Genomic DNA, 461373 nt, shown 5'->3' on the forward strand with positions numbered 1-461373 from the left:
CGCCGATGGCCGGGTGGTGGCCGGGCTGGTGGTGCCGGAAGAAGAGCGGCATCTGGTGGGCGCAGCGCTGGACGAGATTGGCTATCCGTATTGGGACGAGAGCCAGAATCCGGCGTACAAGCTGTTTATGGGGTAAAACGATCTTTACCTATTGTGGGAGCGAATTTATTCGCGAAACCTTTCGCGAATGAATTCGCTTCTACGGGGTTACTGATCTTCAGCGCTAAAGGTCGCTGGCTCCGCAGGTGCAGCAACAGGTTCGCTGCTGACAGGCGTAGCAGGAGACTCTGGCGGAACAGTTTCGGCTTTGGGCTCAGCCTCGACCGGCTGAGGCGCTAAGGGAGCCGGTGCCGGAACAGGCGTTGGAGCGGCGTCAGGCACACCCAAATCAGTCTTGGGCTTCTCGACGATATGCGCAGCCTGCTTCACTTCCGGAGGCAGGAAATTTTCCACCAGCGCGAAGAAGCGCTCATAGAACTTGGCCGAAGCAACAGTTTCGCTGGCAACCTTGACCATGGAATCGTCGGTCGAGCCGATCGGCATCGATACCGAACCCAGCACGCCAACCCCCAGACTGGCCGAGTTATTGGTCTTCTTCAGCGCGTAACGGTCCTGCAGGGCGTTGGCGAACATGGTCGAACCACCGCCTCCCACATCGGCTGCGCAAACCAGGTTGAAGCTGATCTCGATATGCGTCTCGCCCGTCTGCTGGAAGCTCTTGCGCCCGCTGATCATTTTCGGATCGTTGCTGGTGATGATGTAGCCCTGGCTCAGCAACGCACGCCGCCCCGCTTCACAGGACGAATCATCGCTGGCCGGATAGCTTCTGGAGAAAGTCCCTGCATCATCGAAATGCTCGTGATCGTAAACAGCCTGCTTGGGCGATGAACAGCCAGCCATGACCAGCAGGACGGACGTCCAGCATGCAGTACGAAGGTTCAGTAACTTAAACATCGAGGATCCTGGGGAAGATAGCTGTCAGCAGGGCTGTAGCGGGAAAACGTCGGTAAGTCTGCAACAAGGCCAGCACAGGATCAACGCAGACAGTGAAAAGATGCTGATACAAATGACAAAATTTTCGTGTCGAGGCTTTGCGAGGCTCCTCAACCCCGATCCCATACCGGTTCAGGCGCAAAGCGTTCGGCCAGGAAGTCCAGCAGCGCCCGCAAGGCCGATGACATGTGTTTGCGTGAGGTGTAGACCGCATGAATGCTAAGTTCCATGGGCTGGTAACGGATCAGCAGCGGCACCAGGCGCCCGCTCTTGATGAGCGGCGCAGCCAGGTAGGTGGGCAGCAGTGCAATGCCCGCCCCGCAAAGGGCCGCCTGCAGAGTGGTGATGGAGTCATTGGTGCTGAGATTGCCCTTCACTGCCACGCTATGGGGCACGCCCTTGCGGGTGAAATGCCAGAGGCTGCTGCTGTGATAGGTATGGGTCAGGCAGTTGTGCAAGGCCAGGTCTTCAAGGCTGTCAGGGATCGAATGCTCTTCCAGATAGGCAGGCGAAGTACAGACCACCGACCGGCAGGTCGTCAGGCGGCGGGCAATCAGGTTGGGGTCCAGGTCGTTGGTGATGCGAATCGCCAGATCCAGACCTTCGTCCACCAGATTCACCGTGCGATCGAGCAACACCATGTCGATACGCACCTGGGAGTAGCGCCCCACAAATTCGGTGACGACCTGGGTGAGCTGGGACTGGCCAAACGAGGTGCTGGAGGTAATGCGCAGCAAGCCTTTGGGCTCACTCTCGGGCGCAGCAACGACAGCGCGCATGTCGTCTGCCAGGTCGAGCATGCGCCGACACAGCGGCAGAACCTCGGCACCCGCCGCGGTCAGATTCAGTCGTCTGGTCGTACGGTGCATCAACCGCGCACCGGTCCACTCTTCAAGCTCGGCGAGCAATCTGGAGATAACCGGCCGTGAAAGACCGAGCTTGTCCGCTGCCGTAGTCTGACTGCCGCAGTCGACGACTGTGACGAAAGCCTGCATGGCCTGTAATTTGTCCATTATTCGACCGGTTTACGCAACAAACATGGACCTAATCTAGCGTTTTTCAGGTTATAAATCTCAACTAATCTGGGCTTCTTTCAATACAGCCCGGATGGAGATTTTCATGCTACCGCTATTTGCACGACGCTTTGTTGCCAGCATCGCCCTGCTCGGCTTCGCCGGCACCAGCCTGGCGGCCCAGCCGTTGAAGCTGGATGTCTACAACCCGGGAGCCGAGGCCATCTTCCCGGTGTCATCGGTACTGGTCACTGCCGAGAAAGATGCAATCCTGGTGGACGCACAGTTTGGCAAGCCTCAGGCCGAACAGGTCGTGGAGAAGATCCGCAAGAGCGGCAAGAACCTCACCACCATCTACATCAGCCATGGCGATCCGGATTATTACTTCGGCCTGCAAACCATTACCGAGGCCTACCCAAAAGCCAAGGTCGTTGCCAGCGCCGAAACCGTCGCTCACATCAAGGAAACCATGGAGGGCAAGCTGGCCTACTGGGGACCCAAGCTGGGCGATGGCGCACCGAGCAAGATCATCGTTCCCGAAGTCATTCAGGGCAACAATCTGAAGCTTGAAGGCCAGGAACTGCAGATCGTCGGCCTAGACGGTCCTCAGCCTGACCGGACTTTCGTGTGGGTGCCATCCATCAAGGCAGTGATCGGCGGCGTGGTTCTGGCCAACAATATCCATGTGTGGATGGCCGACACCCAGAGCACAAAATCTCATCAGGACTGGCTGGCAACTCTGGCCACCATCGAGAAGCTCAAGCCTGTGACCATCGTTCCCGGTCATTTCCTGAGTGGCGAACTGAAATCGGAACAGGCGCCCGCCTTTACCGCGAACTACATCAAGACCTTCGATGCAGAAACCGCCAAGGCCAAGGATTCCGCAGCACTGATCAAGGCCATGAAAGCTCATTACCCGAAACTGGGTGAAGAATCTTCACTGGAGTTGAGTGCCAAAGTAGCCAAGGGCGAAATGAAGTGGTGAACAAGGGTTGAATGACAAAGCTGCGCTTGTAATGAGCGCAGCTTTTTTTACATAAATCGCAGGCAAAAAAAAGCGACCGGTTAAGGTCGCTTTTTCTTTTGCTTCAAGGAGTTCAAGGCCTTGAAGCTTTGTATGGCGCAGCGGACGGGACTCGAACCCGCGACCCCCGGCGTGACAGGCCGGTATTCTAACCGACTGAACTACCGCTGCGTATCGCTTTTGAAACTCTTTTAATCGACCTGAAACAAACTTTCGGTAGTTTGAATCACTGCCTGATTGAACAACCATCTGGTTCTTCAATCCCGGACCCGGAAAACCGGATCTGGATAATATGGCGCAGCGGACGGGACTCGAACCCGCGACCCCCGGCGTGACAGGCCGGTATTCTAACCGACTGAACTACCGCTGCGCATGTGTTGCTTCAATCCTGAAAGCCCTCGTGAAACAGCTTCCAGACTCAACGATGGTGGGTGATGACGGGATCGAACCGCCGACCCTCTGCTTGTAAGGCAGATGCTCTCCCGGCTGAGCTAATCACCCTTTGCTTCGCTGAGGCCGCGAAATTTACGCACCTACCGAACCTAAGTCAATACCCCCATTGAATTTTTTCCAAAAAACTTAAAATCGGGATTTAGTATCCGAGGTTGGGCCGGGGCATGAGAGAGCCTGCTCCTGTCTGATTTGTGAAGAACCTTTCGCGAATCCATTGAGGCGGTCAGTCGCTCAATGGATAAACCCTGACATAGTCGACGTCGAAATCGGTCTGGGCGCTGTACTGGTCACCAAACCCCTCGGGAGGGAACTGCCTGGGTACTTCGGAACTCAGGATGACTAATTCGTCACCCAGTGAAATCGGCGCGACCGAAGGTGGCACCGTTTTCGTCATGACCCCATCCACATAGAATTCATATCGGTCCCTGGCCCACAACACGCCAAACCTGTGAAACTGCCCGTCGTCCAGACTATCCAGTAACCCGGCCCAGGCCCAATACTTGTGATGCTCCCCGTAGAGATCCCAGTGAATGGCATGGTTATAGTTTTTACTTTCTGCACCAGACCCATGTTCAAAGACGTCAATCTCAACGCCCAGCTCCGGCTTGCCCACTTCCATGGCCGGGGCTTGAACCCAGAAAGCAACCTGTACACCGAAAGCCCGTTTGAACCGGACCGAGGCTTCCCAGTAACCCTGGCTTGCAAGGAAAGTGTCAGCCGTGGAAATCATGCCGCAGTAATTCTGAAGTTTCCCGTTGCTCAGCCCACTGTAGGTTTTGATGGTGAGATACCCTGACCTGACGCTGACCGTTTCCGGAACATTCTTGCAGTTGTTGCGAATGCCCGGTAACCGATGACTCCATTTGGCGTCATCCAGTTGATCGCCTATGAACTCGTCAGCGAAGATCGGCGTTGAAGCGACACCATCAGGCAACGGACTATTGAGTTGCCAAACCCACGTTCCCGATGCTGCGTCCGGGTCTGTAACGGTCAAACTGTTGTCGGCGCGCAGGGCCAGCTCGCCAGGCCGGCCATAGTCGTTCTGCACTTTACTGACCAATGAATACATCCCGGAGGGCCTTAGTATCCGGGTCCAGTAGACGTTCGAGGTGTAGTTCTCGCTGTTACAGGCAGTCATGTTGACGACACTGGCATCGGTCGAGCTGAACAGACACAGGTTATCGCCGGCGCCTACGTTCTTGATCGTGCTGAGCTCACCCACTTGTTTTTCGATGATCCATGCCTGCCTGACTGATTGATCGCAGGGATTGAAAATCACGACCTGGTTATTGGCGGACAGGTCCATGCACAACCTGGACCCAGCCCGTTCGTTGACGAGCCCGGTCCTGACACGATCCGGAAACTCGATCTGCGCGGGTGCAGGTGCATCACCGGCATCCTGCTCCTGTAATGCCTGGACAGCTGGAGATACTGCGAAGCCAAGGCTGATCATTGCACTCAGTACCGCTACGGATAGCGCCCTGAGGCTTGCCATGATTGACATTTCCATTGTTATTCACCGTACGTGAGTCCATTCAACTGTTCGTCGTTCACCGTTCAAACGGCGTATCGACTACCGGTAAATCGACAACTCCGGGGAATGCCATTCATCGCAGTACAGCAAGCGCGTCTTCGCCCCTGCACCGATGCTGCTCCGAACAACAACGGTCTTCAACGCAGTCAGGACAAACGGCGACCCTGAGCGCCGCTTGGGACGATCAGTGATCCTCGTCGCCTGGCAGCACCATGACCTCGGCAAGCAAAGCGAATAGCCATCCGCTCGCTCCTGCCGTACCGGGCAAGGCCAGCATGCCGCAAATGGGCATGCGGCAAATGGGATAGGGGCGATCCTAGTCGCGAACCGCAGTGACCGGGACTCAGTCGGCGTAAATCATCTTCTTGCTCATACCACCGTCCACCACGAACTCCTGCCCGGTAACGAAACCGGCATGACGAGACAGCAGCCAGCCAACCATCGCCGCGACATCCTCCACGCTGCCTACACGCCCCGCCGGGTGCTGGGCATGGTCGACATCGGTCAACGGCTCGGCACGACGCAGGGAAGGATCCCGCGCATCGATCCAGCCAGGACTCACAGCGTTGACGCGAATCTCCGGACCGAGACTGATGGCCAGCGCATGAGTCAGGGCCAGCAGGCCGCCCTTGCTCGCCGCGTAGGCCTCGGTATCGGGTTCGGACTGCCTGGCACGGGTCGAGCTCAGATTGACGATGCTGCCGCAATGAGCGCGCAGATACGGCGCACAATGCTTGGCCAGCAGCATCGGACCGCTGAGGTTCACACCCAGCACTCGATTCCAGTGAGCCAGATCGAGGCTTTCGAGAGTGGTGTTATGGGGGTCGGCAACGGCCGCATTGCACACCAGCGCATCGAGGCGACCAAAGCGCCTGAGCACTTCGGCCACACCCGCGGCTACCTGATCCTCGCTGGCAACGTCCATGGCAATGAACAGGGCATTGTCACCCAGCACACCGGCCACTTTCGCACCACGGGCACGATCAAGGTCGGCCAGCACCACCTGCCAGCCCTCGGTGATCAGCCAGGCAGCGATGCCCAGGCCGATCCCGCGTGCCGCTCCGGTCACCAGAGCCACACGGCCGTTGTTGGTGCTGGCGAATTTCATCGCCCAATCGCTCACAACGCCGCCAGACCGCGTGCCAGGTCAGCCTGAAGGTCTGCAACGTCTTCCAGGCCGACCGCAACCCGGATCAGGCTGTCACGAATGCCTGCCGACTCACGCTCTTGAGGCGTCAAACGACCGTGGGACGTGGTAGCCGGATGAGTGATTGTGGTCTTGCTGTCACCCAGGTTGGCAGTGATGGAAATCAGGCGAGTGGCATCGATGAAACGCCATGCGCCTTCCTTGCCACCCTTGACCTCGAAACTCACCACCGCTCCGAAACCCTTTTGCTGACGCTGGGCCAACTCATGTTGCGGATGGCTCTTGAGCCCGGCGTAGTGAACCCTCTCGATGCCATCCTGCTGCTCAAGCCACTCGGCAACGGCCTGGGCATTGTCGCAATGAGCGCGCATGCGCAGGCTCAGGGTTTCGAGACCCTTGAGAAAAATCCAGGCGTTGAACGGGCTCAGCGTCGGCCCTGCAGTCCGCAGGAAGCCGACCACTTCCTTCATCTGGTCACTGCGTCCGGCAACCACACCGCCCATGCAACGGCCCTGGCCGTCGATGAACTTGGTGGCCGAGTGCACAACGATATCCGCACCCAGGCGCAACGGCTGTTGCAGTGCCGGCGTGCAGAAACAGTTATCCACCACCAGATGCGCACCCTTGGCGTGGGCGACTTCTGCCAGTGCGGCGATGTCTACCAGTTCGGCCAGCGGGTTGGACGGTGACTCGACGAACAGCATCTTGGTATTGCTCTTGATTGCCGCATCCCAGCCGGACAGGTCCGCCAGAGGTACGTAATCGACTTCAATGCCAAAACGCTTGAAGTACTTCTCGAACAGGCTGATGGTCGAACCGAACACGCTGCGCGACACCAGCACATGGTCGCCCGCGCTGCACAGGCTCATGACCACCGAAAGAATCGCGGCCATGCCGGTTGCCGTGGCAACGGCCTGCTCTGCGCCTTCCAGAGCGGCGATGCGCTCCTCGAAAGAGCGCACTGTCGGGTTGGTGTAACGCGAATAGACGTTACCCGGCACCTCGCCCGCAAAACGCGCGGCTGCATCGGCAGCCGTGCGGAATACGTAGCTGGAGGTAAAGAACATCGGATCGCCATGCTCGCTTTCGGGCGTGCGATGTTGCCCGGCACGTACGGCGAGGGTATCGAAACCCACGCCTTCAAGGTCGCTGTCCAGCCGACCGGCATCCCATTCCTGAGTCATGCCGTCACTCCTTGCTCGATTAGTTGTTGTACAGATCGATAATAGCGCTCACTGCCTGGCTTTTTACCTTGGAAGCGTCGTTGCGCGCATGCTCGATCCTGTTCAGATAATGCTCGTCGATGTCGCCGGTAACGTATTTGCCATCGAACACCGAGCAGTCGAAGTTATCGATCTTGATCTTTTTGCTGCCGCTGACCGCTTCGATCAGGTCGGTGAGATCCTGATAGACCAGCCAGTCGGCACCGATGAGGTCGGCAACGTCCTGGGTGGAGCGGTTGTGGGCGATCAGTTCATGAGCACTCGGCATGTCGATGCCGTAGACGTTGGGGTAACGCACTGCCGGCGCAGCCGAACAGAAGTAGACATTCTTGGCACCCGCTTCGCGAGCCATCTGGATGATCTGCTTGCAGGTGGTGCCGCGCACGATGGAGTCGTCCACCAGCATCACGTTCTTGCCGCGGAATTCCAGCTCGATGGCGTTGAGCTTCTGGCGCACGGACTTCTTGCGTGCAGCCTGACCGGGCATGATGAAGGTACGACCGATGTAGCGGTTCTTGACGAAGCCTTCGCGGAACTTGACGCCCAGGTGGTTGGCCAGTTCCAGCGCAGCGGTGCGGCTGGTGTCCGGAATCGGAATGACCACGTCGATATCGTGATCCGGACGCTCGCGCAGGATCTTGTCCGCCAGTTTCTCGCCCATGCGCAGACGCGCCTTGTAGACAGAGATACCGTCGATGATCGAATCCGGGCGCGCCAGATAGACGTGCTCGAAGATGCACGGGGCATATTTCGGGTTGGCCGCACACTGACGGGTGAACAGCTTGCCGTCTTCAGTGATGTAGACCGCTTCGCCCGGCGCTAGGTCGCGAATCAGGGTAAAGCCCAGCACGTCCAGGGAAACGCTTTCGGAGGCGATCATGTACTCGACGCCTTCGTCGGTATGACGCTGGCCGAACACGATAGGACGAATGGCGTCAGGGTCGCGGAAACCGACAATACCGTAACCGGTGATCATCGCCACCACGGCATAGCCGCCACGGCAACGGTTGTGCACGTCGGTCACGGCCGCGAAGATATCCTCTTCGGTAGGCTGCAACTTGCCACGCACGGCCAGTTCATGGGCGAAGACGTTGAGCAGCACTTCCGAGTCGGAGCTGGTGTTGACGTGGCGCAGGTCGGATTCGTAAATCTCCTTTGCCAGTTGCTCGACGTTGGTCAGGTTGCCGTTGTGCGCCAGCGTGATGCCGTAAGGCGAGTTGACGTAGAACGGCTGAGCTTCGGCCGAAGTCGAGCTGCCCGCTGTCGGGTAACGCACATGACCAATGCCCATGTGCCCGACCAGACGCTGCATATGGCGCTGATGGAACACATCACGCACCAGACCATTGTCCTTGCGCAGGAATAACCGGCCTTCATGACTGGTCACGATACCGGCAGCGTCCTGGCCGCGGTGCTGGAGGACGGTAAGCGCGTCATACAGCGCCTGATTGACGTTCGACTTACCGACGATACCGACGATGCCACACATGCGACACAACCCCTACTTAGTGGAACTTGATTTACCAAGCACTTCCTGCGGCATGGTAGCCGGCAGGATCTGCTCCTTGAACGGCAGCTCAGCAGGAATGCTGATGCCGCTGGCGAGCCACTGACTGGACATCCCGAGAATCAGGTTTTTCGACCAGTCAGCAACCATGAGAAATTGCGGCAGCAGCCTTGATTCCTGCCACCATTGATCCTGTTGTACAGGGCCGAGGCTCAGCAGCCCGACCGCTACCACGACAAGCAGCCCTCCGCGCGCAGCGCCGAAGACCATACCCAGAAAACGATCGGTCCCGGAAAGCCCGGTGACGCGAATCAGTTCGCCGATAAGAAAGTTGACCATGGCGCCGACCAGCAATGTGGCGACGAACAGAATGATGCAGCTCGCGATCACGCGGGCTGAAGGTGTATCGATGTAATTGACCAGATAGAGAGACAGCCCCGCACCGAACATCCAGGCCACGACGCCCGCGATGATCCAGGTCAGCAGAGACAGGGCTTCCTTGACGAAGCCGCGCTTGATGCTGATCAGAGCGGAAATGGCGACAATTCCGATAATCGCCCAGTCAACCGGAGTAAATGGCACGGTGCAGCCTACAGACTGATGAGGCGGCGCATTTTAGCAGAGCGCCCGCCTGCCGGTAAGCTGCGATTCGCGATGCGTTGCGACTTTTAGCCACGCTCTGGCTGAAAGCGCACCACAATACCCTTGAGTTTCTGCTGTTTGTCCAGCTGATCGCGCAGACGATCGGCCTCGGCACGCTCGATCAACGGTCCGACAAACACCCGGTTCACACCATCGGCGGTACGAATATAGGCGTTGTAGCCCTGGGCACGCAGAGTCTTTTGCAGGTTATCGGCGTTGGCGCGATTGGACATGCTGGCCAGTTGAACAGACCAGCTCACCGAAAGCCCGTTGGCATCGACACCGCTCGGCGCCGCCTTGGCAGTCGTTGCTGGAGCAGGAGCCGCAGGCGCTGTGGCCGGAGCCGGTTTGGCAGGCTTGGGTGCTGGCGCAGGCGCTGTTGCCTGCGCCGGTGCTTGCGCCGGGGCAGAAGCGACAGGCGGAGCAGGCGCGATCGGCATCGAAGGCGGCAACTGGCTGGCAGTGCTCATATCCTCTTCACCGGGTACCGGCTCCTGAGGCAGGATCTGCGGCTCGGGAACCGGCACCGGATCCACCTTGACCTGCGGGGCAACCGGAGCCTGTGGCGCAGCAGGTGCTTCAACCTGCACCTGACGCACTTCATCCTGACGGGTAAACAGCATCGGCAGGAAGATGACCGCCACCGCAATCAGAACCAGGGCGCCAACCATTCGCTGCTTGAATACTTTATCCAGCAAAGCCATTTGCAGCTTCCTCATCGGTGTACCGGGCCAACCACTCCAGAGCCTCGGCCACACAGTAAAAAGATCCGAACAGCAAAATCTCGTCATCGGCCGTCGCACGTGCGCATTGCGCTTCAAGCGCCAGCGCAACACTGTCGTAAGACGCTACTTCAGCGCCAAGGTTCTGCAAGGCCGACTGCAATTGTGCGACAGGCCGGGTACGAGGTGTCGGCAAAGGTGCCACGGCCCAGTCCTGGACACTGGAAACCAGCTCACTCACCACCCCGTCAAGATCCTTGTCCGACAGCAGGCCAAACACCGCAAGGCGCTTGCCGACCACTGGCCGCTGAGCCATGCGCTGCGCCAGAAACTGCGCAGCATGGGGGTTGTGGCCAACATCGAGCAACAGATTGAGGGTCTTGCCCTGCCACTGAAATACACGCCGATCCAGACGACCGGTAATGCGCGCACCTGCCAGTGCAGAGTGGATAACCTCGGCCTGCCATGGCATATCCAGTAACAGATAAGCCTGAAGCGCCAGCGCGGCATTCTCCATGGGCAAATCCAGCAGAGGCAGACCGGAAAGCTCGACCATCTGCCCTGCCTTGTCACGACCACGCCAGTTCCACGCCTCACGGGTCACGGTCAGATCGAAATCGCGACCACGCAATGACAAGGGACAGCCTAGCTTATCCGCCTGCTCCAGCAATGGCGCAGGAGGATCAAGATCACCGCAAAGTGCCGGACGGCCCTCACGGAAGATACCGGCCTTCTCGAAAGCGACCGACTCACGGCTATCGCCCAGCCAGTCGGCATGATCGATACCGATGCTGGTCACCAGCGAAAGATCGGCATCCACCAGATTCACCGCATCCAGACGTCCGCCCAGGCCGACTTCCAACACGACGGCATCCAGGCGCGCCTGCTCGAACAGCCAGAAAGCCGCCAGCGTGCCCATCTCGAAATAAGTCAGGGTGATATCGCCACGCGCCGCTTCGACAGCGGCAAAGGCCTTGCACAACTCGGCATCGGACGCTTCGACGCCCTGCACCTGCACGCGCTCGTTATAGCGCAGCAGATGCGGAGAACTGTAGACACCCACCTTCAGACCCTGGGCCTGAAGCAAGGCTGCGACGAATGCGCATGTCGAGCCTTTGCCGTTGGTGCCGGTTACCGTGATTACCCGGGGCGCAGGACGGGTAAGCCCCAACTGCTGCGCCACCTGTCGCGAACGATCCAGCCCCATGTCGATGGCAGAAGGATGCAGTTGCTCCAGATAGGCGAGCCAGTCGCCCAGGGTTGCAGGGATCATACAGTGGCCGGTGCCGGTGGAACGACGACTGGCTCGATAACTGGCGCGACGAACTTGGGAGTCGGCAGGTTCATCATCTGAGCCAGCAGGTTACCCAGGCGCGGACGCAGCTCGCTGCGCGCGATGATCATGTCGATGGCGCCATGGTTCAGCAGGAACTCGCTGCGCTGGAAGCCTTCAGGCAGTTTTTCGCGAACGGTCTGCTCGATGACGCGGGGACCTGCAAAACCGATCAGAGCTTTCGGCTCGGCAACGATGACATCACCCAGCATTGCCAGACTGGCAGATACACCACCGTAGACCGGGTCGGTCAGTACGGAAATGAACGGCAGGCCTTCTTCACGCAGACGCGCCAGAACAGCCGAAGTCTTGGCCATCTGCATCAGGGAAATCAGGGCTTCCTGCATCCGGGCACCGCCGGAAGCAGCGAAACAGATCATCGGGCAGCGGTTTTCCAGCGCATAGTTGGCAGCACGCACGAAACGCTCGCCCACGATGGCGCCCATCGAACCACCCATGAAGGAAAACTCGAACGCGGAAACCACGACCGGCATGCCCAGCAGGGTGCCGCTCATGGAAATCAGGGCGTCTTTTTCGCCAGTCTGCTTCTGGGCACCGACCAGACGATCCTTGTACTTCTTGCTGTCGCGGAATTTCAGGCGATCCACAGGCTCCAGATCGGCACCCAGCTCGGCACGGCCTTCGACATCCAGGAAGATGTTCAGGCGGGCACGGGCGTCAATACGCATGTGGTGGTTGCACTTGGGGCAGACGTCCAGGGTCTTTTCCAGCTCAGGGCGATAAAGCACCGCTTCGCAGGAAGGACATTTGTGCCAAAGCCCCTCGGGAACCGAGCTTTTCTTGACCTCGGAACGCATGATCGAAGGGATCAGTTTGTCTACCAACCAGTTGCTCATGCTTTATTTCTCCAGTACCGGTTTGGCTCCCGCACCTGGCGATCAACACCAGGCGCACGCCCTTGACTTAAATTCGTATAGGTGGCGGTGATTGACGGGTAGCGGTCAGCCTGACCTGCATTACCCTCGACCCCGCTGTTAATCGGCGACGCACGCAGGTGCAATCGCTTGTTCAATCCGACCCGCATACTTATGGCGGGGACAGGCTTATGGACGGCGGCAAATCGACAACCGTCACATCAGGCGCCGTGGACCGCACTCATGAAGGCAAGAATCTTGTCGCGATCCTTGATGCCCTTGCTCTTTTCGACCCCGCCACTGACATCGACGGCATACGGCCGGACCTGGGCAATGGCTTGTGCCACGTTAGCCGAAGTCAGCCCGCCTGCCAGAATAACCGGCTTGTCCAGGTTGTCGGGGATCAACGCCCAGTCGAAGGTTTCACCCGTACCACCAGGCACACCCGCCACATAGGTATCGAGCAGGATTCCGCTGGCCTTGCCATAGGCACGACAGGCCGCTGCGATATCGTCACCCGCCTTGACCCTGAGCGCCTTGATATACGGACGATGATAGCCATCGCACTCTTCAGGCGTTTCATCGCCGTGAAACTGCAGAAGGTCCAGGGGTACGGCATCCAGGGTTTCGTTGAGTTCGCAACGACTGGCGTTGACGAACAGGCCGACAGTTGTGATGAAGGGCGGCAAGGAGGCAATGATAGCCCGCGCCTGCTGCACGTTCACAGCCCGCGGACTTTTGGAGTAGAACACCAGCCCGATGGCATCGGCACCCGCCTCGACGGCGGCCAATGCATCCTCTATGCGGGTAATCCCGCAGATCTTGCTGCGAACGGCTGACATGTGGTGAAAACCTCAGACCTTTCGGAAAGCCCCGGATGTTAGCAAATGCTGTTCCGGACGTCAGCCGCCAAGTTCGCTGAAGCCTGTAAGAAAGTGCGGCCCGATATAACGCTCCGGCAACGGAAACTCGTCCCGGTACTCCACTTGCACCAGATACAGCCCGTAAGGATGCGCCGTGACACCACCGGTACGACGGACCCGGCTTTCGAGCACATCACGCGCCCACTCCACCGGCCGCTCCCCTGCACCGATGGTCATCAACACGCCCGCGATATTGCGCACCATATGGTGCAGGAAGGCATTGGCCCGCACATCGATGACGATCATCTTGCCATGCCGGGTGACGCGCAAATGATGCAACTGCTTGACCGGCGACTTGGCCTGGCATTGCCCGGCACGAAAGGCGCTGAAGTCATGGGTGCCGACCAGATACGCGGCAGCCTCGGCCATCCGCTCGACATCCAGCGGCCTGTGATTCCAGGTGATTTCCTGGCCAAGGTGCGCCGGGCGAATCTGATCGTTGTAGATCACGTAACGATAGCGGCGGGCAATGGCCTTGAAGCGCGCATGGAAATGGGACGGCATGACCTTGGCCCAGGTGACGCTGATATCGTGGGGCAGATTGATATTAGCCCCCATGACCCAGGCCTTCATGGTGCGCTCAGCCCTGGTATCGAAATGCACAACCTGACCGCAGGCATGCACACCGGCATCGGTACGCCCGGCGCACATCAGTGAAACAGGTGAGGCTGCGACTTTGGACAAGGCATCCTCAAGGGTTTCCTGCACCGTCAGAACGCCAGACGCCTGACGCTGCCAGCCGCAATAGCGCGAGCCCTTGTATTCGACGCCCAGCGCAATTCGGGAAAAGCCCTCGGCAGCCATCTCGGCGGCCGGGTTATCTATGTTCGCCAAGGTGCTACAGCCTGTGAGTTCGCGAAAAGGCGGCCATTATACGGGCGCCGAAAAAAGACGCCAGTAAAGCAAACGGCCGCAAAAGCGGCCGTTGCTGTACTAGCAGGCTGAATCAGGCCAGTCGCGACAACATCTCGCGTGCTTCACTCTTCTGACCGTCATCCCCTTCGCTGACCACTTCGTCGAGAATATCCCGAGCCCCGTCGGCATCACCCATGTCGATATAGGCACGCGCCAGATCCAGCTTGGTCGCCGCCTCATCGGTACCCGACAGGAAGTCGAACTCAGGTTCGTCTTCCAGTGCCGCATCTTCAGCCGTGAAGCGAGGCTCATCGAGCGGTGGATGCTCCAGATTCTGGGAAAGACGATCCAGCTCGGCGTTGACGTCTTCGATCTCGGAAGCGAACGCCTGGGTCGCCTGATCGGTTTCAATCTCATCAGCCAGCGACAGATCGAAATCTTCAGGCAGCTCCAGATCTTCCTCGACTGAAGGTACGGGCTCACCCAGATCGAGAGGATCGTCACCCAGGCTCAACAACTGATCATCCTCGGCCTTGAGCGCTGGCTCTTCCGACGAAAGATCCAGATCGAAATCGGCCAGATCATCGACACCGGCCGCCGCCTGAGCATCTTTCTGCTGCTGCATGATCGACTCGAAGCTCAATTCTTCGTCGTCACTTGCAGCCGAAATACCCGGTTCGTCCAGCAACAGGTCGTCCAGATCGTTGATCGTGGAAACCTCGGCCACAGGCGTTTCGTCGAACTCGTCCAGGCTCAGATCGAAATCGTGATCGAACGGATTGTCTTCTTCGACAACAGGTTCAGCCACCACAGGTGCAGGCTGCCCGGCAACAGGCTCGGGTTCCAGCTCAAGCTCTGGCTCTGGTTCAGGAGCAAGCACAGGCGTTGGATCTTCGGGATCCTCGGCCAGAAGCTCTTCGACATACTTGGCATCCAGCTCCGCCGCCACGGCAGCCGCCGTGACCGCCGCCGCAGCGGCTGCAACGGCAACCTGCGGAGCAACGGCAGGCGCTGGCTCTGGTGCTGGAGCAGGCTGCGGCGCAGCAGGTGCCTGAACAGGTTCAGCAGCCACCGGTGCCGTTACAGGTTCCGGGGCCTTCTCGGTCGAGTATCGATCCTTTAGCTGCTCGACCTCAGCATTACGCTTTCCCGCAGCCACCAGCTTCCGTTCGTGGGCCGCATAGGCCTTGTTGTTACCCTGCTCGGCGTAGATTTCCATCAGCTTGCGGCGAATGTCGTCACGCGAAGGATCTTCCTTGACGGACTCTTCGAGCAGCTCGATCGCCTGATTCATGCGCCCGTAAGCAATATGGATTTCGGCCTGAACCAGCGGATCGGCCGGACGCTCACGGGAGGCAGCAGCGGCGGCGGCCGGAGCTGCGCCCATCTTGACGTTAGGCGGCGGCACATCAAGCCCGTCGAAGCTGGCCTGAGGCACGTCCATGTCCATATCGGAAACGAAGTCGGACTCTTCTGCCAGGGCACGCGCCATGCGCTTGTGCTTTTCAGCCTCGGCCTTGGCATTGCGACGACGAGCCAGGAACAGCAGCAACAGCGCCAGGATCAGAAGAACCCCACCACCGATCAGGCCCAGCATGACCGGATTGTTGAGGATGGCGTTGAGTGGATCTTCTTCCTGGGCTGCGACAGGTTCAACGGCCAGAGGCTGATCGGCAGCCGGTGTCGCCACCTGAGCAGCCAATGCATCCTCGGGAGCCACTTCGCCCGCAGGCTTGAGCGGCGCACCATTGGCGTCGACCAGTGCAGCCGGCACTGCCGGATTGACGGGCGCGGCAGGCGCTGCTGCCCCGGCTTGCACCTTGGCCAGTTGATCGTTCTTGAGTTCGATGAGGCGTTGCAGTTTATCGAGCTGGCTTTGCAGATCGTTCATGCGGCTTTTCAGCTCGGCATTGTCACGACGCGAGGTATCAAGCGCTTCCTGGGCCACGGCCAGCTTGTTGCTCAGATCGGCGTCACCTGACGCACCTTTGGCAGCAGGTTTGCCACTGGCAGAAACCAGGCTGAGGTTGTCACGGGTTTCAACCTGCGACGGAGCCTCACCGGCTCGCGTACGCCGGGTAGCATCCACCTGACGGGTACCCGCTGGCAGACGACGCCCTTCGCGCCAGGCGCGATATTGCTGGGAAACTTCCGCCAGAGCCTGAGGCTGAGGCAGCGCGGTGGTTTGCTGAGGCGTCGGCAGACGCAACACCTGGCCCTTTTTCAGGCGGTTGATGTTGCCGCCGATGAACGCATCGGGGTTCAACGCCTGGATTGCCAGCATGGTCTGTTGAACCGTGCCCGCCGTACGAACCTTGGCGGCGATTTCCCACAAGGTATCGTTATTGGTGGTGACGTATTGCGCAGGCTTGTCCGCAGCAGGAGGCGGCAAGGCGGCCTCAGGTGTCTGGGCTGGAGCAGGCGGCGCAGCAGGTGCAGGTGCGGCGGCTGGCGGCGCAACCGCTGGCAATTGCGCAGGCGCTGCTGCCGGGGCGGAAGGAACTGCGGCAGCGGCACCCGCCGCGGCGGCCTCTGGCGAGAACTTCGGCGGATCCAGCAACAGGCTGTATTCACGCAGCAACCGGCCATTAGGCCAGAGCACCTGAACCAGGAACTTCACATAGGGATCGCGCACCGGCTTGCTGGAAGTAATGCGCAACACGCTTTTACCACTGGCATTGATGACCGGGGTAAAAGTCAGGTCATTGAGAAATGCCTGTCGCGTGACACCCGCCTGAGCGAAATCTGCAGTAGTTGCCAGACTCGGGACAACTTGTGCAGCATCGAGGCCCTGCGCCTGAGTCAATTCAATCTCGGCTACCAGAGGCTGGTTCAGGGTCGACTTTACCGACAATTCCCCGAGCCCCAACGCCTGCGCCATACCTGATGACAGCGCCGAAGCCGCAGCAATTGCTAATACCAGTTTACGAACCTGAACCATAGCCCATCCCTTGTTTAAAGATCCCCCGGTATCCGGGGAGGTAGTCCTGCATTGGGTGTAAGGCATAGCGCCGCTAGAAATATTCTTCAAATTGTTGCCAAGTATCTTTTACACATAGCCTTTTATCAACAATTCGCCAACCTGCACAGCATTCAAAGCGGCTCCTTTTCGAACATTATCGGAAGTAACCCACAAATTAAGTTGCTCTGGATCGTCTATTCCGCCACGGACACGGCCTATATAAACAACGTCCTGGCCTACGGCATCACCCACCGGCGTCGGGTAATCACCCGCGTCGACCAGTTCGATACCTGGCGCGCAATCGAGCAATTCATTGACCGCCGCGATATCCACCGGGCCTGCGGCCTGCACCGAAACACTGAAGCTGTCACCAAAGAAAACCGGCACCTGGATGCAACTGGCAGACACCTTGAGTTCAGGCAGCGCCAGCAATTCGCGCACTTCCTCCACCAGCCGCTTCTCAAGCGAGACATGGCCCGACTCATCTGGCGCGCCGACTTGCGCCAACAGATTGAAAGCCATCTGCCGATCAAAGAAGCGTGTTTCCAGCGGGCGAACGTTCAACAGCTCGGTGGTCTGGCGTGCCAGCTCGGCAACGCCTTCGCGCCCCAGCGTAGAAACAGCCAGACAGGCTGTGACGTTGATTCGCACGATATCCAGGACACTGCGCAAAGGCGCGAGTGCCAACGCCAGCGCCGTGGCCGACGCACTCGGGCTGCTCACCAGATGCGGTCCGGCATTCTCGACAAGCAGGTCACCATTGACCTCGGGAACCAGACGCGGCGCCTGACTGGCAGGCAGCGCACCGGAAAGATCCACGACCGAACAACCGGCGGCAATGGCGCGGGAAGCGAAACTCAGGCTGACGGCTGGACCGGCGGCGAAAAATGCCAGGCGAACCTGGCTGAAATCGAACGCATCGACTTCGCGCACACGAACGTTCTTGCCCCTGAACGGCACGGAATGGCCGGCAGATTCGATGCTGGCCAGCAGGTGCAGATTGCCGACCGGGAAATCGCGTTCTTCCAGAATCTGGACGATGGTTTCGCCGACAGTACCGGTGGCACCGATCACGGCGATATCAAAGGACTGACTCATGCAAAAACCTCAGGCAAAACAGGGAGCGGCACTTTAACTGTCGCGATGCCAGCAGGCAATCAAGCCTGCAGAGGCAAACAGTCTCAGGGTTCCAGGCCAATCGGGAAGAATGAGCCATGGCTCCATACACCCAGCCAGGTCTGGCCGTTCAACTGACGCGAAACCGCCAGCTCGACCAGCTCATAAAACACATTGCGATGAATCAGGGCTTCAAGATTGCTGCGCACATGAACGTACGGCGAAGGCTCCTGAGTGACAGGATCGATCAGGACGCGGATCGGATGCTCGGGCCCGGCCTCGACTTCATCCTCCACATGGGTGACAAAACGCAGGACCTGCGCCTCACCCTCGCCACTCACTTGCACAGCGATCGCTACGAAAGGAGCGTCATCGACCTTGATTCCCACCTTCTCCACAGGAGTGACGAGAAAATAGTCGTCGCCATCGCGACGCAGGATGGTGGAAAACAGGCGAACCATGGGTTTGCGGCCAATCGGCGTGCCCAGGTAGTACCAGGTGCCGTCCCGGGCGATACGCATGTCGATATCGCCACAGAAATCCGGATTCCACAAATGAACAGGCGGCAGCCCTTTGCTTGCAGGAATCTGCGAAAGCAGATCGGTGGCCTTGCCTGAATCACTCATGTCCTGCCCCTAGTTTTCCACACCCAACAGTTTACGAGCGTAGTCCCGAAGGGGCGGACCAAGCAAATCCTGAGGCCGGGTATCGTAAAGTGTCAGCAATCCGCCACGGCTGCGAATACGAGCGCTGTCGATGAGATAGCGGGTGCTGGTTTCGATGAGCATCAACTGAATGACGCCGCTGTCTATGCCCAGACGATCCAGCGCTTCCTGATCGGACCATTCATCGGTAGTGCCGATACGGTCATCGGCCTTGGCAAAGCGCGTGTAGAGCAAGTAATGCGCGCCGGCGCTACGGGCTTCGATCATGGCGTCGTCCAGGCCTACTGGCGCAGCAGCACGGCGGACCATGGGGAAGTATTCGACAAACCCCTTGAACGCCTCTTCGGCGACCACATTGGGACGCGGATAAGCACGGCCTGGCGGCACGAATGGGCCCTGGGCGATATAGATGAAGGAGTCCGGCTGAACGCGCCAGTTGCCCAGGCGACGGGTTTCGCTGTGATCGAGCAGGCCAGCATCACTGAATTGCTCACGAACGCCCTCCCCCATATCACTGACTTTCATGCAACCACTCAACGCCAACAGCGTCAGCAATAAGACCAGGCTACGCATCATATCCTCCCAGATGCCGGTGACGGAAAACCGGCGAATGGTCGTCGGATGCAGCTTCCGCGCCAAACAAGCCCCTACAGGGTCAATGCGGGAGCCAATTCATTCGCAAGAGGCCGGCATATCCCACAGTCCGGGAGACGTCTTCGCGAATGAATTCGCTCCTACGAGCCCGGTTTTACATCCGGCAAGGGATCGCTGTCGCGCTTGCGCTTGTTGCCCATGCGCACGCCGATATCCATCAGGAAGTGGAAAAAACCTTCCTGATCTTCCAGCACGTTGCTCCAGAAAGGCGAGTGATACAGCGCAACTGCGCCATGTACCAACGCCCAGGCCGCGCAATAGTGATAATAGGGAGGCACGTCTTCCAGCTTGCCTTCGGTGATCCGCCCCTTGATCAGCAGGGTCAGGTGCTCGAAGTTGGAAGCCCGGATCTTGTGCAGTTCTTCGACCAGCTCGGGAACCTGATTGCCCTTGACGACTTTCTCTTCCAGGCGATCAAAGAGTCGATAGCGCTGAGGATCGCGCATACGGAATTCAAAGTAGGCACGCGACAGCGCCTCCTTGTCCTTGTCGACATCGGCCGAGTGCAGCAACTCGTTCAGGTCGCGCTCGTAGTCGAGCATCAGGCGCAGGTAGATCTCGGCCTTGGACTTGAAGTGCTTGTAGATCGTGCCTTTGCCTATGCCCACGGCATCCGCGATCATCTCGACGGTGACACTGTCTTCACCCTGTTCGAGGAACAGCTTTAGCGCGGTGTCGAGAATTTCCTGCTCACGGCGGCGAAATTCACGGATCTTACGAGGTTCTTTCTGCATAAGGAGATCTGTAGGGATCAAAATCGAAGCCGCGTATTATGCCCAAATGGCGCCAGATTGCACGGATCATCCGACCATCTCAACGCATATGGAGCAATTCATACCGAAATGGCCGTTCTGGTTACGCAAGCGCAGGCTGCCCCACGAACTCCATGTAGCCGGTAATCACGACATACAGGGTGAAATAGGCAAAGATCAACGCCGAGGCGATATAGGACCACTTCAGCATCTTCTCGCCCATGATCCGTCCGCCCTGATGGGCCAGCGCACACAGGGTAATCGACCAGACCACACCTGCCGCGAGAAACCCCGCCAGGAAGGAGGAGGCGCTCGACATGTCCGAGCCCTGCCGGGCAATCAACGCCCCGCCAACCGCCGCGAACCACAGGATAGCGCTGGGCGATGACATGGCCAGGAAGATACCGCGAAAGAACAGCGAGGGCGCCGTCCTGCCCCATTGCCCGCCCTGGCTTTCGATACCGGCACTGACGCCCACTGCACTTCTCATCATCTTGAAGCACAGGTAAGCCAGAACCGCCGAACCTCCCAGCCAGAGCACATAGCGCACCATTTCATATTGCAGAAGGACGGCCATGCCCAGCATTGCCAGGACCGCGTACACCAGATCGCCGATGCAAGTCCCCAGGCCGAGCCACAAGCCCCGGGAAAAACCCTGCTGCATGGCAAGCGTGATCATCGCGATATTGGCCAGTCCGATATCAAGGCACAGCGAAAGACTCAGCAGGAAACCGTTGGAAAATTCCATTTAAACCCTCGAAAACCCAACCGCTCTTGCCGTGCAATACAGGCAATCAGGACAGGAAAAGATCAATTTCATTCAAATCAGGGACTTTCAGCGAAGAGATAAAATCTCCCTGAACAGCGCCGCTCATTGAGCAATCAATAACCGGTTTAGTATTCCAAAACTGTTTAAAAAACGAACAACCTGTACTGGACGCGCCACCATCCTGATCGATACTTAAAGCGCTGGCATGTCATACATCCCCCAAGTGACCTGCCGGTAGAGGCGCCAAAGGACCGTGTGCCTTTGTTTTACTCCTAATGGTCTTAACCCGGCTTCACCCCCCAGAATCCGGGTTTTTTTTGCCTGCGATTCAAGGGTGTGTCACGGCTTCGATACGTGGGCCATAGGAAACAGCCGGGCAAAGTTTTCTGTGGTCTGCTCGGCAAAACGCTCATAAGGCTCGCCGCGCAACATCGCCAGGAACTCGGCCACTTCACGCACGTATTGCGGCAGGTTTGGCTTGCCGCGATAAGGAATCGGCGCCAGATAAGGGGAATCGGTCTCGACCAGCAAGCGATCGGCAGGTACCTGACGCGCCACATCACGCAGCGCATCGGCATTGCGGAAGGTCACGATGCCCGACAGGGAGATATAGAAACCCAGGTCCAGCGCTGCCTTTGCCATTTCCCAGTCTTCGGTGAAGCAATGCAGCACACCTGCCTGCGGCAGTGCAGCTTCACGCAACAGATTCAGGGTATCGGCACGCGCCCCGCGCGTATGCACGATGACTGGCTTGCCGGTGACGCTGGCCGCCTGCAGGTGCAGACGAAAGGATGCCTGCTGAAGCTCGGCAGCCTCGGGCTCATAGTGATAATCCAGGCCGGTTTCACCGATGGCCACTACCCGTGGGTGATTCAGCTCGGACAGCAGCCAGTCCAGAGCAGGCGCTTCGCCGGGCTTGAGATCCAGCGGGTGAATACCCACCGAGCAGTCCACGTCGTCATAACGCTCGGCCAGGGCTTTTACAGCGCCGGCATTATCGGCGCTGACGCCGATACACAGAAAATGCCCGACACCTCTGCCACGCGCCGCGTCAAGGGCAGCGTCCAGAGAGCCATCGTGCTGGGTGAGGTCAAGGCGGTCGAGGTGGCAATGCGAATCTACAAGCATGGGTAAAAGGCAACTACATCGTATGAGTGGGACGGTCGGACTTAAGGGCTCCAACCAGATAGGTTTCGATCAGGTTACGAGCGGTATTGTCACCGTCGTTGAATTGCACGCCGACACCGGCGGCCCGGTTGCCTTGTGCGCCCTTGGGAGTGATCCAGGTCACCCTGCCGGTCACCGGAACTTTCTCCGGTTCATCCATCAGATTGAGCAGCATGAACACTTCATCACCCAGCTTGTAGCTTTTGCTGGTAGGAATGAACAGGCCGCCATTCTTGATAAAAGGCATGTAAGCCGCATACAGCACGGATTTGTCCTTGATGGTCAGGGACAGAATGCCGTTCCGCGGACCTGTACTAGGTGGCAAGCTCATTGCTACTCCTCATAGGTTCCCAAGTCTGCGAGTCTACGCCTGTCCGGGCAGACCTGCCCACTGCACCAGCAAGGCTTCGAGCAGCAGCACGCGATTGAGGTTGGCCTTGGACAAGACTTTCTGTCGCTGCGCCAGCACCCAGTCCTGAATCTCCAGCACTTTGGTGCGGGGCGTTTTTTGCGCCAGATACTGCACGACCTTGCGCATATCGCTCAAGCCAAGGCCTTCTTCATCCTCAGTCAACTGGTAACGCAGGATCAGGTGCGACCAGTCGCAGAACCAGTCGAACAGCAGCAACAGCGGGATATCCTTCCAGCCTTCCGCAAGCTGGGTCGGCGATTGCTGCTGCTTGAGCAGCTTTTTCACGCCCTCCACCACCTGGACACGCTGTTCGCGAATACCCTGGGCCTGAAGCGAAACCGCCGCCAGAGGCGAACCGGCCGCAAGGGTCAGCAACTCCACCCGCTCTTCTTCGGAGCTGTCCGGCAAGGCCGTTGCCAGCCATTCCAGGCTGGCTTGCCCACTCGGCAGCGGGCAGGCCTGCTGCACACAGCGGCTCTTGATGGTCGGCAGCAACCGGCTCGGCTGATGACTGACCAGCAGCAGGACCGTATTGCCCGAAGGCTCTTCAAGACTTTTCAACAGCGCGTTGGCCGCGTTGATGTTCATCGCCTCGACCGGCTCGACCAGCACCACCTTGCGCCCGCCCATTTGTGCGGTCTGCACGACGAAACTCACCAGATCGCGAACCTGATCGACCTTGATGGGCTTGTCTGCCTCTTCCGGTTCCAGCACGTAATTATCAGGATGGCTGCCAGCCGCCAGCAGCAGACAGGACTTGCACTGCCCGCAGGCATCAAGCCCTTCGGGCCGCTGGCACAGCAAGGTGTGCATCAGACGCTCGGCCAGCGCACGCTTGCCGATCCCCACAGGACCATGCAACAGATAGGCATGAGCATGCTGGGAACGACCGGCCATCTGTTGCCACAGAGACGTCTGCCACGGATAGGCTTCAGCCACGGTGCCGCTCCAGCAACTCGGGCAGCAACGCATCCAGGGACGACTGGACCTGAGCCAGTGTCTGAGACGCATCCACCAACCGGTAACGCGCAGGCTCGGCGTGTGCCCGCGCCAGGTAAGTACTACGCACGGCGTCAAAGAACGCACGGCCTTCCTGCTCGAAACGATCCAGTCGGCCTCGTGCAGCGGCACGCGCCAGACCCACTTCGACCGGCAGGTCGAACACCAGCGTCAGGTCAGGCCGCAAGGTGCCCTGGACAAAGCTTTCCAGTGTGGCAATACGCTCATGGGACAAGCCGCGCCCGCCGCCCTGATAGGCATAGGTCGCATCCGTGAAACGATCACACAAGACCACTTCACCACGGGCCAGGGCAGGACGAATGACTTCGGCCAGATGCTGGGCACGTGCGGCAAAGACCAGCAGCAGTTCGGTATCGGCAGACATGGCTTCGTCGCTGGGCGCCAGCAGCAATTCGCGAATACGTTCGGCCAATGGCGTACCACCGGGCTCACGGGTCAACAGCACCTCGATGCCCTGGGCACGCAACTGAGCCGCCAGGTAATCGCGGTTGGTGCTTTTGCCAGCACCTTCCGGGCCTTCAAGGGTGATGAACAAGCCAGTCACAGGCAATCCTTAGTTGTTTTCATTGCGAGGCTGAATCGCCGGGCGGCGCATCGGGCGCAGCCGCGGGTTCGGACTCTGTGGGAGTCGAGCCGGACCCGGCAGGCGCTACCGGAGTCGGTGCCGGGCTGGATCGGTAATCTGCACGGCGTTTGAGCTGATATTCGCGTACCGCTGCGTTATGGGCATCCAGATCGTCGGAAAACACATGGCTGCCATCCCCTTTCGCCACGAAGTACAGGCTGGTGCCCGATACGGGGTTGAGGGCCGCATTGATGGCTTCGCGTCCAGCCAGAGCAATCGGTGTCGGCGGCAGGCCGGCAATGACGTAAGTGTTGTAAGGCGTCGCCTCTTTAAGATTGGCGCGGGTCAGCTTGCCGTTGTAGCGCTCGCCCATACCATAGATCACCGTCGGATCGGTCTGCAGCATCATTCCCAACCCCAGACGACGGACAAACACACCGGCAATTTCACCACGCTCGCGAGGCACGCCGGTTTCCTTTTCCACCAGCGAAGCCATGATCAAGGCCTCGTAAGGATCCTTGTAAGGCAAATCCGCAGCACGCTTGCTCCACTCCTCCTCTAGCACGTCTTGCAGACGGTTGTAGGCCTGCTTGAGCAGATCGGCATCGCTCATGCCGCGCACATAGCGGTAGGTATCGGGAAAGAAGCGGCCTTCAGGGAAGACATCGGGATGCCCGAGCCTGACCATCAAATCCTTGTCGCTCAACCCGGCCAGGGTCTGTTCGAGCTTGGGCTGCCTGGCCAGTGCGGCGCGAACCTGACGGAAGTTCCAGCCCTCCACCAGCGTCAGGCTGTACTGCACGACTTCCTTGCGCTTCCAGACGCCAAACAGGGCTTGCACGTCCATGCCCGGCGTCATGCGGTATTCGCCACTGTGCAGCGGCTGTTCGGCCAGATTGAAACGCCAGTAAACACGCAACCAGAAGGCGTCCTTGATCACGCCGTCATTCTCAAGGCGATTGAGCACCAGGGAAGGCGACGATCCGGCAGGTACGTCCAGCAGTTGTTCCTGAGTGACATTCAGAGGCTGGTTCAACGCTTCCCGCTGCTTCCACCAGGCAAAGCCCAGCGTCAGACCTGCCAGGACTGCAGCGATTTCCAGCAACACCAGTATTTTTCGGATCACGAATCAGTTATCCAGAAGTGCTCGAGCAATATCTTGCAGTTTACGGGTGAGCGGACCAACCGGCCAGTTCAGCCTTGAAAAGCCACGCACCGGCCACACGCCATAAACGCTATTGCACAGAAACAGCTCATCCGCCTGTTCAAGGTCGGACAAGTGCAGGTCACGGATATCGACAGCAATACCCTGATTTCGTGCCTGATCCAGCAACTCGGCACGCATCACGCCCGCTACACCGCAACGACTCAGGTCAGCCGTCAGCAGGACACCATCGCGAACCAGAAACAGATTGCTGTAGACGCCTTCGATCACGCGGCCGGAGGTATCGCACATCAGACCTTCGGCATATTCGCTGTCCTGCCACTCGGAGCGGGCCAGCACTTGCTCCAGGCGGTTCAGATGCTTGAGGCCGGCCAGCAACGGCTGCTCAGCCAGACGGGTCTTGCACGGAAAAAGACGTACGCCCTGCCCGGCATGGGCCGATGGGTACGCGGGAGCCGCAGAGCCCTGCAGAATGCGTCGCGACTGGGTATCGGGGGCTGGCGCGTAACCGCGCTGGCTGTCGCCGCGGGTCAGGATCAGTTTCATGACGCCGTCGCCCAGTTGCGCAGCGAAGCGGGTCATTTCAGTACGAAGCAGCACCTGATCGACAGGGATGGCCAAACGGTCACAGGATGTTTCAAGGCGCTGCAGATGCCGCTCGAACAGCAACGGCTGGCCCTTGCTGACGGCGATGGTTTCAAACACTCCATCGCCATAAGCCAGACCTCTGTCCCTGAGGGACAGAGAATCTTCGGGGCAACCGTCAACCCAGGCGAGCATCACTCGCTGAACCGACGGAACACCAGCGAGCCATTGGTACCGCCAAACCCGAAGGAGTTGGAGACGGCAACATCGATCGGCATGCGACGCGCCTCATGAGGCACGAAGTCCAGATCACAGCCTTCGTCCGGCTCATCCAGGTTGATGGTCGGTGGCGCAACCTGATCGGCAATCGCCAGGACACTGAAAATCGCCTCGACCGCACCAGCGGCACCCAGCAGGTGACCGGTCATGGACTTGGTGGAGCTGACTGCCAGCTTGTAGGCGTGATCGCCGAATACCGACTTGACCGCCGACGCTTCAGCCAGGTCGCCCGCTGGCGTCGAAGTGCCGTGAGCATTGATGTACTGGACCTGCTCGACATTGAGCTTCGCATCGCGCAGCGCATTGGCGATGCAACGGGCCGCACCGGCACCGTCCTCGGGTGGCGAAGTCATGTGATAGGCATCACCGCTCATGCCAAAGCCAACCAGCTCGGCATAGATGGTCGCACCACGCGCCTTCGCGTGTTCGAGCTCTTCGAGTACCAGAGCACCTGCGCCATCGGAGAGCACGAAACCGTCGCGCCCCTTGTCCCACGGACGACTGGCACGTGCCGGGTCATCGTTGCGGGTAGACAACGCACGCGCCGCACCGAAGCCGCCCATGCCCAGACCACAGGCTGCCATTTCGGCGCCACCGGCGATCATGACGTCAGCTTCGCCATAGGCGATATTGCGCGCAGCCATGCCAATGCAGTGAGTACCGGTGGTACACGCCGTGGCGATGGAGTAGTTAGGACCCTGTGCCCCCAAATGGATGGACAGGAACCCGGAAATCATATTGATGATCGAGCCCGGCACAAAAAACGGAGAAATCCGCCCAGGCCCCTGCTCGTGCAGCAGACGACTGCTGTTTTCGATGTTGGTCAGACCACCGATACCCGACCCCATGGCAACGCCAATACGCTCGCGGTTGGCATCAGTGACCTCAAGACCTGCATTGCGCACAGCCTGAAAGCTGGCTGCCAGGCCGTATTGAATAAAGAGATCGAGCCGACGCGCTTCCTTCGGCGCCAGGTATTCTTCGACATTGAAGCCTTTGACCGAACCACCGAAGCGGGTGGTGAAGGCCGAAAGGTCAGTGTGCTCGATAAGGCCGATGCCACTACGGCCCGCCAGAATCCCTTGCCAACTGCTGGGCACATCATTGCCCAATGGCGAAAGCATGCCCATCCCGGTGACCACGACGCGTCTACGCGACACAGGACTCTCCTTCTCTATTGTTGACAAAACATCGCTTTTTCAAAGAAAAAACCGCACGCCGGTAAGAGCAGTGCGGTTTTCACATCACAGCAACAACGATTACAAAGTCTTAAGCCTGGTGGCTGTTGACGTAATCGATAGCAGCTTGAACGGTGGTGATCTTTTCCGCTTCTTCGTCAGGGATTTCGGTCTCGAATTCCTCTTCCAGAGCCATTACCAGCTCAACGGTGTCCAGGGAGTCAGCACCCAGGTCTTCAACAAAGGAAGCGGTGTTAACGACTTCTTCTTCCTTGACGCCAAGTTGCTCGGCAACGATTTTCTTGACGCGCTCTTCGATGGTGCTCATACCTAGTTTTAACTCCTAGTGAAAATATTCAGGCATCTGGCCAGAGGGTAAGTGTATAGAAGAGGTTTTGATGATTTCAAGCTTCACGCTCCTCCACCGAACCTCACCCGCCAATTGCCTATTTGTAGATTGCAGTTTTACAACGGATTTTAGACAGCTCGCATGACACTTTTTGAAACGAACATCCACTCTTAGCTCATGTACATCCCGCCGTTGACCGGGATTGTAGCCCCGGTAACGTAGCCTGCGCCTTCCGACGCAAGAAAAGCGACAACATGTGCAATCTCTTCAGCCTGACCCAGACGCCCCAGAGGGATCTGAGTGATCAGGGATTGACGCTGAGCTTCAGGCAGCTCGCGCGTCATGTCCGTATCGATGAAGCCTGGTGCCACCGAGTTAACGGTCACGGCACGGGAACCGACTTCACGAGCCAGTGCACGGCTGAAACCTTCCAGACCGGCCTTGGCAGATGCGTAGTTTACTTGACCTGCGTTGCCCATGGCACCGACAACCGAACCAATGCTGATGATACGACCCCAACGAGCCTTGGTCATGCCACGCAATACGCCCTTGGACAGGCGGAACAGACTGTTCAGGTTGGTGTTTACTACATCATGCCATTCGTCATCTTTCATGCGCATCATCAGGTTGTCCCGGGTAATACCGGCATTGTTCACCAGAATCAGCGGCGCACCGACACGCTCCTGAATGGTGGACAGCACCGAATCCACGGACTCGGCATTGCACACATCCAGCGCCAGGCCGAAGCCTTCGATGCCGTTTTCCTTGAATGTAGCAGAGATGCGCTCGGCACCGGACTCAGAGGTCGCGGTACCCACAACGACTGCACCATTGCGGCCCAATTCCAGGGCAATGGCTTGACCAATTCCACGACTGGCACCAGTCACCAGTGCAACTTTACCTTGCAGGCTCATGCAAGCTTCTCCTAATCAGGCCAGTGCCGCACGAGCGGCGGCAAAGGCGTCCGGGGTATCCAGGTTGTAGGTAATCACGCCTTCGGCGCAACGCTTGTTCAGACCAGCCAACACCTTGCCCGGCCCACATTCCACCAACTGGGTCGCACCATGGTTCGCCAGGCTCTGGATGGATTCCACCCAGCGTACCGGCTTGTACAACTGCTCCAGCAGATCACGCTTGAGCGTAGCCAGATCGTTCACGGCAGCGGCGCTGACATTCTGCACCAGAGAGATGACAGGCGCTTGCCACTCGATAGCCTCGATGGACTCGGCAAAGCGCTCGGCCGCCGGACGCATCAGCTCACAGTGGGAAGGAACGCTGACCGGCAAAGGCAATGCACGTTTTGCGCCACGGGCCTTGCACAGCTCCATTGCGCGCTTCACCGCCTCGGCGGCACCGGCAATGACGACCTGGCCCGGCGAGTTGAAATTCACGGCGCTGACCACTTCGCCCTGCGCAGCTTCGGCGCAAGCCGCGATAACATCGGCATCGTCCAGCCCCAGGATGGCAGCCATGCCGCCCTGACCGGCCGGAACCGCTTCCTGCATCAGTTGACCGCGACGCTCCACCAGCTTGACCGCATCGGCAAGACTGAGGCTCTGGGCAGCAACCAGTGCACTGTATTCGCCCAGGCTGTGACCGGCCACGAACGCCGGAACCGCACCACCTTCGGCCAGCCACACATGCCACAGGGCAATGGACGCCGTCAGGATGGCAGGCTGGGTCTTGTCGGTCTGGTTAAGCGACTCGACCGGACCTTGCTGGGTCAGCGCCCAGAGGTCATAGCCCAGGGCATCGGATGCCTGTTCAAAAGTGTCGAGGATCAACGGATGCTGTGCGCCCTGCTCGGCGAGCATGCCGAGCGATTGCGATCCTTGACCCGGAAAGACGAATGCGAGGGATGCAGACATGTAACAGGCCCCTGAATTGTTGTCGCCGAAAAATAGGCGTCCGGGCATGCCGAACGCAGGAATTCAAATTTGCATGACTGCACGTTTGGATGACTGGCCAGTCAATTGCGTCACATTTTCAGGAATCACTACTTTGCAGTAACACTTCAAGCCGCCCGCGCAGGCGTTGCGGCAGGTTTTCCCGAACCTCGATCAGCGCCCGCTGGATCGCACTCTCGAACCCCTGGGCGCTCGCCGAACCATGACTCTTGACCACAATGCCCTGCAAACCCAGCAGGCTTGCGCCGTTGTGCCTTGCAGGCGCAAGCTCGGCCTGCAGACGCTTCAATAAAGGCATCGCCAGAACCCCGACCGCCTTGGCCATCAGGCTGCGCCTGAACAGCTCATCCATTCGCGCCACAATCATGGTCGCCAGCCCTTCGCTGGACTTGAGCAGCACATTGCCGACAAAGCCGTCACAGACCACCACATCCGCCTCGCCGCGATACAGGCCATCGCCCTCGACGAAACCGATGTAGTTGATCCCTCTGGCTGCCTGCAACAAGACGGCAGCCTGCTTCACCTGCTGATTGCCCTTGATGTCCTCGGTGCCGACATTGAGCAAGGCAACCCTGGGGCTTGCAACCCCGAGCGCCTCCGCCGTGACTGCCCCCATGACTGCGAACTGATAAAGAGCCTCAGCCGAACAATCGACGTTGGCCCCAAGGTCCAGTAACTGACAATAGCCGCTGCGCGTGGGAATGGCGGCGACCATTGCCGGCCTGTCGATACCCGGCAAGGTCTTGAGCACAAGACGCGACAGCGCCATCAATGCACCGGTATTGCCCGCACTGACACAGGCCTGAGCCTGACCGTCAGCCACAAGCCCGAGCGCCACGCGCATCGAGGAATCAGGCTTGCCACGCAATGCCTGGGACGGACGCTCATCCATGGTGACCACTTCACTTGCATGAACAATATGCAGGCGCGAGCGATCCACACCGGAATGGCGGGCGATCAGTTCTTCAATCAAGGGAGCTTGGCCGACAAGGGCCAGATGAAGCGAGGGCGTAGCAGTCAGACACGCGAGGCTTGCCTGAACAATGTTGCGGGGACCGAAGTCCCCGCCCATTGCGTCGATCGCAATGATCGGAGCGGACAAGAAATTACTCGTCAGCGCCCTTGTCGATCACTTTACGGCCACGGTATACGCCTTCTGGCGATACGTGGTGACGCAGGTGAACTTCACCAGTGGTCTTTTCTACGGACAGAGTGCTTGCCTCAAGAGCGTCGTGCGAACGACGCATGTCACGGGCAGAGCGGGATTTTTTGTTCTGCTGAACAGCCATAATGATTAACTCCTAAACGTTTGGGTCACGCTTTAACTGCGCCAATACACTGAACGGGTTGGACCGCGTTACCTCGTCCACGCTCGGTTCGGGCTCATCGAGACCCGCCGGTTGCTGGCATTCTTCCGGATGATGAGCAGGCACAATCGGCAAGGCGAGCAAAAGCTCCTCCTCGATCAATGCCAGCAGATCCAATGGATCTTCGCCCAGTTCCAGCACGTCATAACCTTTCGGTAACGACTGGGTATTCGCACCCTCCTTCACCACAGCGTAACTGCACTCGCTGTGGATCGGCAGGGTGACCAGCTCAAGACAACGCTGGCAAACCATCTTGACCGAGACGTCGATGGAACTGTGGATAACCACAGACCGGCGCTCGTCACGCTCAAAAACGAATTTAGCCTGCACCGTACCGACATTGTCGGAAAGCGGGTCGCAGAGTCTCTCCAAATCGGCCAGAAGCACTTCACCTTGAAGGGTAGTGCCACGATCAGCCAATTTGCGCGGGTCAACGTGAGGTGGAATCGGGTCATTCAACATAGGCGCAGCATTCTAGGGATGCCCCCTTGGCATGTCAAAGGAAATTCAGGCCTGTTCGCAACTCAGGCCTCTCATTAGAATTGGCACTCAGCCCAAGGAGAACCGTATGCCATCCCTGCTTCTCGCCTCCAGCTCCCCTTATCGTCGCGAACTGCTGGGTCGCCTGCGCCTGCCATTCGCCTGCAAATCACCGGATATCGACGAAAGCCGTCATCCCGAAGAGAGCGCAATCGACCTTGTACAGCGTCTCGCCCGGAAAAAGGCACAGGCACTGGCCAGCGAATATCAGGACCACCTGATCATCGGCTCCGACCAGGTTGCCGTACTCGGCGACCAGATTCTGGGCAAGCCTCACACCTTCGAGCGCGCCCTGGAACAACTGTCAGCCGCCAGCGGCACCACCGTCACCTTTCTCACAGGCCTGGCCCTGCTCAATAGCAGAACCGGCCACTGCCAGATCGACTACGTGCCATTCAGCGTCCACATGCGCAACCTGGACCAGACCAGCATCGAGCGCTATCTGCACGCCGAACAACCTTTCGACTGCGCAGGCAGCTTCAAGGCCGAAGGGCTTGGGGTGAGCCTGTTTCGCAGCACCGAAGGCAGCGACGCCACCAGCCTGATCGGCCTGCCACTGATTCGTCTGGTGGACATGCTTATAAATGAAGGCGTGAGCATTCCCTGATACCAGAAACAGACAACCCGACCATTGGTCGGGCTGTCTGGCACATCAGGGATCAGCGCAACGTCGGCCCGTTGAAACCGGCCCACATTGCAATCCGCTCCGCGATACTGGCGCCCAGCTTCTTGGAGAACCGGTCAAAAGGCGACCCCTGAATGGTGTAGTCGACGATCTCTTTCTCACCAATCACTTCACGCGCCACATAGCTCGAACTGCCCAGGCCGTCGATCAGACCCAGCGCCAGAGCCTGCTCGCCAGTCCAGACCAGCCCCGAGAACAACTCGGGATGCTCCTTGTCCTTCAGGCGATCACCACGCCCCTGCTTGACGCTGGCGATGAACTGACGATGCGTCGTATCCAGCACGCTCTGCCAGAACTGCGTTTCGTCAGCCTTCTGCGGCTGGAACGGGTCAAGAAATGCCTTGTGCTCGCCCGAGGTATAGGTCCGACGATCCACACCCAGCTTTTCCATGATCCCGACAAAACCGAAACCGGCTGCCGTCACACCAATGGAGCCCACCAGACTGGCCTTGTCGGCGTAAATCTGGTCAGCGGCACTGGCAATGTAATAGGCACCCGAAGCGCCCAGATCGGTAATGACCGCATACACCTTGATATTCGGCTTCTCGGCACGCAGGCGACGGATTTCATCGTAGACATAGCCCGACTGAACAGGGCTGCCGCCAGGGCTATTGATACGCAGGATCACGCCCTTGGTCTTCGCATCCTCGAAAGCGGTGCGCAGACTGCCGACAATATTGTCGGCACTGGCCGATTCCTTGTCCGCAATCATGCCCTGCACTTCGATCAACGCGGTGTGACTTGCCCCACGCGAAGCGCTCTTTTCCATATCCATGAGCGGCGTGAACAGCAGCAACATGGTGAACAGATAGGCAAAGGTCAGAAACTTGAAGAAGATGCCCCAGCGGCGCGCTCGACGCTGCTCCTGAACACCCGCCAGCAGCGTCTTTTCCAGCAGCTTCCAGCTTTTTGCATCTTCCTTGCCAGCGGCGTCATCCGCTTTTTGCGAGGCAGGCGCTTTCCATTCGTCAGACATATCTCACTCACTCCAACCGCAAAGACTAAACGCCACGCCCACTCAACCAGGTGCGCAACTCAGGAAAACTCTCAATGGACAGACGCGGCTGAAATTCGCGCAGCGAAGCCATGGACTGAGCGCCATAACCGACTGCCACCGAATCCATGCCAGCGTTGCGCGCCATCAGCAGATCGAAGGACGAATCACCCACCATCAGCGAACGTTCCGGCCCCACGCCACAATGAGCCATGATCTCATGCAACATCAACGGGTCCGGCTTGCTGGCGGTTTCATCGGCAGCCCGGGTGATATCGAAGTAATCCAGCCAGTCGTTGGACTTCAGGACCCGATCAAGACCGCGACGCGCCTTGCCCGTGGCAACGGCAATCCGATAGCCCTCCTCGCGAAAGACCTCGATGGACTCGCGCACGCCCTCAAACAGAGGCGACGGCACCCTGTCCATTTCCATGTAGCTGTCGGCATAGCGCTGGCGAAACTCGAGCAGATCGCTCGGCGTGATATGCGGGTACAGCGTGCGAATCGCTTCCGGCAAGCCAAGGCCGATAATGCCCTTGATCGCCGGATCGTCACGGACCTCCATCCCACCCTGCTCTGCCGCTGTACGCATGGCCTGGACGATACGACCGACCGAATCGGCCAACGTACCGTCCCAATCGAAAATCAGCAGATCATAATCACGACGCACTCAAACGCTCCACGGTCTTGGCCCACATCTCATCGACCGGGGCTTGCAACTTCAGTTCGCCACCATCGGGCAATGGCACGGTCAGCATATAGGCATGCAGGAACAGGCGCTTGCCGCCCAGGTCGCGAATCTCGCGACTGAAATCTTCATCGCCATACTTGGTATCGCCGGCAATCGAATGCCCGGCATGCAATGTGTGAACACGAATCTGGTGGGTACGCCCCGTGACAGGCTTGGCCTCGACCATGGTTGCAAAGTCACCGAAACGGCGCAGGACCTTGAAAATCGTCAGGGCCTCCTTGCCTTCGTCATTGACCTCGACCATGCGCTCACCGGAACGCAGGTTGCTTTTGAGCAGTGGCGCATTGACCTGCTTCTGGGCGGTCGCCCAGTGCCCACGAACCAGCGCCATGTAGCGTTTGTCGACACCGTCGCCGCGCAGGGCGGCATGCAGGTGGCGCAACATGCTGCGCTTCTTGGCGATCATCAGCAGACCGGAAGTGTCGCGGTCCAGCCTGTGCACAAGCTCCAGCTCCTTGGCATCGGGTCGCAACTGGCGAAAGGCTTCGATGACACCGAAACTCAGGCCGCTGCCGCCATGCACGGCAATGCCGGCCGGCTTGTTGAGCACGATCAGGGCCTTGTCTTCGTAGACAATGGCTGCCTCGAGGCGCTGCAAAAGACCTTGTGCAACCGGTACCGGCTCATCACGCTCAGGCACACGCACAGGCGGAACGCGCACGATGTCGCCCGCCTGCAACTTGTACTCGGGCTTGATCCGCCCCTTGTTCACACGCACTTCGCCTTTGCGCAAAATGCGGTAAATCAAGGTCTTGGGCACACCCTTGAGATAAGTGATCAGAAAGTTATCGATGCGTTGACCGGCAAGTTCCGGGGCAACCTCTACCAGCTGAACGCCGGGGGTTGGGGGGGCAATATTCGTCATGCGGCAAATCATAACAATTTTTTATGGATTTGAAGCACTTAATGATTGCTGCTATAGTCGCGAACGCCGCCAAAAGCGGCCGGACAGCGGACAAACGGTTGACAACCGGCCCTGACCAACGCAATTCACGAGGACGGGAGGCCGTCCTACGAGGCGTTCGGTGACAACGGAGCACGCTGGAAACGTAACGAGCGCAGGTGACATGAGGCCTGAAACACGCCAGATCGCAGAGCAACCACTCGCCTTCCGCGCGCACAATTCACGGCCAGTTCACAAAGTGCAGTCGCTTCCAGACGCTACGAGCGAATGTTTCGGGAACAACGCCTCAAGCAATGATGCGCGAACTTCCCATAGAAGCTCGCGGTAAATGCCAACCCGCTGCGGATTCTGCGCACGGCAGCACCCGAATTATCAGGGATACGTGTAGGGTGGAGATGCACAACCATCGGACTGTGTAGCACAAGGCTTGTTCTAGACGCTTCATCTCGTCCGCTACCGATGGTCGATTCCTCCTCCTGACAAAGTTTTTGCTGTAAAGGGTGCCTTTTGTCACCCCAGCAAACAGGAAACGTCGTCGCGACTCTTCGATTCCTTATCGAGAACATCGCTAGACAATGGAGTGTCCACACACTCTTGACGCGCCCTGACACCGACCGTGAGAAGTCGTGTGTGCCGAACGCCGTTTCCGGCAGCCCGGAAACCGACGGTACTACATGAAAAGAATGCTGATTAACGCAACTCAACCCGAAGAGTTGCGTGTTGCTCTGGTAGACGGCCAGCGCCTCTACGACCTGGACATCGAGTCCGGTGCACGCGAGCAGAAAAAGGCCAATATCTATAAAGGCCGGATCACCCGCATCGAGCCAAGCCTGGAGGCTGCCTTTGTCGATTTCGGCTCTGAGCGCCACGGCTTCCTGCCCCTCAAGGAAATCTCCCGCGAATACTTCAAGAAGTCTCCTGAAGGCCGAGTGAACATCAAGGACGTCCTGAGCGAAGGCCAGGAAGTCATCGTCCAGGTCGAAAAGGAAGAGCGTGGCAACAAGGGCGCCGCCCTGACCACCTTCATCAGCCTGGCTGGCCGTTATCTGGTCCTGATGCCCAACAACCCGCGTGCCGGTGGCATTTCGCGCCGCATCGAAGGCGAAGAGCGCAACGAACTGCGTGAAGCCCTCAATGGTTTGATCGCACCGGCCGACATGGGCCTGATCGTTCGCACTGCCGGCCTCGGCCGCAGCAGCGAAGAAATGCAGTGGGACCTCGACTACCTGCTGCAACTCTGGACCGCCATCAAGGAAGCGTCCCTGGATCGTGCCGCGCCATTCCTGATCTACCAGGAAAGCAACGTCATCATCCGCGCCATCCGCGACTACCTGCGCCAGGACATCGGTGAAGTCCTGATCGACAGCATCGAAGCCCAGGAAGAAGCCCTGACCTTCATCCGCCAGGTGATGCCGCAGTACGCCAGCAAGATCAAGCTGTATGAAGACAGCGTTCCGCTGTTCAACCGCTTCCAGATCGAAAGCCAGATCGAAACTGCCTTCCAGCGCGTTGTCGAACTGCCTTCCGGCGGCTCCATCGTCATCGACCCGACCGAAGCCCTGGTGTCCATCGACATCAACTCGGCGCGCGCCACCAAAGGCAGCGACATCGAAGAAACCGCCCTGCAGACCAACCTCGAAGCAGCCGAAGAAATCGCCCGTCAGTTGCGCCTGCGCGACATCGGCGGCCTGATCGTCATCGACTTCATCGACATGACCCCTGCCAAGAACCAGCGCGCCGTGGAAGAGAAAGTCCGCGAAAGCCTGGAAGCCGACCGCGCCCGCGTTCAGGTCGGTCGCATCTCGCGCTTCGGTCTGCTGGAAATGTCCCGTCAGCGCCTGCGCCCTTCCCTGGGTGAAAGCAGCGGCATCGTCTGCCCGCGTTGCAACGGTACCGGCATCATCCGTGACGTCGAGTCCCTGTCGCTGGCTATCCTGCGCCTGATCGAAGAAGAAGCCCTGAAAGACCGTACTGCCGAAGTACGCGCCCAGGTGCCGATCCCGGTCGCCGCATTCCTGCTCAACGAAAAACGCAACTCGATCACCAAGATCGAGCTGCGCACTCGCGCCCGCATCATCATCCTGCCGAACGATCATCTGGAAACGCCGCACTTCGAAGTCCAGCGTTTGCGCGATGACAGCCCGGAAGCCCACAACAACCAGACCAGCTACGAAATCGCCGCTGCCGCTGCCGAAGTGGAAGATGTTGCACCACAAGCTGCTGCCACCCGCACCCTGGTTCGCCAGGAAGCGGCGGTCAAGACTGCACCAGCCCGCGCCAACGCACCGGTTCCAGCCCAGGCTGCCGCTCCGGTTGCAACACCTGTCGCTCACGAGCCAAGCCTGTTCAAGGGCCTGGTGAAATCCCTGGTGAGCCTGTTCGCGACCAAGGAAGAGCCTGCTGCACCGGTTGTCGTGGAAAAACCGGCCGCCGAGCGCCCTGCCCGCAACGAAGAGCGTCGCAACGGTCGTCAACAGAGCCGTGGCCGCAGCAACCGTCGTGACGAAGAGCGCAAGCCGCGTGAAGAACGTGCGCCACGTGAAGAGCGTGCCGAGCGCGCCCCACGCGAAGAGCGTGCCCCTCGTGAAGAACGCGCTCCACGCGAACCTCGTGAAGTCCGTGACGATTCGGCTCCACGCGAAGAGCGTCCGGCTCGCGCACCACGCGAAGAACGCGCACCTCGCGAGCGCAAGCCACGCGAAGCACGTGAAGACCGCCCTGTACGCGAACTGCGTGAACCTCTGGATGCAGCGCCAGCAGCCGCCCGTGAAGAACGCCCTGAGCGCGCTCCACGTGAAGAACGCCAGCCACGTCAGCCTCGTGAAGAGCGTCAGCCACGCGAAGAGCAGGCCGCAACAGCGGTCAGCGAAGAAGAGTTGCTGAACAACGAAGAACTGGCCAGCGAAGACAACCAGGAAGGCAGCGAAGGCGAACGCCCTCGTCGTCGCTCCCGCGGTCAGCGCCGTCGCAGCAACCGTCGTGAGCGTCAGCGTGACGCAAACGGCAATGTGATCGAAGGCTCCGAAGAAAACGAAGGCAATGACGATGCTGATCAGGTCGTGACTGCTGCGGTCGCTGCTGGCGTAATCAGTGCTCCGGCCGAGGCGCAAGCCAACCGCCAGGCAGAAATTGCCAACGCAGCAACTGAAACACCTGCTGAGACAACTGCCGAAGAAACACCGGCGCCTGTTGTCGAAGCACCTGCTGCAGAAGCCCAGCCAGTCGAAGCTCAGGTGGTAGAGGCCCCGGCCGTTGAAGCACCTGTTGCCGAAACTGCTGTAAAAGCCGAAGCCGCGCCAGAAGTCGAAGTGCAACCAGCAGCAGTCGAAGCCCCGGTACGTGCGGCCCAGGCTGAACTGTTTGAAGCGCCAAAGGCTGAAAATGTCGTGCCGTTCACGCCGACACCAGAGCCGACCCCGGAAGTTGCGGTAGAAGCGCCTGCTCCGGCAGAAGTACCCGCGACCGAATCCGCCGAGCTGCCAGTGCCTGCACCAGCCGCCGAGCCTGTGCTTGTTCAGGAGGAGCCCGCTCCTTATGCAGCACCACAGGCCGTGGAGCCAGAACCGGCACAGCAAGCAGAGCCTGCTCCTGCCGTAGTCGCTGAAACTCCAGCCCTGCCGGTCAGCAGCAATGGTCGCGCACCGAACGATCCACGCGAAGTTCGTCGCCGCAAGCGCGAGGAAGAAGAGCGTCGTCGCCAGGAAGCCGAACAGGCTGCTGCACCTGCCCAGGCGGCAACCGAAGAAAAGGCTGAAGAAGCCGTTGCTGCACAGCAACAGCCTCAAGCCGAGGAAAAGACCGAGCCTAAACCGCTCGTCTGATCCTCTCCCATGAAAAAGCCCTACCTGTGTGAGCAGGTAGGGCTTTTTTGTATCTGCCGCTTCAGCGCAGCACGCTCTTGCGGAAGCACAGCCTCAATACAGATTGGGCTCCATCTCCAGCTCCACGCCAAAACGCTCGACAATGTCCGCCTGAATGCGACGGGCAAGGCTCAGCAATTGCAGCCCTGTGGCCTGTCCATGATTGACCAGCACCAGCGACTGAAGCGCATGCACGCCAGCATCACCTTCACGAAACCCCTTCCAGCCAGCCTGCTCGATCAACCAGCCAGCCGCCAGTTTCACGCGACCATCGGCCTGGGGATAACCCACCACGCCCGGATAGTTGCGCTTGATGGCTTCGCTCTGCCCGGCCGTCACGAGCGGGTTCTTGAAGAAACTACCGGCATTACCCAGCACCGCAGGATCAGGCAGTTTTTCACTGCGGATCTCACAGATGGCACGACTGACATCAAAAGGAGTCGGCTCCTTGATCCCCATATCGTCCAGGCGCTGGCGAACCGGCCCGTACTCCAGATGCAGGGAAGGCGCACGCTGCAAGGTAAAGCGCACCCGCAGAATCAGCCAGCGATCAGGCTGTTGCTTGAATACGCTGTCGCGGTAACCGAACCGGCAGTCTTCCAGGGAAAACTCGCACAACTCGCCGCTCTGGCGATCCAGCGCCGTCAGGCTATGGAAAACATCCTTGATCTCGACGCCATAGGCACCGATGTTCTGCATCGGGGCAGCACCCACCGTACCGGGAATCAGGCTCAGGTTTTCCAGGCCAGAAAAACCCAGTTGCAGGCATGACTGCACGAATGGATGCCAGGGCTCGCCCGCCTCCGCTTCGATAATGCCCTGAGCGCAATCTTCCTTGATGACGCGAATCCCGCGACTGGCCATACGCAGCACCAGCGCCCGGACGTCGTCGGTCAGCAACAGGTTGCTGCCACCGCCAATCACCAGCAGAGGCACATCATGCCCGGCGCTGTAGGCCAGGGCCTGACGTACTTCCTGATCGTCACGGGCCTCGGCGAAGAGTTGCGCCTGTACATCAACGCCAAAGGTATTGAAGGGTTTGAGGGAAACCCCGGACTGCACCTGCAAGGTCATGGGGTTACCTTCGATTGAACAAGACAGACTGACATCAAATCTCCAGCAAGCGCCTTACACGCTCCAGGTCTTCTGGCGTATCGACACCGGCAGGCGGCGTTTCCACGGCATCGGCCACATGAATGCGCACGCCATTCCAGAGCGCTCGCAACTGCTCCAGGCTTTCGGTGTTTTCCAGCCAGCACGGCCCCCAACTGACGAAGTCATGCAGGAAACCGGCACGGTAGGCATAGATGCCGATATGTCGGCGATAAGGCACACCTTCAGGCAATACCTCCCGGCTGCTGGCCAGAGCATCACGCGCCCAGGGCAATGGCGCCCTGCTGAACGTCAGGGCCAGGCCGTTTACATCTGCGACCACCTTGACCACATTCGGATTGAACAGTGCAGCGACATCGTCCACGGGCTCGGCCAGGGTCGAAATCCCCGCTTCAGGGTGCGCCGCAAGATTGGCCGCTACCTGATCGATGACCGCAGGCGGGATCATCGGCTCGTCACCCTGGACATTGACCACAATGGCATCAGCCGCCAGCCCCAACTGCTCGGCCACTTCGGCCAGACGGTCGGTACCGGAGTTGTGATCGTCACGTGTCATCAGGACTTGAGCACCGAATGCCTGACAGGCTTCAAAAATACGTCCGTCATCGGTGGCCACCACGACACGTTCAGCACTGCTTTTGCAGGCCTGTTCCCAGACATGCTGGATCATCGGCTTGCCCGCAATGGTTTTCAGGGGTTTGCCGGGAAAGCGGCTGGAGCCGAAACGTGCCGGGATGACCACCGTGAAAGCCGTTGTCATTTATCCAGGCGCTCTTCGGCCGTCAGGGTGCGCGCTTCGGTTTCCAGCATCACCGGGATGCCATCACGAATCGGGTAGGCAAGGCCTGCGCCTTTGCTGATCAGTTCGGTCTTGTCGGCGCTGAGCTTCAGCGGTCCCTTGCTGATCGGGCAAGCGAGGATATCGAGCAGTTTGGTGTCCATGGAGACTCCTGAAGCAATTAGGGAAAAAGACGTGTCAGTTGCTCATCGAACCAGTTGACGAAAGCAGCGCCCGGCACCGCATCCACTGCCAGATACCACCAGTCATCGGCGGCGAAGGCCCGGCATTTCACGGCATCCTTCTCGGTCATGACCACGGGCAGCGATGGCGTGAAAGTGAGCGTCTGAGCGCTGTAAACCGCATGGTCGGCAAAAGCGTGGGGTACGGGCCGCCAGTGTAATCCTTCGAGGGTATTGAAGAAACGTTGCGGGTTACCGATACCGGCCACGGCATGCAATGCCTGACCGGGCGGAAAATAATCCACTGGCTGACGCTCGCCGCTGCGCAGGTTGATCAGGGCCGAAGGCTTGAGCACAAAGCCATAACCATCGTCGCGATCTTCAAGAGCACCGTTGTAGAGCAAGGCATCGATACTGTTGAGTCGTTCAACCGGCTCGCGCAAGGGCCCAGCGGGCAGGCAGCGACGGTTGCCCAGCCCACGCGCTGCATCGATCAGCACCAGCTCAAGATCACGGGCCAGACGATAGTGCTGCAAACCGTCATCGCTGAGGATCAGATCCAGCGGTTCGGCAGCCAGCAAGGCGCGCACGGCACGGCTGCGATCAGGGTCGATCATCAGCGGCACGCCGCAACGCTGCACGATCAACAGCGGTTCGTCGCCCGCCTCGTCGGCGCTCTGCTCTGGCAAGACCCGCCAAGGCAGACTCGGCGGCTTGGCACCGTAGCCACGGCTGACCACACCAACCCGCAGCCCGCGACTGCGGCAGTGTTCGATCATCCACAGGATCAGCGGCGTCTTGCCAGTGCCGCCCACGGTAATGTTGCCCACTACCACGACCGGCACCAGTGCCCGGTAGATCTCGCCCTCACCGGCCAGGAAACGCTCACGCTTGCCGTTCACGACACGCCGGTAAAGACTTTCAAGGGGACGCAACAGCGCAAGCGCCGGATGGCCTTTGTACCAGGCGTCAAGCAAACGATCGGTAAGTGCCATCAGTTAGCCTGGTTGGCCTCGACCGTGGTCATGCGCAGATGGCTGAAACCCAGCTTGCCCGCGGCGTCCATGGCCGTAATGACCGATTGGTGGGGAGTCTTGCCATCGGCACTGATCGACAGCGGCAGGCTGGTGTCGCCTGCCGACTCGCGTTGCAGTGCTTCGATCAGGGTCGCCAGATCGTTTTTCGGCAGCAACTGGTTGTTCAGGGAAAACAGACCGTCGGCATTGATGGCGATGTCCAGATGCTTGAGGTTGGCCTCGGTATCCGGAGTGCCGGTCACCGCCTGTGGCAGATCCACGCGCAGCTGGGTTTCACGGGTGAATGTCGTGGTGACAATGAAAAACAGCAGCAGGATAAACACCACGTCGATCAACGACACGAGGTTGATGTCGATGGTCTCCCGTGGCTTGCGACGGCGAAATTTCACTTCTTCTTGCCCCCGGTGCGGGCCAGGGATTTCAGATCGACCGGCGCATCCACCAGATCGACATCACGATCGCCCTGCACCACTTCCACCAGACGAATGGCCTGTTGCTCCATACCGACCACCAGCTCATCGACACGGCTTTGCAGGAAGCGATGGAAGAAAATCGCCGGAATCGCGACGATCAGGCCAGATGCCGTACAGATCAGCGCCTTGGAAATACCGCCCGCCAGCGCACCGGCATTGGCCGTGGCACCCGAGCTGTTGAACGAACCAAAGATATCGATCATGCCCAGCACCGTACCCAGCAGACCCAACAGGGGAGCCATGGCGGCGATGGAACCCAGGGCGCTGAGGTAGCGCTCCAGATCATGGATGACCCGTGCGGCGGCTTCTTCGATGCACTCTTTCATGATCTCGCGACCATGCTTGGAGTTGGCCAGCCCCGCCGCAAGTATTTCACCCAGTGGCGAGTCGGTGCGCAGCAGCTTGAGCTTTTCGCTGTCGAGTTTCTTTTCCTGAATCCATTGCCAGACCTGCCCCAGCAGGTGCGGCGGCGTTATGCGGCTGGCACGCAAGGTCCATAGACGCTCAATGATGATGCCGGCAGCGGCGATGGAACTCAAAATGATCGGCAACATCATCCAGCCGCCAGATTTGACCAGTTCCCACACAATGACCACTCCCTGAAAAATTGGCGCCACTCTAACATAGGCTCGGCGGCTGTCCGAAGCCCGAGATGAACATCCGCACATTCAGTCACGCCAGAAGCGCTGCTCGCCCCGCTCTGCCCGGGGTTGGCCGAAAGTCCCCAGTTGCAGCCCGACAGCACCCAGTTCGGCGCTGTCGTAGCTCTTGATCCCGTGCCACCGATAACGTGCCATCACCAGTGGATGAGGATGGCCGAAGGCATTGTTGCGTCCACGGGAAATCAGCACGCCCACCGGCGCCACGGCGCGCAGGAACAGCTTGGAGGAAGAGGTCCGGCTGCCATGATGGGGCGCCTGCAACCAGTGGGCGCGCAGATCGAAATCACTGTTCAGCGCAGCCTGCTCGGCCTGCACATCGATATCCCCGGTCAGCAGCAGTCGCTCATCATTGGCCTCGACACTCAACATGCAGGACGACTGATTGCCCTCCTCGGCCTGCGCCCAACGCCAGGTCGCAAAACGCACACCATCCCACTCCCAGGTTTCATCGTTGCGACACAGTTGGGCATCGAGTCGAGGATCGAGCCTTGCCAGCTCACCGCCCAGGACCCGCAGAACCGGCATCGCCCGATGGACCGCAAGCGCGCCGCCCGCATGATCGGAATCGGCATGGCTGAGCACCATCAGGTCCAGCGTGCGCACGCCAGCCTTGCGAATGGCAGGCAGTACCACCCGCTGGCCGATATCGAACTCCCCGAAACGCGGCCCGGCGTCATACAGCAGCGTGTGATGACGGGTGCGCAAGAGAATCGCCAACCCTTGCCCGACATCCAGTTGCAGCACGTCGACCTGCCCATGAGGCACCGGTTTGAGCGGCGGGAAAACGCACAGCAATAACAGCGGCCAACCCAGCAGACGCATGGGCATGCCATGGGGCATCAATAGAAGCAGAGCGCCCAGCAGGCTCATGGCCCAGGCCCAGACTGGCACTGTGCTTGGCAGCCAGGCAGGCCGGATATCGGCAATCCAGCCCAGAACAACGAACAAGCCTTCCAGCCCAGCACCGGCCAGCCAGAGCAGACCTTCGCCAATCACGGGGATGGGCAACAGGAGCGTTCCGAGCAATGCAGGAGGCAATACGATCAGGCTGACCCAGGGCACCGCCAGCAGATTGGCCAGCGGACCACTGATGCTGACCGGCAGGTTCAAGGCCAGCAGCATCGGCAGAAGACCAATGGCGATCAACCATTGAGCCCGCGTCCAGCTCTGCCACCAGCCCCAGGCCCCGAGACGCCCACCAAAGATCAGGATCAGAATCGCCACCGCCGAAAACGACAGCCAGAAGCCCGGTTGCAAACTCACCAGAGGCTCGAAGATCAGGACCAGATTGAGCGACATCAGCAGTGGCAACAGCAGCCCGAGATGCCGAAAGCGCAAACGCCAGAGCAGCACCATTGCAACCATCACACAGGCCCGACGTACAGGCACATCGAACCCGGCCAGCAGGCCATATCCCAGCGCAGCCCCGAATGCCAGACCGCAGGCCCACGGCAGCCAGGGCAGAAAGCGCGGCCATAATCCCCGGCGAGCCAGCCCCGCGACCAGCAAATAGACCACACCGGCCAACAGACCGATGTGCTGGCCGGATATCACCAGCAAGTGCACGGTGCCGGTGTCCTGCAACACTTGCCAGTCGGAAGTCGAGAGGCCCGAGCCATCGCCCAGCACCAGTGCCGCCAGCCCGCCTTCACGGCCATGGGCCTCGACCGCCAGCAAGCGTTGTCGAATCCCGTCACGCCATGCAGCACGAGCGGGCGTCAGCAACTGCCCGTCCACCACCGTGCCGGTAGCGCCAATGCGTTGGGCCAACAACCAGGCCTGGTAATCGAACGCATCGGGATTGACCAGCCCGGCCGGCCGCTTGAGCTTGACGGCCAGTTTCCAGTGCTCGCCGCTTCGCACTTCGGGGCCGCCATACCAGGCCACACGAATCAGTTGCGGCAACCTGGCCCGCCGTGATGTTGCATCCTCCAGCTCGAAACGCACCACGCCTTCGGCAGCACTTGGCAAACCGACCACCTTGCCTTGCAGCCACAAGGTCTGCCCGTCGAGGCGCGGCAACAGACGATCGTCCAGCGCCGACTGCGCCGACACGCAGGCCCAGGTGAGTCCAAACAGAAAAAGTGCCAGTGGATAAGTGCGAAACGGCAACAGCATCAACGCGACAACCGGCATCAGCAGCAATAGCCATAGCGGAGGCAACGTGGGCAAAAAACGCAGGGCCAACAGACCCAGAGCAAGCGCGATCATCCCTGTGCGCATGAACATCCCTCAAAGCGGTAAGGCCTCAAGGATGAGCGCAACAGACAAAAATGGGCGGGATGGAGTGTTACCGGTTTTGTTCTTTAGCGGCACCCAATGTGCATAGGAGCGGATTTGTTCGCGAATGAATCCGCTCCCACAGAGAAAATACACATGTGAAAAAAGGTTACTGCCGCATCCCGCGCCCGCTCACCAGCAAGCGTACGCAGCCGATATACAGCACAAAGGTCGCCACGATCATAAAGGCCAGGGCAATGCTGATCCGGATATCGGAAACCCCCAGGATCCCGTAGCGGAAGGCATTGACCATATGCAGGACCGGGTTGGCCAGCGAGACGGTCTGCCAGAACGGCGGCAGCAGGCTGATGGAGTAGAACACGCCGCCCAGGTAGGTCAAAGGCGTCAGCACGAATGTCGGGATAATCGAGATATCGTCGAAGTTACGTGCAAAGACTGCGTTGATGAAGCCCAGCAGCGAGAAAATGGTCGCCGTCAGTACCACCACGATAACCGTCACGCCCAGGTGATGCACCTGCAGGTCGGTGAAGAACATCGACAGCAATGTCACGATCAGGCCGACCATCAGGCCGCGCAATACGCCACCCAGGGTGTAACCCACCAGAATGGTATGCGGGGAAACCGGCGAAACCATCAGTTCTTCGATGGAGTGCTGGAACTTGGCACCAAAGAAGCTCGATACCACGTTGCCATAGGAGTTGGTGATCACCGACATCATGATCAGGCCGGGCACGATGTACTGCATGTACGTGAAGCCGCCCATATCGCCGATCTGCCGGCCGATCAGGTTACCAAAGATCACGAAGTACAAAACCATGGTGATCGCTGGCGGCAGCAAGGTCTGTGGCCAGATCCGCATGAAGCGTCGGACTTCGCGATAGACGATGGTGTTCAGGGCAACCATGTTGGGACGGAATTCACCGTTCTGGCCGGTCATAGAGCCACCTTCGCCAGATTTTTTTCCACCAGAGACACAAACAGTTCCTCGAGACGGTTGGATTTGTTACGCAGGCTCAGCACTTCAATATTCTGCAGGGCCAGTTGGCTGAACAAGGCAGTGATACCAACGCTCTTGTCCACCTGAACTTCCAGAGTGTGGCTGTCCAGCAGCTTGCAGGGATAACCGATCAGTTGCGGCGCAGTCTGGTAGGCATTCTTCAGGTCCAGCACAAAAGTCTCGACAGTCAACGTGTTGAGCAACTGCTTCATACCCATGTTCTGCACGATCACACCATGGTCGATGATGCCGATGTTGCGGCACAGCTGTTCAGCCTCTTCCAGGTAGTGAGTGGTGAGGATGATGGTGATGCCTTTCTGGTTCAGCTCGGTGAGAAAGGTCCACATCGAACGACGCAGTTCGATATCCACACCCGCCGTCGGCTCATCGAGGATCAACAGGCGCGGCTCGTGGATCAGCGCACGGGCAATCATCAGGCGACGTTTCATGCCACCGGACAACGAACGCGAAGGCACGTCACGCTTGTCCCACAGCCCCAACTGAGTCAGGTACTGCTCGGCACGCTCCTTGGCAACTTTCATCGGGATGCCGTAATAACCGGCCTGGGTCACGACGATATCGAAGGTCTTTTCAAACTGGTTGAAGTTGAATTCCTGAGGCACCACGCCGATGGAACGCTTGAGTGCGGCAGGCTCGCGATCCAGGTCATGACCGAAGATATTCACGGTGCCACTGGTCTTGTTGACCAGGGTCGAGATAATCCCGATGGTTGTGGATTTGCCGGCACCGTTGGGGCCGAGCAAGGCGAAGAAATCACCTTCGGCGACGTCCAGATCAATACCACTCAGGGCCTGGAAACCGTTGCCGTAGGTTTTGGTTAGCTGCCGGATGGACAGAGCAGAACTCATATCGAAAAACACACCAATCAGGGGAAAAGAAAAAGATTGTCGCTTGAAATAGCTGCTTACAAGTTAGCGCAGCCCGGCCATGTTGCTTGGCTGCGTCGCACAAGTACAGATACATCCATTGATAGTCACTATTAACAGTGGGGCAATACTCTGCCCTGCACTTACGTCAACGGTGTCATGACCGCCTTTTGATAAGCCGGTCGCGTCTTCAGGCGCTCATACCAGGCTTTGAGGTGAGGCAACTCGGGACGTTCAATCGGCATTTCAAACCAGCCGTAGGCAAAACAGCCCAAGGGGATATCGCCCATGCCGAACACGTCGCCAGACAGGTAAGGCTGTCGGGACAGCGCGTCGTCAGCGACTTTCAACAGGCTGTGCAGGGTCTGGATACCTTCCTTGATCTTGTCCCAGTCCTGTTTTTCGGCGGGTGTGCGAACCACACCCCAGAACACCGGGCTGAAAGGAGCAGCAATGGTCGACGTGGTCCAGTCCATCCATTTATCGGCCTGGGCACGGGCCTTGAGGTCGTCTGGATACAAAGGCGTGCCGCACGCATGCAGAGCGGCCAGATAACGCACGATGGCATTGGACTCCCAGAGCACGAAATCGCCGTCTTCGATCATGGGAATACGGCCATTGGGATTCCTGGCTCGGTACTCAGCCCCGTCCACCAACCCGAATGCACCACCGGCATCCTGGGTTTCATAGGGCACACCCACTTCTTCGGCAATCCACAGTGCCTTGCGCACGTTGCTGGAATTCTTGCGTCCCCAGATCTTGAGCATTGCATTCCCTCGGCAATTGTTCTGAAAAATGTTCGCACGCCAGTCTAACCTGAGAACACCGCAACTTCCTTGACCATGAAAGGTCACTAACGATGTCGGCGCAGATCGGCCAGGCGAACAGCCTTTGCCAGAAGCCAATGTCATCACGGGGGAATACTTATGCTGTTGCTGTGGATTGTTGTTCTGGTGGTCGGCATTGCCTGGCTGGCCCATCGACGTACCGACCCGCTGCCTGCATTGGGCATCGTTGCGGTCTACCTGCTGGCGATGGGTATTTTCAGCCATGCACCGGGCTGGTTGCTGACCGTTTTCTGGATACTCTGGCTGGCAGTTCTGCTGCCACTGGCATTGCCGGATCTGCGCCGCAGGTTCTTTACGGCTCCTATGTTCGCCTGGTTCCAGAAAGTGTTGCCGCCCATGTCCGAAACCGAGCGCGATGCCATCGACGCCGGGACCGTCTGGTGGGACGGCGAACTGTTCAGTGGCCGTCCGGACTGGGACAAATTGCTGGCCTATCCCAAGGCCCGCCTGACCGAAGAAGAACAGGCCTTTATCGATGGCCCGACCGAAGAACTCTGCGCCATGGTCAGCGACTGGGAAATCGGCCAGGCCATGGACCTGCCACCTGAAGCCTGGGCGCATATCAAGGAACATGGCTTCTTTGCGCTGATTATCCCCAAGGAATACGGCGGCAAGGGCTTCTCGGCCTACGCCCACTCCCAGGTCGCCATGAAACTGGCCACCCGCAGCGGCGACCTGGCGTCCACGGTCATGGTCCCCAACTCCCTGGGCCCGGCTGAACTGCTGCTGCATTACGGCACCGACGAACAACGCAATTATTACCTCCCGCGTCTGGCCCGTGGCGAGGATATCCCCTGCTTCGCCCTGACCGGCCCGCTGGCCGGCTCCGATGCTGGCGCGATGCCCGACACCGGCATCATCTGCAAAGGCCAGTGGCAAGGTGAGGAAGTGATAGGCCTGCGACTGAATTGGGAAAAACGCTACATCACCCTTGGCCCGGTAGCGACGTTGCTGGGTCTGGCTTTCAAGGCCCATGACCCGGAACATCTGTTGGGCGACGAAGAAGACCTGGGCATCAGCCTGGCCCTGATCCCCACCGACACACCGGGCGTGGAAATCGGCCGCCGCCACCTGCCGTTGGGCGCGGCCTTCATGAACGGCCCCAACTCCGGCAAGGATGTGTTCATCCCCCTGAGCTACCTGATCGGTGGTCAGGAAATGCTTGGCAAAGGCTGGATGATGCTGATGAACTGCCTTTCGGTGGGCCGTTCGATCTCGCTGCCGGCCGTGGGCACCGGTGCCGCCAAATACACCAGTCTGGTGACCGGCCAGTACGCGCAGGTGCGAGAGCAGTTCAATGTTCCGCTGTCGGCCTTCGAGGGTATTCAGGAAGCACTGGCACGTATCGGCGGCAATGCCTGGCTGATGGACAGCGCCCGGATCCTGACCGCCAATGCGGTGGACCTGGGAGAAAAACCCTCGGTCCTGTCAGCGATCCTCAAATATCACCTGACCGAACGCGGCCGCGAATGCATCAGCCACTCCATGGACGTCCATGGCGGCAAGGGCATTATCATGGGGCCGAACAACTACCTGGGCCGCAACTGGCAAGGTGCGCCGATCTTCATCACCGTGGAAGGCGCCAACATCCTTTCCCGTAACCTGATGATCTTCGGTCAGGGCGCGATTCGCTGCCATCCGTTCGTCCTCAAGGAAATGGCCCTGGCTGGTCGCGAAGACAAGGATAACGCCCTGGCCGAGTTCGACACCCTGCTGCTCAAGCACATCGGCTTTGCGGTGAGCAACGCGGCCAGCACCCTGGTGCTCAATCTGGGCCTCGGCCATTTCGAGCGGGCACCGGGCGACAGCCTGAGCCAGGGTTATTTCCGCGCACTCAACCGTCAGGCCGCTGCCTTCGCCCTGCTGGCGGACTTGAGCATGATGCTGCTGGGCGGCGAGCTGAAACGTCGTGAACGCCTGTCGGCCCGATTGGGTGATGTGCTGAGCCATCTGTACCTGGGTTCGGCCGCACTCAAGCGCTATTACGACCAGCATTCGCCAGAGCATCTGCGTCCCCTGCTGCGCTGGGCCATGGAAGAAAGTCTGGGGCAATCCGAGCGGGCACTGGACGAGTTGCTGAGCAACTTCCCCAACCGTCTGCTGGGCGGCCTGCTGCGAGTGGTGATCTTCCCGTTCGGCCGTCGTCACAAAGGTCCGTCGGACAAACTGGGTGCCGAAGTCGCGCAAGTGCTGGGCCGCGCCAAGGGTGACGCTACGCTGGAAGAGCTTCTGGCCGGTTGCTATCGCCCACAGGCGGAAGGTGATCCGGTCGCAGCACTGCAACAGGCCTGCGACTTGCTGAGCGAAGCCCAACCGCTGCACAAAAAGCTGCAAAAGGCGGTCAAGAGTGGACAGGTCAAGCCTGAGCCGGGCGAAAACATCATCGATGCCGCCCTGCGCCTTGGCGTCCTGATGCCCAGCGAAGCACAAAGCCTGAAGACTGCAGAGGCCGCACGCCGCAAGGTGATCGACGTGGATGATTTCGACAAGGAGCAATTGACGCTGGCACCGGGCAAGACTCGATAAGCATCAGTGCATTAGCACAGCGAGCGCGCAGAGCCTTATACTCTCGCGCTCGTTTTTGTCTTTGAGGATCACATCATGGCCGACGCCACTCTCGACCACCATCTCAGCCTGCTGACGCACCTGCGCAGTATTCTGGTCGCGCTGGGCGAGGCCGACCAGGTTCCCGAGGAAAGCCATGCGCTGTTCCTGGAACGCTTCGACGAGTTGATCACGCTTCTGCCCCAAGACCCTATCGAAAGTCAGTATCTGGGTCAGGACATCATCTGCCAGGTGATCCAGCGCTACCCGCAGATTGCCCATCTGGTGCCCCGCGACCTGCTCTGGTTCTTCGCGGGTGATTGCCTGCATTTCATGCCGGACGACGAAATCGACATGTATCAGGCACTCGAAGAGCGCCGTTACGAAGCCGAACAGAATGACGAGCCTTTTGACTGGAACCAGGAAAAACAACTGCTGGCGATGTCGGAGCAAAGCAGCAAGCATTGAGTAATGCTTTTCGCGAATAAATTCGCTTACGGTATAGGAGCGAATTCATTCGCGAATAACGATCAGCTGATCCCCGCCAACAACTCCCGCGCCATCTGTTTGTGCTGCTCGTCGGACTCTTCAATGACCTGCAGCAATATTTCCCGCGCTGCTTCCATATCGCCCTCATCGATCAGCACCTGAGCCTCGTTGATGCGAGTCAAGGGGGCTTCGTCCAGATCCAGCAGGTCGAATTCCGAATCGTCGTCCATGAAGCTATCGAGAAACTCGTCGCTCAGGGCGTCGCTATCGGCCGGTTCGATGACTTCAATCGGCTCGATGACTTCAGGCTCAGCGTAATCACTGAGGAACTGATCTTCAGGCAGCTCGAACACTTCAGGTAACTGGGTGAGGTTCGAGGCGAAGGCCGGATCAACTTCCGGGGCGGCAGGTTCTGCCGGCGCGGCCGCTTTGCTACGGGTCGGTGGAGCATCGAAAGGATCGACCAGATCCCAGTTGGCATCCATCGACAGGTCATCCAGGTTCAACTGGAACTCGTCGATCTGCTCAGGGTTGAGCGCAGCGGCTGCTGTTTCGTCGAGCTGGGCCGCTGGCGCTTCGGGCTGTGACGATTTTTCAAGAATCAGCGGCGCAGAGACGGCGGCTATGACCGCTGCCGTAACAGCAGGTGGCTCGCTGACTTTCATTTGCGGATAACGCGCATGAATTTCCTGGATTTTCTCGGCATCGACACCATGTCGCAGAGCTGCCTCTTCTTCCCTGGCGAAGCCGGCAACATCGCCCTGCTCGGCCAGCAGCTCAAGCATTCTGATGCGGATATCTTCACGCTCCGGCTGTTTGACCAGAGCATCACGCAGGATGCCCAATGCCTCGCTGAACCGTCCATAGGCGATATAGATGCTGACGCCATCCAGCGCATCCGGGGCGGCGCCCGCAAGACGTGGCGCAACAGGTGCCTTGATCGCCGGCGCAGGAGCAGCAACCGGTTGCGGCTCGGCAATGGTCGGCACCTCGAAGACCGGGAGGATGGTCGACTGGGCGGGTTTGATCAGCGGCTCTTCCGGTGCCACGATGGGCTCCAGGTCTTTCCTGGCCTGATGACGGCGTTTTGAATAGGCAAATGCCAGCAGGAGCAGGACGATAACGACCGCCCCCAGCAACAGAGGCCAACTGATGAAGGAATCGCTCTGCACGGGTTGCGCTGCCACAGGTACGGGCGCAGCCGGAGCAACAGCCGGATTGGCCGCTGGTCTGGTCTGGACCTGTGCCAGTTCAGTGCGCAGGGCCGTGATCTGTTTGTCCTTGCCTGCCAACTGTGCTTGCAGTTCCTGGGTCGTGACCTTGAGGTCTTCCACGGCCCTGTTCAACTGCTGACTCTCAATGGCTGCCGCGGCCAGTTGATCGGCAGTCCGCTGGGCCTCGACAGCCTGGGCGTCGGTCGGTGCGGTCTTTGCCACCGGGGCGGCTGCGGCGCCAGTCGGCACTGCCGCAGCATCCGGCAGCAGCAACACCTGACCGACCTTCAAGGCAGCGTTCGCGCCACTGGCAAAGGTCTGCGGATTGAGTGCGCGGATCCCCTCGGCCAACTGGCTTGCAGACACCTTGCCCTGAGGCTCTTGAACCTGCCGGGCGATGCCATTGAGCGTATCGCCTTCGGCCACGGTGTAACGTTTGCCTTCCCGGGCAGCAGGTGGCGCAACCGGCATGCGCGTCTCGGGCGCTGGCTGGGCGGCGCGTTCCTGTTTCCGGCTGCGGATCGCGGCCTGCCCTTCAGGCGTAGTAGCCGGGTCGAGCAGCAAGGTATAAGTGCGCAACTGATCGCCGTTGGGTCTGGCCAGTTGCACCATGAAGTTCAGGTAGGGTTCGGTGACAGGCTTGCTCGATACCACGCGAATCACGCCGCGATTACCACGAATGACCGGGGTAAAGCGCAGGTCATTGAGGAAGAACGAGCGTTCGACATCGGCCTTGGCGAAGGCTTCGGCCGAGGCCAGCTTGGCAACGACATCTTCAGGTCCCAGGCCGCCGGTTTCCAGCAGCGCGATCTCGGCATCGAGTGGCTGGTTCAAGGCCGAATGCAGAGTGATATCGCCCAGCCCCAGAGCCGAAGCGAGTGTCGAATAACACAGCGACGACACGACCAGAGAGGCAGCCAGCAGGCTCTTGTGAACACTGGTTGCAACCTTGCGCTGCGTGCCACCGGCACTCTCGAAAACAGCCTGAGAACTCTTCAGCATGCGAACCCTTATGGAAAGCTTGGCGTAATCGGTAATGGACTTCACTGTCCGTCAGCAGTATGAGCGAGAACCCGTGGCCTCGCCTCAGGATCTTTCCAGATTGGCCAGAATCCGTGCGTGCACGCTCATGCACACTCGCAGCTCTTCTTCGCTCACCCCTTCGAACAGCTCGATACGCAACGCATTGGCGATGGTTTCGATCTTCTCGATCAGGGGACGTGCCGCATCACTGAGGACGATTTTCTTGGCGCGGCGGTCTTCGAGAACAGCCTGACGCTGCACCAGTTGCTGAGCTTCAAGGCTGTCGAGCAGACGCGCCAGGGTCGGGCCTTCGACGCCGATGCTCTGGGCCAGTTCGCGCTGGGTCGGCGGCTCTTCATGACGCGCCAGATGCAGCAGGACCAGCCAGCGCGCCTGGGACAGCCCCAGGTCGGCGAGGCGGCGGTCCAGTTCGGCGCGCCAGCCTCGGGTGAGATGCGCCAGTTGCATCCCGAAACGATGTTCATCAGTCAGCGGCATAAAAAACTCATATCTAAAACTAATTATTAGCGAGCTAATCATGCTCCAGATATTCAGGCAAGCATGACACTGTGATGTTTCATCGTGAGCGTTACATCTCGAATTCGGACTGCAAGGCTGCCCTTACGCAATACAGGACACCTTCGGGGACTCGTCCGGTGAACATCCCGGCGATTTCCGCAACGGCAGGCAGTTCGCCTTCGCCATCGAGGAAGGCATCCTGAACTTCGCCCAGCAGGTCTTCGGGCAGGTCCAGAGCCTGTTCCAGTGACAACTGCTGCTTGCCGATGGCTTCGGCGAGCATGGTGTAGACGTTCTTTTCCGAGCACTGCAATTGCCCGGCGATCTGCGCGGGAGTCATGCCGGCGCGAGCCAGGCTGATCAGTTCGTGACGCACATCAGCCACCACGCGAGGCGCTTCTGCCGCCCCGCCCAGCACTTCAAGAAACGCTTCGCCATAACGCTCCAGCTTGCGGGCACCAACGCCGCTGACCCGGGCCATCTGGGACATGGTTTCAGGCTTGCTGCGCAGCATTTCCAGCAGGGTCGAATCGGGGAAGATGACATAAGGCGGCACGCCATGCTCTTCGGCCAGCTTGCGACGCAAGGCACGCAGGGCTTCCCACTGTTCGCGCTCTTCGCCACGCACCAGTTGACTGGCCGGGCTGCCGGAGCTGCCTTTGGAAGTGGTCTGGGGTTTCAGGTCGCGACGCAGTTCCAGCGTGACCTCGCCTCGCAACAGCGGGCGGCACGTGTCGCTCAGGCGCAGGCCGCCGTAGCCTTCCAGATCGATATCCGCCAGCCCGCGTGCCACCAGTTGCCGGAACAGGGAACGCCATTCGCCTTCGGAACGCGCCTTGCCGACGCCAAATACCGAAAGGTGCTGATGACCGAAACTCTCCACTTTGTCGTTGGACTTGCCCAGCAGAACGTCCACCAGATGGCCCACACCGTAACGCTGGCCGGTGCGGTAGATCGCCGACAGGGCCTGACGTGCAGGCTCGGTGGCATCCCAGGTCTGCACGCCGTCGACACAGTTGTCGCAATGGCCGCACGGGTTGGGCATGTCTTCATCGAAATAGGCCAGCAGCGTCTGGCGGCGGCAGCGGGTTTCTTCGCACAGCGCCAGCATGGCATCGAGCTTGTGCTGCTCCAGACGCTTGTGGCGCTCGTCGCCTTCGGAGTTCTGCAACATCTGCTTGAGCATCAGCACGTCTTGCAGCCCGTAGGCCATCCAGGCATCGGCGGGCAGGCCGTCACGGCCGGCGCGACCGGTTTCCTGGTAATACGCCTCAAGGGACTTGGGCAAATCCATGTGGGCGACAAAACGCACGTTGGGTTTGTCGATCCCCATGCCGAAGGCAATGGTGGCAACCATGATCAGGCCTTCCTCATTAAGGAAGCGTTTCTGGTTATGGGCACGAGTCTCGGCGGGCAGACCGGCATGGTAAGGCAGCGCCGGGTAGCCGTTATCACTGAGAAACACCGCCACTTCGTCGACTTTCTTGCGCGACAGACAGTAGACGATCCCGGCATCGCTGCGCCGCTCGGACAGAAACGCCAGCAACTGTTTGCGTGGCTGCTCCTTGGGCACGATGCGGTAGAAAATGTTGGGCCGGTCGAAGCTGGACAGGAAACGCTCGGCGTTCTGCAGGTGCAGGCGCGTAACGATTTCTTCACGGGTCCGCTTGTCGGCGGTTGCCGTCAGGGCGATGCGCGGCACATTCGGAAACAGCTCGGCCAGTTGCCCCAGTTGCAGGTATTCAGGCCGGAAGTCATGACCCCATTGAGAAACGCAGTGCGCCTCGTCGATGGCGAACAGGGCAATCTGCAGATTCTGCAGAAACGCCAGCATGCGCGGCTGAACCAGACGCTCAGGCGCGAGATAGAGCATCTTGACCTCGCCTAGGCGGATCCGGTTGGCCAGATCGCGCTGCTGTTCGGGGCTCAGGGTCGAGTTCAGCGAAGCAGCCGAAACCCCCAGCTCATCAAGGGTCGAGACCTGATCTTCCATCAGGGCAATCAGTGGTGAAACCACCACGCACAAACCATCACGCAACAGGCCCGGAACCTGAAAACACAAGGACTTGCCACCACCGGTCGGCATCAGAACCAATGCATCGCCACCGCTGGCCACGCGCTCAATAATGGCACCCTGACGGCCACGAAAACTGTCGTAGCCGAAGATGTCTTTAAGTACGCGTTGTGCCTGTTCGAGCATAAAAACCCCAGATTGTCCTGCTGCACTGCAAAGCCCGGCAGTATACCCGAGCGATCAACGGCAAAGGATGACCGGGACATGAGTGGTCAAAATTAACTGTGATCGACCTCTACGCTGGCGCCCCGGACGCGCAGGGCCTAGAATTCAGCATTGTTTTCTTTCCAAGGTAGTCCGTCCATGTCCTTCGCTGAGCAACTCACCCGCCTGCAAGTCTTCCTCGATGCAGATGAACTGCATGAAGAAGCACTGGACTACGTGGCCGCTCATGGCTATCTGACCGCCATTTCCATCTGTTCCGAGCAGGTTCCGGAGCGCGAGTGGATCGATGCGCTGTTCTCAGAACCGCCGCATTACGCCAGCGAAGCCCAGCGCGTCGAAATCGAAACCACCCTGAGCCTGCTGCACGCGCATATCGCCCGCCAACTGGCTTCCGACGAAGAATTTGAACTGCCATGCGACCTGGATCTGGGCGACGAGCCGGACGATTCCGATCTGCGCGGCTGGTGCATCGGCTTCATGGAAGGTGTGTTCCTGCGTGAAAACGCCTGGTTCGAGAGCGCCGAAGAAGAAGTCAGCGAAATGCTGTTGCCGATCATGGTCGGTTCGGGCCTGTTCGACGAACAACCGGAGTTTTCCGACATCGCCTCGGACGCCAACCTGATGGACGACATGATCGTTCAGATCCCCGAAGCCCTAACCGCGCTGTACCTGCTGTGCCAGGCTCCGGACGAAAAACCGGCGATCCTCAAGCCTCGTCACCACTGAGTCGGCGCCTATGGCGCACGACCTGCCGCGCACCAGCCGCCACCGGTTAGTGCGCTATCTGTTAGTAGCTGTCGGCTGGACAAGCGTAGGCCTGGGTGTCATCGGGATTTTCCTGCCGGTGCTGCCCACCACGCCTTTCCTGCTGCTGGCTGCTGCCTGTTTCGCCCGCAGCTCACCCCGCTTCTACAACTGGCTGGTCAATCACAAACGGCTCGGCCCGTGGATTCGTGATTATCTGGCGGGCAACGGCATTCCCCTCAAGGGCAAGGTCTACGCCATCGGCCTGATGTGGGCCAGCATCAGCCTGTCCTGCTATCTGGTGCCCCTGCCCTGGGCTCGCGGCTTCATGCTGGCCTGCGCAGTGCTGGTGACGATCTATATCCTTCGCCAGAAAACCCTGCACAAACCTTGAGCCTCAGACCGTATCGACCTTGAGGGAATGATCCCCCAGCATGCCGTTGATGATCGAAGCCGTGTCCGCGCCACTGGCAACCCAGCCGCCGGTTCCAGTGGTCACCCCGTAATGCCCTGCCAGGTCGATACCCGCCAGGTCGATGGTCTGGCTTGATGCACCGCCGCTGGCACCCACCTCGATGCTCGACACCAGGTTTACCCCGCTGCCCGACACCTTGAAGTGCAGGTAGTCATCCAGCGAATCGCCCACGCCCTGCAATAGCTGCGACAGATCGAGCTTGTCGGCACCAAAGGTGAAATCGACAACCCGATCATGCCCGGTATCTCCCGCCAGCCACATGAAGGTGTCCTGACCTGCGCCACCGGTCAGCGTGTCGTTTCCAGCACCGCCAATCAGCAGATCGTTGCCATCGCCGCCGTACAAGCAGTCATTTGCGCCGCCTGCCAGCAACACATCATCGCCATCAGTACCGACCAGAGAATGCCCTTGCTGATAACGGATGCTGACCGGCGCGACATCACTGCCGCCATGGGCATCGCTGGCGGTGTAAGTGCCGTGATAAGTGGGCGTGGTATCGACGGCGCTGTAGTCGATGGTCAGGCCAATCTGATAGGTCAGCCCTTTGTTGACCACGCCTGGATCAGGCTGATGAATCAGGATCAGGCGATAGACATTGTCCTCTGTGGCAGTGATGGTGCCGCTCGCGTCCAGAGGTTGAAACTCGCCGTTATCCATTTTCCAGGCCAGCCCGATCTGATCGGACAGATAGCGGGTATCGACGGTCAGGGTTTCACCGGCCTTGAGTTCGATATTGAGGATGTCCTGGTGGTTATAGGTATCGATCTGCCAGGCCCCCAGATAACCATTGAGCAGCACGGTCGCGGTCACGGCGCTATTGACGTAAAAGTCGCTGCGGTTCAGGTCCCGAACCTGATTCTCGACCTTGTCCCGAATCCCCTTGAACTCGATGGTGCCGGGCATACAGGCCGTGAAATCCGTTCCGGGCGCACGCCAGCCGGTATGGAAAACCGTCGGCGTTGCGCTCAGCGAGTCACCCTGGGGCGAGCGATCATTGACCAGCAACACTGCACCGGGCACCTCGATACAGGGTGCCAGGATATTGGTGATGATGTGGTCGGCCACCGCTTGCGGTCCCTGCCACGCCGGAACATGGATCGACAGATCAGCGCCGGACAGATCACCGTCATTGTCGCTGAGCACAAAACCGATCTGCTCGGTCATGGGGCTATCCACAGCACCCGGCGTGTAACTGAAAGCGCCGCTGTCCATGTTCACCAGCAACGTCCCGCCCGTGCTGCTGAGCAGGGTGAGTTCGTGGGTGACCGGATCGAAACCAACCAGCCTTGAGCCGCCACAACCTGTTTCGTCCACAACCCGAATGCCGCTTTGATCATGGAGGTAAGTCACGCCTTCCAGCGTGATGGATTTGACGAACCCGCCATCAGCGCCAAACGTCCCGCCAGTCAGCAGGCTGCCACTGACCACCCGACTCGGCGCGACCTCGCAGCCAGGCGGCGGGCACGGCACCGACAGTTCGATATCGGCAGCCATCGGCACATCGTCGATGATGGAAATATCCAGATGGGCCGAACCTGAATCACCGTCCCGGTCCATGGCGATCACCTCGATCTGCTCACCGATACTATTGGCCCCCTCGCCTTCAGGGTGTTCCAGCGAGTCGAGCAAGGTGTAGCTATAACTGACCACCCCGCTCTGCGGATCGTAACCCGTAATACTGAGGCTGTTGCCCAGAGCGGTAAGGGCAGACAGGGGAAAACCCATCACGACACCGGCAACCACCACCTCGATACCACCGACCGTCAGGGATTGCAGCCCGTCCGGCGCACTGACCGTGAACGTACCCTGCTGAGTCAGCTTTCCGGCATCGGGCTGCGAACCGCCACACAGGTTGGCTTCATTGAATGTGAGCGCGCTGCACGACACCTTGACGCAATGATCCACGGGGGGCTCAACGGGCGGATCAATGGGCGGTTCGACAGGTGGCTCCACGACCGGCGGCTCGGTGATGGGCGGTTCCACAATCGGCGGTATCACCACCGCGCCGGGCGGATCGCTTGCCACGCCACGCAAGAATTCGGCCTGCCCCTCGGGAAACAGCGGGACCATGATCAGCCCCTCAGTCGCAAAGCCTGTGACAGGCGTCACTTCTGCGCCCGTTTCACTGAGGATCACGGCGCTGTGCCCGCCGCCCTCTGCGCTAACCACTTCATCGCCGCTCTGCACAGGCTCTGCCTCCAGCCCTGTGGCCTGCTCGACAGCCGCCAGCAGCCCGAGGGTCGGGGTCAGCGGGTCGAGGGTTTCCACATGGGCGGGCTGGCCGTCGAGCAGCGATGGCTCAAGCGAAAGACGGCTTTCGCGCCCCAGCGTCAGCTCACCGCCGCCCTCAAGCTGCACGACAATCGCGCCTGTTGTACCGGTCTGTAGTTGCTCACCTGCAAACACTCGATCGCCTTCACTCAACACCCGCTGAGTACCACTGCTCGACACTGCTACAACATCGCCCACCGCTTGTCGTACCGTACCGATCAACCTGGCCATATTCCCTCCCTTTTTCGTAACGATCGAGCCCGAGAACCCTCGGATCTGCTCTTGAATTGGCTCGCCCCTGCAACAGATAAAACCCCGACAACCTTTTCGCGACAAAAAATCGTCACCTGATCAATCTGTTGTTTTCACATGCAATTTCATGCGCTTCACATGCCGACATAATTCCGTCGAAAGCCAAAAAATCTAAAAAATCGCATTTAAGTGGCTGAATAAAAGGGCCTGACAAAAACAACCATCGTCGCAATTCGGAAAACTGCATAAGTTTTTTTCGGCATAAGGCATATGAAATAAACGTCTGAGCTTTCTCAAAAGTTGTTCTTAGCTGTGTTGTTACAAGCCTGACACGGCTGACTGCACGAAAAAGTCATTTTATTGACCCGCAGAACACTTTTACGAAGGGAGACGTATTCATGCGCGATTTGACCCCGCTTTACAGCGCCGTCGTGCTTGCGGTGGCCTGTGCGCAAGCGCAAGCCATTACATTGACCGAAGCGATCCAGAACACCCTGGACCATCACCCGGAAATCCAGGCCAGCAAGAACGAAAGACTGTCTGCCGGTGAAGAGTTGAACGTCGCCAAAGGCGGCTACCTGCCCACCGTGGATGTGGTGGCCACCTATGGTCGGCAGAAGACCGACAGCCCCAGCACCCGCGCCCTTTACGGCCATGACTCGCAGATCCTCAATTACACCCAGTCCGAACTGCGCCTGCGCCAGTTGCTGTTCGACGGCTTCAATACCCCCAACGAAGTGGGCCGCACCCAGGCGGTGGTCAACTCCCGTGCCTATTACGTGCAAGGCACTTCCCAGAGCCTGGCCCTGCGCGCCATCGAGGTTTATCTCGACGTGCTCAAGTGCCGTGAATTGCTGACCCTGGCCCGCAACAACCTGCAGGCACACTTGCGCATCAATGACCAGATCACCCTGCGCAGCGAACGTGGCGTGGGCAGCGCAGCGGATCGCGACCAGTCCCTGGCTCGCCGGGCGCTGGCGCAGAACAACTTCCATACCGCTCAGGTGGAACTGGCGGATGCCGAAGCCAGCTTTGCCAGTGCCGTGGGCCGCCTGCCGGACGAACTGGAAACCCCGCCGTCCATCAAGGGCGAGGTCCCGCTGAGCCTGTCCGATGCCCAGCAGAGCATGCTGCTCAACAACCCCTATCTGAAATCGGCCCAGGCCGATGTGCAGGCCGCCGAGAAACAGTATGAAAGCTCGAAGGCGCCCTTCTACCCGCGCTTCGATGCGGAACTGGCCGTGGGCGCCAATGACAACCTGCAAGGCGAGGAAGGCCACGACAAGGAATGGCGGGCCGCCGTGGTGATGAATTACAACCTGTTCAACGGCAACCGGGACAAGTCGCGCCTGCGCTCCAACGCCTACAAGACCGGCCAGGCCCTGGACATCCGCAACAACGCCTTGCGCATGCTCAACGAAAACATGTCGCTGGCCTGGAACGCCATGGACAACGCCCGCCTGCAAACCCCGATTGCCCGAGACTACGTGACCTCCACCACCCGCGTGCGCGCCGCGTACCAGGACCAGTTCGGCCTGGGCCAACGCACCCTGCTCGACCTGCTGGACAGCGAAAACGAACTCTACAACGCCAGCCGCCGCTACACCGAAGTGCGCTACACCGAAGAACTGGCCATGTACCGCGTCCTGGCCAGTGAAGGAGAACTGCTGCGCAAACAGCGTGTGGTGCTGCCAGCCGAAGCGGTGGCGCTGAACGAAGTGGAAAACCAGGCGCGTTTGCCGTCGCTGAAATAAATAAAACAGCCTTGATTAAAACCGATCCGTTTTGTGGGAGACAGCTTGCTGGCGACGCCAGATGTGCAGGCGCTACATATGTACCGGCTTTACTGGCCCTTTCGCCAGCAAGCTGCCTCCCACCCGTTGAATCATCTGTTCTATGGGAGTCCACCTGTGAATCGTATGGAACTGTCCGCCGCCCTCGATCCTCTGCCGAACGACGACGATCCCTTGCTCGATGGCCTGCTGATCCTCTGCAACCTGCATGGCTGCAACACCAGTCGTGCCAGCCTGAGTGCCGGACTGCCGCTGGCCAAGCAGCGTTTGAGCAGCGCGCAACTGCCTCGGGCCGCCGCCAATGCCGGATTGCAGGCTCGCTGGCTGCGACGTGAACTGAACGCCATCGACAGCCTGAACCTGCCAGTCCTGCTGTTGCTCGACCATCAGCGCTGCGCCGTCCTGAGCCGCTGGGGCGATGACGGGCAAGCGCTGATCCTGCCCAGCGAAAACGAAGGCGGCGAGCAGTGGATCAGCCGGGAAGAACTGGCCCGTCACTACACCGGCCAAGCCCTGTTTGCACGCCCGCTGCATGAACTGGAGCAACTGCGCGCCCCGCTGCTGCCGAGGGTCAAGACCTGGTTTCGCGACACCCTCAAACTGTCTCGCGGGCTCTACAGCGATGCCATGCTTGCCAGCCTGTTGATCAACCTGCTGGGCCTGATGGTGCCTCTGTTCGTCATGCAGACCTACGACCGCGTCGTGCCCAATCAGGCCACCGCGACCTTGTGGGTACTGGCAATCGGGCTGCTGGTCGGCACCCTGTTCGAACTGGGATTGCGCCTGATCCGCGCGCGCCTGCTGGATCGGGCCGGCAGCAAGACCGACCTGATTCTGTCCGCGACCCTGTTTGAACGCATCATCGGCATGCACCTGAAAAACCGCCCGGCCACAGTGGGCGGCTTTGCCCAGAGCATTCATGACTTTCAGGGGCTTCGGGAGTTTCTGACCGCCGTCACCCTCACCAGCCTGATCGACCTGCCCTTCGCGCTGCTGATGCTCGGTGTCATCGGCCTGCTGGGCGGCTGGCTGGTGCTGATCCCGATTATCGCCTTCCCGCTGACCGTGGCACTGGCCTGGACCATCCAGGTGCTGCTGCGCGACACCGTACAAAAAAGCCTGAGCCTGGGCGCAGCGCGGCAGGCCTTGTTGGTGGAAACCCTCGGCGGCCTGGAAACCCTCAAGGCCTGCAATGCAGAAGGTGAACGCCAGCATCAATGGGAAAGCACCCACGGCGCCCTCACCCGCCTGGACAACCACGCCCGGCATCTGGCCGCACTGGCCAGCAACAGCACCCTGTTCATCCAGCAGTTCTGCGGCATGGCGACCATCGTCGCCGGGGTCTACAGCATCATCGCCGGCAACCTGAGCGTCGGCGCGCTGGTGGCCACCTACATGCTGGGCAGCCGTGTGCTGGCACCGCTGGGCCAGATCGCCGGGCTGATCACCCGCTATCAACAAGCGCAACTGACCCTCAAAAGCACCGACACCCTGATGGCCTTGCCCCAGGAGCGAGACACCCAGCAGCGACCGCTGCAATGTCCGCCCCTCAAGGGTGCGGTGACTGCCAGCAACGTCAGCTTCGCCTATGGCCAGCAAGGCGCAGCGGCACTGCACGGCATCAGCTTCAGTGTCGAACCGGGCGAGCGGATCGGCATCATCGGTCGCAGCGGCTCGGGCAAAAGCACCTTGGCGCGGCTGCTGATGGGCTTCTATACCCCCGACGAAGGCCAGTTGCTGCTGGACAGCCTCGACCTGCGGCAACTGGAAATCACCGCCCTGCGCCAACAGATCGGCTACGTCGCCCATGATATGCCGCTGCTGGCCGGCAGCCTGCGCGACAACCTGACCCTGGGCGCCCGCCACACCAGCGAGGCCCGCATGCTGGAAGTCGCACGCCTTACCGGTGTCGATGAACTGGCCCTCAAACATCCACAAGGCTTCGACCGCCCCGTGGGAGAGCGTGGCCAGTTGCTGTCCGGTGGTCAGCGTCAGGCCGTGTTGCTGGCCCGGGCGCTGTTGCGTGACCCGCCGATCATGTTGCTGGACGAACCCACCAGCCACATGGACAACGCCAGCGAAGACATCCTGCGCCAACACCTGCATCAACTGATGCCCGGCAAAACCCTGCTGCTGGTCACCCACCGCATGTCGATGCTGAGCCTGGTGGACCGTCTGCTGGTTCTGGACAACGGCAAGCTGGTGGCCGACGGCCCCAAGGCGGCCGTGATCGAAGCGCTGCGCAAGGGCCAGGTCGGCCCTGCCCCTGTTTGAGGAGCACCATCATGTCAGTCACCTACGGATTGCGCCGCCGCTTCAGGCCCGAACTCGCGTTCATGAACGAACGTAACAGCGCCCTGCAGCAAGACTCATCAGACGCCCAACGCCTCACGGTCTGGGTCGCTACGGCGCTGATCCTGAGCGCGCTGATCTGGGCACACTATGCCGTGCTGCAGGAAGTCACCACCGGCGAAGGCAAAGCCATTCCATCCAGCAAGGTCCAGGTGATCCAGAACCTGGAAGGCGGCATCGTCACCGAAATATTCGTGCGCGAAGGTCAGGTAGTGAACAAGGGCGACACCCTGCTGCGCCTGGACGACACCCGCTTTCTGTCCAACCGGGGCGAAAGCGAAGTCGACCGCCTGACCCTCACCGCCCAGGTCGAACGCCTGGCCGCCGAAGCCGAAGGACGGCCCTTGCTCCTGCCCCAGGAACTGCTCGACAAAGCCCCGCAAGTCGCCGCCGATGAGCGTGCGCTCTATGAGTCCCGCCAACGACGTCTGGACGGAGAACAACGCACCCTCAACGAACAACTCCGGCAAAAGACCCAGGAACTGGCCGAGTTTCGCTCCCGCCAGGAACAGTTCCGCAACAGCCTTGCACTGGTGCAGCAGGAACTGGACATGTCGATACCGCTGGTGGGCTCAGGTGCCGTCTCGCCCGTGGAAATCCTGCGCCTCAAACGCAACGCCGTGGAAATGCGCGGCTCGATGAACGCCAACACCCTGGCCATCCCCCGCGCCGAAGCCGCCATCAACGAAACAAGAAGCAGAATCCAGGAATCGGAACTGACCTTCCGCAGCGAAGCCTCCCGCGAACTCAACGAAAAACGCGCCGACCTCGCCAAAATCAGCGCCAACCGCATCGCCATCGACGACCGCATGACCCGCACCACCGTCACCTCCCCGGTACGCGGCATCGTCAAGACCCTCAAGATCAACACCATCGGCGGCGTCGTCCAACCCGGCAGCGACCTGCTTGAAATCGTCCCCCTGGAAGACAACCTGCTCATCGAAGCCCGAGTGCGTCCACAAGACGTCGCCTTCCTCCATCCGGGGCAGAAAGCGATGGTCAAATTCAGCGCCTATGACTACACGATTTACGGCGGGCTGCCTGCCAGACTGGAGATGATCGGGGCGGATACGGTTACGGACGACAAGGGGAATAGTTTTTATCTGATACAGGTACGGACGGATAGAAATCATCTGGGTGGAGAGGATCGGCCACTGCTGATTATTCCGGGGATGGTGGCGACGGTGGATATTATTACCGGGGAGAAGAGCGTGATGGATTATTTGTTGAAGCCGGTGCTTAAGGGGGGGAGTGAGGCGTTGAGGGAGAGGTAGGGGCTAATGTTTACTGCGGCTGCGATCTATATCTCTATATCATGCATCAGTATTCATTTTTATGCATGGAGTACACATGAGACTGCACCAAAGCACAATGCTGAGTATGGCCCGAAAACGCCAGCTTTCCCACCCAACATCCGAAACTGGTTTTGATATAAAACAGTGGCAGAATGTCTTTGAAGGCCTGACGGACAACAACCCAATTGATCGTTCAACAATAGAAGCCGCTAGCTGGTTGGGATTTCATTTCAAGCGGATATCCTTAACTCGTGAACATCATAAGCTGAGGGAGCATGAAAGCCTAATTTTGAAGGATATTCTTCAAGCTCATCTTGCAGCCGCAAACTTTGGATTTGCAAAAGTTTCAGCGCAACAAATGAGCGAATTCAACCCAGAAGAATTACTATCCATTGAAAAAATGATTAGCTACAAATCGAATCTAACTCAAGATGGTGCAAAAGTAAACGTCAACCAACTTGTAATGATGAGACTAGACAGCACTTGCCCGGCAATCTTTTATGCTTTAAAAAACAAAGAAAACTTAACGAAGGCGTACAAAACCTCTAAAGAAACGCCGCCAGGCGTTGACAAGCTCAATTTTATACTGAACGAACTTAACTGCTCTCAACTGTATCATAACGGCTCAGTTATCTGGCAGGAAATACTCTTTGGCGACGCATACTTCAAACTTATCCCTAATAAAAAATTAATTTTAGTCTCCAAACTAAACGACCTAGGAAAATTAAAGGCCATTTGCGACTATCGCCGAGATCATCAAAATGGCACCAAATCAATTCAATCTAACAACTTAGTTCATAACCCAAACTTCTCGTTAGGCACTGCTGCACCGAAGAAATTCATAAAACTTAGCAGCCATAAAAAACTAAGCACTCATAGAGCTGACCACTTCAATGAAATTTTCAACCACTACATAAACAGTAGATGGGTTGAACAATTTCTAGGAATTGAGGAACACCTATTCAGTATCATGAAAGTAAAGTGCCCAGAAAATAAACACGGGCAAAGCTACTCAGTGCGAAATATCTTACTTGTATGGTTTCACCTAACATTAATTGCCCATCAAATGATTGATCAAAAGGGAGATCCCTCTGCCACTGACTTAATAGAGCTCTTGGAATACTGCGTTTGGCTCAAACACGCAGAGTTGGTTAGGGCATTGGCTGAAGTCACGTCATTCGATGAGTCTTTGATCAACTCAATACTAAGTTTCCTAACTTACGAAGCCGCAAGTCTTCAAGATGATCTTTGGCTGAAGCCCCTGCTCGCCATTGAAGGAGAGGTAGCATTATCTCTCAGTGCACTACTCTCCGCGAACCTCCGCAGGAATGTGGATATGTGGCTCCCTCTGGTAGACCCTAAGTCGAATCTCCGTGGTCGCCATTTTGAGAAATACATGGTCAAGGTGATGGAGGAGTGTAAAGCTGGAAGCGGTCCTATATGTAAGCATTTAAAGTGGACCGGCTCGATCGATCTAAAGTATGGTGATAAAGGAGAAGAAGTTGATCTTACATTCAGCTTCGGTAAAATCATAGTTGTGGTAGAGCTACGTAGCCGAAGAATCCCGATTACTCCACTGGACTATCACAATGCTTTGCATGAAAAGGAGGGTGGCATATACAAAAAAGCAGATCAAGCCAAAAGAAAGACGCAGTACATTAAGAATTACTTGCCAAGCTTTTGCAAAGAGCACTACCCTCATTTAAATGACTGTTTAGACGATGTGACAGTGCTCCCACTTGTAATCATCAACGACCAGTTTCATGCAGGATTCCCCTGTGATAATATTCCAGTGCTAGACGAACATTTACTAAAACATTTCCTCCAAGATGGTAGAGTAAAATTTCTTGCCACGACCCCTTCTGATTACCGATACGCAGTTGTTTTATACGAAACGCTAGAAGAAGCAGAGAAAGCGTTCATAGGCTATGCAATGCTTCCTACAATTATTGAGGTTCACTCCGCATCGCTGAAAGAAATCCAGACTGTTCACCACATTGCAGAAGGCGAGATCCCAATGCAGTGGTATACATACGATGTTATTGAACCCGAAAGTGAAGAACAGACGCGTGCAATCCTGAACCATCTCAGTGTCGGAAAGTTAATTGAGGTAAAAAAATCAACCTTCTGACAACCACACTTTAGCAGATCGACTCGAAATAAAATTACAAGAGCGAAACTGGTTGATGGCTGGGTCTTTGATGTGAGTCATATCAAAGACCCAGCGTCAACTCTAAAGTACCAACCCATTCATCATCTGCGGAATACTTTGCATAGTAATCTCCCCTTTCTGCTGCGCTCAGGGCTGAAAAGAACGGAAAGAAATAATTATCGTTATAAAAGCCTTGAGCACCCTGCATATCACCGCCCCACCAAGACGCCTCATAATCTTCAAAGGCAATCCACGGCGGAGGAACAGCAAATTTCTTTTCCTTTATCAATCGCAATAACTCGACACTGTTCGTAGCGAGCCGAATCGTTGCCACATTTAACTCTTTGTAAGAAACAGAAAAGATGAGTTCATCTTTCGAGATCTGATGCTGATAGCGCGTTACAATCAGCTCATTGAAGACTCTTTCATCAACCTTTAAAAAACGCTCATCAATGAGTTCTTGCAGTTCTCCAACATCTGCCTTATCCATGAAAAAACTGGAGTAATACGCTTGTATCCCTGCTGAAACCAGCAACGTATGGGCGGGATAATCAGAAGATTCTCCCGCATCCTCAGTCAATACTTTCCCGAAAATAGACTTTAGTTCTAAAACGGAATAGCCCAGCACTTGCTCATCAGGAGCACTTTTAAAAAGATTTTTTACGCGACTAAAAAAACTCATACCGCTCTTACTCCTGAAGGTAGTCAGTCAGCCAGGTAACTCCCAGGTAACCTGCAATGCCAAATATGATTCCGCCGACTGCACCACTTACAAAAGCGCCTGCCAGCATGCCATTGATAAGAACAGTCGAAGCTACGTCTCCGACAATGGGGCTACCGCATGCACTCTTGTCATTTTGCCGTGCGGCAGCCAGGCCATCGAAAAAGACGTCTGGAGAACCCGAGGCAATTGGATTGACCGCATGTCCGGGCTGAGGGCAGGAGGTTGGATCGGTAATGCGAGCTGCTGGTTTACCTGACATATGAAACATCCTTGTACAATCCACACGAGTTGAAGTGTTACATAAAAGGCAGGTCGTATCTATGCATGGACGATGTGAGACAGCTGGAGTCATCACCACGCTCTATGGTTCTAGCGCGCCCATTTGCGCCATTGCTGTAGTTTTTTGAATGGATCGCTGACTCGCTGGAGGAGTTTTCACATTGGGACATTTTCTGACTGAACCACAACTGACAGAAGTCAGAACCGCACTGTCCGAGCCATTCAACTATTTTCCGACCGATTACGACTACATCGTGCGCAAAGTCAAAGGGATCGATACTGACGTACTCTACGAAATCTTTTATTCAGAAGTAGCGCCCGTGTGCTTTTCCAACCTTACAGCAGTCTTGCCAACTGTCTGGACAGGCTTTGACCCCGATTGGCTCAGAACGAGTATCGAAGAAAGGCTGGCAGCAAGGGAAAAGAGCTGGTTGCGCCGACAATTTGATAAGGCGCTGGTTGCATGGCTGAAATACAACTATGGCTACATGTGGAAAGAAATTGCGAGCAGGCTTTGAACACATCGCTTTCATCCGTCCACCACATACTGCACAGCCTGTGCTATTGGCCCCTCACCTGAGTCAAAGCAATATCACGCGAGGTATGCGGCACACCATCGAGAGCCAGTGTCGACACCTGTCGAACACCGCAGCGAGTGTCTGCGGTACCGGCATCATTATGCGTTCGGATTCAAAGCCTGCTGGCGATTTCCTTCCAGATGTAGGCGTAGTTGTATTGCAGCCAGCGAACCAGCACTTTATCGAACTGCCGACGAAACCAGTTGCGCTCTCTGGCTGCCAATCTTTCTTCTATTGATTCTCTAAGTATGTCGGGGTCAAACCCCGTCCATACCGGAGGCACGGCTGCCACGAGATTGGTGAAGCACACCGGCGCGACCTCTGAATAGAGGATTGTGTAAAGTATTTCAGGGTCGACGCCTCTTACCTTATTCGCCACATAGTCATATTCGACGGGAAAATCATTGAATGGCTCGGAAAGAGCGGCTCGGACTTTGGTCAGTTGTGGTTCAGCCAGAATGGTCAAGCTCATGCAAAACCTCCACCTCATTGCCCTTCGACAACAACACACAACCCATCCCAAACCCCCATCACCTGACTAACCGCAGCATCCAGCGTCTCATACGGCACCCCATCCCGAGCCAGTGTCGACAAGCCCAGGAGAAAACTGTCAAACACGGCGGCAAGTGTCTCCGGCACCACCGTCACAGGTAATTCACCTGCATCAATAGCGCGTTCGATACAGGCAGCAATACCCGCACGGTTCAGGACCCTCGCCCGTGCAAGAGGCTCGGAGATGGCTTTGCTCTCTTCCGAGCAAGCGCTCATCAGGCCTAACGCCACCAGACATCCCTTGGGATGATCGGGCTCGCATTGCATTTTCGCTGACCGGCGAAGGGTGAGTTCAATCGCTTCCCTGGGCGGCAGGTTTGTATCAAAAAGGCTGTCCATAACCCGGCCGTGGGTGGCGAGGTAGCGCTCCATGACCTCATTGAACAGCGCCTGCTTCGAGCCAAAGGCCGCGTAAAAACTGGGGGCGGTGATGCCTCCCCCAATATTCGCCTTGAGCTGGCTGAGGGAGGTCGCGTCGTATCCATGCTCCCAAAACAGATGCAGTGCCTGAGTGATTGCTTCGTCGCGGTCAAAGGTGCGAGGACGCCCCATCTGTGCCATGTCGGTTCTCCTTCAGAATTACTTAAATACTAATCGATACATAAGTCATTGACCAGCCGACCGCTCACACCCTATATTTATACCGATCAGTATATTAGTAGGGAAAATCGAATGACTACACATGAGAAACAGAGCGACAGGCTTCCACTTGGGGCATTACTGGCACTGGCGATGACGGGGTTTATCTGCATCGTGACCGAAACCTTGCCTGCGGGTTTGCTGCCCGAGATCGGCAGCGGTCTGGGCGTCTCGGCATCGTTTGCCGGGCAGATGGTGACGGTTTATGCACTGGGGTCGCTGCTGGCAGCCATTCCGCTGACCATCGCCACGCAAAGCTGGCGTCGCAGAACCGTCTTGCTGATGACGATTGTCGGCTTTCTGGTTTTCAACTCCGTCACGGCATTGTCTTCCAATTACTGGCTGACCCTGGTCGCGAGGTTCTTCGCGGGCGTCTCGGCGGGTCTGGCCTGGAGCCTTGTCGCGGGGTATGCACGACGCATGGTTGTCCCGCAATTGCAGGGGCGCGCACTGGCAGTCGCGATGGTCGGCACACCCATCGCCTTATCGCTGGGCGTGCCGTTGGGAACGTGGCTGGGTGGCTTCATGGGCTGGCGCATGGCGTTTGGCTTGATGTCCGGGCTGACCCTGCTGTTGATCGTCTGGGTGCTGATCAAGGTGCCGGACTACCCAGGCCAATCCTCATCACAGCGTATGGCGCTGCGTCAGGTCTTTTTCACGCCTGGCGTGCGCTCGGTGCTAGGCGTCGTCTTCACCTGGATGCTGGCGCACAACATCCTCTACACCTACGTCGCGCCCTTTGTTTCCGAGGCCGGGTTGGCGAGTGACGTTGATCTGGTATTGCTGGCATTTGGGGTCGCGGCGCTGGTGGGCATCTGGGTTACGGGCCGACTGGTTGATCGCCATCTGCGCAAGACCGTGCTGGCCAGCCTTGCAACCTTTGCAGCGGTTTCGGTGTTCTTCGGCTTGTTTTCAGGCTCTGCCCTGGCGATTTACGTCGGGGTTTCCATCTGGGGCCTGACCTTCGGTGGCGCCGCCACGCTGCTGCAAACCGCCCTCGCCGACTCGGCAGGCAAAGGCGCAGACGTTGCGCTGTCCATGAACGTCGTTGTCTGGAACAGCGCCATCGCAGGCGGTGGCCTACTGGGTGGCGTTTTGCTCGGCCAATGGGGCGTGAGTGCTTTCCCCTGGGTCTTGCTGATGCTGGTACTGCTCAGTCTGGCCATTGCATCGAGAGCGCGAGTCCATGGTTTTACAGGCGGTGACAGACAGTCCGGCCAGATAGTCGCCGGTCATTGATGTGCAGGCAGCACTGCGCTGCATGACCTGACGTTTCAACACAACAGACCGATGGCTGCCCTCGCCCGGGGCAGCTCCGGCCGCAAACGCGCATCGACGTCAGCAATGCGCTTGAGCCTGCGCAGCATCACTCACTCAACAGCCCTGCTCGTCTCACCAATCCCGAGCCGTCTGCGCCGAGCAACCAACGCCCGACGAAATGACAAATCGGCATAGTCCAGAAAAAGCCTCGCCAGATGGTTGAGCGCCTTCTCCTCCCCTTCACTGCCCGCAACAAAATCGAAACCCAAGGCACGCTTGTTCTCCTCGGGCAACTCTTCCCAGCTCGTCATCAGGTAGGCGTACATGGAGCTGACGATTTGCAGTTGAGTCGAAGGTGTCTTCGGGGCAGATCCTGCGCGGCTGGGAAAGCGTGGTCGTGCAGTGCGGGATGATTGCCTGGGGTTGCGGGGGTGGGTTCGGGTTTTCATGGGTTGTGTCCTTTCAGATAGGGCTTTCGGATTTCTTGGGGCCGGGCAAAGCGGTGGCTTTGATCGGGGTCGCGGGCAAGAATATCTATGCATATCAAATATCTGAAAATCAGTTATATCGTATGGGGCGATTCAACGAGAGCGGCGTCATGGCAAGAGCACTTTATCGACGAGAACATCAGGTTCTGATCAAGCTGCTGCGGACACATGGCCACGATCTGAAATCAAACTAAATTGGCCTATATTCGTATTTACAATACGACTCGCCATACTAGCAGCTGAATTAACACGTGCAACGACTGCAGGAGTATGCCACTTCATAACTGCTTCGCCGCTCAACGATATGTGACTCTTGGAAAATTCAGATCCGACCTGCATACCAACCAGCCACGGTCGGATAATGGTATATATCTTTAACACCAATAGCCGCATAGAAAACACGCTGCGTATATTTAAGTTAAAACCTATTAAGCACACTCAAACACCCATCAATCGACAAGCAATTTCATATGAAACAGTATATAATTAATAGAGACACAATTGCAAACTCACACAGTAAACCTCTACGTGCCCATTAAAAACCACATCTCAGTCACGGGTAAGTTCTACAACCTAAAACAGATGATACCGCAGGCGAAACAAAGATAATAAATATAATCCGAGCGCAATCGAATGAAGAATCATAAAAGCACGTAAATCATTTGCGATCAACGCCTACTAACGATCAGATTAAGCTTCAGGAACGGAAGCCCCGTCGACATCTATAAATGGTAAAACCTACGTCGAGACCTATACTTTAGATTGTCCGTAAAGCAAGAAAAATCTCTCTAATCGAAGTACAGCAAGTTCCCAACCGCCGTAAAATAATTACATCATCTAGCAAAATAGAGCGAATATAGATAGTGGTGCGCTTGACACCATGACAATTAACACTGCAACCACATCTCCATTGAACCAGCAATAAATCCTTTTTAAGAAACTGCAGAATTGAGACAGCCTTGCCGTAACCAATGTGGTCGGTGCGCATAGAACGAGCATAGATTTAAAGTATCGCATCGCTGAAAAGTCAGCGGCAAATTAAAGATCCGGTGTTGCCTAAAAGTCAGAAAAAGCTCAGCCCTACAAAAACCCACATTGCAGGGCTGGGTTTGGAGGTTAAATATTAACCTCGCCTTCCTGCTGCCACAATATCTTTAATTATATTAATCGAAGCTTCATCCTGCGCTTGCAATAAAGACTTCGGATCTCGAATATGATACATCACACTAGGCGGCCCACTCACGGCCTTTAACACCTCATCTAATCGCTCATGCTTTCTTAATATTTCCGCTAGAGTTGGCCACATAGGATCAATCAAAAATTCACTGGTTGGATCGGGATCAGCGTCGCTATATTTAAAATAGAACTGACGAATTGCTTTTCGGCAAACTCTTTCGAAAAATCTAAACAAAGGAACCTCTTCAAAGCTTTCGTTTTGAGTCGTTCCATGAGTATCCAGCCATTCTTTTATGGACTGCGGATCATGAATGGTTTCTATATTGAAATCATCTGTGACGTGTATTGTTGAAACAATCGGGCGGGTTAATCCAAACTTAGTCAAATCATCCGCTATGAGCATAGATACGCTTACATCTTTAAAAGTAACTTCTGTAAAATCAGCTCCACGGGCATCTAATCTATAAATATTCAAACCTTCCAATTCAGCCAAAGCAAGCTGACCTGATAGTGAACATTCGTTTATTTGCAAATTTTTTAATATACGAGAATCAGAACTCAAACTTCTTGATAGCGATGCTAATAAAATTGCAGCACCATTCGCTTGAAGACGATCACTTGAAAAATCATTGCCAATCAGATTCGTTAGGTTAGATAGCGCACCGTTTAATGCAGAAGCAGACTCATGTTCTATGACCTCTTGAAACACCTCTAAAAAATCCCCTCCTAAAACACCCCTACGAAGTGCAAGACTTAACTTGTTTGCATGCAAGTCATCCAATAAGGCTCTGGATAAAAAATGATGGAGTATTTCCGAGTGAGGAAATTTTCTCATCCTGACGGAGGCGCCTGGCTCTAACAAACCAAAACTTCCAGCTTTGTGAGTAAGTTTTCTTATCTCATCTTGAGGAAATACCTTGTCAAAAGATAGTTCACACAACATGCTTAGATACTCTACATCTACCTCCCCCTGCTCCCGTTCAAACATATCGGTTGCAGCATCCTCAAACATTCTGCAGAGAGCATCTCGAATTTGGGCATCATCACCACCGAGCATTTTTTTTATTAGTTGGGATTCTCTATCGAGAAAGCGATCAACAAGAAAACCCCTTACAGTTTTAGCGCGCTCATCAGCCTGCCAGTCTGGATTGTCAGCAAGTACACTTAAAAAATACGGCCTAAGAGCATATGAGTTATGCTTCAAAATTGACTGTATATTTGAGACCCCTTGCTCGGACCATTTATTTTGAAGTAGCCATTTTAGAGCCTGCTGAGGTTCTGCAAGAAGTAGATGCAACTGTACCAGCTGAATAGAATACTTACTGGCATCAAGCCGAGCCAAGAAACCTTGCTGATCAAAAAAAGTATCGCGCCCGGCTAATATACAAATCCCAGACCCTGAGATTTCAGCTAGAAAGCTTTGTAATGCATGCCAAGCATCATGATAGCCATCAGCGTCTACTAATTCATCAAAGCCATCAATTGCTAAGTCTAAAAGCCCCCTTCTAACCAAGACAGGAACTTGATCAAAAGTAAAATTAGCACGCATTTGCTGAGTTGCGGCAGCTAATTCCGCTCGAAGATTAGAAAGCTTTGCACCACGACTTCCGATATATAAGACTGGAGAATTTTTCCCGGAGGCAGTATATGCCTGAGCTCTTTCCCAAGTAAGCCTTTGCAAAAGATATGTTTTTCCTATACCCGCAGGCCCATCAAGTAGAACAATCTTTGTAGTATTTTTTTCAGACACTCCAAGCATTGAGCTTAAGTGCTCAATACCAGTAACCCGACTATTGGACTCAGATGATGTATAGTTGGGATTCAAAAAAGGACTACTCCCTATGGCTGCCAACATTCGCAGCTGCGTGGAAGCCAATGCTTTTAAATCGGCAAAATCGCTCGACGCCAACAAGGAGTTTAAATTTGCAAAACCGCGTTTATTTAAAGTATCTCGAACACGCCCACTCACTTCATTTATTGAGTACTGACGAGCCTCACCATTACGATAAATACTGACACAGGTTTCATTAAGCTTTTTTTCGATACAGATATCGGTTGCAGGATCCGCGAAGGGGCCAAAAATTTCTTCATATCCGTTAGCACTCATGCAGATTTCCTTCTCTGAATCAGATCGGTTACATTTAGATGCGCACAGTCAAACTCTCGCCTTACTCTCGCGAGTATCACTCTTGCGCCCCAACTATCTGCGGTTATAACACCTGGAATAAGATCATCATCATCACCAATTACTATATGTACGGAGCCTCTATCATTACGAACAGAAGTCAAAAGATCACTAACCAATGCTGTATCAACCATTTTCTGTTCGTCTTTTTGAGTATCTTCACGTCGGCGCAATGTATTGTAGAGCTTACTACGCCTCCCCCCACACAATAATACATTACCGAAAACCACCTCAGGTGAGAACGAACATACTCCGAGCCTTCTACTCAACTGGCTGCCTGCAGATATTCTTTCAAACTCGCGGTAATCATCTGTTTTAGTCGTACCTCTGTGCCAACCATGATATATTCTGTAATTAACTCGATAATGGGTGTCGCCATTTAAACTCTGCAACAGCTCTGCAATAAAATTTTGGATCTCCATCATGGATCGAAGCCCCAAATCATTTCGCCCTATTTTCGTGTTTGTAGATAAAATCCTTCTAGCAGAGTCCCAATCAATAAAAGTGCGGACATTAACAACTTTTCTGCGACTCATGAGCGCTCCTTAAACAGCTACACATCCAATATAATCATTTCCGCACATACCTTACACAGCTTAAAGGCCATTAGCCATCAACTCAAGCAACATCACATGATGTCTTACTAACCTGCCCACTCAAAAACATCCACTCATATCTTCTTTTTAACGATGCGTTTCTATCTCGTCAGCGCCAGAACCCTGCTGGATGAGCAGGGCACAGAAAGGCTAAAGTCAACATGCACCGCTAAATTCTACGCGTTAAAAAGCGGGAGAGTCGCCAGTGAACCGTCGGAGCTCACAGCCTTCAATACCGACCAAACTAACCTCATATCCACAAAGCACTACTAGACTTCCTCAAACGCCCCCTCCAACGCCTCATTAATCACCCGCAAAACCTTAACCCTCGCCCACCGCTTGTCATTCGCCTCAACCAACGTCCAAGGCGCAATCTCTGTGCTCGTGCGATCCACCATATCCCCCACAGCCTGGCGATACTGTGGCCATTTTTCGCGGTTGCGCCAGTCGTCTTCGGTGATTTTGTAGCGTTTGAAGGGGATTTTTTCTCGTTCCTGGAAGCGTTCGAGTTGGGTCTGTTCGTCGATGGCGAGCCAGAATTTCACGACGACTATGCCGGCGTCGGTGAGTTGTTCTTCGAAATCGTTGATTTCGCCGTAGGCTCTGGCCCAGTCGGATTCGCTGCAGAAGCCTTCGACTCGTTCCACCAGCACGCGGCCGTACCAGGAGCGGTCGAAGATGGTGAATTTGCCTCGTGCCGGGATCTGTCGCCAGAAGCGCCAGAGGTAGGGTTGGGCGCGTTCGTCCTGGGTGGGGGCGGCGATGGGGACGATGTTGTATTGGCGTGGGTCGAGTGCGGCGGCGACACGGCGAATGGCGCCGCCTTTGCCCGCGGCATCGTTGCCTTCGAAGACGGCCACCAGGGCGTGTTTTTTCATGCGTTTGTCGCGCAGGTTGACGGACAGGCGCGCCTGTTCGGCAATCAGCGCTTCCTGGTATTCGTCCTTGCTCAGGCTGCGACTCAGGTCGAGGCTGTCGAGCAGGGTCCGTTCGCCGTGGTTGGCGGGCAAAGGGCCGAAGGTCAAGGGCTTGGGCTCAGCCTTGGGAGTGTTCAATGCGTTCTGCATGCCTTCGAGCAGCAGGCGGCCCACGGTGAGGCTGCGGTAGTTGGCATCCACGCCTTCGATCACGTGCCAGGGCGCGTATTCGCGGCTGGTGCGGCGCAGTACGCGCTCGCCGAAGCGCACGAACTTGCCGTAGGTTTTCGATTGTTGCCAGTCCAGCGGGCTGATGCGCCAGCTGTGCAGCGGGTCGTCCTTGAGGGTTTTGAGGCGTAATTTCATCTGTTTGCGGGACAGGTGAAACCAGAACTTGAAGATGAGTGCGCCTTCGTCACAGAGCATTTTTTCCAGGCGCTCGGCACCGCTGATGGCCTGGTCGAGTACCGCGTCCTTGAACAGCCCATGCACCCGACCTTGCAGCATCTGGCTGTACCAGTTGCCGAAGAAAATGCCCATGCGGCCCTTGGCGGGCAGTTGCCGCCAGTAGCGCCAAGCCGTGGGGTGCGCCAGTTCTTCGTCGGTCTGTCGGTCGAAGGTGCGTACTTCGATCAGGCGCGGGTCCATCCACTCGCTGAGCAATTTGACGGTTTCGCCTTTGCCCGCACCTTCAATACCGTTGATCAACACGATGATCTGACGTCCGGCCTGCTCGTGTAAGTCGTACTGGGCTTCCAGCAAGGCTTCGCGCAACGCAGGGACTTCAGCCTCGTAAGTTTCATCGGAGATGGCATGACCTATTTCAGCGGACTCAAACATTAGCGGCATCCTTCAAATGATCTGCGGCTAATGTAGACCACTCATATCATTCAGCTATCCTCAGAGATCAATAAAGGGGTGAGAAAACCCTGTGCGCTGGTGTCAGTCACGAAAACCGGCTTTCTCACATAGCAACACATCAAGCCTGTCTTTTCTTCCTGGGCTGTTTTTCTTCTTCCTGCTCTTCCTCTGGATCACCCTCTAACTCCTGACCCTCCAGATCCAGCGTGGCGGCCTGGGTACCGCCTTCTTCGGCAATCGCTGTGAGTTTTTCATCGGCGGATTTTTCCTCTGCCAGGGTTTCGCCCAGCAGACTCGCTGCGTCGTCCAGGCCCAGGTGTTTGGCCATGGCGATCAGCGTGCCGTAGCCGGCAATTTCATAGTGCTCGACCTTCTGGCACGCGGCGATGAGACCTGCATCGAGCACCGGGCCTTTCTCGATTTCGTCCAGAAGCTCCCTGCTTTCTTCGATCAACCCTTCCATGGCAATGCACTTGACGCGCTTGAGTTTGATCTCGGCCTGTTCGACCAGTTGATCGATACGCTGGATCTGACCCTGGGTTTCTTCCAGATGCGCATTGAACGCTTCGGCCAGTTTGGGATTGGTCGAAGCCCGAGCCAGTTTTGGCAAGGCTTTGGTGATCTGCTTTTCAGCACTGTAGATATCGGAAAGCTCGTGAATGAACAGATCTTCAATCGTTGTTCTGCTCTTGCTTGATGCTTTGTTCATCGGGAACCTCGTGGAGTGAGTCCTGCTTCAGGTTGATTACCTTGAAGGGTTACGACTGCTTACCCGTCAATGGGGTCGACCGGGCAGGAGCGAGGGCTGTTCAGCACGATGAAAAAGAAGCCGACGAACAGTAGGAGTGGCCATTACCTACCCTTGCCAACGGTCTGTAACCGTTAATCCATTGCTCTGAACCAAACCTGGAAACCCCTGTTCATCTGAGGCAAGTCCAGACTTCTTCTGGCACAGCCGAGGGCTAACCATGAGAGCACTGACCTACCACGGGGCACACAATGTAAAAGTCGATACCGTGCCAGACCCGGAACTACAGGAAGCCGATGACATCATTCTGCGGGTCACGGCCACCGCCATCTGCGGGTCCGACCTGCACCTCTATCACGGCAAGATTCCGGCCACGGAGCATGGCGATATCCTGGGCCACGAGTTCATGGGGATCGTCGAAGAAGCCGGACCTGCAGTGACTGCTGTACAGCGCGGCGACAGAGTGGTCATTCCTTTCGTGATTGCCTGCGGGGAATGTTTTTTCTGTCAGCTGGATCTGTTCTCTGCCTGTGAAACGACCAATACCGGCCGAGGCGCGATCCTCAACAAGAAATCCATTCCGCCCGGTGCCGCGCTGTTCGGCTACAGCCATCTGTATGGCGGCATACCCGGCGGGCAGGCCGAGTATGTGCGGGTGCCGAAAGCCAACGTCGGCCCGTTCAAGGTGCCCGGTACGCTGGCGGACGAGAAGGTGCTGTTTCTCTCCGACATTCTGCCAACGGCCTGGCAAGCGGTGCTCAATACCGGCATCGGCCAGGGTTCCAGCATCGCCATCTATGGCGCAGGCCCGGTCGGGCTGTTGTGTGCTGCCTGCGCCAGAATGCTGGGAGCCGAGCGGATTTTCATCGTCGATCATTACCCCTATCGGCTGGCCTATGCACAAAAGACCTACGGTGCCATCCCGATCAATTTCGATGAAGACGATGACACGGCCGACACCATCATTCGTCAGACTCCCGGTATGCGCGGTGTCGATGCCGTGGTGGATGCGGTCGGTTTCGAGGCCAAAGGCAGCACCACGGAAACCGTGCTCGCCACTCTCAAGCTGGAAGGCAGCAGCGGCAAAGCCTTGCGCCAATGCATCGCCACTGTGCGGCGCGGCGGCGTGGTGAGTGTGCCGGGCGTCTATTCCGGGTTTATCCATGGTTTCATGTTTGGCGATGCGTTCGACAAGGGCCTGACCTTCAAAATGGGCCAAACCCACGTCCAACGCTTCATGCCCGAGCTGCTGGAGCATATTGAAACCGGTCGGCTGTCTCCTGAAGCCATCATTACTCACCGCATGTCCCTGGAAGAGGCCGCTGCGGGCTACAAGATTTTCGACAAGGGGCAGGAGGACTGTCGCAAGGTGATCCTGACGCCGGGCAACAACGCCATCAGCGTGCCGGAACCCGACTCGACGATCGTGCTGCCTGCGACATGACAGGTACGGAGGTGCCGAATGGAAATGTCTACCGTGTTCTGGATCGCCGTGGCGGTCATGATCGTGGCGCTCGATGCCTGGATCATCAACAGCGTCTGGCGCTCACGCAAAAGCCGGGCGACCAAGGCAGGCTGGAGTGTGCTGGTGCTGATCCTGCCGGTGATCGGTGCCGGTATCTGGGGAATCTCCGGCCCACGCGGCGTGGTTGAAGGGCCTACGTCGTCGGAGCATAGCAAGGGGTGAGAAAGGCTGGTTGATCTGGTCAGTCAAGAGGCTGATTTCAAAAATCGGGGGCTGGAGTCTCAATCCGTGGGAGGGGCCTGAACTGATCGGCATTAGCGAAAGTTTGTGGAATACCTGCCGATACAGCGAGTCATCTTCAAGATTCGTACTGTGTCTCAGGAGTTCAACGCCCCATGACTGTCGGCATCCCCCTCAGCCTGCCAAGGTTCAGCCCGCCGCTTGCGCTGGATGTGCAGGAATGAATTGCTGGTCTGTGCTGGGGCTGGGACCCGATGCCGATACCCGCAGTATCAAGCGTCGATACGCAACCCTGCTCAAACAATACCGGCCAGACGAGGATCCTGAGGGTTTTCAACGTCTGCGCGACGCCTATGAACAGGCTCTGAACTGGGCTGCCGAATGGCAAGAGGTGCAGGCCACCGATCCAGCTCCAACGTTTGATCCGCATTATGTACTGCCGCTGAACGACGGTTCGATCCCAGCCTGGAAGCTGGCGGAGCAACTGATTGAAGGCATCACGGCAGATAACCTGGTCGAGCGCATTGAACAGGCTCGCACGAGTTATTGCGAAGCGGCGTTTGAAGAGCGTTTGCTGCACCTCTGCCTGTCGAACCCGGAAGTCATGAAGGAACTGGCAGAGCCTGGCGTAGAGCACTTTTACTGGCTGACGCCGTGGCAACGTCAGGATATTTCCTATGCAGCCACCGAACCCGTATTGAACTATCTGCTGAGCCATACCGAACGGCAGTTGCATGGCACGCTGGACACAGGAAACACCCAGCGCTTGCTGGAGCTGTGCCGCAACCTTGAACAAAAAGCCTGGCTACAGACACTCGACCGTCGCCAGTGGCTCAATGAGTGTCTGGCCCGGCTGCTGCTCAATGCCACGTTCTGGTCCAACACCTTGTTCGACGCGGTGTGTGCAAGCCAAGGCTGGAAACAACCAGGAAAAAGTACGCCTTTGCGCTATTGGAACGAGTTGCTGGAGCGCAGTCACAACACCGTTTTTCTGGATGAGCAACGGCGTCTCGCCGCCCAGAACAGCGAAAGCCCTGACTCCAGAGCAGCCCGCCTGTTGTTTCAGCCCATGCAAGAGGATGCCCGAGTGCATCTCACGGCGGCATTCAACAAGGCCGACTGGCAGATGTGCGAACACCTGGCCAATATCGTAGAGCATCGCTATCCACAACTGGCAAGCGAAATGCCGGGCATGGACCCTTATTTCTGGCGTCCGCTGCAGCGCAGCCCAGCGGTATGGGCGCTGCCCCTTGCAATCCTCGGCTCCACTGGGGAAATAGCCTTCAACGATTACTTTCGTCTGGGCAGCAGCCTGCTTGAAACACTGAGCACGATGCTGGAGATGGCCGCATTGTTCGGCTTGTTGGCGTGGTGCGTGAGTTGGGTGTGTCGAGCCGTTGCCCTGAATGCCTGGCGCACGGACAAGGCTCTAAGAGAACGCTGCGGCCACTGGCTAAGCCTGCGACGTCCCACGCCATTGCCGCTACGTGAAAGTCTGCCGGGGTGGTTGCTTGCGATACCGGCCTTTCTGGCAGGTGGCATTGGCACACTGCTGGTCTACACGGCAGTCCTGCTGGGCCTGGCCCTGCTGAGCCGCACGTCCTGGCCAGACCGTCGTAAGCAGGTATTTACAGAATCACCGCCTGGCTCATGGCTACGGGAAATGAGAGTCGGCATAGTCTTCGGACTGCTGGCGTCTTCGCTCTGGGTAGCCGTCGCCATCATCAACTATCGCCCGTTGGGCGAAGATCAGGGCATGCACCCCTGGCCACTGCGCCTGTGCGCAACCCTGGCCGACACTTCACCGCAGTGTCAGGTACAGGTGACACGCCAGCAATGGTACGCACCTTCCACGCAAGGAGGCCGACCATGATCAGTAGTCGCGCCTTTGTTGTCGCCGTATGCGTGTTTCTGGGGATTGCCTGGCTGCACCAGATACTCGTTCCTTCTCGCGAAAAACCAGAGTCTGTATCAACCCAGTTGCTGAAGATGAACAAATGCCTGGCTTACAGCGATACGTTGCTGCGCATTCGTTATCACTTTTACCAAACCCGTTTTGACGATGTGATCGCTCGCAATCCCTCTCCAAGCCGGACGTTCAGCGGCTTCGGCATGGGCTCTGTCGAAAAAGACTCTACAAGTCCCTGCTCCTTTTATGTGAGCGGCGTGCACAAATGGAACAGCCTTCTGGACATTGCCGCTTATGATTACATCCAGGCCTATGACAATCTGCGCCCTGAAGCCCGTAAGGTCGAACAACTGTACGTTGAGCGATACCCCGAGATACCGATTGCGCGCCAGCTCAATGAGTTAATCACTCAAAGAATGGACGAGTTGTACGAACGTGCGCCCGCCTTCAATCAGGCGCTCGAACAGCCAATGCTGCAATTGCGCAGCAAACAACTCAAGCAAATCGAACAACGCCTCGGGCGTGATCAGCACTGGCACACGCTCAATTTCATGCTGATGGCGCGCCTGGCAATCAATCAACTGGATGAGCAGGCTGGCAGTCAGCGCCTGACTCCCGAGCAGGTTCAGGCCTTGCACCGCTCATTGCTGGCAGCCTGGAGCGACGCTGAAGACTACTTCAAGACCTTGCCACGCCTGACCTCAGCCGGAGGCGGTAAACCTGTGTGGCGCAAGATCAGCGAGCCGGCCAAGACCTGGATCGACACCTTGGCTACCCTGCAACAACACTGGACCACTCGGGCAGAGCCCGAGCAATTGAGTAACGATTTCATCGCCGTAGACAACGGCTATGACCGGATGTGGACGCTCTATAACCTGGCTGCATTTGGCAAGTATTGAGCGCTGCCTTTCAACGACTCAGATACGCAAAACGCCCCTTGAACGGTTTGCCGATCGGGTCGGCCAGGTCGCCGTGTTTGCTGGTGGTCAGGCCCAGGTCCACCAGTGATTCGGCCAGTTTCACGGCGGCGCTGACGCCTTCCACTACGGGCAGGCCGATGGCTTCGCTCAGTTGTCGAGGCAGGTCCGCCATGCCGCCGCAGCCCAGCACGATGGCACCGGCGCCCTCCTCGTCACGGGCGCGGCGGGCTTGGTCGATCATGCGTTCGATCAGTTCCGGGCCGCCTTCTTCCAGGGCCAGGACCGGCAGGTCGATGCAGCGCACTGAGGTGCAGAGTTCGCTGAAGCCATAACGTTGCAGCAGGTGCTCAGCAATGATCCGGGTGCGGCTCAGGGTGGTGACGACGGCAAAGCGGGTGGCGATCAGGGCTGCCATGTGAAAGGCCGCTTCGGCGATGCCGATGACCGGCGCCGTGGCGTATTCCCGGGCGGCCAGCAGGCCGGGGTCGCCGAAGCAGGCGATGATGTGGGCATCGACCTGTTGCTCCCTTCCCTTACGCACTTCCTCCAGCACGCCCAGCGTGGCAATGGCTTCGTCAAAATGCCCTTCGATGGACACAGGGCCATCCTCGGGGCTGCAGGCGATGATTTGCGTGCCCGGCCTTGCGATGGCTTGTGCGGCCAGCCCGATCTTGTGGGTCATGGCATCGCTGGTGTTGGGGTTGATCACTTGAATACGCACAGGGCCTCCTTCAGCGCCGTTTGAAAATGCCATGGATATTATCGGCACTCAAGATTGTATACAGAAATAGTGCCATGTTGGATTACAGATCAGGTAGCCCGATTCCAATCCTATCTGTCTGAACATGCCATTTGCTCATGCCCTGAATGCACTTCAATCGAGCAAAACCGCCCTTTTATCGTGCACTGCAAACACCACCGGGTGTTGATCCGTCACGCCCACTTCCTCTCCTTGAACTCATGCCCGGCAACACTCTGCGGGCTTTTTCCCGAAAAACTCAGGCCATGGCATACGTCTTGCGTACAGGATCGTATACAAAATACCCATCGCTCGTACCCAGCCGTAGCGATGGCCCAACGAGGGAGGGAATGCCATGACAGACCAACGCCCGGCCGGTTACAGCCCGCGCCTGCACAATGAGGATCTGGGACCGATTCCACAGAAGTGGACCTGGTACAACATCTTTGCCTTCTGGATGAGCGACGTGCACAGTGTCGGCGGTTATGTGTTCGCCGCCAGCCTGTTCGCTCTCGGGCTGGCGAGCTGGCAGGTGCTGATCGCGCTGTTGGTGGGCATCTGCATCATTCAGGTGATTGCCAATCTGGTGGCCAAGCCCAGCCAGCAGGCTGCGGTGCCCTACCCGGTCATCTGTCGCCTCGCCTTCGGGGTATTCGGGGCCAATATTCCGGCCATCATCCGCGGCCTGATCGCGGTGGCCTGGTATGGGATTCAGACTTATCTGGCGTCCAGCGCGCTGGTGATTGTGGTGCTGCGTTTCTTCCCGGAACTGGCCGCTTATCAAGACGTGAGTTTCCTGGGGCTTTCATACCTGGGCTGGTTCGGCTTCCTGACGCTCTGGGTGGTGCAGGCGATTGTGTTCTGGTCGGGCATGGAGTCGATCCGTCGTTTCATCGACTGGGCTGGCCCTGCGGTCTACGCCGTGATGTTCGTGCTGGCAGGCTGGATCGTCTGGCGTGCGGGCTGGGACAACATCAGTTTCACCCTGGCGGAAAAAGAGCTGTCCGGCTGGGCCGCCTTTGGTCAGGTGATCATGGCGATTGCGCTGGTGGTGTCATATTTCTCTGGCCCGACCCTGAATTTCGGCGATTTCAGCCGCTACTGCCGGAGCATGGAAGACGTGCGTCGCGGCAACTTCTGGGGCCTGCCTGTTAACTTCCTGGCGTTTTCCCTGGTCACGGTGGTGATCGTTTCCGGCACGCTGCCGATCTTCGGGGAAATGATCCATGACCCGATTGCGACCGTAGCCCGTATCGACAACACCACTGCCGTGCTGCTCGGTGCATTCACCTTTGTCACTGCGACCATCGGCATCAACATTGTTGCCAACTTCGTCTCGCCAGCCTTCGACTTCGCCAACGTGGCCCCGAGCCGTATCAGCTGGCGTGCAGGCGGGATGATCGCGGCAGTCGCTTCCATCTTCATTACCCCATGGAACCTGTTCAATAACCCGGAAGTGATTCACTACACCCTGGATATCCTGGCGGCCTGTATCGGCCCGCTGTTCGGCATTCTGCTGGTGGACTACTACCTGGTGAAGAAACAGCAGATCGATGTCGATGCCCTGTTCAATGACACACCCAGCGGTCGTTACTGGTACACCAATGGCGTGAACCGTGTGGCAGTCACTGCGCTGCTGCTGAGTGCACTGGTGGGCCTGTGCTTTACCTTCATTCCCTGGTTCAAGCCGATTGCCAACTTCGCCTGGTTCACGGGTTGTTTCCTGGGTGGCGTGTTGTATTACGGCCTGACCCTGTGGCCGCGCAAGCAGCCTGGGAATGCGGGCAGCCCGGTCGTCCAGAACTGAAAAATCTGCCGGACAGGTCTCCTACAAGGCTTGTCCGGCTATCAATCTGCACCGCTTTTGTCTGCATACACGGGTAAAATGCCGCCTCTGCCACCGCCGAGCCGAACATGACCATTACCCGCCACGCCCAGATCGACTGGGACGAACAAGGCAACCCGCATTCCCGCGCCTTTTCCGATGTGTATTTCTCCACCGAGTCCGGTCTGGCAGAAACCCGCCATGTGTTTCTGGTGCAGAACGATCTGCGCGAGCGGTTCACGGCTTTGCCTGCGGGCGAGCGACTGGTCATCGGTGAAACAGGTTTCGGCACCGGGCTGAATTTCCTCTGCGCCTGGCAGTTGTTTCAGGAATGCGCTCACCCCGAGGCTCGGCTGCATTTCGTCAGCGTCGAGAAATTCCCTCTCAATCACGCAGACCTGCAACGCGCCCTGGCCTTGTGGCCGGAGCTGGCAGCTTTTGCCGAGCCGTTACTCGATCAATACATCGCTGTGCATGAAGGCTTTCAGCGGCTGGTGTTCGACGAGGGGCGTGTGTCCCTGACGCTGCTGATCGGCGATGCCTTGCACATGCTGCCGCAACTGGACGGGCAGATCGATGCCTGGTTTCTCGACGGCTTCGCTCCGGCCAAGAACCCGGAAATGTGGACGCCGGAGCTGTTCACCGAACTGGCACGACTGTCGGCGCCCGAGGCGAGTATTGGCACCTTTACCAGCACCGGCTGGGTTCGACGCGCCCTGAACGCGGCAGGTTTCAAGATGAAGCGTGTACCGGGCATCGGCCACAAATGGGAAGTGCTGCGCGGCAAGTTCATCGCCTGGCCTGAAGAGGCTCCGCGGCCCTCACCCATCAAGCCATGGTTCGCCCGGCCCGCTGCATTTGAGGGTGAACGCAAGGCGCTGGTGATCGGTGCCGGGCTGGCCGGTTGTGCCACGGCAGACAGCCTGGCGAAGCGCGGCTGGCAAGTGAGCCTGCTGGAGCGTCATGCCCAACCTGCGCAAGAGGCCTCGGGCAATCAGCAGGGCGTGCTTTATTTGAAGCTGTCAGCACACGGCACGGCCTTGTCGCAGTTGATCCTCAGTGGTTTCGGCCACACGCGACGGCTGCTTGAGCGTCTGCAAAGGGGCGTCGACTGGGACAATTGCGGCGTGCTGCAACTGGCCTTCGACGACAAGGAAGCCCAGCGCCAGCAGCAACTGGCCGAGGCTTTCCCCGAAGAGCTGCTGCATCGGCTGGATAAGCCTTCAGCCGAGACACGCAGCGGTATAGAGCTGAGCTGGGGCGGGCTGTTTTTCCCTGAGGGCGGCTGGGTTCATCCGCCAGCGCTGTGTCACTCGCAGGTTGCGCACCCGAATATCAAACTGATTGCGCATCACGAAGCACTGGAGTTGCGCCGCGTCGATGGGCAATGGCAGGCCTGGGATCAAGTGCAGATGATCGACAGCGCTCCGGTGGTGGTGCTGGCCGGTGCCGCGGATATCAAGCAGTTTGAGCACAGTGCCGATTTGCCACTCAAGCGTATTCGCGGGCAGATCACTCGTCTGCCACAGACTGAGGCCAGTCAGGTGTTACGCACGGTGGTCTGTGCAGAAGGTTATGTGGCACCGCCACGGCTGGGTGAACATACCTTGGGGGCCAGCTTCGACTTCAACAGTAACGACCTGAATACCAATACCGCCGATCACCTGAGCAACCTGCAATTGCTGCAGGAAATATCCAACGACCTGACCGCTCGTCTGGGTGCAACTGACCTGTCACCAGAAGAACTGCAAGGGCGTGCGGCCTTTCGCTGCACCAGCCCGGATTACCTGCCAATCGTCGGGCCGCTGGCGGATAAAGAAGCCTTTACCCAGGTGTATGCCGCACTGGCCAAGGATGCGCGGCAAGTGCCGGACATTGCCTGCCCGTGGCTGGACGGGCTGTATGTCAACAGCGGCCATGGTTCACGCGGCCTGATTACCGCGCCCCTGTGCGCCGAACTGATCGCCGCCTGGCTGGATAACGAGCCCCTGCCGCTGCCCCGCAGCGTGGCTGAGGCCTGTCATCCCAACCGGTTTGCCTTGCGGGGGTTGATTCGCAGGCAGGTGAAATGATCTCGTTCTTCGCGAATGCATTCACTCCTACACTTTTTTCTGTGGGAGTAAATTCATTCGCGAAGGCCTGATAGAGAAATGTCGTATGAAACGCCGTCTTCACGAATGAATTCGTTCCCACATCAATAGGCGATAGCCGTTATCCTCAAGGCATGACCACTTCCAACCGGGCATCCCGATGTTGTATGTGCAAAACGTGTTCAAGAGCTATCCCTCGGCCCAAGGCCCGGTAGAGGTGTTACGTGGCATCGATTTGCATCTGGAGCGTGGCAGCAGTCTGGCGCTGATGGGCGAGTCGGGCAGTGGCAAAAGCACCTTGCTGCATCTGGTGGCGGGGCTGGATCAGATCGACAGCGGCACCATCACCGTCGCCAATCAGCAACTGAACAGCATGAGCGAAGCCCGGTTGGCCAACTGGCGGCGAACCGAAATCGGTCTGGTATTCCAGCAGTTCAACCTGATCGAAAGCCTCAAGACCGAAGACAATCTGGCGTTCCAGGCACGCCTGGCCGGACGCCATGACCCGCTCTGGCAGGCGCAACTGATTGAACGTCTCGGCCTGGGCGATCTGCTCCATCGTTATCCGGAGCAACTGTCCGGTGGCCAGCAGCAACGGGTTGCCATCGGACGCGCACTTGCTTCGCGCCCCGCCCTGCTGCTGGCCGACGAACCCACCGGCAACCTCGACGAAGCCACCAGCGATGAAGTGCTGCAATTATTGCTGGACCTGCTCAATGACAGCAGCACCAGCCTGCTGATGGTCACTCACAGCTCCCGTGTCGCAGAACGATTGGCGCACAAGGTCACATTGCACAGGGGGCGCCTGGTCGCCGCAGGCGAAGGCTGATATGCGAGTGTTTTATTGGACAGTGCGCGCCCTGCTCAGCCATTGGCGTCGCCATCCGGTGCAGTTTTTCAGTCTGCTCACCGGGCTATGGCTGGCTACCAGCCTGTTGACCGGTGTTCAGGCCTTGAACAGCCAGGCACGGGAAAGCTATCAACGGGCCAGTCAGATGATTGGGGGCGAGCCGCAAACCAGCCTGACAGCGCCAAACGGGGCGGCTTTCTCACAGGATCTATTCATCGAGCTGCGGCGAGCCGGTTGGCCGGTATCACCCACGGTGCAGGGTCGCATCACCCTGAAGGGGCTGGAGGATCAACGCCTGCAACTGATCGGGATCGAGCCGGTGACGCTGCCCAGTGGTTCCGCAGTGGCCGGGCAGACGCTGGATACCCGGCAAGTCCTCGACTTTCTCGCTCCGCCGGGCGCGACCTGGATTGCTCCTCAGACCCTTCAGGCACTTGGCCTGCAAGAGGGGCAGCACCCGGAAACCCATGACGGTCTGACCCTGCCGCCTCTGCACATCAAAAAAGATATGGCCCCGGGAGTCTTGCTGACCGATATCGGCTTTGCTCAACCGCTGCTGCACCTGCCCGGTCAATTGACCCGCCTGCTGCTGCCCAAGGAGTTTGCCGCTGACAATCCGGCTCTGCCTCCAGCCCTCAGCGAGCAATTGGTGATCAAAAAGAGTGGCGAAGAAAATAATCTGCAACGCCTGACCGAAAGCTTTCACCTGAACCTGAATGCGCTGGGGGTGCTGTCCTTCGTGGTCGGGCTGTTTATCGTTCATGCCGCGATTGGTCTGGCACTGGAACAACGTCGGGGTCTGCTGCGCAACCTGCGGGCGTCAGGCGTCAGTGCCCGCCTGCTGATCGCTGCGCTGGCTCTGGAGCTTGGGGCAATGGCTTTGCTCGGCGGGCTCCTGGGCGTCGTCAGTGGTTACTGGCTGGCCAGCCTGCTGCTACCGGATGTCGCGGCTAGCCTGCGTGGCCTGTACGGGGCCGAGGTGGACGGGCAGTTGAACCTGAATATCGGGTGGTGGCTCAGCGGCATTGCCTTGAGCCTGCTCGGCGCATTTCTGGCCGGGGCCAACAGCCTGTTGCGTGCCGCGCGCCTGCCACTGCTGGCTTTGGCCAATGCACAAGCCTGGCAACAGGCCCATGCACGCTGGTTGCGGCGTCAAGCCTGGGTTGCCGCTGCCAGTGCAGCCGGGGCTCTGGCGGCCTGGCTTTTCGGCAACAGCCTGGGCTGGGGTTTTGTATTGATATCTGCCTTGTTATTGAGTGCGGCGCTGGGGTTACCGGTATTGCTCGATGCGTTGCTGAGTGGATTGCTGAAACGCAGCCGTTCGGTCCTGGGGCAGTGGTTTCTGGCCGATTGCAGACAACAACTGCCAGCCTTGAGCCTGGCGTTGATGGCCCTGCTTCTGGCGATGGCAGCCAATGTCGGGGCCGGCAGCATGACTTCAGGTTTTCGCCAGACCTTCAGTCACTGGCTGGAGCAACGTCTGAGCGCAGAGCTGTACGTCACGCCGCAAACCCCGGATCAATCCCGAGAGATGCAGGCCTGGCTGGGCAAGCAACCCGCCATCACGGCAGTACTGCCCAACTGGCTGGTGCCGATCCAGTTGCAAGGCTGGCCTGCGGACCTGTTCGGCATCATCGAACATGAGACTTATCGCCAGCACTGGGTACTGCTGGAGTCGACGACAGAAGATCCCTGGAATCAACTCGCCCATCAAGACACCCTGATGCTCAGCGAGCAACTGGCCAGACGCCTCAAGCTCGGGCTGGGCGACACCCTGAGTATTCCTGTCCCGGCCGGTCAATGGTCGCCACGTATCGTGGCTATTTACGCCGACTACGGTAATCCCAAAGGCCACCTGCTGGTCAATGCCAAGCACCTGCTTGAGCACTGGCCACACCTGGCGCCCATTCGTTTCAACCTGCGCATCGATCATGCCGCCACACCGCCACTGGTGAAAGAACTGCAAAGCCGGTTTGCACTCGACGACAATCGCATCATCGATCAAAGCCAGCTCAAGTACTGGTCGAATCAGGTGTTTGAGCACACGTTCGCAGCCACTGCCGCACTCAACAGCCTGACTCTGGGTGTAGCGGGCGTGGCGCTGTTCATCGGGCTGCTGACGCAAAGCCAAAGCCGACTCGGACAACTGGCCCCGCTCTGGGCGCTGGGCGTTACCCGTCGCCAGTTGATGTTGCTCAATCTGGGCCAGACCTGGTTATTGGCGGTGCTGACACTCCTGCTCGCCCTCCCCCTTGGGCTCATGCTGACCTGGTGCCTGAATACCGTGATCAATGTCCAGGCATTCGGCTGGCGCTTGCCTTTGCAGGTTTTCCCCCTGCAACTGCTGCAATTGATGGGGCTGGCATTACTGGCAACCTTGCTGGCATCGGCCTGGCCACTGCTGAAGCTGCAGCGCACCCGGCCAGCCGACCTGCTCAGGACATTCGCCAATGAAAACTGACTGGCTGCGACTGGCAGGCTTAACGCTGCTACTCACCGCATGTGACCCGCAACCGCCTCCTGAAACCGGTTTCGCCGGGATGAGCAACCAGGCCGACGAATATGCTCAGGTCAAGCCAGGCCGTGTGTTCTCATTCCCCGAGGATCATGGCCAGCATCCCGGATTTCGTATCGAGTGGTGGTACATCACCGCCACCCTCAAGGACGAAAAGGGCCAAGACTTCGGCGTGCAATGGACGCTGTTCCGCAACGCCCTTCGCCCCGGTACACAAGCGACAGGCTGGGGTGACAGCACGGTCTGGATGGGCCATGCCGCCGCAACGTCCGCGACCCGACATCATGCAGCCGAACGCTACGCACGCGGCGGCATTGAGCAGGCAGGCGTCAGGCTTGCACCTTTCTCGGCCTGGATCGACGATTGGTCGCTGAGCAGCGACTCGCCAACGCAGAACCCATTGGCACGCATGCAGTTGCAGGCCAGCGGCAAGGACTTTCGCTACAACCTGCAACTCACCTCCAGTAAACCTCTGGTGCTGCAAGGTGAGCAGGGTTACAGCCAGAAATCCGACCTGGGCCAGGGCTCCTATTACTACAGCCAGCCCTTTTTCGAGGCCAGCGGCAGTCTGGAAATGGATGGCAAGACCCATCAGGTCAGCGGTCGCGCCTGGCTGGACCGAGAATGGAGCAGCCAGCCATTGACGGCCAACCAGACCGGTTGGGACTGGCTGTCCCTGCATCTGGCAGAGGGTGAACACGTGATGCTGTATCGCATGCGCCACAAAAACGGCGAGCCTTACCTGAGCGGTACCTGGATCGGCGCAGACGGCACGACCCAACACCTGCATGCCCGTGACATCGACATGCAGCCTCTGAACGAAACCGAAGTCGCCGGACGCCGCTTGCCCACCCGCTGGTCGATCAGGATCCCCGGCAGGAACCTGGACATCACCACCGACGCCCTGAATCCCGCGTCATGGATGGGGTTGAGCATTCCTTACTGGGAAGGGCCGGTAAAAGTCAGCGGGAGTCAGAGCGGGGTCGGGTATCTGGAGATGACGGGGTATTGATCTACCCCGTCATTGACTCGGACATACGACTTGCCTGATGGATAAACCCCCGACAAGGATCGCGGCCGCAGCAAGCCTGCGTACTCAGGTGCAGCGCCTAAAATCCGGCGGGAGGAAAACAGTGAACATTCAGTCGCCCGCCAGGTGCTACCCGACTTCCGTTTTGTCAGAGGCCGCCACTCGCGGTGATGTTCTCACCGGTCACGAAACGAGCATCGTCAGACGCAAGGAAAGCCACTACACGTGCGATATCTTCCGGTTGGCCAGCACGACCGAGCGGTGTCTGCGAAACGATACCTGCTTCCATGTCAGAGCCGACGATACCCGCAGCGGTGGTGCCCTCGGTCACGACGAAACCGGGACTGACAACGTTGACTCGAATTTTTCGGGGAGCGAGTTCTTTGGCTAACACGCCAGAAATTGCATCTACAGCTGCCTTGGTCGCTGTATAGACCGATGTTCCAGGTGTACGAAGGCGAGTGATGGAAGACGAAATGTTGACGACGCTTCCACCCTGCGCAAGATGCTTGATTGCCGCCTGGGTAGTCAGTATCACACCTAGCACATTGACATCGAAGAGGCGTCGGTACTGGTCTTCTGTGACATGCTCAACAGGCGCAACATCGAAAATGCCAGAATTGTTGACCAACACGTCCAGTTGCCCGAACTGCTTGACTGCTGCCTCAATCAATCCCTGGGCCTCGGCCGCTATTGAAACATCGCCCTGGACCGCGATAGCTGTACCTCCGATCGATTTAATGTAATCAACGACTGCGTCTGCACCCGCCTTGCTTGACGAGTAATTGACAACGACTGACGCACCGTCATCAGCCAGAGCCTTGGCGATACCCGCACCAATCCCCTTCGATGCCCCCGTCACCACAGCCACCTTGCCTTCAAGTTTCTTCATTACAACGATCCTTTTCTGTTAATTTTCGAGGCTGATACGCATTGAGACCGAGGCCAGAAGCTGGAAAACCTCTGAAACGACTAATAATCCCATAGTTCCGATCTTATGAACTATTCAGAGTAACAGTCAAGGACATTAGCGAAGACGATATGAGACCTTTATTTCACCCTGCGATTGAGGACGTTCAGCCTCAAGCAATTCTTCACGCGCTGTCCGATCCAAACCGTGCAGCTATTCTCGCCAAGATCCTTACGTCGGGCACTGTCGAAGCCTGTGCGGCGGTTTCCAGGCTAGGGGATCGGGTCATCCCTAAATCGTCGCTGTCCACCCATATCAAGATCCTTCGCGAAGCCGGATTGATTCGCAGCGAGCGTCATGGTGTGGAAATGCGGAACCATTCACGTTTTCCTGAAGTGGAAAAACGCTTTCCAGGTCTGGTTGCGGCGATCATCAACGCCTACGCCTCGGCTGTCGTGATTGACTCACCAGAGGCTCTAGAGACGTCGGAGCCGAATGGCATCGGCGCACATTCGTTCCCCAACCCTGATGAGATCCGCGGATAAAACGCCCGGTTATACAAGGCTCAAGCCTCTACTGCCTGCTTATAACCTATTGATCTAAAACTCCCACAACGCCTTCGGGTCAGTTTCTGGGTGACTGCACTTTTTTCAGTCACCTCCCCAACGGAAACCCGGTAAGGAATTATGTGCGGATTAGCAGGTGAATTACGTTTCGACCAACAACCAGCGGATCTGGCCGCTGTTGAACGCATAACCCACAATCTGGCGCCTCGCGGCCCGGATGCCTGGGGCTTTCACAGTCAGGGGCCGATTGCCCTGGGCCATCGACGACTGAAAATCATGGACCTGTCCGACGGTTCGGCGCAGCCCATGATCGATAGCCATCTGGGCCTGTCCATGGCCTTCAATGGTGCCATCTACAACTTCCCCGAATTGCGGGCCGAGCTGGAAGGTCTGGGTTACCAGTTCCATTCCGGTGGTGACACCGAGGTGTTGCTCAAGGGCTACCATGCCTGGGGCGCGGATATGCTGCCCAAGCTCAATGGTATGTTCGCGTTTGCCATCTGGGAGCGCGACACTCAGCAACTGTTCATTGCCCGTGATCGTCTTGGCGTGAAGCCGCTGTATCTGTCGCACACCGACAAGCGCCTGCGCTTTGCATCGACGCTGCCAGCCCTGCTCAAGGGTGGCGATATCAGCCCGATGCTCGACCCGATTGCCCTCAATCACTACCTGAACTTCCATGCCGTGGTGCCTGCACCGCGTACGTTGCTGGCCGGTGTCGAGAAACTGCCGCCCGCCACCTGGATGCGTGTCTACGCCAACGGCACGATCGAGCAGCAGACCTGGTGGACCCTGCCTTATGGTCCTCATGACGACGAGAAGCACCTGACGCTGGAAGACTGGCGCGACCGCGTGCTGGACAGCACCCGTGAAGCGGTAGCAATTCGTCAGCGCGCTGCGGTGGATGTAGGCGTGTTGCTTTCCGGCGGTGTCGATTCAAGCATGCTGGTGGGGCTGTTGCGTGAAGTCGGGGTCGAAGACCTGTCGACCTTTTCCATCGGCTTCCAGGATGCCGGTGGCGAACGTGGCGACGAGTTCCAGTATTCGGATCTGATCGCCAGGCATTACGGCACCCGTCACCATCAGTTGCGCATTCAGGAAAGCGAGATCATCGAGCAACTGCCTGCGGCCTTCCGAGCCATGAGCGAGCCGATGGTGAGTCACGACTGCATCGCGTTCTATCTGTTGTCACGGGAAGTAGCCAAGCACTGCAAGGTGGTGCAGAGCGGCCAGGGCGCGGACGAGCTGTTTGCCGGTTATCACTGGTATCCGCAAGTCGATGGCGCCAGCGATCCCGTGGCGGCCTATCGTGCAGCGTTCGTAGACCGCAGCTACGACGAATACACCGCCACCGTACAAGCCAAATGGCTGACCGCCACTGACGCGGCAGGCGATTTCGTACGTGATCATTTTGCCCAGCCCGGCGCAACGGCTGCCGTGGACAAGGCTCTGCGCCTGGACAGCACCGTGATGCTGGTTGAAGACCCGGTCAAACGAGTGGACAACATGACAATGGCCTGGGGCCTGGAGGCTCGTACACCGTTCCTCGACTATCGTCTGGTCGAGTTGTCTGCACGCATTCCCGGTCAGTTCAAACTGCCGGATGGCGGCAAGCATGTCCTGAAGGAAGCAGCACGTCTGGTCATCCCTTCCGAGGTGATCGACCGCAAGAAAGGCTACTTCCCGGTGCCGGGCCTCAAGCATTTGCAGGGCGACACCCTCAACTGGGTGCGCGACTTGCTGCTGGACCCAAGCCAGGATCGAGGCCTGTTCAACCCGTCGATGATCGACACACTGTTGACCAACCCTCAAGGCCAACTCACGCCGTTACGCGGCTCCAAGCTGTGGCAGTTGGCAGCGCTGAATCTGTGGCTCAGCGAACAAGGACTCTGATCGATGAAACACAATGCGACGGCTTACAGCCAACGATTGTTGCGCACACAGTCGCCCTCCTATGAACGTCTGCAAGCGCGCTTCGCCGAAGACGGCAGTCAGCCGGACAACGAGCAATTGGCGTTGCACTGCGGCTGGGGCCGCTTGTTGATCGGTCATACCTACCCCGACGCCGCTGCACTGGCTCAGGAGCTGCTCAACGAAAAAACCGGTGAACGCGACATCGCGCTGTACGTGGCGGCGCCCCAGCAAGTGCTGGCGCAGTCACCGCAGCAGTTGTTCCTCGATCCGTCCGATACGCTGCGCCTGTGGTTCAGCGATTATCGTCCGGCGCAGCGGGTCTTCCGGGGCTTTCGCATCCGTCGTGCCCAGAACGAAGCCGACTGGCAAGCCATCAACAACCTTTATCTGGCGCGGGGCATGCTGCCCATCGATCCGGCCTTGCTGACACCACGTCATCAAGGCGGGCCGGTCTACTGGCTGGCAGAAGATGAACGCAGCAATGCGGTGATCGGCAGTGTCATGGGCCTGAATCACCAGAAGGCGTTCAATGACCCGGAAAACGGCAGCAGCCTGTGGTGCCTGGCGGTTGATCCGCAATGCACACGCCCCGGTGTGGGTGAAGTGCTGGTGCGTCACCTGATCGAGCACTTCATGAGCCGAGGCTTGAGCTATCTCGACCTGTCCGTGCTGCATGACAACGAACAGGCCAAGGCGCTGTATGCCAAGCTGGGGTTTCGCAACCTGCCGACCTTCGCCATCAAGCGCAAGAACGGCATCAATGAATCGCTGTTTCTGGGGCCTGGGCCTCAGGCGGACTTCACCCCTTATGCGCGGATCATCGTCGAAGAGGCACATCGTCGCGGCATTGATGTGCAGGTCGATGATGCCGATGCGGGCCTGTTCACGCTGAGTTACGGCGGACGCCGCATTCGCTGCCGTGAATCACTGAGCGACCTGACCAGCGCGGTCAGCATGACCCTGTGCCAGGACAAGAGCCTGACCCACAAGGCCCTCAAGGCCGCTGGCCTGCATGTGCCTGCCCAACAACGTGTGGGCAATGCCGACGACAATCTGGCGTTTCTCGAAAAACACGGGCGGATCGTGGTCAAGCCGCTGGATGGTGAGCAAGGCAACGGTGTGGCCGTGGATCTGTGCACCTTCGATGAAGTGCAGAACGCTATCGAGTGTGCCCGTCAGTTCGACAGCCGGGTGATTCTGGAAAGCTTCCACGAAGGCCTGGACCTGCGCATCGTGGTCATCGGTTTTGAAGTGGTGGCGGCTGCGATTCGCCACCCTGCCGAGATCATTGGCAACGGTCGCCATACCATCCGCCAGTTGATCGAAGCTCAAAGCCGTCGTCGCTCTGCTGCCACCGATGGTGAAAGCAAGATCCCGATGGATGAAGAAACCGAACGTACGGTCCGCGACGCGGGCTATGACTATTCAAGCATCCTGCCAATGGACCAGCGCCTGGCCGTGCGCCGCACCGCCAACCTGCACACCGGCGGCTGCCTTGAAGACGTCACCGCAACGCTGCACCCGGTCCTCACCGACGCCGCCGTGCGTGCCGCCCGGGCGCTGGACATTCCGGTGGTTGGCCTGGACCTGATGGTGCCTGCCGCCGACCAGCCGGAATACGTGTTCATCGAGGCCAATGAACGTGTCGGCCTCGCCAACCACGAACCTCAACCCACTGCCGAACGCTTTGTCGATCTATTGTTTCCGCACAGCCTGCCTGTGCATGGGTGAACCGTAGCTGCAAGCTTTAAGCCTCAAGCTACAAGCTGCAAACAGATCACTGTCTGACCTTGCAGCTTATGGCTTGGGGCGTGTAACTACTCCAAGGAGCCCCTCCATGCCTGTTGAAAAAATTCCCGATCCGGATCTGAACTACCTGCAGAAAGTCCTGCTGGAAATGCTGGCCATTCCGAGCCCTACGGGTTTTACCGACACTATCGTGCGCTATGTCGCCGAACGCCTGGAAGAGCTGGGCATTCCGTTTGAACTCACTCGACGCGGCACCATTCGCGCCACGCTCAAAGGCAAGCAGAGCAGCCCCGACCGGGCCGTCTCGGCTCATCTGGACACCATTGGCGCCAGTGTTCGCGAGGTCAAGGATAACGGGCGCCTGGCGCTGTCGGCTGTGGGTTGCTGGTCCAGCCGTTTTGCCGAAGGCAGCCGGGTCAGTGTATTCACCGATACCGGCGTGATCCGTGGCAGCGTGTTGCCGCTGATGGCCTCCGGTCATGCGTTCAATACCGCCGTGGATGAAATGCCCATCAGTTGGGAGCATGTCGAACTGCGCCTGGATGCCTATTGCACGACCCGCGCCGACTGCGAATCTTTGGGCATCAATATCGGAGACTTCGTGGCTTTTGACCCGCTGCCGGAGTTCACTGAAAGCGGCCATATCAGCGCCCGCCACCTGGATGACAAAGCCGGTGTCGCAGCCTTGCTGGCGGCGCTCAAGTCGATTGTCGAGAGTGGTGCGGAACCTCTGATCGATTGTCACCCGCTGTTCACCATCACCGAGGAAACCGGCACCGGTGCAGCAGGCGTATTGCCCTGGGATGTGAGCGAGTTCGTCGGCATCGACATCGCTCCGGTCGCAGTCGGCCAGCACTCCAGCGAACATGCGGTGAGCGTGGCGATGCAGGATTCGGGCGGACCTTACGACTATCACTTGTCCCGGCATCTGCTGCGCCTGGGTATCGACAACGAATTGCCCGTGCGCCGCGATATCTTTCGCTATTACTACAGCGATGCCCATTCGGCGGTGACATCAGGCAATGATATCCGCACCGCGCTGCTGGCCTTTGGTTGCGATGCCACCCATGGTTATGAGCGCACCCATATCGATAGCCTTGCGGCCCTGAGCAAACTGCTCGGTGCCTATATGCTCAGCCCACCGGTATTCGCCAGCGACGCCAAACCGGCCCAGACTTCACTGGAGCGGTTCAGTCATCAGATTGAACATGACACCCAGATGGAGTCCGACACCCGCGTGCCGTCCGTGGATAGCCTGCTGGGGCAGAATCGCGAAGAGATTTGAGGTTCCTGGTGTTGGCCTTTCGCGAATGAATTCGCTCCTACCACGGTATGCGTAGGAGCGACTTCAGTCGCGAAGAGGCCTATCATCGCGGGCTACCGATACGAGAACCAGCATGCTGATCCCTTACGACCAACTCGAACCTGACACCCTCACCCGCCTGATCGAAGATTTCGTGACCCGCGATGGCACGGACAATGGCGACGAAACGCCTCTGCAAACCCGCGTGCTTCGGGTGCGTCATGCCTTGAGCAAAGGTCAGGCAGTGATTTTCTTCGACCTTGAAAGCCAGCAATGCCAGTTGATGCCAAAGCACGATGTGCCCAAAGAATATTTCGACTAAGGCTCAGGCTGCTGGCGACTCGGGAGCGGCGGCCTGCTGCGAGAGCTTTCGGGCAATGCGTCGGAACACTTCGGCGCGATGGATCTTGATGTCTTTGGGGGCATCGATTCCGAGCCTGACCTGATTGCCGTTCACCCCGAGAATCTGCACGGTGATGTTGTCACCGATGGAAAACGATTCGCCAATTTCCCGCGTTAGTACCAGCATTTTCTGCCTCTCTTGTTATTGCAAAGAGTGCAGAGTGCGCCCACGAAAAGGTCGCTTCAATGAGGCGGCGGCAAATCAGTAACGCCCTTCAAGCTCGCCAGAACACACTGTCGGAAACGTCTTACTTGCAGACCAAACGAGTAGGAAAACTGCCATATCCCCGGCGTTCAGGACGCCGACCAGCGTGGCCCCAACAGGATGATTGTCGCGCCGATGACGCAAAAGGCGACACCCAGCCAGTCGCTGCTCAAGGGCCTGGCCCGCTCGACCACGCCCAGCCAGGCAATCGACGCAATGATGTAAATCCCGCCATAAGCCGCATAAGCACGGCCTGCGTAGGCCGACTCGATCCGGGTCAGCAACAGGGCGAAGATCGTCAGGCTGATGAGTGCCGGAATGACCCACAAGGCACTCTTGCCCTGACGCAGCCACAGCCAGAAGGCATAACAGCCGAATATCTCGAACAGGGCCGCAAGGAAGAACCAGAGGTAATTGAGCACGCCAGTCTCGTCAGTCAGAGTTTGAATGGCCGAACCCTATCAGAAAAAGACTTTCCTGACTCCGGCCTTCAAACCCTGACAGGGCAACGGGTCAGGCCTTCGTCTGCCGGGCCTTGGCGCGCATCTTGGCGCACATGGTGGTCATCTCGTCATAGAGCGCCTGGGGATGCTTGCGTTTCAAGGTCCAGGCATCACGCCCCTGCTCATGGGGCAGGATCATGAACTCGCCCTTGGCGACTTCGTCGAAGATGTAATCGGCAATGTCGCTGGCGCTGATGGGCGAGCTTTCCAGCAGCTTGCCGACCTGGGCTTTCATCGCAGGCGTCGGGCCGCGGAAGGAGTCCAGCAGGTTGGTCTGAAAGAACGACGGACAGACCACATGCACGCCGACGCCCTGCTCGGTCAGCTCAACCAGGAGACTTTCCGACAGCGCCACCACACCCGCCTTGGCGACGTTGTAATTGCTCATGGCCGGCCCCTGCATCAAGGCCGCCATGGAAGCGATATTGATGATCTTGCCTTTGCTGGCCTCCAGCAGCGGCAGGAATGCCTTGCAGCCTTTGACCACGCCCATGAGGTTGATTGCGATCTGCCAGTCCCAATCTTCCAGCGACAACTCGCTGAAGAAACCGCCCGAAGCCACACCGGCGTTATTGACAATGATATCGATGCCGCCAAAGCGTTCTTCGCAGGCTTGCGCCAGGGCCATGAGTTGGCTGTAGTCGCGCACATCGCAGCGCTGGGTAAAGCCTTCGCCACCGGCTTCGCGCACCATGGCCAGGGTTTCCTGCAAACCGGCATCGTTGACGTCGGACAGTGCCAGGCGCCAACCTTCGCGAGCCCAGCGAAGTGCAATTTCACGGCCCAGACCAGAGCCTGCGCCAGTAATCATGATGCGATTTTGCATAGAGAGTGCCTTGTGGTTTGCAGGACGTTGGCTGGAGTGTAATCACAGCTGGCGGTTTCTAATGCCACCATCAAGACGCTGAATGCCGGCCCCTCATGTCTGCCTGATACGACGCACGAAGCGGATCAGCAGCCAGCCATAGATCGCGGCATTGATCGATACAACGACTGCGCCCAGCCACAACTGGATCTGCGGTGTCAGCGCTGGCGGATAGATCAGCGGAATCAGGTAATGCTCGATGAAGCCGCCCTCATACCCCTGCTGACCGGCCTTCTGGCGCAGGGCGTTTTCCAGGGGCGTCAGCGGGCAATACAGGTGAAAGAACTCCACCGAAGCCCCCCACACCATGGCCGGGACATGCAGAAACCCGATCCAGGGTCTGCGCAGTACCAGCAGCCCGCCAAACAGCACGAATAGAATAAACAGCAGATGAAACACAACCACGGCATCCGCAGCGAATCGATAAGGCATGGTGCAATCCTGTGTAAAAGTTCCATTGTTTTCAGGTCGATCATTCAGCCATGGAACAGGAGAAGGCGTCATATAAACCCTGAAAAAGTTCAATAAATATCACCGGTAAAAATCAGGTATCAGGCACCCTGTAAAAAATATAAACCATTGATATAAATAAAATTTTTAAACAAATTAAAAACCCGTGAAATATTTAGAACCTTTCAAGATTCGCAACAGTCGGATAATTCAAGCAGCGAAAATCATATACCTGCTGAACATTGCTTTAACTGCAAACGCCATTCGACACTGACGAAAAGAAGGAACTCATCATGGGCATAAGCACGATTCTTATCATCGTACTGATTCTGATTCTGATCGGTGGTCTGCCGGTCTTCCCGCACTCCCGCAACTGGGGCTACGGTCCTTCGGGTGTAGTGGGCACGATCCTGGTCATTCTGTTGGTGCTGGTATTGCTTGGCAGGATATGACCTTATCGGTCGCCCAATGAAAAAGCAGCCCCGAGGGGCTGCTTTTTTATTGCCGGTCAAACATCCTGCTTAGTGTGACGATGCACCGCTGGCACCCAGACCAGTCTGCGAGCGTACGAATTGCGGGTAGAACAGCGCACGTTCGTCGTCTGCAGCCTTGGACTTGTCGGTGATGGAGAAGAACCAGATACCGACGAAGGCGATGATGATGGAGAACAGCGCCGGGTACTCGTACGGGAAGATGGCTTTAGGGTTGTGCAGGATCTGCACCCAGATGGTCGGACCCAGCACCATCAGGACTACAGCACTGATCAGCCCCATCCAGCCGCCAATCATGGCGCCACGGGTGGTCAGGTTTTTCCAGTACATCGAGAGCAGCAGAACAGGGAAGTTACAGCTGGCCGCGATGGAGAACGCCAGGCCGACCATGAACGCGATGTTCTGGCTCTCGAAGGCGATACCCAACAGGATGGCTACGACCGCCAGGGCGATAGTCGTCATCTTGGAAACGCGGATCTCGTCTTTCTCGTTGGCCTTGCCTTTCTTGATCACGCTGGCATACAGGTCATGGGACACTGCCGACGCACCGGCCAGAGTCAGGCCCGCAACCACCGCCAGGATGGTCGCGAACGCCACCGCCGAGATGAAGCCCAGGAACAGACTGCCACCTACCGCGTTGGACAGATGCACCGCTGCCATGTTGTTGCCGCCGATCAAGGCGCCTGCTGCATCCTTGAACGCCGGGTTGGTGCTGACCAGCAGGATCGCGCCAAAACCGATGATGAAGGTCAGGATGTAGAAGTAGCCGATGAAACCGGTGGCGTAGAACACCGACTTACGGGCTTCCTTGGCATCGCTCACCGTGAAGAAGCGCATCAGGATGTGCGGCAGACCCGCAGTACCGAACATCAGGGCCAGACCGAGGGAGAACGCCGAGATCGGGTCTTTCACCAGACCACCTGGGCTCATGATCGCTTCACCTTTAGGGTGAACGGCAACAGCCTGGGCGAACAGTTGGTTGAAGTCGAAGTTGACGTGCTTCATGACCATCAGCGCCATGAACGAGGCACCCGACAGCAGCATCACGGCCTTGATGATCTGTACCCAGGTAGTCGCCAGCATGCCGCCGAACAGCACATACAGGCACATCAGGATACCGACCAGGATCACCGCAACGGTATAGTCCAGACCGAACAGCAACTGGATCAGTTTGCCTGCACCTACCATCTGGGCAATCAGGTAGAACGCCACCACCACAAGCGAACCGCAGGCGGACAGGGTGCGAATCTCTTTCTGCTTCAGGCGATAGGAGGCCACGTCGGCGAAGGTGTACTTGCCCAGGTTACGCAGGCGTTCGGCGATCAGGAACAGAATGATCGGCCAGCCCACCAGAAAGCCGATCGAGTAGATCAGGCCATCGTAGCCGGAGGTGTAAACCAGTGCGGAAATACCCAGGAAGGACGCCGCCGACATGTAGTCGCCTGCAATCGCAAGACCGTTCTGGAAACCGGTGATCTTGCCGCCTGCCGCGTAGTAGTCGGACGCCGAGTTGTTTTTCTTGGATGCCCAGTAGGTGATGTAGAGGGTGAACGCCACGAACATGACGAACATGATGATCGCCGCTACGTTCAAAGGCTGCTTCTGCACCGCCCCGGTAAGGGCGTCAGCTGCCATGAGAGCGGGTGCGAATGCTGCAAGGCCCAAGGCCGCGGAGAGACGACGGATCATTGCTGAATCTCCTTGAGAATTGCATTGTTCAGTTCGTCGAACTCACTGTTGGCACGGCGTACGTAGACCCCCGTCAGAATGAACGCCGAGATGATCAGGCCGACCCCTATCGGCATGCCCCACGTAATGGTTGAAGTCGCACTGATCTTGGCTCCCAGAATATGAGGTCCATACGCAATCAAGAGAATGAATGCGGCATAGAGCCCGAGCATGATCGCCGAAAGAATCCAGGCGAACCGCTCTCTTTTGGAAACCAGCTCCTTGAAGCGCGGGCTGTTTTGAATCGAGAGGTAAATGCTGTCGTTCATTGTTTTTGTCCTCGCAGCACAGATGAGTTGTCACGCCTTCAACTTTAGTCAGGTCCGGCACGTACTCCAGACGACCTTAGTATTAGAACGACATTAATCATTGAAGCACTTCAAGGGACTTTTGCAGGTTCACATCAAACCCTGATAAACAAAAGGCCATCTGCCAGAGGTGGCAGATGGCCTTGAACCATGCGATACAGAGGCTTCGCTGTTATTTAGCGGTCCATGCGGCTACACGCTCAGGGTGCTTGGCCACCCACTCCTTCGCCGCGACATCAGGTTTGGCGCCATCCTGAATCGCCAGCATCACTTCACCGATTTCATCCTTGGATTCCCACTGGAATTTTTTCAGGAAGGCAACGACGTCAGGCGCTTTCTTCTCCAGGCTCAGGCTGGCAACGTTGTCGACGGTTTCAGCAGCGCCGTATACGCTTTTCGGGTCTTCAAGAAAACGCAGTTTCCACTTGGCAAACATCCAGTGCGGCACCCAGCCGGTGACCACGATGGACTCCTTGCGTTTCTCGGCACGGGTCAGCTCGGCAATCATCCCGGCTCCCGAACTGGCCTGCAGCTTGTAACCGTCAAGGCCGTAGTCCTTGATGGCCTGGTCGGTCTTGAGCATCACACCCGAGCCGGCATCGATCCCGGTGATCTTCTTCTTGAAGGAATCATCGGTCTTGAGGTCTTCGATGGTCTGGGCCTTGACGTACTCCGGCACGATCAGGCCGATCTTGGCGTCCTTGAAGTTCGGGCCGTAGTTCACGACCTGATCCTTGTATTTGGTGTAGTACTCACCATGAGTGCCGGGCAACCAGGCCGACAGCATCATGTCCAGCTTGTCGGTGGCTACTGCCTGCCACATGATCCCGGCTGCAACAGATTGCAACTTGACGTCATAGCCCAGTTTTTCCTTGAGCACTTCGGCGGCTACGTGGGTCGTGGCGACACTGTCGGACCAGCCTTCGACGTAGCCGATGGTCAATGTCTTGGTTTCAGCAATGGCCAGCGTGGAGCTGGCGGCCAGTACCAGAGCGGCACCTGCCCCCAGAATTTTTCGCATATTCATCATCACGTCCCCGGAAGTTGCGCGCCGACGGATGTCGGGCTGCATTAACGTTGTTTTTCAGAGTCGCCCGTCATGCCCGGCTTTGGGGCAGACGGTGCCCTTCACGTTTCAGTCGTGCTCGCCCGCCATGACAGGCATCACATCAACTTCTCGATAATCAACCGGCCTGCAGATCGGACATGCTCTGTCAGCGACACGGAGGAACCGGGAAACGACATCACACAGCCATCAGCGACAATCCCCACGAAAAGCGTCGGCAAAGCCGTCTGGTTTTTGCATGAAACAAAACATGCGATCCCCCTCGCCCCCTTGCAGGGCCGGGAGTGCGGGATGGGCCTCTGCCCTGTTCTGGTTCACTCGGGGCCGGGAAACAGAATGTGTTACCGCCTATGACCAGTTGCCACTCAAGACGGGTAACACGGAAACAATCGCATTACCTTTCGCCCTTGGTTTTTGCCGAAGTATTTTTCAAGCCGCTGTTTTTAAAGGACTTTTAAAAGTTGGCACAGCTTCTGCTATCTCTCTGGCACAACAAGAATAAAAACACGTAGCAAACCAACAAGAACAACACGAAACGGCTCTGACATAACAAGAACAACACGGACAGAGGCGCAGCTAACAGATTTTTTTGGAGTGGATAGGCTTTACAGGGACCTCTTGAACGAGAGGCCTCGCAACCGGACAGAGAACAATAAAACTACCTTCAGGTAGCTTCCCGTACCGGCTGGACCATGACGTTGTGCAGACCCATGGTTAAAGTGAATCAGCGCTCAAAAAAATACGTTTGCTCTTGATCCCGGATGGGGATCACACAAGAACGCAGTAAAGGGACTGGTCGCCAAAAACAAGAACAGACCGCCCTATAAAAATAAAAAGAGCAGGCAAGACACATTGAAGGAGAGCCCAGGCTCTCCTTTCGTGTTTTTGGCTTCTGGGCTTTCTAAGCTGCAAGCTGCAAGCTGCAAGACAAACACGCCACGCCCCCCTTTCCGACATTAAAAACAACAAAAAAGCACGGACGCACATTCCAGACTCCACAGAACGTGTATTGTTTCGCTGGATTTACAAAGGTTCGTTCGCTCATAGGGCACTTTGGCACTACGCCGGTGGTCATAGGCTGCATACCTCACCAGCACTTCTTTCCCAAGGGATTTAGTCATGCTCCGTTTTCTGCGCTTCGCTACCGTTTTAGGTGGCTTATGTTTGAGTGCGTCCGCTCTGGCGACCAACATTGATCCCGCCACCTATGGTTATCCGCTGACTAACCCGTTTGAAGCGACCATTGCGACCACTCCACCGGACATGCGCCCTGAACTGCCTGACGATGAAGATATCGATCAGGACGTCTACACGCTCAATCTGCACCCGGAACGCGAATTCATCCTGCCGGACAATTTCTGGGCGGTAAAAAAGCTGAGCTATCGCCTGGCCAGGCAAGACCATGCAGCACCTCTGATTTTCCTGATTGCCGGAACCGGCGCGCCTTATAACAGTACCCTCAATGAATTCCTGAAGAAGCTGTATTACGGCGCGGGTTATCACGTCGTGCAGTTGTCCTCGCCCACCAGCTACGACTTCATGAGTTCCGCTTCGCGTTTTGCCACGCCAGGGATCTCCACGGAGGATGCCGAAGACCTGTACCGGGTGATGCAAGCCATACGCGCCCAGCAGGCAGACTTGCCGGTGACCGAGTATTACCTGACCGGTTATAGCCTCGGCGCACTCAATGCGGCCTTCGTCAGCAAGCTGGACGAAACCCGTCGCAGCTTCAACTTCAAGAAAGTCCTGCTGCTCAACCCGCCGGTCAACCTCTATACGTCCATCAGCAACCTGGACAAGCTGGTGCAGACCAACGTCAAGGGCATCAACGACACCACCACGTTCTATGAACTGGTACTGGCCAAGCTGACCCGCTACTTCCGCCAGAGAGGCTACATCGACCTCAACGATGCGTTGCTCTATGACTTTCAGCAGTCCAAGCAGCACCTGACCAATGAACAGATGGCGATGCTGATCGGCACCTCGTTCCGTTTTTCGTCGGCCGACATTGCGTTCACTTCCGACCTGATCAACCGTCGCGGCCTGATCACCCCGCCCAAGTTTCCGATTACCGAAGGCACCAGCCTGACGCCGTTCCTCAAACGCGCCATGCAATGCGACTTCGACTGCTACCTGACAGAGCAAGTCATCCCCATGTGGCGTGCCCGCACCGATGGTGGCAGCCTGTTGCAACTCGTGGATCAGGTCAGCCTGTATGCACTCAAGGATTACCTGCACACCAGCACCAAGATCTCGGTCATGCATAACGCCGATGACGTGATTCTGGGCTCGGGTGACTTGGGCTTCCTGCGCAAGACCTTCGGTGATCGCCTGACCGTTTACCCATACGGTGGCCATTGCGGCAACATCAATTACCGCGTCAACAGTGACGCCATGCTGGAGTTCTTCCGTGGCTAAACGTCTTCTACTCCTTGCCGCCGTATTGTGCGCAGGTACTGTCCACGCCGCTGACGCGGACACCAGCAACAAAGCCCAGCATCCGGCCACCGTGGTGCGCAACCTTGATGCCGATGGTTTTACCCAGCCGTTGAAGTCCCTGCAATTCAACCCGGGCCTGGACCAGCGCGAATTCGAGCGCGCCTCCATCAATGCCCTGGAAGTCTACGACCCGCTGGAATCCTGGAACCGCCGGGTCTACCACTTCAACTACCGTTTCGATGAGTGGGTCTTCCTGCCGACGGTCAACGGATACCGCTACATCACACCGGGTTTCGTGCGCAGCGGCGTCAGTAACTTCTTCAGCAACCTGGGCGATGTGTCCAACCTGCTGAACAGCCTGTTGCAGTTCAAAGGCCAGCGCTCCATGCAAACCACGGGGCGTCTGCTGCTCAATACCACAATCGGCATCGCCGGCCTGTGGGATCCGGCCACCATGATGGGTCTGCCGCGTCAGACCGAAGACTTCGGCCAGACACTGGGCTTCTATGGCGTGCCTTCAGGTCCTTATCTGGTGCTGCCACTGTTCGGCCCGTCGAACCTGCGTGACACCGGTGGCCTGGTATTCGACTACGCCGCAGAAACCCAGATCAACTTCCTGAACGTGGCCGAAGTCAGCAGCGACCACCCGGAAATCACCCTGCTGCGCGCCATCGACCGCCGCTATGTCACCAGCTTCCGTTACGGACAGCTGAACTCGCCGTTCGAGTACGAGAAAGTGCGTTACGTCTACACCGAGTCGCGCAAGTTGCAGATTGCCGAGTAACAAATGCGGCAATCAAAAACGCCCGGCCCGGGTTACCGGGTCGGGCGTTTTTCATAACACCTTCAAACTTCAGTGAGGTGCCGGACCGTAGTCGTTCACACCGTCGGTGCCCGGCAAAAACAACAAGGATATCTGAGCCAGCGGGCCCACAATTGGAATAAGGCCGACCAGCACGAACCAGCCGCTGAGATTGATGTCGTGCAGCCTTCTGACGCTCAAAGAGAGATTGCTCATGAACATGGCCACTATCAGGAAAGCGGTCGCGCCGCCGATGCCTGTCTCCGGATCAAACCAGTCGTTACTGAGATCAATCACCACTGCCACCGCGAGCAGCGCACAAAAAAGCAGACCGAAGATGAATAATTCCATCCTTGACGCCCGGCCACTGAAATCGAATGTTTTTGCAAACCCGTTATACAGATGATTCATTCCTACATCTCTTCTTGATGGCTGTATTGGCATACCCAGTCAACGACTGACCACGCCCCTTCCTGGCGGCGACCAATCTAGCGATTTAAAAAAATAGGGATGCAGTCACCCTCCGAAACATCCGTAGGAAAATTCAACAGAACCAAGATTCTTCACTCTTCGGACGCCATCGAAAGCCCACGGTGATTGTTTCAATCATCAAAAAATCAGATTTATATGTGGCAAAAATCAACCCCATCAATCGAAGCATTCACACTAAGATGGCGCCATTCTCACCTGAACAGGAGTGCCCTTTTCATGGCTCAATTTCGTAAAGTGCTGTCGATTCAAGCTGGCCAACCGACTTCAGACGGGGCCGGTGTGCGCCTGACGCGGGTATTTGGCGGCCAGGGTGTCGAGCAGTTCGATCCGTTTCTGATGCTCGATGAGTTCGGTTCGGACAAGCCGGACGACTACATTGCCGGCTTCCCGCCGCACCCGCATCGCGGTTTTGAAACCGTGACGTACATGCTTGAAGGCCGCATGCGCCATGAAGATCACATGGGCAATGTCGGCCTGTTGCAGAGCGGCGGCGTGCAGTGGATGACGGCGGCACGCGGCATCATTCACAGCGAGATGCCGGAGCAGGAAGAAGGTGTAATGCGCGGTTTCCAGTTGTGGCTGAATCTGCCGGGCAAGAACAAGTTGATGGACGCCAGTTATCGTGACATCCAGCCGCAAGACATCCCGCGCCTGACCACCGAAGCCGGTGTGGAGGTGGTGGTGATTGCAGGCCGGTTTGACGATGGCCAGGTTCAACAGGATGGCGCCGTCCAACGGCCGGATACCGAGCCGCAGTATTTCGACTTTCATCTGCCAGCAGGCCGCAGCATCAGCCCGCTCATCCCGGCAGGACATCGGGCGTTGCTTTATGTGTACGAGGGCGCCATTGAGGTTGAAGGTTGCCCGCAAACCGTTGGCGCAAGCCGTCTGGTACGGTTGGCCGATGACGGCGAGTTGCAGATCAACAGTGCGAATGGTGCGCGAGTGCTGTTGATTGCGGGCAAACCCTTGCGCGAGCCTGTGGTGCAATACGGGCCATTCGTGATGAATACCCGCGAAGAGATCGAACAGGCATTGCGGGATTTCAGGGATGATCGGTTGACGGCGTGATGTGAAGTGTCTTCGCTCATTCGCGAAAAACGATTACTCCAACCGCAAGAACCGCTTCAACTCCTCCCGCTGGGCCATGGCATCGCGACGACCAAGGTCGATCAGTTCGCTGCAATAGCCCGCCTCGAACAGCAGGTAGCTCAAGACGCTGGCGCCACTGGTTTTGGTCGCCCCCGGCCCGCGCAGGAAGGTGCGCAGTGCCGGTGGCAGTTCATGGCGGTGGCGGGCCGCGATCTCGTCCAGAGGCTGGCTCGGGGAAATCACCAGCACGTCGACCGGCGCCATGCCGGGTTGGCGTCTGGCCTGCTCGTCAGCCAGCAGTGAACTCATCAGGTTCAGTCGCTCAAGCAATTCAATATCGCTTTCCAGGTTGTCGATGAAGGTGCTGTTGAGCATGTGGCCACTGATTTGCGCCAGGCTCGGTTGAATGCCGCTGGTGGCCCGATGGATCTGCTTGTTGGGCTGCACGCCTCGCGGGTTGCCGCTGACACCCACCACCAGCACGCGATTGGCCCCCAGATGCAACGCAGGACTGATGGGGGCCGACTGCCGCACCGCGCCATCGCCGAAATATTCATGTCCGATTTTCACCGGCTCGAACAGCAGCGGGATCGCCGAACTGGCCAACAAGTGGTCCACGGTCAATGCTGTCGGCAGGCCGATACGTCGATGGCGCAACCAGGGTTCGATGGTGCCGCCGCCCTGATAGAAGGTCACCGCCTGCCCGGACTCGTAGCCAAAGGCTGTTACCGCTACAGCCCGCAAATGATTGCTGTCGATGGCAGCATCGATGCCCGACAGATCAAGCCGCTCGCCGAGCAGGTCGCGCAAGGGCGAACTGTTGAGCAACGCGACAGGAAGGTCACGGCCCAGCCCGGTCAGGCTGCGCCCGAAAAAACGCCCCGCCTGGCGAATCACGCCAGGCCAGTCGCTGCGCAGCACCTGGTGGCTGCGAAATGACTGCCAGAACTCCGTCAACTGGCGGATCGCGATACGAAAGTGCAACGCGCCACTGGCCAGTTTCACGGCATTGATAGCGCCCGCCGAGGTGCCAACGATCACTGGAAACGGGTTGGCGGCGCCTGCAGGCAGAAGATCGGCAATCCCCGCCAGTACACCGACCTGATAAGCAGCTCGAGCGCCACCTCCTGACAGGATCAAACCGGTAACCGACTCTTTCTCGTTCACTGCATTTGTCACTACTGCACGCTCTGGCATCTACAACGGACCTCAGTGAACAACCATTTCTTTTTATTTATGTTTTTTGTATAGCTTCGGTTCATCCTCCGGTCGACTTTTAAAACGTCGATGCGCCCAGAGATATTGCTCCGGACATTCAGTGATGGCAATTTCAATCCACTGATTGATGCGCAAACAATCCTCTTCATCGCTCTGGCCGGGGAAATCCGTCAGCGGCGGATGAATCACCAGCTTGTAACCACTGCCGTCTGCAAGGCGTTGCTGGGTGAAAGGCACGACCTGGGCGCGCCCCAACTTGGCGAACTTGCTGGTGGCCGTCACTGTAGCGGCCTGAATGCCGAACAGCGGCACGAACACACTCTGCTTGGCACCGTAGTCCTGATCCGGTGCATACCAGATGGCACGGCCGGAACGCAGCAGCTTGAGCATGCCACGCACGTCTTCGCGCTCGACGGCCAGTGAATCGAGGTTGTGCCGCTCGCGACCACGACGCTGGACGAAATCGAACAACGGGTTCTTGTGTTCGCGATACATGCCATCGATGGTGTGTTGCTGGCCCAGCAAAGCTGCACCGACCTCAAGGGTGGTGAAATGCAGGGCCATGAGAATCACGCCCTCGCCCTTCTGCTGGGCATGCTGCAAATGCTCCAGCCCTTCGATGTGGGCAAGCTTTGCCAAACGGCCCCTTGACCACCACCAGCTCATGGCCATTTCGAAGAAGGCAATGCCCGTGGAGGCAAAGTTTTCCTTGAGCAACTGCTTGCGCTGAGCGGCGGACAAATGCGGGAAACACAGCTCAAGGTTGCGCGAAGCGATATATTTTCGATCAGTGGCCACGCAGTACATCGCCGCGCCCAGCAGACGACCAATCACCAGCAGCGCTCGAAACGGTAACTGGACAATCAGCCACAAGAGCCCCAACCCCAGCCACAGCGGCCAGAAACGGGGGTGAAGAAAACTGGCTTTAAAACGCGGGCGATCCATTTAAGCTTCCGTCAGGACAAAGGCTGCGCATTCTACATCGGTTCGACCCGGCTTGCGGCCCGAGGGCGTTCTCGTTATAAGTCTCGGCACTTTTAGCGACAAGCTGTTGTGTATCCCGACCATGAGCCAGATCGAATCGCAAAACCCGGACCCAGTGTTTCAGCTCAAAGGCAGCATGCTTGCCATTACCGTCATGGAGCTGGCCCGGAACAACCTCGACGCCCTGGACCGTCAATTGGCGGCCAAGGTTGCCCAGGCCCCCAATTTTTTCAGCAATACACCGCTGATCCTGGCACTGGACAAACTCTCGCCCAATGAAGGGAACGTGGATCTGCCCGGTCTGATGCGCGTCTGCCGTCAGCATGGCCTGCGCACCCTGGCGATACGGGCCAACCGCATCGAAGACATTGCCGCCGCCATCGCCGTCGATCTTCCCGTGCTGCCGCCATCCGGCGCCCGGGAACGTGTGCTGGAGCCTGTCGAAGCAGAGGCGCCGAAAAAGATTCCCGAGAAACCGCCAGAGCCAACCGTCAAGCCAACGCGCGTGATAACCGCTCCAGTCCGCGGCGGACAGCAGATTTATGCCCAGGGCGGCGATCTGGTGGTCGTGGCACCAGTGAGCCCCGGTGCGGAACTTCTGGCCGATGGCAACATCCATGTTTACGGCCCAATGCGCGGCAGGGCACTGGCAGGCATCAAGGGCGACACCAAGGCACGGATCTTTTGCCAACAACTGGGCGCCGAGCTGATTTCGATTGCCGGGCAATACAAGGTTTCCGAAGACTTGCGCAGGGATCCTCTCTGGGGTGCTGCGGTACAAGTCAGCCTGTCCGGTGACGTGTTGAACATCATTCGTCTTTAACGGATACTGCCGCAATTTTCAAAGCATCTCTGATTCGTCGCGAAAACGTAGTAAAGGTTGTAGGAAATCCGGAGAAACACCTGTTTCTCGATGGTTACACTCATCGAAGTAATGGCTCATAGCCATCTTTGAAGGCGAGCTTCCGTGATTTCCGTCATTCTTCGATTAACGTCGCTTCAAGGGATGCTCTTCAGGGACTAACTGTCCTTTTCCTCTAGGGGTGATACACCTTGGCCAAGATTCTCGTGGTTACATCCGGCAAGGGTGGTGTGGGCAAGACCACCACCAGCGCCGCCATCGGCACAGGCCTCGCTCTGCGTGGTCATAAAACAGTGATCGTCGACTTCGACGTCGGCTTGCGTAACCTGGACCTGATCATGGGTTGCGAGCGCCGCGTGGTGTACGACTTCGTCAACGTCGTCAACGGCGAAGCGACACTCACTCAGGCCCTGATCAAAGACAAGCGCCTGGAAAACCTCTACGTGCTTGCAGCGAGCCAGACCCGCGACAAGGATGCGCTGACCGTCGAAGGCGTCGAGAAGATCCTCGATGAGCTGAGAGAAAACTTCGAGTTCGTGATCTGCGACTCCCCTGCTGGTATCGAAAAAGGCGCCCATCTGGCCATGTACTTCGCTGATGAAGCGATCGTCGTGACCAACCCGGAAGTCTCTTCGGTACGTGACTCGGACCGCATGCTGGGCCTGCTGGCCAGCAAGTCGCGCCGCGCAGAGCGCAACGAAGACCCGATCAAGGAACACCTGCTGCTGACCCGCTACAATCCTGAGCGCGTTACCAAAGGTGAAATGCTGGGCGTCGAAGACGTCGAAGAAATCCTCTCGATCCGTCTGCTGGGTGTGATCCCGGAATCCCAGGCGGTCCTGAAGGCTTCCAACCAGGGTATCCCGGTCATTCTCGACGACCAGAGCGACGCCGGTCAGGCGTACAGCGATGCGGTCGATCGCTTGCTGGGCAAGGACGTTGCTCATCGTTTCGTCGATGTGCAGAAGAAAGGATGGTTCGAGCGTCTTTTTGGAGGCCGCTAAATGAATATTTTTGACTTCTTTCGTGACCGCAAAAAAGAAAGCACGGCCTCGGTAGCGAAAGAGCGTCTACAGATCATCGTGGCGCACGAACGCGGCCAGCGGAGCACACCGACACCAGACTATCTTCCTGCCCTGCAGAAAGAACTGGTGGAAGTGATCCGCAAATACGTCAACATCGAGTCAGACCAGGTACAGGTCGCTCTGGAGAACCAGGGCAGCTGTTCGATCCTGGAACTCAACATCACCCTGCCAGATCGCTGATCCGGCAGTTGTCCACGGCGGTATGGGTGGCACCTCTTTCGGAGTGCCGCGCATACCGCCGTTGGCGTTTACAGCGTTTCGAGGCCGTTGCATGCCGTTGTCGAACATCCGCATCATCCACCAGGACGCCGCCGTTCTGGTCATCGATAAACCCACATTACTGCTTTCAGTCCCTGGTCGTGCCGACGACAACAAGGACTGCCTGATTACCCGCCTGCAGGAAAACGGCTACCCCGAAGCCCGAATCGTGCACCGACTGGACTGGGAAACCTCCGGCATCATCCTGCTCGCCCGGGATGCCGATACCCACCGCGAGCTGTCTCGCCAGTTCCATGACCGCGAAACCGAGAAGGCTTACACCGCCCTGTGCTGGGGTCAGCCAACCCTGGACAGCGGCAGCATCGACCTGCCCCTGCGCTACGACCCGCCGACCAAGCCCCGGCATGTGGTGGATCATGAAGCCGGGAAGCACGCGCTGACCTTCTGGAAGATCGTGGAGCGCTACGACACTCACTGTCGCGTGGAACTCACGCCGATCACCGGTCGCTCCCATCAGTTGCGGGTACACATGCTGTCCATCGGGCATCCGCTGCTGGGTGATGGTTTGTACGCCCATCCAGAGGCGTTAGCGGCCTATCCGCGCCTGTGCCTGCATGCAAGCATGCTGAGCTTCACTCATCCGGTCAGTGGCGAGCGGTTGAAATTCGAGTGTGCGGCGCCGTTTTGAAGAGTTCGCGAATAAATTCGCTCCCACACGGGGTTGTGTGCGAATTCATTCGCGAAAAAGCACGACTGAGGCCAATACGGTAAACTCGCGCCATTGCTGTCTGGAGCTACCTATGCGCGAAGAGCTGAACAAAGGCCTGATCGACTTTCTCAAGGCCTCCCCTACCCCGTTCCATGCCACTGCAACCCTTGTAAATCACCTCGAAGCGGCCGGTTTCCAGCGTCTGGACGAGCGCGAAACCTGGGCGATCGAAACTGGCGGGCGTTATTACGTCACTCGCAATGATTCCTCCATCGTCGCGTTCAGAATGGGCCGCCAATCGCCACTGACCGGCGGTATCCGCATGGTCGGCGCCCACACCGACAGCCCGTGCCTGCGGGTCAAGCCGCAGCCGGAGCTGCAGCGTCAGGGCTTCTGGCAACTGGGCGTGGAAGTCTACGGCGGCGCGCTGCTGGCCCCCTGGTTCGACCGTGACCTGTCGCTGGCCGGGCGTGTGACCTTCCGCCGTGATGGCAAGGTCGAAAGCCAGTTGATCGATTTCAAGCTGCCTATCGCGATCATTCCCAACCTGGCCATCCACCTCAATCGCACCGCCAATGAAGGTTGGGCAATCAATGCCCAGAACGAACTGCCGCCGATCCTGGCCCAGGTGGCCGGTGACGAACGCGCCGACTTCCGCGCCCTGCTCACCGAGCAACTGGCCCGTGAACATGACCTGAACGCAGACGTGGTGCTCGATTACGAGCTGAGTTTCTACGACACCCAGAGCGCAGCCGTGGTCGGCCTCAATGGCGACTTCATTGCCGGTGCCCGTCTGGACAACCTGCTGTCCTGTTTCGCAGGCTTGCAGGCGCTGCTCAATAGCGACACCGATGAAACCGCTCTGCTGGTGTGTACCGATCATGAAGAAGTCGGCTCCTCGTCGACCTGCGGCGCAGACGGCCCGATGCTGGAGCAGATCATCCAGCGCCTGCTGCCCAACGGCGAAGACTATGTGCGTACCATCCAGAAATCGCTGCTGATTTCTGCGGACAACGCCCATGGCGTGCACCCCAACTACGCCGAAAAGCACGACGCCAACCACGGCCCGAAACTCAATGCCGGGCCGGTCATCAAGGTCAACAGCAACCAGCGCTACGCCACCAACAGCGAAACCGCAGGGTTCTTCCGCCACCTGTGCATGGCCGAAGAAGTCCCGGTGCAAAGCTTCGTGGTACGCAGCGACATGGCTTGCGGCTCGACCATCGGCCCGATCACAGCAAGCCACCTGGGCATTCGTACCGTGGATATCGGCCTGCCGACCTTTGCCATGCACTCGATCCGAGAACTGGCCGGCAGCCATGACCTTTCCCATCTGGTGAAAGTGTTGAGTGCGTTCTACGCCAGTCACGAGCTGCCGTAGTTTCCCTTCTTCGCGAATGAATTCGCTATCGCGGATTCATTCCCCTCAGAATGCTTCAAGCGCAATGCCGAAGCCTTCATTGCTTCGTGTCGACTAAAAACAGTGACAGCAACTAACAAACTCCTATTCGCTGCTATTCAACCTCAAGAAATAATCTTGAGTGGGTTCAATCAACAGAAATGACACATAGATCACAAGGCGTCAGGAGTGCCTATATAAGGCCTCCATGAAGACAATAAAAAAATAAGGAAATTAATCATGAACACACCAACGCAAAAGACATTGCCACCCCCTTCGTTACCTCAACTAAATGACGACGGGGCATTGAGCCTGGCGCAGCTTCGTGGAAGCGGTATCAAGGTCGTTGTGCCCGTTTACCCTGCCATGAAAGCTGGCGACATGATTTCAGTCCCATGGGAAGGTACGCCTCAGGAATCAGAGCTTACTTTTCCGCAGATTCATACTGTTCAGCAGGTACAAGAGCTAACCCTCAAGATCCCCTATTCGTCAGTTCATTCAGGATGGAAAAAGCTGAAGATTTATTACCACGTCAAGGACGTTGGTGATTCCGGGTCGGTGGAAGTTGATATCGTTCCCTGAAGGATAGCAGTGGTTTACATAATACTTAGTTCAATAGTGGTTCGCCTCCCGGGCTCACTTGGCCCAGAGGCGAAACACTCTCTTTGAGGTCGCCGACAACCGGCAGACTGGACAGAAAATCTCCCGCCACTGCACTGACATGAATAGCGTCATGCCGCCAATATTCCAGGTCGCAGTCAATCAGGCGACCGCGTTGATCGTAGTTGACCCTGGCAATGCACAAGCCCGGGCTTCCCACTGAAACCTTGAGCGCCGCGCAGGCATCGGCATGCAGCGCCGTGGGCACGATTTCAAAATGTACCTGACCATAGGACAGATCGTAGCGACTGGCGTACAACTCGGTAAGCGACTGGCTGAGATCGCAATCGAGGATGCCGGGGAAATACTCCGGGTTCAGGTAATGCTCGACATACAGCACCAGACGCTGGTCGATGCGCCGCGCCCGGCAGATCTGGATCACGCTGGAAAGCGCTGGCAACTGGAGTTTTTCACAGATTTTCGCCGAAGCCGGTTGCAGTCGCGCTGAAATGATCTGGGTTTCAGCCACGCGCCCTTGTGCCTGGACCATCGCATGAAAGTGGCTGCGGCGGATCAGGTCATAGGCCAGACGCGGAGGCGAGACAAACCAGCCACGACGCTCCTCGCGATAGATCAGTCCTTGGGCTTCCAACTGCACCAGGGCTTCGCGCAGGGTGATACGGGTCGTATCAAATACTTCACTGAGCTTGCGCTCGGCAGGCAGTTTGCTACCCGACGGTAACAAACCGTGCTCGATCTGCTCCTGCAAGGCATTGCAGATGGTGGTTACCGCTCGTGGTACATCTTCGCGCATCAGGATACCTGGCTGGACTAGACCAGCTCCATTAAAGGGCACGCTTAGAGACTTGAGCCCTCATTGAAAGTGCTTTCAAGCCTAGATCGCATATATGACTGTCATGTGACAAATCGCTTCACATTCCATGCCAATGGTCGCTTGAACACCGGGAAAGTCCTTGGAGAACAGGCTATCCAGGATGGTCTACGCTTAGCCTTCAGCGCAGCTCACAGGCTTTGACCATAGAACAGAAAACACCACTCGACACAAAAATGTCATGCAAGAAGCCTAACTTGGCTCAGGTATTGCTGATCTAGACCAACCATCCGCAACGAACGCTTCCTGAAGAAGTGCAAAAGGAGATTTGAATGAAACACCTATTGTTGGCATCACTCCTCGGTTCCGCCATCGCCCTGAGTACCTCGGTTATGGCAGCGGACACAGACCTCAAGACGCTGGAAGCCGCAGCCAGAACCGAAGGCGCGGTCAATAGCGTCGGCATGCCGGATGACTGGGCCAACTGGAAAGCGACCTGGGCCGACCTGGAAAGCAAGTATGGCCTCAAGCACATGGACACCGACATGAGCTCGGCTCAGGAAGTGGCCAAGTTCGATGCGGAAAAAGACAACGCCAGCGCTGACATCGGCGACGTGGGCGCAGCCTTCGGCCCGATTGCCGTTGCCAAGGGCGTGACCCAGCCCTACAAGCCAAGCACCTGGGAACAGGTTCCGGACTGGGCCAAGGACAAGGAAGGCCACTGGGCACTGGCCTATACCGGCACCATCGCCTTCATCGTCAACAAGAAGCTGTTGCATGGTTCTGAAGTACCGACCAAATGGTCCGACCTCAAGAGCGGTAAATACAAGGTCACTATCGGTGACGTGAGCACCGCAGCCCAGGCAGCCAACGGCGTGCTGGCGGCCTCCATCGCCATGAAAGGCGACGAGAGCAACGTCGCTCCAGGCCTGCAACTCTTCACCGAACTGGCCAGGCAGAAACGCCTGGCACTCAACAATCCGAATATCCAGAGCATGGAGAAAGGTGAAGTCGAAGTCGGTATCGTCTGGGACTTCAACGGCCTGAGCTACAAGGCCAAGATGACCAACCCGGACGATTACGTGGTGCTGATCCCGTCCGATGGCTCGGTGATTTCCGGCTACACCACCATCATCAACAAATACGCCAAACACCCGAACGCGGCTAAACTGGCGCGTGAATACATCTTCAGCGACGCTGGCCAGATCAACCTGGCCAAAGGCAACGCACGTCCGATTCGTGCCGAGCACCTGACCCTGCCGGCAGAAGTCCAGGCCAAACTGCTGCCAAACGAGCAGTACAAGGGCGTGACGCCAATCAAGAATGCTGCGGCGTGGGAAGCGACTTCCAAGAAGCTGCCACAGATGTGGAACGAGCAAGTCATCGTCGAAATGAACTGATCCGACACACGCTTGAGGGCGAGTCAGCCTGGCTGCTCGCCCGTTTCCCCCGTAACACCCTTGTATCAATTGCAGTTGGAGCGACCCGCTCATGAAACACAATGTCATCCTCATCGTGCTCGATGGCCTCAACTACGAAGTGGCAAGGCATGCGATGGGTCATCTCCAGGCTTACAGCAGTGCAGGACGGGCCGCGCTGTACAAGCTTGAATCCGAGTTGCCGGCGCTGTCGCGCCCTTTGTACGAATGCATTCTGACCGGGGTCACGCCCCTCGAAAGCGGCATTGTGCACAACCAGGTTTCACGCCTGTCCAACCAGCGCAGCATGTTCCACTACGCCACCGATGCCGGGCTCACCACGGCAGCGGCGGCTTATCACTGGGTCAGCGAGCTGTATAACCGAACGCCGTTCAACGCCGCCCGCGACCGTCATACCGACAACCTGGCGCTGCCGATTCAGCACGGGCACTTTTACTACGCCGACCATTACCCCGATTCGCACCTGTTTGCCGACGCCGAAAGCCTGCGGGTCAAGCACGCACCGAATCTGTTGTTGATCCACCCCATGAATATCGACGACGCCGGCCACAAGCACGGCCTCGACAGCCCGCAATACCGTAACAGCGCACGCAGCGCCGACATCCTGATTGCCGATTACCTGCAACGCTGGCTCGATGCCGGTTATCAGGTACTGGTCACCGCCGATCACGGCATGAACAACGATCGATCACATAACGGGCTACTCCCCGAAGAACGTGAAGTACCGCTGTTCGTGCTGGGCGATGCATTCAGCCTCGATGCCCAGGCAGCCCCCAGACAAACCGAGCTATGCGGCACTGTCTGCGAACTGCTAGGCGTGCCCCACGACAAACCGGTATGCCGGGAGATCCTCAATTGACTACCAACAATCGTGGTAAATGGCTCGGGCTGCTATGCCTGCTGCCGTTTGCCCTGTTCTTCATCGTGTTTCAAATTGCGCCGCTGGCCTGGGTGGCGATCAACAGCCTGCACTCCGAAACAGGCTGGGGGTTTGACAACTTCGCCAAGGCATTCAATTCCCGCTTCTATCGCCAGGCCATTCAGTTCAGCCTGGAGATCAGTTTCTGGTCCAGCCTGTTCGGCATCGTGATCGCGGTACTGGGCAGCCACTCGCTGCGCAACGTGGATTCGCGGCTGCGGGATTTCGTCAACTCCTTCGCCAACATGACCAGCAACTTCTCGGGTGTGCCCCTGGCCTTTGCATTCATCATCCTGCTGGGCTTCAACGGAGCCGTGACGTTGATGCTCAAGAAGGCCGGGATCATTGAAGACTTCAACCTGTATTCCAAAACCGGCCTGATCATTCTCTACACCTATTTCCAGATCCCGCTGGGCGTATTGCTGCTCTACCCGGCCTTCGATGCCTTGCGCGAAGACTGGCGCGAGTCCTCGGCCTTGCTCGGTGCCAGCAGCTTCCAGTACTGGCGCTATATCGGCCTGCCGGTCCTGGCGCCTGCGCTGCTGGGAACCTTCGTGATTCTGCTGGCCAATGCCTTGGGGGCTTATGCCACCGTTTACGCCTTGACCACCGGCAACTTCAACGTGCTGCCCATCCGCATCGCAGCCATGGTTTCCGGGGATATCAGCCTTGATCCGAACATGGCCAGTGCCCTGGCAATGATTCTGGTCGGGCTGATGACGCTGGTCACGGTCGTTCATCAATGGTTGCTGAAGAGGAGCTACCATGTCTCGCGCTGAAAGAGGTCCCGCCGGGATCTACCACCGCTTCGTGGTGTATGTCCTGTTCCTGATCCTGCTGCTGCCACTGGCTGGCACGCTGCTGTATTCACTGTCCACCAGTTGGTCGGCGAGCATTCTGCCCAGCGGCCTGACCTTCAAGTGGTACATCGCACTGTGGAGCGACCCGCGCTTTCTCACTGCATTCGGTCAGTCGCTGCTGGTCTGTGTGGGCGCCCTGATTCTGTCGGTGGTGCTGATCCTGCCGCTGCTGTTCGTGGTGCATTACCACTTCCCGCGCCTGGATGCGCTGATGAACATCCTGATTCTGCTGCCCTTCGCCGTGCCACCCGTGGCCTCGGCCGTGGGCTTGCTGCAACTCTATGGCTCCGGGCCGTTTGCCATGGTCGGCACGCCCTGGATTCTGATTGGCTGCTACTTCACCGTCGCACTGCCGTTCATGTATCGGGCCATCAGCAACAACTTGCAGGCGATCAACCTCACCGACCTGATGGACGCCGCCCAGTTGCTGGGCGCCAATACCTGGCAGGCGGCTTTCATGGTGGTGCTGCCCAACCTGCGCAAAGGCCTGCTGGTCGCGTTGCTGCTGTCGTTCTCCTTCCTGTTCGGCGAGTTCGTATTCGCCAACCTGCTGGTCGGCACTCGCTATGAAACCCTGCAGGTGTACCTCAACAACATGCGCAACAGCAGCGGGCACTTCAACAGTGCGCTGGTGATCTCTTATTTCCTCTTCGTGCTGGTGCTGACCTGGGCCGCCAACCGACTGAACAAGGACAAAGACTGATATGAGTTTTGTCAGTATCGAAAACCTGCAGAAAAGCTACGCAAGCACAGCGGTGTTCAGTGACATCAACTGCACGATCGAACGCGGTGAATTCGTTACCCTGCTCGGCCCGTCGGGCTGCGGCAAGTCGACCCTGCTGCGTTGCATCGCCGGGCTGACGTCAGTGAACAGCGGTAGCATCCTGCTCGATGGTCAGGACCTGGTGCCGCTTACTCCGCAAAAGCGCAACATCGGCATGGTGTTCCAGAGCTATGCGCTGTTCCCCAACATGACTGTGGAGCAAAACGTAGCGTTCGGCCTGCGCATCCAGAAGGTCAACGCCGACGACACTCACAAGCGGGTCGCCGACGTGCTGAAGCTGGTCGAGCTGACCGACTTCGCCAGCCGCTACCCGCACCAGATGTCCGGCGGCCAGTGCCAGCGCGTCGCTCTGGCCCGCTCGCTGGTCACTCGCCCTCGCCTGCTGCTGCTCGACGAGCCGCTGTCGGCGCTGGATGCGCGGATTCGCAAACACCTGCGCGAACAGATCCGCGCCATCCAGCGCGAACTGGGCCTGACCACGATTTTCGTCACCCACGACCAGGAAGAAGCGCTGACCCTGTCAGACCGCATTTTCCTGATGAACCAGGGTCGAATCGTCCAGAGCGGCGATGCCGAAACCCTCTACACCGCGCCGGCAGACGTCTTTGCCGCGGGCTTCATCGGCAACTACAACCTGCTTGAACCCGATGACGCCTCCCGCCTGATGCAGCGCCCGATCAACAGCCGCGTCGCGATCCGCCCTGAAGCCATCCAGCTCAGCCTGACCGGCGCACTGGAAGGCGAAGTTCTCAGTCACAGCCTGCTGGGTAACGTGATCCGCTATCGTGTCCAGGCACGAGACGTGGAACTGGTGGTCGACGTACTCAACCGCAGTGCAGAAGATCTACACCCCGATGGGCGACGCGTGAGCCTCAAGATAGAGCTTTCGGCGTTATGTGAGGTGGCTTGAAGGCAGCGGCAAGCTGCAAGCCCCCCACTCACCCGAACAACAAACCTAAGGAGGCGTGCATGCCTTTAGCAATTTTCGATCTGGACGAAACCCTGATCGGCGGCGACTGCGCCAGTTTGTGGAGCGAACAGATGGGCCGCCTGGGCTGGGTCGATCCCGAGTCTTTCATGCAACGCAACAATGAACTGATGGCCGCCTATAGCGCGGGCAATCTGGCCATGGAAGATTACATGGCGTTCAGCTTGGAGCCTATGGCAGGCCGTACGCCAGAGGAAGTCGATCATCTGGTCGGCCCCTGGGTGGAAGACGTCATTGAACCGATCATCTACAGCGACGCCTGCAAATGCATCGCGCAGCATCGGGCCAAAGGCGACCGCATTCTGGTGATCTCTGCGTCTGGCGTACACCTGGTCAAACCCATTGCCGAGCGTCTGGGCATCGATGAAGTGCTGGGGATCGAGCTGGATGTGCAGAACGGCGTCTACAGCGGTGCAACCGTCGGCGTGCTGACCTACCGCGAAGGCAAGATCACCCGCCTGATGGACTGGCTGGACGCCGAAGGTGAAAACCTCGAAGGTGCCAGCTTCTACTCCGACTCCCGCAATGACCTGCCGCTGCTGCTCAAGGTTGACTATCCCAATGTGGTCAACCCTGATGCCGTGCTGCGTGAACATGCCGAAAAGGCTGGCTGGCCGGTGCATGACTGGAAGTAATCCCGTCATGCATTAAAACGCCGTGCAGGATTCATTCACGAATATATTCGCCCCTGCACACGATGAGTGAGGGCGCCGCAGAACGCGACGTGGGTGATCTCCTGCACGGCAATGGAGCTAAACGAGGCTCTCGTCGATCACCAGCACAATCTTGCCCGACACCTGATTGGTCGCCAGCTCCGCAAAGGCAGCTTCGGCGTCCTTGATCGGGAAGGTCCTGGCCAGTTGCGGCTTGAGGCGTCCTTCAGTGAATAACGGCCAGACGTGCTGGCCCAGGTCACTGAGCAGGTCCGCCTTGAACTGCTCGCCACGGCTGCGCAAGGTCGACCCGAGAACCTGGATACGCTTGCCCAACACTTGAGCCAGGTCTACCTGTGCCTCGCGCCCGCCCATCAGGCCGATCAGCACCCAGCGACCATCGAGCCCCAGCAGCTTGACGTTCAGGGCCGCGTAATTGGCGCCGACCGGGTCGAGGATTACATCGAAGGGGGCGAAGTCGCTCAGGCTTTCCAGACTGTCGCTGCGCACGACACCTCCCTGGGCACCCAGTTCGACGCAATACGCCAGACGCTCGGTAGAGCCGACGCTGACCCACACCGGGCTGCCGAATGCCTTGCAGAGCTGAATGCCAGCAGAACCGACGCCACTGGCGCCAGCGTGCAGCAAGACTTTTTCACCAGGCTTCAGGCCTGCCAGTTGAAACAGATTCAGCCAGGCCGTGGCATAAACTTCCGGGATCGCTGCCGCTTCATGCAGCGACAGACCTTCAGGGACCGGCAGCACATGACGCGCGTCGACCACCACTTCTTCGGCCATGGCACCGCCCGCCAAGAGCGCGCAGACGCGGTCGCCGACCTGCCAGGAAGTGCCCGGACCGACTTCGTCGATCACACCCGAGCACTCAAGCCCCAGAACTGAGGTCACGCCTGGCGGTGGCGGATACAGCCCGGCACGCTGCAACAAATCGGCCCGATTCAGGCCCGCAGCGGCCACTTTGATGCGAACCTGCCCCACATCAAGAGCCGGACTTGGCTCTTCGACCCATTCCACATGTCCTTCAACGCCTTGTAATGCCTTCACAGTGCCTCCGTCGTGAGTCAAGACTGAGCCCCAGGCAGCCGCCCCGGGCTTTTGCATTATGCGACCGAGTCCACGAACGGGCGACCTTTAAGCTGCCCGACTGTCCGGCACTGTCATTTCTGACAGTGACATGCAGATTCATCGGTTAAATACTCCCCCGACACTGTCGCATCGCAGGACTCCGGAAAGGATTTTGGAGGACTCCAGTCATGGCCAGCACTCACCTGAAACACATCGTGTTCGATTGCATCGCCACGGCCTGCTCCGATCTCCAGCCCGCGTTTCGATCAGCGGGCATCGCTCCGGTGTACCCGCCTTCAAGGAAGTCATGACATAGCAGGAGCCATTCATGAATACATCCTTTACCTCACTCAGCCAACAACCCGGGCAATTGCCCGCTCTGCAGATCCCGTCAATCGACCTCAGCGGAAACGATGGGTTGGGTTGGGCCCAGCTCAACGATCCGCAAAAAGGCGTAGCGCTGTTTGCGTTCACGCCCGTCGGTACCGCCAAAGGCGATCTCGTCGAGTTGTGGTGGAACGGCAAGGTCATCCAGAGCCTGCTCGCACACCCTGACCGGAGTTCCATCGACTTTTCGGCGCTGCCTCAGGACATTCCCGATGAGCCGGAGATATCCGAAGTGTTCTACCGGATCACGCCCGCTGCGGGCGGGACACCTGCGGACTCTCCCGTGCGCCAGGTACGGGTCAAACGCAGCGTACCCGGTGGCCTCGATACGGATAACCACACGCCCTACATCAATGACACTCTGGCACCTGTAGAAAACCTGCCCTCGAATATCGAGGTGCCAACCGAGCTGCCACTGACCATCGCCGCCTGGGACAATATGCAGGAAGGCGACGTTCTCCGTCTCTTCTGGGCGAGCAACGAATTCTTCGTCGAAAACCCGCCGCTGCCTGCGGACCAGACAGGCAAACCGCAAACCATCATCGTGAGCGCCGCGCTGCAGAAGGCTGCTGGCAACGGTAGCAATCTGGCGGTCTATTACGAGATCCGCGACGGGGTCAGCAACTGGTCGGGCTATTCGCTGGCTACGTTCACCCATGTCGATATCCTGGTGCTGCCTGCACCCAGCGTGCGCGAAGCGCCTGAAGGGGTACTGGATCCACTCCAGGCCGTGGCAGGCGCAACCGTGGTGGTAGCGTACCGCGGCATGCTCGACACCGATGATATCCGCATACGCTGGGACGGCCACGAGGATGCTACCGACCCTGTTTCGCAGCCCGGCAATCCGACCGGGAGTGTCGAGTTTACTGTCACGCCGGCTGCCATTGCCCCCACCCTGGGGAGCACACTGGAACTCATCTATGTCGTGACCCGTGATGCGGCCGAACTGGAGTCAGATGCCTTGCCTCTGACAGTAGAGACATTACCCGAATCGTCTCTGCCGACACCGAAAATCACCCAAGCCACGTACCCCAGCAAGGTACTGAAGGTCTTCGAATTAAATGATGATGCCGATCTGACCGTCGCGGCCTGGCCGCTCATCGCATCAGGTCAGCGCATATGGCTGCGTTTTGAAGGCATCGCCCGCGATGGCTCGGACTATAAATGGAATCACCCGGTCTGGCAGGACTTCGCGATCACCCATGATGCGGAGCAGAGCACTCAGGTGGCGTTGAGTGAACTGCAAAAACTCAAGAACAATAGCTACTTGCGACTGATCATGGAGGTATCGTTCGACAGCGGACTTACCAGAACACCGTTTCCGATCAATAGCCTGACAATTGTCTCTTATTACCCGGTAAGCGGTTCGGAGAACTGGGAAAGTTTTAACTTCCAGGAATTGCCTGTTGGACAAATAGTGAGGTGTTCGGATGACATGACTCTTTTGATCCGTCTAAGCCCGATCCTGATTGCAGACCTCAGTGCAGCTCATCCTGCCTTCGGTAATCGCACCCTACAGGTCACAGGATATAACCAGTGCATACTCAACTTTTCCGGGTTGATCAAAACCCTGACGCTGTCTTACGTTGGCGCAGATCCAGTCACGGATCACATCACGTTCTACGACGCCAATAACAATTTTATCGTTGATGCACCACTGCAATCCGCCTCAGGCACCGCTACCCGGACAATTCACCTTAGCCAGCCATGCCTTCATTGCACGGTATATATAGGCCAGCACACAGTACTCCTGGACAACCTGAGCTGGACGGAATGGGCCCCTTGAGCCGGCGCCCGCCTCTGAAACGTTCGGAGGCGGGCCTCCACCAGAATCCGGCGGGACGTTGATGACATACATCTGTCCCGCCTCGTGCGCTGAGCCAAAGCTGAATGCTGGCTGAATCAACCCTGCCTGATGCGCTCAGCCCCGGCACATATGCTTCGACGCCTTGCAATGCCTTCACAGTGCCTCCATAGTGAGTCCAGACTGAGCCCGTAGCTGTTTAGCCGGGCTTTTGCATTATGCGGCCGGGTCCGAAGGAACCGGCGACCTCAAAGACGGCCTAATATGCGTTCTCACTTGTCACTGCGTCGAATCAGCATGAAGCACTTACTCCCAAGCACCGCCCTCGCACTGTCTATCGGCCTGAGCCTGTTGCCGATGTCAGCCAGCACTTTTGCCGCCAACAGCTGGGATAATCTTCAGCCGGACCGCGACGAAGTGGTTGCCAGTCTCAACGTGGTCGAGCTGCTCAAGCGGCATCACTACAGCAAACCGCCGCTGGATGACAAACGCTCGGTCATCATCTATCAGAGCTACCTGAAGCTTCTGGACCCGGCCCGCAGCTATTTCACGGCCAGCGATATCACAGAATTCGACAAGTGGCAGACCCAGTTCGACGACTTCCTCAAGAGCGGCGACCTGAACCCTGGCTTCATCATCTACAAGCGTTATCTGGATCGCGTCAAGGCGCGTATGGACTTCGTTCTGGCAGAGTTGAACAAGGGTGTCGACAAGCTCGACTTCAATGCCAAGGAAACCCTGCTGGTCGACCGCAAGGACGCCGCATGGCCCAAGAACGAAGCCGAACTCGACGAGCTGTGGCGCAAACGCGTCAAGGATGAAGTCCTGCGTCTGAAGATCGCTGGCAAGGATCCGTCGAAGATCCAGGAAACCCTGACCAAGCGTTACAAGAATCAACTGGCGCGCCTGGGCCAGACCCGCGCTGAAGATATCTTCCAGGCGTACATCAACACCTTCGCCATGTCCTACGATCCGCACACCAACTACCTGTCTCCCGACAGCGCGGAAAACTTCGACATCAACATGAGCCTGTCGCTGGAAGGCATCGGCGCCGTGTTGCAGAGCGACAGCGACAACGTGAAGATCGTGCGTCTGGTACCGGCAGGCCCGGCAGCCAAGACCAAGCAGGTCGCTCCGGCCGACAAGATCGTCGGTGTCGCCCAGGGCGACAAGGAAATGGTCGATGTGATCGGCTGGCGCCTGGACGAAGTGGTCAAACTGATTCGCGGGCCAAAAGGCTCGGTGGTACGCCTGGAAGTCATTCCTGCCAGCAATGCCCCGAACGACCAGACCAGCAAAATCGTTTCCATCACCCGCGAAGCGGTCAAGCTTGAAGAGCAGGCGGCGAAGAAGTCGATCCTGCACCTGAATCAGGATGGCAAGGACTACAAGCTCGGCGTCATCGAGATTCCAGCCTTCTATCTGGACTTCAAGGCCTACCGTGCTGGCGACCCGCAGTACAAGAGCACCACCCGCGACGTCAAGAAACTGCTGACCGAGCTCAAGGCAGAGAATGTCGATGGCGTCGTGCTGGACCTGCGTAACAACGGCGGCGGCTCCCTGCAGGAAGCCACCGAGCTGACCAGCCTGTTCATCGAACAAGGCCCGACCGTTCTGGTGCGTAATGCCGACGGCAAGGTCGATGTCCTCGAAGACGAAGCCAAAGGTGCCTTCTACAAAGGCCCGATGGCGTTGCTGGTCAACCGCTTGTCAGCATCGGCTTCGGAGATTTTCGCAGGCGCCATGCAGGACTATCACCGCGCACTAGTGATCGGCGGGCAGACCTTCGGTAAAGGCACCGTTCAAACCATTCAGCCGCTCAACCATGGCGAGCTGAAACTGACACTGGCCAAGTTCTACCGGGTATCCGGTCAGAGCACCCAGCATCAGGGCGTGGTGCCGGACATCACTTACCCGTCGCTGATCGACACCAAGGAAATCGGCGAAAGTGCCCTGCCCGAGGCCATGCCATGGGACAGCATCAAGCCGGCGATCAAGCCTGCCATCGATCCGTTCAAGCCATTTCTGGCGCAGTTGCAGTCGCGACATGAAGCCCGCACGGCCAAGAACGCCGAGTTTGTCTTCATCGAAGACCGCCTGGCCCTGGCCAAGAAGCTGATGAGCGAAAAAACCGTCAGCCTCAACGAAGCGGATCGTCGTGCCGAACACACCTCGATTGAAAACAAGCAGCTGGCTCTGGAAAACACCCGCCGCAAGGCCAAAGGTGAGGAACCGCTCAAGGAGCTGAAAAAAGAGGATGAGGATGCTCTGCCGGTAGAAAACGAGAAGACCAAACCCGAGGATGATGCCTACCTGGCGGAAACCGGGCGCATTCTGATCGACTACCTGGGTCTGAGCGGTTCGGTCGCCAGGAAATGACCACTTATCGTTAATGGCCAAATAATGGCATCTGTCATTAAACGGTCATTGATCTGTAGTGTAATAAGGGGCTGAGCGTAAGCGCGTTCAGCCCCTTTTTTATATCCAGAGACAGCCATGACGATGAATGAGCAGTTGAGTGCACTGAGTTCTATTCTGGCTCGTAGTGATTTGCACAGCTTGTTCCAACCCATCGTTTCGCTCTCGGGACGCAGCATCCTGGGCTATGAAGCCCTGACGCGAGGCCCGTCCAACAGCAAGCTGCACTCCCCCATCAATCTGTTTTCCGTGGCACGCAAGGCAGGTCGTCTCAGCGAGCTGGAACTGACCTGCCGCGACGGCGCCTGTCGTCGCTTCAGCCAGCAGAAGCTGCCGGGCAAGCTGTTTCTCAATGTCTCCCCCGAATCGCTGTTGGAAGCCTCCCATCCACCGGGTCGCACCCTTGAAATGCTGCAACGCTACGGTATCGCCCCGAAAGATGTGGTGATCGAACTGACCGAGCAGATGCCCACCGATGATTTCGAGCTGCTGTACAACGCGCTGCACCATTACCGCGACATGGGGTTTTCCATCGCACTGGATGATCTGGGTGCCGGTTACTCCAGCCTGAGGCTGTGGTCGGAACTGCGCCCCGATTACGTGAAGATCGACCGCCACTTCATCGACGGCATTCATCAGGATGCGGTCAAGCGCGAGTTTGTCGGCTCGATGCTGCAAATGGCCAAGGCTTCACGAGCCACAGTGATCGCCGAAGGCATCGAACTGCAGGAAGAACTCGCGGCGCTGACCGAAATGGGCGTGGACCTGGTGCAGGGGTATCTCCTGGCCCGCCCTCAGGAACGCCCATCGCGGGACGTGAGGGTCATGCTGCCCAAGACCGAAGTGGTCACCACATCCCTGAACGAAGAAGCCTCGGATCTGAGCGCCCTGCTCAACCCGCAACCCTCGGTCAATAAGGAAACCCCGACCGCCGACGTGCTCGAAGCCTTCCGCAAACAGGCAAACCTCAATTCACTGGCCGTGCTGGACGAGAACTTCCGGCCCTGCGGCATCGTCCATCGCCACTCATTGTCCGAAGTGCTGCTCAAGCCGTTCGGCACCGAGCTGTTTGCCCGCAAACCCATCAGCCGCCTGATGAGCGATGACTTCCTGGCCGTGGAAGTGAACCAGTCCCTGCAACAGGTCAGCCGCCTGCTGACCAGCCGCGCACGTCAGCGTATCGAAGAAGATTTCATCATCACCAGCAACGGCATCTACATTGGCCTGGGCCGGGTGATCGATGTTCTGAAACTGATTACCGAGTTGAAGATCCAGCAGGCCCGCTACGCCAACCCGCTGACCCTGCTGCCGGGCAATGTGCCGATTCAGCAATGCCTGACGCGCCTGTTGCAGCAAGGACGCGAATCGATGATCTGCTATGTCGATATCGACAGCTTCAAGCCTTTCAACGATATCTACGGCTACGCCCGTGGCGACGAGGTGTTGCTGTGTCTGGCCCAATGCCTGAACGATCGTATTGACCCGAGCCGTGATTTTGTCGGGCATATTGGCGGCGATGACTTTCTGATGGTGCTGGGCTTCGAGGAGTGGGAGAAACGCCTGCAGTCCCTGCTCGATGACTTCCAGAACCAGTGCCGACGTTTCTACAGGGCCGAACACCTGCAATCCGGCTGCTTCACGGCCCTGAACCGCCAGGGTCAGCGTCAGGAGTTTCCACTGCTGTCGCTATCCATTGGCGTCGTGCACCTGCGCGAAGAAAGCTGCTCGCAAGTGGACGCCAGCCAGTTGGCCGACCTGGCCTCCCAGGCAAAACACTTCGCCAAGGATGTCGCGGGTGCCAGCGTGCATGTGATCGATTCGTTGCGGCTGGATCTGTTGTCCAACGCCTGAGAATTCGCTCCTACAGTGGTTCGGGGTAGGAGAACTCGAACACTCGCACCACTTCCGAGGCATGCCAGGCGGCAGCGGCTACGCCGTCGGAGGGGCCGGAGAATCTGCCCAGCCGTTCTACACACTCGAAGAAGCCGGGACGCGGTAAACGACTCGCGCCCTGGCTGATGACCAGCGAGCTGCGCAACGGCTGTTCGGCGCGCACGTCCAGAGCGGCAAGATGCTCAAGGGCGGCGGTGAGGGTCTGCATGGCCGGGCTGGGTAATTTCAGACGCTCCAGCAAGGCCCTGTAGGTCACCAGATGACGCTGGCGGCGCGCATCGTCCAGTTCGCTCAACAGTCCATCCCAATGCTGACGACTGATGCGCACACTCATGACTCGCTTCTCCAGCCTGGAAGTCCCAGCTCCCATGCCAGGCTGCGCTTGATCGCGGCATCGGGTTCACGGGTTCCGTTTTCGATCAGCTCCAGATAGGACGGGCTGATACCCACTGCCCGTGCCAGCTTCGCGGCTTCAAGCCCCTTGGCTTCGCGCAGGGCAGCCAACTGGTCAAAAGCCGGGTAATCGGCACTGGAAGCTTCGCTGGATGCCTGAACAGGCTCCGTACGTGTCTTTTCCGCAAAGCCTGCGGCTTTCAGGAGCGCCTGATACTGAGCCCACGGCAGAACTGCATATTCCGGCTCTCCATCACGAGAAATCACTTGAAGATCCATACACCCCCCCTGTAGGACAAAAACACATTTTGTATAGGCTTGCTCCAGATGCAGGCATAGTAACAGCGGATTGATACAGCTGGTGTAACAGTTCTGAAACGGTCAGAGCTTGCCGCCTTCCCTTTCCAGCGCTGCCTGAGTTTCGGGCAGCCGTTCAACCACAATGAGCTTCTCGGGTGACTGACGCTCGCGCCAGGCACGAAAGGCGTCCAGTTCGTCGGTCAGGTGTTTCATGATCCAGGCCAGAACCGCAATGTCATCGAACATCCCCAGGCCCGGGATCCAGTCGGGAATCGCGTCCAGGGGGCTCAGGAAGTACATCAGCCCCGCCACGATGGACAGAATGGCCTTGGGACTGATGTCACGGTATTCGCCGCGCCAGTAGGCCAGGCAGAGCGCCTGCAACAGACGCAGGTCTTCCTTGATACGTCCCAGCCGGCTGCCCTCGGTCGAACCTTTGCGCGCCACGGCAAACAACAGGCCCGGCAATCTGCCAGCGGCCAGCAGGCGGCGGGCTCCGGGCAGGTAACGAATGAAGTTCCAGGGTGCTTTCATGTTCACTCCCGCTCAATGAGGTGATGTCGGTAAACAAGCTCCAGCCTGCTGTCCGTTTACAAGGTTATCCACATAAGCTGTGGATAACCTTGTGAACAGCATCCGTTTTCATGCCTGAGCGCCCCGTTCTACGGGGGTCCAGCTTAAATCGGGCATTTTTTACTCACATAAAAAAGCCCATAAAATCGTTGACTTACAGGTTTAACGCGACTAATCCCGTGCAATCGTGACGTACTGTCAGACAATCTTCATCGCGCCATGATACTGGGACTGTACGGGTAGCGAAGCGTTCGGGAAATACGCCAGATACAAAAACGCCCTGTCGAGACAGGGCGTTTGGAAAAACCGGGCCAGATATTACTTCTTGGCCTTGGCCGGAGCCGGTTCTTCTTCAGCTTCAGGTGCCGCAGCAGCCGGGTCCTTGATGCCGAGCAGTTCCAGATCGAAGACCAGAACCGAGTTGGCAGGGATTGCCGGGCTCGGGCTCTGTGCGCCGTAGGCCAGGTCGCTAGGGATGAAGAGTTTGACTTTCTCGCCAACGTGCATCAGTTGCAGGCCTTCGACCCAGCCTGGAATCACGCCGCCGACAGGCAGATCGATCGGGCTGCCGCGCTCGACGGAGCTGTCGAACACCTTGCCGTCGGTCAGTTTGCCTTCGTAATGAACAGTTACAACATCAGTCGGCTTTGGCTGAGGGCCATCGGCTTTCTTGACGATTTCATACTGCAGGCCGGAAGCAGTGGTGACGACACCCGGTTTCTTGCCGTTTTCTTCGAGGAATTTCTTGCCGGCAGCCGCCGACTCTTCGCTCAGCTTGGCCATACGCTCTTCGGCACGCTTTTGCAGCGCAGCGAAGGCTTCAACCAGCTCTTCGTCTTTCAGTTTCTGATCTTTCTTGCCGACGGCATCTTCGATACCCAGGGCCACAGCCTTGGAATCCAGATCGTCCATACCTTCCTGAGCCAGGCTTTTGCCCATGTTCAGACCAATACCATACGACGCTTTTTGTGCCGGGGTTTTCAGCTCTACAGTGCTGGCTTGCTTGTCACAACCTGCGAGTACCAGACCGACCAGGGCAATCGCCGCTGCCAACCGATGCTGTTTCATGCTAATTCCTTGTTCATGCGCCAATAGGGCAAACGAGTAAAGCCGCGAGCTTATCAGGCCGCCGCGATCAATGGCTACCGGCATGAGAGGCGCGCAAGCTCGATAAGTTCAGGTAAATAAAGGTTTTCTCAGGTTTACACGGCACCGTTCAGTCGCAGTTCAGTTTCCCGGTTGCGATACAGGCGGGACAACCACACCCGCTGTCGGCCAGTTTTGGCTGCGGTTTATCACCCGCAGCCGCCCCGCCTGCGCCACCCGGCGTACAAAGTCAGTCCATCCAAGTGTGCCGGCAGCCAGTTGCGCCTGTATCGACTCGCTTCCCGAATAAACCCGCGAAAGCTGCCTGAGCAACTGATATTCAAGGGCCGAATGACTGGGCGTATAGCCCAGCAAGGCCCCATCGGGGGACGAGAAGTAAACCTCGGACATCGTGAAGCCATAGCGCACCGGCACCCATTTCGAGCGACGGGGCGGTATATAGCGATACTCAAACATGCGGTGCAGATCATCCGGCTGAAAGAAGTTGCGCCTTTCAAGCCGCTCGCCCTCGGCAATCACGGTATCGGGCGAAAAATACATGCCACAGATACGATAACCTTCAGGCAGCGGTGGTCGGTAGTAGGCGTCGGGATGGAATGCCGAACAAGGCGCGTAGACCATGCTCCCGTCTTCCAGCCGCGGGGCCGCCGCCCGGTACACGCCCCGCTGCGGATCGATCAGCAAAAAACCGATGGCCTGTGAATGAGCCCGGGGCCCGATCCGGCCATGCACATAGCGTGCAGCTTCATCGGCACTGGGGAATTCCGGGCTCAGGAGCAACGGCTTCAGCGGCCAGACCGTCTCGCAGACAGCAGGCGCAGGCATTGGCGGATAAGGCTGCCAGTCATGGGCTACCCTGCCCGGCTTGCCCCATAGGCGACTGGTCACTACCACGTGCAAATCTCCGGCCTGGGCCAGCATCCGGACCAGATCGCTGGGCATGAGAGTTTGCGCCTGCAATCCCCTGTGTACGTCGCTGAGCACGCATTGGTGAGGCCTGTCAGCCGGACCGGACACCCTCCTGAAAAGGGCCTGCTCCGCTTCGGAATGCGACAGGGTGTATTTGATCAGCGAGCCATCCGGCCCGGACAGATAGGTCACTGAACAGACTTCATGATCATCGATCACCGCATGGATATCGGCCACGGAAAGGCTGTTCGGGTAGGTGGCCTTTTCACTTTCAGACCACTCATTGAGGCCGGCAAACAGCGAAGGGTGAGAGTGATAGATCGCATAATCGGAATACCCCGCCGGATAAAGGACATACCCCTCCTGCCCGGCACTTGGAAAGACCTCATTGGGATTGAACTCAAAGGTATTGCCGGCCATGGGTTCGGTGGCGACGTACTTGCCATCGTTACGCACAAGAATGAAACCGCCGTATTCCCGATCACGCCTGTTACCGATGACTTCATGGACATAGCGCGCCACATCATCGGGATGATCGAAGGGCTCGCTGAGCGCAGGCATGCGTGGATGAGAAGCAATAGACCGCCTGGTGCGTCGTAGTCTGGGTTGCATATGAAAGCTCCTTGATAGCCCGGGACTGAGTGAGTCCAAAGCGTAAGGAGCTCCTAAGGAAGAGATGACATATTCGGATATGACATCGAGCGCTTGTTTACAGCCCGGCCTGCTGCGGCTGGCCCGCATCCTGCGCCGCCTGAAGAACCCGCAGCAGGTTCTCGCCCCAGATATTGGCAAGGTCCTTCTCGGTATAACCCGCTCGCAGCAGGCGCTCACTGATTTTCGGCAACAGGCTGACATCTTCCAGCCCCACCACCCCGCCACCGCCATCCCAGTCAGCACCGATGCCCACATGTTCAGGCCCCACCACATCGAGGATATGCAGCAGGTGTTTCATGAACACGTCAAAGTCGGGCTTGGCCGGGCCGTAACGCTTTTTGATCGCAGCGACTTCGCTGTGCAATTCCTTGACCTGATCGGACGACAGGGCTGCCAGGTTCCGATAACGGGCATAGAGCGGTGCCAGTGCCTTCTGCCGCTCGGGATCGACCTTCTGGGGTATCAGATAATCGCCGTAGCTGTTGACCTGCACCACACCACCCTTGGCCGCCAGTTGTCGCAGCCTCTCATCGTCAAGGTTGCGTGGGTGCGCGTTGACCGCCTTGCTGCTGGTGTGGGAAGCGATGACGGGCGCCTTCGAGGTGGCCAATACCTGATCGAACACCGCGTCCGACGCATGGGAAACATCCAGCAGAATCCCCAGACGATTGGCCGCAGCGACCAGATCACGCCCTTTGGGGCTCAGGCCGTTCCACTCGGGCAAGGCCGTGGCCGAATCGGCAATCTCATTGGTGCTGAAATGCACCAGGCCCAGCATGCGCAGGCCTTGTCGGTAATAGGTCTGGATCAGTTGCGGGTCCGTCCCCAACGGGTCGGCGTTTTCCATGCTGATAAACACCACGCGCTTGCCTTGCGCAGCAATGCGTCGGGCATCGGCGGCGGTCAGGGCCAGCTCGAACGTGTCCGGGGAGCGATTGGCCAGGTCGCGAATCCGCGCCAGCATGGCAAGGCCGTAGTGGCTGGCATAGGCCCGGCCCTCTTCGGTGCGAGGGCCGGGTGCGGTGTAGATCACCCAGAAGCCACCATCCAGGCCACCATCGATCATGCGTGGCAGATCCACCTGGCTGCCATCTTCACGGTAAGTGTGCCGGGCCAGAATGTCCCAGCCGGGCCGCGAAAGCTGCATCGGTGTATCCAGATGGCTGTCGAGCACCAGCAGGCGTTTGTGCAGTTCCAGGGTGCTGGCGCGCACTTCATCGTCAGCAAAGGCGGCTTGAGACGCGATGACCAGCGCCAGAGGGGCCAGGCAAGACAGAAAACGTTTGCAGGTCATGGCTCAGAACTCCGCACTCAGGGTGGTCTGGAAGGTGCGGGGCGAGCCGGGTCGATAGAAAGCAGGCCCGCTGGTGCTGGTCAGGATGTAGCCCAGATAATCCTTGTCGAACAGGTTGTCGATGTTGAAGCGCAGCTTGACGCTCTTGAGCGGCCCGTAACGCAGGTTGTCGCCCCCCAGGTCCAGATAGGCGTTGTAGAGCGTGTAGCCCGGCACCGACTCGGTATTGGTGAAATTGCTGTAGCGCGAACCGATATGGCGGGCCGAAAAATTCAGCACGGCCCACGGCTGCAATTCGTAGGTTACACCCGCCTGCGCCAGCCAGCGAGGGCTGTCGGGGATGTCATTGTCACGCAGGGCAAAACCGGCGGCATCGTCCTTGAAGCGGGCAATGTTGTAGGTCAGGTTGCCGTTGAGCACGACCTTGTTCGCCAGAACCGGTGGCTTCCATTGCCCGCTGAGCTCCGTGCCATAGGCCTCTGCCTTGCCGACATTCTGGAAGAACGTTTCCACCGTGCTGCTGCCCGCCACCGGCGAGGCAAAGGCTTGCAGGCGGTTATCGAACTCGGTGCGATAAAAGGCCCAGGAAGCGTTGAAGGTCGGCCGGTTGAGGCGATAACCCACTTCGTAGTTTTTCGAGGTTTCGGCTTCAGGTGCCGGAGCGTTCGGGCTGGCAGCGCGAAATACATCATCGGCACCACGGGGTAGCGCCATGTTTTCCGAATAGGACGCAAACACCTGAGAGTTGGCCGTCACGTCATAGACAAACCCCACCTGCGGCAGGAAGTGATCGTTCCATGACGTGCTCAGGCGCGGTTGCCGGTTGGCGATGTAATCACCCGCATTGCGATAGCCTTCGATGCGGTAATCCAGTTCCAGGCGTTTGAAACCGTATTGCAACCTCAGCCGGTCATCGAGCAGGGTCCAGGTGTCCTTGAGGTGGAACTGCACAGAGTCACGGGTCGAACTGAAATCCCCTTGCAAGTGCACCGGCTCGTTGCGCAACACCGTACCTGCCGGGCTGCCATCCACCAGGTTGTAACGCGCCTGCAAGCGATTGAAGACATCCTTTTCAACCCAGACGCCGGTTTCGATGGCATGGTTGCCCACATGCCAGGTCAGGCTGCTGAGTGCGCCATAACGATGGCCACTGAGGGCGGAAAGCCCGTACTGCACGCCACGCGGCGCAACCAGTCCCGCCACGCTGCCGCTCTGGGCGTTATGCAGAGCCAGCGACGTGGCATAGGCTTCAGGTGAAACCCCATAACCTTTCTTGGCCTCGTAATAGACGCTGGTGCGGCTTTCCAGATCCGGGTTGAGCTGGAAATTGCCGGTCAGGCTGTAGAGCGTATCCCGGCGCTGGTTGATCGCCTGTTTGTAATACTGGTTGTAGCCGGCGTTGCTGTAAGGCACGCCCGCGGCCGTTTCCGGTAGATCGGGAAGCTCGCCCAGATAAGCGAAGTCGCGGCCGGATCGACCGAACTCGTCATTGGCGGTGCCGTTGTACTGCGCCAGATTCACATACGGCGAGTCGTAGTCGAAAAAGTCGTTATGCACAGCACGGAACAACAATTCATGCCCGTCGCCGAACTCATAGCGAACCTTGCCTTCAAGGTGTTCGCGGTCGATGGTGCCGGGGCCGCGCCATAAATCACCGTCGATTTTCGAGCGGCTGAAATAGGCTGAAAGCCCTTGGTACTCGCCGGTTTCCAGCTTGATGAAACTGCGTCGCAGGCTGTCGCTGCCCAGCGTGTAGGACGTGCTGATCCCGCTTTCGCGAGCCGGGTTGGACGAGACGTAATCAACGTAAGGCCCAAGCGAGGTATAGCCCGGCTGCGAGACATCGCCCGCGCCGGTGGAAGCGGTCACCCGTTGGGTATTTTCGTTATCCACATAGCGATAGATCGGGCTGCCGCCAAACTGGTCGCTGCGCCCCAGCGGCACGCCGTCGATGGAGAAACCGATCTGCTGAAAGTTGAAGGCCCTTACGAACACCGAGTTACCGAACTCGTACAAACCCAGCGCATCGTTGACCTGCACGTTGAAGCCCGGCAAGGCTTCGAGCATCTTCAGGCCGGAAGTTCCCGCTGGCGCCGACAGCAAGGCCTGATGGGAAATGGACAAGGTATTGCTGATCTGGTCGGTGCCGATGGCCTCGTCCGCCTGGGTCACTCGTGCGCCCACCACTTCGACCTTTTCCAGCCGGGCATCCTGTGATGCCTGGGTACTGGCTTCCTGCGCCAGAACCGATTCGCCCGCCAGCCCGATCATCAGCAAGCCACTCAACCATGACTGCCTTTGCACACTGCCACTCTGTAACGCTGCACGCTGATGAGTCATCGTTCATCCTTGTCGGCATTTCGCAGGCACGCAAAGCCCCGCCAGGTTTTGAGCGCTACGCGCCCGAACCCCGGTATCCGATGTGTTAGGTTTGAAAAAATCCGGGAAAAAGCGTGAAGCCTTACGCTGTTCTGGCAGCGATGGCCTCGATTTCCACCAGAGCGCCCGGCAATGGCAGGGCGACGACTTGCAGCGCAGTGCGCGCCGGTTTGTTGGGCTGTTCAGCCGTGCCGAAAAACTGCGTGTAGCCCGCCTGCAAACCGGCGAAATCCAGCTTGCCGCCGGTTTCTTCAGCGCCCACCAGAAACACCCGCAATTGCACGATATCGCCCAGATCCAGGTCCTGTTGCCGGAGGATATTGCGGATCTTGTTGAACACCGAAACGGTCTGGGTTTCGGTATTGCCGAACGCCGCCGGCGTGCCCTTGGGGGCTTGCGGGTCGGCGACATCCGGCAAGGTGCCGCTGACGAATATCAGGCTGGCCGATGCAGGAACGGTCACAGTCTGCGAGATGGGAAAGTCACCGACACTGGTGCGTTTGATCTGGTCGCTCATGGTTGTTGCTCCTTCAATGGATAGTCATGCGTCGATAGCGGCTTTCTGTCGCTGCTGGATAACCCGTTCGCCCAATTGCGCCACCACATGGCGTGCCGAGTTGGCTGCCGATTCCTGCCAGATGCCAACCCCGCTTTGCACAAGCCCGTCGCCTGCGAAATACACCCGGCCATGGGCCTCTTCCAGCAAGGCGCTGGCCCGGGCCGGAAACAGTTCGCGCTGCAACCACGGGCCTTCGCTGTAGGGGATCTGCTCCCAGGACACTGCCAGTGGATTGCGCAACTGCTGCGAATAACCGGGGTGAAGTAATTCCACCGCTTCACGGGAGGTCGCAAACTGGGTGTCGAGAGGCTGGGTGCCGAAAGTATCGGCCCCCTCGCCCGTGACGTAGCCGGCCACCAGCAGACCCTCGCGGGTATTGAGGTCATTGCTGGGATACCAGAGCAGTCGCGCTGGATGCTCGATCCAGGAAATCCCGCCATAGGTGCGGTACTCGCTTTCCCAGAAGCGCGGTGACTGCCAGGCCACCTTGGTTGCGTGGCCATTGTGAGTGCTGAGCAGCGCGGCCTTGACCGGATCACTGAAATCCGTGTCGAGCCTGGCTAGCAGTGGCAGCGGCAAGGTGGATACCAGATAGTCGGCACGTACTACTTGCTCACGGCCGCTGTGCTGATCGTGATAAGTGACCGCCACACCGTCCTCAAGCTGGCGGATGCGACGCACCTGTGCGCCCAGTTGCACCTGATCGGTCAGGCGACTGTAGAACGCGTCGGTGATGCGATCCATGCCGCCCACCGGCTGAAACATGGTGGCCGAGAATTCGGGAAACTCGGAATGCAGTAACGCGCCCCACAACTCGGGATGCAGCAGTCGATCCAGCGTTACCGGTGCCAGACTCCCCGGCAAGGCACCCGGATGGCTGGGTGAGTCCTGATGGCCGGAGCGAATGCTGCCTTCGTAGGCCAGTTCCTGAGACAGGTCGCCATAGACCTGCAGAAACACCAGCAGACGAGTGCGCTCTTCAGCGCTCAAGACATCGTCCAGTGCATCACGCTGCACCGCCTTGGCCAGCAATCCGGACAGATGCCCGCGAGCATCGTTGAGCGCCTGCCCTACCGTGAAAGCAGGCCGCTCCAGATCAGGACGCACTTGCGCGCCATGACTGGTGTTGACCAGCACTTCCAGAGGCACCCCCAGTTCGCTGCAATAGTCGAGCAAGGTCCGGTGCTGACTCGGAATCCGCGCAGGCCCGGCATTGAAATACAGCCCCTGATCGAACTGTGCGGTTTGCGTGCGGCCATCGAGGTAATCGACCTTATCGCCGTTGCGCAGGGTCCAGGTGCGGCCACCCACGCGGTTGCGGGCCTCCAGCACTTGCACCTTGAACCCGGCGCGAGTCAGTTCCAGCGCCGTGACCAGCCCGGCGATCCCGGCACCCAGTACCAGCACGCTTGCACCCTGCCCCGTATCGGCTTTCAGCTTCAAGGGTTGTGGCCGCCGATGCGACGAAGGCCCCAGCCCCAGCGCCGCCAGCGCACCCTTGACCGCTTGCTCGCCACCTACTGCCGCAATGCTCGAAAGCGCTTCACGTCGTGTCAGTCCCATGCTCATGTCCTCCCTGAATGACTCAATCCGGCAAACCTGGCGGGTTGATTTCCGATTGATCGATGCGCTCCACATCCAGCCCCCAGCGCTTGAGCACCTGATCGTATTGCCCACCGGCAATCACGCCCTGAAGCGCAGTGTGGATCGGCTTGACCAAGCCGTTGTCCTTGCGCGTGGTCACTGCGATATCGGCGCGACGCGGCCAGCCACCGTTGACGATGCCCACCAGACGGATGCCATTGGTCAAGGCCTGGGAATAGGCCGACAGCGCATTGGGACCAAAGGTGGCATCGACGCGCCCCGATTGAACGGCCAGTTGCGCAGCCGCCACGTCGTCGTAGTACTGCAACAAGGCGGGCTTGATCCCGGCCTTCTCGTTTTCTTCGTTCCAGGCCAGCAGGACTTTCTCCTGATTGGTGCCGGAGCCGACGATGATCTTCAGCCCGGCAATGTCGCTGGCCTGCTTGATGGAAGTAATCTTGCTGTTGGCCTTCACATAGAAGCCCAGCACGTCCTGCCGATAGGTTGCGAAATCAAAGCGCTTCTTGCGGGCCTCGGTCACGGTCACGTTGCTGATCACCGCATCGTATTTGCCCGAGCTGACGCCCAGCGGCCAGTCTTCCCAACTGGCCTGTACCACATTGAGTTGCAGGCCAAGGCTGTCGGCCACCAGTTGCGCGGTGTCGGCTTCGCTGCCGATGGTGGTCTTGTCGTCGGAGGCCAGCAGCGCCAGGGGCGGCCCGGCAGTTCCGGAGACGGCAACCGTGAATTTGCCCGGCTGGGCGAACTTGAAGCCCTGTGGAATCTGCGCAATGGCTTCCTCGTTGCGTGGCGCGCGGATGCGCTGCTGGTCAGGGCTCAGATTGATCTTTTGCACGGTCGGCGGCGTAGCACGTTCAGCGGCCAACACAGGTTGAGCCAGGCCGATGGCTATCGTCAGCAGCGCCAGGCGCGTGGTATGTGCAAGCATGCGAAGTCACTCCTTTAACACTCGAAATATTCACAACACCTTGCCCAGAAAGGCGATGGTGCGAGGATGGCGGGGTTGGCGAAATATCTGTTCGGGAGGTCCTTCTTCGATCAATTGGCCCTCGCAGAGAAACACCACATGGTCGGCCACTTCTTTGGCAAAGCCGATTTCGTGGGTCACGACCACCAGGGTCACGCCCAATCGGGTCAGGCCTTTGATAACGTCCAGCACTTCACCCACCAGCTCCGGGTCCAGCGCGGAAGTCGGCTCATCGAACAGCAGCACTTTGGGATCGAGCGCCAGGGCACGGGCGATGGCTACACGCTGCTGTTGACCACCGGAAAGCTGCCGTGGATAAGCGTCGGCCTTGTCTTGCAGGCCTACCTTGCCCAGCAGCTCCAGTGCCCGGTCGCGGGCCTCGGATTTGCTCCAGCGCTTGTGGGCCAGAGGGGCTTCGGCGATGTTTTCCCAGGCCGTCAGGTGCGGGAACAGGTTGAAGTTCTGGAACACGAAACCCACGTCGATGCGACGCTTGAGAATCTCGCTTTCCTTGAGCTCATAGAGCAGGTTGCCCTGGCGGCGATAGCCGACATATTCACCGTCGATGGTGATGTGCCCGCTGTCGATTTTCTCCAGGTGATTGATAGTCCTGAGCAGGGTCGACTTGCCGGAACCGGAAGGCCCGAGAATGACCGTGACCTTGCCCGGCTCAATGGTCAGGTCGATGTTGCGCAGCACCTCCTGATTACCGAAACGCTTGCCCACGTTCTGGATCTGGATCCGCCCTGCTCGCACAGCCGTTGCCGACTCAGCCATGGGTCTTCTCCTTGAACCAGTGACGCAGGCGCTGCAAGGGCGTCGGCGGCAGGACACGCGCCGTGCCACGGGCAAAATGGCGCTCGATGTAATACTGGGCACAAGTCAGCAAGGTGGTGATGATCAGGTACCAGACCGTGGCGACGATCAGCAGCGGAATCACCGCCTGGGTGCGGTTGTAGATGACCTGCACGGTGTAGAACAGGTCCGGCAGCGCCAGCACGTAAACGATGGCAGTGCCCTTGACCAGTCCGATGATTTCGTTGAACCCCGAAGGCAGGATCGAGCGCAGGGCCTGAGGCAGGATGATGCGGAAAATCCGCCGCTGTGCCGGCAGTCCCAGCGCAGCCGCTGCTTCATGTTGGCCGTTGTCGACGCTGATGATGCCGCCACGAATGATCTCTGCGGTATAGGCCGCCTGCATCAGGCTCAGGCCCAGCACCGCCACGGTGAACTGGCTCAACACGTCGACGGTGGACCACTCGGCCAGCACGATCCCGGTGAACGGCACGCCCAGCACGATGTGATCGTAGAGGTAGGCAAAGTTGTAGAGGATGATCAATACCAGCAGCGCTGGCATGGAACGGAAAAACCAGATGTAGCCCCAGGCCAGCGATGCCAGCAACGGCGACTTCGACAGGCGCGCCAGTGCCAGCACCGTTCCCAGCAGGACACTGAATACCGTGCTCAACACCGTGAGCAGTAAGGTCTGCCCCAACCCGCGCAATACCGAGGGCGAGAAAAACCATTTGGCGAACACATCCCACTCCCAGCGCGGGTTGGTGGCCAGCGAATGGACAATCCCCAGCAGCACCAGTGCCGCAAAAAAAGACCCCACCCAACGCCAGGGATGACGGGCCGGAACCACCTGCAAAGTCCCGACAGGAACCGCTGCCTGAGCATCGGATACCTTGTAGTGAGTCCCCTCTCGGAGGTCGAACGGTTTGGCGACAATGGGCATCTCGGGTTCCTCGTACGCAATCACACGTGATCGTGTTTCATTGATGTCGAACAGCAGGGGCGCGGTGACGGTGCGCCCGTTCAAAAGGCATACGTCAGGCGGGTGTAGTAGTAACCACCGGTAAAACCGAAGGGTGAGTATGTGCCGTAGCTACTGGTCATGGTGTTGCTGGGGATGCCCTGTTTCTTGGGGTAGACGTCGAACAGGTTCTTGGCACCCACGGCGATGTTCAGGTCTTTGGTGAGGTTGTAGCCGACGTCCAGATCGGTGATCCATTTGGCCGCGTAGATACGATCCAGAGAGCGGTCGCCGGAATCATTGACCTCCTTGTAGGAGCCATAGCGGGTCAGGGCCAGGTTGATAGTGAACCTGTCGATGCTCCAGTCGCCGCCCAGAATCAGCTTGGTCTTGGGCTGAATGCCGGTAATGACATTGCGGGCTTCACGATCCATCAGGTCATAGGAAGTACCGAGAATGGTGGTGGAGGCCTTGTAGCTGAGGATTTCGGTCTGGTTCCAGTTGAACGCCGCCGTCCACTTCACCGAACCGAACGCGCCCAGGTCCTGACTGTAGTTACCGACCACGTCCACGCCTTTGGTCCGGGTATCGGCACCATTGATGAAGTACTGGCCACCCGAGGTCGAGTTGACGCCGTTGTCCTGCAACACCTGAGTGACTTCATTGCCCAGCAGCGTGCCGGTCAGGGTGATGCGGTCACGAATGTTGATCACATAGGCATCGGTGGTGAGGCTCAGACGCTCGGTTGGCGTCAGGGTGAAGCCCAGGCTGAAGTTGGTGGAGCGCTCAGGCTTGAGGTCTTCGGCCCCCAGGGCTCGAGCCGCATCCGAGGCGACCGGCAACACGCCAAAGTTGATGGACTGGTAGACGCCATTCACCACGCCATAGGTCGTCGAGCGGGCACTGAACAGACTGTTGGCCAGCGAGGGCGCACGGAAGCCATTGCTCACGGTCGCCCGCACAGCGAACTCGGGGGTGAAGTCATAACGGGTGGTCAGCTTGCCGCTGCGGGTCGCGCCCACGCCCTGGTTGTAGTGCTCATAGCGCAGCGCCGTGCCCAGATACCACTGCGGCAACGGGTTGAAACCTACATCGACATAACTGGCGACGCTGTTGCGGGTGGCACTGCTGGCTTCGTCGGGAGAAATACCGTTGGTCACCTGCGCTCCGGAAGAAGCGCAGTTGCCCGGCGCGACGCAATATCCCCCATTGGCATAGGAAGCCCAGTCACCTTCCTGGACCTCATACCCGTCACGGCGATGCTCGAAGCCGTAAGACAGATCCAGAGGTTTTTGCAGGCCGACATCGAAGCCGCGCTTGAAGTCCAGGTTGGTCGTCAGCTCGGTGGCAATCCAGGTGCCGGAAGTGAAATGGTTGGGGGTTGCCTCGCCCAGTGAAGGGTTCTGGTTACGCTCGGTACCCTGCTCGGCTTCGTTGCGTCCATAAGTGGAAGACAGGTCCCAGTCCCACTCGCCGACCTGGCCCTTGGCACCGAACGCCGCCTGGAAATCCTCCTCGTCGATGTACCAGATCGGCACATAACCGGCCGGGTATCCGTTGGGGCCGGTGGTAATGGTGTTAGTGATGGTCGGCAGACGAAAATTCTGGCCTTGCTCGGCCTTGCGCCGTGAGTAAGTGGTGAACGAGTAAAGGCTGAGGTCGTCGCTGACCGGCAGTTCCGCGTTATAGCCCAGGGTCAGCAGGTTGATCTTCGGTGTACCGTAGCCGCCATAGGTGGACTTGCCCGCCCGATCCAGCGCCTGCTCGTAGGTGTAGCCGTTGGCACTGGCCTTGTTGTCATCGTTCTGGCTGCGGGCATCGAGCGCCAACTGCACGATGCCGCCATCGCCAATCTCGAACCCCTTGTTCAGGCTCTGCTGAACCGTCTGCTTCTTGCCGTCATACCCAATGCCCGCGTTGGTCACAGCGGTTCCGCTGGTATCGGCCTTGAGGATGATATTGATCACCCCGGCGATGGCGTCGGAACCGTATTGAGCGGCAGCCCCGTCGCGCAGCACTTCGACATGATCAATGGCGCTGATGGGAATGAAATCCAGATCGGCAGGTGCCGCGCCCGTGTTGATACCGTTGATGTTCAGGGTTGCGCTGGTGTGGCGACGCTTGCCATTGACCAGGACCAGCACTTCGGCAGCACTGAGGCCACGCAGGTTCGGCGCACGTGCCATGCCGCTGGCGTCCCAGCCGGTTTTTTCCGGCAGGGTCAGGGATGGGATCACCGCACTCAGGGCTTCCATCAGGCCGGGCTTGCCGGTGCTTTGCAATTGACTGGCACTGACCACATCGATCGGCACCGGGCTGCTGGTGACCGTGCGCTGCTCGGCCCCCCGGTTACCGGTCACCACAACAGTAGAAAGGGTATCGCCACTCTTCGACGCAGCTTCCTGCGCCTGAACCGTGCTGGCCAGCAGCATACCGCCCACGGCCAGAGCCAATGGATTCAGACCCATGGCGCGCCTTGGCCCATGAACATCCTGTAAGACTCTCTGCACATCCACTCCAAAGGGCCGCCATTGCAGCCCGCTCATCCAGATTGCGCGGTCGGGCACTCACGCCGTCATCGAGACAGCGCGAAGTGCATTTATGGGTTGATGCCTGCATCCGGCCCCGACACCTGAAAACAGCCGGGACAAAACGAAAGCTAACGGTGCGCAGCCGGACGAGCGGGTGGCTGGAATACTGCAGAGCGCCTGTCAGCGACAGGGCGAGAGAAACCCGGGTAACGGGATTGAGCTGGCAACATACATCGAACTCCCTTCCAACGATCCTGCAACAGGGGTCAGTGGTGGATCACCCTGGCATGCCTTGCAAACTCAGGCTCCTGGCCTGTTTGCGCGATGGCATGCGCGCAGAACCTTGATCACGATTGGTACCATCCGAGGTGAGGGGTAGGCTGTCGAAACCAAACATAACGGAATCAATGGCGTAGAAAAACTTCTATTTCGCTATAAGCTAATATGATAAATATTGATTTATACAAAGACACTTAATCCAAAAAATGAATATAAGCAGAAAGATGTGGGCGTAGGAGCAAATGCCGATCAGTTCAAAGCAGGTACTCGTGGGAGGGGCCTTGGCCGCGACAGCCAGCTTTCAGACGCTGAAAATGTATTGCCTGTAGGCAAGTCGTCGCGGCCAAAGTCCCTCCCACAAGTGACTGTATTTGCCTTGATTGATCGGCATTCCCCTAAACGAGGAGAGAATGGATTTCTGGACAGCAGAAAGCAAAAAAGCGACCCTAAGGTCGCTTTTCTGGTTGCTTCAAGGAGTTCAAGGGCCTTGAAGCTGAATATGGCGCAGCGGACGGGACTCGAACCCGCGACCCCCGGCGTGACAGGCCGGTATTCTAACCGACTGAACTACCGCTGCGCGTAACACTAAGAGAGAGATTGGTGGGTGATGACGGGATCGAACCGCCGACCCTCTGCTTGTAAGGCAGATGCTCTCCCAGCTGAGCTAATCACCCTTCACTCTCGGTGTGGCGCGCATTCTACGGAGCGACCCATACTCTGGCAAGCACTTTTTTAAATAATTTTTATAATCCTTCCAAAGGCTTAGCGCAGGGTTGGCCCGGACGCCCGAGCAGCGAATAATGCCCTCCTTTGTATGGAAGGAGAGATTCACCTCATGTGGTTCAAAAACCTGCTTATCTATCGCCTGACCCAGGATGTACCTTTTGATGCCGAGGCGCTGGAAACTGCATTGGCGACCAAGCCGGCCCGCGCCTGTGCCAGCCAGGAGTTGACCACTTACGGTTTCGTCGCGCCGTTCGGCAAGGGCGAGGACGCACCACTGGTGCACGTCAGCCAGGACTTCCTGCTGATTGCTGCGCGCAAGGAAGAGCGCATTCTGCCCGGCAGCGTGGTGCGTGATGCAGTGAAGGAAAAGGTCGACGAGATCGAAGCCGAACAGATGCGCAAGGTCTATAAGAAAGAGCGCGACCAGATCAAGGATGAAATCATCCAGGCCTTCCTGCCTCGCGCCTTTATCCGTCGCTCGGCGACCTTTGCCGCCATCGCGCCGAAACAGGGCCTGATTCTGGTCAACGCTTCCAGCCCGAAACGTGCCGAAGACCTGCTGTCGACCCTGCGCGAAGTCATCGGCTCGCTGCCGGTTCGTCCGCTGACCGTCAAGACCGCGCCAAGCGCAATCATGACCGACTGGGTCAAGACCCAGAAAGCCGCCGACAACTTCTTCGTTCTGGACGAGTGCGAACTGCGTGACACCCACGAAGATGGCGGGATCGTGCGTTGCAAGCGTCAGGACCTGACCAGCGATGAAATCCAGCTGCACCTGAACACCGGCAAAGTCGTCACCCAGCTTTCCCTGGCCTGGCAGGACAAGCTGTCGTTCGTGCTGGACGACAAGCTGGTGGTCAAGCGCCTGAAGTTCGAGGACCTGCTGCAGGATCAGGCAGAACAGGACGGCGGCGACGAAGCCCTGGGCCAACTGGACGCCAGCTTCACCCTGATGATGCTGACCTTCGGCGAGTTCCTGCCCGAGCTGTTCGAAGCACTGGGCGGCGAAGAAATCCCGCAAGGGATCTGATTCGTCCGTCTGGACTGCAACAGGACCGCGCCGCCTCTATAGGCGGCGCCTCTTTTATGGATACAGAAAAAGGAGCGAGCCATGCGGGCACTGGTAGCCTTGAGCCGTTTTGTAGGGAATACGTTTGCGTACTGGGTGCTGTTGTTCGCCATTCTGGCGTTCCTGTTCCCTCAGGTGTTCATCGGCCTCAAAGGCTGGATTGTCCCGTTGCTGGGGCTGGTCATGTTCGGCATGGGCCTGACCCTCAAGCTTGAAGATTTCTCTGAAGTGGTGCGCAACCCCTGGCGCGTGGCCCTGGGTGTGGTCGCGCATTTCGTGATCATGCCGGGCGTTGCCTGGTTGCTGTGCCAGATCTTTCATCTGCCACCGGAAATTGCCGTTGGCGTGATCCTGGTCGGTTGCTGCCCGAGCGGCACTTCGTCCAATGTCATGGCCTGGCTGGCCAAGGGCGATCTGGCGCTGGCCGTGGCCATCGCAGCCGTCACCACCCTGCTCGCCCCGTTGCTGACCCCGGCCCTGATCTGGTTCCTGGCCTCGGCCTGGCTGCCGGTGTCCTTCCTGGATATGTTCTGGTCGATCCTGCAACTGGTGATGCTGCCGATCTGCCTCGGTGTCGCCGCCCAGCGTCTGCTCGGTGCACGGGTCAGCCATGCGGTCGACGTACTGCCACTGATTTCGGTGGTCAGCATCGTGCTGATTGTCTGTGCCGTGGTAGCCGCCAGTCAGGCGAAGATCGCCGAGTCCGGCCTGCTGATCATGGCCGTGGTGATCCTGCACAACACCTTCGGTTTCCTGCTGGGCTACTTCACCGGCAAGGTATTCAAGCTGCCGCTGCCGCAGCGCAAATCCCTGGCCCTGGAAGTCGGCATGCAGAACTCGGGTCTGGGCGCAGCACTGGCCAGCGCTCACTTCTCACCGCTGGCGGCGGTTCCCAGTGCGCTGTTCAGCGTCTGGCACAACATCTCGGGCGCCCTGCTCTCTACGTACTTTCGCAAGATGCCGGAAGAAAACGTTCAACAGCCGAACGACAAACCTGTCGCCAATTAAGACCTGACGCTCACCAATGCCTGGACTGTTTACATAACAGTTCGGGCAACTAAACCGTTTATAAAAACAGACCGCTTTCTTGATACGGATCAAGATGGCCTGAGCCGCGTTTGTCGGACAACCTATCCAGAGCAAAATAAAAACATAAAAAACAACCTCCCGCCTAAATCCCCAGTAACATGCGCCGACACCTATAACACTAACTATAACGCCCCCACTTTGTCCTGCGCCAAGTTCTCACACATCAAGGGAGTTTCACGGAAATGCTCAAGAATGCACCGCTAAGGATAAAACTCTTATTGATTTTGCTGCTTCCCTTATTGGGTTTCCTGATAGTGGGCGGCGTATTTGTTTCAAATAATTACAAAACTTTGAACGACATGAACAAGACAGTAACGGCCAGTGCTACCGCACAGAAACTGAGCCGTCTTATCACGACGCTGCAACGCGAACGGGGCGCCAGCGGCGTGTTCCTGGGCAGTCGCGGTACGGCCATGGGCGACCGCCTTATCGAACTGCGCAAGGATTCAAATCTCACGATAGAGGCCGTACGCGGATTGTCCGCACCTGGAGCCTCCGAACTTGACCCTGTCATGCGCGCACTCGACAGCGTGACGCAAACCCGTACTAACGTCGACAAGCAGGCCATTACCAGTACGGAGTCTGGAGCCCGTTATACGCAGGTCATTCAAACACTTATCGGTTATACCCACTCACTGGAAGCCAGTGTCAATAATGCGACTATCGTTCATGCACTCAGCGCGCTGAATCAATTCATCGAAATGAAAGAACGGGCTGGCCGTGAACGTGTACTACTTGGCCTTGTATTCAACCAGGATCGTTTCGACGAGAAACTGTTGTCGAGTTTCAGTCGTAACCTCGGAGAGTTCGTCGCTTACTCGGATGCTTTCAGCCGCAAGGCCCCCGCGGACTCGCTGAAAGAGTTCAACGAAAAGATGCAGACTCCGGCAGCGGTGGAAGTCGGCAAGTTGCAGCGACTGGCATTCGACGTCCCCATGGGTCAGGCATTGGGTATCAAGCCCCAGGCCTGGTTTGAAACCTCGACGAAGCGTATCGACATGATGAGTGAGGTCGAAGAAGACCTGGGCCAGAGTGTCAGCAAGCTCGCCATGCATGAGCGCAATGTCGCCAGCCGCGCCCTGTGGCTGACCATCGGCGGCGCCATCGCCGCCCTGCTTGCGGTATCGGCGCTGTCATACCTGATCATTCGCAATATCAACCTGGCTGTCAGTGATGTGAACAAAGCGCTGGACGACCTTGCCGGGCGGGATCTCACCGCAAGAGCAACCTACGAAAGCAAGGACGAATTCGGCCAGATCTCGCGCAACCTCAACCGCATGGCGCAAGAAATCAGGGACATCGTTCAGGAAATCGGCAATGCCACTGCACAGGTGGCAACCGCAGCAGAGGAATGCTCCACCGTCACCGCCGAAACCAGCCGCAGCATCGGACAGCAACGCCAGAGCACTGAACTGGTGGCCACGGCTATCAACGAGATGAGCGCGACCGTTCGGGAAGTGGCGCTCAGCACCAGCGATGCAGCGCAGATGTCACAACAGGTCAACACCAGTACAAGCCAGGGCCGTGGCGAGATCGAGAGCACCATCGAACTGATTCGCCAGTTGTCGGGGCAGGCCGAACAGACGGCATCGATCATCGGCGACCTGAAGCACGAGAGCGATGCGATTTCCTCGGTACTCGATGTCATTCGCGGCATTGCCGAGCAGACCAACCTCCTGGCCTTGAACGCTGCCATCGAAGCTGCACGAGCTGGCGATCATGGCCGTGGTTTCGCTGTGGTAGCCTCCGAGGTGCGCACCCTGGCGCAGAAAACCCAGGAGTCCACCGGCAACATCCAACAGATGATCAGCAACCTGCAGAACGGCTCGGACCGGGCAACCACGTCAATGCAGGAAACCCTGAGCAAGGCTCAGTCCGGAGCCACCAAAGTCGAGCGCGCAGGCGCACTGCTGACGGAGATCGCCGAGGGGGTGACCAGCATCAGCGACCGCAACATTCAGATCGCATCGGCGGCGGAAGAGCAGAGCGCGGTGTCCGAAGACATTAACCGCAACGTCAACGAGATCAATGACCTGGTCATACAGGTCAGTGCCGGTGCCGAACAGACGGCCATTACCAGCCAGGAACTGGCGCGCCTGGCCGAACACCAGCAGCGTCTGGTCAGCCGTTTCAAGGTAGCCTGACAACAGAACCTGAAGGGGCGCGAGCCCCTTCAGCGCTGTCTAACGCCCTGCCCCTCTCAATACCTTCACCTGCTCACGCACATCCGCAGGTTTCGCTGCATCGGCCGCAATCGCAGGTCCGGCTACCAGCACCACTCTGGACCACAGGCGACGAAAGAGTTTCTTGTCTGGCGCATAACTGAAGAAACTGCCCCACAACCCCTGCAACGCCAGCGGAATCACCGGCACCGGTGTCTCTTCGATCACACGACTCATGCCGCTCTTGAAACCACTGATCTCGCCATCGCGGGTCAGTTTGCCTTCGGGGAAGATGCAGACCAGCTCACCATCGGCCAGGTATCGGGCAATCCTTTGGAACGCCTGCTCGTAGATTTCCAGGTCCTCGTTGCGACCGGCAATCGGGATGGTGCCAGCAGTGCGGAAAATGAAGTTGAGCACTGGCAAGCGGTAGATCTTGTAATACATGACAAAACGGATAGGACGACGCACGGCCCCACCAATCAGCAGCGCATCGACAAAAGAGACATGGTTGCAGACCAGCAAGGCCGGGCCTTCTTCGGGGATCAGGTCCAGGTTGCGGTGCTCGACGCGGTACATGGAATGGCTGAGCAGCCAGATCATGAAGCGCATGGTGAACTCGGGGACGATCTTGAAGATGTAAGCGTTGACCGCGATGTTCATCAGCGAGATCACCAGGAACAACTGCGGGATCGACAGTTTGGCGAAGCTGAGCATCAGGATGGACACGATGGCCGACACCACCATGAACAGCGCATTGAGAATGTTGTTGGAAGCAATAACCCGGGAACGCTCCTTCTCCGGGGTGCGGGACTGGATCAGCGCATACAGCGGCACGATATAGAAACCACCGAACACCCCGATGCCCAGGATATCCAGCAGCACCCACCAGGCCTGCCCGTAGGACAGCACCGCCAGCCAGTCATTGGGCTGCACGTTCTGCGGGAAACCGCCCGAATGCCACCACAGAAGCAGGCCAAACACTGTCAGCCCCATGGAGCCGAACGGCACCAGACCGATCTCGACCTTATGGCCGGACATGCGCTCACACAGCAACGAGCCCAGCGCGATACCGATGGAGAACACCGTCAGAATCAGGGTGACCACGGTTTCGTCGCCGTACATCCACTCCTTGGCATAGGCCGGGATCTGGGTCAGGTAAATCGCCCCCACGAACCAGAACCAGGAGTTGCCGACAATCGAGCGCGACACCGCGGGCGTTTGCCCGAGCCCCATGCGCAAGGTGGCCCAGGACTGGGTGAAGATGTTCCAGTTCAGCTTCATTTCAGGAGAAGCCGCAGGCGCTTTCGGAATGCCGTAACTGGACACAAAGCCCAGGCACGCCACCAGCACAATGGCGGCTGACACCACAAAGGCGTAATGACTGGAGGACATCATGATCCCGGCACCGATGGTGCCTGCCAGGATCGCCAGGAAGGTGCCCATTTCCACCAACCCGTTGCCGCCCACCAATTCGTGCTCGCGCAGGTGCTGCGGCAGGATCGAGTATTTGACCGGCCCGAACAGCGCCGAATGAGTGCCCATGGCAAACAGCGCCAGCAACATCATCCACAGGTGATTGAACAGAAACCCTGCCCCACCGATCACCATGATGCCGATCTCCGCCAGCTTGATCAGCCGGATCAGCGCATCCTTGGGATACTTCTCACCGAACTGCCCGGCCAGTGCCGAGAACAGAAAGAACGGCAGGATAAACAGCAAGGCGCACAGGTTGACGTAGATCGAACGGTCACCCTCGATGCTCAGTTTGTAGAGAATGGCGAGGATCAGCGATTGCTTGAAAATGTTGTCATTGAACGCCCCAAGGGACTGGGTGATGAAAAACGGCAGGAAACGCCGCTTTCCGAGCAGGCTGAATTGTGACTGTTGGCTCATAGTCCGTGGTCCTGAATGGCTTGGCTAATTGGAAGTTCTGAATCCAATCTGGAGCACATTGAAGACGTATCACTTCAGAATGTCGATAGCCATAAGCGGTACGACTGGGCGTTTCCATGCGCTGAATACGCCCAGCAATGCTCACTCCTTGCGTCGTGCCAGCCCGGACACCACTGCCACGAACAACAAGCTGAACCCCCAACCGGCGAGGATTTCAAACCACATCACGAACCTTACCCAGCGCTTGGGGCTGGTGAAGAAACCTAGCACTTCGGCGACTACATTCGCCTTGGGCGTCTCGATCACCGGTGCCCAATCATCCTCCTGATGCAAGTTGACCAGTGGCAGCAACAGATCCAGCGAAAAGGCTATCGGGCTGAAGGCCGTGTACTCTTGCGGCAAGGCATCGCACAGATACCAGTTGGCGGTGCCAGGAGGTTCATTGCCGGTCGGCGACAGCGGCGGTGAGCACTCCTTGTAGTCGGGGTTCTGGAACACCAACGGATCGCTGGGAGCAAAAATTGCCTGATGACTCGCCGCCCACCAATAGAAGCCAGCGCAAGACAGCCAGACGCCCAGGAACCAGGGCAGCAGCAACATCGGGCGATAGGCGTAGCCACTGAGCGGTCCATACATGGCGTGCAGAATGACCATCAAGCGCCGGTAGCAAATGCGCAGAGGTTCAGGCCAGCGTTTGGGACTTTGGCCGATCAGCCCTTTCTTGCGAAGCTGCTCCTCGAACTTGATCCCCACCTGCCGGGCATCCTCGGCATGGCCCATTTCTTCCAGGACTTTTTGCAATTGTCGCCAGGGTTGGGGGTAGAACTCGGGAAGCAGGCCTTCCTTGGGTTTGGGAACATACTGTTTATCTAGCCAGGCTAAACGCTCCTCAATCCGCATTTGCTCGTTGACGTGAATGAAGCCGTAGACGAAGCCGTTAAGGTTAACCCTCTCGCCCCAGCTTTCCTTATCGTCATTCAGGGATCCCACGCGCCCGCCGAGGAATGAAACCCTTTCTGGTGGAGTCTCCATTTTTCGCAGAATCAGCGAGCCGCCAACGGTGACCCGAGGAGCACGGATTTCCGTGATGTACTTGGCGCCATCAATAACCATATCACCTTGAAGTTGCAGACTATGCAAAACCACATTGCCTTTAGCGGTGAATCCATCATTCAGAAATAATGAGCCACCGGCAACGGCCCCATCCATACGAATAGAGTCACCTCCATTACCGTCAAAGCAACCACCCGTACAATCAAATTGCCTTGAAATTCTGGCACCTAAAAAGCGAACGCTACCAATCGCAGAAAAACCGTGGCGAAGAAAAACATCTCCCTGAACGTCAATCCGGTCAGCTCTTAATGCTGGGCCTTGGTCATTCTCGATACGTGCACCGTTACATCCCAAATCGCCACCGATCCGCATGGCTATCAAGTTGATACCGCCTTTGGCCTCGACCCTATTCAGGTACAGACTGTTCCCGCAGGTCGCTCCATCGGTAGTCAAAGCCCAATCGCCTGCACCATCTAGTTTCGAATTTGATAGAGCTATCTGCCCCTGAACCTGTGCGTCCTGAAAGTTGACCGCAGCCGATGAAACGATTTCTATCAGTAGTAAAGCGCCTTCCGCTCTGAGGCGAGCACCTTGAACACCTTTCAGCCTGGAGCCATGAAGAAATAATGTATTCATCAGCCTCGCGTCTTCCAGAATCAACGCAGCTTCAAAATCACACCATCGCAAACTCAAAGGCAATGACAGGTCCAGACTTCGGAGATCAAGCATTCCGGTAATACAAACCCCACACAATTGAACGCCCTGCTCGTGCACTATCGCCTGTTCATCACCTCCCAAGGCCAGAAAACGTATAAAACTGGCACGTACCTGATTGTCTGTCGTCTTCTCTTCGGGAACGCTGGATTCCACCTCCGCGACAGCACCCTCCCTACAACACTTCAACAGCAATTGCTCGGCAGGCAGTAACGGCAAAAAATCACTCAACGAGCGCCCTGACGGCTTCATCTCAAATCCCTTTACGGTGACAGCGACCAGAACGCCCCGGTCTGTCGAAAAAAGAGCAGATGGTAGGCATAAGGCCCGTTGCCATCAACGACTAACCATAACCCCCTGCGACGAAGCGCCACGCTCGACCTTGGTCGAGAAAGACGAATGCCAGGCATCGTGCGAGACTGCCGCATCGAGATCGATACACTCTGGAAATTCATATGTCGCTGTCCAGCGGGCTGATTGCTGCCGTTGCCCTGACCTACATGGCCATTATGTTTGCCATCGCCTTCTACGGCGACCGGTACAGCGCCTCGCTGCGCCCGACCATGCGCGCCTGGGTCTACAGCCTTTCACTGGCGGTCTATTGCACCAGCTGGACATTCTTCGGCGCGGTGGGTCAGGCCGCCGAGCAGTTGTGGTCGTTTCTGCCGATCTATCTGGGGCCTATTGTCCTGATGCTGCTGGCGCCCTGGGTGCTGCAGAAGATGGTGCTGATCAGCAAGCAGGAAAACATCACGTCGATTGCCGACTTCATTGCCGCACGCTACGGCAAGTCGCAACCGCTGGCGGTGATGGTGGCGCTGATCTGCCTGATCGGGATGCTGCCTTACATTGCCCTGCAACTGAAAGGCATTGTGCTGGGGGTCAACATTCTGATCGGTGCTGGAGCCGAATCAACCGGCACCAGTGCCCAGGACACCGCGCTGGTGGTGTCGCTGATTCTCGCGCTGTTTACCATCGTGTTCGGCGCCCGCAATCTGGACGTCACCGAGCACCATCGTGGCATGGTACTGGCGATAGCCTTTGAAGCGCTGGTCAAGTTGCTGGCGTTCATGGCGGTCGGGGTGTTCGTCACTTTCGGTCTGTTCGATGGCTTCGACGACCTGTTCAATCAGGCCAGACTCGCACCGCGCCTTGAAGAATACTGGCAGGAAACGATCAACTGGCCTGCGATGATTGTGCAGACGGGCGTGGCGATGATGGCGATTATCTGCCTGCCCAGGCAGTTCCACGTCACAGTGGTGGAAAACATCGAGCCACAGGACCTGAACCTGGCCAAGTGGGTATTCCCCGCCTATCTGGTCCTGGCCGGCCTGTTCGTGGTGCCCATCGCCCTGGCCGGGCAGATGCTGCTGCCGGGCTCCATGCTCCCCGACTCGTTCGTCATCAGCCTGCCTCTGGCCCATGCGCATCCCTCACTGGCGCTGCTGGCATTTATCGGGGGTGCGTCGGCTGCCACCGGCATGGTGATCGTCGCCAGTGTCGCGCTGTCGACCATGATTTCCAACGACATGCTGCTGCCCTGGCTGTTGCGGCGCAAGAATACCGAGCGGCCGTTCGAGGCGTTTCGCTACTGGATGCTTTCGGTACGCCGCATCAGCATTGTGATGATCCTGTTGCTGGCCTATGTGAGCTATCGCATGCTCGGCTCCACGGCGAGCCTGGCGACTATCGGTCAGATTGCCTTCGCGGCCATCACCCAGCTGGCTCCCGCCATGTTTGGTGCGCTGTACTGGAAACAGGCCAACCGCCGCGGTGTATTCGCCGGTCTCGCAGCGGGGATCTTCATCTGGTTCTACACCCTGGTGCTGCCGGTGGTGGCCCATGGCATGGACTGGTCGCTGGATAACTTCCCCTTGCTGAGCTGGCTGCATAGCAACCCTCTGGACTTGCCGATCACGCCCATGACCCAGAGCGTCGTGCTGTCGATGGTGGGTAACTGCACCCTGTTCGTGTGGGTGTCGATGCTGTCGCGCACCCGGGTTTCGGAGCACTGGCAGGCTGGTCGCTTCATCGGTCAGGAAACCCATGTTCGCCCAGGCAGTCGTCCGTTGCTGGCCGTGCAGGTCGAGGATCTGCTGAGCCTGTCTTCCCGCTTTGTCGGCGAAGAACGCGCCCGGCAGAGCTTCCTCAGTTTCTCCTATCGCCAGGGCAAGGAGTTCAATCCGAACCAGAACGCCAATGGCGAATGGATCGCCCATACCGAACGGCTGCTAGCCGGAGTGCTGGGCACGTCATCGGCCAGGGCCGTGGTCAAGGCGGCCATCGAAGGCCGGGACATGCAGCTCGAAGACGTGGTGCGCATCGCCGACGAAGCCTCGGAGGTGCTGCAATTCAACCGCGCCCTGTTGCAAGGAGCCATCGAGAACATCACCCAGGGCATCAGTGTCGTCGATCAGTCCCTGAGGCTGGTGGCCTGGAATCATCGCTATCTGGAACTGTTCAATTACCCGGACGGCCTGATCAGCGTCGGACGGCCGATTGCCGACATCATTCGCTACAACGCCGAGCGCGGCCTGTGCGGGCCGGGTGAGGCCGAAGTCCACGTTGCGCGGCGCCTGCACTGGATGCGTCAGGGCCGGGCGCACACTTCCGAGCGACTGTTCCCCAATGGACGTGTGATCGAACTGATCGGCAATCCGATGCCCGGCGGCGGCTTCGTGATGAGCTTCACCGACATTTCGGCGTTCCGTGATGCCGAACATGCGCTCAAGGGTGCCAATGAAAGCCTGGAGCAGCGAGTTGCCGAACGGACTCATGAACTGTCGCAACTGAACATTGCCCTGACCGAGGCCAAGGGCAACGCCGAAGCAGCCAACGAGTCCAAGACCCGCTTTCTCGCTGCCGTCAGCCACGACCTGATGCAACCGCTGAACGCCGCCCGGCTGTTTTCCGCGGCGCTGTCCCATCAGGAAGACGGCATATCCAGCGAAGCCCAGCGCTTGATCCAGCATCTGGACAGTTCGCTGCGCTCTGCCGAAGACCTGATCAGCGACCTGCTGGATATCTCACGCCTGGAAAACGGCAAGGTCACGCCGGATCGCCAGCCTTTCGTACTCAATACCCTGTTCGACACCCTGGGCGCAGAGTTCAAGGCGCTGGCTCAGGAGCAAGGCCTGAAGTTTCGGGTCAAGGGCAGCGATCTGCGGGTCGACAGTGACATCAAGCTGCTGCGCCGCATCCTGCAGAATTTCCTGACCAATGCCTTTCGCTATGCCAAAGGCCCGATCCTGCTGGGCGTCAGACGCCGTGGCGGCAACCTGAGCCTGGAAGTCTGGGACCGTGGGCCGGGCATTCCCGAAGACAAACAGAAAGTGATTTTCGAGGAATTCAAACGCCTGGACAGCCACCAGACTCACGCCGCCAAAGGCCTGGGGCTTGGTCTGGCGATTGCCGACGGCCTGTGCCGGGTGCTCGACCATCCATTGCAGGTCAAGTCATGGCCGGGCAAGGGCAGCATGTTCAGCGTCACGGTTGCGCTGGCTCAACCACTGACGCTGGCATCCAACGCACCGACCGAACCCAGCCGCGTGGTGCTCAATGGCATTCAAGTGCTGTGCGTGGACAATGAAGACAGCATCCTCATCGGCATGACCAGCCTGCTGTCCCGCTGGGGCTGCCAGGTATGGACGGCACGCAACCGGCAGGAGTGCGAAACCCTGCTCAACAACGGGATTCGCCCGCAAGTGGCGCTGGTGGATTATCACCTGGACGAAGGTGAAATCGGTACCGAACTGATGGCCTGGCTGCGAACCCGACTGGGACAACCGGTGCCGGGCGTGCTGATCAGCGCCGACGGCCGCCCGGAACTGATTGCCCAAGTGCATGCCGCAGGCCTGGATTACCTGCCCAAACCGGTCAAGCCTGCGGCATTGCGTGCGTTGTTGAGCAGGCATGTGCAGTTGAGTTGATTGCACCTCGGCGCATTTCAGTAGGTGGCAAGGCCACAATCCGTGGGAGGGGCCTTGGCCGCGACAGCCAGCTTGAAGACGCTGAAAATGTGTTGCCTGTAAGCAAGTCGTCGCGGCCAAGGCCCCTCCCACAAGTGACAGGTATGCCTTAACTGATCGGCATGACCCAGTGCGAATTTATTCGCGAAGGAATTCGCTGCGTCGATACGGAAACACATCGATCACCTTGCCGGCCCGGATCTCGGCCTGCAGCCCCTTCCAGTATTCGGCGTCGTACAGTTCGCCATGCAGGCTGTCGAACAGGCGACGCTGTTGCAGATCCGCAAACAGAAAAGGCGGAAACTCCTCGGGGAATACATCCATCGGGCCAATGGAGTACCAGGGCTCGCTGGCCATTTCATCCTCGGGCGTGCGCGGGGCCGGGATACGGCGAAAGTTGGCTTCGGTCAGAAAGCAGATTTCGTCGTAGTCATAAAACACCACACGACCATGGCGGGTGACGCCAAAGTTCTTGAGCAGCATATCGCCGGGGAAAATATTGGCCGCCGCCAGTTGCTTGATGGCCAGCCCGTAATCATCCAGCACCTCACGCATCTGCTCGGGGCTGGCCTGTTCCAGATAAAGGTTCAAGGGGGTCATGCGCCGCTCGGTCCAGCAGTGGTGGATCAACACCTTGCCGCCCTCCTCCACTTCAACGGTGGAAGGCGCCACCTCCAGCAATTCGGCCAGGCATTCGGGCTCGAACTTGCTCAAGGGAAAGCGAAAATCGGCAAACTCCTGAGTATCGGCCATGCGCCCTACCCGATCGACGCTCTTCACCAGCCGGTACTTGTCGATCACGGTCATGCGGTCGACGTTCTTGGACGGCGAAAAACGGTCCTTGATGACCTTGAACACGGTATTGAAACCCGGCAGCGTGAATACGCTCATGACCATGCCCCGCACGCCGGGCGCCATGATGAAACGATCATCGGTACTGGCCAGATGATGAATCAGGGCACGGTAGAACTCGGATTTGCCCTGCTTGTAGAAACCGATGGAGGTGTACAGCTCGGCGATGTGCTTGCCGGGCAAGATACCCTTGAGAAAGCCCACGAACGCTGCAGGCACAGGGACATCGACCATGAAATACGAGCGGGTGAAGGAAAAGATAATGGACACTTCAGCTTCATCGGTAATCAGCGTATCGATCAGGATCCCGACGCCTTCGCGGTGCAGCAAGGCGATGACCAGCGGCCACTGTTCCTCGCGGGTATAGACACGCCCCACCAGATAGGCGCCCTTGTTGCGATAGAAAACCGACGAGAACAGCTCGACGCACAATGTCGGATCCTTGCACACCCAGTCAGGCAAGTTGCTCTGCAATTGCATCTGGACGCGGTTCATATCGGCGGCCAGGTCCGCATAGGGCACCTTGAAGCGGTAATCGTCGAATACACGCCCGAACATGGCCGCCATATCGCCAGACGGCCAGTAGCTGCGAACTTGCGCCACACACTCTTGAGCCTGCGCCGCTGGCCTCGTGCTGTGGATGAACATGCGCTCGTCGCTGATCAGGTCATGACTGAACAGGCCGAAGAAGATCGAGTTGAACCAGGTTTCGGACAGCTCATCGTCCAGCCGCGGGTCGATCAGCTCGATATAGTCGCTTTTGACTCCGGGCCAGTCACGGGCTTCCAGAGCCTGCACGCCAACTCGCTGCAGGCGCTCGATCACTTCGCTGACTTTCTGCTCATAGAGATTGATCCGGTCGGCCGAAGCACGCTGGATCAATTGCCATTGCGCACCCTCGAAACGCTCCCGGGCCCCGGCGGTTATCTGCCGGAAGTGTTCACGGTAATCATCGAAACCGTCGAGGATCAGACGGGCGATAGAGCTGACAGACATGGGCTTGCCTCAAGTCGAGACACCAAAAGCCTAGCTCAGGAATGCCAGGTATCGGGAACCACTTAACCGGGACAGGCCACTGAATGCACCCTTCATTTATGACCTGTTACAGGCACATGTCGATAACATGATGGCTCGAAGATATTACTCATACCTTCTCCCACTCAACAAAAACAATCAGGGAGTTTTTACGACACAAGGAGCGGTCAATGTTCATCAGAAATATGCGTATCGGGATAAGAGCCTGTCTGGGCTTTGGGTTAGTTGCTGCCTTGTTGGCACTGGTGGGGATTTTCTGCATGGGCAAAATGGCAGAACTGCGCTCAAGTGCAGAGATCATCGAACAGTCCTGGATGCCGGATATCGAAAACATGCACGATGCAGGAGCAGCCATCGCATCCATACGGATGGAGGGACTCAGGCTGATCGCCATGCCGGAACCTGCCAGCCAGTTGCGCAGCAAGAAAGTCATCGACGACGCCAGAAGCGAGCTGTTCAACCGCCTGCAAAAGCAGAAAGATAAAACCACCGACAGCCAGGCAACCAGACTGCTGGGCGATCTTGAAAGCAGTGCGACCCGCTACCTGACACTGGTGGACAACATCATCGCGCAGATAGACAGCCAGCACTTCGATGACGCCAAAGCAATCCTCAGCGACGAACTCACGCCTCAGGGCCGGATACTCGATGCCAACCTGGATGCCGTAATCACATTCAGCCAGAAAGGTGCCGACAATGCTGCCAACGAGGCGGCTGCACTGTATGACTCCACGAAAACCATCGTGACCCTGATCATCATCGCCGCCTTGCTGGGTACAGTGTTGCTCGCATGGCTGCTGACCCGCAGCATCGTCAAACCGATCAGTGAAGCATTGACGGTCGCGCAGACCATCGCCCAGGGCAACCTGCGCACCACCATCAGCAGTGAAGGCTCGGATGAGCCGGCACAACTGCTCAACGCCTTGTCGATCATGCAGGACAACCTGCGTTCGACCATCCAGAGCATCAGCGAATCCTCATCGCAACTGGCCTCGGCCGCTGAAGAGATGAGTTCGGTCATGGAACAGAGCACCCGTGGCTTGCAGGCCCAGAATGACGAAATCGAGCTGGCGGCCACGGCAGTCAACCAGATGAGCGCTGCGGTGGATGAAGTCGCCACCAACGCCGTATCGACCTCGCAAGCGTCCAAGGCCTCGGATGCCGACAGCCAGCATGGCCATCGTCAGGTTGCCGAAACCATCGAGTCCATCGAAGGGCTGGTCAGCGAAGTGCTGGGCGCGTCGGAGCAGGCGCAGGAGCTGGCAACCCAGGCTCAGGACATCACCAAGGTGCTGGAGGTCATCAGGGGCATCGCCGACCAGACCAACCTGCTGGCGCTCAATGCCGCCATCGAAGCCGCACGGGCCGGTGAAGCGGGTCGCGGCTTTGCGGTCGTGGCCGATGAAGTGCGCTCACTGGCCAAACGCACGCAGGATTCGACTCAGGAAATCGAGCTGATGATCAGCACCATCCAGACCGGCACTCACCAGACGGTCGGCGCCATGCAGAACAGCGCGCAGCAGGCAGGCCAGACCCTCAAGCGCGCCAGCAGCGCGGGTGAGGCTCTGGAAAAGATCACGGCAGCCATTTCCGAAATCAACCAGCGCAATCTGGTCATCGCCAGCGCCGCCGAACAGCAATCTCTGGTGGCCCGGGAAGTGGACCGCAGTCTGGTGAGCATTCGCGACCTGTCTACCCAGACCGCCGCTGGAGCCACCCAGACCTCGGCCGCCAGCCATGAGCTGTCACGTCTGGCCATCGGCCTGAATGGATTGGTGGCGCGCTTCGCGTTGTGAATGGCCGATCAGTCAAGGCACAACAACACTTGTGGGAGGCAGCTTGCTGGCGAAAAAGGCCTGAAAAACGGCAGATATTCTGCGTCTGTAGAAGTCGCCAGCAAGCTGCCTCCCACAAAGTAACTCAATGACCTTGACTGATCATTACCAGGCTTATCCGAACAACCACTTCCACAGCAAGACCGCCACCACCACAGCCAGCACCGGGCGCATGATGCGGTAGGCCTTGGGGTTCTGACGCTTGAACTGCTTGACCTTGCCGCTGAAGCTGTCGCTGAAACGCTTGCTGAAGGCATAGGCACGGTTGATGCCGCCCACACGCTCGTCATCCAGGTTCTGCGGTGCAGTGGCACGGCCCAGGAAAGCGCTGACACTGCGGTTGATGCGGGTCATGAAGCCGTTGGTCAACGGGCGCTCCACGTCGCAGAACAGGATCACGCGCGTGGTCTGTGTTTCGTTCTTGACCCAGTGCACATAGGTTTCATCGAACATCACGTCCTGGCCGTCGCGCCAGGAATACTCTTCGCCATCGACGAAAATACGGCAGGCGTCGGAGTTGGGCGTGGACAGGCCCAGGTGATAACGCAATGAACCGGCAAACGGGTCACGGTGCGGATTGAGATGGCTGTCACCCGGCAGCAGGGCAAACATCGCTCCTTTGACATTGGGAATGCTGTTGACCAGCGCCACGGTTTTCGGGCACAGGGTTTCGGCAGAAGGCAGCGCCTTGTCGTACCACTTCAGGTAGAAACGCTTCCAGCCCTTCTTGAAGAACGAACCGAAGCCCGCGTCGTTGTTCTTTTCGGCCGCACGGATATAGCCCTCATCGAACAGATGCATGGCTTCATCGCGAATGGTTTCCCAGTTGTCCTTGAGCACATCGAGCTCGGGAAACTTGCTGCGATCCAGATACGGCTTGGACGGCACCTTGGAAAACAGGTACATCAAGGCGTTATAAGGAGCAAAAAGCGCCGAATGGTTCACGAACTGACGCAACAGAGGCAGCCGCGCCTTGCCACGCAAATGCACATACAGCGTGCTGCACAGAAACAGCATCAGGATCGATGCCTTGGCAGCAAATGAAAGGGTCATGAAACTCTCCTTGCAACGGACAGATAGCCGGCTGCCGTCATGTCAGGGGGTATATCAGCAGCCGGCCATCATAAACACTTGTCGACTCCGGACAAAGCCGACAAGTCAAAGATACGCTTACTGTTGCAATTCCTGTTCGGTAAACAGATCGCTGAACAGCATGCTGGAGAGATAACGCTCGCCCGAGTCCGGCAGAATCACGACGATCGTCTTGCCCTGCATCTCGGGTTTTTCCGACAGACGCACAGCTGCTGCCATGGCCGCGCCACAGGAAATGCCGCACAGGATGCCCTCTTCCTGCATCAGGCGCCGCGCCATCGCCTTGGCTTCTTCATCGCTGACCCGCTCGACCCGGTCAATCAGCGACAGGTCCAGGTTGCCAGGAATGAAACCGGCACCGATGCCCTGGATCTTGTGCGGGCTGGGTTTGATCTCTTCGCCAGCCAGTGCCTGGGTGATGATCGGCGACACATCCGGCTCCACCGCCACGGACTGGATAGGCTTGCCCTGAGTGTTCTTGATATAGCGGGAAATACCGGTGATCGTGCCGCCCGTGCCCACACCCGCCACCAGCACATCGATTGCACCTTCGGTGTCTTCCCAGATTTCAGGACCGGTGGTCTTTTCATGAATGGCCGGGTTGGCGGGGTTATCGAACTGCGCCGGCATGAAGTACTTCTCGGGATCGCTGGCCAGAAGCTCTTCGGCCTTGGCGATAGCGCCTTTCATGCCCTTGGCCGGCTCGGTCAACACCAGTTCGGCACCCAGGGCCTTGAGCACCTTGCGTCGCTCGATGCTCATGGAAGCCGGCATGGTCAGCGTCAGTTTGTAGCCACGGGCAGCGGCCACAAAGGCCAGACCGATCCCGGTATTGCCCGATGTCGGCTCGATGATGGTCATGCCGGGCTTGAGTCTGCCGCTGCTTTCAGCATCCCAGATCATGTTGGCGCCAATCCGGCACTTCACCGAATAGCCGGGATTGCGCCCTTCGATCTTGGCCAGAATCGTGACGCCCCGAGGTGCGATGCGGTTGATCTGCACCAGGGGCGTATTGCCAATTGAATGGGCGTTATCAGCATAAATACGGCTCATGATCGTGTCCTTGTACGCATGCGTTAAAAACTCAAAGCCTATGCTTACCGCCAGTGCGCGTCCAGTTGCACCGAACGGATGCGAGCCTTGGGAGTCAACCATTCAACACATCCAGAGGCCCAGGTCATGAAACCTCGCTACCGCTGGCCACTATGGATACTGGCCGCTCTTGTCATATTGCTGATTGCCATCAATGTCGCGCTGCCTTATCTGGTGCGCAACTACCTCAACGACAAACTCGCGGACATGGGCGATTACCGTGGCCAGATCACCGATGTGGACATCGCCCTGTGGCGCGGTGCCTACAGGATCAACGGGCTGAATATCGTCAAGGTGGATGGCAAGGTCCCGGTTCCCTTCGTCAAGGTGCCGGTCATCGACCTTGCGGTGAGCTGGCACGCCCTCTGGTACAACCATGCAGTCGTGGCCAGGGTGGTGTTCATCGAGCCGGAGCTTAACTTTGTCGATGGCGGCAATGACAAACAGGCCTCGCAGACGGGCCAGGGCACTGACTGGCGCACTCAGTTGAACAAACTGTTGCCCATCACCCTGGATGAAGCACGCATCGAGAATGCACGCGTCACCTTCAACAACTTCACCTCCACTCCGAAGGTCAGGATCGAGGCCGACCGGATCAATGCCAGCCTCTATAACCTGACCAACGTGGTGGACGTGGAAGGCAAGCGCGACGCCCGCTTCGAAGGCAAGGGACGACTGCTGGGCGGTGCCGCCGTAGAAGCTACTGCGACCTTCGACCCGCTCAGTGACTTCCAGGATTTCGACTTTCGCCTGCGCGCCACGGGCATCCACCTGCGACGCCTCAATGATTTTGCCTCGGCCTATGGCAAGTTTGACTTCAATGCTGGTAATGGCGACCTGGTCATCGAAGCCCAGGCCAACGACGGTCAGCTCAGCGGCTATATCAAGCCGCTGTTGCGCAATGTCGATGTGTTCAACTGGAAACAGGACGTGGAAAACCAGAACAAGGGATTCTTCCGTTCCATCTGGGAAGCGTTGGTGGGCGGCAGTGAAACCGTTCTGAAAAACCAGCGACAGAACCAGTTCGCCACTCGCGTCGATCTCAGTGGCAGCGTACGTCAGCAGGACATCAGCGGCTTCCAGGCTTTCCTGCAAGTGTTGCGCAATGCCTTCATCCAGGCGTTCAACACGCGCTACGAGAGCAATGAAAACTCCTGAGCCCGACACGACCCTGTGAGCGTAATCCCTCATTCAATGACTGAATGAGGCATCTGCGTTCACAGTCGGTCACCCTGCGCGCTATAGTCGTCACATTATTTGCGCCCATTGAGCCGCGCCAGCCACAGACTGCGCGTCACGTTAGAGGATTCACCGATGAAGTTTGAAGGCACCCACGCATACGTCGCCACCGACGACCTCAAGCTTGCGGTCAATGCCGCCATCACCCTGGAGCGGCCGCTGCTGGTCAAGGGTGAGCCCGGCACGGGCAAGACCATGCTGGCCGAACAACTGGCCGAATCCTTCGGCGCCCGGCTGATTACCTGGCACATCAAATCCACCACCAAGGCTCATCAGGGCCTGTACGAATACGATGCGGTCAGCCGCCTGCGGGACTCGCAACTGGGCGTCGATAAAGTCCACGACGTGCGCAACTACCTGAAGAAAGGCAAGCTCTGGGAAGCTTTCGAGTCCGAAGAACGGGTGATCCTGCTGATCGACGAAATCGACAAGGCCGATATCGAATTCCCCAACGACCTGCTGCAAGAACTCGACAAGATGGAGTTCTACGTTTACGAGATCGACGAAACCATCAAGGCCAAAAAACGCCCGATCATCATCATTACCTCCAATAACGAAAAAGAACTGCCGGACGCCTTCCTGCGCCGCTGCTTCTTCCACTACATCGCCTTTCCGGATCGTACCACCCTGCAGAAGATCGTCGACGTGCATTACCCCGACATCAAGAAGGATCTGGTCAGCGAAGCCCTGGATGTCTTTTTCGACGTGCGCAAGGTCCCGGGCCTGAAGAAAAAGCCCTCGACCTCTGAGCTGGTGGACTGGCTGAAGCTGCTGATGGCCGACAATATCGGCGAAGCGGTACTGCGCGAGCGCGACCCGACCAAGGCGATTCCGCCGCTGGCCGGTGCGCTGGTCAAGAACGAGCAGGACGTGCAGTTGCTTGAGCGCCTGGCCTTCATGAGCCGCCGCGGCAATCGCTGACCGCCCTTATCCACCCTGCCACGAAAAAGGGCGACAGCCATGCTGCTCAACCTGTTCAACGAAATGCGTGCGGCGAAAGTGCCGGTGTCATTGCGTGAATTGCTGGACCTGATCAACGCGCTGAAACAGCGGGTCATCTTCGCCGATATCGATGAGTTCTACTTTCTGGCGCGCACCATTCTGGTCAAGGACGAACGCCACTTCGACAAGTTCGACCGGGCTTTCGGCGCCTACTTCAACGGCCTGGAAAACCTCGACGATCACCTTCAGGCGTTGATCCCGGAGGACTGGCTGCGCAAGGAGTTCGAGCGCTCCCTGAGCGAGGAAGAACGCGCCCAGATCCAGTCTCTGGGCGGCCTGGACAAGCTGATCGAAGCGTTCAAGAAGCGCCTGGAAGAACAAAAGGAACGCCACGCCGGAGGCAACAAATGGATCGGCACCGGCGGCACCAGCCCGTTTGGCTCCGGCGGCTATAACCCCGAAGGCATCCGCGTGGGCGAAGCCGGTGAACGCAAGGGCAAGGCGGTCAAGGTCTGGGATCAGCGCGAGTACAAGAACCTCGACGACCAGGTGGAACTGGGCACCCGCAATATCAAGGTCGCCTTGCGCCGCCTGCGCAAGTTCGCCCGCCAGGGCGCTGCCGATGAGCTGGATATCGACGGCACCATCGACCATACCGCCCGCGATGCAGGGCTGTTGAATATCCAGATGCGCCCCGAACGGCGCAATACCATCAAGCTGCTGCTGTTATTCGATATCGGCGGCTCGATGGATGCCCATGTGAAAGTCTGCGAAGAACTGTTTTCGGCCTGCAAGACCGAGTTCAAGCACATGGAGTATTTCTACTTTCATAACTTCATTTATGAATCGGTCTGGAAGAACAACCTGCGCAGAGGCTCGGAACGCACCTCCACCCAGGACCTGCTGCACAAGTACGGTGCCGACTACAAAGTGATCTTCATCGGCGATGCCGCCATGGCACCCTATGAAATCACCCAGCCGGGAGGCAGCGTCGAACACTGGAACGAGGAAGCGGGCTATGTCTGGATGCAGCGTTTCATGGCCAAGTTCAAGAAGATCGTCTGGATCAACCCTTACCCCAGGAATGCATGGGACTACACCTCCTCCACCCACATCATCCGCGACCTGATCGAAGACCAGATGTACCCCCTGACCTTGCGCGGCCTGGAAGAAAGCATGCGCTACCTGGCCAAGTAGGCCTTCTTCACCTTTCGTCAAAGCCAGTCATCGACTGGCTTGTCGAAAGCGACCACTAACAGCTCTCTTTCACCCCGCCAGACTAGGCTTCCCAGTGCGACACCCACAGCAGTAATCACAACCCATCAGTTGTATTCCTGACTACTCCGCCGGCTAACCACCGTCGTCGAGACCTCGTGGGGTTCCATGATCAAAACCCTGGGCATCATGCAGCCCTATTTCTTTCCCTACCTCGGTTACTTCCAGCTTATCGCCTCGGTGGAGCAGGGAATTCTCTTCGATATCGTCAAGTACAAGCGCAAAAGCTGGATGAACCGCAATCGAATGCTCAATGACAAAGGTGGCTGGCACTATATAACCGTCCCCGTGAAAAGCAGCGACGGCATGCTGATCAAGGACGCGATGGTCGTCGATCATGCAGGCTCATTGAGGCACATCAGCGGCCAGCTTGAGCACTACCGCGGTAAGGCGCCCTTCTTCAAACAGACTCTGCAACTGATCGACCTGACCTTCAATTCCACCCGCTCGGCCAGCATTGGCGACCTGAGTGCCAGCTCTCTGAAAGTCGTCTGCGACTACCTCGGTATGGCGTTCAACTGGACAACCTGCTCCGACATGCAACTGGAGCTGCCGCCCATTGAACATGCCGGCCAGTGGGCACTGGAAATCAGCAGCCTGATGGGCGCCCGCCGCTACATCAACGCCCCCGGAGGCCGCGAAATACTCATCCCACGGGAATGGCACGAACGGGATATAGAACTGCGTTTCCTGCAACCCTCGGTATTCAGATACCCGACCGGACCCTACACCTTCGTGGAAAATCTCTCCATCCTGGATGTGCTGATGTGGAATGAACCGGGAGCCATCATGGAGTACATACGGTACAACACGGAGTGTGTGGTTTAGGCTTATGTTTATTTCGTAATAGCGTATTGACAACGATTCTTACCAGTGATTACGTCCTGACGTTCAGTTGATAAACAACTGTCTGTCAGACGCCCTCCGTGCTTCTGCCTTACCTCTTTTTGATATTTACCGCTTTATAGGCTGGGGACCTCGCCTTGCCGACACAGAGGTGACCGGTGATGTCGAGCACTTCAATACACAATTTAGCAAGCACAGGGCCTATCGAGTCTTGAACTGGCAAACGCGGGTTGTCGATTACAAGGGGCATCCACTTGAGGGAGTGCGGCTCACGCTTGAGCTAAATATAAACCAAGACCCGAATTCAAAACATAAATTATCTCAAGGCATTAGTAACAAGAGCGGCTTTTTCAGAACATCACTCTCACTACCCGAATGCCAGGGTAGAGATAGAACCGAGCCTTTCTGTCTATGGCAATACGGCTTCAGGACAAAATGGCAGTTGACCTATAACACAGGCTACTGGTTCGCGTATCCCGACAGCCATGAAGATGGCGGTGCAGGCAGTAAAACAGGAAGCAAGACTCCGTTCGTACATATCTGCACCCAAAAAATAATCCGCTGAGAGTGATGGGCTTAACCGCTAACGGGTCTGTAGCCCGTTAGCCTTAACTCAGCTACCCGCTTCCTCTGGCACAAGATATCGCGCGTAAGGTGCATCCCACCCTTCCACCGTAAAATCCACTAGACTGAAAACCATCCGAACATATTCGCGGGCCATTTTTCTCAGGTCCTCACTTTCATTCAATAGCTTTGTAAAAATACTTTCTTGTTCTTCATTAGGCTTTTCAGATGCAGAAACCGGTTTGAACTCTCCCTTTTCATTGATCGAAAATTTCAAGTCCTGTTCGTTAAAAGCTGCCCCCGAAGCTTTTAGCTTTTCCTTGATCCCCTCAACAGCATTATTGATGCTGTTCGATAGCGACTCAGCCGCATAGACCCTGGCGTTAATCTTTGCTTGCTCATAGCTGTCTCTAAGGGTCCAGCACTTGAAGTAAGTCCCCCCCGTATCCGATACCCTGTTGCTGCTGACCATACTTGACTCATGGTAAATTGCAGCCGGTAGTGGACTATTGAACTCCTTCTGGCAAGCCGCCTCTGTTATTTCATCCAGCGTGCCATCCTGCTTGGCTTCATCGTAGGCAATTTTCAACGCTTCCCTGTAGCTAAGGTGCTGCTGGACGGTCAAAGTAATATTCATGGATAAGGTCTCTTCTTGCTGTTGTCATCCCTCTCTATGGCGGCTGACAACAGAAAAACCCGACCTGACTTCAAAGCATGAAAAGTCTGAGTACGTTGAGTGAAATTAACTACAAGCCCGCATAAAAACCGGCTATTCAGCTTAACCTGGGCAACACACTCAACTGACTGGTATTACACAGTAGAAGCGACCGGAGTAATGCTGATCAGTTAAGGCACACACAAACTTGTGGGAGGCAGCTTGCTGGCGAAAAGGCCTGTGAAGCCGGCAGATATTCTGCGTCAACGCTCAAGTCGCCTCCCACAAAGTGATTTATGACCTTAATTGATCAGCGCCACTCCCTGTTCATCTTTGGCTTGCGTCGCCCGCCTGTCACCACCCAACCCAACAGCAGGAAGAAGCTTTCGATCAATAGCGCCAGCAACAGTGCCGAGATGATGCCCCAGGCAATGACTTCAGGTGCAAGCAGCACTTGCCAGGTGTAGCCATTGAAGGTTTCGCGGCGGATATCGGCATCGGCTGAAGTTGCGACATACCAGGCTCTGGAATACCACGCGCCCTGAAGGCCGAGCCATTGGCGTTCAAGCACGTGAGTGCGGGTCAGCAATGTGCTGATGTTGTCGGCATCGCTGCGAAACACCGGGTCTTCGCTGTTGCGATAGTGCTGGATCAGCGCCTGGATGTCGCCCTTGAAGAATTGCTGCGCGGTCGCGTTGTAACCCTTGATGGCCTGTTGAGCCTCGATCAGATGCGCTTCGACTCGCTTGCTGTAGTCACTGATGAAACCCGGAACCTGAACCCCTACCAGCAGGCCAGTCGTGAACAAGACCAATCGCAGATAACTTCGCAGCATTTAGATCCCTCTTGTCGGTTGGGCGAGCTTAAATCGGAGTATCGGTTGACCCTTGGGCCACACATTCGCCCTTGCGCCAAAGGCTCCACTGACCCGGCTCATAACGATTCCAGGTCTCGTTCTCGGTCAGCGGTTCGGTGGCAATGACAGTCACCACGTCATGGGGCGTGGTTTCTGCCTGAAAATCGACAATCACGTCGACATCCTTCAAGCGTGCCGGACCAAAGGGCGCACGGCGGGTGATCTGTACCAGTTTGGTACTGCAGAAACAGAACAGCCAGTCGCCATCACTGAGCAGGCCGTTGAACACGCCTTTGCCCCGGTATTCGGAGCACGCCTCAATCAGGTATGGCAGCAGTTGCTCGACTTCCACCGGCTCGGGAAAGGCTTCGCGCACCCGGTTGAGCAGATCACAGAACGCCGCTTCACTGTCGGTATCGCCTACAGGACGATAAAAGGTAGCACGGGGACTGAAATCGGCCAGTTGGCCGTTATGGGCAAAACACCAGTTGCGTCCCCACAGCTCGCGCACGAAAGGGTGGGTATTGGACAGGCAGACCTTGCCGACATTGGCCTGACGAATATGGCCGATGACCACTTCACTCTTGATGGGGTAGCGCTGCACCAGTTGCGCGACTTCCGATTCGCTGCTGGCTGCCGGGTCCTGAAACAGACGCAAACCGCGCCCCTCATAGAAGGCGATCCCCCAGCCATCGCGATGCGGGCCGGTGCGCCCGCCCCTCTGCATCAGCCCTGTGAAGCTGAAAACGATATCGGTCGGGACATTGGCGCTCATGCCCAGTAGTTCACACATGCTCAGGTTCTCGCTTCAATACGTGCTGCACGCTTGCCAACGAAGCGGGTTCTTACAAACGAGGCTCGACTCGCCCACGACTCGCACTGGCGGCCGGTGCAGCCGGGCTGCGGCCGTAGCGGTCGTCCCTGGCAAAAGGTTCGTCGTCGGTGTCGTCTGGCTCGGCTACAGGCTGTGGCTGACGGGCCTTGCGGTTTTTCTCCAGTGGCCAGCGCACCAGCACGAACACCAGATAGGCAATCAGGGCAAACATGCCATAGGTGGCCAGATCGATGATCGCGCTCCAGACATTGCTGCCCACCTTGAACAGCAGATCAAGGGCGGTAACGGCCACGGCAGGCGCCAGTAATTCCTTGGCAGGATCGACGATGGTCGGCGTGAACAGCAACACCGCGCCAATCACCCGAAGGGGCTCTTTCAGGTAGCGCCACATCCAGCGGGTCATCAAAAACCACACCAGCAGGCAGCCCAATGCTGCAAATGCATAGAGGCCCCAGGCGATCAGATAGTCGTTCTCGGTCATGACGTCCGTGGTAAGGCAGGTAAATAGGCGCTTATGATAACGACTTTTCACTGGCCCGGCTCGCCCGGCTTCAGTAATAGGTGCGCCATACTTGCAGCCACCGATATTTCAATGACCCGATGCCTTTAAAGAGAGCCCCGCATGTCCTTCTCGAATGCCACCTCCAGCGCCCCGATCGCTCGCAAGGCCGACGGCCCCGATCCCTATGCATGGTTGCAGAATCGCGACAGCGATGAAGTGCTCGACTATCTCAAGGCTGAAGACAGTTATCAGGAACAGCAACTGGCCGATCAGGCGCAATTGCGTGAAGCCCTGTTCCAGGAAATAAAAGGCCGCATTCTGGAAACCGACCTGTCGCTGCCCTCCCCCTGGGGCCCGTACCTGTATTACACCCGCACCACCGAGGGTGATGAATATGCCAGACACTATCGCTGCCCGCGCCCGGCAGATGACTCGAACACCGTCGATGAGAGCCATGAAGAGCTGTTGCTGGACCCCAACGTGCTGGCCGATGGCGGATTCTTCTCTCTGGGCGCGTTCAGTATCAGCCCCGACCATCAACGCCTGGCCTACAGCCTGGATACCACGGGCGAAGAGGTCTATCAGCTTTACGTCAAGGAGCTGGGCACAGGCCAGGTGAGCAGCCTGCCGTTTGAAGATTGCGACGGCAGCATGACCTGGGCCAATGACAGCCAGACGCTGTTCTTCGGCGAACTGGACGACACTCACCGCCCGCACAAACTCTACCGTCATCGTCTGGGCAGCGACTCGGCCGACCTGGTATTCAGCGAGCCGGACGGCCGTTTCTTCCTGCACTGTTTCCGTAGCAGCTCCGAGCGCCAACTGATTCTGCTGCTCAACAGCAAGACCACCAGCGAAGCCTGGCTGCTGGATGCCGAGCATCCCGAGCAAGCCTTCGTGTGCATGGCCGAGCGAGTCGAGGGTCATGAATACTTTCCGGATCACGGCCAGCTCGATGGTGCCTGGAGCTGGTTTATCCGCAGTAATCAGAGCGGTATCAACTTCGCGCTGTATCAGGCCTCGGAACAGCATGCGGGCCGCGATGGCTGGCAAGAGCTGGTCCCGCACAGCGATACAGTGATGCTGGAAGATATGAGCCTCAATGCCAGAAGCCTGACCCTGAGCCTGCGCGAAGGTGGCCTGCCGATCATCGAAGTTCGCCCACAAGGCCTGCCGGCCTATCGCGTGCAATTGCCCGACGCGGCCTACAGCCTGTATGTACAGGACTCACTGGAATTCGACAGCGACAGCATTCGCCTGCGCTATCAGTCCCTCAATCGTCCGGCGCAGGTCCGCCAGTTGGCTCTGGCCACCGGCGAGCAAGTGGTGCTCAAGGAAACGCCGGTACTCGGTGAGTTCGATGCCGATGCCTACGTCAGTCAGCGTCTCTGGGCGACCGCCAGCGATGGCACACAAGTCCCCATCAGTCTGGTGGTCAAACGCGAGTTGCTGGGCCAGGCGACGCCACTGTATCTCTATGGTTACGGCGCGTACGGCGAAAGCCTGGACCCATGGTTTTCCCACGCCCGTCTGAGCCTGCTGGATCGTGGAGTAGCCTTTGCCATTGCCCATGTACGCGGCGGTGGTGAACTGGGTGAAGCCTGGTATCGCAACGGCAAACAGGAACACAAACAGAACACCTTCGGTGATTTCATTGCCTGCGCCGAACACCTGATCGACAAGGGCCTGACCCGCGCCAATCAACTGGTCATCAGCGGTGGCAGCGCCGGAGGATTATTGATCGGTGCCGTACTCAACCAGCGTCCGGAGCTGTTCAAGGCGGCGATTGCCGAAGTGCCGTTCGTGGACGTGCTCAACACCATGCTCGACCCTGAACTGCCGCTGACCGTCACCGAATACGACGAATGGGGCAATCCGCAGGAGCCAGAGGTTCATGCCCGTATCAAGGCCTATGCGCCTTACGAAAATGTCAGCGCCCAGGCCTACCCCGCCACCCTGGTCATTGCCGGTTACAACGACAGCCGCGTGCAATATTGGGAAGCTGCCAAATGGGTCGCGAAACTGCGCGACATAAAGACTGACGACAACCTTCTGCTGCTCAAGACCGAACTGGGCGCCGGCCATGGCGGCATGAGCGGTCGCTATCAGGGGCTGCGCGATGTCGCCCTTGAGTACGGTTTTATCTTCAAGGTTTTGCAACTGGACTGAACTTGGCGCCAATAGTCTGTCTTAGTAGCATCGGGGAGCACGGAGTTGCTCCCCCTCTTACCTGAACAAGACCGAACCATGTCAGAACAACCGTCCCACCTGAACAATGCCATACGCGACATGCTGCTGGACTGCGGCCTGTTCGACACCCTGCTGCCTGCCGATTACCTGACCGTCGCGGGTTACTTCAGCATCAGCGATATCCAGGAAGGCCAGAGCATCTTCAATGAAGGCGATGCCGGAACCTTCATGTGCATCATCGACCGCGGCACGGTTTCGGTACAGAAACTCAACCCCGAAGGCCAGCAGGTAGAAATCGCCACGTTGCGTCGGGGCCGGGCGTTCGGCGAAATGGCGGTGCTCGACGGCGAACGCCGTTCGGCCAGTTGCATCGCTGCATCGGATTGCCAGTTGCTGAACCTGGGCCGGGACTCGCTGGACAAGATGCTCGACGAAGCGCCGAAAATCGCAGCCAAGATCATTCGTGCCCTGGCTATTTCCCTGTCAAAGCGTCTGCGTATGGTCGACGGCCAACTACTCTCCCAACAGGTGTGAGTTTCGTCATCTGGCGCTAAACTTGTGCGCATTCCCGCTATCAATGCGCACACGACACAGGTGACACCATGAGCACGGCCAACCCTCCTTCCAACACGTCCAAGCTGGACCGTATCCTGGCCGACGCCCAGCGCGACCGCGAAATGGGCTATCGGGACAAAGCCCTGCGCATGTATCCCCACGTCTGCGGGCGTTGCGCACGGGAGTTCGCGGGCAAGCGCCTGAGCGAACTGACCGTCCACCATCGTGACCACAACCACGACAACAATCCTCAGGACGGCTCCAACTGGGAACTGCTGTGCCTGTATTGCCATGACAACGAGCACTCGCGTTACACCGACCAGCAGTACTTCTCCGACAGCTCCCTCAGTACACCCAAAGCCGCCAAGGCCACCCACAACCCCTTCGCTGCGCTTGCGGGGCTGATGAAAAAGGAATGACACCCCGTCAATCCATGGGCGGCGTGATCTGCAACCTTACAGAAATGTAATCACCCGCCCGGCCTCGTTATGGCATCTTCCTTTCAGACAAGCACGCAACTGACTGGATACAACCTGGGCATGCACTCCAAGACCTCAAGACGAACCTTTGTAAAAGGGCTGACAGCCGGCAGCCTGCTGGGCGGCATCGGGCTTTGGCAAAGTCCTGTGTGGGCCATCAGCGGCGCGGATGAACCCAGGGTTCTGGCGGGCACCGAGTTCGACCTCTTCATCGGCGAAACTCCGGTCAATATCACTGGCACGCCGAAAACGGCCATGACTATCAACGGCGGTATACCCGGCCCTCTGCTGCGCTGGCGTGAAGGTGATACCGTCACCTTGCGGGTTAAAAACCAGCTCAGGGAAAACACGTCCATTCACTGGCACGGCATCCTGCTGCCCGCCAACATGGACGGCGTTCCGGGCCTGAGTTTTCAAGGCATCGAGCCGGACGGCATGTATGTCTATCGCTTCAAGGTCCGACAGAATGGCACTTACTGGTATCACAGCCATTCGGGCTTTCAGGAGCAATCGGGGGTGTATGGCCCGCTGGTGATCGATGCCAGGGAGCCTGAGCCCTTCCAGTACGAACGCGACTACGTGGTGATGCTCACAGACTGGACGGATGACGATCCGGTCAAACTGATGAAGAACCTCAAGAAACAGTCGGACTACTACAACTACAACAAACGTACGGTGGGTGATTTCATCCACGATGTCAGCGAAAAAGGCTGGGGCGAGGCGGTTGCCGATCGCACGATGTGGGCCGGGATGAAGATGAACCCGACCGATCTGGCCGATGTGAGCGCTGCAACCTACACCTACCTCATGAACGGCAAGGCACCGGACATGAACTGGACCGGCGTATTCAAAGCGGGCGAACGGATTCGGCTGCGCTTTATCAACGGCTCGTCCATGACCTACTTCGACGTGCGGATTCCCGGCCTGAAAATGACCGTGGTCGCTGCCGATGGTCTGCACGTCAAGCCGGTCAGTGTCGATGAGTTGCGCATCGCCGTTGCCGAAACCTTCGATGTCATCGTCGAACCGACCGAAGAGGCCTACACCCTGTTCGCCCAGTCCATGGACCGCAGCGGCTTTGCCCGAGGCACGCTCACTCGAGAATCCGGTGCAACGGCGCCTGTGCCGCCTCTCGACCCCCGCCCGCTGCTGAGCATGGACGATATGGGAATGGATCATGGCGGCATGGATCACGGAAAGATGGCCGCGATGGATCACAGCAACATGGCAGGCATGAATCACCATGACATGTCAGGCATGGGCAACATGCAGTCACACCCGGAAACCGAAAAGAACAATCCGCTGGTGGACATGCAGGCCATGAAGACCGCTCCCAGACTGGACGATCCTGGCATCGGCTTGAGAAATAACGGTCGCCGCGTCCTGACCTACAGGGACCTGCGCAGTACCTTCGAGGACCCGGACGGACGCGAGCCCGGCCGCACCATCGAACTGCACCTGACCGGTCACATGGAGAAATTCGCCTGGTCCTTCAACGGCGTGAAGTTCTCGGATGCCGAACCGCTGAAGCTCAAGTATGGCGAGCGCATCAGGATCGTGCTGGTCAACGACACCATGATGACTCACCCCATTCACCTGCATGGCATGTGGAGCGACCTCGAAGACGAGAACGGGCAATTCATGGTCCGCAAACACACCATCGACATGCCACCGGCCTCAAGGCGCAGCTATCGCGTCACCGCCGATGCCCTCGGGCGCTGGGCCTATCACTGCCATCTGCTCTACCACATGGAAATGGGCATGTTCCGTGAAGTGCGCGTGGAAGAATGAGAACCTCAGCATGAACAGAATCCTTCATCTTTCCCGTCTGTCCGGCCTGCTTGTGGCGTTGGGGCCATCAATGACAATGCCAGCCCTGGCAGCAGACATGAGCGGCATGGATCACGGCAGCCATTCCATGCACCACGACCACGCTCCGTCCAGCGCCGGCCAGAGTCGTACGCCCATCCCGGAACTGACGGATGAAGACAGGGCTGCCGTCTACACCAGCCATACAGGCCATATGGTTCATGACAGCGCCATCAATACCTTCTTCATGGCCGACAAGCTGGAATGGCAGAACGCCGACCAGGGCAGCACGCTGGCGTGGGATCTCAAAGGCTGGGTCGGAGGTGATACCGATCGCCTGTGGATACGCTCCGAAGGCGAACGCACTGATGGCAAGACCGGGGACGCCGAAATCCAGGCTCTGTGGGGACACGCTATCAGCCCGTGGTGGGATCTGGTCGCGGGCGCACGCCAGGACTTCAAGCCGGGCGATCCGCAGACCTGGGCCGCTTTTGGCATTCAGGGCATGGCCCTTTCCAACTTCGAGGCTCAGGCCACAGCCTTCATCGGCGAAGCAGGCCAGAGCGCAGCACGCCTTGAAGGCGATTACGACCTGCTGCTGACCAACCGGCTCATTCTGCAGCCCACGGCCGAGTTCAACGTCTACGGCAAGAACGATGCGCAACGCGGCATTGGCTCCGGTCTGGCCAACACCGAAATCGGCCTGCGGCTTCGCTATGAAATCCGTCGGGAGTTCGCGCCTTATATTGGCGTGAGCTGGAACCGGACTTATGGCAAGACCGCCGATTATGCTCGCGAAGAAGGCGAAGATCGCAGCGAAGCGAAGTGGGTGCTGGGTATCAGGATGTGGTTCTAGAGACTTCGCGTTCTGCCGTATACTTGCGCGTTTTACCCAGAGCATCTCTAACGTGGCAAACAAACGGTACGCCTGCATCGGCCTTTACAACCCCAAATCCCCGGAAAACGTCGGATCGGTGATGCGGGCGGCGGGCTGTTATGGCGTGGCTTCGGTCTTCTACACCGGCAAACGCTACGAGCGCGCACGGGACTTCATCACCGATACCAAGAAGATCCATCAGGATATTCCGCTGATCGGCATCGAAGACCTCAAGAGTATCCTGCCCCTGGGCTGCATTCCGGTTGCGGTGGAACTGGTGGACGGCGCCCGCGCCCTGCCCGAATACACTCACCCGGATCGCGCCCTGTATATCTTCGGCCCGGAAGACGGTTCGCTGGATCAGGAAATCCGCGACTGGTGCGAAGACGTGGTCTACATCCCCACCGAGGGCTGCATGAACCTGGCGGCGACCGTCAACGTCGTGCTCTATGACCGAATGGCCAAAGGCATCAATACCCGCTCGGGTCCGCAATTCGGCCGGGAAAAGCCCGACCGCTCATGAAAATGCACTGAACAGTTTCACGGATGGGCAGTCAGTTTCGTTGAAGCTGATTTATCACATCATGGAGAACCATCATGAGCGACACCTCGATCATCGACAGAATCGACACCCCGCGACTGCACAACCATCCGCAGCAGAACGTCCAGGGCTGGGAGCGGATAGGCTCTCTGGCAGGCGGCGTGACAATGATGGGCAAGGGGCTACGCCGTGGCGGCGTCCTGGGCCTTGTACAACTGGCCATTGGCGGTGCCGTACTGGCGCGCGGCATCACCGGGCACTGCTCGGCAAAAAGCCTGCTCGAAAAAAGCCGCAGCAACCTGCACAGTGCGCGCTCCGATATCGAACGCGCAGGCGCTGAGTTGAGACAGCTCAAGGACAATGCCGAACTGGCCGCCAGGACCTCGGTCATCAACGGCATCGATGCCTTGAAAGACCCGAAAAACGACGTCTGAAACCCTTAACCGGCGCGGAAAATCAGATAATCCTCCCAGTCGTCCTCGGGCACGCTGTTCTCACTGAGCATGCGTCCCGACTGGGAGATGCGCTCGTGATGCACAGCCTCGCGATCACCGCACACCAGATGGTGCCAGAGCGGTAGATCCTTCCCTTCGCTGACCAGACGATAACCACACGTGGGCGGCAGCCATTTGAACTCGTCGGCCTGCCCGGCCGTGAGTTGAATGCAGTCAGGCACAAAGGCTCGACGATTGCTGTAATCGGAGCACTGACAGGTTTTCAAGTCCAGCAACTTGCAGGCGATGCGCGTGTAGTAAACGCTGTTGTCGTCCTCATCTTCCAGCTTTTGCAGGCAGCACAGACCGCAGCCATCGCACAGCGATTCCCACTCGTCCCTGTCCAGTTGTTCGAGTGTTTTGCGTATCCAGAAGGGTTCAACTTTAGCGGCCATGGTTCGGACAACGGTATCGACAATGAAAAGGCCGCCAGTCTAGTGGCACATCGGATGCGGGCCAAGCATTTGCGACTGCCGGTATCCAACACTTCACTTGTCAGCGGCGTGGCAAAACAGTAGCGTTAGAAGGCTTTTGAGGGCACAGACAATGCCTGCCGACCACGGCCCATCATGTCAAGCTCACTTCAAACCTTCGCCACGACAGGATTCGCATGAGCACTAATCCCCGTATCGCCGACCACACCATCGACCCGCAATTCACCCATCGCTGGTCACCTCGCGCCTTCACCGGTGAAAACATTTCACAGGAGACCCTGCTGAGTTTCTTCGAGGCCGCACGCTGGGCACCTTCGGCCTATAACTCGCAGCCATGGCGCTTTCTTTATGCTCGTCGCGACACCCCGAACTGGGAGCGTTACCTGGGCCTGCTCAATGAGTTCAACCGCAGCTGGGCGCAGAGCGCTTCGGCACTGGTGATCGTCATCTCCAAGACCACCTTCGCCGCACCGGGCGCGACCGAAGAAAGCCCGGCAACCACACACGAATTCGATGCCGGTTCCGCGTGGGGATACCTTGCCTTGCAGGCGAGCCTGAGCGGCTGGTACACCCACGGCATGTCAGGCTTCGACAAGGAACTGACCCGCAAGGAGCTGAACATTCCAGAAGGCTATGCCCTGCATGCAGCCGTGGCCATCGGCAAACTGGGCGACAAATCGACGTTGCCCGACTACCTGCAAGGCCGCGAAGCCCCAAGCCCACGCAAGCCAGTAGCAGAGCTGGCGGTTGAGGGTGATTTTTCGTTGTAGGCTTCAGAGTTGCACGCTGCAAGCCTCAAGCTTTTGACTTGTCGCTTGCAGCTTTTAATTTGCAGCTAACGCTGTTCAATACCCCCGCGAAAAATCCACTTCTCCGCGCAGCGGCTCACCCGCCTGAAAGGCCTTGAGGTTATCGACGAACAATTCGGTCATGGCCACAGGCGATGTCGGGGCAGAACTGTGCCCGGTCAGCAGCAGGCCATAGGCGGTCCAGAACGGATGGCGCTGAGGCAGCGGCTCCTGACGGCAGACATCGATCACAGCGCCAGCCAGGTGCCCTTCCTTCAGGGCTTCCACCAGATCCGCATCGACCACCGCTACACCACGCCCGACGTTGATGAATAGCGCCGAGGGCTTGAATGCGGCGAACAGTCTTGCGTCATATAAATCGTGGGTTGCCGGTGTGTTGGGCAGCAGATTGATCACGTAATCCATGTCGCCAACCATCTGCTCCAGATCCGCCAGGGCACCGACTTCAATGAACGGTTCCTGGGCCCGCGCTTGCGAAGCGACGCCGTAGACCTGTACACCAAAAGGCACCAGGAACTGCGCGACACGCTGGCCGATATCTCCCGCGCCCACGATCAGAGCCTTGCGGCCATACAGACTCTGGCCGGGACGGTTATCCCATTTGCGTTCGACCTGGCTCATCAGGCGCGCCAGCACTTCACGTTCGTGGCCGAGCATGTAGGTCAACAGATACTCGGCCATGACCTGACCGAAGATACCGACCGCCCGCGTCAGTCGATAATCCCTGGATACGCCCTCGGCCAGCAACGGGGTAATCCCCGCCCAGGTCGATTGCAACCACTGCGGCTTGTGCCCCTGACGCAACAGATTGGCCAGCAGGTCAGGCTGTCCCAGCCAGACCTTGCATTCACCGGCCATGCGAGACAGCTCGGCAGAATCGCCGCTGCTCATGATTTCAACTTCGGGCGCTACCTTGCGCAACAGTTGGGTGTAGATGAGGTAATCGTGTTCGGCAATCAGAACGCGCATGTTTCAAAAACCTTAAAAACGGGACAAACAGCTGCAACAGCCATGGGCCAGTCAAGCCTGCGCGCCGCGAAAGCAGGCAGACCGGCACTACAGTGCGGCACAACGGATCAGACAGGATCGTTGCGGCGCAACAACTCTTCGGGCAAGTGCTGGATGTATTCCTCTTCGGCAGGCGGCATCTGCAAGTGATAGCCCTGGGTATCGAGGTTTTCCAGCACCTTGTTGATATCTTCACGAGCCAGCGCGCGCTCAGGACTGAGCACCAGGTCGAAAGCATGCTGAGGCGTGCCGAACGCAGCCAGTAACTCTACCGGTACACGCTTGAGCACATCGCTCTTGAGCACATACAGGTACATCTCGTTCTTTTTCGGGCTGCGATAAATGGAGCAAATACGTTTCAAGGCTGTTCTCCTGCATTGGCCAGGCTGTCGAGCAGCGCCTGGCCCATTAATTCGCGACGCCAGCCACGCAGCGAATCGGGCAATGTGTAAGGGCCATCGGGGTAGCCACTCTTGAGCAAGGCTTCGAGGGTCTTCTTGCGCAGCACGACCTCGGGGGCAATATTCAGTTGTTCAGCGTATTGCTGACCAATGGCCCGCAAGCCTTTGAGGATGCCGGAAGCCTCGATCGGCAAAGGCTCGGGCAACGCCTGCGGCCATTGATCCGGCGGCAGATTGCCGGACTTCTTGATCAGGTCCAGCAGGAACTCACCATCCTGGCGTACCGTACGCGGGTGCATGTCTTCGATTCGGGCCAGGGCACTCAGGTTGTCCGGCTGGGTCTTGGCAAGCGGCCACAACGAGTGCTCACGTACGATGCGATTGCGCGGCAGGTTACGCGAACGCGCCTGTATCTCGCGCCAGGCGCACAGCTCACGCAATACCGCCAACTGGGCACGAGACAGTTTCCAGGCCAGCTTGGCGTCGCGGTAAATTTCGTAGGGATCGGTTTCCCGGCGCAGGTTGGCGACCAACTCGGCACCATCCTCGAGAACCCAGAGGTATTTCTCGTCCGACAGGCGTGGCCGCAACAGACCGAAAAGCTCGGCCAGATGCACGGCATCTTCAGCGGCATAGCTGATCTGGGTTTCCGACAACGGGCGTTGCAGCCAGTCGGAACGGGTCTCGCCCTTGGGCAGGTCGATGTTCAGCACCTCCTGCACCAGACGCGAATAGCCCATGGAAAACCCGATGTTCAGGTAAGCGGCCGCCAGTTGGGTGTCGAACAGCGGAACCGGCAGGCTGCCCGTCAGGCGCAGCAGGACTTCCAGATCTTCGCTGCAAGCATGAACCACCTTGATGACGTCGGGGTTTTCAAGCAATGCGGACAGAGGCGTCCAGTCGCTGATGAGCAGCGGATCGATCAGCCAGGCGCTGGAACCGTCACCGATCTGTAGCAGCGCGGCAATAGGGTAAAAGGTGTCGACCCGCATGAACTCGGTGTCGAGCGCGACAAATGGCAGCGACTGCCACTGCGCGCACTGTCGGGCGAGGCTGTCGTCGTCGCGAATCCAATGAATATCGATGGCCACACGGCTCTCCCTTGATCAATGGCGCGCAGTATATATCGCCATAGGAGGTTTATCGCGCATCTGGCCTGAAACTCTTGGATATCTTCATGTGAATCGCCGGGAAACAGCAGGCTGGCGATCCATGAGCTGCGAGGTACCTGGGACAAGGCCTGTCCGGTCAAGCGCCTCACCCTCAGAATCATGAATTACCTGTTGATTGCCACGCCATTGCCGATCGAACTTCTGCAACCGGAAAACATGTCCAGACTCGGGTCATAAACCTTGGTGTCAACTCTCAACAAGCCCAGCATGGAATGAAAGAGATTGTCCTGACTCAACGGCGCATTACGCTCCCTGGCCAGGCACTCCGGATTGACGGCAAAAGACTTCTGATAGTTATCGGACAACCATATCATCATCGGTACATGTTTCTGTTGATCCGGCGCCAACATATAAGGAGTGCCATGCAGGAAGAGATTATATTCGCCCAGAGACTCACCATGATCCGAGAGATACAACATAGCAGTGTCGACCTTGTCCTGACGACTGCGCAACATATCGATCAATGTGGACAGCACGTGATCGGTATATAAGAGGGTATTGTCATAACCGTTGACAATACTCTCACGACTGCAGTTGTTCAGCGCATTGCTTTCACAGACAGGCGTAAACTTCTCGAACGCCTTTGGGTAACGCTTGAAATACTCCGGCCCGTGGCTGCCCATCTGGTGCAGTACCAGTACGGTGTCTTTATCCAGACTGTCGATAAACGTGTCGAGCCCTTGCAGCAGGATCTCGTCCCGGCATTCATTGTTGGCGCACAGTAACGGGTCCTTGAGGTTGCTGACATCCTGGAAAGCAACGCGATCACACGTGCCTTTACAGCCAGACTGGTTATCGCGCCATATCACTTCAAGACCTGCACGTTTCAGCACATCCAGCAGCCCTTCCTGATTGCGCGCCCTGGTCGCGTTGTAATCCTTGCGTCCCATATTGGAAAACATGCAAGGCACCGACACTGCCGTCTCGGTGCCGCACGAATACACATCGGTAAATGCCACCAGACCGCTCTGTTTATTGAGCTTTGGCGTGGTATTGCGGCCATAGCCCAGAATGCCGAAATTCTCCGCCCGGGCACTTTCACCCACCACCAGGACCGTCAGGGATTTGCGAGTATGCGTCGACCAGTCCGGCGAGCGCCTGGCATCTTCGCCAATTGCCAGAAACGGACGCCGGGACGAAATGATCTGCTCGCTCAGATAGCCAACCGAGGCACCAATATAGTTGCTCGGCACGACCATCAGGCGCAGCTCATGGTGATTGCGAAACAGCGACGACAGCCCCTGATAATTCGCCAGCGCGACTCCACCAATCGACACCGAGCAGATAAAACAGACCAGCACCTTGCTGAACAGCTCACGGTGCCAGCGGCGATAGTTGATCGGGGTTTGCCACAGCAATACTGACGGCAGAAGCCCCAGCAGGACGATGTAAATCACCAGTTTCAGGGACAGCAGGCCTTGAACTTCGGTAGGATTGGTTTCCGCAAAGTTACGAAACATGCCAGCATCAATCATGACGCCGTATTCGCTCATGAAATAAGAAACAGCAGCACTGGCAAAAAACAGAAAAACCAACACCGGCTTGAGTACACGTCTGAATGAAAACAGTGTCAGAAAAACATTGAACACGCAAAAGATCATCACACCAAAAGCAATGCGCATGGCAATACCTTTACTGCTCCCTCCCGTGATTTCAAAAAGATGCTGCCAAAGATTGGCGTTATAACCGAACAACAAAAAGGCACTGGCAATCAACGTAACAACTTCTGGACGTACAGCCTTGATTTTCAGCATTGACAGTCTGCTTATATAATTTTTTATCGAGTATAGATTGAACCAGACGGCCCATCCATGCGCAGACTTTAGGCGGCATCCTATCAATTTTTTGTGAAAAGAACGCGAATAACTGGTCGAATTAAACTTATTTCATTGTAGGAAAAAACCTTCAAGAAACCCGCACCATAATCCCGGCATAAAAAATGGCCCGTCACGAGCACGCTCGCGAAGGGCCATTCAGTAGTAACGCTTACTGTCAGACGGAGCGACGACGGTAGCCGCGATACTCAGGCACCCAGAAGTTACGCTCGATGGCCTCCAGCAGTACTTCATCCGACGTCTCAAGGGCCAGACCTTCAGCCTGAGCTTCCTTGGCCACAGCAAAGGCGATCTTGCGACTGACCTGCTGGATTTCCTTGAGCGGCGGCAGAACCGCATCGCCAAGCCCGGACACCATCGGCGAGCATTCGGCCAATGCATTGGAAGCCGCCATCAGCATCCGGTCAGTGATACGCGAAGCCTTGCAAGCCACCACACCCAGACCGATGCCCGGGAAAATATAGGAGTTGTTGCACTGCGCGATATGCACGGTACGACCATTGATCTCCACAGGCGCAAACGGGCTGCCGGTGGCAACCAGCGCATTGCCATCGGTCCAGCGCAGGATCTCTTCAGGCGTGGCTTCGACCTTGGAGGTCGGGTTCGACAGCGGCATGACCAGCGGCTTGGCACAATGCTTGTGCAACTCACGGATCACTTGCTCAGTGAACAGACCACGCTGGCCCGAAACACCGATCAGCACCGTCGCACCGGCATGCGTCACCACATCGAGCAACTGCGGGAAAGCTTCACCGCCCGTAGCCCAACCCGCAACATCACCCGCCTTGTGGGCCAGGCGCTGCTGGAAGTCCAGCAGGTTATCCATGCCCTCGGTCAGCAAGCCGAAACGGTCGACCATGAAAATACGCTGACGCGCTTCGATTTCGCTCAGGCCTTCGATCTTCATCGCAGCAATGATGTGCTCGGCAATCCCGCAACCGGCAGAACCCGCGCCCAGGAACACGACCTTCTGCTGGCCAAGGGTCTCGTTCTTGGCCTTGCAGGCAGCCAGCAAGGTGCCCACGGCCACCGATGCAGTGCCCTGAATATCGTCGTTGAAGCAGCACAGCTCGTCGCGATACTTCTCCAGCAGCGGCATGGCGTTGGACTGAGCGAAATCCTCGAACTGCAACAACACATCCGGCCAGCGACGCTGCACGGCCTCAATGAACGTTGCGATGAAATCGTCATATTCCTTGCCGGTCACCCGCTCATGACGCCAGCCCATGTACATCGGGTCGTCGAGCAATTCGCGGTTATTGGTACCGACATCCAGCACGATCGGCAACGTATAGGCTGGGCTGATGCCACCACAAGCGGTGTACAACGACAGTTTGCCGATCGGAATGCCCATGCCGCCGATCCCCTGGTCGCCCAGGCCCAGAATGCGCTCGCTATCGGTGACAACGATGATTTTGATGCGGTCTTTGGTGGCGCTGCGCAGGATGTCGTCGATGCGGTCGCGTTCAGGGTAGGAAATGAACAGCCCGCGGTGCGTGCGGTAGATCTTGGAGAATTCCTGACACGCCTGACCGACCGTCGGGGTGTAGATAATCGGCAGCATCTCGTCCAGATGCGAGTCCAGCAGGCGGAAGAACAGAGTCTCGTTGTTGTCCTGGATCGAACGCAGATAAATATGCTTGTCCAGGTCGCTGGCGCACTGCTTGTACTGGCTGTACACCCTGGTGACTTGCTCTTCGATCGTCTCTACGTTCTGCGGCAGCAGCCCGATCAAATTGAATTCGACCCGCTCTTGCGGGGTAAAAGCACTCCCCTTGTTCAGAAGGGGCATTTCCAGCAGCGAGGGGCCAGCATAGGAAATGTACAAAGGTCGCGAAGTGTTGGTCATTTTTTCTAATCGCCTTTTTTCGTCTACTCATTAATTCTGGGTATCGACCGGGGCGGGCAGCCTGGCTCTCTGTTTCTTGTTCTTCTTCTGGTTGCCAGTTTTCTATCAGGCCATTCCGGGCATAAAAATCGAATGGCCCATATTACCTGCGATAGAGCCGGTTGCGGCATTTTGTCGCGCAAAACATGGCCAAATGATGTCTCAATGTAAAAAACAGACCTCGCTTTCTGACCCGCAAAGGGCATGATTCACGGGTGCACAAGAAGAAATAGCCCCCATGCTGATTCAGTCAGCTCCAAACAAAAAGCCCCGGAAATACCGGGGCCATTCTGCGTTTCAGTGGGTCACTTTCGAGCAATCAGACCGATGGTGAAGCCATCGACAGCGGCAATCCTGCCGCGCCACAGCACGCCCGCATCGCAGATCGGGCTTTCATCGGTCGAGTAGGTTCTGCAGTCCTTCAAATGGATGAAGTGAAACGCTGGAGTATCTTCATTGGACTCACCTGGCTTGAAAGACAGGATCATCTCCTTCATCGACTCGTCAGTACCATTATTGAACTGGGAGAAAGGTGCAGAGATATCTGCTGCCAGTTGCTCAAAGTAGGCATCATGGGAAATCAGATGGCCGGAAACGAGATTCCCGCCTACCGACAGGGTAATCCCCAGTTCCACCTTGGTGTTTGCAACGAATTTGACAAGCCACTGAAGCAGCCAATCGATCTGCTTGCCCTGCCACTTGAACTGGGCGATTACATCATCATGACTTTGGCTGGGAGACGGTTGCGATTGCACCTGGTTTACGTCCGACATCTGATAGCTCCTTGCACCACAAAACGTGAGATTTGGCTCTACCACACCTTAGCTGAAAAAAAGTAAAGGAGCGGTGGGAGGCGGGATTTCTTGAAGATCCGTGAAGCGCACCCCAGAAAACAGAAAAGCCCCGTAGACAGAATCTACGGGGCTTTTCAATGTATGGCGGAGAGATAGGGATTCGAACCCTAGGTACCGGTGAAGGTACAACGGATTTCGAATCCGTCCCATTCGGCCACTCTGGCATCTCTCCAACGGCGCGCATGATAACAGCATCGGCGCGCAAGGCGAAGCCCTTTACGCTAATTTTTTTCGTGCTATCAAGCGCTTGCGTAACTTTTTGCCTTAAAGCGGGACGCCCAGGCGGTTTGCGACTTCTTCGTAGGCTTCGATGACGTCACCCAGGCCCTGGCGGAAGCGGTCCTTGTCCATCTTTTTACGGGTGTCCTTGTCCCACAGGCGGCAGCCGTCAGGGCTGAATTCGTCGCCCAGGACGATCTCGCCGTGGAATACGCCGAACTCGAGCTTGAAGTCGACCAGCAGCAGGCCTGCGTCATCGAACAGCTTGCTGAGCACTTCGTTGACCTTGAGCGACAGCTCTTTCATGCGAACCAGTTGCTCGGCGGTGCCCCAACCGAATGCCACGACGTGGGATTCGTTGATGAACGGGTCGCCCTTGGCGTCGTCCTTGAGGAACAGCTCGAAGGTGTACGGATCGAGTTTGGTACCCTCTTCCACACCCAGGCGCTTGACCAGGCTGCCGGCAGCGTAGTTACGCACGACGCACTCGACCGGGATCATGTCCAGCTTCTTGACCAGACACTCGTTGTCGCCCAGCAGCTTGTCGAATTGGGTCGGCACGCCCGCTTCTTCCAGCTTCTGCATGATGAAGGCGTTGAACTTGTTGTTCACCATGCCTTTACGGTCCAGTTGTTCGATGCGCTTGCCGTCGAACGCCGAGGTGTCGTTGCGAAACAGCAGGATCAAGCGGTCAGCGTCGTCGGTCTTGTAAACCGATTTGGCTTTGCCGCGGTAGAGTTCTTCACGTTTTTCCATGATGGGCTCCGCTTGCTAAGTAGTTGGGCTAGGCGATATGTCGCCAGTCGAGCCCTGAATCTTGATCGGCCAGTTCCAGCCAGTCCGGGTCGCACCCCAGAGTGTCGGCAAAACATTGCCGGGCCAGATACGGCAGGTTGTTCTTGCTGCTGAGATGGGCCAGCACCAGATGCTGCAGATCCCTCCATCCCAGTTCGCTCACCAGGCTTGCGGCCTGATGATTGTTCAAATGTCCTGTTTCGCCTCCCACACGCTGCTTGAGAAAGACCGGATAACGGCCCCGGGCAAGCATGTCGCGACAATGGTTGGCCTCGATCATCAAGGCATCCAGGCCATGATAGCTTTGCAGCACGTTGGGACAGTAAGACCCAAGGTCGGTCAGCAGGCCGAAACGGCGGCGTCCGTCATTGAAGACGAACTGGGTAGGCTCCAGCGCATCATGGGCGACGGACACCACATCGATGCCCAACGCGCCCACCTGCAACCTTTGACCACCCTCCACCACCCCGGCGGCTTCGACCGGCTTGCGCATCCCGCGCAAGGTCCCGCGACTGAGATAGACCGGCACATTGTACTGCCGAGACAGCAAACCCACGCCATGCACATGATCGGCATGTTCGTGGGTCACCAGAATGGCACTCAATTGTCTGGCGCTGACTCCCAGTCGCGCCAGACGCCGTTCGGTTTCCCGCAGGGAGAAACCGCAATCGACCAGCACGTACGTATCGTTGCTTGCGACCAGCGTGCCGTTGCCACGGCTGCCGCTGCCCAGAACAGCGAAACGCACTTAACCCAGGTTGTCTTGAATGACGCTCAAGACCCTGCGAGCGACGTCGGCCGGCGCAACGGTGTTGATGTTTTTCTCGACAGTCACCTGCACGCTGTCACCCACCTTGCTCAGGCGGACCTGATAGCGCTCGGCACGGGCTTCGATTTCTTCCTTGCTGGACTTGCTGCCAAACAGGCGACCGAAGAAACCTGGCTCGTTCGCAGGCGTGTTGGCCTTCTCTGCCAGGTTGATGTAGTACAGACCAAGGCTGCGGTTGATGTCTTCAACGCGCCATTCGCCCTGATCCAGCGCACGACCGACACTCGACCATGCACGGTCCAGATCGGCACCGACGGTCAGAACCGGGTTGCCGCTGCCGTCTTCGCTCAGCGCTACACGGCTCGGCGTATCGTAGTCACGCGCAGCCACCAGAGACACCGAACCACCCTTCTCGGCGTTGCGGCTCATGCTGGCCAGCAGGTCGTCGGTCAGTGCGGCGTCGAGGCCGATGTTGGTCGTGCGCGGCGGGAAACCGACGTCGGCAGTGCTGCCAGCCGGACGCTCGACGCTGACCACGTAGACTTCACTGGTATTGCGCTGCACGCCCGGTTCGATACGAACCCGCACGCGGGTTTCGGAATCGGCCGATACGCCGCTGGCCGTCAGGCGCTTGGCGACCGAAGCGGACAGCTCGTCCAGACGCTGCCAGGTGGTGCTGAATTCGCCGGTCTGTGGACGCTCTTCAGCGATACGGAAACCGTTGTCTTCAAAATACTGATGCGCCACCGGCCAGACTTCGGCAGGCGGACGCTGAGCCAGAACCCAATGGGCATCGCCGCTCTTCTGCAAGCTGAAATCGCTCGATTCTGAGGCTACCGACAGAGGCAGCGGACGAGGCACCTTGTACTCGCCCTTCACGGTGCTGTCAGCCACGTTGCGAGGGATCGGCAGCAGCGGATCCAGACGCTTGGTGTTGGAGATGTCGGCAGGCACCTGCATCGGTGCGGTCTGGGTTGCTTCCAGATAGTCACTGCCGCGATCGCGGAAGTAACCCTCTTGCCCCCATAGCCAACCGCAACCACTGGTGCTGGAGATAATCAAGGCTAGTGCGGAAAGTCCGGCCAGTCGCTTCATTGCGTAATGCTTCCTCAATTAAACCAATACGCCGGACTGGCGCATGGCCTGACGCAGCGGTTCGTGACAGGCTTCGCTGAGCCAGGTGAGCGGCAGACGGATACCGTCTGGCATCAGACCCATTTCATGCAGAGCCCATTTCACGGGAATGGGGTTGGATTCGATAAACAGGGTGTTATTGACCGGCATCAGCTTTTCATGGATGGCACGTGCCGTTTCGGCATCGCCACGCATGGCAGCGGCGCACAGCTCGCTCATAGCACGCGGCGCGATGTTGGCAGTCACGGAAATGTTGCCCTTGCCGCCCAGCAGCATGAGTTCGACGGCCGTGGCGTCATCGCCGGAATAGAGCAGGAAGTCGCTGCTCACGCCTGCCAGGATGTCCTTGGCGCGCTGCAGGTTACCCGTGGCTTCCTTGATGCCGATGATGTTCTGGACCTTCGACAGGCGCACGACAGTCTCGGGCAACATGTCACAAGCTGTACGCCCAGGCACGTTGTAGAGGATCTGCGGGATGTCGACTGCCTTGGCGATGTGGCTGAAATGCTGGAACAGGCCTTCTTGCGTAGGCTTGTTGTAGTAAGGCGTTACCAGCAGGCATGCATCGGCGCCTGCGGTCTTGGCGTTGGTCGTCAGTTCGACGGCTTCGCGCGTGGAGTTCGCACCAGTACCTGCAATGACAGGGATACGCCCTGCAACCTGAGTGACCACACGACGAATGACTTCGATGTGTTCGCTCACATCGAGTGTCGCCGACTCACCTGTAGTGCCGACGGCAACAATGGCGTTGGTGCCCTCTTGCAAGTGGAAGTCCACCAGTTTGCTCAGGCTGTCCCAGTCCAGACGACCTTGTGCATCCATGGGTGTGACCAGTGCCACCATACTGCCCGCAATCATGCAACCGCTCCTGCCGGAAAAAGAGAGCCGTAATGGTACTGGCGCCATCAGCCTTGTACAAGCGAAGTACCGCACTGTGAGCATTCCCCTGAGCGATGGTTTTCGCTACCCTTCGTCCTTTGATCGTTACTGGTCATCTGCGCACCTCGTTCAATCGATCGTTTTTTGTCGCCAACCCCCTTGTGCCAGCGCGTTGCAGCCCTACCATGGCCGTGCCATGCAGGCGTTCAACGACGGGGCCCGGGTTGGTACCTTGCGCTCACGATCGTCGAAACAGCCCGGCAGAGCCCAAAAAGTACCGACCGCTCATCGCTTAGGAATGCTGCATGTCGTCCACCCCCACAGTTCGCGAACAATTCCTTGTTATCAGTGCCCTTGGCGCAAACCCTATGGAGCTGACCAACGTCCTGTGCCGCGCCAGCCATGAAAACCGCTGCTCGGTCGTCAGCTCCCGCCTGACCCGTCACGGTGAGTGCAGCGCGCTGATCCTCCAGGTCTCTGGTAGCTGGGATGCCCTGGCCCGTCTCGAGACAGGCCTGCCGGGGCTGTCGAAAAAGCACGCCTTCACCATCAGTGTCGTGCGCAGCGCCACGCTCGAAAGCCGTCCTGAAGCCCTGCCTTACGTGGCGTACGTCAGCTCGGCCTATCGTCCGGACATCATCAACGAACTGTGCCAGTTCTTCATCGACCACAACGTCGAGCTGGAAAACCTGATCTGCGATACCTACCTGGCTCCGCAGACCGGTGGCACCATGCTCAACGCGACGTTCACGGTCACGCTGCCGGCAGGCACCCAGATCAGCTGGTTGCGCGACCAGTTCCTGGACTTCGCCGACGCACTGAACCTCGATGCGCTGATCGAACCATGGCGCCCGCAAGCCCCCATGTAAGGAGTTCTCATGGCAGTAGCAGTAGATCAACCCGTTCCCGATTTCCAGGCCCCCGCCACCAGCGGGCAGGCTGTCAGCCTTGCCGGGCTCAAGGGCCAGCAGGTCGTCATTTATTTCTACCCCAAGGACAATACGCCGGGCTGCACCACCCAGGGCCAGAACTTCCGTGACAGCATCGCGCAGTTCCAGGCGGCCAATACTGTGGTTTTCGGCGTATCGCGCGACAGCCTCAAGGCCCACGAGAACTTCAAGGCCAAGCAGGAGTTTCCCTTCGAGCTGATTTCCGACAAGGACGAAGCCCTGTGCCAGTTGTTCGACGTCATCAAGCTCAAGAAGCTTTATGGCAAGGAATATCTGGGCGTTGATCGCAGCACCTTCCTGATCGACAGGAATGGCGTACTGCGCAAGGAATGGCGTGGCGTGAAAGTCCCGGGCCACGTGGACGAAGTACTGGCAGAAGCTCAGGCCCTGAACAAGGCCTGATCATCCGGCCACCTTGCTGCGGCGCGCAATACGCCGCAGCAATCGCTACAACATCGGCGCTACGCTCGGCTCATTGCGCGGCCAGGCGTCGAGAACGGCCTTGAACAGGGTCGCCAGCGGAATCGCAAAGAATATCCCCCAGAAGCCCCACAGCCCGCCAAACAGCAGCACGGCGCAGATGATCGCCACCGGATGCAGATTGACGGCCTCCGAGAACAGCAGCGGCACCAGCACGTTACCGTCCAGCGCCTGAATGATGCCGTGCACCATCATCAGATAGATGAACTGATCACCCCAGCCCCATTGAAACAGACCGATCAGCGCCACCGGCACCGTGACCACCACCGCGCCCACATAAGGCACGACCACCGACACACCCACCAGCATCGCCAGCAGCGCGGCGTAGTTGAGGCCAAGCGCCACAAATGCCACGTAGGTCACGCCGCCACAGATGAAGATCTCGATGACCTTGCCACGAATGTAGTTAGCGATCTGGCGATTCATTTCCTCGGCGACACGGGTCAGCAAGGCACGCTCACGAGGCAGATAGCCACGTACCCAGCGGCCGATCATCTGGCGGTCCTTGAGGAAAAAGAACACCAGGATGGGCACCAGAACCAGATAGATCATGAGGTTGACCAGCAATGGCAGGCTGGACAGGGAAAACGTCAGCGCCAGTTGGCCGATCTTGCCGATTTCGCCACGAGCCGCTTCGATGGCTTGCAGCACTTGCACGTCCGAAACCAGGTGCGGGTAACGCTCCGGCAGCAACAACAGGAGCGACTGCCATTTGGCGAGCATGCCCGGCAACTCGTTGAACAGGGTGATCAACTGATGCCAGAGCAACGGGACCAGCACCAGCAGGAAGACCAGCAACACGCCGATGAACAGGGCGAATACCAGACCGACCGCCCCCACTTCCGGCATGCGCAGGCGTTCCAGAAAGTTGACAACGCCCTGCATCAGAAACGCCAGAACCAGCCCGGCCAGAACAGGAGCCAGCATGCCTCCCAGTGTCAGGACCAGGGTGAATGCCAGAAACAGCAGGACTGCCAGTACAACCGCTTCCTCATCGGAGAAATACAGCTGCACCCAATTGCGAAGCACCTTGAACATCAAACATCCTTTCGAGAAAAAACGGGCTGTGATTTACGCCTTGCGCAACCAATAGCTGTAGATGCCTTCATTGGCCTCTTCATGCAGCAATACATGGCCTGCCAGCCTGGCAAAGGTTCTGAAATCACGCTGCGATCCCGCGTCGGTCGCAATGACTTTCAGAACCGCACCACTGGGCAGGCGATTGAGTTCCATCTTGGCCTTGAGCAGCGGCAACGGGCAATTGAGGCCACAGGCATCGAGTTCGGCATCGCAGACCTCGGGGCGCGTTACAGCGTCAGACATCGTTTCTCTCCAGGCGGACACATCAAGTTAAAAAGTATTCGAAAAAATGCATGCAGACATTTCAGACAGAACGAGAAGAATACCTCACTCTGGTCAGCACGCCATTGAGCCAGCTACAGTAAGCGTTCTCCAGCCTAGAGCCTCGTGCATGAATTTCCTGCGTCCTACACTGCTCACGCTCGCCTGCCTGCTCGCCACGCCGAGCATGGCTGATGATTTACCATCTCTTGGCGACGCCAGCTCTTCCATCGTTTCGCCCGAACAGGAGCACCAGCTGGGCCGTGCCTGGCTGGGCATGCTGCGTGCCCAGGTGGGTCAACTGTCCGACCCGCAGCTCAAGGACTTCGTCGAAACATCGGTCTATCGCCTCGCCGAAACCAGTCAGGTCCAGGACCGGCGCCTTGAGTTCATCCTCATCAACAGCCCACAACTGAACGCCTTTGCGGCGCCCGGTGGGATCATCGGGGTCAACGGCGGACTGTTTCTCAACGCCCAGACCGAAGGCGAATATGCCTCGGTCATGGCCCACGAACTGGCTCACCTGTCACAGCGCCACTTTGCCCGTGGTGTCGAAGCCCAGCAGCGCATGCAGGTTCCCGTAATGGCCGCCATGCTGGCCGGTATCGTCATGGCCGCAGCAGGTGCGGGTGATGCCGGCATCGCAGCCATTGCCGGTTCACAGGCCGCTGCGATCCAGGAGCAGCGCCGATTCTCGCGCCAGAACGAACAGGAAGCGGATCGCATCGGCATCATGAACCTGGAAAAAGCCGGGTATGACCCTCGCAACATGCCGACCATGTTCGAGCGTCTCATGCGCCAGTATCGATTCGATGCCAGACCACCGGAATTCCTGCTGACTCACCCGGTCAGCGAATCGCGTATCGCCGACACCCGCAACCGCGCCGAGCAGGCCAAACCGGGCGGCAAGGAAGACAGCCTTCTCTATCAACTGATGCGGGCCAGGGTCGCGCTGATCTATGAGGAAACCCCGGGGATCTCCGCCAAGCGCTTCCGCGCCCAACTGGTTGAAAACCCCAACTCCGATTCGGCACGCTACGGGCTGGCAATCGCGCAGATCAAGGCCGGGCAGCTCAATGAAGCCCGTGAAGAGCTCAAGCCGCTCTTGGCCAAGGCGCCCAACGACATCACCTACAACCTGACCCAGATCGATCTGGACATCACCAACAATCGTCTGGCAGATGCCCAGCAACGGGTTGACCGGATGCTCACGCTGTATCCGAACAACTATCCCCTGAACGATGTGCGGATCGACGTGCTGCTCAAGCAGAACCGCACCGCAGAAGCCGAAAAAGCACTGGAAGCGCTGCTCAAGACCCGCTCAGACGATCCGGACATCTGGTACGTAGTGGCCGAAACAAGGGGCCTGAATGGCAACACCATCGGCCTGCATCAGGCCCGCGCCGAATACTTCGCCCTGGTCGGCGACTTCCGGCAGGCCATTCAGCAACTGGATTTCGCCAAGCGTCGTGCCAGCAACAACTTCCAGCTGGCTTCCCGGATCGATGCCCGGCAGAAAGACCTGATCGAACAGGAACGAATGGTCAAGGACATGATGAACTGATTGTTCACCCCTCTCTCCCCCGAAAAAAATCCCGGCACGATGGCCGGGATTTTTATTTCAGGCACATCTGTCAGGCATTGCCTGCCTGTTTCAGGCGAGCCGCCTGAGTGAAATCCAGCATCCGTTGCAGAGGACGCACGGCATGGGGGATTACCGCAGGCTCGACGAATATCTCGTTGCTACCCTCACGCAGGCACTGCAAGGTGCGCTCAAGGGTGTTCATCGCCATCCAGGGGCAATGAGCGCAACTGCGGCACGCCGCGCCATTACCGGCCGTTGGCGCCTCGATGAAGATCTTGTCCGGGCACAACTGCTGCATCTTGTAGAAGATGCCTCGGTCGGTGGCCACGATAAAGGTCTTGTTGGGCATGCGCTGGGCGGCGGCGATAATCTGGCTGGTGGAGCCCACCGCATCGGCCAGGGCAATGACCTCCTCAGGCGACTCGGGATGGACCAGCACGGCAGCTTCCGGATACAGCGCCTTCATGTCTTGCAACTGCTTGGACTTGAACTCTTCGTGAACGATACAGGCACCGTCCCAGAGCAGCATGTCGGCACCGGTTTCACGCTGGATATAGCGTCCCAGGTGCTTGTCCGGCGCCCAGATGATTTTCTCGCCGTTATCCATCAGGCTTTCGACGATCTCCAGCGCACAGCCTGACGTTACAACCCAGTCGGCGCGGGCTTTGACAGCGGCCGATGTGTTGGCGTAAACCACCACGGTGCGGTCAGGGTGCTGATCACAGAAGGAAGAGAACTCGTCGACAGGACAGCCGACATCCAGGGAACAGGTGGCTTCAAGCGTCGGCATGAATACCCGTTTTTCCGGATTGAGGATCTTGGCAGTTTCGCCCATGAAACGCACGCCAGCTACCAGCACGGTACTGGCTGAATGGTTATTGCTGAAGCGTGCCATTTCCAGAGAGTCGGCCACGCAACCGCCGGTTTCTTCGGCCAGGGCCTGAATGACCGGATCACAGTAATAGTGGGCGACGAGCACCGCATCCCGCGCCTTGAGTTCGGCAGCGATTTCGGCGCGGTAATGGGCCTGTTCTTCAATACTCAACGCTTTGGGCTGCTTGGCATCGAGGTGAGCCTGTACCAGAAAGCGTTCGGAAATCTGCGTCATTTTTAGCTGGACCTGAATGCACTTGAGCGCGAGCGGCAAGTTTACACTGGAAAGGCAGGTAAGAAAAAAGCCGAAAGAGCTGATTTTCAGGGGTTGTCCAACTTTTCAGGTATCAGCCTAAAAAACTGCAAACAATTGATTTTCTGTCTGTTTAGCCGCACCTGGAGTAACAAGAATCATTTACCAGATTAATCTACTCCATGACGGGTAAATAACCTGACGCAATAACGTCAAACAAGGCCTGACCTCGCCTCTTTCATTAAATGAAAGCCATAAAAAAACGCCAGTCGAAACCGGCGTTTTTTATTTACATCAAGACTTACTGCGGCTTGCGACGGCCAAAGCCAGGACGCTGACCGGAACCGGCCGGTGGACCACGACGCTTGCCCGATGGAGCATCGTCATCGACCAGCTTGATACCGGCGCGCTTTGGCGAAGGCTTGGCTGGACGCTTGCTCACATCACTTGGACGCTCGGCAACCGGTGTACCACGGCTGTTCTCGGCAGGACGCGGCGAACGCGAACCTGGCTTGCCCGAATCCTTGCGCGGTGGACGCTGCGTGGAATCGCCACGTGGACGATCACGATCGCTGCCGGTGACTTGCGGCTGACGCGGTGCGCGCTCGCCGGTGGCCGGTGCGCCATTGGCAGGACGCAGGTTCCGTACGCGCTCGCCCTTGCCCAGTGGGCGGGACGACTGACGCTGCAAACGCTCCAGCTTGTCCTTGGTCTTGGCGTTCATCTGCGGCTGAGCCACAGGCGTAAGGCCGACTTCGGCAGCCAGGACGTCGACTTCGTACTGGCTCATTTCGCGCCAGCGGCCCATCGGCAGGTCCGAGTTGAGGAATACCGGCCCGTAACGAACGCGCTTGAGGCGGCTGACCACCAGGCCCTGGGACTCCCAGAGACGACGCACTTCACGGTTACGGCCTTCCATCACCACGCAGTGATACCAGTGGTTGAAACCTTCACCGCCCGGCGCCTGTTGAATATCGGTGAAACGTGCAGGACCGTCTTCGAGGATCACGCCGTTCTTGAGACGCAGCAGCATGTCGTCATCGACTTCGCCACGCACACGTACCGCATATTCGCGGTCCATCTCGAAGGACGGGTGCATCAGGCGGTTGGCCAGCTCACCATCGGTGGTGAACATCAGCAGACCGGTGGTGTTGATGTCCAGGCGACCGATATTGATCCAGCGGCCTTCTTTGGGACGCGGCAGACGGTCGAAAACCGTTGGTCGGCCTTCAGGGTCGTCACGGGTGCAGATCTCGCCATCCGGCTTGTTGTACATGATGACGCGGCGTACCGTTTCGGCAGCCTCTTCGCGCTTGATGACGCGACCGTCAACGGTAATGGCGTCATGCATGTCGACGCGCTGACCAAGGGTGGCGTCGCGGCCATTGACCTTGATGCGGCCCTGGCTGATCCAGGCCTCGACGTCACGACGCGAACCGACGCCAATACGTGCCAGAACCTTCTGCAGTTTTTCACCTGCGGGTCCGATTTCCTGGCTGTCCTGCGTGTCTTTTTCACTCATCTGGGCACCTCCCGGTGTGTCGAATCAGGGCTTGCCGAGGACCGGCAAGACCTGCTGCCCTGCGCGCTGTGGATAGCCGCAAGGCGAAATACTTTGAGCCTGGGCGAAGCGGATTCGCCAAAGGGTCACGAATCATACGCTCATGCAGCCGGTTGCGCATCCAGGCCCGGTTGAAAATCTGCCAGTCACTTCTTCTTTTTGCGACCGGTGGTCTTCAGCTTCGCCAGACGCATGGCCGACTCGGCCAGAACGAGCCGCTTGTCGTCCTTGTCGAGTTTTTTCCAGGCCTTGATCTCCCGCTTGCTGCGACCGCATCCCAGACAGATGTCGTCGTCAAACTTGCAGAGGCTGATACAGGGGTTCCTGGTGCTGCTCATAGGGCCTTTTCGCGAATGAATTCGCACACAGTTTGTAGAACTCCACCGTCAAACATCGTCTTCAGGCTCTTTATCGGGCTCATCGACCAACAGATCATCAAAGTCAGTCTTCAGACCCTGCTCCATGGAGTCGAGTTCAAGCAGCAGGCTGCGGAAGCTGGTTTCATCCCGTGGCGATTCAGGCTCATCTTCATCGACATCCAGGCTGGCATCGGCCAGAGCCTGCAAATGCGCCGGGACTGGCGCATCGTCGAACTCAAGCACCGGTTCGGACTCCATCTCACGCAAATCGGCCAGCGGTGGCAGCTCTTCGAGACTCTTGAGGTTGAAGTGATCGAGAAAGCCCTTGGTGGTCGCAAACATCGCCGGCTTGCCGGGCACATCACGATAACCGACGACCCTGATCCACTCACGCTCCAGCAGCGTCTTGACGATATGGCTGTTGACCGCAACGCCACGTACGTCCTCGATCTCGCCACGGGTAATCGGCTGACGATAGGCAATCAGCGCCAGGGTTTCCAGCATGGCTCGGGAATAACGTTGCGGGCGCTCTTCCCACAAACGCCCGACCCAGGGTGAAAAACGCTCGCGAATCTGCAAGCGATAGCCCGAGGCCACTTCCTTGAGCTCGAAAGCACGGCCTTCACAGGACTTGCTCAGCACTTGCAAAGCCTTCTTGAAGACCGGCGGCTCCGGGCGCTCGCCTTCCTCGAACAGCTCGTACAAGCGCTCCAGCGTCTGCGGCTTTCCAGAAGCCAGCAGAAATGCTTCAAGCAAGGGTGCCAGTTCGCGAGGTTCATTGAGGTTCATGATTCAGTTCTTGCTCTACTCGGCTCGCGCCCGGACATGGATCGCCGCAAAGGGCTCGTTTTGGACCAGCTCGACCAGAGACTCCTTGACCAGCTCAAGCACGGCCATGAACGTCACTACAACACCAAGCCGCCCTTCTTCAGCGGTGAACAATTCGGCAAAAGGCACAAAACCGCCGCCCTTGAGCCGCTCCAGCACATCACTCATGCGCTCGCGGGTCGATAATGCCTCACGGCTGACCTGATGGCTTTCAAACATGTCGCCCCGGTGCAGCACCTCGGCCATGGACATCAGCACTTCTTCCAGGCTGACGTCCGGCAACAGCTTGCGCGCCCTCGCTTCGGGGGCATCGAGTTTGGGCACGATCACATCGCGCCCGACCCGCAGCAAGCCATCGATCCCTTCAGCCGCTGCCTTGAAACGCTCGTACTCCTGAAGACGACGGATAAGCTCGGCACGAGGGTCCTCTTCATCCTCTTCCACTTCTGCCGAACGCGGCAGCAGCATGCGCGACTTGATCTCGGCCAGCATCGCGGCCATCACCAGGTATTCCGCGGCCAGTTCCAGACGCACGGTTTTCATCAGCTCGACATACCCCATGTACTGGCGGGTGATTTCCGCTACCGGGATGTCGAGGATATCGATGTTCTGTTTGCGGATCAGGTACAGCAGCAGGTCAAGCGGCCCCTCGAAGGCTTCGAGAAAAACTTCCAGAGCATCCGGCGGAATATAGAGATCCAGCGGCATTTGCGTGACCGCCTGCCCATAGACCAGTGCGAACGGCAGCTCCTGCTGGGCATCGGCCTGGCTGTCTACCGTTTCCAGGTTCGTCATTACGCTTCTTCACCGAACGGCGTCGGATCACCGCACCCCACACGGATGATCTGCGGCTCTCCGTCAGCCAGGCTGATGACGGTGGAAGCCGAAATGCCGCCCATGCCGCCATCGATGATCAGATCCACCTGATGTTCCAGGATCTGGCGCATCTCATAAGGATCGCTCAGCGGCACGCTGTCGCCGGGCATGATCAGGCTGACACTCATCAGCGGCTCACCCAGTTGCTCCAGCAAAGCCTGAGCAATGGGATGGCTGGGTACCCGCAGACCGATGGTGCGGCGCTTTGGGTGCAGGATCAGGCGCGGCACTTCACGGGTTGCATTCAGAATGAAGGTGTATGGCCCCGGCGTGTGGGTCTTGAGGGCCCGGAAAGCGCCAGTATCGACCTTGGCGAACAGCCCCAGTTGCGACAGGTCGCAGCACATCAGGGTGAAGTTGTGCTTGTCGTCCAGCTGGCGCAGACGACGAATGCGCTCGATGGCGCTCTTGTCGCCGATCTGGCAGCCCAGCGCATAAGACGAATCGGTCGGGTACACCACCAGCCCGCCGGCTTTGATGATTTCCGCGGCTTGCTTGATCAGACGCGGTTGCGGGTTCTCCGGGTGGACCTGGAAAAATTGACTCACGGTAACTTCCTGTTCAGACGGAGGCTGGAGGCTGTTCATGTTTGAATCTGCACCACAGTGGCGGCAGATCCTCGGGCAACGGCCGGTATATACCGATCTCGGACCATGCACCAGGGCCATGGAAATCGCTGCCGGCGGTAACCAGCAGACCGAACTCACGGGCCAGTATCGCCAGGGTTCCGACCTGATCGGCAGGTTGCATGCCATTGACCACTTCGATGGCGTGGCCACCAGCCTGGATGAAATCGGCGACCAGTTTACGCCGTTTACTGCGCGTGAAGTCATAATGCGATGGATGCGCGAGGCTGACCCAGGCACCTGAAGCCCGCAAAGTGGCGACGGTTTCGTCCAGAGTCGGCCAATGCTGCTTCACATCCCCCAGCTTGCCTGCCCCCAGCCATTTGCGAAAAGCTTCGGCACGATCCTTCACAAAACCGGCACGCACCAGATAGTCGGCAAAGTGCGGTCGGGCCGGAGCATTACCGCTGTCGCCCAGTTCCTGCTGGATCGCCCGGGCACCTTCCAGCGCCCCAGGCATACCTTTGATCGCCAATTTGCGACTGATTTCCTCGGCCCGCAACCAGCGGCCTTCGTGCAAACGCTCGATTGCTTCCACCAGCGCCGGGGCCTTCATGTCGAATCCGTAGCCCAGGATATGGATGGTTGCGCCTCCCCAGGTGCAGGACAACTCGACGCCATTGACCAGTTGCATCCCCAGAGAATGCGCGGCCGCACGGGCTTCTTCGAGGCCTTCGACCGTATCATGGTCGGTCAGCGACAGAACCCGCACACCGTTTTCATAGGCACGGGCCACCACGGCCGCTGGCGCAAGAGAGCCATCCGACGCGGTGCTGTGGCAGTGCAGGTCAACATTCATATTCGGGAGCTATCGCTGTCTTTGATGTTTGTTATTATGCCGTCACATCCTGCTTCTGGCTGCCATTGTGAAACAATTCATAGACTTCATCCCGCTGATCCTGTTTTTCATCGTCTACAAGACCGAACCTCGCGCCGTCGACATCCTGGGCCACAGTTACATGCTAGGCGGGATTTTCAGTGCGACCGCGATGCTGATCGCCAGCTCCCTGGTCGTCTACGGGACTCTGTACATCAAGCAGCGCAAACTGGAAAAAAGCCAATGGCTGACCCTGGTAGCCTGCCTGGTCTTCGGCAGCCTGACCCTGGCCTTTCACAGCGAAACCTTCCTCAAGTGGAAAGCTCCGGTGGTCAACTGGCTGTTTGCCCTGGCATTTGCCGGCAGCCACTTCATCGGTGATCGCCCGCTGATCCAGCGCGTCATGGGCCACGCCCTGACCCTGCCTGCTGCAGTCTGGGTCAAACTCAACATTGCCTGGGTCCTGTTTTTCATTTTCTGCGGTGCGGCCAATCTGTATGTGGCCTTTACCTATCAGGACTTCTGGGTCGACTTCAAAGTCTTCGGCAGTCTGGCCATGACCCTGATCTTCCTGGTGGCTCAAGGTATCTACCTGAGCCGTCACCTGAGTGACGCAGCCCCTTCTTCCACTACCAAAACCGAGGACTGACATGCTCTACGCCATCATTGCTACAGATGTTGCCGACTCGCTGGAAAAACGCCTGAGCGTACGTCCTGCTCACCTGGAGCGCATCATCGCCCTCAAGGATGCAGGCCGTCTGGTGCTGGCGGGTCCACATCCAGCCGTGGACAGCAATGATCCGGGCCCTGCGGGTTTCAGCGGCAGCCTGATCGTCGCCGAGTTCGAGTCCCTGAGCGCCGCGGAAACCTGGGCCAAGGCCGATCCGTTCGTTGCAGCAGGCGTCTATGGCAATGTTGTGGTCAAGCCGTTCAAGCAAGTCCTGCCATAAATGTAACACCCCCGATCCTGTTCGCCAGGGCAGGATCGTGCAACACCCTCCTGCCTCGCGATACTCATCATTCCCGCCTCCCTGCCGACAACCTCATCGATATTTTGAATAGAAACGGCTCTATCAAGGGAGTTCAGATGCGTCCAGGTGCGTTGTGTCTGTTGATGATGGTGTTAGCGGTAAACAGTGCGGTTCAGGCCGAGGAAACCAGTGATTCCAGTAACGTGCAGGCATTGCATTTGCCCAGCCCTGCCAGCCGGATTGCCGAGCTTGAACAGCGACTCAGGGAAAGCGAGCGCCTGCGCGAAGAACAGCTCAGGCAGACGCAAAATGCAGAGGCCGAGCGTGAAAACGCGCAAGTGGCACGTTTGCGTCAAGAGAACCAGAGACTCAAGCTGCAGCTCAAGGAAGCACAATCCATCGCGTCCTCACACTTGCTGACCGAACAGCAACAATGGTTCATTGCAGGCGGTGGCGTTGCGGTAATAGCCCTGGTGTGCGGTATATTTGTCGGCGGTCGACGTAAGCAACGTCAGCAATGGCTAAATTGAGTGAGTCATGAGCGAGCTGTTACTAATTGATGATGATCAGGAGCTATGTGAGCTTCTGAGCAGTTGGCTGAGCCAGGAAGGTTTTCAGGTCCGCGCCTGTCACGACGGTCACAGTGCGCGTCGGGCACTGGCCGAAACCGCTCCCTCTGCCGTGGTGCTGGACGTGATGCTGCCCGATGGCAGCGGCCTTGAACTGCTCAAGCAACTTCGCACCGACCATCCCGAGCTTCCGGTGGTCATGCTCTCGGCCAGGGGCGAGCCTCTGGACCGCATCCTCGGCCTCGAACTGGGTGCCGACGACTATCTGGCCAAGCCCTGCGACCCACGGGAACTGACGGCCAGGCTGCGCGCCGTACTGCGCCGCAGCCATCCGGTCGCCACCCCCAGCCAGCTTGAACTGGGCGACCTGTGCTTCAGCCCGGTGCGCGGCGTGGTCAGCATCGATGAAAAAGAACTGACCCTGACCATTTCCGAAAGCCGCCTGCTCGAAGCGCTGCTGCGTCAACCGGGCGAGCCTCTGGACAAGCAGGAGCTGGCGCAGTTGGCCCTGGGGCGCAAACTGACGTTGTATGACCGCAGCCTGGACATGCACGTCAGCAACCTGCGCAAGAAGATCGGCCCGCATGCCGATGGCCGGCCCCGTATCGTGGCGCTGCGTAGCCGCGGTTATTACTACAGCCTGTGAAACAAAAGCTCCGGTGCCTGGTAAACGCGGGTGCCGATTCGCTTTACACAAGCTTTACCGAGGGCTGACCGCCCTTGACCTTGATCTCCCTAAACTGGGCTCCAACGGCAACAAGCCGCACCAGAGACAAGGAGATTCACCATGCGCAAGACCCTCATCGCTTTGATGCTCGCAGCAGCACTGCCTACCGTCGCCATGGCCGTACCACCACCTGGTGGCCCGGAAGCCGACGTCCCGGGCATGCATCAGGATCGCGATCATCGCGGCCCTGGCCCGGAAATGAAACGTGGTCCCGGTCCTTTTGCCGACCTGGATCTGACTCGCGAACAACGCCGTGACATCGGTAAATTGATGGGCGAGCAGATGAAAGACCGCCGCGACGTCACCGAGCGCTACCTGGCCAAGCTGTCCCCGGCAGATCAGAAAGCCATGAAAGACGAACTGGACGCCAAACGGGCCAAGACTGACAGCGAGATCCGCGCCCTGCTCAAGCCGGATCAGCAGAAGGAGTTCGACGAGATTCGCAAGAAACAGGAAGAGCGCCGCGCCGAATGGGCTGAATTCAAAGCCTGGAAAGCGGAAAAGGCAAAAAAGGCGCAATAATCGCCAGACTGCAAGTTGCTACTTAACTCAAACCCGACAGGCTCCCTGCCTGTCGGGTTTCTCCATTGAGGTCATCCTGTGCGTTCATTGTTCTGGCGAATCCTGGCCAGCTTCTGGTTAGCAATAGCCCTGGTTGCAGGCCTGTCGATTCTGCTTGGGCATATGCTCAATCAGGATGCCTGGATTCTCAGCCGTCACCCGGTCCTGAACGAGCTGCCGAAGAAATGGGTGCAGATCTATGAGGAGCAAGGCGCAGCCACGGCACAGGACTACCTGCAGAACGTGAAGCGTCGTAACCGCATCGATGTGCAGGTGCTCAATGACAATGGCGAACCTGTGGTGCTCGGCACCTTTCCTCCACGGGCAGCAGCCTTTGAAGCCCGCCAACAGGACGACTCGCGCCAGTTGCCATGGCGTCGCCTGACCACCGAATACACCAGCGACAGTACCGGCATCACTTACCTGCTGATCTTTCGCATCCCGCATCCCGAGATCGAAGACTGGCACCGCCAGAGCCTGATGTGGCCACTGAGCGCACTGGGCATCGCGCTGGTGGTACTGACACTGTTCAGCCTGCTTGTAACGCTCTCCATCACCCGGCCACTGAGTCGGCTGCGCGGTGCCGTGCACGATCTGGGGCAAACCAGCTATCAGCAGCACAGCCTGGCGCAACTGGCCAACCGCCGGGACGAGTTCGGCGTACTGGCGACCGACTTCAACCGCATGGGCGCACGCCTGCAAAGCCTGATCGGCAGCCAGCGTCAATTGCTTCGCGATGTGTCACATGAACTGCGCTCGCCCCTGGCCAGACTGCGCATTGCCCTGGCACTGGCAGAGCGAGCGGAGCCGGCCGAACGGGAAAAACTCTGGCCACGCCTGGGCCGCGAATGCGACCGCCTTGAAGCCCTCATCAGCGAGATTCTTGCACTGGCCCGCCTGGATGCCGACTTTGGCAGCCCGGAGCCTGTGGAACTGGGTAGCATGCTGCAACGCCTGAAAAACGACACGCAACTGGACGACGAGCCTCAGAACATCAGGGTTCAGGTCCAGGACAACCTGCAACTGCAAGGCTGGCCGGACATGCTCGAACGTGCGGTGGACAACCTGCTGCGCAACGCCCTGCGCTTCAGCCCGCCGGGGCAGCCCATCGATGTGCAGGCCGTGCGCGTGGGCAATCATGTGCAACTGAGCGTGCGCGACCGCGGCCCCGGCGTCGCGGCAGAACATCTGCCACAACTGGGCGAACCGTTTTACCGCGCCCCCGGCCAGACAGCACCCGGCCACGGCCTGGGCCTGGCCATCGCCAAACGGGCGGCGGAACGTCATGGCGGCAGCCTGACACTGGGCAATCACCCGGAAGGCGGCTTCCTTGCCACACTGGAAATACCGCTGGAACCTGTCAACCCGCAGACAAACTGATCGATTCCGGTCGCTCGCCCGAGCGACCGGTCATCAGCCCTGCCACTCGCTGACAAAACCACCCACGTCCACTTTCGGCGCTTCACGTGGCGGGTTTTGTGGCGTGCCCAGATACAGGAAGGCAATGACCTCTTCGTCATCGGTCAGTCCGAAGCCCTTGGCAACATGGGGTGAGTACGACAGATCGCCCGTACGCCATACCGCTCCGACACCCTGGGCATAAGCGGCCAGCAGCACGGCATGCGCGGCGCAGCCAGCGGTAATAAGTTGCTCCTTGCGCGGCACCTTGAAGTGATCCTGCAAGCGTGCAACCACCACGACCACCAGCGGAGCACGCAGCGGCCCGAGACGCGCCTTGTCCAAGGCCTGCGGCGTGATTTCGCCACCGCCTTCCTGCAGCGCCTCGACCAGCAGTTCGCCCATGCGCTCACGGGCCGAACCTTCGACAGTAATGAAACGATAAGGCCGCAACTGGCCATGATCGGGTGAGCGCAAGGCTGCACCAAACAGGATTTCCCGCTGTGCAGCATCCGGGGCGGGATCGACCAATCGCGGTACCGAAACACGATTGAGCAAAACGTCGAGAGCCTCCATGGGTGACCTCCTTGAGAATTGATCGGGCATTCTAGAATGGGTTCAGAGTCAATAACGAGCACGTCGAACAATTACTTACCACCAATGACCTTTGCCAGTCGGTTTACATGCCCTCTGGCACAGGTAAAATGATCGCCCTTCCCTATTCAGTCCGAGCAGTTCATGGCGTTGCCGACCCTTCGCATTATCGGTTTCATCATCGGCATATTCCTGATCACTCTGGCAGTCGCCATGATCGTGCCCATGGCGACACTCGTCATCTACGAGCGTTTTGAAGACCTGCGCTCCTTTCTGTGGGCCAGCGCCATCACCTTTATCGCGGGTCTGGCCCTTGTGGTGCCGGGCCGGCCGGAACATGTGCATCTGCGCCCACGGGACATGTACATGCTCACGGTTTCCAGCTGGATCATCGTGTGCATCTTTGCCGCTCTTCCCTTCCTGCTGACCCAGCACATCAGCTACACCGACTCCTTCTTCGAGAGCATGTCGGGCATCACGGCCACCGGCTCGACCGTGCTCAGCAATCTGGACAGCATGTCACCGGGGATTCTGATCTGGCGTTCCATGCTGCACTGGCTGGGCGGCATTGGCTTCATCGGCATGGCCGTAGCGATCCTGCCGCTGCTGCGCATCGGTGGCATGCGTCTGTTCCAGACCGAGTCTTCCGACCGGTCCGAGAAGGTCATGCCACGCTCGCACATGGTGGCCAAGTTCATCGTCCTGGCCTATGTCGGCTTTACCGCCTTGGGCAGCCTGGCGTTCTGGGCAGCGGGCATGAGCCTGTTCGACGCAATCAACCATGCGATGTCAGCGATTTCCACTGGCGGTTTCTCCACGTCCGACCTTTCACTGGCAAAGTGGCCGCAACCGGCGGTGCACTGGGTCGCAATCGTGGTGATGATCCTCGGCAGCCTGCCCTTTACGCTTTACGTGGCGACCCTGCGCGGCAATCGCAAGGCGCTGATCAAGGATGAACAGGTTCAGGGCCTGATCGGCCTGCTGCTGGTGACCTGGCTCATGATGACCCTCTGGTACGGCGCCACCACCGACCTGCCCTGGAGCGACGCACTGCGCCATGTGGCCCTGAACGTGACATCGGTGGTCACCACCACCGGCTTCGCCCTGGGCGACTACAGCCTGTGGGGCAATTTCTCTCTGATGCTGTTTTTCTATCTGGGCTTCATTGGCGGCTGTTCCGGCTCGACGGCTGGCGGCGTGAAGATTTTCCGCTTCCAGGTGGCCTACATCCTGCTCAAGGCCAACCTCAATCAGTTGATCCACCCGCGGGCCGTCATCAAGCAGAAGTACAACGGACACAGGCTGGACGACGAAATCGTTCGATCGATCCTGACCTTTTCGTTCTTCTTCACCATCACCATTTGCGTCATCGCCCTGCTGCTTTCCCTGCTAGGCCTGGACTGGATGACAGCCCTGACCGGCGCCGCGAGCACGGTGTCCGGCGTGGGGCCAGGCCTGGGTGAAATCATCGGTCCAGCGGGCAACTTCTCCACGCTGCCGGATGCTGCGAAATGGATTCTGTCCGCCGGCATGCTGCTGGGGCGCCTGGAGATCATCACGGTGCTGGTGCTTTGCGTACCCGCGTTCTGGCGGCATTGATGCAAGGCTTGCCCTCACTCGGCTAGACTCAGGTCAGACCGACATGAGGGTGGGCATCATGGATCACGTCAAACCGTTCTCGAGCTTCGCCGAGTTCTATCCTTTCTATCTGCAGGAACACCGCAGCAGCACCAGCCGACGCCTGCACTTCATCGGCACCAGTCTGGTGATTTTCCTGCTGGCTTTCGGTGTCGGCAGTGGCCGATGGTGGCTGTTGTGGCTACTGCCCGTTGCCGGCTACGGCTTTGCATGGGCCGGGCATTTCTTCTTCGAGAAGAACCGGCCAGCCACTTTCAAGCATCCGTTCTACAGCCTGCTCGGTGACTTCGTCATGTACCGGGACATGCTGATGGGCAAGGTGCCGTTCTAGACAGCATCAGACGACGGACTCAGCCACAGGCTCCTGCTGCGCAGCGGCCTTTTGCTGAAGATGGGCGTCGGCCAGACGAAACAGTTCGATGGTGCCGTCCAGGTGTTCGATCAGGGCGGTGCAGGACTCTACCCAGTCACCGCAATTGAGGTATTCCACTTCCCCAACCCTGCGAATTTCAGCGTGGTGAATATGCCCGCACACCACGCCATCAAGACCGCGCTTCACGCATTCGTGGGCAATGGCTTCCTCGAAGTCGCTGATGAAACTCACGGCTGTCTTGACCTTGTGCTTCAGGTACGCCGACAGCGACCAGTAACCGTAGCCGTACTTCGCCCGCCAGTGGTTGAGCCAGCGATTGAGGGTCAGCGTGAATTCGTAGGCCGAATCCCCCAGAAAGGCCAGCCAGCGGTGATAGCGCGTGATGACGTCGAACTGATCCCCATGAATCACCAGCAATCGACGACCGTCCGCCGTCACGTGCACGGCCTCGTCCAGTAACTGGATATTACCCAGGATCAGTTTCGAGTAACGGCGCAGAAACTCATCATGATTGCCGGTGATATAAATCACCTCGGTGCCACGCTTGCTCATGGTCAGCAAGCGACGTATCACGTTGGTATGCGCCTGGGGCCAGTACATGCCGCTGCGCATCTTCCAGCCGTCGATGATGTCGCCCACCAGATACACCTTGTCGGCCTGATAGCGCTTGAGGAACATCGACAGATGCTCAGCCTGACAGTCGCGAGTGCCCAGGTGCACATCGGAAATCCACAAGGTCCGCACACGTTGCTTGGAGCTGGGTTTGGCAAGCTGAGCACTGCTCATGGGAAGACCTCCGGCAGGTTTTCCAAGAGAGTGCGGCATATGGGTTAACTGGATGTGACACCGATATGACCGTGTAATGACATACTCCGCCCAACCATGAACCTGCACACTTCACTGCTTCCAGGGATCAGAATGAATCAGCGCTCCGCCCTCGGCGCCTTACATATCGGCGCACTGATGTTTGGCCTTGCCGGTGTACTCGGAAAGCTGGCCGCCGCCTCGCCTTCAGTCATTGTTTTCGGACGCGCAGCCTTTGCAGCCGCGGCCTTGTGGCTCTTCATCCGCTTCGCCCGCAATACCGCCTGGACATCTCTGCGCCTGAGGCATTGGGCACAACTGCTGCTCAGCGGTGTATTGCTCAGTGCCCATTGGGTCACGTTCTTCATGGCGGTGAAAATATCGGGCGTGGCGGTTGCGACTCTGGGTTTTGCCAGCTTTCCGGCCTTTACGGTCATTCTCGAAGGCCTGTTCTTTCGCGAACGGATTCGTCTCACGGAAATTCTTCTCGTGGTGCTGGTCAGTGCCGGGCTGATACTCGTGACACCGGATTTCGACCTTGCCAGCGAGGCAACCACTGGCTTGCTCTGGGCCATCGTTTCGGGGCTGACATTCTCGCTGCTGTCACTGATCAATCGCGCCAGCTCTGCGCATGTCCCGCCGGTGCAGGCTGCGTTGTGCCAGAACCTGATCGTAGCGGTCTGTCTGTTGCCTGCTGCGGCCGGCGAACTGGGTGATGTCTCAAGGCTGGACTGGCTGTGGATCGGGCTGCTTGGCGTATTTTGCACAGGAGTGGCACACAGCCTGTTCGTCGCCAGTCTGGCGGTGATAAAGGCGCGAATTGCAGCGATAGTGTTCGCCATGGAGCCGATCTATGGCATTGCTTTCGCCTGGCTGATATTTGCCGAAAGCCCCTCGCCGAGCATGCTGTTGGGGGGCACCTTGATCATTACCGCCATCATGGTTTCAGGGCTGATGAATCGATCGGACACCACGCCCTCGGCCACCGCCAGGACTCACTGAGTATCGGGTTGGCCCGACCTGTCGTTATGACCCAGATCGCGCAGCGGATCGATCTGATCACGCACCCGCTGCTTGAGCACCTTGGCTTCCGGAAAGCCCCCGTCAGCCTTGCGCTCCCAGATCTGCACGCCCGCGCAGGTGATGCGAAACACCCCGCCCGTCCCGGGCTCCAGAGAAACCTTGCCGAGATCGTCCGAAAACGTACTCAACAATTCCTGGGCCAGCCAGGCGGCGCGCAACAACCACTGGCATTGGGTGCAATACGTAATGACGACTTCAGCTTTTTCGAGTGACATGGACGAGCTCTTCAAAACAAATCAATTGATATACCCATGATAGGGCACATGATAAACGTTCCTTGTTTTCATGACGTATGTGGAACTCCATTTTTTAACTGTCCACCTATCAATAGTAGCCACAAGCCCTGATGCGCAATGTTTTGCGCACTCCCTCTGCAAAAAAGCACTCTGCAAACCGCTACAGCCCTTGCAGATAAAGCCCGTCACCCTACTGCGCACGATATTGCGCACATGCGCATTTTTTTGCGCAGTTCATCAGGAGAATTTGCTCAAAAAACAGGCAAAAATCGCTCATATAAAATTCAAGCTATTGATTTAAATAGGGAAATAATTTCAGGCATGACTCTTGATAGAGGCAATGCCATTCAGCGAGCAGCGTCGCTCGCAAGAACAAAGGAACAAGGGATGTTCACACCTGCTTACAAGGCCAATTACATGTTGATCGATGGTGCCCTGCACCCGAATGTCATTTGCCAACTGCAACAACGGAACGAGCCTCTGGAGATCCTGCCCCTTTACCTGTCGACATGCCTGGAGCCTGTCAAAGAGCAAGGACCGATTCTGGTACATGCGCCTGTCGGCACACCCCTGATGACCGAGTGGCAACAGACTCCAGCCCAGCATCTGTATGCCAGTGTCTTCGCTAGTCAGGCACCCTTGCGCACCGTCTCCAGCCATCTGCGCCACTTTCTCCAGCCACCGGACTATCTGGGCAATAACAGCTTGCTGCGCTTTGCCGACCCCGTCGTGATGTATTTCTGGTTATCGAGCTATCGTCAGGAACATCTGGACTCCTTGCTGGGGCCTGTCACCGACTTATGGGTCAAGACACCGATTCATCGCTGGCAACCTGAGCCCGAGTCCCCTTTCACACACGTTGCCCGCCATGGCCCGCCTCAAGCCTGGGACGCACGTTTTGCGCTACAGGGCGAACCGCAACTGGCCGCATTCGAGCAGTCTTATCGCTGGCTGTTCATCGAGCAGCTTCACGAATGGCTCACCGAGCACCACGCCTCGGCGTTCGCCAACCAGACGGACGAACAGGTCCTCAACTGGATGGAACACGTCCTGGAAAAGGGCCGTGCATGGGGGCTGGAAAGTGATTACGCCTTCGTGGCGTGGGCGGATGTCTGCCACACCTGGGGCCTGGACTTCATGGATCGGACTGACGGTCCCTATCAACGCTGGCTGACGCTGTTTCCCGACAAGGCACACTTGCCTCCCGAGCTTCGCGTCGAGGCAGTCGCAGCACACGCACGCAGCATCACCAGTGCGCCCCCAGATTGACAATCACGGCCATTCAGAAATTTACTGATCATAAACCATGAAAGTGATGCATATTTTTTATAATTAACTTAGACCAAAATCGAATTTCACAGGGGATGCTGCCGCACTTTAAGGTGCTCTGGACAAGGTCGAACGGACCTCAACCATTGGCAGGAGTTGTCATGAGCATCGAATTCATCGGCTATATCGCGACCCAACCCGGTTCTGAAATCCATCCCCGCAGCGGCCCGACCATCCAGCCCGATTACGTGGAGAAGGTCGCCAAGGCTCATGAAGAGGCAGGCTTCGACCGGGCGCTGGTGGCGTATCACTCCAATAGCCCTGACAGTGCTTTCGTCGCAGCTCATGCCGCCAGCGTCACGACCAGACTCAAGTTCCTGATTGCCCATCGTCCGGGTTTCATTTCCCCGACCGTGGCTGCACGTCAGTTCGCGACGCTGGATGTCTTCAATGGAGGACGCACTGCCGTGCATATCATCACCGGCGGGGATGACAAGGAACTGCGCGCCGATGGCAGCCATATCGGCAAGGACGAACGCTACGCCCGCAGCGATGAATACCTGAGCGTGGTACGCCAGGAGTGGACCAGCGACAAGCCGTTCGATCATCAAGGCACTTATTACCACTTTGAAGGCGCTCATTCGCAGGTCAAATCGCCACAGCAGCCGCATATCCCGCTGTACTTCGGCGGCTCGTCGGACGCCGCCATTGCCGTTGCAGGCAAGCATGCCGATGTCTATGCGCTGTGGGGCGAGACTTATGAGCAGGTGCGTGATGTCGTCAAACAGGTTCGCGCCGAAGCGGCAAAGCATGGCCGTACCATTCGCTTCAGCCTGTCATTGCGCCCGATCCTGGCAGAGACCGAAGAGAAAGCCTGGGCGCGGGCCGACAGTATTCTGGAAAGGGCCACGGCCCTGGCCCAGAGCAATGGCTTCGTGCGCCGCGAACCACCGAATGAAGGCTCACGTCGCCTGCTGGCTGCGGCGGCTCAGGGTGCTCGCCTGGACAAGCGTCTTTGGACCGGCATTGCAGGCCTTCTCGGGGCCCAGGGTAATTCCACTTCGCTGGTCGGGACACCGGAGCAGGTCGCTGAGGCGCTACTGGACTATTACGACCTTGGGATCACCACGTTCCTGATCCGGGGTTTCGACCCGCTGGACGATGCGATCGATTACGGCAAGAAACTGATCCCGCTGACCCGTGAGCTGGTTGCAGAGCGCGAGCGTCAGGCTCGGGAGCGGGTTGCCTGATAAGCTTTTTCGTGAATGACTTCACTCCCACAAGAGATCCGAGAGTGGGAGCGAATTCATTCGCGAACCCTCACGCCGCAACCGGCTCCTGCTTCAACGACCTTGCCACCAGACCACCGAACGACTCCACCGGCCCTTGCAGGTTGCCAAGGAAGCGCGGGTAGACCAGCCACAGGTCCATCACCGGCTTGAAGTCCTTGAGCGGCAGAACCGCCAGTTGCTCGCGATGCGCACTGCGCTCCAGCAACGGACGTGGCACCAGGCCAAGCCCCATGCCATCGGCAACCAGACCCAGTTGCAGTTCGGTGCCGAAGGTTTCCAGGTTGATCTTCAGGTTCAGCCCCTGATCGGACAAGGTCCGCTGTAGCCCTGCACGAAAGCCACAGCCGTCCGGGTTGAGCACCCATCCCTGCTCATAACAGTCAGCCAGCTTGCCGGGCTTCTTCATCACTGCGTTTTTGGCGCAAACCACCACCAGTTCCACCTTGCCGATGGACTGGCCGATGATGTTTTCCGGGAAGATCTTGCCTGCCGGAAACAGCGCTGCAGCAGCATCCAGCTCACCATTCTCGATCTTGCCGATCAGGTTGCTGCCCCAGCCGGTCACCACCTGGGCGCGCAGGTCCGGGAATTCGCCACGCAATTGTTTGAGGGCATCGAGCAGCACCACATCGCCGATAGTCTGGGGCACGCCCAGGCGCAACAAACCGCTGGGCGGAGTATCACTGGCGACAAGCTCACGAAGTGAATCCATTTCCCGCAGTATCGCCAGACACTTCTGATAAACCTGCATGCCTATGGGTGTGGGTTTGAGCGGCTTGGTATTACGGTCGAACAACTCGACACCCAGCGCCTGCTCGAAATTCTGTACCCGCCGGGTAATTGCGGGCTGAGTCAGATCCAGCGAATCCGCCGCATGGCTGATCGACTGGCAACGGATCACTGCAACGAAAGCATCGATATCATCAATTTTCATTCGGACCGCACATAAAAATATAAAAAGAACATAGGCAAAAAGCATAGTGGGATTTCAGGATTCTGAATAGCTGCCATCCAGCAACCGGAGCGATTTCATGAAGTAATCGCTTCACTCCCAAAAAGCATTAAAGAGCTTTTCGTTATAACCTAATCATAAAAAAATAGCATATTAAGATCCCACATTATGTTTACATCCATTCAGGCATCAACTCGCCCTGGAATGGATATGACACAGACTCGACACCCGGAACGACTCAGGGCCTTTATCGGTGCACTGGCCGAGCTCATCGACGGTAACCCCCGCGAAGGCGATCTCCTGCATCGCGGCGGCAAGCTACTTTCACAACTGGTGAGCCATGACGACTGGCTGCCTGACGAATTCGCGGTTCCCGATCCGACCCGCTATCAGCAATTCCTGCTGCATGCCGATTCCCGGCAGCGCTTCTCGATTGTCAGCTTCGTCTGGGGACCGGGCCAGAGCACGCCGATTCACGACCATCGGGTCTGGGGCCTGATCGGCATGTTGCGTGGCGCCGAATACTCACAGGGTTTTGTTCGCAGCCCCGATGGACGCCTGGAGCGCGAAGGCCAAGCGATTAGGCTGGAGCCAGGCCACGTGGAAGCCTTGTCGCCTCGCAGCAATGATGTCCATCAAGTCAGCAATGCCTTCAGCGATCAGGTGTCGATCAGCATTCATGTATACGGCGCCAACATCGGCGCGGTAAAGCGTGCCGTCTATGAGCCGGACGGCAGCGAAAAACTGTTCATTTCCGGTTATTCCAACGCCTTTCTCCCGAATATCTGGGACCTGTCAAAAGAGAGCAAAGCCCAATGACCACACAATCGACCCGAACCTTTGCCGACATTCGCCAAGCACTGCTGGAACGCCGGGAAACCGCGCTGGTGGATGTGCGCGAAGAAGCCCCGTTCGCTGAAGCGCACCCGCTGTTCGCAGCCAATATCCCGCTGTCGAAGCTGGAGCTGGAAGTGTTCTCGCGCATTCCGCGCCGCGATACCGCCATCACCTTGTATGACAATGGCGAAGGCCTGGCGCAGATTGCCCAGCAACGCTTGCTCGATCTTGGTTACAGCGATGTGAAGCTGCTTGAAGGCGGCCTGCAGGGCTGGCGCGATGCCGGTGGCGAACTGTTTATCGACGTCAATGTGCCCAGCAAGGCTTTTGGCGAACTGGTGGAACATCATCGCAACACGCCTTCGCTGTCGGCCGAAGAGGTCAAGGCACTGCTCGATAGCAAGGCGGACCTTGTAGTGCTCGACGCTCGGCGCTATGACGAATACCAGACCATGAGCATCCCCAGCGGGATCAGCGTGCCGGGTGCCGAACTGGTGCTGCGCGCACGGGAGCTGGCGCCGGACCCGAACACCCGGATCATCGTCAATTGCGCCGGACGCACCCGCAGCATCATTGGGACTCAGTCGCTGGTCAACGCGGGCCTTCCCAATCGGATCAACGCACTGCGCAACGGCACCATCGGCTGGCTGCTGGCCGGACAGACACTGGATCACGGTCAGGCACGTCGCTTCGCGGCAGTCAGCGAGGAAACTCGTGAAGTGGCCAGTGCCGATGCCCGCAAGGTTGCCGACAAGGCCGGCGTACAACGCGCCAGCCGCGCCGACCTGCAACGCTGGCAGGCCGACGCCACACGCACCACGTATCTGTTCGATGTACGCACCCCGGAAGAATTCGCCAAAGGCCATCTGCCTGCGGCTCGCTCCACGCCCGGCGGACAACTGGTGCAGGAAACCGATCACTTCGCCAGCGTGCGCGGTGCGCGTCTGGTGCTGGTGGACGATGACGGCGTACGGGCCAACATGTCGGCGTCCTGGCTGGCCCAGCTGGGTTGGGAAGTGTTTGTGATCGATGATCTGCAAGCGGCAGACTTCAGCGAAACGGGTGACTGGGATGCTCCCTTCCCTGCGCCGCCTCAGGTCGAGGAAATCAGCCCTGAAACCCTGGCTCAATGGCAAACCGACGGCAATGTCGCAGTACTCGACTTCACTGCCAGCGCCAACTACGTCAAGCAGCATATCCCCGGCGCCTGGTGGACATTGCGGGCGGATCTCGCACAGGCCCTGAACAAAGTGCCACACGCAGAACGCTATGTACTGACATGCGGCAGCAGCCGTCTGGCCCGCCTGGCGGTGGCCGAGGTAGAGGCCTTGACCGGCAGGCAGGTGTTCCTGCTCAACGGCGGGACCGCCAGCTGGATCAAGGCAGGCCTGCCACTGGAACACGGCGAAAGCCGACTGGCCTCGCCGCGCATCGATCGCTATCGCCGTCCCTATGAAGGCACCGATGCACCACGCGAGGCGATGCAGGCTTATCTGGACTGGGAGTTTGGTCTGGTGGAGCAATTGGGCCGCGACGGGACCCATGGTTTCAATGTGATCTGATTTTGCGTTGCTCTTCACTGGACTCTTCGCGGACGCACAACAAAATCAATATTATTTATATTTTAAATAATAAAGATCAGTTAATTACATAATTAGCATATAACCAAAAGATACTTCACATCGGTTTCTTATAGGAATAACTTCAATCTCATTCACCCAGGCAGGGACTGCTGACCGCCAGAGCCGTCAGCCCACGACACCCATTCAGGAGCACTCGACATGAGCACACAACGTCACTTGAAACTCGGAGCCATGGTTCATGGCGTGGGCCACGGTTGGGGTGAATGGCGCCATCCGGATGCGCTGGCGGATGCCAGTGTCAATTTCGGTTTCTACAAGCAGCAGACCGCCCTGGCCGAAGCGGCCAAATTCGATTTCGTTTTCATTGCCGACAGCCTGCATATCCACGAAAAATCCAGCCCGCATTATCTGAACCGCTTTGAACCGCTGACCATCCTCTCGGCACTGGCGGCCACCACACAGCACATCGGTCTGGTGGCGACGGTCACCGTCAGCTACACAGAACCCTTTCAGGTCGCTCGGCAGTTCGCTTCGCTGGACCATATCAGCGGTGGTCGCGCAGGCTGGAACGTGGTCACGTCATGGCTCAGCGGCACTGCCGACAACTTCAGCAAGGGCGAGCACCCTCCCCATGCGGTTCGCTATCGCATTGCCAAAGAACACGTCTCGGTGGTCAAGGGCCTGTGGGACTCCTGGGAAGACGACGCCTTCGCCCGCAACAAGCAGACAGGCGAATTCTTTACCCCGAGCAAGCTGCATGCGCTCAACCATCAAGGCGAGTTCTTTCAGGTCAAAGGTCCGCTGAATATTTCCCGCTCCCGCCAGGGCCATCCGGTACTGTTCCAGGCCGGCACTTCCGAGGACGGGCGCAATTTCGCAGCGGAGTATTCCGATGCCATCTTTGTACACGCCGAAACCCTGGAAGATGCCAAAGCCTATTCCCGAGACCTGAAAAAACGTGCAGCCGGATTCGGCCGTAATCCCGACGAACTGTCGATCCTGCCGGGTATTCGCCCGATCATCGGCCGCGACGAAGCCGAAGTCGAAGGTCGTTACCAGCAGGCGGTGGAACTGGTGTCCATCGAGGATGCCATCGTGGCGCTGGGCCGTCCGTTCAATGATCACGATTTCAGCCAGTACCCGCTGGATGAGCCGTTCCCCGAGCTGGGTGACCTGGGCTCCAACAGCCAGAAAGGCGGTTCGGACCGGATCAAGCAACTGGCCAGGGACGAAGGCCTGACCCTGCGTGAAGTTGCGCTGTATTTCTCGCGTCCGCGTCGCGATTTCGTCGGCACGCCCGAGCAGGTCGCCGATGCGGTGCAGACCTGGTTCGAACAAGGTGCAGCCGATGGTTTCATCATCAACTCATTGCTGCCCGACGGCCTGCAGTACTTCACCGAGCTGGTCGTACCGCTGTTGCAGCAACGCGGCCTGTTCCGCAGCGAATACACCGGTGCCACCCTGCGCGAGCACTTTGGTCTGTCGGTTCCGGTCAATCGCCATGCACCGGACGCCCAGGCCGTCAGCGCCAGAGAGGAAGCCGTGGCATGAGCCTTTCCCAGCTTCGCCCACAGCACACTGCCGAATCAGCCGAGGCCTTCACCGCCCGGCTCGCGCAGATCACCGCCCAACTGGCCGAAACCGCAGAGCACTACGATGTCAGCGGCGAATTTCCTCACGCCAACTTTCGTCTGCTGCATGAACACGGCCTGCTGGGCCTGACGGTGCCCACAGACCTGGGCGGCGGTGGCGCCGATCTGGTTCAGGCATTGCAAGCCGTCAGCGCCGTTGCCAAGGGTGAACCGTCCACAGCGCTGATTCTGGTCATGCAGTACATCCAGCATTCCCGTTTACAGGAAAGCAAAAGCTGGCCAAAGGATTTACGTGTGCTGGTCGCAAAACAGGCCGTGCAGGATGGGGCGCTGATCAATGCCCTGCGCGTGGAACCGGATCTCGGAACCCCGGCTCGCGGCGGTCTGCCAGCCACCATCGCCCGCCGCACCCCGCAAGGCTGGCGGATCAGCGGCAGCAAGATCTACTCCACCGGGAGCCATGGCCTGACCTGGCTCAGCGTCTGGGCTCGCAGTGACGATGAAGATCCCCTGGTCGGTGCCTGGCTGGTACACAAGGACACGCCCGGCATCAGGATAGTCGAGGACTGGGACCACCTGGGGATGCGTGCCACCAGCAGCCATGAAGTGATTTTCGAGGATGTGCTGGTGCCGCTGGAGCATGCGGTCAGCGTCAGCCGCTGGAGTGCGCCACAGCCGGAACTCGATGCCTCGGGCCTGCTGTGGATGTCGGTGCTGCTGTCATCGGTCTATGACGGTATCGCCCACTCGGCAAGGGATTGGCTGGTGCAATGGCTGGAACAGCGCAAGCCGTCCAACCTGGGTGCGGCACTGTCGACCCTGCCCCGCTTTCAGGAAGCCGTCGGGCATATCGATACCTTGCTGTTCGCCAATCAGAACCTGTTGCAGTCTGCCGCCCAAGGCTTGGTCCCGACGAAAAATGCCGCGCAGATCAAATACCTGGTAACCGGCAATGCCCTCCGCGCTGTAGAGCTGGCCATTGAAGCGACTGGCAATCCCGGCCTGTCGCGCAGCAATCCGCTGCAACGGCATTACCGCAACGTGCTGTGCGGGAGGGTCCATACGCCGCAAAACGACGCTGTCCTTCAGGGTGTGGGCAAGTCCGTTTTCGCGGCGCGCAGCACGCCTTTATAGAAACATCATCAAATCGTCTTTTCCGATGATGATCACTCTAAGTGAGAGGCGTTTTCACGACCAACTTCGTGAGGACGCCAACAAAAATAAAAATGCAACATTCAATATTAAAACCCTCTCCGATCAATCCTTTAGAAACTGATACTTTACTTCTCCCTCCTTTTAAATCCTCGTTGAAACTCGCCCTCCACTAGTTGCCGCATCGTGATAGTAAATCTATCTAAAACTCATATTAGTTTGTCCCCTGAAAACACTAAAACAGCCAAACCCTTAAGCCATTCACCTAGGAAACACACCACTCACTCACACCAGAGACAGCGCAACCCCGATCAAAAATCATTGGAAAAAGGACTTTTACCTGACGACTCGGTCAACTAAAAACCCATAAACTCTCATCGTAGAGCCTACCGCTCATGGAATAAGGATTAGGGGTTATCCCGATATTGACGTCAATTTACCATCGCTACTATCCGATTATCTTTAAGACAATCGAATGGATGCGAGCATGGCTATCTACATTGGTTTTTGGCTTGGGCTCGTACTCGGTGCCACTGGAATAATACTGGGACAAAACACAGTGTCAGCCATCGGCCTGGCCATTATCGGGGCCACTACCGTGGCGCTGCACTTGCGTTCCAGGTCCCCGGCCTCACAGATTGCACCTGAAAACGCCCATTCTGATTTGTCCCAACCCCAAGGCCAACCCGACGTACCGGCTCTGTTGCACACCATCGTCCCCAGCTGGAGCGATAGCATCAACCAGAGCCGTGACCTGCTGCAAACCAATATCAGCGAACTGTTCAACAGCTTCAGCAATATTGCGACCCGCCTGGAAAGCAGCCTCAACAACTCTGAAAACATTCTGGGCAATGGCGGTGTCGGTGCGAGCCTGCTTGAAGCCAACCAGCGGCTCGAGGAAGTGACTCGCTCCTTCAACGCCAGCAGTCAGCGCCAGCAGGAATTGACGACGACGATCAGCAAGCTCGACAGCTATGCCAGCCAGCTGCAATTCATGGCCAAGCGCGTGCAGGAAATCGCCAGCCAGACCAACCTTCTGGCCCTCAATGCCGCCATCGAGGCCGCTCGTGCCGGGGAACATGGTCGCGGTTTCTCGGTGGTAGCCGATGAAGTGCGCAAGCTTTCTTCGCTATCCGCCGAGACAGGCCAGGGCATGGACACGAAGGTCGAAGAGATCAACAAGGCCATCCAGTCCACCATCACCGCCGCAGCCGAACTGGGCGAAAGCGAGCGTAGCAATCTGGACTTCCTCAACGACTCGGTCACTCAGGTCATGGCACGCCTTGGAGAGAACCTCAACGAACTCTCCGACTCGTCCCATGCACTGCAACGCGATGCCCGCGATACCCAGCGCGACATCCACTCGATCATGGTCAACCTGCAGTTCCAGGATCGTGCCGATCAGATGCTCGATCATGTCCAGGCCGACCAGCAACAACTGCTCAGCGCCCTGCACAGTCAGGACGAGAGTCTCGATGACCCGCACGCCTGGCTGGATCGCCTGCGTCAGCGCTTCACTACGGAAGAAGAGCGCCACGGGCGACCACAGGCCGCCGCCAGCGAAATCACTTTTTTCTGATTCCTGCTTTTTCCCTATACGAGAGTTCCGAACATGGCCAAGACCGTACTGATCGTCGATGACTCTGCATCGATGCGCCAACTGGTGAGAATGAGCCTGAGCAGCGCAGGGCATCAAGTGATCGAGGCTGTAGACGGGCGCGATGCCCTCAGCAAGCTCACCGGGCAGAAGGTCAACCTGATCATCAGTGACGTGAACATGCCCAATCTCGATGGCATCGGCCTGGTCAAAGAGGTCAAGGCACGCCCCGAATACCGCTTCACCCCCATCATCATGCTCACCACCGAAAGCGAGCAGTCCAAGAAAGCCGAAGGCCAGGCCGCGGGTGCCAAGGCCTGGATCGTCAAACCTTTTCAGCCTCAGCAGTTGCTCGCTGCGGTCGAGAAACTGCTGGGGTAAGCCCATGTTCTCGATAACCGAAGGGACGCAAGACACACCCACGCTGATGCATGTGAAAGGCGACCTGACCATCTACGAAGTCAGGCAGGCACATGAGTTGCTCATGCCCTTGATCTCAACACAGGCCCAGGCCTGGCAACTGGACCTCAGCGGCGTCGATGAAATCGACAGCGCCGGCGTTCAGCTATTGCTGGCGTTGCAGCGCGAACTGTCATTGAGCGGGGCATCAGCCAGTGTCAGTGCAGCTTCGCCCAGCGTGATGGAAATGACCGGGCTGCTGGCTCTGGATGTGCTCCAACCTGTGGCTCAGGCCGAGGATTGACCGATGCTCAGTGGCGAACAGTGGAATCAGTTATTGCAGGGCTTTCTGGATGAAGGCCGGGACCTGCTCAAGGATGCCGAAGACAGCCTGCTGCGTCTTGAAACCACCCCGGACGATCACGACGCGGTCAATGGTCTTTTTCGTGCCGTTCACACCCTCAAGGGTTCGGCCGGGATCTTCTCGCTGACGCCGCTGGTCACCCTCACCCATCATCTGGAAAGCCTGTTGATGTCGGTGCGCGACGGGCAGCGGGTGCTGACCTCGGACCTCACCTCACTCATGCTCAAGTGCATGGATGAGTTGAGCACCATGCTCGAAAGCGTAGACCCCGACAACGGTGTGATGGAAGCCAACGAAAGCCGTCAGGCGCCTCTGCTCGCAGCACTGGCCAAGGCTCAGGGGCATGAAGCCGTAGAAACCGAAGATGCCACGTCAGTCAGCAACGAAGCGGTCATCAACGATGATGAACACGACTGGCAGGTTTCCATCGCATTTGCCAGGGAGCTGTTTCAGAACGGTTTCGACCCGGCAGCCTTCGTGCGCTATCTCAAGAAGCTCGGCACCATCACGAGCATGCAGACGCTGACACCGTCCTTGCCGGAGCTGGGAAGTCTTGATCCTGAAGACTGCTATCTGGAACTGAACCTGACCCTGCGCAGCAGCGCTCAGGCCAGCGAGATCGAAGACGTTTTCGAGTTCATTCAGGACTTCTGCACCCTGCAGATCGAGCGACTGACTTCAGAGCCCGAGGCCGGCGTGACACTCGTCGAGCAGTACCCGGTCGTCGAACAGGCTCCGGTCCTGCAAGTACAGGCCTTGGCCCCGGTAGCTGTGGCCGCGCCTGAAAGACCTGCGGCAGCTCCGAATCCCAACCGCGACCGTCGCCCCGTGGAAAACACGATGGTCAAGGTTGCAGCCAACAAGCTCGACGAGTTGATCAATCTGGTAGGCGAGCTGGTCATCAGCACGGCCGGCGCACAGATGCAGGCCCGTCTGGGCGGTCACAATGGCAGCATCGAAAGCACCCAGGCGGTGCTTCAGCACGTGGAGCAGATTCGCGAAATCGCGCTGAAACTGCGCATGGTCGAAGTGGGCGAAACCTTCAACCGCTTCCATCGCGTGGTGCGTGACGTCAGCCAGGAACTGGACAAGAAAATCCAGTTGACCATTCGTGGCGGCGAAACCGAACTGGACAAGTCGGTGATCGACAAGGTGGCCGATCCTCTGACCCACCTGGTTCGCAACGCCATCGACCACGGCATCGAATCCGCCGCCGATCGTCTGGCGGTCGGCAAACCGGCAGAGGGCAATCTAAGCCTCAATGCCTATCACGACTCCGGCATGATCGTGCTGGAAATCAGCGATGACGGTCGCGGCCTGAATACCGCACGCATTCTGGAAAAAGCCATCGCCAAAGGCATGGTCGAACCTGATGCGCAATTGAGCGACAGCGATATTCACCTGCTGATATTCGAAGCCGGTTTCTCCACTGCCGAACAGGTTTCCAACCTGTCGGGACGCGGTGTAGGGATGGATGTCGTGCGCAGCGCCATCGATCAACTGCGCGGCACGATCGAAATCGATTCGGTTGCCGGTGAAGGCTGCACCTTCCGCATTCGCCTGCCGCTGACCCTGGCCATCATCGATGGTTTTCTGGTCAGTGTGGGCCAGGACAGCTTTGTCATTCCGCTGGATGTGGTCACCGAATGCATGGAGGCCACCGCGCCGCCCCTGGAAAACGGCTATGGCTATCTGAACCTGCGCGGCAGACCTCTGCCGTGCATTGCGCTGAACAGTCACTTCGGCATCAAGGCCGAGCCGTCCCGGCGTCGCAACATTGTCGTGGTCAGCCAGGGACGCCAGCAGGCCGGGCTGATCGTCGATCAGTTGCACGGTGAGCTGCAAACCGTCATCAAGCCTCTGGGCAAGATGTTCCAGCACCTTCGCGGTATCAGCGGCTCAACCATTCTGGGGTCCGGTCAGGTTGCACTGATTCTGGATATCCCCAGCCTGTTTCGCCATTTGCAAGCCCAGGTCGAAAGCGCCAATCAAACCAGTGTCGCCAGCGCCAACTAACTTTTGCAGCCTTCAGGAGATGTAAGCATGCAGTTCATCCGAAATATGAAGATAGGGGTCAGGCTGACACTCGGTTTTCTGATAGTCGTGGCCTTGACCGCGACCATTGGCTTGCTCGGCATCCGCAACCTGGACGAGGTGAACCGACTTTCGGATCGCATGTACGATATCGACGTCGAGGGCATGAGCCAGTTGCAGGAAGCCAATATCCAGTTGATCACCGCAGGTCGCGCCATGCGCCAAAGTCTGCTCTCCACCACTCAGGAAGAGCGGGAAAGCGCGGCCAACATGACTCGCAGCACACTGGAAACCACTCGCGCCCTGATCATCAAATCCCGCGAGAGCTTCATCACCAAAGAGGGCCAGGCCAGAGTCGATGGCTTGCTGGCACCACTGACCGAATACGAAAACATAGCCAAGCAACTCTTGCTCGCCCATCAACAAAGCGGCCAGCTCCAGGAAGCCAGCGAGGCGACCAATCTGTTGCCAAAGGCCATATCGACGTCCGAGGTAGTCGATCGCATGCTGGGTGAAGTGGTCGATTACAAAAAAGAACGGGCCGGGCAGTCAAATCAGGAAATCACCAATATCTCCGAAAGCTCCCGCGTGCAGATGATTGTGCTGGTGGCCGTGGCTACCCTGCTGGGCATGCTGATCGGCGTGCTGGTCACCCGCAGCATCACCAAGCCGCTCAATGGCGCAGTGGAAGCTGCCAACCGCATGGCGGCGGGTGATCTGAGCAAGGACCTTGAAGTCAACAGCAAGGACGAAACCGGTCAACTGCTGTCAGCCATGCAGAACATGGCTGTGCGTCTGCGCAGCATTCTGGGCGATGTGCGCAGTGCCGCCGATTCGCTTTCCTCGGCTTCGGAGCAGGTCAGCTCGACCTCGCAATCCCTGAGCCAGGCCGCCAACGAACAGGCCGCCAGTGTCGAACAGACCAGTGCCTCGGTGGAGCAGATGTCCGCCTCGATTTCCCAGAACACAGAAAGCGCCAAGATCACCGACGGCATCGCCGGCAAGGCTGCCAATGACGCCGTTCAAGGCGGCGGCGCGGTAGGCGACACGGTTCTGGCCATGAAGCAGATTGCCGACAAGATCAGCATCATCGACGACATCGCCTACCAGACCAACCTGCTGGCCCTGAACGCCGCCATCGAAGCAGCTCGCGCAGGTGATCATGGCAAAGGCTTCGCTGTGGTCGCAGCCGAAGTGCGCAAGCTGGCCGAACGCAGCCAGGTAGCCGCTCAGGAAATCGGTCAGGTCGCCTCCAGCAGCGTACAACTGGCCGAACAGGCCGGGCGCCTGCTCAACGAGATCGTGCCCAATATCCAGAAGACCTCTGATCTGGTGCAGGAAATCACAGCAGCCTCCCAGGAGCAGAGCGGTGCAGCCGGGCAGATCAATATCGCCATGGGCCAGATGAACCAGATCACCCAACAGAACGCCTCGGCGTCTGAAGAGCTGGCAGCCACCGCAGAAGAAATGAATGCCCAGGCCGGCCAGTTGCAGGAGTTGATCGGCTTCTTCCGCTTCGAGGCACAGTCTTCATCGAAACCTCAGTCACGCGCCAATGACAACTACAGCAGCCCGACGCAGCCGTGGTCCAGAGGCAAGTCACAGGTCGATGAAGGCCAGTTCGTCAGCTTCAACTAACGGGAGGTACGATCATGAGTCTTCCCCAAACTGTCGAACGGTTATCCGACGCCGACACGATGAGCATCCAGCACCTGTCGTTTCGAGTGCGGGACGCCGCTTATGCGCTGCCTATCGATCTGGTGCGCGAGATCATCGAGTACGACGAAGTCACGTCCGTACCGATGATGCCGGCCTTTATCCATGGTGTGATCAACCTGCGCGGCAACGTGGTGCCGGTGCTCGATCTGGCAGCGCGCTTCGGCTTCGAGCTGACCACGCCCGGCAAGCGCACCTGCATCGTGATCATCGAGCTGACGCTGGAAGACCTCTACCAGCGCATCGGCCTGGTAGTGGATGCCGTGGACGCCGTGCTGGATATCGACCCGCAGCAGGTGGTGCCCGCACCGCCGTTCGGGGCCGGTATCCGTACGGATTTCATCGCGGGCATGGCACGTCGCGACCAGACCTTCACCATCATTCTGAACATTGCACAAGTGTTGTCCCTGGATGACATTCGCCAGCTCAGTCTTGCTGTGCTCAAGGGAAGTTGAAATGTCAGAAGCCTTGAAGATGCCGACACTCGGCGACGCCGAGTTTCTCCATCTGCAAAAGCTAATGGCTGATGCTTCGGGCATCCAGCTGGCGCAGAACAAGCGCCCGCTGGTTGCCGGGCGCCTGATGAAGCGTCTTCGCTATTACCAGTTGGACAGCTACACCGAATACCTGCACATGCTTGAACAGCCCCTGTACAAGCAGGAGCGCCGTCTGGTGGTCGATCTTCTGACCACAAACGAAACCTATTTTTTCCGCGAAAACCCGCATTTCGAGTTTCTGGGCCAGTGGCTGGCACGGCGACGGGGATCGTTACGACTATGGAGTGCAGCCTGCTCATCGGGCGAGGAACCTTACACTCTGGCCATGGTTCTGAGTGAAAGTGCCACTACACAGGACTGGTCCATCATGGCTAGCGATCTTAGCCTGAGCATGCTGCAAAAGGCCCACGAGGGTATCTATGATCTGACGCAGGCCAAGTACTTTCCAGAAGGCTGGATGCAGCGTTATTGCCTCAAGGGGATTGAAGACATGAGCGGACGCTTCAGGGTCAAGGCAGCCCTGCGCGACCGTATCACGCTACAGGAAGTCAACATCGTTCAACCCTTGTCAGAGGACGTGGGCCTGTTTGATGTGATTTTTCTGCGTAATGTATTGATTTACTTCGACAATGAAGAGAAAAAACGTATCGTGCAGCGCCTTGTCTGTCAGTTACGTCCAGGCGGCCTTTTATTCATAGGTCATGCTGAAAGCATTCACGGTTTTGATCTACCTGTACGGCTGGTAAGGCCTTCGGTGTACGAATGTCTATAAACCAACCCCTTTTCCTGCGACCCGGTGATTACTTCTTCGGTCGCCACGACGGACCGGTCACGACGCTGCTGGGCAGTTGCGTATCAGTCATTCTCTGGCATCCACGCTGGCGGTTACTGGGAGTGTCGCACTACCTGCTGCCCCGTGACCCGACCGCAAACTGCAATGATCACGACACTCGCTACGGTGAAGCCGTGTTCCAGCGCATGCATGCCGACATGGTGCGTCACGGCACCACCCCGAGCGAGTACCGCAAAGGCATTTTCGGCGGGGGCTGCATGACGCGCTTCGAGGGCAACGGCCTGCGCAAGATCGGCCACACCAACAGCGATTTCGCCCGCAAGGAATTCCACCTGCGCAAATGGTCGGTGGACTTGCACGATCTCAATGGCGACCATTACCGCCGCCTGCAGATCGATGGACTGAGCGGCAGGATCGAATGCCAGCGCAATGAAGTCACGTTGCCCGTCATCACACAGAACTCAAGGACAGGTGGACATATTCTGTGATCCGCGTATTCATCGTCGACGACTCGGCCCTGGTTCGCCAGGTACTGACCAATTGCCTGGCAAGCCACCCCGGTATCGAGGTGATCGGCCAGGCCAGCGACCCGATCTACGCCATCGACAAGATGCGGCGCGACTGGCCGGATGTCATCATTCTGGACGTGGAAATGCCGCGTATGGACGGCCTGACCTTTCTGCGGCAGATCATGAGCGAGCGCCCGACCCCGACCCTGATCTGCTCGACCCTGACCGAAGCCGGTGCCAGTGTTTCCGTCGAAGCCCTGGCGGCCGGTGCGGTGGGTGTTTTCACCAAGGCCCGGCTGGGCCTGAAACAGAGCCTTGAGCAGATCTCGGGGGATCTGATCCGCAAGATCGAAGAAGCCGCCCGCACCCGCCCAGGCGCTTTCCGGCCACCTGCACGTACCCAGGCCGCGGAGGCACCGCCGCCACCGGCAAACCCGCTGCTCAGAACCACCGACCGGGTCGTGGCTCTGGGCTGTTCGACCGGCGGCACCCAGGCACTGGAATTCATTCTTCGCCAACTGCCACGTGACTGTCCGGGCATTGTGATCGTTCAACACATGCCGGAGAAATTCACGGCCGATTTTGCCAGGCGTCTCGACAGCCTGTGTCAGATCGAAGTCCGCGAAGCCAAACACCTGGACCGCGTTCACAGCGGCCTGGCCTTGATCGCCCCCGGCGGTCTGCACATGCAGCTCAAGCGCAACGGAGCCCACTATCAGGTCGAGGTTCTCGACGGCCCACCGGTCAACCGGCACAAGCCATCGGTAGATGTGCTGTTCCGCTCCATGGCCAGACATGCAGGCGCCAATACCCTGGGCGTGATCATGACCGGCATGGGTGACGATGGCGCCCGCGGCCTGCTGGCCATGCGTGAAAGCGGAGCCCATACCGTCGCTCAGGATGAGGCCAGCTGCATTGTCTTCGGCATGCCCAAGGAAGCCATTCGCATGGGCGCTGCACAAGCGATAGAACCGCTGTCCAGAGTACCGATACTGATCCAACAGTTTGGTGACAGCGCACGGCATGGCTAACGCAATGCCAGCGCCACAATCAGGGATAGGGATGTCCTTTGAGTGGCCGTATTTCGCACGGATGCAGTCCGCTATCAGCGGGCTATCATCAACTCCCACGGGAGAACAGTAATCGTAGCTTTCACTCGTTGCCAGCTATACCCTTCCCATGCGACACAGGCCGGAAATATGCCTTGCCGAATTCTGCTCGCTGATAGCTACCCATTGTTTCGGGCGGGTATCCGGGCACTACTGGAAAAACAACACGAATACGAAATCGTCGGTGAAGCTGGCGATGGAGACAGCATCATCCAGCTGGCTTGCCTGCTGTCGCCGGACATCGTCCTGCTGGACATGTCCATGGAGCGATCATGCAGCGTGCATGCACTGGAAGAACTGTCGGTGCATGCGCCCTGCTCCAAGGTGCTGATGCTGTCGACACATACCGACTCAGGCTTTGTCATGAAGTGCCTGCAACTGGGTGCCCAGGGCTATCTGCTCAAGAGCGCCAGTTTTCTGGAGCTGGAACTGGCCCTGCAAGCATTGCAGCATGGCGATCAATACCTGTCTTCGGAGGTCGTGCCGCTGGTGGTCAGCGAGGCAGTCAAGAAAAGCCTCACGCCCCACTCGCCCACAAGATCCGGAAATTTTTCACTGACCGAACGACAGCTTGAAATCCTGCGCCTGATCGCCCGTGGCGAATCGACCCGTTCCATCGCACTGGGTCTTGGCCTGAGCGTCAAGACGGTGGAAGCCCATCGCTCCCAGGTCATGCATCGTCTGGGGATTCACGACCTTGCCAGTCTGGTGCTTTTCGCCGTTCGGGAAGGGATCATTCAGGTCAACGATTAGCATGACGTCAGAAGTGGCGGCTCAAAGGCCGTCACTTCAGGCAACGCCTGATCCCACCTCACAACCTCCACCGATGCGGTTTGTGCCGAGCAGCCCTGAGACAGGCTTGAAGACCCTGCATCGAGGGTGATCACGTTCGGGTTGCCATGTTTCTCAAGGCAGCCCTTCTGGCCATGTATCAGAGGGTCGAACCAGGCTCCCGTGGCGATCTGCACGACACCAGGACGAATGTCGTCCGAGACAATCACCCCGGCCAGAAAAGCACCGCGCTCATTGAAGACCTTGACCACATCGCCGTCACCAATACCGCGTGCCTGGGCATCGCGGCGATTGAGGGTCAATGGCTCGCGTTCGCGGATCTTCGAGGCGCGGCTATAGGCGCCATGATCGTACTGACTGTGCAGGCGGGTTCGCGGCTGGTTGGACAGCAGGTGCAAGGGAAATGAGGTCGCAGGCTTGTCCAGCCAGACCGGATGCCCCGGACAGTCCGCGTAACCGAACCCGGCAATGCGCTCGGAGAAAATTTCGATACGCCCTGAAGGTGTGGGCAAAGGGTTGGCCTGCGGATCATCGCGAAAAGGCTTGAGCAGAATCATGTCGGTTTCGGGGTATTGCACCTCGAACAGGCCGTCGCGCCAGAACCGGTCATAGTCCGGCAACTGTACGCCAAAGGTTTCAGCCCGCTCGCGAGACTGCTCATAGATATGACGCAGCCAGGCCGATGCATCACGCCCTTCGGTGAAGGTATCGATAAAGCCCAGGCGCTGCGCCAGGTCGGCAAAGATCGAATAGTCGTCGCGGGCTTCGCCCACCGGCTCGATGGCTTGCTCCATGGCGATCATGAAACGGTCGGAAGCCGAGCTGCCGATGTCATTGCGCTCCAGCGCCGTGGTCGCAGGCAGGACGATATCGGCGTACCTGGCCTGGGCGGTCCAGTACTGCTCGTGAACGATGATGGTTTCAGGCCGCTGCCAGGCATCCAGCAGGCGGTTGAGGTCCTGATGGTGGTGGAAGATATTACCGCCGGCCCAGTACACCAGCCGAATGTCGGGATAGTGCCGCTGCTGGCCGTTGTAATCGAAAGGCTCGCCGGGGTTGAGCAGCATGTCGGCGACACGCGCCACCGGGATAAAATCCTTGACCGGGTTGCTGCCCTGCTCGAAGCGTGGCCCCGAGAATGCCTTGCGACCGCTGCCCGTATTGTTCATGCAGCCATAGCCCAGACCAAAACCGCCTCCCGGCAAACCGATCTGCCCCAGCAACGCGGCCAGGGTCACGGTCATCCAGAACGGTTGTTCGCCATGAATGGAGCGCTGCAAGGAATAGGCGACATTGATCATGGTCCGCTTACTGGCCATGCGCTGCGCCAGTTCGGTGATCTGGCGGGCCGGGATTCCAGTCAGTTGCTCGGCCCATTGCGTGTCCTTTGGCTGCCCGTCGACATGCCCCAGCAGATACTCGCGAAAGCGCTTATAGCCCACGGTATAGCGCTGCACAAAGGCTTCGTCATACAACCCTTGAGTAATCAAGACCCAGGACAACGCCATCATCAGCGCCGTATCGCTGCCGGGACGAACCGCCAGCCATTCATTCTTTTCAGGGCCGACCAAGTCATCGCGCAACGGGCTGACATTGACGAACTCCACACCCGCTTTCGACATCGCCTGCAAGGCATCAGCCAGCAGGTGATCGCTGGCACCGCCGGGGCTGGTCTGGGCGTTCTTGGCGGGCAAGCCACCGAAGGCCACGAACAGCTCGCAATGCTCGGCCAGGTTCTTCCAGGAGGTATGCGCCGCCAGCAGCCAGTCCATATTGCCGACGATATGCGGCATCAACACCCGACCTGCGCCGAGGCTGTAACTGTCGGTGCTGAACACATAACCACCCAGGCAGTTGAGGAAGCGATGCAACTGACTCTGGGCATGATGAAAACGCCCTGCACTGCCCCAGCCATAACTGCCGCCAAAGATGGCCTGATTGCCATGCTCGCCCCTGATGCGCTTCAGCTCTCGGGCGACCAGATCCAGTGCAACGTCCCAGGACACTTCGACGAAAGGCTCCTGGCCACGCAGTTCAGGCCGACCACCGGACTCCTGAAGGAAGCTGCGACGCACGGCGGGACGCTTGATACGGGTCGGCGACGTGATGGCGCCTGCCACCGAATCACCGATGGGCGAAGGGTCCTTGTCCCACTCGGCGGGCACCAGCGCTTCAAGCTTTCCGTCCACAACCTGTGGGCGGTAGACGCCCCAGTGCAATGAAGTGAACGTCATGGTGAAGGGCTCCTGAGTGGTTGGGGCGTGGGGTTTCGCGAATGAATTCGCTCCAACAGCCGGGTGTGGAATTCATTCGCGAATAAAGCATGAATCAACGTGAAACCTGCTCCTGCAATTTAAGCGCCGAATTGAACGACTCATCGAACACACTGGCCGCAGGATAGCTTTTGGTCAGCCCGGCACTGTTGAAAAAATCGATGGTCTGCTGCGCGCCCGCAATCACTTCAGGTGTAATCGGTACCACGACGATCTGCGAGCGGGAGAACCAGCGGCGGGCGACTTCAGCGTCGGCTCGGGTCAGGCCTGACCAGGCGTTGGCGTAGGTTTCGCTGTTTTTCGGATCACGCACCGACCAGTCGCGGGCCGCTTGCAAACGCTGAAGGAAATCGTTGATCCGGGCACGCTTGTTCTTGATGGCCTTGTCGTTGGCAACAATGAAACTCTGGGCCGGAATCAGCCCCTTGGCCGTGATGATGATCCTGGCGCCCTGGCGTTCCTGCTGGGTGACGTAGGGCTCCCAGGTCGCAATGGCATCCACCGAACCACCGTCCAGAGCGTGAGAAGAATCCAGCGCACTGAGATAACGATAGTCCACGGCATCACGGGGCACACCCGCCTTGTCCAGTGCGGTGAGCATCAATTGCTGGCTGAAAGAGCCTTTCCAGATCGCCACTTTCTTGCCTGCCAGATCCGCAACGCTCTTGATGGAAGAGTCCTTGCGTACCACGATGGCCACGCCATCCAGATTCTGCCGCGACACGCCGATGACCTTGATCGGTGCGCCCAGAGCGCCCATGAACAGCGCCGGCGAATCCCCCAGCAGGCCAATATCCAGACTGCCAACGTTCAAGGCTTCGGCCACTGGCGAGCCGGCGGTGAACTGCTTCCATTCCAGTTCGTAAGGCAGGTCGTTGAGCACACCCGCAGCTTCCATCACGGTACGGGCGCTGTAGCTCTGGTCGCCCACCACCAGATCAGCGGCCTGAGCATTCAACGAAGCCGCAAGCGTCAGGAACAGACCGGACAGAACGCTTTTTTTCCATCGGGCAAGGGTGTTGTCGGGCACGTGCAATCTCCACTGGATCGAAATGGGGTCTGGATCCGCAGGTGCGGTAGCCGATTTTTTGATAACGGTTTCAATGTTTGAAACGAATTCTTAGAACCCTATCATTCTAAAAAACATTATCTAAATTCATTTTCGATCTAGCCTAATATGCAAACAGCTCAGTTATCACCCTGTCAGCTCAAAGGGTATCGCTGGTTGCCAACCGTTCGCGCAAGAACTCGATCAGGGCCTGCACCGGCCTTGAAGCCTGACGATGCTGTGGATAAACCGCCGACAATGTGAGGGGCTCGGGACGCAGGTCATCCAGCACCCTGACCAGACTTCCACTGCTCAGCGCGGCCCCGACAATGAAGGTCGGCAAGTAGGTGATGCCAAGCCCGGCAATCGCCGCATCTCGCAACAACTCGCCGTTATTGGTACGCATCCGCCCGCTGACATTGAGGCTCACGGGTTTGCCGCTGCCCTGAAAACGCCACTGCACCTGACGGTTATGGCCATAGGGCAAGCAGTCGTGGGCGTGGAGGTCTTCAGGTTTTTCCGGACGTCCCCGTTCAGCCAGATATGCAGGGCTGGCGCAGTACACCCGGTCAATTGTTGCGATACGCCGGGCAATCAGGCTGGAGTCTTCCAGCACGCCAATACGCAGCACCAGATCATAGCCCTCGCTGAGCAGGTCCACCGGCCGATCACTCAGGTCCACCTCCACTGCCACATCCCGGTAGCGCTGCAGAAACAACGGAAGCAGGCAACCCAGATGCGCCACGGCAAATGATAGCGGCGCGCTCAGGCGCAAGGTCCCGCGTGGTTCGCTGTTCTGCCCCGAAATGCCTTGCTCGACCTGCTCGACGTCGCCCAGCAGGCGCAAGGCCGATTCGTAATAGCTCTGCCCCAGCGGGGTGACATCCAGGCGGCGAGTTGAGCGATTGAGCAAGCGCACGCCCAGCCGCTCTTCGAGCTGCATCAGGCGACGACTGACGAACTGCTTGGACAGGCCCAGTTTGTCGGAGGCCGCCGTGAAGCTGCCCGACTCCATGACCTGGCAAAAAATACGCATATCTTCAAAGGGGTTCATTGTCACAACCTGGTTGACAGTTAAACGCTTTATAGCCGCTTTTTCGCCTTTCATCACCCTATTAATCTGTGTCCATGGTGCAGACAAGGCCCGAAGCCAGGACTGCCCTTATCCGCCAACCACTTTCGTTTTTCAAAAGGACTGATCCCATGAACACTCTGCAAAAAGCCCTGACCACGACCCTGCTCGCCCTGTCCGTCAATAGTGCCTTTGCCGCTGGCAGCCCTGGCGTCGAACACAACACTCAGGCCTTTCTCGAAGCCCTGGCCGCTGGCGGTGGCAAACCGCTTGAACAACTGAGCCCCAAGGATGCCCGCGCAGTCCTGGCCGGCGCGCAGACCTCGGTCAAGGTGGATCTGTCGGGCGTGGAGGTCAGCGAGCGTTCGATTGATGCCAACGGTCAGAAGATCACCCTCAAGATCGTCCGTCCTGCCAAGATCAAGGGTGACCTGCCGGTGTTCATGTTCTTCCACGGTGGCGGCTGGGTTTTGGGTGACTTCCCGACTCACCAGCGACTGATCCGTGATCTGGTGGTCGGCTCCGGTGCGGTAGCCGTGTATGTGGATTACACGCCATCGCCTGAAGCCCGGTACCCGACAGCAATCAATCAGGCCTATGCCGCAACCCGCTGGGTGGCCGAGCACGGCAAGCAGATCGGCGTCGATGGCAGCCGTCTGGCGGTGGCGGGCAACAGTGTCGGCGGCAATATGGCAGCAGTCGTTGCACTGATGGCCAAGGAACAGAAAACACCGGCGCTGCGCTTCCAGTTGCTGCTGTGGCCGGTCACCGATGCGAACTTCGATAACGGCTCCTACCAGCAGTTTGCCGAAGGTCATTTCCTGACCAAAGGCATGATGAAGTGGTTCTGGGACAACTACACCACCGATGCCGGCCAGCGCGCCCAGATCCATGCCTCGCCTCTGCAAGCCAGCAGCGAACAATTGCGCGGCCTGCCTGCGGCGCTGGTGCAGACCGCCGAGTTCGACGTGCTGCGTGATGAAGGCGAAGCCTATGCCCGCAAGCTGGATGCGGCAGGCGTACCGGTTACGGCGGTGCGCTACAACGGGATGATCCATGACTTCGGCCTGCTCAACCCGCTGAACCAGATCCCTGAAGTCCGCGCCGCGATGCGTCAGGCGGCGAACGAGCTGAAAACCCACCTCGGCAACTGATACCCAGCCCGCCATAACCTGCCCCCAACGGGCAGGTTTCAGCCTGTCATGCCGGAGTCGCACCATGTCCTTTCTGCTGAGCCATCCCCTGCTGTGGAGTGCCCTGTTGCTGCTGGCCGATGTGTCGATCTGGCATCTGTCACCCATCCAGCTTCGAGTGATTCGGGTCGGTATTCGCCTGGGTCTGTTTCTGGCCTTCAGTACGCTTATCATCAATGCCGGTATCAGCCCGTTGCAGGCACCGGCCTGGCCGGATGACAGCGTGCTGCAACTGGGCGCCACGGCACTGGCGATTCTCTGGTGGGTGTACGCAGCCCGTGTGCTGACAGTGTTGATTGGCCTGGCCCTGATGCATCGCATCGGTCATAGCGGACGCCTGCTGCAGGACGTGATTGGCGCGCTGGTGTTTCTGATCGCTGTGGTCGCGGCAGCCGGTTATGTGCTGGATCTGCCCGTCAAAGGGCTTCTGGCAACTTCGGGTGCCGTGGCAATCATTGTCGGTCTGGCGCTGCAAAGCACCTTGAGCGATGTGTTTTCCGGGATCGTGCTTAACACCACCAAGCCCTATCAGGTCGATGACTGGGTCGCGATCGACGGTATCGAAGGCAAGGTGACCGATATCGACTGGCGCGCCACACATTTGCTGACCGGAGCAGGCAGCACGGCCGTCGTGCCCAATTCCGTGGCGGCCAAGGCCAAGATCGTCAACCTGAGCAGGCCGACTCACATGCACGGTGTCTCGATCAGCATTCAGGTGCCGAATCATATCCGCCCGCGCCGTGTGCTTGATGCACTGGATCGTACCTTGCAGGGCAGCAGCAGCCTGTTGCTCTCCCCAGCCCCGAAAGCAGTGCTCAAGGAAGCCGGGGAAAGCATGTCCGAATATGTGGCCAGCGGTTTTATCGCGGACCTGAGCAAGAAAGGCGAAGTGCGTAATCAACTCTTCGACCTCGCGCACCGCCATCTGGAAGCCGCAGGCATCGTCCGTCAGCTCGACGGCAGCAGCGAACCGACGTCCCGTGCCCGCACTCTGCTGGAAGAGGTGAAAGTCTTCCGCTCATTGAGCGAGCCGGAACGCGACCGACTGGCACAACACATGACCGCGCAGCAGTACTCGGCGGGGCAAGTGGTGCTGGATTTCGACGAGGTTGCCGATTACCTGTTCGTGATTGCCACAGGGGTGGTCAGTGCCTCGGTGGCCAACGGCAACGAGCAAGTCGAGGCGGGCCGCATGGGGCCGAGCGAGGTCATGGGCGAGCAAAGCATTCTCGCGGATACACCGTCCGAAGCGCGATTCACGGCAATGACCTCCAGCATCATCTATCGAATCGACAAGAACGTCGCACGTGCCTGTATGGAGCAATCCGGCCAGGTCAATAACGCGCTGCACAAGTTGCAGGCGGTTCGGCAGAAGAACAGTCATTCGGCGCTGCTGGCAAGACCTGCCCAGGTCAAGAAAGGCGGCTTTCTCAGTTGGCTGAAAACTCGCTGAGCGAGTACTGGAAAGCGCAGGCCAGAGCGCTGCGCAAAACCGATAGCGGCTGATCGTCGCCTGCGAAATTAACAACGATTAACTCGTCAGCCCTGTTCCCTCACCCAAGAATGGCGCTCTCTGCGCAGACTTTTGCCCATCGAAAGGTGCTGACAAAACAGCCAACTCATTTGCACCTTCACGCGACAATGGACATTGCCATGACTCAGGTTCCGCAATACCCCTGCTCGATATGCAAAACCATGGACGGCATCAAGCAACAGACAGCCGTCAGCGGCGGCCTGACCCTCTGGCGCGAGCGTCTGGCCAAACAGTTGATCCTCGAAAAACTGGGTGAAAACATCGAAGTCTCCGAACTGGCCCGCGCCTGTGCCTTGTCCAGAAGCTATTTCTCCAGAGCCTTCAAACGCAGCACCGGCCTTTCGCCTCAGGAATGGATTCGCTGCCAGCGCATCGCTCGCGCAAAGTGCCTGATCCAGCACACGGACATGACCTTGACCCAGATAAGTCATGAGTGCGGATTCTGTGATCAATCGCACTTCTCGCATATTTTTTCCCGTACCGAAGGCATCAATCCCTTTACTTGGCGCGGTCATGCGCTAAAGAACACAGATAACAGCAAAGTGTTTGCCGCCAGCGGATTCTGAAATAAGGGCTAGATTGAAAGTCGCATCACGAGCAAGCTCGAGAGCGTACTTGTCTGCCCGAAAAACAGAATCCCAGGCGACACAACAGGAATGAACCCTTGACCCTTCTCACCGAGCCGGCCGTGCATTTCGGCCCTTATCGGATCTACCCGCAGCAACGTCTGGTGCTGGAAGCCGACCGTCCCGTGCGGCTGGGCAGTCGCGCCCTGGATATCCTGTTGATCCTTATCGAACATGCCGGGGATACGGTCAGCAAACAACAACTCATTGCCCATGTCTGGCCCAAGACTGTGGTCGAGGACAGCAATCTGCGCGTACATATGGCTGCGCTGCGCAAAGCGCTGGGCGATGGCCAGGCGGGACAGCGTTATATTGTTACAGTTGCACAACGTGGTTACAGCTTTGTTGCTCCCATCGCCCTGCAACGGGTCGAACACAGGCCAGATGCCCCTATGAAAATCTCGACCAGCCACAATCTGCCCACTCGTCAATCGCGCATCCTGGGACGTGATGCACTGGTAAGCAGGCTGGCAAGCCAACTGCAACAACACCGTTTCATTTCCCTGACCGGCCCCGGCGGCATCGGCAAGACCACCGTCGCCCTGCGGGTTGCGGAGCAGTTGATCGGCCAGTATCGCGATGGCATTCGTCTCATGGACCTGGCGCCCCTGACCGATCCGGCAATGGTCGCGACTCACCTGGCCCTGCTGCTCGACATCGCTATACACGATGACGACCCCATGAGCCATCTTGGCGCCTACCTGCACGATCGCAGGATGCTGCTGGTGATCGACAACTGCGAGCACATGGTCGATACCATTGCCCTGCTGAGCGAAAGCATTCTGCGCAGCGCCCCCGATGTACACATTCTGATCACCAGCCGCGAAAGCCTGCAGGTCGATGGCGAATGGGTCGAGCGCCTGGAACCTCTGGACTGCCCGCCCTTCGAGGGTACGAGCAGCGCCGAAGCCATGAATTTTGCGGCCCTGCAATTGTTCGTCGAACGCGCCATGGCCAGTCAGGAACACTTTGAACTGACCGAAGCCAACCTGCCCATGGCCATTGAGATATGCCAGCGCCTGGAGGGTATTCCCCTGGCCATCGAACTGGCCGCTGCTCAGGTGGGTAACCTGGGTTTCAGCAAACTGCTTGAACACCTGCAAACCAGTTTCCGTCTACACGGCCAAAGCCATCCGGATGGATTGGCTCGCCATCAGACCTTGCGCGCCACGCTGGACTGGAGCTTCCAGATGCTGAGCGCCAGCGAGCAGACGTGCCTGCAACGCCTGAGCATCTTCAAGGACCGCTTCACCCTGGAGTCCGTCATGGCGGTGGTGGTGGATCCGCAGATCAGCCCGCAGGAAGTCCTGGCCATCCTTCCCCAACTGGTCAGCAAGTCGCTGCTCAATGTCGAGTTCGTGGACGACGAGATCCTCTATCACTTGCTGGATACCACCCGCAGCCATGCACTGGAAAAACTGCTCCAGCACGAACAACTGCCCGAGCTTCGCGAACGCCATGCACGGCGCTGCCTCGTGCTCATGCAACAGGCCCAGCAAGACTGGGAGCACATTCCCACTCAGCAGTGGATCGACCGCTATATCTACAGCCTGGAAGACATAAGGACAGCATTGGAGTGGGGATTCAACAGCGCTCACGCGCAGAGGCTGGCCATCGAGCTGGTTGCCAACAGCACACCTCTCTGGCAGGAATTATCGTTGCTCAAAGAACACGACTTCTATGTGCGCAAGGCACTGAGGCTGCTGGAAACCGATCCCCTTGCACCCGCGAAGCTGCTGATCCCCCTGAAGCTGGCACTGGGCAGCATTTCCTTTCATACCCGTAGCGACACGCCCGAAGCGCTGGACGCTTTCATGAGCGCACGGGTACTGGCCGAGCATCACAATGATCTGGCGGGCCAGTTGCAGGCCATTTCAGGAAAGATGATCGTTGACGTGTGTCGCGGTGATTACCTGCAAGCCCTTGAACAGAATCGCCAGTTCAATCGGCTGGGCATGAACACCGATACCTTTATCTGCATGAGCACCCATCGCTTACGGGTTCTGGCGCTGCACTTTTCCGGCGATCAGACCCTGGCACGGCTGAATGCCGAGCAGGTCATTCAGCGCATGGCTCAAAGCGGACATCCTCATCAATTCACGTATGTTTTCGGCGTGCAATACGATCAGAGCGTTGCGGCCCTGACCATTCTGGCGCGCATTCTATGGCTGCAAGGACGTCCCGAGCTTGCGTGGCAGACCGCCCGGCAGGCGCTGGACATTGCCCTGCAGATCAAACATGGAACGTCCATCTGCCACACCCTCTCCCTGGCCGGTTGCGTCATCGCCCTCTACAACGGCGATACCCAGACAGCCACCGAGTTGTTGAAGCTGCTGCGCGACCAGTCGCAAAGGCATTCGGCACTGCTGTTTTATGACTGGGGGCAGCGTTACGCGCAGTTGATGACGTCCCCAGCCACCGAGAACAATTTTGCGGACAGTACCGGGTTCATCAGAGACATCATGATCACCCTGCGTCCAGGCCCGGTCGACGATGCCCTGTTCGAGCGGGCGCAAAGCGGAGCAGCAGGCTGGTGTACATCGGAAATCCTGCGCGCCAGAGCCGACACTCTCCCACCTGAAGACGCCGACACCGCCGAAGCCATACTGCTCAAGGCATTGAGCGTGGCGCAGAAACAGGGTGCCCTGGCCTGGGAACTGCGCAGCGCCACTTCACTCGCCAGGCTCAAGCAGCGTCAGGGCTACAGGCAGCAGGCATACGCTTTGCTGGAGCCTGTGCATGCACGGTTCACCGAAGGCTTCACAACGCCGGACCTGATCGCGGCCCGGCAATTACTCGATCAGTTGCGGTGACGGAGCGCGCGCTACTGCGAAGCGCTCCATACCGAGATAACGTGCAAGACGAGCCTCGTATACTCGCCCGTCACCACTGGCTTGCAGTTTCTCCAGCGCATAAAAACGAGTGGTGCGCAGCAAGTCATAACGCAAGCTGCTACCGCCCTGGCTTATCGACAGCAGCGATTTGTCCACCAATTGCTCCAGCGCCTTGCCGATGCCTTCGGCGTGCAACGAAACACAGCTGCAGACTGCAGTGGCAGCCGACTTCGTGAAGGCCGAACCAAAGACCGCAATACGCTGCAGTACGATTTGCTCGTGCTGGCTCAGTCGCTCGAAACTCCAGTCCAGGGATGCCTTGAAGGTCTGGTGACGCAGGACAGAGGTACGCCGGCCAAAGCCTGGCAAATGAACCCCCTTGTCCAATTGAGCTTGCAAACCCGTCAATCCAAAGACGTCGATTCTCGCAGCCGCCAGCTCGATAGCCAAAGGAATGCCATCGAGCCGTCGACAGATATCAGCCACTGTCGCTACATCCTGTTTATGCAAGACAAAACCTTGCCTGGAAGCCTGAGCACGACGGACAAAAAGCTGCATGGCCGAACAGGCCATGGCGTCACGTGTACCTGAGGATGCAATGGTCAGCGCCGGCAGCCCCAACACGGATTCGCCTCTGGCCTGCAGCGCCTGACGGCTGGTCACCAGAATCGACAGATGGGCACAAGCCGGCAACAGGGTTTCGGCCCAGCGCCGACTGTTTTCAAGCTGATGTTCGCAACCGTCGAAGATCAACAGCGCACGCCGTCCGGCCAGCGTCGAGGCCAGATCAGCCAGAGACGAGTCTCTGCCAAGCCCCAGCGCCGAAGCCATTTGGCCGGCCACCTGCTGCGGGTCATCCAGAACTGAAAAGTCGATAAGCCAGGCACCATCCGGATAATGCCTGAGCAGTGATTCAGCGACCCGGCAGGCCACCGTTGTCTTGCCGATACCGCCAGGTCCGACCAGAGTCATGAGGCGTACTCCCGGCAACTGACGCACGATCCTGCCCACGACTTCATCGCGACCAATCACCGATGTCAGGCGCGCAGGCAGATTGTGCTTCGGCGCATTGATCTGCGGGTTCGCCTCCACCTGCTCGACCCTGGCCACGAAGCAATAACCTCGCAAGGGAACCGTCTCGATAAAGCGCTGCCCCTTCTGCCCGTCTTTCAAGGCTCGACGCAAGGCCGCGACCTGCACACGCAAATTGATATCTTCGACGATAGAGTCGGGCCAGACCTGAGCAATGAGGCTGCTCTTGCTGACAATGCTGCCCGCCTGCCCGATCAGCACCTGAAGGATCTCAAGCGCCCTGCTCCCCACACGCAATGTTTTGTCGCCCTGCATCACCTGACGCTGACGAACATCAAACACATAGGGACCGAAACGCAGCACCGAATCGTTGTGTATATTCTTGAGGCTGTCCATATCCGTTCACACGCCGATAAACCCGGCTATCCGGACCACCGCACGACCCTTGCAAAAGATTCGTGTTTATCTTGGCAGGCAGGAAAACCGGGACAACCGGCACAGGAGGTGCGATACGGTCATTGCGGTGCGCAATACGGACAATGGAGCGTGTTTAGCTGAACTGCTCGCGATACTGGGCTGGCGTCAGCCCGATCTTGCCGCTGAACAGGAAGCGCATGTGCCGCACGCTGCCGAAGCCGCTTTTATAAGCCACGGTCTTGAGTGGCAGCTCTGTGGTTTCCAGCAGGTTCCGGGCGTGATCGATGCGGGCGCTCTGCAGGAAGTCCATGGGCGTCATCCCGACTTCACGGGCAAAGGTGCGAGCAAAGTGCCGGGCACTCATATTGGCGAGACTGGCCATGCGCTCGACGCTGAAGGCCTCATCCAGATGTTCCAGCACGTAGTTCTGTACGCGGGTAACGGGGGTTTCCTGCAAGGCAATGGCAGTCATCAAGGGGCTGAACTGCGCCTGGCCGCCCTGGCGCCTCATCAATACCAGCAGCACCTTGGCCACATCCTGGGCGACCTTCTTGCCATGATCCTGGGCAACTACCGCAAGCGAAAGGTCGATACCGGCAGTGACGCCACCGGAAGTCATGAGATTGCGATCACGGATATAAATCTGATCGGTTTCCACCTGCGCCTTGGGGAAGCGCTTGATGAGCCGGTCCGTGTAATGCCAGTGAGTGGTCACGCGATGTCCGTCGAGCAGACCGGCATCCCCCAGAATGAAGGCTCCGGTACAAATGGAGCCGTAGCAGGAAGACCGGGGCGCGACCTCATTCAGCCAGTTCAACAAAGGCTGATGTCTTTCGTTGTAGGCCCCCGGCCCTCCGGGTATCAGCAGAAGGTCGTAATCCTCCACGGCCTGGTCCATATGCCGGTCAGCCACGATGTTGACGCCGCTGGACGCACGAAGCGCGCCCTGCTCGGTGCCAATGGTCGATATCCGGTAATGCTTGTCGGGCGCCAGATAGCGATTGGCAATGGAAAAAACCTCGATAGGCCCCGCCATATCGAGCAAGAGAAAGTCCGGGAACAGCACCATCGCCACGGTTTTCATAAGTCGCGCATCACTTGAATGAAGACAGACTGCGCATTATGAACAAGATGGCCCGGCTCTGCTGGCTGCCCGACACTGTCAACCAGAGCAGGACAGTCATTCGTTTTTCAGCTACTTATTGCCAGTCTCGATAACCAGTAACCTCTCTCTCACTTGGTCGATACCTGAATTTTCAGCCTCGACATCTGAATGGAGAAAGAATCATGCTGACTCTTCGCAAAGCTTCTGATCGTGGCGCAGCCAACCATGGCTGGCTGAAATCCTTTCACACCTTCTCGTTTGCCAGCTACTACAACCCGCTGGAACAGGGGTTTTCCGATCTGCTGGTGATCAATGACGATCGTGTCGCAGCAGGCAAAGGGTTCGGCCAGCACCCCCATCGCGACATGGAGATTTTCTCCTATGTGCTCGAAGGTGCCCTGGAGCACAAGGACACACTGGGGACCGGCTCGGTCATCCGACCTGGCGACGTGCAACTGATGAGCGCTGGCAGCGGCGTTGCACACAGCGAGTTCAATCACTCGGCAAGCGAGCCGGTGCATTTCCTGCAGATCTGGATTGTGCCGAATGTGGCCGGTGCGCAACCGAGCTATCAGCAGGAACACTTCAGCCCGGAACAGAAACGCGGACGCCTGCAGTTGATCATCTCCCCCGAAGGGAACGATGGCTCTTTGAAAGTCCGTCAGGATGCCAGGGTCTATGCCGGTCTGTTCGACGGTAATGAAACGGCCAGCCTTGAACTGGCAGCCGATCGCCATGCCTACGTACATGTCGCCCGTGGCAGTGTCGTGCTCAATGGTGAGCGTCTCGGGGAAGGTGATGGTGTGCGTCTGCGTGACGAACAGCAGATTCACTTGAGTGAAGGCGTCGATGCCGAAGTACTGGTTTTCGATTTGCGGCCGAACGAACGGCCACAGATGCCTTGAAGACTCTTTCTATATATAGAAAGAAAAAAGCGCGCCTCCTGATGAATGGGAGGCTCGCGAAGGGAAAAAACGCAAAAACAAAAACGCCGCTCAATGAGCGGCGTTCTTGAAGAATATGGAGCGGGAAACGAGACTCGAACTCGCGACCCCGACCTTGGCAAGGTCGTGCTCTACCAACTGAGCTATTCCCGCAATGGCGTCCCCTAGGGGACTCGAACCCCTGTTACCGCCGTGAAAGGGCGGTGTCCTAGGCCACTAGACGAAGGGGACACGCTACCCGGAACACATGGTGTGTGTTCCAGTGTCCAGATCCGTATCCGAAGACTTGGTTCTGGTTTCACTCAACCCTGCCCGAGAGCAGAATTGTATAAAACTGGAGCGGGAAACGAGACTCGAACTCGCGACCCCGACCTTGGCAAGGTCGTGCTCTACCAACTGAGCTATTCCCGCAATATGGCGTCCCCTAGGGGACTCGAACCCCTGTTACCGCCGTGAAAGGGCGGTGTCCTAGGCCACTAGACGAAGGGGACACACGTACAACATTCACTACTTACTGCGCTTTGCTGTGTGCTTTACGCTGTAAGTGGCGCGCATTCTATGGATGGTTTGGCAGGTCGTCAACCCCCTTCTGAAAATTTATTTAAATCAATGACTTCGCCCCTCTTTAAGGTTCACACCGTTGGCCGGAAAACTCTTGTCCCAAGAGAAAATTTAGTTGCAATGTCCGACGGAGGCATCTATGCGCAATAGTGCTTAGCCACTACACTCGCACAATAATTTATGGAAAAAATGAGGTTTGCGCAGTGACACCACTCATGATCACGTTGATGGTAGTAGCTGGTATCGCGCTGCTTATAGCGATTGGCTACCTGAACCATGTCGCTGAAAACAGCAAACTGGACAAGGCTCGTGCAAAGGTAGAACTCAACGACCGACTACGTCGTTGCAGTGAAATCAGCGAGACCTTCCCCGGCCAGCTCATGTCGCCAGCCCTCAAGCTGTTGCTGACCCGCCTGGAGCTCAATGTCGTTCAGCGCATGCTTACGCTGGAAAAAGGCAACGCACAGCTCAAGACCCGTGTGACCGAACTGGAAGAACTGGTGGCACAGGGCGACCGTATCCAGGTCACCAACGCCGTCAGCCCGATCCAGACCGAAGCCAAGGCCAAGGACATTCGCTTTCTATTGGAAGCGCTGCATGGCCAGGTCACTCGCGCCGCTCATGACGGTTTCCTGCCAACCAGCGAAGCCAAACACTGGATTCGCGAAATCCGCACCATCCTGGTGAACCTGCATATCGAGTTCTTCAATAACCTCGGCCAGCTTGCGCTCTCTCAAGATCAGCCAGGTCAAGCCCGCCTGGCATTCGAGCGCGGCGTGCAGTACCTGCGCAACCAGCCGGACCCTGTGACCTATCAACAACAGTTGCAGGCCATGGAAAAACAACTGGCACGCGCCAACTCCATGGTGCTGACCAATACAGCGCCTACCGATGATGATGACAACGCCCTGACCGAAGGCCTGAAGGCCGACGAAGTCGAATCGGAATGGAAGAAGAAGGTCATCTACGATTGATGACCGCACCGCCGTTGCGCTGCACTGCGCAACGGCGGACAGGCTCCCGGTTCAGCAGTCGGTGGACGCCAGAAAGATAGCCGCCAGACGCTCGATCCCCTCCTGATCCTCCTCCTTGAATCGCCCGACTTGCGGGCTGTCCAGATCCAGCACGCCGATCAGACGCCCTTCCTTTATCAACGGAATGACCAGCTCGCTATTGGAAGCGCTGTCGCAGGCGATGTGCCCGGCAAAGGTATGGACATCTTCCACCCGCTGGGTTTGCCGGCTTTGGGCGGCAGCACCGCACACACCACGCCCAAACGGGATGCGCACACAGGCGACCTGCCCCTGAAACGGCCCGAGCACCAGCTCTTCGTTGCGATTCAGATAAAAGCCCGCCCAGTTCAAATCCGTTATCTGGGTATAGAGAAACGCAGAAAACTGCGCGGCGTTGGCAATGAAGTCACGCTCATCGGCCAGCAGCGCCTGTAACTGTGCCGCCAGCAGGTCATAACCTTCCTGGCCCGCACCCACGTCTTGCAAATCGATCATGCCTGTTGCTCCAACAATTTCAGGCCTACCCAGTAACGCGCAAACTGGTAGGCACAACGACCATTACGATTACCCCGCCCGGTCGCCCAACGGACAGCCGCCTTGTCCAGCTCTTCATCGCGCTGCCAGGTCAGGCCGGCCTTCTGCGCCAGCTGGGTAATCCAGTGTTCCACGACATTCAGGAAGTGCTCCTGAGTGAACGGATAGAAAGACAGCCACAAGCCGAAGCGGTCCGACAGCGCGATCTTGTCTTCCACCGCCTCGCTGGGGTGCAGCTCGCCTTCTACATGCTTCCAGTTTTCGTTATCGCTCTCCTTCTCCGGCACCAGATGGCGACGGTTGGAGGTTGCATAGAGCAGCACATTATCCGGTGCCTGCTCGAGCGAGCCATCGAGCACGCTCTTGAGTACGCGATAGTCACCTTCCCCCGACTCGAAGGAAAGATCGTCGCAGAACAACACAAAGCGCTGGGGAAGTTTCTGCAGTTGCTCGACCACTCGCGGCAGGTCACCCAGATGGTCGCGTTCGATTTCGATCAGGCGCAGGCCTGCACCGGCATACTCAGCCAGCAAGGCCCGAATCAGCGAAGACTTGCCGGTACCACGCGAGCCCCACAGCAACGCATGGTTGGCAGGCAGGCCATCGATGAACTGGCGAGTATTGCGTCCCAACTGGTCCCGCTGCCGATCGACACCGATCAGGTCCGACAGGCGCATGTCCAGGCTGACTTCAAGGGGCAGCAGATAACCGCTGCGCCCTTCTCGCACCCAACGCGCCGCCAGAGTCGCGGACCAGTCCAGCGGCTCGCGAACGGCAGGCAACAAGGGCTCCAGACGAGTCAGCACGGCATCGGCGCGCTCCAGAAAAGCCATCAACCGAGAATCCACGAAACCTCCTTATATTTAACTGATTAACCACAAGGCCCGATCGGCTATGCTTGCCCCGCAATGGGCATCAGAAGTGACTGAACTTCCATGGATATATCGTTCACCAACAGGCTGTCGTTCAAGCAAGCCAGAATGGCCGTCCTGATCGGTTTCATTCTTGGAACCCTGCTCAGTCTGCTCCAGATTGCCCTCGATTATGCCAGCGAAGATGCTTCCATCGATCGTGAAATTGGCTCTCTGATGGAAATCAGCCATAACCCGGCATCGCGCATGGCGTACAACATCGACGCCGAACTGGCTCAGGAGCTGACCCTGGGCCTGCTGCACTCCCCCGCCGTGGTCAGCGCCAGACTGACCGACAACAACAATATGGTGCTCTCCAGCGTCGAACGTCCCATGGCCACCGGACGCTATCGGGTACTCAGCGACTGGCTGTTCGGAGAAAGCCGGCATTTCGAAGAAGTCCTGCATCTGGACCATATGCCCACCGAGGTCATCGGCACCCTGAGCCTGACCGTCGACACCTTCGCCTTTGGCAGCCACTTCCTGCAGCGTGCCGAGATCACCCTGCTCAATGGCTTCGTGCGCAGTCTGGTGCTGGCCGGGATCCTGACCATGCTGTTCTACGCGACCCTGACCAAGCCGCTGGTGAACCTGATCCGGGATTTGAGCCGTCACGATCCGCGCAGCCCGATCCAGAAAAAAATGACCTGCCCGCCCAATCATGAAAACGATGAAATCGGCGTACTGGTCAAGACGTTCAACCTGCATATCGAAACCATGAGCACCGAGTTCGCCAGACGTCGCGAGGCAGAGGACCGGCTTACCAATCACCTGAACGAACTGGAAAACATCGTTTCGGCACGCACCAACGAACTCAAGGCCAGCAACATTCGCCTCAGCCAGTCCAACGAGGAATTGCAGATCGCCCGCAGCACTGCCCTGGACATGGCCAACGCCCGCACGGCCTTCCTGGCGAACATGAGCCATGAGATCCGCACACCGCTCAATGGATTGCTGGGCATGCTGGCCCTGTCACTGGACGGTCCACTCAGTGCCGAGCAACGCCAGCAACTGATGATTGCCCATGACTCGGGCAAAGTGCTGGTGGAACTGCTCAACGATATTCTCGACATGTCCAAGTTCAACGCAGGACAACTGGAAATCGAGCGCATCCCTTTCGATCTGGGCATGCTGGTCGAAGACACTGCCAACCTGCTCTCGCAGAACGCGGCCCCCAGCGTGGAACTGACCTGTCTGATTGCTCCGGACTTTCCACCACTGGTGATCGGCGACCCCACGCGGGTCCGGCAGATCGTCAGCAACCTGCTCTCCAATGCGCTCAAGTTCACCCGTTTCGGGCGCGTGGATGTGCGCCTTTCCTGCGCGCAGGATTCTGAAACCGGTGAAAACCGGGTGCGAATCGAAGTCCGGGACACTGGAATCGGCATCCCCAAGGAAGCCCAGGAGCGGATCTTCCAGCCTTTCACCCAAGCCGAAGCAGCGATCACCCGGCAATTTGGTGGCACGGGGCTGGGCCTTTCCCTGACTCACAACCTGTGCGAAGCCATGAATGGCCGCCTGAGCATCCAGTCCCAGTCAGGCCTGGGCAGCCTGTTCTGCGCCGAACTGCCGTTGCCGGTACATCTGAAAGCGCTGACACCACCCGCGCTCAAGGGGCGTGTGACCGTGATCAGCAAGGCGGGCAGCGGTCTGGTGGAACTGCTTGGCACCCTGCTGCCCAGTTGGGGAGTCGCCTTTACTCGCCGGGGCATCGATGACCGGACCTGCGAGCAGGAACTCGACCCCGATACCGACCTGGTGATTACCGATTGCCCGGAATGCCTGTTCTCGATTCGCCCGACCACACAAGTGCCCATCCTGCTGGTCACGGCCTATGGCAACTTCATGCCCGTCGAACAGGTCAGCGCCCTGGCCCCCTTGCAGCAGCAGGCTCGACCGCTGGCCCGTAACGCGCTCTACAACACCTTGCGCCGCGCCCTGCACATGGAAGAACCCGGGATAAGCGAAACCTCTCCCGAGGAACTGGCGACCCAGCGCCCGGCACGCATCCTTCTGGTGGAAGACAACCCGGTCAATCAACTGGTCGCCAAAGGCATGCTCAGCAAGCTGGGCTGTGAAGTGATTGTCAGCGCCCATGGCGCAGAGGCCATCGAGCAACTGGAGCACAGCAACTTCGATCTGGTCCTGATGGACTGCAACATGCCGGTCATGGACGGTTACGAGGCCAGCCGCCAGATCCGCAGCAGCGGACGCTGGCCCGGCCTGCCTATCGTCGCCCTGACCGCCAATGCCATGCCCGAAGAGCGCGAACGTTGCAGGGCGGCCGGCATGAACGACTATCTGGCCAAGCCGTTCCGCCGAGCAGAACTGGTCAGCATGCTGGACCAGTGGATTGCGCTCACACCGAGCAACCGCGCTATTTGAGCAAGGCCTCGATCTCGCCGGTCAGCTCTTCAGGCTTGGTGCGTGGGGAAAAACGTTTGACCAGTTTCCCCTCCTTGTCGACCAGAAACTTGGTGAAGTTCCACTTGATGCCCTGGGACCCCAGAATGCCCGGCGCCCGTTTCTTCAACTGCACGAACAGCGGATGGGCGTTACCGCCATTGACGTCGACTTTCTTGAACAACGGGAAGCTGACGCCGTAGTTCAATTCGCAGAACTCCGAGATAGCACCTTCATTGCCGGGTTCCTGCTTGCCGAACTGGTTGCAGGGAAAGCCCAGGACCACCAGCCCGCGATCGCGGTATTGCTGCCATAGCGCTTCCAGCCCCTTGTATTGCGGGGTGAAACCACACTTGCTTGCCGTATTGACCACCAGCACCGCCTTGCCGGCGAAATCGGCCAGGGTCTTCTGCTCGCCCTTGATCGTGGTGCAAGGAATGCTCAACAGGTTCTCGCTCATGACGATGCCTCAAAAATGAATATTGACGTCGGGGTCTGCTGCCACGTTCTCATGGCAGAGCCGGTAACAAAACAGCAACAGACCCTAGCGTGCAATTGAATGGCCTGCGCATTCAATTTCCTCTGTTGATAGAGGCCAATAAGCCAGACCACGCCAATGACGGCTAAACCCGTGGCACCAGATCCAGGCACACCGAATTGATGCAGTAACGCTGGCCGGTGGGTGGCGGACCATCGGGAAATACATGCCCCAGGTGGGCGTCGCACCTGGCGCACACCACTTCGGTGCGAATCATCCCGTGGCTGATGTCCCGCACTTCGACCACCGCACTGCCTTCTATCGGCGCGTAGAAACTCGGCCAGCCACAGCCGGAATCGAACTTGGTGGTGGAATCGAACAGCGCTTCGTTACAGCACACACAATGATAGACACCTTCGGTCTTCGTGCCGTTGTACTTGCCGGTAAAGGGGCGTTCGGTCGCTTTCAGGCGACAGACGTTGTACTGCTCTGGATCGAGCATTTGCTTCCACTCTTCGAGCGTCTTGTGCAACTTGTCCACAGGTACACCTCCGAATCCGAAAAAGCCCGATCTGTGTCTTTTCCACGGATCGGGTGGCACGTATGATTGCGCCTCATCAGATGTCAGTCTGTCACCCGCGTTTGTCGCATACAAACCCATTTTCATCGGGTCATGTCCAGCGACCTTCGTTGCAAGCCAGCAACAACTCGTCCATTTTCGGGATCAATCACATGCAGTTCAGCAAATCGAACAAGCTCGCAAACGTCTGTTATGACATTCGCGGGCCAGTGCTCAAGCACGCCAAACGCCTGGAAGAGGAAGGCCATCGCATCCTCAAGCTGAATATCGGCAACCCGGCACCGTTTGGTTTCGAGGCGCCGGACGAGATCCTGCAAGACGTGATCCGCAACCTGCCGACCGCTCAGGGCTACAGCGATTCCAAGGGCCTGTTCAGCGCCCGCAAGGCCGTGATGCAGTACTACCAGCAGAAGCAGGTCGACGGCATCGGCATCGAAGACATCTACCTGGGCAACGGCGTCTCCGAACTGATCGTGATGTCGATGCAGGCGCTGCTCAACAACGGCGACGAAGTCCTGATCCCGGCCCCGGACTATCCGCTCTGGACTGCCGCTGTCAGCCTGGCAGGCGGCAACCCGGTGCATTACCTGTGCGACGAGCAGGCCAACTGGTGGCCTGATCTGCAGGATATCAAGGCCAAGATCACGCCGAACACCAAGGCCATGGTGATCATCAACCCGAACAACCCCACCGGCGCCGTGTATTCAAAGGAAGTGCTGCTGGGCATGCTGGAACTGGCCCGCCAGCACAATCTGGTGGTGTTCTCGGACGAAATCTACGACAAGATCCTCTACGACGAAGCCGTACACATCAGCACCGCCTCCCTTGCGCCAGACCTGCTGTGCCTGACCTTCAACGGGCTGTCCAAGTCCTACCGCGTTGCGGGCTTCCGCTCCGGCTGGGTCGCCATTTCCGGCCCCAAGCACAATGCCCAGAGCTACATCGAAGGCATCGACATCCTGGCCAACATGCGCCTGTGCGCCAACGTACCCAGCCAGCACGCTATCCAGACCGCATTGGGCGGCTACCAGAGCATCAACGACCTGGTTCTGCCTCAGGGACGCCTGCTGGAGCAACGCAACCGTACCTGGGAACTGCTCAACGACATTCCCGGCGTAAGCTGCGTCAAGCCCATGGGTGCGCTGTACGCCTTCCCGCGTATCGACCCGAAGGTCTGCCCGATCCACAACGACGAAAAATTCGTCCTCGACCTGCTGCTTTCGGAAAAGCTGCTCGTTGTGCAAGGCACCGCATTCAACTGGCCATGGCCTGACCACTTCCGCGTGGTGACATTGCCGCGTGTCGACGACCTGGAACAGGCCATCGGACGCATCGGCAACTTCGTCAAAGGCTACAAGCAATAAACCCACAGAGCGCCCTGCCCCGACTCCGATTCGGGGCAGTTCCTGCAATACCTCCCCGCCTTCTCACATTCCTCTCAAGCCCCCCAGGACGCCCGCAGCCATGGCTCAGGTGCCGTTCAGGTTGGGAGGATTAACATCGAATACGACAAGAGGACACAGTTTGAAATAGTCCCTCTGTTGAATAGCAGCGGGCATCACCTTATATACCCGGCATCACGTTGCATTTATTCCCCAGGAGAACGTTTCGACCATGATGCGCATTTTGCTGTTTTTGGCCACTAACCTTGCGGTCGTGCTGATTGCCAGCATTACCTTGAGCCTTTTTGGCTTCAATGGGTTCATGGCGGCCAATGGGGTTGATCTCAACCTCAATCAGCTGCTGGTCTTCTGCGCCGTGTTCGGTTTCGCCGGCTCGCTGTTCTCGCTGCTCATCTCCAAGTGGTCGGCAAAAATGAGCACCGGCACGCAGATCATTACCCAGCCTCGCACTCGCCATGAGCAATGGTTGCTGCAGACCGTGGAGCAACTGTCCAGGGAAGCCGGTATCAAAATGCCGGAAGTCGGTATTTTCCCGGCCTACGAGGCCAACGCCTTCGCCACGGGCTGGAACAAGAACGACGCTCTGGTTGCAGTGAGCCAGGGTTTGCTGGAGCGCTTCTCGCCCGACGAAGTCAAGGCAGTACTGGCCCACGAAATCGGTCACGTCGCCAATGGCGACATGGTGACACTGGCACTGGTACAGGGCGTGGTGAACACCTTCGTCATGTTCTTTGCGAGGATCATCGGCAACTTCGTCGACAAGGTGATCTTCAAGACTGAAAACGGTCAGGGTATCGCTTACTACATCACCACGATCTTCGCTGAACTGGTCCTGGGTTTCCTGGCCAGCGCCATCGTGATGTGGTTCTCGCGCAAACGCGAATACCGGGCTGACGAAGCCGGCGCCCGACTGGCCGGCACCAGCGCAATGATTGGCGCACTGCAACGCCTGCGCTCCGAACAAGGCGTACCGGTCAACATGCCGAGCACCATGAGCGCATTCGGCATCAACGGTGGCCTCAAGCACGGTCTGGCTGGCCTGTTCATGAGCCACCCGCCACTGGAAGAGCGTATCGAGGCGCTGCGCCGTCGCGGTTGATCCAGAGCTGTAACCGGAAGGGCGACGCGAGTCGCCCTTTTTTGTGCCTGCCTGATTGACGCCCCGGCAACGCTTCAGGAATTTCGATCAGAATACCTAAGAACTTATATTGGATTCCGATCAATGCCCTGCCCCAAGATAAGCGCATCCCAGACACTCAGGACCTCATCATGTTTCCCAGCCTGTTCATCTCCCACGGCTCGCCCATGCTGGCCCTGGAACCCGGCGAAAGCGGTCCGGCGCTGGCCCGCCTGGCGAGTGAAATGCCTGCCCCCAAGGCCATCGTGATTGTTTCAGCCCATTGGGAAAGCAACGAGCTGATCGTCAATGGCAACCCGCAACCGGAAACCTGGCATGACTTCGGCGGCTTCCCGGCCGCTCTGTTCGCCGTCCAATATCCTGCAAGGGGTTTGCCGAAGCTGACCGCTGAAGTGGTCGAACTGCTGGCCGCAAACGGATTGCCCGCCCGAACAGACAGCCGACGCCCTTTTGACCACGGCGTGTGGGTACCACTGTCGTTGATGTATCCACAAGCCGATATCCCGGTGGTGCAGGTTTCCCTGCCAAGCCGCCAGGGCCCTGCCCTGCAGACTCGCGTCGGCCAGGCACTCGCCAGCCTGCGCGAACAGGGCGTGCTGATCATAGGCTCCGGCAGTATTACCCATAACCTGCGCGAACTGGACTGGAATGCCGGCCCTGAAAGTATCGAGCCCTGGGCGAAAGCATTTCGAGACTGGATGATCGAACGGCTGGAAAGCAACGACGAGTCTGCACTGCACAATTACCGGACCCTGGCACCCCATGCCGTGCGCAGCCATCCGAGCGATGAGCACCTGTTGCCCCTGTATTTCGCTCGCGGAGCTGGCGGCAAATTCAGCATTGCGTATCAGGGCTTCACCATGGGCGCACTGGGCATGGATATCTACCGCTTCGACTGAGCAAATCCCGAGCAAAAAAAATCCCCGAACCAGTCGGGGATTTTTTTATCTGACGATCAACTCAAGAGTCGATCAGTCTTCGCGATAGCGACGCAGCTTCAACTGCTTGCCAGCAACGCGGGTGTCCTTGAGCTTGGTCAGCAGACGCTCAAGACCATCTTCCGGCAGCTCGACCAGGCTGAAGCTGTCACGAACCTGGATACGGCCGATCGCTTCGCGGGCCAGGCCGCCTTCGTTGAGGATTGCACCCAGCAGGTTCTTGGCAGCGATACCATCACGCGCACCCAGCGCGGTACGGCAACGAGCACGACCTTCGGCCAGAGGCATCGGAGCACGACGCTCGCGCTCTGGACGGTCACCGCGATCGCTACGCTCGCCACGATCAGCACGCGGAGCGTTGTTCGGAACCAGTGGACGCTCACGCTCGATGGCAGACAAGGTCAGAGCCTGACCATTGGTGGCCTTGCGCAGCAGGGCCGCAGCCAGGGCACGCGGCGTGCAACCGATATCGGCAGTCAGACGATCAAGCAGATCGCCATGGCTCGCTTCTGCATCGGCAACCAGCGGCGACAGGCTGTTGGTCAGTTTCTTGATGCGGGCATCCAGAACGGCCTGGGAATCCGGCAGGCGGACTTCCACGACTTTCTGGCCAGTCACACGCTCGATCACTTGCAGCATGCGGCGCTCACGTGGAGTCACCAGCAGCAGTGCACGACCTTCGCGACCGGCACGGCCGGTACGACCGATACGGTGAACGTAGGACTCAGGATCGTAAGGCATGTCAACGTTGAACACGTGAGTGATGCGCGGAACGTCGAGACCACGGGCAGCAACGTCGGTCGCCACAACGATGTCCAGACGGCCATCCTTGAGGGAGTCGATTACGCGCTCACGCTGGTTCTGGGCGATATCGCCGTTCAATGCAGCAGCCTTGTAGCCTTTGGCTTCCAGGGCGCTTGCCAGATCCAGGGTCGCCTGCTTGGTACGGACGAACATGATCAGGGCGTCGAAATCCTCGACTTCCAGCAGGCTCAGTACGGCAGACGTCTTCTGGTCAGCGTGAACCAGCAGGTGAGCCTGCTCGATCGCGGTAACGGTCTGGGTCTTGGTCTGGATCTTGACGTGCTTCGGATCGCGCAGATGGCGTTCGGCGATGGCACGGATCGACTGCGGCAGGGTAGCCGAGAACAGAACGGTCTGACGGCTTTCCGGCATGGCCTTGAAGATGACTTCCAGGTCATCCATGAAGCCCAGCTTGAGCATTTCGTCCGCTTCGTCGAGAACCAGGTGGTTCACGGTAGCCAGGACTTTTTCGTCACGGCGCAGGTGATCGCACAGACGACCCGGCGTGGCGACAACGATCTGCGCGCCATTGCGGATGGCCTTGAGCTGTGGGCCCATGGGTGCACCACCGTAAACGGCAACGACGGTAACGCCTGGCATCTGCTTGGCGTAAGTTTCAAACGCGGTGGCAACCTGCAGTGCCAGCTCGCGGGTTGGAGCGAGAATCAGTGCTTGCGGCTCACGCTTGCTCGGATCGATACGATGCAGGATTGGCAGGGCGAACGCGGCGGTTTTACCGGTACCGGTCTGCGCCTGGCCGATCATGTCGTGGCCGGCAAGAATAATCGGGATGGATTGATGCTGAATGGCCGAAGGCTCTTCGTAGCCGGTCGCGATGACGGCTGCAACAATACTCGGATGAAGGTCGAGAGCGGCGAAGCCGCCGATTTCCTGGGTCATGGGTCTGCCTCTGGTGCATCCGCAAAGACCCATGCTTCAAAGCTGCGCGTGCCGTGTACGACCTTGAGGTCACCCTGGCTGCTTTGTCGGCGGGGATTTGCGAAAACGTATTGATGAATGGATCGTCAAGAATAGTCCGCAATGCGGACAAGTTACCGAAGCAGGCTTCGGGTAACTGCAATACCTGACGAGGGCCTCTTAAGGCCGGCGCGCACTATACCGGAATTACGTTGGAAAGTGAGGGTTTTTTTACAAAATATTGGCGGTTGAAACGGAGTTTGCAGGCATCTCGCAAGCGGCCAAACCGGCCGCAATGCCTTGAGAGCCCGGTATTACGGGGGTAATCACTTAAACGTTTCACTCTTTCATGCATATGAATAGGGTTGCGCCCTGCACGGTGCGGCGAAATGTCTCACTCCACCCTCTCGCCACACCCTCTTGTCGCCCCTCAGGTCGCTGAACGAATATCCCTGATCAAAGGCAGCAAGGAGTAACCCAGTTGCGGCGCAAGCACTTCGGCACGCGAGGTCAGCGACTCCACATTCAGGGTCTGTTCCAGATCGGCCGGGACAATGAGGATGACATTGCCCTCCTTCACCGGCAGTTCCCAGTAATGCCTGTGATAAAGCCCGCGCAGCAACGCCGCCCCCAAAGGCTTGCCGTCATCGGTGGCCCACTGGTTGATGATCAGCCAGCCGCCAGGGTTGAGGCGCTGCTGGCAGCTCTGGAGAAAACTCCACGCCAGATGCCCAGCTCCCGGCCCGACATCGGTATAGAGGTCGACGAAAATCAGATCGGCCGTTTCGGCGCTGTCGAGCAGTTCGAGGGCATCGCCGATGCGTATATAAAGACGCGGATCATCATCGAGCCCCATGTACTCGATTGCCAGACGCGGAACATCCGGGCGCAACTCGATGACTTCCACGTCCTCCAGAGGCAGAAACTTCATGCAGGCCTGAGTCAGGGTTCCGGCACCCAATCCGAGAAACAGTGCGCTCTCGGGCGCTTCATGGCACAAGGCGCCGATCAACATGGCCCGGGTGTAGTCGTACTCCAGCCAACTGGGGTCGGCCGTGAAGGTACAACTCTGTTCGATGGCATCGCCAAATTCGAGGAAGCGATAATCATCCACCTCAAGGACGCGAATCATCCCGAAGTCATCATGGACTTCGGCAAGAATCCGTTCTTCGCGCTCACGCTCTTCAGTCATCACCTTTCCCGGTTGGCCATCGCGCCGAGCGCAAAGGGCGAATTGTCAGCCAAGCGAGAGCATTTGTCACAACTATCGAGCCAGCTTGTCCCCCACTCGCTCGCAGCTCGACAATGAACTGTTACCATGCGGATTCGATTGCACATCCCCAAGAGCCAACAATGAGCCAACCCTGGAGCCCCGACAGCTGGCGGGCATTACCTATTCAGCAACAACCCCGATACCCTGACGCTGCACATCTGGCAGAAGTCGAACAACGCCTGGCCAGCTATCCGCCACTGGTGTTCGCCGGTGAAGCCCGGGACCTGCGTCGCCAGTTTGCCGAAGTCTCCCAAGGCCGTGCCTTCCTGCTGCAAGGAGGCGATTGCGCCGAAAGCTTCATGGAGTTTTCGGCGGCGAAGATCCGCGACACCTTTAAAGTGCTGTTGCAGATGGCCGTGGTGATGACCTTTGCCGCCGGCTGCCCGGTGGTCAAGGTCGGGCGCATGGCCGGACAATTCGCCAAACCGCGTTCCTCCAACGACGAAACCATCGATGGCGTGACATTGCCGGCCTATCGTGGCGACATCGTCAACGCCATCGGTTTCGACGAAAAAAGCCGTGTGCCGGACCCGGAGCGTCTTCTGCAGGCGTATCACCAGTCCACGGCCACCCTGAACCTGTTGCGAGCTTTTGCCCAGGGCGGTTTTGCCGATCTGCATCAGGTCCATCAGTGGAACCTGGACTTCATTGCCAACTCGGCACTGGCGCAGAAGTACAGCCAACTGGCTGATCGCATCGACGAAACCCTGGCATTCATGCGTGCCTGCGGCATGGACAGCTCGCCACAACTGCGGGAAACGAGCTTCTTCACCGCACACGAAGCCTTGTTGCTGAACTACGAAGAAGCCTTCGTGCGCCGCGACAGCCTGACCAACGACTACTACGACTGCTCGGCCCACATGCTGTGGATCGGCGACCGCACCCGGCAACTGGATGGCGCCCACGTTGAATTCCTGCGCGGAGTCAATAACCCGATCGGGGTCAAGGTCGGCCCGAGCATGGACACCGATGACCTTATTCGCCTGATCGACATCCTCAACCCGGACAACGACCCGGGCCGCCTGAACCTCATCGCCCGCATGGGCGCGAACAAGGTCGGCGAGCACTTGCCACAACTGATCCGGGCCGTGGAGCGGGAAGGCCGCAAGGTGCTGTGGAGTTCCGACCCCATGCATGGCAATACCATCAAGGCCAGCAGCGGCTACAAGACCCGTGACTTTGCGCAGATTCTTGGGGAAGTGAAACAGTTCTTCCAGGTGCATCAGGCCGAAGGTACTTATGCAGGCGGTATCCATATCGAAATGACCGGCCAGAACGTCACCGAATGCATCGGCGGCGCACGTCCGATTACCGAAGACGGGTTATCGGACCGTTACCACACCCATTGCGACCCACGGATGAATGCCGATCAGTCCCTGGAGCTGGCGTTTCTGATTGCCGAGACGTTAAAGCAAGTGAAACGCTGAAAAACCGTAGGAGCGAATTCATTCGCGAATGACCGATGTTCGCGACTGTAGTCGCTCCTACCATTCAATGCCGATCAGTTAAGGTACGCGGAAGCAGCTTGCTGGCGAAAAGGCCTCTGATCCAGCAGGTATCCTGCGTCTGTGCGCTGAAATCGCCAGCAAGCTGCCTCCCACAAAGTAATTCATGGCCTTAACTGATCGGCATTACTCCATTCGTATATCTGGAAGCCCCAGCCAGTCGGCCAACTGGCGCAGGTTTCGGGTCAACGCTTCCCTGCCTTCCTCGTCCAGTCCGCGCTCCTCTTCATGCACGGCATGCACCGCCAGACAACCTGACGCCCGCTCGGAACGAAGGTCGACCCGCGCGGCGATACGCTCGTTGTGAAGGAACGGCAAGACGTAATAGCCGTAGACCCGTTTGTGCTGTGGGGTGTAGATCTCCAGGCGATAGCGGAAGTCGAACAGCCGCTCGGTGCGCGCACGCTCCCAGATCAGTGAGTCGAATGGCGACAGCAAGGCGCTGGCCGACACTTTCCGAGGCGGCGGGATATCCGGCAGACAGAACGCAGGCTGCTTCCAGCCTTCAACCCTGACCCGTTGCAACGCGCCCATCTCGACCAGTTCCGCCAGAGCCAGACGACTGGGTAGCGGATCCTGACGGAAATAATCCCGCAGGTCCTTTTCCGTACCGACGCCCAAGGCTTTTACCGCGTGCAGCAACAGACCACGCTGAGCCTGAGCTTCATCGATTTGCGCATGATTGAGAGTTGCTGCGGGAAGCACTCGCTCCGGCAAATCATACAAACGCTCGAAACCACGACGTCCTGCCACCGTCACCTCTCCAGCGGCAAACAACCATTCCAGCGCCAGCTTTTCCGCACTCCAGTCCCACCAGGGACCTGCGCGTTCCTGCCGAGAGCTGAGGCTGCCAGCCCCCAACGCGCCCCGGTCGCGAACAGCCTGCAAGACCCTTTCAATAACCGGTTGCTGCTCACGACCAAAGCGCGCCAGTTGCTGATAGATACCTTCGCCCTGGGCGGCACGCTGCATTCGCCAGCGCATCAGCGGGTAAAGTTCGATGGGCAGCAGCGACGCCTCGTGCCCCCAATACTCGAACAAGGTGCGATGTCGTCCCTGGCTCCAGGCAGCCTGATCCAGCAGCGTTTGCGAATAATTGCCCAGCCGTGAATACAGCGGCAGGTAGTGAGAACGCACGAGGGCATTGACCGAATCGATCTGCAATACGCCGAGCCGCCGGATCAATTGCGTGACATGGCTGGCCTTGATGATGGCTGGCGGCTGGCGCCCCGTGAAACCCTGAGCGGCCAGTGTCAGACGACGTGCTTGCTTGAGGGACAGTTCTGCAGACATTCGATACTCCCGAGCGAGCCTGCAACGCTAGCCGATAATGCGACGCTCTGTCAGCGATTAGCGCTAGAGCTTGAACATCAGGATCACGGCACAGAGCACCAGAAACAGGCAAAACAGGTAACGCAGCAGGCGCTCTGGCATCGAATGCGCGAGCCTTACGCCCCAACTCACACTGGCCAGGCCACCAATCGCAAGAGGAATCCCCATGGACCAGTTCACATGATCATGCAGCGCATAGGTGAACAAGGTAATCGCCGTGCTCGGCACCGCCAGAGTCAGTGCCAGGCCCTGGGCAACCACCTGAGTTGCACCAAATACGCTGGTGAGGATCGGCGTGGCAACCACTCCACCGCCAACCCCGAATAACCCGCCGGTGACGCCAGAGCCTGCACCCAGCAGCCATAGCCAGTTGACGTGACGCAACTGCCCACTGGCCTGGCCCTTGCGCGAGAACATCTGGGCGAGGTTGAAAATCGTCAGCAGGATCAGGAAAACCACAAACCCGAGACGCATGTGCTGTGGATCGACCCTGACCGCCAGCAAGGACGTGAGCCATGCCAGAAAGAAGCTTGGAACAATGAGCATCAACGCATTGCGCAACAACACACGGTTACGCTGGTTATAACGCCACAAGGCCAGCAGGACATTGGGCAACACCATCAGCAGTGCAGTCCCCTGCGCCAGTTGCTGATCGAGACCGAACAAAACCCCCAGTGCCGGGATCGCGACCAGACCACCACCAATCCCGAACAGCCCACCCAGGGTACCCATCGCGGCCCCCATCAGCACAAACATCACAACTTCAATCACACCACGTCCCCAGTCAGCCCACAGGAGTGAATGCTACGCAGTCTTGTCCCGCAGGCATACGGCCAGTAGCAACATATCGTGCATGGTCACTCAACGACTCGTATCCTGTACCCGTGAACGCCCGGATTTATCTGGCGCATTAAAGATCACGACACTAAATTAGATGAACGCCACCACTCACGAGGACCGCCCATGAATGCCGAAGACCGTCTTGAACCCGAGACTTCTGCCGATTGCGACTCGTTGCTGCTGGATAACCAACTGTGTTTCGCCCTCTACTCCACCTCGCTGATGATGACCAAGGTCTACAAACCTTTGCTCCAGGCGCTGGGACTCACCTATCCGCAGTATCTGGCCATGATGGTGCTGTGGGAAAAAGACGGTTTGACCGTCGGCGATGTCAGCACACGCCTGCTGACCGATCCCGGCTCATTGACGCCACTGCTCAAACGTCTGGAAGCCGAAGGTTTCATCAGCCGTACCCGCAGCAAGGAAGACGAGCGCGTGGTCCTGCTGCACCTGACAGAACAAGGCCGTGCCCTCCAACAAAAAGCCAGAGATGTTCCTGGCTGCATCCTCTCCTCAAGTGGCCTGACGCTGGACAAGCTGCGCGTGCTGCAGAGCGCGTTGCTGGACCTTCGTACCCATCTGCAGGACAGCCTGTAGGCTGACGGCAAGCGCTCTCATGCCCTGCAGGGCTCTTCCGACGAACGGTAAATCCTTTCAAGCCATTGTTTTAAATAGATTTAAATAGCTGAAAAAATCCGCACAGTCATTTCTCAAGGGGCGGGAATTTCAGATTCCCAACAATTAACTTGCGCGCTAAATATTTGCGTTATAAATTTACAACCACTTAGTTAGCGCACAAAATTATTGCGAACAATCAACCAACCTGCGAGGTAATGCCATGAACACTCTCTACACTGCTGTTGCAACCGCTACCGGTGGCCGTGACGGTCGTGCCGTTTCCAGCGACAAGATCCTCGACGTCAAACTGGCGACCCCCAAAGAGCTCGGCGGTGCAGGCGGCGAAGCCACCAACCCCGAGCAACTGTTTGCTGCCGGTTACTCGGCCTGCTTCATCGGCGCCCTGAAATTCGTCGCCGGCCAGAGCAAACGCAGCATTCCGGCTGACGCCTCGATCACCGCCCATGTCGGCATTGGTCAGATTCCGGGCGGCTTCGGTCTGGACATTGACCTGCACATCAGCCTGCCGGGCCTGGAACAAGCCGATGCCCAGCAACTGGTCGATGCCGCTCACCAGGTCTGCCCTTACTCCAACGCTACCCGCGGCAATGTCGACGTGCGCCTGCATGTAACCGTCTAAAAACCGCCCAGCACAGGAGTCGAACATGAAAACCTTCAGCAAGGTCTTGACCGGTACTCTTCTGGCACTGTCCGTTGGCAGCGCCTTTGCAACTGGCAGCACAGACATTGAGCACAACACCCAGGCCTTTCTGGATGCCTTGAACTCAGGCACCGGAAAGCCCATAGAACAGTTGTCGCCCAAAGAGGCCCGTGCGGTATTGGTCGGAGCTCAAGCCGGGGTCAAGCTGACACTGCCCAAGGCCGAAGTCAGCGAGAAAACCATCAAGGTGGACGGCCAGTCCATCAGCCTGAACATCGTGCGTCCTGCCGGTGTGAAGGGGACCTTGCCGGTTTTCATGTTCTTCCACGGTGGCGGCTGGGTACTGGGGGATTTTCCGACCCACGAACGCCTGGTTCGTGACCTGGTAGAGGGTTCGGGAGCTGTGGCCGTGTTCGTCAACTACACACCATCGCCGGAGGCGCATTACCCGACTGCGATCAACCAGGCGTATGCGGCGACCAAGTGGGTCGCCGAGCATGGCAAGGAAATCAATGTCGATGGCAAGCGCCTGGCCGTTGCGGGTAACAGTGTCGGCGGTAACATGGCGGCAGTGGTTGCCCTGATGGCCAAGGACAAAGGCACTCCAGCGCTCAGGTATCAGGTGCTGCTGTGGCCTGTCACGGATGCGAAATTTGATACGGGTTCCTATGACCAGTACGCCGAAGGACACTTCCTGACCCGTAACATGATGAAGTGGTTCTGGGACAACTACACCACCGATGCCGCACAACGTAACGAGATCTATGCCTCGCCACTGCGTGCCTCCATCGATCAGTTGAAAGGCCTGCCACCAGCACTGGTGCAAACGGCAAGTGCCGACGTGCTACGCGACGAGGGTGAAGCCTATGCCCGCAAGCTGGATCAGGCAGGTGTGGCGGTCACGGCAGTACGTTACAACGGCATGATTCACGACTACGGCCTGCTCAACGTGGTCAGCCAGGTTCCTGCTGTCCGTTCAGCGATGTTGCAGGCATCTCAGGAGCTGAAAACGCATCTGAAGTAAAACTGGCAGACACAAAAAACCCGCATCGCTGCGGGTTTTTTGCGTATCGGGGTTACAAGACCATGCTTATTTGGCACGGCCTTTGTAGGAACCGCCGTCACGGGTATCGATCTCGATCATGTCGCCGATTTCGATGAAGTCAGCAACGCTCAGCTCGGTACCGTTTTTCAGTTTGGCAGGCTTCATGACCTTGCCCGAAGTGTCGCCACGAGCAGAACCTTCGGTGTAGTCGATCTGACGAACGATGGTGGTCGGCAGCTCTACGGAAACCAGACGCTCTTCAAAGAACACGGCTTCGCAGACGTCGGTCATGCCTTCTTCGACGAATGGCAGAACGGCTTCGATGTCTTCAGCGTTCAGCTCGTACATGGTGTAGTCAGTGGTGTCCATGAACGTGTAGGAGTCACCGCTGATGAAAGACAGGGTGGCTTCTTTACGATCCAGGATCACGTCGTCCAGCTTGTCGTCGGCGCTGTATACGGTTTCAGTCTTGTAACCGGTCAGCAGGTTCTTCAGCTTGGTCTTCATGATTGCGCTGTTACGACCGGACTTGGTGAACTCGGCCTTCTGGACCAGCCAAGGATCGTTGTCGATACGGATCACGGTACCGGGTTTCAGCTCTTTACCAGTTTTCATTGCATATATCCGAATTTGGATTGAAATAGCCAAAGGCTCTGTACGAGAAATAGCCTGCGCAGGCACTTTTCGTACAGAGCCTGATATCAAGGCCGCGTATCATAGCGAATTTCGACAAAACTGTACCAGCGCCGCGGCAAGATCGGTTTGCGAGGCCTGTTCCAGACACCAGCGACCGGCATGTTTTTCGAGCTCTGCCCAGTGAACGCCCAGCGCCTGCCAGCTTGCAGCGAGATCACGACCGGCATCCCAGCCCTGCCACAGCTCATTCAGTGCGTGCCCGGCCTCGGGCGAAAGCCCGGCGAGATAGAGCTCCAGAAAGGCATCAAGCTTGGGCAGATGGGCATCGCCCTCCTGCTGATAGATGTGCCACAGCATCGGACGCCCGGCCCATTGGGCCCGCACGAACGAATCCTCGCCCCGCACGACATTGAAATCACAGCACCAGAGCAACCGGTCATAGTCCTGCTGCCTGACGAACGGCAAGACCTGGATGCTGAGGGCGCCACGCTTTTGCAAGGCGCCCGCCTGCAAGGCATCGGTTTCAAGCCAGCGCTGGATGTCGCCCAGCACGCGACCTTCAGGCACCAGCAAATGAGTCGGCCGCTCATCCTTGGCCAACAGTTCGAGCCAGCTGCCAATACCGGGGTTCTCATAGGCGAACACCGAGATCAGGCGAGCACCGGCACAGGGCTCGATACCCAGTTGCTGCAGGAATCCTTGCTGCGCCGATCTGTCTTGCTGAAAAGCCTGGCGCTGTTCGATCAGCGCGTGCTCACGCAGCAGGCCGCCGGTCGTCTCGCGGAAGCCGGGAAAAAAAAAGACCTTCTTCAAACCACTGGACTGCAAAGAAGGCAGGCCGTGGCAGCCGGTGACCCACTCTTCGGCGCTGAGATAGTCCAGGTTCAACCACACAGGCCGTGGCGAGCGCGGCAACATCGCTTCGGTGTAAGCAGGCGGCAGGCGGCAGGCGAAGGCCTCGATCACCACATCCGCAACATCAGTGGCCACCCAGCATTCAGGCCAGTGACAGATGCTCACGCCCTCCTGCCACTGCTGCGCCGCTTCGGTACTTGCCTGGGGATGCAGGCGAACGAACGCCGACAGGTCATCGATCCACAGACGCACATTCAGATCATGCTCGGCCACCAGTTGGCGGGCCAGGCGCCAGGTCACGCCGACGTCACCATAGTTGTCGACGACGCTACAAAAAATGTCCCAAGAGGCTTTCATCCCGGCTCCCTGAGGCTGGATTTCGAAAAACGCTGATTGTCCTCCAGAACAACAGGTTTCCACCAGCGCCAGCCATGGCACAATTGCCACTGTCGCCCACGCCTGGAGTCCAGAGCCATGCCGTCCTATCCGAATCGTCGCGAACTGTATGTTTCCCTGAAACTGATTCTCTGCATCGCGCTGGGCATCTGGCTGGGAGCGATGGCAGTGGTTCTGACAGGCTTTGTGTTCTACAAGAACCTGCCCCCGGCACAGACACAAGTACTGGAAAAGGCCGCGGCCCAGTTGCGGGCACCCGCAGCGCCCCAGGTCGAGCCGGAAAACACGATGTTCCAGAAGTACGAGCAGAGCCTGCGTGAAAGCGAAGCCCGTCAGGCCCGCGAACAGGCGCAGGAACAGCAGCAGAAAAACTTCAGTCGCTCGAAATGCGACTTCTGGATGCAGCAAGACCGCACGGCCCCCAGCGAAAAAAGCCGTGCGGGCATCAATCAATACTGCGGATAACCCATGAACAAGGCAGATGTCCTGCAACAGATTATCGACAGATTGAAAATCGATCTGGATATCGCTCTGCGTGCCGCGCAGACGACTTATGAAACCGCAACCCACGAAGAAAACATCGCAGAAAACAAATACGACACCTTGGGCCTGGAGGCCTCATACCTGGCAGCAGGCCAGGCACGACGTGTCGAGGAGATACGCCAGTCACTGACGCTTTACCAGAGCTGGACACTCAAGCCATTCGATGAAACACGCGGCATTCAGACGGGTGATCTGGTTGCCCTTGAAGCCTTGAATGGCCAGGAGCAATACCTGTTCATCGGTCCGGATGCGGCCGGCCTGAAGGTCAATTCAGACAATCAGCCGATTACCGTGATCACGGCTCGTGCTCCTCTGGGGCAGAATCTGTTGGGCAAATTCGAAGGCGACAGTGTCGAAATCATCATCAATGGCAACCGTCAATCCTTCGAAGTCACTCAGGCTGTGTGACACGCCCATCATTTTCAGGGTTCCCGCCCAGAGCTTTTGTGGGTAATGTAAACCGTTGTTACTCAGGGACTACATCGCAGCAAGCAAGGACTCAATCAAGGAGATATTTCATGACGAACGTCGTCGCCTTTCCTGACGCCCATGAACGTGATCGCCTGAAGTCCAGCGAAGAACCGGCGTTGAGGTATTTGAACAAGAAAGAGAGGCTGTTGATCGATCAATTGCGTTCGACCAGCCATGCAGGACGCCAGTATGTGTATGACTACGCGAGTATCATGCACCTGTCCAAACCTCTGTATCCGGAGCCGGTGGACTAAACCGCCAGCCCGTCCATGACTCTGCCTGACATCAGGCAGCACTGCACTGCGCATTTGGGGCATTCATCTTTCGTGAAGCCCCGATAGCGAACCTCTGTACGCGCGCGTTACAGCCCTCTCCTGCTGCTCCGTCTCCTGATGCCCTTGCCCAGACAGGCGCCATCCTTTTGCGCACTTTACATTACGATCGCAATCAACAAATATTATGACAATAATATTTTTTGCCAATCCCAGTGCCATCCAGGAGTAAAGCGCCATGCAAAACCTATCGCGTGATGAAAAACTTGCCTTGTGGCATGAGGAAGAAAGGTACATGCGGGCGCGCCTTGGCCCGGTGGGCACCACAAGCCTTGCCGAAGTGGCCGCACTGGAACCTGTCGATTTTCTGGAGGGTATCGGCCGGGGCGAATTCCCCTCCCCTCCGATTGGCGATCTGATGGACTTCATCCCGTTGCAGTGGCTGCCCGGGCTGTTCATCTTTCAAGGCACTCCCGACAGCCGACACTACAACCCGCTCGGCACTGTACATGGCGGATATGCCGCGACCCTGCTGGACTCATGCATGGGCTGCGCAATCCATACCCGGCTCAAGAAGGGCCAGGGTTATACCACCCTCGATTTACGGGTCAGCTATGTTCGTGCCTTGAGCGACAAGGTCGGGCCAGTGCGTGCCGAAGGCAAGGTCATTCATCTGGGGCGTTCGACGGCGCTGGCCGAAGGACGTTTGTATGACGTGGATGATCGCCTGTACGCAACCGCCAGCACGACCTGCATGATTCTGGACATGAACCGGTAGGTTCGTCGCATCCCGGGGATCGGGAAGAGAGAGGCGAGCCTTCCACAGAGTCAGGGCAGACTCTGTGGAAGGTCGATTGCTTACTGCATCAACGAGTAGACCAGCGCGGTAATCGCTACGATACCGGCCATCACCACAAACACGTTGGACAGCTTGCCCGAGTACTGGCGCATGGCAGGAACCTTGCGGATCGCATACATGGGCATCAGGAACAGCAACGCCGAGATGATCGGACCGCCCAGGGTTTCGATCATACCCAGGATGCTTGGGTTGAGTGTCGCCACCAGCCAGCACACCACCAGCATGAAACCGGCGGTCATGCGGTCCAGCGTGCGAGGCGCCGGACGACGACCGGTTTTCACGATCAGACCTTTCAGGCCTTCACTGGCACCGATGTAGTGACCCAGGAAGGATTTGGCGATGGCCACGAAAGCAATCAGCGGTGCAACAAAAGCAATGGTCGGGTTGCTGAAATGGTTGGCCAGGTAGGACAGGATCGAAATGTTCTGCGCCTTGGCTTCAGCCAGTTGTGCCGGCGACAGGGTCAGCACGCAACTGAACACGAAGAACAGCACCATCACCACCATCAGACCGTGAGCGCGGGCCAGGATCTGCGAACTGCGCACTTCTGCATTCTTGCCGTGCAGACGCTTCTGATCCACGGCAAAAGCCGAGATGATCGGGGTGTGGTTGAAGGAGAACACCATTACCGGAATCGCCAGCCACAGAGCTGGCAGGAACGCCGATGGCTCAGGCAAGGTGGTCGCCGTGCTCAGGATGCCGCCGGTCCAGTGCGGAATCAGGTACACCGACAGGAACAGCAGCGCCACGATGAACGGATACACCATCAGGCTCATGGCCTTGACGATCAGTCGCTCGCCACAACGCACGACCAGCAGCAGGCCCAGAATCATCACGAAGGCAAGCAGCGCTCGCGGCGGAGCCGGTACATGCAACTGGTGTTCGAGAAAACTGGTGACCGTATTGGTCAACGCCACGCTGTAGATCAGCAGGATCGGGAAGATCGCGAAGAAATACAGCAGCGTGATCATTGCCCCGGCGCTCTTGCCGAAATGCTGCTCGACCACCTCGGTGATATCCGCCCCGTCGCGTCCGGACAAGACGAAACGAGTCAGGCCACGGTGCGCATAAAACGTCATGGGGAAAGCCAGCAATGCCAGTGCCAGCAGCGGCCAGAAACCACCGATGCCTGCGTTGATCGGCAGAAACAGAGTGCCAGCACCGATAGCGGTACCAAACAGTCCCAGCATCCAGGTTGTATCGTGACGACTCCACGCAGCTACGCTCGCGTGTTCTGTATCCAGGCGTTCTACGACGCCGTTGGCCTGATCATTCATCCGGTCTGGTCTCCGTGGCCGGTTATTCAAATCGGGAGGGGCGTGTCGCAACTTGGCAGTCAAAGGCCCCTCCCGAAACAGGGGGCGCGATTGTCAGGGATCACGGAGAGAAATCAAAGAGTTATCAGACCGAACGCTCAATAGTCACGGGCAAATCCATAAAGATTTTCGAGACCACCCCGAGCTGTCCCGGATATGTACCGCACTACATCCAGCCCAGCCACTTCCAGTAGGTCATGCCGAACACCAGCATCAGGGCATAGCCAATCAGGGTCATCGGGATGCCTACCCTGGCGAATTGCCGGGCATCGAAGGTTTCCGTCCCCAGGCAGACCATGTTCTGCGGCGCATTGATAGGCAGGATGAAACCGTAACTGACCACAAACCCCAACAGCATGGTCATGCCCAGCCGGTTGAAGTCTCCGGGCAGGGTTTGCAGCACCGCGATCAGGATCGGCAACAAGGCCGAGGTCAAGGCCGTTGCGCTGGCAAACCCCAGGTGAATCAGAATCAGGAAAGCGCCCAGAATGGCGAAAATCCCCAGGGAGCCGAGTTGGTCGAGCCCGGTTCTGCTCACGACCTGGCCACCGAGCCATTGACCGGCCTGGGTCGTCAGCAAGGCAGTCCCCAGGCTGATACCGACGCCGAATACGATCACGGTTCCCCAGGGAATGCGGGACTGCACATCCTTCCAGGTCATGACGCCCCAACGCGGCAACAGCAGAATCACCAGACCCGCATAGGTGGTGGAGGTGGTATCGAAACTGTGCAGCTTGCCCTCGGTCGACCAGAACAGCAGCAACATTACGGAAACGCTCAGCAGCCGCTTCTGGGCTCCGGTCATCGGGCCTATGTCGGCCAACGACTGTGCAACCGCTTCCTTACCTCCGGGGATGCTGTCGCTTTCAGGCGGCAGCAGCTTGAGGACCAGCAGAACCAGAACGCCCGACATGATCAACGCCCAGGGCGCACCGGCGATCAGCCAGTCGATCCAGGACACCCGCTCACCGAGCATCTTGTCCATGAAGCCTGCGGTCAGGAGATTCTGTGCCGCTGCCGTCTGTATACCGATGTTCCAGACACTGGTGCCCTGAGCAACGATGATCATGATCGCCACAGCGATATTCGAACGCTTGTCGACGCCAAATGCCGCAATCACGCCCATCATGATGGGCACGACACACGCGCTGCGCGCCGTGGCACTGGGCACCACGAGACTGAGCAGGATGGTGACGGCAATGGCGCCGATCATGATCCGGCGAGTGCTGGTGCCGATGCGCGACAGGGTGACCAGCGCAATGCGTCGGTCCAGCCCGGTGTGGGTCATGGCAGCAGCCAGGAAGAGCGCCCCGGTGACCAGCGCCAGTGCCGAATTGGAAAACCCGCTCAGGGCCATCGTGATGGCGGTCGATGACCCATACAGCACCGAAGGGTCTTGCAAGGTAGGCGCCGAGCCAATCAGAAACGCAATCAGCGAAGTGATCATAATTGCGCTGGCTTCGTAGGAAACAGCCTCGGTAATCCACACCACAACGGCAAAAGCCAGAATCGCCAGCATCCGGTGGCCCGCAACCGGCAAGTCAGCGGGCATAGGCAAAAACAGCACGCCGACCATGACCAATACACCGATCAGCAGGCCCATGGGAATTTTCACCTTGCCCGTCGGTGTTTCAGGCGTCTCTGCAGACAGGTTCATGCTGATTCCTGTGTCTCATTCCATCGAAATGCACGCTCGTGCAAGCAAGCGCTACGGTCACGGCCATTCTGGACACGGACCGGCCTCATGCCCTTGATATCGGTCAAGCCGCAATCAGATGGCCAGAGAAAACCACGAATGTCAGATGTCTGAAATTAGTTACCACTTACAATTGACAATGATTATCATCCACACTAATTTGTTGCGCGATATGTCGGGGCCTCCCTGCAACCTCATTGCTGCCAGGTGATTTACATGCCGGAACGACTAACCTGTGATACCCCCCTGCTCCAGGCCTTCGTCGATAACCGTACGATCCTGGTCAAAGTTGCCACTCGCATCACCGGCTGCACCTCCCGCGCAGAAGATGTCGTGCAGGATGCGTTCTTCCGCCTGCAGTCAGCCCCTGAAATCTCTTCGTCGATCAAGGCCCAGCTCAGCTACCTGTTTCAGATCGTGCACAACCTGGCCATTGATCACTATCGCAAGCAGGCGCTGGAGCAAAAGTACTCGGGCAGCGAAGAAGAGGGGCTGAATGTGGTCGTGCACGGTGCATCCCCCGAAACCTCACACATCAATTTTGTCACCCTGGAGCACATCGCAGACGCCTTGGCTCAGTTGCCCAGCCGCACCCGCTACGCATTCGAGATGTACCGTCTGCACGGCGTACCGCAAAAAGAGATCGCCCAGGAACTGGGTGTGTCGCCAACGCTGGTCAATTTCATGATTCGCGATGCATTGATCCATTGCCGCAAGGTTTCACGCCAGGACCCGCCAACCCCGTCCCCGTGATACCGCTCTGACGGGCGGTATCATCCTTTCGTAGTATGCCGATCGGCAGGTTCTAACTTGCGCAAAAAGACGTAGCATGAGCTCGTCTGGAACTTGCATTACGGAATGTGTCTAAGACCCGGATACTGTAAATGCGATTTAAGAAATCATCGCTGCATCGATTAACCTATCCATGTGAAAATACGCAGTAACAATTTACGAGCCATAGTCGGGAGGCTCACCGCATGCGTTATGCCCTGGATCACAAAGCCCAAACCCATGAGCGCATCATCAAGGAAGCGTCTGCGCGGTTTCGCCGTGACGGTATTGGTGCCACAGGCCTGCAGCCCTTGATGAAAGCGCTGGGCCTGACTCATGGCGGCTTCTATGCCCATTTCAAATCCAAGGATGACCTCGTAGAGCAGGCGCTGCGCTGCGCCGCGCAAGAAGCGGAAGAAACAATCAGCAAGTTCTTCGCCCTGGAAGACCCGATGTCGGGCCTCATTGACCTGTACCTCTCGGCTGAACACCGCGACACCCCCGAATCAGGCTGCCCCCTGCCAAACATTTGTGCAGAACTTGGGCAGACAGGTAAACCCAGCCTGATCACCGATGAAATCATTCTTCACCTGACGTCGGCCTTTGCCCAGGCATTGCCAGGGGAAAACACCCAGGAAAGAAGCATCAGCATGATTTCAACACTGGTTGGCGCTCTGATCCTGGCACGCAGCACCCAGAGCAGCGAATTGTCGGAGCAGATTCTCAGCAGCACCAACGCCAGACTCAAACAGGAAATAAAAGAACTTCGTTGATGGCAGCCCAAAGGCTTTGAAGCTGCACGAGAATATTCCCGTGCAGAGGATGAAAGCCCGGCACCGGGCCGAACTTTCAAGGCGATATCACTCGACCGTCAACTTGTCACGATTCTTGTCCAGAATCGCCTTGCCAATACCTTTTACTTCGATCAGTTCTTCAACTGATGCGAATGCCCCGTTGGTTTCCCGATAGGCAACTATTGCCATGGCTTTATTCTTGCCAATACCCGTAAGTGCTTTCTGCAATGTTTCTGCATCGGCCTGATTGATATTGACCCTATCGCTCTTCTGCTCCTTGGCAACAGAATGAGGGGCCATGTTGTCAGTCATCATCTGGCCAGTCGGTGCAGCCGTAACGGCAACCGAAAAACTGGTAAGCAAGGCAAAGAGTAACGTGGAAAAAAGATCAGTTCGCATAGATAACGCTCCATAAGATTCAAAGGCAGCATTCCAAATACTGCCCTCGCAATCTAAACCACTCGTTATCGATGTCAATGAAGTAGAAAGTTTCTACTTGTTTCCCATTTCGACTCTAAAACAATGAAACACTTTAATAACGAAACAGGCATTATGAATAGTATAAAAAACCCGATTAGTTGAAGTCCGGCTCACGACGGCGCGCCTGATAGATCCAGTCAACAATCTCACCTTCCGGGCTGTAGCCACTGACTGTTTCCCGCAGCAATTGGCGGACACTGTTGTAATCATCTTTATCCACGGCTTCAAGCAACGCCTTCAGTCGCCCCTTGAGCACATCCCATTGCAGATGATCTTCGTTGGCGCTCATGATCATCGGGTGCTCGGTGGCAACCACGTTTTCACCGATGAGCAATTCCTCGTAAAGCTTTTCACCCGGACGCAACCCGGTGAACTCGATGGAAATATCGCCTTGAGGGTTTTTCTCCGAACGAATGCTCAGGCCTGACAGGTGAATCATTTTTTCGGCCAGTTCGACGATCCTCACGGGCTCGCCCATATCCAGGACAAAGACATCCCCCCCCTGCCCCATGGAGCCCGCCTGAATGACCAGTTGAGCCGCCTCGGGAATGGTCATGAAGTAACGGGTGATCTTCGGGTGGGTCACTGTCAGCGGCCCGCCAGACTTGATCTGCTTGTGGAACAACGGGATCACCGACCCCGAAGAACCCAGCACATTACCAAAGCGAACCATGATGAAACGGGTCTTGTTGACCTGATGAACATTGGCGACATCGCCCAGGATCACCGGTGCGGTTTCACGGCTCAGGGCCTGCAGGATCAACTCGGCCAGGCGCTTGGTGCTCCCCATGATATTGGTGGGCCTGACAGCCTTGTCGGTGGAAATCAGGACGAAGTTGGAAACCCCTGCCTGCAACGCCGCCTGTGCGGTGTTGAGCGTGCCGATGACGTTATTGGCGATGCCTTCTGCAATATTGTGCTCGACCATGGGCACATGCTTGTAGGCGGCTGCGTGATAGACCGTGTCGACCTTCCAGGTTTTCATGATATCCAGCAGCTTAGGATGATTACGCACGGAGCCTAGGATAGGCAGCAACTTGACCCGCAAAGACTCTCGCGTCACACGCTGCTCAAGCTCGCTGAGGATTGAATAGAGATTGAACTCACTGTGATCGAGCAACAGCAGCTTGACGGGCCCCAGCTCCAGTATCTGCCGGCACAGCTCTGAACCTATCGAACCACCGGCACCTGTCACCAGAACCGTCTGCCCCTTGATGCAGTGTTCGAGCAGGTTTTCCCTGGCGGGTACGGAGTCGCGTCCCAGCAGATCCGCAATGTCGACCTCTTGCAGATCATCGACCTTGACCCGCCCCGCGGCCAGATCCATGAAGCCCGGAACGCTTCGCACATGCAGAGGAAAGCCTTCCAGAAAGCCGAGGATTTCCCGGCGGCGACCGCGCGATACGGACGGAATCGCCAACAGGATTTCCTGGGCGCCGGTGACCTCGATCATGCGCTGAATATGTTTGGGTCTGTAGACCTGCAGCCCGGAAATCACTCGATTGGAGATCGATTTGTCATCGTCGATAAAAGCGACGGGGCGCATGAGCCTGCTCATTCGCAAGGCGGCTACCAGTTGATTGCCGGCAGCGCCCGCGCCATATATCGCAACCTTGGGCAGGCCATCGTCGCGATTGCTGAAAGGTATGTGCTGCCCCGCCACGAACCAGTCACCAAGAAAGTATTGGCGCATCGCCAGACGCAGGCCTCCGATCATGACCATGCTCAACCACCAGTAGTTGAACATGACCGAACGGGGAACCACGTGTTGATGGTTACTGTACAGATAGACCACGCAACCAAGAATGAGCGCGGAGAGTGTGACGGCCTTGATGATGGCGATCAGCGCATCGTTGCCGAAGTAGCGCATGACAGCGCGGTACATCCCGAAGCGGATAAACAACGGGATGGCAACGATCGGGGCACTGATGAAAAGCCAGGTGTGCTTCTCCAGAGGGTTAATCAGGTCTTCAACACCCAGGCGAACGACAAATGCCATCCACAGTGCGAACCAGACCAGCATGAGGTCGGCAACAACCTGAACTATTCGCTTTTTCCGCCGCGGCAGCGCCAGCAGGAAAGTTCGCAATCTGTTCATGCCCTTGCTACCCCTCGATCTCTACAGAACGTTACACCTGATATTCAAAGCAAATGCCGACATACAATGACTCAATCTATAGGGAAAACGCGAATACTCAAATCAATTGGACTCAAGCTGTCCTGCGTCGAACTTGAGAGCCAAGAGTACCAGCGGGACATAAGCGATCAGCAACCCGGTCAAACCGTCGCCATCGAATACACCGACCCATAGCGCCACAGGCAGCAGCCAGAAGATATTGATGAAGCCAACGGCAAGGGTCACGGGCAGGTGCTTGCCATAGCGACGCGACGCGAACTGGTAGGCGTGGCTGCGATGAGCTTCGTACACCTTGTCGCCACGCAACAGGCGACAAGTAAGCGTCACGGTGGCATCGACAATAAATACTCCCAGCAGAATCAGCCAGGCCCAGAAAAGATGAGATGAAGCCCATGCTGCCTGCAAGGAGAGCACGCCCAGCGCGATTCCCAGAAATCCGCTGCCCGCGTCGCCCATGAATATCCGCGCCGGTGGAAAGTTCCAGTAGAGAAACCCCATGACCGCGGCGGCCAGCAATACAGGCCCCCACAGCAACTGACCAAAATCGCCCAGTACGTAAATGAGGCTGATCCCGGCGCAGACGGTCACCGCCTCGATACTGGCGATACCGTCGATACCGTCCATGAAGTTGTAGAGGTTGAGCATCCAGACGAGGTAAAAAGCGGCAAGGATATGGCCGATGATCCCAAGATCCAGAGTGAAGCCAAAGAAGTCGAGCGGTGCAAGCCCGCCCAGCCATGCCAGCGCCCATGCCGCCGCACTGAAATGCCCCAGCAACCGCCAGCGGGCTGCGATGTGCCCGTGATCGTCCATGAAACCGATCACGGCAACCAGTCCGCCCGCGCCGAGAATGGCAATCAGGGCCGAAGACGGAATCCGGTCCCCGAGCCCCAGCAGTACAATGGCAAGCAAAAAGGCTACAACAATGGAAACCCCACCGCCTCGCGGTGTAGGAATCTTGTGTGAGCTACGAGCATTTGGAACATCCATCAGGCTTCTGGACAGGGCGTACCTGCGAAGAACTGCCGTCAACCCCAAAGATAAGACCGCCACAGCGACTACAGAGAACCACTCAACCATTTTTGCGTTCCAGAAAAGACCGTACTGTTTCTTTCATCCTGTCATCCATCTTTCACGATGGTGCCCAATCGAGCATCGTACAGGTTTTGGAAATAACGGCCTGCAAAGAATCGCAAAGCTTTTGCGAAAAACACTTCTTGCCTGGGACTGAAGACATGTGAATAGGATCAGATAGCCTTCAAAAGACCAGGCTCAAGGTACTACCAGCTCAAGACGTTTATTGGCCAGCGAGTACTTCCTGTTCAGAAGATTGGCCAACGTCTTCTTCGCCCCAGCCTCGCCATGTACCAGCCTGATCTGGCCCGGCCACTCGGCCATCGAAGTTACAAACCTGACCAGCCCCTCCTGATCCGCATGGGCGGAATAACCGGCGACCGTCGAGACACCGGCACGAATATCAAAGCGTTCACGGTCAAGCTCGACATATCCGCCGACCGGACCATGCTTCTGGATCGCAGCGCCTGGCGTGCCCTTGGCCTGATAACCCACGAAAACCACATTGTGCCGCCGATCACCCAGCATGGCCTTCAGGTAATTGACAATGCGCCCGCCTGCGCACATACCATTGCCTGCGATGACGATAGCGGGTCGAGCGGTGCTGGTCAGATAGTTGACCGTCTGCAAATGCCGTTCATGAGTATCGATGGTAATCAATTGAGAGAACCCCAGAGGCTGTCTGCCGCTCTTGAGACGCGCTTGCGCCTCGTCGTCCCAATAGTCTTCAAATGCCTGATAAACGCCCGTGAAGCGGCTTGCCAGGGGAGAATCGAGAATGATCGGCAATTGCGGCCAGTTCACCGGCAAGGCGCTCCCGTCAGCCCCATCGGCAGGCTCGCCCAGCAAGGCCTTGCGTCGCAGGATATCTTCCAGCTCGTATAGCAGCTCCTGAGTACGCCCCATGCTGAAGGCGGGAATCAGAACCGTGCCATGATCTTCCAGCGCCTGATCGATGACTTGCTCAAGACGCAATTGCCGCGTGCTGCGGTCCTCATGAAGACGATCGCCATAAGTACTCTCAAGCACAAGAATGTCTGCACGCTCGGGGGATTTCGGAGCGGGAAGCATCGGCGCATCACCTGCCCCCAGATCGCCCGAAAACACCACACGCTCCGTACGCCCCTCCAGCAGATACTGAAGATCGCACTCGACATAGGCAGAACCCAGGATATGGCCGGCACGTTGCAGGCGGACCCGGCAGACAAGAGCATCGGTATTGACCAAGGTAAACCAGTGATCGAAGGGCAAGGCAATGATGCGCTTTTCAATCGCTGCAAGATTTCGGTCTATCTGTTTGCGGTCATGGTGAAACTCGAGTTTCAGTTGATCCTCCATGACCAGAGGCAATAAATGCGCAGAAGGCTCACTGCATAATACAGGCCCCTGATAGCCTGAAGCCAGCAACGCTGGAATACGCCCTACATGGTCGGCATGTACGTGAGTAACAATGAACGCCTTGATATCGGCAGCAGAGAAACTGAACTTACCGGCTTCAGTGCCCGGACCGTCATGTTGAATAGCACCACAATCAATCAACAGACTATGAGCCGCATCCATACATAACTGGTGACAGGAACCGGACACACTCCGGGTTGCGCCATGATGAATGATTTCAGGGAAAGACATACAGCCACCTATTTCAGCAAGTCCGGTTTTGCAAGAACACCGGAGCCTGACATCCGACTTTAAAAGAGATGGCCTATTTTGCGCTGCAAAGGTTTATCTTCAAGTCTTGACAGGTGAGCACAAGAGCAGCAACAGAAATACTAACGCAAAGAAAATTACAGCAAACGCCCTGAAATATGGGTAAGGCTCAAAGTATGACTAATAAGCCCACAAACAGAAGTAGTTATTCCCAATAAACAACAAGAAAGGTCCTACAAAAAAATCAGATATACAACTTTATGAGCGAACGAAGGAAATAGTCGGAAACCAGAAAACAACAAGAATGCATCAAGCACAGATGCCTGAAGCCCTGAGGGGATACAAGGGGAAGCGGGACTGAACCTTTTCGTACCACAGCAGGCAAAAGTGCCTGCTTCAGGCTCTAGACTGAACGGGCTGAGCGTACGCGCTTTTTACGCAAGCTTGCCAGCCATGCCAGGACAGGGCCAACCAGCATACCCAGCAAAAGAGCAAGAACCACAGGAACAGCCTGGGAAAGCTCGGGGGCCGACCAGCCGAAAAAGACCAGCGTAACAGGCTGCCGGTTTTCAAGCATGAACACCGCCGTTGCCAGAACGACAAGCAACGCAACGACGAGCACGATGATTCGTTTGAAGATGTGCATCCACTGATCCTCTGGTTATCGGCCTCAGAGGCCCTCTTCTTCATCCTCGTTGACTCGATCCCGTAACTCCTTGCCTGGCTTGAAGTGAGGAACGAATTTTCCGTCGAGGCTGACAGACTGGCCCGTTTTTGGATTGCGCCCTACCCGCGGTGCGCGGTAATGCAGGGAAAAGCTGCCGAACCCGCGTATTTCTATGCGGTCGCCTGTCGCCAGGCACTGGGACATTTGTTCAAGCATGGTCTTGATGGCCAACTCGACATCCTTGGATGAGAGCAGCCCTTGATGGGTGACAATTCGTTCGATCAACTCCGACTTCGTCATATTTTTCCCTTCTTTTTCAAGCAGCTAGATCAGCGCTCCGAAGGTTTTAGCATGACCGGACGAATTTGAACAGCCCATGTATTGACTTATGTGAACCCATAACAACCAGCCATGAATCCATGACCGGAGCATGACAGCGGGAAGAGAAATGGACGGCAGGGACAGTGACACCAGGCAGGGTGCGGCCTGCAAGGCACCTGGAGACGTTTAAAACGTTTAAAGCACCGGGACAGCGGCACACTGAACGCTGCGCTATAAGCCCCGAATAGCGCCCACAAAAAAGGACGACCGAAGTCGCCCTTTTTAATGGTCAAGCAGAACTTAGTTCTGTTTTTCCATCTGCGCACGCAGCAGGTCACCAATAGTGGTAGGACCAGTGCTTTCAGCAGCTTCAGGCTTGCTACGCAGGCTCTGGATAGCTTCTTTCTCGTCTTCAACGTCTTTCGACTTGATGGACAGGCTGATTACGCGGCTCTTGCGGTCAACGCTGATGATCTTGGCTTCGATCTCTTCGCCTTCTTTCAGAACGTTACGCGCGTCTTCAACGCGGTCACGGCTGATTTCGGAGGCTTTGAGGGTAGCTTCGATGTCGTCGGCCAGAGTGATGATGGCGCCTTTGGCGTCAACTTCTTTAACGGTACCGCGAACGATAGCGCCTTTGTCATTGACAGTGACGTACTCGGAGAACGGATCGCTTTCCAGCTGCTTGATACCCAGGGAGATGCGCTCACGCTCTGGATCAACAGACAGGATGACTGTGTCGAGCTCGTCGCCCTTCTTGAAGCGACGTACGGCTTCTTCGCCCACTTCGTTCCAGGAGATGTCGGACAGGTGAACCAGACCGTCGATGCCGCCGTCCAGACCAATGAAGATACCGAAATCGGTGATCGACTTGATGGTGCCGGAGATTTTATCGCCCTTGTTGAACTGGCCAGAGAAATCTTCCCATGGGTTGGATTTGCACTGTTTGATGCCGAGGGAGATACGACGACGCTCTTCGTCGATGTCCAGAACCATGACTTCCACTTCGTCGCCAACCTGAACGACTTTGGATGGGTGGATGTTCTTGTTGGTCCAGTCCATTTCGGAAACGTGTACCAGGCCTTCCACGCCTTCTTCCAGCTCTGCGAAGCAGCCGTAGTCGGTCAGGTTGGTTACACGCGCGGTTACGCGGGTGCTTTCCGGGTAACGAGCCTTGATAGCAACCCATGGGTCTTCGCCCAGTTGCTTCAGGCCCAGGGAAACACGATTGCGCTCGCGATCGTACTTCAGGACTTTTACATCGATCTCATCGCCAACATTGACGATTTCCGATGGATGCTTGATACGCTTCCAGGCCATGTCGGTGATGTGCAGCAGGCCATCGACGCCACCCAGATCGACGAATGCGCCGTAATCGGTGAGGTTCTTGACGATACCTTTGACTTGCTGGCCTTCCTGCAGGGACTCGAGCAGTGCTTCACGCTCTGCACTGTTCTCGGCTTCCAGAACGCTGCGACGGGAAACGACAACGTTGTTGCGCTTCTGGTCCAGTTTGATGACCTTGAACTCGAGCTCTTTGCCTTCCAGGTGCGTGGTGTCGCGCACTGGACGGACGTCAACCAGAGAACCTGGCAGGAACGCACGGATGCCGTTAACGTCGACAGTGAAGCCGCCTTTAACCTTACCGTTGATAACGCCCTTGACCACTTCTTCAGCTGCGAAAGCCGCTTCCAGAACAATCCAGCACTCGGCGCGCTTGGCTTTTTCGCGGGACAGCTTGGTTTCGCCAAAGCCGTCTTCTACCGCGTCCAGCGCGACGTGAACTTCGTCACCGACCTTGATGGTCAGCTCGCCAGCATCGTTGTAGAACTGCTCGAGCGGGATGACGCCTTCGGACTTCAGACCAGCGTGTACAGTTACCCAATCGCCGTCGATGTCGACAACGATACCGGTAATGATAGCGCCCGGCTGAAGGTTCAGGGTTTTTAGGCTTTCTTCAAAAAGTTCTGCAAAGCTTTCGCTCATTTTAATTCCTGTTGATCAAGGGCGAAGAATACGCCCATCTGCCACGTCCCAGAAAACGTGGGTTTCGTTCATGTAAAAGGAAGCTGTCAGGACTGAATCTGGTCGCCTGTGCAGCTCCTTGATCACCCGGCGATATCGCGTAGCGCGACCTCACTCAGAATGCGTTCCAGCACCTGCTCGATGGATAATTCAGTGGAATCCAGCTGTATGGCGTCATGCGCCGGCTTGAGCGGGGCTACCGCTCGCTGGGTGTCACGCTCGTCGCGCGCACATATCTCATCTAGCAGACTCGACAGACTAACATCATCACCCTTTGCCTTCAACTGCAAGTAACGACGGCGTGCACGCTCCTCGGCACTGGCAGTGAGAAAAACCTTCAGGGGCGCGTCGGGAAATACCACCGTTCCCATGTCACGGCCATCGGCCACCAGCCCGGGTTCTTCCTGAAACGCACGCTGGCGCTGCAGCAAGGCATCGCGAACGGCAGGCAAGGAAGCAACCTGGGAAGCGCCGCTGCCGATCTGCTCGTTGCGGATGGCATGGGTAACGTCCTCGCCTTCGAGGATGATGCGCTGGCCCTGACCACCTGAAGCCGTCTCGAACTGCACATCGAGATGCGCAGCCAGCAGCTTCAGGGCTTCTTCATTGGTCAGGTCGACACCATGATTGCGCGCCGCAAAGGCAAGCAGACGGTAAAGAGCCCCGGAATCGAGCAGACACCAGCCCAGATGCCTGGCCAGCAAGCCTGCAACAGTGCCCTTTCCAGAACCGCTAGGGCCGTCGATGGTAATAACAGGTGCTTTGATTTTCACTTTTTATCCTCTTGCGCGACACGCATACCGACTTGAGCGCACAGCGCCAGAAAATTGGGAAACGATGTGGCGACGTTCGCACAATCGTGAATACGGATCGGTGCCGATGCCCGCAGTGATGCAACGCTGAATGCCATTGCAATGCGGTGATCGCCATGAGCATCGATCTCGGCACCGCCCATGGAACCGCCCTCAATAATAATGCCATCCGGCTTGGGCTCAACCTTGATACCCAACGCCAGCAGACCATCAGCCATGGCCTGAATCCGGTCCGACTCCTTGACACGCAACTCCTGCGCACCGCGCAGGACAGTACGTCCCTGAGCGCAGGCCGCTGCGATGAACAGCACAGGAAACTCGTCGATAGCCAACGGGACCAGTGCTTCGGGAATCTCGATCCCCTTCAGGGAGGCCGAACGGACCCGCAGATCCGCAACCGGCTCGCCACCGACTTCCCGGGGGTTTTCCAGAGTGATATCACCGCCCATAAGGCGAAGGATATCGATAACACCCGCACGTGTCGGATTGACACCCACATGCTCGAGCAACAACTCGGAACCTTCGGTAATGGATGCCGCCACCATGAAAAACGCGGCCGAGGAAATATCGGCAGGCACTTCTATACGGGTCGCCAGCAGCTTGTGCCCGGACTCCAGCGAAACGGTGTTGCCCTCGGCAGACACCGGGTAGCCGAAGCCACGCAGCATGCGCTCGGTATGATCACGAGTGAGCACCGGCTCGCTGACTATAGTCTCGCCATCGGCATATAGCCCGGCCAATAACAGACAGGATTTGACCTGAGCACTGGCCATCGGCGTGTCATAAGCCTGACCCGAAAGCTTGCCGACAGCATGAATGGTCAGCGGAGGACGACCATCGGCCGCCGTTTCGATGACCGCGCCCATGGCCCGCAAAGGATCGACCACACGACTCATGGGACGCCTTGACAACGAGGCATCACCCGTCAGGGTGCTGTTGAAATCCTGAGCCGCCAGCAGACCTGCCAGCAGGCGCATGGAGGTTCCGGAATTGCCCAGGTAGATCGGACCGGGCGCAGCCTTCAGGCCACGCAAACCGACACCATGAATGATCACGCGACCATGATGCGGCCCTTCGATCACGACCCCCATGTCACGGAAGGCCTGCAAGGTCGCCAGCGCGTCCTCCCCTTCTAGAAAGCCTTCGACCTCGGTAACGCCTTCAGCCAGAGAACCCAGCATGATAGAGCGATGGGAGATGGATTTGTCTCCCGGCACGCGAATACTGCCACTGACACTACCGCCAGGGTTGGCGACAAAAACCAGATCATCTGCGCTGACAGGCTCTACATAGGCACGGCGAGCCAGAATCTTGCCGAAGTGCTCCCGGGCAACCCGCGCACGGGTGAACACACCCAGCAGTTGATGCCCGTCGCCGGTATCTACCGCTTCACGCAAGGCATCCAGATCACTGCGGAATGTATCCAGAGTGCGTAGAACGGCTTCGCGGTTGGCGAGGAAGATGTCGTGCCACATCACCGGATCACTGCCCGCGATACGGGTGAAGTCACGGAAACCGCCCGCCGCGTACCTGAAGATCTCCAGGTTTTCGTTACGCTTGGCCAGGGAGTCCACCAGACCGAATGCCAACAGATGTGGCAGATGACTGGTTGCAGCCAACACCTCATCGTGACGCTCGACCTGCATGTGTTCGACATCGGCACCCAGCACCGACCAGAGACGATCAACCAGTGCCACGGCATCGGGATCCGTCTCGGCCAGCGGTGTCAGGATCACCTTGTGACGTCGGAACAAGTCGGCGTTGGACGCCTCGACGCCACTCTGCTCGGAACCGGCAATCGGATGCCCCGGCACGAAGCGGGTTGGCATATGACCGAAGGCAAATCGTGCAGCCCGCACCACATTGCCCTTGGCGCTACCGACATCAGTCAGGATAGCATCGCCAAGGTCCAGAGGCGCCAGCAGGCCAAGGAGCTTTTCCATGGCCAGAATCGGGACAGCAAGCTGAATGACATCTGCGCCCTGACAAGCGGTCGCCAGATCCGCCTCACAGCGGTCCACAACACCCAGTTCAACGGCCAATGCGCGGGATTTCGGGTCAAGATCGACCCCCACCACTTCACGGCACAGACCGCTTTCGCGAACACCTTTTGCAAAGGAGCCGCCGATCAAGCCCAGACCGACGACCACAAGCCGACCGATGACAGGTCGAGCGGATATCTGCGCGAAATCAACCACGCGCAGAAACCTTGTGGCTGACACCCGCGCAAGGCGAACCTGTTTGCACGCCCGGCAGCGCCGGGGTGAGGAAATCGCTGCTCATGTATCGTCCCTTCAAAGAACCGCTTTCGGGTAGGAACCCAGTACCTTCAAGGCAACGGCTTCATGACTGATCTTCTCCAGCACCGCCTTGACCAGCGGATCCTGGTGATGCCCTACGAAATCGATGAAGAACACGTAAGTCCACTTACCACTACGCGACGGACGGGTTTCGATGCGAGTCAGGTCCAGGCCATTCTCATGGAACGGCACCAGCAGCTCATGCAAGGCGCCCGGTTTGTTGCTCATCGACACAATGATCGAGGTCTTGTCGTCACCGGTCGGTGGCACTTCCTGACTGCCGATGATCAGGAACCGCGTGGAGTTGTCGGGACGATCTTCGATCTTCTCGGCCAGACGGGTCAGGCCATACAGGTCTGCAGCCATATCCCCGGCAATGGCTGCGGAGTTCCACTCGCTCTTGACCCGCTTGGCCGCTTCGGCGTTGCTGGCAACCGCCACGCGCTCGACATTCGGGTAATGAGCGTCCAGCCACTTGCGACACTGGGCCAGCGACTGGGCATGGGAATAGATGCGGCTGATGCTTTTGGTCTTGGTGCTTTCACCGACCAGCAAATGGTGGTGAATGCGCAGCTCGACTTCGCCACAGATGACCATGTCATGCTCGAGGAAGCTGTCGAGGGTATGGTTGACCGCACCTTCGGTGGAGTTCTCCACCGGCACGACGCCGAAATTCACGGCACCGGCAACCACTTCACGGAACACTTCATCGATAGCCGCCATGGGCAGGCTGATGACCGCATGCCCGAAGTGTTTCATGGCCGCAGCCTGGGTAAAGGTCCCTTCAGGCCCCAGATAAGCGACCTTCAGCGGCTGCTCCAGCGCCAGGCAGGAAGACATGATTTCGCGAAACAGACGCGCCATCTCTTCGTTGCTCAACGGACCGCGATTACGATCCATGACACGCTTGAGAACCTGAGCCTCACGCTCCGGGCGATAGAACACAGGCACTTCGCCTTCCGCCAGCGAGGACATTTTCACCCGCGCCACTTCCTGCGCGCAGCGTGCACGCTCGCTGATCAGTTCCAGAACCTTTTCGTCCAGGCTGTCGATGCGGACTCGCAGCGCCTTGAGTTCTTGCTCGGACATCAGCCGTGCTCCTTCTCGAAGTCTTTCATGTAGGTCACCAGCGCATTGACTGCATTGATGTCGACAGCATTGTAGATGGAAGCCCGCATGCCACCGACCGAGCGATGGCCCTTGAGGTTGAGCAGGCCATTGGCATCGGCACCCGCCAGAAACGGCTTGTCCAGACGGTCGTCGGCCAGACGGAACGGCACGTTCATCCAGGAGCGGTCAGGCTTGTTGATCGGGTTGCTGTACAACTCGCTGGCATCGATGAAGTCATACAGGGTGCGCTTCTTGACTTCATTGAGCTTGCCGATGGCTTCGACGCCACCCTGCTCCTTGAGCCACTCGAAAACCAGGCCGGACAGATACCAGGCCAGGGTCGGCGGCGTGTTGTACATCGAGCCGTTGTCGGCGGCGACCTTGTAATCGAGCATGGTCGGGCAAAGCGCACGGGCACGACCCAACAGGTCTTCGCGAATGATCACGACGACGATGCCGCTCGGGCCGATATTCTTCTGGGCACCGGCATAGATCATGCCGAAGCGCGATACATCCACCGGCCGGGAAAGAATGTCGGAGGACATGTCGGCAACCAGCGGCACATCGCCCGTTTCCGGAATCCAGTCGAACTCCAGGCCACCGATGGTTTCGTTCGGCGCGTAGTGAACATAGGCAGCGTCCTTGGACAGCTTCCATTCGTTCTGACCAGGAATGGCGAAATAGTCGTATGGCTTGGCGCTGGCGGCGACATTGACCGTACCGTAGCGCGAGGCTTCTTCAATGGCCTTCTGCGACCAGATGCCGGTGTCGATGTAGTCGGCCTTGCCGTTTTCCGGCAGCAGGTTCAGGGCAATCTGGGCAAACTGCTGGCTGGCGCCGCCTTGCAGGAACAGCACCTTGTAGTTCGAGGGGATGGTCAGCAGGTCGCGAAGATCCTGCTCGGCCTTGGTGGCAATGGAGACGAACTCATCGCTGCGATGGCTCATTTCCATCACGGACAGGCCCTTGCCATGCCAGTCCAGAAGCTCCGCCTGGGCACGCAACAGAACCGCTTCGGGAAGCGCAGCGGGACCTGCGCAAAAGTTAAAGGCTCGCTTGCTCATATCCACTCTCGTCAAATGCGTTGGGTCTTACGCGCTGCTTTTCCGGTCTACTGACCGAATGTTGCAAGGGCCGACTCGCCTGCAATGCATACGCACTCACAGACGAGCCAGCCCTTGCCGGATTTACGTTACCGCTCAGCCTTGTGTTTCGTCATCGTCCGCTGCTGCATCGGCATCGACTTGCAGATCGTCGGCATCATCTGCCTCGACAACGACGCCATCCACGATTTCACCGTCAAGTTCGTCATCTTCGACTTCCGATGGCTCCTGGACACGCTCCAGACCCACCAGAGTTTCGTCGGTGGCCAGCTTGATCAGGGTGACACCCTGGGTGTTGCGATCCAGACGGGAGACTTCGTCGACCCGGGTGCGCACCAGCGTACCCTGATCGGAAATCAGCATGATTTCCTCGCCTTCCTGAACCTGCACAGCGCCGATCAACTTACCGTTACGCCCCTTGGTGACCATTGCGATAACGCCCTGACCACCACGACCGCGACGCGGGAACTTGCTCAACAGGGTACGCTTGCCGAAACCACGCTCGGAAGCGGTGAGAATCTGCGCGCCCGACTCGGGGATCAGCATGGAAATCAGTCGACCCTTGCCGATCTTCATCCCGCGCACACCGCGAGCGCCGCGGCCCATCTGACGAACATCGCTCTCGGCGAAACGGATGACCTTGCCGGCGTCGGAGAACAGCATGACTTCCTTGGCACCGTCGGTAATCGCAACAGCAATAAGGGTGTCGCCTTCCTTGAGCTTCAGGGCAATCAGGCCGCTGGAGCGAGGACGGGAGAACTGTGCCAGAGGCGTCTTCTTGACCGTACCGAAGGCTGTAGCCATGAAGATGTAGGCGCCGGTCGGCTCTGCAACCAGTTCCGGCGTATCGCCATCTTCTTCCTCGGCTTCCTCGGCCTCGACCACTTCACCTTCGATCACCGAGTCTTCGGCATCTTCCAGCTCGTCATCGGCCCCCGAACTCTGCTGCAGTGCCTCAAGATCGATCGGCAGCATGGCGGTGATGTATTCACCTTCGTCCAGCGGCAACAGGTTGACCAGCGGACGACCACGAGCGGCACGGGACGCTTCCGGAATCTCGTAGGTCTTGAGCCAGTAGACCTTGCCCTTGCTGGAGAACATCAGCAGCGTGGTGTGGCTGTTGGCGACCAGCAGGTGAGCAATGTAGTCCTCATCCTTGATGCCGGTAGCCGATTTGCCTTTACCGCCACGACGCTGAGCCTGATAGACCGCCAATGGCTGGGTCTTGGCATAGCCGCCGTGGGAAATGGTGACAACACGCTCTTCTTCGGTGATCAGGTCGCCCAGGGTCAGGTCAAGGCGCGCATCGAGAATCTCGGTGCGGCGCACGTCGCCATATTCGGAGCGAATCAGTTCCAGTTCTTCGCGGATCACTTCCATCAGGCGCGTGGCGCTGCCCAGGATGCGGATCAGCTCGCCGATCTGGCCGAGGATTTCCTGATACTCGGTGAGCAGTTTTTCATGCTCCAGACCGGTCAGACGATGCAGACGCAACTCAAGAATCGCCTGCGCCTGTTCCGGCGACAGGAAATACTTGCCATCACGCAGGCCGTACTGCGGATCGAGGTTCTCAGGACGGCAGGAATCGGCACCGGCACGCTCGACCATTTCAACCACAGCGCTGGATTCCCAGGGCGTGCTGATCAGTGCTTCCTTGGCTTCAGCCGAAGAAGGCGAAGCCTTGATGAGGGCGATGACCGGGTCGATGTTCGACAGCGCAACGGCCTGACCTTCGAGAATGTGCCCGCGCTCACGCGCCTTGCGCAGTTCAAAGACGGTACGGCGGGTAACCACTTCGCGGCGGTGACGCACGAATGCTTCCAGCAGATCCTTGAGGTTGAGGATTCGCGGACGACCGTCTATCAACGCAACGATGTTGATGCCGAATACGCTTTGCAGCTGGGTCTGGGCGTAGAGGTTGTTGAGGATGACCTCTGGAACCTCGCCACGACGCAGCTCGATGACCACGCGCATACCGTCCTTGTCGGACTCGTCGCGCAGCTCGGTGATACCTTCGAGTTTCTTCTCTTTTACCAGCTCGGCGATCTTCTCGATCAGGCGAGCCTTGTTCAACTGGTACGGCAGCTCGGTGATGACGATCTGCTGACGACCGCCCACCTTGTCGATGTCTTCGACGATGGAACGGGCACGCATATAAATGCGGCCACGGCCGGTGCGATAGGCTTCGATGATGCCGGCACGGCCGTTGATGATCCCCGCCGTCGGGAAGTCCGGGCCGGGAATGTATTGCATCAACTCATCGACAGTCACTTCGGGATTGTCGATCAGGGCCAGACAGCCGTCGATGACTTCACCGAGGTTGTGCGGCGGAATGTTGGTCGCCATGCCCACGGCAATACCGCTGGAACCGTTGACCAGCAGATTGGGAATACGGGTGGGCATGACCGCCGGGATAAGCTCGGTGCCGTCATAGTTGGGCACCCAGTCCACGGTTTCCTTGTGCAGGTCGGCCAGCAGCTCGTGAGCCAGCTTGGTCATGCGCACTTCGGTGTATCGCATGGCCGCGGCATTGTCGCCGTCGACCGAACCGAAGTTGCCCTGACCGTCTACCAGCAGGTAGCGCAGCGAGAAGGGCTGCGCCATACGAACGATGGTGTCGTAGACAGCGGTATCGCCATGCGGGTGGTACTTACCGATTACGTCACCAACCACACGAGCGGATTTCTTGTACGGCTTGTTCCAGTCGTTACCCAGCTCGCTCATTGCGTACAGCACACGCCGGTGCACGGGCTTCAAGCCATCGCGCGCATCCGGCAGTGCACGCCCGACGATTACGCTCATTGCGTAGTCGAGGTAGGACTGCTTCAGCTCGTCTTCGATATTGACCGGGAGGATTTCTTTGGCCAGTTCGCCCATGAGAAGCCTGATTCCTTTTTCTGGTGAAACCTCGTACATCCATACGGGATAGACGAAGCTCGCCGCTGCCGGCATTTGCCAGGCAACGACTTACGACAAATCAACGAGTTATGCCATGGATCTGCGCAGTAAGGGCGACTACTGATAGCGCCGTTGGAAACCGCCGGATATTACCACAATCGCTGTCACGCTCCTATCCTTTGAAAGCGCTGAAAACAGGCCACCCGCAAAACCATCAATGAAGGTGCTTGCGACTCATGAGCAGAGCCATCTTGGCGGTATCCGGCCGTTCGACGATGCCCTTTTCGGTCACGATGGCGTCGATCAGGTCCGCAGGCGTCACATCGAATACCGGATTGAAAGCCTCGACATCAGCGCCCACCCGATGACCGCCCACTTCCAGCAGCTCGCGACCGTCACGCTCTTCAATGACGATGTCTTCACCGCTGGCCGTGTCCATGTCGATCGTGGAACTGGGCGCCACCACCATGAAGCGCACACCATGGTGCATGGCCGCGACTGCCAGTTGATACGTGCCAATCTTGTTGGCCACGTCGCCATTGGCGGTAATGCGGTCGGCACCGACAATGACCCAGGTGATGCCTTTGGTGCGCATCAGGTGCGCAGCGGCAGAATCAGCATTGAGAGTGACCGGAATACCCTCGTTGGCCAGTTCCCAGGCCGTCAGGCGCGAGCCTTGCAACCATGGCCGGGTTTCATCGGCGTAGACGTGTTCGATCATGCCTTCCAGATGCGCAGCCCGGATCACGCCCAGCGCAGTGCCAAAGCCGCCCGTGGCCAGGGCGCCGGTATTGCAATGGGTCAGGACCGCCTGAAGATTGCCCTGATGCTTGCGAATCAGATCCGCACCCAGTTGCGCCATGGTCAGGTTGGCTTCACGGTCGCTCAGGTGAATCGCAACGGCTTCGGCCTCCAGAACAGTCAGAGGGTTATCCCCTTCCTTGAGCCGTTGCAGGCGGTCGCGCATCCGGTTCAGCGCCCAGAACAGATTGACGGCCGTAGGACGCGAGTCCGCGAGCAGAGAGAAATCCGCCTCAAGTGCCGCCAGCCAGTCACCGCCCGCCGCGAAACGGGCGCGAGCACCCAGCACAACGCCATAGGCCGCCGCGATACCGATGGCAGGCGCACCACGCACCACCATCGTGCGAATGGCCTCAGCCACTGCCGCAGCACTGCTGTAAGCGTGCCAGGTTTCCTCGAACGGAAGCACACGCTGATCCAGAAGATACAGAGTGTCATCTCGCCAATCGATGGCCTTTACTTTCTCTGCAGCCAATAGCCGATCGCGCATTACCACCCACTCCATCTCGAAAACCCACAGCCCGGAATCAAAAGGGGACGATTATAGCGAGCCGACCGCGAAGGTGCTCGGGTATACTTCGCCATTACTGCAATAAGCTCTGGAAGCCTTGTCATGCCGAACGCCACCGCACCGCTCGACCTTCTGCTCCTGCCCACCTGGCTGGTGCCGGTCGAGCCCGCAGGCGTGGTACTCAAGGAGCATGGGCTGGGTATCCGTGACGGCTGTATCGCCTACATTGGCCCGAGGGCCGAAGCCTTGAAGCAGAATGCCCTGCACGTACAGGAACTGCCTGGCATGCTGCTCACTCCAGGGCTGATCAATGCCCATGGCCATGCAGCAATGACCCTTTTCCGCGGCCTGGCCGACGATCTGCCGCTGATGACCTGGTTGCAGGACCATATCTGGCCGGCCGAGGGCAAATGGGTCACCGAGGACTTCGTTCGTGATGGCACGGATCTGGCGATCGCCGAGCAGATCAAAGGCGGCATCACCTGTTTCTCGGACATGTACTTCCACCCCAAGGTCGCTGCCGATCGCGCTCACAACAGCGGGATCCGCGCCCAGATCACCGTGCCGGTGCTGGACTTCCCGATCCCTGGCGCCAGAACCACCGATGAATCCCTGCATATCGGCGTCGAGCTGTTCAACGACCTGATTCATCACCCGCGCATCAAGGTTGCCTTCGGCCCCCATGCGCCCTACACCGTCAGCGACGAAAACCTGGAAAAGGTCCGGGTCATTGCCGACGAACTCGACGCCATGATCCAGATGCATGTGCATGAAACCGCCTTCGAGGTGGAACAGGCCCTCGAACAACGCCAGGAGCGGCCATTGGCGCGCCTGAACCGTCTCGGCCTGCTGGGCCCGCGCTTCCAGGCCGTACACATGACGCAAATCAGCGACGACGACCTGACATTGCTGGTAGAAAGCAACTCCAGCGTACTGCATTGCCCGGAATCCAACCTGAAACTGGCCAGTGGCTTTTGCCCGGTGGAGCGTCTGTGGCAAGCCGGTGTCAACGTAGCTGTCGGTACCGATGGCGCGGCCAGCAACAATGACCTGGACCTGCTGGGCGAAACCCGCACCGCCGCCCTGCTGGCCAAGGCTGTCGCGGGCTCGGCTACGGCGCTGGATGCCCATCGGGCCTTGCGCATGGCGACCCTGAATGGCGCACGCGCCCTGGGTATCCAGGCAGAAACCGGCTCACTGGAAATCGGCAAGGCGGCGGACATGGTTGCGTTCGATCTTTCCAGGCTGGAGCAGCAACCGATCTATGATCCAGTGTCACAGCTTATATATGCCACCGGTCGCGATTGCGTGAGCCATGTCTGGGTGGCAGGCAAGCAATTGCTCGACAACCGCCGCCTGACCCGTATGGATGAGCAGGCGCTGCGCGAAACCGCCATTGCCTGGGGCAAGCGCATCAGCGGCGCAAACTGAATACATGGAGGCCTGGCTTGTTGATCGCCAGGCTGTCGAAACGAATTCCAAGTTCAAGAGGTAACTCCCATGAGCAACGTCGACCGCGCAGAAATCGCCAAATTCGAGGCACTGGCACATCGCTGGTGGGATCGTGAAAGCGAATTCAAGCCGCTGCACGATATCAATCCGCTTCGGGTCAACTGGATCGACGAACGGGTCAACCTGGCAGACAAGAAAGTGCTCGACGTCGGTTGTGGCGGCGGCATTCTCAGCGAGGCCATGGCCCAGCGCGGTGCCACCGTGACCGGGATCGACATGGGCGAAGCCCCGCTGGCCGTGGCCCAGCTGCATCAGCTCGAATCCGGCGTGAGCGTCGAATACCGGCAGATCACCGCCGAAGACCTGGCTGAAGAAATGCCCGAGCAGTTCGATGTGGTGACCTGCCTGGAAATGCTTGAACACGTGCCGGACCCTTCCTCCGTGATCCGCGCCTGCTATCGCATGGTCAAGCCCGGTGGCCAGGTGTTTTTCTCCACCATCAACCGCAACCCCAAGGCCTATCTGTTTGCCATTGTCGGTGCCGAATACATCATGGGCCTGCTGCCACGCGGCACCCATGACTTCAAGAAATTCATCCGTCCTTCGGAACTGGGTGCCTGGAGCCGTGATGCCGGCCTGCAGGTCAAGGACATCATCGGCCTGACCTACAACCCGCTGACCAAGCACTATAAGCTGGCCTCGGATGTGGACGTCAACTACATGATCCAGACACTTCGGGAGGCATGAGGCATGCGTTTGAGAGCGGTTCTATTCGACATGGACGGCACATTGCTCGATACCGCACCGGACTTCATCGCCATTTCCCAGGCGATGCTGGCCGATCGCGGTTTGCCAGCAGTGGCGGACAAGCTGATTCGCGATGAAATCTCGGGCGGCGCCAAAGCCATGGTCGCGGCCACCTTTGCCATGCCCCCACAGGATCCGGCCTTCGAGGCCCTGCGCCTGGAGTTCCTGGAGCGCTACCAGCGCGGTTGTGCGGTACACAGCAAACTCTTCGACGGCATGGCCCAATTGCTGGCCGATATCGAAAAGTCCGGCCTGATCTGGGGCGTCGTCACCAACAAGCCGGTGCGCTTCGCCCAGCCGATCATGGAACAGCTCGGGCTGGCCGAGCGCTCGGCGCTGCTGATCTGCCCCGATCATGTCACCCACAGCAAACCTCACCCCGAGCCGCTGATCCTGGCCTGCAGCCAGCTTGATCTTGACCCGGCCAGCGTGCTGTTCGTGGGCGACGATCTGCGTGATATCGAGTCAGGTCGCGATGCTGGCACCAAGACAGCCGCCGTGCGTTACGGCTATATCCATCCCAACGACAACCCCGATCACTGGGGCGCCGATGTGGTCGTGGATCACCCGCTGGACCTGCGCAAGGTGCTGGACAACGCGCTGTGCAGTTGCTGAGTTGAGCCTTACTGAATAGCTACAGAGGTTTTCCATGTTCGATTACTCCGCCCGCCCCGAACTGCTCAAGGACCGGGTGATTCTGGTCACCGGCGCAGGACGCGGCATCGGCGCTGCGGCAGCAAAGACCTATGCAGCCCATGGCGCCACGGTGTTGCTGCTGGGCAAGACCGAAGCCAACCTGACTCAGGTGTATGACGAGATAGAAGCGGCTGGTCATCCTCAACCTGCGGTCATTCCATTCAACCTGGAAACCGCCCTGCCCCATCAATACGATGAGCTGGCGGCCATGATCGAAACCGAATTCGGCCATCTCGACGGCCTGCTGCACAACGCCTCGATCATCGGCCCGCGCACGCCCGTTGAGCAGTTATCCGGCGAAAACTTCATGCGGGTCATGCACATCAACGTCAATGCGACGTTCATGTTGACCAGCACCCTGCTGCCACTGCTCAAACTGTCCGCCGATGCTTCGGTGGTGTTCACCTCCAGCAGCGTCGGTCGCAAGGGCCGAGCCTATTGGGGGGCCTATGGCGTATCGAAGTTCGCCACCGAAGGGCTGATGCAAACCCTGGCCGACGAACTGGACACTGTCGCGCCGGTGCGCTCCAACAGCATCAACCCCGGCGCAACCCGTACCAGCATGCGAGCCCAGGCCTACCCTGCTGAAAACCCTCTGGACAACCCGACGCCCGAGGAAATCATGCCGGTCTATCTGTACCTGATGGGTCCCGACAGCACCGGTATCAACGGCCAGGCCTTCAACGCGCAATAAAGCCGGCTGCACAAAAGCCTGCCCTGACGGAAATCCGTCACGGCAGGCTTATTTCATGAATATGCCGAGTCAAGGAAACGTCGGACAGCCTTGCTCGGCATCTTAACCGTCTTGAATAGTCCTTTATATTCAATCAATTACATTAAAAATCCGTACATGGCACGACTTTCGCTCCGCCTCTCACAAGCCAGCAACGATGTGAGAGGAGTGAAGCCATGAGTTCTCCGACCGGTCCCAAGACAATTGATTTCGATACTGCAAGATTGCAAAGACAAGGCTCTTGCAATAAACCGGCGGCCCCTCTTCCTCCTGCTGATCTGTCTACCCTCATTCAGCAACTGAGCCAGCAGTTACAGAGCAGTCTGGAAGCTGAAAAGATTCTTGGCATGTTCTTGCGAGGCGTTCAACGCCTCATCCCGTTGTCCGCCCTGAGCTATGAACACTCCCGTAGTGACCTGAGCCTGCAACTGGGTGAAAGCGCGGAGCACAGTGCCAATTACACACTGCGCCACATGAACGAATGCCTCGGGAATCTGGAATTCCAGCGCGGCACGGCATTCAGCGAGCAGGAACTGAGCGAGCTTGAGTCACTGATCATCTGCCTGCTCTACCCCATGAAAAATGCGCTGCTGTATCGCATCGCCATGCAAAGCGCACTGCGCGACCCGCTGACCAATACCGGCAACCGGATCGCGATGGACCAGAACCTGATGCTGGAAATCGAAGTGTCGCACCGCCAGAAACAGCCGCTTTCCTTGCTGATGCTGGATATCGATTACTTCAAGAACGTCAACGACAACTTCGGCCACAAGACCGGCGACGAGGTGCTGCGCACCATTGCCCATACGCTCAAGACTCAGTTGCGCAGCGTAGACCGGATGTTCAGGTATGGCGGGGAAGAGTTTGTGGTCGTGCTTGCCAACACTGATCGCGAGTGTGCGGCCATGATCGGTGAACGCCTGCGCCAGGCGGTGCTGGAACTGAAGTTCCACGAAAGCAATACCGTGCTCAACACCACCATCAGCCTGGGCTGCTCGACGCTGCTGCCAGCAGAATCGGCCGACAGTCTGCTGCGCCGCGCCGACAACGCCTTGTATGTCGCCAAACGCGAAGGCCGAAACCGCCTGAAGATGGCAGGCTGAGCAACTACCTCTTAACGAATGAAGACATGCCTGCCTAAATCCACGAGGTCATCACCTTGTGGGAGGCTGCTTGCTGGCGACTTGAAATGAAGTACCTCCCACTCGTTTTGTTTGTGCCTTTACTGATCGCAGGAGCGACCTCAGTCGCGAAGAGGCCCACAGCCATCGCCTGGAATTCGCTCCTGCCCGGATAAGTGATCAGGCTCCCACTGCTGCCGCACGCTCCCGCGCAGGCTTGACCTTGTCTAGCTGCAGGCAGCTCTCAAGAAACAGGTACATGTAGTCATAGCTCTTGATGGTCGCCTGACGCAATTCAGTCTGGAGCTGAACACTGGGATTGTTACCCGCCAGAGTGCAAATGATCTCCAATGCTTCCCATGGGTGCGCATCATCATACTGAGCGTGCATTTTGAGCCATTTCATGGCGCGCTTTCGGGTTTCGCCGGGGAAGCCCTCGGCATAGACGTCGGTGGAGCAGACGACGGCAGCCCACTCCCCTGTCGCGCCCTCGATGGCATAGTTGGTCGCTGCCATGGCCACGGCCAGAGAGTCTGAAGAGCTGGTCTGCCAGCACCAGTGACTCAGGGCATGCAGCTCGGGCGCTACGCGTTGGGCATGCAGGTCGTCGACACTCACACCATGGGCGGCACACCAGTTCACCCAGTAGTCGGCATGATTGAGTTCGACGCGGATATTGCGCATCAGCCAGCGACGCGCCATGTCCTCCCCTGGATGGCGGCCGAAACGGGTCTTGGTCAGGTTCTTGGCCATGTAGACAGCAAACTGCTCAACCACCGGCCAGCCACCAATCAAGTAGTGGCGCATGACCTGTGGGCTCAGGCGCCCATCACGCATTTTCTGATACAGCTCGTGTTCGACCACACGAGCCTTGGCGGCACTGCAATCCTTGATCAACTGTTGCGCCCATACCGGATAACTGCTGGCTTCCATGAGCGGACCGGTTCTATTGAAAGTGTCGATCACTGTGCGGCTCCCTTTTTTGTTGGTTGTACCGAGTTGGCTTGATACCCATGTGCCTCGGCCATCACGGAGGCCGGGCGTTCAGGCTGGGTGTACAGGCTTTCACACGTCAATAACTCTGGACGAGCTATCAAGTACCCCTGTGCAAAATCCACACCTATTTCCTGCAGAGCAGACTCAATCTGCGGGGTTTCAACAAACTCGGCAATGGTTTTCTTGCCCATGACGTGACCGATATGATTGATGACATCGACCATGGCACGATTGATCGGATTGTCGAGCATATCCTTTACAAAACTACCATCGATCTTCAGAAAATCGACCGGAAGATGTTTCAGGTAGGCAAAGGAGGACATACCGGAGCAGAAGTCATCAAGAGAGAACAGACAACCCAGAGCCTTGAGTTCATTCATGAAGCGGATGGCGCTGCCCAGGTCGGCAATCGCACTGGTTTCGGTCACCTCGAAACAGATCATACTCGGGGAAACACCATACGTCCGGAACTGCAGCTTCAGGTAATCCAGAAAGGCCTCATCACCAATACTGGAGCCGGACAGATTGATGGCACAGATCGCCTGGGGCATCTGGTGCCTCGGATCGTTCATGCACTGCGCAATGACCTGAAAGACATTCTGCACAACCCAGCGATCAAGGGTTGTCATCAAGCCATAACGCTCTGCTGCCGGTATGAAGCTGTCCGGTGAAACCATCCGCCCCGATTCGTCGCGCAGGCGCAACAGGATCTCGACATGCCTCGCCCCGTCATCAGGCTGGTAAAGCGGTGCAATTTCCTGGGTGTACAGGCAGAAACGGTTCTCACCCAGGGCCATGTGCAGGCGCTGGATCCAGGCCATTTCACCGGAGCGCGTGGAGAGCTGCGAATCGTCCGGGTGATAGACCTGAACCCGGTTGCGGCCCTTTTCCTTGGCCATGTAGCACGCCATGTCCGCCGCTCGAAGGGAGGCCTCCAGCGTGGTCGGCGCATCGCCTATATGCACCAGACCGATACTGATCGTCGTGACAAAGGGCCGCCCTTTCCAGACGAAATGCATGCTCTGCACCATCTTGCGCAGGCTCTCGGCGATTTCCAGGGCCGTCTGCGGCGCACAATTGCACAGCAGAATACCGAACTCGTCGCCCCCTAAGCGGGCAAGGGTGTCACCTTCACGAATCCCCTGAGGCAACATCCGGCACAGATGCCGGAGCAATTCGTCGCCTGCTGAGTGGCCATTGGTGTCATTGATCAGCTTGAACTGGTCCAGATCCAGAAACATCAGGCAATGGCTTTCATTCGAGGATTCGGAATCCGCGAGCAACTGCTCCAGGCGATACTCAAACTCGCTCCGGTTGACCAGGCCGGTCAGTGCATCATGGGCGGCCTGCCAGGAAAGGTTGGCCAGGTGCTGGCTTTCCTGAGTCATATCGTGCAACACCAGCACCGCGCCACTGACTGCCCCGTCGCTGTAGATCGGCGAACCGACCAGGTTGACCATCACCGTGCTGCCATCCAGACGCTGGATCAGCTTGCAGTGCACGCTGCCGCCCTTGAACCTGCCGCTGAGGATATGTTCCATCAACGTCAGGCTGTCCTTGTGGTCGTTTTCGTCCAGCAGATTGAACAGCGCAGCCAGCGGCAGCCCGATCGCCTGGCTGTTGCGCCAGTGAGTCAGCCCTTCTGCTGCTGCGTTCATGTAAACGATCGCACCGCTGACGTCCGTGGAGATAACACCGTCACCGATGGACTCCAGCGTGATCTGCGCACGGTCCTTCTCCAGTTGCAGCGCATGGGCAAAGACATGGCGCTGTTCGAGCAGCTTGCGCACACGTAACAGTGCCAGAAGGATCAGCACCAGGGCGGTGACCGGATTGATGATCAGCAGCAGCCATAGAATGAATCTCGAACCCTCCCCCAACGCATCACTGAAAGCCCTGGCAACAGGGGTTACCGCTTCATTGATTGCATTGATCCGGGCGTGCCATTGCAAGGATTCATCCGGGCTCACCGCACCTTCGGCGACCCGGTTGCGGATCGTGCGGGCCAGCTCATCGAGCCGGGCAAGATAGTCATCGCCGATGTTCCACCAGTAGATGGCCTTTTCCATGTAACTGAAGTCATGGAAGTTGCGATACAGCCAGATGATGCCGCCGACATCATCGGGGTGGTTACCGCCTTGAAGAATGGCTTTCTGCGCATCAGCCAACGAGGGATCGGGCTGATTCAGTACCTGACGCAGGGCATGGCCGCCCTGGGGAATGGCAATTGCCTGCTGGTACCTGGCAAAGTCGCGCTCATCATGACTGTCGACATAAAGCCCCAGGTAATGAATGGCGTCCTTCTGGCCCTTTGACCAGAGGCTTTCGCCCACGACATAGCTGCGTACGGCAGACAAGGTGTAAAGGCTCACGCATCCGAGCAGCGCCTGAAAAAGCGCGACGGCAACAAAAGGCCACACAATGCCCAAAAGACGAGGCTTTGAGAGAGACCGCGGCTGCTTCATGGGTTCACTTCACCACATGACTGATTGAACGTCCTGATCAGAGACTAGGCTAAATCCAACAAGAGAGACGAGTGATTTTCTCGGTTTTTATACAAGGTGCAACATTGCGCACAAAGCTGGCGTGATCAGTCGGCCCTGCAATCAGACCTGCTGCAGATATCCATACAGCTTGGCGTAGAGCCCGCCCTCGGCGATCAGTTGCTGGTGATCCCCTTCCTCGGCAATACGCCCGCCGTCGAATACCAGGACCCGGTCGGCCTGTTTTACCGCAGACAGGCGATGAGCGATGATCAGGGTTGTGCGGCTGCGCAGAAAGAGTGCCAGCGCCTGATGCAGATTGTATTCGGTGGCCGCATCCAGCGCTGAAGTCGCCTCGTCCAGAATGACGACTTTGGGGTCTGACAGCACCATGCGCGCAATGGCCAGGCGCTGACGCTGCCCGCCGGACAAACGCACCCCGGAACGCCCAACAATGCTGTCCAGGCCCTCGGGCAGCAGACGGATGGTCGACTCAAGCTGAGCAACTTCCAGCGCCGCCCAGCAGGCTTCGTCCGTGCAATCGCGACCCATGGTCAGGTTGGCGCGTATGGAATCGTTGAACAGTGCCGGGTGTTGCAGCACCACCGCCACATGTTCCCGCACCCGCTCCAGACCGATCTCCTGCAGGGTGGAACCACCAAAACGAATGGTGCCGGTCTGCGCGCTGTACAACCCCAGCAGCAGTTGCACCAGGGTACTTTTACCCCCACCGCTGGCACCGACAATCGCGACCTTTTCACCGGGCGCAATCGACAGGTTCAACTGATCCAGCACCAAGTCTTCACCATAGCCGAAACTCAGACCACGCACCTCGATGCCAACGGTTGCCCGCCCCTTGAAAGGCTCGACAACACCGGGGTATTGCGGCTCGTCTTCACGGGCAAGCAATTCATTGATACGGGTCAGCGCCCCGCCCGCCGCGTAATAGGCGTATTGCAGGTTCAGCAATTGCTCCACCGGCGCGATCATGAACCACAGGTAACTGAATACCGCGAGCATCTGGCCAATGGAAAGATCCGAGAACAGCACCGTAAGCATCGCCGCAGCCCGGAAAATATCGATGCCGAACTGAAACAGCAGGCCACTGGCCCGGCCAGAGGCATCGCTTTTCCACTGGGAGTTCACGGCGTAATCGCGCACTTCCCGGGCACGCTGGCCCAGGCGCCCCAGGAAAAAGCCCTGCCGATTGCCTGCCCGCACTTCCTGAATGGCATCCAGGGTTTCGCTCAAGGCCTGGGTAAAGCGCGAAGTACTGTCGTTCTCGAGCTTTTTAAGGTGTTTGACTCGCTTGCCCAGCCGCACGGTGGCAAAGATCACCAGCGGATTGAACAGCATGATCAGCAGCGCCAGCTTCCAGTGCATCCACATCAGGATGCCAGCGGTACCTGCCAGGGTCAGGGTCGCCACCAGAAAACGGCTGAGGGTTTCGCCGACGAACTTGTCCAGCGTGTCCAGATCAGTGACCAGATGCGTGGTCACCATGCCGCTGCCCAGGCTTTCATACTCGCGCAGGGAAATACGCTGGAGGCGCTCGATCAGGCGCAGGCGGATACGGTAGACAATGTCCTTGGCCAGACGCGCGAACAACCGCGCCTGCAGGACATTGAACAGCAAGGCGCCCAGCCGCAGGACCAGGGTCAACACCAGCATCAGACCGATGTAGCCCACCGCCTTCTGCAGGCTGTCGGGCAAGGCATGATCCATGATTTTCAGCGCAGCATCACCACGCCCCAGCAGTACTTCGTCCACCAGTAATGGCAGGAGCAATGGAATCGGCACGCTGCACAGCGCCGCCAGCACGGCCACGCCGTTGGCGATCCAGAGGGCTTTCTTGTGACGTAATGCCAGCCGCCGGATCTCGGCCCAGCTCAATCTGTCGCCGGGAGACTCCGGCTGCCGGAAAGAAGGCTCTTCATGCACTGGCTGCACGCTCCAGCCATCGCCCGAGCAGTGGCGCCAGTTCACTCAGGGGCTGATAACCATTGGTCAGCAACGCGAACTGCCCGTTGTGCTCGGCGAGCAGGGTCGGAAAACCGGCAATGCCAAGCCCCTGCACCCAGGCAAAGTCGGACGTCGTGGCCGCTCGCTGCTCAACGCTGTCAAAAGCGTCCGCGAACGGCTGACGGGCCAGCCCCGCCTGCTCGGCCAGTTCGACCAGCAGCGGTGCATGAGTGACATCGCGCCCTTGCGTGTAAAACGCCTGCTGAATCAGTTTGACCAGCGCCCACGCCCCTTGGGGATCAAGATGGCGGGCAGCGGTCACGGCCCGGCAGGCGGGTGTGGTGTCGTAGACGAAACCCTCCGGCAAGGCACCTTCCAGACGAAATGGCTGCCCGGTGGCTTTCTCTACCGCATCCCAGTGTTCAAGGATATAGCGCCGCGTGGAAGCGTCCAGCGCCGTGGTGCCGGAGCGCAAACCACCCATGACCAGATGCAGCGGCACGCCGCCCGCCTGTGCCTGTCCTACCAATGCCTCGGCCACCGGAGCGAAACCCCAGCACCACGAACACATCGGGTCCATTACATAGATCAGGCGGGAGGACATGGCTCAGGCCTCGGATTGCGAACGGTAGTTGTGACCAATCGGGTGTGGCTGATTACGGGCTTTTGCCAGCTCGATCTGCTTCTGCCGGTCAATGGCGCTGCGGCGAGTCTTTTCGCTCAGGCTGTCCCAGCAGTGCGGGCAACTGACACCCGGCGAATAATGCTCGCTGGCGCGGTCTTCGGCACTGATCGGTGTGCGGCAGGCATGACATTGATCGTAGTCGCCTTCGCTCAGGTCGTGACGCACCGTGACACGGTTATCGAACACGAAGCAGTCGCCACTCCACTTGCTCTCTTCCTGAGGGACTTCTTCCAGGTATTTGAGAATCCCGCCCTTGAGGTGATAGACCTCCTCGAAACCCTCGCCCAGCATATAGCTCGACGCCTTTTCGCAACGAATGCCGCCGGTGCAGAACATGGCGACCTTCTTGTGGACGGCCGGATCGAAGTGCTCCTTGATGTATGCCGGAAACTCGCGGAAGGACGTGGTCTTGGGGTCGATAGCGCCTTCAAAGGTGCCAATGGACACTTCGTAGTCGTTACGGGTATCGATCAGCAGCACTTCAGGATCGGTAATCAGGGCGTTCCAGTCCTTGGGCTCGACATAAGTGCCGACGCTCTTGTTGGGGTCCACACCTTCGACGCCCAGAGTCACGATCTCTTTCTTGAGCTTGACCTTGGTGCGATAGAACGGCTGCTCGTCGCAGAACGATTCCTTGTGATCGATATCGACCATGCGCGGATCGTTTTTCAACCAGGCCAGCAGGCCATCGATGCCTTCACGGCTACCGGAAACCGTACCGTTGATGCCTTCCTCAGCGATCAGCAGAGTGCCCTTGACGCCATTGGCGATCATGGCCTGCAACAGAGGCTCACGCAGGGCAACGTAATCGCTGAGGGTCACGAATTTGTATAGCGCAGCTACGACGATCGGCTGAGTCATCGGCTCTTGTGTCATGTATCTCTCCAGGTGGTGACCCTCGTAAAGGGCCTACCGGGCAAAAAAATCAGAACGAAAAACGCACCGGCCTTGCGGCGCGGTGCGGATTCTAGCAAAACAGGCGTTATCAGGATATTGCTTCGGGGCGGCCCCCGAAGCTCAGGTCAGTGACCGCCGGCGCAGGTCGGCGAAGCGGGAGCCGCGCCGATCCTTGTCCATTCCTCAGGCGTGTAGGTGTGCAACGCCAGGGCGTGGAACTCGCCCATCAGGCTACCCAACGTGGCGTAGACCTTCTGATGCCGCTTGACCGAGTTCAGGCCCGCAAACTGGTCGCTGACCAGAATGGCCTTGTAATGCGTCTGCTGTCCACGGCTGTGCATATGGCTCTCATCGAGCACTTGCAGGTGCTGCGGCTCAAGCAGCGCAAGTGCCGACTCGATTTTTTGTTGCATGCTCATGACCAGGCTCGCCTGTCAGGGTTTCTTGGGCGCAGCCGGGGCTGCGGCTTTGGCAGGCTCCAGCTCGGCGGTCATGTCGGCGAGCAGCTTGTTGACCACCGGCACGGCGCTTTCCAGCTTACTCTGGGTCAGTTGAGCCGATTGCTGAGCCAGCTCAGGCATTTTGGACATGACTTTCTTGCCCAGTGGCGACTGGTAGAACACGACCAGATCCTTCAACTCGCTCTCGGTGAAGTTGGCGGTGTAGAGCTTGACCATGTCCGGCTTGAGCTTGTTCCAGCCGATTGCCTGATCGACAGCGGTGTTGGCCTTGGCCTGATAGGTTTCCAGCAAGGCCTTTTTCGATGCAGGGGCCTTGGTTTCAGCAAAACGCTGGGCAAACATCTGCTGGACCTGCGCGTATACCGGAGCACCCAGCTTGTCAGCGTTGGCAAGCTTGAGGAAGGTTTCGGCACTGGCGTTGTGGCTGGCGGTGTCGGCGAGAACCTGACCGCTGGCGCAAACCAGGGCTACCGCAGTACAGATGGCACGAAGACGGGTCATCGAATTTCCTTAATCTGACAAACGAGGCATGACCTCAAGGCCGACCATTCTGCGCTTATGTTCGCTTTTGGCTCAACCCCCGCTTAACTCAGTGGTTGAAAACCCGCTAACACAGACCGTATGGGAACCCTGAAGAATTAAAGGCACCTAACCCTTACGCACCTTAAAGGAGTAAGACCAGTGAGCCGTACAGAAACTGACAGCATTGGCCCGATAGAAGTCCCTGAAGACGCTTACTGGGGTGCACAGACCCAAAGGTCGCTGATCAACTTTGCGATTGGTGACCAGTCCATGCCGCTTGCCGTGTTGCATGCCCTGACCCTGATCAAGAAAGCCGCCGCCCGGGTCAATGATCGCAATGGCGACCTGCCCGCCGATATCGCCCGGCTCATCGAGCAGGCCGCCAACGAAGTGCTCGACGGTCAGCATGACGCCCAGTTTCCACTGGTGGTCTGGCAGACCGGCAGCGGCACGCAAAGCAACATGAACGTCAACGAGGTGATTGCCGGACGCGCCAACGAACTGGCTGGCCAGGGCCGTGGCGGCAAGAGCCCGGTGCATCCCAACGATCACGTCAACCGCTCACAGAGTTCCAATGACTGCTTCCCGACTGCCATGCACATCGCAGCGGCACAAGCGGTCAAGGAGCACCTGCTGCCCGCCATCGCCGAGCTGTCCAATGGCCTTGCCGAGCAGTCGGCACGGCACATCAAACTGGTGAAAACCGGCCGCACCCACATGATGGATGCCACACCGATCACCTTCGGCCAGGAGCTTTCGGGCTTCGTTGCGCAACTGGATTACGCCCAGAAAGCCATTCGCGCCACCTTGCCTGCGGTCTTTGAACTGGCTCAGGGCGGCACCGCCGTGGGCACCGGGCTGAATGCTCCCAAAGGCTTCGCCGAGGCCGTGGCTGCGGAACTGGCGGCCCTGTCAGGACTGCCGTTCGTCACGGCGCCCAACAAGTTCGCCGCGCTGGCGGGCCATGAACCGCTCACCGCCTTGTCCGGGGCGCTCAAGACACTGGCCGTGGCCTTGATGAAAATCGCCAACGACCTGCGCCTGCTGGGCTCCGGCCCACGCGCCGGGCTTGCAGAAGTCCGGCTGCCAGCCAACGAACCGGGAAGCTCGATCATGCCCGGCAAGGTCAACCCGACCCAATGCGAGGCGCTGTCGATGCTGGCCTGTCAGGTCATGGGCAACGACGTGACCATCGGTTTCGCCGCCAGCCAGGGGCATCTGCAACTGAACGTGTACAAACCGGTCATCATTCATAACCTGCTCCAGTCGATCCGGCTGCTGGCCGACGGATGCCGCAACTTCAACGAGCATTGCATCGCCGGCCTGGAACCCGATGCCGCAAAAATGGCCGAACACCTGGAGCGAGGCCTGATGCTGGTCACCGCTCTCAATCCCCATATCGGTTACGACAAATCGGCGCAGATCGCCAAGAAAGCCTACAGCGAAGGGCTGACCTTGCGGGAAGCCGCCCTTGCCCTGGGCTATCTCACCGACGAGCAGTTCGACGCTTGGGTCCGACCGGAAAAAATGCTGGAGGCGGGTAGCAATGGCTGACCCAAAGAGTGGTGCAACACCTCTGGAAGGCAGTGGGAAACGTATCCTGATGATTTACGGCACACCGAAGACCGTCAGTTTCTGCCACGCCCTGGGTGATGCCTACTCGCAGGGAGCACGCAGCAAAGGTCATGTAGTGAGGATGCTCAAGCTCAGCGAGCTGGACTTCGATCCGATCCTGCATAACGGCTACGAGCAGAGTCAGAATCTGGAACACGACCTGCTCGAAGCCCAGCGCCAGATCCACTGGGCCGAGCATCTTGTATTCGTCTACCCGGTTTCCTGGGGTGGTCTGCCAGCCTTGCTGAGTGGTTTCTTCGACCGGGTGTTCATGCCCGGTTTCGCCTTCAGGACCCACGGCCGCAGACACCCGTCCAACGAGCTGCTCAAGGGCAAGACCGCGGAGCTGCTGTCAACCATGGACACCCCGCCCCGCTACTTCCGCTGGATCTACGGCGCACCGGCACATCGTCAGATGATTCGTACGATCCTGGCCTTCTGCGGAATCAGAACGAAACGCCTGACCGAATTCGCCCCGATCCGCACTTCCACCGAAGAACAGCGCCAGCAATGGCTTCGGCAGGCAGAACAACTGGGTAAATAGCCGCTGGCGCTATACCGCCAGCCGCTGCTTCCTGGCCTTCCAGCCAGCAATCATCGACGGCCCCAACGCCGTCAGGGCCGAGCCCAGCACCACCAGCACTGCACCGCCATAACCCAGCGCATTGATTTCTTCGGCCTGCACGTAGTCGGGCCACAACCATGCGGCAACAGCCACCGCTGCCAGCGTCACCAGCGGCGTGAGGGCCAGGGTTGCGCTGACACGCGAAGCTTCCCAGTGCGCCAAAGCCTCGGCAAATGCGCCATAGGCCACCAGCGTGTTCAGGCAACACGCCAGCAATAACCAACCCTGCAACGGGCTCAACTGCAAAGCCTCCATCGGATGCGCCCAGGGCGTGATCAGCAGCGCGCAGAACAGGTAGATCACCATCATGACCTGCAACGAGTTCCACACTGTCAGCAATTGCTTCTGGCTCAGGCCATAGAGACTCCAGACCACAGCAGCCAGAAAGGCAATCAGCACGCCGACGGTGTAATCACTCAACGAGGTAAACAACTCCTGAAGACGCTCATTGAAGAACAAGCCAAAACCGACCAACAGAACAAGCAGACCAATGCCCTGCCCAAGACTGAATCGTTCCTTGAACATACAGATGCTGCCGAACAACAGAAGAATGGGGCCGACTTGAATAATCAATTGCGCAGTCCCCGGGCTCAGCAGCCGCAGCCCCACCAGATACAGCACATAGTTGCCCACCAGGCCAAACACTGCCAGCGCCACCAGAATCTTGCCTTTGACCCCAAGCACCTTGAAGCTCGGCAAGCGCTTGACCGATGCCAGCCATATAAAGAGCAGGGCCCCGGATACCAGCAGACGGAACCAGGTCACCGTCACCGGATCCATCACTTGCAGCACTTGTTTGAGCTTGACGGGCAGGATGCCCCAGAGAAAAGCGGTCAACAGGGCAAGACAAAGGCCATACACCCAGCGGCCAGAAGAAATGTGCATCGGTCATCCCGGATCAGACAAAGCAGAGTTGTCAGTCTAGGCACAGATTGGCGCTGCTCACAGATACAGCTGGAAACGCATAACGCCCCCAATTGTTTTAGTGTTCGCGGTGATTGCGCTGATAAGTCTCATGGCCCATGGCCTTGATCTGCCCTTCGATCAAGGCATCGAAAGGCCGCAGCAGCTCGGCGAACGAATGCCCGGGCTCAAGGATTTGCAAGGCGTGAGTAATCGCCTCAAGCGTCGACAAGGCATCTGGCCCCGGTGCCTTGCGCAGGCGATAACGTGAAATCGGAGCAGAGCCCAATGTCACTCTGGGCAACCCGACCAATAACGGGTTGAGGTGCAGCAGTTTTCTCGCCTTGCGCCAGGTGCCATCCGGAACCACCAGCAGCATCGGCTGATCCTGATCGGCATAGGCCTTCAACGCTTGCGCATCTTCGCCCGGAAACAACAGGCGCGCCTGATAACCGGGCTGATTCAGCAGCGCTTCCAGATCCTCGAACACCTCACCCACCACAAGTTGCGCATTGACCAGCCCAAGGGCAGCCAGACGTGCAGTATTCAAGGCGTGACTGACTTCACTGGGATGTTGCAGCACCAACACGCGGGTGCGGCTATCCAGTTGTGGAATCAAGGCGCAGAGACAGTGGTTGTCAGGCCGCAGGCAGCGCTCGCAGCGAGCACGGGACATGGTTTTCTCTTCAATTGCAGACAAGGCGCGCAGTCTAGCCGATCACCCGACCGGCCTGAACCCGCTATCGGGCACCCGTCGCCCTGCACAGGCCGTCAGCAAACTTCAGCTAGCCTGAAACCGAGGGCTGGTTTATCCGAAGTTCCCGTAATCCTGACATGATTAAAATCCGGGGCTTCCATGAATCGCGAGGACATCAACCAAAGGGTGCTCGACATTCTGGGAGTCATTCTGGTGGACAAATCCGCACTGCGCGACGATGTGCCCTTCGAGGATCTCGTGCTGGATGAGCAGGACATCAACGAGCTTTTCGGGCGTCTGGAAGAAGAGTTCGACTTCGCGTTCCCGGCCTCCATAAGAGAACGCGCCATCCATAAACCCGAGCATCTGTCGCTGCCCGTGGTGGTGGATCTGATCGTACTGATGCGCCAGGTATAGCGGCAGGAAAAAGACAATTGAAAACAGATAACGGGACACGGCCTTGCGTCCCGCTCGGATGGAGCGCCAATACAGGTGACCGGCAGCGGTCAACCAAGGCTTATCGACGTGGGCGGCGACGCTCGTCCTCGGCGCGCACAGGTATAGGTTGCAGTTTGGGCCGTTCAATCAAACCCAGCGCAACACCCAGATCATGGAGCCAGTCTTGCAATTTGCTATTCATAACGCCCCCTTGAGGGAAAACCGGGCAACAGGCAATGCACCGATTGCTAATACTGATCATAGAAGCAAGTTTTAATTTAGCAGAGCATCTCGGAAAACATTTTTCCCGATGGAATCAATGTGACACCTCTGCGCGTTTCCTTCTAGTCTTTACGACAGACGGCTTTGCACTGTCGCAACCTCGACTATTCCGGCAAACGCAGCACGCCATCTTCGTCCGTCATGGCCCGCTCAAGCAAATCAGGCGGCAGGTTTTTGCTGGCCCGCGCGCCCAGCAACTTGAGCTGTTCGCTGCGGCTGACCAGATTACCGCGACCATCCGTTAATTTGTTACGGGCAGCGGAATAAGCTTTATCAAGTTGTTGCAAGCGATTGCCGACCTCATCCAGATCCTGAATGAACAACACGAACTTGTCGTACAGCCACCCTGCCCGCTCCGCGATTTCCCGGGCGTTCTGGCTCTGGCGTTCCTGCTTCCACAGGCTGTCGATGACCCGCAAGGTGGCAAGCAGCGTCGTCGGGCTGACAATCACAATATTACGGTCGAACGCTTCCTGAAACAGATTGGGCTCAGCCTGCAAAGCCGCCGAAAACGCCGCTTCTATAGGTACGAACAGCAAAACGAAATCCAGGCTGTGCAGCCCTTCAAGACGCTTGTAATCCTTGCCGGACAAGCCTTTTACGTGATTGCGCAAGGACAGCACATGCTGCTTCAAGGCCGCCTGACCGATCACCTCGTCGGCCGCCGACACATATTGCTGGTAGGCCGTCAGACTGACCTTGGCGTCCACTACAACCTGCTTGTCCCCTGGCAGCATGATCAGAACATCAGGCTGGAAGCGTTCGCCGTCCGGCCCCTTGAGACTGACCTGGGTCTGGTATTCGCGGCCTTTCTCAAGCCCGGCATGCTCCAGCACCCGCTCCAGAATCAGCTCACCCCAGTTGCCCTGGGTTTTCTGGCCCTTGAGTGCGCGAGTCAGGTTGGTCGCTTCATCGCTCAGGCGCAGGTTCAATTGCTGCAGGCGCTCCAGCTCCTTGCCCAGGGAAAACCGTTCGCGGGCTTCGTTCTGGTAGCTCTCCTCCACGCGCTTCTCGAATGACTGGATGCGCTCCTTCAGAGGATTGAGCAGTTGCCCCAACTGTTGCTGACTGGTTTCAGCGAAACGCTGCTCACGCTCATCGAAAATCTTGCCTGCCAGTTCAGCAAACTGGGCGCGCAACTCATTACGCGAACCCTGGAGATCGTTCAAGCGTTGCTGATGGCTTTCCTGTTGTTCACGCAACTCGGCATTCAAGGCTGCGCACTGGGCATCCAGACGGCGCAGCTCGTTTTCCTTGCTGGCCCGCTCAAGGTTCCAGCCATGGGCGGCATCACGGCCGTTATCGCATTCCAGACGCAGCAGCTCGACTTCGCGGCGCACCGCAGCCAGATCGGCCTGACGGGCAGCGTTGGCCTGGCTCAGGTCGCTGATCTCGTCGCGGCTGGCGTCCAGTTGGGCGTTGAGGCCATCCTGAGCCATCTGCGCCATGCTCAAGCGCTCATCGAGCAATGCCGTGTCGGCCTGCTGACGCGCCAGACGCCGCTGCAACTGCCAGACCCACGCCAGCAAAGGCAGCGCCGCCACACCAAGCCCCAGCAACAGGCTGTTCAGGTCCAAAGCCATAACGACTCCCTACATGCCGGATCATTGCCTGCGGCATTGTGAACAAAAGAAGATTCAGAAACGTCTGCGCGACAGAGGCAGCGACTCAAGGCAGGCATGATAGGCATTGCGGGGAAAATCGGGGGACATAACTCTACTCTCTTTTAGTGCAAGGTAAACCCTGCATATAACCGCCTGATGTGACGGGACAATCCACAGAAGCTGTGGATAACTCAGTGGACAACCCCCCTTTAACCTCCGCAAACCCATACAGAACGGGGGCTGCGCTCAAACTGACGATTTTTTCACCAGTAAAAAAAAGCGATGTTTTTCATTGACTTAATAATTCACCACAGTAAATCAAACTCTTAGGGCCATATGTGACAGTGATGTGGCAGCTTGTGCCGCTAATGTGAACAAGTAGATTTTACGTCCCCCGGACAAGCCACCCGACAAGGAAAAATATTTGTAAATATCCCTTTCATTTTTCCGGATATTGCATTAGTGTTGTCGCCGTTAGTACCAAGCTGAAAATCAATTCCGGTCGATAAGTCCCCCGACAAGCGCCAATCCATGTGGAAGCGGTGTCGACAACAAGGGATCGACCACCTCGATGGTTTCCAGACATGTCCTGCGCAACATGACCCACAAAGGGCAAAGTGCAATCATGGCCTGCATTGACCAGCCTGCAATTGATCAGGATCTGCACCCCGAGCGTCGAACCTTTGCTCCTGTTGTGCTGCCTGCCCTCCTAAGTACCTACCTGTCAGCCAGGGCGCCATACGATAAAGCGCGCTTCAACTGACGGCCTTGTTCCAGTCAGGTTCTTCGCCAGGCCCGCTTCGACACTCAAGCCAGCCCGCGTTTACTGGAGCTCTTATTGATGCACGGTATTGTTCCGTGTCGTTTCAGGAAACACTTTCAATGATGACTACTCATATCCAGACTCAGGATGCCATCCGCACCCTCACCCACGCTTTCGCTCCAATGGACTGCCTGATCATGGCAGCCCGCAAAGGCTCCTTCAGCTTTACCATCGTCAATGAACACGGTATTGCCCGCCACAGCGAACGCCTTTACCCCGATCAGTACTCCAGCGCCGAGCCGCTGCAGGCCGTGATCGAGCGGACCCGCCAGGCCCTGACTGCCTGAAGCCAAAAGCCGCTCCAAAGCCCCGCCCTCAAAGCGGGGCTTTTTTGTTTCTGCGCGCCCCATCTAATCGCCAACCGATCTATAGCACCGAGTGCAAATCCTAAAACGATGTAAAACATAATTTTACATTCCAATTATGAGACTACACTTCAACTCAAGCGGCCTTGGGCTGCTTCCAGTGGGCCCTGTCCGATTCACCGCTGCCACGCATCAGGGTCCGCTGGTCATTATCTAGCGAGCTGACTGTATTATGGGTATTGCAGCCATAGAATTATGCCGCCACGTAATCCGCCCCACCCTGGTTTATCTGGATCGTCAAAACCCCTGCGCCGAATCGCTGCTCCTGGGCATTGCGGCCAGCCAGTCATCACTGGGCGATGCGCTGGGCAGCAGACGCGGACATGGCCTGTACCGCATTCCCGAGTTGCGGCACCGCCAACTCTGGGACAACTACCTCGCACACGACCCGGACCTCGCCAGCCGCGTGCGCGGCCTTGCCAGCCAGCATGCCTTCCTGAGCGGACCGAATCTGGAACTGGCCGTCAACCTGCGCTACTCCACCGCCATTGCCTGGATGATGATCGAAGCCCAGACCGTCACCTTACCCACCGAAGACGATGCATTGGCCATGGCCAGAATCTGGCGACAGATCTTTCAGCCCCAGGGACGATTAAGGGACTTCGTGACAACTTGGCACTCGTGTGTAGCCCCTATTTATTTATCGCAACACGCATGATTGCGAAAAAACAAAGTTCTGGAAAATTCCCGCAGTATTATCGGATTGTCCTACAAAAATAGCTCTAAATCGGGCTCTTCAGCCTATAGCGCGTTCTCAAAAATGTTGGTAATTTCCGACCCGTGATCAACAAGGAGTTCTAATAATGAAAATAACGACAAAAGCAATTCACAGGACAACACTTGGTTTAGCCATTGGCCTGGCATCATCACAACTTCTCGCATCCGGTTTCGCAATCAACGAACAAAGCATCAGTGCAATGGGTACCGGCTTTGCCGGACGCTCCTCTTCCGCCGAGGACGCCAGTACGGTGTTCGGCAACCCGGCCGGCATGTCCCGCCTCAAGCGCGAACAAGTCAGCGTTGGCGCAGCGGCAATCATCGCCAAAACCGATATCAGCAATGCCAGCAGCACTTTCGGCGGCAGCAATGACGGCGACATGGTGCCGGTCGTTGGCGTCCCCATGGGCTACTACGTCAAACCACTGGACGATCAATGGGCCGTAGGCCTGGGTGTCTATGTGCCGTTTGGCCTGGTCACCGACTATGAAAACGGTTTCGCCGGCCGCTACTGGGCTGACAAGAGCCACGTACAGGTCATCACCTTCCAGCCGACTGTCAGCTACGCCTTCAACGACCGGGTTTCCATCGGTTTCGGCCCGACCATCAACCGCATCGAAGGCGAACTGACCTCCTCGACCATCAACGCCGCCTCCTTCGGCACCAACGACGGCAAGGTCAAGATCAAGGGTGACGATGTCGCTCTGGGCTTCAACGTCGGCATCCTGGTCCAGGCCACCGACACCACCCGCCTGGGCCTGACCTACCACTCCAAGGTCGACTACAAGCTCGAAGGCAAGACCAAGGTCGAAGGTGCCAGCTTCGGCCCCTTCAACGGCCAGAAGTACGACGCCTCTCTGGATATCAGCACACCTGAGTCGGTGGACTTCTCCATCACCCAGCAACTGGACGAAAACTGGACCGTGTATGCAGGCAGCACCTGGACACGCTGGAGCCGCCTGAAAGACATCACCGTCAACAACAGCGGTGTTCCGGCTGGTTTGGGTGGTGCCAACGGTGCAATCGGACGCATTTCCGAAGAGCAGGACTGGCATGACACCTGGGCCCATGCCATCGGCGCTTCGTACAAGGTCAACAACGAGTGGACCTTGCGCACCGGCTACTCCGTTGACCAATCGCCAACCAACAACGTGAACCGCTCTCCACGCATTCCGACCGGTGATCGTCAGATCGTCAGCTTCGGCGCTGGCTGGACCCCGAGCGATGCGATCACCATCGATGTCGCCTATTCGTACCTGTGGGAAGACGAAGCCAAGATTCGCAACGCCAGTACCTCCAAAGGTGCCTACAGCGCCGACTTCAAGAACAGCGCCCACGGTATCGGTACTTCGCTGACCTATCGCTTCTGATAACACCTGACCAGGGCAGGCCGAACAGCCTGTCAGCGGCCACAAAAAAGCCCGCGACCCTCACTGGTCGCGGGCTTTTTCGTATGGGTCACGGTTTTGAAGCGATCGCTTTCTCGATGGCCGCGATCAGATCAGGATCGTCCGGCTTGGTCATGCTGGAGAAACTGGCGACCACCTTGCCCTGGCGATCCACCACATATTTATAGAAGTTCCAGCGCGGCGCACTGCTCTGCTCGGCCAGCACCTTGAACAGGTGCGTCGCATCGTCGCCTCTGACCGGCTGCGGCTCGGTCATGGTGAAGGTCACGCCGTAATTGACGTAACAGACCTTGGCGGTTTCCTCGCCGTCCCCGGACTCTTGCTTGAAGTCATTGGAGGGCACGCCAAGCACTTCCAGCCCCTGGGCCTTGTAGCGCTGGTTCAAGGCTTCGAGCCCCTTGAACTGCGGGGCAAAACCGCAAAAGCTGGCAGTATTGACCACCACCAGAGGCTTACCGGCAAAACGCTCGCAGAGGTCGATATTTTCCTTGCTGCGCAGCTTCGGCAATTCGCCCTGCAGCAATGGCGGGCAATCGGCAGCCAATGCTGCGCCACTCATGGCGAGCAATAGAACAGGGACAGAAATCCAGCGTATTTTCATCAAGGCATCCCTACATTATTGTCTGGCCACACACGCTACTCCTTGAAGCGTCTGCACTCAACAGGCACCCAGCCCCAACTGCAAGGCCGCCAGCCCGACCTGTTGCCAGGCCCACCAGAGCAACCCCAGCACCACCACCCCGGCCAGGGCCGCAGCCAGAACAGGCCAGGACAGATTCACGCCACACCACCCTGAGGCTGCAACCGGGCCACCGGCCTCTCGCGCACGGGCCAGTTCAAGGCCGCCGCCATCAGGCTGAGCAGAATGGACACCTGCCAGATCAAATCGTAACTCCCGGTATGGTCATACACGAGCCCGCCCAGCCAGCCGCCGAGGAAGGAGCCCAACTGGTGGAACAGGAACACAATACCACCGAGCATCGACAGGTTGCGCACACCGAACAGCGTCGCCACGGTGCCATTGGTCAGCGGCACCGTCGACAGCCACAGCAAGCCCATTGCTATGCCAAACAGATAGGCCGTCGTTTCACTCAGCGGGATCCACAGGAACAGCGCGATCACCACCGCACGCAGCAGATAAAGCGTCGTCAGCAAGCGTGGCTTGGACATGCGTCCACCCAGCCAGCCTGCCGTGTAGGTCCCGAAAATATTGAACAGCCCGATCAAGGCCAGCACCGTGGTCCCGACCTTGGCAGGCAAATGTTGATCAACCAGATACGCAGGCAAGTGAATGCCGATAAACACGACCTGGAAACCACAGACGAAAAAACCCAGGGCCAGCAGCCAGAACCCTGAATGCGAACAGGCTTCACGTAATGCTTCACGCAGGGTCAGCTCACTGCCGACCGAAGCTGCCGGGCTATCCTTGAGCATGCTCACCAATGGCAGGATCAGCGCAACCATCACCCCCAGCACCAGCAAGGTGCTGGACCAACCCAGCCAGCCCAGCAGCCCCAGGGTTCCGGGCAGCATGGCGAACTGGCCGAAGGAACCCGCAGCACTGGCGATCCCCATGCCCATACTGCGTTTTTCGGGAGGCAAGGCGCGGCCGACAACACCCAGGATGACCGAGAAAGAGGTTCCGGACAGACCAATGCCGATCAGGATGCCGGCACTCAGGGAAAGGCTCGCAGGCGAATCGGCCATGCTCATGCAGATCAGGCCAGAGGCATAAAGCACACCGCCGATAAACACCACTTTCGCCGCACCGAAGCGATCCGCCAGGGCTCCGGCAAACGGCTGCGCCAGGCCCCACATGAGGTTCTGCAGGGCGATGGCAAAGGCAAAGACCTCGCGGCCCCAGCCAAAATCGGCACTCATGGGTGCCAGAAACAGCCCGAAGCCATGCCGGGTACCCAGGGACAGCGCGAGAATCAACGCACTGCCCAATAGAATCCAACCACTGGTACGCCAGACCGATGTCATTGTTTTTATGCTCCCCAAGGCTCGACGGACACTATTTACGTGGATATACCCGCAAATAATTACAGCGCGAAATTACGCCTCACGGGATGGTGGTGTCAATAGATTACAGGTGTCATCTTTTGCGAATGAATTCAATCACGAAGAACCCAACACAACCGCCAGCAATACCACCACCTCCAGCAACTCCAGCACAGCGCCCGCTGTATCACCGGTCGTCCCGCCCAGCCGGCGCAGCATCAACTGGCGCAGCCAGAAGAAACCCGCAGTTGCAGCAAGCACCGCAATCAGCCCGGCCCAACCGCCCAGCAGCACACAAGCGCCCGCACTGATCAGCAAGACCCACTGCCCGGTGCGCTTTGGCAGATGATCGGCCAGCGCCTGCCCCAGACCGCCCGCCCGAACATAAGGCGTGCTGAGAAACAGCCCGAGCATGGCGTTGCGCCCGATCAGCGGAGCCAGCAACAGCGCGATGCTGTTGTGGCTTTCGATCAAAGCCAGAATGGCGGTGAACTTGAGCAACAGGACCAGCACCAACGTTACCACGGCAATAGGCCCGCTGCGTGGGTCCTTCATGATGGTCAGGGTTCGTTCACGGTCGCCAAAGCCGCCCAGCCAGGCATCGGCGCTGTCTGCCAGCCCATCCAGATGCAGACCGCCGCTCAGCAACACCCAGGCCGTCAGCAGCAGCGCCGCATGCAACATCAAGGGAGTGCCGTCGAGCACCGCATTCAGCCCCATCAACAGCACGCCGAACAGCACGCCGACCAATGGATAGAACAACAGCGAGCGCCCCAGCTCCTGAGGCTGCGGCATCCCCGACAGGCGAATCGGCAAGCTGCTGAGAAATTGCAGGGCGATCCAGAACGGCAGCATCTCAGTTCTCCGTCAACACGCCGCCAGCGGCGACCTTGATGGACAGCAGCGCACCGTGACCGACCGTCACCTGCAACAACTGTTCGCGAGGCAAGCCTCGGGCCTTAGCCAGCAACAGGCGCATCACACCGCCGTGACTGACCAACAACACTCGCTCGTTGGCATGGCGTTGCTGCAAGCCTTGCACAGCGCCCAATACTCGCTCGGAGAAGTCCGCCACCCGCTCGCCATTGGGCGGCGTGAAAGCGTAAGGATCTTCCCAGAACAACCCCAACCCTTCGGCGTCGGTTTCCATCAATTGCGCGGCGCTGTGCCCTTCCCAGTCGCCGAAGTGCAGCTCCTGCAAGCCGGGCTCGACATGCAGCGGCAGCGTCAGCTTTGCGGCCAGTTCTTCGGAGAAACGCGCGCAACGCTGCAAGGGCGAGGTGTAAATCCGGTCCCACGGCCCTGCTTGCGCCACTGCCTCGCGCATCTGCTCCCAGCCTGTTGCGGTCAGGGCATCGTCCAGACTGCCGCGCAGGCCACCGCCCAGTTCGGTTTCGCCATGACGCAACAGATCCAGATGCAATGTCATGCCGGACGATCTGCCACTGCCGCTTCGGCGAACGTCGCCATCCCGTTGTGCAGTTCACAAGCCAGCCGCACCAGCGGCACCGCCAAGGCGGCACCACTGCCCTCGCCCAGACGCAGGCCCAGGTCCAGCAAAGGCTCAGCCTGCAAGGCTTCCAGCAGGTGACGATGCCCAGGCTCCGCGCCCCGATGGCCGAACAGCAGCCAGTCGCGGCAGGACGGGTTCAGACGCACAGCCACCAGCGCGGCAACACTGCAAATGAACCCATCCACCAGCACCGCGATGCCCTCCTGGGCACAGGCCAGATAAGCGCCCACCAGTGCAGCAATCTCGAAACCGCCCAGGCAGAACAGACTTTGCAACGGGTCACCCGCCTGCTCGGCATGCAAGGCCAGGGCACGCTCGATGACTTCGCTCTTGTGTCGCACACCGTCGGCGTTCAGACCGGTGCCGGGGCCGACCAGCAATTGCGCCGCGCACTCCAGCAACGAACAGGCGACCGCACTGGCTGCCGTGGTGTTGCCGATCCCCATCTCGCCGCCGATAAACAGTTCAGCGCCCGCCGCCTTGGCGCGCAGCACGCTGTCACGTCCGGCCTGCATGGCCGCCAGTCCTTGCTCGGCGGTCATGGCCGGGCGCTGAGTGAAGTCGGCGGTGCCTGCTCCGATGCGCAGATGACGCACACCGGGAAAATCCACTGGCGACACGGTGCCCAGATCGACCACATCCAGCTTCGCCGACAACTGCCGGGCCAGCACGCTGATCGCGGCGCCGCCATTGACGAAGTTATGCAGCATCTGCCCGGTCACTTCCTGCGGGTAAGCCGAGACGCCTTGGGCAACGACGCCATGATCGCCAGCAAAAATCGCGATCCACAGCTGATCGGCCTTGGGTTTGAGGCGCCCCTGCAAACCTGCGAGCTGAACCGCCAGCCGCTCCAGTTGCGCCAGCGAACCGGCCGGTTTGGTCAGTTGCTGCTGACGGGCCAGAGCGGCTTCGCGCATCGGCACATCGATGGCCTGAGCGGGCTTGAGCCACCAGGAGTTACTCATAATGCGGTTCCTTTCAAAGTCAGAGGCAAGCCGGCAACGGTCAGCACCACACGCTGACAACGCTCGGCAATGGCCTGATGCAACAGACCGGCTTCGTCGACATAGCGGCGGGTCAGCTCACCCAGCGGCACGACGCCCAGCCCGGTTTCGTTACTGACAAAAATGATGTCGCCCGGCAGTTCGCACAGGCATTCCAGCAGCGCCTCGCGCTCCTGAGCCAGACGCTCAGGGTCATCAAGCATCAGCAGGTTAGTCAGCCACAGCGTCATGCAATCCACTAGCAGGCAGTGCCCGATTGCAGCGTTTTCACGCAATACACGGGCCAGCTCTAGCGGCTCTTCAACCAGCCCCCAACTGTCAGGGCGACGCTGACGGTGACTGATCACGCGCTGATTCATCTCACCGTCCAGCGGCTGGCTGGTGGCGATATAAAGGACGCTCAGCCCCGACTCCGCCGCCAGCCTTTCAGCCAGGCGACTCTTGCCGGAGCGGGCACCGCCCAGGATCAATTGCAGCATTTCACTTCACCTCCAGGCCGCACAGCTCGCGCAACAGCGGGCCATCAAGGTGTTTTTCCACCAGGTCGGCCAGACGCTCGATATCCCGCTCCCGCAGCCCGTGATAATCCACCTGCTGCACATCCTGCAAACCCGCCCAGCGCAACAGCGCGCTACACGCGGCAGGCGACTCGAACAGGCCATGCAGATACGTCCCGAAAATCTGCCCGTCAGCACTGCGCGCGCCGTCACTGCGCCCATCGTCCAGGCGTACGGCTGCATTTTCCAATGCAGCGCCGCGGGTGACACCCGCGTGGATTTCATAGCCACAGACTTCGGCATCTTCCAGTGCCAGACGCCCGCGTACATTACGCAACTGTTTCTCGGCTTCCAGCACCGTGCTCATGTCCAGCAAGCCCAAACCGGGGCTGGAACCTGCCGCGCCCTCCAGGCCAAGGGGATCATGCAACTGCTGACCCAGCATCTGCAGGCCACCGCAAATCCCCAGCAGCTTGCCGCCATAGCGCAGATGCCGGTCAATGGCAGTATCCCAGCCGTTGGCGCGCAGGTAAGTCAGGTCACTGCGCACGCTTTTCGAGCCCGGCAGGATGATCAGATCGGCAGGCGGCACCGCCTGACCGGGGCCGATGAATTGCAGATTGACCTGCGGGTGCAGGCGCAGCGGATCGAAATCGGTGTGGTTGCTGATGCGCGGCAGCACCGGCACCACGACATTGAGCACCCGCTCGACCTTATCGGTCTGACGTCGATCCAGACCGTCTTCGGCCTCCAGATGCAGATCCATCACATACGGCAGCACACCCACCACCGGCTTGCCGGTACGGGCTTCAAGCCAGTCCAGACCCGGTTGCAGCAGCGCGATGTCGCCACGAAAGCGGTTGATGACAAACCCTTTGACTCGCGCCTGCTCGCTGGGCGACAGCAACTCCAGCGTGCCGACCAGATGCGCGAACACGCCACCTCGATTGATATCGGCCACCAGCAGCACCGGGCAATCCACCGCTTCGGCAAACCCCATGTTGGCGATGTCGTTGGCGCGCAGATTGATCTCCGCAGGCGAACCGGCACCCTCGACCATGATCACGGGGTACGTCTCGCCCAGGCGCCGATGGGACTCCAGCACCGCCTGCATGGCGATTTCCTTGTAGCCGTGATACGCCACGGCATTCATGGTGGTCACAGCGCGGCCATGGATGATGACCTGAGCACCGGTATCGCTATTGGGCTTGAGCAGCACCGGATTCATGTCGGTATGGGGCTCCAGCCCGCAGGCCTGAGCCTGCACGGCCTGGGCCCGACCGATTTCGCCGCCATCCGCTGTCACCGCACTGTTGAGCGCCATGTTCTGCGGCTTGAACGGCACCACCTTGACGCCCTGGCGGGTCAGCCAGCGGCATAGCGCGGTCACCAGCGTACTTTTGCCGGCATCGGACGTCGTGCCTTGCACCATCAACGTGGTCATGGGGTTTCCTTGCGGTATTTGAACAGTACATCTTCCAGACGCGACCAGTCGGCCTCTTCGCAAGGCAAGCCAAAGCGCAGGCTGCTGACCGCCCCCTGGCCCTCGAACAGACGCAGCAAGACTCCACGTCGAGCGCAGAAGTCATGCAGGGCCGGGGCCTGCTCGGTAACCACCCACTGAAACAGCGCGCAGCCGCCTTGGGGGGGCAGGCCGTGATTGCTCAGCAATGCCACCAGACGCTCACTGGCCTGATCGCAACGCTGGCGTTGACGGGCATGGCCTTCAAGGTCTGCAAGACACGCCTGACCCAGAATCCGTGTCGGCCCGCTGACCGCCCACGGGCCGATTTCTGCCGCCAGTGCCTTGAGCAGACCCGGCTCCGCCAGCACGAAGCCCAATCGCACGCCGGCCAGACCAAAGAACTTGCCGAACGAACGCAGCACGATCAGGCCGACGCGCCCCGTCTCGGCCGCCAGACTCGTGTCCGGCGTGTTGTCCATGAAAGCCTCATCAACCACCAGCCAGCCGCCGCGCTCGGCCAGACGGGCGTGCCATTCCAGCAAGCGCTCCGTGGTCAGGTGCAGCCCCGTGGGATTGTTGGGGTTGACCACCACCAGCACGTCGAGGCTGTCCAGGAAGTAATCCACTTCCTGTTCTTGCACTTCACGCACCAGAAATCCGCTTTTGCGCCATGCATGGGCGTGCTCTGCATAGCACGGCGACAGGACGCCGACGCGACAAGCGCTGCGCACGCGAGGCAAGGCCTGGATCGCGGCTTGCGAACCGGGCACCGGCAAGAGTTGAGGTACACCGTAATAGGCGCAGGCTGCGGCCTCCAGGCCATCGTCGGTTTCCGGCAGACGCGCCCAGGCCTGTGCAGAAATCTCCGGAATCGGCCACGCCCAGGGCGCAATGCCGGTGGACAGGTCCAGCCAGTCGGCACGGTCGATGCCGTAATGCTGCGCTGCCGCCCGCAGGCGACCACCGTGCTCAAGCATAGAACTCGGCCCCCACGCACAGGATCAGCAGCCACAGCCAGACGCCTCTTTGCACCAGTTGCCAGCCACGATCGATGGCATCCGCATCGGCGGGCACGCCTTCGCCCAGTGGCGGGCGCTGATGCAGTTCGCCGTGATAGATCGCTGCGCCACCCAGCTCGACACCCAGAGCACCCGCACCGGCGGCCATGACGGGACCGGCATTGGGGCTGTCCCAGGTCGGCCCTTGAGTGCGCCAGCAACGCAGAGCCAGGCGAGTCTTGCCCAGCAGCGCGTAGGTCAGGGCCACCAGGCGCGCAGGAATGTAGTTGAGCAGGTCGTCGATTTTCGCCGCCGCCCAGCCGAAGCGCTCGAAACGCTCGTTGCGATAACCCCACATGGCATCCAGCGTATTGCTCAGTCGATACAGCACCACGCCGGGCGCACCGGCCACCGCAAACCAGAACAGCGCGGCAAACACCGCATCGCTGCCGTTTTCCAGTACCGATTCAGTGGCTGCACGGGCGACTTCTGTCTCGTCCAGTTCGGTGGTCTGGCGGCTGACCAGATAACCGACCCGCCGACGCGCCTCATCCAGATTGCCCGAACGCAGGGCCTGGGCAACCGGCTCCACATGCTCGCCCAGGCTGCGCAGCCCCAGCGCGCAATACAGCGCCAGAATCTCCACCAGCCAGCCGACATAGGGCAGCCAGCTGAGGATGGTTGCCAGCAGCGTCAAAGGCACCACAGCCAGAAACCAGGCCGTGACGCCATGACTGCGCCAGCCACGTCCGCCGGAATTGAAACGCTGTTCGATACGGTCAGCCAGACGACCGAACGCCACCAGCGGATGTGAGCGTTTCGGCTCGCCGAGCAACGCATCCAGCGCTACCCCGGCAACGCTCAACAGCGCCACACTCATGGACTCACTCCCCATTGATTCTCATACAGCAATTCATTGAGTGGCCGCGCTTGCGCCCAGCCTTCCAGCACCAGCATCGGTGCCGGGTAAAATTCTTCTACCGGCCCCAGGCACAGAATCGCCAGGGGCTTTGCGCCTTCGGGCATGCCCAGCAGGCTGGCCAGCGCCTGAGGATCGAACAGCGACACCCAGCCCATGCCCAGCCCTTCGGCACGGGAGGCCAGCCACAGGTTCTGGATCGCACAGGACAAGGACGCCATGTCCATTTCCGGCAAGGTCCGACGACCGAAAATATGCTTCTCCCGATCGTCCATCAGCGCGGCCACCAACACTTCGGCACAATCGCTGATGCCCTCGACCTTGAGCTTCATGAACTCGTCGGCACGCTCGCCCAGGGCTTCGGCAGTACGTACCCGCTCTTCTTCCACCTGGGCCTGCATTTGCGCCCTCAATGCCGGGTCGCTGATACGAATGAAACGCCAAGGCTGCATCAGGCCGACACTGGGAGCCTGATGCGCAGCTTCAAGCAAACGCGCAAGTAACTCGGGAGCCACGCTGCCGCCACTGAAGTGACGCATGTCGCGGCGCTCGGCAATTGCCCGATAGACCGCGGCCCGCTCCTGGAGACTGAACGCCTGATCGGTCATGGTGTGAACAGCGCCGCAACCGCCTGAGGATTGGAAGGGAAATAGAAGTGTACGTAGGAAGCCGTCAGACGCCCGTCGCGGTACACCGCCTCTGCGCCTCGTCCGCCATTGGGGCTGACGCCACGGGCAATGGGCTGCAACTCGGTGCTGGTCAGGGAGTGGTGATAGGTGTGTCCGCGCAGCAAGCCTTCAGGCAACTCGACCGCTTGCAGGGCCAGAGCCGCCAGACGCTTTTGCATCACCGCCTCCCCCTTCAGCAGGCCCACCAGCTCTGCCCGCTGGCCTTCGACATCGGTCAGGGCATCGAGCAGATACAGCATGCCGCCGCACTCGGCCAGGATCGGCTTGCCCGCCTGATGATGAGCACGAATCGCCGCCAGCATCGGAGCGTTTTCGGCCAGCGCCGCATGATGAAGCTCAGGGTAACCACCGGGCAGATACAGGCTGTCAGCCTCAGGCAAGTGGCTATCGCGGATCGGCGAGAAGAACGACAGCTCCGCGCCCATGGCTCGCAGCAGTTCCAGGCTTGCCCCGTAGGCAAAAGCAAAGGCCTCGTCACGGGCGATGGCGATACGCACACCGGCCAGCAAGGGTTCGGCAGGTACAGGGTCCGGCGCATTGAAGATCACGGCAGGCGGCAAGAGCACGTCGCAAGTGCTGGCCAGCGCATCGGCGGCAGCGTCCAGGCGCAGGTCCAGATCGTTGAGTTCACTGGCCTGCACCAAGCCCAGATGACGGCTCGGCAATTCGATACCGGTTTCACGGGAAAGCGCGCCATACCAACGCAGGCCCTCCGTCAGGCTGCCTTCGAGCAACTGCGCATGACGCACGGTGCCTACCCGGTTGGCCAGCACTCCGGCGAACGGCAGGTCCGACTGATAACGCGCCAACCCCAGCGCCAGCGCTCCGAAGGTCTGGGCCATGGCCGTGCCGTCGATCACGCCCAGCACCGGCACGCCGAAGTGGCGGGCCAGATCGGCACTCGATGGCGTACCGTCGAACAGCCCCATGACGCCTTCGATCAGGATCAGGTCCGCCTCGGCGGCGGCTTCCCACAGCAGGCGTCGGCTTTCGTCGGCGCCCACCATCCACAGATCCAACTGGTAAACCGGCGCGCCGCTGGCCCGCTCCAGAATCATCGGGTCCAGAAAGTCAGGCCCGCACTTGAACACCCGGACCTTGCGGCCCTGGTTACGGTGCAGGCGTGCCAGCGCAGCGGTGACCGTGGTCTTGCCCTGCCCGGAGGCGGGCGCGGCAATCAATACTGCCGGGCAATGACGCGGCGCTCTCATACAGGGTTACTCACAACTCGATGCCTTTTTGCGCACGGATTCCGGCCTGGAACGCATGCTTGACCACGCCGATCTCGGAAACGGTATCGGACAGGTCGATCAATTCGGGTTTGGCGCCACGGCCGGTCACCACCACATGCTGCATCGGTGGCCGGGCCTGCAGGTCGCTCAGTACGTGTTCCAGATCCAGATAGCCATGCTTGAGGGCGATATTCAGCTCATCGAGGATCACCAGACCGATGCTCGGGTCACGAAGCATTTCACGGGAAACGTCCCAGGCGGCTTCGGCGGCGGCGATATCACGCTGGCGGTCCTGGGTTTCCCAGGTGAACCCCTCGCCCATCACGTGGTAGCGCACCTGCTCGGGGAAACGCCGGAAGAACAACTCTTCACCGGTGCTGTTGCGGCCCTTGATGAACTGCACCACGCCACACTGCATGTCGTGACCCATGGCCCGGGCGAGCATGCCGAATGCCGAACTGCTCTTGCCCTTGCCATTACCGGTCAGCACCAGCAGCAGGCCACACTCGTTTGGAGCGCTGGCAATGCGCTCGTCCATTACCGCCTTCTTGCGCTGCATGCGCGCCAGATGACGTTCGTCACGTTCGGGGGATTCGTTCATCTCAGCTCTCCGCTAGAGGGCACGCGAAAGCAGACGGAAGGACAGCATCAGGCAGCACGGCAAAGCCCTGCGCAGAGCATCGCCCGCCGTGATGCTGTTGAGTGGATCAGGCCGGTCTCCGGGCTCATGAGCAGGCATCTGCCTGGCCTGCGCGCCTTCCCGTGTCCTGGGACACAGTGGCATCGAGCGCAGTCTTGACTCATTTACCGTTGCGGGGGCAGCGCCGGGATCGGAGTTGCAAGGCGTCCTCACCGGCTTCCCTGTTTCACTCTGCCAATCGAGGATTGCAAAGCACCTGAAACAAGCCGCGAAGGGTAGAGGGTTGGGCTGGGAGCGTCAATCGACACAAGAGGATTGAACCTCGACAGTTCAGGTCCCTCCTATCTTTATCTGGCCACTGACCGTTATGGAGATCGGCATGTTCACACTCAGACCCCGGCTTGCCTTGCTGCTTCTGGTTGCAGGAGGCCTCACAGCCTGCGGCGAGTCTTCGACGCTGCAAGTCTCGGATGGCACCGGCCCCTCGCCCAGACTGCCCGAACCGAACAAGACCCTGATCCCCACCGTCAATATCGCCCCTGCCGTGGGCTGGGAAAAGAACGCCAAACCGGTCGCCGCGCCCGGCACCCAGGTCGCCGCCTTTGCCGAAGGCCTGGATCACCCGCGCTGGCTGTACGTGCTGCCCAATGGCGACGTGCTGGTCGCGGAAACCAATTCACCACCCAAGCCTGACGACTCCAAAGGCGTACGCGGCTGGGTCATGGAAAAAGTCATGGGCCGCGCCGGAGCCGGTGTGCCCAGCGCCAACCGCATCACCCTGCTGCGCGACAAGGACCACGACGGCGTGGCCGAAACCCGCACAGTCTTCCTGCAAAACCTCAACTCGCCGTTCGGCATGACGCTGGTGGGCAACAAGCTTTACGTGGCCGATACCGACCGCCTGATCAGCTTCCCTTATGAAACCGGCCAGACCTCCATCAGCGCCCAGGCCACCAAGGTCGTCGACTTGCCTGGCGGCACGCTGAATCACCACTGGACCAAGAACGTGATTGCCAGCAAGGACGGCAGCAAGCTGTACGTGACGGTCGGCTCCAACAGCAACGTCGGCGAAAACGGCATGGACCAGGAAGAAGGCCGCGCCGCGATCTGGGAAGTGGACGCTGCCACCGGCCAGCACCGGATTTTCGCCTCGGGCCTGCGCAACCCCAATGGCATGGACTGGGAGCCCAACACCGGCAAGTTGTGGACCGCCGTCAACGAACGTGACGAGATCGGCAGCGACCTGGTACCTGACTACGTGACCTCGGTGCAGGATGGCGGCTTCTATGGCTGGCCTTACAGCTACTACGGCCAGCATGTGGATGAGCGGGTCAAACCGCAGAAACCGGAACTGGTCGCCAAGGCCATATCGCCCGATTATGCAGTCGGCCCGCACACCGCATCGCTGGGGCTGGTGTTCGCCGACGGCAAGACGCTCGCAGCTCCGTTCAACGAAGGCCTGTTCATCGGCCAGCACGGCTCATGGAACCGCAAGCCACACAGCGGCTATAAAGTGGTGTTCATCCCCTTCAGCGGCGGCAAACCCAATGGCGCACCCGTGGATGTACTGACCGGCTTCCTGAGTGCAGACGAAAAAGCCCAGGGCCGTCCGGTGGGCGTGGTCAATGACCAGCATGGCGGATTGTTGGTGGCGGATGATGTGGGCAACAAGATCTGGCGGGTGACGTCAGCGAAATAAGCGCATCACCCTGCCCCGTGGGAGCGAATTCACTCACGAAAAAGAGCTTTGCGACTGAATTTGCTCCTAAGGGGCGGTGGTATTTTGCGCCAGGTTCGAGGGCTGGATCACGCGCTTGGCGTTGAGATAGGCCTTTTGCCAATACGGCTTGTCCAGGCTGTCCAGCTTCACGGTGCCACCGGTCGCCGGGGCATGTACGAAGCGGCCTTCTCCGACATAGATGCCCGCATGGGAAACCTGCGAGCCACCGGAAGTGGCGAAGAACACCAGATCACCGGATTGCAGCTGCTCACGCCCGACATTCGGCGCGCCCATCACAATCATGTCGCGAGTCGAGCGTGGCAACGAGATACCCGCCGCGTCACGATAGACATAACCGATCAGGCCACTGCAATCGAAACCCGAATCAGGCGTGTTGCCGCCCCAGCGATAAGGCGTGCCGACCAGCCCGAGCGCACGAAACAGTACGTCTTCGGCAGCCTGAGAGAGAATTTGCGGGGGAGCAGAAAGCACCGGGCGCTGAACGACACGGGGCTGAGGAGGTGGCGAGCTGGCACATGCACCCAGCAACGCTGCGATGGAAATGACCGCCAGACGTAACGTAATCGACATAACCACAACAACCTGATCTGGATGCGGCCAACACTGCCGAGAAGCTGAAAATGCAGACAGGCTCATGCCTGTCTGCGCACTGCATCATTTATGGCGCTTGAGTGTAGTCGATGTCATGGCAGTGGTCTGTACAGGCTCGCTGGAAGGAGCCATTGCCAGAGCACGCTTGGCCTCGATGAACGTCTTGCTCCAGTAGGCGTCATCGAGACTGTCGATGCGCACACCACCACTACGGCGGCTGCTGGAATGGATGAACTGATCGTCACCCAGGTAAATGGCTGCATGGCTCACACGACCGCGACCACGGGTGCTGAAGAACAGCAGGTCACCGGGCTTGAGGTCATTGCGCGACACCAGAGGCGCATTCACGTTGATCATTTCGCGAGTGGAACGCGGCAGGCTCATGCCAGCCTCTTCACGAAACAGATAACCGATGAAGCCGCTGCAATCGAAACCCGAAGTGGTCGAAGAACCACCGAAACGGTAGCGAGTACCGATCAGGGATTTGCCACGCTCCAAGATGCTGTCGGCCAGAACCGGCAACTGGTAAGGCTTGTTGTCAGCAAAACCGGCCAGTTCTTCTTCGGTGGCGAGTTCTTCCTGCAACATGGCTGCATCTGCACGGCGAGCCGGAGATTGCGAGCTGATCGAATTCTGGTACTGCGGTTGTTGCTCTTGAGAAACCGGTAAATTGGCAGAGCAACCAAACAAAAAAGTAACGAGTGCGAGGGGCACGAGGGGTGCGAAGCGTACTACTTGCATGGGCACGACCGTGGCTGAACTGTTAAGAAGGCGAGACTATGCCCGCTATCAAGATGATTTGCAAATTCAATCGAGTCAAATGTGACTTATGAGTTTTTCCATGACATGTGCTGCACGGCACTGCAGAAAAACGTCCATCTGGGCGCTGTGATCGGTGGGGGCCGGATTGATTTCTGCCGTGAATCCCCCGCAAATACGGGTGCGCAAGACAGGTTCGTGGATGTAGGGGAAGCTGGCAGTGGTGCCGATACTCAACACCGCATCAAAGCCTTTGGCCATTTCTTCATAGAGTGTTTCAAGAGCTTTCTCAGGCAACATCTCCTGAAACAGCACGACGGACGGTCGCAAAACGCCACTACACTTCTGGCACAAAGGCGGCAGCGGCCGCAGCAAGTGCTCACTCAGATGAGAGTCTTCTTCGCCACAGGACTGGCAAAACAGTGGAGCCATTTGCCCATGGATCTCGATCAGGCGTTCCGGCGGGCTGCCAGCGGCACGATGATAGCCATCGACGTTCTGGGTCAGCACCCAGCATTCGGGCTTCATCCGCTGCAATTGAGAAATGGCGTAATGCGCGGCATTGGGCTGGCCACCCAGACACGCCTTGCCCAGTTCGGCGATGTATTTCCAGCACAGCTCTGGATCACGGCGCAGCATCGGCCCGGACAACGCCACCTCAATGGGCAGGCCGTCATCGGTCTTGCCATTATAAAGACCGCCTACACCGCGATAGGTGGGCAGACCCGAATCCGCCGAAAGCCCCGCACCGGTAATCACCAGGATCCGCTGTGCATGGCGCAATGCTGCCGCCGTCTGCAGCAGCAAGGCCTGATCTACCAACCCAGGGTTTCCTTGAGGAAGGGAATGGTCAGCTTGCGCTTTTCCTGAAGAGAGGCCTGATCCAGACGCTCAAGCAACTCGAACAAAGCGTTCATGCTGCGGGTGCCACGGGTAAGAATGAAATGCCCGACTTCATCGGTCAGGTGCAGACCGCGACGGGAAGCGCGCAGTTGCAGGGCGCGCAGCTTGTCTTCATCGGACAGCGGACGCATCTGGAACACCAGCGCCATGGTCAGACGAGACTTGAGGTCCGGCAACTTGACCGGCAGTTCGCGAGGCGACTGAGAAGCCGCGATCAACAGGCGACGCCCGCTGTCACGCAGACGATTGAACAGATGAAACAGCGCCTCTTCCCATTCCGGCTTGCCCACGACCGCTTGCAGGTCATCCAGGCAGACCAGCTCGTACTGCTCAAGGTGATCGAACAGCTCGACGCCTTCATCGATGACTTCGGCCAGTGGCAGATAAACAGAAGGTTCACCCATCTGCTCGAAACGAAGGCAAGCTGCCTGCAGCAAGTGCGTGCGCCCTACCCCATCCTTGCCCCACAGATAAATCAGGCTTTCCGTCCACCCCGCGTCAGCCTCGCACAGGCGCTCGACATAGCCGAGAGCCGCAGCATTGGCGCCGGGATAGTAATTGATGAAAGTGGCGTCATCACGCAGACGGACACTCAGGGGCAGCTGAATCGGTTTCATGCTGACGGGCACGGTTCAGGCGAACCGTTAGGGACCTCTGGGAAAGTGCGCAAAGTTTATACCCGTGGCGTCGACGGCACAATGCGCCATACCCCAAGCAAAATCAAAGACTTGCGCTTTGACAGCGCAAACCTTCGCCAACAGGGCCCGGGCGGCCCTGCTGGCGAAAACGCCTGAACACCGAATTCAGACACGTTGAAAAGCCCTATAGATCAGGGTCTTCCATGCCGCTGTAGGCTTCAGAACCTTTATAGAGGTCATGAAGATGGCGCAACAAGACCATGATCACGGCCGCCACCGGCAACGCCAGCAGAATGCCGGTAAAACCGAACAGTTCGCCACCCGCCAGGATCGCAAAGATCACCGCCACCGGGTGCAGGCCGATGCGGTCGCCCACCAGCAACGGCGTCAGCACCATGCCTTCGAGCATCTGGCCGATCATGAACACGGCGACGATGCCCAGCAGCGGATACAACTCACCGCCGAACTGGAACAGACCGGCCACCAGCGCAGCGCCAATACCGATCACGAACCCCATATAAGGCACGATGGCAGCCAGCCCGGCGATCACGCCGATCAGCAGACCAAGCTCCAGGCCCACCAGCATCAGACCGGCGGCGTAGATCACGCCCAGACCGACCATCACCAGCAACTGGCCACGAATGAACGCGCCGAGCACTTCATGACATTCGCCAGCCAGTTTCACCACCTGGTCTTCACGATGGCGCGGCAGCAGGCCACGAACCTTACCCGTCATCAAGTCCCAGTCGCGCAGCAGGTAGAAACACACCACAGGGATCAGCACCAGATTGGTCAGCCAGCCGATCAGCGCGAGGCTCGACGCCGTGGCTTGGGACAGCACCACGCTGACGATATCCCCCGCCTGCCCCATATGCTCGGAAAGCGCGGTCTTGAGCTTGTCGAATTTCCAGAACCCTTCAGACAGGCCGAACTTGGCCTGCACCCACGGCAAGGCCGTATGTTGCAGCCAGTCGAGAATCTGCGGCGCCAGCTCATAAAGGCGGAACAACTGTTTGGCCAGCATCGGCACCAGCACCAGCAGCAAGGCCATCAGCACCAGCGTGAACAAACCGAATACCGCCACCACGCCCAGGGTTCTCGACATACCGAGCCTTTCCAGGCGATCCACCAGGGGATCACCCATGTAGGCCAGCAGCAGCGCTACCAGAAAAGGCATCAGGATCGGATGCAGCATGAATATGAACAAAGCCAGCAGGACAATCCCGACAGGCAAGTACCAACGCTTCGTATCAGTCATCAATGACCCCAACCCCAAGAGAAAACGTAATCCGGCACGCTTTGCCGGACTACCAACGGAAATACAGTTGCGGTGCAGACACCGGGACAATCATTGGCGCATCCGCAGCAGGAGCCGGTGAGGCGGCGGCATCGACTGGCGCTGCTGGCGGCGGTGTAGCGGCTGCCGCTTCGCTGGCGGGCACTTCCTGCAATTTTGCCAGGGACAATTGCGAGCGTAGCTGCTCCGGGCTGCTCGTGACTTCAAATGTCACGCGATCAGCCTCGACCGACTTGAGGCGGGCGCCGAACGGTTCGAGCAGATTGAGCAATTGCGCGTAACGCTCCAGATTCATGCCCTGCACCTGGAAGACCAGACCGGTGGATGCGCCAGGCTTGGCTGCAAAACGCGGAGCCAGCCGCTGGCTCACCGCCAGGAGAATGGAATCGGCCAGCGCTTCAGGGTTGGCACCCGTGGCGCTGCCCTGCTCGCGCTGATCACCCAGCCACAAGCGCCATTTGCCCTGCCACTGCCCGGCTTCTTCCTTGGCGTGCACAGCGAGAATCGCGTCGGCACCATAGCGCTCGGAGACCTCTTTCAACGGCGTAGCATCGTTGCTTTCAAGGTTCTGCGCGGTACCGACACCCTGTTCGCTCAGGTCAGCCAGGGGCAGGCGCAAAGGCAGGCCACGGTGTTGAGCAGCGCGGCGCAGAGGCTCGGCGGCAGCCTGCCCGTCACCTACCAGGTTGGAGCCCTCAGTGGAATCCAGCAGCCACCAGCCCAGGATCGATGGACGATTACTGCCCCAGATCGCAAGACCGGCCTGACGCAGGGAGCGGTCAGTGGTGGCCGGATCGAAATCCACCAGCAGGGTTTCCGGCGGTCCGGCTTCATAACCGTACTGGCTGATGATCTGTTGCGGATCCTTGCGCAACCCGGACAAGGCCGCGCCCTGGGCAGCCTTGGCATCGCCGGTCAGGCGCACGACCAGGGTTTCCAGAGCCGCCTGAGTGGCGCGAGTACGCTCCTCGGGCGACTGGCCGCTGACGGTTTCACGGACTTGGTACAAATTGCTCACGGTCTCGGCAAGGCCGGGCAGGCTGAACAGGGACAGGCAGCCGACGAAAAGGAATCTAGAAAAACGCATGGACAGTTCCCGAACGGAAAAACGGTATTGAAAACCGTATGAAGGTGTTCAACATGCCTCAGACAGCAGGTCGTTGCCAATCATTCACATTAAATTACAGCTTATTAAGGAAGGCCTGCGTCGCCCGTGGGGATTTTATTTTTGCCTGATACCCCCTGCCCGTCGGCCCAAGGATGGCTCACGGGCAGCAAGCCTGATAAAATCGCGCGCCTTCGCAGACTGGCGATGGTGGCGGCCCGAACGGCACTGCGCGAAAGCGCAACCCTGAACCGGCCCCGCCGCAGCGGTCGATACCCCCGAATCCCCCCTAAAGGCCTGGATTTTTATGAGCAAGCAACCCTCCCTGAGCTACAAAGACGCCGGTGTAGACATCGACGCCGGTGAAGCATTGGTCGAACGCATCAAGAGCGTCGCCAAGCGCACCAAGCGTCCGGAAGTCATGGGCGGCCTGGGAGGTTTCGGCGCCCTCTGCGAAATCCCGGCCGGCTACAAGCAACCGGTTCTGGTTTCCGGCACCGACGGCGTCGGCACCAAGCTGCGTCTGGCCCTGAACCTGAACAAGCACGACAGCATCGGCATCGATCTGGTCGCCATGTGCGTCAACGATCTGGTGGTCTGTGGCGCAGAGCCGCTGTTCTTCCTCGACTACTACGCCACCGGCAAACTCAACGTCGACACCGCAGCCCAGGTAGTAACCGGCATCGGCGCTGGCTGTGAACTGGCCGGCTGCTCGCTGGTTGGCGGCGAAACCGCAGAAATGCCTGGCATGTACGAAGGCGAAGACTACGACCTGGCCGGTTTCTGCGTCGGCGTCGTGGAAAAGGCCGACATCATCGACGGCTCGAAAGTGGCTGCCGGTGACGCCCTGCTCGCCCTGCCATCGTCCGGCCCGCACTCCAATGGTTACTCGCTGATCCGCAAGATCATCGAAGTCGCCGGTGCCGATATCGAAAACATCCAGCTGGACGGCAAGCCCCTGACCGAACTGCTGATGGCCCCAACCCGCATCTACGTCAAGCCGCTGCTCAAGCTGATCAAGGAAACCGGCGCGGTCAAGGCCATGGCCCACATCACCGGTGGCGGCCTGCTGGACAACATCCCGCGTGTACTGCCAGCAGGCGCACAAGCCGTGGTCGACGTCGCCAGCTGGCAGCGTCCGGCAGTATTCGACTGGTTGCAGCAGCAAGGCAACGTTGAAGAAAACGAAATGCACCGCGTCCTGAACTGCGGCGTCGGCATGGTGATCTGCGTTGCCCAGGAGCACGTTGAAACCGCCCTGAACGTACTGCGCGAAGCAGGCGAGCAACCTTGGGTCATCGGCCAGATCGCTACCGCGGCCGAAGGTGCAGCACAAGTCGAGCTGAAAAACCTCAAGGCGCATTGATGTCTGCCACCTGTGATGTCGTGGTGCTGTTGTCCGGCACCGGTGGCAACCTGCAAGCCATGATCGACAGTTTCAAGGACGGGGCCAGCCCCGTCCGCATCCGCGCCGTCATTTCCAACCGGGAAGACGCATTCGGACTGCAACGCGCCAGAGACGCAGGTATCGAAGCCTGCGTTCTTGATCACAAGGCATACGAAGGCCGCGAGGCCTTCGATAGCGCCCTGATGGAACTGATCGACACCTTCGAGCCACAACTCGTGGTACTGGCCGGATTCATGCGCATCCTGACGGCGGACTTCGTTCGTCACTACCAGGGTCGCCTGCTCAATATCCACCCTTCCCTGCTGCCTCGCTACAAAGGCCTGCATACTCACCAGCGTGCGCTTGAAGCCGGAGATACCGAACACGGCTGCAGCGTGCATTTCGTCACCGAGGAACTCGATGGCGGGCCACTGGTCGTACAGGCTGTGATTTCAGTAGAGTTGCAGGACTCGCCAGCCACACTTGCGCAACGGGTCCATGTGCAAGAACACCGGATCTACCCGCTGGCCATACGCTGGTTCGCCGAAGGCCGATTGCGTCTTGGCGATGAGGGTTCATTACTGGATGGCAAGTTACTTCCGCCCACCGGACACTTGATTCAAGACTAGGAGATACCATGCGTCGTGCCTTGCTCTTCGCTTTCGCTCTGCTCGCACTGCCTGCGGCACATGCAGCAGATCTTCAACCCTTCTCCGCCAGCTATACCGCCGACTGGAAGCAGCTTCCTATGAGCGGTACGGCCGAACGCAGCCTGGAAGCCGGCCCCAACGGTACCTGGACCCTCAGCTTCAAGGCCTCGATGATGATCGCCAGCCTGACGGAAGTCAGCACGCTGAAAGTCGACAAAGAGGTGATGCTGCCCCAGACCTACAACTTCGAGCGCAGCGGCCTGGGCAAGTCCAAGAAGGTTGATCTGGCCTTCGACTGGAACGCCAAGTTCGTGACCGGCACCGACCGTGGTGACGCCATCAAGCTTGCGCTCAACCGTGGCGTTCTCGACAAGTCCACTTACCAGCTGGCCCTGCAGCATGACGTGGCAGCCGGCAAGAAGAGCATGAGCTATCAGGTCGTCGACGGTGACGAAATCGATACTTATGACTTCCGCGTGCTGGGTTCGGAAAAGGTCGCCACCAAAGCCGGCCAGGTCGATGCCATCAAGGTCGAACGCGTACGTGACCCGACACAAAGCAAGCGCACCACCGTGCTGTGGTTCGCCAAGGATTGGGATTACCTGCTGGTTCGCCTGCAACAGGTCGAAACCGACGGCAAGGAATACAACATCATGCTGTTGGACGGCACCGTCAACGGCAAGGCTGTAAAAGGTAGCTGATCCTTTTTCGCGAATGAGCGGAACGCCGCCCGATTCGCTCCCACCGGAGCGAATCCATTCGCGAAAAGACTTCATGAAGAATCCTTCATTTCCCCCTCGCAAAACCTGAAAGCCCCGCCAGTCAAAGCCTCCAGCCCTGCAAAAAGTTCAATAGGCCAGTACCGGAAAAATTGCCTGTTTACTTAGCAAGCTAACCGATTCTATAAAAGAGTCCTGCGACACATCGCCGCAGTTTCTAGAGTCAGGAGCTATCAATATGACCGTTAAAGTTACTGAGCGTGACGAAGCCCACCTCTCTCATGAAGCCGTTGCGGATGGCATTCAGATCTGGGACGTTTACCAACAGGACCAGTTGGTAGGGATGTTTCACGTAGAGTCAGACGCCTATAACTACAAGGCGGAGCTGGAAGAGCAGGAAAACCAGCGCACTCACTAATAATTCGAGCGCAAAACAAAACCCGCCTTGAGCGGGTTTTGTTTTGTTCGCAAGAGACTTACCACATCAGGTCATCAGGCACCTGATAGGCCGCATACGGATCATCTGCATCCGGCGCTTCGGTCGGAGTGTTGAGCAACACGACACGGCGTGGGTCGCGCTCCTGGATCTTCAACGCCGCTTCACGGGGAATGATTTCATAACCGCCGCCGTGATGCACGATGGCCAGCGAGCCACTGCTCAGCTTGTTGCGCATCAGGGCATTGACCGAGATGCGCTTGACCTTCTTGTCATCGACGAAGTTGTAGTAATCCTCGGTCGTGAGCTTGGGCAGGCGCGAGACTTCGATCAATTGCTTGATCTGCGCGGTGCGGGCCTTGGCCTCGGCCTTCTCCTGCTGCTGACGATTGAGTTCCTGATCGCGCCTGGCCTTTTCGGCCTGGGCCTCCTGGGCTGCACGCTTTTGCGAATCATCGATCTGGATCTGGCCCTTGTGCGCCAGACGCTGTTCTTTCTGCTTTTCTTTGCCGACCTGCTTGGCCTGCTTTTGGTTGACCAGACCTGCCTTGAGCAACTGGTCGCGAAGGGAAAGGCTCATTGTCTACTCGCTTATGCAGATACCACACGCTCAGCCGCAGCCGGGCGTGCTCTTTTCCTGACGTTTGGCTTCGCCCCACAGAGCGTCCATTTCATCGAGAGTGCAATCTTCGATGGGACGCCCGGCCTGGTGCAATGCCTGTTCAATAAATCGGAAGCGCCTGTCGAACTTGCCATTGGCCGAGCGTAGCGCAGTTTCCGGGTCAACTTTAAGATGCCGGGCCAGATTGACGACCACAAACAGCAAATCGCCCACTTCCTCGGCCATACCCTGAGCATCATTCTCGGCCATGGCTTCGAGTACTTCATCCAGTTCTTCACGAACCTTATCGACCACCGGCAAGGCCGCAGGCCAGTCGAAACCGACCTGAGCTGCACGCTTTTGCAGCTTGACCGCACGGGACAGCGCCGGCAGAGCCGTGGGCACGTCGTCGAGTAATGAAAGCTGCTCGGGCGCCCCCGCCTTCTCGGCGCGCTCCTGAGCCTTGATCTCGTCCCAGCGCCGATTGACCTCTTCGTCGGTCAGGCGCGGTGTTTCCAATGGTGCATACAGCTCACCGGTGGGGAACACATGGGGATGACGACGCAGCAACTTGCGAACGATGCCGTCTACGACACCCTCGAACTCGAAACGTCCCTCTTCTTTCGCCAACTGGGCATAGAACACCACCTGAAACAGCAGATCGCCCAACTCACCGGGAAGATGATCGAAATCGCCCTGCTCGATGGCATCGGCCACTTCATAAGCTTCTTCCAGCGTATGGGGCACGATACTGGCGTAAGTCTGCTTCAGATCCCACGGGCAACCGTATTGCGGATCGCGCAGACGGGACATGAGAGTGAGCAGATCGTTGATTGAGTACATGGGGCTCCTTTCAGTCGCAGCGGCAGGCTGAAAGCTACAAGTTTCAAGCTACAAGCTCGTTTTTGCCTTATAGCTTTCAGCTTGCAGCTTAAAACTTACAGCCGCCTACGGCGTTCTGTTCCGCCGTGTCTCGATGATGTTCGGCAACTGGGCAATACGCCCCAGCAACCGACCCAATGCATCCAGCCCCGGAATCTCGATGGTCAGCGACATGAGCGCGGTGTTGTCTTCCTTGTTCGAGCGGGTGTTGACCGCCAGAACGTTGATCCGCTCGTTGAGCAGGACCTGGGTGACGTCACGCAGCAGCCCGGAACGGTCGTAGGCGCGGATGATGATGTCCACCGGATAGGTGAGCACCGGCACCGGCCCCCAGCTGACCTGAATGATCCGCTCGGGTTCGCGCCCCCCCAATTGCAGCACAGAGGCACAATCCTGACGGTGGATGCTCACGCCACGGCCCTGGGTGATATAGCCGACAATGGCATCCCCCGGCAGCGGCTGGCAGCAGCCGGCCATTTGCGTCATCAGGTTGCCGACGCCCTGGATCTGGATATCGCCGCGCTTGCCCGGTTTGTAGCCGGTGGCCTTGCGTGGAATCAGTTCAACATCGTTGATACGTTCCGGCTCGACCTGCTGCTGGGCAAGGTTGACCAGTTGTGCCAGACGCAAGTCGCCTGCGCCCAGAGCGGCGAACATGTCTTCGGCGGTCTTGTAGTTGGCCTTGTCCGCCAGCTTCTCGAAATCCACCAGCGACAGTGCCAGCCGTGCCAGTTCGCGCTCAAGCAGGGTTTTACCTGCCGCCACGTTCTGGTCACGGGCCTGCAGCTTGAACCAGTGAACGATCTTGGCCCGCGCCCGGGATGTGGTGATATAACCCAGGTTCGAGTTCAGCCAGTCGCGGCTCGGCGTACCGTGCTTGCTGGTGATGATCTCGACCTGCTCGCCGGTCTGCAGACTGTAGTTGAGCGGCACGATCCGGCCATTGATCTTCGCGCCACGGCAGTTGTGGCCGATCTCGGTGTGTACCCGATAAGCGAAGTCCAGCGGTGTCGAGCCCTTGGGCAGGTCGATGGCATGACCGTCCGGGGTGAAGACGTAGACACGGTCCGGCTCGATATCGACCCGCAACTGCTCTGCCAGACCGCCGATATCACCCAACTCTTCATGCCACTCGAGCACCTGACGCAGCCAGGAGATTTTCTCTTCGTAGTGGTTGGAGCCGGATTTGACGTCAGTGCCCTTGTAGCGCCAGTGCGCACAGACGCCCAACTCGGCTTCTTCGTGCATGGAATGCGTGCGGATCTGGACTTCCAGCACCTTGCCTTCCGGCCCGATAACGGCGGTGTGCAACGAGCGATAACCGTTTTCCTTGGGGTTGGCGATGTAATCGTCGAACTCCTTGGGAATGTGTCGCCACAAGGTATGCACGATCCCCAGCGCGGTGTAGCAGTCGCGCATTTCCGGGACCAGTACCCGAACGGCACGCACGTCATAGATCTGGCTGAAAGCCAGGCCCTTGCGCTGCATTTTGCGCCAGATGGAATAGATGTGTTTGGCACGCCCACTGATGTCGGCCTTGACGCCGGTGGCCAGCAGTTCGTTTTCCAGTTGCGACATCACATCGCTGATGAAGCGCTCACGATCCAGACGCCGCTCATGGAGCAGCTTGGCGATCTGCTTGTATTGCTCAGGCTCAAGGTAGCGGAAAGACAGGTCTTCCAGCTCCCACTTGATATGACCGATACCCAGGCGATGGGCCAGAGGTGCGTAGATATCGAAGACTTCACGGGCCACGCGATTGCGTTTTTCGTCGTCGGCATTCTTTACCGCACGAATCGCACAGGTACGCTCGGCCAGCTTGATCAGGGCCACACGCACGTCATCGACCATCGCCACCAGCATCTTGCGCAGGTTTTCCACCTGCGCCTGACTGCCCAGCACCAGAGACTGGCGAGGGCTGAGGCTGGCACTGATCGCCGCCATGCGCAGTACGCCGTCGATCAGCTTGGCGACGGTTGAACCGAAGCGCTGCTCGACATCCTGCAAGGGGATCACGCCTTCGCGCACGCCCCGATAGATGACGGCTGCGATCAGGGAGTCCTGATCGAGCTTGAGGTCAGCCAGGATTTCCGCGATTTCCAGACCGGTCTGGAAACTGGAGGTACCGTCTGCCCAGTGATTCTTTAAAGCGTTGTCCTTCTGCTCGGCTTGCCGGGCAAATTCGCAGGCCTCTTTCATGGCCTCCCGATCGAGGACCATATCGACGCTGACAATGTGATCCAGCCATGCATCGAGATTGATACTGCCGTCTGTGTTTATCGGCTGGTGCGCTCTCACCTGTACCATGCTGCTTACCTTCCCTACGGCGCGATGAATAGCGCCTTCAGTCGCCAGCCTTCTTGAGCGAATGCCACTTGCCGGGCAAGCAAGGACCGGCATTCGCGGGCCAGTCGGATTAAACGAGATTCCCTGTCAGCAGCTGACTCGATCCAATGAACCGCTGCTCACTTACTCGCTTCAAATAAAGCCATCGCCTCGACATGGGCCGTCTGTGGAAACATATCGAGTATTCCGGCACGTTTTAATCGGTAGCCCTGATTGACCAATTCGACCGTGTCGCGAGCCAAAGTTGCCGGGTTGCATGAAACATAAACCAACCGTCTGGCGCCTGATTTCCTGATCTGACGCACCACTTCAAAAGCCCCGTCGCGCGGTGGGTCCAAGAGTACCGCAGAAAATCCGTCAGCGGCCCAGCTTGCTTGTGTCAGCGGCTGGGAAAGATCCGCCTGAAAAAACCTGACGTTATGCAGATCATTACTCATTGCATTGGCAGAGGCACGCTCGACCATGGTCGCAACCCCCTCGACCGCAACCACCTCCCGGGCCATCCCGGCCAGCGGCAGCGCAAAATTGCCCAGGCCACAGAACAGATCCATCACTCGCTCGTCAACCTTGGGCGCCAGCCACTGCAACGCCTGCTCGATCATCGCGGTATTCACCGCCGCGTTGACCTGAATGAAATCCCCCGGCCTCCAGGCCAACTGCAGATTCCATGGATCAAGATGATAGCCCAATGCCTGATCCGGGTCTGCCGGTTGAGGCTCGCCTTCGCCATGCAGCCAGAGTTGCGCGTCATGCTCCTTGCAGAACCCTTGCAGCATGGCCAGATCACCCTCAGCCAGAGGCGCGGTGTGACGCAGCAACACGGCAATGGAAGAGCCGCTGAACAATTCAACGTGACCCAGCGACTGAGGTTTGCTGAAGCTTTTCAACAAGGCAGGCAGTTGCGTCATGATCGGTTGCAAGGCCTGTACCAGCACCGGGCAATGCTCGATGCTGACGATGTCCTGACTGGCTGCCGCACGAAAGCCCACATCCAGCCGCTTGGCCTTGGCATCCCAGCGCACGGCGATGCGCGCACGTCGACGGTAGGCCAGTTCGGAACCCGCCAATGGCGCAGCCCATTCATCCGGCACGACATTCGCGACCCGCTGCAACTGCTCGGCCAGCATGCGCTGTTTCAGGGCAAGCTGTTCTTCATGGGGCACATGTTGCACGCTGCAACCGCCACAGCGACCAAAATGCTCACACGCAGCCGGGCGGCGCAGGGCACTGGCCTGCAACACTCGCTCGGTACGCGCTTCGACAATCTTGCCGTGGGCATTGAGCACCCGCGCCTCGACCTCCTCACCTTCAAGGCTGCCTGCTACAAACCAGGTCTTGCCGTCGAGAAAGGCGATGCCGCGTCCGTCACTGGACAGGCGATCAATGGTCAGCCGCTGTTTCTTGCCAGCAGGGATCTGCGCAGCCTTGACGCCTCCAGCGGGTTGGAAGCGCAGCCCTCTTTGTTGTTTGGCCATCAGTTGGGCGCGTCGTAGACGCCGGTCGACAGGTAACGGTCGCCGCGGTCACAGATGATTGCGACCATGACCGCATTTTCGACTTCACGGGACAGGCGCAGCATGCCGGCTACAGAACCACCGGACGACACGCCACAGAAGATGCCTTCCTCGCGTGCCAGCCGGCGCATGGTGTCTTCGGCTTCAAGCTGGGCCATGTCGATGATGCGATCGACACGATCGGCCTGATAGATGCGCGGCAGGTATTCGTGAGGCCAGCGGCGGATGCCGGGAATCGCAGCACCTTCCATCGGTTGCAGACCGACGATCTGCACGTTGGGGTTTTGCTCCTTGAGGTAGCGCGAGGTGCCCATGATGGTCCCCGTGGTGCCCATGGAACTGACGAAATGGGTGATGGTGCCGCCAGTCTGCTGCCAGATTTCCGGGCCGGTGCTGGTGTAGTGCGCTTCGGGATTGTCACCGTTGGCGAATTGATCGAGCACCTTGCCACGGCCTTCGGCCTGCATGCGCTCAGCCAGGTCACGTGCGCCTTCCATGCCCTCTTCCTTGCTGACCAGAATCAGTTCCGCGCCATAGGCGGTCATGGCAGCCTTGCGTTCGGCACTGGAGTTGTCCGGCATGATCAGAATCATGCGGTAACCCTTGATCGCCGCGGCCATGGCCAGGGCGATGCCGGTATTGCCGGACGTGGCTTCGATCAGAGTGTCGCCCGCGTGGATCTGGCCGCGCAGTTCGGCACGGGTAATCATCGACAGCGCCGGGCGGTCTTTTACCGAGCCAGCCGGGTTGTTACCTTCGAGCTTCAACAGGAGGGTATTGCTGGTATTACCCGCGATGCGTTGCAGGCGCACGAGCGGGGTGTTGCCGACGCAATCGGCAATGGTTTGATACTGCAAGGTCATGGCGTATTCGCGATCCAGACTGCGGGGGGCACTATCATAACGGCAAACGCCCAAAGCCCATATCACGCAAAGTGCGCTTCTTATCACCAAAAGGAATAAGCGATATTTTTCGGCTCTTGCCTCACAAGCCTTGACTTCCCGCAACCCCAAGAGCGTATCGGCATGTAATATGCGTTTCAGGGTAAGCGGCTAGACTGCCCTGAAACGATATCGATGGACTGATTCCGACAGGTGGAGAAAGCTGTGCTGACCAAACTGGGTATAAAAGGCCGCGTATTACTGCTGACTATTCTGCCGGCCAGTTTGATCGCGCTGATGATGGGCACTTACTTCACGGTGATGCAGCTTCACGAGTTGCAGGGCCAGTTGCTGCAACGCGGTGAAATGATTGCCCAGGAACTGGCGCCCCTGTCCGCCCCCGCGCTGGGGCGCAGAGACAAGACCCTCCTGAGTCGCATCGCCTCCCAGACCCTCGAACAGGCCGATGTACGTTCGGTGTCCTTTCTGGACCCCGAGCGCAATCCCCTTGCCCATGCCGGCCCGAGCATGATCGCGCCTTCACCCATCGGTAACAGCACCCAGTTGCTCAACACGTCTGCCAACGATGCGACCCGTTACCTGCTGCCGGTGTTTGGCAATCAGCGCCACCTGACCAGCGAAATCATCCCCGCCGAAGCCGACCGGCTGCTGGGTTGGGTTGAACTGGAAATCTCCCACAACGGCACCTTGCTGCGTGGCTATCGCAGCCTGTTCGTCAGCAGCCTGCTGATCCTCTTCGGCCTGGCGCTGACTGCCATTGTCGCGGTACGCATGAGCCGCACCATCAATGAACCCCTGAGCCAGATCAAACAGGCGGTGTCGCAACTCAAGGACGGCAACCTCGAAGCACGAGTACCGCCGCTGGGCAGCGCGGAACTGGATGTGCTCGCCTCAGGCATCAATCGCATGGCTTCGACCTTGCAGAATGCCCAGGAAGAATTGCAGCACAGCGTCGATCAGGCCACGGAAGACGTCAGGCAGAATCTGGAAACCATCGAGATCCAGAACATCGAACTGGATCTGGCACGCAAGGAAGCACTGGAAGCCAGCCGGATCAAATCCGAGTTCCTGGCCAACATGAGCCATGAAATCCGCACGCCGCTCAACGGCATTCTGGGCTTCACCCATCTGTTGCAGAAAAGCGAGCTGACTCCGCGCCAGCGCGATTACATGAACACCATCGAGAAGTCGGCCGACAGCCTGCTGAGCATCATCAACGAGATTCTCGACTTCTCCAAGATCGAAGCCGGCAAGCTGGTACTGGAAAACGTGCCGTTCAACCTGCGGGACCTGTTGCAGGACACCATGACTATTCTGGCGCCTGCGGCCCATGCCAAGCAGCTTGAACTGGTCAGCCTGGTTTACCGCGACACGCCTCTGTCCCTGTCGGGCGACCCGCTGCGCCTCAAGCAGATCCTGACCAATCTGGTCAGCAATGCGATCAAGTTCACCCGCGAAGGCACCATCGTCGCCCGGGCCATGGTCGAAGACGAAACCGAGGAACACGCGCAGTTGCGCATCAGCGTTCAGGACACCGGCATCGGCCTGTCCAGCCAGGATGTACGCGCCCTGTTCCAGGCCTTCAGTCAGGCGGACAATTCGTTGTCCCGCCAACCGGGCGGTACCGGCCTAGGGCTGGTGATTTCCAAGCGCCTGATCGAGCAGATGGGCGGCGAGATTGGCGTGGACAGCACGCCGGGCATCGGCTCGGAGTTCTGGATCACGCTGACGCTGCCCAAGGCCCGGGAAGAAGTCGAAGAGCTGCTGTACAAGCCTCTGGAAGGCATTCGCGCTGCCGTGCTTGAGCACCATGAACTGGCCCGTCAGGCTCTGGAACACCAACTGGAAGACTGCGGGCTTGAAACCCTGATCTTCAATAACCTGGAAAACCTGCTCAACGGGGTGACCGCCGCCCACCAGACCTCCACAGCCATCGATCTGGCGGTGCTGGGCGTCACGGCCCATGAAATCCCGCCGGAGCGCCTGCGTCAGCACATATGGGATCTGGAGAACCTGGGCTGCAAGGTGCTGGTGTTGTGCCCGACCACCGAGCAGGCGCTGTTCCAGTTGTCGGTACCGGATGTCTATAACCAGTTGCAGGCCAAACCTGCCTGCACCCGCAAACTGCAGAAAGCCCTGTCGGAACTGATTGCGCCCAAAGTGGTGCGCACCGACGTTGTCCAGCCATTGGCCAGTCGTCCGCCAAAAGTCCTGTGCGTGGACGACAACCCCGCCAACCTGTTGCTGGTCCAGACCCTGCTCGAAGACATGGGCGCGCTGGTCGTTGCGGTCGACAGTGGCTATGCGGCGCTGCATTGCGTGCAGACCGAAACCTTCGACCTGGTACTGATGGATGTGCAGATGCCCGGCATGGATGGACGTCAGGCTACTGAAGCGATTCGAGTCTGGGAACTGGAGCGCCAGTGTACGTCCCTGCCCATCGTCGCCCTCACCGCCCATGCCATGGCCAATGAAAAGCGCTCCCTGCTGCAAAGCGGCATGGACGATTACCTGACCAAGCCCATCAGCGAGCGACAACTGGCTCAGGTGGTACTCAAGTGGACAGGCCTGGCCTTGCGCACGCCGCTGCCGGAACGTCCGTCCGATACCCAGCAGAGCCATGCCGGCCCGCTGGTGCTCGATCACGAAGAAGGTTTGCGTCTGGCTGCCGGCAAACCCGATCTGGCGACCGACATGCTGGCCATGCTGCTGGCATCGCTGGATGCAGACCGCGAAGCCATCCGTCTGGCACGAGCCGCCGAAGACATTCAGGGCCTGATCGAACGCGTCCATCGCCTGCACGGCGCCACACGCTACTGCGGCGTACCGCAACTGCGCGCAGCCTGCCAACGTGCCGAAACCCTGCTCAAACAGGATTCGCCAGAGGCTATCGAGGCGCTGGACGATCTGGATAAAGCCATTACCCGGCTGGCCGTTGAGGCACGTGTCACGGCCTGAAGCCGAGCCTGTTCGCGGATGAATCCGCTCCTACGCCACACGCGGCAGGAGTGAATTCATTCGCGAAAAGCCCAACTCCTCAAGGAAGACCACACCCATGCGCACCCTGATTTTCAGCAGCCAGACCTACGACCGGGAAAGCTTCCTGGCAGCCCAGGCAACCGATGGCCTGGAACTGCATTTCCAGCCAGCTCGCCTGACCCTGGAAACCGCCACGCTGGCCCATGACTACCCGGTGGTCTGCGCCTTTATCAATGACGACCTCAGCGCCCCGGTACTGGAGCGTCTGGCAGCCGGTGGCACCAAGCTGATTGCGCTGCGCTCGGCGGGTTACAACCATGTGGACCTGCAAGCCGCTCAGCGACTGGGCATCGCCGTAGTCCGGGTTCCGGCGTATTCACCCCATGCCGTAGCCGAGCACGCCGTGGCCTTGATCCTGGCCCTCAACCGCCATCTGAATCGCGCCTACAACCGCACCCGCGAAGGCGACTTCAGCCTGCATGGCCTGACCGGTTTCGATCTGGTGGGCAAGACCGTAGGCGTGATCGGCACCGGGCAGATCGGCGCAACCTTCGCGAAGATCATGTCGGGGTTTGGCTGCAAGCTGCTGGCTTACGATCCCTACCCGAACCCGGAAGTCCAGGCCCTGGGCGCCGAATACCTGAGCCTGCCCGCCCTGCTTGAACAGGCGCAGATCATCAGCCTGCATTGCCCGCTCACCGAGCAGACCCGCCACATGATCAACCGGCAATCACTGGCCACCCTGCAACGCGGCGCCATGCTCATCAATACCGGCCGGGGCGCCCTGGTGGAAACACCTGCATTGATCGACGCCCTCAAGACCGGGCAACTGGGGTACCTGGGGCTGGATGTCTATGAAGAGGAAGCGCAACTGTTCTTCGCCGACCGCTCGGACCTGCCCTTGCAGGACGACGTGCTGGCGCGCCTGCTGACCTTCCCCAATGTCATCATCACCGCGCATCAGGCATTTCTGACTCAGGAAGCCCTGGGCGCCATTGCCCGTACAACCCTGGATAATATTGCAGCGTGGAATGCAGGTACTCCGCAAAACCGGGTAGAAGCCCAAGCGTGATAAGATACGCGCAATTTGGAGGACCCATGGTCGAACACGATTTCCGCTACAGCATGCTCAACCCGCAACACACTCTCACCGAGTGCCGTACGCTGGGCCCCGGGCGTTATCAAGTCACCGGTAACGGCGGCTCGATCCACAACAATGACCAGTTACTGGTGACCATCAAGGGCAGCAAAAGCCTTTATATGCGTCTGTCGGTGGAGAAAGTCCGGCACCTCATCAACCCGCCCGGCCAATGGGTCGCAGTGGCCAATGGCCCGGTGTTCGACGAGTTGGCGATCCACCAGTGGAAGGTCAATTGCGACAGTTGCTCTGCCGAGCTGGACTTCGAGTTCATGGTCGAGAGCAAGCTTGGCACCAAGGCCCAGAAACCCGCCGCCGTTGCACGCATTGCCGAGCTGGGCTGGAAGACCGAAGGTGAAAAACACACATGCAGAAAGTGTCAGGAGAAAGCGGCATGAAACACCTGGCTGTACTGAGCCTGATCGGTAGTGCCCTGCTGGCAGGCTGTGCGACTGAGCCCAAACCCATCGAACAGGATCAGAGCTATGTGCTGGAGTGGATCGGCGAACGTCCGCTGATCGACAGCAGCCGCCTGACCATGACCCTGGGCGCCGATGGCCGCGCCTACGGCAACGCAGGCTGCAACCACTGGTTCGCGCCCTACACCCTCAAGGGCCAGACCATCAGCTTCGGCCCCATCGGCAACACACGCAAAATGTGCGTACCGCCCTTGATGGAACAGGAGCAGCGTTTCTTGAAAGAACTGAGCAAGGTGCAGCGCTGGGATATTTCGCCCATCGAGCAATTGCGCCTGTGGCCAGCCGAAGGCAAGCCATTGCGGTTCTGGCCTGAAGACTGATCAAGCCACACCCTGTGGCCTGTGGGGGCGAATGAATTCGCTCCCACTTCAGCCCTCGCCGCGCAATGCCTTCAACTTGTCCGTCACGCCCTGTGCGCTCTGCTCACCGAGCAACTGCGCACGCATCTTGCCTTTGTCGTCGATGATGTAGGTCACCGGAAGTGCTTCGGAAGGTGGCAGGTTGTAGCGCTCGGCAGGGTCCTGGGCCAGGACGGTGAATTTGATGCCCAAGGCATTGGAAGCATTTTTCAGGTCGTCGCCCTGCAGGTTGTCGAAATTGACACCCAGCACGCTGACCTTCTTGTCCTTGAGTTCCTCGGACAAGTGATTGAACTCGGGAATCTCGGTACGGCACGGGCCACACCACTCCGCCCAGTAGTTAATCACCAGCCAATGGTTGTCGATGCGTTCGCTGGACACCTTCTGGCCGTTCTGGTCCACGCCCAGGTCCGCGCCACAACCGCTCAACAGCAAACTGCCAACAAACATCGCTACCGCTGCCAATCGCCTCGCCATCTGTGCTTCCTTCCTCGACTTTCTCTATAAACGGTTCACCGATATGCGCCTGATCATGTCGACCCGCGCCGTCGCGCAGGTAGAATACGCGCCACTCTAGGCAAGATGCGACCTGCAAATGACTGATCTGACGCTTTATCACAACCCGCGCTGCTCGAAATCCCGCGGCGCGCTGGAACTGCTGCAGGCCCGCGGCCTGACTCCGGACATCGTTCTGTATCTTGAAACCCCACCGGACGCCGCACAATTGCACGACCTGCTGGGCAAACTGGGCATTGGCCCACGGCAATTGCTGCGCAGTGGCGAAGATGACTACAAGGCCCTGAACCTGGCAGACCCGAGCCTGAGCGACGAGCAACTGATCGCCGCCATGGCTTCGCACCCCAAACTCATTGAGCGGCCGATCCTGGTCGCAGGTGACAAGGCGGTTATCGGTCGTCCTCCAGAAAACATACTGGAGCTATTGCCATGAGCGATGCCTACATTCTGGTTCTGTTCTACAGCCGCAACGGCTCCACCAGCGAGATGGCCCGCCAGATCGCTCGCGGCATCGAAATGGGCGGCATGGAAGCACGCTTGCGCACCGTGCCCGCCGTTTCCGCCGACTGCGAAGCCACCGCGCCGCAGATCCCGGAAAACGGTGCGCTGTACGCCACGCTGGACGACCTGAAGAACTGCTCAGGCCTGGCACTGGGCAGCCCGACCCGTTTCGGCAACATGGCCGCGCCACTCAAGTACTTTCTGGACGGCACCAGCAACCTCTGGCTGACCGGTGCTCTGGTGGGCAAACCGGCCAGTGTGTTCACTTCCACCGCCAGCCTGCATGGCGGCCAGGAAACCACACTGATGTCGATGCTGCTGCCATTGCTGCACCACGGCATGCTGGTGATGGGCCTGCCTTACAGCGAAGCCGCCTTGCTGGAAACCACCGGCGGCGGCACGCCGTATGGCGCCAGCCACCATGCCGGAGCTGACGGCAAACGGCCGCTGGATCGCCATGAAACCGAACTGTGCCGCGCCCTTGGCCAGCGTCTGGCAAAAACCGCGTCGCAACTGGAGACCCCGCGTGGCTAAAAAGCCCAAAGTGCTGCCGCCCAGGGAATGGCTGGAGCCACGGGTACGCATCAGCCGGGCCGCGAGCCTGATCTGCTTTCTGGGCATGATCGCCCTGCTGTCGGTGTATTACCTGTTCATCGCCGACCTGCATGGCGCACGCCCCGGCGTGATTCTGGCCATCGAGCTGTTGCCCTTGCTGTTGCTGGCACCCGGCATGCTGCTGGGTAAAACACGAGGGCACTCCTGGACCTGTTTTGTCATCAACCTGTATTTCATCAAAGGCGCCCTGGCGGCCTTCGACCCGAACCGCTGGCTGTTCGGCGTGCTGGAAATGCTGGCCAGTGTGGCGGTATTCATCAGTGCGTTGCTGTATGTTCGCTGGCGTTCACAGCTTGATCGAACCCCGTAGGAGAGAATCGGGCGGCGCTCCGCTTATTCGCGAAGGCTGATATTCGCGAATGAATTCGCTTCTACGATATGCCCACTTATTTAATGGAGAACCGATGCACGATTACAAATGGCTGAACGAATACTGCCTGAACCGTTTCGGCTCCGCCAAGGCTCTTGAGGCGCTGCTGCCGGTGCCGCATACGCCGAAGCAACTGATGGCTTTCGGCGATGATCGCTATCTGTCGACCATGGCCTTGCGGGTATTTCGTGCCGGCTTGAAACACAGTCTGGTGGATGCCAAGTGGCCTGCGTTCGAGGAGGTGTTCTTTGGTTTCGATCCGGAAAAGGTCGTGCTGATGGGGGCCGACCATCTGGAGCGGCTGATGCAGGACACCCGCATCATTCGTCACCTGGGCAAACTCAAGAGCGTGCCGCGCAATGCGCAACTGATTCTGGATATCGCCCAGGAACACGGCAGCTTCGCCAGTTTCATCGCCCAGTGGCCGGTCGATGACATCACCGGCCTGTGGCAATACCTGGCAAAGCACGGTAATCAGATGGGTGGGCTTTCAGCGCCGCGCTTCCTGCGCATGGTGGGCAAGGACACTTTTATCCCGAGCCAGGATGTAGTGGCTGCCCTGAACGCGCAGAACATCGTCGATAGAGTACCGACCAGCAAGCGCGATCAGGCCATCGTGCAGGATGTCTTCAATCAGTGGCATGCCCAGAGCGGGCGTCCGATGTGCCAGCTCTCGGCGATGCTGGCCTTCACCGTCAACCACTGATTGCCGGTCAGATATTCACCACATTGACAAACCGCGAAGCTGCGGTTTCGTCCATGCGCAGGCTGGTGAAGTCGAACAGGTTGCGGTCGGCCAGTTGCGACGGGTGAACGTTCTGCAAGGCGCGGAAGATGCTTTCGGTCCGGCCGGGCGTTTTGCGCTCCCACTCGATGAGCATTTCCTTGACCACCTGACGCTGCAGGTTTTCCTGGGAGCCGCACAGGTTGCAAGGAATGATCGGGAATTCCTTGAAGTCCGAATACGCCTGAATATCCTTCTCATGGCAGTAAGCCAATGGGCGGATCACCACGTTGCGACCATCGTCGGAACGCAGCTTGGGCGGCATGGCCTTGAGCGAACCGTTGAAGAACATGTTGAGAAAGAAGGTTTCGACGATGTCGTCGCGGTGATGCCCCAGCGCCATTTTGGTGGCACCGATTTCATCCGCAAAGGTGTACAAGGTGCCACGACGCAGGCGCGAGCACAGCGAGCAGGTGGTCTTGCCTTCCGGAACCAGCTCCTTGACCACCGAATAGGTGTCTTTTTCAACGATGTGGTATTCGATACCCAGGGTTGCCAGATAGGCTGGCAGCACATGTTCCGGGAAACCCGGCTGCTTCTGGTCCATGTTCACGGCAACGATCTCGAACTTGATCGGCGCGACCTTCTGCAGATGCATCAGCACGTCGAGCATGGTGTAGCTGTCCTTGCCGCCGGAGAGACAGACCATCACCTTGTCGCCATCTTCAATCATGTTGAAGTCGGTAACCGCTTCGCCGGCCAGCCGACGCAGGCGTTTCTGCAGTTTGTTCTGATTGACTGAAAGGGTGCCCATGATGCTGGTGGTATCCGCTGGTGACTTCGGGGGAAAGGGCGACCATTTTACGCACAACCTGCGGATCGTTAAACCACTGGCTTATGGAACACTGCTATTAACAGGCCATGGTAAATCGCCAAACACTCTAAGCCCGTCGCTCATGGCCAGACCATGCTTTCTATACTGCGTGATGAGGTCGCATTCAGGCTTGTGGCCTTCAATCCACAAGATGAAGGAGTCATCCTATGATCCATCACGTCTGGGGACTGTTCACGCATCCCGATCGGGAATGGAGACAGATACGTGGCGAAGAAGAAAGCATTGGCCACATGTACCTCACTCACACTCTGATCCTGGCCGCGATCCCGGCGGTTTCCGCTTATATAGGTACGACCCAGATCGGCTGGGCCATCGGTGACAGCCCGCCAGTGATGCTGACCCACGCCAGCGCGATAGGTATGACGCTCATGTCATACATTTCCATGTTGCTGGGTGTCGCGGTAATGGGTGGCTTCATTCACTGGATGGCCCGCACCTACGACGCCACACCCACCTTGGCGCAATGTGTTGCGTTTGCCACCTATACGGCCACGCCTCTGTTCATCGGCGGGCTGGCGGCGCTGTATCCCCATATGTGGCTGGGAATGCTGGTGGGGACTGCGGCCATTTGCTACACGGTTTACCTGCTCTATGTCGGGCTGCCGACTTTCATGGATATTCCCGAGGAAGAAGGCTTCATGTTTTCCAGCTCCATCCTGGCCGTAGGCCTGGTGGTGCTGGTAGCGATCATGGCCTTTACCGTGGTGCTGTGGGGCGTCGGAGTCGGCCCGGAATACACCAGTTGAATAACCGTGCGGCGGGCAGCGCGCTCATGCAGCCCGCCACGGCGACCGACCATCCGGCACTCGGGGTTGCCAGCACGCCCCCGCATTACGGCATACTTGGCGCATCTGGAGAGCCACACAGCATGCCCGAGCAACTCAATTCCCGTGTAGAAACCTGTTACCAGCAAGCCGAAGCCTTTTTCAAACGCACCTTCAAACGTCCGGTCGTCAGCCTCAAGCTGCGCGGCCAGAAAGCCGGTGTCGCCCACCTGCACGAGAACATGCTGCGCTTCAACCCGCAGCTGTATCGGGAAAACGCCGAAGATTTCCTGCGCCAGACAGTGCCCCACGAAGTCGCCCACATGATTGCCCATCAATTGTTCGGGGACCGTATCCAGCCTCATGGCGAAGAGTGGCAACTGATCATGCGCGGCGTATACGAGCTGCCGCCCAACCGCTGCCATACCTATGCCATCGAACGACGCAGCGTCACCCGCTACATCTATCGCTGCCCCTGTGCCGGCAGCGACTTCCCCTTCTCGGCCCAGCGCCACAACATGGTATCCAAAGGCCGCCGCTACCTGTGCCGCCGCTGCCGTCAGACGCTGGTTTTCAGCGGTGAAACCCGCGTGGAGTAATCCCCGCCGCACAAAAATCGCCCCCATAAAAAAACCCATCCGAAGATGGGTTTTTTGTCATTCAGCGCGTGTTACACGGTCTTGCCAGTGTTCACAGGAGCCGGGCCTTCAGCGACACCCAGGTCATCTTCATGACGGGTTTCGACGATTGCCGAACCACCGGAAGCCAGCTCAGCCTGCAGCTTGTCGTTGTCCAGCTCGCCAACCCACTTGGCAACAACCAGCGTCGCGACAGCGTTACCGACCAGGTTGGTCAGAGCGCGGGCTTCGGACATGAAGCGGTCGATACCCAGGATCAGCGCCAGACCGGCAACCGGCAGGTGGCCGACGGCCGACAGGGTTGCAGCCAGAACGATGAAGCCACTACCGGTCACGCCAGCAGCACCTTTGGAGGACAGCAGCAGCACCAGCAACAGGGTGATCTGGTGAGTGATGTCCATCTCGGTGTTGGTCGCCTGAGCGATGAACACGGCAGCCATGGTCAGGTAGATCGAGGTACCGTCCAGGTTGAAGGAGTAACCGGTCGGGATAACCAGACCAACCACCGACTTCTGTGCACCCAGACGCTCCATCTTGATCAGCATGCGTGGCAGTGCCGATTCCGAAGAGGAAGTACCCAGTACGATCAGCAGCTCTTCACGGATGTAGCGAATCACCTTGGAGATGGTGAAACCGTGCGCACGGCAGATGGCGCCCAGTACCAGCATCACGAACAGGAAGCAGGTGATGTAGAAGCAGATCATCAACTGACCGAGCTGCACCAGGGAACCCACACCGTAGGCGCCGATGGTGAAGGCCATGGCACCGAACGCACCGATAGGCGCCAGCTTCATGATCATGTTGATGATGTTGAACATCACGTGAGCGAAGCGATCGATGAAGTCCAGGACCGGACGACCGTAGGCACCCAGGCGATGCAGCGCGAAGCCGAAGATCACCGAGAACATCAGCACTTGCAGGATGTCGCCGTTGGCAAACGCGCCGACGATGGTGTTCGGAATCACGTTGAGGATAAAGCCGACGATGCTCTGGTCTTTACCGGCTGTGACGTAGGCAGCGATCTTGGAGGCATCCAGGGTGCTGACGTCGATGTTCATGCCAACACCTGGCTTGACGACGTTGACCACGACCAGACCGATGACCAGGGCCAGGGTCGAGACGATCTCGAAGTACAACAGTGCGTAGCCACCGGTCTTGCCGACCGACTTCATATTCTGCATGCCCGCGATACCGCTGACGACCGTACAGAAGATGATGGGGGCGATGACCATTTTGATCAGTTTGATGAACCCGTCACCCAGCGGCTTCAATGCCTTGCCGGTGTCAGGGTAGAAGTGACCGATCAGGATACCGATAACAATCGCTACGATTACCTGAAAGTACAGAGTTTTGTAGAAGGGCTGACGAGTCGTCATTGTTGTTATCCTCAAGGGCGCCGTCGGCATCTCACCTGATGCACGCGAGCCTATAAAGCACTAACCCTCCTGCACTGGAGGGATTTGTTGTGTCGAGTTTGCACAGGGCAGTTCTCTACGACGACAAGAAGCAAGCGGCGTGCCACTCCCGGAAAAACGCTCCATGAGCCCGACTTACAAGGCGTCGCTGTGTAAACAGTAGTAGGAAAAGGCCATGATGGTGGCGGTTTTCCGCCGATAGGGAATAAAAAAACCGAAAGGGTGGCGGGTATCCGCCTCCACCCAAATCTCGCAGGAGCGAATTCATTCGCGATGCGTCATTGACGGCGATGGATTTTCTTGGGATGTACGAGCCTTCGCGAATAAATTCGCTCTCACGGAAATAGGTGGGGTGGAAGCGAACTCAAACACCATCACGCCAGAAAATGAATCCTGAACACTGCCCCACCCAGCGGCGAGTCGCCCAGAGTCAGGCGGGCGCTGTAGCTTTCGATGATGTCCTTGACCACCGCCAGCCCGATGCCCTGCCCCGGGTTCTGGCGGTCCAGTCGCTCACCGCGCTCCAGAATGCGCGCTCGCTGGCGCAGCGGGATGCCGGGGCCATCGTCTTCGACGCACAATTCGTCACCCGTTGCAGATGACTGAAAACTGACTCTGACTTCCCCCAGACAAAGCCGGTAAGCGTTTTCCAGCAAATTGCCGAGCATTTCCAGCAACGCGCCCTCTTCCATCGGCACCTGGCAGTCCTCGGGCAGGTCCAGCGTGACCTTGACCTGCTTGTCGCGGTAAACCTTTTCCAGGGTGTTGCACAGGCTTTCGACCACCGGGCGCAGCTTCACGTGATGCCGGACCAGACCGCTCTTGCGCAGGCTGGCGCGCTGCAACTGGTAACCGATCTGCTGGCTCATGCGCTCGATCTGCGATTGCAGGACCCGCGCCTGCTCCACATCCTCAGGCCGTTTGGCGATGTTCTCGCTGACACCCTGCAACACCGCAAGCGGCGTTTTCAGGCTATGGGCCAGGTCGTCCAGAGAATCGCGATAGCGAGTGCGTTGTTCGCGCTCGCTGCGCAGCAGGCGGTTCAGAGAGTCGGTGAGACGCAGCAGTTCACTGGGATGCTCTTCACTCAGGCTGTCCCGTGCACCGGCTTCCACCTGATCCAGTTCCTGGCTCAAGCCCTTGAGCGCGCGCAGCCCCCAGGTCAGCCCAAGCCACAACAGCCCCAGCAACACCAGCAAGGCGCCGCCGAAGCCCAGATAAAGTTTTTTCCGTAAATCGGCAATGGTTTCCTGATAGTCGCGCAAGGGTTGCACGGCCACGATACTGAACGCCGCATTGCGGCCGCCCAGCAGACGGATCTCGGCGTCGTAGACGAAATACTCATCGCCATTGGCTTCCTTGATCTTGGAAAACAGACTGCCCTGCCCGTCATAGTGCGGGCGGTATTTGATGTTTTCGCCTTCAGTGCCCAGCGAACGCCAGACCAGTTGCCCCTGAAGGTTATAGATGTAGCCCAGCAAGCGACTGCCCGGCAGATTGAACTGCTCGCTGGGCAGGAGCGATGGCATCAGCAGGCGACCATCTTCGACACGCGCCGCAGAAATCATGGTCGTTACGTCCGCCGCCAGACGCTGCTCGATTGCGCCACGCAATGCCAGGCTGAATGCGCCCTGCAAGGCAGGCAGCATCAGCAGCATGAAAATCACCGCCAGGGTTGCGGCGGCCAGCATCAAACGCAGGCGCAGCGAACGAATCATGTACAGCGCTCAGTGAACAGATACCCCATGCCACGCACCGTATCGATAGGTTTGAACGCCACGGCGCCTTCCAGCTTGCGACGCAGGCGGCCGACCAGCACTTCGATCACATTCGGATCGCGCTCATCGTCGTCAGGGTACAACTGCTCCATCAGGCGCTCCTTGGGTACCACCTGCTGATGATGAAGCATCAGGTATTCGAGAATCCGGTATTCATAAGCTGTCAGTGCAAGGGGCTGTTCGGACAGCGCGGCCTGCTTGCGATTGAGGTCCAGCAGCAATGGGCCTGCGGTGATGGTGGACTGGATGAAACCGCTGGAGCGTCGCAACAAGGCATTGAGTCGCGCTTCCAGTTCCTCGAACTGGAACGGCTTGACCACATAGTCGTCCGCACCGGCGGCCAGCCCTTCGACCTTGTCCTGCCAGTTGCCACGGGCGGTGAGGATCAGAATCGGAAACGCCTTGCCCTGGGCACGCAACTGACGAATGAGGTCCAGCCCGCCAATGCCCGGCAAGCCGAGATCGATCACGGCCAGATCATGATTGAACTGGCCGACCTGATACAGCGCCTCCTCGGCATTGGCCACTGCTTCCACCACATGACCGGTTTCGGTCAGGCGGGTCCACAAGTGATGGCGCAGCAACGCTTCATCCTCGACCACCAACAACTTCATGTAGCTCCCCCTAAGACAAATAATGAAACGACATCGCCGAATCGGTACTCGACAGCCTGGCGCTCAAGGGCAAACGCTGCGTTACATCATATCCGCCCAGCAGGACTTCCCGGCTGACAGATACACCATTGTAGGTGCCCGACAGACTGCCATAAATAGCCGGTGAATAAAGCGCCCCCGTTGTACCGGCCAGAGAATCCTGCTGCCCCATGCCATGACTCCAGCTATTGGCATCGTCGAGCCTCTCGCTGGTCTTGCCGAACTCGATACGTGCCGGCTCCAGTCGACCGTCACCGGCCTGCGCTGCAGCACTGCCACCCAGAAAAGCCAACGCCAGGAACAACTTGTTGATGTTCAGCATAAGGACTCCTTTTGCGCTCGGGGACGCTGTCAAAGTACGATTTCACAGTAGACCCCGTGGCCTGAACTGTTACTGAACGCGCTCTGAACCTGCGCTGAACGGAAGTTCAGGATAAAAAGGCGGAATCGTCTAAGCTGTGCCCTTTATTCCCTCCCGCTAGAAGGAACTGAACATGCGTATGTGGATTGCGTTGATCATGATGAGCCTGACCGGACTGGCCCAGGCAGCGATCAAGACCGAACAGATCGACTACCAGAGTGCCGACGGCACCAAACTGGTGGGTTATTACGCCTACGACGATGCCATCAAAGGCCAGCGCCCCGGCGTTCTGGTGGTTCACGAATGGTGGGGGCTGAACGACTACGCCAAGCGCCGCGCCCGTGATCTGGCAGCTCTGGGTTACAGCGCCATGGCCATCGACATGTACGGCGAAGGCAAGAACACCGAACACCCCAAAGATGCAATGGCCTTCATGCAGGCGGCACTCAAGGACAGCGACGCTGCCGACAAGCGTTTCGATGCAGGCCTTGAGCAATTGAAGAAGCAACCCCAGACCAACCCGGCCAAGATCGCTGCCATCGGCTACTGCTTCGGCGGCAAGATCGTGCTTGATGCGGCACGTCGCGGCGAACCACTGGCAGGCGTGGTGAGCTTCCATGGCGCGCTGGTCACCAACACACCGGCAAAACCGGGGATCAAGGTTCCGATGCTGGTCGAGCATGGTGCCAAGGACAGCATGGTCACGCCCGAAAACGTCGCTGCCTTCAAGAAGGAAATGGACGACGCCAAGGCCGACTACAAATTCGTCAGCATCGAAGGCGCGAAACACGGCTTCACCAACCCCGACGCCGACCGCTTGAGCCACGGCGACCATGGCGGCCCGGACATCGGCTACGACAAGGCTGCCGATCAGAGTTCGTGGGCAGACATGCAGGCGTTCTTCAAGAAAATATTTGGTTGATCAACCTTTTCGCGAATGAATTCGCTCCTACAGAACTGTGTGGGAGCGAACTCATTCGCGAAGCAAGCACAATGCCGCCCATGACTCGAATCCCGACATTCCCCACCTGTTGCTCCATCCCCACCCAACACTGGCCCCTGCCCCAGGCGGTGCCGGGGGCGGTCTTGGTCAGCAGCCATTTCGATCCGCAAAAACTGGCCGAAGGTGATTTTCAGCGTTGCGCCATCGCGCCGCCTGCCAGCATCCAACGCTCGGTCGCCAAGCGCCAGGCAGAATTCCTCGCCGGCCGGCTCTGTGCCCGGGAAGCCCTGTACCGACTCGACGAGCGTCTGTACGTCCCCGCCATTGGCGAAGATCGTGCGCCGATCTGGCCCGGCGATATCAGCGGCTCCATCACCCACAGCACCGGCTGGGCAGCCGCCATCGTTGCTTCCAGGCAGCAATGGCGAGGGTTGGGGCTGGATACCGAAAACCTGTTGAGCACCGATCGCGCCTCACGGCTGGCCGGGGAAATCCTCACCGCCGATGAACTGGCTGCCATGGCCGCAGGCCCGGAAGAAGACATCGCGCTAAGGGTCACCCTGACCTTCTCGATCAAGGAAGCGCTGTTCAAGGCCCTCTACCCTATCGTGCAAAAGCGCTTCTACTTTGAAGACGCGCAACTACTGGAATGGTCAGCCGATGGCAGCGTGCGCCTGCGCCTGTTGATGGACCTGTCCAGCGAATGGCACAGCGGCAAGGAACTGGAAGGCCAGTTCAGCCTGCACGATCAACACTTGTTGAGCCTGGTGAGCATCGCCGCCTGAATCAGCCCGGCAACGGACAATGCTCGCAGCGCCCGACCCATTCCACCTGATAACTCAGGCAGCAGGTGCGGCGCTGACGACGCTGGCCGACATGAGTGACAGCCTGAAACAACGGATTGCGTCTGCCGTCCGGGCGCACTTGCACAGCCAGCAAGGCCTGCCCGGCCTCCAGCGACGCCTCGCTGCACTCACCCAGTTGCACCAGACAACGCTCCAGATAATCCCCGGCACTGCACCACAACACGCTGCTGGCAAGGCCGCCATAAATGCTCAGTGCGTCAATGAACGGTTGCAGGTTATCGTCCAGCAGACCGGCGAAACGCTCGAAGGGATCGACCGGTAACACTTGATAAGCAGCGCCCTCGCCCAACAATTTCAACCCTGTCGGTACGCCCCGCTCATCCAGAGCCAACGCTACCTGCTCCAGATGCAAGGGCCAGTGCCAGCGATAAACAAGACTGCCCACCACCTGCGGCGCAATCACCTGCATGAAGTAATACTTGGCCCATTGCGACACCAGCACCGGCAAATGATCGGCCATCAATTGCGGCCCATAAAGCCCGGTCAGCAGCGCATCCAGGGATTCTTTCTGCAGCAGATCCGGCAACGTTCTTACCGGCCCGGGATGATCCACCGCCAGCAACGTCTGCCCGAATCGCTCCAGGGGGCCGGCGAACAATTCACTCATCGCGGTTCCTGAGTGCGCGGCCACACCAGAGTGAAACAGGCGCCGCCCAGGCTGGAGCTGCGATCAATGGAGGCTCGACCTTCGTGCCAGTTGATGATCCGCCGCACGATGGACAACCCCAGCCCGTGCCCGCCGGACGCCCGGGTGCGGCTGTCGTCCAGACGCATGAACGGTGTGAAGATCTGCTCCCAGGCACTTTCCGGCACACCGGGGCCATCGTCTTCCACATCGAGACGACAACAACCCGGTTCCAATCGATAGCTGATGCTGACCTGGGATTCGGCATGGCGCATGGCGTTGCTCACAAGATTCTGCACGGCACGGTGCAAGTAGCGCGGCTCGGCATCGACCCAGGCCGATTCGCCGTCACCGATAATCACGCACTCCCCACGCCCCACCCGGACATTGGCGCGCAAGGGCGCCAGCTCGGCAATCACCTGATTGATCAGCAGATCCAGATCGATACGCTGGAAGTTCAGGGTCGGCGCACCCTGCTCCAGTCGTGCATAGGTCAGCATCTCGTCCACCAGCTTGTCGAGGTCCTGGATGTCGCTGTCCATGCCGGTCATGTATTTGTTGCGTGCTTCGGGGGTCGTGGCGTCGCGGATCATCTCCAGGCCGAAACGCAGGCGCGATACCGGGGTGCGCAGTTCATGGGACACCGCACGCACCAGTTCCCGCTGGATCATCAGCGAACGCTGCAAGTGCTCGGCCATGCTGTTGAAAGCAATCGCCAGACGCCCGATGGAATCGGAGCCCTCGGTCGGCACCCGGGTTTGCAGGCTGCCTTTGGCGATCAGGGTAGCGGCGGCTTCCAGCGCCTGAACCCGTCGTTCAAGAGGCCGCACCAACAGGTAAACCACCACGCCGATAAAGCACAGCCCCAACAGCGCAATCAGCACCAGCAGTTGCGGCGGATAAGGATTCATCTGGTACAGCGGGCCGATTTCCAGCACCCAGTTGGTGTCGACGATCCCGGACAGTACACGGATGGAATCCCCGCCCTTGCCCAGCGCCATGACCGTGTCGCCTTCATAGACACGTCGCCGCTGATCGTCATCCAGATCAGCCTGATCCAGGGCAAGGAGTTTCAGGTCGAAACCGAAGCCCTTGCTCACCTGCAAGGCTTGCAGCCGGGCCGGTTGCTCATCCACCGGCAGGCGTACCAGTTCGTCGATCAATAAATAGATGGTCGCCCGCGCCAGTTGCTCGGTGATCTGCTGCACCTCGCCGGTCAGCAAAAGATGCTCGTTGTCACTGAGCTGACGATAGACTCTGGCCGCATGGGGGCCGATCTGCTCGACCACAACCTGCCCACGCTGCAAGCGACTGCGGGCGCTACTGTCCAGGTTCGCCTGCTCGACGCTCTGCAAGCTCAGCGGAATGCCCAGCAAGCGCTCCCATACCGCCAGCGCACGACGACGCTCGATGTCGTTCAGGGGGATCAGGTTATCGGCCATCACCGTAAAAGTACCGTGGGCCAGACGCTCGCGGTATTGCCCGCTGCGCTCCTGATTGAGCAGGTGCAGCGCCAGCACACCCAGCAGGGCCACCAGCACCAGCACGCCCAGCATGCCGCCATAGATGCGCAGGAAAATGGAGTTCATGGGTCAGCCGCTGAAGACAAAACTGTTCATGTCCTGCGCCGCTTCGGGCACGAACAGATAGCCCTTGCTGCGCACCGTCTTGATCAGGCGCGGGTGAATCGGGTCGTCACCAATGCGCGGGCGGATGCGGGAGATGCGCACATCGATGGAACGGTCCTGGCCGTCATAACCGACGCCACGCAAGGCCGTGAAGATTTCTTCCCGCGACAGGGTCCGCCCGGCATTGGCCACCAGCAGCCACAGCAGATCGAACTCGGCACCGGTCAACTCGATGCTCTGGCCCCGAAGCCAGGCCTCGCGCAAAGCGTTGTCCACCACCAGCGGGCCGAACACCAGACGGCGCAATTCGGCGGCCGGCACTTGCGGTGCTTCGCTGCGGCGCAGCAAGGCGTGAATACGCGCCAGCAACACCCTGGGATGAACCGGCTTGCAGACAAAATCGTCAGCGCCGGTGTCCAGGCCCTGGATCTGGTCGGAGTCGTCGGTACGTGCGGTGAGCATCAGGATCGGCCCCTCATAACGATCACGGACCTTGCGGCAGATGCTCAGGCCGTCTTCGCCGGGAAGCATCAGGTCGAGAATCACCAGATCAGGCTGCTCGTCGATAATGCGCGCTGCCGCCAGAGCGCCATTGCCCTCGATGGTGACGCTCAGGCCGTTACTCTGCAGATAATCGCAGGTCAGTTCGGCCAGTCGCTGGTCATCTTCGACGATCAGCACCTGCCAGTTTTCTTGCTCCACAAGCGGCCTCCTGATTGTTGTTATGCAAGGCGTTTTCATCACATCGTTGCGAGCGATTGTAGCAAGCGCGGGAACAAGCACACGACATGCCAAGGCGGCCTTGCATGATATGTTTTTTGTGATAGGGTTCGCGCCCGCAAAAATCCGCTTCGAGTCGCACATCAATGTAAAAAACGATGACAAACGGTCCGGCTCAGTAGTTATGCGGCCTACACGCGATATGGGCGATTCATACACAAACTACGCACAAGCTTATCCACAGGCTGTGCGTTGCAATTGATACCGCAAACGCATTATCTTGTAGCCCGATCCGAATCGACACCCTACATGTAGGGTTTTGTGGAGAAACACCAGCACGACTCAATCGAGAAATTCAAGCATTTTTCTTGAGCCTGCAAGGTTGAACTTTAAGACGTGTTCAATAGCCCAACCGACCGCGCCAGCCTCTGGCAAGCCGGTACACGTTTTGCAACATCAAACCAGCAATCTTCATCAGATTTTCAAGGGAGCGGAGCTATTGAACCGCTCCCCTTTCGACTTCAAAGCCCGGAAGTGCTGATCAGGCACTCCCAGCTCCGTTTTGAAGTCCTTTGCAGTCGCCCTATTTGGCGGCTGAATGCCTCAAGACGGATCGGTGGGTGGCCTGGCTGCCCGAACAAACTTAAAGAACGTGGAGACACCCATGCAAACAGACACAACTCGCGAGAACTCGCCGACCAATGCGCCGCAATCGGGCCAGGGCCAACAGGACCTGTCTGCGACCGCACCGGGTCAACTGCGCGTGATCAAGCGTAACGGCACTGTTGTTGCGTACACCGATGACAAGATCACCGTCGCTATCACCAAAGCGTTTCTTGCAGTTGAGGGCGGCAACGCTGCCGCCTCGTCGCGCATCCACGACACCGTTGCACGTCTGACCGAGCAGGTCACCGCGACCTTCAAGCGTCGCATGCCGTCGGGCGGCACCATCCACATCGAAGAAATCCAGGATCAGGTCGAACTGGCCCTGATGCGTGCCGGCGAGCAGAAAGTCGCTCGCGACTACGTCATCTATCGTGACTCCCGCGCCAAGGAACGTGCTGGCCGCGCTCCAGAAAGCGAAGTCCAGGCACACCCTTCGATCCGCATCACTCGCGCCGACGGCAGCCTGACGCCTCTGGACATGGGTCGTCTGAACACCATCGTCACCGAAGCCTGCGAAGGCCTGGCTGAAGTCGACGCCGGCCTGATCCAGACCGAAACCCTGAAAAACCTGTACGACGGCGTTGCCCTCAAAGACGTCAACACCGCACTGGTCATGACTGCCCGTACCCTGGTCGAGCGCGAGCCGAACTACTCGTTCGTGACCGCCCGCCTGCTGATGGACACCCTGCGCGCCGAAGCCCTGAGCTTCCTGGAAGTCGCCGACAGCGCCACTCACCACGAAATGGCCGACCTGTACGCCAAGGCCCTGCCTGCCTACATCGCCACCGGTATCCAGTACGAACTGCTCAACCCTGTGCTGGCCGACTTCGACCTGGTAAAACTGGGCAAGGCCATCAACCACGAGCGCGATCAGCAGTTCACCTACCTGGGCCTGCAGACCCTGTACGACCGTTACTTCATCCACAAGGATGGCGTGCGTTTCGAACTGCCGCAGATCTTCTTCATGCGCGTGGCCATGGGCCTGGCGATCGAAGAGAAAGCGAAAGAAGATCGCGCCATCGAGTTCTACAACCTGCTGTCGTCCTTCGACTACATGTCGTCGACCCCGACACTGTTCAACGCCGGTACCCTGCGTCCACAACTGTCCAGCTGCTACCTGACCACCGTGCCGGATGACCTGTCGGGCATCTACCACGCGATCCACGACAACGCCATGTTGTCCAAATTCGCAGGCGGCCTGGGCAACGACTGGACGCCGGTCCGTGCGCTGGGCTCTTACATCAAGGGCACCAACGGCAAGTCCCAGGGCGTCGTGCCTTTCCTGAAAGTGGTCAACGACACCGCCGTTGCGGTCAACCAGGGCGGCAAGCGCAAAGGCGCTGTCTGTGCCTACCTGGAAACCTGGCACATGGACATTGAAGAGTTCATCGAGCTGCGCAAGAACACCGGCGATGACCGTCGTCGTACCCACGACATGAACACCGCCAACTGGATCCCTGACCTGTTCATGAAGCGCGTCTTCGACGACGGCAAGTGGACCCTGTTCTCGCCATCGGAAGTGCCGGACCTGCACGACCTGACCGGCAAGGCCTTCGAAGAGCGTTACGAGTACTACGAAGCCCTGACCGAATACCCGGGCAAGGTCAAACTGTTCAAGACCATCCAGGCCAAGGATCTGTGGCGCAAGATGCTCTCGATGCTGTTCGAGACCGGCCACCCGTGGCTGACCTTCAAGGACCCGTGCAACCTGCGCAGCCCGCAGCAGCACGTGGGCGTGGTCCACAGCTCGAACCTGTGCACCGAGATCACCCTGAACACCAACAAGGACGAGATCGCGGTCTGCAACCTGGGCTCGATCAACCTGCCGAACCACATCGTCAACGGCAAGCTGGACACCGACAAGCTCAAGCGCACTGTCGACGTCGCGGTTCGCATGCTCGACAACGTGATCGACATCAACTACTACTCGGTACCGCAGGCCAAGAACTCCAACCTGCGCCACCGTCCGGTCGGCCTGGGCATCATGGGCTTCCAGGACGCGCTGTACCTGCAGCACATCCCGTACGGTTCCGATGCGGCTGTGCAGTTTGCCGACACGTCCATGGAAGCGGTCAGCTACTACGCCATCCAGGCTTCCTGTGACCTGGCGGACGAGCGCGGTGCCTACGAGACGTTCCAGGGTTCGCTGTGGTCCAAAGGCATCCTGCCGCTGGATTCGCAACAGATCCTGATCGAAGCCCGTGGCCAGAAGTACATTGATGTCGACCTGAAGGAAACCCTGGACTGGGCACCGGTACGTGCCCGCGTTCAGAAAGGTATCCGTAACTCGAACATCATGGCCATCGCACCGACCGCGACCATCGCCAACATCACCGGCGTATCGCAGTCGATCGAACCGACCTACCAGAACCTGTACGTGAAATCGAACCTGTCGGGCGAATTCACCGTGATCAACCCGTACCTGGTTCGCGACCTCAAGGCTCGTGATCTGTGGGACTCGGTCATGATCAACGACCTGAAGTACTACGACGGTTCCGTACAACAGATCGAGCGCATTCCGCAGGAGCTCAAAGAGCTTTACGCCACCGCGTTCGAAGTGGAAACCAAGTGGATCGTCGACGCCGCAAGCCGCCGTCAGAAGTGGATCGACCAGGCTCAGTCCCTGAACCTGTACATCGCGGGCGCTTCGGGCAAGAAACTGGACGTGACCTACCGCATGGCCTGGTACCGTGGTCTGAAAACCACCTACTACCTCCGTGCCCTGGCTGCGACCAGCACCGAGAAGTCGACCATCAACACAGGCAAGCTCAACGCAGTATCGAGCGGCGGCCACGGCCCGGACGACTCCGCGATCACCGCGCCGCGTCCAGCCGAAGCAGCCCCCGCCGGCCCGGCACCCGTGCCAAAGGCCTGCGCCATCGACGAGCCGGATTGCGAAGCTTGTCAGTAACACTCAGGTAACAAAGCCCTGAAATACCATCAACCCTCTGCTCATGCAGGGGGTTTTTGGTTTATGGCCGTCTGGAAAACGCGATCAGTCAGGGTCATCAATCACGTTGTGGGAGGCAGCTTGCTGGCGACGCTTCAGTGTACAGACGCAGAGTTTCTGTCGGTTCACAGGCCCTTTCGCCAGCAAGCTGCCTCCCACACGTTTTGTTTAGACCTTAAGTGATCGGTGTTAAATCAGTTGCTGCCGATCCGCGTCCAGAACTCTTCGGCAGATTGGCTGAGTGGCGCTGCCGGTCGGGTCAGATGAATTTCCAGAGGTATATCCCAGCTTTCGTCGAGGGCTCTGACCAGACGCCCATCGAGTATTTCCTGCTCGGTGAGGCTCTTGGGCAACCACGCCACGCCTTTGCTTTCCAGGGCCATGGACATCAGCACCGCTGCAAGGTGGGTGCTGAAAAGCGGTTTGAGGTGCAGGTAGTCTTCCTTGCCACGCAGGCGGTGAGCGACGATACGCCCCAGGCCAGACTCATGGGTGTAAGCGAGGTAAGGCAACGCCGCGGGAGACGTACCGAAGTGGGCAGAAGCGCTCGCCAGCGGCACAAGAACGTCCTCACCCACCTTCTTGCCGATGAACTGATCAGGTGCCAGCAAAGGCGGTACATCGGGGTGGCGGTGACAGAGCAGAAACTGAACCTGCCCATGTATCAGCATCTGTTCACAAACAGCCATGCTGTCGGAGTGCAGTTGCACCGACTCGATGGGGGCACCGTTTTCCGAGCTGCGAAGCCACTTGGGGAAAAATGTAAACGACAGGGAGTGAGTGGCCGCGAATTGCAGGGACCTGGCGGCCATGCCCGCGACCTCTTGAGCCTCGTTGCGTATCCGGTACAAACGTCTGGCAGCCTCCTGGGCAGCGGGCAGGATTTGCCTCCCCGCATCGGTCAGGATTGCTCCCTGAGGTGTACGCACAAACAACTCAACTCCCATCCAGTTTTCCAATGAACGAACTCTGCGGCTGAAGGCCGGCTGAGTGACATGGCGTGCTTCAGCGGCACGGACAAAGCTGCCGTACTCCGCAAGCGCTGAAAAGTCTTCGAGCCAGACGAGTTCCAAGGGCAATGCCTCCTGTGCATAGGGCGCGGCATTAATAGCATTGGGCGGGGGTCATCGCAAAGCATAACGTGGGGTCATCAACAACAAGAGGAACCCGCCATGCGTATCGTGGACATTCGTGAAAAAACTGTCTCTATCGCCTCCCCTATTGCCAACGCCTACATCGACTTCTCGAAAATGACCTGCTCGGTGGTCGCCGTCATCACGGATGTGATCCGCGATGGCAAGCCTGTCATTGGTTACGGTTTCAACTCCAATGGCCGTTATGGCCAGGGCGCCCTGATGCGCGACCGGTTCCTGGCGCGTATCACGGAAGCCGACCCAGACACCCTCATCGACCATGAAAACAACAACCTGGACCCGTTCGCCATCTGGAAAACCCTGATGACCAACGAAAAGCCAGGCGGTCACGGCGAGCGCTCGGTCGCCGTGGGCACCATCGACATGGCGGTATGGGATGCCGTCGCCAAGATTGAAGGCAAACCGCTGTATCGCCTCCTGGCCGACCGCTACCGTAACGGCGTGGCCGATGACAAGGTCTGGGTCTATGCAGCGGGCGGCTACTACTATCCCGGCAAAGACCAGACCAAGCTCAAGGCAGAAATGCAGAGTTATCTGGATCGTGGCTACGACGTCGTCAAGATGAAGATTGGTGCAGTGCCACTGGACGAAGATATCCGCCGTATCGAAGCGGTGCTTGAAGTGGTGGGGGACGGTCGTCGACTGGCGGTCGATGCCAATGGCCGTTTCGATCTGCAGACCGGTATTGCGTACGCCGAAGCCATCAAGAAGTACAACCTCTTCTGGTACGAAGAGATTGGCGACCCGCTGGACTATGCGCTGCAGGCCGAGCTTGCCAATCACTACGAACTGCCCATGGCGACGGGTGAAAACCTGTTCTCCCATCAGGATGCCCGCAACCTTCTGCGCCACGGCGGCATGCGCCCTGATCGCGATTACCTCCAGTTCGACTGCGCCCTGTCCTACGGGCTGGTGGAATACATGCGCACCCTGAAGGTGATGGAAGAAATGGGTTGGTCTTCGCGCCGTGTGGTGCCGCACGGTGGTCACCAGATGTCCCTGAACATCGCAGCGGGCCTGCACCTGGGCGGTAACGAATCGTATCCGGACGTGTTCCAGCCTTTCGGCGGCTTCGCTGACGGAATCCGTGTGGAAAATGGTTTTGTCGGTCTGCCGGATATTCCAGGTGTCGGCTTTGAAGCGAAATCCGCCTTGTATGCCGTCATGCGCGAGCTGGGCGAAGGCTGATCCCTCTTGATCTGCGGCCCCTGTCGAAGAGGCCGCGGATCAATCACCCAACGCCAAGCCACACGCCCATCACAACAATAAAATGAGGTGCTTCCCGTGGAAACTTCCAAGTCCCGCTGGTACAGCCAGCTTTATGTGCAGGTGCTTATCGGCATCGTGATCGGTGCCGCAATCGGTTACTTCGTGCCGGATATCGGAGCCAAGCTGCAACCCTTCGCCGATGGCTTCATCAAACTGATCAAGATGCTGTTGGCGCCCATCATTTTCGGTACGGTCGTCGTGGGTATCGCCAAGATGGGCAGCATCAAGGAAGTCGGGCGCATTGGTGTGAAAGCGCTGATCTACTTCGAGATTCTTTCGACCATCGCCCTTGTTCTCGGCCTTGTTGTGGTCAACATCGTGAAACCTGGCGTAGGGATGAACATCAACGCCAGCGCGCTGGATGCAAGTGCGATCAGCAAGTACAGCCAGGCGGCAAGCGAGCAAGGCGGCACCATTGAGTTCTTCCTCAACATCATCCCCCCTACCTTCCTGGGCGCATTCTCCAATGGGGTCATGCTTCAGGTTATTCTGCTCTCGGTCCTGATGGGGGTAGCCCTGGTTCAAATGGGCGAAACCAGCAAGCCGCTCATCAACACCATTGATCTGTTCCTGCAAGGCCTGTTCAAGATCGTTGCGATGGTCATGCGCCTGGCTCCGCTCGGGGCCGGTGCCGGCATGGCGTTCACCATTGGCAAGTACGGGATTGGTACCTTGCTTTCACTGGGCCAGTTGCTGGTCGCGCTCTACATCACGACCCTGATTTTCATTGTGGTCATACTGGGTGCGGTTGCCCGGTGGTCGGGCATGCCCCTCATGCAGTTTCTGCGTTATTTCAAGGATGAAATCCTCATCACCCTCGGAACCTGCTCGACTGAAGCCGTACTGCCGCGAATGATGGTGAAACTTGAAAAGCTCGGCTGCAAGAAATCCGTGGTGGGGATGGTGCTGCCAACGGGGTACACCTTCAATGCCGACGGCACCTGCATCTATCTCACCATGGCCGCCATCTTCATCGCCCAGGCGACCAACACGCCCCTGACCTTCATGGATCAGATGATTCTGCTGGGCGTATTCCTGCTGACCTCAAAAGGCTCGGCTGGCGTAGCGGGTGCGGGCTTCGTGACACTCGCGGCAACGCTCACAACCATCCATTCCATTCCTCTGGTAGGCCTGGTCTTGCTCCTGGGCATTGACCGGTTCCTCAACGAAGCACGAGCCGTGACCAACCTGATCGGCAATGGCATCGGCACCCTCGCCATTGCCAAGTGGGACAACTCGTTCGACGTCGAGGCCTGCGAGCGTGAAATCGCTGCCATGAAGCACGACAAGGCAGCAAGAAAGGCATTACTGACGCAAAAGTAATCGGCAAGGCACACACAACGTGTAGGAGGCAGCTTGCTGGCGAAAAAGACTTCAAAACCGACAGATATTCTGTGTCTGTACTGAAGTCGCCAGCAAGCTGCCTCCCACACAGTGACTTATGACCTTAACTGATCGGCATTAAAGGCTACGCATCGTCCTTTTTCAGGCTTTGAGGGCTGCCGGCGCATAGACCATCCATCACCAGATTCATCAATCTGGCCAGGCGTGGGCGCCATTCGCTCTGGGAATCTATCTGCCATATGCCGGCAATGGCCAGGAAGAAGTCGTCATTGGTCACCCCGCAACGAATCGTTCCGGCCTTTTCATTCGCCTTCAAAAGCAATTCGGCTGCTGACTGGATTGGCGCGTACCCCGACTTCCCCGGAAATTCATATGCAGAGGCGGCCTGTCGTATCGCGGTCGCAAGCCCGGCCTTTGTCATTGCGTATTCAGCGAGGCAGCCCATCCATTCCCGCAGGGCCTCCTCAGGTTTTTTTGTCGCGAGCAGCTGTTCTGCCAACGCGGCCACCTGCTGCATTTCGAATTGATAGACCTCGAATACCAGGCTCTCCCTGGTCGCGAAATGACGATAGAACGTGCCCTGCCCTACCCCGGCCTTTTTCGCAATCGCGCTCAGCGCAACTGCAGGATCGAGTGTCAGCTCGACCACCGCGACCTCCAGGATCCGCTCCCGGTTTTTCCGGGCGTCAGAACGCATCACCAATTCGTCACTCATGAACAAAGTTTTTCCTTCATCGCCTTGCAAGGCGGACAGCTGTCCGATAGCTTCCACAAGTGGACAATCGTCCGAATAAACACCATCACTGGATTTTACTATGAACAGCACTGGCAATACGATTCTGGTCACCGGCAGCACCTCAGGCATAGGCCTCGGCCTGGCGCTCGAGCTTCACAAGGCGGGCAACACCGTCATCATCGCGGGACGTCGCAAAGCGCTGCTCGACAAGATCGTATCGGAACATCCGGGCATCGAATCCGTAGTGCTGGACGTCTGCGATCCGCAGTCCATTCAGCGCACCAGCGAAGCGCTTGCGATCAGTCACCCGAACCTCAACGTCCTCATAAACAACGCTGGCATCATGCACTGGGAGGATCTGACCGCCCCGCAAGACCTGAGCACTGCCGAAGACATCGTGACGACAAACCTGCTGGGCACGATCCGCATGGTGTACGCATTCATCCCTCAACTGATCAAACAGCCCAAGGCAACGATCATCAATGTCAGTTCGGCTCTGGCATTCGTCCCGCTGCCTGCCACACCGACCTACAGCGCAACCAAAGCGGCCGTTCATTCGTTCACTCAAAGCCTGCGGGTTCAACTGGAAAGCTCGTCGGTCGAAGTGATTGAGCTTGCGCCGCCGGGTGTGCGCACCACGTTACTCGGCCAGGAAAACGACGAACACGCCATGCCCCTGGACGAGTTTCTGAATGAAATATTCGACCTGCTCAAGGTCACTCCGACCCCGAGCGAACTGGTCGTCGAGCGCGCCAAGCCGTTACGGTTTGCGGAAGCAAGCGGCTCACATGCTGATGTACTGAAAATGCTTTCGGGATACAAACCACCGGCAGAATGATACTGACCCGCACCTGATGCCATCGGTGGTCGGGCGACATCGCCTTGATGTAAACCGATGGCACTCACTACTCTGACTACTGGCCATTCGTCGATTTACCGACAGCAAAACCGCCAGCATTCAAGCGCATGAAATTTTCGCACTCCTCTGAGAGCCGCTGTCTACGGGCAGGTGCAACTCTTGACCCAGGTCATGCTCTAAACAAACGCTCGGAAAAGGTGGCCAATGAGCCATTGCCGGAAAAGCCGAGGCACTATATCCTGCGTTTCTGATTGTAAAAAACACTACATAAGGGATTTCCGCTTCGTTTGCCGCCCATTTTCGGTGCAATGAAAATGAACGTGCCAACCTGAAAAAAAGCGCGAAATCACACAGCAAATTCAATGACGGATGAACAAGCTGCGGAGAAAAATCTGTATACTCCCGCGCTTGCTCCAGGGCACTCAAATGACCATTTGCAAATGCAAAGCTGGCTCACCTGAAAGCAACCCCGAAAACCCGTATTGCTCGCGTGTGAGCCGACCTCACAAGCGCACTGAACGACCGACAATTTCATAGATCGGCGATCACTAAAGACTCCGAGTAAACCTCGAACATTCACTGCCAGCGTGCACCTGTCGCAACGCTGGCGATCCACAATTGAAAATCCAACCGCGGTTGCCGCAGGCACCCTCACGCACAGGAGCTTTACCACCATGCTGAGCTGGGACGAATTCGACAAAGACGAAGGCGAAGTAGCCTCCAAACCCAACCAGGCTGCACAGGCTCACGAAGCCACGATGGATCGCCTGGACAGCGCCGGTGGCGCTGCCGCACTGGAAGCCCGCGCAATTACCGCCAGCGACTCTGCCGCCCTGATCCGCGCCAAGAAAGCACTGGATGCTCTGGACGTTGCCGAAGGTCTGGCTGAACTGGAAGGTGCTTCGGCCCGTGTCGCTGTCGATGAAAAGCGCATGATCAACTGCCGCGCCGACCTCAACCAGCTCGTGCCTTTCAAATATGACTGGGCCTGGCAGAAGTACCTGGACGGTTGCGCAAACCACTGGATGCCGCAAGAAGTCAACATGACCGCCGACATCGCCCTCTGGAAAAACCCGGAAGGCCTGACCGACGACGAGCGCCGCATCGTGATGCGCAACCTGGGCTTCTTCTCCACCGCCGACTCGCTGGTTGCCAACAACCTCGTGCTGGCCGTGTACCGCCTGATCACCAACCCCGAGTGCCGCCAGTACATCCTGCGCCAGGCCTTCGAGGAAGCGATCCACACCCACGCTTACCAGTACTGCATCGAATCGCTGGCCATGGATGAAGGCGAGATCTTCAACATGTACCACGAGATTCCATCGGTCGCCAAAAAGGCAGCCTGGGGCCTGAAATACACCCGCTCGATCTCCGATCCGAAGTTCGAGACCGGCACCGTCGAAACCGACAAGGAACTGCTGCGTAACCTGATCGCCTACTACTGCGTTCTGGAAGGCATCTTCTTCTATTGCGGCTTCACCCAGATCCTCTCCATGGGTCGCCGCAACAAGATGACCGGCGTTGCCGAGCAGTTCCAGTACATCCTGCGCGACGAATCCATGCACCTGAACTTCGGTATCGACGTGATCAACCAGATCAAGATCGAAAACCCGCACCTGTGGGATGCCGAGATGAAGGAAGAAGCCACGCAGATGATCCTGCAAGGCACCCAGCTGGAAATCGAATATGCCCGCGACACCATGCCTCGCGGCGTACTGGGCATGAACGCTGCGATGATGGAGGACTACCTCAAATTCATCGCCAACCGTCGCCTGTCGCAGATCGGCCTGAAAGAAGAATACCCGGGCACCAACAACCCGTTCCCATGGATGAGCGAAATCATGGACTTGAAGAAAGAGAAAAACTTCTTCGAGACTCGGGTTATCGAGTATCAGACTGGCGGTGCGTTGAGCTGGGATTGATTGGTTCTTCTTCTCCCCCCTCTTCGCGAATGAATTCGCTCCCACGGTGCACAGTGAATGTGTGTGGGAGCGAATTCATTCGCGAAAGCCCAGGAACATCCATCACCCGCGGATAAATCCGCACCCCTCCCTGAATTTGATGTATGCCTTACCTGGCTGATATCAGGGCAGCTCTCCTACCAGATAACTGCGATGCGTTTTACCGATGCGCTCAATAGACGCTTGAGCGACCCCGGCTTGCGCCGCATACAAAGGCCATTGCATTACGGCATCGTGTACCTGCCGGATGACCTTACTAGCATCCATACCTCGAACCAGCCTTGCGACTGACAAAAGATCGTCGAGGGTGAAGGCATCGCGCTTCCCGTTAATGGTCATTTGGTGGGTTTCAACCCATTCGCTACCTGGCAGGTAAGACCATGAAACGTCATATGCAGGCGTCAGGTACCAGGTCCCGTCCGTATCCATCATGAAAGCGATGTTTTTTGTGTGATCATCCTGATTCCGAGCAATCACGTTAAAGACCATACGACGATAGAACTCTTCAGCCTCATCTCGCGAACATCCAAGCGTACGCAGCACAGTAAATGCTTCAGCATAGGAGTACTGGCCCGGCCTTCGAAAGTCCGCATGGTCCAGAGCGCACAAGGTTGCCATATGAATCTTCTCGCCTTGAGCCGTTCGATCAAAGCGCTTGGTCATGAAGTGCGCCCGACCACCTTCCTCAAGCAAGCGGCACTCAGTCATTGTTATACCAGCGGCCCTCGCCATGAGGTGATACGCAAACTCGATTCGTCCATAACCTTGACTGTCTGCCAGGACATTCGAGTTTTTGGCGACATCAAACTTCAGCAGCCAATATTCAAATCCTGCGGGTGCAGGCACCTGACCAGAGCGGATTTCAAGCTTGTCGTTTATCGCAATGATCGCCTTGGCCCGCGCACCGCCAGCACTTGTACCGATCTGAATCAGATTCTGCAGCGCAGCATCGTCAACCGAGGGATCCTTGGCGGTCAGCCGCTCGGCCAGAGACTCACGTCCGGAAAGGACCTCGCTGGCAATACGCACCAAAGCGTCAATCTGAATACTCTCGGCTTTATTTTGCTCACCAGCCAGTGCTGGCCGGTACTCAAGGGCACCCATCCCTCGTGAACCCTGGTATAGCAATCTTTCGACAGGGGTAAACGTCATCCTGCTGCGCCCTTGTTGCGCCAGCCACGCATCGATGAGTGCATTACCAAAGTCATCCGGAAGTGAATCGGCCAGTACTGAAGGCAGCCCCTTGAAGGTGTCACGGTTCAGACTCTGGAAAATATAGGTGTAGCCAGCACGCAGAGGCATATGGATAGGGGATATCTCAAGCCCTGTGCCTACGAACTCAGGAGCGTATTCGAATTCGCCAATCTGGGCTTCAGCGTTCCAGTTCAAAGCGCCAACATAGACGTCCCAGAGGTATATTCTTGCGATCACCAGCCAAGGTCCTTCTTCACGTCCGGATTGCCGATGAGCTTCGGCTTATCAATTGTTGTTTTACGCAGGGCAGCCGTCGGCTTTTCAGCTTTGGAGTAAGCCGCCCTCATCCGCTGTTTTCCCTGCATCTTTGCCATCTGGATCGGACTCGCCCGGACCTCAGCAATCATTGACGACAGGCGATCAAGCTCACCCAGCGCCCGAAGTACGGCGATCACATTCACCAGAGTCCCCTTACCGGAAGCGATTTTCCGATAGGTTTCTCGCGAGATGCCCGCTTCGTGCGCAACCACGTCCTGATGGATATTGCGCTTGAGTCGTATGGCTTCGATACGCTCGCCAATGACAGCCGCGATTGCATCATCGGTCATGGAAATGGTTTGCATAGTGCTCTCATTCCTATGCGCAAAGCGTTAAATATATGTTTTTTGCCCAGAATTTTAGGCGTTGTGAATTGATATTAGGAGGAATCCATAAAAATGCATAGCGCCTTTATTTCTAGGCACAAATACCAAATAACGACTATAACGCCTATAAATCTATGCATTAAACAACGCAAACCCGAGACAGCAGGATTTACGATACCGACGCCCTGAAAGCTTGGGGATGAGTGACTGATTCACCTTTGAATACTCACCAGTCGTGGTGAGTGAAAGATTGCCCAACAGCTTCTCGCCGTCGAGAAAGCGGTGTGTCAGGCGAAGTGAGGCTGAAAATGTGTTGCCTGTCACTGGGTCGTCGCGGCCAAGGCCCCTCCCACAAGTGACAGTTATGACTTAACTGATCAGCTCACGGCACAAACGGTGGCGCCTCGTTGATTTCGATGATCAGCGGGCGATCATTCGGGGCTTCGCGCAGCAGGGTTTGCAGGTGCGCATGGTCACGGGCGCGTTCGGCGGCGCAGCCGAAACCTCGGGCAATTGCGAGGAAGTCCGGGGTGTAGATGTCCACGCCTAACGGCGTGATATCCCGGCGTTCCATGTAGCGCTTGATCTCGCCATATCCCTGGTTATTCCACAACAGCACGATGACCGCGATTCGCGCTTCCACGGCGCTGGCCAGTTCCGGCAGCGTGAACTGGATGCCGCCGTCGCCCATCAGGCTGATCACCGTTCGCTCAGGCTCGGCCAGTTTGGCGCCGAGTGCGGCGGGCAGGCCGTAGCCCAGCGTGCCGTAGCCGGTGGAGGCGTTGAACCAGCGGCGCGGGCCATCCAGGTCAACCAGATGATTGCCGCTGTACACGGTCTGGGTCGAGTCACCGACAAAACGCGCCTCGGGCAACACTTCCAGTACGCACTCGAACAGCTTCCGGTAATGCGCCCAGCCGCTGAAGTCTTCAGCCAGTTGTTCGCGCACCTCAGCCGCCCTCTTCGCTCCCGGACTGTCGGGGCTTGCAGCACGAACTGGCAACTCGGCCAGCAAGGCGCGCATCGCCTGACGGGCATCGCTGTGGATGGCCAGGCTCGGAGCATGGTTGCGGGTCAACTGTTCGGCATCGATATCGATACGGATCAACTCGCCGCCAATCCGGAAATTACCGTCGAACACCACGTCGTAATCGGTTTCGCCCAGTTCGGTGCCAATCGCCAATACCACATCAGCTTCCAGCGCCAGTTGTCGTACCGGCACCAGCGACTGGTTGCTGCCCAGCAACAACGGATGATCCCCCGGCAACAGGCCTTTGGCGTTGATGGTCAAGGCCGTCGGCGCATCGAGACGGGCCACCAGTTCACGGGCCTCGTCCATGGCCGCGACGCAACCGCCGCCCAGCAGCAAGAGTGGGCGCTGTGCAGAGCGCAAACGTTCTGCTGCCTCATGAATGGCCGCCAGATCCGGCACCGGTCGGGCAATGACCTGACGTGGCAACAAGGCCAACTGATCGGCTGGCGCGGTGATGATGTCCAGCGGCAACTCGATGTGTACCGGCCTCGGGCGCTGGCTGTCGAAGACTGCAAAAGCACGCGCCAGCACGGCGGGCAATTCTTCGACGCTCATCAGGGTATGGCTGAAGGCACTGACACCGGCGACCATGGCGCGCTGGTTCGGCAATTCATGCAGATACCCGTTGCCCAGCCCCAGCCGCGCCCGCTCGTTGACACTGGAAATCACCAGCATCGGAATCGAGTCGGCATAGGCCTGGCCCATGGCGGTCAGGATATTGGTCATCCCAGGCCCGGTGATGATGAAACAGACACCCGGCTGGCCACTGACACGGGCATAACCATCGGCCATAAAACCCGCGCCCTGTTCATGGCGCGGCGTGATATGGCGGATGCCACTGTCTGGCAACCCGCGATACAACTCAACAGTGTGTACGCCGGGAATACCGAACACGGTATCGACACCCCAGGCATGCAGTTGCTGGACAAGAAATTCACCACATGTGGTCATGCCGTTACCTCCTGTTCCAGACCGATAAAGCGGCGCACCCGTGGGTCGCCTTCGCTGCGGATCGATGCAGGCGAAGCATCGGTCACCACATGGCCGTTTTCCATGAACACGATGCGGTCGGAAATCGACAGCGCAAAATCCATTTCATGGGTCACGATCAACATGGTCATGCCGTCGCGGGCCAGGTCACCGATCACCTTGAGCACATCGCCCACCAGTTCCGGGTCCAGCGCCGAGGTAGGTTCGTCGAACAGCATGATGTCTGGCTCCATGGCCAGGGCACGGGCAATCGCCACCCGCTGTTGCTGGCCACCAGACAACTGATGCGGGTATTTGTCGGCATGTGCCAGCAGCCCGACCCGATCCAGCAGCGCATGGCCCTTGCGGCGTAGCTCGGTGGAATCGGCCAAACCGTGATAACGCGGCGCGAGGATGACGTTATCGAGGATGGTGCGATGCGGAAACAGGTTGAAGTTCTGGAACACCATGCCAATGCGCCGGATACCCTGGCGGATGACCGGCGCATCGTCACGCTTGCCTGCCTTGATGAAGTCATTGCCGAACAGCACGATCTCGCCACGATCAATGCTTTCCAGGCTGTTGATAGTACGGATCAGCGACGTCTTGCCCGAGCCGGACGGGCCGATGATGGAAATCACCTCACCAGGCTTGACCACAAGGTCGATGCCCTTGAGGACTTCGTGATTGCCATAGCGCTTGTGAATGCCGCGCAGCAACAAGGCATCGGGTTGCCCTGGCACCGGCTCGTTACGTTTTTTGCTGTCACTCGCCGGTTGGCGCAGGGCCTGGGCCTGTGTGTCATCGAGGGTGCCAGCGTTCTTGCGTGACAGGTCCAGATGACGCTCGGCCCATTGCAACAACCAGCCAAACAGCGTGACGATCAGCACGTAATACACGGCCACGGCCGCCAGGGTTTCCAGCACCAGAAAGTTCTGCGCATACAGGCGCTGGCCGACCAGCAGCAACTCGTTCAGGGAAATCACCGACACCAGCGAAGTGAGCTTGACGATGGTCACGTATTCGTTGGTCAGCGTCGGCAAGGAAATACGAATGGCCTGGGGAATGATCACCAGCCGCTGCGCGCCGATCCCGCGAATGCCCAGCGCCTTGGCCGCTTCACGCTGGCCCTTGAGCACCGACAGCAACCCACCGCGATGGATCTCGGCCATGTAGGCGGTTTCGGTCAGCACCAACGCGATCAAGCCGGAATAGAACGGCTGCGACAGCACGCTGCCGGTCATGGGAAACAACTGCGGCAGGTTGTAGACGAACACCAGCAGCACCAATAACGGGATGCTGCGAAACAGCCAGATATAAAAACTCGCCGGCATGCGTAACCAGGCATGGCCGGACAGTTTGGCACTGGCCAACAGAAAGCCCAGCACCAGCCCGATGGACCAGGACAAGGTGCTCAACTGAACCACAGTAAGGCAGGCTTTCCAGAAGGCAGAGACAGAAAACAGCGAGAAAAAATAGGCCCAATCAAATGCCATGATGACCTCGGTGAATCAGATAAAGGTTGCAGGAGCGAACGGGCAAGCGCGCTCCTGCACAGTGGCAGTATTTACGCCGGGTCCAGGTTGTACTTCTTGAGCAACTGGCTGTACTCGCCGCTCTGTTTGTAGGCCTCGACAGCACTGCGCAGTTTTTCCAGCAGCTCGGTGTTGCCCTTCTTCACATAGACGCCCAAGGTCTGGGCATACAGTGACTTCTGCGAGCTGATGACGATGCGGCCACGGGCCTTGTCGATGATCATCTGCGCAGCGGCGGAGATTTCCAGATGGGCCTGGATGTTGCCGGACATCAGCGCCTGGGACGCCTCGGCCGTGGTCGGGAATTCGCTGATCAGGATCTCGCCCTTGTTCTGCTTGGCGCAGTAATCGCTGGACACCGCCTTGAGCTGGTTGATCCAGTTGGTACCCTGCTGCAGACCGACTTTCAGGCCGCACAAGTCCTCAGGCTGCTGCGGTTTGGCGGTGCTGTCGCTGCGCACCATGATCGCTGCGCCCACCTGCGCGTAAGGAATGGCTTCCGCCTGCTTGGTGCGCTCCTCGGTGATGTACATGCCCGAAATGATGGTGTCGAAGCGGTTGGCATTCAGGCCCAGAATCAGGTTCGGGAAGCGTGTGTCGACGAACTCGACCTTCAGGCCACCGATCTGCTTGGACAGGGCGGCGGACACTTCCGGGTCGAAACCCACAACCTTGTCGCCGTCGTAGGACTCGAACGGCGGATAGGAGATTTCCATACCGACCTTGAGCGTGCCCGGCGTGGCAGTCGGTGCCGCCTGGGCGCTGCCCGCGAACAACAGAGACAGGCCGAGCACAGAAGTGGCAAGGCGCGAAAGCGTGGAGTTTTGCATAGTCGTCATTCCAGGTTGAGGGAAAAGGCAGATCACAAAGTCACGCTCTGGTTTTTCAGATGCCCGAAGCTTGAAGGCTTTCTGGCGCGTTCCGGCAAGGCAATCTGCCCACTGGCCACGCGCTGGCGAAGGTATTGATACGTCTGCAAGGCCTGGGCCCACATGTGCTCGCCAATGGCGATGGGCTCGTAATTCTGTTCAGCCGCCGCGAACTGCGGCAACGGTTTGATAAGGGTGTGGTAGTCGCAGGCATAAAACAGCGGGAACGAATAGCGCTCCTGCCTGACCTTGCGCACTCGATGGGCCGTGGCGACAAAAGCACCGGCGGTCATCACTTCCAGCATGTCGCCGATGTTCACCACAAAGGCATCGCCCAACGGTGGTGCGTCGATCCACTCGCCCTGCTCGTTCATCACCTCCAGGCCCGGCTGATCAGCCTTGAGAATGGTGAAACACTCGTAATCGGTGTGCGCGCCAATGCCCGGAGCATCCTGCGCTTCGCCGTCGTAGGGGTAATGGATCAGGCGCAGCTTCGAGGGCGGGAAACAGGCCATGTCATCAAAGGCATGCTCATCCAGCCCAAGGGCCAGGGCAAAGCCGCGAAACAACTGATGCCCCAACGCGAACACGGCCTTGTAATACGCCTGCACCGACGCCTGAAAACCCGGCAGGCTCGGCCAGTCATTGGGCCCCAGCAGCGGCGTACCGGCGAGCACCAGCGGGTTGTCGGCGGGGACTTCAAAACCGATGTCGAACGCTTCCTTGTGATCCGGCTTGCCGGTGCCATACACCTCCTCGCCTTCAGGCACGAAACCCTTGTGGCTCTGGGACGTACCGATGTAATGACGCATCTTGGCGTCCAGCGGCTGGGCGAAATACTGCTCGGCGGCGCGGTGCAGGTTGTCGACCAACTCGGGGGCGATGCCATGGCCGGTGATGTAGAGAAAACCGACCTGCCGGGCCGCATCGCCAAGTGCCTGGGCCACGGCTTGGCGATCCTCCAGACGCTCGCTGAACAGACCGTGAATATCGACCACGGGAATCCGGGTGAAAGCTGAACGTTCACTCATGGCAGCAGGCTCTCTGGACGATTGAAAAAGGCATTGAAATGCTCGCGTTCGGTACGGCCCATCCAGGCATTGAGGCTCCACAGATCGGCCACCGGCACATCGGTGAAAGGCAAATGATGCAGATAACCATCGGGGCCGAACTCGGGCGTCAAGGTGGTCCCGGTAAAACCACGGGCCAGTTGCGAACGCCAGATCGCTTCCCAATGCTGCTGATGAAACGCCAGCGCTGCGGCGTATTCCGGAGCCGCCGGGTGCGGCACCTGAGGGCCTTGGTCGTAGCCCACCCGAGCCTGAATGTGATGAACGCGCTCGACAAAGGCACCGAGATCGTCAGCCGGGTCGTCCAGCAGCCGCTCGCAGGTCACCACCCAATGGCTGATATCGCTGGTGAAACGCAGGTCCGGCACTTGCTCGATCAGTTGCAGGGTCAGCCACGGATTGAACAACGAACGCGCCCGGTGCGTCTCGAAACTGCACGTCAAACCGCTGCGCGATGCAATCTCCAGCGCCTCACCCAAAAAATCCACCTGCTGGGCCAACGGCCAGCGGTCATTGCCAGCCAGCACATTCACAAAGCGCGGCTCAAGCTCGGCGGCCAGTTGCAACTTGTGCCTGAAATCGGCCAGATGCTCAGCCGGCGTGGCCGACTGCAACGGCAGCACCGGCGTGGAAGTGAACAGCGTCGCGATATACGGCACCCGGTTGTCACGCAGGAAAGCCGCGAACGCCGCACGCTCGGCCTGCTGCTCGGGGATACGCGCTTCAAAGCCCTCGAAACCCGCTGCATGGGCTTCATCCAGCGCCTGCTGCCACGTGCCGCGATACCCCCACAAGGTACGAAAGATTTCCAGCTTCATGGGCTGCTCCAGCGTCTGTCACGGTTGGTCGGTGGGAGCGAGTGAGGCTTTATCGACGCACCACACCCGGCAACACACACAGCATTTCGTACAACAGATTGGCCCCCAGCAACGAGGTATTGCCGGTGGTGTCATAAGGCGGCGACACCTCCACCAGATCGCAACCAATCAGATCCAGCCCCTGGCAACCGCGAATGATCTCCAGCGCCTGAATCGTGGTCAGCCCGCCGACCTCCGGCGTGCCGGTGCCGGGCGCCCAGGCCGGGTCGATGCCGTCGATATCGAACGACAGATACACCGGCCCGCCACCCACCTTCTCCCGCACCTCGGCCATCAGCGGCGTCAGCGACTGGTGCCAGCACTCCTCAGCCTGCACCACACGAAAACCCTGCTTGCGGCTCCAGTTGAAATCCTCGGCGGTGTAACCCTGAGCGCGCAGGCCGATCTGCACCACGCGGTCGCTGTCCAGCAAGCCTTCTTCCTGAGCGCGGCGGAACGTGGTGCCGTGGGCGATCTTCTCGCCGAACATGTGATCGTTGACGTCGGCATGGGCATCGATATGCACCAGCCCGACCTTGCCGTGCTTCTTGTGAATGGCACGCAGGATCGGCAGCGTCAGGGTGTGGTCGCCGCCCAGGGTCAGCGGGACGATGCCATGGCCGAGAATCCGGTCGTAGGACTCCTCGATGATCCGCACCGCATCGAGCAGGTTGAAAGTATTGATCGCCACGTCGCCAATGTCCGCCACGTTCAAGGAGTCGAACGGCGCCGCGCCTGTGGCCATGTTGTAAGGACGGATCATCACCGACTCGGCCCGAATCTCCCGAGGCCCGAAACGAGTACCGGAACGCAGCGACGTCCCGATATCCAGCGGAATACCCACAAACGCGGCATCCAGACGATCCAGCTCTTCGGGTGCCTGCACATGGGGCAAGCGCATCATCGTGGCGATACCACCGAAACGGGGCATCTCATTGCCGCCCAGGGGCTGGTGGAAAGTCTTGTCCACGGGAGGCCTCACCTTGTTCATATTGAAAGTAAGGCCATTCTGGAGAGCCGCGACAACCAGACACATCGCTGCCAGCAAATAATTACTTCAGAGATTTCTAAACTATCGCCAGATACACTGCCACCTCGTACCAGCCCGACCAATCCCTGTGGGAGGCCGCTTGCTGGCGACAGCCATATTCACAGGAGCCCCCATGTCCTCAGCCCTGCCCGACCTCAAACTGCTGCGCATCTTCGCCAGCGTGGTACGCCATCAGGGCTTTGCCGCCGCACAACAGGAACTCAACCTCTCCACCTCCGCCATCAGCACCTACATGAGCCAGCTCGAAACCCAGCTTGGCCTTGTGCTCTGCCACCGAGGCCGTGGCGGCTTCAGCCTCACCAGCAAAGGCGAGCTCTTCCACCAGGAAACCCTGCGCCTGCTGGCCGAACTCGAAGGCTTCGAGCGCTACAGCGCCGCCCTCAAAGGCGAACTGCGCGGCACCCTCAACCTCGGCGTGCTCGACACCACCGTCAGCGACCCGGCCCTGCCACTGGCCGACGTCATCGGCGCCTACAGCAAAGAACACCCCGCCGTACACCTGCACCTCTCGGTACTCAGCCCCGCGCAACTGCAACTGGGCTTACAGGAAAACCGCATCGACCTCGCCATCGGCGCCTTCTCCATCCGCATGAACGGCCTCATGTACCAAGGCCTCTACCGCGAACAGCACTGGCTGTATTGCAGCGACCGCCACGAACTCTTCGACCAGCGCCGCATCCCCGCCGAAGTCATCACCCAACAGCGCATGGTCGGCCGCGGCTACTGGAGCCAGGCCGAACTCGCCCGCCACGGCTTCAAACACAGCGCCGCGACAGTGGAATCCATGGAAGCGCAACTGATCCTCGTACTGTCCGGCGCGTATATCGGCTACTTGCCGGAGCACTACGCGCAATTCTGGGTGGATCAGAAGCGGCTGAAAGTGCTGCTGCCGACAACGTTCGGGTATCAGGCACCGTTTTCGCTGGCGTTGAGACGCGGGAGATCGAAGGAGCCACTGATAAAGAGCTTTCGGGATCGGTTGAAAGGATGCTTCGAGGAATAGGTGTGAACAGTAGCCTTCACGCAGCACTTGAGAAGAAATGCGCACCCGTGGGAGGGGGCTTGCCCGCGACAGCGCAAAGAAGCCATCCAAATAAATTCAATATCTTACGACCAAACCGTAGGAGCGCGCTTGCCCGCGAAAACTGAAGTTCAGTCAACGAATTCCTCGCTCAAAATAACGCTGTGGCAAGTACACCGGGATTGATCTGCGCTCGATGCCAGTCAAACCGCAAGGCCCAGACCCGCTTCGTTTTCACAGAAGTTCTGATAAAGTCCCCCATTGCTAAAGTCTGCTGACATGGAGTCACACATGGCAAAGCCTGCCGCACGCATAAGCGATCCGACCAGTTGCCCAATGCCTTCTATAAGCCAACAAGACCGGGCAAATGTATGGTGGGCATTATCCGATGCATTTGTGGATAACGAAATTGACTACGCAGCCATTGCAAAACAGGTCGAGCACCTTGAGCCGGAAGAAGTAAAAAGCATTCTCTATTCAGAGGTTGCTCCTATTTGCCATTCCAACCTTGGTAGCGTGATTCCGACCATCTGGCTTTGCTTCAACAGAGATGAGCTGGAAACAGATATTAAAGAAATGCTCGAAACTCGTAAGAAAAGCTCGTTTCGACGTCAGCGTGACAAACTACTCACCCATTGGCTGAGCTATAGATATAAATACATCTGGCAAGAAATAGCCAAACATTACCAGAACAACGAAGATCAGCAGCATGGCTGAAATGGTCGTGCTCTGCCTGCGCGGCACGCTCTATTTCAAGGGAGCCCATACGCCTCAGGCACGCGAGGCGGTATGCCAATGCTTCGATGAGTTCAAGCATATTGCCGAGCCCCATCTAACTTGGCTATGGCGCGAAGAACCGCCAGAGGGAAAACCACTAACGCCATACAGTAAAGCCAAACCCCTGCGCGAAATGCTGGCGGCCATGAGCGAGAATTATCCTCTGAGCTTTTACTACACCAGCGGCAAGCAACCTGACGATGCCAGTGCCTGGTACTTCGAGTTTTTTGGCCAGCCTGCCTGGGAAGCCAAAATGGGAGACGACCTGAGCGTTCTGGAGTTCTCCGTTCCCCTGCTGTATCAGGAGCAGAACCCGCTCAAGTTTCTGCAACTGTTTATCGACTTCTCGAAACGCCTGAATCCGCAGCAGGGCTACGCAGGCCATGCCTATAACCTCTCGATAACCAAACGGGATGACAACCAACCCACAGAAGCCTTCATGGCCACACGCATGCCCGGACTGGATGTAGGCACTGCGGCGCTCTTGGCTAACCGCCCGCAATTCAAGGCCAGCAAGATCAAAACGGTCAGTTGGCTGACACTGCTTGATAAAGAACGGTTGGAGTTGGCAGGCGGGCTAGAAGCATTGCGCATGCAACTGCCACCGAGCCACTTCGCCTTATACCGTTGCGAGGAAGCCTTGGTGATACAAGCCGGAGCCTATCCATACCTGAGCGGTGATGCCGAAGACCCGAAACCGTCGGCATACGTACTGCTGAACCACGCGCTTAAAAGCATTCGCTATGAAACTGTAGGCTCCCTGCACGGCGGCTCGCATGATGGTGAATTGCGCTTGGTTGGCTGGTCGGCTGATCAGTGGCTCAAGCGTCTGGATGTGGATGAGAGTGAATTGCATGTGTGGAGTGCCAGATTGCTTGGTAATGAGCCCGGTCTGGATGGATCGAATACTTTATCGGAGCGTTTGTAGGGCAATTGTCATGATGTACTTATCGATGGACAGTATTCATCCATGGTTTGCAGGTCATTGCCAGCTAGCGCCTCAGCGAGCGTTGGCAGCGTGATGATGAAAAAACTGATGGTCGTAGCAGCCTTGGCGGTGCAGGCTTACGCTTATGGGGTTTCTGCCAAATCAGATGATTTTTTGCTCGAAAGGGCTCTCAGCCACGCCAGACGTTTTTTTTCTTCAAACTGGTATTATGTTATCTGTTTTGAACATGAAAATAGCACATACTGTACATCCATACAGAGGGCTACAGAGGTATCACCTTGGATTCGATCGAAATTTGCGCCGGTGCAGGTGGTCAAGCTTTAGGCCTTGAGCAAGCGGGCTTTGACCATCTCAATTTGGTGGAAATAGAACCGTCGGCATGCGCAACCCTCCAGTTAAATCGCCCTAACTGGGTTGTTAAAGAATGTGATGTTAGGGAATACAGTGCTATTGCTTTTCATGGTATCGATTTACTAGCAGGCGGAGTGCCATGCCCTCCATTTTCCAAGGCAGGAAAGCAGTTAGGGGATGCAGATGAGCGTGATTTGTTTCCAGATGCATTGCGACTCGTCGACGAGTGTCGGCCAAGAGTTGTAATGCTAGAAAATGTAAAAGGCTTACTGGATCCAAAATTCGCAGAGTATCGTAAAAAAATTGTTGAGGAGCTCAAAAAGCTCGGCTACTTTGCTGAATGGAAGTTGCTAAACGCTAAAGACTATGGTGTTCCACAACTTCGTCCAAGAGCTATTTTGATAGCTCTTCAACCAGACTTAATAGATTTTTTTGAATGGCCAACACCACATCCAGAAGCAGCATCGACGGTAGGAGAGGCACTCTATGATCTTATGGCTCTACATGGCTGGAAAGATGTAGACCATTGGAAAGAGCTAGCGTGTCAAATTGCCCCAACGTTGGTGGGAGGAAGCAAAAAGCACGGTGGTCCTGATCTGGGACCAACAAGAGCTAAAAAAGCATGGGCGGCTCTTGGCGTTAATGGTATGGGAATTGCCAACTCTGAGCCCGAAAAGGATTTCGTAGGTTTTCCAAAACTCACAGTCAGAATGGCGGCACGAATTCAAGGCTTCCCAGATAGCTGGCAATTCAGTGGAAAAAAAACCGCCTCATATAGGCAGGTAGGCAACGCATTTCCACCACCAGTTGCTCGTGCTATAGGAGAGCAAATAAATCTTGCGCTTACAGCGTCGGCAAAATCAAAACTCAAACGGGCCTAATTAAAAAATACACTATAAAAATATAAATTTTAAAAAATCACCGCTCTTAATATAGCCCTCATAAAAAATCACAGAGGGCTTTATACCACCCCGCCTCCAGTTACGAACTGCCAAGCCCACGGAACCGAAAGTCTACTTATTAAGCTGCTATATCCTTTAACAGCCAACCAGCAAATCTTGCATTCCTCCTAGCATGGCCTCATGATATCAACCAAATCATGAGGACAATACCTTGACAGAAGAGATTTTTTTTGAACAGGATGCTGCACTTGAATCCGTTGCTGACTTTCTCATAAAGAAAAAGGATCTGCAGAAGGTTATCTCGCAAGGGCTTCGTCAATCTTTTGACGAAGTCATAGACGGAGCAAGAACCGGTAGATACAGCATCGCACAACTAGAAAAAACAGAAAAAACTTACATAGGAACGAAAGTAGAGATAATTATAAGAGACAAACTATCGCTTGAACGAGGCAGAATTTTAGACAATCTAATATGTGACAATGAAGTTGATACAAAATTCTCATTAACCGGTAATTGGATGATTCCGAGAGAAGCGATAGGTCATCTATGTATTCTGGTAAGTGGCAGTGATGATACTGAGAAATTTAGCATGGGGTTACTAAGAATGACTCCAGATAACCTTACAACCGGCTCAAATCAAGACGGGAAGAAAAGTGTTTCTGCTGCAGGAAAAAACAGAATTTTCTGGTTAATCAATAACGCACCAATGATTCCAAACTTCTTAATGAAACTCCACCCAGAAATACGACAATCGATCATGTCAAAAGAAAGTGGCGTACAAAGAATAAGGGCTTTATTTACCAATGTAACAAGCCAAATAATCCCTAGAACAGCCATAGAGCAAGTTGCACAACAAAAAGACCCTCTTAAACGAGCAAGAGAGGCAAAGGACATTCTTGCACCAGAAGGATATAAAGTACTGTGTGCAACTTACGACGTAGATCGACAACACTTTATCAACAATGGATTCACAAACTTTAAGGAAGGTGATTGGCTTTCATTAAAGCTTTAACCTTAAAGTCAACAACTAAAACCCAAGTAGTTACTGCCCCTGAACATGCCACCACACTTTGCAAGAAGCTAGCCGCAGCTCACTCCTGAAAAACCAAGCCAACACAATCGCAGCAATGCATCGGATAGCAATCTGGTGTATTGCCACGCCTACTAAAGCAGTAAACTTTGTAGCCTTCCAGAACAAACAAAACCAAAAACCAATTACTACCACCATAAAACTCACCCCCCTAACTTTTCAAACAATAGTCCTCCACAAAAAACATTACTAATTAAACACTTAAAAACTTAGCCCGAGAAACTCACCTAACAACTCCGCATCCAAATCAAAAGTTACAACATATAACTTCAACCCCGCCGAATACTCAAAAACCGGCAACGCCTCCTGAAACCCTGCCCGCCTCGGATAAATCAACACTAAATCCCCCTGCCCGCCAAGATATTTATGACCATACGCAAAAAGCTGATAGAAATCGTCCTGGCTCAGCCCATAGTTTTTAACGCCAGGCCCAGTATCCAAACACTTCCATTTAGTATCCAAAACCCAGCGTTTATCCCCTTGGGTAATCATCAGGTCAGGCCGGAGCTGAAAGACTTTCCTACCTTTATGCTCGCAGAGGAATTCGTTTTTGACCCCAACATCCAAGGTTGTGTCCGGCGGCAGAGAATCCCGCAAGCATGCCGCGACGTAACGCTCGAATAGCTTTTCCATTGGGAACAGCAAGCTCATGCCTTTCCATTCACCAGAAATCGCCAAAGGTGTCTGTTGCTGAATGATCAACTCGCACCAAGGTTTGACCGGTTGGTAGTGAGCCATGAGCCGGTCGTTTCGCCATTGTTTGAAGTCTGCAATGGTGTCGCGGCTCGTTGGGATTTCCAGCAGCATTGAGCGTAACTCGTGAGATAAGCGCCAGTTGCGTGGGTCTTGGGTAGTTTTGCAGACGATATCCAATGCCGTTTTGAGCAGACGATTCTCAGGGCGATCAGGAAGGAAGATATCGTGACGAATCTGGAAGTGGTGTTGTCGCCCAGGCGGCTGGCGCATTTGTCGTGCAGTGTTGAGTTGGCCACGTAGATAGCGTTGCTCTTCTTCAATCCGTTGGTAGTCGAAACGCAGGCCACGCTTGATTAAATGGTCGAGCGCGTCGAGAAAGCTACCCATCACCCATTCGGTCAGTGGGGCATCGAAACGTTGCAGTGCTGTGGCACCAACCTCACGGGTAGGAAGATTCAATGATTTTTGAATCATGCGCCTGAGCAATGCGCGGCTCTGCTGGATGCAATCGCCTTCATCAAAATGCTTGGGAAGAATTTCGATGCGAGTGCCGCAAGGGGTTTCCAAAACGCCTACATAGTTATCGAGCTTGAGCCAACGACGATCCTCGATCTGCACCAGTGCTGCGCCGGCTTTGCTGAACCTTGAGCTCTGCTCGCACAACCAATCGAAAGCCGAAGCCGAAACTTGTGCCCTATCGAGGTTTGGGTTTGGGACATGACTCGTTGTGAGCCGGGCATACTCACGAACGATAAGGGTGGTTTTCACCTTTTTCTCTCATCGAGAGCTTTGATGACCCTTCTGCCCAGATGACGTGTATTAAGTTTTGAGCCCGAACCGAACTCAACAGAAATGTTGTATTTTTCTGCGAACTCCCGCAGCACTGGCAAAGCCGGACTAACACGAACACCTTCACGAAGAACCACGATCGAACCACTGGCTAAAAGCTGCACGGTGACCCCATCTTCACTAGCTTCCTTTACCACAAGCGGCTGCGATATTTGAGAGGCATGATCGATAATCCCAAGATAAGCCTCAACCAGACCAAATGCCTCAACGTTCAGCTCCCAACGCTCGTTACTCTGGTTGATGGCAACCGAATCTCCAAATAAAACACTAAGGTCTTGATTAGGCTGAAGGAGAAAACGATTTTCTACGGCTTTGCGTTGGTCATTCAAAACCCATTGAATTCGCTGCCAATCCTCAAAGAAATACTCTTGAAGCAGCGGGAGAATTTGCTGTCGGAATATATCCTCCAAACGCTCCAACGTGGGCTCAGACTTGAGGGGTATGAAGTATGCGTGACCGAGGCAATGGTCCCGATCAAGCAATACTGCGATTCGTTGGTTCATCACGTCTAGGAGACTATCGATAGCGATGCCCTCAACCGTGACGTTATGAAGCAATTCAGGATTCGGCGGGACTTCGGTAAAGGTGAAGCGTCGACGAAGAGCGATGTCCAAAGCAGCCAGCGAACGGTCAGCGGTGTTCATGGTGCCGATCAGGTAGACGTTATCGGGAACACTGAAACGCTCCTTCGAGTAAGGCAACGTAACTTCTAGCGCTTCAGGCGAGCCAGCGCGCTTAGACGGCTCAATTAAAGTAATCAGTTCGCCGAAAATGCGAGAGATGTTGCCACGATTTATCTCGTCGATGATGAGGACTTTAGGCGTGTGCTTCGGCAACGAGCTTGGCTCAAACAATCCTGACTCAGTTTGGCCAACCATGTGACGGACCATTGAGGGCAAAAAGTTTTTATAGCCGTTCATGACAAACGGATCAAACGTAGAATCAGGGACTTTCTCAGCCCAGGCCTTATTGCCCAAATCCTCTGTACTCAACTGCCCCTCGCGAACAAGTGTCGCAAGCGCGTTCATCAAGCTCATTCCGATGGCCAGATGCTTACCTAACGGTTTTTCTATCTCCACCACATCCTTCGAGGCATAAATAACCTTGTAACCGCCAAAACGATTCCCCACTTTAAAAGCGTTATAGCCGCGATAAGCTGACTCACAAACACTTTTGAAAACTCCCGGCACAACTGAATATCGAAGCTGACCATCTTCACCAGTTTCGGCACGCAATCCCTCTACAAAATCTTCATAACTGAAGCTTTGATGGAAGGTCACGAAATGTACATCACCTACTGCAAGCAGCTCGTCGAAACGGGCTTTCAGCGCAGTTCGATCGTTCCTGTGCTGAGTAAGGTAGGACTGATCAAGAATCTCCAACGTCGCATCAATGGTCGCGTAGGTTTTCCCCGTTCCGGGTGGGCCGAAGAAAATCTGGTTGAGCGAAGGCATTGCTGAACGTCCCTGTAGGAAAAGTCCGTCAACAGTATCTAGATTGCCAGCATGGGTAAAGTCAGCTTGTGCTGCTGATGGGCAGAATATCTGCCTTCCGACGAATGTTTCATAGAAACGTCCGACACCAACGCTAGCCCTCCTCTGATATCTGCAGCGCAGCAATACCCGTATCGTTCACGCCGGTGCCTAAGAAACACCCAACGTAAAGTCATCACTCCAAGCAAAAGCTGGGTTTCATGCTGCTCGAATGAGCAAGTGATTCTCTGCTATCGGGGTGGCTCGTTGGGGTTTCTTGCCCCATCTCTACGTTGGTCCGAAACATTTCAGCTAACCGGTAGAGGCCAATAATGCTAAACGAAGCTCAAACAACCAGTACTCCACAGCGTCATGCAGAAACATTCACCCCCACCACCTTCCTCCGCTACAACCGCCAACTCCGCGCCCTCCTCCTTGAAACCCAGGCCTGGTTCTCTGCCCGAGACCTGAGCAAGCTCATTGCCTGGCCGCTCAACGAGCGCACCACAAGCAAGCTTGATTCAGACCAGCGCCGTACGCTCTGGCTGGAAACTCATGGGCGTACTGAGGAGGCGTTGATGATCAGTGAGTCGGGGCTATATGCGTTGCTGGTTCATCACTATCACCCCGAGCATCGCAGTTTGCGGCACTGGATTACCAATGAGGTGGTCGCGGCGTTGCGGGATGCGCAGGAGCCACCGGTGGAGAGCATGCCGAATCTGAGCCTGCTGCAATGGCCGGGGTTGTCGTTGAGCATGTTGCATTGGCAGAACGAACCGTGGATCCGGTTGCGGGATGTACCGCAGGTGTTGCCATGGCCTGGGCAGGGACTTGAGGAGCAACAAAGCCGGTCGAATGGAACCTGGTTCCAGGGTGCGGCGAGGTTTTTCCAAGGAGCGTGATGAAGTAACGCAAGTGAGTAGTTGATTACGTGGGTATTCTGGCCCGTTCATTTCACAGATGAGCGGACCAGCGCCCTCCTCGTTACACCTTATATCCATAGATGAACTCAATCTCGGAATAGTCCTACATACTCATTAAAGTCTCGCCCATAAACTGATCAGCCATTTATCAGGATGATTTTTATATGGCTCATCACGATTACATGACCATTAAGGGTGATACTCAAGGCCTCATGTCAGAAGGTTGCTCCGACGAGAAATCCATTGGTAATAAATGCCAGAAGGGGCATCTGAATGAAATCATGGTGCTGTCCTTTGCTCATCAAATGAGCAATGTCGGAAACATCAAGCACGCTACCCATCGTCCGATTATTATCGTCAAGAACGTTGATAAGTCTTCGCCTTTGCTGGCTCAGGCTCTGGCCAATCGTGAGCCTGTAGATTGCATGATCGATTTCTATCGCACATCGCCCAAGGGCCTTCAAGAGAAGTTTTATAGTATTGAAATAAAAGGTGGGCTTATTTCCGAGTTAATGCTGGATATACCGCACGCCATCTTGCAGAACGGTGCAGAAGCTCAAGAGCATATATCCATCCGTTACAGCGAAATCATCTGGACTCACCACTCGGCCCGAACACGCGGACACGCTTTCTGGGGTGGGGAATGAACCATTGAGTACAAAGGAAACCTCAAAGAGTCATGAGCTTTGGAAAGTAAACGAGGCGGCGTCCCTGTTAGCAGGACAGGCCTGTACCGTAGCGGCTCGGCATATCAACGACGGAATGCTCCGGCTTCAATTCAATCGGGAAGTGGCTTATTACGCCAGGAGCATTGTCAGGGATGTTGAGCAAGGCGATAAGACTGTCGAGCAAGGCTTGAAAGCGATACAGGATGAGCAGGAAAGCTTGCTTAATCAGTCTTTTGAAATTGGCAAAAAAGGAATCGGTGTAATCGCTGGTGGGCTGCAGGTAGCAGGAGGTGTGGGAGTTTGTTATGCATCAATGGGTACGCTGTGTTTATTATTTGGCGGCTCATTAATAGCTCATGGGACCAACAACGTTTATGAAAATGGGCGCAACCTCATAACGGGACGTTCTGACACAGAAGGGCCCTTGCGCAAGGGATATCAGAAACTTGCCAGAATCAGCGGATATGATGACTGTGTAGGGAATGTAGCTTACGGATTAGTTGATATATCGCTTTCTGTCTATGGCGCGGGAAGACTAGTACTAAAACCTGATTCATGGCGACTTTTTAAGTACATTCATACAGATTATATTAGAGCCTATAAGATAACTCCCACTAAAGTTGTCGCTGTTGATTTAATTTCAGACGGCATCACATTCGACAGTATTATTGACCAGTGGAGATGCCAAAATGACTGACACTTCTATCTATGCGGCATTTATATTCCTCTCCTTACTTTTTTACATACCTTCACTTTTGTATAGTCGCTATTTCTCTGGAAAAAGGTTTTCACTCTTTATAATCTGGCCCGTCTTAGCCTACAATGTCGCATTAGGAAACATTCATGTACAGTTTATAAAACTCAGTATCCTTCCCGTCTTCGGAGCAGTAGACAACTCAATCCTGGGTTGGCTGTCTTATTTTCTTATTTTTGCTCATGGCTTTTCATTGCCTTCACCAAAAGAGAGAAAAACGAATCCCAACATAATAAAATAACGCCCTACAAATGGAGGAAGAACAATGAATGAAGCCATTATATTCACATCATTCACGCTACTCACCCTTATAGCCTATTTGATTTCATTGTGGGCAAGTCTTTTCTTTTCCGGAAACGACTACTCTCCCACAAAAAGATGCATCTTAGCCGTCTACAACACTGTTATTATGTTTATACACATGTCTTTCATCAAGCTAAGCACACTTCCCTTTGTAGGAAAGCAAGATAACTCCATCTTTGGCTGGCTTTCTTTTGTCATGCTCTTTGCACACGCTTTTACCCACATAACACCATGGGTACATCGGATCAGAATCGTAAGAAAATAACTACCTAAACTGCATGAACCACCTATCTATTCCACCTTCTCCATATGGGCAACGCCATAATTTACTTAACATTCACACTCATGAGCATTGCCTTTTACCTGCCTTCACTTTGGGCACGATCTGCATTCTCTGGAAAGAATTTCTCAACGGTAAAATTCTGGGCCGTCATGACATACAACATATTTTTTATTTATCTTCACATGCGCTTCATAGAAAAAGAAAAACTTCCTTTCCATGGCACTCAAGACAGCTCAACACTTGGCTGGATTTCATTCGCACTGATTTTTGCTTACGCCTCATCCTCTGCCGTGCCTTGGGAAAGAAAACCGTGGTTCGCACGAAAAACAGGTTTTAAACACCGTGAGCGTTGAAAACCACTATTTCCGAAAAAAGGAAGATATACCCTTTGATATATGGAAGGATCGGAGAAAGTAGATTAACCGCTCAGTGACAAGAGAGTAGTTTTGATGTGATCGATCTTTTTCGCGAATGAATGCGCTCCTACGGAAGTATGTGGAGATTTAAAAATCCCCATAACCCGGTAGGAGCGAATTCATTCGCGAAGACATTTATCGATTAAACCGCTCCGCAAGGCTGTGCAGGTACTCAGCCATTTCTTCCAGCTCTTTGCTGATCTGTGAGCCTTGCTGCGCCTGGCCGGCGCTTTGGTCGCAGAGTTGGGCGATGCGGGTGATTTGCTGGCTGATGTTTTCTGCTACGTGGGTCTGTTCTTCCGAGGCGGAGGCCATTTGCTGGCTCATGCCGGTAATCCGGGTGACGGCCTGGCTGATGCCGTCGAGGGCCTTTTGCACGGCTTCGACGCTGGCGACGCTTTCCTGGGAGATCTGTTCGCCTTTGCTGGCAGTCTGCACGGCTCGGTCGGCACCGTCGCGCAATGAGGTGATGATCTGCTGGATCTGTTCAGTCGAGGACTGGGTGCGTGAGGCCAGCGAGCGAACTTCATCGGCTACCACGGCAAAACCACGACCTTGTTCACCCGCACGAGCGGCTTCGATGGCGGCGTTGAGGGCCAGCAGGTTGGTTTGCTGGGCAATGGCGGTAATCACGTCGACAACGCTGCCGATGGATTGGGTGGCGCTGGCCAGTTCTCCGACGGCGGTGCCGATCTCGGTCACTGAGTTGGCCATGTGACGAATCGCCAGCAGGCTGTCATCGGCAAGGTTGCGGCCTTGCTGTGCCAGTTTGTCGGCTTCTTCGGCGGCATGGGCGGTGCTTTGGACGTTGTGAGTGACTTCCTGAATGGTCGCCGCCATCTGGTTGATCGCGGTGGCGGACTGGTCGGTTTCACTGCGCTGTTGATCGAGGGAGCGCGCTTGTTGATGCGACAGTTGCGCCGATTGCCCGGCGTGCTTTCTGACGCTTTCGCCGGTATCCACCAAGCGGGTCAAGGCGGTTTGCAGGCGCGCTTCTTCGCTGAGCAAAGCCAGGTCGAGTTGCGCCTGAGGCCCGCGGTTGTCGCTGTAGGTCAGGGCAACCAGTGGGCTGGTAAACGCCTTGGGGTGGTCGTCGAGGGTTTTCTGGATGCTGCTTCGATGGCGGGCTTCGAGGTAGCCACCCAGGGCGACCAATACCACCAGGATCATGACGAAGGATGCATTGTCGTCCAGCAGGTACACGCCCACCATCAGGGCAAGTGCGCAGAGAACCATCGGCAACTGGCGCAGCAGGTGGTATTGCGCACTGCCGAGTTTGGAAACCGCAGATTTGCCTGCACGCAACCGCGCATAGAGCGCTTCGGCACGGCGTACCTGATCGCGGGTCGGGAGCGAACGCACCGATTCATAGCCGACAATGCGACCGTTTTCGTATACGGCGGTCACGTAGGCGCTCACCCAGTAGTAGTCGCCTTGCTTGGAGCGGTTCTTGACCACGCCCATCCAGGGTTTGCCCTGTTTGATGGTTTCCCACATGTGGGCGAAGACCGAAGGTGGCATGTCCGGATGGCGGACCAGGTTGTGTGGCTGGCCGATCAGCTCTTCACGTGTAAAACCGCTGAGCGCTACGAAGGCATCGTTGCAGTACGTGATGTGGCTATTGAGGTCGGTGGTGGAAATCAAACGTTCAGAAGCGGGAAAGGTTCTCTCGTTCTGGGTGACAGGCATGTTTACACGCATCTAGAAGACCTCTCCCTGATAAAATCTTCATCAAATACCGGGTACCTTGAAGGTTTAGCACAGTCTTTCAAAGTGACAACCGGAATCGCATTGGCATATTTATCGACCCTGTTGACAGGGCCTTTAATTATTGTTGTGCTGCATTTTCAAACGATTGAAGCGCCATTTATTTTTACGGCCGTTCACGCGTAAAGAGGTAGAAGCTTTGGCGGCCAAGAGAGTCACTGATTGCCCTGCTCTGTTTATTTAAACATCTGCTGCACGAGTGTTTAACCGCACTGAAAAGCCGCTGTTGGCGCTGGCTGTCCATGCGCTTGAAAAGCCATAAATCCTTTGCTTCATCCCGTTGTTCTCTGCACCATGAGCGTCCATTTCAAAGCGACTCGCCCCGGCAACGCCATGTCACGCAAACCCCCTTCACGCCTTGAAGCCCTTGTCCATATGGCTGCGAAGCTGCCCGGCTGGCTGAGCAAGCCCCTGATTTCGTGGCTGGTCAGACGCAGACCCCGCGACGTGCCAGAATCACCTGCGACTGCAAAACCTCATGTGCAGCAACCCGTTGAGCCGGTGGAAAAAACACCTGCTGCTCCGGTTATTGCAGTACGTGAATCGGTTAAAAAACCAGCGCCTCCCAAGCCGGTCATAAAGCCTGTAGCGCCCAATTGCCCGCACTGTAAAAAGACCATGATCATGAAAGTGGCTCGTACCGGTGGTAATGCCGGTGGCGACTTCTGGGGATGTAAGGATTATCCAAAGTGCCGGGGCATGCGGGGTATATTCAGGACGTCATGAACACGCTCCACCTTTAACTTTGTGTATGTTTTTAAACAACTTTTTAAACTGTCAGCCAGTGATCAACGAGGACATCCCATGCAGTCGTTCAGTCTTAAAGCCGTGATGCTGTGCGTTGCATTGACCAGTTGCCAAGGCATTGTGAGTGCCCAGGCGGCGACAAAGCCCGCTGCCGAGAAGCAGGCTGCTGCCAGCCAGAAAGCTTCGTTGCTCGACGGCAAGTTGACGTTCACGCTGCCGGCTGGTTACGTGAAGGGCGAGATGCCTGAAATCGATGCGAAGGCCATTGCGCAAGGCGTCAGTGGCGCGCTTTACACCAATCAGGCGCAGAAGCGGGTGTTGATCGTCACGGAAACCCCGATCCCGATGGATATGCAGGCCAGCGATAACGACCGCCTGGTGCTGGATGGTCTGGTGGCCGGGACATTGACCCAGCAGCGTTCCAGTTACAAGGATTTCAAGGAGCTGGGCGAGAAGACAATCGTCAAGAAGAACGGCCTGGGTGTCCGTCAGATTGATGCCTCAGCGACCATGAGCGGCGCGAAGGTGTTGAGCACGACCGTTGTGGCGGCTTCCGGGAGCCGGTCGGCGATTCTGAATGTGATTTCCAATGCGAAGAATGCGGTGGAGCATGAGCAGATGGTGAAGACGGTTATTGGAGAGTAGGAGTTATAAGCCTCAAGCGGCAAGTCAAAAGCTTGTAACTTGCAGCTCTTTCGCTCTTTCCTACACCCGCAGGGATTGGGCAAGCAGTTCGATCAAGGCCTGCACCTTGGGCAATGCTTCGCGGCTGCGGGGCCAGGCGAGGTGAAGGGGTAGGCCGTCGGTGCTGAGGTGCGGGAGGATTTCTACCAGTTCGCCGCGCTGTAGTTGTTCTTCGATCAGCCAGGTTGCCAGTTGGGCGATGCCGCATGCGGAGGTTGCGGCGGCCACCAGTGCTTCGCCGTTGCCCACCACGATGCGGCCTTCGATGGCACGGGTTTCGGGTTGGCCCTGGGCATCGACAAACAGCCATGGGCTGGTGCTGCCATCGCCTCTGCCGAACTGGATGCAGTCATGCCCGGCCAGTTCTTCGGCGCTGTGGGGGGTGCCGTGGCGTTTGAGGTAGGCCGGCGCGGCGCAGAAGATCACTCGCTCGGTGCCCAGACAACGATGCCCCACGCCCGCTGGCCAGACGTTCGGCCCGCCAATGCGTACTGCCAGGTCGATGCCCTCTTCCAGCAAGTCAACAAAGCGATCCGTGAACGTGACGCGAGGACGCAGCCTCGGGTGCTGCCCGGCAAATTTCAGAATCAGGGGCAGCACGTTTAGTCGCCCGAATGTGGCTGGCAGGTCGATGCGTAATTGCCCGACAGGTTCGGAGCGTTGCGCCAGCAATGCGGTTTCTGCTTCTTCCAGCTCAGCAAGAATGCGCAGGCAGACGCCGTGGTAGGCAACGCCTTCCTCCGTCAACGCCAGGGTGCGGGTGGTACGCTCGAACAGGCGCATGCCCAGGCGGCTCTCCAGTCGGGCCACGCTTTTGCTGACGGCAGAATTGGTCAGGTTCAGACGCTCGGCAGCGTAGGTAAAGCTGCCTGCATTGGCAACGGCGACAAAGGTGGTGATGCCCTTGAGTCGATCAGGAGAGAACACGCTGAGCCTCCAATTGTGGAAATAATTTCAATAGTGCCTCGAAAAACCGCCAAAGATAAGAACTCTTTTCCGTAATAAAATGACACACTCCTTAAGTTCCGGTTGGGTGTCATGTCGTATTCAGAATCTGCTTCCAGTGCCGCTGCCAGCGGCGAACGTTCCACGGGCACGGGTGTGTCCATTGCCATTCTGGCGCTTGCGGGCTTTGTGATTGTCACCACCGAGTTTCTGATTATCGGCCTGTTGCCTGCGCTGGCGCGGGATCTGGGTATTTCGATCTCGGTGGCAGGCTTGCTGGTCACGCTATTTGCCTTCACGGTGATGCTCTTCGGCCCGCCGCTGACGGCGATGCTTTCCCACCTGGACCGCAAACGCACGTTCATCGCGATTCTGCTGATCTTTGCCGCTTCCAATGCCCTGGCAGCGGTGTCGAGCAATATCTGGGTGCTGGCCGTCGCTCGTTTCATCCCGGCGCTGGCGTTGCCTGTGTTCTGGGGGACGGCCAGTGAAACCGCCAGTCTGCTGGCGGGCCCCAAAAATGCGGGCAAGGCCGTGGCGCAGGTTTATCTGGGGATTTCCGCCGCCATGCTGCTGGGTATTCCGTTGGGTACGGTGTTTGCCGATGCCGTGGGCTGGCGCGGTGCGTTCTGGGCGCTGACGGTGCTTTCCGGGTTGATGGCCTTGCTGCTGGCCCTGTCGATGCCGCATCTGGCGCCTACCGAGAAGGTCGGCCTGGCCCAACAGGCCAGAATCCTGCGCGACCGGCATTTCATGATGAACCTGCTGCTGTCGATCCTGCTGTTCACGGCGATGTTCGCGGCCTATACCTATCTGGCCGACACGCTTGAGCGTATCGCCCACGTTGCGCCGGCTCAGGTCGGTTGGTGGCTGATGGGCTTTGGTGCCGTGGGTTTGATCGGTAATGGCCTGGGCGGACGTTATGTAGACCGCAGCCCGCTGGGCTCGACCATGGTGTTTGCCTTGCTGCTGGCGCTGGGCATGAGTGCCAGCGTGCCGATGGCCGGTTCATTGCCGTTGCTGGCGGTGGTGCTGATGGTGTGGGGCATCGCGCATACGGCGCTGTTCCCGATCTGCCAGATCCGGGTGATGAAGGCCGCCCCTCAGGCCCAGGCGCTGGCTGGCACCTTGAATGTGTCGGCGGCCAATGCCGGGATCGGGCTGGGCTCGATTATCGGCGGCGCGACCATCGAGCATCTCGGGCTTGAATCGGTGGGCCATGTGGCAGCCGGGGTTGCGGTGCTTGCCATTGCGGTGGCCTGGTTGACGCTGCTTCAGGGGCGTCGGGCGAAGGGCTGAGCCTGCTTGTTCGCGAATGAATTCGCTCCCACAGAAATTGGCTTACGGCCAGGCAGGAGTGAATTTATTCACGAAAAGGCGACAGCAAGATATCGTTTCGTCCCTAATTTGAGGATTACGGGCAAAAGGCTCTTCCCATGGTGCCGCCATCGGGGGAAACTCTTGCCTTTCGGTCAAACACAAGGGTTGCTGGCCGGGTCTTACAACAGTCCGGTAAGCGCTATGAGCACACGACAAGGCAAAGGTCTTTCATTTGCCAAGAGAATTTATGCGCCACGCACCCTCGGCGTGGGCATAGGTTTCTTCACTGTGGTCGTGTCGCTGTACCAATTGAACGCTGCGCAGTGGTTATGGTGGCTGGCACTGGCCAATGCTCTTATCTGGCCGCACATCGCGTATCAACTCGCAAAACGCTCACCTCAGCCCTACAAGACGGAATGGCGCAACCTGCTGACCGATTCCCTTGCGGGCGGTTTCTGGGTCGGGGCGATGGGGTTCAGTCTGCTGCCCAGCGTCACGGTGCTGGCGATGATGGCCATGCACAATATTTCAGCCTGTGGCCCGCGGCTGATGCTTCAGGGGTTTGTGGCGCAGTTACTGGGGGCGATACTTGCGCTGGTGCTGGTGTCACCGGTAATCAATACCGACAGCACCACGATGCAGATCTATGCCTGCCTGCCGGTGCTGTTGATTTACCCGATTTTCATTGGCTGGATGAGCCATCAGCTTGCACTCAAGCTGTGGGAACACCGCAATCTCCTGAGCGAGCTCAGCCGCACCGACAGCCTGACAGGCCTCATCAATCACGGCTCCTGGAAAGACCTGCTCGAAGCCCAGTTCATCAGGAGCCGCAAGCAAGAGCTGCCCTGCGCCATCGCGCTGATCGACATCGACCATTTCAAGTCCATCAATGACACCTATGGCCACATCATGGGCGACACGGTGCTCAAGAACATCAGCGAAGCACTGTCTGAAAACCTGCGCGATACCGACCTGGCAGGCCGTTATGGCGGCGATGAGTTCTGCATCATCCTGCCTGCCACCGGCGCCAGACAGGCCAGCGAGATCCTTGAGCGCCTGCGCAGTGTGGTCAAGGAAAACATCGACATCTTGCTTCCCGACCTCAATATCAGCCTGAGCATCGGTATTGCGGCCTATCAGCCGCATATCACGGATGCCGCCATGTGGCTGAACGAGGCGGACAAGGCGCTCTACATGGCCAAGGCCAATGGCCGCAACCGGGTGGTCAGCATTCAGGATCAGTCACCGGACCTGATGCGCTTGACAGCACAGAGCTGACACCCCGGCGTTGGCCGCTCAATGAGAATTCCCAGCCAGTACGCACAGGTTTTCCAGCAGCCATTCGGGGGTGCGGGTTTCCAGAATCACGCTCAGTGGCTGAGTCAGGTTGAGCTTGCCGTAAATGCCCTCTTCATGATCGAGATGACGTTGCTGGACTGCCCGATAGTTGATCGGGTAGATGCTCTGTTCGACGGGCAGCAGGCCATCGAAATGTTCCAGCAGACCGTGGAAGACAATCCGCCGCTCGACCGTGTCACGGGTGGTGGCAATGAGCTTGGCGAAGTACTCGCTGTCGCGCTGGCGCAGCGCCTCGCCTGCGGCATAGCGCTCGGCCTGGGTATAAGGCGCCGCTTCGTCATAGACGACACAACACAGAAACTCCCGGGACATGCCAGTGAAAGGGTTCTGCTCAACCTGTCGCCGACGGTAGCGCCCAAGGATGAAGCGTACGGTCTTTTCAGCCAGCAACTGGTGCTGGCGGTCATTGATCTCATAGAGGTCTTCAAAGACCGTTGCCTGCCTTCCCAGCAGCGGCACTTCCCGGGAAAACCTGGCGAACAGTCCTCTGGGGCCCAGCAAGTTGGACTGCTGCTCACTGAGTTGCGCCATGGACAGGGCTGACTGCCTGGCCGCAAGGTGTTGAAAGTCCATCAGGACAGTGATGCCTGACGCATGAGGGTCCAGCCGCATCGATGGGTGGGGCTGGTCCTCATTCTGAATAAAACAGACCGTCATGGAATAACTCCTTTTTATTGTTTGCTCTTTCGTTGTGCCCAAGTGTTCAAAGCCGGTGTTGGTCGTCTTTGCGCACACGTGAAGGAGCGCCGAAGTTCAGTTGCTGGTTCCGCGCTCAAGTTTCATCCGGCAAAGTAAAGCCACGACAGTCTCCCCAACTGTCATGCCCAGACTTCAAGGCCGCCGGACACTTTATTTTTGATTGAATAAACCGAACGCAGCCCGCTGCCTGATCACACTAACCCGCCACATTCCGTATAAAACGAATTATGTGCAGTCTGCCTCGTTGCACAACCCGACAGATGTAGGGGGTTGTGCGTTTCTTCTTGTCATCAGCCGGGCCACGTAACGTGCAATAAGCTCGGTACGGGTCTTCACCTGCCCTTTTCTGAGCAGCGAGGAAACGTGATCGCGTACGGTATAGCCGCTGATACAGAGCTGCTGCGCTATTTCCTTGTTGGTGCAGCCTTGCAATAGCAGCCCCAACACCTCCTGTTCTCTGATTGTCACCCACATGTTGTTTCTCCTTGTGATTAGCCTGCCCACACAAAAACTGTAGGAAGTGTCTTACGCGCGCCGTCCGTGGCATCAGTAACAAATCGGCACACTGGCAAATTTATCTGGAACTATTTCTAACACCGCGCGCCGTACAGAAAATAAATAAAACCCAAATAAAGGAAACCGCTCAAAAACTTTAACATCAAAGAAAATTCCTACACTACTGCCAGAACACTCCCAGCTAAATCATTTAAAACCCCCATAGAAAAGACGTTCCACCCCGCATTTCACTACTGGGTAAATAGAGTTAACGGCATGAGTAACGGATTGCATACAGGAAGCGAAAGATAAACTTGCCCAATGAGAATTACAATCAGTTGTTACAATTGGATCCAGTGATGGACACATATTCAAACACACGTCACAACAATGTATGTCACACCCATTCAACCCGTCTGCCAAGGGGACAAACGGGCTGATATTCAGGGTATCGACGCCGAGCCGGCGTGCCTGATCAGGGCTTGAGGTCGAACAGCGCCTTGCCGCTCTGCATGTCGAAAGGTGCGGAAAAGTGCTCATGGACGGCTTTCCAGCCTTCGGCAGTCAGCAGGTAGCCAGCGCTGGCCCTCATCCATGAGCCTTTCATCTCGCCGCTTTCATCGGCGGCGCCGCAATGATTCAGCCAGTGGGCAAAGGCCACATCACCATCGGCATGGATGGTGAGGTCCTGCATCTCAAACAGCATGGGGCCCTGGCACATGCCCAGGCAGTGTTGCCAGTGCTCGCGATAGGCTTCGATGCCTTTGAACTGCAACTGAATGATCGCATCGTAAGCGACCACTTGCGGGTGGTAATAAGCGGTGATTGCGTCCAGATCCTTGTTGCGCACAGCCATGGCCCATCTTTGCAGCGATGCCTGAATCTGCTCCCTGGCATTGTCGTCATAGGTGCTCATGAACACGCTCCTGGCCGTTGTCGGCCCGGTTTCGTCAGATGCGGCACGTGCAGGCTGTTGCAGGTTCAAGGTCTTGGCACAACCGACACATGCTGCAGGAATATGGGTCGCCGCCTGTAGGGCTTCTGGAGGAATGCCCGGTCTCTTCAGGTAGAAACCCGCCAGTTGCTCCCGCGCCTGTCACGCTGCTCCCGCAGACGGGTTGCGCAATGCCGGGAGGCATTAGCAAGCGTAGCTTCCCGGCAGAGAAAGAAAGGATCAGGCCACAAGCAGCCGACTGAATGCAGGCTCAAACGCGACAGGTCAGCCCGTCATCCACGGCCATGCCCTTGTGCAGGCCGAAGACCGCAGCGGTGAGCAAGCCGACACAGCCCATGACCACGCCATAGGCGACGCAGACCCACGGGCTCCAGGGCATCAGGGCGATCAGCATCAGCGGCGTGGTGCTGGCCCAGAGTGCGTAGGCGATGTTGTAGGTGAAGGAGATGCCCGATACCCGGATGCCGGGCGGGAACAGCCCCACCATGACCGACGGCACGACCCCGACAATACCGCTGGCCAGACCGGCCATGGCATAGGCGACCGTCAGCGGCAGCCATTGCAGGACAAGGCTGGCGTACAACACGCCGATGCCCAGCGGCAGCAACAGGCTGTAGACGATCACGCCCCGCCAGGCACCGATGCGATCCACCAGCATGCCGGCCAGCACACAGCCGATGTTGAGAAAGACAATGCCGATAGCGCTCAAGGCAAAGGTGTCGCTGGCGCTGATGCCAAAGCTTTTCTGCATGACGGTCGGGGTAATTACTACCAGCACCACCACGGCGGAGGTCAGCACGCAGGTGAGCAAGGCCGCGGGCAGCAGCGACTGGCGATGTTCGCGCAATACCTGGCCCAACGGCAGGCCCTGCCTGTTTTCGCGCTGTGCCTGCATGGCAACGAATACCGGGGTTTCGCTGAGCCAGCGACGCAGCCAGACACCCACCACGCCAAATACACCACCCAGCAGGAACGGGATGCGCCAGGCGTAATCCAGAACTTCCGCAGGAGTGAACACCCGGGCCAGCCAGGTCGCTGTCAGCGCGCCCAGCAGATACCCGAACGTCAGCCCGGCTTGCAGAACCCCGAGGGCATAGCCGCGATGCCCCGCAGGCGCATGTTCGGCGACGAACACCCAGGCGCTCGGCACTTCCCCACCCACGGCGGCACCTTGCAGGATGCGCAGCGCCAGCAGGATCAGCGGCGCCCAGTAACCGATCTGGGCGTAGGTGGGCATGATACCGATCAGCAGGCAGGGTAACGCCATCATCAGGATGCTCAGACTGAACATCCGTTTGCGGCCCAGACGGTCGGCAAAATGCGCCATCAGGATGCCGCCCAGCGGACGTGCCAGATAGCCGGTGACGAAGATGCCGAAGCTTTGCAGCAGGCGCAGCCATTCGGGCATGTCTGGCGGGAAGAACAGCTGGCTGAGGGGCAGAGCGAAGAATACGAAGATGATGAAGTCGTAGATTTCAAGAGCGCCGCCCAGAGCGGCAAGGCTCAAGGTCTTGTAGTCGGCCCTGGAGAATGGCTGAGGGCGTGGTTTAACAATGGCTGTCATGAAGCCCCCGTAAACATGTCTGAAAAGAACGCCTGCGCGCGCAGGACGCGAAGGATAGCAAAGCTGGTGGTTGCGGACCTTGTTCGCGAATGAATTCGCTCCTACGCGCGCTGAAGGAGCGAATTCATTCGCGAAAGACCCATTCAGAAATTGACCGAAGCCGACAAGGTCGCCGTTCTCGGGGCGCCCATGAACAGGTAGTCGTCGCCCAGATATTCACCGGCATCACGCCAGTAGCGCTTGTCGAACAGGTTGTCCACGGTCAGGCGGAACACGGTGTCGTAGTCGCCCAGCCGAGTGCTGTAGCGGCTGCCGATATTGAACAGAGCGTAGTCGTTGACCTTCACCGTGCCTTCGCGGTTGGCGTATTTGCTGGCGCTGTATTGCATGCCGCCCAGTAACGCCAGGCCCCGGATCGGCAGGCTGTAGTCCGCCTGAAGGCTGGCGCGGTATTTCGGGACATTGAGCGCCTGATGGTCTTCATAAGCCTCAGTACCGCTGCCTTCAACCCGCGCCCGGATCGCCGCTGCACTGGCCGATATTTGCAGACGCTCGGTCACCCAGCCATTGGCGCCCAGTTCCAGACCCGTGTTCTTCTGCTCGCCCTGCTGAACGTAGGTGAAGGTGCCATCGTCGTTGGGTTTGGAGTACTGATAGGCCTGACGTGCCTGAAACAGAGCCGCTGTGAAGCTCATGCGCTGCCAGTCGTACTTGATGCCCGCTTCCAGTTGTCGCGAGACGGTGGGCGCAAGAATTTCACTGGCATTGGTGGTGAACCAGGCCGCCGTACCGCCCAGCGACAGGCCTTTGCTGTAGCTGGTGTAGAGCGAAATGTTTTCCACCGGTTTGTAGATCAGTGCCGCCTGGGGCAGGAAGATCGAACGCTGGGTATGACGCTGTTCGCTGCCATCTTCGGCGTAGGCGTGCTCGTCGAGACGCACCTGACGCCCGCCCAGAACGGTCTGCCAGTGTTCGTTGAAGCTGATCCGGTCTGTCACGAACAGCCCGTACTGGCGGCTGTCCAGGCGGCGTTCGCTATCAGGCAGCGGCAAGTTCGAAGGCGATACCGCATCAGGGGTTGAATCGATGTTGCCCGAGCCGACCATCTCGTTGAAGGTGCCACGGGTATCGACGGTACGCCGAAACGCGCTGGTGCCGAAGGTCAGCTCATGTTTGAGCGAGCCGGTGTCGAAGGTGCCGGTCATGGCCGCTTCGACTTCATCGTTGCGGCGGGTGTCGTCCGGGCTGCGGAAGTCGTAGATGTCGTAGCCGCCTTCGGCACTGAAGTGATTGGGAACCGCCTCGGCAGCACAACTGGGCGAGCCGTAGCAGCCCCAGGCGAAGGCGCTGTAGTCGTCGATCACCACGCGACTGCGTGAAGCACTGAGGCTGCCCTTCCAGGCGTCGTTGAACCGGTACTCGAAGCGACCATTCATGTTCAACGAGTCGATGCCCACCGGGTTCGACCAGCTCTGATAACCCAGCAGCCTGCGCGGCGAGGCGTTATGAGGCAAAGCCGTGCCGCCGAGCAATTGATAACCCGGCACCGAGCGCTGCTCTTTAGTCTGGTATTCGACGTCCAGTTGCAGCAAGGCGCGGTCACTGATGTTCCAGTCGAACGCCAGGGAAGCGAAATCACGCTGGCCATCGGCATGGTCGACGTAGGAGCGCAGGTCTTCATGGGCAAGGTTGGCGCGTAGACCGAACTGATTTTCGCTGCCGAACCAGCCACCAACGTCGGTCGCGATATAGCGCCCGCCGTGTTCATTGGTAGACACGGTCACAGAGCGCACATTCTGGGCACGTTTGGTCTGGTAGTTGATCACGCCGCCCGGCGAGGCGGCACCGCTTTGCAGACCGGACAAGCCTTTGAGCAGTTCCACCTGCTGTTTGTTTTCAAGCGCCACGTTCTGCTCGCCCGCGATGGTGCGTCCGTTGATGCGATAGCTGTTGGCGGCATTCAGGGAAAAGCCACGCACCACAAAGTTCTCGTAATAGCCCACCGGGGCATAGCCCTCGCCCACCGAAGCGTCATTGCGCAGGATTTCACTGAGCAATCTGGCCTGACGGTCCTTGATCAGGGCGTCGGTGAATACCGAAACCGATGCAGGGTTGTCGAGCAGGGCCGTCTCGCCAAAGCTGCCGACCGACGCTTCGCGGGCCTGATAATCCGGGCTGGACGCTTCGGCAGTACCCGACACGTTCACAGCCTCCAGACTCACCGCTTCTGCAGCCAGCAGTGGTGAAGTGACAGCCATGCCAAAAGGCAACAGACACGAAACCAGACGTGCAGCAGGTCGGCGTGACGTACTCATCGATGAACTCCAGGGTAACGGGAACCAGGACAGAGGCGAGCACCATCTGGCCGGGGGCAACCTTTTACGTTCACCGCTGTTTTTTTACAACCTCTGTCTGCACGCGCTGTGCAATTACCCGCAGGCCGTTTTCAGGAAAAACAAGCTGTTTCGCATATTTAAGGATGAATTAAGTAAGGCGCATTAATCTGGCTTCAACAAAACAGTTGAACGAACCAACTGGTAAAGCATCCATTTAAGCAGTCCCATCAGAAGGAATACACCATGAAACTTATGCCTGCTCTTTTCACCGCTTTTGCCCTGACCACTGCTGCCGGTATGGCACAGGCTGATATTGGTCCTGACGAAGTGATTCGTCTGCAAAAGTCCGGCGCGGTCGGAGACTTTGAACAGTTCAACAAACAGGCTCTGGCCAAACACCCAGGCTTCCAGATCCACGACACCGAGCTTGAAAGGCACGCCGGCCGTTACGTGTATCAGATCGAGCTGAAAGACGCCAAGGGCGTGGAGTGGGACTTCGAAGTCGACGCCAAGACAGGCGAAGTACTGCGCGACGCTCAAGACCGCTAAGCGTTGTACCCAAGCTTCCCTGGCTTGAAAAAACTCCCGCATGACACGTTCATGCGGGAGTTTTTATTTATTGTTGCAAACCGACTTTAAGCAACTTCCCTTTATCGTCATCGGTCAGCAGATACACGTAACCATCCGGCCCCTGACGAACATCGCGAATACGCTGTTTCATATCGCCCAGAAAGCGTTCTTCATGAACAATGCGGTCGCCTTCAAACTGCAAACGGATCAACTCTTCGGTGGCCAGTGCTCCGATAAACACGTTGTGGTCCCAGGCCTTGAAAAGACCATTGTTGTAAAACGCCATGCCGCTGATACCCGGCGATTTTTCCCACACATGGAAAGGCACTTTGGTGCCCTCGACAAACTTGCCCTTGGCTTCCGGGATCGGTTGACCGGAATAGTTGATGCCATGGGTAGCCAGTGGCCAGCCATAGTTCTGGGCACGTTCGATGATATTCAGCTCATCGCCACCCTTTGGACCATGCTCATTGGTCCACACGGTTCCGCTCCAGGGGTTGAGGGCCGCGCCCTGCTGGTTGCGATGGCCGTAAGACCAGATTTCCGGACGCACGTTGTTCTGCCCGACAAAGGGGTTGTCTTTGGGGACATTGCCATCGGGGTAGATGCGCACGACCTTGCCCTGCAGCTTGTCCAGGTCCTGGGACGTTGCACGGTTGTTGTTTTCGCCCAGGGCGATAAACAGGTAGCCGTCGCGGTCAAAGACCATCCGCGAGCCGAAGTGGTTACCCACCGACAGTTTTGGCTGCTGGCGGAAAATCACGGTGAAATCTTCCAGTTTGGTCAGGTCAGCCGACAGACGACCACGGCCGGCAGCGGTGCCTGCGGTTTCGCCTTCGGCGGCCGTCTTGCCGCTGCCTTCGGAGTAGGTCAGGTAGACCATGCGGTCCTTGGCGAAATCAGGGGACAGCACCACGTCCAGCAAGCCGCCCTGCCCTTTGGCCCAGACTTGCGGAACACCCGAGATCGGGCCGGAGAGTTTGCCGTCCGGCGAAACGACGCGCAGATTGCCTGAACGCTCGGTCACCAGAATGCCTTTCTTGTCCGGCAGGAACGCCAGCGCCCAAGGATGATCCAGCCCGTCTGCCACTTCGCTGACACTGACAGTGCCCAGTTCGCTCTTGTATTGCTTCACGGCCTCGTCGGCCGCGCTGGCAGTCAACGGCAAGCTCGACATCACCGTGGCACACATTGCCGCGATCAGGGTTTTTCTAAACATGGGCGATTCCTTATGCATTGAGTAGAGGTCCCGACTACTGCGGGGATGGGTTATGGGCGTTTGGGAGTCGTATTCTGATTATTCTGGATGGTCGGGCTGGGCGGTGGCTGCCGGGTTGGATAGCCATTGCGGATCCCGCCGTTTTCCAGTGTAGGTTGGCGAGGTGCGGGGACGATGTTGGGCTGCACCTGCGGCGTGCTGGGCTGGGTGCCCTGGCGACTGTTGGGGTTGGCGCGGTGGATCGGGCTGTTATAGGGATTGCTGGTTGCCCCGTTGCGGCCCGGCTGATCCTGCGCCTGGGCAACGCCGATGCCTGACAGGCCAACCAGCAGCATCATTGCGAGGTTTCGCACAAAACTGTTCATCACTTGCCCTCAAGGGAAATGGTTAGGCTTTGATAGCGATTGGGTTGTCAGGTTCGGTCTTGCATGGCAGATGAGCAAGTTTATAACGAGGGAGTTTGTAACAAGGATGGTCTGAAGCCGTGTCAGAGAGCCTTCGCGAATGAATTCCCCACGCACGCACTGTAGGAGATTCATCCGCGAAAAGGTCGACCTCAGGCTCTCTGCGGAATACTCGCGGTGAAGGTCGTGCCATGTTCGGGGCTGGAGAGGACGATCACATCGCCCAGATGCGCCCGGACAATCTCCCGGACAATGAACAACCCCAGCCCGACACTGCGACTTTCATCGGTATCACTGGCGCTGCGCACGGCTGGCTCGAACAGGCTCTCGATCTGCTCGGGCGGTATCGGCTCACCGAAGTTATGCACCGACAGGCGCATCAAGTGCGGCTCCAGAGTCGAGGTCACCACGATTTCTCCATCTACCGAACCGTAGTTGATGGCATTGGCAACCAGGTTGCCGATGACCTGCCCCAGACGGTCGGCATCTGCATGGCATGGGCCCTCGCCTTCACGGCGATGAGTGATGACATGGCCAGGGAATGACTGACGCAACTCTTCGACACTGCGCTCCGTCACTGCATGCAGATCAATGGCCTGAGGCGTGACCGAAATGCCGCGCCCGACCCTGGCATCGGTGAAGTCCAGGAGGTCGACGATCATGCGCTGGGCTCGGTCAGTCGCATGATTGATATGGCCCAGCATGCGTTCCTGTCGAGGCTTCAAAGCGCTGCGACCCAGCAGACCGGAGGCCATCTTGATCGCCGCCAGCGGGTTGCGCAGGTCGTGACTGAAAATGCTCACCATCTGCTCGGCAAAGATCGCCCGGATTTCCGCTTCGACATGGGCCAGACGCAAGCGGTTGCGGGCCGACGTCAGCTCGGTCTGGACACTCATCTGTTGCAGCAGCAACTCTTCGGCAAGTTTTTGCGCCGCCAGCAGCTCACGTTCGTATTTGTTGCGTTCTTCGGCGATAAACAGCGCCAGCTCATTGAAAAAGACGCCGTCATGTTCCCGGCGTATGCCATTGAGCATCATCGGAATGGAGCGACCGTCCGCATGAATCAGCTCAAGTTTGACTTCGGCAACCGAGCCCCGGGCATGGAGCAACGGCGCCCAGTGAGTCTGATGGAAAATCTTGCCCGCCATGTTCAGCAGGTCTTGAAACCGCCGCCCCAGCAGCGCCTCGCGCTCCACACCCAGCCAGACGCAGAAGGTCTGGTTGACCCGCTCGATGGTGCCGTTTTCCCGAGTCAGCAACAAACCACAGGGAGCGCCCTCGAACAGGTCGTCGCCGTCAGGTACGGCAGGCGCATCAGATGACATGTTCTGCATATCCAAAAGGTTGCAAAAACTCACCCATTGCTGCGACACAGGCCTTGGGAGCACTCATATGAGGGTAATGACCCACGTTTTCGATCACACGCAATGTACTGTTCTCAATGACACGGTTGAGGTATTCGCCCACCTGGACGGGAACGATCATGTCATCACTGCATTGCAGAATCAGGGTCTGGCTGGAAAAACCCTCTACGTCCTTGCGGTGGTCAGACATGAAGGTCACGCGGGCAAACTGCTTGGCGATATCGGCGTTGGTGCTACAGAAACTGTCAGCCAGTTCCTCGCCCAGCTCAGGCCGGTCGGCAGACCCCATGAGCGTCGGCGCCATGGTGCTGGACCAGCCCAGGTAGTTGCTTTCCAGGGTATGCAGCAATGAGTCGATGTCCGTGCGGCTGAAACCGCCCACGTAGCCTTCATCATCAAGGTAGCGCGGCGACGGGCCGACCATGATGTGCGCGGCAAAACGGCCGGGCTCCTGGAGTTCGGCCAGTACGGCGATCATGGCGCTGACCGAGTGCCCGACATGAATCACCGGGCCGGGATTGGCGAAATCACGGACCACTTCCAGCAGATCGCTGGCATAGCCGCGCAGGGAGGCGTATTTGTGCGGGATGTAAGCCGACAGTTCGGACTTGCCACTGCCCACCAGGTCGAACAGCACGACCTTGAAATGCTTGGCAAATACAGGCGCAATAAAGCGCCACATGTTCTGGTTGCAACCAAAACCGTGAGCAAAAATCAATGTGGCCGGTCCATCGCCCATGACGTTTACGTTATTGCGTCGCTGAACCGGCATTACGGGCTCCGTGCTTCATGAAGTAACTGAGCCGAGATTATCACCCTTCAGAGAGCCCGCGAAGGCTTGCTAGCATAAAGCCTTTATTCGCCGATATCTTCACTCCACAGTTCGGGCTTGCTGGCGATAAAACCGTGCATCATGTGCTGGCATGTCGTGTCGTGAAGCACATCGACTTGCACCCCGCGAGAGCGCAACAGCTCTTCCTCGCCCATGAATGTCTCGTTTTCTCCCACGATGACCTTGCCGATGCCGTAGAGCAGAATAGCCCCGCTGCACATCGCACAAGGCGACAAGGTGGTGTAGAGCACCGAATCCCGGTAGACACTGGCAGGCTGGCGGCCGGCGTTTTCCAGTGCGTCCATCTCGCCATGCTTGATGGCGCTGCCCTCCTGAACCCGACGATTGTGTCCACGGCCAATGATCTTGCCATCGTGAACGATGACCGAACCGATAGGAATCCCGCCCTCAGCCAATCCCTGTTGCGCCTCGTCAATGGCGGCCTGCATGAATAGGTCCATGGTGTTTTCCTCGCTTTCGCTGTTTCTTTCAGTACCTAGCGGGCGAGCGACTTCTGCGCATTGCCCAGTGCTTGGGCAACGAAGGTCTTCAGCAGTTCGGATGAACGCTCTTTCATCCGGGCGCCGACTTCGTTGTTCCTGGCCTTGAGTTTGTTCATCAAGGGCAAGGAGCCGCTGCCTTCATTAAGGGACTGCAATTCCTGCGCCGAAAAGGACTGGGCATAGGCGGACGCAAGGTTGCGGTCCCATTGCACCTGGTAAGTGGGCTGCAGGCGTTGCAGTTCTTTCTGCACCAGATCCTGAGCCTGAATCTTGCCAATCGATTCCACGATGCTGCCAAAGGTGACGGTGCGTGAAGCGACCTGATAACCCAGCCAGCCCAGACTGTCGCCCAGGTGGCGCTCCTGAACGAACAGCAGCGCCGTATCGTCCGCCTCATCGGCATGAGCGTTCTGGGCCAGCGCCCAACTCAGCAGCAGGCTGCATCCCAGGAACATCAGGCGTGTCCTGGATACAACGGGCAGACCGCGATGGTCGTTCATGGCCTCCTCCTGAGATGAATTGACTGAACGTTTGAACTTAACAGTTAATCCGCGCTTTACCAGAGTCGGGGTCGTATCCCGGCGATTCATGCCGCTATCAGGAATATCTGTCTGCCAGGTCGATGATTTATGCTTGCCCGCCTCGAAGATCAGAGCCCGATCATGCCCGACATTCAGTTCAGCACCCTGCCCGACACCTGCCGCCCTTTGCTGGACAAGTTCTACCGCGAACACAAGTCCTCCATGCGCGCAGTGCCTCGCGGAACGCTGTGGGTGGCGAAGCAAACGCAGATCGTCGGCGCCCTTTGCCTGAGCGAAGTCGCTGACGGGCATTGGCTGACGGGGCTTTTCGTGGACCCGCAACTGCGTGGCCAGGCCATTGCCCGCCGTCTGATAGGCCATGCAGTGGAGCCATTGAACGGTCCGGTCTGGCTGTTCTGCCATCCAGACCTTCAGACGTTCTATGAAGTGAGCGGTTTCGAGACGGCCCAGAGGCTGCCGCATTCACTGGGGGAAAAGTTCATGCGCTTCAGCCGCAGCAAGGCGCTGGTTGCCTTGTGCCGGACCGGCGCCTGAGTCATTCGTCGGCGTTGGGGTCCATGTCCGGGAACATGACCTCGATAAAGCCGAACTTGCTGAAATCCGTGATCCGCGAAGGGTACAGACGACCGATCAGGTGATCGCATTCGTGCTGGACCACGCGGGCGTGAAAACCCTGGGCAGTGCGCTGGATCGGCTGGCCATCCGGGTCGAAGCCTTCGTAGCGAATGCTCTGGTAACGATCGACCATGCCTCGCAGGCCGGGCACCGAAAGACAACCTTCCCAGCCTGCTTCAAGGGTCGGGCTCAAAGGCGTGATCAGCGGGTTGAGCAGGATGGTCTGGGGCACGGCTTCGGCCTGGGGATAGCGCTCGCTGCGCTCGAAGCCGAATATCACCAGTTGCAGATCGACACCGATCTGCGGTGCCGCAAGGCCGACGCCGCCGACACTTTCCATAGTCTCGAACATGTCGGCAATCAGCGTCTTGAGTTCGCTGCTGCCGAACATCTCGCGGGGCACGGGAGGCGCGATGCGCAGCAAGCGCTCGTCGCCCATCTTCAGAATCTTGCGGATCATGATGAGTGTCGGTCTCTCGAACGAAAAGGCGATTCTGGACCCTGATTCAGGATTCGTCAGCCTTTAATGTGCTGTGTACCGAATGATCGCGCCCCAGCCCCGAAACATGCTGTTTGGCGGTGGAGTCCACGCCATTGTCGCCGGCTTCTTTTTCACCGGCATCCTTGCCTTCCTGGGACATGTGCTCGATCACCGCATTCATTTCCGCACCGAGCAGCAACACCGCGGCCGAAATGTAGAAGTACAACAACAGCACAATGATTGCGCCGATGCTGCCGTACATGGCGTTGTAGTCGGCAAAGGTCTTGACGTAGAAACCGAACCCCAGGGAAGCGATGATCCACACCACCACGGCCAGCACGGAGCCTGGGGTAATGAAGCGAAATTCCTGTTTCACATCGGGCATGACGTAGTAGATCAAGGCCACGGCAACCATCAGCAGCAGGATGATCATCGGCCAGCGCAATACGGTCCACAGTGTGACGATGAAGTCTTCCATGCCGATCTGCGAAGCGAACCAGCTCATGACCTGCGGGCCGACCACCATGAAGCCGGCTGCGGCCAGCAGCATGCCGGCAATGCCCACGGTGTAGAGAATCGATAGTGGAAAACGCTTCCAGATGGGGCGCCCTTCGACCACATCGTAGGCGGCGTTCATGGCGCTCATCATCAGGCGTACGCCAGCTGAAGCGGTCCACAGCGCAATGACGATACCGATGGACAGCAGGCCGCCCTTGGATTGCTGCAACTGGTCGATCACCGGGTTGACCTGTTCCAGCGCCTGGGGCGGCAGAACCAGTTCCGATTGCAGGCGCAGCCAGGAGAAGAAATCCGGCAGATGCAGGAAACCGATCAGGGCAATGAGGAACAGCAGGAACGGAAACAGCGAAAACAGCATCTGGTAGGCCAGTGCCGACGCGTAAGTAGACATCTCGTCATCGAGAAATTCGGTGACGGTGCGAACCATCACTTTGCCCAGTGGCAATTGACGCATGTGAGGAAAGATCATGGCGTCTCCTTGCGCTAAACCCTTTTACATTATATCGCCGGGCCGACAGTTGCGATTGTGCGGCTGCCCATGTGCCAACAGTATTGCAGTGGCGTCAAATGGACTGAGCGAGCTGTAAAAGGTTTCAAGCCATGATGGATAAAGGCCATCTCGGCGATGACCTTTATCCGTTCTCCTTCAGGGCTACGCCTTGTCTACACCCTTTTTCAGTACTTCCTTGGTTTTACCTTTGGCTTGCTGGGCTTCGCCCTTGAGTTCCTGCGCCTTGCCTTCGGCCTTCAACCTGTTGTTGTCGGTCGCCTTGCCGATGCCTTGCTTGACGTTACCAGCCACTTCATTAGCTTTGCCTTTGATTTTGTCGCCAGTACTGCTCATGACGTTTCTCCCGGGTCTTGAAGACCGTTCTGAAATCAAATGTCGTAACCTCGACAAGAAAATTGACCGGAGGCCGTCGCGCAGAGTTTCAATTATTTTCTGACCAAAGCATGCCGTTCGTCCGCTGATGGGCAGGCCTTGTTTACGGTGTTTGTGCGAGAATGCGCGTCGCAGTCAGTCTGTGCCCGGCACACTGAACAAACCGATTCACAGGAACGTTATGAAACTCGATAAAAAGCTGGCCATCGCACGCAGGAACCAGGATCTGGGCGGCGCAGTGCTGGGCATCAACAACACCCATTTCGCCATTCTGGACACCAAGCGCAACATCTGGTGGTTCGACCTGCCTGTGACACGCCTGCAAGTGGGCCAGTACGAGTGGCTGCACCTGCTGCTGCACACCCCGGCGACCGATCAGTTGCTGCACCTGAAGGTGACCACCGTCTTCATGCGTGATCACATGGAAGGCCTGGAAGTGCGCAACGCTGGCAAACGCAAGCCGACCGTGAGCCTGGAACTGAGCGCCGACAAGGACTCGTTCCTCAAAGACATGCGCCCCAAGGGCAGCAACCTGAGCTTTGCGGGTTTTCTGCAGAAGTAAGACGTTCAGGCCAGGCGGCGTGTCGCCAGATACCCCGCCGTTGCGGCCAGGGCTGAAACCACAGTCCCCCAGGCCAGATCGACAAGGGCCAACTGGGCAGGCCAGCCTTGCAAGGTCGCCCAGTTGGTCAGATCGTAAGTGCCATAGGCGATCAGCCCCAACAGCCCGCCATAGAGGGTTGCATGCCCCGTGCGCTGCACCTTGAGCGCGGGCAGGACCGCAAATATCACCAGCCCCGCCCCATACAGCAGATAGAACACCACTGCAGGCCCGAGCAGTGGCGTGGCCAGCATCAGCGACCCGAGCCAGTCACGATAGGTCGAGCCCATGAGCAATCCCAGCCAGACACCGTCCAGGATCAGAAAAGCCAGAAGCGTACCGAAGTAAGCCGTGAGGATTTTTTTCATGGGCGCACCCTGTATCAGGTCAGTTCGATACGGTCAGGGTGAATCACAATCTGACCTTGTTTATACAAGGCACCAATCGCTTTCTTGAAGTTCCCTTTGCTGACACCGAACAGACCGCTGATGACCTGTGGATCACTCTTGTCGCTGACCGGCAGCACGCCGTTGTTCTCACGCAATTTGGCGAGGATCTTGGCGTTCAGGCTGTCAGCGGCTTCGGCACCCACGGGCTGCAGGCTCAGGCTGATATTGCCATCGGAGCGAACTTCCTTGATGAAGCCTTTTTCCTGTTTGCCGGGGCGCAGGAACTTGAACACTTCGTTCTTGTGGATCAGGCCCCAGTGCTTGTTGTTGATGATCGCCTTGAAGCCCATGTCGGTGGCTTCGGCAACCAGCAGGTCGACTTCCTGACCAGCGCTGTAATGGGCAGGCGTCTTGTCCAGGTAGCGATCCAGGCGTGCAGTGGCGGTGATGCGCCGCGTTTTCTTGTCCAGATAGACATGAACCACGCAATAATCTCCAGCCTGCAGGGTGCGCTTTTCTTCGGAGTACGGCAGCAGCAGGTCCTTGGGCAGCCCCCAGTCCAGGAACACGCCGATGCTGTTGACCTCGACCACCTTGAGGCTGGCGAACTCACCGACCTGAACCTTGGGTTTTTCAGTGGTGGCGAGCAGCTTGTCTTCGCTGTCCAGATAGACGAAAACGTTGAGCCAGTCTTCATCTTCGCAAGGAATATCCTTGGGGATATACCGATTGGGCAGCAGGATTTCGCCATCCGGCCCACCGTCCAGGTACAGGCCGAAGTTAGTGTGCTTGACCACTTGCAAGCTGTTGTAACGCCCGATTAAAGCCATTTGCAGATACCCTCATTACGTGGGCGGCATTCTACCCGACTTTGCGTCTGCATTCGCGCTGCACACGGCATGCGCTGCATGGCCGGGCCCCGCTCGTCAGTTGCCATGGTCAGCAGAAACTTTCGGCATCCATCGCGCCCCACCCCAACTCTTCATTAAAAACAGCCAGTTAAGCGCGCCATGACACGTTTCGATGCTTATCGAGCCCGTCCGCTCATGCCACTCAAGCCCCAGATAAGCCAGCAGGAACCCGCCATTTCCTGTACGATGGCTGGCCGTACGAAGTTTATGAAGGTTATGGCAGTCATGCGTATCAAGGCATCCCACACCAAAGCAAAACCAGCTCCAGCCGTTGAAACGAGCGATTCGATCAATGCGCAGATCGCAGCTTTCCTCAAGTCCGGCGGCGAAATCCAGCAAATCGCCAAAGGCGTGAGCGGCCAGACCTTTACCCCGTCCAAGCACATCAACCTCGGCAAGAAGTAATTCTCCCCGACTGCTTTGCGGTTTCTATGCGCCTTGCCAAAACAGGGCGCTAGCTACACCTCCCGTCTCACTGCTAATCTCCTTCAGTATCTCCAAACCAAGAGCAGGAAACGCTCTGGTAGCAGACCCCTTTTGCTTTGCGGAATGCTTGAATGAAGAACTGGATGCTTTTCGGCGCTCTGATCTACCTCGGTGGTTGTGCCTCGCAGCACTGCGAAAACGGCCCCAATGAAAATCCCCACACTGACAGCCAGTGCCGTGCAGGCCACTTGCTGTATCAGCACGACATGCTTCAGGCCAAGCTGCTGATCAGCGAAGCGGATCGTGAAAACTATGAACTGGCCGAAGCCATGCTGCGACGCGCCGCCATCGACGATGCTTCCGGCGAAGCCGAGTTCTATCAGGCGATCCTGCTGATTCGCGAACAGGCCGATCAGAAGCAGATCATCGATCTGTTGCAGACCGCAGCCGACAAATACAAGCATCCTCTGGCCATTGCCCTGCTCTCCCAGCAACTGAGCATGAGTGATCCGAAAAAGTCCGAACGTTATCGCGCCGAGTATGCCGAGCTCGATGTTGCCAAGAGCGGCTACCCCTCGTTCGAGCAGGCTCTGGTAGTGATTCGCGGGCTGATCATCCCGCCCGGCGAGACAACAGCCAGCAACTGACGCTCCTGCGGATCGACGAACGGTCCGCATCCCCGGCATTTCATCGGTATGCTTGCGAGGCTCTAGCTCGCGGCTTGTGTCGGGCCCCTGCGCCGATTTCGATACGCCATTATGACCACACTCCTCGACGCACAAGGAGTGAGCCATGCTCAACCCTCGATTACAGATACTCGCCCTCGGCACCGTTCTGATGTGCCAGCAGGCCTTTGCCCAGGTCCTGGAGCGCAGCCTTGGCGACTTCAATCTGAAACTGGCGACTACCCCAGCGCGCAGCATGGCCCAAGGGCTGGTAACACCCAGCGGCAGCTCCGGCTCATTCCACGGAGGCCTGGACCTGACCCATGACAGCGGCTTTTACTTCGGTCAGTGGTCACCGAATATGGGATTTACCGAAGATACGTCCCTTGAAGTCGACTCGTACATGGGCTTCAAGAAACCCTTCGATAACACCCTGGGTTACGAGCTGGGGGTGATTCGCTACAGCTATCCCGATACCAGCCAGATCGACAGCCATGAGTTCTATGCCGGGTTGCGCGTGCTCAACAGCCGCGTTGGCGCGGCCTTCAGCAATGACGTCGGTACTCGCAACAGCACGGTCTTCATCGATCTGGGCGGGATCGAGCAACTGGGCCTCGGGGTTCGCATGCAATACGCCAATCACCAGTTCGATACGCCACAGGCCGGCGATGACGGTTCATTGATCACGGGCTTCAACGACTGGTCCCTGAACCTGTCGCGGCCATGGCTGGGAATCGACATGAACCTGATCTACAGCGGATCGAGCCTCAGCGGCAGTGATTGCAGCGTCTACAGCGGCCACAACCCGTATTGCGAAGGGACGTTCACCATCAAGGCCGTTCGCTCATTCTTCTAGGCCCTGTACGACACTTCCCGTAACCGGTTTTCCTGAAACGTCGCGAGTAAGTTGAACTGCCAGCCCCTACACTCCTCTACAGTCACTCAGCCTGTCCAGGAGTTGTCATGCATCGCTTCAAAGCCTTCATTACGCTGTTGATGGCCTTGCCATTGCTTGTTGCATGCAACCAGGTGGGCCTGGCGTATCGCAATCTGGACGTGATCATTCCCTGGACGCTCAGCGACTATCTGGACATGAACAGCCCCCAGAAAAGCTGGCTCGACGAACGCCTCAAACAGCATTTGAGCTGGCATTGCAGCACGCAACTGCCCGACTACCTGACGTGGTTCGATCGCCTTGAAGAAATGGTAAAGACCGATAAAGTCACCCAGGCCGAACTTGAAGCCCGCACCGAAGAAGCCAAGGAAGCCCTCGCTAAAATCTCCCGCCAGGTCACGCCTTCGGCTGTCGAGCTGCTGGCCCGCTTCGACGATAAACAGGTTCAGGAGATGCAGAACGCCTTCGCCAAGGACCAGCGCAAACAGGAAAAGAAATACCTGGACGACTCTCTGGAAAGACAGATCGCCGAACGCGCCGCACGCATGGAAAAGCGCATGACACCCTGGCTGGGCAAATTGAATCCGGCGCAGAAGGCACGGGTACAGACCTGGTCGGCGTCACTGGGCGAGCAGAGCCGGGGCTGGGTAGAAAACCGCGCCCGCTGGCAGAACCTGTTCCTGGCGACAGTACAGCAGCGTCAGGCCAAGGACTTTCCAGAACGCATCGCCGCGCTGCTGCAGAATCGCGATACCTTCTGGACCCCGGAATACCGCGAGAACTACAACAGGGCCGAGCACGCCGCGATTACGCTCATCGTGGACGTGGTCGGCCAGAGCACACCCGACCAGCGCAAATTGCTGCTGGCCAGGATCGCTGACATGCGTGAGGACTTCGCGGATCTGGATTGCCTGAAGGCCTCACAAAAGCATGACGGGGGTCAGGCCACCTGAGCCTTGGAGGCAACCTCATCGAAGGTCGCAGGGTCCAGCGCATCGGCCTGCTCGTCCAGCACCTGGCGCGGATGATCGTTGCCCGGAATGCTGCTGTCGATCATGGACAGCAGGCTTGAGCCGCGAGCTGTCAGGATAAAGTTGGTGCCGGTACCACCCTCGTCTTCAGGGCGCGGCTCGATGTAGCCGTGCTTGAGCAACAGCGCTTCCAGATCGGCCGCCTCGGTCTTGAGGTGATCCAGATTACCGACAGACTCGCCTTCGGCAGCCTTGGCAACCGCATGATCCTCGGCGTATTTGCGCGGGGCAAAGGACTCGCCAGCGCTGTTCTGTACTTCATGAAGCAGACGTTCGATAAGGTCCCAGTTATAAGCCATTTTGTAAAACCTCCGTCCAGCATGGATGAATAGCCCATGACATCCCGCCACGGGCTTGCTACTCAGAGGTTGTGACCTGTTGCGAGGGTGGCCGTTCAGCCGGGGAGATCGAAGGCTTCGCGAATAAATTCGCTCCTACTCTGCAGGAGCGAATTTATTCGCGAATGGCAGATTATTCAGCCGCAGGTGCCGGTGTGCTGCGTTTCTTCAACGGCGCCATGCCGTCCTTGCTTACCAGCGAATCCGACTTGGGACGGTTGACGGACTTGCGCTTGGTCGGTCCCTTGGCGGCAACTTTTTTCTTGTCGCCCTTGGTATCGGTCTTTTTCTTCTTGGTGCCGACAGCCTTGCCCGACGCCTTGACCTTCTTCGGTCCGCCGTAAGTGCCTTTGACTTCCTTGATGGTCCGACGCTCGAAGCTTTGCTTGAGGTAGCGTTCGATGCTGGACATCAGGTTCCAGTCACCGTGGCAGATCAGCGAAACCGCCAGACCTTCACTGCCCGCACGCCCGGTACGGCCAACGCGGTGAACATAGTCATCGCCGCTGCGTGGCATGTCGAAGTTGATGACCAGATCCAGGCCATCCACATCCAGACCACGAGCAGCCACGTCCGTGGCCACCAGGATTTTGGCGCCGCCCTGCTTCAGACGGTCGATAGCCGCTTTGCGGTCTTTCTGGTCCTTGTCGCCGTGCAGCACGAACGCCTTGTATTCCTGAGCAACCAGACGCCCGTACAGGCGGTCAGCCATGGCCTTGGTGTTGGTGAACACAATGGCTTTCTGGTAAGTCTCGTTGGCCAGCAGCCAGTTGAGAATCTGCTCTTTATGGACGTTGTGGTCAGCGGTGATGATCTGCTGACGGGTGCCGCTGGCCAGCTCACTGACGTTATTGAGCTGCAGGTGCTGTGGGTCTTTCAGCACCTTGCGGATCATGTCCCGCAGGCCAGAACCGCCCGTGGTGGCCGAGAACAGCATGGTCTGCTGACGGTCGGCACATTCGCCCGCCAGACGCTCGACGTCTTCGGAGAAGCCCATGTCCAGCATGCGGTCGGCTTCGTCGAGGACCAGCACTTCAACCAGTTTGAGGTCCAGGTTGCCAGCGTTGAGGTGTTCAAGCAGACGGCCCGGGGTGCCGATCAGAATGTCCGGCACCTTGCGCAGCATCGCGGCCTGAACCTTGAAGTCTTCGCCACCGGTGATCAGGCCGGCCTTGATGAAGGTGAACTGCGAGAAACGCTCGACTTCCTTGAGGGTCTGCTGAGCCAGCTCGCGGGTCGGCAGCAGGATCACGGCGCGGATATCGACACGCACCCGAGCCGGACCGATCAGGCGGTTGAGGATCGGCAATACAAAAGCCGCGGTCTTGCCGCTACCGGTTTGCGCAGTCACCCGCAGGTCACGCCCTTGCAATGCCAGCGGAATAGCGGCGGCCTGCACAGGTGTAGGCTCGACAAATTTAAGCTCGGCCACAGCTTTAAGCAGGCGTTCGTGCAGGGCGAATTCGGAAAACACGGGTGCTACCTCGACGAAAAACAAAAATACAGCTGCATAGCGTAACGGTTTCGAGCGCCGGGGCCGAGTTTCTTTACCACTGTGGGTGGATTTTGTTGCTCGACCGGGCATTTAGCCGCGCTCTGCGAGGCCGGAATGCGCGAATCGGAGGGCATCGCTGGATGACCGGTATTGAGCATGCATGACAGACGATCAGTACCGGAAGATTGCCGGCAGCCTAAAAAATGGTCATATTGTGGGCATATGCCCATTAAATCAGTGGCACTTGCCTTGCTGCTGATGCCCTTGCACTGATACCGGATCTGCCATGTCAAAACTCCCCCCGGTGGTTGCTCAGCAACCCGCAGCGACAGCATCGCCCCCCACCAACTCTGCCCGCGAAAGACTCCTCACCGGGCCGATTCTTTCGACGTTACTGCTGCTCGCCTGGCCAACGGTCGCCGTACTGCTGGCACAGACCGCCGTGACCATGGCCGAGGCCTATTACGTAGGGCTTTTGGGAACGGCTGCATTGGCAGGTGTCGCCCTGGTATTTCCGTTCTACATGCTGATGGTGACGATGTCCGGCGGCGGAATCGGAAGCGGCGTGGCCTCGGCGGTAGCCCGTGCTTTTGGAGCGGGAAACGAACACGATGCCGATTCGCTGCTGATGCACTCCATCATTCTCGCGGTTTTCATCGGCCTGGCATTTACAGTGGCCGCGCTCCTGCTGGGGCCTTTTCTCTACCACGCCATGGGCGGGCGCAGCGAAGCCCTGGATGCGGCCCTGAAGTATTCCAACTATCTGTTTCTGGGCGCGGTGCCCATGTGGATCGTCAACATGATCACCGCATCGCTTCGTGGCTCGGGAAACGTAAAGATCCCCGCGCTCATCACACTCATAGGCGCAATCATTCTGATCCCGGCTTCCCCGGCGCTGATCTTCGGGTTTGGCCCGATCCCGGCAATGGGGATTGCAGGCGCTGGGACTGCCTTTGCCATCTTTTACGTGACGGCAGCGTTCTTTCTCGTGCACTACATGATGTCGGGCAAGTCAAACCTCACTATCCGCAAGGTTGCATTCGAGTGGCGCCTGATCAGGGAAATATTGAAAGTCGGCCTTCCTGCTGCGCTCAGCACCGTCATGACCAACCTGATTGTCATCCTGATCACCGGCGCAGTCGGCCTGGCGGGCACAGACGCCCTGGCCGCCTTCGGGATTGCTTCGCGCCTGGATTACGTGATGATTCCGCTGCTGTTCGGTTTATCGGCCGCAGTCTTGACGATGGTGGGGATCAACATAGGCGCAGGCAACACCGAGCGGGCCAGAAAGATTGCCTGGACCGGAATACTGGTCGGCACCGCTTTTGTCGGGGTCATTGGCTTGATCGTCGCTGTCTTCCCGATGCTGTGGTTGCAGTTTTTCAGCACCGACCCCGCCGTGCTGGAGCCCGCAAAAACCTATCTGCACATTGTGGCGCCATTTTATGCCGCACTCGGATTCGGCTTCGTCTTCGGGTTCGCCGCCCAAGGGGCTGGCCATGCAGGTGCGCCTTTCATTGCGATGACCACCCGCATGCTTCTGGCCACATCGTTGAGCTGGCTGGCCGCCTGGTATCTGGAGCCCCAACTGTCGAACATCGCCATTGCCACGGCTTTTTCGCTGGTGGCATACGCTCTGATCAGTTACTTCGCGATGCTCAAAGGGGTCATTCGAGCGTCATGAGCGGTCCTCACTCTTCGGTGAGAAGGCGTTCGTCATAGGCAATGCTGAGCAACGCCTTGCACAGCTCACCCGCCGCGTCCTCGCCGAAGGTCTTGAGAAACCGCTCCTGAGCCTGTCGCCACAAGATCCGGGCGTCGTGGAATGCCTTTTCCCCTTCGACCGTCGCCATGATCAGTCGACGTCGGCGATCGGCAAGGCTGGTTTGCTGCGCAACGAGCCCGTCGCGCTCAAGGGGTTTCAGGTTATGGCCCAATGAGGAGCGATCCAGAACCAGCGCATCGGCCAGTTCCTGCAAGGTAGGGGGTGATTTGGCCCGAGGAACCAGCTCTGCAAGAATCGCAAACTGGGTCGAGCGAAGCCCCGAAGGGGCCAGAGCATCATCATAAAGCTGAGTCAGCCGCCTTGAGGCCTTGCGCATTGCCGTCGCGTAGCAGCGCACGGGCGGTTGAACAGCCATTTTTGAAACGCTCTATTGATGTGGGACCTGCCGGAGTATAGCGAGGTCGACAGCTCCACCACCAATAGCAACTTGAACGACAATGTTCGTTTCCAGAAACCAGGCCTCACTGCGCGGAGAAGTCGATGTGAAAAAAAGTGAGCTACCAGTCAAAACCTGTGCGACTTGCGGACTGCCTTTCACCTGGCGCAAGAAATGGGCGCGCTGCTGGGATGAGGTGCGTTACTGCTCGGAGCGTTGTCGGCGACATAAACGTGTTGCCTGTAATTGAGTCGTCGCGGCCAAGGCCCCTCCCACAAGTGACAGGTATGCCTCAATTGATCTGCATTAGCCCTACTGCCCCCTCACCAGCAAAGGCCTGGCCCCGAACCGGCTGATCCAGAGCGACACCACAATCAGCACCCCTCCAATGAACAGACGGCTCAGTGACTCGTGCTGGTTCCAGATCAACAGGTTGACCAAAAGGCCCACCGGCACATGCAGGACGTTGAACACGGCCAGGGTCGAACCTGATACCAGGCACGCGCCCTTGTTCCACCAGTACATACCCAATGCTGTGGAACACAGCCCCAGGAACAGCAGAACGCTCCATTGCTGGGCGTCGGTGGGAACGTTCTGCGGATTGCCGAACATCAGGAAGGCCGGCAGGACTACCGCCAGCGCACCGAGGTAGAAATAGCCGAAACGCCGATAATGCGGCAGGTCGCTCGGGTGGCGCGCCACCAGATGTTTGTAGAGCACCTGCCCGGCGGCGTAGGTGAAGTTGGCCAGTTGCAGCAGCAGGAAGCCACCGAGGAAGTCGCCGTCCAGCCCGTCATAGCGAATCACGCCTGCGCCCAGCACCGCGACGCCAGCAGCCAGCAAGGCCCATGGATTGAAACGCCGGTTGAGGGCATCTTCGATCAGGGTCACGTGCAGGGGCGTCAGGATGGTGAACAGCAGCACTTCCGGCACCGTCAGCACACGGAAGCTCAGGTACAGGCAGACATAAGTGATGCCAAACTGCAGCGCGCCGATCAGCAGCATGCCGCGCATGAACCTTGGCTCGACCTTGCGCCAATGGGTCAGCGGAATGAACACCAGCCCCGCCAGCACCACGCGAATCAGCACGGCCAGATAACTGTCGACATGACCCGCCAGATAGACACCGATCAGGCTGAAGGAAAACGCCTGGATCAGCGTCACGATAAGTAGATAACCCATGAGCGCCCCTTTTTTGAAGGTCGCGAACATAGCGGGTTGCTGGTTTGGGTGTCTAGTCGGAGATTGATATCGAACGGTTCTGTAGAGTGCCTTTTGAATGCCGCCTCGCGACTGAAGTCGTTCCTACACAGTCTGAAGGAAAGACTTCAGTCGCGAAAAAGGTCAGGCCACTTCAGCGAGCCTGGCAATCGCCTGGTTCAAACCTTTCTCGCTGAACTCGCCGCCCATGTTCAAGCCTTCGGCATGGATGAAGCTGACATCGTGGATCCCTACAAAACCCAGCACCTGACGCAGGTAGGGTTCCTGATGATCATTGTTGCTGCCGGCATAGATGCCGCCGCGGGCGGTCAGCACGTAAGCGTGCTTGTTGGTCAGCAAGCCTTGAGGGCCGGTTTCGCCGTATTTGAAGGTCACGCCGGCACGCAGCACATGGTCGAACCAGGCCTTGAGGGTGCTGGGGATGGTGAAGTTGTACATCGGTGCCGCCAGGACCAGTACGTCGGCAGCAATCAGTTCATCGGTCAGCAGGTTGGAACGCTCCAGCGCAGCTTGCTCGAGGGCAGTACGCTGCTCGGCAGGCTTCATCCAACCGCCCAGCAGGGTTGCGTCCAGGTGAGGGACAGGATCGATGGCCAGGTCACGCACCGTGATTTCATCGCCAGGGTGCGAATTCTTCCACTGACTGATGAATTGCTGCGTCAGTTGACGTGAAACCGAATCCTGTTGGCGGGCGCTGCTTTCGATAACCAGTACACGGGACATGACCTGTGATCTCCATCCAAGAATGTGTTGAGTTGATGGAGAGAAGGCTAAACGTGAACCTATCGATGAAAAAGCGCAAAAACCTGCTCCTATATATCTAATTATTTGTCTTATCCGTAGGAGCGCTCTACCCTCATTGCTATTCAGGCTCACAAGTGAGCGTGATCCGCAGCTTGATAATGCTGCGATTGAACTTGGAAGAGACATCGACGCTTTTCCCGGCGGCTACCTGAACACGACGAGTGCGTGGCGCTTCGGGGCCGTTGCGAAACACCACCGAACACTTGGCATCGACACTGCCGTAGTTGTTCACGGTAATGGAGCCGGTGTCGTGGTAGGTGTCGTGGCTGTTGTAGTCGATCTGTACGCCCTCGTACTTCTTTTCCACCTCGATGGGGTAGGCAAAAGCACTCAAGGGCAGCATCGCCAGCAGTACGCAGCACAATCTGTTCATCCGACAGTCTCCAGAGAAAGGACTGTCAGATTAGGACAATAGGGATGGAAAGAGGAATAACAGAATGAAAGCCCCTCGCGTGACCCTCGATCAATGGCGCACTTTGCAGGCCGTTGTCGATCACGGTGGTTTTGCCCAGGCCGCCGAAGCGCTGCACCGTTCACAGTCGTCGGTCAGCTACACCGTGGCGCGGATGCAGGATCAGCTCGGCGTGCCGCTGTTGCGTATCGATGGCCGCAAGGCTGTATTGACCGAAGCCGGTGGCGTGTTGCTGCGCCGTTCCCGGCAACTGGTCAAACAGGCCAGCCAACTGGAAGACCTTGCTCATCATATGGAGCAAGGCTGGGAAGCCGAGGTGCGTCTGGTCGTCGATGCGGCTTACCCCACGGCGCGACTGGTGCGGGCCTTGACCGCGTTCATGCCGCAAAGCCGTGGCTGTCGGGTGCGGTTACGCGAAGAAGTGCTGTCCGGTGTCGAGGAAGTGCTGCTTGAAGGCGTGGCCGACCTGGCTATCAGCGGCTACAACATTCCCGGTTATCTGGGCACGGAAATGAGCACCGTGGAGTTCACGGCAGTTGCCCATCCCGAACATCCCTTGCACCTGGCCAATCGCGAATTGACGTTCCAGGACCTGGAAAGCCAGTTGCAAGTGGTGATCCGTGACTCGGGCAGACAACAGCCTCGTGACGTCGGCTGGCTCGGCGCCGAACAGCGCTGGACGGTCGGCAGCCTTGGCACGGCGACCACCTTTGTCAGCAGCGGCCTGGGCTTTGCCTGGCTGCCGCGGCACATGATCGAACGGGAACTCAAGGAGGGTGTGCTCAAGATCCTGCCGCTGGACAAAGGTGGCAGTCGCAATCCGTCGTTCTATCTTTACTCAAGTAAAGACAAGCCGTTGGGGCCGGCAACACAGATCCTGATCGACTTGATCCGAACGTTCGACACGGCCCCGCTGACAGCGGCATTCGCGGCGCCTCAACAAGCCTGACGGGGAAGGACCCAATGACTTTTTTCGAACACGATGGCTGTTCACTGCACTACGAGGAATACGGCCAGGGCGAACCGGTATTGCTGCTGCATGGCCTGGGCTCCAGTTGCCAGGACTGGGAATACCAGATTCCGGTGCTGGCCGAGCACTATCGGGTCATCGTCATGGATGCACGGGGCCATGGTCGCTCGGACAAACCCCATGAGCGCTATAGCATCAAGGGCTTCAGCGCCGATGTCGAAGCCCTGATCGAGCATCTGCATCTGGGGCCGGTGCATATCGTTGGCCTGTCCATGGGCGGCATGATCGGCTTTCAGATAGCGGTCGATCAGCCTGGCCTGCTCAAGAGCCTGTGCATCGTCAACAGTGCGCCGCAGGTGAAGGTCCAAAGCTTCAGCGACTTGATGCAACTGATCAGGCGCTGGACGCTGTCGCGGGTGGTGAGCATGAACACGCTGGGGCATGCCCTGGGCAAACTGCTGTTCCCCAAACCGGAGCAGGCCGAACTGCGCCAGAAAATGGCCGAGCGCTGGAGCAGGAATGACAAGCGCGCCTACCTGGCCAGTTTCGATGCGATTGTCGGCTGGGGCGTGGAGAAAAAACTGTCACGGATCACCTGCCCGACGCTGATCATCAGTGCCGATCGCGACTACACGCCGGTGGCCCTCAAGGAGGCCTACGTCAAACAGTTACCCAACGCCCGGCTGGTGGTCATCAAGAACTCCCGCCACGCCACGCCGCTGGACCAGCCCGAGCAATTCAATCGCACCGTTCTGGAATTCATTGCGTCAACGAAGGTCTGAAAACCGCATGCGGGGTTTCAGGCTTTGTTCACACTGGGCAAAAAAAGCCAAACGTGGTTACCTTGCCAGCCACAGTCGACATCATCACTGAAGGACTCTCTGCCCCATGCTGAAAAAAATCGCCCTCGCCGCCTGCTCCGTGTTGTTCGCAGCCAACCTGATGGCGGCCCAGCCTCCAGCCAAGCCCACTCATGTGGTGCTCGACACCAGCTTCGGCCAGATCGAACTTGAACTCGCTGACGAAAAAGCGCCGATCAGCACCCAGAACTTCCTGGGCTATGTCGACAGCGGTTTCTACAACAACACCATTTTCCATCGCGTGATCCCGGGCTTCATGGTTCAGGGTGGCGGCTTCACCCAGTATCTGGTGCAGAAGAACACCAAGGACCCGATCAAGAACGAAGCTCAGAACGGTCTGCACAACGTACGCGGCACCATCGCCATGGCCCGCACGTCGAACGTGAACTCGGCAACCAGCCAGTTCTTCATCAACACCAATGACAACGCCATGCTCGACAACGGCGTACGTGACTACGGTTACGCGGTGTTCGGCAAAGTGGTCAAGGGCATGGACGTGGTGGACCAGATCGTCAACGCCCAGACCAGCAACCAGAAAGGTATGCAGAACGTGCCTGTCGACCCGATCCTGATCAAGTCGGCCAAGCGCGTCGAGTAAAGGGAATTCGGACGCATGCAGCCCAGGCTCAAGGCCGGCTGCATGCGCTCTGTCAGGGAGAGCCTCCAATCATCAAGGAGAACCCACATCGCGTGGGGATCATAGCCAATGCTTTATCGTCGTTTTGAAAAGCTGATCGATACCTTCCGAGACGCACCTACCGCCTCCCCGCCCAATACCGTTCTAGCGTTCTACGTCTATTACCTGCGCCAGGTATGGCCCGTTTTCACCGCGCTGCTGGTGGTCGGCCTGATCGGAGCGCTGATCGAAGTCGCGCTTTTCAGTTACCTGAGCCGCATCATCGACCTGGCCCAGACCACGCCCGCCAAGGATTTCTTCACGGTCCATGGCAGCGAACTGATCTGGATGGCGATCGTGACCCTGCTGCTACGCCCGGTCTTCGTCGGCCTGCATGACCTGCTGGTGCATCAGACCATCAGCCCCGGCATGACCAACATGATTCGCTGGCAGAACCACAGTTATGTGCTCAGGCAGAGCATCAACTTCTTCCAGAACGACTTCGCCGGACGCATCGCCCAGCGCATCATGCAGACCGGCAACTCCCTGCGCGACTCGGCCGTACAAGCCGTGGATGCCCTCTGGCATGTGCTGATCTACGCCATCAGCTCGCTGGTGCTATTCGCTGAAGCGGACTGGCGACTGATGATCCCGCTGATGCTCTGGATCGCGGCTTACATCCTGTCGCTGGTCTACTTCGTGCCAAGGGTCAAGGAACGCTCGGTGGTGTCCTCCGATGCGCGCTCGAAACTCATGGGCCGGATCGTCGATGGCTACACCAACATCACCACGCTCAAGCTGTTCGCCCACACCAATTTCGAGGAGCGCTATGCCCGCGAAGCCATCAGCGAACACACCCACAAGACCCAACTGGCTGCCCGGGTAGTCACCGCCATGGATACGGTCATCACCACCATGAACGGCCTGCTGATCGTGTCGACTACCGGTCTGGCCCTGTGGCTCTGGAGCCAGTCGCTGATCTCGATGGGCGCCATCGCTCTGGCGACAGGACTGGTGATCCGGATCGTCAACATGTCCGGCTGGATCATGTGGGTGGTCAACGGCATTTTCGAGAACATCGGCACCGTGCAGGACGGGCTGGAAAGCATCTCGCAACCGGTCACGGTCAACGACAAACCTGATGCGCCGCAATTGAAGATCGCCAAGGGCGGCGTGAAGTTCGAGGGTGTGGATTTCCACTACGGGAATGGCAACGGCATCATTCACAACCTCAACCTGGATATCCGGCCCGGTGAGAAAATCGGCCTGATCGGCCCTTCCGGTGCAGGCAAGTCGACGCTGGTGAACCTGCTGCTGCGCATGTACGACGTGCAGGCGGGACGGATTCTGATTGATGGCCAGGATATTTCCGAGGTCACCCAGGAAAGCCTGCGGGCACAGATCGGCATGATCACTCAGGACACGTCGCTGTTGCATCGTTCGATCCGCGACAATCTGTTGTATGGCAATCCTGGCGCGACCGACGAGCAACTGTGGGACGCCGTGCACAAGGCCAGCGCCGAAGAGTTCATCCCGCTGCTGTCCGACTCCGAAGGCCGCACCGGTTTCGATGCTCATGTGGGGGAGCGTGGTGTGAAGCTGTCCGGTGGTCAGCGCCAACGTATCGCGATCACCCGCGTTCTGCTCAAGGACGCGCCGATCCTGATCATGGACGAAGCCACATCAGCGCTGGACTCGGAAGTCGAAGCCGCGATTCAGGAAAGCCTGGAAACCCTGATGCAAGGCAAGACCGTCATCGCCATCGCTCACCGCCTGTCCACCATTGCCCGAATGGATCGTCTGGTGGTGCTGGAAAAAGGCCAGATCGCCGAAACCGGCACCCACGCCGAACTGCTTGCCCATGGCGGGCTGTATGCACGGCTGTGGCAGCACCAGACCGGCGGATTTGTAGGGGTGGATTGAGTTTCAGAGCTGTGGGAGCGAATTTATTCGCGAATGAATTCGCTCCCACCACAGACATATTTATTCGCGAACAGCCCGTCAATCAAACCTGCCGATACGGCAAAGCCCCTCGGGCATCCTTGGCATATGCCAGGATGCCGACCCGCTCCTGCTCCAGAAAATCACTTACGGCGTCCTTCAAGCCTGGATGCAGCAGGTAATGCCAGGAGTGGGTGATCTGCGGCTCGAAACCCCGAACCAGTTTGTGCTCGCCCTGGGCACCGGCATCGAAGCGCTGTAGCCCTTTTTCGATGGCGTAATCCATGCCCTGATAGAAACAGGTCTCGAAATGCAGACGGTCGAACTCGGCCAGGCATCCCCAATAGCGGCCATAGAAACTGTCGCCCCCTGTCAGGCTGAAGGCCATGGCCACCGGTCGCTGGCCCTGGCGCGCCAGCACCACGCGAATCGCTTCGGGCATGCGTTCGGCCAGCAGGCTGAAGAACGCTCGCGTCAGATACGGCGCCTGCCCACGCACTTCATAAGTATTGGAATAGCAGGCATACACGAAGTCCCACAGCACTTCGCTCATCTGGGCGCCTTCGAGCCACTCGAACTCGATCCCCTGCCCCGCCACCTGTTCACGCTCCTTGCGCATCTGCTTGCGTTTGCGCGAACTCAAGGCGTCGAGGAAATCCTGAAAGTCTCGATAACCGCGGTTGTGCCAGTGAAACTGACAACCGTAGCGCTGCAACCAGCCAGGCTGAGCGGTCAGCAAGGCATCGGCGGCAGGGTCGGTGAAATTCACATGGGCGCTCGACAAGCCTTCGCCTTGCAGATAGCCCGGCAGCCCCGCGAGCAATTGCACACCCGCCTCAGGTGTTCGTGCCAAGACACGCGCACCGCTTACCGGGCTGAACGGCACAGCAGCAAGCAGCTTGGGGTAGTAGGCGATGCCCGCACGACGGCAGGCATCGGCCCAACCGTGATCGAACACGTACTCGCCGTAGGAATGCCATTTGCGATAAGCGGGCAATGCCGCAATCAGTTCGCCGTTCTCGTAATGCAGCAAATGCTCGGCTTTCCAGCCCGAACGAGGGCCAAGGCTGCCGCTGTCTTCCAGTGCACTGAGAAAGGCGTGTCGCAGAAAGGGCTGACCATCGGGAACCAGCGTATCCCATTGGGCGGGCACGACATCACTGAGGCTGGCGGTCGGGACGAACATGGGGACGTTCCAGGCTGATCGGAGAACGCAGCAGTATCCCCCATCGAAACGCAATGTTCACGAATTGTTGCTCCGAAGGCTCTAGCCCGCATGTTTCAGACTCTGAATCGTCACCAACATGCCATCGTATTGCCACCTTCCTGAAATAACCAGCCGCAATACTGGCGCCTGTTTTTAGAACAGAGGGTACTAACCCTCACCGCGCCCTGCCTGTTGGGTGGTTTTTACAAGGATGGTTTTCCCCATCCGCTATTCAGTTATGGAGATTGACATGCGTCTTGTTTCTACACGTACTGCGGCCGCCCTTTCCGGCAGCCTGGCACTGGCCATGAGTGTTGGCGCCAATGCCGCAGTCGACGCCAAACTGCTGGACATGCTCAGGGCCAATGGCTCGATCAACCAGGCTCAATACGCTGAACTGCAGACCGAACTGGCAAAAGACCAGCAGGCTCAGAAACAGGCTCTGGCCGATGTCCAGCAGAGCAAATCCGCCTCTCAGGCCGAGTTCGAGAAAAAGATCGCCTGGGCCACCAAGACTCAGTTCAAGGGCGATGTGCGGGTACGTCAGGAAACCATCAACATCGACGGCCAGACCAACGCTCAGGACAAAGACCGCCAGCGTATCCGTGCCCGTCTGGGTGCCTACACCGAAATCAACCCGCAGGTGAGCACCGGCATTCGTATCGCCACCGGTGGCAGCAGCGATGCACGCTCCACCAACCAGGATCTGGATGGCTACTTCGTCAAGAAAGACCTGTGGCTGGACCTGGGCTACATCGACTATGCCCCGACTGCGGTCAAGGATCTGCACGTGATCGGCGGCAAGATGAACCAGCCGTGGGTCAGCATGGGCGACGTCATCTGGGATAGCGACATCAACCCGGAAGGTCTGGCTGCCACCTACAAACTACCGCTGGGCGGCAAGACCGAGCTGTTCGGCAGTGCCGGTCATTACACCCTCAAGGACAACATCGACGGCGACGGCACCCAGTTCCGTCACGACCTGACCATGTACGCCGGCCAGTTGGGTGCTCGTTTCGCACCGACCGACGACCTGAAAGTCACCCTCGGCGGCAGCCTCTACGGTTTCCGTAACGACAAGGACAGTGCTGCCCTGCGCGTCAACGGCAACACCACCGACCAGTTCCGGCTGTATGAAGGTTTCGGCCAGATAGACATAAGCGGCCTGGGCTTGCCTCTGGCGCTGTATGGCCAGTACGTCGTCAACAATGACAGCACTGACGATCAGGACACTGCCTGGCTGACCGGTGTGAAAACCAAGGTGTTCGGCTTCAACCTCGACTACAACTACCGCGATACTCAGCGTAACGCAGTGGTCGGCGCCTTCACCGATTCGGACTTCGCCAACGGCACCACAGGTTCACGTGGCCACAAGCTGAAAGTTGGTTACGAAATCGACAAGAATTTCTCTGTCGGCGCGACTTACTTCCTGACACAAGCCGACTACGCTACTTCAACCAGCCCGCGTGATTCGGATGTGAAGACACTGCAGCTGGATGTAGAAGCCAAGTTCTAAAGAAAACTGGCTGCGCGTCAAGTTTTCATAAAGCTGCACGCTCTCGTTTTTACAGGCTGGCCTTGGCATATCGATCCCCATCATCCGTCGATCTGCCAATGCCGGCCTGTCTTTCTTTTCAGGCTCTGTAACCGTTCCGAGCCTTGATCAGCGCTTGCGCAAGATCACGCTGCCAATCGAATACCCCGCCCCGAAAGAACTGAGCACACCCAGTGCGCCTTTGGGCAAGTCGTCCTGATAGGAGTGAAAGGCGATTACCGAGCCGGCCGAGCTGGTGTTGGCGTAGGTATCGAGAATCACCGGTGCTTCTTCAACGCTGGCTTCGCGCCCCAGCAGCTTCTTGACGATCAGGTGGTTCATGCTCAGGTTGGCCTGATGGAGCCAGAAGCGTTGCACGTCGCTGGCATTGAGCCCGTTCTCGTTCAGGTGAGTGCCCACCAGCTCCGCCACCATCGGGCAGACATCGCGGAATACCTTGCGGCCTTCCTGGACAAACAGTTTGTCCGGCGCGCCTTCGCCCTCATCCGAGGTGCGATTGAGAAAGCCGAAGTTGTTGCGGATGTTGTTGGAGAACGTGGTCAGCAGTTTGGTGCTGACGATATCGAACTGGTACGGGGAAGTGGCCAGATCGGCGCGCTCCACCACAACAGCCGTGGCACCGTCGCCAAAGATGAAATGGCTGTCGCGGTCGCGGAAATTCAGGTGCGCGGTGCAGATTTCCGGGCTGATGACCAGCAACGCACGAGCCTGGCCCAGTTGCACGCTGTTGCAGGCAGCCTGAATGCCAAAGGTGGCCGAGGAACAGGCGACGTTCATATCGAAGCCATAGCCCTGGATGCCAAGGGCCGACTGGATTTCGATGGAAATAGCCGGGTAAGCGCGTTGCAGATTGGAACAAGCGACGATCACGCCATCGATATCGGCAGCCGTCTTGCCTGCGCGCTGCATGGCCTGTTCGGCAGCCGCCACGCCCATCTGGCAAAGAATCGACCACTCGTCATTGGAGCGCTCCGGCAGGTTCGGCTTCATGCGTTGCGGATCGAGGATGCCTTGCTTGTCCATCACAAAACGACTTTTGATACCCGAGGCCTTTTCGATGAACGCAACGCTGGACTCGCTCAGCGCCTCGACTTCACCACGCTCGATGGCCGCAGCGTTATCGCTGTTGAATTGGGCGACATAGGTATTGAAAGACTGCACCAGCTCTTCGTTCGAGATGCTGTTGGCCGGGGTGTACAGGCCTGTGCCGCTGATGACGACGTTGTGCACGGTCGTTCCTCTCTTATGAATGTTGCGGGTAGTCGTACGGTAAGTGGCGGCCAACAACTTATTGGAACCAGCGTACCAACACACATGTAAAAACCGCCTGCTGGGGCAAGACCACACCCCGCGGCACACTTCAAGGCAAGGCGCGAAGTGTGCCATAACGGCGGGGGTTTAGCGCTAGTCAGGCGACCGGCAACGGCATGCAGTCTGTGTAGGACCGCAATAGCGCTATCAGGCTTCCACCTGACTCCACTGCTTGTTCAGGCGTTTATCCGATACGGGCATTCGGGTGCCCAGTTGCTGGGCGAACAGGGACACACGATACTCCTCCAGCCACCAGCGGTAGACTGCCAGTTCCGGGTCGCGCTTGCCTTCCTGGGCATGTTTGGAGGCGCGGGCCTGGTATTGCGCCCACAGGCCGGACAATTCGATGCTCCAGACTCGGTCCTTCTGCACCTGCGCCGGCAGTTTTTCCAGGCGCATTTCGATGGCCTTCAGATAACGCGGCAGCTCCTTGAGCCATTGGGCTGGGGTTTCACGCACGAAGCCCGGATAGACCAGTTGCCCCAACTGGGACTTGATGTCGTTGAGTGCCACGGCTTGGGACAGGTCGATCTTGCCCTTGAAACGCTTTTGCAGGCCGTGCCAGAGCTTGAGAATTTCCAGCGTCAGCTTCGCCAGACGCTCGGCATGCTCGCTCCAGTTGCCGCGCTTGCGCTCGGCCAGCGACAACAGACCTGCGCCGTCACGGGGCAGCTCCGCTTCGCCTTCCAGGATGCAGGTGTCGAGGCTCGCCAGCAGAATGTCTTCCACCAGCGCATCGATACGCCCAAGCTCCCGATGCAATAAGGCCAGCTCGGTTTGCCCCGGCAGCTTGCTGCGCAGAAACTTGGCAGGCTCTGCCAGTTGCTGCAAGAGCAAACGCTGCAAGGCTCGGCGATGTTGATACTCAGCTTCGGCCTGGGTCGAGAAGCGCCCTTCCTTGACCGTGCCCGCCTCTTCCACCAGAGCCGGATACACCGTCATGGACAGGCCGGCAATGTTTTGTTGAGTCTTCTGAGCCACCGGCGCAAAGACCTTGGCTTCCACCGGCTGCTGACTTTTCGCACTTTGTGGCACGGCCAATGCAGCCTGACTGGCCTCGGCAAAACGCGCCGTCAGTTCAGCCAGGTCACGCCCTTCACCCAGGAACTTGCCGCTGCCATCGAGGATTTCCAGATTCATCTTCAAGTGGCTTTCAAGCTGCTGAGCCGCTTCGGCCCAGGCTTCGTCCGACACTCTGGCGCCAGTCATGCGCAGCAGTTCACGCCCCAATGCCTGAGGCAACGAGCCTTCGCCAAAAGTGATGCGTTGCAAGGCCGCCTTCACGAAATCGGGCACCGGCACGAAGTTCTTGCGGATAGCCTTGGGCAGGTTGCGGACCAGTGCAATGCACTTGGTTTCCAGCAAACCCGGCACCAGCCATTCCAGGCGCTCGACCGGCAACGACAGCAACAGCGGCGCAGGCACGCGCAGGGTGACACCGTCACGGGGATGGTTGGGCTCGAAGTGGTACGTCAGCGCCAGGCTCAACTCCCCCAGACGCAAGGTGTCGGGATACTGAGCAGCCGTCACTTCACTGGCTTCACGGGCCAGCACGTCTTCCTCGCGCATGATCAACAGCTGCGGGTCTTTCTGGCTGTTGACCTTGTACCAACTGTCGAAGGTGGCGGTCTGGTGAATCTCGGCGGGAATCCGCGCCTCGTAGAAACTGTAGAGCGTGTCTTCGTCGGCCAGAATATCGCGACGCCGAGCCTTGGCTTCCAGCTCGTCCAGTTGCTCCAGCAGGCGCGTGTTGGCGCTCAGGCACTTGGCGCGGGACTGAATATCGCCACGCACCAGCCCTTCGCGGATAAACAGCTCGCGGGAAACCACCGGGTCCACAGGGCCGTAATGCACCGGACGACGAGCGACCACGATCAGGCCGAACAGGGTGATCTGCTCGAAAGCCACCACCTGCCCGCGCTTCTTCTCCCAGTGCGGCTCGAAGTGGTTTTTCTTGACCAGATGCCCGGCCAGCGGCTCGATCCAGTCGGAATCGATTTTGGCCACCATCCGCGCATAGAGCTTGGTGGTTTCCACCAGTTCGGCGGTCATCAGCCATTGCGAGCGTTTCTTGCCCAGACCAGAAGAAGGATGAATCCAGAAACGCCGCTGCCGCGCGCCCAGGTAATCGCCCTCTTCCGCCTTCTGGCCGATCTGGCTCAGCAGGCCGGAGAGAATCGCCTTGTGGAATTTGGGGTAATCGGCCGGCTCCTTGTTGATCGCCAACTGCAAGTCACGGCAGATCAGGCTCAATTGCCGATGGGAATCGCGCCACTCCCGCAGCCGCAGGTAATTGAGGAAATTGCGACGACACCAGTTGCGCAGCGGGCTGGCCGTCAGCGCCTGACGCTGCTCCTCGAAACCGCGCCACAGATTGACCAGCCCGGCAAAGTCAGAGTCGGCGTCCTTCCATTGTGCATGGGCCTGATCGGCAGCCTGCTGACGCTCGGGCGGACGTTCGCGCACATCCTGCACCGACATGGCGCTGGCCACGATCAAGACTTCCTGAAGACTGCCCTGCTTCGCTGCTTCAAGCAGCATGCGACCCATGCGCGGGTCAACCGGCAGCCGAGCCAACTGGCGGCCCAATGGCGTGAGCTGGTTTTCGCGATTGACGGCGGACAGCTCCTGCAACAGGTTGAAACCGTCGCTGATGGCCTTGCCGTCCGGCGGCTCGATAAACGGGAACGCCGTGATTTCACCCAGCCGCAGGTGCAGCATCTGCAGGATGACCGCCGCCAGGTTGGTGCGCAGAATCTCCGGGTCCGTAAATTCAGGACGCCCGTTGAAATCCTCTTCGCTGTAAAGACGCACGCACAGCCCAGGCTCGACCCGGCCACAACGGCCCTTGCGCTGGTTGGCGCTGGCCTGGGAAATGGCTTCGATGGGCAAGCGCTGAACCTTGGCGCGATAGCTGTAGCGGCTGATACGCGCCGTACCAGTATCGATCACATAACGAATGCCCGGCACGGTCAGGGACGTCTCGGCCACGTTGGTCGCCAGCACCACGCGCCGCCCCGGATGCGACTGGAAGATGCGCTGCTGTTCGGCGGGTGACAGGCGCGCATACAGCGGCAGGATTTCCGTGTGCTTGAGTTGAGCCTTGCGCAGCACTTCCGCCGCATCACGGATTTCCCGCTCGCCGGGCAGGAACACCAGTACATCGCCAGGGCTCTTGCGCTCGCTGCGCTCGAAAGCCGCCAGTTCATCCAGTGTGGCCAGAATCGCCTGATCCACGGTCAGGTCGTCTTCGACGCTGTTGCCTTCTTCGTCCTGCTCGCTGGTGAGCGGGCGATACCAGGTTTCCACCGGGAAGGTGCGACCGGACACTTCGACGATAGGCGCCTTGTCGAAGTGCTCGGAAAAACGCTGCAGGTCGATGGTGGCCGAGGTGATGATTACCTTGAGGTCCGGACGGCGCGGCAGCAGGGTTTTCAGGTAGCCCAACAGGAAGTCGATGTTCAGGCTGCGTTCATGGGCCTCGTCGACGATGATCGTGTCGTAGCGCTCCAGAAAACGGTCATGCTGGGTTTCGGCCAGCAGGATGCCGTCGGTCATCAGCTTGATAAGGGTATTGCTGTCGCTTTGATCCTCGAAGCGCACCTGATAGCCGACCAGTGCGCCCAGCGGCGTGCTCAGCTCTTCCGCGACCCGGCTGGCAACGCTGCGCGCCGCGATACGACGTGGCTGGGTATGGCCGATCAGGCCATGCTGGCCGCGACCGATTTCCAGGCAGATCTTGGGCAACTGGGTGGTTTTACCCGAGCCGGTCTCTCCAGCGATGATCAGCACCTGATGCTTGAGCAGCGCTTCCTTGATTTCATCGCGCTTGGCGGCAATCGGCAGGTTTTCGTCATAGCGAATCGGCGGCACGCTGTCGCGCCGGGAAGTCACCTGGGCAAAAGACGCCTGCACCTTCTCCACCCACTGAGCCAGCTTCGCGTCGTCAGGCTTCTTGCGTAGCTCGTGCAACTGACGACGAAAACGATGGCGATCGCTGATCATCGCGTGATCGAGGTTTTTCAGCAGTTGGTCGATGGAGAGGCTTTCTTCGGTCATCAGGCGCGCAGGGTCTTTTTGAAGATGCGGGGCGCGGATTGTCGCAGATTTGCAGGGGGGATGCTTTTCGCGAATGAATTCGCTCCTGCCACAGGAGCGCATTCATTCGCGAAAGCAGGCTTACTTCTTGACGCCCAGCTTTTTCAGTTCTTCGTCACGCAGTTCGCGGCGCAGGATCTTGCCGACGTTGGTGGTCGGCAGGACATCGCGGAACTCGACACTGCGCGGCACCTTGTAACCGGTCAGGTTGGCGCGCATGTGTTCCATGACCTGCTCTTTGGTCAGGGTAACGCCCGGTTTAGGGACCACGAAGACCTTGATCGATTCACCGGATTTCTCGTCCGGTATGCCGATGGCTGCACATTGCAGTACGCCCGGCAAGCCTACCAGCACATCTTCCAGCTCGTTGGGGTAGACGTTGAAACCCGAGATCAGAATCATGTCTTTCTTGCGGTCAACGATACGCATGTAGCCATCGGGCTGGATAATCGCGATGTCGCCCGTCTTGAGCCAGCCTTCAGCATCGAGCATTTCGTCGGTGGCCTCCTGGCGCTGCCAGTAGCCCTTCATCACCTGAGGGCCCTTGACGCACAGTTCGCCCACTTCACCCAGTGGCAACTCGTTGCCCGCATCGTCGATGACTTTGCACAGGGTTGAAGGCACGGGAATACCGATGGTGCCTATCTGGATGTTGCTGATGGGGTTGACCGTCGCCACCGGGCTGGTTTCGGTCATGCCGTAACCTTCGCAGATCGAGCAATTGGTGACTTCCTTCCAGCGCTCGGCCACTGCCAGTTGCAACGCCATGCCGCCAGACAGAGTGACTTTCAGGCTGGAGAAATCCAGGTTGCGGAATTCCTGGTTGTTGCACAGCGCGACGAACAGGGTGTTGAGCCCCACGAAACCGCTGAACTTCCACTTCGACAACTCCTTGACCATCGCTGGCAGATCGCGAGGGTTGCTGATCAGGATGTTGTGGTTGCCGATGAGCATCATCGACATGCAGTGAAAGGTGAAAGCGTAGATGTGATACAGCGGCAGCGGCGTGATGAGGATCTCGCAACCTTCATGCAGGTTGGAACCCATCAGGGCCTTGCATTGCAGCATGTTGGCGATCAGGTTGCGGTGGGTGAGCATCGCGCCCTTGGCCACACCTGTGGTGCCGCCGGTGTATTGCAGCACCGCGACATCGGAGTTCGCGGGCGAGGCTTCCTTGACAGCCTGACCACGGCCCTTGCTCAGGACGTCATTGAACTTGATGGCGTTGGGCAGGTGATAAGCCGGCACCATCTTTTTCACGTATTTGATGACGCTGTTGATCAGCAGTCGCTTGAGCGGCGGCAGCAGGTCGGCCACTTCGGTAACGATGACGTGCTTGACCTGGGTCTTGGGCACGACCTTCTCGGCCAGATGCGCCATGTTCGCCAGACAGACCAGTGCCTTGGCACCGGAATCATTGAACTGGTGTTCCATTTCCCGCACGGTGTACAGCGGGTTGGTGTTGACCACGATCAGGCCGGCCCGCATGGCTCCAAATACTGCTACAGGATATTGCAGGACGTTGGGTAGCTGGACCGCGATGCGATCGCCGGGCTGCAGGTCGGTATGCTGTTGAAGCCAGGCGGCGAAAGCACCCGAGAGTTCGTACAGCTCGCCATAGGTGATGGTCTTGCCCAGGTTGCTGAAGGCCGGTTTATTGGCGAAGCGCTCACAAGACTGCTTCAATACGGCCTGGACGTTGGGGTACTCATCAGGATCGATGTCGGTAGCGATACCGGACGGGTATTTATCCTTCCAGAAGTTCTCGATCATGCAAGCCAGCTCCGTAGCGATAGCGAATTCTTCACATCGCTGTACGCGATGATTTTTTTGTGTTTTGGAATTATGCAGTTCCCGCTTTTTCCGCTGAATGACTGGCAGAAAGCGGGCCGAGATTAGCAGCTTTGCCAAAGGCCGCCTAGAGGCAAAAAAGCCCTCACCAGTCACATTCATGACTCTTGAATAGCAAAACGTCATTTTTAGAGCAATGATTCTATTTGTTACGAATGTAACTGAAAACAGGGGGCCAAACGCCCCGCCCCATATCCTGCAATTCCTTCTTCTAAACGCTGCGTCCATGCGCGGACAACCACTATTCCCCTCTCCAATACCTGCTGCAGGCCACCGTGAATCTTGCAGTCGGGCAACCTGAAGTCGTCATCGGCGATACACTGAATGAACACCTCATTCGGGCATCGATCCAGACTCGGGAAATAACCATGAACCACGAAGCCTTCTGGCTCGATGCCAGTGATAACACCCGTCTGCATGTCAATGCATGGCTTCCGGCAGATACGCCAAAAGCCGTCGTGATGCTGTCTCACGGCATGGCAGAACACGGTGGTCGTTATGAAAGGCTGGGCACGGCACTGAATGTGGCTGGCATCGCGTTGTATGCCCATGATCAGCGAGGACACGGGCTGACGGCCGCCAACGGGGAACAGGGTCATTTCGCGGACAAGGACGGCTGGAGCAAAGTGGTGGGCGACCTGGCAACCCTGAGCCAGACCATTGGCCAGAAACACCCTGGCCTGCCGCTGTTCCTGCTGGGCCACAGCATGGGCAGCTACATTGCCCAGGCGTATCTGATGCACCACGGCGCCAGCCTGCAAGGCGCGATTCTCAGTGGCTCGAATTTCCAGCCGGTTTCGCTCTATCGCAGTGCTCGCCAGATTGCGCGCCTGGAACGCTGGCGCCAGGGGCCCAAGGGGCGTAGCGCCCTGATCGAATGGCTGTCGTTCGGCTCGTTCAACAAGGCATTCAAACCAGCACGCACACGCTTCGACTGGCTCAGCCGCGACCATGAAGAAGTCGACAAGTACCTCTTCGATCCTCTTTGCGGTTTTCGCTGCACCAATCAGTTATGGTTCGATCTGCTCGGCGGGCTGCAGAAAATCAGCAAGCCGTCCAACCTGAAACAGATCGACCCGGGCCTGCCGTTGCTGATAATTGGCGGCGAATGTGATCCGGTGAGCGATGGGAAGCGTCTGAAAGATCTTGCTCATGCATTGGGAAAGGCAGGTCATCAAGTCGTGCAACTTGAGATCTACCCCGAGGCGCGACATGAACTGCTCAATGAAACCAATCGCGATGACGTTACCCGTGATTTGATCGACTGGCTGCTGCGCTCACTCGAACAACCACGTCCGCACCGGGCCGAATGACTCCTCCCGGTCTAAATATCCATTTTCAGGACAGCCACATGACCCAGGTCACCAACACACCTTACGAAGCACTTGAAGTCGGTCAGACTGCCAGCTACAGCAAAACGGTGGAAGAACGTGATATTCAGCTGTTCGCCGCGATGTCGGGCGATCACAACCCGGTCCATCTGGACGCCGAATATGCTTCAAAGACCATGTTCAAGGAGCGTATCGCTCATGGCATGTTCAGTGGTGCGTTGATCAGTGCGGCAGTGGCCTGCGAGTTGCCTGGACCGGGCACTATCTATATCGGCCAGCAGATGAGCTTCCAGAAGCCGGTGAAACTGGGCGATACCCTGACCGTACGCCTGGAAATCCTGGAAAAGCTGCCGAAATTCCGCGTGCGCATCGCGACCCGCGTATTCAACCAGAACGATGAGCTGGTGGTGGATGGCGAAGCGGAAATCCTTGCTCCTCGCAAGCAGCAGACCGTTGACCTGACCGTGCTGCCGGAAATCACCTTCGGCTGATAGTAGAAGCCAATTCATTCGCGAAGACCCATTGAATCCGATAAAGATATGTCGTGCTCGATGCTGTCTCGCGAATGAATTCGTTGGCTTTTTTCAAAAAAAATGGGCAACCGAAGTCGCCCTAAATGCCTTGCGTGCTCTTGTTATGGAAGGCCTGAGCCTTACTTGCGCTTTTGCGAGTCCTTCCAGATGAAAAGTCCGAAGCCTGCGAAGAAAACAAGCATCAGGCCGACGGTGACGACACCTGCGACAACCACATTGTCCAGAAACATAACTTCGCCTCCTGCTCTGCCCGTTCGATGGAGCTAGATTAACCACAACGGCGCGCAAAGAAATTGACCCAGATCAGTGATCCCGAAGCTCGACAGGTGAGCGTGGGGACAACTGATCCGGGTCAACGGATCTGAAACGGGGTATGGAACAGCAGGTATCAGCGCTTTTTCGGCTTCTTGCCGGGCTTTTTCTTGCCACTGAGTGGCATCGCCTGTTCAAAGGCATTGCGTACTTCATTAAGGCGTTTGTCGTTCAGATCGTGAACACGCCTGGCGCGCTCGGCGCCCAGATCGATCAGCTTTTCATCTTCGCTCATGACTGCAGCTCTCGGACACTCGGTATCAGGAGCAATAATGCTCAATCGCAGCGACGATGACCAGCGAGGATGCATCGCACCTCACACCTCGACATCGACCCACAGGCCTTGACGCGGCTCATTGTCGATCAGGGGAACGACAGGCACGGTGTTGTCGGCATTCAGGGAAGTGCCGGGAACGGCAAACTGCTCGATGTGCTCACCTTCTTCTTCATGATGCTGACGCTGTTGCTGCTGGCGCTGCTGCTCTTCACGCAGCATCAAGGCACTTCGCTCGGCATCTTCATGGCGAAGGTCGATATTGGTTTCACTGGAGCTCGGTTGCACCGGGGCGACAGGTGGTATGTCCGGCATGCGCTTGGCCGGGTCCAGTTGCGACGTCACGGGTACCACACTCAGCGGAAGCGTCGGTTGCAGCATGATTTTCGTCTCCTGTTATTTGGGCTTTCGGCTGCCATTCCGTCGACTTGAACGCCTTTCGGGAAAACTTTTCGACTATGTTTGGCGTAATAAGTGCCCGAAAGGGCGTATTTGTCATGATTGATGCCGATAACAGGTGTTTTTTCACTACCGCCTTTGGCTTCAGGGCGTGTTCCGTTAACATAGTCGGCTTTTTCAAAGCGGGAGTCAGGCAGCATGGCGCAGCAGTATCAACCGGGGCAACGCTGGATTAGCGACAGCGAAGCCGAGCTGGGTTTGGGCACCGTTCTGGCACAGGATGGCCGCTTATTGACCGTGCTCTATCCGGCCACTGGCGACACGCGTCAATACGCACTGCGTAATGCTCCATTGACCCGGGTACGTTTTTCTCCGGGCGATGTGATCACGCACTTCGAGAACTGGAAGATGACCGTGCGGGAAGTCGAGGATGTCGACGGGCTGCTGGTCTACCACGGCCTCAACGCACAGAACGCAGCCGTTACCCTTCCGGAAACCCAGTTGTCGAACTTCATTCAGTTCCGCCTGGCTACCGACCGCCTGTTCGCCGGGCAGATCGACCCGCTGGCGTGGTTCTCCCTGCGTTATAACACCCTTGAGCACACCAGCCGTCAGTTGCAGTCCTCTCTGTGGGGTCTGGGCGGCGTGCGTGCCCAACCTATCGCTCACCAGTTGCACATTGCCCGTGAAGTCGCTGACCGCATCGCGCCACGGGTTCTGCTGGCAGACGAAGTAGGCCTGGGTAAAACCATCGAAGCAGGCCTGGTGATCCATCGCCAGCTGCTTTCAGGCCGCGCCAGCCGCATCCTGATCCTGGTCCCGGAAAACCTTCAGCACCAGTGGCTGGTTGAAATGCGTCGTCGCTTCAACCTGCAGGTCGCCCTGTTCGACGCCGAGCGTTTCATCGAAAGCGATGCCGGTAACCCGTTCGAGGACACTCAGTTGGCGCTGGTCGCCCTGGAGTGGCTGGTCGAGGACGAAAAAGCCCAGGATGCCCTGTTTGCCGCAGGCTGGGACCTGATGGTGGTCGACGAAGCCCACCACCTGGTCTGGCACGAAGAAAAGGTCAGCCCCGAATACTCGCTGGTCGAGCAACTGGCCGAAGTCATTCCCGGCGTCCTGCTGCTGACCGCAACCCCTGAGCAACTGGGCCAGGACAGCCACTTTGCCCGCCTGCGCCTGCTGGACCCGAACCGCTTCCACGACCTGCAGGCCTTCCGCGCCGAAAGCGAAAACTATCGTCCGGTCGCCGAAGCCGTTCAGGAACTGCTGGACAAGGGCAAGCTGTCGGACAAGGCCCACCAGACCATTCATGGCTTCCTGGGCGCCGAAGGTGAAAGCCTGCTGAGCGCCGTGAACGCTGGCGATGAAGAAGCAAAGGCGCGCCTGATCCGCGAGTTACTGGATCGCCATGGCACCGGCCGCGTGCTTTTCCGGAATACCCGTGCTGCCGTTCAGGGCTTCCCTGAGCGTCAGTTGCATCAGTATCCGCTGCCCTGCCCTGCCGAATACCTGGAACTGCCACTGGGCGAGCATGCCGACCTGTACCCGGAAGTCAGCTTCCAGTCGCAGCCGGAGATCACCGAAGAAGAACGCTGGTGGCGCTTCGACCCACGGGTTGACTGGCTGATCGACACCCTCAAGATGCTCAAGCGCGTCAAGGTACTGGTCATCTGCGCCCATGCCGAAACCGCCATGGACCTGGAAGACGCGCTGCGCGTGCGTTCCGGCATCCCGGCCACCGTGTTCCACGAAGGCATGAACATTCTGGAGCGCGACCGCGCAGCGGCCTATTTTGCCGATGAAGAATTCGGAGCACAGGTTCTGATCTGTTCGGAAATCGGCAGTGAAGGCCGCAACTTCCAGTTCTCCCATCATCTGGTGCTGTTCGATCTGCCAGCGCACCCGGACCTGCTGGAGCAGCGTATCGGCCGTCTGGACCGTATCGGCCAGAAGCACACCATCGAGCTGCATGTCCCCTTCCTGGAAACCAGCCCGCAAGCGCGTCTGTTCCAGTGGTATCACGAAGCGCTCAATGCCTTCCTCAATACCTGCCCGACCGGCAACGCCCTGCAACACCAGTTCGGCCCGCGCCTGCTGCCGCTGCTGGAAAGCGGTGACGACGATGAATGGCAGAGCCTGATCGACGAAGCCCGCACCGAGCGTGAGCGTCTGGAAAGCGAACTGCATACCGGTCGTGACCGCCTGCTGGAACTCAACTCCGGCGGCGCTGGCGAAGGTGAAGCACTGGTGGAGGCGATTCTGGAGCAGGACGACCAGTTCACCCTGCCGATCTACATGGAAACCCTGTTCGACGCCTTTGGTATCGACAGTGAAGACCATTCGGAAAACGCCCTGATCCTCAAGCCGAGCGAAAAAATGCTCGACGCCAGCTTCCCGCTGGGCGACGACGAAGGCGTGACCATCACTTACGACCGCAACCAGGCGCTGTCTCGCGAAGACATGCAGTTCATTACCTGGGAACACCCGATGGTTCAGGGCGGCATGGATCTGGTGCTGTCCGGCTCCATGGGCAACACCTCGGTGGCGCTGATCAAGAACAAGGCCCTCAAGCCGGGCACCGTGCTGCTGGAACTGATCTACGTCAGCGAAGTGGTCGCGCCGCGCTCCCTGCAACTGGGTCGCTACCTGCCGCCTGCTGCACTGCGTTGCCTGCTGGATGCAAACGGCAACGATCTGGCCAGCCGCGTTTCGTTCAGCACCCTGAACGATCAACTGGAAAGCGTGCCACGCGCCAGCGCCAACAAGTTCATCCAGGCACAACGCGACGTGCTGACGCCCAGGATCAACGCCGGTGAGGAACGAATTGCCCCGAAACACGCCGAGCGCGTGGCCGAGGCACAGCGTCGTCTGGCAGCCGATACTGAAGAGGAACTGGCACGCCTGACAGCCCTGCAAGCCGTCAACCCGACCGTTCGCGACAGCGAGCTGGTCGCCCTGCGCAACCAACGCGAACAAGGCCTGGCCATGCTTGAAAAAGCAGCGCTGCGCCTGGAAGCGATTCGGGTGCTGGTAGCTGGCTGATAGCTTGCTCGCGAATGAATTTGCTCCTTGTGCTGGAGCGAATTCATTCGCGCAAGGCCGTCACGCTTACCCAGGATTCAGCATCCTGTCGGTCATCCGCTTGGCATCTCTCGTGAAACAACGCGAGGCCAGCAGCAGAAACACCAGGGTCATGCCCAGGGTCACCGGGATCAGGTACATCGCATCGTGCAATCCGGTGGCCTTGAAGCTTTCATCCATCTGCACCGCCCCCGCCAGCGTCATCGCTTCATGGGCATAGTGATCGGATAACCAGCCAACCACCACCGGCCCAAGCCCGCCGCCCAGCAGATACAACCCGGCAAAGAACAACGCCATGGCCGTCGCTCGCAGACGCGGCTCCACCACGTCCTGAATGGCGGTGTAGACGCAGGTATAGAAGTTATAGGCGAACAGCCAGCCGACGCTGAATACCGCCACAAACACCCCGATTTCGACCCTTCCCGCGTGCAAGGCATACCCCGTCGCCAGGGTGGCGACCAGCATGCTGAACACCGCAAACAACAGTCGTCCGTTGGGCGAGCGCTGGTGCAGTTTGTCCGCGATCAGGCCGCCCAGGGTCAGGCCGATCAACCCGGTGACGCCGACAATGATCCCGGTCGCCACCGCCGCTTCCTGCAGAGACACCTGAAAGTAGCGTTGCAGCATCGGCACCATGAACGAGTTGCAGGCATAGGTCGCGAAATTGAAGGTCAGCCCCGCCAGCACCAGCCAGCAAAAGGTCGGGATCGACAGAACCCGACGAACCGGCTTTTCGATCTTCTCTTCGGACATCTGCACACTTTCGGCAGCGCCACGCTTGGGTTCACGGATAAAGAAGATGAACACCGCCAGAATCAGGCCGGGAACCGCCGCGATAAAGAACGGGGCACGCCAGCTGTCGAACGCCTTGACCATCGCACCGATGGTGAAAAACGCCAGCAGAAGTCCCAGCGGCAGGCCCAGCATGAAAATGCCGATGGCTCGCGAGCGACGATGGGCCGGGAACAGATCACCGATCAATGAGTTGGCCGCTGGCGCATAACTGGCCTCACCGATCCCGACCCCCATGCGCACCAACAGGAATGTCCAGAAGCTGTTGGCCATGCCGTTGACCGCCGTCAGCCCGCTCCAGACGGCAAGCCCCCAGCCCATCAGTTTCTTGCGTGAGCCCGTATCGGCCATACGCCCGAGAGGCAGGCCTGCAATCGCATAGACAAGGGTAAACGCCGTGCCCAGAAGCCCGAGCTGGAAGTCGCTCAGGTGCCATTCCTTGCGAATGGGCTCGGTGATGATCGCCGGAATCGCTCGATCAAAGAAGTTGAACAGGTTGGCCAGAAACAGCAGAAACAAAACGCGCCAGGCATTGGAAGCCTGGACGGAGCTGTCGGTCGGGGGGTTGTTCATGAGGCATCCATCCCTTTTTTCTTCCTACTCTAGAGCCCTGCTGACAAATCGACTGTAAACATTCGTAAAAGACCTCAAATGCAGGAGCCCAGGTTTTTATAACCATTGGTTATTGAGGCAATTCCATTTTTTTGAGTGTTGACACTGGCAGGATTCTTTCAGCTTCTATACTCATGTCTATTCGCCAGGCTGAGACTTTGTGCGAAAAGTCGGAGAGCGATGCTCAGGCAAGGTGAAACGCAGCATGAGCGATGCGCAGCCGCTTTACGTACATAGCCTGAAGCCTTGGTGAACCCTGGCAGTGAACAATAGGGCTCGCTATGGAATGGCTCGGTTTGAATATGTTTGTCGGTTTTCCGGCTAACGGGCAATTACTGATCAACTGCAGTCATAACTTGTTTCTGGTAGCGCTGGCCTACGGGGTCGCTTGCGCAGCCTGTTTTGCAACGCTGGACATCACGGATCGGATCATTCAGGTCGAGGCGAGCAAGAGCCGCCGCGTCTGGAAGGCCCTGGCCGCGCTATGTCTGGCGGGCGGCATCTGGGCCATGCACTTCATCAGCATGCTGGCTTTTCAGGCACCACTGAAAATCAGTTATGACCTGCCCATCACCATCTCGTCCCTGCTAATCGTGCTGGCCGGCGGGCTGCTCGCCGTCAAGGCGCTGAGCCTGGAAACCCTGACCATCAAGCGTTGCCTGGTCACATCCGTGATCATGGGGCTGACCATCAGCATCATGCATTACGTCGGCATGGCAGCCATGCGCTCAGATGCCATCCAGTATTACGAGCCGAACATGTTTGCCCTGTCGATTCTGGTTGCCATCCTGGCCAGCGTGGCACTGCTGACCCTTTCCAGGCATTTGCGTCATCACAGCGGGATGTTTCACCAGATGTTCAAGTACGGCCTCAGCCTGCTGCTGGGCGCAGGCCTGCTGACCATGCACCTGATGGGAATGGAGGCCTTGCAACTGCTTCTGCCTCTGGAAGCGCAACTACAGATCCCCAACACCGAAAACAGCCAGCAACTGGGGCTGACCATCGCGATCATCACCCTGCTGATCATTGCCGGAAGCATCAGCGCGGCGATGGCCGACAAGAAGCTGCAAAGCAAGGAACACGACCTGCAACGAGTCAACGCCCTGCTCAGCCAACTGGATCAGGCCCGGGTGTCCCTGCAGCAGGTTGCGCACTACGACCCGCTGACCAACCTGATCAACCGACGCGGTTTCAACCAGATATTCGGAGAGAAGCTGCTGGAGCACAGCGTCAGCAACGGCATGCTGGCGGTGATGTTTCTGGATATCGACCACTTCAAGCGCATCAACGACAGCCTGGGCCACGACGCCGGGGATGAACTGCTCAAGGTGATTGCCGAACGAATCCGCAGCGCAACGCGGATTCAGGATGTGGTGGCCCGCTTCGGTGGCGACGAGTTCTGCATCCTGCTCAGCATTCCCGACTACGAAGAGGCGCGGCATCTGGCCTATCGGGTCATGCAGAAGATGAAGGAAACCATCGCCCTGGCAGGCCGGCGCATGGTGATGACCACCAGTATCGGCATCGCGGTCTTTCCCCGTGACGGTGCAACCTGCGACGAACTGCTCAAGCACGCGGATCTGGCGCTGTACCAATCCAAGGGCAACGGCCGTAACCGGGTCAATTTCTTCAGCCCGGCCCTCAAGACCAAGGCCAGCCTGGAGCTGCATCTGGAAGAAGAGCTGCGCAACGCCCTGCGCGAAGAAACGGGCCTGCAGGTCTACTACCAACCCATCGTCGACCTGCGGACCGGTCATGTCGCCAAGTTAGAGGCACTGGTGCGCTGGCATCACCCACAGCATGGCCTGCTGATACCGGATCGTTTCATCGGCATCGCCGAAGCCAACGGGCTGATCGCCGAACTGGACAACTGGGTATTACGCCGCGCCTGCAAGGACCTGGGCGCCCTGCGCCTGGACGGGTTCGACAAGATGATCATTGCGGTGAACTGCTCGGCGCTCAATCTGGCCAGGGATGAACTGGTCCATGAAGTCGAACAGGCGTTAAGCGAGGCCAATGTAGCCCCGGGGCGCCTGGAACTGGAGGTGACCGAGAACGCCCTGATGGGCAATATCAGCAACACCATCGTGATGCTCAAGCAAATTCGCAGCCTGGGTGTTTCGCTCTCCATCGACGACTTCGGGACCGGCTATTCATCACTTGCCTATCTCAAGCGCCTGCCGCTGGACACCCTGAAGATCGACCGCTCCTTCATCATCGACATTCCCAAGTCGCCACAGGACATGGAGATTGTTCAGGCGATTATCGTCATGGCTCACACCTTGCGCCTGAAGGTCGTGACAGAAGGCGTGGAAACCCCGGCGCAACTGGAGTTTCTCAGTCAGTACGGCTGCGATTATGTGCAAGGCTATCTGTTCAGCAAACCACAACCTCTGGAACGCCTGCTGCCACTGGTCAAACAGATGAACCAGCGCGAGCCGGCCAGCCTGTTGCCAAACTCCGCGATGCTTGAAGGCAAGGATCTGGACGCCGACACCCCACGTTCACTCGATCTTTTCAGTGAACTGCCGGGCATTGAAAACCAGGCCATTCGCAGTGCCAACCGCACCAAACGCTCAAGGTGGTCGGATTGAAAAACAGGAGGCCGGTAAAGACGCGCCCTCCCGGATGCGCCATCACAGTGCAAATATCAGTCCCGCGCCCTGTTCTGGATCAGGACCCAGGGCGAGACCACCACCGCCCACAGCAACGGATCGCTTTCAACAAGCTCCATCGCCTTTGACTCAGACACCTTGCCGACCTGTCCGCTGGCCAGCCAGGCGGAAACCTTGCTGGCATCATTTTCAGCCATGGCTTGGGCAACTTCGATCAGATCCAGCGGTTCCTCGACCCACAACAGGGCACCCTTGGCAAAGAATGGTTGCAATTCTTTCCAGGTAATCGAAGCGGTTTCGCCAAGCAGTTTGGCATAGAGGGTGCTAGGTTCTTGCGTCATGGGTTTCACCAAAAGAAAAATCGGCGCAATGATAACGCCGCCTTTTCCGCAGACAAACCCGAATGCGCATTAATCGATCGTCGGAAAGTTATTCAGGAGTCCATGAAATGGGGGTCGTATTCATGGGCTTAATTGGTTGAATTATGTAACTTTCTTTCGATTAAGCGACATCAATCGATTTCCCTCCCTGCGCCCAGCTTTTCAAGCCATCAACCAGCACTCTAAACTGTTCCGGTACAGTTGGCAGAGTGGGGAGGCGATCGGTTATCACGTCCGATCCTGCAGCTTTAGCCATCAGGATTATAAAAACTACAACGCAAGAGTGGAGCATCATGACTAAGGGTACCAAGAAGCTTTCGAAGCTGTTTGCCGCATTGGTTATGGCGGGAGTTGCCAGCCATTCGTTCGCAGCAGATACCATCAAGATCGGCATCGCGGGTCCAAAGACCGGCGCAGTCGCCCAGTACGGCGACATGCAGTTCAGCGGTGCGAAGATGGCCATCGAACAGATCAACGCCAAGGGCGGCGTTGATGGCAAGAAGCTCGAAGCTGTCGAATACGACGACGCCTGCGACCCGAAACAAGCCGTGGCCGTGGCCAACAAGATCGTCAACGACGGCGTGAAGTTCGTCATCGGCCACCTGTGCTCCAGCTCGGCTCAACCGGCTTCGGACGTCTACGAAGACGAAGGCATCATCATGGTGACCCCGGCAGCTACCAGCCCGGACATCACTTCCCGTGGCTACAAGCTGGTGTTCCGCACCATCGGCCTGGACAGCGCTCAAGGCCCGGCCGCAGGCGACTACATTGCCAAGCAGGTCAAGCCGAAAGTCGTTGCCGTCATCCACGACAAGCAGCAGTACGGTGAAGGCATCGCCACTGCCGTCAAGCAGACCCTGGAAAAGGACGGCGTCAAAGTTGCCCTGTTCGAAGGTATCAATGCTGGCGACAAGGACTTCTCTTCGCTGATCGCCAAGATGAAGCAAGCCAACGTCGACTTCGTCTACTACGGCGGCTACCACCCTGAACTGGGCCTGATCCTGCGTCAGTCCCAGGAAAAAGGCCTGAAAGCCGGCTTCATGGGTCCGGAAGGCGTGGGTAACGCGTCGATCTCGCAGATTGCCCAGGATGCGTCCGAAGGCCTGCTGGTCACCCTGCCAGCCTCCTTCGATCAGGATCCGGCCAACCAGGCGCTGGTTGAAGCCTTCAAGGCCAAGAAAGAGGACCCAAGCGGCCCGTTCGTGTTCCCGTCCTACTCGGCCGTGACCGTGATTGCCGACGCAATCAAGATCGCCAAGAGCGAAGACACCGACAAGGTCGCTGCTGCCCTGCGTGCCAACACCTTCAAGACTCCGACCGGCGACCTGGCATTCGATGCCAAGGGCGACCTGAAAGACTTCAAGTTCGTGGTTTACACCTGGCACAAAGACGGCACCAAGACCGAGGCGCCCGTGAAGTAATCACGCGCCCTTGATCGACACCAGAGCCCACTGCTACCTCAGTGGGCTTTGTTTTGCGAGGCGCATGGGCCCCACAGGGTCCTGACGTCCCTGAATATCTTGAAACCGTTACCCGTGATTCACGAGGGTCTGCTGTCGCTTGCGCACGGCTCGTGCTGAAACGGCAACAGACCCAGCTGCCTCAAACGAGGCCTCAGAGCACGACGAGCAGCCGGTAAAGACTCAACCAGTGAAACACAGAGCAGGTTTTTAGGAGCGCTGTAATGCCCGAGATAGACATCTATCACTTTTTCCAACAGCTGGTTAATGGCATGACCATTGGCAGCACTTATGCCTTGATTGCCATCGGTTACACCATGGTCTACGGCATCATCGGCATGATCAACTTCGCCCATGGCGAGGTATACATGATCGGTTCCTACGTGGCGTTCATCGCCATCGCGGGCCTGACGATGATGGGCCTTGGCAGCTTGCCACTGCTGATTACCGCAGCCTTCGCCGCGAGTATCGTCGTGACCAGTGCCTATGGTTATGCGATCGAACGTGTGGCCTACCGGCCATTGCGCGGCAGCAACCGACTGATCCCGCTTATTTCTGCCATCGGCATGTCTCTATTCCTGCAGAACACCGTGCTGCTTTCCCAGGATTCCAAAGATAAGTCGATCCCCAACCTGATTCCCGGCAACTTCGTGTTCGGCTCTGCCAGCACCCATGAAGTCGTGATCTCGTACATGCAGGTGCTGATCTTCATCGTGACCGTGGTCGCGATGCTCGGCCTGACCTGGTTCATCTCCCGCTCTCGCCTGGGCCGTGCGTGCCGCGCCTGTGCCGAAGACATCAAGATGGCCAACCTGCTGGGTATCAACACCAACAACATCATTGCCCTGACCTTCGTCATTGGTGCAGCCCTGGCCGCCATTGCTGCCGTGCTGCTGAGCATGCAATACGGCGTGATCAACCCCAACGCGGGCTTCCTGGTCGGTATCAAGGCGTTCACCGCTGCGGTGCTTGGCGGTATCGGCAGTATCCCCGGCGCCATGCTGGGTGGTCTGGTACTGGGTATAGCCGAGGCATTCGGTGCCGACGTATTCGGCGACCAGTACAAGGATGTCGTTGCGTTCAGTCTTCTCGTATTGGTGCTGTTGTTCCGGCCGACCGGCCTGCTTGGCCGTCCGGAGGTTGAAAAAGTATGACCAAGAATCTCAAGTCGGCGTTTTTCAGCGCCTTGCTGGTGCTGGCTGTCGCCTATCCAGTGCTGGGCCTCAAGCTGGAAATCGTCGGGGTAAACCTGACGGTCATTGGCGCCAGCAGCACCACGGTTGCAATCATCCTGAGCTGCGCCGCACTGATGTTCGTGCGCGTGCTGTTCCATGAACAGATATCCGCTGCCTGGCGCGCGTCGCCGAGCCTGCCGAGCGTACCGTCCAAGGCCAGCAACTTCCTGACCCTGCCGAGCACCCAGCGCTGGTTCATCCTGGCACTGGTCATGGTTGCTCTGGTCTGGCCGTTCTTCGGCTCCCGTGGCGCGGTGGATATCGCGACACTGATCCTGATCTACGTGATGCTGGGCCTGGGCCTGAACATCGTGGTCGGTCTGGCCGGCCTGCTGGACCTGGGTTATGTCGGTTTCTATGCCGTCGGCGCCTACAGCTACGCCATGCTCTCCCACTACTTCGGCCTGGGTTTCTGGATCTGCCTGCCGATTGCCGGGTTGATGGCTGCGCTGTTCGGTTTCCTGCTGGGGTTCCCGGTATTGCGCCTGCGCGGTGACTATCTGGCCATCGTGACCCTGGGCTTCGGTGAAATCATTCGCCTGCTGCTGCGCAACATGACCGAGTTCACCGGTGGCCCGAACGGCATCAGCAACATCGAAAAACCGACGTTTTTCGGCCTGACGTTCGAGCGTAAGGCAGCTGAAGGCATGCAGACCTTCCACGAGTTCTTCGGCCTGACCTACAACTCTATCAACAAGGTGATCTTCCTCTATCTGGTCGCCCTGCTGCTGGCTCTGGCCGCGCTGTTCGTCATCAACCGCCTGCTGCGCATGCCTATCGGGCGTGCCTGGGAAGCGCTGCGTGAAGACGAAATCGCCTGCCGGGCACTGGGCCTGAATCCGACCATCATCAAGTTGTCGGCCTTCACCCTGGGCGCTGCGTTCGCAGGTTTCGCCGGTAGCTTCTTCGCCGCCCGTCAGGGTCTGGTGACGCCGGAATCCTTCACCTTCATCGAGTCGGCAATCATCCTGGCCATCGTCGTCCTGGGCGGCATGGGCTCGCAGCTTGGTGTCATCCTCGCTGCCATCGTGATGATCCTGCTGCCCGAGTTGATGCGTGAATTCAGCGAATACCGCATGTTGATGTTCGGCGCCATGATGGTGCTGATGATGATCTGGCGTCCTCAAGGTTTCCTGCCTATGCAGCGCCCTCACATGGAGCTGCGTAAATGAGCCGTCCATTACTGCAAGCATCGGGTCTGAGCATGCGCTTTGGTGGCCTGCTGGCCGTCAACGGCGTTGGCCTGACCGTCAATGAAAAGCAAGTCGTGTCGATGATCGGCCCCAACGGCGCCGGCAAGACCACGGTATTCAACTGCCTGACCGGCTTCTACAAGCCGACGGCGGGCACCATCCTGCTTGATGGCGAGCCGATCCAGGGCCTTGCCGGCCACGAGATCGCCCGCAAAGGCGTGGTCCGGACCTTCCAGAACGTGCGTCTGTTCAAGGAAATGACCGCCGTGGAAAACCTGCTGGTCGCCCAGCATCGGCACCTGAACACCAACTTCCTGTCCGGCCTGTTCAAGACCCCGGCGTTCCGCAGAAGCGAGCGCGAGGCCATGGACTATGCCGAGCACTGGCTGGAAGCCGTGAATCTCAAGGAGTTCGCCAACCGGGCGGCCGGCACCCTGGCCTACGGTCAGCAACGCCGCCTGGAAATCGCCCGCTGCATGATGACCCGTCCGCGCATCCTGATGCTCGACGAGCCGGCAGCCGGCCTGAACCCCAAGGAAACCGAAGACCTCAAGGCACTGATCGGCGTGCTGCGCAACGATCACAACGCCACGGTCCTGCTGATCGAGCACGACATGAAACTGGTCATGAGCATTTCCGACCATATCGTGGTGATCAACCAGGGCACGCCTCTGGCCGACGGCACACCGCAAGAGATCCGCGACAATCCTGAAGTGATCAAAGCCTACCTGGGGGAAGCGTAAATGCTGCAGTTTGAAAACGTTTCCACCTTCTACGGCAAGATCCAGGCGCTGCACGACATCAACGTCGAAGTCCGCAAGGGCGAGATCGTCACCCTGATCGGTGCCAACGGCGCAGGCAAGTCCACGCTGTTGATGACGTTGTGCGGATCACCTCGCGCCCATAGCGGCAGCATTCGCTACATGGGCGAGGAACTGGTGGGCCTGGAGTCGTCGGTCATCATGCGCAAGAGCATCGCCGTCGTGCCGGAAGGCCGCCGCGTGTTCGCCCGCCTGACGGTCGAAGAGAACCTGGCCATGGGCGGCTTCTTCACTGAAAAAGGCGACTATCAGGAGCAGATGGACAAGGTCCTGCACCTGTTCCCTCGCCTCAAGGAACGCTTCACTCAGCGCGGCGGCACCATGTCCGGCGGCGAACAGCAGATGCTCGCCATCGGCCGTGCGCTGATGAGCAAGCCCAAGCTGCTGTTGCTGGACGAACCTTCGCTGGGTCTGGCACCGATCATCATTCAGCAGATTTTCGAGATCGTCGAACAACTGCGTCGTGACGGCGTGACCGTGTTCCTCGTTGAGCAGAACGCCAACCAGGCCCTGAAAATCGCCGACCGCGCCTATGTTCTGGAGAACGGTCGCGTGGTGATGCAGGGCTCCGGTGAAGAACTGCTGGTGGACCCGAAAGTACGGGATGCCTACCTGGGCGGTTGACCTTTGGGTGTGGGAGCGGATTTATCCGCGAAGCTTCGCGAATAAATTCGCTCCTACGGCCAGTGTCGCCCCTTGTGATGAGGCGGCAGGCTGAGTAACGTGGCGGCACTTATCTGGAGGCCTCCTCATGTCCGCTGTTCGCTCCACCTTTGTATTCGCTCTCTTGCCACTGTTCGCCGGGTGCCAGATGCTCGGTCTTCCACTGGGCAAATCGCAGGATGCGACCAAGGTGTCTACCGCCGGCATGATCCGCATGCAAGGCGACCTGATCGGGGAAAACGGACAACTGCTGTTCAAACCATGCCATGAGCAACGCCGTTACCTGGTCAAGGATCGCGGCAACACCGGCATCCTTCAGGAAGCCGCTTCGCTGGCCGACAGCAAGGGCCAGGTGTTTGCCGATCTGCGAGGCAACTTCGTTGCCAGCAAGGCCGTCAACAGTGACGGGCAAGTGGACCTGTATCAGTTCTATCGCGTCGAACGTCCCGACCAGTCCTGCGAAGACCTCAACTTCAAGCGCCTGACCCTGCACGCCAGCGGCAACAAGCCTGCCTGGAACGTCAATGTCGGAGGCAAGGGCATGGTTCTGGAGCGTGAAGGTCAGGAAGCGCTGGCTTTCCCTTACCTTGAAGAACAACTGCCCGACGGCAGCTTCAGCGTCAGCACCGAAGCCAACAATCAACGTATCGAACTGTGGGTCACCCCGCAGCGTTGCGTCGACAGTGTCAATGGATCGGTACAGCACCTGACCGCCGAGCTGCGCGTCAACGGCCAGACCCAGCGTGGCTGCGGCTATTACGGCGGTTCGCGCAACGATTGATGCGCCATCAGGCCAGCCGACTCGCCGTGGCAGGGGTTCAGGGCTTATAATCGCCGGTTCTTGTAGTGCTGTCGGGCTGAACCTGCGGCCCGAAAACTGGACCCCTTAATGTTACGAATCACCGAACTCAAGCTGCCGATCGATCACCCGGACGAAGACCTGCGCGCTGCCCTGTTGCAGCATCTGGGTATCGACAGCAGCGAACTGCTGGACTTCACACTGTTCAAGCGCAGCTACGATGCGCGCAAGAAGTCCTCCGAGCTGTTCTTCATCTACACCATCGACTTCCAGGTTCGCGACGAAGAAGCCCTGCTGCGCAAACTGGCCAATGACCGCCATGTCGGCCCGGCGCCGGATGTCAGCTACAAAGTCGTGGGCCATGCTCCTGCGGATCTCAAAGAGCGCCCGATCGTGGTCGGCTTCGGCCCCTGCGGGATTTTCGCCGGGCTGCTGCTGGCCCAGATGGGTTTCAAGCCGATCATTCTCGAACGCGGCAAGGAAGTTCGCCAACGCACCAAGGACACCTGGGGCCTGTGGCGCAAGAATATCCTCAACCCCGAATCCAACGTGCAGTTTGGCGAGGGCGGTGCCGGGACCTTTTCCGACGGCAAGCTCTATAGCCAGATCAAGGACCCGAAATTCCATGGTCGCAAGGTCTTGCACGAGTTCGTGAAAGCCGGTGCACCGGAAGAAATCCTCTACGTCAGCAAACCCCACATCGGCACCTTCCGTCTGACGGGCGTCGTTGAAAACATGCGCCAGCAGATCGAAGCGCTGGGCGGTGAAGTGCGCTTCCAGCAGCGTGTCACCGACTTGCTGATCGAAGATGGCCAGTTGCACGGTGTAGAACTGGACAGCGGCGAGCGCATCGAGTCCCGCCACGTGATTCTGGCCCTGGGCCACAGCGCCCGCGATACGTTCCGCATGCTGCACAGTCGTGGCGTGTACATGGAAGCCAAGCCGTTCTCGGTGGGTTTCCGTATCGAGCACCCGCAATCCCTGATCGACCGTGCCCGGCTGGGCAAATACGCCGGTCACCCGAAACTGGGCGCTGCCGATTACAAGCTGGTGCACCACGCCAGCAACGGTCGTTCGGTGTACAGCTTTTGCATGTGTCCGGGCGGTACTGTTGTGGCGGCGACCTCGGAACCAAACCGCGTGGTCACCAACGGCATGAGCCAGTACTCGCGCAACGAGCGCAACGCCAACTCGGGCATCGTGGTCGGCATTACTCCGGAAGACTATCCAGGCAGCCCGCTGGCCGGGATCGAGTTGCAGGAGCGCCTGGAGTCCCATGCCTTCCTGATGGGCGGCAGCAACTACGAAGCTCCGGCGCAACTGGTCGGCGACTTCATTGCCGGCAAGGCTTCCACCGAGCTGGGCAGCGTCGAGCCGTCCTACAAGCCGGGCGTGAAGCTGCTGGACCTGGCCGACGCCCTGCCCGCTTATGCCATCGAAGCCATTCGCGAAGCATTGCCTGCGTTCGACAAACAAATCAAAGGCTTTGCCCAGCATGACGCGATCCTGACCGGCATCGAAACCCGCACCTCCGCCCCGCTGCGCATCACACGTGGCGCGGACATGCAGAGCCTCAACGTCAAGGGCCTGTACCCGGCAGGTGAAGGTGCCGGTTATGCCGGTGGCATCCTGTCAGCAGGCGTGGACGGCATCCGGATTGCCGAAGGGCTGGCGCGCAACATGTTGGGGATTGAATAAAACCCACCCGCTGAGGAGCGAATTCATTCGCGAATGAATTCGCTCCTACAAGCCTGCGCGCTGCACCCCCTCGGGCAAGGCCTTGCCTTGCTCGGCGCAGGCTGCAACGCCTTCGATCAACCCCGCCAGTTCATACCCCTGAGCCTTGAGCCAGGCCTCATCGTAATAGGTGCTGGCATAGCGCTCGCCACCATCGCACAGGATTGCCACGATCGAACCCTCCTCTCCCGCTTCGACCATCTGCCGGGCAGCCAGCAGTGCGCCGATGAGGTTGGTGCCGCTTGACCCGCCGACCTTGCGCCCCAGTCGCCGGGCCAGGTAATGCATGGCCGCCAGTGACAGCGCATCCGGCACCTTGACCATGGCGTCGATCACATTGGGCAGGAACGAAGCCTCGACACGCGGCCTGCCGATGCCTTCGATGCGTGACCCGCACTCCAGCCGCAGGCTGGCATCGCCGCTGCGGTAATAATCGAAGAACACCGAGCGCTCGGCGTCGGCGCACAACACTCGCGTGGCGTGCTGCCGATAACGAACGTAACGCCCCAGCGTCGCCGTCGTGCCGCCCGTACCGGGGCTGGAAATCAGCCAGGTCGGCTCCGGGTGCTTTTCAAAACGCAGTTGCTGAAAGATCGACTCGGCAATGTTGTTGTTCGCCCGCCAGTCAGTCGCCCGCTCGGCATAGGTGAACTGGTCCATGAAATGCCCGCCGGTTTCCCGTGCCAGCCTTTCGGACTCGGCATAGATCTGCGTCGGATCCTGAACCAGATGGCTCTTGCCCCCATAGAAAGCAATCTGCTCGATCTTCGCCCGAGAAGTGCTCGCTGGCATCACTGCCACGAACGGCAGGCCCAGCAAGCGGGCGAAGTAAGCCTCGGAAATCGCCGTGGAACCGCTGGACGCCTCTATCACCGGTGCTCCAGCCTTGAGCCAGCCATTGCACAGCGCATACAGAAACAGCGAACGTGCCAGACGATGCTTGAGGCTGCCGGTGGGATGGCTGGACTCGTCCTTGAAGTACAGTTCCACGCCAGGCAACCCTGGCAGAGGCAAGGGAATCAAGTGAGTGTCGGCGCTGCGCTGGAAGTCTGCTTCGATGATACGAATGGCTTCACGGGACCAGGGACGGTTATCGATCATGGACTGACTGCTCTTCTATTCCGAATGACCGGAAGTTACAAAAAGTTATTGAAAGCAGGATTTTAGGAAATAGCCTACAGCCAAAACAGGCACAGCTAAGACTTAATAAGTTACACAATTGTTAGACTTCAGAAACTGCAACAGCGTCGTTACCTTTAGAACCAAAACGAATATAACTTTTGTTTTAACCCCGGCAGGTAAACGTTAGGGTAACGGGCTTTTTCCTTGAAACCATGGAGCATAACCGCACCGATGCGAAATACGATCATACGTTTCTTTCAACTTGAAGCAGCAGGCGGCCTGCTGCTGATCGCTGCTGCTGCCCTTGCCCTGATTATCAATAACTCGCCGTTGTCATGGTTGTACAACGAATTCCTCAATATCCCGGTAGTGGCCCAGATTGGCGCAATCAAGATCGCCAAGCCCCTGTTGTTGTGGATCAACGATGGCTTGATGGCGCTGTTCTTTCTGGTCATCGGGCTTGAGGTGAAACGCGAACTGCTTGAAGGCCATCTGTCCAGGCCCTCGCAAGTGGTATTACCGGGCGCTGCAGCCATTGGCGGCATGGTTGTTCCGGCGCTCATCTATTATGCGCTCAACAAGGACAACCCTGCCGCCTTGGGTGGCTGGGCAATTCCCATGGCGACCGATATCGCCTTTGCCCTGGGCGTGCTCGCACTGCTCGGCAAGCGCGTACCGGTGTCGCTCAAACTGTTCCTCATGACCCTCGCCATCATCGACGACCTTGGCGCGATCATCGTCATTGCGCTGTTCTACTCGGGCGAACTGTCGAGCCTGTCGCTGATCCTCGCGGGTGTATCCATTGTGGCCCTGATCGTGATGAACCGGCTCGGCGTAGCCAAGCTGGGGCCTTACCTGCTGATAGGCCTCGTGCTGTGGGTTTGTGTACTTAAAAGTGGCATCCATGCGACGCTGGCCGGCGTGGTCCTGGCCTTCTGCATACCGCTGCGCACCAAAACCGAAAAAGCGTCACCCCTGCTGAACCTGGAGCATGGGCTGCACCCGTGGGTCGCCTATGGAATCCTGCCGCTCTTCGCCTTTGCCAATGCCGGTGTTTCACTGACGGGCATTACGCTGGACAGTTTTACCCATCCGGTACCCATGGGGATTGCGGCAGGCCTGTTGATCGGCAAGACGCTGGGAGTCTTCGGGCTGACCTGGCTAGCGATCCAGACGGGTCTGGCGAAACTGCCGAGCGAAGCCAACTGGGGACAGGTGCTGGGCGTTTCGATCCTCTGCGGGATCGGTTTCACCATGAGCCTGTTCGTGGGCTCGCTGGCCTTCGAGGCTGGCGTCAGTGACTACGCGGGAGAAGATCGCATGGGCATTCTCACCGGCTCCATTCTCGCGGCACTGATGGGCTATGCCGTCATGCTCATGTGCAGCAGAAAGAACCGGGTGTAGTTACCCCATAAAGAAAAAACCCGAGCCAAGGCTCGGGTTTTTCATGACTGACCGACAGATCAATGCGATACACGGCTCGTGCCATTGACGGTCATGATGCGCACGCGCTCGCCGACACGGAAAATCTCGTTCTCCTGCACCTGCTGCACATAGGCACGCATGCTGCCGTCGTCTTCACGCACGGTGATTTCAACACCTTGAGTACGGGTCAGGCCTTCTTCGGTCATGGAGCCGAGCAGACCACCGGCAACAGCACCGATCACCGCTGCAACGACACTACCGCGCCCACCACCGATGGCGCTACCGCCTACACCACCGACCACGGCACCGGCACCGGCACCGATTGGCGTCTTGGTGCCTTCGATTTTGACAGGTCGCAGAGATTCGACAGTACCCAGGCGAACGGTCTGTACAGTCCTGGCTTCGTCACGGGAGTAAGAATCACCGGTGAGATTCGAGGTACAGCCGCCCAGTGTCAGCGCCATCGCGGTGAACGAGGCGGCCAGAAAAGCAGACTTGCGCATAAAGGCATCTCCAAAGGAACCAGTGGCCATTAGACTCCGCCCTGTCGACGCTGTCACGGCCCCGTTCCTGCAATTTAAGTTCATTCAGGTGTCATACAGCGACGCCACGTGTAGCGCTATGACGACCTGGTAACAGAATAATTCCCACGCATGGTAGCTGCGCGTCACTCACTGTTCGTTTAATTAAAGCTCAGGGTGCCAGACGTTCCCGTGTCCATTGATCGTCTATCAAACGATAGTTCAAACGATCATGCAAACGACTTGGACGTCCCTGCCAGAACTCGATCCGTTCAGGCAAAAGACGATAGCCGCCCCAATGGTCCGGGCAATGAGGCTGTGTATCGAGAAAACGCTGCTCGGTCTGTTTGATCATGCCTTCAAGCTCTGCACGATCGGCTATGACGCAACTTTGCGGTGATGCCCAGGCGCCCAGGCGACTGCCCAGTGGGCGAACCTGGAAATACGCATCTGACTCTTGCGCACTGACCTTGACCACACGCCCTTCGATACGCACCTGACGCTCAAGGGTCGGCCAGAAGAACGTCATGGCAGCAAACGGACGAGCAGCCAGGTGCTGCCCCTTGGCACTGTCATAGTTGGTGAAAAAGGTGAAGCCCAGTGTATCCAGCCCCTTGAGCAGCAGCACCCGGCAATGCGGACGCCCCTCTTCATCGACCGTCGCCAGGGTCATGGCATTGGCTTCTACGGGAGCCTGTTCTGTCTTGACCGCTTCGTCGAACCATTTGTGGAACAGGGCAAAGGGTTCATCGGGTGCCTGCGCTTCGGTCAAACCATCGCGGGCATAATCACGGCGCATATCGGCCAGGGCTTGGGTCATGACGGGTTCCTTCACCGAAATAATGCGAAGTCTGACCCGAACACTCCCCTGAGGGAATGATACGGGTCAGTCAGGCGATCAGTTGCTGGCCTGATCGCCGGTTTTCTTGGCTGCATCCTTGGCAGGCGCGGCTTTGGCTGGAGCGTCCTTGGCTGCAGTGGTTTTCTTGGCTGGCGCCGTGGATTTGGCTGGGGCAGCTTTCTTGGCGGTAGTGGCCTTGGCAGGTGCAGCCTTCTTGGCCGTGGAGGCCTTGGCTGTGTCCTTCTTCGTCGCAGCCACTTTCTTGGCCGGAGCAGGCGCTGGCGGCATGACAGGCTTGACGTCCTGAGTCGCAACCATGGTCGGTGTGGCCGGTGGCAAGGCGTATTTGCTCATCAGCGCAACCATGGTGTCCTGAGGTGTCAGCAGGATTTCGACACGACGGTTGAGCGAGCGGCCCTGGGCGCTGTCGTTGGCAGCACGAGGCATCACGGCACCCATGCCGCGCAGGCTCAGGCGATTACGCTCCAGACCACTGAGGCGGAAGATCGCAGCAACGGATTGTGCACGTTCCTGGCTGATTTTCTGGTTGGCAGCCGCGACACCCGAAGTGTCGGCGTGGCCAAGCACCAGTACGGCAGCCTTGGAGTCACCTTCGACAGCCTTGGCCAGACGGGTGATCGGGCCAAGGGTCACGGGCAGCAACATGGCTGGACGGTCAGGGTTGAACGAAGTGTCGACCGGCGCGGTGATGGCCAGCAGGTCTTCACGTCGCTCCAGCTCGAACGGGCTGTCCTTGATCGCCGCACGCAGGCGCGGTTCGTACTCGTCGAGCCAGGCCTGGGTGATTTTCGGGTCGGGCATCGGAGCAGCCTTGGGCTCGTCCTTCTTGGTGTCATCACTGCTGCCGAACGGCCAATACCACGGGTTGCTCTTTTCAGTCTTGGCGAGGGAATCAGCAACCACAGGCGCCTTTTGAGGAGCCGGGGCCGACGCCGGAGCAGGAGCTTTTGCTACATCCGCTGGAGCATCCTTGCCAAAACCAAACTGCCACCAATGGCTGCCCGTATCGGCAACATCGGCAGAATCGGTTTTAGGGGTTTGGGCACAGCCGGTGACGGCAATACACAGGGCGAGAACGAGACTTTTATTAGATAACATGGATGACCCACAGCAGTATTGATAACAAGGGACGTATGAACTTGGCTACGTCCGTATAACACGCATAAAGACTCAGTTGGAAAAAGAAACCGTCGTACGGTTCCTGTTACACCTCACTAACTGACAGTCGGTATGAAACAAGCACTTATGAGCGATAGTTACTGCAAACACTCACGCAGAGTCCTGACCAGCTTCTGGGCACGCGGATCCATCAGCACGTAAGGCCCCAGCGTGTGGGTGACAAAGCCGAAAGCGACCTCGTAATCAGGGTCGGCAAAGCCCACCGAACCGCCTGCTCCCGGATGCCCGAACGCCTTTGGCCCCAGGCCGTAAGTGGCGTTGGGCACACCTGGCTGGTCGAGCATGCACCCCAGGCCAAAACGTGTGGAGGTCATCAGGGTCTTGTCCTGACCGACGCTGTGCTCGCGGGTCATTTCATTGAGCAGTTCGGCCTCAAGCAGGCTGCCATCGAGCAGGCCGTTGTAGAACCCGGCAAGGCTGCGCGCATTGCCATGACCATTGGCCGCCGGCTGCTGCATGCGCCGCCATTCAGGCTTGTTGGTGCTGGTCATGATCGAAGGCGGATTGGTGAAGGCCTTGGTGGCGATGGCCTCGGGCTCGCGCATCAGCGCCTGCAGCAGGCGCTGGGCAGCTTCGTCCCCCATATTGCCCTTGCTGCGGGCGATATGGGCCACGCGCTCGAACTCCTCATCGGCCAGCCCGACATGGAAGTCGAGCCCCAGAGGTTTTGCGACCCGCGCCACAATGGATTCACCCGGGCCACGCCCGTCGGCACGGCGCAACATCTCGCCGATCAGCCAGCCATAAGTGATCGCCGCATAGCCATGACCCTGACCTGGCGTCCACCAGGGTTGCTCGGCCGCCAGGGCCGTTGTCATGGTGTCCCATTCATAAAGGGCGGTGGCGGGCAGTTGTTCGCGCAAGGCAGGTAAACCGGCTTGGTGGCACAGCAACTGGCGCAAGGTGATCGAGCCCTTGCCTGCTGCTGCAAACTCGGGCCAGAGCCGGGCAACGGGCTCGTCCAGTTTCAGCTTGCCCTCATCCACCAGTTGCAGGGCAGCTACCGCCGCAAAGGTCTTGGTGCAGGAAAACAGGTTGGCAATGGTATCGCTGTGCCAGGCCTGCGCGCCGTCCTTGTCGGCGGTACCGGCCCAGAGGTCTATGACGGTTTCGCCACCGACCTGAATGCACAACGCCGCACCACGCTCCTGAGGGTCGTCGAAAAGCGCAGCGAACGCTTCACGCACTGCTTCAAATTTAAGCTCGAAATAGCCCTGAATCTGCACCCGCTGGCTCCCGCAAGACTGTTGCCTGAAAAGGCGTGCATTGTTTCAGCGATTGGCGGCTTTGGGAACTGCCGCCACCCTGCAGATGCTTCAGGAAATTTCGCGATGGAAGGGTGGCAGCGCATTGAGGATCGCCTTGCCATAGCGTTGCGTCACCACACGCCGGTCCAGCAAGGTAATGGTGCCGCGATCCTCTTCGGTGCGCAGCAACCGGCCACAGGCCTGAATCAGGCGCAGCGAAGCATCGGGCACAGCGATTTCCATGAACGGATTGCCGCCACGGGCTTCGATCCACTCCGCCAGCGCAGCTTCCACAGGATCATCCGGCACCGCGAATGGAATCTTGGCGATGACTACGTGCTCGCAATACGCACCGGGCAAGTCCACACCTTCGGCAAAACTGGCCAGCCCGAACAGCACGCTGGAATCGCCGCCATCAACCCGCGCCTTGTGCTTGTTGAGGGTTTCCTGCTTGGACAGGTTGCCCTGAATGAAGACCTGCTTGCGCCAGTCGCGGTCCAGGCCGTCGAAGACGTCCTGCATCTGTTTGCGGGATGAAAACAGCACCAGCGTACCGCGAGAGCCTTCCACCAGATCCGGCAATTCACGAATGATGGCTGCCGTGTGCGCGGCTGCATCGCGAGGGTCGGCCTTGAGGTCAGGCACCCGCAGCAGGCCGGCATCGGCATGGTGGAACGGGCTGGGAACAATCGCCGTTACCGCGCCTTTTGGTAACCCGGCACGCATGCGATAACGATCGAACTTGCCCAGCGCCGTCAGGGTCGCGGAAGTGACCAGGGCGCCATAGGCGATGTTCCAGAGATTGCGCCGCAACATTTCGGCGGCCAGGATCGGGCTTGCATTGACCTCGATATCGAACAACGCGCCGCTGTCCGCCAGGGTCAACCAGCGCGCCATCGGCGGGCTGTCTTCCGGGTCTTCGGCGGTAAAGGCAGTCCACAATTCCCAGTTGCCATGGGCGCGGGCCAGCAGACTGCCGAACAGTGGATACCATTCTTCGGCCTGATGGCTGGCGATGCCGATATTGACCTCGCCATCCATGCCGTCCTTGAGCAGTTCGGTGAGCCGGGTGAACAGATCGTCCAGGCGCGCAAACCCCTTCTTCAACTCGATGCCCATCTCGCGAATGTGCTCGGGAATGACGCCGCCCACGAAACGATGGCGTGGAC

The 461373-nt window shown here is 58.2% G+C and carries 424 protein-coding genes, 10 tRNA genes, 6 pseudogenes and 1 riboswitch (1 of these 441 only partly in view); of the genes and pseudogenes, 185 read left to right on the top strand and 255 right to left on the bottom strand.

The window, feature by feature from the left end; genetic code table 11:
- Positions 1–136, top strand: a pseudogene (locus CKW23_RS08310) (threonine dehydratase); the annotation flags it as partial.
- 80 nt (positions 137–216) lie between these two features.
- Here the strand turns inward: CKW23_RS08310 and CKW23_RS08315 are convergent.
- Both CKW23_RS08315 and CKW23_RS08320 read right to left on the bottom strand, forming a co-directional pair.
- Positions 217–954, bottom strand: a pseudogene (locus CKW23_RS08315) (DUF2242 domain-containing protein); the annotation flags it as partial.
- Positions 955–1103: 149 nt separating this feature from the next.
- Complete coding sequence (locus CKW23_RS08320; protein ID WP_095067395.1) at positions 1104–2006, bottom strand: LysR family transcriptional regulator; 903 nt, start codon at positions 2004–2006, stop codon at positions 1104–1106.
- Between the two features lie 106 nt (positions 2007–2112).
- Between CKW23_RS08320 and CKW23_RS08325 the strand changes: the two genes are divergently transcribed.
- Complete coding sequence (locus CKW23_RS08325) at positions 2113–2991, top strand: MBL fold metallo-hydrolase (protein WP_095067396.1); 879 nt, start codon at positions 2113–2115, stop codon at positions 2989–2991.
- A 133-nt stretch (positions 2992–3124) separates the two neighbouring features.
- Here CKW23_RS08325 and CKW23_RS08330 read toward each other — a convergent pair.
- From CKW23_RS08330 to CKW23_RS08485, 32 genes are all read right to left on the bottom strand, one after another.
- Positions 3125–3201: transfer RNA gene (locus tag CKW23_RS08330), tRNA-Asp, on the bottom strand.
- Between the two features lie 122 nt (positions 3202–3323).
- Positions 3324–3400: transfer RNA gene (locus CKW23_RS08335), tRNA-Asp, on the bottom strand.
- A 55-nt stretch (positions 3401–3455) separates the two neighbouring features.
- Positions 3456–3531, bottom strand: a tRNA-Val gene (locus CKW23_RS08340).
- Between the two features lie 175 nt (positions 3532–3706).
- Positions 3707–4978 carry a family 16 glycosylhydrolase gene (locus tag CKW23_RS08345; protein WP_025260985.1) on the bottom strand — a complete coding sequence of 424 codons (1272 nt, stop codon included), beginning with the start codon at positions 4976–4978 and terminating at the stop codon, positions 3707–3709.
- A gap of 382 nt (positions 4979–5360) precedes the next feature.
- Positions 5361–6125 carry an SDR family oxidoreductase gene (locus CKW23_RS08350; RefSeq protein ID WP_038400525.1) on the bottom strand — a complete coding sequence of 255 codons (765 nt, stop codon included), beginning with the start codon at positions 6123–6125 and terminating at the stop codon, positions 5361–5363.
- An 11-nt stretch (positions 6126–6136) separates the two neighbouring features.
- On the bottom strand, positions 6137–7348 hold the full coding sequence (locus CKW23_RS08355) for an O-succinylhomoserine sulfhydrylase (protein ID WP_025260987.1): 1212 nt from the start codon (positions 7346–7348) through the stop codon (positions 6137–6139).
- A 19-nt stretch (positions 7349–7367) separates the two neighbouring features.
- Positions 7368–8876: an amidophosphoribosyltransferase gene (gene purF / locus CKW23_RS08360; protein ID WP_025260988.1), complete on the bottom strand. Its 1509-nt coding sequence runs from the start codon at positions 8874–8876 to the stop codon at positions 7368–7370.
- Between the two features lie 12 nt (positions 8877–8888).
- Positions 8889–9476, bottom strand: a complete 588-nt coding sequence (locus tag CKW23_RS08365) for a CvpA family protein (protein WP_025260989.1) — start codon at positions 9474–9476, stop codon at positions 8889–8891.
- Between the two features lie 86 nt (positions 9477–9562).
- Positions 9563–10240: an SPOR domain-containing protein gene (locus CKW23_RS08370; protein ID WP_025260990.1), complete on the bottom strand. Its 678-nt coding sequence runs from the start codon at positions 10238–10240 to the stop codon at positions 9563–9565.
- Positions 10224–11531 (bottom strand): bifunctional tetrahydrofolate synthase/dihydrofolate synthase, encoded by a 1308-nt coding sequence (gene folC / locus CKW23_RS08375; RefSeq protein ID WP_095067397.1) that lies wholly within the window; start codon positions 11529–11531, stop codon positions 10224–10226. Before folC ends, CKW23_RS08370 begins: the two co-directional genes overlap by 17 nt.
- Complete coding sequence (gene accD, locus CKW23_RS08380; RefSeq protein WP_025260992.1) at positions 11528–12448, bottom strand: acetyl-CoA carboxylase, carboxyltransferase subunit beta; 921 nt, start codon at positions 12446–12448, stop codon at positions 11528–11530. The genes folC and accD overlap by 4 nt, the downstream gene beginning before the upstream one ends.
- A gap of 239 nt (positions 12449–12687) precedes the next feature.
- Positions 12688–13308 (bottom strand): phosphoribosylanthranilate isomerase, encoded by a 621-nt coding sequence (locus CKW23_RS08385; protein ID WP_095067398.1) that lies wholly within the window; start codon positions 13306–13308, stop codon positions 12688–12690.
- A 60-nt stretch (positions 13309–13368) separates the two neighbouring features.
- The gene (truA, locus tag CKW23_RS08390; protein ID WP_025260994.1) at positions 13369–14193 is read right to left on the bottom strand and encodes a tRNA pseudouridine(38-40) synthase TruA; all 825 of its coding nucleotides are present in this window, start codon (positions 14191–14193) and stop codon (positions 13369–13371) included.
- A 142-nt stretch (positions 14194–14335) separates the two neighbouring features.
- Positions 14336–17185, bottom strand: a complete 2850-nt coding sequence (locus CKW23_RS08395; protein ID WP_095067399.1) for a FimV/HubP family polar landmark protein — start codon at positions 17183–17185, stop codon at positions 14336–14338.
- A 108-nt stretch (positions 17186–17293) separates the two neighbouring features.
- Positions 17294–18304: an aspartate-semialdehyde dehydrogenase gene (locus CKW23_RS08400; RefSeq protein WP_095067400.1), complete on the bottom strand. Its 1011-nt coding sequence runs from the start codon at positions 18302–18304 to the stop codon at positions 17294–17296.
- 83 nt (positions 18305–18387) lie between these two features.
- On the bottom strand, positions 18388–18948 hold the full coding sequence (locus tag CKW23_RS08405; RefSeq protein WP_025260997.1) for a DUF1285 domain-containing protein: 561 nt from the start codon (positions 18946–18948) through the stop codon (positions 18388–18390).
- A gap of 9 nt (positions 18949–18957) precedes the next feature.
- Entirely contained in the window at positions 18958–19560 is a 603-nt protein-coding gene (locus CKW23_RS08410) for a DUF4823 domain-containing protein (RefSeq protein ID WP_025260998.1), read from the bottom strand.
- Between the two features lie 161 nt (positions 19561–19721).
- Entirely contained in the window at positions 19722–20375 is a 654-nt protein-coding gene (locus tag CKW23_RS08415; protein ID WP_025260999.1) for a TetR/AcrR family transcriptional regulator, read from the bottom strand.
- A 121-nt stretch (positions 20376–20496) separates the two neighbouring features.
- A complete protein-coding gene (locus tag CKW23_RS08420; protein ID WP_025261000.1) occupies positions 20497–21141 on the bottom strand; it encodes a LysE family translocator in 645 nt (214 codons plus the stop codon).
- Between the two features lie 360 nt (positions 21142–21501).
- Positions 21502–22290 carry a TatD family hydrolase gene (locus tag CKW23_RS08425; protein ID WP_095067401.1) on the bottom strand — a complete coding sequence of 263 codons (789 nt, stop codon included), beginning with the start codon at positions 22288–22290 and terminating at the stop codon, positions 21502–21504.
- Positions 22291–22303: 13 nt separating this feature from the next.
- Positions 22304–22660, bottom strand: coding sequence for a PilZ domain-containing protein (locus tag CKW23_RS08430; protein ID WP_025261002.1), 357 nt, complete (start codon positions 22658–22660; stop codon positions 22304–22306).
- A 33-nt stretch (positions 22661–22693) separates the two neighbouring features.
- On the bottom strand, positions 22694–23680 hold the full coding sequence (locus tag CKW23_RS08435; protein WP_025261003.1) for a DNA polymerase III subunit delta': 987 nt from the start codon (positions 23678–23680) through the stop codon (positions 22694–22696).
- The gene (gene tmk / locus CKW23_RS08440) at positions 23673–24305 is read right to left on the bottom strand and encodes a dTMP kinase (RefSeq protein ID WP_025261004.1); all 633 of its coding nucleotides are present in this window, start codon (positions 24303–24305) and stop codon (positions 23673–23675) included. The genes CKW23_RS08435 and tmk overlap by 8 nt, the downstream gene beginning before the upstream one ends.
- A gap of 19 nt (positions 24306–24324) precedes the next feature.
- Positions 24325–25452 (bottom strand): endolytic transglycosylase MltG, encoded by a 1128-nt coding sequence (mltG, locus tag CKW23_RS08445; protein WP_025261005.1) that lies wholly within the window; start codon positions 25450–25452, stop codon positions 24325–24327.
- A gap of 3 nt (positions 25453–25455) precedes the next feature.
- Entirely contained in the window at positions 25456–26271 is an 816-nt protein-coding gene (pabC, locus tag CKW23_RS08450; protein WP_025261006.1) for an aminodeoxychorismate lyase, read from the bottom strand.
- Positions 26271–27515 (bottom strand): beta-ketoacyl-ACP synthase II, encoded by a 1245-nt coding sequence (fabF, locus tag CKW23_RS08455; RefSeq protein ID WP_095067402.1) that lies wholly within the window; start codon positions 27513–27515, stop codon positions 26271–26273. Before fabF ends, pabC begins: the two co-directional genes overlap by 1 nt.
- A 109-nt stretch (positions 27516–27624) precedes the next feature.
- Positions 27625–27861, bottom strand: a complete 237-nt coding sequence (gene acpP, locus CKW23_RS08460) for an acyl carrier protein (protein WP_004884578.1) — start codon at positions 27859–27861, stop codon at positions 27625–27627.
- 191 nt (positions 27862–28052) lie between these two features.
- Positions 28053–28796 carry a 3-oxoacyl-ACP reductase FabG gene (fabG, locus tag CKW23_RS08465; RefSeq protein ID WP_025261009.1) on the bottom strand — a complete coding sequence of 248 codons (744 nt, stop codon included), beginning with the start codon at positions 28794–28796 and terminating at the stop codon, positions 28053–28055.
- Positions 28797–28811: 15 nt separating this feature from the next.
- Positions 28812–29750, bottom strand: coding sequence for an ACP S-malonyltransferase (gene fabD / locus CKW23_RS08470; RefSeq protein WP_095067403.1), 939 nt, complete (start codon positions 29748–29750; stop codon positions 28812–28814).
- A 118-nt stretch (positions 29751–29868) separates the two neighbouring features.
- Positions 29869–30891 carry a phosphate acyltransferase PlsX gene (gene plsX / locus CKW23_RS08475; RefSeq protein ID WP_095067404.1) on the bottom strand — a complete coding sequence of 341 codons (1023 nt, stop codon included), beginning with the start codon at positions 30889–30891 and terminating at the stop codon, positions 29869–29871.
- A gap of 4 nt (positions 30892–30895) precedes the next feature.
- Positions 30896–31078, bottom strand: a complete 183-nt coding sequence (rpmF, locus tag CKW23_RS08480; protein WP_003179396.1) for a 50S ribosomal protein L32 — start codon at positions 31076–31078, stop codon at positions 30896–30898.
- A 12-nt stretch (positions 31079–31090) separates the two neighbouring features.
- On the bottom strand, positions 31091–31618 hold the full coding sequence (locus CKW23_RS08485) for a YceD family protein (protein ID WP_095067405.1): 528 nt from the start codon (positions 31616–31618) through the stop codon (positions 31091–31093).
- A gap of 106 nt (positions 31619–31724) precedes the next feature.
- On the opposite strand from CKW23_RS08485, the gene CKW23_RS08490 reads away from it, so the two are divergent.
- A complete protein-coding gene (locus CKW23_RS08490; protein ID WP_177434631.1) occupies positions 31725–32303 on the top strand; it encodes a nucleoside triphosphate pyrophosphatase in 579 nt (192 codons plus the stop codon).
- A gap of 52 nt (positions 32304–32355) precedes the next feature.
- Here CKW23_RS08490 and sppA read toward each other — a convergent pair whose 3' ends face one another.
- From sppA to rluC, 3 genes are read right to left on the bottom strand one after another with little or no spacing between them, the layout of a single operon-like run.
- Positions 32356–33357, bottom strand: coding sequence for a signal peptide peptidase SppA (gene sppA / locus CKW23_RS08495; RefSeq protein ID WP_095067407.1), 1002 nt, complete (start codon positions 33355–33357; stop codon positions 32356–32358).
- A 25-nt stretch (positions 33358–33382) separates the two neighbouring features.
- Positions 33383–34045 carry an HAD-IA family hydrolase gene (locus tag CKW23_RS08500; RefSeq protein ID WP_095067408.1) on the bottom strand — a complete coding sequence of 221 codons (663 nt, stop codon included), beginning with the start codon at positions 34043–34045 and terminating at the stop codon, positions 33383–33385.
- A complete protein-coding gene (rluC, locus tag CKW23_RS08505; protein WP_025261016.1) occupies positions 34035–34991 on the bottom strand; it encodes a 23S rRNA pseudouridine(955/2504/2580) synthase RluC in 957 nt (318 codons plus the stop codon). Before rluC ends, CKW23_RS08500 begins: the two co-directional genes overlap by 11 nt.
- A 722-nt stretch (positions 34992–35713) precedes the next feature.
- On the opposite strand from rluC, the gene rne reads away from it, so the two are divergent.
- Positions 35714–38851: a ribonuclease E gene (gene rne / locus CKW23_RS08510; protein ID WP_183143737.1), complete on the top strand. Its 3138-nt coding sequence runs from the start codon at positions 35714–35716 to the stop codon at positions 38849–38851.
- Between the two features lie 93 nt (positions 38852–38944).
- On the opposite strand, the gene murB is transcribed toward rne, so the two are convergent.
- The 10 genes from murB to CKW23_RS08560 all read right to left on the bottom strand — a co-directional run bounded on the left by murB (position 38945) and on the right by CKW23_RS08560 (position 48027).
- Entirely contained in the window at positions 38945–39964 is a 1020-nt protein-coding gene (gene murB, locus CKW23_RS08515) for a UDP-N-acetylmuramate dehydrogenase (protein WP_095067410.1), read from the bottom strand.
- Positions 39965–39998: 34 nt separating this feature from the next.
- Positions 39999–40763 carry a 3-deoxy-manno-octulosonate cytidylyltransferase gene (gene kdsB / locus CKW23_RS08520; protein ID WP_025261019.1) on the bottom strand — a complete coding sequence of 255 codons (765 nt, stop codon included), beginning with the start codon at positions 40761–40763 and terminating at the stop codon, positions 39999–40001.
- Positions 40760–40945 (bottom strand): Trm112 family protein, encoded by a 186-nt coding sequence (locus CKW23_RS08525; protein ID WP_095067411.1) that lies wholly within the window; start codon positions 40943–40945, stop codon positions 40760–40762. Before CKW23_RS08525 ends, kdsB begins: the two co-directional genes overlap by 4 nt.
- A 17-nt stretch (positions 40946–40962) precedes the next feature.
- On the bottom strand, positions 40963–41958 hold the full coding sequence (lpxK, locus tag CKW23_RS08530; RefSeq protein ID WP_095067412.1) for a tetraacyldisaccharide 4'-kinase: 996 nt from the start codon (positions 41956–41958) through the stop codon (positions 40963–40965).
- On the bottom strand, positions 41958–42389 hold the full coding sequence (locus CKW23_RS08535; RefSeq protein WP_095067413.1) for a biopolymer transporter ExbD: 432 nt from the start codon (positions 42387–42389) through the stop codon (positions 41958–41960). The genes lpxK and CKW23_RS08535 overlap by 1 nt, the downstream gene beginning before the upstream one ends.
- The gene (locus CKW23_RS08540; protein WP_095067414.1) at positions 42386–43060 is read right to left on the bottom strand and encodes a MotA/TolQ/ExbB proton channel family protein; all 675 of its coding nucleotides are present in this window, start codon (positions 43058–43060) and stop codon (positions 42386–42388) included. Before CKW23_RS08540 ends, CKW23_RS08535 begins: the two co-directional genes overlap by 4 nt.
- Before the next feature lie 81 nt (positions 43061–43141).
- The gene (locus tag CKW23_RS08545) at positions 43142–45358 is read right to left on the bottom strand and encodes a DNA internalization-related competence protein ComEC/Rec2 (protein WP_095067554.1); all 2217 of its coding nucleotides are present in this window, start codon (positions 45356–45358) and stop codon (positions 43142–43144) included.
- A gap of 166 nt (positions 45359–45524) precedes the next feature.
- Complete coding sequence (locus CKW23_RS08550; protein ID WP_095067415.1) at positions 45525–46313, bottom strand: ABC transporter permease; 789 nt, start codon at positions 46311–46313, stop codon at positions 45525–45527.
- Positions 46310–47242, bottom strand: coding sequence for an ABC transporter ATP-binding protein (locus CKW23_RS08555; RefSeq protein WP_095067416.1), 933 nt, complete (start codon positions 47240–47242; stop codon positions 46310–46312). Before CKW23_RS08555 ends, CKW23_RS08550 begins: the two co-directional genes overlap by 4 nt.
- Positions 47243–47403: 161 nt before the next feature.
- The gene (locus CKW23_RS08560) at positions 47404–48027 is read right to left on the bottom strand and encodes a glutathione S-transferase (protein WP_095067417.1); all 624 of its coding nucleotides are present in this window, start codon (positions 48025–48027) and stop codon (positions 47404–47406) included.
- 159 nt (positions 48028–48186) lie between these two features.
- Between CKW23_RS08560 and CKW23_RS08565 the strand changes: the two genes are divergently transcribed.
- Positions 48187–50634 (top strand): acyl-CoA dehydrogenase, encoded by a 2448-nt coding sequence (locus CKW23_RS08565; RefSeq protein WP_095067418.1) that lies wholly within the window; start codon positions 48187–48189, stop codon positions 50632–50634.
- A 75-nt stretch (positions 50635–50709) separates the two neighbouring features.
- Positions 50710–51120, top strand: coding sequence for a PA2817 family protein (locus tag CKW23_RS08570; RefSeq protein WP_025261029.1), 411 nt, complete (start codon positions 50710–50712; stop codon positions 51118–51120).
- 62 nt (positions 51121–51182) lie between these two features.
- Here CKW23_RS08570 and CKW23_RS08575 read toward each other — a convergent pair whose 3' ends face one another.
- The 3 genes from CKW23_RS08575 to recQ form a co-directional block, all read right to left on the bottom strand.
- Positions 51183–53357 (bottom strand): FimV/HubP family polar landmark protein, encoded by a 2175-nt coding sequence (locus CKW23_RS08575; protein WP_025261030.1) that lies wholly within the window; start codon positions 53355–53357, stop codon positions 51183–51185.
- A gap of 84 nt (positions 53358–53441) precedes the next feature.
- Positions 53442–53876 (bottom strand): MarR family transcriptional regulator, encoded by a 435-nt coding sequence (locus tag CKW23_RS08580; RefSeq protein ID WP_025261031.1) that lies wholly within the window; start codon positions 53874–53876, stop codon positions 53442–53444.
- A gap of 91 nt (positions 53877–53967) precedes the next feature.
- Entirely contained in the window at positions 53968–56097 is a 2130-nt protein-coding gene (gene recQ / locus CKW23_RS08585) for a DNA helicase RecQ (protein ID WP_025261032.1), read from the bottom strand.
- A gap of 177 nt (positions 56098–56274) precedes the next feature.
- On the opposite strand from recQ, the gene CKW23_RS08590 reads away from it, so the two are divergent.
- Positions 56275–56862 (top strand): YecA family protein, encoded by a 588-nt coding sequence (locus tag CKW23_RS08590; protein ID WP_095067419.1) that lies wholly within the window; start codon positions 56275–56277, stop codon positions 56860–56862.
- Positions 56863–56872: 10 nt separating this feature from the next.
- The gene (locus CKW23_RS08595) at positions 56873–57274 is read left to right on the top strand and encodes a YbaN family protein (RefSeq protein WP_025261034.1); all 402 of its coding nucleotides are present in this window, start codon (positions 56873–56875) and stop codon (positions 57272–57274) included.
- A 3-nt stretch (positions 57275–57277) separates the two neighbouring features.
- Here the strand turns inward: CKW23_RS08595 and CKW23_RS27075 are convergent, their stop codons facing one another.
- The gene (locus tag CKW23_RS27075; protein WP_095067420.1) at positions 57278–59857 is read right to left on the bottom strand and encodes a retention module-containing protein; all 2580 of its coding nucleotides are present in this window, start codon (positions 59855–59857) and stop codon (positions 57278–57280) included.
- A gap of 419 nt (positions 59858–60276) precedes the next feature.
- Here CKW23_RS27075 and CKW23_RS08605 point away from each other — a divergent pair, with 419 nt between their 5' ends.
- The 4 genes from CKW23_RS08605 (at position 60277) to CKW23_RS08620 (ending at position 67449) form a co-directional block, all read left to right on the top strand.
- Complete coding sequence (locus tag CKW23_RS08605) at positions 60277–61632, top strand: TolC family outer membrane protein (protein WP_025261036.1); 1356 nt, start codon at positions 60277–60279, stop codon at positions 61630–61632.
- A 165-nt stretch (positions 61633–61797) separates the two neighbouring features.
- Positions 61798–63945, top strand: a complete 2148-nt coding sequence (locus CKW23_RS08610) for a type I secretion system permease/ATPase (RefSeq protein WP_095067555.1) — start codon at positions 61798–61800, stop codon at positions 63943–63945.
- 11 nt (positions 63946–63956) lie between these two features.
- Positions 63957–65297 carry an HlyD family type I secretion periplasmic adaptor subunit gene (locus CKW23_RS08615; protein ID WP_095067421.1) on the top strand — a complete coding sequence of 447 codons (1341 nt, stop codon included), beginning with the start codon at positions 63957–63959 and terminating at the stop codon, positions 65295–65297.
- Positions 65298–65373: 76 nt separating this feature from the next.
- Positions 65374–67449 (top strand): hypothetical protein, encoded by a 2076-nt coding sequence (locus tag CKW23_RS08620; protein ID WP_095067422.1) that lies wholly within the window; start codon positions 65374–65376, stop codon positions 67447–67449.
- 82 nt (positions 67450–67531) lie between these two features.
- Here the strand turns inward: CKW23_RS08620 and CKW23_RS08625 are convergent, their stop codons facing one another.
- Positions 67532–68152 (bottom strand): hypothetical protein, encoded by a 621-nt coding sequence (locus CKW23_RS08625; RefSeq protein WP_095067423.1) that lies wholly within the window; start codon positions 68150–68152, stop codon positions 67532–67534.
- A gap of 49 nt (positions 68153–68201) precedes the next feature.
- A pseudogene (locus tag CKW23_RS08630) lies at positions 68202–68453 on the bottom strand (PAAR domain-containing protein); the annotation flags it as partial.
- A 181-nt stretch (positions 68454–68634) separates the two neighbouring features.
- Between CKW23_RS08630 and CKW23_RS08635 the strand changes: the two are divergent.
- Positions 68635–68991, top strand: a complete 357-nt coding sequence (locus CKW23_RS08635; RefSeq protein ID WP_095067424.1) for a hypothetical protein — start codon at positions 68635–68637, stop codon at positions 68989–68991.
- Between the two features lie 172 nt (positions 68992–69163).
- Here CKW23_RS08635 and CKW23_RS08640 read toward each other — a convergent pair whose 3' ends face one another.
- Together CKW23_RS08640 and CKW23_RS08645 are read right to left on the bottom strand one after the other, a co-directional pair.
- On the bottom strand, positions 69164–69523 hold the full coding sequence (locus tag CKW23_RS08640; protein ID WP_095067425.1) for a hypothetical protein: 360 nt from the start codon (positions 69521–69523) through the stop codon (positions 69164–69166).
- A gap of 14 nt (positions 69524–69537) precedes the next feature.
- Entirely contained in the window at positions 69538–70164 is a 627-nt protein-coding gene (locus CKW23_RS08645; protein WP_095067426.1) for a TetR/AcrR family transcriptional regulator, read from the bottom strand.
- A gap of 111 nt (positions 70165–70275) precedes the next feature.
- On the opposite strand from CKW23_RS08645, the gene CKW23_RS08650 reads away from it, so the two are divergent.
- Positions 70276–71481, top strand: coding sequence for an MFS transporter (locus CKW23_RS08650; protein ID WP_095067427.1), 1206 nt, complete (start codon positions 70276–70278; stop codon positions 71479–71481).
- A gap of 131 nt (positions 71482–71612) precedes the next feature.
- Here the strand turns inward: CKW23_RS08650 and CKW23_RS08655 are convergent, their stop codons facing one another.
- Positions 71613–71828, bottom strand: coding sequence for a hypothetical protein (locus CKW23_RS08655; RefSeq protein ID WP_095067428.1), 216 nt, complete (start codon positions 71826–71828; stop codon positions 71613–71615).
- Between the two features lie 29 nt (positions 71829–71857).
- Here CKW23_RS08655 and CKW23_RS08660 point away from each other — a divergent pair, with 29 nt between their 5' ends.
- Positions 71858–72184, top strand: coding sequence for a hypothetical protein (locus tag CKW23_RS08660; protein WP_095067429.1), 327 nt, complete (start codon positions 71858–71860; stop codon positions 72182–72184).
- 929 nt (positions 72185–73113) lie between these two features.
- Here the strand turns inward: CKW23_RS08660 and CKW23_RS08665 are convergent.
- From CKW23_RS08665 to CKW23_RS08675, 4 genes are all read right to left on the bottom strand, one after another.
- Positions 73114–75273 carry an NACHT domain-containing protein gene (locus tag CKW23_RS08665; RefSeq protein WP_143498926.1) on the bottom strand — a complete coding sequence of 720 codons (2160 nt, stop codon included), beginning with the start codon at positions 75271–75273 and terminating at the stop codon, positions 73114–73116.
- Complete coding sequence (locus CKW23_RS26180; RefSeq protein WP_143498928.1) at positions 75270–75887, bottom strand: hypothetical protein; 618 nt, start codon at positions 75885–75887, stop codon at positions 75270–75272. The genes CKW23_RS08665 and CKW23_RS26180 overlap by 4 nt, the downstream gene beginning before the upstream one ends.
- Positions 75888–76216: 329 nt before the next feature.
- Positions 76217–77704 carry a polyphosphate:AMP phosphotransferase gene (pap, locus tag CKW23_RS08670; RefSeq protein WP_095067431.1) on the bottom strand — a complete coding sequence of 496 codons (1488 nt, stop codon included), beginning with the start codon at positions 77702–77704 and terminating at the stop codon, positions 76217–76219.
- A 139-nt stretch (positions 77705–77843) separates the two neighbouring features.
- Positions 77844–78434, bottom strand: a complete 591-nt coding sequence (locus CKW23_RS08675; protein ID WP_095067432.1) for a ferritin-like domain-containing protein — start codon at positions 78432–78434, stop codon at positions 77844–77846.
- Positions 78435–78693: 259 nt separating this feature from the next.
- Between CKW23_RS08675 and CKW23_RS08680 the strand changes: the two genes are divergently transcribed.
- The 4 genes from CKW23_RS08680 to CKW23_RS08695 all read left to right on the top strand — a co-directional run bounded on the left by CKW23_RS08680 (position 78694) and on the right by CKW23_RS08695 (position 82986).
- The gene (locus CKW23_RS08680) at positions 78694–79917 is read left to right on the top strand and encodes a zinc-dependent alcohol dehydrogenase (protein ID WP_025261050.1); all 1224 of its coding nucleotides are present in this window, start codon (positions 78694–78696) and stop codon (positions 79915–79917) included.
- 18 nt (positions 79918–79935) lie between these two features.
- A complete protein-coding gene (locus tag CKW23_RS08685; RefSeq protein ID WP_025261051.1) occupies positions 79936–80160 on the top strand; it encodes a PLDc N-terminal domain-containing protein in 225 nt (74 codons plus the stop codon).
- A 238-nt stretch (positions 80161–80398) separates the two neighbouring features.
- Positions 80399–82051 (top strand): J domain-containing protein, encoded by a 1653-nt coding sequence (locus tag CKW23_RS08690; protein ID WP_051427741.1) that lies wholly within the window; start codon positions 80399–80401, stop codon positions 82049–82051.
- The gene (locus tag CKW23_RS08695) at positions 82048–82986 is read left to right on the top strand and encodes a DUF3829 domain-containing protein (RefSeq protein WP_025261052.1); all 939 of its coding nucleotides are present in this window, start codon (positions 82048–82050) and stop codon (positions 82984–82986) included. Before CKW23_RS08690 ends, CKW23_RS08695 begins: the two co-directional genes overlap by 4 nt.
- A 10-nt stretch (positions 82987–82996) precedes the next feature.
- On the opposite strand, the gene CKW23_RS08700 is transcribed toward CKW23_RS08695, so the two are convergent.
- Positions 82997–83728 (bottom strand): aspartate/glutamate racemase family protein, encoded by a 732-nt coding sequence (locus CKW23_RS08700; RefSeq protein ID WP_025261053.1) that lies wholly within the window; start codon positions 83726–83728, stop codon positions 82997–82999.
- A 373-nt stretch (positions 83729–84101) separates the two neighbouring features.
- Here CKW23_RS08700 and CKW23_RS08705 point away from each other — a divergent pair, with 373 nt between their 5' ends.
- The 5 genes from CKW23_RS08705 to CKW23_RS08725 all read left to right on the top strand — a co-directional run bounded on the left by CKW23_RS08705 (position 84102) and on the right by CKW23_RS08725 (position 92038).
- The gene (locus CKW23_RS08705) at positions 84102–85553 is read left to right on the top strand and encodes an NCS1 family nucleobase:cation symporter-1 (protein WP_025261054.1); all 1452 of its coding nucleotides are present in this window, start codon (positions 84102–84104) and stop codon (positions 85551–85553) included.
- A 107-nt stretch (positions 85554–85660) separates the two neighbouring features.
- A complete protein-coding gene (mnmC, locus tag CKW23_RS08710; RefSeq protein WP_095067433.1) occupies positions 85661–87643 on the top strand; it encodes a bifunctional tRNA (5-methylaminomethyl-2-thiouridine)(34)-methyltransferase MnmD/FAD-dependent 5-carboxymethylaminomethyl-2-thiouridine(34) oxidoreductase MnmC in 1983 nt (660 codons plus the stop codon).
- A gap of 178 nt (positions 87644–87821) precedes the next feature.
- Positions 87822–88490, top strand: coding sequence for an ABC transporter ATP-binding protein (locus CKW23_RS08715; RefSeq protein WP_025261056.1), 669 nt, complete (start codon positions 87822–87824; stop codon positions 88488–88490).
- Position 88491: 1 nt separating this feature from the next.
- Positions 88492–90972 (top strand): ABC transporter permease, encoded by a 2481-nt coding sequence (locus CKW23_RS08720; protein ID WP_095067434.1) that lies wholly within the window; start codon positions 88492–88494, stop codon positions 90970–90972.
- Positions 90962–92038, top strand: coding sequence for a lipocalin-like domain-containing protein (locus CKW23_RS08725; protein WP_025261058.1), 1077 nt, complete (start codon positions 90962–90964; stop codon positions 92036–92038). Before CKW23_RS08720 ends, CKW23_RS08725 begins: the two co-directional genes overlap by 11 nt.
- A gap of 166 nt (positions 92039–92204) precedes the next feature.
- On the opposite strand, the gene CKW23_RS08730 is transcribed toward CKW23_RS08725, so the two are convergent.
- Positions 92205–92948, bottom strand: coding sequence for a glucose 1-dehydrogenase (locus tag CKW23_RS08730; protein ID WP_025261059.1), 744 nt, complete (start codon positions 92946–92948; stop codon positions 92205–92207).
- Positions 92949–93097: 149 nt separating this feature from the next.
- On the opposite strand from CKW23_RS08730, the gene CKW23_RS08735 reads away from it, so the two are divergent.
- The 5 genes from CKW23_RS08735 (at position 93098) to CKW23_RS08755 (ending at position 98820) form a co-directional block, all read left to right on the top strand.
- Positions 93098–93511: a helix-turn-helix transcriptional regulator gene (locus CKW23_RS08735; RefSeq protein WP_025261060.1), complete on the top strand. Its 414-nt coding sequence runs from the start codon at positions 93098–93100 to the stop codon at positions 93509–93511.
- A 141-nt stretch (positions 93512–93652) separates the two neighbouring features.
- Positions 93653–95425: an N-acetylglutaminylglutamine amidotransferase gene (locus tag CKW23_RS08740; protein ID WP_025261117.1), complete on the top strand. Its 1773-nt coding sequence runs from the start codon at positions 93653–93655 to the stop codon at positions 95423–95425.
- A gap of 3 nt (positions 95426–95428) precedes the next feature.
- A complete protein-coding gene (gene ngg, locus CKW23_RS08745) occupies positions 95429–97177 on the top strand; it encodes an N-acetylglutaminylglutamine synthetase (protein ID WP_095067435.1) in 1749 nt (582 codons plus the stop codon).
- 106 nt (positions 97178–97283) lie between these two features.
- Entirely contained in the window at positions 97284–98480 is a 1197-nt protein-coding gene (locus tag CKW23_RS08750; RefSeq protein WP_025261119.1) for an osmoprotectant NAGGN system M42 family peptidase, read from the top strand.
- Between the two features lie 112 nt (positions 98481–98592).
- Complete coding sequence (locus CKW23_RS08755; RefSeq protein ID WP_025261120.1) at positions 98593–98820, top strand: YheU family protein; 228 nt, start codon at positions 98593–98595, stop codon at positions 98818–98820.
- A gap of 3 nt (positions 98821–98823) precedes the next feature.
- On the opposite strand, the gene csrA is transcribed toward CKW23_RS08755, so the two are convergent.
- From csrA to CKW23_RS08775, 4 genes are all read right to left on the bottom strand, one after another.
- A complete protein-coding gene (gene csrA / locus CKW23_RS08760) occupies positions 98824–99027 on the bottom strand; it encodes a carbon storage regulator CsrA (protein ID WP_025261121.1) in 204 nt (67 codons plus the stop codon).
- A 167-nt stretch (positions 99028–99194) separates the two neighbouring features.
- Positions 99195–99527, bottom strand: coding sequence for a YnfA family protein (locus CKW23_RS08765; protein WP_025261122.1), 333 nt, complete (start codon positions 99525–99527; stop codon positions 99195–99197).
- A 91-nt stretch (positions 99528–99618) separates the two neighbouring features.
- Complete coding sequence (locus tag CKW23_RS08770) at positions 99619–100434, bottom strand: SDR family oxidoreductase (protein WP_095067436.1); 816 nt, start codon at positions 100432–100434, stop codon at positions 99619–99621.
- Positions 100435–100527: 93 nt separating this feature from the next.
- Positions 100528–100905: a DUF2784 domain-containing protein gene (locus CKW23_RS08775; RefSeq protein WP_095067437.1), complete on the bottom strand. Its 378-nt coding sequence runs from the start codon at positions 100903–100905 to the stop codon at positions 100528–100530.
- Between the two features lie 311 nt (positions 100906–101216).
- Between CKW23_RS08775 and CKW23_RS08780 the strand changes: the two genes are divergently transcribed.
- The gene (locus tag CKW23_RS08780; protein ID WP_038399964.1) at positions 101217–101375 is read left to right on the top strand and encodes a DUF3309 family protein; all 159 of its coding nucleotides are present in this window, start codon (positions 101217–101219) and stop codon (positions 101373–101375) included.
- A 69-nt stretch (positions 101376–101444) separates the two neighbouring features.
- Here CKW23_RS08780 and CKW23_RS08785 read toward each other — a convergent pair whose 3' ends face one another.
- From CKW23_RS08785 to CKW23_RS08795, 3 genes are all read right to left on the bottom strand, one after another.
- Positions 101445–103103, bottom strand: a complete 1659-nt coding sequence (locus tag CKW23_RS08785; RefSeq protein ID WP_095067438.1) for a cation acetate symporter — start codon at positions 103101–103103, stop codon at positions 101445–101447.
- Positions 103100–103411: a DUF485 domain-containing protein gene (locus tag CKW23_RS08790; RefSeq protein WP_025261126.1), complete on the bottom strand. Its 312-nt coding sequence runs from the start codon at positions 103409–103411 to the stop codon at positions 103100–103102. The genes CKW23_RS08785 and CKW23_RS08790 overlap by 4 nt, the downstream gene beginning before the upstream one ends.
- 211 nt (positions 103412–103622) lie before the next feature.
- Entirely contained in the window at positions 103623–104477 is an 855-nt protein-coding gene (locus tag CKW23_RS08795; protein ID WP_025261127.1) for a glycine betaine ABC transporter substrate-binding protein, read from the bottom strand.
- A 1158-nt stretch (positions 104478–105635) separates the two neighbouring features.
- Here CKW23_RS08795 and CKW23_RS08800 point away from each other — a divergent pair.
- Together CKW23_RS08800 and CKW23_RS08805 are read left to right on the top strand one after the other, a co-directional pair.
- Entirely contained in the window at positions 105636–106934 is a 1299-nt protein-coding gene (locus CKW23_RS08800; RefSeq protein ID WP_025261128.1) for a serine/threonine protein kinase, read from the top strand.
- A complete protein-coding gene (locus tag CKW23_RS08805; RefSeq protein WP_025261129.1) occupies positions 106927–107739 on the top strand; it encodes a VacJ family lipoprotein in 813 nt (270 codons plus the stop codon). Before CKW23_RS08800 ends, CKW23_RS08805 begins: the two co-directional genes overlap by 8 nt.
- Before the next feature lie 69 nt (positions 107740–107808).
- Here the strand turns inward: CKW23_RS08805 and CKW23_RS08810 are convergent, their stop codons facing one another.
- Positions 107809–108168, bottom strand: a complete 360-nt coding sequence (locus tag CKW23_RS08810; protein ID WP_074568816.1) for a DUF805 domain-containing protein — start codon at positions 108166–108168, stop codon at positions 107809–107811.
- A gap of 297 nt (positions 108169–108465) precedes the next feature.
- Here CKW23_RS08810 and CKW23_RS08815 point away from each other — a divergent pair, with 297 nt between their 5' ends.
- Positions 108466–109320 (top strand): pirin family protein, encoded by an 855-nt coding sequence (locus CKW23_RS08815; protein ID WP_025261131.1) that lies wholly within the window; start codon positions 108466–108468, stop codon positions 109318–109320.
- Positions 109321–109353: 33 nt separating this feature from the next.
- On the opposite strand, the gene CKW23_RS08820 is transcribed toward CKW23_RS08815, so the two are convergent.
- Both CKW23_RS08820 and CKW23_RS08825 read right to left on the bottom strand, forming a co-directional pair.
- A complete protein-coding gene (locus CKW23_RS08820) occupies positions 109354–110538 on the bottom strand; it encodes a patatin-like phospholipase family protein (protein WP_025261132.1) in 1185 nt (394 codons plus the stop codon).
- 33 nt (positions 110539–110571) lie between these two features.
- Complete coding sequence (locus CKW23_RS08825; protein WP_025261133.1) at positions 110572–111504, bottom strand: lipid A biosynthesis lauroyl acyltransferase; 933 nt, start codon at positions 111502–111504, stop codon at positions 110572–110574.
- A 121-nt stretch (positions 111505–111625) separates the two neighbouring features.
- Between CKW23_RS08825 and minC the strand changes: the two genes are divergently transcribed.
- The 6 genes from minC to CKW23_RS08855 all read left to right on the top strand — a co-directional run bounded on the left by minC (position 111626) and on the right by CKW23_RS08855 (position 116399).
- Positions 111626–112366: a septum site-determining protein MinC gene (gene minC, locus CKW23_RS08830; RefSeq protein ID WP_025261134.1), complete on the top strand. Its 741-nt coding sequence runs from the start codon at positions 111626–111628 to the stop codon at positions 112364–112366.
- A gap of 230 nt (positions 112367–112596) precedes the next feature.
- Positions 112597–113409: a septum site-determining protein MinD gene (minD, locus tag CKW23_RS08835; RefSeq protein WP_025261135.1), complete on the top strand. Its 813-nt coding sequence runs from the start codon at positions 112597–112599 to the stop codon at positions 113407–113409.
- Positions 113410–113670, top strand: a complete 261-nt coding sequence (gene minE / locus CKW23_RS08840) for a cell division topological specificity factor MinE (protein ID WP_025261136.1) — start codon at positions 113410–113412, stop codon at positions 113668–113670.
- 91 nt (positions 113671–113761) lie between these two features.
- Positions 113762–114397, top strand: a complete 636-nt coding sequence (locus CKW23_RS08845) for an RluA family pseudouridine synthase (RefSeq protein ID WP_025261137.1) — start codon at positions 113762–113764, stop codon at positions 114395–114397.
- 112 nt (positions 114398–114509) lie between these two features.
- A complete protein-coding gene (locus CKW23_RS08850) occupies positions 114510–115799 on the top strand; it encodes a M18 family aminopeptidase (protein ID WP_025261138.1) in 1290 nt (429 codons plus the stop codon).
- Between the two features lie 258 nt (positions 115800–116057).
- Complete coding sequence (locus CKW23_RS08855) at positions 116058–116399, top strand: hypothetical protein (RefSeq protein ID WP_025261139.1); 342 nt, start codon at positions 116058–116060, stop codon at positions 116397–116399.
- Positions 116400–116517: 118 nt separating this feature from the next.
- On the opposite strand, the pseudogene CKW23_RS08860 reads toward CKW23_RS08855, so the two are convergent.
- Positions 116518–117231 (bottom strand): annotated as a pseudogene (locus tag CKW23_RS08860) (UTRA domain-containing protein); the annotation flags it as partial.
- Positions 117232–117581: 350 nt separating this feature from the next.
- On the opposite strand from CKW23_RS08860, the gene CKW23_RS08865 reads away from it, so the two are divergent.
- From CKW23_RS08865 to CKW23_RS08890, 6 genes are all read left to right on the top strand, one after another.
- Complete coding sequence (locus tag CKW23_RS08865; RefSeq protein WP_095067440.1) at positions 117582–118649, top strand: ABC transporter substrate-binding protein; 1068 nt, start codon at positions 117582–117584, stop codon at positions 118647–118649.
- A gap of 91 nt (positions 118650–118740) precedes the next feature.
- Positions 118741–119547: an alkaline phosphatase family protein gene (locus CKW23_RS08870; RefSeq protein WP_025261142.1), complete on the top strand. Its 807-nt coding sequence runs from the start codon at positions 118741–118743 to the stop codon at positions 119545–119547.
- Complete coding sequence (locus CKW23_RS08875; protein WP_038399965.1) at positions 119526–120386, top strand: ABC transporter permease subunit; 861 nt, start codon at positions 119526–119528, stop codon at positions 120384–120386. The genes CKW23_RS08870 and CKW23_RS08875 overlap by 22 nt, the downstream gene beginning before the upstream one ends.
- Positions 120373–121170 (top strand): ABC transporter permease, encoded by a 798-nt coding sequence (locus tag CKW23_RS08880; RefSeq protein WP_025261144.1) that lies wholly within the window; start codon positions 120373–120375, stop codon positions 121168–121170. The genes CKW23_RS08875 and CKW23_RS08880 overlap by 14 nt, the downstream gene beginning before the upstream one ends.
- A 1-nt stretch (position 121171) precedes the next feature.
- Positions 121172–122161, top strand: coding sequence for an ABC transporter ATP-binding protein (locus tag CKW23_RS08885; RefSeq protein ID WP_025261145.1), 990 nt, complete (start codon positions 121172–121174; stop codon positions 122159–122161).
- Between the two features lie 59 nt (positions 122162–122220).
- Positions 122221–122874 (top strand): HAD family phosphatase, encoded by a 654-nt coding sequence (locus CKW23_RS08890; RefSeq protein ID WP_025261146.1) that lies wholly within the window; start codon positions 122221–122223, stop codon positions 122872–122874.
- Positions 122875–122991: 117 nt separating this feature from the next.
- On the opposite strand, the gene CKW23_RS08895 is transcribed toward CKW23_RS08890, so the two are convergent.
- On the bottom strand, positions 122992–123954 hold the full coding sequence (locus CKW23_RS08895; RefSeq protein ID WP_095067441.1) for an NAD(P)H-quinone oxidoreductase: 963 nt from the start codon (positions 123952–123954) through the stop codon (positions 122992–122994).
- Positions 123955–124303: 349 nt separating this feature from the next.
- Here CKW23_RS08895 and CKW23_RS08900 point away from each other — a divergent pair, with 349 nt between their 5' ends.
- The 3 genes from CKW23_RS08900 (at position 124304) to CKW23_RS08910 (ending at position 130435) form a co-directional block, all read left to right on the top strand.
- Positions 124304–126148, top strand: a complete 1845-nt coding sequence (locus tag CKW23_RS08900; RefSeq protein WP_095067442.1) for a hypothetical protein — start codon at positions 124304–124306, stop codon at positions 126146–126148.
- A gap of 315 nt (positions 126149–126463) precedes the next feature.
- Entirely contained in the window at positions 126464–128545 is a 2082-nt protein-coding gene (locus tag CKW23_RS08905; RefSeq protein WP_176767537.1) for a carboxy terminal-processing peptidase, read from the top strand.
- A 117-nt stretch (positions 128546–128662) separates the two neighbouring features.
- Positions 128663–130435: a bifunctional diguanylate cyclase/phosphodiesterase gene (locus CKW23_RS08910; protein WP_025261150.1), complete on the top strand. Its 1773-nt coding sequence runs from the start codon at positions 128663–128665 to the stop codon at positions 130433–130435.
- Positions 130436–130445: 10 nt separating this feature from the next.
- Here CKW23_RS08910 and CKW23_RS08915 read toward each other — a convergent pair whose 3' ends face one another.
- The 15 genes from CKW23_RS08915 to CKW23_RS08985 all read right to left on the bottom strand — a co-directional run bounded on the left by CKW23_RS08915 (position 130446) and on the right by CKW23_RS08985 (position 146457).
- The gene (locus CKW23_RS08915) at positions 130446–130811 is read right to left on the bottom strand and encodes a hypothetical protein (RefSeq protein WP_025261151.1); all 366 of its coding nucleotides are present in this window, start codon (positions 130809–130811) and stop codon (positions 130446–130448) included.
- The gene (locus CKW23_RS08920) at positions 130808–131149 is read right to left on the bottom strand and encodes a helix-turn-helix transcriptional regulator (protein WP_025261152.1); all 342 of its coding nucleotides are present in this window, start codon (positions 131147–131149) and stop codon (positions 130808–130810) included. The genes CKW23_RS08915 and CKW23_RS08920 overlap by 4 nt, the downstream gene beginning before the upstream one ends.
- Positions 131150–131251: 102 nt before the next feature.
- Entirely contained in the window at positions 131252–131704 is a 453-nt protein-coding gene (locus CKW23_RS08925; RefSeq protein ID WP_025261153.1) for a YkvA family protein, read from the bottom strand.
- A gap of 357 nt (positions 131705–132061) precedes the next feature.
- Positions 132062–132811 (bottom strand): FKBP-type peptidyl-prolyl cis-trans isomerase, encoded by a 750-nt coding sequence (locus CKW23_RS08930; protein WP_025261154.1) that lies wholly within the window; start codon positions 132809–132811, stop codon positions 132062–132064.
- A gap of 159 nt (positions 132812–132970) precedes the next feature.
- Positions 132971–134371, bottom strand: a complete 1401-nt coding sequence (locus tag CKW23_RS08935; protein WP_025261155.1) for a DUF4329 domain-containing protein — start codon at positions 134369–134371, stop codon at positions 132971–132973.
- Between the two features lie 97 nt (positions 134372–134468).
- On the bottom strand, positions 134469–135707 hold the full coding sequence (locus CKW23_RS08940; protein ID WP_025261156.1) for a dipeptidase: 1239 nt from the start codon (positions 135705–135707) through the stop codon (positions 134469–134471).
- Positions 135708–135710: 3 nt separating this feature from the next.
- On the bottom strand, positions 135711–138047 hold the full coding sequence (locus CKW23_RS08945) for a TonB-dependent receptor (protein ID WP_025261157.1): 2337 nt from the start codon (positions 138045–138047) through the stop codon (positions 135711–135713).
- 121 nt (positions 138048–138168) lie between these two features.
- The gene (locus CKW23_RS08950; protein WP_025261158.1) at positions 138169–138603 is read right to left on the bottom strand and encodes a RidA family protein; all 435 of its coding nucleotides are present in this window, start codon (positions 138601–138603) and stop codon (positions 138169–138171) included.
- Positions 138604–138627: 24 nt separating this feature from the next.
- Entirely contained in the window at positions 138628–140208 is a 1581-nt protein-coding gene (locus CKW23_RS08955) for an FAD-dependent oxidoreductase (RefSeq protein WP_095067556.1), read from the bottom strand.
- Between the two features lie 22 nt (positions 140209–140230).
- Positions 140231–141178, bottom strand: a complete 948-nt coding sequence (locus CKW23_RS08960; protein ID WP_025261160.1) for an ABC transporter substrate-binding protein — start codon at positions 141176–141178, stop codon at positions 140231–140233.
- A gap of 30 nt (positions 141179–141208) precedes the next feature.
- A complete protein-coding gene (locus CKW23_RS08965; protein ID WP_095067443.1) occupies positions 141209–141994 on the bottom strand; it encodes an amino acid ABC transporter ATP-binding protein in 786 nt (261 codons plus the stop codon).
- Complete coding sequence (locus CKW23_RS08970; protein ID WP_095067557.1) at positions 141987–142955, bottom strand: amino acid ABC transporter permease; 969 nt, start codon at positions 142953–142955, stop codon at positions 141987–141989. Before CKW23_RS08970 ends, CKW23_RS08965 begins: the two co-directional genes overlap by 8 nt.
- Positions 142956–143035: 80 nt before the next feature.
- Complete coding sequence (locus CKW23_RS08975) at positions 143036–145441, bottom strand: TonB-dependent siderophore receptor (protein WP_095067444.1); 2406 nt, start codon at positions 145439–145441, stop codon at positions 143036–143038.
- An 842-nt stretch (positions 145442–146283) separates the two neighbouring features.
- Positions 146284–146360: transfer RNA gene (locus tag CKW23_RS08980), tRNA-Asp, on the bottom strand.
- Positions 146361–146381: 21 nt separating this feature from the next.
- Positions 146382–146457: transfer RNA gene (locus CKW23_RS08985), tRNA-Val, on the bottom strand.
- A gap of 161 nt (positions 146458–146618) precedes the next feature.
- Here CKW23_RS08985 and rdgC point away from each other — a divergent pair.
- From rdgC to CKW23_RS09000, 3 genes are all read left to right on the top strand, one after another.
- The gene (rdgC, locus tag CKW23_RS08990; RefSeq protein WP_095067445.1) at positions 146619–147539 is read left to right on the top strand and encodes a recombination-associated protein RdgC; all 921 of its coding nucleotides are present in this window, start codon (positions 146619–146621) and stop codon (positions 147537–147539) included.
- A gap of 81 nt (positions 147540–147620) precedes the next feature.
- Complete coding sequence (locus tag CKW23_RS08995; RefSeq protein WP_025261165.1) at positions 147621–148586, top strand: bile acid:sodium symporter family protein; 966 nt, start codon at positions 147621–147623, stop codon at positions 148584–148586.
- A gap of 263 nt (positions 148587–148849) precedes the next feature.
- Positions 148850–150811 carry a methyl-accepting chemotaxis protein gene (locus tag CKW23_RS09000; RefSeq protein WP_095067446.1) on the top strand — a complete coding sequence of 654 codons (1962 nt, stop codon included), beginning with the start codon at positions 148850–148852 and terminating at the stop codon, positions 150809–150811.
- Between the two features lie 39 nt (positions 150812–150850).
- Here CKW23_RS09000 and CKW23_RS09005 read toward each other — a convergent pair whose 3' ends face one another.
- Positions 150851–152725 (bottom strand): MFS transporter, encoded by a 1875-nt coding sequence (locus CKW23_RS09005; protein ID WP_095067447.1) that lies wholly within the window; start codon positions 152723–152725, stop codon positions 150851–150853.
- A gap of 141 nt (positions 152726–152866) precedes the next feature.
- A complete protein-coding gene (locus tag CKW23_RS09010) occupies positions 152867–154723 on the bottom strand; it encodes a membrane-associated oxidoreductase (protein WP_256590434.1) in 1857 nt (618 codons plus the stop codon).
- A 224-nt stretch (positions 154724–154947) separates the two neighbouring features.
- Here CKW23_RS09010 and CKW23_RS09015 point away from each other — a divergent pair, with 224 nt between their 5' ends.
- On the top strand, positions 154948–158421 hold the full coding sequence (locus tag CKW23_RS09015) for a PAS domain-containing hybrid sensor histidine kinase/response regulator (protein ID WP_095067448.1): 3474 nt from the start codon (positions 154948–154950) through the stop codon (positions 158419–158421).
- 177 nt (positions 158422–158598) lie between these two features.
- On the opposite strand, the gene aceK is transcribed toward CKW23_RS09015, so the two are convergent.
- On the bottom strand, positions 158599–160308 hold the full coding sequence (gene aceK, locus CKW23_RS09020; RefSeq protein ID WP_095067449.1) for a bifunctional isocitrate dehydrogenase kinase/phosphatase: 1710 nt from the start codon (positions 160306–160308) through the stop codon (positions 158599–158601).
- A gap of 224 nt (positions 160309–160532) precedes the next feature.
- Between aceK and CKW23_RS09025 the strand changes: the two genes are divergently transcribed.
- A complete protein-coding gene (locus CKW23_RS09025; protein WP_371856561.1) occupies positions 160533–162143 on the top strand; it encodes a methyl-accepting chemotaxis protein in 1611 nt (536 codons plus the stop codon).
- 153 nt (positions 162144–162296) lie between these two features.
- Here the strand turns inward: CKW23_RS09025 and CKW23_RS09030 are convergent, their stop codons facing one another.
- Together CKW23_RS09030 and cysK are read right to left on the bottom strand one after the other, a co-directional pair.
- On the bottom strand, positions 162297–163235 hold the full coding sequence (locus CKW23_RS09030; protein ID WP_095067451.1) for an aspartyl/asparaginyl beta-hydroxylase domain-containing protein: 939 nt from the start codon (positions 163233–163235) through the stop codon (positions 162297–162299).
- A 117-nt stretch (positions 163236–163352) separates the two neighbouring features.
- The gene (cysK, locus tag CKW23_RS09035; protein WP_095067452.1) at positions 163353–164327 is read right to left on the bottom strand and encodes a cysteine synthase A; all 975 of its coding nucleotides are present in this window, start codon (positions 164325–164327) and stop codon (positions 163353–163355) included.
- Positions 164328–164453: 126 nt separating this feature from the next.
- Here cysK and CKW23_RS09040 point away from each other — a divergent pair, with 126 nt between their 5' ends.
- From CKW23_RS09040 to CKW23_RS09055, 4 genes are all read left to right on the top strand, one after another.
- The gene (locus CKW23_RS09040; RefSeq protein WP_095067453.1) at positions 164454–165524 is read left to right on the top strand and encodes a DUF748 domain-containing protein; all 1071 of its coding nucleotides are present in this window, start codon (positions 164454–164456) and stop codon (positions 165522–165524) included.
- A 156-nt stretch (positions 165525–165680) separates the two neighbouring features.
- On the top strand, positions 165681–166526 hold the full coding sequence (locus CKW23_RS09045) for a MoxR family ATPase (protein ID WP_025261175.1): 846 nt from the start codon (positions 165681–165683) through the stop codon (positions 166524–166526).
- Positions 166527–166565: 39 nt separating this feature from the next.
- Positions 166566–167744: a VWA domain-containing protein gene (locus CKW23_RS09050; protein WP_025261176.1), complete on the top strand. Its 1179-nt coding sequence runs from the start codon at positions 166566–166568 to the stop codon at positions 167742–167744.
- Positions 167745–167930: 186 nt separating this feature from the next.
- Complete coding sequence (locus tag CKW23_RS09055; protein WP_095067454.1) at positions 167931–168650, top strand: WbqC family protein; 720 nt, start codon at positions 167931–167933, stop codon at positions 168648–168650.
- Positions 168651–169281: 631 nt separating this feature from the next.
- On the opposite strand, the gene CKW23_RS09060 is transcribed toward CKW23_RS09055, so the two are convergent.
- The 4 genes from CKW23_RS09060 to CKW23_RS09075 form a co-directional block, all read right to left on the bottom strand.
- On the bottom strand, positions 169282–169869 hold the full coding sequence (locus CKW23_RS09060; protein WP_025261178.1) for a hypothetical protein: 588 nt from the start codon (positions 169867–169869) through the stop codon (positions 169282–169284).
- A gap of 328 nt (positions 169870–170197) precedes the next feature.
- Complete coding sequence (locus tag CKW23_RS09065) at positions 170198–170722, bottom strand: DUF2937 family protein (protein ID WP_025261179.1); 525 nt, start codon at positions 170720–170722, stop codon at positions 170198–170200.
- A gap of 28 nt (positions 170723–170750) precedes the next feature.
- Positions 170751–171536, bottom strand: coding sequence for a class II glutamine amidotransferase (locus CKW23_RS09070; RefSeq protein WP_025261180.1), 786 nt, complete (start codon positions 171534–171536; stop codon positions 170751–170753).
- Positions 171537–171588: 52 nt separating this feature from the next.
- Positions 171589–172059, bottom strand: coding sequence for an MFS transporter (locus CKW23_RS09075; RefSeq protein WP_095067455.1), 471 nt, complete (start codon positions 172057–172059; stop codon positions 171589–171591).
- Positions 172060–172200: 141 nt separating this feature from the next.
- On the opposite strand from CKW23_RS09075, the gene CKW23_RS09080 reads away from it, so the two are divergent.
- The 7 genes from CKW23_RS09080 (at position 172201) to CKW23_RS09110 (ending at position 178965) form a co-directional block, all read left to right on the top strand.
- Positions 172201–174249, top strand: coding sequence for a S9 family peptidase (locus CKW23_RS09080; RefSeq protein ID WP_095067456.1), 2049 nt, complete (start codon positions 172201–172203; stop codon positions 174247–174249).
- 78 nt (positions 174250–174327) lie between these two features.
- Positions 174328–174804, top strand: a complete 477-nt coding sequence (locus CKW23_RS09085) for a cyclic nucleotide-binding domain-containing protein (RefSeq protein WP_025261183.1) — start codon at positions 174328–174330, stop codon at positions 174802–174804.
- A gap of 68 nt (positions 174805–174872) precedes the next feature.
- A complete protein-coding gene (locus CKW23_RS09090; protein WP_025261184.1) occupies positions 174873–175244 on the top strand; it encodes a YajD family HNH nuclease in 372 nt (123 codons plus the stop codon).
- A 120-nt stretch (positions 175245–175364) separates the two neighbouring features.
- Complete coding sequence (locus CKW23_RS09095; protein ID WP_095067457.1) at positions 175365–177095, top strand: copper resistance system multicopper oxidase; 1731 nt, start codon at positions 175365–175367, stop codon at positions 177093–177095.
- A 70-nt stretch (positions 177096–177165) separates the two neighbouring features.
- On the top strand, positions 177166–177969 hold the full coding sequence (locus CKW23_RS09100; protein ID WP_371856562.1) for a copper resistance protein B: 804 nt from the start codon (positions 177166–177168) through the stop codon (positions 177967–177969).
- 52 nt (positions 177970–178021) lie between these two features.
- On the top strand, positions 178022–178513 hold the full coding sequence (locus tag CKW23_RS09105; protein WP_025261187.1) for an RNA methyltransferase: 492 nt from the start codon (positions 178022–178024) through the stop codon (positions 178511–178513).
- A gap of 74 nt (positions 178514–178587) precedes the next feature.
- Entirely contained in the window at positions 178588–178965 is a 378-nt protein-coding gene (locus CKW23_RS09110; RefSeq protein ID WP_025261188.1) for a DUF2892 domain-containing protein, read from the top strand.
- 5 nt (positions 178966–178970) lie between these two features.
- On the opposite strand, the gene CKW23_RS09115 is transcribed toward CKW23_RS09110, so the two are convergent.
- A complete protein-coding gene (locus CKW23_RS09115; protein WP_025261189.1) occupies positions 178971–179420 on the bottom strand; it encodes a YcgN family cysteine cluster protein in 450 nt (149 codons plus the stop codon).
- A 215-nt stretch (positions 179421–179635) separates the two neighbouring features.
- On the opposite strand from CKW23_RS09115, the gene CKW23_RS09120 reads away from it, so the two are divergent.
- The gene (locus tag CKW23_RS09120) at positions 179636–180229 is read left to right on the top strand and encodes a nitroreductase family protein (protein WP_025261190.1); all 594 of its coding nucleotides are present in this window, start codon (positions 179636–179638) and stop codon (positions 180227–180229) included.
- A 75-nt stretch (positions 180230–180304) separates the two neighbouring features.
- Here CKW23_RS09120 and CKW23_RS09125 read toward each other — a convergent pair whose 3' ends face one another.
- The 11 genes from CKW23_RS09125 to dapA form a co-directional block, all read right to left on the bottom strand.
- A complete protein-coding gene (locus CKW23_RS09125; protein WP_025261191.1) occupies positions 180305–181237 on the bottom strand; it encodes a D-2-hydroxyacid dehydrogenase in 933 nt (310 codons plus the stop codon).
- A 107-nt stretch (positions 181238–181344) separates the two neighbouring features.
- Entirely contained in the window at positions 181345–181638 is a 294-nt protein-coding gene (locus CKW23_RS09130; RefSeq protein WP_025261192.1) for a YcgL domain-containing protein, read from the bottom strand.
- Complete coding sequence (gene rnd, locus CKW23_RS09135; protein ID WP_025261193.1) at positions 181635–182768, bottom strand: ribonuclease D; 1134 nt, start codon at positions 182766–182768, stop codon at positions 181635–181637. The genes CKW23_RS09130 and rnd overlap by 4 nt, the downstream gene beginning before the upstream one ends.
- Before the next feature lie 185 nt (positions 182769–182953).
- The gene (locus CKW23_RS09140) at positions 182954–184603 is read right to left on the bottom strand and encodes a phosphoethanolamine transferase (RefSeq protein ID WP_025261194.1); all 1650 of its coding nucleotides are present in this window, start codon (positions 184601–184603) and stop codon (positions 182954–182956) included.
- Positions 184604–184841: 238 nt separating this feature from the next.
- On the bottom strand, positions 184842–186533 hold the full coding sequence (locus CKW23_RS09145; protein ID WP_095067459.1) for an NAD-dependent malic enzyme: 1692 nt from the start codon (positions 186531–186533) through the stop codon (positions 184842–184844).
- Positions 186534–186877: 344 nt separating this feature from the next.
- Positions 186878–187345 (bottom strand): gas vesicle accessory protein GvpU, encoded by a 468-nt coding sequence (gvpU, locus tag CKW23_RS09150; RefSeq protein ID WP_095067460.1) that lies wholly within the window; start codon positions 187343–187345, stop codon positions 186878–186880.
- A 163-nt stretch (positions 187346–187508) separates the two neighbouring features.
- A tRNA-Ser gene (locus CKW23_RS09155) sits at positions 187509–187598 on the bottom strand.
- A 92-nt stretch (positions 187599–187690) separates the two neighbouring features.
- On the bottom strand, positions 187691–188401 hold the full coding sequence (gene purC, locus CKW23_RS09160; protein WP_095067461.1) for a phosphoribosylaminoimidazolesuccinocarboxamide synthase: 711 nt from the start codon (positions 188399–188401) through the stop codon (positions 187691–187693).
- Positions 188402–188429: 28 nt separating this feature from the next.
- The gene (locus CKW23_RS09165; protein WP_095067462.1) at positions 188430–189188 is read right to left on the bottom strand and encodes an MBL fold metallo-hydrolase; all 759 of its coding nucleotides are present in this window, start codon (positions 189186–189188) and stop codon (positions 188430–188432) included.
- Complete coding sequence (bamC, locus tag CKW23_RS09170) at positions 189189–190304, bottom strand: outer membrane protein assembly factor BamC (RefSeq protein WP_095067463.1); 1116 nt, start codon at positions 190302–190304, stop codon at positions 189189–189191.
- Positions 190305–190322: 18 nt separating this feature from the next.
- Complete coding sequence (dapA, locus tag CKW23_RS09175; protein ID WP_095067464.1) at positions 190323–191201, bottom strand: 4-hydroxy-tetrahydrodipicolinate synthase; 879 nt, start codon at positions 191199–191201, stop codon at positions 190323–190325.
- A 326-nt stretch (positions 191202–191527) separates the two neighbouring features.
- Here dapA and CKW23_RS09180 point away from each other — a divergent pair, with 326 nt between their 5' ends.
- Positions 191528–192091, top strand: a complete 564-nt coding sequence (locus CKW23_RS09180; protein WP_025261205.1) for a glycine cleavage system protein R — start codon at positions 191528–191530, stop codon at positions 192089–192091.
- 9 nt (positions 192092–192100) lie between these two features.
- Positions 192101–192574 (top strand): peroxiredoxin, encoded by a 474-nt coding sequence (locus tag CKW23_RS09185; protein WP_095067465.1) that lies wholly within the window; start codon positions 192101–192103, stop codon positions 192572–192574.
- Between the two features lie 45 nt (positions 192575–192619).
- Here CKW23_RS09185 and CKW23_RS09190 read toward each other — a convergent pair whose 3' ends face one another.
- On the bottom strand, positions 192620–193690 hold the full coding sequence (locus CKW23_RS09190; RefSeq protein ID WP_025261207.1) for an AI-2E family transporter: 1071 nt from the start codon (positions 193688–193690) through the stop codon (positions 192620–192622).
- Between the two features lie 33 nt (positions 193691–193723).
- Entirely contained in the window at positions 193724–193975 is a 252-nt protein-coding gene (locus CKW23_RS09195) for a sulfurtransferase TusA family protein (protein WP_025261208.1), read from the bottom strand.
- A gap of 148 nt (positions 193976–194123) precedes the next feature.
- Between CKW23_RS09195 and CKW23_RS09200 the strand changes: the two genes are divergently transcribed.
- Complete coding sequence (locus CKW23_RS09200) at positions 194124–195557, top strand: M48 family metalloprotease (protein WP_025261209.1); 1434 nt, start codon at positions 194124–194126, stop codon at positions 195555–195557.
- 70 nt (positions 195558–195627) lie between these two features.
- On the opposite strand, the gene nadA is transcribed toward CKW23_RS09200, so the two are convergent.
- From nadA to CKW23_RS09235, 7 genes are all read right to left on the bottom strand, one after another.
- Positions 195628–196686, bottom strand: a complete 1059-nt coding sequence (gene nadA / locus CKW23_RS09205; protein ID WP_095067466.1) for a quinolinate synthase NadA — start codon at positions 196684–196686, stop codon at positions 195628–195630.
- A 319-nt stretch (positions 196687–197005) separates the two neighbouring features.
- Positions 197006–198226, bottom strand: a complete 1221-nt coding sequence (gene rluB / locus CKW23_RS09210) for a 23S rRNA pseudouridine(2605) synthase RluB (protein ID WP_025261211.1) — start codon at positions 198224–198226, stop codon at positions 197006–197008.
- Positions 198227–198411: 185 nt separating this feature from the next.
- Entirely contained in the window at positions 198412–198603 is a 192-nt protein-coding gene (locus tag CKW23_RS09215) for a DUF1289 domain-containing protein (protein WP_095067467.1), read from the bottom strand.
- A 48-nt stretch (positions 198604–198651) separates the two neighbouring features.
- The gene (gene scpB / locus CKW23_RS09220; protein ID WP_025261213.1) at positions 198652–199413 is read right to left on the bottom strand and encodes an SMC-Scp complex subunit ScpB; all 762 of its coding nucleotides are present in this window, start codon (positions 199411–199413) and stop codon (positions 198652–198654) included.
- 15 nt (positions 199414–199428) lie between these two features.
- On the bottom strand, positions 199429–200127 hold the full coding sequence (locus tag CKW23_RS09225; protein WP_176767540.1) for a ScpA family protein: 699 nt from the start codon (positions 200125–200127) through the stop codon (positions 199429–199431).
- Between the two features lie 119 nt (positions 200128–200246).
- On the bottom strand, positions 200247–200876 hold the full coding sequence (locus tag CKW23_RS09230; RefSeq protein ID WP_025261215.1) for an L-threonylcarbamoyladenylate synthase: 630 nt from the start codon (positions 200874–200876) through the stop codon (positions 200247–200249).
- A gap of 13 nt (positions 200877–200889) precedes the next feature.
- Positions 200890–201753, bottom strand: a complete 864-nt coding sequence (locus CKW23_RS09235) for a PHP domain-containing protein (protein WP_025261216.1) — start codon at positions 201751–201753, stop codon at positions 200890–200892.
- Between the two features lie 67 nt (positions 201754–201820).
- Between CKW23_RS09235 and CKW23_RS09240 the strand changes: the two genes are divergently transcribed.
- From CKW23_RS09240 to CKW23_RS09265, 6 genes are all read left to right on the top strand, one after another.
- On the top strand, positions 201821–202420 hold the full coding sequence (locus CKW23_RS09240) for a septation protein A (RefSeq protein WP_095067559.1): 600 nt from the start codon (positions 201821–201823) through the stop codon (positions 202418–202420).
- 1 nt (position 202421) lies between these two features.
- Positions 202422–202721 carry a YciI family protein gene (locus CKW23_RS09245; protein ID WP_025261218.1) on the top strand — a complete coding sequence of 100 codons (300 nt, stop codon included), beginning with the start codon at positions 202422–202424 and terminating at the stop codon, positions 202719–202721.
- Positions 202722–202858: 137 nt separating this feature from the next.
- Entirely contained in the window at positions 202859–203272 is a 414-nt protein-coding gene (locus CKW23_RS09250) for a translation initiation factor 2 (protein ID WP_095067468.1), read from the top strand.
- Between the two features lie 7 nt (positions 203273–203279).
- Positions 203280–203957: a response regulator transcription factor gene (locus CKW23_RS09255; RefSeq protein ID WP_025261220.1), complete on the top strand. Its 678-nt coding sequence runs from the start codon at positions 203280–203282 to the stop codon at positions 203955–203957.
- 141 nt (positions 203958–204098) lie between these two features.
- On the top strand, positions 204099–204560 hold the full coding sequence (locus tag CKW23_RS09260) for an LTXXQ domain-containing protein (RefSeq protein WP_095067469.1): 462 nt from the start codon (positions 204099–204101) through the stop codon (positions 204558–204560).
- 78 nt (positions 204561–204638) lie between these two features.
- Entirely contained in the window at positions 204639–205979 is a 1341-nt protein-coding gene (locus CKW23_RS09265; protein WP_095067470.1) for a HAMP domain-containing sensor histidine kinase, read from the top strand.
- A 33-nt stretch (positions 205980–206012) separates the two neighbouring features.
- Here the strand turns inward: CKW23_RS09265 and CKW23_RS09270 are convergent, their stop codons facing one another.
- Positions 206013–206573: a nitroreductase family protein gene (locus CKW23_RS09270; RefSeq protein WP_095067471.1), complete on the bottom strand. Its 561-nt coding sequence runs from the start codon at positions 206571–206573 to the stop codon at positions 206013–206015.
- Between the two features lie 162 nt (positions 206574–206735).
- On the opposite strand from CKW23_RS09270, the gene CKW23_RS09275 reads away from it, so the two are divergent.
- Positions 206736–208190, top strand: coding sequence for a TrkH family potassium uptake protein (locus tag CKW23_RS09275; protein ID WP_025261224.1), 1455 nt, complete (start codon positions 206736–206738; stop codon positions 208188–208190).
- A gap of 58 nt (positions 208191–208248) precedes the next feature.
- Positions 208249–208560 carry a DUF962 domain-containing protein gene (locus CKW23_RS09280; RefSeq protein WP_095067472.1) on the top strand — a complete coding sequence of 104 codons (312 nt, stop codon included), beginning with the start codon at positions 208249–208251 and terminating at the stop codon, positions 208558–208560.
- Positions 208561–208566: 6 nt separating this feature from the next.
- Here CKW23_RS09280 and CKW23_RS09285 read toward each other — a convergent pair whose 3' ends face one another.
- The gene (locus CKW23_RS09285) at positions 208567–209388 is read right to left on the bottom strand and encodes a UDP-2,3-diacylglucosamine diphosphatase (RefSeq protein ID WP_095067473.1); all 822 of its coding nucleotides are present in this window, start codon (positions 209386–209388) and stop codon (positions 208567–208569) included.
- Between the two features lie 132 nt (positions 209389–209520).
- Here CKW23_RS09285 and CKW23_RS09290 point away from each other — a divergent pair, with 132 nt between their 5' ends.
- Positions 209521–210408 carry a DMT family transporter gene (locus CKW23_RS09290; protein ID WP_025261227.1) on the top strand — a complete coding sequence of 296 codons (888 nt, stop codon included), beginning with the start codon at positions 209521–209523 and terminating at the stop codon, positions 210406–210408.
- Here CKW23_RS09290 and CKW23_RS09295 read toward each other — a convergent pair.
- Positions 210402–210704: a SelT/SelW/SelH family protein gene (locus CKW23_RS09295; protein WP_025261228.1), complete on the bottom strand. Its 303-nt coding sequence runs from the start codon at positions 210702–210704 to the stop codon at positions 210402–210404. The two genes, CKW23_RS09290 and CKW23_RS09295, sit on opposite strands and share 7 nt — an antisense overlap.
- A gap of 408 nt (positions 210705–211112) precedes the next feature.
- Here CKW23_RS09295 and CKW23_RS09300 point away from each other — a divergent pair, with 408 nt between their 5' ends.
- Together CKW23_RS09300 and CKW23_RS09305 are read left to right on the top strand one after the other, a co-directional pair.
- Positions 211113–211994 carry a DUF4123 domain-containing protein gene (locus CKW23_RS09300; protein ID WP_025261229.1) on the top strand — a complete coding sequence of 294 codons (882 nt, stop codon included), beginning with the start codon at positions 211113–211115 and terminating at the stop codon, positions 211992–211994.
- 161 nt (positions 211995–212155) lie between these two features.
- On the top strand, positions 212156–213244 hold the full coding sequence (locus CKW23_RS09305; protein WP_025261230.1) for an LLM class flavin-dependent oxidoreductase: 1089 nt from the start codon (positions 212156–212158) through the stop codon (positions 213242–213244).
- 70 nt (positions 213245–213314) lie between these two features.
- Here CKW23_RS09305 and CKW23_RS09310 read toward each other — a convergent pair whose 3' ends face one another.
- Entirely contained in the window at positions 213315–214220 is a 906-nt protein-coding gene (locus CKW23_RS09310) for a LysR family transcriptional regulator (protein WP_025261231.1), read from the bottom strand.
- A 228-nt stretch (positions 214221–214448) separates the two neighbouring features.
- Here CKW23_RS09310 and CKW23_RS09315 point away from each other — a divergent pair, with 228 nt between their 5' ends.
- From CKW23_RS09315 to CKW23_RS09380, 14 genes are all read left to right on the top strand, one after another.
- On the top strand, positions 214449–215057 hold the full coding sequence (locus CKW23_RS09315; RefSeq protein WP_025261232.1) for a cysteine dioxygenase: 609 nt from the start codon (positions 214449–214451) through the stop codon (positions 215055–215057).
- Positions 215054–216637, top strand: a complete 1584-nt coding sequence (locus CKW23_RS09320; protein WP_025261233.1) for a rhodanese-related sulfurtransferase — start codon at positions 215054–215056, stop codon at positions 216635–216637. The genes CKW23_RS09315 and CKW23_RS09320 overlap by 4 nt, the downstream gene beginning before the upstream one ends.
- 219 nt (positions 216638–216856) lie before the next feature.
- Entirely contained in the window at positions 216857–218209 is a 1353-nt protein-coding gene (locus CKW23_RS09325) for an LLM class flavin-dependent oxidoreductase (RefSeq protein WP_025261234.1), read from the top strand.
- On the top strand, positions 218206–219384 hold the full coding sequence (locus tag CKW23_RS09330) for an acyl-CoA dehydrogenase family protein (protein ID WP_025261235.1): 1179 nt from the start codon (positions 218206–218208) through the stop codon (positions 219382–219384). The genes CKW23_RS09325 and CKW23_RS09330 overlap by 4 nt, the downstream gene beginning before the upstream one ends.
- Positions 219385–219889: 505 nt before the next feature.
- Positions 219890–220981, top strand: a complete 1092-nt coding sequence (locus CKW23_RS09335; RefSeq protein ID WP_025261236.1) for a methyl-accepting chemotaxis protein — start codon at positions 219890–219892, stop codon at positions 220979–220981.
- Between the two features lie 33 nt (positions 220982–221014).
- Positions 221015–221380: a response regulator gene (locus CKW23_RS09340; protein WP_095067474.1), complete on the top strand. Its 366-nt coding sequence runs from the start codon at positions 221015–221017 to the stop codon at positions 221378–221380.
- Positions 221381–221384: 4 nt separating this feature from the next.
- Positions 221385–221702 carry an STAS domain-containing protein gene (locus CKW23_RS09345; RefSeq protein WP_216703743.1) on the top strand — a complete coding sequence of 106 codons (318 nt, stop codon included), beginning with the start codon at positions 221385–221387 and terminating at the stop codon, positions 221700–221702.
- 3 nt (positions 221703–221705) lie between these two features.
- Complete coding sequence (locus tag CKW23_RS09350) at positions 221706–223778, top strand: chemotaxis protein CheA (RefSeq protein WP_095067475.1); 2073 nt, start codon at positions 221706–221708, stop codon at positions 223776–223778.
- Between the two features lie 27 nt (positions 223779–223805).
- On the top strand, positions 223806–225434 hold the full coding sequence (locus CKW23_RS09355; RefSeq protein ID WP_025261240.1) for a methyl-accepting chemotaxis protein: 1629 nt from the start codon (positions 223806–223808) through the stop codon (positions 225432–225434).
- 14 nt (positions 225435–225448) lie between these two features.
- On the top strand, positions 225449–225967 hold the full coding sequence (locus CKW23_RS09360) for a chemotaxis protein CheW (RefSeq protein WP_025261241.1): 519 nt from the start codon (positions 225449–225451) through the stop codon (positions 225965–225967).
- A gap of 1 nt (position 225968) precedes the next feature.
- Positions 225969–226781 (top strand): protein-glutamate O-methyltransferase CheR, encoded by an 813-nt coding sequence (locus CKW23_RS09365; RefSeq protein WP_025261242.1) that lies wholly within the window; start codon positions 225969–225971, stop codon positions 226779–226781.
- A complete protein-coding gene (locus tag CKW23_RS09370) occupies positions 226772–227290 on the top strand; it encodes a chemotaxis protein CheD (RefSeq protein WP_236249387.1) in 519 nt (172 codons plus the stop codon). Before CKW23_RS09365 ends, CKW23_RS09370 begins: the two co-directional genes overlap by 10 nt.
- Positions 227287–228342, top strand: coding sequence for a chemotaxis response regulator protein-glutamate methylesterase (locus CKW23_RS09375; RefSeq protein ID WP_025261244.1), 1056 nt, complete (start codon positions 227287–227289; stop codon positions 228340–228342). Before CKW23_RS09370 ends, CKW23_RS09375 begins: the two co-directional genes overlap by 4 nt.
- A gap of 168 nt (positions 228343–228510) precedes the next feature.
- The gene (locus tag CKW23_RS09380; RefSeq protein WP_025261245.1) at positions 228511–229173 is read left to right on the top strand and encodes a response regulator transcription factor; all 663 of its coding nucleotides are present in this window, start codon (positions 228511–228513) and stop codon (positions 229171–229173) included.
- On the opposite strand, the gene CKW23_RS09385 is transcribed toward CKW23_RS09380, so the two are convergent.
- From CKW23_RS09385 to CKW23_RS09395, 3 genes are all read right to left on the bottom strand, one after another.
- On the bottom strand, positions 229170–231446 hold the full coding sequence (locus CKW23_RS09385; protein WP_025261246.1) for a molybdopterin guanine dinucleotide-containing S/N-oxide reductase: 2277 nt from the start codon (positions 231444–231446) through the stop codon (positions 229170–229172). The genes CKW23_RS09380 and CKW23_RS09385 overlap by 4 nt on opposite strands.
- 94 nt (positions 231447–231540) lie before the next feature.
- Positions 231541–232515: an ABC transporter substrate-binding protein gene (locus CKW23_RS09390; RefSeq protein WP_095067476.1), complete on the bottom strand. Its 975-nt coding sequence runs from the start codon at positions 232513–232515 to the stop codon at positions 231541–231543.
- A gap of 178 nt (positions 232516–232693) precedes the next feature.
- On the bottom strand, positions 232694–233587 hold the full coding sequence (locus CKW23_RS09395; RefSeq protein ID WP_025261248.1) for a LysR family transcriptional regulator: 894 nt from the start codon (positions 233585–233587) through the stop codon (positions 232694–232696).
- Between the two features lie 149 nt (positions 233588–233736).
- On the opposite strand from CKW23_RS09395, the gene CKW23_RS09400 reads away from it, so the two are divergent.
- From CKW23_RS09400 to CKW23_RS09415, 4 genes are all read left to right on the top strand, one after another.
- A complete protein-coding gene (locus CKW23_RS09400) occupies positions 233737–234759 on the top strand; it encodes an alpha/beta hydrolase (protein ID WP_025261249.1) in 1023 nt (340 codons plus the stop codon).
- Between the two features lie 64 nt (positions 234760–234823).
- The gene (locus tag CKW23_RS09405; protein ID WP_025261250.1) at positions 234824–236251 is read left to right on the top strand and encodes a mechanosensitive ion channel family protein; all 1428 of its coding nucleotides are present in this window, start codon (positions 234824–234826) and stop codon (positions 236249–236251) included.
- 242 nt (positions 236252–236493) lie between these two features.
- Positions 236494–236898 (top strand): AraC family transcriptional regulator, encoded by a 405-nt coding sequence (locus CKW23_RS09410; protein WP_038400551.1) that lies wholly within the window; start codon positions 236494–236496, stop codon positions 236896–236898.
- A gap of 98 nt (positions 236899–236996) precedes the next feature.
- Positions 236997–239771: a winged helix-turn-helix domain-containing protein gene (locus tag CKW23_RS09415; protein ID WP_095067477.1), complete on the top strand. Its 2775-nt coding sequence runs from the start codon at positions 236997–236999 to the stop codon at positions 239769–239771.
- On the opposite strand, the gene CKW23_RS09420 is transcribed toward CKW23_RS09415, so the two are convergent.
- Both CKW23_RS09420 and CKW23_RS09425 read right to left on the bottom strand, forming a co-directional pair.
- Positions 239751–241220 carry a winged helix-turn-helix domain-containing protein gene (locus CKW23_RS09420; RefSeq protein WP_095067478.1) on the bottom strand — a complete coding sequence of 490 codons (1470 nt, stop codon included), beginning with the start codon at positions 241218–241220 and terminating at the stop codon, positions 239751–239753. The genes CKW23_RS09415 and CKW23_RS09420 overlap by 21 nt on opposite strands.
- Positions 241221–241374: 154 nt before the next feature.
- On the bottom strand, positions 241375–242325 hold the full coding sequence (locus tag CKW23_RS09425; protein WP_025261254.1) for a GlxA family transcriptional regulator: 951 nt from the start codon (positions 242323–242325) through the stop codon (positions 241375–241377).
- A gap of 203 nt (positions 242326–242528) precedes the next feature.
- On the opposite strand from CKW23_RS09425, the gene CKW23_RS09430 reads away from it, so the two are divergent.
- Positions 242529–243251 (top strand): pirin family protein, encoded by a 723-nt coding sequence (locus tag CKW23_RS09430; protein ID WP_025261255.1) that lies wholly within the window; start codon positions 242529–242531, stop codon positions 243249–243251.
- Between the two features lie 116 nt (positions 243252–243367).
- On the opposite strand, the gene CKW23_RS09435 is transcribed toward CKW23_RS09430, so the two are convergent.
- From CKW23_RS09435 to CKW23_RS09450, 4 genes are all read right to left on the bottom strand, one after another.
- Positions 243368–243443: transfer RNA gene (locus CKW23_RS09435), tRNA-Gly, on the bottom strand.
- A gap of 2 nt (positions 243444–243445) precedes the next feature.
- A tRNA-Glu gene (locus tag CKW23_RS09440) sits at positions 243446–243521 on the bottom strand.
- Positions 243522–243625: 104 nt separating this feature from the next.
- Positions 243626–243701, bottom strand: a tRNA-Gly gene (locus tag CKW23_RS09445).
- 4 nt (positions 243702–243705) lie between these two features.
- Positions 243706–243781, bottom strand: a tRNA-Glu gene (locus CKW23_RS09450).
- 285 nt (positions 243782–244066) lie between these two features.
- Here CKW23_RS09450 and CKW23_RS09455 point away from each other — a divergent pair.
- Positions 244067–244825, top strand: a complete 759-nt coding sequence (locus tag CKW23_RS09455; RefSeq protein WP_074568815.1) for a hypothetical protein — start codon at positions 244067–244069, stop codon at positions 244823–244825.
- 51 nt (positions 244826–244876) lie between these two features.
- On the opposite strand, the gene CKW23_RS09460 is transcribed toward CKW23_RS09455, so the two are convergent.
- On the bottom strand, positions 244877–245359 hold the full coding sequence (locus CKW23_RS09460) for a GAF domain-containing protein (protein ID WP_095067479.1): 483 nt from the start codon (positions 245357–245359) through the stop codon (positions 244877–244879).
- Entirely contained in the window at positions 245356–246246 is an 891-nt protein-coding gene (locus tag CKW23_RS09465) for an ATP-binding protein (protein WP_025261258.1), read from the bottom strand. The genes CKW23_RS09460 and CKW23_RS09465 overlap by 4 nt, the downstream gene beginning before the upstream one ends.
- A gap of 87 nt (positions 246247–246333) precedes the next feature.
- Between CKW23_RS09465 and CKW23_RS09470 the strand changes: the two genes are divergently transcribed.
- Complete coding sequence (locus CKW23_RS09470; RefSeq protein WP_095067480.1) at positions 246334–248694, top strand: ATP-binding protein; 2361 nt, start codon at positions 246334–246336, stop codon at positions 248692–248694.
- On the opposite strand, the gene CKW23_RS09475 is transcribed toward CKW23_RS09470, so the two are convergent.
- Both CKW23_RS09475 and msrB read right to left on the bottom strand, forming a co-directional pair.
- Positions 248687–249172, bottom strand: a complete 486-nt coding sequence (locus CKW23_RS09475; protein WP_025261260.1) for a glutathione peroxidase — start codon at positions 249170–249172, stop codon at positions 248687–248689. The two genes, CKW23_RS09470 and CKW23_RS09475, sit on opposite strands and share 8 nt — an antisense overlap.
- 163 nt (positions 249173–249335) lie before the next feature.
- A complete protein-coding gene (gene msrB / locus CKW23_RS09480; RefSeq protein ID WP_025261261.1) occupies positions 249336–249731 on the bottom strand; it encodes a peptide-methionine (R)-S-oxide reductase MsrB in 396 nt (131 codons plus the stop codon).
- 191 nt (positions 249732–249922) lie between these two features.
- On the opposite strand from msrB, the gene CKW23_RS09485 reads away from it, so the two are divergent.
- The 3 genes from CKW23_RS09485 to CKW23_RS09495 all read left to right on the top strand — a co-directional run bounded on the left by CKW23_RS09485 (position 249923) and on the right by CKW23_RS09495 (position 253210).
- On the top strand, positions 249923–251134 hold the full coding sequence (locus CKW23_RS09485) for a pyridoxal phosphate-dependent aminotransferase (RefSeq protein ID WP_025261262.1): 1212 nt from the start codon (positions 249923–249925) through the stop codon (positions 251132–251134).
- A 250-nt stretch (positions 251135–251384) separates the two neighbouring features.
- Positions 251385–252272, top strand: a complete 888-nt coding sequence (gene htpX, locus CKW23_RS09490; RefSeq protein ID WP_025261263.1) for a protease HtpX — start codon at positions 251385–251387, stop codon at positions 252270–252272.
- 170 nt (positions 252273–252442) lie between these two features.
- Complete coding sequence (locus CKW23_RS09495) at positions 252443–253210, top strand: class III extradiol ring-cleavage dioxygenase (protein WP_025261264.1); 768 nt, start codon at positions 252443–252445, stop codon at positions 253208–253210.
- A gap of 72 nt (positions 253211–253282) precedes the next feature.
- Here the strand turns inward: CKW23_RS09495 and CKW23_RS09500 are convergent, their stop codons facing one another.
- Both CKW23_RS09500 and CKW23_RS09510 read right to left on the bottom strand, forming a co-directional pair.
- Positions 253283–254986: a DEAD/DEAH box helicase gene (locus tag CKW23_RS09500; protein ID WP_176767536.1), complete on the bottom strand. Its 1704-nt coding sequence runs from the start codon at positions 254984–254986 to the stop codon at positions 253283–253285.
- A gap of 415 nt (positions 254987–255401) precedes the next feature.
- The gene (locus CKW23_RS09510) at positions 255402–256163 is read right to left on the bottom strand and encodes a spermidine synthase (RefSeq protein WP_025261266.1); all 762 of its coding nucleotides are present in this window, start codon (positions 256161–256163) and stop codon (positions 255402–255404) included.
- 161 nt (positions 256164–256324) lie between these two features.
- Here CKW23_RS09510 and CKW23_RS09515 point away from each other — a divergent pair, with 161 nt between their 5' ends.
- Entirely contained in the window at positions 256325–257671 is a 1347-nt protein-coding gene (locus CKW23_RS09515; protein WP_025261267.1) for a class II 3-deoxy-7-phosphoheptulonate synthase, read from the top strand.
- 204 nt (positions 257672–257875) lie between these two features.
- On the opposite strand, the gene CKW23_RS09520 is transcribed toward CKW23_RS09515, so the two are convergent.
- Both CKW23_RS09520 and CKW23_RS09525 read right to left on the bottom strand, forming a co-directional pair.
- Positions 257876–259042 (bottom strand): winged helix-turn-helix domain-containing protein, encoded by a 1167-nt coding sequence (locus tag CKW23_RS09520; protein WP_038400553.1) that lies wholly within the window; start codon positions 259040–259042, stop codon positions 257876–257878.
- Between the two features lie 63 nt (positions 259043–259105).
- Positions 259106–259852: a sulfite exporter TauE/SafE family protein gene (locus tag CKW23_RS09525; RefSeq protein WP_025261268.1), complete on the bottom strand. Its 747-nt coding sequence runs from the start codon at positions 259850–259852 to the stop codon at positions 259106–259108.
- A gap of 192 nt (positions 259853–260044) precedes the next feature.
- Between CKW23_RS09525 and CKW23_RS09530 the strand changes: the two genes are divergently transcribed.
- From CKW23_RS09530 to CKW23_RS09540, 3 genes are all read left to right on the top strand, one after another.
- The gene (locus CKW23_RS09530) at positions 260045–260518 is read left to right on the top strand and encodes a MarR family winged helix-turn-helix transcriptional regulator (RefSeq protein WP_025261269.1); all 474 of its coding nucleotides are present in this window, start codon (positions 260045–260047) and stop codon (positions 260516–260518) included.
- A 241-nt stretch (positions 260519–260759) separates the two neighbouring features.
- A complete protein-coding gene (locus CKW23_RS09535) occupies positions 260760–261179 on the top strand; it encodes an organic hydroperoxide resistance protein (RefSeq protein ID WP_025261270.1) in 420 nt (139 codons plus the stop codon).
- 25 nt (positions 261180–261204) lie between these two features.
- The gene (locus CKW23_RS09540; RefSeq protein WP_025261271.1) at positions 261205–262224 is read left to right on the top strand and encodes an alpha/beta hydrolase; all 1020 of its coding nucleotides are present in this window, start codon (positions 261205–261207) and stop codon (positions 262222–262224) included.
- Between the two features lie 66 nt (positions 262225–262290).
- On the opposite strand, the gene CKW23_RS09545 is transcribed toward CKW23_RS09540, so the two are convergent.
- Both CKW23_RS09545 and earP read right to left on the bottom strand, forming a co-directional pair.
- A complete protein-coding gene (locus CKW23_RS09545) occupies positions 262291–262860 on the bottom strand; it encodes an elongation factor P (RefSeq protein ID WP_025261272.1) in 570 nt (189 codons plus the stop codon).
- A gap of 99 nt (positions 262861–262959) precedes the next feature.
- Positions 262960–264093 carry an elongation factor P maturation arginine rhamnosyltransferase EarP gene (gene earP, locus CKW23_RS09550; RefSeq protein WP_025261273.1) on the bottom strand — a complete coding sequence of 378 codons (1134 nt, stop codon included), beginning with the start codon at positions 264091–264093 and terminating at the stop codon, positions 262960–262962.
- A 117-nt stretch (positions 264094–264210) separates the two neighbouring features.
- On the opposite strand from earP, the gene CKW23_RS09555 reads away from it, so the two are divergent.
- The 4 genes from CKW23_RS09555 to CKW23_RS09570 all read left to right on the top strand — a co-directional run bounded on the left by CKW23_RS09555 (position 264211) and on the right by CKW23_RS09570 (position 266196).
- Positions 264211–264597: a hypothetical protein gene (locus CKW23_RS09555; protein WP_025261274.1), complete on the top strand. Its 387-nt coding sequence runs from the start codon at positions 264211–264213 to the stop codon at positions 264595–264597.
- Positions 264598–264600: 3 nt separating this feature from the next.
- On the top strand, positions 264601–265083 hold the full coding sequence (locus CKW23_RS09560; protein WP_095067481.1) for a GreA/GreB family elongation factor: 483 nt from the start codon (positions 264601–264603) through the stop codon (positions 265081–265083).
- Positions 265084–265193: 110 nt separating this feature from the next.
- On the top strand, positions 265194–265400 hold the full coding sequence (locus tag CKW23_RS09565; RefSeq protein WP_025261276.1) for a hypothetical protein: 207 nt from the start codon (positions 265194–265196) through the stop codon (positions 265398–265400).
- A gap of 256 nt (positions 265401–265656) precedes the next feature.
- A complete protein-coding gene (locus CKW23_RS09570) occupies positions 265657–266196 on the top strand; it encodes a PaaI family thioesterase (protein WP_025261277.1) in 540 nt (179 codons plus the stop codon).
- Between the two features lie 80 nt (positions 266197–266276).
- Here the strand turns inward: CKW23_RS09570 and CKW23_RS09575 are convergent, their stop codons facing one another.
- Together CKW23_RS09575 and CKW23_RS09580 are read right to left on the bottom strand one after the other, a co-directional pair.
- Entirely contained in the window at positions 266277–267554 is a 1278-nt protein-coding gene (locus CKW23_RS09575; RefSeq protein ID WP_025261278.1) for an aromatic amino acid transport family protein, read from the bottom strand.
- A gap of 205 nt (positions 267555–267759) precedes the next feature.
- Positions 267760–269250, bottom strand: a complete 1491-nt coding sequence (locus CKW23_RS09580; RefSeq protein WP_095067482.1) for a DASS family sodium-coupled anion symporter — start codon at positions 269248–269250, stop codon at positions 267760–267762.
- A gap of 255 nt (positions 269251–269505) precedes the next feature.
- Here CKW23_RS09580 and CKW23_RS09585 point away from each other — a divergent pair, with 255 nt between their 5' ends.
- Together CKW23_RS09585 and CKW23_RS09590 are read left to right on the top strand one after the other, a co-directional pair.
- Positions 269506–270042 (top strand): RNA polymerase factor sigma-70, encoded by a 537-nt coding sequence (locus CKW23_RS09585; RefSeq protein WP_095067483.1) that lies wholly within the window; start codon positions 269506–269508, stop codon positions 270040–270042.
- 224 nt (positions 270043–270266) lie between these two features.
- A complete protein-coding gene (locus tag CKW23_RS09590; protein WP_025261281.1) occupies positions 270267–270833 on the top strand; it encodes a TetR/AcrR family transcriptional regulator in 567 nt (188 codons plus the stop codon).
- Positions 270834–270920: 87 nt separating this feature from the next.
- On the opposite strand, the gene CKW23_RS09595 is transcribed toward CKW23_RS09590, so the two are convergent.
- The 14 genes and pseudogenes from CKW23_RS09595 to mtnA all read right to left on the bottom strand — a co-directional run bounded on the left by CKW23_RS09595 (position 270921) and on the right by mtnA (position 288719).
- A complete protein-coding gene (locus tag CKW23_RS09595) occupies positions 270921–271253 on the bottom strand; it encodes a ComEA family DNA-binding protein (RefSeq protein WP_025261282.1) in 333 nt (110 codons plus the stop codon).
- A 175-nt stretch (positions 271254–271428) separates the two neighbouring features.
- On the bottom strand, positions 271429–273432 hold the full coding sequence (locus CKW23_RS09600) for a nucleoside-diphosphate sugar epimerase/dehydratase (RefSeq protein WP_025261283.1): 2004 nt from the start codon (positions 273430–273432) through the stop codon (positions 271429–271431).
- 102 nt (positions 273433–273534) lie between these two features.
- Positions 273535–274551 carry a glycosyltransferase family 4 protein gene (locus CKW23_RS09605; protein ID WP_025261284.1) on the bottom strand — a complete coding sequence of 339 codons (1017 nt, stop codon included), beginning with the start codon at positions 274549–274551 and terminating at the stop codon, positions 273535–273537.
- A 55-nt stretch (positions 274552–274606) separates the two neighbouring features.
- Positions 274607–274693, bottom strand: a pseudogene (locus CKW23_RS26920) (NAD-dependent dehydratase); the annotation flags it as partial.
- Positions 274694–274743: 50 nt separating this feature from the next.
- Entirely contained in the window at positions 274744–276174 is a 1431-nt protein-coding gene (locus CKW23_RS09615; protein WP_025261285.1) for an MBL fold metallo-hydrolase RNA specificity domain-containing protein, read from the bottom strand.
- 421 nt (positions 276175–276595) lie between these two features.
- Positions 276596–276838: a lipopolysaccharide assembly protein LapA domain-containing protein gene (locus CKW23_RS09620; RefSeq protein WP_025261286.1), complete on the bottom strand. Its 243-nt coding sequence runs from the start codon at positions 276836–276838 to the stop codon at positions 276596–276598.
- A 24-nt stretch (positions 276839–276862) separates the two neighbouring features.
- Positions 276863–277159 (bottom strand): integration host factor subunit beta, encoded by a 297-nt coding sequence (ihfB, locus tag CKW23_RS09625; protein WP_003369729.1) that lies wholly within the window; start codon positions 277157–277159, stop codon positions 276863–276865.
- Between the two features lie 321 nt (positions 277160–277480).
- Complete coding sequence (gene rpsA, locus CKW23_RS09630; RefSeq protein ID WP_025261287.1) at positions 277481–279166, bottom strand: 30S ribosomal protein S1; 1686 nt, start codon at positions 279164–279166, stop codon at positions 277481–277483.
- Positions 279167–279288: 122 nt separating this feature from the next.
- Complete coding sequence (cmk, locus tag CKW23_RS09635; protein WP_025261288.1) at positions 279289–279978, bottom strand: (d)CMP kinase; 690 nt, start codon at positions 279976–279978, stop codon at positions 279289–279291.
- Entirely contained in the window at positions 279975–282215 is a 2241-nt protein-coding gene (locus CKW23_RS09640; protein ID WP_095067484.1) for a bifunctional prephenate dehydrogenase/3-phosphoshikimate 1-carboxyvinyltransferase, read from the bottom strand. The genes cmk and CKW23_RS09640 overlap by 4 nt, the downstream gene beginning before the upstream one ends.
- Positions 282216–282311: 96 nt before the next feature.
- Positions 282312–283406, bottom strand: a complete 1095-nt coding sequence (gene pheA / locus CKW23_RS09645; protein ID WP_025261290.1) for a prephenate dehydratase — start codon at positions 283404–283406, stop codon at positions 282312–282314.
- Positions 283406–284491, bottom strand: coding sequence for a 3-phosphoserine/phosphohydroxythreonine transaminase (gene serC, locus CKW23_RS09650; RefSeq protein WP_025261291.1), 1086 nt, complete (start codon positions 284489–284491; stop codon positions 283406–283408). Before serC ends, pheA begins: the two co-directional genes overlap by 1 nt.
- Before the next feature lie 135 nt (positions 284492–284626).
- Positions 284627–287407, bottom strand: coding sequence for a DNA gyrase subunit A (gene gyrA / locus CKW23_RS09655; protein WP_025261292.1), 2781 nt, complete (start codon positions 287405–287407; stop codon positions 284627–284629).
- A gap of 235 nt (positions 287408–287642) precedes the next feature.
- Positions 287643–288719, bottom strand: a complete 1077-nt coding sequence (gene mtnA, locus CKW23_RS09660) for an S-methyl-5-thioribose-1-phosphate isomerase (protein ID WP_095067485.1) — start codon at positions 288717–288719, stop codon at positions 287643–287645.
- Positions 288720–288842: 123 nt separating this feature from the next.
- Between mtnA and CKW23_RS09665 the strand changes: the two genes are divergently transcribed.
- The 5 genes from CKW23_RS09665 (at position 288843) to CKW23_RS09685 (ending at position 293531) form a co-directional block, all read left to right on the top strand.
- Positions 288843–290171 (top strand): TRZ/ATZ family hydrolase, encoded by a 1329-nt coding sequence (locus CKW23_RS09665; RefSeq protein ID WP_095067486.1) that lies wholly within the window; start codon positions 288843–288845, stop codon positions 290169–290171.
- A 69-nt stretch (positions 290172–290240) separates the two neighbouring features.
- Complete coding sequence (gene ubiG / locus CKW23_RS09670; protein ID WP_095067487.1) at positions 290241–290939, top strand: bifunctional 2-polyprenyl-6-hydroxyphenol methylase/3-demethylubiquinol 3-O-methyltransferase UbiG; 699 nt, start codon at positions 290241–290243, stop codon at positions 290937–290939.
- Between the two features lie 3 nt (positions 290940–290942).
- Complete coding sequence (gene mupP / locus CKW23_RS09675) at positions 290943–291614, top strand: N-acetylmuramic acid 6-phosphate phosphatase MupP (RefSeq protein WP_095067488.1); 672 nt, start codon at positions 290943–290945, stop codon at positions 291612–291614.
- Between the two features lie 34 nt (positions 291615–291648).
- Positions 291649–292389: a YciK family oxidoreductase gene (locus tag CKW23_RS09680; protein ID WP_095067489.1), complete on the top strand. Its 741-nt coding sequence runs from the start codon at positions 291649–291651 to the stop codon at positions 292387–292389.
- A gap of 215 nt (positions 292390–292604) precedes the next feature.
- On the top strand, positions 292605–293531 hold the full coding sequence (locus CKW23_RS09685) for a GGDEF domain-containing protein (RefSeq protein ID WP_095067490.1): 927 nt from the start codon (positions 292605–292607) through the stop codon (positions 293529–293531).
- A gap of 198 nt (positions 293532–293729) precedes the next feature.
- Here CKW23_RS09685 and CKW23_RS09690 read toward each other — a convergent pair whose 3' ends face one another.
- From CKW23_RS09690 to CKW23_RS09720, 7 genes are all read right to left on the bottom strand, one after another.
- On the bottom strand, positions 293730–294515 hold the full coding sequence (locus tag CKW23_RS09690) for a TenA family transcriptional regulator (RefSeq protein ID WP_095067491.1): 786 nt from the start codon (positions 294513–294515) through the stop codon (positions 293730–293732).
- Positions 294512–297010, bottom strand: a complete 2499-nt coding sequence (locus CKW23_RS09695; RefSeq protein ID WP_095067492.1) for an EAL domain-containing protein — start codon at positions 297008–297010, stop codon at positions 294512–294514. The genes CKW23_RS09690 and CKW23_RS09695 overlap by 4 nt, the downstream gene beginning before the upstream one ends.
- Positions 297011–297151: 141 nt before the next feature.
- On the bottom strand, positions 297152–298969 hold the full coding sequence (locus CKW23_RS09700; RefSeq protein ID WP_095067493.1) for an ABC transporter ATP-binding protein: 1818 nt from the start codon (positions 298967–298969) through the stop codon (positions 297152–297154).
- Positions 298962–299594: a DsbA family protein gene (locus CKW23_RS09705; protein ID WP_025261302.1), complete on the bottom strand. Its 633-nt coding sequence runs from the start codon at positions 299592–299594 to the stop codon at positions 298962–298964. The genes CKW23_RS09700 and CKW23_RS09705 overlap by 8 nt, the downstream gene beginning before the upstream one ends.
- A gap of 3 nt (positions 299595–299597) precedes the next feature.
- A complete protein-coding gene (locus CKW23_RS09710) occupies positions 299598–300551 on the bottom strand; it encodes a rhodanese-related sulfurtransferase (RefSeq protein WP_025261303.1) in 954 nt (317 codons plus the stop codon).
- Between the two features lie 146 nt (positions 300552–300697).
- On the bottom strand, positions 300698–300991 hold the full coding sequence (locus tag CKW23_RS09715; protein ID WP_025261304.1) for a BolA family transcriptional regulator: 294 nt from the start codon (positions 300989–300991) through the stop codon (positions 300698–300700).
- Positions 300992–301006: 15 nt separating this feature from the next.
- Positions 301007–301534 carry a DUF2059 domain-containing protein gene (locus tag CKW23_RS09720; RefSeq protein WP_025261305.1) on the bottom strand — a complete coding sequence of 176 codons (528 nt, stop codon included), beginning with the start codon at positions 301532–301534 and terminating at the stop codon, positions 301007–301009.
- A gap of 180 nt (positions 301535–301714) precedes the next feature.
- Between CKW23_RS09720 and CKW23_RS09725 the strand changes: the two genes are divergently transcribed.
- On the top strand, positions 301715–303109 hold the full coding sequence (locus tag CKW23_RS09725) for a class II fumarate hydratase (RefSeq protein WP_025261306.1): 1395 nt from the start codon (positions 301715–301717) through the stop codon (positions 303107–303109).
- Positions 303102–303713, top strand: coding sequence for an NAD(P)H-dependent oxidoreductase (locus tag CKW23_RS09730; protein WP_025261307.1), 612 nt, complete (start codon positions 303102–303104; stop codon positions 303711–303713). Before CKW23_RS09725 ends, CKW23_RS09730 begins: the two co-directional genes overlap by 8 nt.
- A gap of 9 nt (positions 303714–303722) precedes the next feature.
- Here the strand turns inward: CKW23_RS09730 and CKW23_RS09735 are convergent, their stop codons facing one another.
- Positions 303723–304679 carry a DMT family transporter gene (locus CKW23_RS09735; RefSeq protein WP_095067494.1) on the bottom strand — a complete coding sequence of 319 codons (957 nt, stop codon included), beginning with the start codon at positions 304677–304679 and terminating at the stop codon, positions 303723–303725.
- Between the two features lie 97 nt (positions 304680–304776).
- The gene (locus CKW23_RS09740) at positions 304777–305373 is read right to left on the bottom strand and encodes a tRNA-uridine aminocarboxypropyltransferase (RefSeq protein ID WP_025261309.1); all 597 of its coding nucleotides are present in this window, start codon (positions 305371–305373) and stop codon (positions 304777–304779) included.
- Between the two features lie 180 nt (positions 305374–305553).
- Here CKW23_RS09740 and CKW23_RS09745 point away from each other — a divergent pair, with 180 nt between their 5' ends.
- Complete coding sequence (locus tag CKW23_RS09745; protein WP_038399979.1) at positions 305554–305811, top strand: hypothetical protein; 258 nt, start codon at positions 305554–305556, stop codon at positions 305809–305811.
- Positions 305812–305911: 100 nt separating this feature from the next.
- Here the strand turns inward: CKW23_RS09745 and CKW23_RS26925 are convergent, their stop codons facing one another.
- On the bottom strand, positions 305912–306034 hold the full coding sequence (locus CKW23_RS26925) for a PA1414 family protein (RefSeq protein ID WP_256327101.1): 123 nt from the start codon (positions 306032–306034) through the stop codon (positions 305912–305914).
- A gap of 184 nt (positions 306035–306218) precedes the next feature.
- The gene (gene rmuC / locus CKW23_RS09755) at positions 306219–307583 is read right to left on the bottom strand and encodes a DNA recombination protein RmuC (protein WP_177434633.1); all 1365 of its coding nucleotides are present in this window, start codon (positions 307581–307583) and stop codon (positions 306219–306221) included.
- Between the two features lie 1020 nt (positions 307584–308603).
- Between rmuC and CKW23_RS09765 the strand changes: the two genes are divergently transcribed.
- From CKW23_RS09765 to CKW23_RS09775, 3 genes are all read left to right on the top strand, one after another.
- Positions 308604–308828, top strand: a complete 225-nt coding sequence (locus CKW23_RS09765; RefSeq protein WP_025261311.1) for a hypothetical protein — start codon at positions 308604–308606, stop codon at positions 308826–308828.
- A gap of 250 nt (positions 308829–309078) precedes the next feature.
- Entirely contained in the window at positions 309079–309564 is a 486-nt protein-coding gene (locus tag CKW23_RS09770) for a hypothetical protein (RefSeq protein ID WP_025261312.1), read from the top strand.
- Positions 309565–309709: 145 nt separating this feature from the next.
- Positions 309710–310993, top strand: coding sequence for an OmpP1/FadL family transporter (locus CKW23_RS09775; protein WP_025261313.1), 1284 nt, complete (start codon positions 309710–309712; stop codon positions 310991–310993).
- A gap of 88 nt (positions 310994–311081) precedes the next feature.
- Here CKW23_RS09775 and CKW23_RS09780 read toward each other — a convergent pair whose 3' ends face one another.
- The 13 genes from CKW23_RS09780 to cobO all read right to left on the bottom strand — a co-directional run bounded on the left by CKW23_RS09780 (position 311082) and on the right by cobO (position 321954).
- Positions 311082–311633 (bottom strand): glutathione peroxidase, encoded by a 552-nt coding sequence (locus tag CKW23_RS09780; RefSeq protein ID WP_025261314.1) that lies wholly within the window; start codon positions 311631–311633, stop codon positions 311082–311084.
- Between the two features lie 57 nt (positions 311634–311690).
- Positions 311691–311813 carry a hypothetical protein gene (locus CKW23_RS26930; RefSeq protein WP_038399981.1) on the bottom strand — a complete coding sequence of 41 codons (123 nt, stop codon included), beginning with the start codon at positions 311811–311813 and terminating at the stop codon, positions 311691–311693.
- Positions 311810–313018 (bottom strand): MFS transporter, encoded by a 1209-nt coding sequence (locus CKW23_RS09785; protein WP_025261315.1) that lies wholly within the window; start codon positions 313016–313018, stop codon positions 311810–311812. The genes CKW23_RS26930 and CKW23_RS09785 overlap by 4 nt, the downstream gene beginning before the upstream one ends.
- A gap of 135 nt (positions 313019–313153) precedes the next feature.
- A complete protein-coding gene (locus tag CKW23_RS09790) occupies positions 313154–313891 on the bottom strand; it encodes an adenosylcobinamide-GDP ribazoletransferase (protein ID WP_025261316.1) in 738 nt (245 codons plus the stop codon).
- A gap of 1 nt (position 313892) precedes the next feature.
- On the bottom strand, positions 313893–314465 hold the full coding sequence (gene cobC, locus CKW23_RS09795; protein WP_025261317.1) for an alpha-ribazole phosphatase family protein: 573 nt from the start codon (positions 314463–314465) through the stop codon (positions 313893–313895).
- A complete protein-coding gene (cobT, locus tag CKW23_RS09800; RefSeq protein WP_095067497.1) occupies positions 314462–315514 on the bottom strand; it encodes a nicotinate-nucleotide--dimethylbenzimidazole phosphoribosyltransferase in 1053 nt (350 codons plus the stop codon). Before cobT ends, cobC begins: the two co-directional genes overlap by 4 nt.
- Positions 315511–316032: a bifunctional adenosylcobinamide kinase/adenosylcobinamide-phosphate guanylyltransferase gene (cobU, locus tag CKW23_RS09805; RefSeq protein ID WP_025261319.1), complete on the bottom strand. Its 522-nt coding sequence runs from the start codon at positions 316030–316032 to the stop codon at positions 315511–315513. Before cobU ends, cobT begins: the two co-directional genes overlap by 4 nt.
- 1 nt (position 316033) lies before the next feature.
- Complete coding sequence (locus CKW23_RS09810) at positions 316034–317494, bottom strand: cobyric acid synthase (protein ID WP_025261320.1); 1461 nt, start codon at positions 317492–317494, stop codon at positions 316034–316036.
- Positions 317491–318492, bottom strand: a complete 1002-nt coding sequence (cobD, locus tag CKW23_RS09815; protein ID WP_025261321.1) for a threonine-phosphate decarboxylase CobD — start codon at positions 318490–318492, stop codon at positions 317491–317493. The genes CKW23_RS09810 and cobD overlap by 4 nt, the downstream gene beginning before the upstream one ends.
- Positions 318485–319393, bottom strand: a complete 909-nt coding sequence (gene cbiB / locus CKW23_RS09820) for an adenosylcobinamide-phosphate synthase CbiB (protein WP_025261322.1) — start codon at positions 319391–319393, stop codon at positions 318485–318487. The genes cobD and cbiB overlap by 8 nt, the downstream gene beginning before the upstream one ends.
- Positions 319390–320040 carry a 5,6-dimethylbenzimidazole synthase gene (gene bluB, locus CKW23_RS09825; RefSeq protein WP_025261323.1) on the bottom strand — a complete coding sequence of 217 codons (651 nt, stop codon included), beginning with the start codon at positions 320038–320040 and terminating at the stop codon, positions 319390–319392. The genes cbiB and bluB overlap by 4 nt, the downstream gene beginning before the upstream one ends.
- Positions 320037–321332 (bottom strand): cobyrinate a,c-diamide synthase, encoded by a 1296-nt coding sequence (locus CKW23_RS09830; RefSeq protein WP_095067498.1) that lies wholly within the window; start codon positions 321330–321332, stop codon positions 320037–320039. Before CKW23_RS09830 ends, bluB begins: the two co-directional genes overlap by 4 nt.
- A gap of 10 nt (positions 321333–321342) precedes the next feature.
- Positions 321343–321954, bottom strand: coding sequence for a cob(I)yrinic acid a,c-diamide adenosyltransferase (gene cobO / locus CKW23_RS09835; RefSeq protein WP_025261325.1), 612 nt, complete (start codon positions 321952–321954; stop codon positions 321343–321345).
- A 91-nt stretch (positions 321955–322045) separates the two neighbouring features.
- Positions 322046–322268, bottom strand: a riboswitch (cobalamin riboswitch).
- Positions 322269–322372: 104 nt separating this feature from the next.
- Between cobO and CKW23_RS09840 the strand changes: the two genes are divergently transcribed.
- A complete protein-coding gene (locus tag CKW23_RS09840; protein WP_025261326.1) occupies positions 322373–323692 on the top strand; it encodes a sorbosone dehydrogenase family protein in 1320 nt (439 codons plus the stop codon).
- Between the two features lie 66 nt (positions 323693–323758).
- Here the strand turns inward: CKW23_RS09840 and CKW23_RS09845 are convergent, their stop codons facing one another.
- The 6 genes from CKW23_RS09845 to CKW23_RS09870 all read right to left on the bottom strand — a co-directional run bounded on the left by CKW23_RS09845 (position 323759) and on the right by CKW23_RS09870 (position 329009).
- Complete coding sequence (locus tag CKW23_RS09845; RefSeq protein WP_025261327.1) at positions 323759–324304, bottom strand: C40 family peptidase; 546 nt, start codon at positions 324302–324304, stop codon at positions 323759–323761.
- 84 nt (positions 324305–324388) lie between these two features.
- Positions 324389–325066 carry a C40 family peptidase gene (locus CKW23_RS09850; RefSeq protein ID WP_025261328.1) on the bottom strand — a complete coding sequence of 226 codons (678 nt, stop codon included), beginning with the start codon at positions 325064–325066 and terminating at the stop codon, positions 324389–324391.
- Positions 325067–325141: 75 nt separating this feature from the next.
- Complete coding sequence (locus CKW23_RS09855) at positions 325142–325906, bottom strand: NAD-dependent deacylase (RefSeq protein ID WP_025261329.1); 765 nt, start codon at positions 325904–325906, stop codon at positions 325142–325144.
- Positions 325900–326604, bottom strand: coding sequence for a DnaA regulatory inactivator Hda (gene hda, locus CKW23_RS09860; RefSeq protein WP_025261330.1), 705 nt, complete (start codon positions 326602–326604; stop codon positions 325900–325902). Before hda ends, CKW23_RS09855 begins: the two co-directional genes overlap by 7 nt.
- 205 nt (positions 326605–326809) lie before the next feature.
- On the bottom strand, positions 326810–327883 hold the full coding sequence (locus tag CKW23_RS09865) for an AI-2E family transporter (protein WP_025261331.1): 1074 nt from the start codon (positions 327881–327883) through the stop codon (positions 326810–326812).
- 49 nt (positions 327884–327932) lie between these two features.
- On the bottom strand, positions 327933–329009 hold the full coding sequence (locus tag CKW23_RS09870) for a DUF2066 domain-containing protein (RefSeq protein ID WP_025261332.1): 1077 nt from the start codon (positions 329007–329009) through the stop codon (positions 327933–327935).
- Between the two features lie 325 nt (positions 329010–329334).
- On the opposite strand from CKW23_RS09870, the gene purM reads away from it, so the two are divergent.
- The 4 genes from purM to CKW23_RS09890 all read left to right on the top strand — a co-directional run bounded on the left by purM (position 329335) and on the right by CKW23_RS09890 (position 332201).
- On the top strand, positions 329335–330393 hold the full coding sequence (gene purM / locus CKW23_RS09875) for a phosphoribosylformylglycinamidine cyclo-ligase (RefSeq protein WP_025261333.1): 1059 nt from the start codon (positions 329335–329337) through the stop codon (positions 330391–330393).
- Positions 330393–331043, top strand: a complete 651-nt coding sequence (gene purN, locus CKW23_RS09880; protein ID WP_025261334.1) for a phosphoribosylglycinamide formyltransferase — start codon at positions 330393–330395, stop codon at positions 331041–331043. The genes purM and purN overlap by 1 nt, the downstream gene beginning before the upstream one ends.
- A gap of 8 nt (positions 331044–331051) precedes the next feature.
- Positions 331052–331765 (top strand): DUF3108 domain-containing protein, encoded by a 714-nt coding sequence (locus tag CKW23_RS09885; protein ID WP_025261335.1) that lies wholly within the window; start codon positions 331052–331054, stop codon positions 331763–331765.
- A gap of 256 nt (positions 331766–332021) precedes the next feature.
- Positions 332022–332201 carry a hypothetical protein gene (locus CKW23_RS09890; RefSeq protein ID WP_025261336.1) on the top strand — a complete coding sequence of 60 codons (180 nt, stop codon included), beginning with the start codon at positions 332022–332024 and terminating at the stop codon, positions 332199–332201.
- A 58-nt stretch (positions 332202–332259) separates the two neighbouring features.
- Here the strand turns inward: CKW23_RS09890 and CKW23_RS09895 are convergent, their stop codons facing one another.
- From CKW23_RS09895 to cysM, 5 genes are all read right to left on the bottom strand, one after another.
- Positions 332260–332799, bottom strand: coding sequence for a DUF2058 domain-containing protein (locus CKW23_RS09895; RefSeq protein ID WP_025261337.1), 540 nt, complete (start codon positions 332797–332799; stop codon positions 332260–332262).
- Between the two features lie 30 nt (positions 332800–332829).
- Positions 332830–333663 (bottom strand): nucleoside triphosphate pyrophosphohydrolase, encoded by an 834-nt coding sequence (mazG, locus tag CKW23_RS09900; RefSeq protein ID WP_025261338.1) that lies wholly within the window; start codon positions 333661–333663, stop codon positions 332830–332832.
- A gap of 105 nt (positions 333664–333768) precedes the next feature.
- The gene (relA, locus tag CKW23_RS09905) at positions 333769–336009 is read right to left on the bottom strand and encodes a GTP diphosphokinase (RefSeq protein WP_025261339.1); all 2241 of its coding nucleotides are present in this window, start codon (positions 336007–336009) and stop codon (positions 333769–333771) included.
- A 158-nt stretch (positions 336010–336167) separates the two neighbouring features.
- Positions 336168–337523: a 23S rRNA (uracil(1939)-C(5))-methyltransferase RlmD gene (rlmD, locus tag CKW23_RS09910; protein WP_025261340.1), complete on the bottom strand. Its 1356-nt coding sequence runs from the start codon at positions 337521–337523 to the stop codon at positions 336168–336170.
- Positions 337523–338425: a cysteine synthase CysM gene (gene cysM, locus CKW23_RS09915; protein WP_025261341.1), complete on the bottom strand. Its 903-nt coding sequence runs from the start codon at positions 338423–338425 to the stop codon at positions 337523–337525. Before cysM ends, rlmD begins: the two co-directional genes overlap by 1 nt.
- Positions 338426–338668: 243 nt before the next feature.
- Between cysM and CKW23_RS09920 the strand changes: the two genes are divergently transcribed.
- From CKW23_RS09920 to CKW23_RS09935, 4 genes are all read left to right on the top strand, one after another.
- Positions 338669–341422 (top strand): response regulator, encoded by a 2754-nt coding sequence (locus tag CKW23_RS09920; protein ID WP_095067499.1) that lies wholly within the window; start codon positions 338669–338671, stop codon positions 341420–341422.
- A gap of 97 nt (positions 341423–341519) precedes the next feature.
- Entirely contained in the window at positions 341520–342515 is a 996-nt protein-coding gene (locus tag CKW23_RS09925) for a 2-hydroxyacid dehydrogenase (RefSeq protein ID WP_025261343.1), read from the top strand.
- A 26-nt stretch (positions 342516–342541) separates the two neighbouring features.
- Positions 342542–342979 (top strand): hypothetical protein, encoded by a 438-nt coding sequence (locus CKW23_RS09930; RefSeq protein ID WP_025261344.1) that lies wholly within the window; start codon positions 342542–342544, stop codon positions 342977–342979.
- Positions 342976–343380: an META domain-containing protein gene (locus tag CKW23_RS09935; RefSeq protein ID WP_025261345.1), complete on the top strand. Its 405-nt coding sequence runs from the start codon at positions 342976–342978 to the stop codon at positions 343378–343380. The genes CKW23_RS09930 and CKW23_RS09935 overlap by 4 nt, the downstream gene beginning before the upstream one ends.
- Before the next feature lie 48 nt (positions 343381–343428).
- On the opposite strand, the gene CKW23_RS09940 is transcribed toward CKW23_RS09935, so the two are convergent.
- Entirely contained in the window at positions 343429–343896 is a 468-nt protein-coding gene (locus CKW23_RS09940; protein WP_025261346.1) for a TlpA disulfide reductase family protein, read from the bottom strand.
- Between the two features lie 118 nt (positions 343897–344014).
- On the opposite strand from CKW23_RS09940, the gene arsC reads away from it, so the two are divergent.
- The 4 genes from arsC (at position 344015) to CKW23_RS09960 (ending at position 346127) form a co-directional block, all read left to right on the top strand.
- On the top strand, positions 344015–344368 hold the full coding sequence (gene arsC / locus CKW23_RS09945) for an arsenate reductase (glutaredoxin) (protein WP_025261347.1): 354 nt from the start codon (positions 344015–344017) through the stop codon (positions 344366–344368).
- Complete coding sequence (gene wrbA / locus CKW23_RS09950) at positions 344365–344970, top strand: NAD(P)H:quinone oxidoreductase (protein WP_025261348.1); 606 nt, start codon at positions 344365–344367, stop codon at positions 344968–344970. The genes arsC and wrbA overlap by 4 nt, the downstream gene beginning before the upstream one ends.
- Positions 344963–345361, top strand: coding sequence for a DUF2069 domain-containing protein (locus CKW23_RS09955; RefSeq protein WP_025261349.1), 399 nt, complete (start codon positions 344963–344965; stop codon positions 345359–345361). The genes wrbA and CKW23_RS09955 overlap by 8 nt, the downstream gene beginning before the upstream one ends.
- 94 nt (positions 345362–345455) lie before the next feature.
- Positions 345456–346127, top strand: a complete 672-nt coding sequence (locus CKW23_RS09960) for a DNA-3-methyladenine glycosylase I (RefSeq protein WP_025261350.1) — start codon at positions 345456–345458, stop codon at positions 346125–346127.
- A gap of 7 nt (positions 346128–346134) precedes the next feature.
- On the opposite strand, the gene ttcA is transcribed toward CKW23_RS09960, so the two are convergent.
- Positions 346135–346959: a tRNA 2-thiocytidine(32) synthetase TtcA gene (gene ttcA, locus CKW23_RS09965; RefSeq protein WP_025261351.1), complete on the bottom strand. Its 825-nt coding sequence runs from the start codon at positions 346957–346959 to the stop codon at positions 346135–346137.
- A gap of 227 nt (positions 346960–347186) precedes the next feature.
- Here ttcA and CKW23_RS09970 point away from each other — a divergent pair, with 227 nt between their 5' ends.
- Positions 347187–347786: a Yip1 family protein gene (locus CKW23_RS09970; RefSeq protein ID WP_025261352.1), complete on the top strand. Its 600-nt coding sequence runs from the start codon at positions 347187–347189 to the stop codon at positions 347784–347786.
- Positions 347787–347908: 122 nt separating this feature from the next.
- Complete coding sequence (locus CKW23_RS09975) at positions 347909–348403, top strand: SprT family zinc-dependent metalloprotease (RefSeq protein ID WP_025261353.1); 495 nt, start codon at positions 347909–347911, stop codon at positions 348401–348403.
- Positions 348404–348474: 71 nt separating this feature from the next.
- On the opposite strand, the gene CKW23_RS09980 is transcribed toward CKW23_RS09975, so the two are convergent.
- The 4 genes from CKW23_RS09980 to CKW23_RS09995 all read right to left on the bottom strand — a co-directional run bounded on the left by CKW23_RS09980 (position 348475) and on the right by CKW23_RS09995 (position 352610).
- On the bottom strand, positions 348475–349818 hold the full coding sequence (locus CKW23_RS09980) for a dicarboxylate/amino acid:cation symporter (protein ID WP_025261354.1): 1344 nt from the start codon (positions 349816–349818) through the stop codon (positions 348475–348477).
- Between the two features lie 413 nt (positions 349819–350231).
- Positions 350232–351575: an ATP-binding protein gene (locus CKW23_RS09985; RefSeq protein ID WP_025261355.1), complete on the bottom strand. Its 1344-nt coding sequence runs from the start codon at positions 351573–351575 to the stop codon at positions 350232–350234.
- Positions 351572–352249 carry a response regulator gene (locus tag CKW23_RS09990; protein WP_025261356.1) on the bottom strand — a complete coding sequence of 226 codons (678 nt, stop codon included), beginning with the start codon at positions 352247–352249 and terminating at the stop codon, positions 351572–351574. Before CKW23_RS09990 ends, CKW23_RS09985 begins: the two co-directional genes overlap by 4 nt.
- 10 nt (positions 352250–352259) lie before the next feature.
- Positions 352260–352610, bottom strand: coding sequence for a hypothetical protein (locus tag CKW23_RS09995; protein WP_095067500.1), 351 nt, complete (start codon positions 352608–352610; stop codon positions 352260–352262).
- Between the two features lie 172 nt (positions 352611–352782).
- On the opposite strand from CKW23_RS09995, the gene CKW23_RS10000 reads away from it, so the two are divergent.
- Together CKW23_RS10000 and CKW23_RS10005 are read left to right on the top strand one after the other, a co-directional pair.
- A complete protein-coding gene (locus CKW23_RS10000) occupies positions 352783–353571 on the top strand; it encodes a dienelactone hydrolase family protein (protein ID WP_095067501.1) in 789 nt (262 codons plus the stop codon).
- Positions 353572–353651: 80 nt separating this feature from the next.
- On the top strand, positions 353652–354377 hold the full coding sequence (locus tag CKW23_RS10005) for a 4'-phosphopantetheinyl transferase (protein WP_200986042.1): 726 nt from the start codon (positions 353652–353654) through the stop codon (positions 354375–354377).
- Between the two features lies 1 nt (position 354378).
- Here CKW23_RS10005 and fhuF read toward each other — a convergent pair whose 3' ends face one another.
- The 3 genes from fhuF to CKW23_RS10020 are packed head-to-tail and all read right to left on the bottom strand — an operon-like array spanning position 354379 to position 357413.
- Positions 354379–355065 (bottom strand): siderophore-iron reductase FhuF, encoded by a 687-nt coding sequence (fhuF, locus tag CKW23_RS10010; protein WP_025261360.1) that lies wholly within the window; start codon positions 355063–355065, stop codon positions 354379–354381.
- The gene (locus CKW23_RS10015) at positions 355062–356672 is read right to left on the bottom strand and encodes an ATP-binding protein (protein ID WP_025261361.1); all 1611 of its coding nucleotides are present in this window, start codon (positions 356670–356672) and stop codon (positions 355062–355064) included. Before CKW23_RS10015 ends, fhuF begins: the two co-directional genes overlap by 4 nt.
- Positions 356673–356675: 3 nt before the next feature.
- Entirely contained in the window at positions 356676–357413 is a 738-nt protein-coding gene (locus CKW23_RS10020) for a response regulator (protein WP_025261362.1), read from the bottom strand.
- Positions 357414–358095: 682 nt separating this feature from the next.
- Here CKW23_RS10020 and CKW23_RS10025 point away from each other — a divergent pair.
- Positions 358096–361008, top strand: coding sequence for a ribonucleoside-diphosphate reductase subunit alpha (locus tag CKW23_RS10025; RefSeq protein WP_025261363.1), 2913 nt, complete (start codon positions 358096–358098; stop codon positions 361006–361008).
- Between the two features lie 233 nt (positions 361009–361241).
- Here the strand turns inward: CKW23_RS10025 and CKW23_RS10030 are convergent, their stop codons facing one another.
- A complete protein-coding gene (locus CKW23_RS10030; RefSeq protein WP_025261364.1) occupies positions 361242–362120 on the bottom strand; it encodes a LysR family transcriptional regulator in 879 nt (292 codons plus the stop codon).
- A 99-nt stretch (positions 362121–362219) separates the two neighbouring features.
- Here CKW23_RS10030 and CKW23_RS10035 point away from each other — a divergent pair, with 99 nt between their 5' ends.
- Together CKW23_RS10035 and dctA are read left to right on the top strand one after the other, a co-directional pair.
- The gene (locus tag CKW23_RS10035) at positions 362220–363389 is read left to right on the top strand and encodes a mandelate racemase/muconate lactonizing enzyme family protein (protein ID WP_095067502.1); all 1170 of its coding nucleotides are present in this window, start codon (positions 362220–362222) and stop codon (positions 363387–363389) included.
- Positions 363390–363485: 96 nt separating this feature from the next.
- Positions 363486–364793 (top strand): C4-dicarboxylate transporter DctA, encoded by a 1308-nt coding sequence (dctA, locus tag CKW23_RS10040; RefSeq protein WP_095067503.1) that lies wholly within the window; start codon positions 363486–363488, stop codon positions 364791–364793.
- A gap of 145 nt (positions 364794–364938) precedes the next feature.
- Here the strand turns inward: dctA and CKW23_RS10045 are convergent, their stop codons facing one another.
- On the bottom strand, positions 364939–365529 hold the full coding sequence (locus CKW23_RS10045) for a TetR/AcrR family transcriptional regulator (RefSeq protein ID WP_025261367.1): 591 nt from the start codon (positions 365527–365529) through the stop codon (positions 364939–364941).
- Positions 365530–365629: 100 nt separating this feature from the next.
- On the opposite strand from CKW23_RS10045, the gene CKW23_RS10050 reads away from it, so the two are divergent.
- Both CKW23_RS10050 and CKW23_RS10055 read left to right on the top strand, forming a co-directional pair.
- On the top strand, positions 365630–366388 hold the full coding sequence (locus tag CKW23_RS10050; RefSeq protein ID WP_095067504.1) for an SDR family oxidoreductase: 759 nt from the start codon (positions 365630–365632) through the stop codon (positions 366386–366388).
- A 695-nt stretch (positions 366389–367083) separates the two neighbouring features.
- Positions 367084–368331, top strand: a complete 1248-nt coding sequence (locus CKW23_RS10055; RefSeq protein ID WP_025261369.1) for a ribonucleotide-diphosphate reductase subunit beta — start codon at positions 367084–367086, stop codon at positions 368329–368331.
- A gap of 162 nt (positions 368332–368493) precedes the next feature.
- Here CKW23_RS10055 and CKW23_RS10060 read toward each other — a convergent pair whose 3' ends face one another.
- The 8 genes from CKW23_RS10060 to speB all read right to left on the bottom strand — a co-directional run bounded on the left by CKW23_RS10060 (position 368494) and on the right by speB (position 377511).
- Positions 368494–369801, bottom strand: coding sequence for a type II toxin-antitoxin system HipA family toxin (locus tag CKW23_RS10060; protein WP_095067505.1), 1308 nt, complete (start codon positions 369799–369801; stop codon positions 368494–368496).
- Positions 369798–370187 (bottom strand): helix-turn-helix domain-containing protein, encoded by a 390-nt coding sequence (locus CKW23_RS10065; protein WP_025261371.1) that lies wholly within the window; start codon positions 370185–370187, stop codon positions 369798–369800. Before CKW23_RS10065 ends, CKW23_RS10060 begins: the two co-directional genes overlap by 4 nt.
- 403 nt (positions 370188–370590) lie before the next feature.
- Positions 370591–372192, bottom strand: a complete 1602-nt coding sequence (locus CKW23_RS10070; RefSeq protein ID WP_095067506.1) for a 5-guanidino-2-oxopentanoate decarboxylase — start codon at positions 372190–372192, stop codon at positions 370591–370593.
- Entirely contained in the window at positions 372189–373706 is a 1518-nt protein-coding gene (locus CKW23_RS10075; RefSeq protein ID WP_095067507.1) for an amino acid ABC transporter permease/ATP-binding protein, read from the bottom strand. The genes CKW23_RS10070 and CKW23_RS10075 overlap by 4 nt, the downstream gene beginning before the upstream one ends.
- A gap of 71 nt (positions 373707–373777) precedes the next feature.
- On the bottom strand, positions 373778–374575 hold the full coding sequence (locus tag CKW23_RS10080; RefSeq protein ID WP_095067508.1) for a transporter substrate-binding domain-containing protein: 798 nt from the start codon (positions 374573–374575) through the stop codon (positions 373778–373780).
- Between the two features lie 32 nt (positions 374576–374607).
- Positions 374608–375645, bottom strand: a complete 1038-nt coding sequence (locus tag CKW23_RS10085) for an isopenicillin N synthase family oxygenase (protein WP_095067509.1) — start codon at positions 375643–375645, stop codon at positions 374608–374610.
- On the bottom strand, positions 375642–376502 hold the full coding sequence (locus CKW23_RS10090; RefSeq protein WP_095067510.1) for a sugar phosphate isomerase/epimerase: 861 nt from the start codon (positions 376500–376502) through the stop codon (positions 375642–375644). Before CKW23_RS10090 ends, CKW23_RS10085 begins: the two co-directional genes overlap by 4 nt.
- A gap of 49 nt (positions 376503–376551) precedes the next feature.
- Positions 376552–377511 (bottom strand): agmatinase, encoded by a 960-nt coding sequence (gene speB / locus CKW23_RS10095; RefSeq protein ID WP_095067511.1) that lies wholly within the window; start codon positions 377509–377511, stop codon positions 376552–376554.
- Between the two features lie 193 nt (positions 377512–377704).
- Here speB and CKW23_RS10100 point away from each other — a divergent pair, with 193 nt between their 5' ends.
- From CKW23_RS10100 to CKW23_RS10120, 5 genes are all read left to right on the top strand, one after another.
- Positions 377705–378595, top strand: a complete 891-nt coding sequence (locus tag CKW23_RS10100; RefSeq protein ID WP_095067512.1) for a LysR family transcriptional regulator — start codon at positions 377705–377707, stop codon at positions 378593–378595.
- A 309-nt stretch (positions 378596–378904) separates the two neighbouring features.
- Positions 378905–379330 carry a hypothetical protein gene (locus CKW23_RS10105; protein WP_256590435.1) on the top strand — a complete coding sequence of 142 codons (426 nt, stop codon included), beginning with the start codon at positions 378905–378907 and terminating at the stop codon, positions 379328–379330.
- Positions 379323–380318 (top strand): DUF3396 domain-containing protein, encoded by a 996-nt coding sequence (locus tag CKW23_RS10110; RefSeq protein WP_095067513.1) that lies wholly within the window; start codon positions 379323–379325, stop codon positions 380316–380318. Before CKW23_RS10105 ends, CKW23_RS10110 begins: the two co-directional genes overlap by 8 nt.
- Positions 380319–380617: 299 nt before the next feature.
- Positions 380618–381571, top strand: coding sequence for a DNA cytosine methyltransferase (locus tag CKW23_RS10115; RefSeq protein WP_256590436.1), 954 nt, complete (start codon positions 380618–380620; stop codon positions 381569–381571).
- 232 nt (positions 381572–381803) lie between these two features.
- Positions 381804–382604, top strand: a complete 801-nt coding sequence (locus CKW23_RS10120) for a NaeI family type II restriction endonuclease (RefSeq protein WP_095067515.1) — start codon at positions 381804–381806, stop codon at positions 382602–382604.
- Between the two features lie 279 nt (positions 382605–382883).
- Here the strand turns inward: CKW23_RS10120 and CKW23_RS10125 are convergent, their stop codons facing one another.
- Both CKW23_RS10125 and CKW23_RS10130 read right to left on the bottom strand, forming a co-directional pair.
- Positions 382884–384146, bottom strand: a complete 1263-nt coding sequence (locus CKW23_RS10125) for an McrC family protein (RefSeq protein ID WP_095067516.1) — start codon at positions 384144–384146, stop codon at positions 382884–382886.
- Entirely contained in the window at positions 384143–385681 is a 1539-nt protein-coding gene (locus CKW23_RS10130; protein WP_095067517.1) for an McrB family protein, read from the bottom strand. Before CKW23_RS10130 ends, CKW23_RS10125 begins: the two co-directional genes overlap by 4 nt.
- 350 nt (positions 385682–386031) lie before the next feature.
- Between CKW23_RS10130 and CKW23_RS10135 the strand changes: the two genes are divergently transcribed.
- From CKW23_RS10135 to CKW23_RS26190, 4 genes are all read left to right on the top strand, one after another.
- Complete coding sequence (locus CKW23_RS10135; protein ID WP_095067518.1) at positions 386032–386601, top strand: Bro-N domain-containing protein; 570 nt, start codon at positions 386032–386034, stop codon at positions 386599–386601.
- Between the two features lie 185 nt (positions 386602–386786).
- Positions 386787–387269 (top strand): Hcp family type VI secretion system effector, encoded by a 483-nt coding sequence (locus CKW23_RS10140; protein ID WP_095067519.1) that lies wholly within the window; start codon positions 386787–386789, stop codon positions 387267–387269.
- Positions 387270–387273: 4 nt separating this feature from the next.
- Positions 387274–387987, top strand: a complete 714-nt coding sequence (locus CKW23_RS10145; RefSeq protein WP_256590437.1) for a DUF4225 domain-containing protein — start codon at positions 387274–387276, stop codon at positions 387985–387987.
- 705 nt (positions 387988–388692) lie between these two features.
- Positions 388693–388983: a hypothetical protein gene (locus CKW23_RS26190; protein WP_159918420.1), complete on the top strand. Its 291-nt coding sequence runs from the start codon at positions 388693–388695 to the stop codon at positions 388981–388983.
- Between the two features lie 198 nt (positions 388984–389181).
- Here the strand turns inward: CKW23_RS26190 and CKW23_RS10155 are convergent, their stop codons facing one another.
- The gene (locus tag CKW23_RS10155; RefSeq protein ID WP_371856563.1) at positions 389182–390216 is read right to left on the bottom strand and encodes a methyl-accepting chemotaxis protein; all 1035 of its coding nucleotides are present in this window, start codon (positions 390214–390216) and stop codon (positions 389182–389184) included.
- Between the two features lie 249 nt (positions 390217–390465).
- Positions 390466–390747: pseudogene (locus tag CKW23_RS27230) on the bottom strand (PAS domain-containing protein); the annotation flags it as partial.
- A 360-nt stretch (positions 390748–391107) separates the two neighbouring features.
- On the opposite strand from CKW23_RS27230, the gene CKW23_RS27235 reads away from it, so the two are divergent.
- Complete coding sequence (locus CKW23_RS27235) at positions 391108–391539, top strand: topoisomerase (protein WP_371856560.1); 432 nt, start codon at positions 391108–391110, stop codon at positions 391537–391539.
- Between the two features lie 78 nt (positions 391540–391617).
- Positions 391618–392205 carry a polyribonucleotide nucleotidyltransferase gene (locus CKW23_RS10165; RefSeq protein ID WP_025261394.1) on the top strand — a complete coding sequence of 196 codons (588 nt, stop codon included), beginning with the start codon at positions 391618–391620 and terminating at the stop codon, positions 392203–392205.
- 60 nt (positions 392206–392265) lie between these two features.
- Here the strand turns inward: CKW23_RS10165 and CKW23_RS10170 are convergent, their stop codons facing one another.
- Positions 392266–393171, bottom strand: coding sequence for a LysR family transcriptional regulator (locus tag CKW23_RS10170; protein ID WP_025261395.1), 906 nt, complete (start codon positions 393169–393171; stop codon positions 392266–392268).
- Between the two features lie 111 nt (positions 393172–393282).
- On the opposite strand from CKW23_RS10170, the gene CKW23_RS10175 reads away from it, so the two are divergent.
- Together CKW23_RS10175 and CKW23_RS10180 are read left to right on the top strand one after the other, a co-directional pair.
- Positions 393283–394488, top strand: coding sequence for an MFS transporter (locus tag CKW23_RS10175; protein WP_095067522.1), 1206 nt, complete (start codon positions 393283–393285; stop codon positions 394486–394488).
- A gap of 222 nt (positions 394489–394710) precedes the next feature.
- Positions 394711–395787, top strand: a complete 1077-nt coding sequence (locus tag CKW23_RS10180) for a diguanylate cyclase (RefSeq protein ID WP_025261397.1) — start codon at positions 394711–394713, stop codon at positions 395785–395787.
- 18 nt (positions 395788–395805) lie between these two features.
- Here the strand turns inward: CKW23_RS10180 and CKW23_RS10185 are convergent, their stop codons facing one another.
- From CKW23_RS10185 to CKW23_RS10205, 5 genes are all read right to left on the bottom strand, one after another.
- Positions 395806–396525, bottom strand: coding sequence for a hypothetical protein (locus CKW23_RS10185; RefSeq protein ID WP_025261398.1), 720 nt, complete (start codon positions 396523–396525; stop codon positions 395806–395808).
- A gap of 267 nt (positions 396526–396792) precedes the next feature.
- Positions 396793–397041, bottom strand: a complete 249-nt coding sequence (locus CKW23_RS10190) for a LuxR C-terminal-related transcriptional regulator (RefSeq protein ID WP_038399994.1) — start codon at positions 397039–397041, stop codon at positions 396793–396795.
- Between the two features lie 496 nt (positions 397042–397537).
- Positions 397538–397978: a nuclear transport factor 2 family protein gene (locus CKW23_RS10195; RefSeq protein ID WP_025261400.1), complete on the bottom strand. Its 441-nt coding sequence runs from the start codon at positions 397976–397978 to the stop codon at positions 397538–397540.
- Positions 397979–398267: 289 nt separating this feature from the next.
- Positions 398268–399581, bottom strand: a complete 1314-nt coding sequence (locus CKW23_RS10200) for an MFS transporter (RefSeq protein WP_095067523.1) — start codon at positions 399579–399581, stop codon at positions 398268–398270.
- Positions 399582–399724: 143 nt separating this feature from the next.
- A complete protein-coding gene (locus CKW23_RS10205; protein ID WP_025261402.1) occupies positions 399725–401896 on the bottom strand; it encodes a TonB-dependent siderophore receptor in 2172 nt (723 codons plus the stop codon).
- Positions 401897–402160: 264 nt separating this feature from the next.
- Between CKW23_RS10205 and CKW23_RS10210 the strand changes: the two genes are divergently transcribed.
- Complete coding sequence (locus CKW23_RS10210; protein WP_025261403.1) at positions 402161–402466, top strand: PepSY domain-containing protein; 306 nt, start codon at positions 402161–402163, stop codon at positions 402464–402466.
- 67 nt (positions 402467–402533) lie between these two features.
- Here the strand turns inward: CKW23_RS10210 and CKW23_RS10215 are convergent, their stop codons facing one another.
- The 6 genes from CKW23_RS10215 to CKW23_RS10240 all read right to left on the bottom strand — a co-directional run bounded on the left by CKW23_RS10215 (position 402534) and on the right by CKW23_RS10240 (position 407264).
- A complete protein-coding gene (locus CKW23_RS10215) occupies positions 402534–403706 on the bottom strand; it encodes a PQQ-dependent sugar dehydrogenase (protein ID WP_095067524.1) in 1173 nt (390 codons plus the stop codon).
- Between the two features lie 50 nt (positions 403707–403756).
- Positions 403757–404071 carry a hypothetical protein gene (locus tag CKW23_RS10220; protein ID WP_025261405.1) on the bottom strand — a complete coding sequence of 105 codons (315 nt, stop codon included), beginning with the start codon at positions 404069–404071 and terminating at the stop codon, positions 403757–403759.
- A gap of 191 nt (positions 404072–404262) precedes the next feature.
- A complete protein-coding gene (locus CKW23_RS10225; RefSeq protein WP_025261406.1) occupies positions 404263–405435 on the bottom strand; it encodes a PAS domain-containing sensor histidine kinase in 1173 nt (390 codons plus the stop codon).
- Positions 405425–406246 (bottom strand): alpha/beta fold hydrolase, encoded by an 822-nt coding sequence (locus tag CKW23_RS10230; RefSeq protein ID WP_025261407.1) that lies wholly within the window; start codon positions 406244–406246, stop codon positions 405425–405427. Before CKW23_RS10230 ends, CKW23_RS10225 begins: the two co-directional genes overlap by 11 nt.
- 83 nt (positions 406247–406329) lie before the next feature.
- A complete protein-coding gene (locus CKW23_RS10235) occupies positions 406330–406767 on the bottom strand; it encodes a nucleoside deaminase (RefSeq protein ID WP_025261408.1) in 438 nt (145 codons plus the stop codon).
- A gap of 35 nt (positions 406768–406802) precedes the next feature.
- Positions 406803–407264 (bottom strand): hypothetical protein, encoded by a 462-nt coding sequence (locus CKW23_RS10240; RefSeq protein WP_095067563.1) that lies wholly within the window; start codon positions 407262–407264, stop codon positions 406803–406805.
- A 207-nt stretch (positions 407265–407471) separates the two neighbouring features.
- Between CKW23_RS10240 and CKW23_RS10245 the strand changes: the two genes are divergently transcribed.
- On the top strand, positions 407472–407885 hold the full coding sequence (locus CKW23_RS10245; protein WP_095067564.1) for a GNAT family N-acetyltransferase: 414 nt from the start codon (positions 407472–407474) through the stop codon (positions 407883–407885).
- 1 nt (position 407886) lies between these two features.
- Here CKW23_RS10245 and def read toward each other — a convergent pair whose 3' ends face one another.
- The 3 genes from def to CKW23_RS10260 all read right to left on the bottom strand — a co-directional run bounded on the left by def (position 407887) and on the right by CKW23_RS10260 (position 409810).
- Positions 407887–408426 carry a peptide deformylase gene (def, locus tag CKW23_RS10250; protein ID WP_095067525.1) on the bottom strand — a complete coding sequence of 180 codons (540 nt, stop codon included), beginning with the start codon at positions 408424–408426 and terminating at the stop codon, positions 407887–407889.
- Positions 408427–408472: 46 nt separating this feature from the next.
- Positions 408473–409435, bottom strand: coding sequence for a YihY/virulence factor BrkB family protein (locus tag CKW23_RS10255; protein WP_095067526.1), 963 nt, complete (start codon positions 409433–409435; stop codon positions 408473–408475).
- A 183-nt stretch (positions 409436–409618) separates the two neighbouring features.
- Entirely contained in the window at positions 409619–409810 is a 192-nt protein-coding gene (locus tag CKW23_RS10260; protein ID WP_025261413.1) for a CsbD family protein, read from the bottom strand.
- A gap of 220 nt (positions 409811–410030) precedes the next feature.
- On the opposite strand from CKW23_RS10260, the gene CKW23_RS10265 reads away from it, so the two are divergent.
- Positions 410031–410411, top strand: coding sequence for a hypothetical protein (locus CKW23_RS10265; protein ID WP_025261414.1), 381 nt, complete (start codon positions 410031–410033; stop codon positions 410409–410411).
- Positions 410412–410416: 5 nt separating this feature from the next.
- Here the strand turns inward: CKW23_RS10265 and CKW23_RS10270 are convergent, their stop codons facing one another.
- Both CKW23_RS10270 and CKW23_RS10275 read right to left on the bottom strand, forming a co-directional pair.
- Entirely contained in the window at positions 410417–410818 is a 402-nt protein-coding gene (locus tag CKW23_RS10270) for a DUF2177 family protein (protein ID WP_025261415.1), read from the bottom strand.
- 14 nt (positions 410819–410832) lie between these two features.
- Positions 410833–411669 (bottom strand): S1 RNA-binding domain-containing protein, encoded by an 837-nt coding sequence (locus tag CKW23_RS10275; protein WP_025261416.1) that lies wholly within the window; start codon positions 411667–411669, stop codon positions 410833–410835.
- Positions 411670–411966: 297 nt separating this feature from the next.
- Here CKW23_RS10275 and CKW23_RS10280 point away from each other — a divergent pair, with 297 nt between their 5' ends.
- The 4 genes from CKW23_RS10280 to CKW23_RS10295 all read left to right on the top strand — a co-directional run bounded on the left by CKW23_RS10280 (position 411967) and on the right by CKW23_RS10295 (position 414689).
- Entirely contained in the window at positions 411967–412155 is a 189-nt protein-coding gene (locus CKW23_RS10280) for a hypothetical protein (protein ID WP_025261417.1), read from the top strand.
- Positions 412156–412307: 152 nt separating this feature from the next.
- A complete protein-coding gene (locus tag CKW23_RS10285; protein WP_025261418.1) occupies positions 412308–412823 on the top strand; it encodes a hypothetical protein in 516 nt (171 codons plus the stop codon).
- A 145-nt stretch (positions 412824–412968) separates the two neighbouring features.
- Entirely contained in the window at positions 412969–413697 is a 729-nt protein-coding gene (locus tag CKW23_RS10290; protein ID WP_025261419.1) for a TorF family putative porin, read from the top strand.
- 107 nt (positions 413698–413804) lie between these two features.
- Positions 413805–414689: a DUF6279 family lipoprotein gene (locus CKW23_RS10295; RefSeq protein ID WP_025261420.1), complete on the top strand. Its 885-nt coding sequence runs from the start codon at positions 413805–413807 to the stop codon at positions 414687–414689.
- Here CKW23_RS10295 and CKW23_RS10300 read toward each other — a convergent pair.
- Both CKW23_RS10300 and CKW23_RS10305 read right to left on the bottom strand, forming a co-directional pair.
- Entirely contained in the window at positions 414677–415066 is a 390-nt protein-coding gene (locus CKW23_RS10300) for a hypothetical protein (RefSeq protein ID WP_025261421.1), read from the bottom strand. The two genes, CKW23_RS10295 and CKW23_RS10300, sit on opposite strands and share 13 nt — an antisense overlap.
- A gap of 172 nt (positions 415067–415238) precedes the next feature.
- Entirely contained in the window at positions 415239–416579 is a 1341-nt protein-coding gene (locus CKW23_RS10305) for a DEAD/DEAH box helicase (protein ID WP_025261422.1), read from the bottom strand.
- A 307-nt stretch (positions 416580–416886) separates the two neighbouring features.
- On the opposite strand from CKW23_RS10305, the gene CKW23_RS10315 reads away from it, so the two are divergent.
- A complete protein-coding gene (locus CKW23_RS10315) occupies positions 416887–418284 on the top strand; it encodes an MATE family efflux transporter (protein ID WP_025261423.1) in 1398 nt (465 codons plus the stop codon).
- A gap of 7 nt (positions 418285–418291) precedes the next feature.
- On the opposite strand, the gene CKW23_RS10320 is transcribed toward CKW23_RS10315, so the two are convergent.
- A complete protein-coding gene (locus CKW23_RS10320; RefSeq protein ID WP_025261424.1) occupies positions 418292–418741 on the bottom strand; it encodes a MarR family winged helix-turn-helix transcriptional regulator in 450 nt (149 codons plus the stop codon).
- A 127-nt stretch (positions 418742–418868) separates the two neighbouring features.
- Between CKW23_RS10320 and CKW23_RS10325 the strand changes: the two genes are divergently transcribed.
- Positions 418869–419012, top strand: a complete 144-nt coding sequence (locus CKW23_RS10325) for a DUF2256 domain-containing protein (protein WP_074568822.1) — start codon at positions 418869–418871, stop codon at positions 419010–419012.
- 62 nt (positions 419013–419074) lie between these two features.
- Here CKW23_RS10325 and CKW23_RS10330 read toward each other — a convergent pair whose 3' ends face one another.
- The 3 genes from CKW23_RS10330 to CKW23_RS10340 form a co-directional block, all read right to left on the bottom strand.
- Positions 419075–419944, bottom strand: a complete 870-nt coding sequence (locus CKW23_RS10330; protein ID WP_025261425.1) for a carboxylate/amino acid/amine transporter — start codon at positions 419942–419944, stop codon at positions 419075–419077.
- A 162-nt stretch (positions 419945–420106) separates the two neighbouring features.
- Positions 420107–420706, bottom strand: coding sequence for an FMN-dependent NADH-azoreductase (locus tag CKW23_RS10335; protein WP_095067527.1), 600 nt, complete (start codon positions 420704–420706; stop codon positions 420107–420109).
- A 139-nt stretch (positions 420707–420845) separates the two neighbouring features.
- A complete protein-coding gene (locus CKW23_RS10340) occupies positions 420846–421160 on the bottom strand; it encodes a hypothetical protein (RefSeq protein ID WP_025261427.1) in 315 nt (104 codons plus the stop codon).
- Between the two features lie 64 nt (positions 421161–421224).
- On the opposite strand from CKW23_RS10340, the gene CKW23_RS10345 reads away from it, so the two are divergent.
- From CKW23_RS10345 to CKW23_RS10360, 4 genes are all read left to right on the top strand, one after another.
- Entirely contained in the window at positions 421225–422148 is a 924-nt protein-coding gene (locus tag CKW23_RS10345) for a LysR family transcriptional regulator (protein ID WP_025261428.1), read from the top strand.
- A gap of 14 nt (positions 422149–422162) precedes the next feature.
- Entirely contained in the window at positions 422163–422951 is a 789-nt protein-coding gene (locus tag CKW23_RS10350) for an alpha/beta fold hydrolase (protein ID WP_025261429.1), read from the top strand.
- Positions 422952–423057: 106 nt separating this feature from the next.
- A complete protein-coding gene (locus CKW23_RS10355) occupies positions 423058–423627 on the top strand; it encodes a peptidylprolyl isomerase (protein ID WP_025261430.1) in 570 nt (189 codons plus the stop codon).
- 108 nt (positions 423628–423735) lie between these two features.
- Positions 423736–425568, top strand: coding sequence for an ABC transporter ATP-binding protein (locus tag CKW23_RS10360; RefSeq protein ID WP_025261431.1), 1833 nt, complete (start codon positions 423736–423738; stop codon positions 425566–425568).
- Between the two features lie 82 nt (positions 425569–425650).
- Here CKW23_RS10360 and CKW23_RS10365 read toward each other — a convergent pair whose 3' ends face one another.
- Positions 425651–426772 (bottom strand): GNAT family N-acetyltransferase, encoded by a 1122-nt coding sequence (locus CKW23_RS10365; protein WP_095067528.1) that lies wholly within the window; start codon positions 426770–426772, stop codon positions 425651–425653.
- Positions 426773–427043: 271 nt separating this feature from the next.
- On the opposite strand from CKW23_RS10365, the gene CKW23_RS10370 reads away from it, so the two are divergent.
- Positions 427044–428309: a putative porin gene (locus CKW23_RS10370; protein ID WP_025261433.1), complete on the top strand. Its 1266-nt coding sequence runs from the start codon at positions 427044–427046 to the stop codon at positions 428307–428309.
- Between the two features lie 147 nt (positions 428310–428456).
- Here the strand turns inward: CKW23_RS10370 and CKW23_RS10375 are convergent, their stop codons facing one another.
- The 3 genes from CKW23_RS10375 to fadD1 all read right to left on the bottom strand — a co-directional run bounded on the left by CKW23_RS10375 (position 428457) and on the right by fadD1 (position 435530).
- A complete protein-coding gene (locus tag CKW23_RS10375) occupies positions 428457–429578 on the bottom strand; it encodes a beta-ketoacyl-ACP synthase III (RefSeq protein ID WP_025261434.1) in 1122 nt (373 codons plus the stop codon).
- A gap of 228 nt (positions 429579–429806) precedes the next feature.
- Positions 429807–433718, bottom strand: coding sequence for an ATP-dependent RNA helicase HrpA (gene hrpA / locus CKW23_RS10380; protein ID WP_095067565.1), 3912 nt, complete (start codon positions 433716–433718; stop codon positions 429807–429809).
- A 120-nt stretch (positions 433719–433838) separates the two neighbouring features.
- On the bottom strand, positions 433839–435530 hold the full coding sequence (fadD1, locus tag CKW23_RS10385; protein WP_025261436.1) for a long-chain-fatty-acid--CoA ligase FadD1: 1692 nt from the start codon (positions 435528–435530) through the stop codon (positions 433839–433841).
- A 446-nt stretch (positions 435531–435976) separates the two neighbouring features.
- On the opposite strand from fadD1, the gene CKW23_RS10390 reads away from it, so the two are divergent.
- Positions 435977–436921, top strand: coding sequence for an alpha/beta hydrolase (locus tag CKW23_RS10390; protein WP_025261437.1), 945 nt, complete (start codon positions 435977–435979; stop codon positions 436919–436921).
- 38 nt (positions 436922–436959) lie between these two features.
- Entirely contained in the window at positions 436960–437430 is a 471-nt protein-coding gene (locus CKW23_RS10395) for a MaoC family dehydratase (protein WP_025261438.1), read from the top strand.
- A 161-nt stretch (positions 437431–437591) separates the two neighbouring features.
- Here CKW23_RS10395 and ccoM read toward each other — a convergent pair whose 3' ends face one another.
- From ccoM to CKW23_RS26460, 4 genes are all read right to left on the bottom strand, one after another.
- Positions 437592–437702 (bottom strand): cytochrome c oxidase subunit CcoM, encoded by a 111-nt coding sequence (gene ccoM / locus CKW23_RS27080; RefSeq protein WP_025261439.1) that lies wholly within the window; start codon positions 437700–437702, stop codon positions 437592–437594.
- Positions 437703–437860: 158 nt separating this feature from the next.
- A complete protein-coding gene (locus CKW23_RS10400; RefSeq protein WP_038399997.1) occupies positions 437861–438019 on the bottom strand; it encodes a hypothetical protein in 159 nt (52 codons plus the stop codon).
- A gap of 81 nt (positions 438020–438100) precedes the next feature.
- Positions 438101–438439, bottom strand: coding sequence for an aspartate-semialdehyde dehydrogenase (locus tag CKW23_RS10405; protein WP_095067529.1), 339 nt, complete (start codon positions 438437–438439; stop codon positions 438101–438103).
- On the bottom strand, positions 438415–438657 hold the full coding sequence (locus CKW23_RS26460) for a hypothetical protein (RefSeq protein WP_143008669.1): 243 nt from the start codon (positions 438655–438657) through the stop codon (positions 438415–438417). Before CKW23_RS26460 ends, CKW23_RS10405 begins: the two co-directional genes overlap by 25 nt.
- Here CKW23_RS26460 and rapA point away from each other — a divergent pair.
- Entirely contained in the window at positions 438656–441502 is a 2847-nt protein-coding gene (gene rapA, locus CKW23_RS10410; protein WP_025261441.1) for an RNA polymerase-associated protein RapA, read from the top strand. The two genes, CKW23_RS26460 and rapA, sit on opposite strands and share 2 nt — an antisense overlap.
- A 66-nt stretch (positions 441503–441568) precedes the next feature.
- Here rapA and CKW23_RS10415 read toward each other — a convergent pair whose 3' ends face one another.
- A complete protein-coding gene (locus CKW23_RS10415; RefSeq protein WP_025261442.1) occupies positions 441569–442906 on the bottom strand; it encodes an MFS transporter in 1338 nt (445 codons plus the stop codon).
- 320 nt (positions 442907–443226) lie between these two features.
- On the opposite strand from CKW23_RS10415, the gene CKW23_RS10420 reads away from it, so the two are divergent.
- On the top strand, positions 443227–445539 hold the full coding sequence (locus CKW23_RS10420) for a bifunctional diguanylate cyclase/phosphodiesterase (protein ID WP_095067530.1): 2313 nt from the start codon (positions 443227–443229) through the stop codon (positions 445537–445539).
- Between the two features lie 56 nt (positions 445540–445595).
- On the opposite strand, the gene CKW23_RS10425 is transcribed toward CKW23_RS10420, so the two are convergent.
- Positions 445596–445901 carry a DUF2288 domain-containing protein gene (locus CKW23_RS10425; protein WP_025261444.1) on the bottom strand — a complete coding sequence of 102 codons (306 nt, stop codon included), beginning with the start codon at positions 445899–445901 and terminating at the stop codon, positions 445596–445598.
- A gap of 332 nt (positions 445902–446233) precedes the next feature.
- Here CKW23_RS10425 and CKW23_RS10435 point away from each other — a divergent pair, with 332 nt between their 5' ends.
- The 7 genes from CKW23_RS10435 (at position 446234) to CKW23_RS10465 (ending at position 453809) form a co-directional block, all read left to right on the top strand.
- Positions 446234–447361 carry a branched-chain amino acid ABC transporter substrate-binding protein gene (locus tag CKW23_RS10435; RefSeq protein WP_025261445.1) on the top strand — a complete coding sequence of 376 codons (1128 nt, stop codon included), beginning with the start codon at positions 446234–446236 and terminating at the stop codon, positions 447359–447361.
- 263 nt (positions 447362–447624) lie between these two features.
- Positions 447625–448554 (top strand): high-affinity branched-chain amino acid ABC transporter permease LivH, encoded by a 930-nt coding sequence (gene livH, locus CKW23_RS10440; protein WP_025261446.1) that lies wholly within the window; start codon positions 447625–447627, stop codon positions 448552–448554.
- On the top strand, positions 448551–449807 hold the full coding sequence (locus tag CKW23_RS10445; RefSeq protein WP_025261447.1) for a high-affinity branched-chain amino acid ABC transporter permease LivM: 1257 nt from the start codon (positions 448551–448553) through the stop codon (positions 449805–449807). The genes livH and CKW23_RS10445 overlap by 4 nt, the downstream gene beginning before the upstream one ends.
- Complete coding sequence (gene livG / locus CKW23_RS10450) at positions 449804–450571, top strand: high-affinity branched-chain amino acid ABC transporter ATP-binding protein LivG (RefSeq protein ID WP_025261448.1); 768 nt, start codon at positions 449804–449806, stop codon at positions 450569–450571. The genes CKW23_RS10445 and livG overlap by 4 nt, the downstream gene beginning before the upstream one ends.
- The gene (locus CKW23_RS10455) at positions 450572–451273 is read left to right on the top strand and encodes an ABC transporter ATP-binding protein (protein WP_025261449.1); all 702 of its coding nucleotides are present in this window, start codon (positions 450572–450574) and stop codon (positions 451271–451273) included.
- Positions 451274–451400: 127 nt separating this feature from the next.
- Positions 451401–452093: a COG3650 family protein gene (locus CKW23_RS10460; RefSeq protein ID WP_025261450.1), complete on the top strand. Its 693-nt coding sequence runs from the start codon at positions 451401–451403 to the stop codon at positions 452091–452093.
- Between the two features lie 108 nt (positions 452094–452201).
- Positions 452202–453809 carry an NAD(P)/FAD-dependent oxidoreductase gene (locus CKW23_RS10465; RefSeq protein WP_025261451.1) on the top strand — a complete coding sequence of 536 codons (1608 nt, stop codon included), beginning with the start codon at positions 452202–452204 and terminating at the stop codon, positions 453807–453809.
- Between the two features lie 45 nt (positions 453810–453854).
- Here the strand turns inward: CKW23_RS10465 and CKW23_RS10470 are convergent, their stop codons facing one another.
- Entirely contained in the window at positions 453855–454949 is a 1095-nt protein-coding gene (locus tag CKW23_RS10470; protein WP_025261452.1) for a PLP-dependent cysteine synthase family protein, read from the bottom strand.
- Positions 454950–455201: 252 nt separating this feature from the next.
- Here CKW23_RS10470 and nhaA point away from each other — a divergent pair, with 252 nt between their 5' ends.
- A complete protein-coding gene (nhaA, locus tag CKW23_RS10475) occupies positions 455202–456374 on the top strand; it encodes a Na+/H+ antiporter NhaA (protein ID WP_038399999.1) in 1173 nt (390 codons plus the stop codon).
- 59 nt (positions 456375–456433) lie between these two features.
- Here nhaA and CKW23_RS10480 read toward each other — a convergent pair whose 3' ends face one another.
- The 5 genes from CKW23_RS10480 to dinG form a co-directional block, all read right to left on the bottom strand.
- Positions 456434–456898, bottom strand: coding sequence for a glycine zipper 2TM domain-containing protein (locus CKW23_RS10480; RefSeq protein WP_025261454.1), 465 nt, complete (start codon positions 456896–456898; stop codon positions 456434–456436).
- A gap of 190 nt (positions 456899–457088) precedes the next feature.
- Positions 457089–457736, bottom strand: a complete 648-nt coding sequence (gene pdxH, locus CKW23_RS10485; RefSeq protein ID WP_025261455.1) for a pyridoxamine 5'-phosphate oxidase — start codon at positions 457734–457736, stop codon at positions 457089–457091.
- 78 nt (positions 457737–457814) lie between these two features.
- Positions 457815–458876 carry an OmpA family protein gene (locus CKW23_RS10490; RefSeq protein ID WP_095067531.1) on the bottom strand — a complete coding sequence of 354 codons (1062 nt, stop codon included), beginning with the start codon at positions 458874–458876 and terminating at the stop codon, positions 457815–457817.
- 158 nt (positions 458877–459034) lie between these two features.
- Positions 459035–460183 (bottom strand): EstA family serine hydrolase, encoded by a 1149-nt coding sequence (locus CKW23_RS10495; protein WP_025261457.1) that lies wholly within the window; start codon positions 460181–460183, stop codon positions 459035–459037.
- A gap of 90 nt (positions 460184–460273) precedes the next feature.
- Positions 460274–461373, bottom strand: partial view of an ATP-dependent DNA helicase DinG gene (dinG, locus tag CKW23_RS10500; RefSeq protein WP_025261458.1) — the 3' portion only. Its footprint extends 1045 nt past the window's final position; the window shows 1100 of its 2145 coding nt (coding positions 1046–2145); its start codon lies beyond the right edge, outside the window; it ends in the stop codon at positions 460274–460276.

The sequence above is a fragment of the Pseudomonas sp. Irchel 3A18 genome (genome assembly GCF_900187465.1).
Classification (GTDB): domain Bacteria; phylum Pseudomonadota; class Gammaproteobacteria; order Pseudomonadales; family Pseudomonadaceae; genus Aquipseudomonas; species Aquipseudomonas cichorii.

What these genes read in the sequence shown, in the direction of transcription:
- CKW23_RS09575 (WP_025261278.1), bottom strand. Translation starts at nt 267,554, where the DNA reads ATGAATGATCAGGCCAACGGCGTCGTAGAACGCCTGGATACAGAACAC.
- pap (WP_095067431.1), bottom strand. Translation starts at nt 77,704, where the DNA reads ATGTTTGAGTCCGCTGAAATAGGTCATGCCATCTCCGATGAAACTTAC.
- CKW23_RS08385 (WP_095067398.1), bottom strand. Translation starts at nt 13,308, where the DNA reads ATGTCAGCCGTTCGCAGCAAGATCTGCGGGATTACCCGCATAGAGGAT.
- CKW23_RS09985 (WP_025261355.1), bottom strand. Translation starts at nt 351,575, where the DNA reads ATGATTCGTTCGCTGCGCCTGCGTTTGATGCTGGCCGCCGCAACCCTG.
- CKW23_RS08490 (WP_177434631.1), top strand. Translation starts at nt 31,725, where the DNA reads ATGCCATCCCTGCTTCTCGCCTCCAGCTCCCCTTATCGTCGCGAACTG.
- CKW23_RS10215 (WP_095067524.1), bottom strand. Translation starts at nt 403,706, where the DNA reads ATGTTTAGAAAAACCCTGATCGCGGCAATGTGTGCCACGGTGATGTCG.
- CKW23_RS08680 (WP_025261050.1), top strand. Translation starts at nt 78,694, where the DNA reads ATGAGAGCACTGACCTACCACGGGGCACACAATGTAAAAGTCGATACC.
- CKW23_RS10395 (WP_025261438.1), top strand. Translation starts at nt 436,960, where the DNA reads ATGACCCAGGTCACCAACACACCTTACGAAGCACTTGAAGTCGGTCAG.
- CKW23_RS10240 (WP_095067563.1), bottom strand. Translation starts at nt 407,264, where the DNA reads ATGTTCCTGGGATGCAGCCTGCTGCTGAGTTGGGCGCTGGCCCAGAAC.
- fabD (WP_095067403.1), bottom strand. Translation starts at nt 29,750, where the DNA reads ATGTCTGCATCCCTCGCATTCGTCTTTCCGGGTCAAGGATCGCAATCG.
- CKW23_RS08370 (WP_025260990.1), bottom strand. Translation starts at nt 10,240, where the DNA reads ATGGCTTTGCTGGATAAAGTATTCAAGCAGCGAATGGTTGGCGCCCTG.
- CKW23_RS10295 (WP_025261420.1), top strand. Translation starts at nt 413,805, where the DNA reads ATGCATCGCTTCAAAGCCTTCATTACGCTGTTGATGGCCTTGCCATTG.
- CKW23_RS08735 (WP_025261060.1), top strand. Translation starts at nt 93,098, where the DNA reads ATGAGACCTTTATTTCACCCTGCGATTGAGGACGTTCAGCCTCAAGCA.
- CKW23_RS09705 (WP_025261302.1), bottom strand. Translation starts at nt 299,594, where the DNA reads ATGTCCTCCCGCCTGATCTATGTAATGGACCCGATGTGTTCGTGGTGC.
- CKW23_RS10445 (WP_025261447.1), top strand. Translation starts at nt 448,551, where the DNA reads ATGACCAAGAATCTCAAGTCGGCGTTTTTCAGCGCCTTGCTGGTGCTG.
- CKW23_RS10195 (WP_025261400.1), bottom strand. Translation starts at nt 397,978, where the DNA reads ATGAGCACCTATGACGACAATGCCAGGGAGCAGATTCAGGCATCGCTG.
- CKW23_RS08825 (WP_025261133.1), bottom strand. Translation starts at nt 111,504, where the DNA reads ATGGATCGCCCGCGTTTTAAAGCCAGTTTTCTTCACCCCCGTTTCTGG.
- CKW23_RS26180 (WP_143498928.1), bottom strand. Translation starts at nt 75,887, where the DNA reads ATGAGTCGCAGAAAAGTTGTTAATGTCCGCACTTTTATTGATTGGGAC.
- aceK (WP_095067449.1), bottom strand. Translation starts at nt 160,308, where the DNA reads ATGTCTGTCAGCTCTATCGCCCGTCTGATCCTCGACGGTTTCGATGAT.
- CKW23_RS10015 (WP_025261361.1), bottom strand. Translation starts at nt 356,672, where the DNA reads ATGAACTCCATTTTCCTGCGCATCTATGGCGGCATGCTGGGCGTGCTG.
- CKW23_RS10210 (WP_025261403.1), top strand. Translation starts at nt 402,161, where the DNA reads ATGAAACTTATGCCTGCTCTTTTCACCGCTTTTGCCCTGACCACTGCT.
- CKW23_RS09300 (WP_025261229.1), top strand. Translation starts at nt 211,113, where the DNA reads ATGTTCACACCTGCTTACAAGGCCAATTACATGTTGATCGATGGTGCC.
- csrA (WP_025261121.1), bottom strand. Translation starts at nt 99,027, where the DNA reads ATGCTGGTACTAACGCGGGAAATTGGCGAATCGTTTTCCATCGGTGAC.
- CKW23_RS09080 (WP_095067456.1), top strand. Translation starts at nt 172,201, where the DNA reads ATGTCCTTCTCGAATGCCACCTCCAGCGCCCCGATCGCTCGCAAGGCC.
- CKW23_RS08790 (WP_025261126.1), bottom strand. Translation starts at nt 103,411, where the DNA reads ATGAACGACAGCATTTACCTCTCGATTCAAAACAGCCCGCGCTTCAAG.
- CKW23_RS09850 (WP_025261328.1), bottom strand. Translation starts at nt 325,066, where the DNA reads ATGCAAGTAGTACGCTTCGCACCCCTCGTGCCCCTCGCACTCGTTACT.
- CKW23_RS08425 (WP_095067401.1), bottom strand. Translation starts at nt 22,290, where the DNA reads ATGCTTGTAGATTCGCATTGCCACCTCGACCGCCTTGACCTCACCCAG.
- CKW23_RS09345 (WP_216703743.1), top strand. Translation starts at nt 221,385, where the DNA reads ATGTTCTCGATAACCGAAGGGACGCAAGACACACCCACGCTGATGCAT.
- CKW23_RS08395 (WP_095067399.1), bottom strand. Translation starts at nt 17,185, where the DNA reads ATGGTTCAGGTTCGTAAACTGGTATTAGCAATTGCTGCGGCTTCGGCG.
- CKW23_RS10435 (WP_025261445.1), top strand. Translation starts at nt 446,234, where the DNA reads ATGACTAAGGGTACCAAGAAGCTTTCGAAGCTGTTTGCCGCATTGGTT.
- CKW23_RS09940 (WP_025261346.1), bottom strand. Translation starts at nt 343,896, where the DNA reads ATGGCGAGGCGATTGGCAGCGGTAGCGATGTTTGTTGGCAGTTTGCTG.
- def (WP_095067525.1), bottom strand. Translation starts at nt 408,426, where the DNA reads ATGATCCGCAAGATTCTGAAGATGGGCGACGAGCGCTTGCTGCGCATC.
- CKW23_RS08625 (WP_095067423.1), bottom strand. Translation starts at nt 68,152, where the DNA reads ATGAGTTTTTTTAGTCGCGTAAAAAATCTTTTTAAAAGTGCTCCTGAT.
- CKW23_RS08815 (WP_025261131.1), top strand. Translation starts at nt 108,466, where the DNA reads ATGGCTCAATTTCGTAAAGTGCTGTCGATTCAAGCTGGCCAACCGACT.
- CKW23_RS09980 (WP_025261354.1), bottom strand. Translation starts at nt 349,818, where the DNA reads ATGACGACTCGTCAGCCCTTCTACAAAACTCTGTACTTTCAGGTAATC.
- CKW23_RS09590 (WP_025261281.1), top strand. Translation starts at nt 270,267, where the DNA reads ATGCGTTATGCCCTGGATCACAAAGCCCAAACCCATGAGCGCATCATC.
- CKW23_RS09570 (WP_025261277.1), top strand. Translation starts at nt 265,657, where the DNA reads ATGCAAAACCTATCGCGTGATGAAAAACTTGCCTTGTGGCATGAGGAA.
- CKW23_RS08865 (WP_095067440.1), top strand. Translation starts at nt 117,582, where the DNA reads ATGAAACACCTATTGTTGGCATCACTCCTCGGTTCCGCCATCGCCCTG.
- CKW23_RS09970 (WP_025261352.1), top strand. Translation starts at nt 347,187, where the DNA reads ATGATCCATCACGTCTGGGGACTGTTCACGCATCCCGATCGGGAATGG.
- CKW23_RS08740 (WP_025261117.1), top strand. Translation starts at nt 93,653, where the DNA reads ATGTGCGGATTAGCAGGTGAATTACGTTTCGACCAACAACCAGCGGAT.
- CKW23_RS08970 (WP_095067557.1), bottom strand. Translation starts at nt 142,955, where the DNA reads ATGCCCATTGTCGCCAAACCGTTCGACCTCCGAGAGGGGACTCACTAC.
- rne (WP_183143737.1), top strand. Translation starts at nt 35,714, where the DNA reads ATGCTGATTAACGCAACTCAACCCGAAGAGTTGCGTGTTGCTCTGGTA.
- CKW23_RS09380 (WP_025261245.1), top strand. Translation starts at nt 228,511, where the DNA reads ATGCCTTGCCGAATTCTGCTCGCTGATAGCTACCCATTGTTTCGGGCG.
- CKW23_RS09305 (WP_025261230.1), top strand. Translation starts at nt 212,156, where the DNA reads ATGAGCATCGAATTCATCGGCTATATCGCGACCCAACCCGGTTCTGAA.
- CKW23_RS10350 (WP_025261429.1), top strand. Translation starts at nt 422,163, where the DNA reads ATGACTTTTTTCGAACACGATGGCTGTTCACTGCACTACGAGGAATAC.
- CKW23_RS08320 (WP_095067395.1), bottom strand. Translation starts at nt 2,006, where the DNA reads ATGGACAAATTACAGGCCATGCAGGCTTTCGTCACAGTCGTCGACTGC.
- CKW23_RS09740 (WP_025261309.1), bottom strand. Translation starts at nt 305,373, where the DNA reads ATGTCCCGTGCTCGCTGCGAGCGCTGCCTGCGGCCTGACAACCACTGT.
- CKW23_RS10175 (WP_095067522.1), top strand. Translation starts at nt 393,283, where the DNA reads ATGTCGTATTCAGAATCTGCTTCCAGTGCCGCTGCCAGCGGCGAACGT.
- truA (WP_025260994.1), bottom strand. Translation starts at nt 14,193, where the DNA reads ATGGCTGCCGAGGGCTTTTCCCGAATTGCGCTGGGCGTCGAATACAAG.
- livH (WP_025261446.1), top strand. Translation starts at nt 447,625, where the DNA reads ATGCCCGAGATAGACATCTATCACTTTTTCCAACAGCTGGTTAATGGC.
- CKW23_RS09930 (WP_025261344.1), top strand. Translation starts at nt 342,542, where the DNA reads ATGGTCGAACACGATTTCCGCTACAGCATGCTCAACCCGCAACACACT.
- CKW23_RS09335 (WP_025261236.1), top strand. Translation starts at nt 219,890, where the DNA reads ATGGCTATCTACATTGGTTTTTGGCTTGGGCTCGTACTCGGTGCCACT.
- fhuF (WP_025261360.1), bottom strand. Translation starts at nt 355,065, where the DNA reads ATGAGTGAATTGTTCGCCGGCCCCCTGGAGCGATTCGGGCAGACGTTG.
- CKW23_RS08655 (WP_095067428.1), bottom strand. Translation starts at nt 71,828, where the DNA reads ATGTACGCCTACCTGATGACGAGCTGGGAAGAGTTGCCCGAGGAGAAC.
- CKW23_RS09120 (WP_025261190.1), top strand. Translation starts at nt 179,636, where the DNA reads ATGAGCACTAATCCCCGTATCGCCGACCACACCATCGACCCGCAATTC.
- CKW23_RS08555 (WP_095067416.1), bottom strand. Translation starts at nt 47,242, where the DNA reads ATGAGTTCTGCTCTGTCCATCCGGCAGCTAACCAAAACCTACGGCAAC.
- CKW23_RS08775 (WP_095067437.1), bottom strand. Translation starts at nt 100,905, where the DNA reads ATGCCTTATCGATTCGCTGCGGATGCCGTGGTTGTGTTTCATCTGCTG.
- CKW23_RS09680 (WP_095067489.1), top strand. Translation starts at nt 291,649, where the DNA reads ATGTTCGATTACTCCGCCCGCCCCGAACTGCTCAAGGACCGGGTGATT.
- CKW23_RS09535 (WP_025261270.1), top strand. Translation starts at nt 260,760, where the DNA reads ATGAACACTCTCTACACTGCTGTTGCAACCGCTACCGGTGGCCGTGAC.
- CKW23_RS10465 (WP_025261451.1), top strand. Translation starts at nt 452,202, where the DNA reads ATGTTACGAATCACCGAACTCAAGCTGCCGATCGATCACCCGGACGAA.
- scpB (WP_025261213.1), bottom strand. Translation starts at nt 199,413, where the DNA reads ATGAACCTCAATGAACCTCGCGAACTGGCACCCTTGCTTGAAGCATTT.
- CKW23_RS10025 (WP_025261363.1), top strand. Translation starts at nt 358,096, where the DNA reads ATGCAAACAGACACAACTCGCGAGAACTCGCCGACCAATGCGCCGCAA.
- rpmF (WP_003179396.1), bottom strand. Translation starts at nt 31,078, where the DNA reads ATGGCTGTTCAGCAGAACAAAAAATCCCGCTCTGCCCGTGACATGCGT.
- CKW23_RS09030 (WP_095067451.1), bottom strand. Translation starts at nt 163,235, where the DNA reads ATGACCCTTTCATTTGCTGCCAAGGCATCGATCCTGATGCTGTTTCTG.
- CKW23_RS10090 (WP_095067510.1), bottom strand. Translation starts at nt 376,502, where the DNA reads ATGAAGCTGGAAATCTTTCGTACCTTGTGGGGGTATCGCGGCACGTGG.
- CKW23_RS10320 (WP_025261424.1), bottom strand. Translation starts at nt 418,741, where the DNA reads ATGGCTGTTCAACCGCCCGTGCGCTGCTACGCGACGGCAATGCGCAAG.
- CKW23_RS09530 (WP_025261269.1), top strand. Translation starts at nt 260,045, where the DNA reads ATGAATGCCGAAGACCGTCTTGAACCCGAGACTTCTGCCGATTGCGAC.
- CKW23_RS10260 (WP_025261413.1), bottom strand. Translation starts at nt 409,810, where the DNA reads ATGAGCAGTACTGGCGACAAAATCAAAGGCAAAGCTAATGAAGTGGCT.
- CKW23_RS08960 (WP_025261160.1), bottom strand. Translation starts at nt 141,178, where the DNA reads ATGCTTGCACATACCACGCGCCTGGCGCTGCTGACGATAGCCATCGGC.
- hda (WP_025261330.1), bottom strand. Translation starts at nt 326,604, where the DNA reads ATGAAACCGATTCAGCTGCCCCTGAGTGTCCGTCTGCGTGATGACGCC.
- CKW23_RS09100 (WP_371856562.1), top strand. Translation starts at nt 177,166, where the DNA reads ATGACAATGCCAGCCCTGGCAGCAGACATGAGCGGCATGGATCACGGC.
- CKW23_RS09470 (WP_095067480.1), top strand. Translation starts at nt 246,334, where the DNA reads ATGGATATATCGTTCACCAACAGGCTGTCGTTCAAGCAAGCCAGAATG.
- sppA (WP_095067407.1), bottom strand. Translation starts at nt 33,357, where the DNA reads ATGTCTGACGAATGGAAAGCGCCTGCCTCGCAAAAAGCGGATGACGCC.
- CKW23_RS09605 (WP_025261284.1), bottom strand. Translation starts at nt 274,551, where the DNA reads ATGGTTGAGTGGTTCTCTGTAGTCGCTGTGGCGGTCTTATCTTTGGGG.
- CKW23_RS09545 (WP_025261272.1), bottom strand. Translation starts at nt 262,860, where the DNA reads ATGAAAACTGGTAAAGAGCTGAAACCCGGTACCGTGATCCGTATCGAC.
- CKW23_RS08595 (WP_025261034.1), top strand. Translation starts at nt 56,873, where the DNA reads ATGGCGCACGACCTGCCGCGCACCAGCCGCCACCGGTTAGTGCGCTAT.
- CKW23_RS08795 (WP_025261127.1), bottom strand. Translation starts at nt 104,477, where the DNA reads ATGAATATGCGAAAAATTCTGGGGGCAGGTGCCGCTCTGGTACTGGCC.
- CKW23_RS09775 (WP_025261313.1), top strand. Translation starts at nt 309,710, where the DNA reads ATGAAAATAACGACAAAAGCAATTCACAGGACAACACTTGGTTTAGCC.
- murB (WP_095067410.1), bottom strand. Translation starts at nt 39,964, where the DNA reads ATGACCTTGCAGGTGCAGTCCGGGGTTTCCCTCAAACCCTTCAATACC.
- CKW23_RS09600 (WP_025261283.1), bottom strand. Translation starts at nt 273,432, where the DNA reads ATGAACAGATTGCGAACTTTCCTGCTGGCGCTGCCGCGGCGGAAAAAG.
- CKW23_RS09055 (WP_095067454.1), top strand. Translation starts at nt 167,931, where the DNA reads ATGATCAAAACCCTGGGCATCATGCAGCCCTATTTCTTTCCCTACCTC.
- CKW23_RS10100 (WP_095067512.1), top strand. Translation starts at nt 377,705, where the DNA reads ATGTCCTCAGCCCTGCCCGACCTCAAACTGCTGCGCATCTTCGCCAGC.
- fabG (WP_025261009.1), bottom strand. Translation starts at nt 28,796, where the DNA reads ATGAGCCTGCAAGGTAAAGTTGCACTGGTGACTGGTGCCAGTCGTGGA.
- CKW23_RS10460 (WP_025261450.1), top strand. Translation starts at nt 451,401, where the DNA reads ATGTCCGCTGTTCGCTCCACCTTTGTATTCGCTCTCTTGCCACTGTTC.
- CKW23_RS08525 (WP_095067411.1), bottom strand. Translation starts at nt 40,945, where the DNA reads ATGGACACCAAACTGCTCGATATCCTCGCTTGCCCGATCAGCAAGGGA.
- CKW23_RS10390 (WP_025261437.1), top strand. Translation starts at nt 435,977, where the DNA reads ATGAACCACGAAGCCTTCTGGCTCGATGCCAGTGATAACACCCGTCTG.
- CKW23_RS10425 (WP_025261444.1), bottom strand. Translation starts at nt 445,901, where the DNA reads ATGACGCAAGAACCTAGCACCCTCTATGCCAAACTGCTTGGCGAAACC.
- CKW23_RS08575 (WP_025261030.1), bottom strand. Translation starts at nt 53,357, where the DNA reads ATGCTGAAGAGTTCTCAGGCTGTTTTCGAGAGTGCCGGTGGCACGCAG.
- CKW23_RS08780 (WP_038399964.1), top strand. Translation starts at nt 101,217, where the DNA reads ATGGGCATAAGCACGATTCTTATCATCGTACTGATTCTGATTCTGATC.
- accD (WP_025260992.1), bottom strand. Translation starts at nt 12,448, where the DNA reads ATGAGCAACTGGTTGGTAGACAAACTGATCCCTTCGATCATGCGTTCC.
- CKW23_RS10365 (WP_095067528.1), bottom strand. Translation starts at nt 426,772, where the DNA reads ATGTTCGTCCCGACCGCCAGCCTCAGTGATGTCGTGCCCGCCCAATGG.
- CKW23_RS09865 (WP_025261331.1), bottom strand. Translation starts at nt 327,883, where the DNA reads ATGACTGATACGAAGCGTTGGTACTTGCCTGTCGGGATTGTCCTGCTG.
- CKW23_RS09710 (WP_025261303.1), bottom strand. Translation starts at nt 300,551, where the DNA reads ATGACACAAGAGCCGATGACTCAGCCGATCGTCGTAGCTGCGCTATAC.
- CKW23_RS10110 (WP_095067513.1), top strand. Translation starts at nt 379,323, where the DNA reads ATGGCTGAAATGGTCGTGCTCTGCCTGCGCGGCACGCTCTATTTCAAG.
- CKW23_RS10360 (WP_025261431.1), top strand. Translation starts at nt 423,736, where the DNA reads ATGCTTTATCGTCGTTTTGAAAAGCTGATCGATACCTTCCGAGACGCA.
- CKW23_RS10105 (WP_256590435.1), top strand. Translation starts at nt 378,905, where the DNA reads ATGGCAAAGCCTGCCGCACGCATAAGCGATCCGACCAGTTGCCCAATG.
- CKW23_RS09810 (WP_025261320.1), bottom strand. Translation starts at nt 317,494, where the DNA reads ATGACCACGTTGATGGTGCAAGGCACGACGTCCGATGCCGGCAAAAGT.
- CKW23_RS09180 (WP_025261205.1), top strand. Translation starts at nt 191,528, where the DNA reads ATGTCGTCCACCCCCACAGTTCGCGAACAATTCCTTGTTATCAGTGCC.
- CKW23_RS10050 (WP_095067504.1), top strand. Translation starts at nt 365,630, where the DNA reads ATGAACAGCACTGGCAATACGATTCTGGTCACCGGCAGCACCTCAGGC.
- CKW23_RS10165 (WP_025261394.1), top strand. Translation starts at nt 391,618, where the DNA reads ATGCAGTCGTTCAGTCTTAAAGCCGTGATGCTGTGCGTTGCATTGACC.
- CKW23_RS10055 (WP_025261369.1), top strand. Translation starts at nt 367,084, where the DNA reads ATGCTGAGCTGGGACGAATTCGACAAAGACGAAGGCGAAGTAGCCTCC.
- CKW23_RS10265 (WP_025261414.1), top strand. Translation starts at nt 410,031, where the DNA reads ATGAAACTCGATAAAAAGCTGGCCATCGCACGCAGGAACCAGGATCTG.
- ttcA (WP_025261351.1), bottom strand. Translation starts at nt 346,959, where the DNA reads ATGGGCACCCTTTCAGTCAATCAGAACAAACTGCAGAAACGCCTGCGT.
- CKW23_RS09295 (WP_025261228.1), bottom strand. Translation starts at nt 210,704, where the DNA reads ATGTCACTCGAAAAAGCTGAAGTCGTCATTACGTATTGCACCCAATGC.
- CKW23_RS08605 (WP_025261036.1), top strand. Translation starts at nt 60,277, where the DNA reads ATGCGCGATTTGACCCCGCTTTACAGCGCCGTCGTGCTTGCGGTGGCC.
- CKW23_RS10230 (WP_025261407.1), bottom strand. Translation starts at nt 406,246, where the DNA reads ATGCCGGTTCAGCGACGCAATAACGTAAACGTCATGGGCGATGGACCG.
- folC (WP_095067397.1), bottom strand. Translation starts at nt 11,531, where the DNA reads ATGATCCCTGCAACCCTGGGCGACTGGCTCGCCTATCTGGAGCAACTG.
- CKW23_RS09275 (WP_025261224.1), top strand. Translation starts at nt 206,736, where the DNA reads ATGGCGTTGCCGACCCTTCGCATTATCGGTTTCATCATCGGCATATTC.
- CKW23_RS08785 (WP_095067438.1), bottom strand. Translation starts at nt 103,103, where the DNA reads ATGATCCGTCGTCTCTCCGCGGCCTTGGGCCTTGCAGCATTCGCACCC.
- CKW23_RS09355 (WP_025261240.1), top strand. Translation starts at nt 223,806, where the DNA reads ATGCAGTTCATCCGAAATATGAAGATAGGGGTCAGGCTGACACTCGGT.
- CKW23_RS09540 (WP_025261271.1), top strand. Translation starts at nt 261,205, where the DNA reads ATGAAAACCTTCAGCAAGGTCTTGACCGGTACTCTTCTGGCACTGTCC.
- dapA (WP_095067464.1), bottom strand. Translation starts at nt 191,201, where the DNA reads ATGATTGCGGGCAGTATGGTGGCACTGGTCACACCCATGGATGCACAA.
- cobU (WP_025261319.1), bottom strand. Translation starts at nt 316,032, where the DNA reads ATGCTGCAATTGATCCTGGGCGGTGCCCGCTCCGGCAAGAGTCGCCTG.
- CKW23_RS09995 (WP_095067500.1), bottom strand. Translation starts at nt 352,610, where the DNA reads ATGCTGAACATCAACAAGTTGTTCCTGGCGTTGGCTTTTCTGGGTGGC.
- rluC (WP_025261016.1), bottom strand. Translation starts at nt 34,991, where the DNA reads ATGACGAATATTGCCCCCCCAACCCCCGGCGTTCAGCTGGTAGAGGTT.
- CKW23_RS10480 (WP_025261454.1), bottom strand. Translation starts at nt 456,898, where the DNA reads ATGCGCAAGTCTGCTTTTCTGGCCGCCTCGTTCACCGCGATGGCGCTG.
- CKW23_RS09595 (WP_025261282.1), bottom strand. Translation starts at nt 271,253, where the DNA reads ATGCGAACTGATCTTTTTTCCACGTTACTCTTTGCCTTGCTTACCAGT.
- hrpA (WP_095067565.1), bottom strand. Translation starts at nt 433,718, where the DNA reads ATGACCGAAGAAAGCCTCTCCATCGACCAACTGCTGAAAAACCTCGAT.
- acpP (WP_004884578.1), bottom strand. Translation starts at nt 27,861, where the DNA reads ATGAGCACCATCGAAGAGCGCGTCAAGAAAATCGTTGCCGAGCAACTT.
- CKW23_RS10420 (WP_095067530.1), top strand. Translation starts at nt 443,227, where the DNA reads ATGGAATGGCTCGGTTTGAATATGTTTGTCGGTTTTCCGGCTAACGGG.
- CKW23_RS09735 (WP_095067494.1), bottom strand. Translation starts at nt 304,679, where the DNA reads ATGCACATTTCTTCTGGCCGCTGGGTGTATGGCCTTTGTCTTGCCCTG.
- CKW23_RS09310 (WP_025261231.1), bottom strand. Translation starts at nt 214,220, where the DNA reads ATGAAAATTGATGATATCGATGCTTTCGTTGCAGTGATCCGTTGCCAG.
- CKW23_RS09420 (WP_095067478.1), bottom strand. Translation starts at nt 241,220, where the DNA reads ATGGACAGCCTCAAGAATATACACAACGATTCGGTGCTGCGTTTCGGT.
- CKW23_RS08755 (WP_025261120.1), top strand. Translation starts at nt 98,593, where the DNA reads ATGCTGATCCCTTACGACCAACTCGAACCTGACACCCTCACCCGCCTG.
- CKW23_RS10185 (WP_025261398.1), bottom strand. Translation starts at nt 396,525, where the DNA reads ATGACGGTCTGTTTTATTCAGAATGAGGACCAGCCCCACCCATCGATG.
- CKW23_RS08820 (WP_025261132.1), bottom strand. Translation starts at nt 110,538, where the DNA reads ATGCCAGAGCGTGCAGTAGTGACAAATGCAGTGAACGAGAAAGAGTCG.
- pheA (WP_025261290.1), bottom strand. Translation starts at nt 283,406, where the DNA reads ATGTCCGAGCAAGAACTCAAGGCGCTGCGAGTCCGCATCGACAGCCTG.
- CKW23_RS08690 (WP_051427741.1), top strand. Translation starts at nt 80,399, where the DNA reads ATGAATTGCTGGTCTGTGCTGGGGCTGGGACCCGATGCCGATACCCGC.
- CKW23_RS10255 (WP_095067526.1), bottom strand. Translation starts at nt 409,435, where the DNA reads ATGATCTTTCCTCACATGCGTCAATTGCCACTGGGCAAAGTGATGGTT.
- CKW23_RS09370 (WP_236249387.1), top strand. Translation starts at nt 226,772, where the DNA reads ATGTCTATAAACCAACCCCTTTTCCTGCGACCCGGTGATTACTTCTTC.
- CKW23_RS10330 (WP_025261425.1), bottom strand. Translation starts at nt 419,944, where the DNA reads ATGGGTTATCTACTTATCGTGACGCTGATCCAGGCGTTTTCCTTCAGC.
- CKW23_RS09585 (WP_095067483.1), top strand. Translation starts at nt 269,506, where the DNA reads ATGCCGGAACGACTAACCTGTGATACCCCCCTGCTCCAGGCCTTCGTC.
- CKW23_RS10300 (WP_025261421.1), bottom strand. Translation starts at nt 415,066, where the DNA reads ATGGCTTATAACTGGGACCTTATCGAACGTCTGCTTCATGAAGTACAG.
- CKW23_RS09290 (WP_025261227.1), top strand. Translation starts at nt 209,521, where the DNA reads ATGAATCAGCGCTCCGCCCTCGGCGCCTTACATATCGGCGCACTGATG.
- CKW23_RS08910 (WP_025261150.1), top strand. Translation starts at nt 128,663, where the DNA reads ATGACGATGAATGAGCAGTTGAGTGCACTGAGTTCTATTCTGGCTCGT.
- rapA (WP_025261441.1), top strand. Translation starts at nt 438,656, where the DNA reads ATGGCGCAGCAGTATCAACCGGGGCAACGCTGGATTAGCGACAGCGAA.
- CKW23_RS08350 (WP_038400525.1), bottom strand. Translation starts at nt 6,125, where the DNA reads ATGAAATTCGCCAGCACCAACAACGGCCGTGTGGCTCTGGTGACCGGA.
- CKW23_RS09790 (WP_025261316.1), bottom strand. Translation starts at nt 313,891, where the DNA reads ATGCTGCCGTTCTGGATCGCCCTGCAATTTCTCAGCAGCTTGCCGATT.
- CKW23_RS08410 (WP_025260998.1), bottom strand. Translation starts at nt 19,560, where the DNA reads ATGCGTAGCCTGGTCTTATTGCTGACGCTGTTGGCGTTGAGTGGTTGC.
- CKW23_RS27075 (WP_095067420.1), bottom strand. Translation starts at nt 59,857, where the DNA reads ATGGCCAGGTTGATCGGTACGGTACGACAAGCGGTGGGCGATGTTGTA.
- lpxK (WP_095067412.1), bottom strand. Translation starts at nt 41,958, where the DNA reads ATGGCACTTACCGATCGTTTGCTTGACGCCTGGTACAAAGGCCATCCG.
- htpX (WP_025261263.1), top strand. Translation starts at nt 251,385, where the DNA reads ATGATGCGCATTTTGCTGTTTTTGGCCACTAACCTTGCGGTCGTGCTG.
- CKW23_RS10130 (WP_095067517.1), bottom strand. Translation starts at nt 385,681, where the DNA reads ATGCCTTCGCTCAACCAGATTTTCTTCGGCCCACCCGGAACGGGGAAA.
- purM (WP_025261333.1), top strand. Translation starts at nt 329,335, where the DNA reads ATGAGCAAGCAACCCTCCCTGAGCTACAAAGACGCCGGTGTAGACATC.
- CKW23_RS10225 (WP_025261406.1), bottom strand. Translation starts at nt 405,435, where the DNA reads ATGTCATCTGATGCGCCTGCCGTACCTGACGGCGACGACCTGTTCGAG.
- CKW23_RS10280 (WP_025261417.1), top strand. Translation starts at nt 411,967, where the DNA reads ATGGCAGTCATGCGTATCAAGGCATCCCACACCAAAGCAAAACCAGCT.
- CKW23_RS09620 (WP_025261286.1), bottom strand. Translation starts at nt 276,838, where the DNA reads ATGCACATCTTCAAACGAATCATCGTGCTCGTCGTTGCGTTGCTTGTC.
- CKW23_RS10245 (WP_095067564.1), top strand. Translation starts at nt 407,472, where the DNA reads ATGCCCGACATTCAGTTCAGCACCCTGCCCGACACCTGCCGCCCTTTG.
- rpsA (WP_025261287.1), bottom strand. Translation starts at nt 279,166, where the DNA reads ATGAGCGAAAGCTTTGCAGAACTTTTTGAAGAAAGCCTAAAAACCCTG.
- CKW23_RS09125 (WP_025261191.1), bottom strand. Translation starts at nt 181,237, where the DNA reads ATGCGCGTTCTGATTGCCGAACACGATTACCTCATCTACACCCAACTG.
- CKW23_RS08685 (WP_025261051.1), top strand. Translation starts at nt 79,936, where the DNA reads ATGGAAATGTCTACCGTGTTCTGGATCGCCGTGGCGGTCATGATCGTG.
- CKW23_RS10070 (WP_095067506.1), bottom strand. Translation starts at nt 372,192, where the DNA reads ATGACCACATGTGGTGAATTTCTTGTCCAGCAACTGCATGCCTGGGGT.
- CKW23_RS09410 (WP_038400551.1), top strand. Translation starts at nt 236,494, where the DNA reads ATGGACGGCATCAAGCAACAGACAGCCGTCAGCGGCGGCCTGACCCTC.
- CKW23_RS08935 (WP_025261155.1), bottom strand. Translation starts at nt 134,371, where the DNA reads ATGCAACCCAGACTACGACGCACCAGGCGGTCTATTGCTTCTCATCCA.
- CKW23_RS09485 (WP_025261262.1), top strand. Translation starts at nt 249,923, where the DNA reads ATGCAGTTCAGCAAATCGAACAAGCTCGCAAACGTCTGTTATGACATT.
- CKW23_RS09090 (WP_025261184.1), top strand. Translation starts at nt 174,873, where the DNA reads ATGAGCACGGCCAACCCTCCTTCCAACACGTCCAAGCTGGACCGTATC.
- CKW23_RS08975 (WP_095067444.1), bottom strand. Translation starts at nt 145,441, where the DNA reads ATGGGTCTGAATCCATTGGCTCTGGCCGTGGGCGGTATGCTGCTGGCC.
- CKW23_RS08870 (WP_025261142.1), top strand. Translation starts at nt 118,741, where the DNA reads ATGAAACACAATGTCATCCTCATCGTGCTCGATGGCCTCAACTACGAA.
- CKW23_RS09385 (WP_025261246.1), bottom strand. Translation starts at nt 231,446, where the DNA reads ATGACGTTCACTTCATTGCACTGGGGCGTCTACCGCCCACAGGTTGTG.
- CKW23_RS08885 (WP_025261145.1), top strand. Translation starts at nt 121,172, where the DNA reads ATGAGTTTTGTCAGTATCGAAAACCTGCAGAAAAGCTACGCAAGCACA.
- CKW23_RS08400 (WP_095067400.1), bottom strand. Translation starts at nt 18,304, where the DNA reads ATGAGTCAGTCCTTTGATATCGCCGTGATCGGTGCCACCGGTACTGTC.
- CKW23_RS10400 (WP_038399997.1), bottom strand. Translation starts at nt 438,019, where the DNA reads ATGAGCGAAGATGAAAAGCTGATCGATCTGGGCGCCGAGCGCGCCAGG.
- cobO (WP_025261325.1), bottom strand. Translation starts at nt 321,954, where the DNA reads ATGAACGAATCCCCCGAACGTGACGAACGTCATCTGGCGCGCATGCAG.
- CKW23_RS09200 (WP_025261209.1), top strand. Translation starts at nt 194,124, where the DNA reads ATGAATTTCCTGCGTCCTACACTGCTCACGCTCGCCTGCCTGCTCGCC.
- serC (WP_025261291.1), bottom strand. Translation starts at nt 284,491, where the DNA reads ATGAGCAAGCGAGCCTTTAACTTTTGCGCAGGTCCCGCTGCGCTTCCC.
- CKW23_RS09015 (WP_095067448.1), top strand. Translation starts at nt 154,948, where the DNA reads ATGTCGCTGTCCAGCGGGCTGATTGCTGCCGTTGCCCTGACCTACATG.
- CKW23_RS09360 (WP_025261241.1), top strand. Translation starts at nt 225,449, where the DNA reads ATGAGTCTTCCCCAAACTGTCGAACGGTTATCCGACGCCGACACGATG.
- CKW23_RS08650 (WP_095067427.1), top strand. Translation starts at nt 70,276, where the DNA reads ATGACTACACATGAGAAACAGAGCGACAGGCTTCCACTTGGGGCATTA.
- CKW23_RS09250 (WP_095067468.1), top strand. Translation starts at nt 202,859, where the DNA reads ATGCGTCCAGGTGCGTTGTGTCTGTTGATGATGGTGTTAGCGGTAAAC.
- CKW23_RS10200 (WP_095067523.1), bottom strand. Translation starts at nt 399,581, where the DNA reads ATGACAGCCATTGTTAAACCACGCCCTCAGCCATTCTCCAGGGCCGAC.
- purN (WP_025261334.1), top strand. Translation starts at nt 330,393, where the DNA reads ATGTCTGCCACCTGTGATGTCGTGGTGCTGTTGTCCGGCACCGGTGGC.
- CKW23_RS09085 (WP_025261183.1), top strand. Translation starts at nt 174,328, where the DNA reads ATGTCAGAACAACCGTCCCACCTGAACAATGCCATACGCGACATGCTG.
- CKW23_RS09695 (WP_095067492.1), bottom strand. Translation starts at nt 297,010, where the DNA reads ATGAAGCAGCCGCGGTCTCTCTCAAAGCCTCGTCTTTTGGGCATTGTG.
- CKW23_RS08610 (WP_095067555.1), top strand. Translation starts at nt 61,798, where the DNA reads ATGGAACTGTCCGCCGCCCTCGATCCTCTGCCGAACGACGACGATCCC.
- CKW23_RS08925 (WP_025261153.1), bottom strand. Translation starts at nt 131,704, where the DNA reads ATGAAAGCACCCTGGAACTTCATTCGTTACCTGCCCGGAGCCCGCCGC.
- wrbA (WP_025261348.1), top strand. Translation starts at nt 344,365, where the DNA reads ATGAGCGATGCCTACATTCTGGTTCTGTTCTACAGCCGCAACGGCTCC.
- earP (WP_025261273.1), bottom strand. Translation starts at nt 264,093, where the DNA reads ATGAAAGCCTCTTGGGACATTTTTTGTAGCGTCGTCGACAACTATGGT.
- CKW23_RS09990 (WP_025261356.1), bottom strand. Translation starts at nt 352,249, where the DNA reads ATGAAGTTGTTGGTGGTCGAGGATGAAGCGTTGCTGCGCCATCACTTG.
- CKW23_RS09870 (WP_025261332.1), bottom strand. Translation starts at nt 329,009, where the DNA reads ATGCGTTTTTCTAGATTCCTTTTCGTCGGCTGCCTGTCCCTGTTCAGC.
- CKW23_RS10035 (WP_095067502.1), top strand. Translation starts at nt 362,220, where the DNA reads ATGCGTATCGTGGACATTCGTGAAAAAACTGTCTCTATCGCCTCCCCT.
- CKW23_RS09665 (WP_095067486.1), top strand. Translation starts at nt 288,843, where the DNA reads ATGCCGAACGCCACCGCACCGCTCGACCTTCTGCTCCTGCCCACCTGG.
- bluB (WP_025261323.1), bottom strand. Translation starts at nt 320,040, where the DNA reads ATGACCGATCAGGCGTTCAGTCTCCAGGAGCGGGCCGCGGTCTATCGG.
- CKW23_RS09050 (WP_025261176.1), top strand. Translation starts at nt 166,566, where the DNA reads ATGCTGCTCAACCTGTTCAACGAAATGCGTGCGGCGAAAGTGCCGGTG.
- arsC (WP_025261347.1), top strand. Translation starts at nt 344,015, where the DNA reads ATGACTGATCTGACGCTTTATCACAACCCGCGCTGCTCGAAATCCCGC.
- CKW23_RS08730 (WP_025261059.1), bottom strand. Translation starts at nt 92,948, where the DNA reads ATGAAGAAACTTGAAGGCAAGGTGGCTGTGGTGACGGGGGCATCGAAG.
- CKW23_RS26925 (WP_256327101.1), bottom strand. Translation starts at nt 306,034, where the DNA reads ATGAATAGCAAATTGCAAGACTGGCTCCATGATCTGGGTGTTGCGCTG.
- CKW23_RS09330 (WP_025261235.1), top strand. Translation starts at nt 218,206, where the DNA reads ATGAGCCTTTCCCAGCTTCGCCCACAGCACACTGCCGAATCAGCCGAG.
- CKW23_RS09405 (WP_025261250.1), top strand. Translation starts at nt 234,824, where the DNA reads ATGTCCTTTCTGCTGAGCCATCCCCTGCTGTGGAGTGCCCTGTTGCTG.
- cysK (WP_095067452.1), bottom strand. Translation starts at nt 164,327, where the DNA reads ATGAGCCGTATTTATGCTGATAACGCCCATTCAATTGGCAATACGCCC.
- CKW23_RS10135 (WP_095067518.1), top strand. Translation starts at nt 386,032, where the DNA reads ATGCTAAACGAAGCTCAAACAACCAGTACTCCACAGCGTCATGCAGAA.
- CKW23_RS10140 (WP_095067519.1), top strand. Translation starts at nt 386,787, where the DNA reads ATGGCTCATCACGATTACATGACCATTAAGGGTGATACTCAAGGCCTC.
- CKW23_RS09350 (WP_095067475.1), top strand. Translation starts at nt 221,706, where the DNA reads ATGCTCAGTGGCGAACAGTGGAATCAGTTATTGCAGGGCTTTCTGGAT.
- CKW23_RS08645 (WP_095067426.1), bottom strand. Translation starts at nt 70,164, where the DNA reads ATGGCACAGATGGGGCGTCCTCGCACCTTTGACCGCGACGAAGCAATC.
- CKW23_RS08955 (WP_095067556.1), bottom strand. Translation starts at nt 140,208, where the DNA reads ATGGGACTGACACGACGTGAAGCGCTTTCGAGCATTGCGGCAGTAGGT.
- CKW23_RS09425 (WP_025261254.1), bottom strand. Translation starts at nt 242,325, where the DNA reads ATGAAAACCGTGGCGATGGTGCTGTTCCCGGACTTTCTCTTGCTCGAT.
- CKW23_RS10235 (WP_025261408.1), bottom strand. Translation starts at nt 406,767, where the DNA reads ATGGACCTATTCATGCAGGCCGCCATTGACGAGGCGCAACAGGGATTG.
- CKW23_RS10180 (WP_025261397.1), top strand. Translation starts at nt 394,711, where the DNA reads ATGAGCACACGACAAGGCAAAGGTCTTTCATTTGCCAAGAGAATTTAT.
- CKW23_RS09005 (WP_095067447.1), bottom strand. Translation starts at nt 152,725, where the DNA reads ATGAGCCAACAGTCACAATTCAGCCTGCTCGGAAAGCGGCGTTTCCTG.
- purC (WP_095067461.1), bottom strand. Translation starts at nt 188,401, where the DNA reads ATGGAAAAACGTGAAGAACTCTACCGCGGCAAAGCCAAATCGGTTTAC.
- cobT (WP_095067497.1), bottom strand. Translation starts at nt 315,514, where the DNA reads ATGAGTAACTCCTGGTGGCTCAAGCCCGCTCAGGCCATCGATGTGCCG.
- CKW23_RS10085 (WP_095067509.1), bottom strand. Translation starts at nt 375,645, where the DNA reads ATGAGTGAACGTTCAGCTTTCACCCGGATTCCCGTGGTCGATATTCAC.
- CKW23_RS09475 (WP_025261260.1), bottom strand. Translation starts at nt 249,172, where the DNA reads ATGAGCGAGAACCTGTTGAGCATTCCTTGCACCACGATCAAGGGCGAG.
- CKW23_RS08890 (WP_025261146.1), top strand. Translation starts at nt 122,221, where the DNA reads ATGCCTTTAGCAATTTTCGATCTGGACGAAACCCTGATCGGCGGCGAC.
- CKW23_RS08355 (WP_025260987.1), bottom strand. Translation starts at nt 7,348, where the DNA reads ATGACTCAGGAATGGGATGCCGGTCGGCTGGACAGCGACCTTGAAGGC.
- CKW23_RS09785 (WP_025261315.1), bottom strand. Translation starts at nt 313,018, where the DNA reads ATGACATCGGTCTGGCGTACCAGTGGTTGGATTCTATTGGGCAGTGCG.
- CKW23_RS09830 (WP_095067498.1), bottom strand. Translation starts at nt 321,332, where the DNA reads ATGAGAGCGCCGCGTCATTGCCCGGCAGTATTGATTGCCGCGCCCGCC.
- CKW23_RS10065 (WP_025261371.1), bottom strand. Translation starts at nt 370,187, where the DNA reads ATGCAAACCATTTCCATGACCGATGATGCAATCGCGGCTGTCATTGGC.
- CKW23_RS09510 (WP_025261266.1), bottom strand. Translation starts at nt 256,163, where the DNA reads ATGACTGAAGAGCGTGAGCGCGAAGAACGGATTCTTGCCGAAGTCCAT.
- CKW23_RS08565 (WP_095067418.1), top strand. Translation starts at nt 48,187, where the DNA reads ATGCTGTTGCTGTGGATTGTTGTTCTGGTGGTCGGCATTGCCTGGCTG.
- CKW23_RS09765 (WP_025261311.1), top strand. Translation starts at nt 308,604, where the DNA reads ATGACTACTCATATCCAGACTCAGGATGCCATCCGCACCCTCACCCAC.
- CKW23_RS09255 (WP_025261220.1), top strand. Translation starts at nt 203,280, where the DNA reads ATGAGCGAGCTGTTACTAATTGATGATGATCAGGAGCTATGTGAGCTT.
- CKW23_RS08880 (WP_025261144.1), top strand. Translation starts at nt 120,373, where the DNA reads ATGTCTCGCGCTGAAAGAGGTCCCGCCGGGATCTACCACCGCTTCGTG.
- ngg (WP_095067435.1), top strand. Translation starts at nt 95,429, where the DNA reads ATGAAACACAATGCGACGGCTTACAGCCAACGATTGTTGCGCACACAG.
- CKW23_RS08675 (WP_095067432.1), bottom strand. Translation starts at nt 78,434, where the DNA reads ATGAACAAAGCATCAAGCAAGAGCAGAACAACGATTGAAGATCTGTTC.
- CKW23_RS08850 (WP_025261138.1), top strand. Translation starts at nt 114,510, where the DNA reads ATGCGCGAAGAGCTGAACAAAGGCCTGATCGACTTTCTCAAGGCCTCC.
- CKW23_RS09840 (WP_025261326.1), top strand. Translation starts at nt 322,373, where the DNA reads ATGTTCACACTCAGACCCCGGCTTGCCTTGCTGCTTCTGGTTGCAGGA.
- CKW23_RS08945 (WP_025261157.1), bottom strand. Translation starts at nt 138,047, where the DNA reads ATGACTCATCAGCGTGCAGCGTTACAGAGTGGCAGTGTGCAAAGGCAG.
- rluB (WP_025261211.1), bottom strand. Translation starts at nt 198,226, where the DNA reads ATGAGTGAAAAAGACACGCAGGACAGCCAGGAAATCGGACCCGCAGGT.
- CKW23_RS10355 (WP_025261430.1), top strand. Translation starts at nt 423,058, where the DNA reads ATGCTGAAAAAAATCGCCCTCGCCGCCTGCTCCGTGTTGTTCGCAGCC.
- CKW23_RS09215 (WP_095067467.1), bottom strand. Translation starts at nt 198,603, where the DNA reads ATGAGCAGCACCAGGAACCCCTGTATCAGCCTCTGCAAGTTTGACGAC.
- CKW23_RS08720 (WP_095067434.1), top strand. Translation starts at nt 88,492, where the DNA reads ATGCGAGTGTTTTATTGGACAGTGCGCGCCCTGCTCAGCCATTGGCGT.
- CKW23_RS08640 (WP_095067425.1), bottom strand. Translation starts at nt 69,523, where the DNA reads ATGAGCTTGACCATTCTGGCTGAACCACAACTGACCAAAGTCCGAGCC.
- CKW23_RS10005 (WP_200986042.1), top strand. Translation starts at nt 353,652, where the DNA reads ATGACTCGAATCCCGACATTCCCCACCTGTTGCTCCATCCCCACCCAA.
- CKW23_RS09730 (WP_025261307.1), top strand. Translation starts at nt 303,102, where the DNA reads ATGGCTGACCCAAAGAGTGGTGCAACACCTCTGGAAGGCAGTGGGAAA.
- minC (WP_025261134.1), top strand. Translation starts at nt 111,626, where the DNA reads ATGAGCCAGATCGAATCGCAAAACCCGGACCCAGTGTTTCAGCTCAAA.
- CKW23_RS09455 (WP_074568815.1), top strand. Translation starts at nt 244,067, where the DNA reads ATGATCACGTTGATGGTAGTAGCTGGTATCGCGCTGCTTATAGCGATT.
- CKW23_RS09095 (WP_095067457.1), top strand. Translation starts at nt 175,365, where the DNA reads ATGCACTCCAAGACCTCAAGACGAACCTTTGTAAAAGGGCTGACAGCC.
- ccoM (WP_025261439.1), bottom strand. Translation starts at nt 437,702, where the DNA reads ATGTTTCTGGACAATGTGGTTGTCGCAGGTGTCGTCACCGTCGGCCTG.
- CKW23_RS08570 (WP_025261029.1), top strand. Translation starts at nt 50,710, where the DNA reads ATGGCCGACGCCACTCTCGACCACCATCTCAGCCTGCTGACGCACCTG.
- CKW23_RS09495 (WP_025261264.1), top strand. Translation starts at nt 252,443, where the DNA reads ATGTTTCCCAGCCTGTTCATCTCCCACGGCTCGCCCATGCTGGCCCTG.
- CKW23_RS09115 (WP_025261189.1), bottom strand. Translation starts at nt 179,420, where the DNA reads ATGGCCGCTAAAGTTGAACCCTTCTGGATACGCAAAACACTCGAACAA.
- cysM (WP_025261341.1), bottom strand. Translation starts at nt 338,425, where the DNA reads ATGACCTTGCAGTATCAAACCATTGCCGATTGCGTCGGCAACACCCCG.
- CKW23_RS08485 (WP_095067405.1), bottom strand. Translation starts at nt 31,618, where the DNA reads ATGTTGAATGACCCGATTCCACCTCACGTTGACCCGCGCAAATTGGCT.
- CKW23_RS09025 (WP_371856561.1), top strand. Translation starts at nt 160,533, where the DNA reads ATGCGTATCGGGATAAGAGCCTGTCTGGGCTTTGGGTTAGTTGCTGCC.
- CKW23_RS10405 (WP_095067529.1), bottom strand. Translation starts at nt 438,439, where the DNA reads ATGCTGCAACCGACGCTTCCGCTGAGTGTGGTACCCGTGACGTCGCAA.
- CKW23_RS10415 (WP_025261442.1), bottom strand. Translation starts at nt 442,906, where the DNA reads ATGAACAACCCCCCGACCGACAGCTCCGTCCAGGCTTCCAATGCCTGG.
- CKW23_RS09140 (WP_025261194.1), bottom strand. Translation starts at nt 184,603, where the DNA reads ATGCTGAAAATCAAGGCTGTACGTCCAGAAGTTGTTACGTTGATTGCC.
- CKW23_RS09315 (WP_025261232.1), top strand. Translation starts at nt 214,449, where the DNA reads ATGACACAGACTCGACACCCGGAACGACTCAGGGCCTTTATCGGTGCA.
- CKW23_RS08590 (WP_095067419.1), top strand. Translation starts at nt 56,275, where the DNA reads ATGTCCTTCGCTGAGCAACTCACCCGCCTGCAAGTCTTCCTCGATGCA.
- CKW23_RS10335 (WP_095067527.1), bottom strand. Translation starts at nt 420,706, where the DNA reads ATGTCCCGTGTACTGGTTATCGAAAGCAGCGCCCGCCAACAGGATTCG.
- CKW23_RS08560 (WP_095067417.1), bottom strand. Translation starts at nt 48,027, where the DNA reads ATGCTCAAGATCTGGGGACGCAAGAATTCCAGCAACGTGCGCAAGGCA.
- CKW23_RS09195 (WP_025261208.1), bottom strand. Translation starts at nt 193,975, where the DNA reads ATGTCTGACGCTGTAACGCGCCCCGAGGTCTGCGATGCCGAACTCGAT.
- cobD (WP_025261321.1), bottom strand. Translation starts at nt 318,492, where the DNA reads ATGCTTGAGCACGGTGGTCGCCTGCGGGCGGCAGCGCAGCATTACGGC.
- CKW23_RS08620 (WP_095067422.1), top strand. Translation starts at nt 65,374, where the DNA reads ATGAGACTGCACCAAAGCACAATGCTGAGTATGGCCCGAAAACGCCAG.
- CKW23_RS10285 (WP_025261418.1), top strand. Translation starts at nt 412,308, where the DNA reads ATGAAGAACTGGATGCTTTTCGGCGCTCTGATCTACCTCGGTGGTTGT.
- CKW23_RS08855 (WP_025261139.1), top strand. Translation starts at nt 116,058, where the DNA reads ATGAACACACCAACGCAAAAGACATTGCCACCCCCTTCGTTACCTCAA.
- relA (WP_025261339.1), bottom strand. Translation starts at nt 336,009, where the DNA reads ATGGTACAGGTGAGAGCGCACCAGCCGATAAACACAGACGGCAGTATC.
- CKW23_RS09235 (WP_025261216.1), bottom strand. Translation starts at nt 201,753, where the DNA reads ATGAATGTTGACCTGCACTGCCACAGCACCGCGTCGGATGGCTCTCTT.
- CKW23_RS09615 (WP_025261285.1), bottom strand. Translation starts at nt 276,174, where the DNA reads ATGTCTTTCCCTGAAATCATTCATCATGGCGCAACCCGGAGTGTGTCC.
- CKW23_RS09365 (WP_025261242.1), top strand. Translation starts at nt 225,969, where the DNA reads ATGTCAGAAGCCTTGAAGATGCCGACACTCGGCGACGCCGAGTTTCTC.
- CKW23_RS08580 (WP_025261031.1), bottom strand. Translation starts at nt 53,876, where the DNA reads ATGCCGCTGACTGATGAACATCGTTTCGGGATGCAACTGGCGCATCTC.
- CKW23_RS09280 (WP_095067472.1), top strand. Translation starts at nt 208,249, where the DNA reads ATGGATCACGTCAAACCGTTCTCGAGCTTCGCCGAGTTCTATCCTTTC.
- CKW23_RS09070 (WP_025261180.1), bottom strand. Translation starts at nt 171,536, where the DNA reads ATGTGTGAACTACTGGGCATGAGCGCCAATGTCCCGACCGATATCGTT.
- CKW23_RS09685 (WP_095067490.1), top strand. Translation starts at nt 292,605, where the DNA reads ATGAGTTCTCCGACCGGTCCCAAGACAATTGATTTCGATACTGCAAGA.
- CKW23_RS08550 (WP_095067415.1), bottom strand. Translation starts at nt 46,313, where the DNA reads ATGACCGGCCAGAACGGTGAATTCCGTCCCAACATGGTTGCCCTGAAC.
- CKW23_RS08615 (WP_095067421.1), top strand. Translation starts at nt 63,957, where the DNA reads ATGTCAGTCACCTACGGATTGCGCCGCCGCTTCAGGCCCGAACTCGCG.
- mnmC (WP_095067433.1), top strand. Translation starts at nt 85,661, where the DNA reads ATGACCATTACCCGCCACGCCCAGATCGACTGGGACGAACAAGGCAAC.
- CKW23_RS09780 (WP_025261314.1), bottom strand. Translation starts at nt 311,633, where the DNA reads ATGAAAATACGCTGGATTTCTGTCCCTGTTCTATTGCTCGCCATGAGT.
- CKW23_RS08800 (WP_025261128.1), top strand. Translation starts at nt 105,636, where the DNA reads ATGCTCCGTTTTCTGCGCTTCGCTACCGTTTTAGGTGGCTTATGTTTG.
- CKW23_RS09925 (WP_025261343.1), top strand. Translation starts at nt 341,520, where the DNA reads ATGCGCACCCTGATTTTCAGCAGCCAGACCTACGACCGGGAAAGCTTC.
- CKW23_RS08715 (WP_025261056.1), top strand. Translation starts at nt 87,822, where the DNA reads ATGTTGTATGTGCAAAACGTGTTCAAGAGCTATCCCTCGGCCCAAGGC.
- nadA (WP_095067466.1), bottom strand. Translation starts at nt 196,686, where the DNA reads ATGACGCAGATTTCCGAACGCTTTCTGGTACAGGCTCACCTCGATGCC.
- rlmD (WP_025261340.1), bottom strand. Translation starts at nt 337,523, where the DNA reads ATGGCCAAACAACAAAGAGGGCTGCGCTTCCAACCCGCTGGAGGCGTC.
- CKW23_RS09075 (WP_095067455.1), bottom strand. Translation starts at nt 172,059, where the DNA reads ATGACCGAGAACGACTATCTGATCGCCTGGGGCCTCTATGCATTTGCA.
- CKW23_RS09325 (WP_025261234.1), top strand. Translation starts at nt 216,857, where the DNA reads ATGAGCACACAACGTCACTTGAAACTCGGAGCCATGGTTCATGGCGTG.
- CKW23_RS08705 (WP_025261054.1), top strand. Translation starts at nt 84,102, where the DNA reads ATGACAGACCAACGCCCGGCCGGTTACAGCCCGCGCCTGCACAATGAG.
- gyrA (WP_025261292.1), bottom strand. Translation starts at nt 287,407, where the DNA reads ATGGGCGAACTGGCCAAAGAAATCCTCCCGGTCAATATCGAAGACGAG.
- CKW23_RS08545 (WP_095067554.1), bottom strand. Translation starts at nt 45,358, where the DNA reads ATGCGCACAGGGATGATCGCGCTTGCTCTGGGTCTGTTGGCCCTGCGT.
- livG (WP_025261448.1), top strand. Translation starts at nt 449,804, where the DNA reads ATGAGCCGTCCATTACTGCAAGCATCGGGTCTGAGCATGCGCTTTGGT.
- CKW23_RS09320 (WP_025261233.1), top strand. Translation starts at nt 215,054, where the DNA reads ATGACCACACAATCGACCCGAACCTTTGCCGACATTCGCCAAGCACTG.
- mupP (WP_095067488.1), top strand. Translation starts at nt 290,943, where the DNA reads ATGCGTTTGAGAGCGGTTCTATTCGACATGGACGGCACATTGCTCGAT.
- CKW23_RS08930 (WP_025261154.1), bottom strand. Translation starts at nt 132,811, where the DNA reads ATGAAACAGCATCGGTTGGCAGCGGCGATTGCCCTGGTCGGTCTGGTA.
- CKW23_RS08665 (WP_143498926.1), bottom strand. Translation starts at nt 75,273, where the DNA reads ATGAGTGCTAACGGATATGAAGAAATTTTTGGCCCCTTCGCGGATCCT.
- CKW23_RS09715 (WP_025261304.1), bottom strand. Translation starts at nt 300,991, where the DNA reads ATGAGCATGCAACAAAAAATCGAGTCGGCACTTGCGCTGCTTGAGCCG.
- bamC (WP_095067463.1), bottom strand. Translation starts at nt 190,304, where the DNA reads ATGAAGCGACTGGCCGGACTTTCCGCACTAGCCTTGATTATCTCCAGC.
- CKW23_RS10075 (WP_095067507.1), bottom strand. Translation starts at nt 373,706, where the DNA reads ATGGCATTTGATTGGGCCTATTTTTTCTCGCTGTTTTCTGTCTCTGCC.
- CKW23_RS10275 (WP_025261416.1), bottom strand. Translation starts at nt 411,669, where the DNA reads ATGGCTTTAATCGGGCGTTACAACAGCTTGCAAGTGGTCAAGCACACT.
- CKW23_RS09185 (WP_095067465.1), top strand. Translation starts at nt 192,101, where the DNA reads ATGGCAGTAGCAGTAGATCAACCCGTTCCCGATTTCCAGGCCCCCGCC.
- CKW23_RS08905 (WP_176767537.1), top strand. Translation starts at nt 126,464, where the DNA reads ATGAAGCACTTACTCCCAAGCACCGCCCTCGCACTGTCTATCGGCCTG.
- CKW23_RS09770 (WP_025261312.1), top strand. Translation starts at nt 309,079, where the DNA reads ATGGGTATTGCAGCCATAGAATTATGCCGCCACGTAATCCGCCCCACC.
- CKW23_RS08420 (WP_025261000.1), bottom strand. Translation starts at nt 21,141, where the DNA reads ATGGAATTTTCCAACGGTTTCCTGCTGAGTCTTTCGCTGTGCCTTGAT.
- CKW23_RS08920 (WP_025261152.1), bottom strand. Translation starts at nt 131,149, where the DNA reads ATGGATCTTCAAGTGATTTCTCGTGATGGAGAGCCGGAATATGCAGTT.
- CKW23_RS08695 (WP_025261052.1), top strand. Translation starts at nt 82,048, where the DNA reads ATGATCAGTAGTCGCGCCTTTGTTGTCGCCGTATGCGTGTTTCTGGGG.
- CKW23_RS08405 (WP_025260997.1), bottom strand. Translation starts at nt 18,948, where the DNA reads ATGAGTGATTCAGGCAAGGCCACCGATCTGCTTTCGCAGATTCCTGCA.
- CKW23_RS08810 (WP_074568816.1), bottom strand. Translation starts at nt 108,168, where the DNA reads ATGAATCATCTGTATAACGGGTTTGCAAAAACATTCGATTTCAGTGGC.
- CKW23_RS10290 (WP_025261419.1), top strand. Translation starts at nt 412,969, where the DNA reads ATGCTCAACCCTCGATTACAGATACTCGCCCTCGGCACCGTTCTGATG.
- CKW23_RS08900 (WP_095067442.1), top strand. Translation starts at nt 124,304, where the DNA reads ATGAATACATCCTTTACCTCACTCAGCCAACAACCCGGGCAATTGCCC.
- CKW23_RS10370 (WP_025261433.1), top strand. Translation starts at nt 427,044, where the DNA reads ATGCGTCTTGTTTCTACACGTACTGCGGCCGCCCTTTCCGGCAGCCTG.
- CKW23_RS09285 (WP_095067473.1), bottom strand. Translation starts at nt 209,388, where the DNA reads ATGAGCAGTGCTCAGCTTGCCAAACCCAGCTCCAAGCAACGTGTGCGG.
- CKW23_RS09745 (WP_038399979.1), top strand. Translation starts at nt 305,554, where the DNA reads ATGAATCGCGAGGACATCAACCAAAGGGTGCTCGACATTCTGGGAGTC.
- CKW23_RS09110 (WP_025261188.1), top strand. Translation starts at nt 178,588, where the DNA reads ATGAGCGACACCTCGATCATCGACAGAATCGACACCCCGCGACTGCAC.
- gvpU (WP_095067460.1), bottom strand. Translation starts at nt 187,345, where the DNA reads ATGTCGGACGTAAACCAGGTGCAATCGCAACCGTCTCCCAGCCAAAGT.
- CKW23_RS09845 (WP_025261327.1), bottom strand. Translation starts at nt 324,304, where the DNA reads ATGTCGATTACGTTACGTCTGGCGGTCATTTCCATCGCAGCGTTGCTG.
- CKW23_RS08940 (WP_025261156.1), bottom strand. Translation starts at nt 135,707, where the DNA reads ATGACCTGCAAACGTTTTCTGTCTTGCCTGGCCCCTCTGGCGCTGGTC.
- CKW23_RS08845 (WP_025261137.1), top strand. Translation starts at nt 113,762, where the DNA reads ATGCCGTTGTCGAACATCCGCATCATCCACCAGGACGCCGCCGTTCTG.
- CKW23_RS09270 (WP_095067471.1), bottom strand. Translation starts at nt 206,573, where the DNA reads ATGGAGGCTCTCGACGTTTTGCTCAATCGTGTTTCGGTACCGCGATTG.
- CKW23_RS08430 (WP_025261002.1), bottom strand. Translation starts at nt 22,660, where the DNA reads ATGAGCTTGCCACCTAGTACAGGTCCGCGGAACGGCATTCTGTCCCTG.
- CKW23_RS10470 (WP_025261452.1), bottom strand. Translation starts at nt 454,949, where the DNA reads ATGATCGATAACCGTCCCTGGTCCCGTGAAGCCATTCGTATCATCGAA.
- nhaA (WP_038399999.1), top strand. Translation starts at nt 455,202, where the DNA reads ATGCGAAATACGATCATACGTTTCTTTCAACTTGAAGCAGCAGGCGGC.
- CKW23_RS10205 (WP_025261402.1), bottom strand. Translation starts at nt 401,896, where the DNA reads ATGAGTACGTCACGCCGACCTGCTGCACGTCTGGTTTCGTGTCTGTTG.
- cobC (WP_025261317.1), bottom strand. Translation starts at nt 314,465, where the DNA reads ATGACATTGCATCTGGATCTGTTGCGTCATGGCGAAACCGAACTGGGC.
- CKW23_RS08875 (WP_038399965.1), top strand. Translation starts at nt 119,526, where the DNA reads ATGCCGGGAGATCCTCAATTGACTACCAACAATCGTGGTAAATGGCTC.
- CKW23_RS09555 (WP_025261274.1), top strand. Translation starts at nt 264,211, where the DNA reads ATGCCGTCCTATCCGAATCGTCGCGAACTGTATGTTTCCCTGAAACTG.
- fadD1 (WP_025261436.1), bottom strand. Translation starts at nt 435,530, where the DNA reads ATGATCGAGAACTTCTGGAAGGATAAATACCCGTCCGGTATCGCTACC.
- CKW23_RS09145 (WP_095067459.1), bottom strand. Translation starts at nt 186,533, where the DNA reads ATGACCAACACTTCGCGACCTTTGTACATTTCCTATGCTGGCCCCTCG.
- CKW23_RS09190 (WP_025261207.1), bottom strand. Translation starts at nt 193,690, where the DNA reads ATGTTCAAGGTGCTTCGCAATTGGGTGCAGCTGTATTTCTCCGATGAG.
- CKW23_RS09895 (WP_025261337.1), bottom strand. Translation starts at nt 332,799, where the DNA reads ATGAGCCTTTCCCTTCGCGACCAGTTGCTCAAGGCAGGTCTGGTCAAC.
- CKW23_RS08770 (WP_095067436.1), bottom strand. Translation starts at nt 100,434, where the DNA reads ATGCAAAATCGCATCATGATTACTGGCGCAGGCTCTGGTCTGGGCCGT.
- CKW23_RS27235 (WP_371856560.1), top strand. Translation starts at nt 391,108, where the DNA reads ATGAGCGTCCATTTCAAAGCGACTCGCCCCGGCAACGCCATGTCACGC.
- CKW23_RS09400 (WP_025261249.1), top strand. Translation starts at nt 233,737, where the DNA reads ATGAACACTCTGCAAAAAGCCCTGACCACGACCCTGCTCGCCCTGTCC.
- ubiG (WP_095067487.1), top strand. Translation starts at nt 290,241, where the DNA reads ATGAGCAACGTCGACCGCGCAGAAATCGCCAAATTCGAGGCACTGGCA.
- CKW23_RS10220 (WP_025261405.1), bottom strand. Translation starts at nt 404,071, where the DNA reads ATGAACAGTTTTGTGCGAAACCTCGCAATGATGCTGCTGGTTGGCCTG.
- mtnA (WP_095067485.1), bottom strand. Translation starts at nt 288,719, where the DNA reads ATGCGCGATCGGCTATTGGCTGCAGAGAAAGTAAAGGCCATCGATTGG.
- CKW23_RS09520 (WP_038400553.1), bottom strand. Translation starts at nt 259,042, where the DNA reads ATGTCTGCAGAACTGTCCCTCAAGCAAGCACGTCGTCTGACACTGGCC.
- CKW23_RS08965 (WP_095067443.1), bottom strand. Translation starts at nt 141,994, where the DNA reads ATGGCTGAGTCGGCAACGGCTGTGCGAGCAGGGCGGATCCAGATCCAG.
- CKW23_RS09720 (WP_025261305.1), bottom strand. Translation starts at nt 301,534, where the DNA reads ATGACCCGTCTTCGTGCCATCTGTACTGCGGTAGCCCTGGTTTGCGCC.
- CKW23_RS10080 (WP_095067508.1), bottom strand. Translation starts at nt 374,575, where the DNA reads ATGCAAAACTCCACGCTTTCGCGCCTTGCCACTTCTGTGCTCGGCCTG.
- CKW23_RS09395 (WP_025261248.1), bottom strand. Translation starts at nt 233,587, where the DNA reads ATGAACCCCTTTGAAGATATGCGTATTTTTTGCCAGGTCATGGAGTCG.
- CKW23_RS08915 (WP_025261151.1), bottom strand. Translation starts at nt 130,811, where the DNA reads ATGAGTGTGCGCATCAGTCGTCAGCATTGGGATGGACTGTTGAGCGAA.
- CKW23_RS09460 (WP_095067479.1), bottom strand. Translation starts at nt 245,359, where the DNA reads ATGATCGATTTGCAAGACGTGGGTGCGGGCCAGGAAGGTTATGACCTG.
- CKW23_RS26190 (WP_159918420.1), top strand. Translation starts at nt 388,693, where the DNA reads ATGAGCATTGCCTTTTACCTGCCTTCACTTTGGGCACGATCTGCATTC.
- CKW23_RS10340 (WP_025261427.1), bottom strand. Translation starts at nt 421,160, where the DNA reads ATGAACAGATTGTGCTGCGTACTGCTGGCGATGCTGCCCTTGAGTGCT.
- CKW23_RS08725 (WP_025261058.1), top strand. Translation starts at nt 90,962, where the DNA reads ATGAAAACTGACTGGCTGCGACTGGCAGGCTTAACGCTGCTACTCACC.
- CKW23_RS09430 (WP_025261255.1), top strand. Translation starts at nt 242,529, where the DNA reads ATGCTGACTCTTCGCAAAGCTTCTGATCGTGGCGCAGCCAACCATGGC.
- CKW23_RS09340 (WP_095067474.1), top strand. Translation starts at nt 221,015, where the DNA reads ATGGCCAAGACCGTACTGATCGTCGATGACTCTGCATCGATGCGCCAA.
- pdxH (WP_025261455.1), bottom strand. Translation starts at nt 457,736, where the DNA reads ATGACCCAAGCCCTGGCCGATATGCGCCGTGATTATGCCCGCGATGGT.
- CKW23_RS09560 (WP_095067481.1), top strand. Translation starts at nt 264,601, where the DNA reads ATGAACAAGGCAGATGTCCTGCAACAGATTATCGACAGATTGAAAATC.
- mazG (WP_025261338.1), bottom strand. Translation starts at nt 333,663, where the DNA reads ATGTACTCAATCAACGATCTGCTCACTCTCATGTCCCGTCTGCGCGAT.
- CKW23_RS08325 (WP_095067396.1), top strand. Translation starts at nt 2,113, where the DNA reads ATGCTACCGCTATTTGCACGACGCTTTGTTGCCAGCATCGCCCTGCTC.
- CKW23_RS10155 (WP_371856563.1), bottom strand. Translation starts at nt 390,216, where the DNA reads ATGATCCTGGTGGTATTGGTCGCCCTGGGTGGCTACCTCGAAGCCCGC.
- CKW23_RS09000 (WP_095067446.1), top strand. Translation starts at nt 148,850, where the DNA reads ATGCTCAAGAATGCACCGCTAAGGATAAAACTCTTATTGATTTTGCTG.
- CKW23_RS09060 (WP_025261178.1), bottom strand. Translation starts at nt 169,869, where the DNA reads ATGAATATTACTTTGACCGTCCAGCAGCACCTTAGCTACAGGGAAGCG.
- CKW23_RS08415 (WP_025260999.1), bottom strand. Translation starts at nt 20,375, where the DNA reads ATGCAGAAAGAACCTCGTAAGATCCGTGAATTTCGCCGCCGTGAGCAG.
- pabC (WP_025261006.1), bottom strand. Translation starts at nt 26,271, where the DNA reads ATGCTCGCCTGGGTTGACGGTTGCCCCGAAGATTCTCTGTCCCTCAGG.
- CKW23_RS10455 (WP_025261449.1), top strand. Translation starts at nt 450,572, where the DNA reads ATGCTGCAGTTTGAAAACGTTTCCACCTTCTACGGCAAGATCCAGGCG.
- minE (WP_025261136.1), top strand. Translation starts at nt 113,410, where the DNA reads ATGAATATTTTTGACTTCTTTCGTGACCGCAAAAAAGAAAGCACGGCC.
- CKW23_RS09960 (WP_025261350.1), top strand. Translation starts at nt 345,456, where the DNA reads ATGCACGATTACAAATGGCTGAACGAATACTGCCTGAACCGTTTCGGC.
- CKW23_RS10045 (WP_025261367.1), bottom strand. Translation starts at nt 365,529, where the DNA reads ATGAGTGACGAATTGGTGATGCGTTCTGACGCCCGGAAAAACCGGGAG.
- CKW23_RS26460 (WP_143008669.1), bottom strand. Translation starts at nt 438,657, where the DNA reads ATGCTGCCTGACTCCCGCTTTGAAAAAGCCGACTATGTTAACGGAACA.
- CKW23_RS08345 (WP_025260985.1), bottom strand. Translation starts at nt 4,978, where the DNA reads ATGGCAAGCCTCAGGGCGCTATCCGTAGCGGTACTGAGTGCAATGATC.
- CKW23_RS09500 (WP_176767536.1), bottom strand. Translation starts at nt 254,986, where the DNA reads ATGGGTCTTTGCGGATGCACCAGAGGCAGACCCATGACCCAGGAAATC.
- ihfB (WP_003369729.1), bottom strand. Translation starts at nt 277,159, where the DNA reads ATGACGAAGTCGGAGTTGATCGAACGAATTGTCACCCATCAAGGGCTG.
- CKW23_RS09260 (WP_095067469.1), top strand. Translation starts at nt 204,099, where the DNA reads ATGCGCAAGACCCTCATCGCTTTGATGCTCGCAGCAGCACTGCCTACC.
- recQ (WP_025261032.1), bottom strand. Translation starts at nt 56,097, where the DNA reads ATGCTCGAACAGGCACAACGCGTACTTAAAGACATCTTCGGCTACGAC.
- CKW23_RS09515 (WP_025261267.1), top strand. Translation starts at nt 256,325, where the DNA reads ATGAGCCAACCCTGGAGCCCCGACAGCTGGCGGGCATTACCTATTCAG.
- CKW23_RS08995 (WP_025261165.1), top strand. Translation starts at nt 147,621, where the DNA reads ATGCGGGCACTGGTAGCCTTGAGCCGTTTTGTAGGGAATACGTTTGCG.
- CKW23_RS09245 (WP_025261218.1), top strand. Translation starts at nt 202,422, where the DNA reads ATGCTCTACGCCATCATTGCTACAGATGTTGCCGACTCGCTGGAAAAA.
- cbiB (WP_025261322.1), bottom strand. Translation starts at nt 319,393, where the DNA reads ATGAGTGTGGCGCTGTTGAGCGTTGCCGGGGTAGCGCTGGATGCGTTG.
- rdgC (WP_095067445.1), top strand. Translation starts at nt 146,619, where the DNA reads ATGTGGTTCAAAAACCTGCTTATCTATCGCCTGACCCAGGATGTACCT.
- CKW23_RS10315 (WP_025261423.1), top strand. Translation starts at nt 416,887, where the DNA reads ATGTCAAAACTCCCCCCGGTGGTTGCTCAGCAACCCGCAGCGACAGCA.
- CKW23_RS09885 (WP_025261335.1), top strand. Translation starts at nt 331,052, where the DNA reads ATGCGTCGTGCCTTGCTCTTCGCTTTCGCTCTGCTCGCACTGCCTGCG.
- CKW23_RS10490 (WP_095067531.1), bottom strand. Translation starts at nt 458,876, where the DNA reads ATGTTATCTAATAAAAGTCTCGTTCTCGCCCTGTGTATTGCCGTCACC.
- CKW23_RS10000 (WP_095067501.1), top strand. Translation starts at nt 352,783, where the DNA reads ATGCGTATGTGGATTGCGTTGATCATGATGAGCCTGACCGGACTGGCC.
- CKW23_RS10270 (WP_025261415.1), bottom strand. Translation starts at nt 410,818, where the DNA reads ATGAAAAAAATCCTCACGGCTTACTTCGGTACGCTTCTGGCTTTTCTG.
- CKW23_RS09580 (WP_095067482.1), bottom strand. Translation starts at nt 269,250, where the DNA reads ATGAACCTGTCTGCAGAGACGCCTGAAACACCGACGGGCAAGGTGAAA.
- CKW23_RS09935 (WP_025261345.1), top strand. Translation starts at nt 342,976, where the DNA reads ATGAAACACCTGGCTGTACTGAGCCTGATCGGTAGTGCCCTGCTGGCA.
- CKW23_RS09565 (WP_025261276.1), top strand. Translation starts at nt 265,194, where the DNA reads ATGACGAACGTCGTCGCCTTTCCTGACGCCCATGAACGTGATCGCCTG.
- CKW23_RS08750 (WP_025261119.1), top strand. Translation starts at nt 97,284, where the DNA reads ATGCCTGTTGAAAAAATTCCCGATCCGGATCTGAACTACCTGCAGAAA.
- purF (WP_025260988.1), bottom strand. Translation starts at nt 8,876, where the DNA reads ATGTGTGGCATCGTCGGTATCGTCGGTAAGTCGAACGTCAATCAGGCG.
- CKW23_RS08950 (WP_025261158.1), bottom strand. Translation starts at nt 138,603, where the DNA reads ATGAGCGACCAGATCAAACGCACCAGTGTCGGTGACTTTCCCATCTCG.
- CKW23_RS10190 (WP_038399994.1), bottom strand. Translation starts at nt 397,041, where the DNA reads ATGTGGGTGACAATCAGAGAACAGGAGGTGTTGGGGCTGCTATTGCAA.
- CKW23_RS09045 (WP_025261175.1), top strand. Translation starts at nt 165,681, where the DNA reads ATGAAGTTTGAAGGCACCCACGCATACGTCGCCACCGACGACCTCAAG.
- CKW23_RS09040 (WP_095067453.1), top strand. Translation starts at nt 164,454, where the DNA reads ATGAAACCTCGCTACCGCTGGCCACTATGGATACTGGCCGCTCTTGTC.
- CKW23_RS09975 (WP_025261353.1), top strand. Translation starts at nt 347,909, where the DNA reads ATGCCCGAGCAACTCAATTCCCGTGTAGAAACCTGTTACCAGCAAGCC.
- CKW23_RS09890 (WP_025261336.1), top strand. Translation starts at nt 332,022, where the DNA reads ATGACCGTTAAAGTTACTGAGCGTGACGAAGCCCACCTCTCTCATGAA.
- CKW23_RS09065 (WP_025261179.1), bottom strand. Translation starts at nt 170,722, where the DNA reads ATGCTGCGAAGTTATCTGCGATTGGTCTTGTTCACGACTGGCCTGCTG.
- kdsB (WP_025261019.1), bottom strand. Translation starts at nt 40,763, where the DNA reads ATGACAACGGCTTTCACGGTGGTCATCCCGGCACGTTTCGGCTCCAGC.
- CKW23_RS10345 (WP_025261428.1), top strand. Translation starts at nt 421,225, where the DNA reads ATGAAAGCCCCTCGCGTGACCCTCGATCAATGGCGCACTTTGCAGGCC.